This window comes from Cellulomonas sp. P4_H12 (genome assembly GCF_056400905.1).
In genome coordinates, this window is record NZ_JBFUKJ010000001.1 from 1 (window position 1) to 372213 (window position 372213).

363 protein-coding genes, 7 tRNA genes and 2 riboswitches are annotated in these 372213 nt (G+C 72.7%); of the genes, 217 read left to right on the forward strand and 153 right to left on the reverse strand.

The annotated features are described in order from the left end of the window. On the reverse strand, positions 1–758 hold a 758-nt coding region (locus AC1DQC_RS00005; RefSeq protein ID WP_477049176.1), incomplete at its 3' end, for a hypothetical protein. 183 nt (positions 759–941) lie between these two features. Here AC1DQC_RS00005 and AC1DQC_RS00010 point away from each other — a divergent pair. Continuing rightward, entirely contained in the window at positions 942–1613 is a 672-nt protein-coding gene (locus AC1DQC_RS00010) for a GntR family transcriptional regulator (RefSeq protein WP_477049177.1), read from the forward strand. Here the strand turns inward: AC1DQC_RS00010 and AC1DQC_RS00015 are convergent. Together AC1DQC_RS00015 and manD are read right to left on the reverse strand one after the other, a co-directional pair. Further along, positions 1603–2601 (reverse strand): NADP-dependent oxidoreductase, encoded by a 999-nt coding sequence (locus AC1DQC_RS00015; protein WP_477049178.1) that lies wholly within the window; start codon positions 2599–2601, stop codon positions 1603–1605. The genes AC1DQC_RS00010 and AC1DQC_RS00015 overlap by 11 nt on opposite strands. A gap of 135 nt (positions 2602–2736) precedes the next feature. Then, entirely contained in the window at positions 2737–4014 is a 1278-nt protein-coding gene (gene manD, locus AC1DQC_RS00020; protein ID WP_477049523.1) for a D-mannonate dehydratase ManD, read from the reverse strand. Between the two features lie 164 nt (positions 4015–4178). On the opposite strand from manD, the gene AC1DQC_RS00025 reads away from it, so the two are divergent. Beyond that, positions 4179–4658 (forward strand): nucleoside deaminase, encoded by a 480-nt coding sequence (locus AC1DQC_RS00025; RefSeq protein WP_477049179.1) that lies wholly within the window; start codon positions 4179–4181, stop codon positions 4656–4658. Here the strand turns inward: AC1DQC_RS00025 and AC1DQC_RS00030 are convergent, their stop codons facing one another. Both AC1DQC_RS00030 and recQ read right to left on the reverse strand, forming a co-directional pair. Continuing rightward, positions 4659–5495, reverse strand: coding sequence for a hypothetical protein (locus tag AC1DQC_RS00030; protein WP_477049180.1), 837 nt, complete (start codon positions 5493–5495; stop codon positions 4659–4661). Positions 5496–5525: 30 nt separating this feature from the next. Then, on the reverse strand, positions 5526–7559 hold the full coding sequence (gene recQ, locus AC1DQC_RS00035; protein WP_477049181.1) for a DNA helicase RecQ: 2034 nt from the start codon (positions 7557–7559) through the stop codon (positions 5526–5528). Between the two features lie 136 nt (positions 7560–7695). On the opposite strand from recQ, the gene AC1DQC_RS00040 reads away from it, so the two are divergent. The 4 genes from AC1DQC_RS00040 to AC1DQC_RS00055 are packed head-to-tail and all read left to right on the forward strand — an operon-like array spanning position 7696 to position 10381. Continuing rightward, positions 7696–8490, forward strand: a complete 795-nt coding sequence (locus AC1DQC_RS00040) for an SDR family NAD(P)-dependent oxidoreductase (RefSeq protein WP_477049182.1) — start codon at positions 7696–7698, stop codon at positions 8488–8490. A 27-nt stretch (positions 8491–8517) separates the two neighbouring features. Next, positions 8518–9093 (forward strand): orotate phosphoribosyltransferase, encoded by a 576-nt coding sequence (gene pyrE, locus AC1DQC_RS00045; protein WP_477049183.1) that lies wholly within the window; start codon positions 8518–8520, stop codon positions 9091–9093. A gap of 4 nt (positions 9094–9097) precedes the next feature. Further along, positions 9098–9784 carry a hypothetical protein gene (locus AC1DQC_RS00050; RefSeq protein ID WP_477049184.1) on the forward strand — a complete coding sequence of 229 codons (687 nt, stop codon included), beginning with the start codon at positions 9098–9100 and terminating at the stop codon, positions 9782–9784. 27 nt (positions 9785–9811) lie between these two features. After that, positions 9812–10381 (forward strand): LemA family protein, encoded by a 570-nt coding sequence (locus AC1DQC_RS00055; protein ID WP_477049185.1) that lies wholly within the window; start codon positions 9812–9814, stop codon positions 10379–10381. Here the strand turns inward: AC1DQC_RS00055 and AC1DQC_RS00060 are convergent. Next, a complete protein-coding gene (locus tag AC1DQC_RS00060) occupies positions 10378–11163 on the reverse strand; it encodes an HAD-IIA family hydrolase (RefSeq protein WP_477049186.1) in 786 nt (261 codons plus the stop codon). The two genes, AC1DQC_RS00055 and AC1DQC_RS00060, sit on opposite strands and share 4 nt — an antisense overlap. Next, positions 11160–11912, reverse strand: coding sequence for a VTT domain-containing protein (locus AC1DQC_RS00065; RefSeq protein ID WP_477049187.1), 753 nt, complete (start codon positions 11910–11912; stop codon positions 11160–11162). The genes AC1DQC_RS00060 and AC1DQC_RS00065 overlap by 4 nt, the downstream gene beginning before the upstream one ends. A gap of 106 nt (positions 11913–12018) precedes the next feature. Here AC1DQC_RS00065 and AC1DQC_RS00070 point away from each other — a divergent pair, with 106 nt between their 5' ends. The 7 genes from AC1DQC_RS00070 to fbaA all read left to right on the forward strand — a co-directional run bounded on the left by AC1DQC_RS00070 (position 12019) and on the right by fbaA (position 19703). After that, complete coding sequence (locus tag AC1DQC_RS00070) at positions 12019–13020, forward strand: LacI family DNA-binding transcriptional regulator (RefSeq protein WP_477049524.1); 1002 nt, start codon at positions 12019–12021, stop codon at positions 13018–13020. Positions 13021–13152: 132 nt separating this feature from the next. Continuing rightward, the gene (locus AC1DQC_RS00075) at positions 13153–14514 is read left to right on the forward strand and encodes an extracellular solute-binding protein (protein WP_477049188.1); all 1362 of its coding nucleotides are present in this window, start codon (positions 13153–13155) and stop codon (positions 14512–14514) included. 16 nt (positions 14515–14530) lie between these two features. Next, on the forward strand, positions 14531–15475 hold the full coding sequence (locus AC1DQC_RS00080) for a carbohydrate ABC transporter permease (protein ID WP_477049189.1): 945 nt from the start codon (positions 14531–14533) through the stop codon (positions 15473–15475). After that, positions 15475–16395, forward strand: a complete 921-nt coding sequence (locus AC1DQC_RS00085) for a carbohydrate ABC transporter permease (protein ID WP_477049190.1) — start codon at positions 15475–15477, stop codon at positions 16393–16395. The genes AC1DQC_RS00080 and AC1DQC_RS00085 overlap by 1 nt, the downstream gene beginning before the upstream one ends. 31 nt (positions 16396–16426) lie before the next feature. Then, on the forward strand, positions 16427–17962 hold the full coding sequence (gene arfA / locus AC1DQC_RS00090) for an arabinosylfuranosidase ArfA (protein ID WP_477049191.1): 1536 nt from the start codon (positions 16427–16429) through the stop codon (positions 17960–17962). Positions 17963–17979: 17 nt separating this feature from the next. Next, on the forward strand, positions 17980–18597 hold the full coding sequence (locus tag AC1DQC_RS00095; protein ID WP_477049192.1) for a TrmH family RNA methyltransferase: 618 nt from the start codon (positions 17980–17982) through the stop codon (positions 18595–18597). A 71-nt stretch (positions 18598–18668) separates the two neighbouring features. Continuing rightward, positions 18669–19703 (forward strand): class II fructose-bisphosphate aldolase, encoded by a 1035-nt coding sequence (fbaA, locus tag AC1DQC_RS00100; protein WP_477049193.1) that lies wholly within the window; start codon positions 18669–18671, stop codon positions 19701–19703. Positions 19704–19753: 50 nt separating this feature from the next. Here the strand turns inward: fbaA and AC1DQC_RS00105 are convergent, their stop codons facing one another. Then, positions 19754–20173, reverse strand: a complete 420-nt coding sequence (locus tag AC1DQC_RS00105) for an STAS domain-containing protein (protein ID WP_477049194.1) — start codon at positions 20171–20173, stop codon at positions 19754–19756. A gap of 112 nt (positions 20174–20285) precedes the next feature. On the opposite strand from AC1DQC_RS00105, the gene AC1DQC_RS00110 reads away from it, so the two are divergent. After that, complete coding sequence (locus AC1DQC_RS00110; RefSeq protein WP_477049195.1) at positions 20286–22370, forward strand: SpoIIE family protein phosphatase; 2085 nt, start codon at positions 20286–20288, stop codon at positions 22368–22370. A 4-nt stretch (positions 22371–22374) separates the two neighbouring features. Here the strand turns inward: AC1DQC_RS00110 and AC1DQC_RS00115 are convergent, their stop codons facing one another. After that, positions 22375–22746: an STAS domain-containing protein gene (locus AC1DQC_RS00115; protein ID WP_477049196.1), complete on the reverse strand. Its 372-nt coding sequence runs from the start codon at positions 22744–22746 to the stop codon at positions 22375–22377. A 100-nt stretch (positions 22747–22846) separates the two neighbouring features. On the opposite strand from AC1DQC_RS00115, the gene AC1DQC_RS00120 reads away from it, so the two are divergent. Continuing rightward, positions 22847–23275, forward strand: coding sequence for a DUF3151 domain-containing protein (locus AC1DQC_RS00120; RefSeq protein WP_477049197.1), 429 nt, complete (start codon positions 22847–22849; stop codon positions 23273–23275). A gap of 114 nt (positions 23276–23389) precedes the next feature. Continuing rightward, positions 23390–24676 carry an adenylosuccinate synthase gene (locus AC1DQC_RS00125; RefSeq protein ID WP_477049198.1) on the forward strand — a complete coding sequence of 429 codons (1287 nt, stop codon included), beginning with the start codon at positions 23390–23392 and terminating at the stop codon, positions 24674–24676. A gap of 6 nt (positions 24677–24682) precedes the next feature. On the opposite strand, the gene AC1DQC_RS00130 is transcribed toward AC1DQC_RS00125, so the two are convergent. After that, positions 24683–25978, reverse strand: a complete 1296-nt coding sequence (locus AC1DQC_RS00130) for an MFS transporter (protein ID WP_477049199.1) — start codon at positions 25976–25978, stop codon at positions 24683–24685. A gap of 66 nt (positions 25979–26044) precedes the next feature. Here AC1DQC_RS00130 and AC1DQC_RS00135 point away from each other — a divergent pair, with 66 nt between their 5' ends. Both AC1DQC_RS00135 and purD read left to right on the forward strand, forming a co-directional pair. Further along, on the forward strand, positions 26045–26638 hold the full coding sequence (locus AC1DQC_RS00135) for a helix-turn-helix domain-containing protein (protein WP_477049200.1): 594 nt from the start codon (positions 26045–26047) through the stop codon (positions 26636–26638). A 30-nt stretch (positions 26639–26668) separates the two neighbouring features. Beyond that, positions 26669–27964: a phosphoribosylamine--glycine ligase gene (purD, locus tag AC1DQC_RS00140; RefSeq protein WP_477049201.1), complete on the forward strand. Its 1296-nt coding sequence runs from the start codon at positions 26669–26671 to the stop codon at positions 27962–27964. Here purD and AC1DQC_RS00145 read toward each other — a convergent pair. Then, the gene (locus AC1DQC_RS00145; protein ID WP_477049202.1) at positions 27961–28470 is read right to left on the reverse strand and encodes a P-loop nucleotide/nucleoside kinase family protein; all 510 of its coding nucleotides are present in this window, start codon (positions 28468–28470) and stop codon (positions 27961–27963) included. The two genes, purD and AC1DQC_RS00145, sit on opposite strands and share 4 nt — an antisense overlap. Positions 28471–28488: 18 nt before the next feature. On the opposite strand from AC1DQC_RS00145, the gene AC1DQC_RS00150 reads away from it, so the two are divergent. From AC1DQC_RS00150 to AC1DQC_RS00175, 6 genes are all read left to right on the forward strand, one after another. Further along, positions 28489–28896 carry a hypothetical protein gene (locus tag AC1DQC_RS00150; RefSeq protein WP_477049203.1) on the forward strand — a complete coding sequence of 136 codons (408 nt, stop codon included), beginning with the start codon at positions 28489–28491 and terminating at the stop codon, positions 28894–28896. A gap of 18 nt (positions 28897–28914) precedes the next feature. After that, a complete protein-coding gene (locus AC1DQC_RS00155; RefSeq protein ID WP_477049204.1) occupies positions 28915–29802 on the forward strand; it encodes a phosphoribosylaminoimidazolesuccinocarboxamide synthase in 888 nt (295 codons plus the stop codon). Between the two features lie 86 nt (positions 29803–29888). Continuing rightward, on the forward strand, positions 29889–30920 hold the full coding sequence (locus AC1DQC_RS00160; RefSeq protein ID WP_477049205.1) for an iron-siderophore ABC transporter substrate-binding protein: 1032 nt from the start codon (positions 29889–29891) through the stop codon (positions 30918–30920). Between the two features lie 10 nt (positions 30921–30930). Then, entirely contained in the window at positions 30931–31965 is a 1035-nt protein-coding gene (locus AC1DQC_RS00165; protein WP_477049206.1) for a FecCD family ABC transporter permease, read from the forward strand. Continuing rightward, a complete protein-coding gene (locus tag AC1DQC_RS00170) occupies positions 31962–32987 on the forward strand; it encodes a FecCD family ABC transporter permease (RefSeq protein ID WP_477049207.1) in 1026 nt (341 codons plus the stop codon). The genes AC1DQC_RS00165 and AC1DQC_RS00170 overlap by 4 nt, the downstream gene beginning before the upstream one ends. Then, positions 32984–33784 carry an ABC transporter ATP-binding protein gene (locus tag AC1DQC_RS00175; RefSeq protein ID WP_477049208.1) on the forward strand — a complete coding sequence of 267 codons (801 nt, stop codon included), beginning with the start codon at positions 32984–32986 and terminating at the stop codon, positions 33782–33784. The genes AC1DQC_RS00170 and AC1DQC_RS00175 overlap by 4 nt, the downstream gene beginning before the upstream one ends. Here the strand turns inward: AC1DQC_RS00175 and AC1DQC_RS00180 are convergent. Continuing rightward, complete coding sequence (locus AC1DQC_RS00180) at positions 33781–34584, reverse strand: DNA/RNA non-specific endonuclease (RefSeq protein WP_477049209.1); 804 nt, start codon at positions 34582–34584, stop codon at positions 33781–33783. The genes AC1DQC_RS00175 and AC1DQC_RS00180 overlap by 4 nt on opposite strands. Between AC1DQC_RS00180 and AC1DQC_RS00185 the strand changes: the two genes are divergently transcribed. Further along, positions 34585–36042, forward strand: coding sequence for an amidohydrolase (locus AC1DQC_RS00185; protein ID WP_477049210.1), 1458 nt, complete (start codon positions 34585–34587; stop codon positions 36040–36042). It abuts the gene before it with no gap. A gap of 43 nt (positions 36043–36085) precedes the next feature. Beyond that, a complete protein-coding gene (locus AC1DQC_RS00190) occupies positions 36086–37120 on the forward strand; it encodes an alcohol dehydrogenase catalytic domain-containing protein (RefSeq protein ID WP_477049211.1) in 1035 nt (344 codons plus the stop codon). A gap of 17 nt (positions 37121–37137) precedes the next feature. Here AC1DQC_RS00190 and AC1DQC_RS00195 read toward each other — a convergent pair whose 3' ends face one another. Together AC1DQC_RS00195 and AC1DQC_RS00200 are read right to left on the reverse strand one after the other, a co-directional pair. Next, entirely contained in the window at positions 37138–38202 is a 1065-nt protein-coding gene (locus tag AC1DQC_RS00195; RefSeq protein WP_477049212.1) for a DMT family transporter, read from the reverse strand. Between the two features lie 571 nt (positions 38203–38773). Continuing rightward, entirely contained in the window at positions 38774–40117 is a 1344-nt protein-coding gene (locus AC1DQC_RS00200; protein ID WP_477049213.1) for an HNH endonuclease signature motif containing protein, read from the reverse strand. A 502-nt stretch (positions 40118–40619) separates the two neighbouring features. Between AC1DQC_RS00200 and AC1DQC_RS00205 the strand changes: the two genes are divergently transcribed. From AC1DQC_RS00205 to AC1DQC_RS00240, 8 genes are all read left to right on the forward strand, one after another. Beyond that, positions 40620–40961 carry a PadR family transcriptional regulator gene (locus AC1DQC_RS00205; protein ID WP_477049214.1) on the forward strand — a complete coding sequence of 114 codons (342 nt, stop codon included), beginning with the start codon at positions 40620–40622 and terminating at the stop codon, positions 40959–40961. A 76-nt stretch (positions 40962–41037) separates the two neighbouring features. Then, a complete protein-coding gene (locus AC1DQC_RS00210) occupies positions 41038–42147 on the forward strand; it encodes a hypothetical protein (RefSeq protein WP_477049215.1) in 1110 nt (369 codons plus the stop codon). Positions 42148–42226: 79 nt separating this feature from the next. Further along, a complete protein-coding gene (gene purS / locus AC1DQC_RS00215) occupies positions 42227–42481 on the forward strand; it encodes a phosphoribosylformylglycinamidine synthase subunit PurS (RefSeq protein WP_477049216.1) in 255 nt (84 codons plus the stop codon). Then, on the forward strand, positions 42478–43173 hold the full coding sequence (gene purQ / locus AC1DQC_RS00220; RefSeq protein WP_477049217.1) for a phosphoribosylformylglycinamidine synthase subunit PurQ: 696 nt from the start codon (positions 42478–42480) through the stop codon (positions 43171–43173). The genes purS and purQ overlap by 4 nt, the downstream gene beginning before the upstream one ends. A gap of 4 nt (positions 43174–43177) precedes the next feature. Further along, entirely contained in the window at positions 43178–44143 is a 966-nt protein-coding gene (locus AC1DQC_RS00225; protein WP_477049218.1) for a GNAT family N-acetyltransferase, read from the forward strand. 178 nt (positions 44144–44321) lie between these two features. Continuing rightward, positions 44322–45407, forward strand: a complete 1086-nt coding sequence (locus AC1DQC_RS00230; RefSeq protein ID WP_477049219.1) for an LLM class flavin-dependent oxidoreductase — start codon at positions 44322–44324, stop codon at positions 45405–45407. A gap of 9 nt (positions 45408–45416) precedes the next feature. Next, complete coding sequence (locus AC1DQC_RS00235) at positions 45417–46793, forward strand: NtaA/DmoA family FMN-dependent monooxygenase (protein WP_477049220.1); 1377 nt, start codon at positions 45417–45419, stop codon at positions 46791–46793. Further along, positions 46793–47587, forward strand: a complete 795-nt coding sequence (locus tag AC1DQC_RS00240) for a DUF1684 domain-containing protein (protein WP_477049221.1) — start codon at positions 46793–46795, stop codon at positions 47585–47587. Before AC1DQC_RS00235 ends, AC1DQC_RS00240 begins: the two co-directional genes overlap by 1 nt. Here the strand turns inward: AC1DQC_RS00240 and AC1DQC_RS00245 are convergent. Next, positions 47584–47901, reverse strand: coding sequence for a hypothetical protein (locus AC1DQC_RS00245; RefSeq protein WP_477049222.1), 318 nt, complete (start codon positions 47899–47901; stop codon positions 47584–47586). The two genes, AC1DQC_RS00240 and AC1DQC_RS00245, sit on opposite strands and share 4 nt — an antisense overlap. A 110-nt stretch (positions 47902–48011) precedes the next feature. Here AC1DQC_RS00245 and AC1DQC_RS00250 point away from each other — a divergent pair, with 110 nt between their 5' ends. Continuing rightward, complete coding sequence (locus AC1DQC_RS00250; RefSeq protein WP_477049223.1) at positions 48012–48494, forward strand: pyridoxamine 5'-phosphate oxidase family protein; 483 nt, start codon at positions 48012–48014, stop codon at positions 48492–48494. Between the two features lie 4 nt (positions 48495–48498). Here the strand turns inward: AC1DQC_RS00250 and AC1DQC_RS00255 are convergent, their stop codons facing one another. From AC1DQC_RS00255 to AC1DQC_RS00265, 3 genes are read right to left on the reverse strand one after another with little or no spacing between them, the layout of a single operon-like run. Then, positions 48499–49110 (reverse strand): DUF1345 domain-containing protein, encoded by a 612-nt coding sequence (locus AC1DQC_RS00255; protein ID WP_477049224.1) that lies wholly within the window; start codon positions 49108–49110, stop codon positions 48499–48501. Positions 49111–49152: 42 nt separating this feature from the next. Beyond that, positions 49153–50412: an O-succinylhomoserine sulfhydrylase gene (locus AC1DQC_RS00260; RefSeq protein ID WP_477049225.1), complete on the reverse strand. Its 1260-nt coding sequence runs from the start codon at positions 50410–50412 to the stop codon at positions 49153–49155. Continuing rightward, positions 50409–50822 carry a rhodanese-like domain-containing protein gene (locus tag AC1DQC_RS00265; RefSeq protein WP_477049226.1) on the reverse strand — a complete coding sequence of 138 codons (414 nt, stop codon included), beginning with the start codon at positions 50820–50822 and terminating at the stop codon, positions 50409–50411. The genes AC1DQC_RS00260 and AC1DQC_RS00265 overlap by 4 nt, the downstream gene beginning before the upstream one ends. Before the next feature lie 10 nt (positions 50823–50832). Continuing rightward, positions 50833–50935, reverse strand: a riboswitch (SAM riboswitch). 119 nt (positions 50936–51054) lie between these two features. Next, a riboswitch (SAM riboswitch) is annotated at positions 51055–51169 on the forward strand. Positions 51170–51213: 44 nt separating this feature from the next. On the opposite strand from AC1DQC_RS00265, the gene AC1DQC_RS00270 reads away from it, so the two are divergent. The 3 genes from AC1DQC_RS00270 to AC1DQC_RS00280 all read left to right on the forward strand — a co-directional run bounded on the left by AC1DQC_RS00270 (position 51214) and on the right by AC1DQC_RS00280 (position 53750). Continuing rightward, the gene (locus tag AC1DQC_RS00270; RefSeq protein ID WP_477049227.1) at positions 51214–52608 is read left to right on the forward strand and encodes an aminotransferase class V-fold PLP-dependent enzyme; all 1395 of its coding nucleotides are present in this window, start codon (positions 51214–51216) and stop codon (positions 52606–52608) included. A 23-nt stretch (positions 52609–52631) separates the two neighbouring features. Further along, on the forward strand, positions 52632–52982 hold the full coding sequence (locus tag AC1DQC_RS00275) for a YrdB family protein (RefSeq protein ID WP_477049228.1): 351 nt from the start codon (positions 52632–52634) through the stop codon (positions 52980–52982). Between the two features lie 120 nt (positions 52983–53102). Continuing rightward, entirely contained in the window at positions 53103–53750 is a 648-nt protein-coding gene (locus AC1DQC_RS00280) for a fasciclin domain-containing protein (RefSeq protein WP_477049229.1), read from the forward strand. Positions 53751–53795: 45 nt separating this feature from the next. Here the strand turns inward: AC1DQC_RS00280 and AC1DQC_RS00285 are convergent, their stop codons facing one another. Genes AC1DQC_RS00285 through AC1DQC_RS00295 form a run of 3 tightly spaced genes read right to left on the reverse strand, consistent with a single transcriptional unit; the run spans position 53796 to position 57349 of the window. Next, positions 53796–54668 (reverse strand): MaoC family dehydratase, encoded by an 873-nt coding sequence (locus tag AC1DQC_RS00285; RefSeq protein ID WP_477049230.1) that lies wholly within the window; start codon positions 54666–54668, stop codon positions 53796–53798. Further along, entirely contained in the window at positions 54665–56008 is a 1344-nt protein-coding gene (locus tag AC1DQC_RS00290) for a 3-oxoacyl-ACP reductase (protein WP_477049231.1), read from the reverse strand. Before AC1DQC_RS00290 ends, AC1DQC_RS00285 begins: the two co-directional genes overlap by 4 nt. 3 nt (positions 56009–56011) lie before the next feature. Further along, entirely contained in the window at positions 56012–57349 is a 1338-nt protein-coding gene (locus AC1DQC_RS00295; protein ID WP_477049232.1) for an acetyl-CoA C-acetyltransferase, read from the reverse strand. Between the two features lie 107 nt (positions 57350–57456). Here AC1DQC_RS00295 and AC1DQC_RS00300 point away from each other — a divergent pair, with 107 nt between their 5' ends. Both AC1DQC_RS00300 and AC1DQC_RS00305 read left to right on the forward strand, forming a co-directional pair. Next, positions 57457–58329: a TetR/AcrR family transcriptional regulator gene (locus AC1DQC_RS00300; protein ID WP_477049233.1), complete on the forward strand. Its 873-nt coding sequence runs from the start codon at positions 57457–57459 to the stop codon at positions 58327–58329. Further along, entirely contained in the window at positions 58326–60398 is a 2073-nt protein-coding gene (locus AC1DQC_RS00305) for an acyl-CoA dehydrogenase family protein (protein ID WP_477049234.1), read from the forward strand. The genes AC1DQC_RS00300 and AC1DQC_RS00305 overlap by 4 nt, the downstream gene beginning before the upstream one ends. Positions 60399–60414: 16 nt before the next feature. Here AC1DQC_RS00305 and AC1DQC_RS00310 read toward each other — a convergent pair whose 3' ends face one another. Further along, positions 60415–61170: a DUF2599 domain-containing protein gene (locus AC1DQC_RS00310; protein ID WP_477049235.1), complete on the reverse strand. Its 756-nt coding sequence runs from the start codon at positions 61168–61170 to the stop codon at positions 60415–60417. Positions 61171–61363: 193 nt separating this feature from the next. On the opposite strand from AC1DQC_RS00310, the gene purL reads away from it, so the two are divergent. The 4 genes from purL to AC1DQC_RS00330 all read left to right on the forward strand — a co-directional run bounded on the left by purL (position 61364) and on the right by AC1DQC_RS00330 (position 66977). After that, the gene (gene purL / locus AC1DQC_RS00315) at positions 61364–63727 is read left to right on the forward strand and encodes a phosphoribosylformylglycinamidine synthase subunit PurL (RefSeq protein WP_477049236.1); all 2364 of its coding nucleotides are present in this window, start codon (positions 61364–61366) and stop codon (positions 63725–63727) included. A 122-nt stretch (positions 63728–63849) separates the two neighbouring features. After that, on the forward strand, positions 63850–64878 hold the full coding sequence (gene rsgA / locus AC1DQC_RS00320) for a ribosome small subunit-dependent GTPase A (protein WP_477049237.1): 1029 nt from the start codon (positions 63850–63852) through the stop codon (positions 64876–64878). A 172-nt stretch (positions 64879–65050) separates the two neighbouring features. Next, the gene (locus tag AC1DQC_RS00325; RefSeq protein ID WP_477049238.1) at positions 65051–66406 is read left to right on the forward strand and encodes a glycoside hydrolase family 6 protein; all 1356 of its coding nucleotides are present in this window, start codon (positions 65051–65053) and stop codon (positions 66404–66406) included. A 106-nt stretch (positions 66407–66512) separates the two neighbouring features. Beyond that, positions 66513–66977, forward strand: a complete 465-nt coding sequence (locus tag AC1DQC_RS00330) for a hypothetical protein (RefSeq protein WP_477049239.1) — start codon at positions 66513–66515, stop codon at positions 66975–66977. Here AC1DQC_RS00330 and trpS read toward each other — a convergent pair. Further along, positions 66968–67987, reverse strand: coding sequence for a tryptophan--tRNA ligase (gene trpS, locus AC1DQC_RS00335; RefSeq protein WP_477049525.1), 1020 nt, complete (start codon positions 67985–67987; stop codon positions 66968–66970). The genes AC1DQC_RS00330 and trpS overlap by 10 nt on opposite strands. A 197-nt stretch (positions 67988–68184) precedes the next feature. On the opposite strand from trpS, the gene AC1DQC_RS00340 reads away from it, so the two are divergent. From AC1DQC_RS00340 to purM, 5 genes are all read left to right on the forward strand, one after another. Continuing rightward, positions 68185–68625 carry a hypothetical protein gene (locus tag AC1DQC_RS00340; protein ID WP_477049240.1) on the forward strand — a complete coding sequence of 147 codons (441 nt, stop codon included), beginning with the start codon at positions 68185–68187 and terminating at the stop codon, positions 68623–68625. Between the two features lie 113 nt (positions 68626–68738). Then, positions 68739–69119: a sterol carrier family protein gene (locus AC1DQC_RS00345; protein ID WP_477049241.1), complete on the forward strand. Its 381-nt coding sequence runs from the start codon at positions 68739–68741 to the stop codon at positions 69117–69119. Positions 69120–69144: 25 nt separating this feature from the next. Beyond that, a complete protein-coding gene (locus AC1DQC_RS00350; RefSeq protein WP_477049242.1) occupies positions 69145–69534 on the forward strand; it encodes a histidine kinase in 390 nt (129 codons plus the stop codon). Between the two features lie 50 nt (positions 69535–69584). Beyond that, positions 69585–71132, forward strand: a complete 1548-nt coding sequence (gene purF, locus AC1DQC_RS00355; protein ID WP_477049243.1) for an amidophosphoribosyltransferase — start codon at positions 69585–69587, stop codon at positions 71130–71132. Beyond that, positions 71129–72250, forward strand: a complete 1122-nt coding sequence (gene purM / locus AC1DQC_RS00360; RefSeq protein WP_477049244.1) for a phosphoribosylformylglycinamidine cyclo-ligase — start codon at positions 71129–71131, stop codon at positions 72248–72250. Before purF ends, purM begins: the two co-directional genes overlap by 4 nt. A gap of 95 nt (positions 72251–72345) precedes the next feature. Here purM and AC1DQC_RS00365 read toward each other — a convergent pair whose 3' ends face one another. Next, positions 72346–72558 carry a DUF3073 domain-containing protein gene (locus tag AC1DQC_RS00365; protein WP_370502777.1) on the reverse strand — a complete coding sequence of 71 codons (213 nt, stop codon included), beginning with the start codon at positions 72556–72558 and terminating at the stop codon, positions 72346–72348. Between the two features lie 549 nt (positions 72559–73107). On the opposite strand from AC1DQC_RS00365, the gene AC1DQC_RS00370 reads away from it, so the two are divergent. Further along, positions 73108–73317, forward strand: coding sequence for a BldC family transcriptional regulator (locus tag AC1DQC_RS00370; protein ID WP_456823570.1), 210 nt, complete (start codon positions 73108–73110; stop codon positions 73315–73317). Between the two features lie 149 nt (positions 73318–73466). On the opposite strand, the gene AC1DQC_RS00375 is transcribed toward AC1DQC_RS00370, so the two are convergent. The 6 genes from AC1DQC_RS00375 to AC1DQC_RS00400 all read right to left on the reverse strand — a co-directional run bounded on the left by AC1DQC_RS00375 (position 73467) and on the right by AC1DQC_RS00400 (position 75147). Continuing rightward, positions 73467–73799 (reverse strand): DUF3618 domain-containing protein, encoded by a 333-nt coding sequence (locus tag AC1DQC_RS00375; RefSeq protein ID WP_477049245.1) that lies wholly within the window; start codon positions 73797–73799, stop codon positions 73467–73469. Beyond that, positions 73796–74206 (reverse strand): phage holin family protein, encoded by a 411-nt coding sequence (locus tag AC1DQC_RS00380; protein ID WP_477049246.1) that lies wholly within the window; start codon positions 74204–74206, stop codon positions 73796–73798. Before AC1DQC_RS00380 ends, AC1DQC_RS00375 begins: the two co-directional genes overlap by 4 nt. 94 nt (positions 74207–74300) lie before the next feature. Beyond that, entirely contained in the window at positions 74301–74741 is a 441-nt protein-coding gene (locus AC1DQC_RS00385; protein WP_477049247.1) for a phage holin family protein, read from the reverse strand. Positions 74742–74868: 127 nt separating this feature from the next. Continuing rightward, positions 74869–74941, reverse strand: a tRNA-Phe gene (locus AC1DQC_RS00390). 11 nt (positions 74942–74952) lie between these two features. Then, positions 74953–75026, reverse strand: a tRNA-Asp gene (locus AC1DQC_RS00395). 48 nt (positions 75027–75074) lie between these two features. Continuing rightward, a tRNA-Glu gene (locus tag AC1DQC_RS00400) sits at positions 75075–75147 on the reverse strand. A gap of 150 nt (positions 75148–75297) precedes the next feature. On the opposite strand from AC1DQC_RS00400, the gene AC1DQC_RS00405 reads away from it, so the two are divergent. The 3 genes from AC1DQC_RS00405 to AC1DQC_RS00415 are packed head-to-tail and all read left to right on the forward strand — an operon-like array spanning position 75298 to position 77483. Next, positions 75298–75651: a metallopeptidase family protein gene (locus AC1DQC_RS00405; RefSeq protein ID WP_477049248.1), complete on the forward strand. Its 354-nt coding sequence runs from the start codon at positions 75298–75300 to the stop codon at positions 75649–75651. Beyond that, entirely contained in the window at positions 75651–76562 is a 912-nt protein-coding gene (locus AC1DQC_RS00410; RefSeq protein ID WP_477049249.1) for a cation diffusion facilitator family transporter, read from the forward strand. The genes AC1DQC_RS00405 and AC1DQC_RS00410 overlap by 1 nt, the downstream gene beginning before the upstream one ends. A 9-nt stretch (positions 76563–76571) precedes the next feature. Further along, entirely contained in the window at positions 76572–77483 is a 912-nt protein-coding gene (locus AC1DQC_RS00415; RefSeq protein ID WP_477049250.1) for an LLM class flavin-dependent oxidoreductase, read from the forward strand. Between the two features lie 2 nt (positions 77484–77485). On the opposite strand, the gene galE is transcribed toward AC1DQC_RS00415, so the two are convergent. Continuing rightward, positions 77486–78445 carry a UDP-glucose 4-epimerase GalE gene (gene galE, locus AC1DQC_RS00420; protein ID WP_477049251.1) on the reverse strand — a complete coding sequence of 320 codons (960 nt, stop codon included), beginning with the start codon at positions 78443–78445 and terminating at the stop codon, positions 77486–77488. A 203-nt stretch (positions 78446–78648) separates the two neighbouring features. Between galE and AC1DQC_RS00425 the strand changes: the two genes are divergently transcribed. From AC1DQC_RS00425 to AC1DQC_RS00450, 6 genes are read left to right on the forward strand one after another with little or no spacing between them, the layout of a single operon-like run. Then, complete coding sequence (locus tag AC1DQC_RS00425; protein WP_477049252.1) at positions 78649–79749, forward strand: polyprenyl synthetase family protein; 1101 nt, start codon at positions 78649–78651, stop codon at positions 79747–79749. Further along, a complete protein-coding gene (locus AC1DQC_RS00430) occupies positions 79750–80664 on the forward strand; it encodes a phytoene/squalene synthase family protein (protein WP_477049253.1) in 915 nt (304 codons plus the stop codon). It begins immediately after the preceding gene. Beyond that, positions 80661–82292 carry a phytoene desaturase family protein gene (gene crtI, locus AC1DQC_RS00435; protein ID WP_477049254.1) on the forward strand — a complete coding sequence of 544 codons (1632 nt, stop codon included), beginning with the start codon at positions 80661–80663 and terminating at the stop codon, positions 82290–82292. Before AC1DQC_RS00430 ends, crtI begins: the two co-directional genes overlap by 4 nt. Then, the gene (locus AC1DQC_RS00440) at positions 82289–82606 is read left to right on the forward strand and encodes a lycopene cyclase domain-containing protein (RefSeq protein ID WP_477049255.1); all 318 of its coding nucleotides are present in this window, start codon (positions 82289–82291) and stop codon (positions 82604–82606) included. Before crtI ends, AC1DQC_RS00440 begins: the two co-directional genes overlap by 4 nt. Further along, positions 82603–82905 carry a lycopene cyclase domain-containing protein gene (locus AC1DQC_RS00445; protein ID WP_477049256.1) on the forward strand — a complete coding sequence of 101 codons (303 nt, stop codon included), beginning with the start codon at positions 82603–82605 and terminating at the stop codon, positions 82903–82905. The genes AC1DQC_RS00440 and AC1DQC_RS00445 overlap by 4 nt, the downstream gene beginning before the upstream one ends. Next, positions 82902–83774, forward strand: a complete 873-nt coding sequence (locus AC1DQC_RS00450) for a prenyltransferase (RefSeq protein ID WP_477049257.1) — start codon at positions 82902–82904, stop codon at positions 83772–83774. The genes AC1DQC_RS00445 and AC1DQC_RS00450 overlap by 4 nt, the downstream gene beginning before the upstream one ends. On the opposite strand, the gene AC1DQC_RS00455 is transcribed toward AC1DQC_RS00450, so the two are convergent. From AC1DQC_RS00455 to AC1DQC_RS00480, 6 genes are all read right to left on the reverse strand, one after another. Then, positions 83755–85791 (reverse strand): beta-galactosidase, encoded by a 2037-nt coding sequence (locus AC1DQC_RS00455; protein WP_477049258.1) that lies wholly within the window; start codon positions 85789–85791, stop codon positions 83755–83757. The two genes, AC1DQC_RS00450 and AC1DQC_RS00455, sit on opposite strands and share 20 nt — an antisense overlap. A gap of 19 nt (positions 85792–85810) precedes the next feature. Then, positions 85811–86749 (reverse strand): aldo/keto reductase, encoded by a 939-nt coding sequence (locus AC1DQC_RS00460; RefSeq protein WP_477049259.1) that lies wholly within the window; start codon positions 86747–86749, stop codon positions 85811–85813. Further along, on the reverse strand, positions 86746–87615 hold the full coding sequence (locus AC1DQC_RS00465; protein ID WP_477049260.1) for a carbohydrate ABC transporter permease: 870 nt from the start codon (positions 87613–87615) through the stop codon (positions 86746–86748). The genes AC1DQC_RS00460 and AC1DQC_RS00465 overlap by 4 nt, the downstream gene beginning before the upstream one ends. Continuing rightward, complete coding sequence (locus AC1DQC_RS00470) at positions 87615–88571, reverse strand: carbohydrate ABC transporter permease (RefSeq protein WP_477049261.1); 957 nt, start codon at positions 88569–88571, stop codon at positions 87615–87617. The genes AC1DQC_RS00465 and AC1DQC_RS00470 overlap by 1 nt, the downstream gene beginning before the upstream one ends. Before the next feature lie 62 nt (positions 88572–88633). Further along, positions 88634–89941 (reverse strand): ABC transporter substrate-binding protein, encoded by a 1308-nt coding sequence (locus tag AC1DQC_RS00475; RefSeq protein WP_477049262.1) that lies wholly within the window; start codon positions 89939–89941, stop codon positions 88634–88636. 240 nt (positions 89942–90181) lie between these two features. After that, positions 90182–91183, reverse strand: a complete 1002-nt coding sequence (locus AC1DQC_RS00480) for a LacI family DNA-binding transcriptional regulator (protein WP_477049263.1) — start codon at positions 91181–91183, stop codon at positions 90182–90184. A gap of 196 nt (positions 91184–91379) precedes the next feature. On the opposite strand from AC1DQC_RS00480, the gene yicI reads away from it, so the two are divergent. Next, positions 91380–93674 (forward strand): alpha-xylosidase, encoded by a 2295-nt coding sequence (yicI, locus tag AC1DQC_RS00485; RefSeq protein WP_477049264.1) that lies wholly within the window; start codon positions 91380–91382, stop codon positions 93672–93674. 6 nt (positions 93675–93680) lie between these two features. Here the strand turns inward: yicI and AC1DQC_RS00490 are convergent, their stop codons facing one another. Beyond that, positions 93681–94541, reverse strand: a complete 861-nt coding sequence (locus tag AC1DQC_RS00490) for a hypothetical protein (RefSeq protein ID WP_477049265.1) — start codon at positions 94539–94541, stop codon at positions 93681–93683. Between the two features lie 63 nt (positions 94542–94604). Between AC1DQC_RS00490 and AC1DQC_RS00495 the strand changes: the two genes are divergently transcribed. After that, positions 94605–95681 carry a hypothetical protein gene (locus tag AC1DQC_RS00495; RefSeq protein WP_477049266.1) on the forward strand — a complete coding sequence of 359 codons (1077 nt, stop codon included), beginning with the start codon at positions 94605–94607 and terminating at the stop codon, positions 95679–95681. A 4-nt stretch (positions 95682–95685) separates the two neighbouring features. On the opposite strand, the gene AC1DQC_RS00500 is transcribed toward AC1DQC_RS00495, so the two are convergent. From AC1DQC_RS00500 to AC1DQC_RS00525, 6 genes are all read right to left on the reverse strand, one after another. Continuing rightward, on the reverse strand, positions 95686–97383 hold the full coding sequence (locus tag AC1DQC_RS00500) for an ABC transporter ATP-binding protein (protein WP_477049267.1): 1698 nt from the start codon (positions 97381–97383) through the stop codon (positions 95686–95688). Beyond that, positions 97380–98480 carry an ABC transporter permease gene (locus AC1DQC_RS00505; RefSeq protein ID WP_477049268.1) on the reverse strand — a complete coding sequence of 367 codons (1101 nt, stop codon included), beginning with the start codon at positions 98478–98480 and terminating at the stop codon, positions 97380–97382. The genes AC1DQC_RS00500 and AC1DQC_RS00505 overlap by 4 nt, the downstream gene beginning before the upstream one ends. Next, on the reverse strand, positions 98480–99592 hold the full coding sequence (locus tag AC1DQC_RS00510; protein ID WP_477049269.1) for an ABC transporter permease: 1113 nt from the start codon (positions 99590–99592) through the stop codon (positions 98480–98482). Before AC1DQC_RS00510 ends, AC1DQC_RS00505 begins: the two co-directional genes overlap by 1 nt. 109 nt (positions 99593–99701) lie before the next feature. Further along, positions 99702–101351, reverse strand: a complete 1650-nt coding sequence (locus AC1DQC_RS00515) for an ABC transporter substrate-binding protein (RefSeq protein ID WP_477049270.1) — start codon at positions 101349–101351, stop codon at positions 99702–99704. 138 nt (positions 101352–101489) lie between these two features. Next, positions 101490–102713 carry a cation:proton antiporter gene (locus AC1DQC_RS00520; RefSeq protein ID WP_477049271.1) on the reverse strand — a complete coding sequence of 408 codons (1224 nt, stop codon included), beginning with the start codon at positions 102711–102713 and terminating at the stop codon, positions 101490–101492. A gap of 27 nt (positions 102714–102740) precedes the next feature. Continuing rightward, positions 102741–103688 (reverse strand): DUF808 domain-containing protein, encoded by a 948-nt coding sequence (locus AC1DQC_RS00525; RefSeq protein WP_477049272.1) that lies wholly within the window; start codon positions 103686–103688, stop codon positions 102741–102743. Between the two features lie 93 nt (positions 103689–103781). Here AC1DQC_RS00525 and AC1DQC_RS00530 point away from each other — a divergent pair, with 93 nt between their 5' ends. Further along, complete coding sequence (locus AC1DQC_RS00530) at positions 103782–103970, forward strand: hypothetical protein (RefSeq protein ID WP_477049273.1); 189 nt, start codon at positions 103782–103784, stop codon at positions 103968–103970. Beyond that, the gene (locus AC1DQC_RS00535) at positions 103967–104986 is read left to right on the forward strand and encodes a UbiA prenyltransferase family protein (RefSeq protein WP_477049274.1); all 1020 of its coding nucleotides are present in this window, start codon (positions 103967–103969) and stop codon (positions 104984–104986) included. The genes AC1DQC_RS00530 and AC1DQC_RS00535 overlap by 4 nt, the downstream gene beginning before the upstream one ends. Here the strand turns inward: AC1DQC_RS00535 and AC1DQC_RS00540 are convergent. Together AC1DQC_RS00540 and AC1DQC_RS00545 are read right to left on the reverse strand one after the other, a co-directional pair. After that, complete coding sequence (locus AC1DQC_RS00540) at positions 104967–105530, reverse strand: GNAT family N-acetyltransferase (protein ID WP_477049275.1); 564 nt, start codon at positions 105528–105530, stop codon at positions 104967–104969. The genes AC1DQC_RS00535 and AC1DQC_RS00540 overlap by 20 nt on opposite strands. Positions 105531–105540: 10 nt before the next feature. Continuing rightward, positions 105541–106113 carry a TetR family transcriptional regulator gene (locus tag AC1DQC_RS00545; RefSeq protein WP_477049276.1) on the reverse strand — a complete coding sequence of 191 codons (573 nt, stop codon included), beginning with the start codon at positions 106111–106113 and terminating at the stop codon, positions 105541–105543. An 85-nt stretch (positions 106114–106198) separates the two neighbouring features. On the opposite strand from AC1DQC_RS00545, the gene AC1DQC_RS00550 reads away from it, so the two are divergent. After that, entirely contained in the window at positions 106199–107095 is an 897-nt protein-coding gene (locus AC1DQC_RS00550; protein WP_477049277.1) for an SDR family oxidoreductase, read from the forward strand. Between the two features lie 16 nt (positions 107096–107111). Here AC1DQC_RS00550 and AC1DQC_RS00555 read toward each other — a convergent pair whose 3' ends face one another. Together AC1DQC_RS00555 and AC1DQC_RS00560 are read right to left on the reverse strand one after the other, a co-directional pair. After that, on the reverse strand, positions 107112–107345 hold the full coding sequence (locus AC1DQC_RS00555) for a DUF7455 domain-containing protein (RefSeq protein ID WP_477049278.1): 234 nt from the start codon (positions 107343–107345) through the stop codon (positions 107112–107114). A gap of 124 nt (positions 107346–107469) precedes the next feature. Continuing rightward, positions 107470–107542 (reverse strand) — tRNA-Lys (locus AC1DQC_RS00560). A gap of 133 nt (positions 107543–107675) precedes the next feature. Here AC1DQC_RS00560 and AC1DQC_RS00565 point away from each other — a divergent pair. Both AC1DQC_RS00565 and AC1DQC_RS00570 read left to right on the forward strand, forming a co-directional pair. Further along, complete coding sequence (locus tag AC1DQC_RS00565; RefSeq protein WP_477049279.1) at positions 107676–108485, forward strand: IclR family transcriptional regulator; 810 nt, start codon at positions 107676–107678, stop codon at positions 108483–108485. A 160-nt stretch (positions 108486–108645) separates the two neighbouring features. After that, positions 108646–108990 carry a hypothetical protein gene (locus tag AC1DQC_RS00570; RefSeq protein WP_477049280.1) on the forward strand — a complete coding sequence of 115 codons (345 nt, stop codon included), beginning with the start codon at positions 108646–108648 and terminating at the stop codon, positions 108988–108990. Between the two features lie 24 nt (positions 108991–109014). Here AC1DQC_RS00570 and AC1DQC_RS00575 read toward each other — a convergent pair whose 3' ends face one another. Genes AC1DQC_RS00575 through AC1DQC_RS00590 form a run of 4 tightly spaced genes read right to left on the reverse strand, consistent with a single transcriptional unit; the run spans position 109015 to position 111696 of the window. Next, a complete protein-coding gene (locus tag AC1DQC_RS00575; protein ID WP_477049281.1) occupies positions 109015–109584 on the reverse strand; it encodes an NADPH-dependent FMN reductase in 570 nt (189 codons plus the stop codon). Between the two features lie 36 nt (positions 109585–109620). Beyond that, complete coding sequence (locus tag AC1DQC_RS00580) at positions 109621–109908, reverse strand: hypothetical protein (RefSeq protein ID WP_477049282.1); 288 nt, start codon at positions 109906–109908, stop codon at positions 109621–109623. Next, positions 109908–111035, reverse strand: a complete 1128-nt coding sequence (locus tag AC1DQC_RS00585) for a sensor histidine kinase (RefSeq protein WP_477049283.1) — start codon at positions 111033–111035, stop codon at positions 109908–109910. The genes AC1DQC_RS00580 and AC1DQC_RS00585 overlap by 1 nt, the downstream gene beginning before the upstream one ends. Next, positions 111028–111696 carry a response regulator transcription factor gene (locus tag AC1DQC_RS00590; RefSeq protein ID WP_477049284.1) on the reverse strand — a complete coding sequence of 223 codons (669 nt, stop codon included), beginning with the start codon at positions 111694–111696 and terminating at the stop codon, positions 111028–111030. The genes AC1DQC_RS00585 and AC1DQC_RS00590 overlap by 8 nt, the downstream gene beginning before the upstream one ends. A gap of 87 nt (positions 111697–111783) precedes the next feature. Between AC1DQC_RS00590 and AC1DQC_RS00595 the strand changes: the two genes are divergently transcribed. Next, positions 111784–112440, forward strand: coding sequence for a M15 family metallopeptidase (locus AC1DQC_RS00595; RefSeq protein WP_477049285.1), 657 nt, complete (start codon positions 111784–111786; stop codon positions 112438–112440). Next, the gene (locus AC1DQC_RS00600) at positions 112437–113054 is read left to right on the forward strand and encodes a VanZ family protein (protein ID WP_477049286.1); all 618 of its coding nucleotides are present in this window, start codon (positions 112437–112439) and stop codon (positions 113052–113054) included. Before AC1DQC_RS00595 ends, AC1DQC_RS00600 begins: the two co-directional genes overlap by 4 nt. Here the strand turns inward: AC1DQC_RS00600 and AC1DQC_RS00605 are convergent. Both AC1DQC_RS00605 and AC1DQC_RS00610 read right to left on the reverse strand, forming a co-directional pair. Next, on the reverse strand, positions 113035–115488 hold the full coding sequence (locus AC1DQC_RS00605; RefSeq protein ID WP_477049287.1) for a carboxypeptidase regulatory-like domain-containing protein: 2454 nt from the start codon (positions 115486–115488) through the stop codon (positions 113035–113037). The two genes, AC1DQC_RS00600 and AC1DQC_RS00605, sit on opposite strands and share 20 nt — an antisense overlap. Positions 115489–115612: 124 nt before the next feature. Beyond that, the gene (locus AC1DQC_RS00610) at positions 115613–116020 is read right to left on the reverse strand and encodes a hypothetical protein (protein ID WP_477049288.1); all 408 of its coding nucleotides are present in this window, start codon (positions 116018–116020) and stop codon (positions 115613–115615) included. 177 nt (positions 116021–116197) lie between these two features. Between AC1DQC_RS00610 and AC1DQC_RS00615 the strand changes: the two genes are divergently transcribed. Then, positions 116198–118969: an FAD-binding and (Fe-S)-binding domain-containing protein gene (locus tag AC1DQC_RS00615; protein WP_477049289.1), complete on the forward strand. Its 2772-nt coding sequence runs from the start codon at positions 116198–116200 to the stop codon at positions 118967–118969. Between the two features lie 40 nt (positions 118970–119009). Beyond that, the gene (locus AC1DQC_RS00620) at positions 119010–119645 is read left to right on the forward strand and encodes a cysteine hydrolase family protein (RefSeq protein ID WP_477049290.1); all 636 of its coding nucleotides are present in this window, start codon (positions 119010–119012) and stop codon (positions 119643–119645) included. Here AC1DQC_RS00620 and AC1DQC_RS00625 read toward each other — a convergent pair. From AC1DQC_RS00625 to AC1DQC_RS00635, 3 genes are read right to left on the reverse strand one after another with little or no spacing between them, the layout of a single operon-like run. Further along, positions 119639–120484, reverse strand: a complete 846-nt coding sequence (locus tag AC1DQC_RS00625) for a VOC family protein (protein WP_477049291.1) — start codon at positions 120482–120484, stop codon at positions 119639–119641. The genes AC1DQC_RS00620 and AC1DQC_RS00625 overlap by 7 nt on opposite strands. Before the next feature lie 32 nt (positions 120485–120516). Next, positions 120517–121398 (reverse strand): GNAT family N-acetyltransferase, encoded by an 882-nt coding sequence (locus AC1DQC_RS00630; protein WP_477049292.1) that lies wholly within the window; start codon positions 121396–121398, stop codon positions 120517–120519. Continuing rightward, on the reverse strand, positions 121395–122672 hold the full coding sequence (locus tag AC1DQC_RS00635) for an alpha-hydroxy-acid oxidizing protein (RefSeq protein ID WP_477049293.1): 1278 nt from the start codon (positions 122670–122672) through the stop codon (positions 121395–121397). Before AC1DQC_RS00635 ends, AC1DQC_RS00630 begins: the two co-directional genes overlap by 4 nt. A gap of 74 nt (positions 122673–122746) precedes the next feature. On the opposite strand from AC1DQC_RS00635, the gene AC1DQC_RS00640 reads away from it, so the two are divergent. Continuing rightward, entirely contained in the window at positions 122747–123736 is a 990-nt protein-coding gene (locus AC1DQC_RS00640) for an aldo/keto reductase (protein WP_477049294.1), read from the forward strand. Positions 123737–123739: 3 nt separating this feature from the next. Here AC1DQC_RS00640 and AC1DQC_RS00645 read toward each other — a convergent pair whose 3' ends face one another. Further along, positions 123740–124840 (reverse strand): DNA glycosylase AlkZ-like family protein, encoded by a 1101-nt coding sequence (locus tag AC1DQC_RS00645; RefSeq protein ID WP_477049295.1) that lies wholly within the window; start codon positions 124838–124840, stop codon positions 123740–123742. Between the two features lie 53 nt (positions 124841–124893). Between AC1DQC_RS00645 and AC1DQC_RS00650 the strand changes: the two genes are divergently transcribed. Together AC1DQC_RS00650 and AC1DQC_RS00655 are read left to right on the forward strand one after the other, a co-directional pair. Continuing rightward, on the forward strand, positions 124894–126000 hold the full coding sequence (locus AC1DQC_RS00650; protein ID WP_477049296.1) for an AAA family ATPase: 1107 nt from the start codon (positions 124894–124896) through the stop codon (positions 125998–126000). A gap of 91 nt (positions 126001–126091) precedes the next feature. After that, positions 126092–127822 carry an APC family permease gene (locus AC1DQC_RS00655; protein WP_477049297.1) on the forward strand — a complete coding sequence of 577 codons (1731 nt, stop codon included), beginning with the start codon at positions 126092–126094 and terminating at the stop codon, positions 127820–127822. Here AC1DQC_RS00655 and AC1DQC_RS00660 read toward each other — a convergent pair. Continuing rightward, entirely contained in the window at positions 127819–128202 is a 384-nt protein-coding gene (locus AC1DQC_RS00660) for an SHOCT domain-containing protein (protein WP_477049298.1), read from the reverse strand. The two genes, AC1DQC_RS00655 and AC1DQC_RS00660, sit on opposite strands and share 4 nt — an antisense overlap. Before the next feature lie 141 nt (positions 128203–128343). On the opposite strand from AC1DQC_RS00660, the gene AC1DQC_RS00665 reads away from it, so the two are divergent. Genes AC1DQC_RS00665 through AC1DQC_RS00710 form a run of 10 tightly spaced genes read left to right on the forward strand, consistent with a single transcriptional unit; the run spans position 128344 to position 140111 of the window. Further along, the gene (locus AC1DQC_RS00665; RefSeq protein WP_477049299.1) at positions 128344–129561 is read left to right on the forward strand and encodes a toxic anion resistance protein; all 1218 of its coding nucleotides are present in this window, start codon (positions 128344–128346) and stop codon (positions 129559–129561) included. A gap of 37 nt (positions 129562–129598) precedes the next feature. After that, a complete protein-coding gene (locus AC1DQC_RS00670) occupies positions 129599–130123 on the forward strand; it encodes a hypothetical protein (RefSeq protein WP_477049300.1) in 525 nt (174 codons plus the stop codon). After that, a complete protein-coding gene (locus AC1DQC_RS00675) occupies positions 130120–131472 on the forward strand; it encodes an AAA family ATPase (RefSeq protein ID WP_477049301.1) in 1353 nt (450 codons plus the stop codon). The genes AC1DQC_RS00670 and AC1DQC_RS00675 overlap by 4 nt, the downstream gene beginning before the upstream one ends. Continuing rightward, positions 131469–132755 (forward strand): hypothetical protein, encoded by a 1287-nt coding sequence (locus AC1DQC_RS00680; protein WP_477049302.1) that lies wholly within the window; start codon positions 131469–131471, stop codon positions 132753–132755. The genes AC1DQC_RS00675 and AC1DQC_RS00680 overlap by 4 nt, the downstream gene beginning before the upstream one ends. Beyond that, positions 132752–133699: a glutamate ABC transporter substrate-binding protein gene (locus AC1DQC_RS00685; RefSeq protein WP_477049303.1), complete on the forward strand. Its 948-nt coding sequence runs from the start codon at positions 132752–132754 to the stop codon at positions 133697–133699. The genes AC1DQC_RS00680 and AC1DQC_RS00685 overlap by 4 nt, the downstream gene beginning before the upstream one ends. Next, on the forward strand, positions 133696–134808 hold the full coding sequence (locus AC1DQC_RS00690; RefSeq protein ID WP_477049304.1) for a hypothetical protein: 1113 nt from the start codon (positions 133696–133698) through the stop codon (positions 134806–134808). The genes AC1DQC_RS00685 and AC1DQC_RS00690 overlap by 4 nt, the downstream gene beginning before the upstream one ends. After that, the gene (locus tag AC1DQC_RS00695; RefSeq protein ID WP_477049305.1) at positions 134805–137087 is read left to right on the forward strand and encodes a serine/threonine-protein kinase; all 2283 of its coding nucleotides are present in this window, start codon (positions 134805–134807) and stop codon (positions 137085–137087) included. Before AC1DQC_RS00690 ends, AC1DQC_RS00695 begins: the two co-directional genes overlap by 4 nt. Continuing rightward, on the forward strand, positions 137072–138103 hold the full coding sequence (locus AC1DQC_RS00700) for a PP2C family protein-serine/threonine phosphatase (RefSeq protein WP_477049306.1): 1032 nt from the start codon (positions 137072–137074) through the stop codon (positions 138101–138103). Before AC1DQC_RS00695 ends, AC1DQC_RS00700 begins: the two co-directional genes overlap by 16 nt. 8 nt (positions 138104–138111) lie before the next feature. Further along, entirely contained in the window at positions 138112–139389 is a 1278-nt protein-coding gene (locus AC1DQC_RS00705) for a vWA domain-containing protein (protein WP_477049307.1), read from the forward strand. Next, entirely contained in the window at positions 139386–140111 is a 726-nt protein-coding gene (locus AC1DQC_RS00710) for an FHA domain-containing protein (protein ID WP_477049308.1), read from the forward strand. Before AC1DQC_RS00705 ends, AC1DQC_RS00710 begins: the two co-directional genes overlap by 4 nt. Here AC1DQC_RS00710 and AC1DQC_RS00715 read toward each other — a convergent pair whose 3' ends face one another. Both AC1DQC_RS00715 and AC1DQC_RS00720 read right to left on the reverse strand, forming a co-directional pair. Further along, a complete protein-coding gene (locus tag AC1DQC_RS00715; protein ID WP_477049309.1) occupies positions 140112–140789 on the reverse strand; it encodes a rhomboid-like protein in 678 nt (225 codons plus the stop codon). 31 nt (positions 140790–140820) lie between these two features. Further along, complete coding sequence (locus tag AC1DQC_RS00720) at positions 140821–141075, reverse strand: hypothetical protein (RefSeq protein WP_477049310.1); 255 nt, start codon at positions 141073–141075, stop codon at positions 140821–140823. Positions 141076–141581: 506 nt separating this feature from the next. On the opposite strand from AC1DQC_RS00720, the gene AC1DQC_RS00725 reads away from it, so the two are divergent. Further along, on the forward strand, positions 141582–143228 hold the full coding sequence (locus tag AC1DQC_RS00725) for a glycosyl hydrolase family 18 protein (RefSeq protein ID WP_477049311.1): 1647 nt from the start codon (positions 141582–141584) through the stop codon (positions 143226–143228). Positions 143229–143362: 134 nt separating this feature from the next. Continuing rightward, positions 143363–143884, forward strand: coding sequence for an AMIN-like domain-containing (lipo)protein (locus AC1DQC_RS00730; RefSeq protein ID WP_477049312.1), 522 nt, complete (start codon positions 143363–143365; stop codon positions 143882–143884). On the opposite strand, the gene AC1DQC_RS00735 is transcribed toward AC1DQC_RS00730, so the two are convergent. After that, a complete protein-coding gene (locus AC1DQC_RS00735; protein WP_477049313.1) occupies positions 143885–144661 on the reverse strand; it encodes an alpha/beta fold hydrolase in 777 nt (258 codons plus the stop codon). 136 nt (positions 144662–144797) lie between these two features. On the opposite strand from AC1DQC_RS00735, the gene AC1DQC_RS00740 reads away from it, so the two are divergent. The 6 genes from AC1DQC_RS00740 to AC1DQC_RS00765 all read left to right on the forward strand — a co-directional run bounded on the left by AC1DQC_RS00740 (position 144798) and on the right by AC1DQC_RS00765 (position 153124). Beyond that, positions 144798–145136, forward strand: coding sequence for a YciI family protein (locus tag AC1DQC_RS00740; protein WP_477049314.1), 339 nt, complete (start codon positions 144798–144800; stop codon positions 145134–145136). Continuing rightward, positions 145133–146395, forward strand: a complete 1263-nt coding sequence (locus AC1DQC_RS00745) for an RNA polymerase sigma factor (RefSeq protein WP_477049315.1) — start codon at positions 145133–145135, stop codon at positions 146393–146395. Before AC1DQC_RS00740 ends, AC1DQC_RS00745 begins: the two co-directional genes overlap by 4 nt. Positions 146396–146404: 9 nt before the next feature. Further along, positions 146405–147859, forward strand: coding sequence for an outer membrane protein assembly factor BamB family protein (locus AC1DQC_RS00750; protein WP_477049316.1), 1455 nt, complete (start codon positions 146405–146407; stop codon positions 147857–147859). A gap of 21 nt (positions 147860–147880) precedes the next feature. Next, a complete protein-coding gene (locus AC1DQC_RS00755; protein ID WP_477049317.1) occupies positions 147881–149374 on the forward strand; it encodes an outer membrane protein assembly factor BamB family protein in 1494 nt (497 codons plus the stop codon). A gap of 20 nt (positions 149375–149394) precedes the next feature. Next, positions 149395–150873: a glycosyltransferase family 39 protein gene (locus tag AC1DQC_RS00760; RefSeq protein ID WP_477049318.1), complete on the forward strand. Its 1479-nt coding sequence runs from the start codon at positions 149395–149397 to the stop codon at positions 150871–150873. Between the two features lie 217 nt (positions 150874–151090). Beyond that, complete coding sequence (locus AC1DQC_RS00765) at positions 151091–153124, forward strand: glycosyl hydrolase family 28-related protein (RefSeq protein WP_477049319.1); 2034 nt, start codon at positions 151091–151093, stop codon at positions 153122–153124. Between the two features lie 92 nt (positions 153125–153216). On the opposite strand, the gene AC1DQC_RS00770 is transcribed toward AC1DQC_RS00765, so the two are convergent. Continuing rightward, positions 153217–154512 carry an alpha-amylase family protein gene (locus AC1DQC_RS00770; RefSeq protein ID WP_477049320.1) on the reverse strand — a complete coding sequence of 432 codons (1296 nt, stop codon included), beginning with the start codon at positions 154510–154512 and terminating at the stop codon, positions 153217–153219. Between the two features lie 141 nt (positions 154513–154653). Here AC1DQC_RS00770 and AC1DQC_RS00775 point away from each other — a divergent pair, with 141 nt between their 5' ends. Both AC1DQC_RS00775 and AC1DQC_RS00780 read left to right on the forward strand, forming a co-directional pair. After that, positions 154654–155772 (forward strand): LLM class flavin-dependent oxidoreductase, encoded by a 1119-nt coding sequence (locus AC1DQC_RS00775; RefSeq protein WP_477049321.1) that lies wholly within the window; start codon positions 154654–154656, stop codon positions 155770–155772. Positions 155773–155805: 33 nt separating this feature from the next. Next, the gene (locus AC1DQC_RS00780; protein ID WP_477049322.1) at positions 155806–156147 is read left to right on the forward strand and encodes a YnfA family protein; all 342 of its coding nucleotides are present in this window, start codon (positions 155806–155808) and stop codon (positions 156145–156147) included. A 60-nt stretch (positions 156148–156207) separates the two neighbouring features. On the opposite strand, the gene AC1DQC_RS00785 is transcribed toward AC1DQC_RS00780, so the two are convergent. The 3 genes from AC1DQC_RS00785 to AC1DQC_RS00795 all read right to left on the reverse strand — a co-directional run bounded on the left by AC1DQC_RS00785 (position 156208) and on the right by AC1DQC_RS00795 (position 159681). Continuing rightward, entirely contained in the window at positions 156208–156558 is a 351-nt protein-coding gene (locus AC1DQC_RS00785) for an MmcQ/YjbR family DNA-binding protein (RefSeq protein WP_477049323.1), read from the reverse strand. Between the two features lie 182 nt (positions 156559–156740). Next, positions 156741–158423, reverse strand: coding sequence for an HNH endonuclease signature motif containing protein (locus AC1DQC_RS00790; RefSeq protein WP_477049324.1), 1683 nt, complete (start codon positions 158421–158423; stop codon positions 156741–156743). A gap of 298 nt (positions 158424–158721) precedes the next feature. Next, complete coding sequence (locus tag AC1DQC_RS00795; RefSeq protein ID WP_477049325.1) at positions 158722–159681, reverse strand: helix-turn-helix transcriptional regulator; 960 nt, start codon at positions 159679–159681, stop codon at positions 158722–158724. A 61-nt stretch (positions 159682–159742) separates the two neighbouring features. Between AC1DQC_RS00795 and AC1DQC_RS00800 the strand changes: the two genes are divergently transcribed. After that, on the forward strand, positions 159743–160150 hold the full coding sequence (locus AC1DQC_RS00800; protein ID WP_477049326.1) for a VOC family protein: 408 nt from the start codon (positions 159743–159745) through the stop codon (positions 160148–160150). Here the strand turns inward: AC1DQC_RS00800 and AC1DQC_RS00805 are convergent. The 3 genes from AC1DQC_RS00805 to AC1DQC_RS00815 form a co-directional block, all read right to left on the reverse strand. Continuing rightward, a complete protein-coding gene (locus AC1DQC_RS00805) occupies positions 160136–161614 on the reverse strand; it encodes a putative protein N(5)-glutamine methyltransferase (protein WP_477049327.1) in 1479 nt (492 codons plus the stop codon). The two genes, AC1DQC_RS00800 and AC1DQC_RS00805, sit on opposite strands and share 15 nt — an antisense overlap. A 19-nt stretch (positions 161615–161633) precedes the next feature. Beyond that, complete coding sequence (locus tag AC1DQC_RS00810; RefSeq protein WP_477049328.1) at positions 161634–162023, reverse strand: PPOX class F420-dependent oxidoreductase; 390 nt, start codon at positions 162021–162023, stop codon at positions 161634–161636. A 68-nt stretch (positions 162024–162091) separates the two neighbouring features. After that, positions 162092–162508 carry a DUF5684 domain-containing protein gene (locus tag AC1DQC_RS00815; protein WP_477049329.1) on the reverse strand — a complete coding sequence of 139 codons (417 nt, stop codon included), beginning with the start codon at positions 162506–162508 and terminating at the stop codon, positions 162092–162094. Between the two features lie 180 nt (positions 162509–162688). On the opposite strand from AC1DQC_RS00815, the gene AC1DQC_RS00820 reads away from it, so the two are divergent. From AC1DQC_RS00820 to AC1DQC_RS00845, 6 genes are all read left to right on the forward strand, one after another. Beyond that, the gene (locus tag AC1DQC_RS00820; RefSeq protein WP_477049330.1) at positions 162689–164149 is read left to right on the forward strand and encodes an APC family permease; all 1461 of its coding nucleotides are present in this window, start codon (positions 162689–162691) and stop codon (positions 164147–164149) included. After that, positions 164146–165066 carry a universal stress protein gene (locus tag AC1DQC_RS00825; protein WP_477049331.1) on the forward strand — a complete coding sequence of 307 codons (921 nt, stop codon included), beginning with the start codon at positions 164146–164148 and terminating at the stop codon, positions 165064–165066. The genes AC1DQC_RS00820 and AC1DQC_RS00825 overlap by 4 nt, the downstream gene beginning before the upstream one ends. Positions 165067–165071: 5 nt before the next feature. Then, a complete protein-coding gene (locus AC1DQC_RS00830) occupies positions 165072–165854 on the forward strand; it encodes an arylamine N-acetyltransferase family protein (protein ID WP_477049526.1) in 783 nt (260 codons plus the stop codon). 17 nt (positions 165855–165871) lie between these two features. Further along, complete coding sequence (locus AC1DQC_RS00835; RefSeq protein ID WP_477049332.1) at positions 165872–166696, forward strand: SDR family oxidoreductase; 825 nt, start codon at positions 165872–165874, stop codon at positions 166694–166696. Positions 166697–166947: 251 nt separating this feature from the next. Further along, positions 166948–167415, forward strand: a complete 468-nt coding sequence (locus AC1DQC_RS00840; protein WP_477049333.1) for a hypothetical protein — start codon at positions 166948–166950, stop codon at positions 167413–167415. Between the two features lie 327 nt (positions 167416–167742). Then, on the forward strand, positions 167743–168534 hold the full coding sequence (locus AC1DQC_RS00845; RefSeq protein WP_477049334.1) for a hypothetical protein: 792 nt from the start codon (positions 167743–167745) through the stop codon (positions 168532–168534). Between the two features lie 51 nt (positions 168535–168585). Here the strand turns inward: AC1DQC_RS00845 and AC1DQC_RS00850 are convergent, their stop codons facing one another. After that, positions 168586–169560 (reverse strand): diacylglycerol/lipid kinase family protein, encoded by a 975-nt coding sequence (locus AC1DQC_RS00850; RefSeq protein ID WP_477049335.1) that lies wholly within the window; start codon positions 169558–169560, stop codon positions 168586–168588. Continuing rightward, positions 169557–170132, reverse strand: a complete 576-nt coding sequence (locus AC1DQC_RS00855; protein ID WP_477049336.1) for a GNAT family N-acetyltransferase — start codon at positions 170130–170132, stop codon at positions 169557–169559. Before AC1DQC_RS00855 ends, AC1DQC_RS00850 begins: the two co-directional genes overlap by 4 nt. A gap of 23 nt (positions 170133–170155) precedes the next feature. Here AC1DQC_RS00855 and AC1DQC_RS00860 point away from each other — a divergent pair, with 23 nt between their 5' ends. After that, positions 170156–170722, forward strand: a complete 567-nt coding sequence (locus AC1DQC_RS00860) for an NUDIX hydrolase (protein WP_477049337.1) — start codon at positions 170156–170158, stop codon at positions 170720–170722. On the opposite strand, the gene AC1DQC_RS00865 is transcribed toward AC1DQC_RS00860, so the two are convergent. Together AC1DQC_RS00865 and AC1DQC_RS00870 are read right to left on the reverse strand one after the other, a co-directional pair. Continuing rightward, positions 170682–171323, reverse strand: a complete 642-nt coding sequence (locus AC1DQC_RS00865; protein WP_477049338.1) for a hypothetical protein — start codon at positions 171321–171323, stop codon at positions 170682–170684. The genes AC1DQC_RS00860 and AC1DQC_RS00865 overlap by 41 nt on opposite strands. 35 nt (positions 171324–171358) lie before the next feature. Beyond that, positions 171359–171697 (reverse strand): hypothetical protein, encoded by a 339-nt coding sequence (locus AC1DQC_RS00870; protein WP_477049339.1) that lies wholly within the window; start codon positions 171695–171697, stop codon positions 171359–171361. Between the two features lie 52 nt (positions 171698–171749). Here AC1DQC_RS00870 and AC1DQC_RS00875 point away from each other — a divergent pair, with 52 nt between their 5' ends. Genes AC1DQC_RS00875 through AC1DQC_RS00890 form a run of 4 tightly spaced genes read left to right on the forward strand, consistent with a single transcriptional unit; the run spans position 171750 to position 174811 of the window. Continuing rightward, a complete protein-coding gene (locus tag AC1DQC_RS00875; protein WP_477049340.1) occupies positions 171750–172085 on the forward strand; it encodes an ArsR/SmtB family transcription factor in 336 nt (111 codons plus the stop codon). Then, positions 172082–172537, forward strand: a complete 456-nt coding sequence (locus AC1DQC_RS00880) for an SRPBCC family protein (RefSeq protein WP_477049341.1) — start codon at positions 172082–172084, stop codon at positions 172535–172537. Before AC1DQC_RS00875 ends, AC1DQC_RS00880 begins: the two co-directional genes overlap by 4 nt. Positions 172538–172574: 37 nt before the next feature. Then, entirely contained in the window at positions 172575–173642 is a 1068-nt protein-coding gene (locus tag AC1DQC_RS00885; protein WP_477049342.1) for a GNAT family N-acetyltransferase, read from the forward strand. Then, a complete protein-coding gene (locus tag AC1DQC_RS00890; protein WP_477049343.1) occupies positions 173624–174811 on the forward strand; it encodes an MFS transporter in 1188 nt (395 codons plus the stop codon). Before AC1DQC_RS00885 ends, AC1DQC_RS00890 begins: the two co-directional genes overlap by 19 nt. Before the next feature lie 4 nt (positions 174812–174815). On the opposite strand, the gene AC1DQC_RS00895 is transcribed toward AC1DQC_RS00890, so the two are convergent. Together AC1DQC_RS00895 and AC1DQC_RS00900 are read right to left on the reverse strand one after the other, a co-directional pair. Beyond that, positions 174816–175676 (reverse strand): DNA-3-methyladenine glycosylase family protein, encoded by an 861-nt coding sequence (locus AC1DQC_RS00895; RefSeq protein WP_477049344.1) that lies wholly within the window; start codon positions 175674–175676, stop codon positions 174816–174818. Positions 175677–175678: 2 nt separating this feature from the next. Next, positions 175679–176776, reverse strand: a complete 1098-nt coding sequence (locus AC1DQC_RS00900; RefSeq protein WP_477049345.1) for an AI-2E family transporter — start codon at positions 176774–176776, stop codon at positions 175679–175681. A 139-nt stretch (positions 176777–176915) separates the two neighbouring features. Between AC1DQC_RS00900 and AC1DQC_RS00905 the strand changes: the two genes are divergently transcribed. The 8 genes from AC1DQC_RS00905 (at position 176916) to AC1DQC_RS00940 (ending at position 183350) form a co-directional block, all read left to right on the forward strand. Then, on the forward strand, positions 176916–177632 hold the full coding sequence (locus AC1DQC_RS00905; RefSeq protein WP_477049346.1) for an alpha/beta fold hydrolase: 717 nt from the start codon (positions 176916–176918) through the stop codon (positions 177630–177632). Beyond that, the gene (locus AC1DQC_RS00910; protein WP_477049347.1) at positions 177629–178465 is read left to right on the forward strand and encodes an alpha/beta fold hydrolase; all 837 of its coding nucleotides are present in this window, start codon (positions 177629–177631) and stop codon (positions 178463–178465) included. Before AC1DQC_RS00905 ends, AC1DQC_RS00910 begins: the two co-directional genes overlap by 4 nt. Positions 178466–178611: 146 nt before the next feature. Further along, entirely contained in the window at positions 178612–179880 is a 1269-nt protein-coding gene (locus AC1DQC_RS00915; protein ID WP_477049348.1) for a low temperature requirement protein A, read from the forward strand. A gap of 6 nt (positions 179881–179886) precedes the next feature. Continuing rightward, on the forward strand, positions 179887–180156 hold the full coding sequence (locus tag AC1DQC_RS00920; RefSeq protein WP_477049349.1) for a DUF1905 domain-containing protein: 270 nt from the start codon (positions 179887–179889) through the stop codon (positions 180154–180156). Between the two features lie 86 nt (positions 180157–180242). Continuing rightward, complete coding sequence (locus AC1DQC_RS00925; RefSeq protein WP_477049350.1) at positions 180243–180488, forward strand: BatC protein; 246 nt, start codon at positions 180243–180245, stop codon at positions 180486–180488. Beyond that, on the forward strand, positions 180488–181729 hold the full coding sequence (locus AC1DQC_RS00930; protein WP_477049351.1) for a cupin domain-containing protein: 1242 nt from the start codon (positions 180488–180490) through the stop codon (positions 181727–181729). Before AC1DQC_RS00925 ends, AC1DQC_RS00930 begins: the two co-directional genes overlap by 1 nt. Further along, positions 181726–182631, forward strand: a complete 906-nt coding sequence (locus AC1DQC_RS00935) for a sucrase ferredoxin (RefSeq protein ID WP_477049352.1) — start codon at positions 181726–181728, stop codon at positions 182629–182631. Before AC1DQC_RS00930 ends, AC1DQC_RS00935 begins: the two co-directional genes overlap by 4 nt. Next, on the forward strand, positions 182628–183350 hold the full coding sequence (locus AC1DQC_RS00940) for a metallophosphoesterase (protein ID WP_477049353.1): 723 nt from the start codon (positions 182628–182630) through the stop codon (positions 183348–183350). The genes AC1DQC_RS00935 and AC1DQC_RS00940 overlap by 4 nt, the downstream gene beginning before the upstream one ends. 10 nt (positions 183351–183360) lie before the next feature. On the opposite strand, the gene AC1DQC_RS00945 is transcribed toward AC1DQC_RS00940, so the two are convergent. The 3 genes from AC1DQC_RS00945 to AC1DQC_RS00955 are packed head-to-tail and all read right to left on the reverse strand — an operon-like array spanning position 183361 to position 189629. Further along, entirely contained in the window at positions 183361–184290 is a 930-nt protein-coding gene (locus AC1DQC_RS00945; protein WP_477049354.1) for an aldo/keto reductase, read from the reverse strand. After that, a complete protein-coding gene (locus tag AC1DQC_RS00950) occupies positions 184287–187316 on the reverse strand; it encodes an alpha-mannosidase (RefSeq protein WP_477049355.1) in 3030 nt (1009 codons plus the stop codon). The genes AC1DQC_RS00945 and AC1DQC_RS00950 overlap by 4 nt, the downstream gene beginning before the upstream one ends. 42 nt (positions 187317–187358) lie before the next feature. Beyond that, complete coding sequence (locus AC1DQC_RS00955) at positions 187359–189629, reverse strand: exo-beta-d-1,3/1,6-glucosidase (RefSeq protein ID WP_477049356.1); 2271 nt, start codon at positions 189627–189629, stop codon at positions 187359–187361. Positions 189630–189662: 33 nt separating this feature from the next. On the opposite strand from AC1DQC_RS00955, the gene AC1DQC_RS00960 reads away from it, so the two are divergent. The 3 genes from AC1DQC_RS00960 to AC1DQC_RS00970 all read left to right on the forward strand — a co-directional run bounded on the left by AC1DQC_RS00960 (position 189663) and on the right by AC1DQC_RS00970 (position 193057). Then, complete coding sequence (locus tag AC1DQC_RS00960; protein WP_477049357.1) at positions 189663–190256, forward strand: sugar O-acetyltransferase; 594 nt, start codon at positions 189663–189665, stop codon at positions 190254–190256. A gap of 484 nt (positions 190257–190740) precedes the next feature. After that, the gene (locus AC1DQC_RS00965) at positions 190741–192108 is read left to right on the forward strand and encodes an HNH endonuclease signature motif containing protein (protein ID WP_477049358.1); all 1368 of its coding nucleotides are present in this window, start codon (positions 190741–190743) and stop codon (positions 192106–192108) included. A gap of 193 nt (positions 192109–192301) precedes the next feature. Further along, positions 192302–193057 (forward strand): metallophosphoesterase family protein, encoded by a 756-nt coding sequence (locus AC1DQC_RS00970; RefSeq protein ID WP_477049359.1) that lies wholly within the window; start codon positions 192302–192304, stop codon positions 193055–193057. Positions 193058–193081: 24 nt separating this feature from the next. On the opposite strand, the gene AC1DQC_RS00975 is transcribed toward AC1DQC_RS00970, so the two are convergent. The 4 genes from AC1DQC_RS00975 to AC1DQC_RS00990 all read right to left on the reverse strand — a co-directional run bounded on the left by AC1DQC_RS00975 (position 193082) and on the right by AC1DQC_RS00990 (position 201792). Beyond that, entirely contained in the window at positions 193082–198124 is a 5043-nt protein-coding gene (locus AC1DQC_RS00975) for an AAA domain-containing protein (protein WP_477049360.1), read from the reverse strand. Continuing rightward, on the reverse strand, positions 198124–199233 hold the full coding sequence (locus AC1DQC_RS00980) for a M48 family metalloprotease (protein ID WP_477049361.1): 1110 nt from the start codon (positions 199231–199233) through the stop codon (positions 198124–198126). The genes AC1DQC_RS00975 and AC1DQC_RS00980 overlap by 1 nt, the downstream gene beginning before the upstream one ends. A gap of 70 nt (positions 199234–199303) precedes the next feature. Further along, positions 199304–199963: a DUF2306 domain-containing protein gene (locus tag AC1DQC_RS00985; protein ID WP_477049362.1), complete on the reverse strand. Its 660-nt coding sequence runs from the start codon at positions 199961–199963 to the stop codon at positions 199304–199306. Between the two features lie 110 nt (positions 199964–200073). Then, entirely contained in the window at positions 200074–201792 is a 1719-nt protein-coding gene (locus AC1DQC_RS00990) for a lipase family protein (RefSeq protein ID WP_477049363.1), read from the reverse strand. A gap of 60 nt (positions 201793–201852) precedes the next feature. Between AC1DQC_RS00990 and AC1DQC_RS00995 the strand changes: the two genes are divergently transcribed. Both AC1DQC_RS00995 and AC1DQC_RS01000 read left to right on the forward strand, forming a co-directional pair. Continuing rightward, a complete protein-coding gene (locus tag AC1DQC_RS00995; protein ID WP_477049364.1) occupies positions 201853–202938 on the forward strand; it encodes a serine hydrolase domain-containing protein in 1086 nt (361 codons plus the stop codon). Next, the gene (locus AC1DQC_RS01000; RefSeq protein WP_477049365.1) at positions 202935–203708 is read left to right on the forward strand and encodes an isocitrate lyase/PEP mutase family protein; all 774 of its coding nucleotides are present in this window, start codon (positions 202935–202937) and stop codon (positions 203706–203708) included. Before AC1DQC_RS00995 ends, AC1DQC_RS01000 begins: the two co-directional genes overlap by 4 nt. Positions 203709–203712: 4 nt before the next feature. Here the strand turns inward: AC1DQC_RS01000 and AC1DQC_RS01005 are convergent, their stop codons facing one another. The 3 genes from AC1DQC_RS01005 to AC1DQC_RS01015 are packed head-to-tail and all read right to left on the reverse strand — an operon-like array spanning position 203713 to position 206279. After that, positions 203713–204015: a hypothetical protein gene (locus AC1DQC_RS01005; RefSeq protein ID WP_477049366.1), complete on the reverse strand. Its 303-nt coding sequence runs from the start codon at positions 204013–204015 to the stop codon at positions 203713–203715. After that, positions 204012–205931: a M3 family metallopeptidase gene (locus tag AC1DQC_RS01010; protein ID WP_477049367.1), complete on the reverse strand. Its 1920-nt coding sequence runs from the start codon at positions 205929–205931 to the stop codon at positions 204012–204014. The genes AC1DQC_RS01005 and AC1DQC_RS01010 overlap by 4 nt, the downstream gene beginning before the upstream one ends. Before the next feature lie 54 nt (positions 205932–205985). After that, positions 205986–206279 (reverse strand): DUF1905 domain-containing protein, encoded by a 294-nt coding sequence (locus AC1DQC_RS01015; RefSeq protein ID WP_477049368.1) that lies wholly within the window; start codon positions 206277–206279, stop codon positions 205986–205988. A gap of 78 nt (positions 206280–206357) precedes the next feature. Between AC1DQC_RS01015 and AC1DQC_RS01020 the strand changes: the two genes are divergently transcribed. Beyond that, the gene (locus AC1DQC_RS01020; RefSeq protein ID WP_477049369.1) at positions 206358–207239 is read left to right on the forward strand and encodes an aminoglycoside phosphotransferase family protein; all 882 of its coding nucleotides are present in this window, start codon (positions 206358–206360) and stop codon (positions 207237–207239) included. Here AC1DQC_RS01020 and AC1DQC_RS01025 read toward each other — a convergent pair. Together AC1DQC_RS01025 and AC1DQC_RS01030 are read right to left on the reverse strand one after the other, a co-directional pair. Further along, positions 207223–207564 (reverse strand): ArsR/SmtB family transcription factor, encoded by a 342-nt coding sequence (locus AC1DQC_RS01025; protein ID WP_477049370.1) that lies wholly within the window; start codon positions 207562–207564, stop codon positions 207223–207225. The genes AC1DQC_RS01020 and AC1DQC_RS01025 overlap by 17 nt on opposite strands. After that, a complete protein-coding gene (locus AC1DQC_RS01030; protein WP_477049371.1) occupies positions 207561–208019 on the reverse strand; it encodes an SRPBCC family protein in 459 nt (152 codons plus the stop codon). The genes AC1DQC_RS01025 and AC1DQC_RS01030 overlap by 4 nt, the downstream gene beginning before the upstream one ends. A 290-nt stretch (positions 208020–208309) precedes the next feature. Between AC1DQC_RS01030 and AC1DQC_RS01035 the strand changes: the two genes are divergently transcribed. After that, complete coding sequence (locus tag AC1DQC_RS01035; RefSeq protein ID WP_477049372.1) at positions 208310–208804, forward strand: FBP domain-containing protein; 495 nt, start codon at positions 208310–208312, stop codon at positions 208802–208804. A gap of 32 nt (positions 208805–208836) precedes the next feature. Next, positions 208837–209562 carry a RibD family protein gene (locus AC1DQC_RS01040; RefSeq protein WP_477049373.1) on the forward strand — a complete coding sequence of 242 codons (726 nt, stop codon included), beginning with the start codon at positions 208837–208839 and terminating at the stop codon, positions 209560–209562. Here the strand turns inward: AC1DQC_RS01040 and AC1DQC_RS01045 are convergent. After that, positions 209544–210317: a methyltransferase domain-containing protein gene (locus tag AC1DQC_RS01045; protein WP_477049374.1), complete on the reverse strand. Its 774-nt coding sequence runs from the start codon at positions 210315–210317 to the stop codon at positions 209544–209546. The genes AC1DQC_RS01040 and AC1DQC_RS01045 overlap by 19 nt on opposite strands. A 1-nt stretch (position 210318) precedes the next feature. Then, positions 210319–210987 carry a pyridoxamine 5'-phosphate oxidase gene (gene pdxH, locus AC1DQC_RS01050; RefSeq protein ID WP_477049375.1) on the reverse strand — a complete coding sequence of 223 codons (669 nt, stop codon included), beginning with the start codon at positions 210985–210987 and terminating at the stop codon, positions 210319–210321. 64 nt (positions 210988–211051) lie between these two features. On the opposite strand from pdxH, the gene AC1DQC_RS01055 reads away from it, so the two are divergent. The 7 genes from AC1DQC_RS01055 (at position 211052) to AC1DQC_RS01085 (ending at position 215814) form a co-directional block, all read left to right on the forward strand. After that, entirely contained in the window at positions 211052–211393 is a 342-nt protein-coding gene (locus AC1DQC_RS01055) for a hypothetical protein (RefSeq protein ID WP_477049376.1), read from the forward strand. A gap of 42 nt (positions 211394–211435) precedes the next feature. Continuing rightward, positions 211436–212257, forward strand: a complete 822-nt coding sequence (locus AC1DQC_RS01060) for a class I SAM-dependent methyltransferase (protein ID WP_477049377.1) — start codon at positions 211436–211438, stop codon at positions 212255–212257. Positions 212258–212276: 19 nt separating this feature from the next. Beyond that, entirely contained in the window at positions 212277–213287 is a 1011-nt protein-coding gene (gene glsA, locus AC1DQC_RS01065) for a glutaminase A (RefSeq protein WP_477049378.1), read from the forward strand. A 73-nt stretch (positions 213288–213360) separates the two neighbouring features. After that, positions 213361–213831 (forward strand): TM2 domain-containing protein, encoded by a 471-nt coding sequence (locus AC1DQC_RS01070; protein WP_477049527.1) that lies wholly within the window; start codon positions 213361–213363, stop codon positions 213829–213831. Between the two features lie 59 nt (positions 213832–213890). Continuing rightward, entirely contained in the window at positions 213891–214481 is a 591-nt protein-coding gene (locus AC1DQC_RS01075; RefSeq protein ID WP_477049379.1) for a carboxymuconolactone decarboxylase family protein, read from the forward strand. Further along, positions 214478–215368: an RNA polymerase sigma-70 factor gene (locus AC1DQC_RS01080; RefSeq protein WP_477049380.1), complete on the forward strand. Its 891-nt coding sequence runs from the start codon at positions 214478–214480 to the stop codon at positions 215366–215368. Before AC1DQC_RS01075 ends, AC1DQC_RS01080 begins: the two co-directional genes overlap by 4 nt. A gap of 41 nt (positions 215369–215409) precedes the next feature. Beyond that, complete coding sequence (locus tag AC1DQC_RS01085; RefSeq protein WP_477049381.1) at positions 215410–215814, forward strand: RidA family protein; 405 nt, start codon at positions 215410–215412, stop codon at positions 215812–215814. Here the strand turns inward: AC1DQC_RS01085 and AC1DQC_RS01090 are convergent. From AC1DQC_RS01090 to helR, 3 genes are read right to left on the reverse strand one after another with little or no spacing between them, the layout of a single operon-like run. After that, positions 215800–216312, reverse strand: coding sequence for a hypothetical protein (locus AC1DQC_RS01090; RefSeq protein ID WP_477049382.1), 513 nt, complete (start codon positions 216310–216312; stop codon positions 215800–215802). The genes AC1DQC_RS01085 and AC1DQC_RS01090 overlap by 15 nt on opposite strands. Then, positions 216290–216724 carry an SRPBCC family protein gene (locus tag AC1DQC_RS01095; protein ID WP_477049383.1) on the reverse strand — a complete coding sequence of 145 codons (435 nt, stop codon included), beginning with the start codon at positions 216722–216724 and terminating at the stop codon, positions 216290–216292. The genes AC1DQC_RS01090 and AC1DQC_RS01095 overlap by 23 nt, the downstream gene beginning before the upstream one ends. Then, positions 216721–218889 (reverse strand): RNA polymerase recycling motor ATPase HelR, encoded by a 2169-nt coding sequence (helR, locus tag AC1DQC_RS01100; RefSeq protein WP_477049384.1) that lies wholly within the window; start codon positions 218887–218889, stop codon positions 216721–216723. The genes AC1DQC_RS01095 and helR overlap by 4 nt, the downstream gene beginning before the upstream one ends. A gap of 96 nt (positions 218890–218985) precedes the next feature. Here helR and AC1DQC_RS01105 point away from each other — a divergent pair, with 96 nt between their 5' ends. The 9 genes from AC1DQC_RS01105 to AC1DQC_RS01145 all read left to right on the forward strand — a co-directional run bounded on the left by AC1DQC_RS01105 (position 218986) and on the right by AC1DQC_RS01145 (position 227758). Next, positions 218986–219591: a dihydrofolate reductase family protein gene (locus AC1DQC_RS01105; RefSeq protein WP_477049385.1), complete on the forward strand. Its 606-nt coding sequence runs from the start codon at positions 218986–218988 to the stop codon at positions 219589–219591. 20 nt (positions 219592–219611) lie between these two features. Beyond that, on the forward strand, positions 219612–220025 hold the full coding sequence (locus AC1DQC_RS01110; RefSeq protein ID WP_477049386.1) for a VOC family protein: 414 nt from the start codon (positions 219612–219614) through the stop codon (positions 220023–220025). Then, positions 220022–220570: a dihydrofolate reductase family protein gene (locus AC1DQC_RS01115; RefSeq protein WP_477049387.1), complete on the forward strand. Its 549-nt coding sequence runs from the start codon at positions 220022–220024 to the stop codon at positions 220568–220570. The genes AC1DQC_RS01110 and AC1DQC_RS01115 overlap by 4 nt, the downstream gene beginning before the upstream one ends. Further along, positions 220567–221256 (forward strand): RraA family protein, encoded by a 690-nt coding sequence (locus tag AC1DQC_RS01120; protein ID WP_477049388.1) that lies wholly within the window; start codon positions 220567–220569, stop codon positions 221254–221256. Before AC1DQC_RS01115 ends, AC1DQC_RS01120 begins: the two co-directional genes overlap by 4 nt. Then, positions 221253–222047 (forward strand): alpha/beta hydrolase, encoded by a 795-nt coding sequence (locus tag AC1DQC_RS01125; protein ID WP_477049389.1) that lies wholly within the window; start codon positions 221253–221255, stop codon positions 222045–222047. The genes AC1DQC_RS01120 and AC1DQC_RS01125 overlap by 4 nt, the downstream gene beginning before the upstream one ends. Positions 222048–222098: 51 nt before the next feature. Further along, positions 222099–222251 carry a hypothetical protein gene (locus AC1DQC_RS01130; protein ID WP_477049390.1) on the forward strand — a complete coding sequence of 51 codons (153 nt, stop codon included), beginning with the start codon at positions 222099–222101 and terminating at the stop codon, positions 222249–222251. Next, positions 222248–223996 carry a glycosyltransferase family 2 protein gene (locus AC1DQC_RS01135; protein WP_477049391.1) on the forward strand — a complete coding sequence of 583 codons (1749 nt, stop codon included), beginning with the start codon at positions 222248–222250 and terminating at the stop codon, positions 223994–223996. The genes AC1DQC_RS01130 and AC1DQC_RS01135 overlap by 4 nt, the downstream gene beginning before the upstream one ends. A 114-nt stretch (positions 223997–224110) precedes the next feature. Further along, complete coding sequence (locus tag AC1DQC_RS01140; protein WP_477049392.1) at positions 224111–226204, forward strand: family 43 glycosylhydrolase; 2094 nt, start codon at positions 224111–224113, stop codon at positions 226202–226204. A 72-nt stretch (positions 226205–226276) separates the two neighbouring features. Further along, positions 226277–227758, forward strand: coding sequence for a glycoside hydrolase family 10 protein (locus tag AC1DQC_RS01145; RefSeq protein WP_477049393.1), 1482 nt, complete (start codon positions 226277–226279; stop codon positions 227756–227758). A gap of 50 nt (positions 227759–227808) precedes the next feature. On the opposite strand, the gene AC1DQC_RS01150 is transcribed toward AC1DQC_RS01145, so the two are convergent. From AC1DQC_RS01150 to AC1DQC_RS01165, 4 genes are read right to left on the reverse strand one after another with little or no spacing between them, the layout of a single operon-like run. Then, positions 227809–230511, reverse strand: a complete 2703-nt coding sequence (locus AC1DQC_RS01150) for an FtsX-like permease family protein (RefSeq protein WP_477049394.1) — start codon at positions 230509–230511, stop codon at positions 227809–227811. Continuing rightward, on the reverse strand, positions 230508–233687 hold the full coding sequence (locus tag AC1DQC_RS01155; RefSeq protein WP_477049395.1) for a hypothetical protein: 3180 nt from the start codon (positions 233685–233687) through the stop codon (positions 230508–230510). Before AC1DQC_RS01155 ends, AC1DQC_RS01150 begins: the two co-directional genes overlap by 4 nt. Then, the gene (locus tag AC1DQC_RS01160; RefSeq protein ID WP_477049396.1) at positions 233680–234381 is read right to left on the reverse strand and encodes an ABC transporter ATP-binding protein; all 702 of its coding nucleotides are present in this window, start codon (positions 234379–234381) and stop codon (positions 233680–233682) included. The genes AC1DQC_RS01155 and AC1DQC_RS01160 overlap by 8 nt, the downstream gene beginning before the upstream one ends. Next, complete coding sequence (locus AC1DQC_RS01165; protein WP_477049397.1) at positions 234378–235286, reverse strand: ABC transporter ATP-binding protein; 909 nt, start codon at positions 235284–235286, stop codon at positions 234378–234380. Before AC1DQC_RS01165 ends, AC1DQC_RS01160 begins: the two co-directional genes overlap by 4 nt. 92 nt (positions 235287–235378) lie before the next feature. Between AC1DQC_RS01165 and AC1DQC_RS01170 the strand changes: the two genes are divergently transcribed. Next, positions 235379–235825, forward strand: coding sequence for a VOC family protein (locus tag AC1DQC_RS01170; protein WP_477049398.1), 447 nt, complete (start codon positions 235379–235381; stop codon positions 235823–235825). Here the strand turns inward: AC1DQC_RS01170 and AC1DQC_RS01175 are convergent. Together AC1DQC_RS01175 and AC1DQC_RS01180 are read right to left on the reverse strand one after the other, a co-directional pair. After that, the gene (locus AC1DQC_RS01175) at positions 235815–236834 is read right to left on the reverse strand and encodes a zinc-dependent alcohol dehydrogenase family protein (protein WP_477049399.1); all 1020 of its coding nucleotides are present in this window, start codon (positions 236832–236834) and stop codon (positions 235815–235817) included. The genes AC1DQC_RS01170 and AC1DQC_RS01175 overlap by 11 nt on opposite strands. A 23-nt stretch (positions 236835–236857) precedes the next feature. Further along, positions 236858–238105, reverse strand: coding sequence for a multidrug effflux MFS transporter (locus tag AC1DQC_RS01180; RefSeq protein ID WP_477049400.1), 1248 nt, complete (start codon positions 238103–238105; stop codon positions 236858–236860). Between the two features lie 117 nt (positions 238106–238222). On the opposite strand from AC1DQC_RS01180, the gene AC1DQC_RS01185 reads away from it, so the two are divergent. Then, positions 238223–239086: a helix-turn-helix transcriptional regulator gene (locus AC1DQC_RS01185; protein ID WP_477049401.1), complete on the forward strand. Its 864-nt coding sequence runs from the start codon at positions 238223–238225 to the stop codon at positions 239084–239086. Positions 239087–239095: 9 nt separating this feature from the next. Here the strand turns inward: AC1DQC_RS01185 and AC1DQC_RS01190 are convergent, their stop codons facing one another. Beyond that, positions 239096–240019 carry a phosphotransferase family protein gene (locus AC1DQC_RS01190; RefSeq protein WP_477049402.1) on the reverse strand — a complete coding sequence of 308 codons (924 nt, stop codon included), beginning with the start codon at positions 240017–240019 and terminating at the stop codon, positions 239096–239098. Between the two features lie 184 nt (positions 240020–240203). Between AC1DQC_RS01190 and AC1DQC_RS01195 the strand changes: the two genes are divergently transcribed. After that, complete coding sequence (locus AC1DQC_RS01195) at positions 240204–240653, forward strand: SRPBCC family protein (RefSeq protein WP_477049403.1); 450 nt, start codon at positions 240204–240206, stop codon at positions 240651–240653. 61 nt (positions 240654–240714) lie between these two features. Here the strand turns inward: AC1DQC_RS01195 and AC1DQC_RS01200 are convergent, their stop codons facing one another. Both AC1DQC_RS01200 and AC1DQC_RS01205 read right to left on the reverse strand, forming a co-directional pair. Further along, entirely contained in the window at positions 240715–241107 is a 393-nt protein-coding gene (locus tag AC1DQC_RS01200; RefSeq protein WP_477049404.1) for a VOC family protein, read from the reverse strand. Between the two features lie 15 nt (positions 241108–241122). Beyond that, the gene (locus AC1DQC_RS01205; protein WP_477049405.1) at positions 241123–241308 is read right to left on the reverse strand and encodes a hypothetical protein; all 186 of its coding nucleotides are present in this window, start codon (positions 241306–241308) and stop codon (positions 241123–241125) included. A gap of 134 nt (positions 241309–241442) precedes the next feature. Here AC1DQC_RS01205 and AC1DQC_RS01210 point away from each other — a divergent pair, with 134 nt between their 5' ends. Continuing rightward, a complete protein-coding gene (locus tag AC1DQC_RS01210; RefSeq protein ID WP_477049406.1) occupies positions 241443–242546 on the forward strand; it encodes a hypothetical protein in 1104 nt (367 codons plus the stop codon). A gap of 37 nt (positions 242547–242583) precedes the next feature. Here the strand turns inward: AC1DQC_RS01210 and AC1DQC_RS01215 are convergent, their stop codons facing one another. Beyond that, positions 242584–245304 carry an MGH1-like glycoside hydrolase domain-containing protein gene (locus AC1DQC_RS01215; protein WP_477049407.1) on the reverse strand — a complete coding sequence of 907 codons (2721 nt, stop codon included), beginning with the start codon at positions 245302–245304 and terminating at the stop codon, positions 242584–242586. Between the two features lie 187 nt (positions 245305–245491). On the opposite strand from AC1DQC_RS01215, the gene AC1DQC_RS01220 reads away from it, so the two are divergent. Further along, on the forward strand, positions 245492–245851 hold the full coding sequence (locus AC1DQC_RS01220; protein ID WP_477049408.1) for an MmcQ/YjbR family DNA-binding protein: 360 nt from the start codon (positions 245492–245494) through the stop codon (positions 245849–245851). A 3-nt stretch (positions 245852–245854) separates the two neighbouring features. On the opposite strand, the gene AC1DQC_RS01225 is transcribed toward AC1DQC_RS01220, so the two are convergent. Continuing rightward, positions 245855–246358: a GNAT family N-acetyltransferase gene (locus tag AC1DQC_RS01225; protein WP_477049409.1), complete on the reverse strand. Its 504-nt coding sequence runs from the start codon at positions 246356–246358 to the stop codon at positions 245855–245857. Positions 246359–246480: 122 nt separating this feature from the next. Here AC1DQC_RS01225 and AC1DQC_RS01230 point away from each other — a divergent pair, with 122 nt between their 5' ends. Continuing rightward, a complete protein-coding gene (locus AC1DQC_RS01230; RefSeq protein WP_477049528.1) occupies positions 246481–247164 on the forward strand; it encodes a TetR/AcrR family transcriptional regulator in 684 nt (227 codons plus the stop codon). Positions 247165–247226: 62 nt separating this feature from the next. Beyond that, entirely contained in the window at positions 247227–248201 is a 975-nt protein-coding gene (locus AC1DQC_RS01235; RefSeq protein WP_477049410.1) for an NAD(P)-dependent alcohol dehydrogenase, read from the forward strand. On the opposite strand, the gene AC1DQC_RS01240 is transcribed toward AC1DQC_RS01235, so the two are convergent. After that, a complete protein-coding gene (locus AC1DQC_RS01240; RefSeq protein ID WP_477049411.1) occupies positions 248198–249088 on the reverse strand; it encodes an alanyl-tRNA editing protein in 891 nt (296 codons plus the stop codon). The two genes, AC1DQC_RS01235 and AC1DQC_RS01240, sit on opposite strands and share 4 nt — an antisense overlap. A gap of 118 nt (positions 249089–249206) precedes the next feature. Here AC1DQC_RS01240 and AC1DQC_RS01245 point away from each other — a divergent pair, with 118 nt between their 5' ends. Next, positions 249207–249767 (forward strand): dihydrofolate reductase family protein, encoded by a 561-nt coding sequence (locus AC1DQC_RS01245; protein WP_477049412.1) that lies wholly within the window; start codon positions 249207–249209, stop codon positions 249765–249767. Between the two features lie 12 nt (positions 249768–249779). On the opposite strand, the gene AC1DQC_RS01250 is transcribed toward AC1DQC_RS01245, so the two are convergent. Continuing rightward, the gene (locus AC1DQC_RS01250; RefSeq protein WP_477049413.1) at positions 249780–250166 is read right to left on the reverse strand and encodes a hypothetical protein; all 387 of its coding nucleotides are present in this window, start codon (positions 250164–250166) and stop codon (positions 249780–249782) included. 155 nt (positions 250167–250321) lie between these two features. On the opposite strand from AC1DQC_RS01250, the gene AC1DQC_RS01255 reads away from it, so the two are divergent. After that, entirely contained in the window at positions 250322–251215 is an 894-nt protein-coding gene (locus AC1DQC_RS01255) for an aldo/keto reductase (protein ID WP_477049414.1), read from the forward strand. Positions 251216–251242: 27 nt separating this feature from the next. Here AC1DQC_RS01255 and AC1DQC_RS01260 read toward each other — a convergent pair whose 3' ends face one another. From AC1DQC_RS01260 to AC1DQC_RS01285, 6 genes are all read right to left on the reverse strand, one after another. Further along, positions 251243–252937 carry an RICIN domain-containing protein gene (locus AC1DQC_RS01260; RefSeq protein ID WP_477049415.1) on the reverse strand — a complete coding sequence of 565 codons (1695 nt, stop codon included), beginning with the start codon at positions 252935–252937 and terminating at the stop codon, positions 251243–251245. Positions 252938–253257: 320 nt separating this feature from the next. Then, positions 253258–254460 (reverse strand): GNAT family N-acetyltransferase, encoded by a 1203-nt coding sequence (locus AC1DQC_RS01265; RefSeq protein ID WP_477049416.1) that lies wholly within the window; start codon positions 254458–254460, stop codon positions 253258–253260. Between the two features lie 153 nt (positions 254461–254613). Beyond that, positions 254614–255810: an MFS transporter gene (locus tag AC1DQC_RS01270; protein WP_477049417.1), complete on the reverse strand. Its 1197-nt coding sequence runs from the start codon at positions 255808–255810 to the stop codon at positions 254614–254616. Further along, on the reverse strand, positions 255800–256507 hold the full coding sequence (locus AC1DQC_RS01275; RefSeq protein ID WP_477049418.1) for a cation diffusion facilitator family transporter: 708 nt from the start codon (positions 256505–256507) through the stop codon (positions 255800–255802). The genes AC1DQC_RS01270 and AC1DQC_RS01275 overlap by 11 nt, the downstream gene beginning before the upstream one ends. Further along, complete coding sequence (locus AC1DQC_RS01280) at positions 256504–256833, reverse strand: ArsR/SmtB family transcription factor (protein ID WP_477049419.1); 330 nt, start codon at positions 256831–256833, stop codon at positions 256504–256506. Before AC1DQC_RS01280 ends, AC1DQC_RS01275 begins: the two co-directional genes overlap by 4 nt. 141 nt (positions 256834–256974) lie before the next feature. Beyond that, positions 256975–257721, reverse strand: coding sequence for an alpha/beta fold hydrolase (locus AC1DQC_RS01285; protein WP_477049420.1), 747 nt, complete (start codon positions 257719–257721; stop codon positions 256975–256977). A gap of 376 nt (positions 257722–258097) precedes the next feature. Here AC1DQC_RS01285 and AC1DQC_RS01290 point away from each other — a divergent pair, with 376 nt between their 5' ends. The 3 genes from AC1DQC_RS01290 to AC1DQC_RS01300 are packed head-to-tail and all read left to right on the forward strand — an operon-like array spanning position 258098 to position 259371. Next, on the forward strand, positions 258098–258559 hold the full coding sequence (locus AC1DQC_RS01290; RefSeq protein ID WP_477049421.1) for a MarR family winged helix-turn-helix transcriptional regulator: 462 nt from the start codon (positions 258098–258100) through the stop codon (positions 258557–258559). Then, complete coding sequence (locus AC1DQC_RS01295; RefSeq protein WP_477049422.1) at positions 258556–259032, forward strand: NAD-dependent epimerase/dehydratase family protein; 477 nt, start codon at positions 258556–258558, stop codon at positions 259030–259032. Before AC1DQC_RS01290 ends, AC1DQC_RS01295 begins: the two co-directional genes overlap by 4 nt. Positions 259033–259080: 48 nt before the next feature. Continuing rightward, a complete protein-coding gene (locus AC1DQC_RS01300) occupies positions 259081–259371 on the forward strand; it encodes a hypothetical protein (protein ID WP_477049423.1) in 291 nt (96 codons plus the stop codon). Positions 259372–259621: 250 nt separating this feature from the next. Here AC1DQC_RS01300 and AC1DQC_RS01305 read toward each other — a convergent pair whose 3' ends face one another. Continuing rightward, positions 259622–260677: a LacI family DNA-binding transcriptional regulator gene (locus tag AC1DQC_RS01305; protein WP_477049424.1), complete on the reverse strand. Its 1056-nt coding sequence runs from the start codon at positions 260675–260677 to the stop codon at positions 259622–259624. A 400-nt stretch (positions 260678–261077) separates the two neighbouring features. On the opposite strand from AC1DQC_RS01305, the gene AC1DQC_RS01310 reads away from it, so the two are divergent. From AC1DQC_RS01310 to AC1DQC_RS01335, 6 genes are all read left to right on the forward strand, one after another. Beyond that, complete coding sequence (locus AC1DQC_RS01310; RefSeq protein ID WP_477049425.1) at positions 261078–262133, forward strand: LacI family DNA-binding transcriptional regulator; 1056 nt, start codon at positions 261078–261080, stop codon at positions 262131–262133. Positions 262134–262355: 222 nt separating this feature from the next. Continuing rightward, entirely contained in the window at positions 262356–264791 is a 2436-nt protein-coding gene (locus AC1DQC_RS01315) for a glycoside hydrolase family 2 TIM barrel-domain containing protein (protein WP_477049426.1), read from the forward strand. A 359-nt stretch (positions 264792–265150) separates the two neighbouring features. Continuing rightward, positions 265151–265579: a MarR family winged helix-turn-helix transcriptional regulator gene (locus tag AC1DQC_RS01320; protein WP_477049427.1), complete on the forward strand. Its 429-nt coding sequence runs from the start codon at positions 265151–265153 to the stop codon at positions 265577–265579. 97 nt (positions 265580–265676) lie between these two features. Further along, positions 265677–265856, forward strand: coding sequence for a hypothetical protein (locus AC1DQC_RS01325; protein ID WP_477049428.1), 180 nt, complete (start codon positions 265677–265679; stop codon positions 265854–265856). After that, positions 265853–266707 (forward strand): SDR family oxidoreductase, encoded by an 855-nt coding sequence (locus AC1DQC_RS01330; protein ID WP_477049429.1) that lies wholly within the window; start codon positions 265853–265855, stop codon positions 266705–266707. Before AC1DQC_RS01325 ends, AC1DQC_RS01330 begins: the two co-directional genes overlap by 4 nt. A gap of 97 nt (positions 266708–266804) precedes the next feature. Then, positions 266805–267347: a GNAT family N-acetyltransferase gene (locus AC1DQC_RS01335; protein ID WP_477049529.1), complete on the forward strand. Its 543-nt coding sequence runs from the start codon at positions 266805–266807 to the stop codon at positions 267345–267347. Between the two features lie 125 nt (positions 267348–267472). Here AC1DQC_RS01335 and dnaB read toward each other — a convergent pair whose 3' ends face one another. Further along, complete coding sequence (dnaB, locus tag AC1DQC_RS01340) at positions 267473–268852, reverse strand: replicative DNA helicase (RefSeq protein WP_477049430.1); 1380 nt, start codon at positions 268850–268852, stop codon at positions 267473–267475. 326 nt (positions 268853–269178) lie between these two features. Between dnaB and AC1DQC_RS01345 the strand changes: the two genes are divergently transcribed. Beyond that, a complete protein-coding gene (locus AC1DQC_RS01345) occupies positions 269179–270540 on the forward strand; it encodes an MATE family efflux transporter (protein WP_477049530.1) in 1362 nt (453 codons plus the stop codon). A 54-nt stretch (positions 270541–270594) separates the two neighbouring features. Here the strand turns inward: AC1DQC_RS01345 and rplI are convergent, their stop codons facing one another. The 5 genes from rplI to AC1DQC_RS01370 form a co-directional block, all read right to left on the reverse strand. Beyond that, positions 270595–271044, reverse strand: coding sequence for a 50S ribosomal protein L9 (gene rplI, locus AC1DQC_RS01350; RefSeq protein WP_477049431.1), 450 nt, complete (start codon positions 271042–271044; stop codon positions 270595–270597). 14 nt (positions 271045–271058) lie between these two features. Then, a complete protein-coding gene (gene rpsR, locus AC1DQC_RS01355) occupies positions 271059–271295 on the reverse strand; it encodes a 30S ribosomal protein S18 (protein WP_028051084.1) in 237 nt (78 codons plus the stop codon). Positions 271296–271372: 77 nt separating this feature from the next. Further along, the gene (locus AC1DQC_RS01360; protein ID WP_477049432.1) at positions 271373–271909 is read right to left on the reverse strand and encodes a single-stranded DNA-binding protein; all 537 of its coding nucleotides are present in this window, start codon (positions 271907–271909) and stop codon (positions 271373–271375) included. Between the two features lie 74 nt (positions 271910–271983). After that, positions 271984–272277 (reverse strand): 30S ribosomal protein S6, encoded by a 294-nt coding sequence (gene rpsF / locus AC1DQC_RS01365; protein WP_034611334.1) that lies wholly within the window; start codon positions 272275–272277, stop codon positions 271984–271986. Positions 272278–272489: 212 nt separating this feature from the next. Beyond that, on the reverse strand, positions 272490–274868 hold the full coding sequence (locus AC1DQC_RS01370; RefSeq protein WP_477049433.1) for a transglycosylase domain-containing protein: 2379 nt from the start codon (positions 274866–274868) through the stop codon (positions 272490–272492). A gap of 297 nt (positions 274869–275165) precedes the next feature. On the opposite strand from AC1DQC_RS01370, the gene AC1DQC_RS01375 reads away from it, so the two are divergent. Both AC1DQC_RS01375 and AC1DQC_RS01380 read left to right on the forward strand, forming a co-directional pair. Then, entirely contained in the window at positions 275166–275816 is a 651-nt protein-coding gene (locus AC1DQC_RS01375; RefSeq protein WP_477049434.1) for a PadR family transcriptional regulator, read from the forward strand. Continuing rightward, positions 275813–276904, forward strand: coding sequence for an inositol-3-phosphate synthase (locus AC1DQC_RS01380; protein WP_477049435.1), 1092 nt, complete (start codon positions 275813–275815; stop codon positions 276902–276904). Before AC1DQC_RS01375 ends, AC1DQC_RS01380 begins: the two co-directional genes overlap by 4 nt. A 60-nt stretch (positions 276905–276964) precedes the next feature. On the opposite strand, the gene AC1DQC_RS01385 is transcribed toward AC1DQC_RS01380, so the two are convergent. Both AC1DQC_RS01385 and AC1DQC_RS01390 read right to left on the reverse strand, forming a co-directional pair. Next, positions 276965–278470 carry a hypothetical protein gene (locus AC1DQC_RS01385; RefSeq protein WP_477049436.1) on the reverse strand — a complete coding sequence of 502 codons (1506 nt, stop codon included), beginning with the start codon at positions 278468–278470 and terminating at the stop codon, positions 276965–276967. Beyond that, positions 278460–279014: a sigma-70 family RNA polymerase sigma factor gene (locus tag AC1DQC_RS01390; RefSeq protein WP_477049437.1), complete on the reverse strand. Its 555-nt coding sequence runs from the start codon at positions 279012–279014 to the stop codon at positions 278460–278462. Before AC1DQC_RS01390 ends, AC1DQC_RS01385 begins: the two co-directional genes overlap by 11 nt. 112 nt (positions 279015–279126) lie before the next feature. Here AC1DQC_RS01390 and AC1DQC_RS01395 point away from each other — a divergent pair, with 112 nt between their 5' ends. Together AC1DQC_RS01395 and AC1DQC_RS01400 are read left to right on the forward strand one after the other, a co-directional pair. Then, positions 279127–280437 carry an MFS transporter gene (locus AC1DQC_RS01395; protein WP_477049438.1) on the forward strand — a complete coding sequence of 437 codons (1311 nt, stop codon included), beginning with the start codon at positions 279127–279129 and terminating at the stop codon, positions 280435–280437. Beyond that, positions 280434–282104 carry a SpoIIE family protein phosphatase gene (locus tag AC1DQC_RS01400; RefSeq protein ID WP_477049439.1) on the forward strand — a complete coding sequence of 557 codons (1671 nt, stop codon included), beginning with the start codon at positions 280434–280436 and terminating at the stop codon, positions 282102–282104. The genes AC1DQC_RS01395 and AC1DQC_RS01400 overlap by 4 nt, the downstream gene beginning before the upstream one ends. Here the strand turns inward: AC1DQC_RS01400 and AC1DQC_RS01405 are convergent. After that, complete coding sequence (locus tag AC1DQC_RS01405) at positions 282091–283599, reverse strand: CCA tRNA nucleotidyltransferase (protein ID WP_477049440.1); 1509 nt, start codon at positions 283597–283599, stop codon at positions 282091–282093. The genes AC1DQC_RS01400 and AC1DQC_RS01405 overlap by 14 nt on opposite strands. Positions 283600–283670: 71 nt before the next feature. Between AC1DQC_RS01405 and AC1DQC_RS01410 the strand changes: the two genes are divergently transcribed. The 8 genes from AC1DQC_RS01410 to AC1DQC_RS01445 all read left to right on the forward strand — a co-directional run bounded on the left by AC1DQC_RS01410 (position 283671) and on the right by AC1DQC_RS01445 (position 293905). After that, entirely contained in the window at positions 283671–284225 is a 555-nt protein-coding gene (locus tag AC1DQC_RS01410) for an NUDIX hydrolase (RefSeq protein WP_477049441.1), read from the forward strand. After that, complete coding sequence (locus tag AC1DQC_RS01415; RefSeq protein ID WP_477049442.1) at positions 284222–286318, forward strand: DUF6049 family protein; 2097 nt, start codon at positions 284222–284224, stop codon at positions 286316–286318. The genes AC1DQC_RS01410 and AC1DQC_RS01415 overlap by 4 nt, the downstream gene beginning before the upstream one ends. After that, the gene (murJ, locus tag AC1DQC_RS01420) at positions 286315–288000 is read left to right on the forward strand and encodes a murein biosynthesis integral membrane protein MurJ (RefSeq protein WP_477049443.1); all 1686 of its coding nucleotides are present in this window, start codon (positions 286315–286317) and stop codon (positions 287998–288000) included. The genes AC1DQC_RS01415 and murJ overlap by 4 nt, the downstream gene beginning before the upstream one ends. A 66-nt stretch (positions 288001–288066) precedes the next feature. Further along, complete coding sequence (locus tag AC1DQC_RS01425) at positions 288067–290001, forward strand: protein kinase family protein (protein WP_477049444.1); 1935 nt, start codon at positions 288067–288069, stop codon at positions 289999–290001. A 103-nt stretch (positions 290002–290104) separates the two neighbouring features. After that, positions 290105–291100 carry a thioredoxin-disulfide reductase gene (gene trxB / locus AC1DQC_RS01430; RefSeq protein ID WP_477049445.1) on the forward strand — a complete coding sequence of 332 codons (996 nt, stop codon included), beginning with the start codon at positions 290105–290107 and terminating at the stop codon, positions 291098–291100. Further along, positions 291097–291429 carry a thioredoxin gene (gene trxA, locus AC1DQC_RS01435; RefSeq protein WP_477049446.1) on the forward strand — a complete coding sequence of 111 codons (333 nt, stop codon included), beginning with the start codon at positions 291097–291099 and terminating at the stop codon, positions 291427–291429. Before trxB ends, trxA begins: the two co-directional genes overlap by 4 nt. A gap of 97 nt (positions 291430–291526) precedes the next feature. Continuing rightward, complete coding sequence (locus tag AC1DQC_RS01440) at positions 291527–292873, forward strand: aminotransferase-like domain-containing protein (protein ID WP_477049447.1); 1347 nt, start codon at positions 291527–291529, stop codon at positions 292871–292873. Between the two features lie 81 nt (positions 292874–292954). Next, on the forward strand, positions 292955–293905 hold the full coding sequence (locus AC1DQC_RS01445; RefSeq protein WP_477049448.1) for a D-alanine--D-alanine ligase family protein: 951 nt from the start codon (positions 292955–292957) through the stop codon (positions 293903–293905). A 51-nt stretch (positions 293906–293956) separates the two neighbouring features. Here the strand turns inward: AC1DQC_RS01445 and AC1DQC_RS01450 are convergent, their stop codons facing one another. The 9 genes from AC1DQC_RS01450 to rpmH form a co-directional block, all read right to left on the reverse strand. Continuing rightward, positions 293957–295165: a ParB/RepB/Spo0J family partition protein gene (locus AC1DQC_RS01450; protein WP_477049449.1), complete on the reverse strand. Its 1209-nt coding sequence runs from the start codon at positions 295163–295165 to the stop codon at positions 293957–293959. After that, a complete protein-coding gene (locus AC1DQC_RS01455) occupies positions 295162–296688 on the reverse strand; it encodes a ParA family protein (RefSeq protein WP_477049450.1) in 1527 nt (508 codons plus the stop codon). Before AC1DQC_RS01455 ends, AC1DQC_RS01450 begins: the two co-directional genes overlap by 4 nt. A 607-nt stretch (positions 296689–297295) precedes the next feature. Then, complete coding sequence (rsmG, locus tag AC1DQC_RS01460; protein WP_477049451.1) at positions 297296–297913, reverse strand: 16S rRNA (guanine(527)-N(7))-methyltransferase RsmG; 618 nt, start codon at positions 297911–297913, stop codon at positions 297296–297298. Between the two features lie 1002 nt (positions 297914–298915). Beyond that, positions 298916–299068, reverse strand: a complete 153-nt coding sequence (locus AC1DQC_RS01465) for a hypothetical protein (RefSeq protein ID WP_477049452.1) — start codon at positions 299066–299068, stop codon at positions 298916–298918. Between the two features lie 824 nt (positions 299069–299892). Further along, positions 299893–300405: a Jag family protein gene (locus AC1DQC_RS01470; protein ID WP_477049453.1), complete on the reverse strand. Its 513-nt coding sequence runs from the start codon at positions 300403–300405 to the stop codon at positions 299893–299895. Positions 300406–300438: 33 nt separating this feature from the next. Then, positions 300439–301500 (reverse strand): membrane protein insertase YidC, encoded by a 1062-nt coding sequence (gene yidC / locus AC1DQC_RS01475; RefSeq protein WP_477049454.1) that lies wholly within the window; start codon positions 301498–301500, stop codon positions 300439–300441. Between the two features lie 24 nt (positions 301501–301524). Beyond that, positions 301525–301821 carry a membrane protein insertion efficiency factor YidD gene (gene yidD, locus AC1DQC_RS01480; RefSeq protein ID WP_477049455.1) on the reverse strand — a complete coding sequence of 99 codons (297 nt, stop codon included), beginning with the start codon at positions 301819–301821 and terminating at the stop codon, positions 301525–301527. Positions 301822–301828: 7 nt separating this feature from the next. Then, on the reverse strand, positions 301829–302191 hold the full coding sequence (gene rnpA / locus AC1DQC_RS01485) for a ribonuclease P protein component (RefSeq protein ID WP_477049456.1): 363 nt from the start codon (positions 302189–302191) through the stop codon (positions 301829–301831). Between the two features lie 14 nt (positions 302192–302205). After that, entirely contained in the window at positions 302206–302343 is a 138-nt protein-coding gene (gene rpmH / locus AC1DQC_RS01490) for a 50S ribosomal protein L34 (RefSeq protein ID WP_159808264.1), read from the reverse strand. A gap of 508 nt (positions 302344–302851) precedes the next feature. Between rpmH and dnaA the strand changes: the two genes are divergently transcribed. After that, on the forward strand, positions 302852–304393 hold the full coding sequence (dnaA, locus tag AC1DQC_RS01495) for a chromosomal replication initiator protein DnaA (RefSeq protein WP_477049457.1): 1542 nt from the start codon (positions 302852–302854) through the stop codon (positions 304391–304393). On the opposite strand, the gene AC1DQC_RS01500 is transcribed toward dnaA, so the two are convergent. After that, entirely contained in the window at positions 304371–304610 is a 240-nt protein-coding gene (locus AC1DQC_RS01500) for a hypothetical protein (protein ID WP_477049458.1), read from the reverse strand. The genes dnaA and AC1DQC_RS01500 overlap by 23 nt on opposite strands. Positions 304611–305112: 502 nt before the next feature. On the opposite strand from AC1DQC_RS01500, the gene dnaN reads away from it, so the two are divergent. The 10 genes from dnaN to AC1DQC_RS01550 all read left to right on the forward strand — a co-directional run bounded on the left by dnaN (position 305113) and on the right by AC1DQC_RS01550 (position 315410). Next, positions 305113–306243, forward strand: coding sequence for a DNA polymerase III subunit beta (dnaN, locus tag AC1DQC_RS01505; RefSeq protein WP_477049459.1), 1131 nt, complete (start codon positions 305113–305115; stop codon positions 306241–306243). A 79-nt stretch (positions 306244–306322) separates the two neighbouring features. Continuing rightward, the gene (gene gnd / locus AC1DQC_RS01510) at positions 306323–307270 is read left to right on the forward strand and encodes a phosphogluconate dehydrogenase (NAD(+)-dependent, decarboxylating) (protein ID WP_477049460.1); all 948 of its coding nucleotides are present in this window, start codon (positions 306323–306325) and stop codon (positions 307268–307270) included. A 7-nt stretch (positions 307271–307277) separates the two neighbouring features. Then, entirely contained in the window at positions 307278–308471 is a 1194-nt protein-coding gene (recF, locus tag AC1DQC_RS01515) for a DNA replication/repair protein RecF (RefSeq protein ID WP_477049461.1), read from the forward strand. Then, positions 308461–309027 carry a DciA family protein gene (locus AC1DQC_RS01520; protein WP_477049462.1) on the forward strand — a complete coding sequence of 189 codons (567 nt, stop codon included), beginning with the start codon at positions 308461–308463 and terminating at the stop codon, positions 309025–309027. Before recF ends, AC1DQC_RS01520 begins: the two co-directional genes overlap by 11 nt. 183 nt (positions 309028–309210) lie before the next feature. Then, entirely contained in the window at positions 309211–311250 is a 2040-nt protein-coding gene (gene gyrB, locus AC1DQC_RS01525) for a DNA topoisomerase (ATP-hydrolyzing) subunit B (protein WP_477049463.1), read from the forward strand. Positions 311251–311299: 49 nt separating this feature from the next. Further along, positions 311300–313915: a DNA gyrase subunit A gene (gene gyrA, locus AC1DQC_RS01530; protein WP_477049464.1), complete on the forward strand. Its 2616-nt coding sequence runs from the start codon at positions 311300–311302 to the stop codon at positions 313913–313915. Beyond that, positions 313912–315027, forward strand: coding sequence for a DUF3566 domain-containing protein (locus AC1DQC_RS01535; RefSeq protein WP_477049465.1), 1116 nt, complete (start codon positions 313912–313914; stop codon positions 315025–315027). Before gyrA ends, AC1DQC_RS01535 begins: the two co-directional genes overlap by 4 nt. Positions 315028–315100: 73 nt before the next feature. Further along, positions 315101–315174, forward strand: a tRNA-Ile gene (locus AC1DQC_RS01540). Between the two features lie 22 nt (positions 315175–315196). Beyond that, positions 315197–315316, forward strand: a complete 120-nt coding sequence (locus tag AC1DQC_RS01545) for a DLW-39 family protein (RefSeq protein ID WP_477049466.1) — start codon at positions 315197–315199, stop codon at positions 315314–315316. Positions 315317–315334: 18 nt separating this feature from the next. After that, positions 315335–315410: transfer RNA gene (locus tag AC1DQC_RS01550), tRNA-Ala, on the forward strand. Here the strand turns inward: AC1DQC_RS01550 and AC1DQC_RS01555 are convergent. From AC1DQC_RS01555 to AC1DQC_RS01570, 4 genes are all read right to left on the reverse strand, one after another. Further along, positions 315381–316502 carry an amidoligase family protein gene (locus AC1DQC_RS01555; RefSeq protein WP_477049467.1) on the reverse strand — a complete coding sequence of 374 codons (1122 nt, stop codon included), beginning with the start codon at positions 316500–316502 and terminating at the stop codon, positions 315381–315383. The genes AC1DQC_RS01550 and AC1DQC_RS01555 overlap by 30 nt on opposite strands. A gap of 35 nt (positions 316503–316537) precedes the next feature. Further along, positions 316538–317122: a hypothetical protein gene (locus AC1DQC_RS01560; protein WP_477049468.1), complete on the reverse strand. Its 585-nt coding sequence runs from the start codon at positions 317120–317122 to the stop codon at positions 316538–316540. Between the two features lie 229 nt (positions 317123–317351). Further along, positions 317352–318056 carry a DUF7168 domain-containing protein gene (locus tag AC1DQC_RS01565; protein WP_477049469.1) on the reverse strand — a complete coding sequence of 235 codons (705 nt, stop codon included), beginning with the start codon at positions 318054–318056 and terminating at the stop codon, positions 317352–317354. 91 nt (positions 318057–318147) lie between these two features. Next, complete coding sequence (locus AC1DQC_RS01570; protein WP_477049470.1) at positions 318148–318804, reverse strand: GNAT family N-acetyltransferase; 657 nt, start codon at positions 318802–318804, stop codon at positions 318148–318150. An 85-nt stretch (positions 318805–318889) separates the two neighbouring features. Between AC1DQC_RS01570 and AC1DQC_RS01575 the strand changes: the two genes are divergently transcribed. The 6 genes from AC1DQC_RS01575 to AC1DQC_RS01600 are packed head-to-tail and all read left to right on the forward strand — an operon-like array spanning position 318890 to position 323596. After that, positions 318890–319816, forward strand: a complete 927-nt coding sequence (locus AC1DQC_RS01575) for an ABC transporter ATP-binding protein (RefSeq protein ID WP_477049471.1) — start codon at positions 318890–318892, stop codon at positions 319814–319816. Further along, positions 319813–320646 (forward strand): ABC transporter permease, encoded by an 834-nt coding sequence (locus tag AC1DQC_RS01580; RefSeq protein WP_477049472.1) that lies wholly within the window; start codon positions 319813–319815, stop codon positions 320644–320646. Before AC1DQC_RS01575 ends, AC1DQC_RS01580 begins: the two co-directional genes overlap by 4 nt. Further along, a complete protein-coding gene (locus tag AC1DQC_RS01585) occupies positions 320643–321461 on the forward strand; it encodes an ABC transporter permease (protein ID WP_477049473.1) in 819 nt (272 codons plus the stop codon). Before AC1DQC_RS01580 ends, AC1DQC_RS01585 begins: the two co-directional genes overlap by 4 nt. Positions 321462–321503: 42 nt before the next feature. Beyond that, positions 321504–322139 carry an imidazole glycerol phosphate synthase subunit HisH gene (hisH, locus tag AC1DQC_RS01590; RefSeq protein WP_477049474.1) on the forward strand — a complete coding sequence of 212 codons (636 nt, stop codon included), beginning with the start codon at positions 321504–321506 and terminating at the stop codon, positions 322137–322139. Further along, entirely contained in the window at positions 322129–322926 is a 798-nt protein-coding gene (gene hisF, locus AC1DQC_RS01595; RefSeq protein ID WP_477049475.1) for an imidazole glycerol phosphate synthase subunit HisF, read from the forward strand. The genes hisH and hisF overlap by 11 nt, the downstream gene beginning before the upstream one ends. 16 nt (positions 322927–322942) lie before the next feature. Continuing rightward, positions 322943–323596 carry a hypothetical protein gene (locus AC1DQC_RS01600; protein ID WP_477049476.1) on the forward strand — a complete coding sequence of 218 codons (654 nt, stop codon included), beginning with the start codon at positions 322943–322945 and terminating at the stop codon, positions 323594–323596. 43 nt (positions 323597–323639) lie between these two features. Here the strand turns inward: AC1DQC_RS01600 and AC1DQC_RS01605 are convergent, their stop codons facing one another. Beyond that, positions 323640–326798 (reverse strand): glycoside hydrolase family 9 protein, encoded by a 3159-nt coding sequence (locus AC1DQC_RS01605; protein WP_477049477.1) that lies wholly within the window; start codon positions 326796–326798, stop codon positions 323640–323642. A gap of 193 nt (positions 326799–326991) precedes the next feature. Beyond that, entirely contained in the window at positions 326992–327900 is a 909-nt protein-coding gene (locus AC1DQC_RS01610) for a hypothetical protein (protein ID WP_477049478.1), read from the reverse strand. A gap of 151 nt (positions 327901–328051) precedes the next feature. Between AC1DQC_RS01610 and AC1DQC_RS01615 the strand changes: the two genes are divergently transcribed. Then, entirely contained in the window at positions 328052–328591 is a 540-nt protein-coding gene (locus AC1DQC_RS01615) for a peptidylprolyl isomerase (protein WP_146930438.1), read from the forward strand. A gap of 73 nt (positions 328592–328664) precedes the next feature. Then, a complete protein-coding gene (locus AC1DQC_RS01620) occupies positions 328665–329459 on the forward strand; it encodes a rhomboid family intramembrane serine protease (protein WP_477049479.1) in 795 nt (264 codons plus the stop codon). 270 nt (positions 329460–329729) lie between these two features. On the opposite strand, the gene AC1DQC_RS01625 is transcribed toward AC1DQC_RS01620, so the two are convergent. Next, complete coding sequence (locus AC1DQC_RS01625) at positions 329730–329978, reverse strand: cell division protein CrgA (protein ID WP_477049480.1); 249 nt, start codon at positions 329976–329978, stop codon at positions 329730–329732. A gap of 179 nt (positions 329979–330157) precedes the next feature. Between AC1DQC_RS01625 and AC1DQC_RS01630 the strand changes: the two genes are divergently transcribed. From AC1DQC_RS01630 to AC1DQC_RS01645, 4 genes are read left to right on the forward strand one after another with little or no spacing between them, the layout of a single operon-like run. Next, positions 330158–331000, forward strand: a complete 843-nt coding sequence (locus AC1DQC_RS01630) for a DUF881 domain-containing protein (protein WP_477049481.1) — start codon at positions 330158–330160, stop codon at positions 330998–331000. Further along, positions 330997–331800 carry a class E sortase gene (locus AC1DQC_RS01635; protein WP_477049482.1) on the forward strand — a complete coding sequence of 268 codons (804 nt, stop codon included), beginning with the start codon at positions 330997–330999 and terminating at the stop codon, positions 331798–331800. The genes AC1DQC_RS01630 and AC1DQC_RS01635 overlap by 4 nt, the downstream gene beginning before the upstream one ends. A 34-nt stretch (positions 331801–331834) precedes the next feature. Next, on the forward strand, positions 331835–331993 hold the full coding sequence (locus tag AC1DQC_RS01640; RefSeq protein ID WP_477049483.1) for a hypothetical protein: 159 nt from the start codon (positions 331835–331837) through the stop codon (positions 331991–331993). Position 331994: 1 nt separating this feature from the next. Further along, positions 331995–332618 carry an aminodeoxychorismate/anthranilate synthase component II gene (locus AC1DQC_RS01645; protein ID WP_477049484.1) on the forward strand — a complete coding sequence of 208 codons (624 nt, stop codon included), beginning with the start codon at positions 331995–331997 and terminating at the stop codon, positions 332616–332618. A 47-nt stretch (positions 332619–332665) separates the two neighbouring features. Here AC1DQC_RS01645 and pknB read toward each other — a convergent pair whose 3' ends face one another. The 7 genes from pknB to AC1DQC_RS01680 are packed head-to-tail and all read right to left on the reverse strand — an operon-like array spanning position 332666 to position 341348. After that, the gene (pknB, locus tag AC1DQC_RS01650) at positions 332666–334663 is read right to left on the reverse strand and encodes a Stk1 family PASTA domain-containing Ser/Thr kinase (protein ID WP_477049485.1); all 1998 of its coding nucleotides are present in this window, start codon (positions 334661–334663) and stop codon (positions 332666–332668) included. Beyond that, on the reverse strand, positions 334663–335919 hold the full coding sequence (locus tag AC1DQC_RS01655) for a serine/threonine-protein kinase (protein ID WP_477049486.1): 1257 nt from the start codon (positions 335917–335919) through the stop codon (positions 334663–334665). The genes pknB and AC1DQC_RS01655 overlap by 1 nt, the downstream gene beginning before the upstream one ends. Then, the gene (locus tag AC1DQC_RS01660) at positions 335916–337367 is read right to left on the reverse strand and encodes a peptidoglycan D,D-transpeptidase FtsI family protein (protein ID WP_477049487.1); all 1452 of its coding nucleotides are present in this window, start codon (positions 337365–337367) and stop codon (positions 335916–335918) included. Before AC1DQC_RS01660 ends, AC1DQC_RS01655 begins: the two co-directional genes overlap by 4 nt. After that, positions 337364–338806 (reverse strand): FtsW/RodA/SpoVE family cell cycle protein, encoded by a 1443-nt coding sequence (locus AC1DQC_RS01665; RefSeq protein WP_477049488.1) that lies wholly within the window; start codon positions 338804–338806, stop codon positions 337364–337366. The genes AC1DQC_RS01660 and AC1DQC_RS01665 overlap by 4 nt, the downstream gene beginning before the upstream one ends. Positions 338807–338816: 10 nt before the next feature. Further along, positions 338817–340112 carry a Stp1/IreP family PP2C-type Ser/Thr phosphatase gene (locus AC1DQC_RS01670; protein ID WP_477049489.1) on the reverse strand — a complete coding sequence of 432 codons (1296 nt, stop codon included), beginning with the start codon at positions 340110–340112 and terminating at the stop codon, positions 338817–338819. A 3-nt stretch (positions 340113–340115) separates the two neighbouring features. After that, positions 340116–340628, reverse strand: coding sequence for an FHA domain-containing protein FhaB/FipA (locus AC1DQC_RS01675; RefSeq protein WP_477049490.1), 513 nt, complete (start codon positions 340626–340628; stop codon positions 340116–340118). A gap of 9 nt (positions 340629–340637) precedes the next feature. After that, positions 340638–341348, reverse strand: coding sequence for an FhaA domain-containing protein (locus AC1DQC_RS01680; RefSeq protein ID WP_477049531.1), 711 nt, complete (start codon positions 341346–341348; stop codon positions 340638–340640). Between the two features lie 184 nt (positions 341349–341532). On the opposite strand from AC1DQC_RS01680, the gene AC1DQC_RS01685 reads away from it, so the two are divergent. From AC1DQC_RS01685 to AC1DQC_RS01735, 11 genes are all read left to right on the forward strand, one after another. Further along, positions 341533–341615, forward strand: a tRNA-Leu gene (locus AC1DQC_RS01685). Between the two features lie 70 nt (positions 341616–341685). Then, positions 341686–342318: a GyrI-like domain-containing protein gene (locus AC1DQC_RS01690; RefSeq protein WP_477049491.1), complete on the forward strand. Its 633-nt coding sequence runs from the start codon at positions 341686–341688 to the stop codon at positions 342316–342318. A gap of 142 nt (positions 342319–342460) precedes the next feature. Beyond that, entirely contained in the window at positions 342461–343054 is a 594-nt protein-coding gene (locus AC1DQC_RS01695) for a hypothetical protein (RefSeq protein WP_477049492.1), read from the forward strand. A 54-nt stretch (positions 343055–343108) separates the two neighbouring features. Beyond that, a complete protein-coding gene (locus AC1DQC_RS01700) occupies positions 343109–343417 on the forward strand; it encodes a hypothetical protein (RefSeq protein WP_477049493.1) in 309 nt (102 codons plus the stop codon). 13 nt (positions 343418–343430) lie between these two features. Further along, the gene (locus AC1DQC_RS01705) at positions 343431–345038 is read left to right on the forward strand and encodes an FAD-dependent oxidoreductase (RefSeq protein ID WP_477049494.1); all 1608 of its coding nucleotides are present in this window, start codon (positions 343431–343433) and stop codon (positions 345036–345038) included. A 26-nt stretch (positions 345039–345064) separates the two neighbouring features. Beyond that, entirely contained in the window at positions 345065–345559 is a 495-nt protein-coding gene (locus AC1DQC_RS01710) for a hypothetical protein (protein ID WP_477049495.1), read from the forward strand. Between the two features lie 19 nt (positions 345560–345578). Beyond that, positions 345579–345878, forward strand: a complete 300-nt coding sequence (locus AC1DQC_RS01715; protein ID WP_477049496.1) for a hypothetical protein — start codon at positions 345579–345581, stop codon at positions 345876–345878. After that, entirely contained in the window at positions 345875–347167 is a 1293-nt protein-coding gene (locus tag AC1DQC_RS01720; protein ID WP_477049497.1) for a hypothetical protein, read from the forward strand. Before AC1DQC_RS01715 ends, AC1DQC_RS01720 begins: the two co-directional genes overlap by 4 nt. 23 nt (positions 347168–347190) lie before the next feature. After that, on the forward strand, positions 347191–347946 hold the full coding sequence (locus tag AC1DQC_RS01725) for a hypothetical protein (protein WP_477049498.1): 756 nt from the start codon (positions 347191–347193) through the stop codon (positions 347944–347946). Further along, positions 347943–348539, forward strand: coding sequence for a hypothetical protein (locus tag AC1DQC_RS01730; protein WP_477049499.1), 597 nt, complete (start codon positions 347943–347945; stop codon positions 348537–348539). Before AC1DQC_RS01725 ends, AC1DQC_RS01730 begins: the two co-directional genes overlap by 4 nt. A 45-nt stretch (positions 348540–348584) precedes the next feature. Next, complete coding sequence (locus AC1DQC_RS01735) at positions 348585–349151, forward strand: hypothetical protein (RefSeq protein WP_477049500.1); 567 nt, start codon at positions 348585–348587, stop codon at positions 349149–349151. Positions 349152–349155: 4 nt separating this feature from the next. Here AC1DQC_RS01735 and AC1DQC_RS01740 read toward each other — a convergent pair whose 3' ends face one another. Continuing rightward, a complete protein-coding gene (locus AC1DQC_RS01740; RefSeq protein WP_477049501.1) occupies positions 349156–349581 on the reverse strand; it encodes a contact-dependent growth inhibition system immunity protein in 426 nt (141 codons plus the stop codon). A gap of 124 nt (positions 349582–349705) precedes the next feature. Here AC1DQC_RS01740 and AC1DQC_RS01745 point away from each other — a divergent pair, with 124 nt between their 5' ends. Both AC1DQC_RS01745 and AC1DQC_RS01750 read left to right on the forward strand, forming a co-directional pair. Further along, entirely contained in the window at positions 349706–350827 is a 1122-nt protein-coding gene (locus AC1DQC_RS01745; RefSeq protein ID WP_477049502.1) for an FAD-dependent monooxygenase, read from the forward strand. A gap of 77 nt (positions 350828–350904) precedes the next feature. Beyond that, positions 350905–351987 (forward strand): excalibur calcium-binding domain-containing protein, encoded by a 1083-nt coding sequence (locus tag AC1DQC_RS01750; protein WP_477049503.1) that lies wholly within the window; start codon positions 350905–350907, stop codon positions 351985–351987. Positions 351988–352077: 90 nt separating this feature from the next. On the opposite strand, the gene AC1DQC_RS01755 is transcribed toward AC1DQC_RS01750, so the two are convergent. After that, a complete protein-coding gene (locus tag AC1DQC_RS01755) occupies positions 352078–353529 on the reverse strand; it encodes a helix-turn-helix domain-containing protein (RefSeq protein ID WP_477049504.1) in 1452 nt (483 codons plus the stop codon). A 151-nt stretch (positions 353530–353680) separates the two neighbouring features. Here AC1DQC_RS01755 and aceA point away from each other — a divergent pair, with 151 nt between their 5' ends. The 4 genes from aceA to AC1DQC_RS01775 all read left to right on the forward strand — a co-directional run bounded on the left by aceA (position 353681) and on the right by AC1DQC_RS01775 (position 358225). Further along, on the forward strand, positions 353681–354979 hold the full coding sequence (gene aceA, locus AC1DQC_RS01760; RefSeq protein WP_477049505.1) for an isocitrate lyase: 1299 nt from the start codon (positions 353681–353683) through the stop codon (positions 354977–354979). 105 nt (positions 354980–355084) lie between these two features. Beyond that, a complete protein-coding gene (gene aceB, locus AC1DQC_RS01765; protein ID WP_477049506.1) occupies positions 355085–356728 on the forward strand; it encodes a malate synthase A in 1644 nt (547 codons plus the stop codon). Between the two features lie 58 nt (positions 356729–356786). Next, positions 356787–357566 (forward strand): SDR family oxidoreductase, encoded by a 780-nt coding sequence (locus AC1DQC_RS01770; RefSeq protein WP_477049507.1) that lies wholly within the window; start codon positions 356787–356789, stop codon positions 357564–357566. A gap of 26 nt (positions 357567–357592) precedes the next feature. Further along, complete coding sequence (locus tag AC1DQC_RS01775; protein WP_477049508.1) at positions 357593–358225, forward strand: NAD(P)H-dependent oxidoreductase; 633 nt, start codon at positions 357593–357595, stop codon at positions 358223–358225. Here AC1DQC_RS01775 and AC1DQC_RS01780 read toward each other — a convergent pair. Next, entirely contained in the window at positions 358222–358989 is a 768-nt protein-coding gene (locus AC1DQC_RS01780) for a VOC family protein (RefSeq protein ID WP_477049509.1), read from the reverse strand. The genes AC1DQC_RS01775 and AC1DQC_RS01780 overlap by 4 nt on opposite strands. A gap of 331 nt (positions 358990–359320) precedes the next feature. Here AC1DQC_RS01780 and map point away from each other — a divergent pair, with 331 nt between their 5' ends. Next, positions 359321–360085: a type I methionyl aminopeptidase gene (map, locus tag AC1DQC_RS01785; RefSeq protein WP_477049510.1), complete on the forward strand. Its 765-nt coding sequence runs from the start codon at positions 359321–359323 to the stop codon at positions 360083–360085. A 204-nt stretch (positions 360086–360289) separates the two neighbouring features. After that, positions 360290–361807, forward strand: a complete 1518-nt coding sequence (locus AC1DQC_RS01790) for a CoA-acylating methylmalonate-semialdehyde dehydrogenase (RefSeq protein WP_477049511.1) — start codon at positions 360290–360292, stop codon at positions 361805–361807. Between the two features lie 121 nt (positions 361808–361928). Here AC1DQC_RS01790 and AC1DQC_RS01795 read toward each other — a convergent pair whose 3' ends face one another. The 4 genes from AC1DQC_RS01795 to AC1DQC_RS01810 all read right to left on the reverse strand — a co-directional run bounded on the left by AC1DQC_RS01795 (position 361929) and on the right by AC1DQC_RS01810 (position 365624). Then, complete coding sequence (locus tag AC1DQC_RS01795) at positions 361929–362747, reverse strand: ABC transporter permease (RefSeq protein WP_477049512.1); 819 nt, start codon at positions 362745–362747, stop codon at positions 361929–361931. After that, entirely contained in the window at positions 362744–363751 is a 1008-nt protein-coding gene (locus tag AC1DQC_RS01800) for an ABC transporter ATP-binding protein (RefSeq protein WP_477049513.1), read from the reverse strand. The genes AC1DQC_RS01795 and AC1DQC_RS01800 overlap by 4 nt, the downstream gene beginning before the upstream one ends. 160 nt (positions 363752–363911) lie before the next feature. Next, a complete protein-coding gene (locus AC1DQC_RS01805) occupies positions 363912–364574 on the reverse strand; it encodes a PadR family transcriptional regulator (protein WP_477049514.1) in 663 nt (220 codons plus the stop codon). A gap of 120 nt (positions 364575–364694) precedes the next feature. Further along, positions 364695–365624, reverse strand: a complete 930-nt coding sequence (locus AC1DQC_RS01810; protein ID WP_477049515.1) for an NADP-dependent oxidoreductase — start codon at positions 365622–365624, stop codon at positions 364695–364697. A 270-nt stretch (positions 365625–365894) separates the two neighbouring features. Between AC1DQC_RS01810 and AC1DQC_RS01815 the strand changes: the two genes are divergently transcribed. Next, positions 365895–366365: a low molecular weight protein-tyrosine-phosphatase gene (locus tag AC1DQC_RS01815; RefSeq protein ID WP_477049532.1), complete on the forward strand. Its 471-nt coding sequence runs from the start codon at positions 365895–365897 to the stop codon at positions 366363–366365. Between the two features lie 7 nt (positions 366366–366372). Continuing rightward, positions 366373–366855, forward strand: coding sequence for a glutathione peroxidase (locus AC1DQC_RS01820; protein ID WP_477049516.1), 483 nt, complete (start codon positions 366373–366375; stop codon positions 366853–366855). On the opposite strand, the gene AC1DQC_RS01825 is transcribed toward AC1DQC_RS01820, so the two are convergent. Continuing rightward, positions 366852–367847, reverse strand: a complete 996-nt coding sequence (locus AC1DQC_RS01825) for a magnesium and cobalt transport protein CorA (RefSeq protein WP_477049517.1) — start codon at positions 367845–367847, stop codon at positions 366852–366854. The genes AC1DQC_RS01820 and AC1DQC_RS01825 overlap by 4 nt on opposite strands. Before the next feature lie 31 nt (positions 367848–367878). Here AC1DQC_RS01825 and AC1DQC_RS01830 point away from each other — a divergent pair, with 31 nt between their 5' ends. From AC1DQC_RS01830 to AC1DQC_RS01850, 5 genes are all read left to right on the forward strand, one after another. Beyond that, positions 367879–369039 carry a pyridoxal phosphate-dependent aminotransferase gene (locus AC1DQC_RS01830; protein WP_477049518.1) on the forward strand — a complete coding sequence of 387 codons (1161 nt, stop codon included), beginning with the start codon at positions 367879–367881 and terminating at the stop codon, positions 369037–369039. Positions 369040–369072: 33 nt separating this feature from the next. After that, positions 369073–370197 (forward strand): molybdopterin-synthase adenylyltransferase MoeB, encoded by a 1125-nt coding sequence (moeB, locus tag AC1DQC_RS01835; RefSeq protein ID WP_477049519.1) that lies wholly within the window; start codon positions 369073–369075, stop codon positions 370195–370197. Beyond that, positions 370179–371402, forward strand: a complete 1224-nt coding sequence (locus tag AC1DQC_RS01840) for a molybdopterin molybdotransferase MoeA (RefSeq protein WP_477049520.1) — start codon at positions 370179–370181, stop codon at positions 371400–371402. The genes moeB and AC1DQC_RS01840 overlap by 19 nt, the downstream gene beginning before the upstream one ends. After that, positions 371399–371875, forward strand: a complete 477-nt coding sequence (gene moaC / locus AC1DQC_RS01845) for a cyclic pyranopterin monophosphate synthase MoaC (RefSeq protein WP_477049521.1) — start codon at positions 371399–371401, stop codon at positions 371873–371875. The genes AC1DQC_RS01840 and moaC overlap by 4 nt, the downstream gene beginning before the upstream one ends. Beyond that, positions 371872–372213: NTP transferase domain-containing protein (locus AC1DQC_RS01850; protein WP_477049522.1), on the forward strand; the 342-nt coding region annotated here is incomplete at its 3' end. The genes moaC and AC1DQC_RS01850, both read left to right, overlap by 4 nt.

The window sequence follows — 372213 nt, forward strand, 5'->3', positions numbered from 1 at the left end:
GCCGCGACGAAGGCGTCGATGGTGCCGAACGATGCGTAGCCCATGCCGGACGGGACGCCGAACCCGGCCTTGGAGGTCCACCAGTTGCCGTTGCCGTAGGCCCACGGCTCGTAGACCAGGTACCCGTCCCAGGTGCCGTTGCCGTCCCGGTCGACCGCGAGCTGCACGCTGGGGCGGACGCCGGAGTAGGAGGTGAAGTCGATGGTCGTGCTCGTCGCGTCGGCGAGCGGGAAGCTTGCGGCGACGTAGCCGGCCGACTTGGACGTCGAGAGCCCCGCACCGTCGTCCTCGGTCCACACGTGGAGGCCGTTCGCGACGTACTCGTGGTGGCCGAAGGCGCGCGACTCGCCGAAGCTCCAGCCCGCGGCGTTCTTGTCGGTCGAGCGCACGGTCGTCACAGCGAGCGGCGCAACGACCACGGCCGGCTCGGCGGCGACGGGCGCGACCGGGGCGGGTGCAGCCGCGGCGGGCGCCTCGTCGGCCACCGTCTCGTCGATCGGTGCCTCCTCGGCGGGGATCTCCTCCGCGGGTGCCTCCTCGACGGGGGCCTCCTCGACGGGTGCCTCCTCGACGGAGTCCTCGTCGACGGGTGCGGACTCGTCGACCGTCACGCCGTCGTCGATCACGGCGACGTCCTGGCTGGTGCTGCTGTCGGACGAAGGATCGGGCAGCTCGCTGGCCATCGCCGGTACGGCGACGGCGCTGAGCAGGACGGCGCTGGTGGCGATCGCGCCGATGCGGTAGTGGGTGCGCTTCACGGTCGGGTTCCTCCTCGTGGCGGGTTCTCGACCCGCGCGGTGCCGGCGCATTCGCACCGATGACTCCATACTGGTGTGCTGGTATACCCGTATCCCAGGACGTTGGTCCTGACTTTGGTCCCGCTCCGGTCCACGGCGCCGGGCTACGGTCAGAACGCACCCTCCGAGTCCCAGGAGCTGTCGATGCCACTGAGTCCCCCGCGGGAACCTCTCCGACCCACGACGCTGACCGGCCAGCTGGTCGCCACGATCCGGGACGCGATCGTCCGCGGAGATCTCCAGCCCGGCGAGGTCCTCACGGAGGCGGACCTGGCCGCGACATTGGGGGTGTCACGCACCCCGGTGCGGCAGGTCCTGCAGCGACTCGCGGAGCTCGACCTGGTCCGCATCGACGTCGGTCGTCGTTACACGGTCACGCCTCTGGACCCCGTGCGACTGCATGAGATCGTCGTCGTGCTCGCCGAGCTCTTCGGCCTTGCCGCCCGGCTCGCCGCCGAGCACGTGACCGACGCGGACCTGGAAGGGATCGAGCGCAGGTCTGGCGGCACGCTCACCTTCGGGGAGATTCCCCCGAGGCGCAGCGGACCGGGCTTCTTCGACCTCCTGCTGGCGCGGTGCGGGAACTCCATCCTGGTCGAGAGCGTCGACCGCTACCGCGTGCACCTGACCCGGGTGCGCACCCTCGTCGGTGCCGACTCCGGCGTCGAGTCACGTCGGGTGGGGGTGATCGTGGCGGCGATGCACCGAGGCGACGTCAGCGGCCTCGGTGCGGTCGCGCGCGAGACGTTCCTCGAGCACGGGGCAGACCTCGTCGGGGCCGTCGCGGCCGGAGTAGCGCAGCGGTTCACAGACTGACGACGGTCTTGCCCGTGGTCTCGCCGCGCATCATCGCGAGGAACGCGTCGACGGCGTGGTCCAGGCCGTCGATCACGGTCTCGTCGTAGGCGATCTGCCCGGTGGTGAACCACTCCCGCATGTCGGCGAGGAACGCCGGGTAGTGCTGGGTGTGGAACCCGACGGTGAAGCCTCGCAGGGTGAGCCCCTGCTGGGTGATCCGGGACAGGTTCCGCGGTCCGGGCGGTGCGTGCTCCTCGTTGTACCCGGAGATCGAGCCGCACATCGCGACCCGCCCGTCCCGGTTCAGCGTGCCCAGCGCCGCCTCGAGGTGCACGCCGCCGACGTTGTCGAAGTACACGTCGATCCCGTCCGGCGCCGCTCGCCGGAGCTGCTGGTAGACGTGCCCGTCCTTGTAGTTGAAGGCCGCGTCGAACCCGTACTTCTCCTGCACCAGCGCGACCTTCGCGGGCGACCCCGCCGACCCGATCACGCGTGACGCGCCCTTGAGCCGCGCGATCTGTCCGACCATCGACCCGACCGCGCCGGCCGCCCCCGACACGAACACGACCTCGCCGGGCTTCATCTGCGCGATCTCCAGGAGTCCGAGGTGCGCGGTGAACGCCGTCATCCCGAGCACCCCGAGATACGCCGACAGGGGCACGCCGTCGTCGACCACCCGGAACCGGCTGGCGTCGCCCTGCGCGACGTCCCGCCAGCCGAGGTCGTGCGTGACCGCTGCGCCCACGGGGACGGCATCCGACGTCGACGCGACCACCCGCCCCACCGCGCCGCCGGTCATGGTCTCGCCCAGCGCGAAGGGCGGCGTGTACGACTCGACGTCGTTCATCCGGCCGCGCATGTACGGGTCGACGGAGAGGAACTCGTTCGCCACCCGCACCTGGTCCGGGCCCAGGTCGGGCAGCTCGACGGTGACCGTGCGGAAGTCCTCGTGCACGGGCCACCCCTGCGGCCGACGGACGAGCTGGACCTGGGTGCTGGTGGGCATGCCCCGAGTCTGCGCCAGGTCAGGAGATCGTGCGCCCCCGTGGCGTCGGGGATGCCGGAGCGGCGCCAGCAGTCCGACCCGCCGGGATTCGGCGTCCTGCCGACGAATCATCGGCCGATCCTCTGGATCCCGACGTCACCAGTCGTGCACCGTGCCGTCCTTGAGCCGGTTGAACGGCAGGTACGCCGGCTGGTACGGGTGAGCAGCCGCGACCTCGTCGTCGTAGGTCACCCCGAGTCCCGGCTCGTTCCCGGGGTGCAGGTAGCCGTCCGCGAACGTGAAGGACTGCCGGAACACCTCGTTGGTCCGGGCGCCGTGCTGCATGTACTCCTGGATGCCGAAGTTGTGGATCGCGAGGTCGAGGTGCAGCGCGGCGGCCATGCCGACGGGGGAGATGTCGGTGGGGCCGTGGATGCCGGACTTGATCTGGTACTGCGCGGCGAAGTCGAGGATCTTGCGCAGCGCGGAGATGCCGCCGGTGTGCGTGACCGCGGACCGCACGTAGTCGATGAGCTGCTCGCGCACCAGCGTCTGGTAGTCCCACACGGTGTTGAACACCTCGCCGATGGCCAGCGGCGTGGTGGTGTGCCGGCGGACCAGCCGCAGCGCCTCCTGGTTCTCGGCCGGCGTGCAGTCCTCCAGCCAGAACAGGTCGTACGGCTCGAGGTCCTTGCCCAGGCGGGCCGCCTGGATCGGCGTCATGCGGTGGTGCCCGTCGTGCAGCAGGGGCAGCTCTGGTCCGAACTCGCTGCGGACCGCCTCGAACACGCTCGGGATGTGGCGCAGGTAGGCGCGGGTGTCCCAGTCCTCCTCGACGGGCAGCGGCACGCGCTGCGCGGGTTCGTAGTCGTAGCGCCCCGACGACGACGGCTGCGCCGCGACCCCGTAGACCGCGTCGATGCCCGGCACCGCGGTCTGCACGCGGATCGAGCGGAACCCGAGGTCCTGGTGCTTGCGGATCGAGTCGAACAGCTCGGGCAGGTCGCGCCCGCTCGCGTGGCCGTACGCCATGATCCCGTGCCGGCTCGCGCCGCCGAGGAGCTGGTAGAGCGGCAGCCCCGCCACCTTGGCCTTGATGTCCCAGAGCGCGACGTCGACCGCGGCGATCGCCGCCATGGTCACCGGCCCGCGCCGCCAGTAGGCCGAGCGGTAGAGGAACTGCCAGGTGTCCTCGATCCGGTGGGCGTCGCGGTCGATGAGCAGCGGCACCACGTGGTCGGCCAGGTACGACGCCACCGCCAGCTCGCGGCCGTTCAGCGTCGCGTCCCCGAGACCCACCACGCCGTCCTGCGTGGTGATCCGCAGGGTGACGAAGTTCCGGTCTGGGCTGCTCACCAGCACCTCTGCGCTCCGGATCGCGCTGCCGGCTGAGGTGCCGGCGAGGTCGCCCTGCGTCAGGTCGGGGAGGTCCATGGGCATGCCTGCTCCGTCCCGCCGACGACACCGTCGGCGATCGTTCCGTCGTCGGCCGCGTCGCCGGCGTGCTGTGTCGTCCACCGTATCCACGTGCTGGTCGACTCCGGCCAGGCGCCGCTGCGCGTCGTCCCCTGACCGGCCCGCTCTGGCAGGGTGGGCGCGTGACGATCACCGAGACGGACCTGGTCCACCTGCGCCGCGCGGTCGAGCTCGCGCGCGAGGCCCTCGACGACGGCGACGAGCCCTACGGCTCCGTCCTGGTCGACGCCGCCGGGCAGGTGCGCTTCGAGGATCGCAACCGCGTCAAGGACGGCGACGAGACCCGGCACCCGGAGTTCGAGATCGCCCGGTGGTCGGCGAACCACCTCACGCCGGACGAGCGCGCCGCGTCGACCGTGTACACCTCGGGCGAGCACTGCCCGATGTGCTCGGCCGCCCACGCCTGGGTCGGTCTGGGTCGGATCGTCTACGTGACGTCGTCCGCGCAGACGGGCAGCTGGCTGGCCGAGTGGGGCGTCCCCCCTGCCGCGGTCGCCCCGCTCTCGATCCGCACCGTTGCGCCCGGCATCCCCGTCGAGGGGCCCGTCCCCGACCTGGTGGACGAGGTCCGCGAGCTCCAGCGCCGCCGGTTCGGGGTGTGATCAGGGCGCGTTGACGCCGTCGTCGTACCAGCCCAGCGAGTCCGCCTCCGTCACCTCGAGGACCTCGAGGTCGGGCGTCGCGAGCAGGTGGTCGACCAGCGCCCGGGTGCCGCCGACCACGGTCGAGTCGAGATCGACCTCCGTGGCCAGGCACCATGCGTGGTCGTCGGGCCAGAGCAGGTTCGGCGTGCGCCACCCGGGGTGGAACGGGTCGACATCGGCCGTGGCTCGCCCGTCGGCCAGCGCCTCGAGATCGACGGTCGCCGCGCGGAACAACACGTGGGCCCGGCATGGGAGCTCGAGCTTCGGGCCGTGCAGCACCTCGGGCGCGAGCTCGTCGGGCGCGCGGCGAGGCGGGGGCGGCGTCGCGTCGGGGTCGTCGGACCACCACGCCACCACCTGCATCCCGACGTCCCAGCCCGAACCCTCCCAGAAAGCCGCGACCAGGTCCCCGTCGGTGTGCTGGGCCAGGACCCGGGACAGCGCCCGGAGCTGGGCGGGCGGGAGGGAGCCCTCGGCGGGATCGCCACCGGGCCACTCGACGTCCGTTTCCGGGGCATCGCCGGCCACCCCGGGCTCCGTCGCGGGTCGCCCGGCGTGCACGTCCGAGCGGCGGGCCAACCGCCAGGCCTGGGCCGTGGGGTGAAGAACGCGCCCGGTCGTCGCGGCGACCTCCGCCCACGAGACCGGCGCGAAGTCGGCGTCGTACATCGGGTGCAGGACGCGCGCGTAGGCCTCGAAGCCCCGGGGCACCAGGGAGCCGACGACCGCACCGAACGGGCCGAGCCGCGGGCTCAGCCAGTCACCGACGCGCGGGTCGGGCTCGTACCGGAACATGGCTCGCATCGTGGCATGCCCGAGGGGCTGTCAGGCCACCTCGCCGACCGCGGCCAGTGCCGCCAGCAGCCCGGGCCCGTGCCGCTCGAGCTTGGCCGCACCGATCCCGCTGATCCCGCCCAGCTGCTCCAGCGACGTCGGCCGCTGAGTGACCACCTCGCGCAGCGTCGCGTCGTGGAACACCACATAGGCGGGGACGCCCTGCTCCTTGGCGACGCCGGCCCGCCAGGCCCGCAGCACCTCGAACAGCTCGAGCGCGTCGTCCGACAGGTCCGCCGCGGCGGTCGGGCGGCTGGAGCGCGACCCGCGCGACCGCACGACCTTCTCGGCCTCACGCCGCAGCCGGACCTCACGGGCCCCGCGCAGCACGTCGGCGCTGTCCGGGGTCAGCCGCAGCGTGCCGTAGCCGTCGCTGTCGACCCCGAGCAGCTCCAGGGCGAGCAGCTGCCGGACCACCCCGCGCCACTCGCCGTCGGAGAGGTCCTTGCCCACGCCGAACGTCGACAGCGACTGGTGCCCGAGCTGCGTGACCCGCGGCGTCTCCTTGCCGAGCAGGATGTCGACCAGGTGCCCCGCGCCGTACCGCTGGCCGCGCTGCTCCAGCCGCACGACCGTGGAGAGCAGCTTCTGTGCGGCGACGGTCCCGTCCCACGACTCCGGCGGCGTCAGGCACGTGTCGCAGTTGCCGCACGGCTCCGAGGGCTGGCCGAAGTAGTTGAGCAGCTGCACGCGCCGGCACGACACCGTCTCGCACAGCGCGAGCATGGCGTCGAGGTGCGCGGTCAGCCGCCGCTTGTGCGCGGCGTCGCCCTCGGAGGTGTCGATCATCCGGCGCTGCTGCACGACGTCGGCCAGCCCGTACGCGAGCCACGCGGTCGACGGCAGGCCGTCGCGGCCCGCGCGCCCCGTCTCCTGGTAGTAGCCCTCGACGGACTTGGGCAGGTCGAGGTGGGCGACGAAGCGCACGTCGGGCTTGTCGATGCCCATGCCGAACGCGATGGTCGCGACCATGACGATGCCGTCCTCGCGCAGGAACCGGGACTGGTTCCGCGCGCGCACCTGCCGGTCGAGGCCCGCGTGGTACGGCAGCGCCGGCACGCCGTGGTCGACCAGGAACTGCGCGGTCTGCTCGACGGAGTTGCGCGACAGGCAGTAGACGATGCCCGCGTCGCCCTCGTGCTCGGTGCGCAAGAGGTTGAGCAGCTGGTCGCGCGGCTTGTCCTTGGGTGCGATCCGGTACTGGATGTTGGGCCGGTCGAAGCTGGCGACGAAGTGCCGGGCGTCCCCGAGCTGGAGCCGCTGGGCGATCTCCGCGTGCGTCTGCTCGGTGGCCGTGGCCGTGAGCGCGATCCGCGGAACCTCGGGCCAGCGCTCGTGCAGCATCGACAGCTGCAGGTAGTCGGGCCGGAAGTCGTGCCCCCACTGGGACACGCAGTGCGCCTCGTCGATGGCGAACAGCGCGACGGTGCCGCGGTCCAGCAGCTCGATGGTCTCGCGCACGCGCAGCCGCTCGGGTGCGAGGTAGAGCAGGTCGAGCTCGCCCGCCAGGTACGCGTCCTCGACCGTGCGCCGCTCGAACGACTGCTGCGTCGAGTTGAGGAACCCCGCGCGCACGCCCAGGGCGGACAGCGCGTCGACCTGGTCCTGCATGAGCGCGATCAGGGGCGAGACGACGACGCCCGTGCCCTGCCGGACCAGCGCCGGCACCTGGTAGCAGAGCGACTTGCCGCCGCCGGTCGGCATGAGCACCAGCGCGTCGCCGCCGCGCACGACGGTGTCGATGATCTCGGCCTGCTCGCCGCGGAAGGCGTCGTACCCCCACACGGTGTGCAGCACCGCGGCCGCGGCCGCCAGCGCGGCCTCGGGGTCGAGCACCTGGGCGACCTCGCGCGGGATGTCCGGCCGCGGCGGGGGTGCCGGCCGATCGCGGCGGGCGGCGCCGGGAGAGGCGGCCCGCGGGTCGTCGTGCTCGGGCGGCGCGGCGTCGTAGGCCGGGTCGAACGGCGGCTCCTCGTCGAGAGGCCAGTCCGGCACGTCGCCACCCCACCCGTCAGTCACGCGCACACCCTACGTGCCGCTCCCGACGCCCGGGTCGCCCCGATCCACAGGCCGCTACGAGCGTCGATGATGACCCTCAGTGCTTGGTCGCCCGACATGCAGCGCGCGCGTCGGAGCGGGGCGGCTCCGTAGGGTGTTCCTCATGGCAACCGCACTCATCACCGGCGCGTCCGCCGGACTCGGTCTGGAGTTCGCCTGGCAGCTGGCCACGGCCAAGCACGACGTCGTCCTCGTGGCGCGCAACGAGGAGCGGCTGACGCGCCTCGCCGCGCAGCTCGAGGCCGCCGCGGGCATCCGCGCCGAGGTCCTGGTGGCCGACCTCTCCGTGCGCGCCGACGTCGAGCGCGTCGCGGACCGCCTCCGTGCCACCGAGCGCCCGGTCGGCCTGCTCGTGAACAACGCGGGCCTGGGGCTGAACCAGCGGTTCGTCGACGGTGACCTGGACGCCGAGGAGTCGGCGCTCGCGGTCATGGTCACGGCCGTGCTCGTCCTGTCGCACGCCGCCGCCGGGGCGATGGTCCCGCGTGGTCGCGGCGCCATCCTCAACGTCGCCTCCGTCGCCGCCCTGCTCGCCTCGGGCACGTACTCCGCGCACAAGGCGTGGGTGCGCGTGTTCACCGAGGGCCTCGCCGTCGAGCTGCGCGGCACCGGGGTCACGGCGACGGCCCTGTGCCCGGGCTTCGTGCACACCGAGTTCCACGAGCGCGGCGCGATCGACACGGCCGCGTACCCCGAGATCGCGTGGCTGAACGCCGAGGACGTCGTGGCGACGGGCCTCGCCGACGTGCGCCGCGGTGCCGTCATCTCCACGCCGAGCCTGCGCTACCGCACCCTGTCGGCGGCGGCCCGGTTGGCCCCGCGCAGCGCCGTGCGCGCGTTCGGCCGCTACCGGCGGGCGCTTCAGGACCAGGACGCCGAGGTGGCCGCGGCCGAGTGAGCCCGGCTCCCCGGTAGCCTGACCGCCGTGAGCACCGACCTCTCCCCGACGCCCCGCGAGCAGCTGCTCGAGCTCATCAAGACCCTCGCGGTCGTGCACGGGAAGGTCACGCTGTCGTCCGGCCGTGAGGCCGACTACTACGTCGACCTGCGCCGCGTCACGCTGCACCACCGCGCCGCCCCACTGATCGGGCACCTGCTGCTCGACCGGCTGGAGGAGGTCGGGCTCGGCACCGCGGAGATCGACGCCGTCGGCGGCCTGACCCTCGGCGCGGACCCCGTCGCGACGTCTCTCCTGCACGCCGCCGCCTCCCGCGGCCAGGACCTCGACGCGTTCGTCGTCCGCAAGGAGGCCAAGGCCCACGGCATGCAGCGTCGGATCGAGGGCCCCGACATCGCGGGCCGCAAGGTCGTGGTCCTCGAGGACACGTCGACGACCGGCGGCTCGCCCATCGCCGCGGTCGAGGCGGCTCGCGAGGCCGGCGCCGAGGTGCTGGGCGTCGCGGTGATCGTCGACCGCGCCACCGGTGCGCAGGCCAAGATCGAGGCGCTCGGGGTGCCGTACCACTACCTGTTCAGCCTGTCCGACCTCGGCCTGGCCTGACCCCGTGGGCGGTGTGCTGGTCGCCCTCGTCGTGATCGGCGTCATCGGCCTGCTGGTCCTCTCCGTCTGGCTGCAGCGCAAGCGGCACGAGCGGTTCCAGCAGTGGGCGGCCGCGACCGGGTGGACCTACCAGGAGTCCGACCGCTCCCTGGTCGACCTCTCTCGCGACCAGCCGTTCGGGGTCGGGCACGGCAAGACCGCGAAGGAGGTGCTGCGCGGCACGTACGCGACCATGCCCGCGCTGTCCTTCACCTACGGCTGGGTGACGGGCAGCGGGAAGAGCGCGACCTCGCACACCGCGCACGTGGTGGCCCTCGGGCTGCCGGCCTTCCTGCCCACCGTGGAGGTCACGCCCGAGGGGCTCGGCGCCGAGCTGGCGAAGCTGGTGGGCGCCCGCGACCTGCAGCTCGAGTCGGAGGCGTTCAACCAGGCGTACCGGGTGGCCGCCGACGACGAGCGCGTGGGCCACGCGATCCTGCACCCGCGGTTGATGGAGCGGCTGCTGCGCGCCGACGCCCAGGGCATCCCGTGGCGGATCGAGGGCACCCAGATCCTGTCGTGGGAGTCGGGCAGCACCGACCTCGACCGGTTGGCGTCCCGCCTCGACCTGCTCGCCGCCGTGGTCCGCTCGATCCCACGGCACGTCTGGCAGGACCACGGCTACGACCCGCTCGACGCTACGATCGGCTGACCTGCCCGACCTCCGAGAGGCCCTCCAGTGAGCACCGGTGTCATCGTCCTGATCGTCATTGCCGTGATCGTGGTGATCGCGGTCATCTGGGCCGTCAGCACCTACAACGGCCTCGTGCGCCTGCGGAACCTGGTCCAGGAGGCCTGGCGGCAGATCGACGTCGAGCTGCACCGCCGGCACGACCTGATCCCCAACCTCGTCGAGTCGGTCAAGGGGTACGCGGCCCACGAGAAGGGCGTGTTCGAGGAGGTCGCTCGCGCCCGCGCGGCCGCGGCCGGCGCCGGGTCCAGCCCGGCCGAGCAGGCCGCCCAGGAGAACCAGCTGACCCAGGCGCTCGGCCGCCTGTTCGCGGTCGCCGAGAACTACCCGGTGCTGCGGGCCAGCGAGAACTTCCAGCAGCTGCAGGCCGAGCTCACCAACACCGAGGACCGCATCGCCGCGGGCCGCCGGTTCTACAACGCGAACGTCCGCAGCCTGAACACCAAGGTCGAGTCGTTCCCTTCCAACCTCATCGCCGGCGGGTTCCACTTCGAGCGCGCCGAGTACTTCGAGGCCGACGAGCCCAGCGTGCGCGCGGCCCCCGAGGTCAGCTTCTAGACCCGCTCGACCAGGTCCTGCACCGAGTCGAGGATCTCGGTCGGCCGGAACGGGAAGCTCTCGACGTCGGCCAGGCGCGTCGACCCGGAGAGCACGAGGAACGTGCGCAGCCCGGCCTCGATCCCGGACACGACGTCGGTGTCCATCCGGTCGCCGACCATCACGGTGGTCTCCGAGTGCGCGTCGATGCGGTTGAGCGCGGACCGGATCATCATCGGGTTGGGCTTGCCGACGAAGTACGGCTGCCGCCCCGTCGCCGCGCTGATCATGGCGGCGACGGCGCCCGTGGCCGGCAGGTCGCCGTCCGCGGACGGCCCGGTGACGTCGGGGTTGGTGGCGATGAACCGGGCCCCGCCCTGGATCAGGCGGATGGCCTGGGTGATCGCCTCGAACGAGTAGGTACGCGTCTCGCCGAGCACCACGAAGTCGGGCTGCGCGGCCGTCAGGGTGTAGCCCGCCTCGTAGAGCGCGGTGGTGAGCCCGGCCTCGCCGATCACGTACGCGGACCCGTTCGGCATCTGGTCGACCAGGAACTGCGCCGTGGCCAGGGCCGAGGTCCAGATCGCGTCCTCGGGCACGTCGATCCCGGACGCGGCGAGCCGGGCCCGCAGGTCGCGCGTGGTGAAGATCGAGTTGTTGGTGAGGATGAGGAACGGGCGGTCGTTGTCGCGCAGCGCCCGCACGAACTCGGCGGCGCCGGGCAGCGCCGTGCCCTCGTGCACGAGGACGCCGTCCATGTCGGACAGCCAGGACCGGATCTCCCGGGGGCCGTGGTGCGTCATGCGCCGAACGCCTTGCGCTCGACCTCGTCGCGCTCGGCCTGCTCGTCGTAGCGCAGGTCGCGCCCGTCCTGCGTGATCTCCCCGGTCTTCTGGTGGCGGCGCTTGCGCCACACCTCGATGAGCACCGGCACCACCGACATGAAGACGACGAGGATCAGAAGTGCCTCGATGTTGTCGCGGATGAACGCGATGTTCCCGAGCAGGTACCCGAGCACGGTGACGCCGCCCGCCCAGAGGATCACGCCGATCGCGTTGAAGAGCGCGAAGTGCCGGTAGGGCATCTTGCCGACGCCGGCCGCGACGGAGGCGTACGTGCGCACGAACGGGATGAACTGCGCGACGATCAGCGTCCGGCCGCCGTACCGGTCGAAGTACGCGTACGTCTGGTCGATGTACTTCTGCTTGAAGAACCGCGAGTCGGGCTTGGCGAACACCTTCGGCCCGAGCGTGCGGCCGATCAGGTAGCCCGTCTGCGTGCCCGCGTAGGCGGTGAGGATGAGGATCGCGACGAGCGCGCCGATGCTGATCTTGATCTCGAGGTTGTCCTGCGCCACCAGGGCCCCCGCCGTGAACAGCAGAGAGTCGCCGGGCAGGATCGGGAACAGCAGGCCGACCTCGATGAAGACGATCGCCATGATGCCCAGCAGCACCCAGGTGCCGAACGAGTCGATGAGGTGCTGGGGGTCGAGGAAGTCGGGGCCCAGGGCCGCGACCGGTCCGGCGGCCGAGAGTGCGGTCGTCATCAGCATGGCGCCAGCCTACGGGGCGGTTCGTGGCCGGCCGGGGAGCAGGTTGTGCGGACCATGTGCCCCGCGACGCGGACCACGAGCAGGGAACATGCTGAACAATGGCGCCGTGCGGGCCACGGTGAAGGATGTCGCAGCGCGGGCGGGCGTCTCGCCGAAGACCGTGTCCAACGTGATCAACGGCGTCGTCTTCGTGCGCCCGGAGACCCGCGAGCGGGTGGAGCGCGCGCTCGCGGACCTCGACTACGTCCCCAACCTCGGCGCCCGCGGCCTGCGCAACGGGCGGTACGGCCTCATCGCGCTCGCGCTGCCGGACCTGTCCACGGCGTACTCGGCCGAGCTCGCGCACCACTTCGTCGAGGAGGGGCACGCGCGGGGCTGGTCCGTCCAGATCGAGGAGACCGCCGCCGAGCCCGCACGCGAGCGCGACCTGCTGTCGCGGGCCCGGTCGCACCTGGTCGACGGGCTCGTGCTCAACCCGGTGTCGCTCGAGGACTCGGTGGTGCCGGTGGTCGCGGGTCCGCTGCCCCCGACCGTGCTCATCGGCGAGGTGGTCCAGGACCGTGCCGACCATGTCGGCGTCGACAGCGTGCAGGCGGCGCAGGACATGACCGAGCACCTGCTGTCGACCGGCCGGCGGCGCATCGCGATCGTCGGGCCGCCGGGCCTGATCGAGACGGCGGCGGCGCGACAGCGCACCGAGGGGTACCGGTTGGCGCTCGCGGCCGCCGGAGCTGTCCACGACCCGGCGCTCGAGATCCCCACGGCCGCCTGGACCACGGCGGAGGCCGTCGCCGCGACGCGCGCGTTCCTGGCCACCCACGAGGTGCCCGACGCCTTCTTCTGCTTCACGGACTCGATGGCGTTCGGCGTGCTCAGCGTCCTGTGGGAGCGAGGTCTGCGGGTGCCCGACGACGTCGCGGTCGCGGGCTTCGACGACCTCGACGGGGCCCGCTACGCGGTGCCGCCGCTGACGACCGTGGCCTTCGACCTGCGGTCCTACACGACGACCGCGCTGGACCTGCTCAGCGACCGCATCGACGACCCGCGGCGCCCGGCCCGGCAGATCGTCTTTCCGCACACCCTGGTCGTCCGCGCCAGCACCGGCTGAGGTCACGACACGCCTGACTCGTGTCGCGCGGTCCTTGTTGCGGATCCATTCCAACGATGTAATGCTACGAATCGGGCACGGCAACGACGCCGGACCTGCACCGGAAGTTGTGTCTCACGAAGGAGTGAGGGCATGGCACTGCACCATCGGCCGCGCACGCTCGCGGCACCACCCCCGCCCGGACAGGGCATCACTCGCCGCCAGATGCTGGTCGGCTCCCTCGCAGCCGTCGGCGGCGTCGCCGCGATCGGCTCGCTCGCCGGCTGCGCCCCGAGCGCCACGGCCGCGGACGGTGTCCGCCAGCTCGCGTTCTGGCACCTGCTCAGCGGCGGTGACGGCATCAACATGGCGGGCCTCGTCGACGAGGTCAACGCCCTGCACCACGGCTATGAAGCCACCCAGACCGTGCTGGCCTGGGGCGCGCCGTACTACACCAAGCTGGCCATGGCCAGCGTGGGCGGTCGCGCCCCCGACACCGCGATCATGCACGCGTCACGCGTGGCCGGGTACGCACCGGGCGGCCTGCTCGATCCCTGGGACCTCGACCTGCTGGCCGAGAACGGGGTGCAGCAGTCGGACTTCCTCGACCGCGTGTGGGCCAAGGGCGGGCTGAACGGCAAGCAGTACTCCATCGCCCTCGACTCGCACCCGTTCATCATGATGTACAACCTCGACGTGGCCGAGAAGGCCGGGGTCCTCGGGCCCGACGGGCAGCTCGCGCCGATCGACAGCCCGGACCAGTTCCTCGAGGTCGCCCGGGCCATGCAGTCGGTCACGGGCAAGCACGGGCTCTCCTACGGCTACCTCGGTGACGGCGCCCAGATGTGGCGGCTGTTCTACACGTTCTACAAGCAGCACGGCGCCGACTTCGACCTCTCCGGCCCGCGGGCCGAGGTCGACCAGGACGCCGCGGTGTCGTCCCTGCAGTTCGTCCAGCAGCTGCTGGACGGCACGATCTGCACCGCGAGCGGCGACTACGGCACGGCAGTCTCCGAGTTCATGTCGGGGGAGAGCGGCATGTTCTTCACCGGCGTGTGGGAGCTGCCGACCGCCAAGAACGCCGGCATCAACTTCGACGCCCAGCCGATCCCGACCCTGTTCGGCACCCCGGCCGCGTACGCGGACTCGCACGCGTTCACGCTCCCGCACCAGTCGAGCCCGAACGAGCAGCAGCGCCAGGAGACGTACCGCTTCGTGGCGGACATCCTGACGAGCTCGCTGGCGTGGGCCGAGGCCGGGCACATCCCCGCGTTCCAGCCGGTCGTGCAGAGCCCCGAGTACCAGGCGCTCCTGCCGCAGGCCCACTACGCGCCGGCCGCCGAGATCCTCAACTACGACCCCGAGGCGTGGTTCACGGGCTCGGGCAGCGACTTCCAGAACTACTTCCTCGAGACCGTCCAGGGCGTCTACCTCGACAAGTCCGACGCCGCGGACGGCTTCAACGCTTTCGTCCGCCGCGTGAACGTCCAGCTCGCCAAGCCGAACCCCGTCTGACCGGAAGGAGTCGAACATGTCCACCGCAGCTCTCAGCGTCGCCACCGGCACGCGCGCAGGCTCGACGGAGCAGGTCCGGTCCGGCGCGCGTGACGCCCGCGCACGCAACAACCGGATCGGCTGGGCGTTCGTCGCGCCCTTCGTCATCGTCTTCGCGATGTTCCTCATCTGGCCGCTCGTCCACGGCTTCTACCTCAGCTTCACCGGCGAGAGCATCACCGGCGCGAACGGTCAGCTGATCGGCTTCGCCAACTACGCCGAGGCGCTGCGCGACCCGATCATGTGGCGCTCGTTGCTCAACACCCTGTGGTTCACGGTGCTGTCGACGATCCCGCTGGTCATCGTCGCGCTGGTGCTCGCTCTGCTCGTGCACCAGGGTCTGCCCGGCCAGTGGCTGTGGCGGCTCTCGTTCTTCATGCCGTTCCTGCTCGCGTCGACCGTCGCCGCGCAGATCTGGATCTGGATGTACAACCCACAGCTCGGGCTCGTGAACTACCTGCTCGGCGCCTTCGGGGTCGATCCGGTCGCCTGGCTGCAAGATCCGACGTGGGCCATGCTCGCCGTGGTCGTCATGACCACGTGGTGGACCGTCGGGTTCAACTTCCTGCTCTACCTCACGGCCCTGCAGAACATCCCGGAGCAGCAGTACGAGGCCTCGGCCCTCGACGGTGCGGGCAGGTGGCGGCAGCTGCGCTCGATCACCGTCCCGCAGCTGGGCCCCACCACGGTGCTGATCATGATGCTGCAGATCCTGGCCTCGCTGAAGGTCTTCGACCAGATCTACGTCATGACCAACGGCGGTCCCGCCGGCGTCACCCGGCCGGTCGTCATGTACATCTTCGAGACCGGCTTCACCGGCTACCGGTTCGGGTACGCGTCCGCCATCGCGTACATCTTCTTCGCCCTCATCGTCATCATCTCGATCGGCCAGGTCCGGCTGACGTCCCGTAGGAGCGCCTGATGACCGCCATCGCCACCGAGCCCACCACCGAGCGCGTCGTCCACCACCCCCGCGGCCGGTTCGCCGAGCGCGCAGGTCTGCGCATCGGGGAGCGCTTCGCCAGCCCGGGCCGCATCGGCGCGCTCGTCGCCCTCGTCGTGCTCGCCGTCCTGTGGCTGCTGCCCTTCCTGTGGGCCCTCGTCACCTCGTTCAAGACCGAGACGGACGCCGCTGCGACGCCCGTGTCGTTCTTCCCGAAGGCCGGCTTCTCCACGCAGGCGTACGAGAGCGTGCTGAGCCAGGGGAACATCCCGCTCTGGACCTGGAACAGCCTGGTCACCGCGACCGCGATCACCCTCATCACGCTGGTGGTGTCGGCGCTGGCCGCCTACGGGTTCTCCCGGCTCGACTTCGCGGGCCGCCGCTGGCTGTTCTGGGGGATGATCGCGTCGATCATCATCCCGCCGCAGGTGCTGATCGTCCCGCTGTTCTACGAGATGCTCACGCTCAACCTCGTCGACACCTACTGGGCGATCATCCTGCCCCAGGTCGTCGCCCCGGCCATGGTGTTCATCCTCAAGAAGTTCTTCGACCAGGTGCCGATCGAGCTCGAGGACGCGGCCCGCATCGACGGTGCCGGACGCCTGCGGGTGTTCTGGTCGATCGTGCTGCCCCTGTCGCGGCCCATCCTCGCGGCCGTGGCGATCTTCGTGTTCATCGCGGCGTGGAACAACTTCCTCTGGCCCTTCATCGCCACGAGCGACTCGAGGCTCATGACGCTGCCCGTCGGGCTGCAGACCGTGAAGAGCGCCTACGGCCTGCAGTACGCGCAGGTCATGGCGTCGGCCGTGCTGGCGGCGATCCCGCTGGTGGTCGTCTTCCTCTTCTTCCAGCGCCAGATCATCAAGGGCTTCGCCACCACCGGCTTCGGCGGCCAGTAGCTCGCCCGTCTCGCACAACCCAAGGAGCTCCATGTCCCGCGCACGTGTCACGCTCGACCGCGACTTCGTCGTCGGCGAGGTCCCCCGACGGATCTTCGGGTCGTTCGTCGAGCACATGGGCCGGTGCGTCTACACCGGCATCTACGAGCCCGGCCACGCCACGGCCGACGAGCAGGGCTTCCGTCGCGACGTCCTGGACCTGGTCAAGAAGCTGGGCGCGACCGTCATCCGGTACCCCGGTGGCAACTTCGTGTCCGGGTACAACTGGGAGGACGGCGTCGGCCCGGACCGCCCGCGACGCCTGGACGGCGCCTGGCACACGGTCGAGACCAACGCGTTCGGCCTGCACGAGTTCGTCGACTGGTCGCGGGTGGCCGGGGTCGAGGTCATGGAGGCCGTCAACCTGGGCACGCGCGGCGTCGACGAGGCTCGCGCGCTGGTCGAGTACGCCAACCACCCCGGCGGCACGGAGCTGTCGGACCGGCGCCGCAAGAACGGCCACGACGACCCGTTCGACATCCGCCTGTGGTGCCTGGGCAACGAGATGGACGGGCCGTGGCAGATGGGGGCGAAGACCGCCGACGAGTACGGCCGGCTCGCGGTCGAGGCGGCCAAGGCCATGCGGCTGGTGGACCCCAGCATCGAGCTGGTCGCCTGCGGCTCGTCGGGCTCGTCCATGCCGACGTTCGGCGCGTGGGAGCAGACGGTGCTCGGGCACACCTACGACCAGGTCGACTACGTCTCGCTGCACGCCTACTACCAGGAGCACGACGGCGACCACGCGAGCTTCCTGGCCAGCGCCGTGGACATGGACTACTTCATCGAGTCGGTGGTCTCCACGGCCGACGCCGTGCGCGCCCGGGGCAAGCACAAGAAGTTCATCGACCTCTCGTTCGACGAGTGGAACGTCTGGTACCAGTCGGGCAAGGACACCGAGGACCAGCCCCACGTCATCGAGAAGGCCGGCGTGTGGAAGGAGCACCCGAGGATCATCGAGGACGAGTACTCGGTCACCGACGCGGTCGTCGTCGGCACCCTGCTCAACTCCCTGCTCCGGCACGGCGACCGCGTGAAGATCGCCAACCAGGCGCAGCTGGTCAACGTCATCGCGCCGATCCGCTCGGAGGAGGGCGGTCCGGCGTGGCGGCAGTCGATCTTCTGGCCGTTCGCGCGCACGGCCGCCCTCGCGAAGGGGGTCGTGCTGCGGACCGCCGTCACGTCCGACCGGTACGCGACGAGCCGGTTCGACGACGTGGACCTCGTCGACGTCTCGGCCACGTGGGACGAGGAGAACGGGCGGGTCGCGCTGTTCCTGGCGCACCGCGGTCTCGACGAGGACGCCGAGGTGACGGTCGACCTGCGCGGCTGGGCCGCGGGGCGGGTCACGCGCGCGGAGGTGCTGACCGTGCCCGAGGGCGGCGACCGGCACACGTCCAACACGCAGGACGCCCAGGACCGGGTCGGTCTCGTCCGGCTGGACGGCGTGCGTGCCGACGACGGCAGAGTGAGCCTGCGACTGCCCCCGCTGAGCTGGGCGGTGGTGGAGCTCGAGGTGACGTTGGCCTGACGGTTACCGTGGCGCCCGTGGACGAGGAGCGCGCGGAGGTCGGGGTCGGGCCGTGGGAGGGCGAGTGGCCCTCCGGCGAGCGCTACGACCCCGACCTCCTGGCGCACGGCGACCGGCGCAACGTGGTCGACGGGTACCGGTACTGGACGCTCGAGGCGATCGTCGCCGACCTCGACACCCGCCGGCACCCGTTCCACGTGGCCATCGAGAACTGGGCGCACGACCTCAACATCGGTTCGGTGGTCCGCACGGCGAACGCGTTCCTGGCGGCCGAGGTGCACATCGTCGGCAACCGTCGCTGGAACCGCCGCGGCGCGATGGTCACCGACAGGTACCAGCACGTCCGGCACCACGCGTCGGTCGACGAGCTGCTCGCCTGGGCCGCCGGCGAGGGCGTCCCCGTGCTCGGCGTGGACAACCTGCCCGGGTCCGTGGCGCTCGAGGGGTACCCCCTCCCGCGGGCCTGCGTGCTGCTGTTCGGGCAGGAGTCGGTGGGCCTGTCCGACGCCGCCCGAGCGGCCGCCGTGGACGTCCTGCACATCGCGCAGTTCGGCTCGACGCGCTCGATCAACGCGGGCGCCGCCGCCGCCATCGCGATGCACGCGTGGATCGCCCAGCACGCTGTCCAGGGGTAGAACGTCCCGGACGGGCACCGGCGCGGACGTGCCAGAATCGATGCGATACCCCCTCCCACGACACGCAGGAGATGCTGCAGATGGCCATCGCCACCCCCGAGGTGTACGCCGAGATGATCGACCGGGCGAAGGCGGGCAAGTTCGCCTACCCGGCCGTGAACGTCACCTCGTCCCAGAGCGTCACCGCCGCGCTGCAGGGCTTCGCCGAGGCCGAGTCCGACGGGATCATCCAGGTCTCCGTCGGCGGCGCCGAGTACGCGGCCGGCTCGACCGTGAAGGACCGCATCGCCGGCTCGCTCGCCCTCGCCGCCTACGCGGCCGAGGTGGCCAAGGGCTACCCGATCACCGTCGCGCTGCACACCGACCACTGCGCCAAGCAGAACCTCGACTCCTGGGTCCGCCCGCTGCTGGCGATCGAGATCGACCAGGTTAAGGCCGGCAAGCTCCCCACGTTCCAGTCGCACATGTGGGACGGCTCGTCGGTCCCGCTGGACGAGAACCTGGTCATCGCCGAGGAGCTGCTCGAGCTCTCGCGCCAGGCTCGGACCATCCTCGAGATCGAGGTCGGCGTGGTCGGTGGCGAGGAGGACGGCCACACGGCCGAGATCAACGACAAGCTGTACACGACCGTCGAGGACGGCCTGGCCACGGTCAAGGCGCTCGGCTCCGGCGAGAAGGGTCGCTACCTGACGGCCCTCACGTTCGGCAACGTGCACGGCGTCTACAAGCCGGGCTCGGTCAAGCTGCGCCCCTCCATCCTCGCGGAGATCCAGAAGGCTGTCGGTGACGCGATCGGCAAGGAGAACCCGTTCGACCTCGTGTTCCACGGCGGCTCTGGCTCGACCGAGGCCGAGATCGCCGAGGCCGTGGACAACGGCGTCATCAAGATGAACATCGACACGGACACGCAGTACGCGTTCAGCCGTCCCGTGGCGGACCACTTCTTCCGCAACTACGACGGCGTGCTCAAGGTCGACGGCGAGGTGGGCAACAAGAAGGCCTATGACCCGCGCGCCTGGGGCAAGCTGGCCGAGGCCGGCATGGCGAAGCGCCTCGTGGAGGCCGCCCAGCAGCTCCGCTCGGCGGGGCACACGCTCGGCGCCTGACCGCTCCTGACAAGACGAAAGGCCCCCCTTCGGGGGGGCCTTTCGTGCGTCTAGCCCTGGCTGTCGCCCACGGGTTGGAACTCCGACTCGTCGCCCTCGACCACGTCGAGCAGCTCGCCGATGCGCGTGACCTCGAGCAGGAACCGCACGGTGGGCGGTACCCGCAGCAGGCGGACCCGGTGCTGCGACCTGATGGACAGACGCGCCAGGAACGCGACGCCGGAGGAGTCCATGAACGTCACGTGGTGGGCGTCGACCTCGATGGGCAGGCCCACCTGCTCGGCCTCCGCGGTGGCCTCCTGCAGCTCCGCGCCGAGGTCGGCGTCGACCTCGCCCGAGAGCACGATCCGCGTGGCGTCCGTGCCCACGATGACGTGGACCGCCCCGGGCTCGCCGACGACCCCCGTGCCCTGGTCGCCTTTCGAGACGTCCGCAGGCCCGTCGGGGGTCGTGCTGTTACCGTCGCGCACGGCGCTCCTTTCGCTGACACCCGCTCAGAGAGAGTGCCGGCTTCTCGACGACTTCCCTGTTCGGCACGCTAGACGATCGGAGGTGGTAGCGGTCAACTCCCACGCTGCCCCTTTGTCCGATCGCGACCTCGCCGACATCCGTGACCGCGCCCTGCGAGCTACTTCGGTGCCGATCGCCCTGCTGGATGCGTCCGAGCCCGAACTGCCCGTCGTGTGGGTCAACGACGCCTTCGAGAGAGTGACAGGGTACGGCCTGGACGAGGCACGTCGGCGCCACGCCGACCTCGTCGGCGACAACGCCCTTCCGCAGGCTGAGCGCGGCCGACTCCTCCAGGCCCTCCGCACCCAGCAGCCCGTCGCGGAGGTGGTGACGCTGCGCCGAGCCGACGGGTCGCAGTTCGCGGCGCGCGCGCACCTGTCGCCCGTGCTGGACGACGGTCGCCTGACGCACTGGGTCGTGGCGCTGCAGGACCTCACCGAGCAGATCTCGCACGATGCGGAGCAGGCGGCCCTGGTCGAGGCCGAGCGGCGCGAGCGGCGCAGCCTCGGCCTCATCGCCCAGGTGTCCGACCTGCTGATGGACGTCGACGACCCGCACGCCCTGCGCGAGATCGCCGCCATGCTGCGCCGGTCCGTGGTCGGGTGGGCGGCCTTCTACCTGAACGACGGCGGCTTGCGGGCGGCCGACGGGATCGACGCCGGGCATCCGGCGACGGGCAAGGGCGCCCGGCACGGCGAGGGCCCGGTGGTGCGTGACCTGCGTCCCGACGCCGTCCAGCAGCTGCTCGACGCCGAGGTGGACCGGCCCGTCGAGCTCGAGCTCAGCGGCTCGTACGGCGTCGGCAGCGCCTCGGCGTGGCTGACCCACGAGGTCGACCAGTCGCTGGGCAGCGCCCCGGACCCCGACGACCGGCGCCTGATCGTCTTCCCGCTGCCCGGCCGGCGCCGCGTCCTAGGTGTCCTGGCGGTGCACGCGGGCGACGGGGTCGGCCTGCGCGAGCTGGAGCCGTCGGTCCTGACGGTGCTCGAGCTGACGGCTCGCCGCGTCGGGCTCGTCATCGACAACGCGCGGCTCTACGACCGCGAGCACCGGCTGGCGGAGACCCTGCAGCGCGCGATGCTCCCGGAGCAGGCCGAGGTCGACGGGCTCGACGTGTGGACGTACTACGCCCCCAACACCGAGAACGCGCAGGTGGGTGGCGACTGGTACGACGTGCTCCAGGTGAGCCCGGACGTCGTCGGCGTGGTCATCGGGGACGTCGTCGGGCACGACGTGGAGGCGGCCGCCTCCATGGGCCAGCTGCGGTCGGTGGTCCGCTCCTACATCTTCGACATCACGACGCCCGGGCCGGTGCTCGAGCGCGTCGACCAGCTGGTGGCCGGCATGCGGGTGCCGCGCGCGGCCGGGCTGGTCCTGTCGACGGTCACCCGGACGGGCGAGACGTGGCGGCTCCAGTACTCGCGCGCGGGACACCTGCCGGCGCTGCACGTGCGAGGCGGCCTGGTCACCCAGCTGGGCGACGCGGGCGGCCCGCTGATCGGGTTCGGCGGCGAGCCGCGCACCACGGCCGAGGTCGACCTCGAGCCGGGCGACGTCGTCCTGTACTACACGGACGGGCTCATCGAGCGGCGCGACCGCGGCCTGCGCGACGGCCTCGCGGCGCTGACGGCCGTGGCCGGAGCGGTCACCGCGCGGGACGCCGCGGGCGTCGGGGAGGAGCTGCTGTCGAGGCTCGCGGACCACCCCGAGGACGACGTCGCGGTGGTCGTCGTGCGCGTCCCGTCACCGACGGACGCCTCCGAGCGGACGCGCAGCCCGCGCCGTCGGCGGTGGTCGCTGCCCAGCGAGGCGGCATCGATCGGCCGCGCCCGGCACGCCGTGGTGCGCACGTGCCAGGCGTGGGGGATCGAGGACGCCGCGAGCGCCGAGCTGGTCGTCTCCGAGCTGGTCGCCAACGCCGTGCTGCACGGCTTCGGGCACGTGTCGCTGCAGCTCTACGACACGGGGGACGGGCTGCGCATCGAGGTCGAGGACGCCAACCCCGCGCCGCCGGTCACCACCGACGGCCACCCCGGGCGCGTGGGCGGCTTCGGCATGCAGATCGTCGAGCGGCTGGCGGACTGGGGCTGGCGTCAGTCGCGCGGCGGCAAGCTCGTGTGGGCGAAGGTCCGGCCGGGCCCGATGCCGGGCGAGTAGCGCCTCAGGCCGGAGCGGAGGCGCCGTCGGGCCGACGGAAGCCGGACTGCGTGACGCCGGCCTCGCAGTGGTGCTCCGCGTCGATGCGGAACAGCTCGAGCGCGCCGCAGATCTCGATCACGAACAGGTCGCGCGGGTCCGCGCCGCGCAGCACGGTCGCGCCGCCGCGCTTGCGACCCGCGTCGGCGAGCGAGATGAGGAACGCCGCCCCGGTGGAGTCCATGAACGTCACCTGGCACATGTCGATCACCAGGAGCTGGCGGCGCAGACCGACGACGCGTGCCGCGATCTCGGGGAACTGGTCGCGCTCGGCCAGGTCGAGGTCTCCGGCGACGGTGAGGGTGGTCGTCGTGGAGGAGGTCGAGATCTCGATCATGTCCCGCGCCCTGTCTGCTGAGGGGGAGTGCGTGCCGAACACGGGTCCAGGTCGGCGGATCGACTGTAGCCGCGCCGCTCGCGGCGTGCACACTGGGCGCATGAGCCACGAGAACCTCCTGGACGGCCCCGCACCGACGCTCCTGCCCGCCGACGGCCCCGACGCCGACGCGCGCGACGCGCTGTCCAGCGGGTCGACGCCGCGCGAGGCGGTGCCGGCCGCTCCCGCGTCCTCGCTGCTGTGGGCCCTGCTCGCCGAGTCCGCGCTCGCCGACGAGGGCGACCCGGTCGCCGCCTACGCGTACGCGCGCACCGGCTACCACCGGGGGCTCGACGCCCTGCGGCGCGCGGGGTGGCACGGCCGGGGCCCGATCCCGGCGTCGCACGCCCCGAACGAGGGCTTCCTGCGCTCCCTGCTCGCGCTCGCCGAGGCCGCCGAGGCCATCGGGGAGTCGGAGGAGTCCGAGCGGTGCGAGAAGTTCCTCGTGGACAGCGGGACGTCCGTCGACGAGGTCGCGAACCTGCGGTGACATGACCATTTCTTGACGATCCGGTACCCTCTCGGAGTACTGGGTCACTGCCGCCCGGTGCGTGCGCCCGGCAGTCGGAGCGCACACCGCAGGCAGGTGAGAGTGGTGATCTAGATGCCGGCCGTCGTGGTGCTCGGGGCCCAGTGGGGCGACGAGGGCAAGGGCAAGGCGACCGACCAGCTCGGCTCGCGCACCGACTACGTGGTCAAGTTCAACGGCGGCAACAACGCCGGCCACACCGTGGTGATCGGCGGGGAGAAGTACGCGCTCCACCTGCTGCCGTCGGGCATCCTCTCGCCGGGCGTCGTGCCGGTCATCGGCAACGGCGTCGTGGTCGACATCGACGTGCTGTTCGAGGAGATCGACGCCCTCGAGGCGCGCGGCGTCGACACCTCCGCGCTGCGGGTCTCGTCCGCCGCGCACGTCATCGCCCCGTACAACCGCACCCTCGACAAGGTGACCGAGCGGTTCCTGGGCAAGCGCCGGATCGGGACCACGGGCCGCGGCATCGGGCCCGCGTACTCCGACAAGATCAACCGCGTCGGCATCCGCATCCAGGACCTCTTCGACGAGAAGATCCTGCGGGAGAAGGTCGAGGGCGCGCTCGACCAGAAGAACCACCTGCTGGTCAAGGTCTACAACCGCCGTGCGATCACCGTCGAGGAGACGGTCGAGGACCTGCTGCGCCACGCCGACCGCCTGCAGCCGCTGGTCGCGGACACCCCCCTGCTGCTGAACACGGCGCTGGACCAGGGCAAGACGCTCGTCTTCGAGGCCGGCCAGGCCACCATGCTCGACGTCGACCACGGCACGTACCCGTTCGTCACGTCGTCGTCCGCCACGGCGGGCGGCGCCTGCACCGGCTCGGGCGTGGGACCGACCAGGATCGACCGGGTCGTCGCCGTCGCCAAGGCCTACACCACCCGCGTGGGCGAGGGGCCGTTCCCCACCGAGCTGCTCGACGACGACGGGGAGTGGCTCCGGCAGACGGGCGGCGAGTTCGGCACGACCACCGGCCGGCCGCGCCGCACCGGCTGGTACGACGCGGTGGTGGTCCGGTACGCCGCCCGCGTCAACGGCCTCACGGACCTCGTCGTCACCAAGCTCGACGTGCTCACCGGGCGGGACACCATCCCGGTCGCCGTGGCCTACGACGTGAACGGCCGCCGGTTCGACGAGATGCCGTACGACCAGTCCGACTTCCACCACGCGACGCCGATCTACGAGAACCTGCCCGGCTGGTCCGAGGACATCTCCGGCGCGCGCGAGTTCGACGACCTGCCGGTGAACGCGCAGCGCTACCTGCTGCGGCTCGAGGAGATCTCCGGCGTCCGCATCTCGTCGATCGGCGTGGGTCCCGGCCGCGAGGCCACGATCGTCCGGCACGAGCTGCTCAGCTGAGGTCGATCAGACGGTGGCGGTGAGGGGAGGCAGCGCCTCTTCCTGCACCGCCTCCTCGACGACCTCCGGCAGGACCAGCTCGTCGACCATGCGCTGGCGGACGACCGCGATCGGGTACAGGACGGCTGCGACGCACACGGCGGTGGCGCCCACGAACACGGCCGGCAGCCCCCACTGCTCCGCGACGAACCCGCCGAGCAGGGCGCCGATCGGCATGAGGCCGTAGCCGAGGGTCCGGCTGGCGCCGCCGACGCGGCCGAGCATCCCGGGGGCGACCATGCGCTGGCGCATCGACTGCGAGATGACGTTGCCGTTGGTGTTGAGGAACCCGAGGAAGAACAGCGCGACCCCGATCGCGGGCACGGTGGGCGAGAGCACGGGGACGAGCATGAGCAGGCCGTCGAGGGTCCAGCAGCCGAGGAGCAGGCGGACCTCGGGGATGCGGCGCCCCAGCGGCTCGGCCGCGATCGACCCCAGCACCGCGCCGACCGCTAGCACGGAGATGAGCAGCGGGTAGTGCGCGGGCTCCAGGCCGACGCGCGAGCCGGGCCCGACCATCCAGAGCACGAAGACCGCGAAGTAGCCGGTGCTGGCCATGTTCATCACGCTGCCCGCCACGAGCAGCGGCCGCAGGACGGGGTGCCGGACCAGGAAGCCGACGCCCTCGCGGATCTCGGTGGTCGCGCGGCGCTTCTCCGCGCCGGCGTGCTTGTACGTCCCCGGGATGCGGGTGGCGATGAGCAGGAGCGCGAGGACCCCGAGCCCGGCCGGGACGCCGAACACCCAGCCGGCGCCCAGCGCGAGCATGCCGCCGGCGATCGGACCGCCGACGAACGTGGCCATGACCTGCTGCGCGGCGAGCGTGCGGCCGTTGGCGGCCTCGAGGCGCGAGCGGGGCACGATGTCCGGCACGAGCGCCGAGCCGGCGAGGTCGACGAACACGTCCGTGACTCCGTAGGCCAGCACGATCACCGCGAGGGCGGCGATCGTCATGTCCCCGGACGCAACCAGCCAGACGGCCACGGCGAGGAGCACGGCTCGCGCGGCCAGACCCACCACCTGGGTGTACTTGCGGTCCCGACGGTCCACGACCACCCCGGCGGCCAGGCCGAGCACCAGCCACGGCACCCAGGCGGCGGCGGTGAGCAGAGCGATCTGGCTGGGGGAGCGGGTGAGCGTCAGGGCGTACAGCGGGACGCCGGTCTGCACGATGCCGTCGCCCAGGTTGGCGAGGCCGGTGGCGGTCAGGTGCGCCGTGAAGCGCCGGCCGAGGGGCTCGCGCGCGGCGACGTCCTCGCTCATGGGTGACTCCCGGTACGATCGAAGAGGAAACTCTGCAAAGACAACTCTGCAAAGGTATCTCTGCGAATGAGCGAGAGCAAGCCCCTGTCGTTCCGGGCGCGCGCCATCGGGCCGGAGGAGCTCAAGGCGTTGGCGCACCCCTTGCGCATGGCGATGTACGACTACCTGTCCGAGCACGGGTCGGCGACCGCCAGCCAGCTGGGCCGGCACCTGGGCGAGAGCAGCGGGCAGACCAGCTACCACCTGCGCCAGCTGGAGAAGCATGGGTTCGTCGAGGACGACCCGGCGCACGCGCGTGGTCGCGACCGCTGGTGGCGCGCGGTCGGCTACAGCCTCGACGGGCGCGACATGCTGCGCGACCCGCGCACGGCCGACGCGGCGAACGCCCTGCTCGAGGGCGTCGTCGCCGAGCGAGCGCAGGTGCTGCAGCGGTGGCTCAGCTCGGGGGACACCCCGGAGTGGGAGGCGGTGTCGCTCAACGACCGCTCGACGGGGGACCTCACGCTCGAGGAGTGCGGCCAGCTCGTCCTCGCGATCCAGGAGCTCATCGACGGCGCGCTCAAGCACGCCAAGGAGCGCAAGGCGGTGGGCGACACCGAGGGCCGGCGGCGCGTGCGCATCTACTTCGACGCCCTCCCGCTGCCGCTCGACGACGCCTGAGCCGTCCCGGGGTCGGTAGGCTCCCGAGCCGTGAAGATCCTCGTCGTCGGCACCGGTGCCCGTGAGCACGCGCTGGTGCGCGCGCTGTCCCTCGATCCCGCGGTCACCGCGCTGCACGCCGCGCCGGGCAACCCCGGCATCGGCGCGCTCGCCACGCTGCACGACGTCGACCAGCTGGACGGGTCCGCGGTCGCCGCGCTCGCCACGTCGCTGGACGCCGACCTCGTGGTCGTCGGACCCGAGGCACCCCTGGTCGCGGGCGTCGCCGACGCGGTGCGCGCCGTCGGGATCCCCGTGTTCGGCCCGTCCGCCGCGGGCGCCCGGCTCGAGGGCTCGAAGGCGTTCGCCAAGGAGGTCATGGCCGCGGCCGGCGTCCCGACGGCCGAGCCGCGGGTCGCGACGACCCTGGCGGAGGCCGAGGCCGGCCTCGACGCGTTCGGCGCCCCCTACGTGGTCAAGGACGACGGGCTCGCGGCGGGCAAGGGGGTCGTCGTGACCGACGACCGCGCGCAGGCCCTCGCCCACGCGGCCGCCTGCCTGGCCAAGCCGGACGGGCGCATCGTCATCGAGGACTACCTCGACGGCCCGGAGATCTCGCTCTTCGTGCTGTCGGACGGCGTCGACGTGGTGCCCCTGGTGCCCGCGCAGGACTTCAAGCGCGCGCTCGACGGCGACGAGGGCCCCAACACGGGGGGCATGGGCGCGTACTCGCCGCTGCCGTGGGCGCCCGCCGACCTGGTCGACGAGGTGGTCGAGCGGGTCGCCCGCCCCACGATCCTCGAGATGTCCCGGCGCGGTACCCCGTTCTCCGGCGTCCTCTACGTCGGGCTCGCGCTCACGTCCACGGGCCTGCGCGTCGTCGAGTTCAACGCCCGCTTCGGCGACCCCGAGACCCAGGTGGTCCTCGCGCGGCTCGCGACGCCTCTGGCGGGCGTGCTGCTCGCCTCGGCCGTCGGGACGCTGGGCACGTTGCCGCCGCTGCAGTGGCGCGACGACGCGGCCGTCACCGTCGTCATCGCGTCCGGCGGCTACCCCCGTGCCGTCCGCTCGGGGGACCCGATCACCGGCATCGAGGACGCCGAGGCGCTGCCCGGCGTCCACGTCCTGCACGCGGGCACCGCCCTCCAGCTGAACGCGCCCGGCGACGACGACGACGCCATCGACGGCGCGCACCTCGTCTCCGCCGGCGGCCGCGTGCTGTCGGTCGTCGGCGCCGGCCCCGACCTCGCCGCCGCGCGGGCCGCGGCCTACGCGGGGGTCGAGCAGATCGAGCTGCCGGGGTCGCACCACCGCTCGGACATCGCGGCCGCGGTGGCCGACCTCTAACCGGTCAGGCCGCGCACCTCAGCGACCACGCGCCCCACCGGGCGGAACGCCGTGTCCACCACCGTCGCCTCGGGCCACGGATCAAGCACCAGCGCGGTGACGTCCGCCCAGGTCGGCTGCCGGTGCCCCGGGATGTCCGCCACGCGCTCCTCGACCCGGCGGCTGTGCTCGGCCGGGTCCGAGCAGACCACGAGGACCTCGACGATCCGCGCGTCAGCCTCGTCGGCGACCCACCGCCAGCCCTCCTGGCTGGCCCGCACGGGGTTGACGCAGTCGGCGACGACGGGCAGCCCGAGCCGCAGGTTGTCGAGCGCCACGCGCGCCCCGGCGGCGTAGCCCGCCTCCTGGGCGTCCGGCACGGCGAGCGACGACTGCACGATCGCCTGCTCGAGCGTGTCGATCCGGACGTGGACGGCGCGCAGCTCGCGGGCGAGGGCGCGGGCGAGGGTGGTCTTGCCGGAGCCCGGCAGGCCGCCGAGCACCACGAGCAGGGATTTCTCGGTCATGGGTGCCATCATCGCGGGATGGCCACCACCACGTTCGTGTACGGCGACGGCACCTGGGGCGGGGACGCGGCAGCGACCCCCACCCTCAGCATCGAGGTCCAGGACGGGGACATCGCCACGGTCGACTACCGCCCGGCGCCCGACGGCCTCGGCCGGTTCTACCTGGGCTTCCAGCCGCGGGACTTCTTCGACGACCCGACCGAGAGCGAGCCGGTCGACCTCGACGCCGAGGCCGAGGCGTTCGCGGAGTGGGCGCTGCTGGTCGGCGCGGTCGACGTGGAGGCGAAGCACGTGCGGCGGCTGCTGGCCGAGGCGCACGTGGACGAGCCGGAGGACACGTTCGTCGAGGAGACCGTGGAGCGGCTCGTGCGGCTGGTCGGCCTGCCCATCCCGGAGGGGCTCGAGGGCGGCGACGACCTCGTCTGATCCGGCACACTGAGGCCCGTGACTGCTGCGATCCCCGGCTGGACCCCCACCTACTCGGGCAAGGTCCGCGACCTCTACCTCCCGGACAGCCCGTCAGACCTGGGTGATGTCGTGCTCGTCGTCGCCAGCGACCGCGTCTCGGCCTACGACCACGTGCTCACCCCAGGGATCCCCGGCAAGGGCGTCGTGCTCACGCAGCTGAGCCTCTGGTGGTTCGAGCAGCTGGCGGACCTGGTGCCCCACCACGTGGTGTCGACGGACGTGCCGGCGGAGGTCGCCGGTCGCGCCATGATCTGCCGCCGCCTGGACATGTTCCCGGTCGAGTGCGTCGCGCGCGGCTACCTCACCGGGTCCGGCCTGGCGGAGTACCGCATCTCGGGGTCGGTGACCGGGATCGCGCTGCCCGACGGGCTCGTCGACGGCTCGCGGCTGCCGGAGCCGATCTTCACGCCGGCGACCAAGGCCGAGCTGGGGGAGCACGACGAGAACGTGCCGTTCGAGGCGGTCGTCGAGCGGGAGGGCTCGGATGTCGCCGAGGAGCTCCGCGCGCTCACGCTGGCGGTCTATGCCCGGGCCGAGGGCATCGCGCGGGAGCGCGGCGTGATCCTGGCCGACACCAAGCTCGAGTTCGGCACCGACCCGACCAGCGGCGCGATCACCCTGGGCGACGAGGTGCTGACCCCGGACTCGTCCCGCTTCTGGCCCGCGGACCTGTGGCAGCCGGGCCGCGCGCAGCCGAGCTTCGACAAGCAGTTCGTCCGCGACTGGCTGACCTCGGACGCGTCCGGGTGGGACCGGGCCTCCGACGCACCGCCGCCCGCGCTGCCGGCGGACGTCGTGGAGCGCACCCGTGACCGCTACCTCGAGGCCTACGAGCGCCTGACGGGCACCCGCCTCGCGCTGTGACCTTTCGCTCACGCCGGTCGGCAAGGGGACGCCCGAACCGAGGTTAGGCTTACCTCATTCGTCCTCGACCGAATGGGAGCACCCTCGTGCGCATCGCGCGCCTCTCGGCCCTCGTGGCCACCGCGACGGCCGTCGCCCTGACCATGACCGCGTGCGGCGGCTCGTCGGACGACGCCGGATCGACGCCGTCGGCGTCGGCGGGCTCGGGGTTCCCCGTGTCGATCGACTCGGCGCTCGGGACGGCGGAGATCCCCGCGAAGCCCGAGCGGGTGGTCACCCTCGGGTGGGGCGCGGCGGACATCGCGTTCTCCCTGGGCACCACCCCGGTCGGCATCGAGTCCGACACGTGGGGCGGCGACGCGCAGGGGTACGAGCCGTGGTTCCGCGAGGCCGTCGAGAAGGCCGGCGACGAGCTCCCCGCGACGATCGCGATGTACCCCGAGCTCGACGTGGACGCGGTCGTCGCGCTGAACCCCGACCTGGTGCTGGCCCCGCAGTCCGGCCTGGACCAGAAGACGTACGACCAGCTCTCGGCGTTCGTGCCCGTGGTCGCCTACCCCGGGGACGCCTGGCAGACGTCGCTCGAGGACCAGGTGCACATCGCCGCCGAGGCGCTGGGCGTGCCCGAGAAGGCGCAGCCGCTGCTCGACGAGCGCGAGGCGGCGATCGACAAGGCGGCGAGCGACCACCCCGAGCTGGCCGGCCTGACCTTCGCCTACGTCTACGGGGGCGACCAGCCCGGCGCCCTGTCGGTGTACCTGCCCGGCGACCCGCGCGTCGAGCTGCTCACGGGTCTCGGCATGACGCTCGCGCCCTCGGTGTCGGCGCTGACCGCGTCGCCCGGCACGTTCGTCGCGACCCTGGGCCTGGAGAACGCCGACCAGCTGGACGACGCGCAGCTGCTGTTCACCTGGTTCAACGACGCCGACGAGCAGGCGGCGACCGAGGCGCAGCCGCTGTGGGCGCAGATCCCCGCGTTCGCGTCCGGTGCCTACGTGCCGATGCTCGACCCGCAGCTGGGCATGGCGGTGTCCGTGGCCACGCCGCTGAGCGTGCCGTGGGCGCTCGACCAGTACCTGCCGTTGATCACCGCGGGCGCCGCGCACGTCGCTCCGTAACCTTCCTCTCGTGAGCACCGTCCTCGCCCGAGCCCCGCACGCCACGCGCGCGCGGGGCTCGCGCGCGCTCGGGCTCGGTGTCGGGCTGGTCGCCGCGGTGGTGCTCCTCGTGCTGGTGGTCGGCCTGAGCATCGCCGTCGGTGCGAAGGCGGTGCCGCTCGGTGACGTGTGGTCGGCGTGGCGGCACCCCGACGGGTCGTACACCTCGACCGTCGTGGCGTCGCGCATCCCGCGCACGGAGCTCGGGCTGCTGGTGGGTGCCGCGCTCGCGGTGGCGGGCGTCGTCATCCAGGGGCTCACGCGCAACCCGCTCGGCGACCCCGGGCTGCTCGGCGTCAACGCCGGCGCCTCCGCCTCGCTCGTCGTGACAGTCGTCGTGCTCGGTGGCGCCGCAGGTCGGTCCGTGTGGGCGGCGGTCCCCGGGGCGCTGTTCGCGGCGGTCGCCGTCTACCTGGTGGGGTCGGGGGGCCGACGAGCCACGCCCGTGCGGCTCGTGCTCGCGGGTGCGGCCGTCTCCGCGGTGCTGGTGGCGCTGGTCGAGGCCGTCACTCTGGCGAGCCCGAGAGCCTTCGACACGTACCGGTACTGGGTGGTGGGATCGCTGGCAGGGCGGCCACCGTCGACGGTCACCGCGGTGCTGCCGTTCGTCGTCGTCGGTCTCGTCCTCTGCCTGCTGCTCGCCCGGCCGCTCAACGCCCTCGCGCTCGGCGACGAGGCGGCGACCTCCCTCGGCCTGCGCGCCGGCCGGACCCGGCTGCTGGGCGCCGCCGGCGCGACTCTTCTCTGCGCCGCCGCCGTCGCGGCCGTCGGGCCGATCGCGTTCGTCGGCCTCGCCGTGCCGCTGGTGGTCCGGGGGTTCACCGGCTCGGACCACCGCTGGCTGCTGCCCTACTGCCTGGTGCTCGGACCGGTCCTGCTGCTGGCCGCCGACGTCCTCGGTCGGGTCGTCGCGCGGCCCGGAGAGCTGCCCGTCGGCGCGGTCACGGCGTTCGTCGGGGCGCCGTTCCTCATCGCGGCCGTGCGTCGGGGGAGGGTCGGCCTGTGACCGCGGTCCTGACCCTCGGCCCCGCGGTCGTGCTGCGCCGCCGACGCCCGGTCGTCGTCTGCGCGATCGCGCTCGCGGTCGTGCTCGTCACCATGCTCGTCACGCTGGCGGCCGGGGAGCTCGGCATCCCGCTCGCCGAGCTGCCGTCGGTGGTCTCCGGGAACGGGACCCGCGTGCAGGAGTGGGTGCTGTGGACCAACCGGCTGCCGCGCCTGCTGGTCGGCGCGGCCGCGGGCGCGGCGTTCGCGGTAGCCGGGGCGACGTTCCAGTCCGTGACCCGCAACCCCCTGGGCAGCCCCGACGTCATCGGTCTGGGCGCCGGTGCCGCGGCGGGGGCGGCGGCCGCGGGGCTGCTGTGGCCCGGCGTGGTGCCCGTCCCGGTCGGCGCGGTGATCGGCGCGGGCCTCGCCATCGGTGCCGTCTACCTCGGCTCGGGTGCGGGGTTCCGGGCGCCGCTGCGGATGGTCGTCGTCGGCATCGCGGTCGGGGCCATGTCGCTCGCGTTCGTGCAGCTCGCGCTCGCGCGGGCCACCCGCGAGGACGCCCAGGTGGTCGCCGCGTACCTGAACGGCAGCCTCGCCGCGCGGTCGTGGGCGGACGTCGTGCTCATCGCCGTCGCGCTGCTGGTCCTCCTGCCCGCGGCCCTGGCTCTTACCCGGCCGATGCAGCTGGTCGAGATGGGCGACGAGGTCGCCGTGGCCGTCGGGGTGCCCGTCGACCGGGTGCGCACGTGGGCCGTGGTGGTCGGCGTGCTGCTCACCGCGGCGGCCGTGACCGTGAGCGGACCGATCGCGTTCGTCGCGCTCACCGCGCCCCAGATCTCGCGCCGCCTGACCCGTTCGACGGGCCCCGGCATGGTCGCGGCCGCATGCTGCGGCGCCGCGGTGCTCGTCGTCGCCGACCTGGTCGCCCAGTACGCCGTGCCCGGGGTGGTCTATCCCGTCGGGGTCGTCACCGCCGCGCTCGGCGGCGTGTACCTCGCGGTCCTGCTGGTCCGCGAGTGGAGAAGGAGTGCCGCGTGAACGGTCCACCGCTCTCGGCCGAGGGCCTCACCCTCGCCTACGACCAGCTCGTGGTCGCGACGGATCTGTCGGTCCAGATCCCGCCGGCTTCGTTCACCGTGATCATCGGGCCCAACGGGTGCGGGAAGTCGACGCTGCTCCGCGCACTGGGTCGCACCCTCAAGCCCCGCGCCGGCGAGGTGCTGCTCGACGGCGTCCCCATCGCGTCGCTCAAGAGCAAGGACGTCGCCCGGCGCCTCGCGCTGCTGCCGCAGAGCCCCATCGCGCCCGAGGCGATCACCGTCGGCGACCTCGTCGCCCGCGGGCGCTACCCGCACCAGGGGCTGCTGCGGCAGTGGTCGGCCGCCGACGCGCGCGCGGTCGCGGACGCGCTCGACGCCACCGAGGTGGCCGACCTGCGCGACCGGTTCGTCTCCGAGCTCTCCGGCGGTCAGCGACAGCGCGTCTGGCTGGCCATGGCGCTCGCGCAGCAGACCGACCTGCTGCTGCTCGACGAGCCGACCACGTTCCTCGACATCGCCCACCAGTTCGAGGTCATGGACCTGTGCGCGCGCCTGCACGAGGAGGGGCGCACGCTCGTCGCCGTCCTGCACGACCTCAACCAGGCCGCCCGGTACGCCACGCACCTGATCGCCATGCGCGCCGGGGTGATCGTCGCCGAGGGTTCGCCGTCCTCCGTGGTGACCGAGCCCCTGGTCCGCGAGGTCTTCGGGCTCGCGTGCCGCGTGGTGCCCGACCCCGAGACCGGCACGCCGATGGTGGTACCCGCGCGCCGGGACGCGCACGTCCGGCACTAGAGCGCCATCTGCTCCAGCGCGGTCAGCGGCACCCAGCGCTCGCGGTCACCGAGGGCGCCCACCGGCGCGAGCACGTCGGCGCCGACCAGCGGGCCGAGGTCGAGGCCGGTGAGGTCCTCCACGTCGGCGACCGGCACCTGGAACGTGCGGTAGGGCCCGAGCGGCGGTACCTCGTCGGCAACCTGGATCCCCACCACCAGCGACGACTGGTCGAGCACGAACGCGGTCGCCCGCAGCTCACGCTCTGCCGACGCCCACGCGGCGACCTTCCAGAAGAGCCGCGGGATGCCGATGCCGCGATACACGGGATCGTCGTCGGCCAGCACCGGGCCCGTGAACACCGACAGCCGGCTCCGGTTCGTCCGCGCGTAGCCCAGCACGTGGTCCTCGAGGCCCACCCACAGTAGCTCGCCCTGGTTGAAGGCTGAGGCCTGCGGGGCGGCGTTCGGGTAGGCGAACGTCTCGAAGTTCGCCCGCCGCGCGACCACGAGGTCGCCCCAGACCGGGTCCCTGCGCCGGACCAGGTGTCCCCGGTCGAGGTCGTTGCGCGCGTAGAGCTCCGGTCCCGCCTGCTCGTCCGCCGGGACGCGTGGGTCGAGGTGCCAGTCGTCTCCCCGCTCGAGGTCCACCAGCTGCGTCCCGTCGATGTTGACCGCCGTCGCCGCGGCGAGCCGACGCTCCGGGTCGAGCAGCACGGTGAAGTGCGTCGACGGGAGCTCCCGCACGGTCTGGGCCGGCACCGGCAGCGGCACCGGCGGCCCGAGGAACGTGGGGTCGTATCCCGCCTCTACGGTGCTCACATGGGGACCGTACCGACTGCTCTGCTTCTCCGCTCTGCTCGCCTCGTGGATACCGACGGGCTAGTCGACGTCCTGCTGCGAGAGGGCCGGGTCGCTGCGGTCGGCCCGTCGCTCTCGGCCTCCGATGCGTCGTCTGTCGCGCTCGACGGCCGGTGGCTGATGCCCGGCCTCTGGGACGCGCACGTGCACCTCACGCAGTGGGCGCTGGCCCGGCGACGGCTCGACGTGTCGTCGGCCACCTCGGCCGCCCACGCGGTGGCGATCGTCGCGAGCGCGCCCCGGCCGGTCCCCGGCTCGGCGCTCGTCGGCTTCGGCTTCCGCGACGGGCTCTGGCCCGACACGCCCACGGCCGCGCTTCTCGACGAGGCCGTCGGCGACCTGCCCGTGGTCCTCGTCTCCGGCGACCTGCACTGCGCCTGGGCCTCGACCGCCGGCCTGCGCTTCCTCGGGGTCGCGTCGCACCCCACCGGGCTGCTGCGCGAGTCCGAGTGGCTGCCGCTCTCGGGGGCCGTCGACCACGTTGCCGACGACGTCGCCGACGCCCTCGTCGACGACGCGTCCGCCGCGGCCGCCGCGCGCGGGATCGTCGGCGTGGTCGACCTCGAGATCGCCGACAACGTCGCCGTGTGGCGTCGCCGTGCCGCTGCTCGGCCCGGTCGGCTCCGGGTGCGGGCCGGCGTCTGGGAGGAGTTCCTCGACCGGGTCGTCCACGACGACCTGCACACCGGGGACACGATCGCGGGCCTCGTCACCCAGGGTCCGCTCAAGGTCATCACGGACGGGTCGCTCAACACGCGCACCGCCTACTGCCACGACCCCTACCCCGGCCTCACCGGACCCAACGCCCGCGGGATCCTGTCCGTCCCCGCGTCGCGGCTGGCGCCGCTCATGGCTCACGCGCACCGGCACGGCCTGCGCTGCGCCATCCACGCGATCGGCGACGCCGCCAACGCCCTGGCGCTCGACGCCTTCGCCTCCTCCGGCGCCGCGGGGTCGATCGAGCACGCGCAGCTGGTGTCCTGGGAGGACGTCGACCGGTTCGGGGCGCTCGGGGTGGTGGCGAGCGTGCAGCCCGAGCACGCCATGGACGACCGCGACGTCGCCGACCACCACTGGGCCGGCCGCACGGACCGGGCGTTCGCCTTCGGCACCCTGCACCGCGCCGGCGTGCGGCTCGCGCTCGGGTCGGACGCACCGGTGGCGCCGCTCGACCCCTGGATCGCCACGGACGCCGCGGTCGCGCGCTCGCGTGACGGCCGAACGCCCTGGCACCCGGAGCAGTCGCTGGAGCGCCGGGTCGCGCTCGAGTCCTCCGTCGACGGTCGCGGACTCCTGCCGGTCGTCGGTGCGCCCGCGGACCTCGTCGTCCTCGACGCCGACCCGATGACCGCCCCGCTGCGCGACATGCCCGTCGCGGGGACGCTCGTGGCCGGCGCCTGGACCCACCGCGCGCTCTGACGCTCGTCGCGTGCCCGCGCGCACGTCCGTCAGGATGGGCCGCATGCGTGCCGTGGTGATCGACCAGTTCGGTGTCCCTCCGACCCTGCGCGAGGTCCCGTCGCCGGCCTGCCCCGCCGACGGCGTCGTCCTGCGGGTCACCGCCACCGGCGTCTGCCGCTCCGACTGGCACGGCTGGCAGGGACACGACGACGACATCACGCTCCCGCACGTGCCCGGCCACGAGCTCGCGGGCGTCGTCGTGGAGGTCGGACCGGGCGTCCGGTCGTGGGTCGTCGGCGACGAGGTCACCGTCCCGTTCGTGTGCGCCTGCGGCACCTGCCCGGCGTGCCTGGCCGGCGAGCACCAGGTGTGCGAGCGGCAGCGGCAGCCCGGGTTCACCGACGACGGCTCGTTCGCGGAGCTGGTCGCCCTGCACCACGCGGATGTGAACCTCGTGCGCCTGCCCGCCGGCATGTCACCCGTCACCGCGGCGGGTCTCGGCTGCCGGTTCGCCACCGCCTACCGGGCGGTCGCGGTCCACGGCCGCGTCTCCGCCGGTGACTGGGTCGCCGTGCACGGCTGCGGCGGCGTGGGGCTGTCGGCGATCATGGTCGCCGCCGCCGCGGGTGCCCGCGTCGTGGCGATCGACGTCTCGCCCGCCGCCCGCTCGGCGGCCCTCGAGATGGGCGCGACCGCGGTCCTGGACGGGTCCGGCGACGTCGGCGCCCAGGTGCACGCCGTGACCGACGGCGGAGCCGCCGTGTCCATCGACGCCCTCGGCAGTCGCGAGACGGCCGCCGCGTCCGTCCTGTCCCTGCGCCGACGCGGCCGGCACGTCCAGGTCGGCCTGCTTCTGGGCGACGACGCCGCCCCGGCCCTCCCGATGGGTCGCGTCATCGGCTGGGAGCTCGAGATCTACGGCAGCCACGGCATGGCGGCGCACGAGTACCCGGCGATGCTCGCCCGCATCGCCTCGGGCGAGCTCGACCCGTCCCGCCTGGTCGGCCGCACGATCCCGCTCGACGACGCCCCGGCAGCCCTCGCCGCTCTCAGCGCCGGCTCGAACGGCCCGGGGATGACGGTCATCGTCCCCTGACGGCCGCGTCGTTCGGGTCAGCCCCGAAGCGTCTCGCTCGTCCTCGACCCGCTAGAGCCGGGCTCAGCCGCGTACCCGGTCGGGCGGGCGGGCTCGTCGATGCTCGCCGGCTGGTCGCCGCTCGCGTCGTGGTCGACGGGCGCCGGCTCGTCGACGGTAACCGCGCCGTCGACGCGCTCCGCCGCGGCCGCGCGCCGCCGGGATGCTCCCCACTGCGTCAGCGCGACACCCGCGAGGACCACCGCCCCGCCGACGGGCTCGTACCAGTGCAGTCCCTCGTGCAGCACCAGCACGCCCAGCGTGGTCGAGACCAGCGGGATCACGTACGTGACGCTCGCCGTCACTGTGGCACCGGCAATCGCCAGCACGCGCCAGAACAGGACGTAGGCCAGGCCGGTCCCGCCGAGGCCGAGCGCCAGGATCGCCAGGGCCGGCGCGGGTGCGAGCGGTCCCGCGAGGGGCGTCGACACCGCGAACGGCAGGATCAGCACGGCGCCGACGGCCAGCTGGATCGCCGGCAGGGCGACGTTGGACAGTCCGGTGCTGGTCAGCCGCCGCCGGCTCCACGCGTTGCCGAGGCCGTAGCAGAACGTCGCCCCGAGCAGCATGAAGCCGCCCGCCAGGTCGATCGCCCCCGAGTCCCACACGCCAAGCAGCACCGCGATGCCGCCGAACCCGAGGACCAGCCCGCCGACCTGAAGCCGGTCCGGCCGCTCGGCCGGCAGCAGCAGCGCGACGAACAGCGCCGTGAACAGCGGCGTCGTCGCGTTGACCAGCCCGGCCAGCACGGAGCTGACCCGCTGCTCGGCCAACGCGAACAGCACGAACGGGATCGCCGTCATCACCGCGCCGACGATGACGAAGTCACCGATGTTCCGCCGCTTCACCCGGACACGCTCGCGACGCACCAGGAGGATCAGCGCCAGCATCACGAAGCCGACGACGATCCGGCCGAACGCCACCTGCGTGGGGGCGAACGTCTGCAACGCCGTCGCGATGAACAGGAAGCTGCATCCCCACAGCGCCGCGAGCAGCAGGTACGGGCCGATCCAGCCGCGGGTCGAGGGCGCGGGAGAACTCATGAGCGCATCCTCTCCCGCCCTACCGACATCACTGACCACGCCTCCATGCCCGTCACTCCTTAGTTACGTCGACGACCTTGCCGCGGCTTCGAGCTCGTCACCGATGGACCGTCGCTCAAGACAGCTGCCGCGGCAGATCGAGGCCCCAGCGAGCCGGTAGTCGTCGCAGGTGGCCGTCGCCCCGAGAAGGGCACTACCCGTGTAGACGCCCACGGGGCTCAGGATGTGAGCCGGTCCGCGAGATCCGGCTTGATCCCTCAACGACGTCCGCACCCGAGGCCTCCTCGTTGGCAAGCCGCGCACCGGCCGCTGCTCGCTGCTCGCCAACACTTCAAGCCATGCCAGGGGCAGCCGCGCCGCCGGCCGAGCATTCAGCCGAGCGAGCGTCGCTGGAGTGTCGTCCAAAAGAGCCGACCGCTGAGTTAGATGGCGGTAGGCGGTAGGCGGTAGGCGGTAGGCGGTAGGCGGTAGGCGGTAGGCGGTAGGCGGTAGGCGGTAGGCGGTAGGCGGTAGGCGGTAGGCGGTAGGCGGGCGGCGGGCGGCGGGCGGCGGGTGGCTGGTTGAGCTGTCTCTAGAAGGGTGGGTCGCCGAGGTCCGGGCGTGGTGGTGTGGCTGGCCGGTGTTCGTAGGCGGAGGGGTCGACGTGGATGGGGACGGGGTGGCGGGCGTAGGTGAGCCCGTGTCGGTCGGTCCAGGTGGACACGCCGGTGGTGCGGTTGTAGGTGACGTTCCACCAGCCGTCGGTCTTGGCTTGGTGGTGGTGCTTGCACAGCGCGTGCAGGTTCGCCTCGCACGTCTGCGGCTCGTGCCCGTCGGGTGGTCTGTCGTGGTTGTAGGGCACCCGGTGGTCGATCTCGCAGCGGGTGGCTGGTTGGCGGCATCCGGGGAAGGTGCAGGTCACGTCGCGGGCTTGGATGGTGCGGGTCAGGTCCGCCCCGGGTCGGTAGGTGTCCATGCCCACGGAGCACACCTGGCCCGTGGGGTCGGTCAGGACGCGTCTCCAGGTGCCGTCCTGGGCCAGCTCGCGGGCCAGCTGGGCGGGGATCGGCCCGTAGGACCCCAGGAACCCGGGGGCATCATCCAGCCCGAGCAGCGTGGTCGCCGCGACGGACAGCTGCACCGCGACCCGCTGCCCGTGCTTGGTGGGTAGCGGGGTGCCGTCCGGGGTGGACTGCCGGTCCAGGATGCCCAGGAACACGTCGCTGAACGCGTCCGCCCGACGCTGGTCGATGGTGCGGGTGTCGCCGTCGAGGGCGGCGTGCCCGGCCAGGGCGTCGATCGCGGTGTACGCGGCGGTGGCTTCGGCGGCGGGCAGGTAGGCGATCAGCCGTGCCATCGCGTCGGGGGCCAGGTCCAGGAACACCGAGCGGCGCTCACGTTCGGCGACCCGCCGCTGCTCGGCGAGGTCGGGGTTGAGCGCGATCAGGGTGGCGCGCACGTGTCGGGTCAGCTGCGGCACCGTCATCTCGCCCGCTTTGGCGACCGCGTCCTGGATCACCGCGTCCCGGTCGCTGCCGTCGATCCCGGTGCCGGCCTTGCTGATCTCGTCCAGGATGACGTCGATCTTGCGGGCCTCGATCCCCCCGACCCTCCAGGCGTCGCCCAGGGTGGGGTGCTGGTCGGTGCCCCAGGCGCGCAGGAACAGGTTCTGCCCCGCCTGCCGCGTGCACACCAACGCACACCCCAGCTCATCCGGGACGTGCCGCAACGCATCCGGGGTCCGCGCGCCGAGCTCGCGCACGAACGTGGCCTGCACCGACTGCAGCATGTTGATCGCCTGCTGCGAGGCGGCCACCGCGTTGACCAACGCCGCCCCGGACAGGTCCGCCACCGGCAACGAGGTCACCATCCCCACCAGAGAAGCCACATCGACGTTGGGCAGCGGGAACTCCTCGACCCAACCGAGATCAACCACCCGCACATCCGGGCCGGGCACCGGCGCTGTGTCCGGACGTGATCCATGACCGGAGTCCGCCCACACCAACGCCGGCGAGGACGCCGATGCAGGGGCGGAAGACCTGGAGGCGAAGGCAGCCGACGGAAAACGGGCAGCGACAGGAGTGGAGTCGGAGGGCGGAGCTGAGGTCTCATCGTGGCTGGCGACCGGGGCGAAAGCGGCACGAACAGGCACGTCGGCAAGCAGGTCGTCGACCGCGCGATCGTCCAGAACTGCCGTCACCGTCGCCACCTCCTTCACTCGTCCTGGAGAGCCCACCGACCGGCATTCCATCGAACAAGTGTACGACGAGCCACTGACACTGGCTGCTGACCAGCGGAAACGCGGCGATCGAGACGGGGAATGGCGAACGGCCTGACTCAACAACAAGTCGCTGTCGGTGGTCGGCGAGGGGGCGTATGGGCCACCGGTCCACCGCGAACTCTTGGCTGCATAGCTCACCCCGCGATATATATCGACCATGGCGTTCCGCATGAGCGAGCAGGCGTACCTCGTGCTGCTCTCGCTCGCCGAGGAACCACGCCACGGCTACGGGATCGTGCAGGCCGTCAAGGCGATGTCGGACGATCGGGTCACCCTCGGAGCGGGCACGCTCTACGGCATCCTCGACCGCCTGGTCGAGGCGGGCTACTCGGAAGCCTCGGGCGAGGTCGTCGTGGACGGGCGCTTGCGCCGCTACTACCGGCTGACGCCCGACGGGCTTGCGGCGCTCGCTGGAGAGACCGCACGACTGACCGATCTCACGAAGCTGGCCCGGCATGTCCTCGCGGGCCGCCCGCGGCCGGCGCTGGGGACGGCGTGATGCGGGACTTCGAGCGGTCGGCCCGGTTGGGGCTCCGCGACGTCGAACTCGTACAGAGCGTCACCCTGGAGGCCCGATGACGATCGACCCGCGACTCGAGCGCTCCGTGCGCTTCTGGCTACGCGCGTACCCCCGTCGGTGGCGGCTCCGCCGGGCCGACGAGGTGGTCGCGCTGCTGGCGGACCTCGCGGCGCCGGGCGCGACCCATGTCGACGCGCCGACGGCCGCGGGGCTGGTGCGCTCGGGGTGGGCGACCCGCGCGCGGACCCGACCGCCGCTGCGCCACGCGCTCGCGTACCGGTTGTTCGACGCACGCCTGCCCTCCCGGTATCGCGGCTGGGTCCGAGACGACCTCGAGGGAGCGTCCGCCCCGCTACGGATGCTGACGACGGTCGCGGTCGTGGTCCTCGTCGTGTCCGTGCTGATGCCCCTCGCGACCGGCGGCCACCCACGGCAGCCGTCTGTGGGCACCGTGGCAGTCGTCCTGGGGATGTCCGTCGGCCTCCTGGCTCGCGGTCCGTGGCAGCTGCGCAAGCAGGCTCGCAAGCACCTCGTCCCGGAGCCGGGCGAGGAGCTCAGTGCCGACTCGCTCGTGTTCGGGATGGTGATGCGCGACCGGCTGACGGCCCGCGGCTCCATGGGAACGGCGGCCGTCGCCGTAGCAGCGGTGGGCCTGGCCGCCGTGGCGGCCTGCCTCCTGGCCCCCACCCGCCTCGCGGCCGAGCCGTGCGGGCAGGGCTGCGTTGAGACCGTCACCCGCTCGCGCGACGGTGTCTCGCCCGCTCTGCTGGCCGTGCTCGGCGCTGCGCTCGTGGTGGGCGTTCTCGCCGCCGTGCTCGCGCGTCGCCGCCTCCGCCGGCTGGTCCCCCTCCGTCCCGCGCAGCACGCACGGCGCCTCGTCGCGCCGACGTCGCGGCACGTCATGCTGGTCGCCACGATCTGCACCGGGTTCTTCGGGATCGCCTGGAGCGAGGGCGTCGGCCGCACCGACCTCTTCCTCTGCGTCGGGTTCGCGATCGTGGCGCTGCTGACCCTGCCCGCGCTGCTGGTGGCCTGGCGCGCGTCGCGTTCCGGCCCCGATGACCTTGCTCTCGTCGACGTCCTCACGATTGCACGGACGGCCAAGCTCCCGCGGGTCGACACCTACGTCGAGGGCCTCGTCCCAGCGCTCCTGGCCACCGACTGAGCACGTGCACGAGGCCGCCGAACGTCTCGCTAGAATCGCCGCGACCCCCCACCGCCGCGCGAACACCTGGAGCCCTTTCGTGGGACGAGTCGTCGTCGATGTCATGCCGAAGCCCGAGATCCTCGACCCGCAGGGCAAGGCCGTCGCCGGCGCGCTGCCGCGGCTGGGGTTCGGGCAGTTCGCGTCCGTCCGTCAGGGCAAGCGGTTCGAGCTCGAGGTCGACGGGCCGGTGACCGACGAGATCCTCGCGGCGGCTCGCGCGGCGGGTGAGCAGGTGCTGTCCAACCCGGTGATCGAGGACGTCGTCGCGGTGTACGAGGACGCTCAGGCATGACCCGGGTCGGCGTCGTCACCTTCCCCGGGACGCTGGACGACCGGGACGCCGCGCGCGCGGTCCGCCTCGCGGGCGCGGAGCCGGTCTCCCTGTGGCACGGCGACGCCGACCTGCACGGGGTCGACGCCGTGGTCCTGCCGGGCGGCTTCTCCTACGGCGACTACCTGCGCGCGGGCGCCATCAGCCGGTTCGCGCCGGTGATGGGCGAGATCGTCGAGGCCGCGAACAAGGGCCTGCCGGTGCTCGGCATCTGCAACGGCTTCCAGGTCCTCACCGAGGCGCACCTGCTGCCCGGCTCGATGATCAAGAACGACCACTTGCACTTCGTGTGCCGCGAGCAGGTCCTCTCGGTCGACAACGTCGACACCGCCTGGACCCGCGACTACGCGGCCGGCGAGCACATCACCATCCCCCTGAAGAACCAGGACGGCCAGTACGTCGCCGACGAGCACACGCTCGACGAGCTCGAGGGCGAGGGCCGCGTGGTCTTTCGTTACCAGGGCTGGAACCCGAACGGCTCGCGCCGCGGCATCGCCGGCATCTCGAACGCCGCGGGCAACGTGGTCGGCCTGATGCCGCACCCCGAGCACGCGGTCGAGGAGGGCTTCGGTCCCGACGGTGCGAACGGGCCCCGGACGGGCACCGACGGGCTGCGCTTCTTCACGTCGGTCCTCAAGGCCCTCGTCGGCTGAGAGCGTGGAGACGACCCTCGTCGACTGGGACGACCCTGACGCCGCGCGCCTGCGCACCGCCCAGCAGGACGAGCTGCGAGAGCTCTACGGCGAGGACGACATCGGTCACACGATGACGGGGGAGAGCATCCTCGCGATGGTCCTGCTGCGCGTCGACGGCGAGCCGGTGGCGTGCGGCGCGATCCGCGACGCCTCCGACGAAGGCCTGGGCGAGGGCGTCGGCGAGCTCAAGCGCATGTTCGTCGTGCCGGCGCACCGGGGTCGCGGGTACTCGCGCGCGGTGCTGACCGAGCTGGAGAAGGTCGCCCGAGACCGCGGCCTGCGCAGGCTCGTCCTGGAGACCGGCGTGCTGCAGTCGCAGGCCATGGGCCTGTACCTGTCCGCGGGCTACCACTCGATGGAGAACTTCGGCGAGTACGCGACCGAGACGTCGTCGCGCTGCTTCACCAAGGACCTGGACACCCAGCCGCGCGAGCGCCGCACCACGCAGCGACCGCCGATCGAGCTGGCCCGCGTCCCCTGGGAGGACCCGGACGCCGCCGCGCTCCGGTACGCGTTCCACCTCGACGGGTCCACGCGCTACCCCGAGTTCGCCGACGTGGGCCCCTACGAGGAGTTCGACGCCCGCAACGGGATCGGCATCCTCTCGACGGTGCTCGCGCGCATCGACGGCCGACCCGTGGGGTGCGCGTCCTTGCGGGCCACGGGCGACGGCTTCCCGGAAGGTTCCGGCGAGCTCAAGAAGGTGTGGGTCGCCGACGAGGCGCGCGGCACCGGTGTCGCCCGCGCCCTGCTCGCCGCGATCGAGGACGACGCCCGCGCGCACGGCCTGACCAGCGTGGTCCTGCAGACGGGCATCCGGCAGCCGGAGGCCGTCACGCTCTACCGCACGGCCGGCTACCGGCCCGTGCCGCCGTTCGCGCCGTACGCGGACGACTTCCTGTCGCTGTGCTTCGCGAAGGACCTCTGAGTCTCACATCGCGGGATCTTCGGTCCCAGGCCTGGTCAAGGGGTCGACCCCTTCCTACCTTGTGCGCGCCATCCCGAGCGACCGAGAGACCTGGCTCGTCGACGTCGCAGCAACCCCCCGGCCACCCGGGTGAGGGTGCTCCTGCCAGGACCGATGCGCCCGACGACCGGAAGACACGATGACCCTCCCTGACACGTTCCCTGTCGCCGTCGAGCTGACCGCCGCCGGCCTCCACCCCGCCGCCTGGCGCCTGCAGCCGACCGACCCCTTCGCCGCCCAGCACTGGGTCCGGCTCGCGCGCGCCGCGGAGGGCGCGGGCGCCACCCTGGTGATCGTCGACGACTCGGCCGCGCCGCCCGTCGAGCGGCCCGGCGCCCTCGTCGGCAGCCTGGACGCCGTGGGCGTCGCCGCCCTGCTCGGACCGCTGACCGAGCGGATCGGGCTCGCGCCCGTCGTGCCGGTGACCTATCGCGAGCCGTTCCACGTGGGCAAGGAGATCCAGACGCTCGACCACGTGAGCCTGGGCCGCGGCGCGGTGCAGGTCGACGTGGCCGCGCCTGCGGGCGCCCCGCACGCCGGCGCCGAGGCGCTCAGGTACGACGAGCGCGTCCCGCGGACCCTGCCCGACCTCTGGCACGAGGCGGACGACGTGCTCGAGGTGCTGGGCCGGCTCTGGGACAGCTGGGAGGACGACGCGATCGTCCTGGACGCCGAGCGCGACCGGTACCTCGACCGCGACCGCGTGCACGCGATCGAGTTCACCGGCGAGTTCTTCTCGGTGCAGGGCGCCTCGATAACGCCGCGGTCGCCGCAGGGCCGCCCGGTCGTCCTCGTGCGCGGCGACGAGCCGCACGCCCGCGAGGTCGCCGCCCGCCGCGCGGACGTCGTGCGGGTTGCCGACGAGGCGAGCGTGGCACTCGTGCGGGCCGCGGCGGACGAGGCGGGGCGCGAGGTGATCGTGCTGCTCGACGTGGACGTCCTGCTCGGAACATCCGACGACGACGCCCGCGCGCGCCTGGCGGCCCTCGACGCGCTCGACCCGTGGCCGACCGACGCGGTCGTCGCGGGGACGGACACCGCGGCCGCCACGCTGCGCGACCTGGTGACTCGGTCGGGTGCCGACGGGCTCACGATCCGCCCGCTCGCCGTCGCGGGCGACCTCGCGCTGCTGGGCGAGGTCATCGCGCCCCACGGGCAGGGCGCCACCCTGCGCGACGCCCTCGGCCTGCCCCGCCCCGTCAGCCGCTACGCGGCCGCCCGCTAAGGACCCCTGATGCCCAAGCAGATCCACCTCGCCGCCCACTTCCCGGGCGTCAACCACCACACCGTCTGGACCGACCCGAGCCACCACGCCGACACGCAGTCGTCGTTCGCGTCGTTCCAGCATCTCGCCGCCACCGCCGAGCGCGGGCTGTTCGACTTCGTGTTCCTCGCCGAGGGCCTGCGCCTGCGCGAGCACCGCGGCCAGCTGGTCGACCAGGACGTAGTCGGCCGCCCGGACACCTACGCGGTCCTCGCGGCGCTGGCCGGCGTCACGTCGCGGGTCGGCCTCGCCGGCACCATCAACGCGACGTTCAACGACCCGTACGAGCTCGCCCGCCAGTTCGCGACCCTCGACCACCTCTCGGCGGGCCGGGCGGCGTGGAACGTGGTGACCTCGTCGGACGCGTTCCACGGCGCCAACTTCCGCCGCGGCGGCTACCTCGCATACGCGGACCGGTACGAGCGAGCCCGCGAGGTCGTCGAGGCCGCGCGTGCCCTGTGGGACGCGTGGGCACCGGACGCCGTCGTGAACGACGCGGCCTCGGGCGAGTTCGTCCGCCCGGGCTCGCTGGGCACGGTCCGCACCGGCGGCCGCCTGGTCGACATCGAGGCGACGCCCACCATCCCGCGCCCTCCGCAGGGCCACCCCGTGATCCTCCAGGCCGGCGACTCCGACGGCGGCCGGGAGCTGGCCGCGCAGGTGGCCGACGCGGTGTTCTCGCGGCACAGCGAGCTCGCGGACGGTCAGGCGTTCTACGCCGACGTCAAGGGCCGGCTCGGGAGGTACGGCCGCCGGCCGGACGACCTGCTCATCCTGCCGGGCGCGTCGTTCGTGCTGGGCGACACGGCGGCGGAGGCCGAGGAGCGGCTGCGCGAGATCCAGCTCCAGCAGGTCCGTCCCAGCGTCGCGCGCGCGTTCGTCGAGCAGGTGTGGAACCGCGACCTGTCGGAGTACGACGTCGACGGACCGCTGCCCGCGATCGACCCGCTGGTCGACGCCCCGTCGATCACCCAGGGCCGCGCCTCGCAGTTCCGGGACCCGCTGGCCATCGCGCAGCAGTGGCGCGAGCTGTCCGAGGCGCACGGGCTGTCCATCCGCGACCTGGTCATCCGCGTGATCGGCCGGCACTCGTTCGTCGGCACACCCGAGCACGTCGCGGCCGAGATCGACCGGTACGTGCAGGAGGACGCCTCGGACGGCTTCATCCTCGTGCCGCACCTGACGCCGCACGGGCTCGACGAGTTCGTCGACACGGTGGTCCCGCTCCTGCAGGAGCGGGGCTCCTTCCGCACCTCGTACGAGGGCTCGACGCTGCGCGAGCACCTCGGACTCCCGCCGGCCGACGCCTTCGGCCGCACCGCCGCCGCCGATGTGAGGGCTTCCTGATGACGACCACGACCGAGCGTTCCACCTTCGTCGCCGACTGGGAGGAGTGGCACGCCACGCGCGAGGCCTACTTCCGCGAGCCGCACGGCTGGGTGGCGATCACCGCGCTGCACTGGCTGTCGGCCGAGCCGCGAGAACTGGCCGGCGTCCCCGGTCTCTGGTCCGCCGACGGGCTCGTGCGTGTGGAGGCCGTCGAGGGGCTGGAGCTCCCCGCCGGCACCGTGGTCGAGGACGGCGTCGCGACGCTCGACCCCGTCGAGGGCGCGCCCGGCCTGCAGGTCCGCGCCGGCGACCTCCTCCTCGAGGTCGCGCGCCGCACGGGCCACGCGATCGTCCGCGTGCACGACCCCGCCGCCACGCAGCTCGCCGCGTTCGACGGCATCCCGGCGTACGCGCCGTCGCAGGAGTGGGTGCTGACCGGCCGGTTCGAGCCCTACGACGAGCCGCGCACGGTCACCACGGGCGCGGTCGTGGACGGGCTCGAGCACCACCACACCGCGGTCGGCACCGTGCGGTTCGAGGTGGCCGGGATCCCGCAGTCGCTCATCGTCTTCGACGGTGGGGCGCGTGGGCTCAGCGTCCTCTTCCGCGACGCGACGAGCGGCGTCACCACGTACCCGGCGTCGCGCACCCTCGCGCTCGGCCCGGTGGCCGACGACGGCACGGTCACGCTCGACCTCAACCGCGCGTCGAACCTGCCGTGCGGCCTGACGCAGTTCGCCACCTGCCCGATCCCGCCGCCGGAGAACGTGCTGACGGTCGCGGTCGAGGCCGGGGAGCAGTGGGTGCGCTAGCCCGTCGAGGCGCGCACCCGCGCGATCTCCGCGTACCTCATCCACTCGTCCTCGGCCGACGCGGGCAGCGCGACCCAGTCGTAGAACAGCCGCCCGCTGTCGCCCGGTGACCAGACGGTCGCGCCGGGCAGCGCCAGCGCCTCCGCGTGCTCGGCGCTGTCCCGGCCGAGCTTGACCACCAGGCGGTCGCCGCCGACGTGCCCGGCGAACATGGTCGACCCCACCTTGAGGATCGGGCGGCCCATCATCTGCGCGCGGGTGGCGCCGCGGGCGACCAGGTCGTCGGCGATCGCGTCGTAGTCGCTGTCCGTCATGGACCGAGCATCCCGCGCGCCTCCGACATGCGGTAGCAGCGCGGCGTGCCTACGGTGGCCCGGCCGCCGCGGTCAGCAGCCCCGCGGGCGAGCCACCCGAGGAGGAACCCATGACGAACGAGGACCAGCAGGCCAAGGTCGCGGAACTGATCAAGGACGCGCGGATCGCGATGCTCACCACGGTGTCGGCCGACGGCTCGCTGGTGAGCCGGCCCATGGGCGTGCAGGACGTGGACTTCGACGGGGACCTCTGGTTCTTCGCCGAGGAGGGCAGCCACAAGGTGCACGAGGTCGAGGGCGGCAGCCCGGCCAACGCGGCCTTCGCGGACTCGACGGCCTGGGTCTCGGTCTCCGGTCGCGCGGAGGTGGTCCGGGACCGCGCCAAGATCAAGGAGCTGTGGGGCACCTCGGCCGAGGCCTGGTTCCCGGACGGTCCGGAGACGCCGGGCGTGGTCCTGGTGGTGCTCCGCGGCGAGACGGCGGAGTACTGGCACGCCAAGGGCGGCCGCCTGACGACAGCGTTCAGCCTGGTCAAGGCCAAGGTCACCGGCGAGCGCTACGACGGCGGCGAGAACGAGACCGTCCAGCTCTGAGCGGTCACATCGACGCGACGAGGTTGACCAGCAGAGCGATGATCACCGTCCCGAACAGGTAGCTGAGCAGGGCGTGGCCCAGCGCGGTCCGCCGCATCGCCGACGACCCGAGGTCGGTGTCGGAGATGGCGAAGCTCATGCCGACGGTGACGGCGACGTAGGCGAAGTCGGTGTACCGCGGCGCCTCGCGCATGTGGAAGTCGATCCCGCCGGCGCCGTCGGTCAGGTACATCCGCGCGTACCGCAGCGCGAACACCGTGTGGATCGCGGCCCACGACGTGAGGACGCTGGCGAGCACGGCGATGGTCGGCAGCAGCTGGCCGATGTTCTTCTCGACGAGCACGACGAGGACGCCGACCAGCGTGACGAGCGCCGCGAAGAGCACGACCGCGTGCGCGCCCCAGCGCGTCGGCTCCTCGCGCGTGGCGTGCGAGGCGGTGTCGTCGGGACCCATCGGAGCGACCGCCGCCCAGGTCCAGACGACGAACACGGCCGCGACGGTCGCCCAGCCGGCCAGCACCGCCGCCACGGCGGACGTCCAGCCGACGACGATGCCGACCAGGACGCCCGCCAGCGCCCCGACGATCAGCCTGGACAGCGACGACGACGCCTTCATGGCGCCAGTGTTCCGCGCGCGGCCGCGCAGGCCGGGGAGGTGTCAGCCGGCGAGTGTGTCGAGCGCCTGCGCCAGGTCGTCGACGAGGTCCGCGGGGTCCTCCAGACCGACCGAGAGCCGGACCGTCGTCTCCGCGATGCCCACCGCAGCGCGGCCCTCGGGCCCGAGCTTGCGGTGGGTCGTGGTCGCCGGGTGCGTGACCATCGACTTGGCGTCGCCGAGGTTGTTCGAGATGTCGACGATCCGCAGCGCGTCGAGCACCCCGAACGTGACCTTCTTGGCGACGTCGGGCTGCGCGCCGTCGGGGACCGCGAGGTTGAACGTGACCACCGTGCCGCCGCCGGACTGCTGCGCGAGCGCGAGCTCGTGCTGCGGGTGCGACGCCAGGTACGGGTACCGGACGAGCGAGATGCCGGGCTGCTCCTCGAGCCACGTGGCGACGTGCAGCGCCGACGCGGTCTGGTGCCGGACGCGCAGCGACAGCGTCTCCAGGCCCTTGAGCAGCACCCACGCGTTGAACGCCGACAGCGACGGCCCGGTGTTCCGGATGAGCGTCTGCACGGGCCCGTGGATGTACTCGTCGGTGCCCAGGATCGCGCCGCCGAGCACGCGCCCCTGCCCGTCGATGTGCTTGGTCGCGGAGTACACGATGACGTCGGCACCGAGCTCGAGCGGGCGGGAGAGCACGGGCGTGGCGAAGACGTTGTCGACGATCACGGTCGCGCCCGCGGCGTGCGCGAGCCGGCTGACCGCGGCGATGTCGACCAGGTCCTGCATCGGGTTGGACGGCGTCTCGAAGAACACCACGTCCGCGGGCGTCGACAGCGCCTCCTCCCACTGCGAGAGCTCGTGGCCGTCGACGTAGTCGGTGCGCACGCCCCACTTGGCCAGGATCTCGTCGAAGATCACGACCGTGGAGCCGAACAGCGCGCGTGCCGACACGATGCGGGAGCCGGAGCTCACGATCGCGGCCAGCGAGGTGAAGACCGCGGACATGCCCGACGCCGTGGCGTACGCGGCCTCGGCGCCCTCGAGCAGGCGCAGGCGCTCCTCGAACGTGGACACCGTCGGGTTGCCGTAGCGCGAGTAGAGGAAGCGGTCGGCCTCGCCGGCGAACGCGGCCTCGGCCTCGGCGGCGGCGTCGTAGACGTAGCCCTGCGTGAGGAAGAGCGCCTCGGACGTCTCGTTGAACTGCGAGCGCACGAGGCCGCCGCGCACGGCGAGGGTGTCGGGCCGCAGGTCGGCGCGCGGGGCGCGGCGGTCGTCCCAGTCCCCGGGGCCGGGGACGCGCCGGGCGCTCACGCCTGCCGCCAGGGCAGACCGGCGGCGCGCCAGCCCGTGTGTCCGCGGTGGCCGTCGGAGCCGACGTCGCCCTCGAAGCCCTCGAGCACGTTGTAGGCCGGGCCGAGGCCCGCGGACGTCGCGGCCTGCGCGGCGGCGACGGAGCGCACGCCCGAGCGGCAGAGGAAGACGACCGGGCGGCCGGCCGTGACGCCGGCGTCCGCCAGCTGCTTGAGGAACTGCGGGTTGGGCCGTCCCGACGGGTACGACACCCACTCGACCAGGGCCGAGCGGCCGCCGATCCGGGCGCCGTCGGGGATGCCGACGTAGCGCCACTCGGCGTCGGTCCGCACGTCGACGAGCACGGCGTTCTCGTCGGAGGTGAGGAGGTCCCAGGCCTGCTGGGGGGTCAGGTCGCCGGCGTAGCTCATGCAGATCCTCGTCTCATCGGTCCTGGCGGTAGCACCCTCGGCCGGGCACAGTGTGTGCCCGCGGGTTGCTGCGGCGTCGTCGAGCCAGATCTCTCGGCCGCTCTGGATGGTGCCGGTGATGCTACGCGTGCCGGGCTCGTCGAAACCAACTGGTGGACAAGGCGTCCCGGTAGGCGAGACGAACCGCGCGGTGCGTTGACAGGCGGCGCGGGGTGCCGCGACCCTCGTTGCAGGTCATGAGCGCCAGCGTCAAGCCCCGGCTCGCTGGCCGGCAACCCTCCTCCGCGGTGGGGTGCCCCGGGTGACGACCTGGCCGCGTCCCGTCCGGGGCTCGGCAAGCGCGGGGTTCCACCTGTCGAGGTGTCCCCCCGGATCGTGTCGGAGGACCTCCATGACCATCACCGCCGAGCGCGCCTCGTGTGCTTCCGTCGACGAGGTGGGGGCCCTGCTCCCGGTCGTCGGCGGCACCACCACCGTCCCGCTGGTGGACGGCACCCAGCGCGTCTACGCCAACCTCGACTACGCCGCCAGCGCCCCCGCGCTCGAGGCCGTCGCGGCGCGCGTGACCGAGGTGCTGCCGCTCTACGCGTCCGTGCACCGCGGTGCCGGCTACCTGTCCCAGGTGTCCACGGCGCTGTACGAGTCCGCGCGCCAGACCATCGCCCGGTTCGTCGAGGCGCGTCCCGCCGACGTCGCGATCATCACGCGCAACACCACCGACTCGCTCAACCTGCTGGCCGGCGTCGTGCCCGCCGGTGGCCGCGTCCTCGTCCTGGACGTCGAGCACCACGCCAACCTGCTGCCCTGGGTGCAGTCGACGGAGCGGCACGGCAACCGGACGACCATCCTGCCCATCAAGGACACGGTCGCCGCGACCCTCGACGCCCTGCGCGCCGAGCTCGCCCGGCAGCCGTATGCCCTGGTCACGATCACGGGCGCGTCCAACGTGACGGGGGAGGCGCTGCCCATCGACGAGGTCGTCGCCCTGGCCCACGCCGAGGGCGCCCGGGTGGCGGTCGACGGCGCGCAGCTGGTCCCGCACCGGGGCTTCTCGCTGACCGCGACGGACGCCGACTACGTCGCGTTCTCCGGCCACAAGACGTACGCACCGTTCGGCGCGGGGGCCCTCGTCGGCCGCCGCGACTGGCTCGACACAGGCACGCCGTACCTCGCAGGGGGAGGTGCGGTGCGCGACGTGCGGACCGATCGGACGGTCTGGCAGCCGGCGCCCGCGCGGCACGAGGCGGGCTCGCCCAACGTCCTCGGCGCGATCGCGCTGGCTGAGGCGTGCGACCAGCTGGCGGCCCTCCCCGCCGGCGCCCTCGCCGCCCACGAGGAGGCGCTCCGGGCGCGCCTCGTCGAGGGGCTGGCGGCCATCGACGGCGTCGAGATCGCGCGCATCTGGCCGGACTCGGCCGCGCCCGTCGGGGTCCTCACGTTCACCGTGCCGGACCACGACCCGGGCCTGGTCGCCGCGTACCTCGCCGCCGAGCACGGGATCGGCGTGCGCGACGGCCGCTTCTGCGCCCACCCGCTGCTCGCGCACCTCGGCGCGTCCGGCGGCGCCATCCGGGCCTCGGTGGGCGTCGGCACCACGAGCGAGGCGGTCGACCGCCTGGTCGAGGCCCTGACCCGGTACCTGGCCGACGGCCCTGCCGTCCGGTACGAGGTGATCGACGGCTGCTGGGCGGTCGTCGACGACACCCGTCCGCTGCTCGCGGTCCACGGCCTGGACCACCTGGCCGCGACCGCGGCAGCCGCCTGCGGCCCCGCCCTGGACGACTGACCGCCATCCCGGAGGCCGGCAGCATGGTCCCTCGGGTCGGGGTGTTCGGCGCCCTCGCGTTCCTGTGCGAGCTCGCGATGATCGCCCTGCTGGCGGTGGCCGGGTGGCGGCTCGGCACGAGCACGTGGGCGTCGATCGGGCTCGCGGTCGCGTTCGACGCGGTCGCGATCGGGATCTGGGCGCGCTGGATGGCACCGACGTCGGCGCACCGGCTCCGGAGCGGACCGCGGGTCGCCGCGCAGGCGGCGCTGTTCGTCGCGGTCGGCGCGGTCTGCGTCTTCGCCGGCCTGACCGCCTGGGGTGTGGCCTTCGCCGTCGTGGCGACGGGGGTCTTCGCGGCCGCGAAGGAGCCCGAGGCCGAGGTCGCGAGCTGACGGAGCCCGGGTGCATCCGGGCGGACCGGATCGGGCGAAGAGGACACAGGGTGCCCATCGGGTGCCCGCGCGGCGCGGCGCAGGGGCGTCGGTCGCGACCGTCGTCCCGCAGGAGCCACCATGAGGATCCGTCGCACGATCTCCGCACTCGTCGCCGTCGGCCTGGCCGCCGGAGCCGGTCTCGCGCTCGCCCCGGCCGCGACGGCCGCCGAGCCGCCCACCGGCACGTCCAGCCTGGCCGCGCTGCTCGCCTCCGACGGCGACACCTTCGACCGCAACTGGTACGACTTCGACATCCTCGACCAGGCCGTGGGTGCGGTGCTCGCGGCCAAGCCGACGAGCCCGGTCGCCGTGCTGGCGGACGGCACGGTCCCCCTGACCGCGTTCCTGCCCAACGACCGGGCGTTCCAGGTGCTGGTCAAGGACCTCACGCACCGCTGGTACGGCAGCGAGGAGCAGGTGTTCACCACGCTGGCCGGCGCCGTCGGCATCGACGCCATCGAGCAGGTGCTGCTCTACCACGTGGTCCCGGGCGTGACCATCGACTCCGCCACCGCGCTGGCCTCGGACAACGCCGTGCTCACCACCGCCCAGGGCGGGACGTTCAAGGTCGACGTCATCTCGAAGCGGTTCGGCATCGTGCAGCTGCGCGACCAGGATCGCAACGACCTCAACCCGTTCCTCATCCGTCGGCAGCTGGACCTGAACGCGGGCAACGTGCAGATCGCGCACGCCATCACGTTCGTCCTGCGCCCGTTCGACCTCTGAGGCCAGCCGCTGCCTCCGGTCGAGAAAGGGCCGGAGGCAGCGCGCTCAGCGCAGCGGGGTGACGGTCCCCGTCAGGTGCGGCTTGCCGGAGCGGGCATCCCACCCGGCGAACGCGAACCCGTCGGTCGGCGCGCCCGCGACCCGCACGGTCACCGTGCCCGGCAGCAGCACAGGCTTCGCGAACTCGACCGCCCAGTCGAACCTGTCCCCGCGCCCGGCGCCCACGTCGGCCAGGGCGCGCGCGGCCGTGTACATGCCGTGCGCGATGGCCCGGGGGAAGCCGAGCGCCTTGGCGGACAGCGCGGACAGGTGGATCGGGTTGCGGTCGCCGGACACCGCGGCGTACCGCCGGCCGACGTCGCCGGCGAGGGTCCAGCGGCCCGTGGGCGTCGGAGGCGCGAAGGGTGGGAGCTCCTCGGACGGCGCGTCCCCGGCCAGGCGCACCCCGCGTGCCAGGTAGGTGGACACCCCGCGCCACGCGAGCGCGCCGTCGACGGAGACCTCGGTGATCAGGTCGACCTGCGTGCCCGAGCGGTGCGGGCGCAGGTCGGCGGCCGACGCGCGCACGTCGAGCGACTCGCCGAGCGCGAGCGGACGCAGCTGGCTGACCCGGTTGGCCAGGTGCACGAGGCCGACGAGCGGCAGCGGGAAGTCGGCGCGGACCATGAGCGCCGTCGCCACGGGGAACGCGAGCACGTGCACGAACCCGGCGGGCAGGACGTCCGACGCCGACTCGCCGAGCAGGTGCTGGTAGTCCGTCAGGTGCTCGGACGACGCCCGCACCCCGCGCACCACGTACTCGACGGCGGGCAGGGTGGTCGGGCCGGGACGGACGCGGCGCGCGGCCGCGAGCCCGGCCCCGCGGGCGTACAGCCCGCCGAGCCCCGGCACCCCGGGCAGGACGACCGTCGTCGTCACTGGCCCACCATGTTCTGCCCGCACACGCGCAGCACGCGCCCGACCACGCCACCGGCGGCGGGGGACGCCAGGAACGCCACGGTCTCGGCGACGTCGACCGGCTGCCCACCCTGCTGCAGCGAGTTCAGCCGTCGCGCCACCTGCCGCGTGAGGGCGGGGATGCGCGCCGTCATCTCGGTCTCGATGAACCCGGGAGCGACCGCGTTGGCGGTGCCGCCGAACGCCGCGAGCAGGGGAGCGGTCGCGCGGACCATGCCGATGACGCCGCCCTTCGACGCCGCGTAGTTGGTCTGGCCGCGGTTGCCGGCGATGCCCGACGTCGAGGCCAGGGACACGATCCGCGGGGCATCCGTGAAGTCGCCCGACGTCAGCAGCGTCTCGTTGATCCGCAGCTGCGAGGCGATGTTCACCGCGAGCACCGAGTCCCACTTGTCGGCAGACATGTTGGCCAGCAGCTTGTCGCGCGTGATCCCGGCGTTGTGCACGACGACGTCCAGCCGCCCGTGGCGCTGCAGGGCGTGCTCCAGCAGCCGCTCGCCGGCGTCGGCGGCCGTGACGTCGAGCTGCAGCGCCGTGCCCCGCACGCGGTTGGCGACGGCGACCAGCTGCTCGCCGGCGGCGGGCACGTCGACCGCGATGACGGTGGCGCCGTCGCGGGCCAGGGTGTCGGCGATCGAGGCTCCGATGCCCCGTGCGGCGCCGGTGACGACCGCGACGCGGCCGGCCAGCGGCTTCTCCCAGTCGTCGGGCAGCGCGCCGGCGGTCGAGTCGACCGCGAGCAGCTGCCCGTCGACGAACGCGGACTTGGTCGACAGGAAGAACCGGAGGGCGCCGAGCACCGAGGGCGCCGTGACGGGCACGTCGTCGGCGAGCACGATGCCGTTGCCGGTGGACCCGCCGCGCAGCTCCTTGGCCAGCGACCGCAGCAGCCCGTCGACGCCCTGCCGGGCGGCGGCGACCGCCGGGGCGTCGTCGGCCCCCGCGGCCCGCGAGACGGTGACCACGCGCGCCCCGCGGGGCAGCGACTTGAGCACGGCGCCCGCGGCCAGCACCGGCTCCGCCAGCTGGTCGGGGTGGGTGAGCTGGGTCAGCGCGAGGATCACCGCGGCGTACCGGGTGCCCGGGGTGGCGTTCCGGTGCACGTCGAGGTCCCAGTCGTTCGACAGGACGCCGGACAGCTGCTCGGACTCGGAGCCGCGCCCGAGCACGAGGACGGCTCCGGGCACCAGCGGCTGGCCGGGCTCGTAGCGGCGCAGGGGCGCGGGCTGCGGCAGCCCGAGCTGCTTTGCGATCTTCTGGGTGACGCCGCTGTTGACCAGGTTCAGGTAGGTGTCGCTCATGGGTCAGGCCGCCTCGAGGATCGCGGTGAGGCCCAGTCCGCCGGCTGCGCAGACGGACACGAGGGCGCGGACCGGCGCGTCGGAGCCCGACGCCACCTTGCGCCGGTGGAGCTCCTTGCTGACGGTCGCGATGATCCGGCCGCCGGTCGCGGCGAAGGGGTGCCCCGCCGCCAGCGACGACCCGTGCACGTTGAGCTTCGACCTGTCGACGGTGCCGAAGGCGCCGTCGAGCCCGAGCCGCGTGCGGCCGAACTCCTCCGACTCCCACGCGGCGAGCGTGGTCAGCACGGTCGCGGCGAAGGCCTCGTGGATCTCGATCAGGTCGAGGTCGGCCAGCGTGAGGCCCTGGCGCGCGAGCAGGCGCGGCACCGCGAACGCCGGGGCCATGAGCAGCCCGTCGTCGCCGTGCACGAAGTCGACCGCGCCGGCCTCGGCGTCGACCACCCACGCGAGCGGCACCAGGTCGTGGTCGGCGGCCCACTGCTGCGAGCCGAGCAGCACGGTCGAGGCGCCGTCGGACAGGGGCGTGGAGTTGCCCGCCGTCATGGTCGCCGGGGTGTCCAGGCCGAGCCCGAACACCGGCTTGAGCTTCGCCAGCTTCTCGAGGGAGGAGTCGGCGCGCAGGTTGGCGTCGCGCGTGAGCCCCCGGAACGGGGTGACCAGGTCGTCGAAGAAGCCGGAGTCGTAGGCGGCCGCCAGGTTCTGGTGGCTGGCGAGCGCGACCTCGTCCTGCGCGGCCTGGCTGATCTCCCACTGCGCGGTGGTCAGCGCCTGGTGCTCGCCCATCGACAGGTGGGTGCGCGGCTCGCCGGTGCCGGGCGCGGACGGCGCGAGGTCCTTGGGGCGGATCTGCGCGATCGCCGCCAGCTTCTGCGTCGTGCTGCGCGCGCGCGACAGGTCGAGCAGCGCGCGGCGCAGCCGGTTGCTCACCGCGATCGGGGCGTCGGAGGTGCTGTCGACGCCGCCGGCGATCGCGGACTCGAGCTGGCCCAGGCGGATCTTGTTGCTCAGCGAGACGACGGTCTCGAGGCCCGTGGCGCAGGCCTGCTGGACGTCGTACGCGGGCGTCTCGGCCGACAGCGCCGACCCGAGGACGGCCTCGCGCGTGAGGTTGAAGTCCTTGCTGTGCTTGAGGACCGCGCCCGCGGCCACCTCGCCGATGCGCTCACCCTGCAACCCGTAGCGGGCGACGAGCCCGTCGATCGCCGCGGTCAGCATGTCCTGGTTGCTGGCCCGCACGTACGGCCCGCCGGCGCGGGCGAAGGGGATCCGGTTGCCGCCGAGGACGTAGGCGCGACGCACCTCGGGGGTGGGGGCGGGGGTCGGGGTGGTGCGGGCCATGGGCGTTCCTCTCGCATCGTCGTCGAGCGCAGGGAGGTGTCGAGCAAGGGGTGGCGCTCGAAGTGACGTGGTGTCCGAAACCCACAGTACCTGATACCTTCGGTCTCGTGAGCCCTGTCACACCGGGCCCGTCGAAGGCGACGGCCCTCACCCTGCTGAACAGCGACGCCGCGCCCCCCGGACGCGGCGTTCCCCGTGCCCTGCCCGGCCGCCGGCCCCCCGAGGACGTCTTCGCGGCCGACGGCAGGTCCACCCGCTGGGCCGACCACCGCGAGGCCCGCCGCGCCGAGCTGGTGCGCATCGCCCGCCGCACCGTCCACCACCGCGGCCCGGACGTGTCGATGGAGGAGATCGCGGCCGCCGCGGGCACCTCCAAGTCGATCGTCTACCGGTACTTCGCCGACAAGACCGGCCTCCAGATCGCCGTCGCCGAGGCCGTCGTGCTGCAGATCCAGGGGGCGCTCGAGGGCGTCCTGCGGATCGCGCCGACCCCCCGCGACGGCCTGCGCGCCATGGTCGCCGTCTATCTGGAGATGATCGAGTCGTCGCCGAACGTGTACGCGTTCGTGACGCGCAACGGCTCGGTCGAGTCCGGCGGTCCGCTCGGGCACTTCCTCGACTCGGTCACCGCCATGGTGGCCGCGCCGTTCGCGCGCGGGCTCACCGAGGAGCGCGCGGACGGTCGCCGGACCGCGCGCCGGCCCGAGGGTGGCGAGTCCGTGGAGGACGCCGCCCTCGCCGCGCGGGTCGCCCTGGCCGAGTCCTGGGCCGCGGGCGCCGTGGGCTTCGTCCGCGGCTCCGGCGAGTGGTGGCTGGCCCACCGCGACGACCCGGCCAGCCCCGACCGCGAGGAGATCACCGCGCAGGTCGCCGCCTGGCTCTGGGCCGGACCCGTCGGGCTGCTGGCTCGCGACCGGCACCGCACCACCCCTGACCACCCCGTCCCCGACCACACGCTCGCACCGGAGGAGCCCCGATGACCACCACCACACCCCGCCCCACGGTCGAGGCGCCGGACTCCGGTGACCCGCGGCTCGACGCCGACGTCACCAACGTCGACATCGAGCACCTGCACAAGGTCCTGCTGGGCCACTACCCCGAGCTCCGGCTGGCCGCGCGCACGCTCATGGCCGACGAGCGGTTCCACCGGATCGAAGGACAGTCGCTGGCCGAGCACCGCGAGCGCGTCCTCGGTCAGCTCCGCCTGCTCGCCGCGGAGGGCGACGTGCACCGCTCGTTCCCGGAGCGGTTCGGCGGCGCCGAGGACCATGGCGGCTTCCTCGCGCGGTTCGAGGAGCTCACGCACGCCGACCCGTCGCTGCAGATCAAGTCGGGCGTGCAGTGGGGCCTGTTCGCCTCGGCCATCTACCACCTGGGCACCGAGCGCAACCACGACGAGTTCCTGGCCGACGCCCTGTCGGTCAAGGTGCCGGGCGCCTTCGCCATGACCGAGACGGGTCACGGCTCCGACGTCGCCGCCATCGGCACGACCGCGACGTACGACCCGGCCACGCAGGAGTTCGTCATCCACACGCCGTTCCGTGCGGCGTGGAAGGACTACCTCGGCAACGCCGGCCAGCACGGCACGGCCGCCACGGTCTTCGCCCGACTGGTCACCGCCGGGGTCGACCACGGCGTCCACGCGTTCTACGTGCCGATCCGCGACGCCGACACCCTGGAGTTCCTGCCGGGCGTCGGCGGCGAGGACGACGGTCTCAAGGGTGGCCTCAACGGCATCGACAACGGCCGGCTGTGGTTCGACCACGTGCGGATCCCGCGCACCAACCTGCTCAACCGGTACGGCGACGTCTCGGAGGACGGCACCTACTCGTCGCCCATCGCGAGCCCGGGCCGCCGGTTCTTCACCATGCTCGGCACGCTGGTGCAGGGGCGCGTCTCGCTCGACGGCGCCGCGGTCACGGCCGCGCGCGTGGGCCTGACGATCGCCATCACGTACGGCAACCAGCGCCGCCAGTTCAACGCCGCCTCGCCCACCGAGGAGGTCGTGATCCTCGACTACGCCGAGCACCAGCGCCGCCTGCTGCCGCTGCTCGCGGAGACCTACGCCGCCGGGTTCGCGCACGAGGACCTGCTCGCCGCGTTCGACGACGTCTTCTCGGGGCGCAACGACACCCCCGAGACCCGTGAGGACCTGGAGACGCTCGCCGCGGCGCTCAAGCCGGCGTCGACCTGGCACGCGCTGACCACGCTGCAGGTCGCCCGCGAGGCGTGCGGCGGCGCCGGGTTCCTCGCCGAGAACCGGCTCACCGGGCTGCGCGCCGACATGGACGTGTACGCCACCTTCGAGGGCGACAACACGGTCCTGCTGCAGCTCGTCGGCAAGCGTCTGCTCGCCGACTACGGCAAGTCGTTCAAGCACCTGGACGCGACGAAGGTCGCCCGCATGGTGGCCGAGCGCGCCTCGGACGCCGCGCGCTACCGCACGCCGCTGCACCGGGCGGTCCAGACGATCGCCGACGTGGGCGACCCCCGCCGCTCGGCCGGCCAGCTGCGCGAGACGGCCACCCAGCGCGAGCTGCTGGTCGACCGCGTCGAGACGATGGTCGAGGAGATCGCGCAGGCGCTGCGCCCGGCCCAGAAGGCCGACCCGGCCACCGCCGCGGCGCTGTTCAACGCGCACCAGCACGAGCTGGTCGAGGCGGCCCGCGCGCACGCCGAGCTGGTGCAGTGGGAGTCCTTCACGGCGGCGCTCGAGCGGGTCACCGACCCGGGCACGCGGCAGATCCTCACGTGGGTCCGCGACCTGTTCGGGCTGACGCTGGTCGAGCGGCACCTCACCTGGTACCTGCTCAACGGCCGCCTCTCCGCCGGTCGCGCCCGCACGGTGACGTCGTACATCGACCGCCTGCTGGGGCGTCTGCGCCCGCACGCGCAGAGCCTGGTCGACGCGTTCGGCTACGAGCAGGCTCACCTGCGCGCCCCGATCGCGTCGGGTGCCGAGCAGGCGCGGCAGGACGAGGCCCGCGCCTACTACCGGGCGCAGCGCGCGTCGGGCGACGCTCCCGTGCCGGAGAAGCACAAGCGCTGACCGCGCTCGGACCCGGTCAGGTGGGGTTGCAGCGCGCCGCGATCATCTCGAGCCCGTCCACGTCCGGGCGCCACGGCTCCAGGTTCCACGTGGCCTTGTCCGGGGCGCCGAGCTCGTGGCACTCGAGCTGGTCCTGCATGCCGGGCGTGTCCGCGTCCGGCGCCTGCGTGACCAGCTGCGCCCACAGCCCCTCCTGCGCGGCCAGGCTGCGGGCGCGCGCCCAGGCGCTGGGGGTGACCGCGAGCGACCGCCCGCCCTCGGCCTCGGCCCAGACGGCGCTGTCGACCGTGACCGTCGCGAGCCAGACCCCGGCCGGCCCGGGCGTGGCCTCTGCCGCGGTCAGGCGGACCACCTCCGGTCCGAGCTGGGTCAGCTGGACGCCCCCCGGCTCGGTCGTGAGGCCGGCGGCGAACGCCCCGGCCGCGTCGCGGACCACGGCGGACCCGTCCGAGAGCGCGGTGAGCGTCATGCCCTCGGGCGCGGCGAGCCGGGCCTCGCCGCTGGGCACGCTCAGCCGGGCAGAGCCGTCGTCCTGCGGCGTCACCTCGGCGGCCGGGGCGGCCACCAGGACGGTCACGGCTCCGGACGAGAGCGGCACGCCGGTGGCGCGGACGACCGCCGGGTCGTCCGGGTCGGCGGTGACCGTTGCGGTCGGTGCCGGGCTCGGTGGCGCGACGGTGGTCGGCGCGGGGGAGCAGCCGGCCAGGGCGAGCAGCAGCACCGCGCCCACGAGTGCTGGCCGCAGGGCCGTGGCGGCGAGGTCGTGAGGCACGGCGGTTCCCCTCCTCGTCGGCCACCGGAGCACGTGCCACGGTAGGCGATGGTCCTGCCGATCCGGGGCGCCGTGGACACCGCGTCGGTGCGCGTCCGGCCCCCGGTATCCTGAGCGCTGTCTGCCGACGTCGGCTGGGCCGCCGGCGCCAACGGGCCGCGGCCCGAGCCGCGGGTCTCCACCGAGGGAATCGATGACCACCGCACCTGCGCGCGCCCCCCAGACCGACACCGTCGACGTCGCCGCCGCGACCCCGGACCAGGAGCAGCCGTTCGCCGAGCTGGGCCTCAAGCCCGACGAGTACCAGCGGATCCGCGACATCCTGGAGCGCCGCCCCACCGCGGCCGAGCTCGCCATGTACTCGGTGATGTGGTCGGAGCACTGCTCGTACAAGTCGAGCAAGAACCACCTGCGCCAGTTCGGCGACAAGACGACCGACGCCATGAAGGAGCACCTGCTCGTCGGCATCGGCGAGAACGCCGGCGTGGTCGACATCGGCGACGGCTGGGCGGTGACCTTCAAGGTCGAGTCGCACAACCACCCGTCCTACGTCGAGCCGTACCAGGGCGCGGCCACGGGTGTCGGCGGCATCGTGCGCGACATCATCTCGATGGGTGCGCGCCCGGTGGCCGTCATGGACCAGCTGCGGTTCGGCGCGGTCGACCACCCCGACACGGCCCGCGTGGTGCACGGCGTGGTGTCGGGCGTCGGCGGGTACGGCAACTCCCTCGGCCTGCCGAACATCGGCGGCGAGCTCGTGTTCGACGCCTCGTACCAGGGCAACCCGCTGGTCAACGCGCTGTGCCTGGGCGTGCTCCGGCACGAGGACATCCACCTGGCCAACGCCTCGGGGGCGGGCAACAAGGTCGTCCTGTTCGGCGCCCGCACGGGTGGCGACGGCATCGGCGGCGCCTCGATCCTGGCGAGCGAGACGTTCGACGACGCCAAGCCGTCCAAGCGCCCGTCGGTGCAGGTGGGCGACCCGTTCATGGAGAAGGTGCTCATCGAGTGCTGCCTCGAGCTCTACGCGGCGCGCGTGGTCGAGGGTATCCAGGACCTGGGGGCGGCCGGCATCTCGTGCGCCACCAGCGAGCTGGCGTCGAACGGCGACGGCGGCATGCACGTCGACCTCGAGAACGTGCTGCTGCGCGACCCCAGCCTGACCGCGGGCGAGATCCTCATGTCGGAGTCGCAGGAGCGGATGATGGCCGTGGTCCGGCCCGACCAGCTCGACGCGTTCCTGGCCATCACCGGCAAGTGGGACGTCGAGACGGCCGTGATCGGCGAGGTCACCGGCACCGGCCGCCTGACCATCGACCACCACGGCCAGCGCATCGTCGACGTCGACCCCAAGACCGTCGCGCACGAGGGACCCGTCTACGACCGCCCCTATGCCCGCCCGGCGTGGCAGGACGGGCTCAACGCGGACACCGCGGCGGCGCTGGCCCGGCCGGCCACCAACGCCGAGATCCGCGCGACCGCCCTCCAGCTGCTGGCCAGCCCCAACCTGGCCTCCAAGGCGTGGGTGACCAACCAGTACGACCGGTTCGTGCAGGGCAACACCGCGCTCGCGCAGCCCGACGACTCGGGCGTGATCCGGGTGGACGAGACCACCGGTCTCGGCGTCGCGCTGGCCACCGACGCCAACGGCCGGTACGCCAAGCTCGACCCGTACACGGGCGCGCAGCTGGCCCTCGCGGAGGCCTACCGCAACGTCGCCACCACCGGCGCCCGGCCGCTCGCGGTCACGGACTGCCTCAACTTCGGCAGCCCCGAGCACCCCGACTCGATGTGGCAGCTGGTCGAGGCCATCCGCGGCCTGGCCGACGCCTGCCAGGTGCTCGAGGTGCCGGTCACCGGCGGCAACGTGTCGCTCTACAACGGCACGGGCGAGCCCGGGCTCATCGACTCCGCCATCCACCCGACCCCGGTGGTCGGCGTGCTGGGCGTGCTCGACGACGTCGCCGACGCCACGCCGTCCGGCTGGACCGCCCCCGGCCAGGCCGTCTACCTGCTGGGCACCACGCGCGCCGAGCTCGACGGCTCCGCCTGGGCCGACGTCGTGCACGGCCACCTCGGCGGCCTCCCGCCGGCCGTCGACCTGGCCGCCGAGCGCCGGCTGGCCACGGTGCTCACGCACGCCAGCCGTGACGACCTGGTCGACGCCGCGCACGACCTCTCGGAGGGCGGCCTGGTCCAGGCGCTCATCGAGTCGAGCCTGCGCTACGGCGTCGGCGTGCAGGTGTCGCTCGACGCGATCTGCGAGCGCGACGGCGTCACGCCGTTCGAGGCCCTGTTCTCGGAGTCGACGGCCCGCGTGCTCGTCGCGGTGCCGCGCTCGGAGGAGGTCCGCCTGGTCGACCTGTGCACCGCGCGCGGCGTCCCGGCGCTGCGCCTGGGCGAGACGGCCGAGTCCTGCTCGCCCGGTGCCGGCACGCCCGTCGACGAGTCGGACCACGTGCACGGCCCCGCCGTCGAGGTGCAGGGCCTGTTCACGCTGCCGCTGACCGAGGCGCGCGAGGCCTTCGAGGCGACCCTGCCCCGCTGGTTCGGCTGAGCGCGCGCGAACCCGACATGGGTGCCGCCCCGAGCGCGGCCGGCGGCATCCATGTCGGGTTCGCGCGGTTCGCCCCTCGTATTGAGGTGGATCGGTTCCTCGGCTGTGCCTAGCGTCGAGGCGTGCCTGACGAGCTGTTCCGCGTGGTGCGCGCCGACAAGGGCGCGGTCCTCGTGCTGTCCGCGCACGAGCTCATGGCGCACGCGACGCCGCGTCGCGTGGCGCTCGATCGCGACGGGCTGATCGCCACCGAGGACGGCGAGCGGCTGCCGCCGACGGTCGGGGACTGGATGCTCGTCGACGACACCGACGAGGGCCCCCGGGCGCGGACGCTGGCCACGCGCCGGACCGCGCTGGTCCGTGACTCCGCCGGTGCCACGTCCCGCGTCCAGGCCCTCGCCGCCAACATCGACGTCGTCCTCCTGGTGGAGCACCTCGACCCCGATCCGCAGCTCGGGCGCGTGGAACGCCTGCTGGCGCTCGCGTGGCGGTCGGGCGCGCAACCGGTCGTGGTCCTCACCAAGGCCGACCTGGTGCCCGACGCGGCCGGGATGGCCGAGGAGGTCGCGGCCGTCGCGCTCGCGGTCGACGTGCACGCGGTCAGCGTGCCGACGGGCCAGGGGATGGAGCCCCTGCGTGCGCTGCTGGTCCCCGGCGCGACGCTCGTCGTCGTCGGCCCGTCGGGTGCCGGCAAGTCGACCCTGGTCAACGCGCTGGCCGGGCGCGACGTCATGGCGACGGGCGGGCAGCGGTCGGACGGCCGTGGCCGGCACACCACGACGCACCGTGAGCTGGTCCGGCTGGCGGGCGGCGCGGTGCTGATCGACACCCCGGGCATCCGCGGCGTCGGCCTGGTCGCCGACGGGGATGCGTTGGACGCCACGTTCGCGGACGTCGCGGAGCTGGCGCTCGCCTGCCGGTTCGCGGACTGCCACCACGCGGGCGAGCCCGGCTGCGCGATCCGGGCGGCGCTCGACAGCGGCGAGCTGTCCCGGCGTCGGTACGAGAGCTGGCGCCGGCTGGCGCGCGAGGCCGCCTACCAGGCCCGGCGGACGGACGCCCACCTGGCCGCGCTGGAGAAGCGCCGCTGGAAGGTGCAGACCCGGCAGTACCAGCGCGCCCTGCGGGGACCGGGTCACCCGCGCGGCTAGCCGACGGAACGAGGGACAGCGCGGACTTCGTCGACCTAAACGATTCGGATCCGCCGGTGCGCTCGCCAGGACACCCGGCGGTCGGGTTTCCTCGTCGGGACCGGGGTGCGCAGCGTCATCGTCGACGCCGAGCCGCCCCACGACCCGAGCCGCCCCGAGGAGACCCCCGCCCATGCCCACACGCAGAAGCGTCACCGCGCTGCTCGCCGCCGCGGCCGTCGCGGTGGCCGGCCTGACCGCCGTCACCGCCAGCGCCGCCCAGGCCGCCACCGGCTGCAAGGTCGACTACCGGATCACCAACCAGTGGCAGGGCGGCTTCGGTACCGACGTGACGATCACGAACCTGGGCGACCCGGTGAGCTCCTGGACGGTCGGCTGGACGTTCGGGGCAGGCCAGAAGATCACCTCGCTCTGGAACGGCACGGCCACCAGCAACGGCTCCTCGGTCTCGGTCGCGAGCCTGCCGTACAACGGCACCCTGGCCACGAACGGTCGGACGAGCTTCGGGTTCAACGCCTCGTGGAGCGGATCGAACCCGGTGCCGACGACGTTCACGGTCAACGGCACCGCGTGCACGGGCACCACGCCGACGACGACGCCGACCGCCACCGCGACCCCCACGCCGACCCCGACCCCGACGGTGACCGTGACCCCGACACCCACCCCGACCGTGACCACACCCCCGACCACCAGCGGGTTCTACGTCGACCCGACCACGCAGGCCTACCGGGCGTGGCAGACGGCGAGCGGCACGGACAAGACGCTGCTCGAGAAGATCGCCCTCACGCCGCAGGCGTACTGGGTGGGCAACTGGGCCGACCCGGCGCACGCCAAGGCCGAGGTCGCCGACTACACCGGCCGCGCGGTCGCCGCGGGCAAGACCCCGATGCTCGTCGTCTACGCGATCCCCGGCCGCGACTGCGGCTCCTACTCCGGCGGCGGCGTCGCCGAGAGCGCCTACGCGGCGTGGATCGACACCGTGGCGTCAGGGATCCAGGGCAACCCCTACGTGGTGCTCGAGCCCGACGCCCTCGCCCAGCTGGGCGACTGCGCCGGCCAGGGTGACCGCGTCGGCTTCCTCAAGTACGCCGCCAAGTCGCTCACGCTCAAGGGCGCCCGGGTCTACATCGACGCCGGCCACTCGTCGTGGCTGCCGGTGAGCACGGCCGTCAGCCGGCTCAACCAGGTGGGCTTCGAGTACGCGGTGGGCTTCGCGCTCAACACGTCGAACTACCAGACGACGGCCGACTCGAAGGCCTACGGCCAGCAGATCTCGCAGCAGCTGGGCGGCAAGAAGTTCGTCATCGACACGTCGCGCAACGGCAACGGGTCGAACGGCCAGTGGTGCAACCCGAGCGGCCGCGCGCTGGGCGACCGACCGGCCCGCGTGAACGACGGGTCGGGCCTGGACGCCCTGCTGTGGGTCAAGCTGCCCGGCGAGTCGGACGGCACCTGCAACGGCGGCCCGGCCGCCGGCGCGTGGTTCCCGAGCATGGCGCTGGAGCTGGCCCGCAACGCGAAGTGGTGACCGCCTGACAGCGGGCCCGCGGGGGATCCCCGCGGGCCCGTCGGCGACCGGGTGACGTGCGGCCGATGCTGGGCCACGCGGCCGCGCCACCGGGCACGATCGCGGGATGAGGACACCGTTCACGGTCGTCGCGGTCCTGGCGCTCGCCGCGGGCTGCGCGAGCGGTGAGCGCCCGGAGCCCTATGACGACGCCGCCGACTGCAACCATCTCTACACGCGCGGCGACCCGGGGCTCGGAGCGGGTTTCGGGTACTCCGAGGAACCGCACCCGTTCGGCACCCCGGTCCCGGTGACGGTCTGCGTCCCCGGCGGAGAAGGCACCGTGCGCCTCTGGGCCGAGGGCTCCGGCGTGACGATCACCCCCGAGGTCGGCTCGGCTCCGGACGACGGCTCGTCCGGGCTGAGCCAGGTCGCCTTCGAGATCACGGTGGAGCGAGGAGCGGCGGCCGGCCTCCGCGTCGAGGCGACCGGCATGACCTACAGCGGGCCCGACGTGGTGATCGACGACGAAGCCGGGACATGGCGGCTGAACCCGTGGGGCGACCGATTCTTCGACCGACCTCACCCGTAGCTCATGCCCATGAGCCGGCGGACGTCCCGGATCGTGGCGTCGGCCAGCTCGTTGGCGTGCGCGTTGCCCGCCGCGAGGATGTCGACGACGAGACCCTCGTCCGCCGCGAACAGGGCCCGCCGCGCGCGCAGAGGCGCCAGGTGCTCCACGAGGGCGTCGGCGACGACCTCCTTGAGCCGCCCGGCGCCGGCGGAGCCGATCTCGTCGGCGATCGACTCTGCGGGGACGCCCGTGCACAGCGATGCCAGGAGCAGCAGGTTGGCGACCTCGGGCCGGTGCACCGGGTCGTAGGTGATGGTCCGGTCGGAGTCGGTCCTCGCGGACCGGGTCGCGCGGGCCGTCTCGTCGGCGCTCGCCCGCAGCTCGATGGCGTTGCCGCGGCTCTTGCTCATCTTGCGGCCGTCGGTCCCCAGCACTGTCGGCGCCTCGGAGAGCACGCCCTCGGGTTCGGGGAAGCACGGGCCGTAGCGCTGGTTGAAGCGGCGCGCGATCGTCCGGGTCAGCTCGAGGTGCGGCAGCTGGTCCTGGCCCACGGGCACGACGTCGGCGTGGCAGAACAGGATGTCGGCCGCCTGGTGGACCGGGTAGGTGAGCAGCAGGCCGCTCATGGACCGGCCCGAGTCCGCGCGCTCCTGCTTCACGGTCGGGTTGCGCTCGAGCTCGGCGACGGACACCAGCGACAGGAACGGCAGCATCAGCTGGTGCAGGGCGGGCACGGCGCTGTGCGTGAAGATCGTCGCCGTGTCCGGGTCGATGCCCGCCGCGAGGTAGTCGAGGACGATCTCGCGGACGTTGCCACGGATGTCGCCGGCGACGTCGCGGTCGGTGATCACCTGGTAGTCGGCGAGCACCAGGAACGTCTCGACACCAGAGCGCTGCAGGCGGACGCGGTTGGCGACCGTGCCGAACAGGTGACCGAGGTGCAGCGGGCCGGTGGGGCGCTCGCCGGTGAGCATGCGGGTCATGGGTGGGGCTCCTTCGGGGTGTGCCGCGCACGCGCCCGGAGACAGCGGTGCCCCCGAAGCCGCGTGAGCAGCTCGGGGGCAGGACGACCACGGGCTGCGTCTAGTGCAGCCAGCGCCAGGTCGTCGAGGACATGCGGCGAGGGTAGCCCGCCGCGCCGGGCCGGGGAAGGGCGCGGTATCAGCCGTCGGGTGCGCGGACTCCTTCGGGCGTCCACCCGAACCGCATCCCGCTGGAGCGCCCCATGAACCTGCACGCCGACCTCAGGCACCCCGTCCTGCACCTCGAGCGCTACGACCTCGACCACGCCGTCGCCATCGACCGGGCCGCCGTCACCCTGGGCCTCACCCCGTTCGACGGCGCGGCGCCGCTGCTCCTCCTCACGCCCCGCGAGCCCTGGGCACCCGGGGGGCTGCTCGACTTCTACGCGCCGGGTCGCTGGGACTGCACCAGCGAGCAGGTGCTCATGAGCGCGATCGTGCAGCACGGCACGCCCGGCGACTGGGATGGCACCGTCGGATACGGCACCGTCGTCTCCCCGGGCGCGGGCACCTACCTCGTCGTGCTGCAGTTCTCGGGCGTCGACCAGACGATGAGCCTGCGCGGCCCCTGGGGCACCAACACCGCGCACACACCGCCACGGTCAAGGACGTCGGCTCGCTCGGCGCGTTGTGGACCAGCGTAGGCGGGGACACCCTGTCGTTCTCGTTCAGCAGCGTGACCGACGGCGGCCTTCCGGGGCTGAGCGTCTTCCGGTCGCTGTCGGTGCTGGCCGCCTGAGCCGGGCACAATCGCTGCATGCCTCCGCGTCGCCGCACCGACCCCGCCGACGGGCGGGCGGCGCTCGCGGTCTGGCGGGCGGACCCGACCGGCGTCCCGACGGCCGCCCGGCGCACCGCGGTGCGGTTCACGCTCGAGGAGCTGGCCGAGGTCGCACCCGGCAACGCCGTCGAGGTGCGGGTCCCCCCGGACGGTGCCGTGCAGGCGGTGGAGGGTCCTCGTCACACCCGCGGTACGCCGCCGAACGTGGTGGAGACGGACGCGCAGACCTGGCTCGAGCTGGCCACAGGCGCCCTGACCTGGGATGACGCGGTCGCGGCCGGGCGGATCCGGGCGTCGGGGGAGCGTGCCGACCTGCGCGAGTGGCTCCCGCTGCAGGCCACCCGGCACCGTCCGTGAGCGCGCCCTGACCTAGGATCGCGGGGTGCCGAACGACCCGCAGCCGCAGGACACCCCCGACGAGACGCCGGTCCCGCCTGCCCTCGACGCTCGCGGGGTGCCGATCCCGGCCGAGGAGGAGCTCGCAGCCGTCGCCGAGCCGGCGACCGTGCGCCACGCCCCGAAGTTCGGCGCGTTCATCACCGCCGGCGCGCTCGTCGGGATCGTCGTCGGCCTCATCCTGACCGCCGTGATCGAGCCCGCGCTGCCGCGTGCCGCGGACGGCTCCGGCTTCATCTCGTTCCTCGACGGTGAGGGCGCGGTCCGCACGTGGATGGCCGTCGCGGGCGCCGTGCTGGGCGGGTTCGTCGGCGGCCTGGTCGCGGTGCTGGCCGACCGCCGCAGCGTGCGTCGCGCGATCCCCGCCGGCGACTGAACGCTGGGCGCCCTGGCGGCCCACCTCGACGCGTGTGCGACCATAGGCACGTGGCCCCCCGCGCAGACGGACGTCTGAACCACGACCTCCTCCCCAACGAAAAAGGCCCCCAGGACGCTTGTGGCGTCTTCGGTGTGTGGGCACCTGGCGAGGAAGTCGCCAAGCTCACCTACTTCGGCCTCTACGCGCTGCAGCACCGCGGCCAGGAGTCGGCGGGCATCGCCACCTCCAACGGCCAGCAGCTGCTCGTCTACAAGGACATGGGCCTCGTCTCCCAGGTCTTCGACGAGACCGCGCTCAACGCGCTGCAGGGCCACATCGCCATCGGGCACGCGCGCTACTCCACCACCGGTGGCAGCACCTGGGAGAACGCGCAGCCGACGCTCGGACCCACGTCCGCCGGCACCGTCGCCCTCGGGCACAACGGCAACCTCACCAACACAGCCGAGCTGGTCGACCTCGTCGCCGAGCGCTACGGCAGCCAGCGGCGCGGCGAGCTCGCGCGCGGCAACACCACCGACACCGCGCTGATCACGGCGCTGCTCGCGGGGGACCCGGACCACACCCTCGAGGCCACCGCGCTCGAGGTGCTGCCGCGCCTGCGCGGCGCGTTCAGCCTGGTGTTCATGGACGAGCACACCCTCTACGCCGCCCGGGACCCGCAGGGCGTCCGCCCGCTCGTGCTGGGCCGGCTGGAGCGCGGCTGGGTCGTGGCCAGCGAGACCCCCGCGCTCGACATCGTCGGCGCGTCGTTCGTGCGCGAGATCGAGCCGGGCGAGTTCATCGCCATCGACGCCGACGGCCTGCGCAGCAGCCGGTTCGCCCCGGTGGACCGCGCCGGCTGCGTGTTCGAGTACGTCTACCTGGCCCGTCCCGACACGTCGATCGCCGGTCGCTCGGTGCACGCCGCGCGCGTCGCGATGGGCCGCCGGCTCGCGGTCGAGCACCCCGTCGAGGCCGACCTCGTGATCCCGGTCCCCGAGTCCGGGACGCCCGCAGCCGTCGGCTACGCGGCCGAGTCGGGGATCACGTTCGGGCAGGGCCTGACCAAGAACGCGTACGTCGGACGCACCTTCATCCAGCCGTCGCAGACGCTGCGCCAGCTGGGCATCCGCCTCAAGCTCAACCCGCTCAAGGACGTCATCCGAGGCAAGCGCCTGGTGGTCGTCGACGACTCGATCGTGCGCGGCAACACCCAGCGCGCTCTCGTCCGGATGCTGCGGGAGGCCGGCGCTGCCGAGGTGCACGTGCGGATCAGCTCGCCGCCGGTCAAGTGGCCGTGCTTCTACGGCATCGACTTCGCGTCCCGCGCCGAGCTCATCGCCAACGGCCTGGGGGTCGACGAGATCGCCGCGTCGCTCGGTGCCGACTCGCTCGGCTACATCTCGCCGGAGGGCATGATCGCCGCCACCGAGCAGCCCGCGTCGCAGCTGTGCGCCGCGTGCTTCACGGGCCAGTACCCGATCGAGCTGCCGCCGGACGACCGGCTGGGCAAGTTCCTGCTCGAGCAGAACGAGCTGCCGCTGGGTGCGCCCGAGGACGGGCTCCTCTCGATCGTGCCGAGCGCCGGCGGCGCCAGCGCGCTGGACCACCCGTGAGCGGGCCGCAGGTCACGTACGCCGCAGCCGGCGTCGACACCGAGGCCGGTGACAAGGCCGTCGAGCTGATGAAGGACGCCGTGCGCGCGACGCACGGGCCGCAGGTGCTCGGCGGGGTCGGCGGGTTCGCGGGGCTCTACGACGCCAGCGCGCTGCTGCAGTACCGCAAGCCGCTCCTGGCCACCTCGACCGACGGCGTGGGCACCAAGGTCGCCATCGCGCAGGCGCTCGACATCCACGACACCATCGGGTTCGACCTGGTCGGCATGGTCGTCGACGACATCGTCGTGGTCGGGGCGAAGCCCCTGTTCATGACCGACTACATCGCGTGCGGTCGCGTGGTGCCCGAGCGCATCGCCGGCATCGTGCGGGGCATCGCGGCGGCGTGCTCGGTGGCCGGCACGGCGCTCGTCGGCGGCGAGACCGCGGAGCACCCCGGACTGCTGGGTCCCGGCGAGTACGACGTGGCCGGTGCCGCGACCGGCGTGGTCGAGGCCGACCGGCTGCTCGGGCCGGAGCGGGTGCGCGCGGGCGACGTGCTGCTGGCGCTGGGCTCGAGCGGCCTGCACTCCAACGGCTACTCGCTGGTGCGCAAGGTGGTCTCGGTGGCGGGCTGGACGCTGGACCGCCACGTCGACGAGCTCGGTCGCACCCTCGGCGAGGAGCTGCTGGAGCCCACCCGCGTCTACGCGAGCGACTGCCTGGCGCTGGCCGATCGTGCGGGCGTCGACGGCCTGCACGCGTACAGCCACGTGACCGGCGGGGGACTCGCGTCCAACGTCGCGCGCGTGCTGCCGCAGGGCCTCGTGGCCGACATCGACCGCGGCGGATGGACGTTGCCGCCGGTGTTCTCGCTGGTCCAGCGCCTGGGTCAGGTCCCCTGGACCGACCTCGAGGGCACGTTGAACCTCGGCGTGGGCATGGTCGCGATCGTCGCGGCGGACGCCGTGGACGGCGTGCTCGCGCACGCCTCGGAGCTGGGCCTGCCCGCCTGGGAGCTGGGCACCGTGCGGCATGCCGACCCGGCCACCGACGTGGTGGGGGCGCCCGGCTTCATCGCGGGCACCAAGGGCGTGCACGGGGGAGCCGTCCAGCTCGCCGGCTCCTACCGGGTCTGACGCCGTTCCTCACCACCTGCGCAGACACGCGCGCACCACCTGCGAGAGGTGGTGCGTCGCGGGTCCCTGCGCGTCAGCGCAGGTGGTGAGTACGGTCAGCGATCGTCGTCCGACCAGCGTCGGTAGTCGTCGCTGTCGTCGTCAGTGTCCGTGTCCACAGCCGCGCGGGGGCGGTTGTCGGTCACGACATCGTTGTGGCCGTGCGACGTGAGCTCCTGCTCGAGAGCTCGGTAGTTGGTCTCCGGGCTGAAGTACTTCAGCTCCCGGGCCACCTTCGTCTGCTTAGCCTTCTGACGGCCGCGCCCCATGGCATCGACCCCCTCTTACGTGGATGCGGGGCGGCTCCGTGCTGACACGTGCGGCCCCGGGGTGCTGAATCGTCTCTTCGTGGGGCAACGGTACATGCTCGTTCGGTATTCCGACCACTCGCCGCGGGCGACACGCGTCACGTCGGCCTGCCGCTCGCCCCCCGCGTGCCGACGCGCCGGCACGGCGATTCGGACCAGCGTCCAACTTGGATGCACACTAGATCCGCGCGTCGACGTGTATGACCGTTTGGTCGGGTTTAGGGTGGTGCTACTCGACCGGGTAAGCGTCGGTCCGCGGCCTCGATGGCGCAGCATGAGAGATGTATGAGAGTCGTGTGAAGGTTCGTTACCGTTCCGTGTCCCGGAATGCGACATCTGCGGCTTTCGTTCATGCTAGAGGGAGATGTCCCGGTTTCGACTCTCCGGAGTGCCGTGGCACCACGATAGAGAACGTTTCACACCAGTGAGACCCGCACCACCCGCACCTGAACTGGCCGGGGCGCCGACACCGTCGGAGTCGCAGGCCGCACGCTTGCCAGGAGGCAGCTGATGAACGCACATCCCACAGAATCCGAAGCACTGCTCACGCCCTCCGAGGTCGCGACACTGTTCCGGGTCGATCCCAAGACCGTCACCCGCTGGGCGAAGGCCGGGAAGCTGTCGTCGATCCGCACCCTGGGTGGTCACCGTCGTTACCGCGAGTCCGAGGTGCGCGACCTGCTGAACGGCATCCCGCAGCAGCGCCCGTCGGACGGCTGAACGACCGTCCCTGCCCGGCCGAGGTCCGTCGACCCTCCTCGACGCGCCCTCGGCCGTTGAGTGCCCGGGGTCGGCCGGCATCTGGTCCGCACGGCATCACAGCTCCGAGCGTCGCACCGTCGCGACGCTCGGAGCTGTCGTGTCTGCGGCTACTCCCCGCTGCTGCGGCGGTTCGCCGCGATGATCAGCGCGAGCAGCATCGCGGCCCCGGCCACCGCCCCACCCAGGATCGACAGCGCCTTCTTGCGCGCCTCCGGGTCGGCGTCGCCGCTGGTGGCGTCGCTCCAGAGCTGGCGCCCCGACTCGACCGCTCGCCCCGCCTGCGCCCGCGGGTCCAGGCGGGCCACCAGCTCGTCGACGGTCGACGCCAGCTGGGCGCGCGTCAGGGCGAGCTCGGCCTCCAGGGCGACCGTCTCCGGCGTGCTGAACGGGGTCGGGGGCTTCTTGTCCGGGGTGGGCTTGTCGGCCTTGGCGTCGCTCATGACTGGAATCCTGCCTTCACCGCGGCGATGTCGTGCTGCACGTTCTCGATGGCCAGCGCCGGCGTGGGCGGCGACCCGGCCTTGATCCGGTTGATGCCGACCAGCACGAGGACCGCGATGACCAGCAGCAGGACCGCGCAGACGATGAGCGCGGCGAGCCACAGCTCCAGCCAGATGTCGAGCACGATGATCGCCAGAGCGATCCCGGCGGCGATCAGGTAGAGCGCCAGCACGACGCCCGCGGCCACCAGGCCGGCACCGAGGCCCAGCTTCTGCACGCGTCCGGTGACCTCGGCCTTCGCGAGGTCGATCTCGGCGCGGACCAGGCGCGCGGCCTGCTCGCTCAGATCGGACACCAGCTGGCCGAGCGACTTCTCGTCGCCCGGCAGTCCCGACTGCGTGGTCATGGGCACGACCTCTCGTCTGCGCGTACGTAGAGCACTCAGTCTGCTGGTCAGCGATGCGGCGCGCGAGGGGGGCGCCCGGTTCACCCGCCGACGGTCAGTCCGCCCAGGGGTGCACCTGCTCCTCGGCCGGGTGGACCGGCTCGTGGATGCGGACCACGGAGACGGCCGGCCGCGGCGGCAGGTGGCGCTTGGCCCAGGCAGCGACACCCCCGCCGATGAGGATGAGCGCGACGCCGATGATGAGCGCCGAGAGCCAGGGGTCGACCGCGTGGGCCAGGCCGAGCACGGCGGAGGTGACCAGCAGGGCCAGCCCGAAGAACGTGAGGAGCGCGGCCGCGCCGAACCCGATCGCCGACGGTCGCACCTCGACGGCACGCGCGCGGACGCTGCTGGAGACCGCGTCGATCTCGGCCTGGATCGCCTCGCGCACGTGGTCCTCGACCTGCTCGAACTTCTCGCGCGCGCGCTCCGCCAGCGGCTCGGTGAACCGGTCGAAGAAGCTGCGGGGTCGGTCGGAGCCGGACGTGCTGGCCATGGGTCCTCCTGGTGCGACGGGCGGTGAGGCCAGACTAGGAGCAGAACCGCTGGTCGCAGGGTTGCCGCGCACACGGAGCCGTACGACGAAGCCCCGCGCCGGATGGTCCGGGCGGGGCTTCTGGGTGTGGCCACTGGCAGGGTCGAACTGCCGACCTTTCGATTTTCAGTCGAACGCTCTACCAACTGAGCTAAGTGGCCGAAACGACGAGCGACCCCGACGGGACTTGAACCCGCGACCTCCGCCGTGACAGGGCGGCGCGCTAACCAACTGCGCTACGGGGCCTTGGATGATGCTGCAAGGCCGTACTGCTGATACTGCGTGTCCTGCTCGTACCCCCAACGGGATTCGAACCCGTGCTACCGCCGTGAAAGGGCGGGGTCCTAGGCCGCTAGACGATGGGGGCTTGTCCAACGCGAACATCCAACCCCCAACGCCGAGGCGCCGGATGACCGGTGACGAGCATACGGGGTCCGCGGCCCGAACTCCAAAGTGAGCACAGAGTGGCGGTGATCACGCGCCTGTGCCCCGCAGATGAGCAGGCAGGATGGTGCCCATGGTCGACATGTCGCGCGCCGAGTTCGAGGACGCCGTGCGCGACGCGCTCGACGAGATCCCCGACGAGCTCGCCGCGATGATGGACAACGTCGTCGTGCTGGTGGAGGACCGGTCCCCCGACGATGAGCCGGAGCTGCTGGGGCTGTACGAGGGCACCCCGCTGACCGAGCGCGGAGACTTCTGGGCCGCCGGCTCGCTGCCGGACCGCATCACGATCTTCCGGCTGCCCACCCTCGCCGTCTGCGACGACCGGGCCGACGTGGTCGAGGAGGTCGCGATCACCGTGGTGCACGAGATCGCGCACCACTTCGGCATCGACGACGAACGGCTGCACGAGCTCGGGTGGGGCTGATGGGCCACGACCACGGGCACGCGACCGCCGCGCAGGCGCACCGGGGGAGGCTGCTCGCCGTCCTCGTGCTGACGCTCGTCGTTCTGGTGGTCGAGGTGGTCGGCGGGCTGGTGTCCGGGTCGTTCGCGCTGATCGCCGACGCGGGCCACATGCTCACCGACGCCGCGGGGGTCGGGCTGGCGCTGGGCGCCACGGCCCTGGCCGCCCGGCCCGCGACGGCCGCCCGCACGTTCGGGTGGCAGCGCGCCGAGATCCTCGCCGCACTGGCGAACGGGCTGGTCATCGCCGTGGTGGGGATCGGCGTGATCGTCGGCGGCATCACCCGCCTGGTGACGCCGCGGCCGGTGGAGGCCGGCCTCATGCTCGCGGTCGCCGCGGTCGGGCTCGTCGCCAACGCCGTCGGGCTCGCGCTGCTCAGCCGCGGACAGGCGGAGTCGCTCACCGTCCGGGGTGCCTACCTGGAGGTGCTGGGCGACCTGCTCGGTTCGGCGGCCGTCGTGGTCGCCGCCGTCGTGGTGCTGACCACCGGGTTCACGCGCGCCGACGGGATCGCGTCCGTGGTCATCGGCCTCATGATCGTGCCGCGCGCGGTCGCCCTGCTGCGCGAGGTGGGCGCCGTGCTGCTGGAGGCGACGCCGCGCGGGGTCGACCTGGACGCGATCCGGTCGCACATCTGCGGGGTCCGGGGCGTGCTGGGCGTGCACGACCTGCACGCCTGGACGATCACGTCCGGCGTCCCCGTGCTGTCGGCGCACGTCGAGGTGCCCGACGAGCTCCTGTCGCGCGGCGAGGCCGGCAGGGTGCTCGACGACCTGCGGCACTGCCTCGCCGGCCACTTCGACGTGGACCACTGCACGTTCCAGCTGGAGCCCCCGTCCACCACGGGCAGCGAGCACCACGCGCACGCGTAGGGTCGCTGCATGGTTGCTGTGGGGATCACGCTGCTGCCGCAGGAGCGCTGGGCGTCGGCCCGTCGCAGGTGGCAGCAGGCCGAGGAGTGGGGCTTCGACCACGCGTGGACGTACGACCACCTGGCCTGGCGGAGCCTGGTCGACGAGCCGTGGTTCGCCACCGTCCCGCTGCTCGCGGCGGCGGCGGCCGTGACCGAGCGGATCGGGCTGGGTACCTGGGTCGCGTCGCCGAACTTCCGGCACCCGGTGCCGTTCGCCAAGGACGTCATGGGTCTCGACGACATCAGCGGCGGCCGGTTCGTGCTCGGGGTCGGCGGTGGCGGTGAGGGTTTCGACGCCACGGTGACCGGCGACCCGCCCACGCGCGGGGAGCGGACGCGGCGGTTCGAGGAGTTCGTCGGGCTGCTCGACCAGCTGCTGACGCAGCCCGTCACGTCGCACCAGGGGGAGTTCTACCGCGCCGACCAGGCCCGCATGATCCCCGGCACGATCGCCCGGCCGCGCACGCCGTTCGTCGTCGCCGCCAACGGTCCGCGGGCCATGGCGCTGGCCGCCCGGTACGGGCAGGGCTGGGCCACCTACGGGCCGGCGTACGCGACCGAGGACGTGCCCGACGACCCGACCGCCGCGCAGGAGCAGTGGTGGACCGGGCTCGCCACGATGCTCGAGCAGCTCGACGCCATCGAGGCGACCGCCCGCGCGGTCCGTGAGGCCCCGCTGAGGCGGTACCTGAGCCTGGACGGGGCGCCGATCTTCTCGATGACGTCGCTGGACCTGGTGACCGAGGGGATCGAGCGCGCCGCGGGCCTGGGGTTCACCGACGTCGTCGTGCACTGGCCGCGCGCCGAGGGGATCTACGCGGGCAGCGAGGCGGTGCTCGAGGGCCTGGTGGAGCGGCTGCCGGAGCTGCAGGCGCTCTGAGGTCAGTGGGCCTGGCGCGCTTGCCAGGCGCTGGTGACCATGTCGAGCAGCGAGTGGCGCATCTGCCAGTCGAGGTCCCGGGCGGCCAGCTCGCCCGACGCCACGATGCGGGCCGGGTCGCCGGGGCGGCGCGGGGCGGTGTCCGGCTCGAACGCGATGCCGGTGCCCTCGGCCATGGCGGTCATGATCTGCCGCACCGAGACGCCCTCGCCGGACCCGAGGTTGTAGACGGGCTCCAGCGTGCGGCCGGCCGCGAGGGCCTGCGCCGCGGCGACGTGCGAGTCGGCGAGGTCGGCCACGTGGATGTAGTCGCGGACGCAGGTGCCGTCGGGCGTCGGGTAGTCCGTGCCGTTGATGCGCGGCGTGCGCCCCTCGGCCAGGGCCTCCAGCACCAGGGGGAAGAGGTTGTGCGGGCTGGTGTCGTAGAGGTCGGGGGTGGCCGAGCCGACGACGTTGAAGTACCGCAGCGACGTGTGCCGCAGGCCGGCGGCCGTGCCCTGGTCGCTCAGCAGCCACTCGCCGATGAGCTTGGACTCCCCGTACGGGGACTCGGGAGCGGTCGCGGTGGCCTCCGTGACCAGGTCGACGTCCGGGGTGCCGTAGACGGCCGCGGACGAGGAGAACACGATCGCGTCGACGCCCTGCGAGGCCATCGCCTCGAGCAGGTGCACGGTCCCGGTGACGTTCTGCTCGTACGTGTGCAGGGGGCGTTCCACCGACACGCCGGCGTACTTGAAGCCGGCCAGGTGCACGACGCCGACCACGCCGTGCTGGGACAGGGTGTCCGCGACGAGGTCCGTGTCGAGGATCGAGCCCTCCACCAGCGGCACGTCGTCGGGCACGAAGCCGCGGTGCCCGCTGGAGAGGTCGTCGAGCACCACCGTCTCCAGGCCGACCTGCCCGAACGCCCGCACCACGTGCGACCCGATGTACCCGGCACCTCCGGTGACCAGCCATGTCATGCGCCCGAGCGTACCGACGACGCGGGCGGGAGGCGGGCGGCGTCCGTGGACGAAGAAATTCTCGCGGAGCTGCATCCGCGGACGGGCGTCGGACCGAAGGGGGTCGCGAGGGTGGCTGATGCGCTCGGGAAGATGCTCAGTATGCTGAGCATCTTCGACGGCGGTACGCACGGACCGGTTCCAGCAGCAGGACGGGAGGGCTCATGCAGCCAGAGCCACAGGTGACGGTCCGGACGGCCGACGCCGCCGACCTGGCGCAGGCCGTCGAGGGCGCCATGGCGGTGACGTCGGAGGTGCTGCGGGACTTCCTCGACGCGCGCGTCCGCGCGACGCGGGGCCGCTCCGACGTGGCGGCGCGGCTGTGGACGGACCTGGCGGGCGTCGTCGGCGGCAAGCTCATGCGCCCCCGCCTCGCCGTCGCCGCCTACCTGGGCCTGGGCGGCAGGGACCCGGGGGCCGTCGCGCCCGTGGCGGCCGCGATCGAGGTGCTGCACACGGCGATGCTCGTGCACGACGACCTGCTCGACCACGACGAGGTGCGGCGGGGCCGGCCCAACGTCGCCGGCGCCACGCGCGCCCGGCTCGCGGCGCAGGGTCTCGACGAGCGGAGCGTGGCGGACCAGGTGCTCGCGGCAGGCGTGCTGGCGGGCGACCTCGCGATCGCCTCGGCGTTCTCGCTGGTGGCCGCCGCTCCCGCGGACCCGGCGACGCTGCTGAGGGTGGTCGCGCTGCTGGGCGAGGGCATCGAGACCACGGTGGTCGGCGAGCTCCTCGACGTCGCCGCGTCGCTGAGCGCGCCGCGGGACGTCGACGCGCTCGCGGTCGCGGAGCTCAAGACGGCCGCCTACTCGGGCGCGCTGCCCCTGGTGGTCGGCGCGGTCCTGGCGGGTGCCGACGAGGGTCGGACGGCGCAGCTCGGGGCGGTCGGCTCGGCCCTCGGGGTCGCGTTCCAGCTGACCGACGACGAGCTCGGGGTGTTCGGCGACCCGGCGGTGACCGGCAAGTCGGTGCTGTCGGACCTGCGAGAGGGCAAGCGCACCGAGCTGCTGCGCCGGGCGTACGCCATGGCGGGGGCCGCGGGGTGTGCCGTGCTGGACGCGCAGGTGGGGCGCGCCGACCTCGACGAGGACGGCGCGGCGGCGGTGCGCGAGGTCATGGTGTCGAGCGGCGCCCTCGACGAGGTGCGCGAGCTGACGCGGCGGACCGGGCTGCGCGCGCGCGAGCTCGCGCTCGGCGGGTTGCCCGAGCCGCTGGGGGGCTACCTTGTGGGCGTGGTCGACGACCTCGTGGGACGGGGTCACTGAGTGGCGGGGGACACCATGGCGCAGGCGCGGTCAGCGCGTGACCGGGCGCTCCGGCTGTACGACACGACCGCCGCCCGCACCAGCGCCGGCGTGCTGGCCGCCTACTCCACGTCGTTCGGGCTGGGCACCCGCCTGCTCGGGCGGCGCGCCCAGCAGGACATCCGCGCGGTGTACGCGCTGGTCCGGCTGGCCGACGAGGTGGTGGACACCTACCGCGGCGAGGACGCGGGCGCCGAGCTGGACGAGCTCGAGGAGCAGACCGCGCGCGCCCTGCGCACCGGGTACTCGACCAACCTGGTGGTGCACGCCTTCGCCCGGACCGCGCAGCGCGTGGGCATCACCGCGCGCGAGACCGCGCCGTTCTTCGCGTCGATGCGCGCCGACCTCACGGTGCGCGCGCACGACCGCGCCAGCTACGAGGCGTACGTCTACGGCTCCGCCGAGGTGGTCGGCCTGATGTGCGTGCGCGCGTTCCTCAACGAGGGCCGGGGGCCCGGAGACGCCGTGCGCGAGCCCGACGAGACGCAGGTGGCCGGCGCGCGGGCGCTGGGCGCGGCGTTCCAGAAGATCAACTTCCTGCGCGACCTGGGTGCCGACACCGAGGAGCTGGGCCGCACCTACTTCCCGGGGACCGAGCCCGGTCACCTCGACGCGGCGCAGCTGCACGCGATCCTCGACGAGATCAACGCGGACGTCGCCGTGGCCCGTGCGGCGGTGCCGAGCCTGCCGCGCCGTGCGCGCTACGCGGTCGGGGCGACGCTCGCCCTCTACCAGCGCCTGCTCGACGAGATCGCGACGCGTCCGCCGGAGTCGCTGCTGGTGGGGCGCGTCCGCCTGCCGACGCCCGTCAAGTTGCTGGTGGTCGGCGAGTCCGTGCTGGCGGAGGCGCGGGCGGGTCGCGCGGTCGACGCATGAGCCCCGGTCGCGTCGTCGTCGTCGGTGGCGGCATCGCCGGCCTGACGACCGCCGCCCTGCTCGCCCGCGGTGGCGCGCTGGTCACGCTGCTCGAGCGGCACGACCAGCTGGGCGGCCGCGCCGGCAGCCTGAGCGTCGACGGCTTCCGGTTCGACACCGGCCCGTCCTGGTACTTCATGCCCGAGGTCTTCGCGCACGCGTTCGCGCTGCTCGGGGAGCGGATCGAGGACCACGTCGAGCTGGAACGGCTGGACCCGGCGTACCGGCTGTTCCCGGAGGGTGCCGAGCCGTTCGACGTCGTCGGCGACCCCGAGACCAACTGGGCGACGTTCGACGCCCGGGAGCCCGGGGCGGGCGACGCGATCCGGCGGTACACCGAGGACTCCACCCGCGCCTACCGGACGGCGCTCGACTCCTTCCTCTACACCACGTTCGCGCGGCCCGACCGGCTTCTCTCAGCCGAGGTCCTGCGCCAGACCGGCACGTTGGCGGGGCTGCTCACGGGCACGCTGGCCGACAAGGTCGCGGCGACCGTGAGCGACCCCGTGCTGCGCCAGGTGCTCGGTTACCACGCGGTGTTCCTCGGGTCGTCGCCGTACCGGGTGCCGGCGCTCTACTCGTTGATGAGCCACCTCGACCTGGTCGACGGCGTACGTTTCCCCCGCGGCGGGATGTACACGGTGATCGAGGCGCTCGAGCGGATCGCCCGCAAGGAGGGCGTCGACGTGCGCACCGGCGCCGAGGTGGCCCGGATCGAGATCGACGACGACTGGCCGTCGGTGCGGCACCCGCGCAGGTCGGGCACGGCGCGCGGCGTCCGGCTCGCCGACGGCACGCTGGTGCCGGCGGACGTCGTCGTCTCCGCCGCCGACCGGCACCACACCGAGACCGCGCTGCTCGGCCGGCACCGCGACCTGCCGGAGGACTGGTGGGAGGACCGCGGGCCCGGGATCTCGGCGCTGCTGATCATGGCCGGCGTGCGGGGATCGCTGCCCGAGCTGGCGCACCACTCGCTCTTCTTCACGCGCGACTGGCCGACGAACTTCGAGGACATCCTGGGTACCGGCCGCTCGACCGCGCCCGGCGGGCTGCGCGTGCCCGAGGTGGCGTCGATGTACGTCTCGCGGACGACGGCGAGCGACCCGACTGCCGCGCCGCCGGGGCACGAGAACCTGTTCGTCCTCGTCCCCTTTCCCGCGGACCCGTCGCTCGGCGCGGGGGACCGCGCGGCGATGGACCGGCACGCGGACCGGTACCTCGACCAGGTGGGCGCGTGGGCCGGCATCGCCGGGCTGCGCGAGCGCGTGGTCACCCGTCGGGTGGTGGCGCCCGCGGACTTCGCGCGCGACTTCTCGGCCTGGCGCGGCACGGCCCTCGGCATGGAGCACACCCTGCGGCAGAGCGCGATGTTCCGCCCGGGCGACGCGTCCGCGCGCGTCCCCAACGTCCTGCACGTCGGGGGTGGCACGATCCCCGGTGTGGGACTGCCGATGTGCCTGATCAGCGCCGAGCTCGTGGTCAAGCGGATGCTGGGCGAGACGTCCTCGCGCCCGCTGCCCGCGCCCCTGCGCCCGGGGTTCCTCGCGGCTGCGCGGCCCCGCGGGGTGTGGAGCGAGTCGGTCGGATGAGGTTCGCGTACCTCGGCGCCCTCGTGCTCTCGCTGGGCGGGCTCGCCGTGCTGGACCGCCGGTTCCGGCTCGCGTTCTGGTCCGACGGCCGGCGGGCGGCGCTGACCCTCGGGATCGGTGTGGTGGGCTTCCTCGCCTGGGACGCGATCGGCCTGCTGCTCGGCATCTTCGCGCGCGGCGACTCGCCCCACATGACCGGCCTGCTGCTGGCCCCCGAGCTGCCGGTGGAGGAGGCGTTCTTCCTCGCGCTGCTCTGCTACACGGCCCTGCTCGCCTGGCGCTGGGTGGACCGCGCACGGGGAGGCGACGAGTGACGAACATCGTGCTCAACGTCGTCGTCCTCGCGGTGCTCGGCGCGGTGTCGTTCCCGGTCCTGCGTCGGATGCGGGCGATCCCGCTCGTCGCGACCGTGGTGGTGCTGTGCGCGCTCACCATGGTCTTCGACACGCTCATGATCTCCGCCGACCTCTACGTGTTCGACCCCGACAAGATCCTCGGCGTCTACCTCTGGGGCGCCCCCCTGGAGGACTTCGCGTACGCGATCGCCGCGGCCGTCGGGATGCCGGTGCTCTGGGTGGTCCTCGGACGTCGGCGTCGGCAGGAGCCGGAGTGAGAGAGGTCCTGGCGGCGTCCCGCCCGTTCTCCTGGATCAACACCGCGTACCCGTTCGCCGCGGGGTACCTGCTGGCCACCGGCGGCCGGATCGACGCCACGTTCGTCGTCGGCACCCTGTTCTTCCTGGGCCCGTACAACCTGCTGATGTATGGCATCAACGACGTGTTCGACTACGCGTCCGACCTGCGCAACCCCCGCAAGGGAGGCATCGAGGGCGGGCTCGTCGAGCCGGGCCGGGCGCGGCAGGTGCACCGCCGGATCCTGTGGGCCTGCGTCGTCGCGACGGTGCCCTTCGTCGTGTACCTGCTGCTCGTGGGCGATGCCGCGGCCAACGCGACCCTGGCGCTCGTGCTCTTCCTCGTCGTCGCGTACTCGGCGCCTGTGCTCCGCTTCAAGGAGCGCCCGGTGCTGGACTCGCTGACGTCCGCGATGCACTTCGTCGGCCCCCTGCTGTACGCGTTGGTGCTGGTGGGCGCGGACCTGAGCGCGAGCACGACCTGGCCGGTGCTCGTGGCGTTCGTCCTCTGGGGGATGGCGTCGCACGCGTTCGGGGCGGTGCAGGACGTGCGGGCCGACCGCGAGGGCGGCATCGCGTCGGTCGCGACCGCGCTCGGGGCGCACCCGACGGTCGTCGCGTCGACCGTGCTCTACGTGCTGGCCGCGGCGGTCCTGCTCGTCGTGCCGTGGCCGGGGTCGCTCGCGGCGGTGCTGCCGATCCCCTACGCGGTCAGCACCGCCTCGTTCTGGTCGGTCCACGACGAGGACTGCGAGCGGGCGAACGTCGGCTGGCGCCGGTTCCTCTGGCTCAACCTGGTCACCGGGTTCCTGGTGACCATGCTGCTCATCGTCATCGCGCGGACGAGCTGACCGTCCAGGTGGCCTCGGCGTCCTCGCGCACGACGAGGTAGCCGCCGGCGTGGACGTCGGCGCCGTCGTCCGTGCGGTCGCCCCCGACGAGGTCCAGGCCCGGCCCGGTCACCCGCGCCGCGACGTCGCCGTGGTTCAGCACGAACAGGTAGTCGTTCTCCGCGCCCCGCCGCCGCACGACCTCGACCCCGGCAGGTCGGTCCGGCACCACGGGCTCCAGGCCCGCCGCGGACGCGACCTCCTCGAGCAGGGCGCGGGTCGCCGCGAGGTCCAGGTGCGTGGAGACGTACGTGACCGTGCCGGCCCCGCGACGCGCCCGCGTGAGGGCGGGCCGACCATCCAGGTCGCCGCCGACATAGCGGCGCAGCACGTCCGCGTCGGACGGCTGCACGAGCTCCGACCACACCGACCCCGTCGAGCCGTCGTCCAGCGTCACGGTCTCGTCCGGGGCCAGCGGGGCGACGTGCTCGACCCGCAGGCCGACCAGGTCGCGCAGGCGGCCGGGGTAGCCGCCGGTGACGACGTGCAGGTTCTCGTCGGCGATTCCGGTGAACGGCCACACGACCAGGTGACCGCCGCCCTCGACGAACTGCTCGACCGAGCGGACGGCCTCGTCGTCGAGCGCGAACATGCTCGGCACCAGGAGCACGCGGTAGCCGGACAGGTCGGCACCGGGCCGCGTGAAGTCGACGGGCAGCCCGGCGTGCCACGCGGCGCGGTGCACCGAGCGCACGGCGTCGGAGTAGCTCAGGTGGTCGGACGGCAGGCTCCGGTTCTCCAGCGCCCACCAGCCCTCCGCGTGCCACCAGACGGCGATCCCGCTGTCGTGCAGGCGACCGTCGGCGGGCGGCCGCAGCACCTCGGCGATCGAGCCGAGCACCGAGCCGAGCTCGCACACGGCACGGAACGTCGCGGAGTCGGCACCCGCGTGCGGCACCATCGCGCCGTGCCAGGCCTCCGAGCCCGCCGCCGACGCACGCCACTGGAAGAACAGCGACGACTGCGCCCCGCGCGCCACGTAGCCGAGCGAGTTGCGCACCGCTCGTGCGGGGTCCTTGAACGCGATCCGTCCGTCGGTCGAGATCGAGCTCATCGACTGCTCCATGAGCAGCCACGGCCCGCCGTCGGCCCACGAGCGCGTGAGGTCGGAGCCGTAGGCGACGTGCGCCTCGCCGTCCGGGCCCGTGGTGTCGAGGTAGTGGTCGACGGACGGCACGTCGAGCTCCGCGGACCAGCTCCACTGCTCGAGGTGGTTCCACGTGGGGAGCATGAAGTTGGTCGTGATGGGGACCGTCGAGCCGGTGGCGCGGATCTCGGCGCTCTGCTCGCGGTAGGCGTCGAGCATCTGGTCGGAGAAGAAGCGCCGGAAGTCGACGGACTGCGTCGGGTTGTGCAGGTACTGGGTCGCGCGCGGCGGCAGCACCTGGTCCCACGACTCGTAGTGCTGGCTCCAGAACGTCGTCCACCACGCCTCGTTGAGCGCGTCGAGCGTCCCGTACCGGGCCTGCAGCCACGTCCGGAACGCGGCTGCGACGTGGTCGCACCAGCAGTACGTGCCGTACTCGTTGTGCACGTGCCAGGCCTGGAGGGCCGGGTGCGCGCCGTACCGCCGCGCCAGGACACCGGCGATCGAGCGGGAGGCCTCGCGGTAGGCCGGGGCACAGACGCAGTACGTGTCCCGGCTGCCGTGCCACAGGCGCGTGCCGTCGGCGAGCACGGGCAGCGCGTCGGGGTGGGCCGCGGTGAACCACGGCGGCGGGGAGGCCGTCGGGGTCGCGAGCACGACTCCGATCCCGCCCGCGTGCAGCGTCTCGACGACGTCGTCGAGCCAGTCGAGCTCGTAGCGGCCCTCCTCGGGCTCGAGCAGCGCCCACGAGAAGACCCCGACGGTCGCGGTGTTCACGCCGGCGCGCTGCATGAGCTCGACGTCCTGCGCCCAGACCTCGCGCGGCCACTGCTCGGGGTTGTAGTCGCCACCGAACCAGAAGCGGTCGGGGACGAACGGGGTGCGGGTCATCGGGTCTCCTGCGGGGTGGTCATCGACCGTCCGGGCCGAGCCAGACGCGCTGGTCGGGAACCAGCGTCGCCAGCTCGTCCCACAGGTCGGCGGGAACGGGGTACCGCGCCCAGGCGAGCGCGTCGTCGATCTGGTGCGGCCGCGTCGCCCCGACGATGGTCGACGCGACGCGCGGGTCGCGCGTGGAGAGCTGCAGCGCCGCGGCGGGCACGGGCACGCCGTGCCGCGCGCACGCCTCGCGGATCGCCGTGAGCGCTGCGACGTGCTCGGGTGTGGCGGGCCGGTACGCGTACGTCGGGACGGGCTGCGGATCCTTCGCGAGCATGCCGCCGCCGAACGGCGCGGCGTTGAACACCGCGACCCCGTGCTCGACGGCCGCGTCGAGCAGCGCGTCGGCGGACCGGTCGAGGAGCGTGAGCCGGTTGTGCGTCACCGCGGCGTCGAACACCCCGAGCCGCACGAAGCGCTCCATCATGGCCGCCGGTCCGCCGGCGACGCCGACCAGACCCACGACGCCCTCGTCCCGGAGCGCGAGGAGCGCCTCGAGCGGGCCGCCCGGCGCGGTCGCCGCCTCGAACGTGAGGCGCTCCGGGTCGTGCAGGTGCACCAGCGGCAGCCGGTCCAGGCCGAGCCGCTCGAGGCTCTCCTCGACCGAGCGCCGGACGCGGTCGCCCGAGAAGTCGTCGCCGGCGGGATCGACCTTCGTCGCGACGACGTGGCCGGCGGGCACCCCACCCAGCACGCGCAGGACCGCGCCGATCCGCTCCTCGGACCGGCCGTAGTTGTTGCCCGTGTCGAGCGCGGCGAGCGGGCCGGTGAGCGCCGCGGTGATCGTCGCCGCCGCGGTCTCGTCGTCGACCCGGTCCCGGCCCAGCGCCGAGGCGCCGACGGTCAGCACGCCCACCTCCACGCCCGGCCCGACCACCCGGCGCGCGGCCGGGTCGGGAGACGCGCTCATCCCTTGAGCCCGCCGCTGATGAGGTCCAGGCGCCAGAACCGCTGCAGGAAGAGCAGCAGCGCGACCAGCGGGATGATCGACACGGCCGCGCCGATGATCGCGACGCTGTACAGCGCCGGCTCGCCCGACCCCTTGGACAGCAGCGTGTAGAGGCCCACCGTGATCGGGTACCGGCTCTGGTCGGACAGCATGATGAACGGCAGCAGGAAGTTGTTCCAGATGCCGACGAACTGCAGCATGAAGACGGTCACCATGCCGGGCAGCATCATCGGCACGCCGATGTTCGTGAAGATCCGCGCCTCGCCCGCGCCGTCGAGCCGGGCGGCCTCGATGGTCTCCACCGGGACGGCGGCCGACGCGAACACGCGGCACAGGTAGATGCCGAACGGCGAGACGATCATCGGCAGCAGCACGGACGCGTACGAGCCGGCGAAGCCGAGCTTCGACATGAGCAGGTACTGCGGGATCGCCAGGGTGATCCCGGGGATCAGGACGCCCGCGAGGATCGAGTAGAAGACCAGGTTGCGGCCGCGGAACTGGTACTTGGCCAAGCCGTACCCGGCCATCGCCGAGACGACCACCGAGAGCACCGCGCCGACGCCGGCGTAGAGCAGGCTGTTGAGCGCCCAGGTGCCGTACTGGCCGCCGCCGTAGGCGAACAGGTCGTGCAGGTTGTCGACGAGGCCGCTGCCGGGCGCGAACGTGAACGTCGTGAACAGCTCGGAGCGCGACTTGGTGGACGCGACGAGCACCCACGCCACGGGCACCAGGCAGTAGAGCGCGCCGACGAGGATGACGGCGGTCGGCAGGGCCTTGGTGAGGAACGGGGTGCGCACGGTGTCGTGCGCGAGCGTGGGCTGGGACATCAGCTCTCTCCGAAGGCGCGCTTCTGCGTCAGCCGCAGGAGGATGACGGACAGCGCGACGGTGCAGACGGCGAGGAACACCGAGCCGGCGGCCGCGCGGGGCAGGTCGTCGCGGACGAAGGCGTCGCGGTAGATGGTCATGAGCGGCACCCAGGTCTGGGAGATCGCACTGGTCATCGGACGCAGGGTCGTCGGCTCGCCGTAGACCTGGAGCGTGCCGATGAGGGCGAACAGCCCCGTGAGCACGAGCGCGGGCGTCACCAGCGGAACCTTGATCCGCCAGGCGATCTGCCACTCGTTCGCGCCGTCGATGCGGGCGGCGTCGAACAGCTCGGACGGGATGCCCCGCAGCGACGTGTAGATGATGATCATGTTGAACCCGACGCCGCCCCAGATCGCGATGTTCGCGACCGAGCCGAAGATCTCCGGGTTCTCCAGGAACGGGATCGTGCCCCAGCCCAGCTGCTCCGTGATGTACGAGAACGGGCTGGTCAGGGGCAGGTACATGAAGCCCCACATGAGCGTCGCGACGACGCCGGGCACTGCGTACGGGATGAAGATCGCCGTACGGGAGAACCGCTTGGCCTTCGTCGCGCCGAGGTCGAGCAGCAGCGCGAACAGGAGGGCCAGCCCGAGCGTGAGGGGGACCGCGATGGCGCCGTAGATCGCGAGGCGGCCGAAGCCGGCGAGGAAGTCCCGGTCGGAGAGCGCGGAGACGTAGTTGCCGAAGCCGATGAAGACCTCCTCACGCTTGCCGAAGGCCCCGCCCGGCATGAGGCGCAGCCCGCGGAAGCTGAGGTAGACCGAGTAGAGCATCGGCACGAGCAGGAAGGCGACGAAGAGCACCACCGCCGGCGCGACGAACACGTAGGGGGCGATCGGGGAGCGCCGGCTCCGCCTGGTCGTCGGGATGCTGCCGGTCGACGTCGTCGTCGGCGCAGTCGTCGTGGTTGTCATGTCCCTCTCCACCGGCAGGCCCGGCCGCGGCGCCCGGACGGACGCCGCGGCCAGGGCCGTGCTCACTCGCTGACGTCGAACCCGGTCGTCTTCATGTCATCGACCACGACCTTCTGCGTGGCCGTCAGGGCGTCGCGCAGCGGCGTCCCGTCCTGCACGGCCTTGGCCATCGCGTCCTGGAACGCGGACTGCGCGACGTTGACGTTCGGGCCCCACGAGATGTTGGGGATCGTGTTGCCGGCGATCGTCGAGGCGAGTTTCCAGAAGTCCGTCTGCTGGGGCATGAGCAGCGGCGGGTCGGACGTCTCGGCCTTGGTCTGGCCCAGCGTCGACGCGGGGTACTGGCCCGTGGACAGCTGGATGCCGGCGCCCTCGTCGGTCGAGTTGATCCAGGCCGCGAACTCGGCGGCCTCCTTCGGGTGCTTCGACGACGTGGTCACGACGACCGCCGAGCCGCCCTGGTAGGCGACCTTGCTGTCACCGGGAGTCCACTGCGGCAGCGGGGCCATCGCCCACTGGCCGGCCATCGACTCGGCGACGCCGTAGATCACGCCGGGCGCCCACAGCGCGGACGGCCACGACAGCACCTGCCCGGCGTTGACCTCCTGGTTCCACTGCGGCGTCAGCAGGTCCTCGACCTTGATGAGGTCGTTGTCGATCAGGTCCTGCCAGTAGTCGGCGACCTGCTGCGAGGCCTCGTCGTCGATGCCGACCGTCCACTTGTCCCCGTCGACCGACCACCACTTCGCGCCGGCCTGCTGGGCCATGCCCGCGAAGAAGCCGAACTCGGAGGTGTTGAACGTGGCCAGGTACGCGCTCGGGTCGGCCGTGTGGACCGCCTGCGCCGCCGTCTTGAACTCGGCCCAGGTGGTGGGCACCGGGACGCCGAGCTCGTCGAGCCGCTTCTGGTTGTAGACGAACGCCATGGGGCCGACGTCCTGCGGGATGCCGTAGATCGCGTCGTTGAACGTGGTCAGGCCCCACGTGGAGTCGGTGAACTTCGACTTGAGGTCGTCGTCGACGTAGTCCGTGATGTCGGCGGCGACGTCCCCGACGATCATCGCGGGCAGCGTCTGGTACTCGACGACCGAGACGTCTGGGGCGTTGCCGGCCCGGGTCGCGGTGAGCAGCTTGGCGGAGGAGTCGGTGCCGCCGCCGGCGTCGGTGTGCTTGACCTGGATGTCGGGGTGCGCCTTGTTCCAGGCGTCGACCATCGGGTCCTGCGCCGTGCCCCACGCCCAGTAGTCGAGCGTGACCGGGCCGCCGGCGGTGGAGTCGTCGGAGCCCGACGAGCCGCCGCCGGAGCAGCCGACGAGCAGTGCACCGACGGCGACCAGGGCGCCTGCGGCGGTGATCACTCTCGAACGCATGTTTCACATCTCCCTTGACGTGGGTACTGAGGGGTAGGGGTGCGGACCCCGTCGAAGCGAAGCGCTTCGATGACTGATGCGCGACATCGTGTGCCCGATCCGTCCCCGGTGTCAACCGGTCGGCGACATTGATTCGTGGCCGACGTATGGCGATGGGAGATCATTTCGAAGCGCTTCGAGCGACGAATTCGAAGCGCTTCGATGTCGACCCGGACGGCGCGCCGCCATGATCACCGCAGGTCAGGCAGGGGGTGCGACGCTCCCGCGCTGCTCCAGCGTGGGAGAGACCAGGCGCGTCTCGCCGGGGCCTTCCTGGCGCAGGCGCGCCATCGCCATCTCGACCGCGATCCGGCCGATGTCGTGCCCCGGCACGGTGATCGCGTCGACCGGGTGGCGCAGGCTCTCGGCGATGTTCGCGGCGCTGATCGCCACGAGCGACATGGCGCCGGGCACGGGCCGGCCGGCCCGCTCGAGCGCGTCGACGACGCCCGCGAGGGCGGCCTCGTTGTGCACGACGAGACCCGTCACCTCAGGGTGCTCGGCGAGCAGCTGCTCGACCACGGCGACGCCACCGGCGTACGTGGGGTCGCACGGCAGGACGTGCACCTCGGCCCCGCTGTGGGTGGCCTGGTCGACGACGCCGTCGCGCATCCGGATGGCGTAGTTGGCCCGGCGCTCGAACCGCTGGCGGGACGCGCCGACGAGCGCGAGACGCTCGTGACCTGCACCGACGAGGGTCCGAGTGGCCAGCCGGCCGGCCGCCGCGAAGTCGAGGTCGACGCACGCCAGGCCCGAGGTGTCGTCGGGCACGCCGATGAGGACGGCGGGCAGGTCGAGGGCGCGCAGCGACGGCAGGCGCGCGTCCTGCGCCTCCACGTCCATGACGATCACGGCGTCCGCCAGGGAACGGGCCGCGACCCGGCCGATCTCCTGGACGTCCTCCTGGGTGAGCAGCAGGACGTCGTGGTCGAACGTGCGGGCGGCGGTCACCACCCCGGCGACGAACTCCATGATGATCGCCACGTTGATCCCGGGCCGGAACGGCACCATCAGCGCGATCACGTTGCTGCGGGCCGACGCCAACGCCTGCGCCCCGGCGTGGGGGTGGAAGTCCAGGTCGCGGATCGCGCGCTCGACCCGCTCCCGGGTGGGCTGGGAGATCGGCCGCTTGCCGCTGATCACGTAGCTCACGGTCGACAGGGAGACCCCTGCCGCGCGGGCCACGTCGCCGATGGTCGCCATGGCGCAAGATTAGCGGTCCCTCGGGCCGCGCAGCCCCAGAATGCATGCGGGGAGGTCGCGGTGCATTTCTCGGGCTGAGCCGCACCGCCTTCGGTCGGCAGCACTAGGCGTGGCGTCGCCCGTGACGTACGCTCCGTCAGGCGAAGCGCTTCGACGATCCGTGCGGTCGGACCGGGGCAGGACCGAGAGGACGACGATGAAGTTCACCGACGGCTACTGGCAGACGCTCCCGGGCACGAGCGTGCTGCACCCCCGTGACATCGCGGACGTCGTCGTCGGCGACGCCGACGTGCGGGTGTACGCGCCCACCGCTCCGCAGCTGCGCCGAGGCGACTCTCTCAACCGGCCGCTCGTCTCGGTGGCGTTCGACAGCCCGATGGACGACGTGATCCGGGTGCGCATCGAGCACTTCAGCGGCGGGGTGGATGCGGGTCCGCACTTCGAGGTGGCCGAGGGCGCCGCGGACGTGAAGATCGTCGGCCCGGACGACGGGTTCGTCACGCTGCGCAGCGGCGCCCTGAGCGCGCGCATCGCGACGGCGGGCGCCTGGCACGTGCGGTTCGAGGCGGACGGTCGGGTGTTGACGTCGTCGTCGGCGCGGTCGGTGGGGATCGTCACCGATGCGGCGGGTGAGGCGTTCGTGCACGAGCAGCTCTCGCTCGGTGTGCGTGAGCACGTGTATGGGTTGGGGGAGCGGTTCGGTGCGTTCGTGAAGAACGGGCAGTCGGTGGACATCTGGAACGCCGACGGCGGGACCTCGAGTGAGCAGGCGTACAAGAACGTGCCGTTCTACCTCTCCGATGCCGGGTACGGGGTGTTCGTGGACCACCCCGGGCGGGTGTCGTTCGAGGTCGGCTCGGAGGCGGTGTCGCGCACCCAGTTCTCGGTGCCCGGGCAGAGCCTGCAGTACTACGTGATCCACGGCCCGACCCCCAAGGACGTGCTGCGCCGGTACACCGCGTTGACCGGGCGCCCGGCGCTGCCGCCGGCGTGGTCGTACGGGTTGTGGTTGTCCACCTCGTTCACCACGGACTACGACGAGGCCACGGTGACCTCGTTCGTGGACGGCATGGCCGACCGTGGGTTGCCGTTGAGTGTGTTCCATTTCGACTGCTTCTGGATGCGGGCGTTCCACTGGAGCGACTTCACCTGGGACCCGGCCACGTTCCCCGACCCCGAGGGCATGCTGGCCCGGTTGCACGCCAAGGGGTTGCAGGTGTGCGTGTGGATCAACCCCTACATCGCGCAACGCTCCGCCCTGTTCGAGGAGGGCCGCGCCGGCGGGTTCCTGGTCACCCGGGCCGATGGGTCGATCTGGCAGACCGACCAGTGGCAGGCCGGCATGGGCCTGGTCGACTTCACCAACCCGGCCGCGGTGGCCTGGTTCCAGGGGCACCTGCGCCGCCTGCTGGCCCAGGGGGTGGATGCGTTCAAGACCGACTTCGGCGAACGCATCCCCACCGACGTGGTCTGGCATGACGGGTCGGACCCGGCGCGGATGCACAACTACTACACCCACCTGTACAACCGGGCCGTCTTCGACCTCCTGGTCGCCGAGCGGGGTGAGGGGGAGGCGGTGCTGTTCGCCCGGTCCGCCACCGCCGGTGGGCAGCAGTTCCCGGTGCACTGGGGTGGGGACTGTGAGTCCACGTTCGTGTCCATGGCCGAGTCCCTGCGCGGCGGCCTGTCCCTGGCCGCCTCGGGGTTCGGGTTCTGGAGCCACGACATCGGCGGGTTCGAGGGCACCCCCGACCCGGCCGTGTTCAAACGGTGGGTCGCGTTCGGGATGCTGTCCTCGCACAGCCGCCTGCACGGCTCCAGCTCCTACCGGGTCCCCTGGGCGTTCGACCAGGAAGCCGTCGAGGTCACCCGCACGTTCACCCGGCTCAAGCTGTCCCTGATGCCCTACCTGGCCGCCGCCGGCATCGAGGCACACCAGCACGGGACACCCGTGATGCGGCCCATGGTGCTGGAGTTCCCGCACGACCCCGGCGCCGCGAGCATCGACACCCAGTACATGCTCGGACCCGACCTGCTCGTCGCCCCCGTCTTCACCGCCGACGGAGACGTGGACGTGTACCTGCCCGAGGGCACCTGGACCTCGCTGCTCACCGGCCACCAGGTCACCGGCCCCCGCTGGGTCCACGAACGACACGCCTTCGACTCCGTCCCCCTCTACGTGCGCCCCGGCACCGTCCTGCCCGTCGGCGCCCGCACCGACCGCCCCGACTACGACTGGGCCGACGGCATCACGCTCCGACTCTTCGAGATCCCCGACGGACACCGCTCGCTGACCACGATCCCCGCCGTCGGAGACCGCGGGGACGTCACGTTCGTCGTGCAGCGGACCGGCGACGAGGTGCGCGTGGAGGCGCGGGGCGCGAGCGCGCCGTGGTCCGTGCGGGTCGAGCCCGCCGGGGCGCGGCCGGTGCTGACCGCGGCCGGGGGACCGGGACGGTCGGTGGCCACGGTGGACCTCGCGGCGGTCTGATCCCGCTCAGGGCTCCAACGGGTTGACGGGGAGCGCGTCCGGTGGGCGGTAGCGAGCGACCAGCACGCGCGCGCCGAGGAACGTCAGCACCCACAGGACGATCACCAGGGCGCTCTCCGCGACGGGCGTCACCAGCCACGGGAGCAGGTCGGAGAAGCCGGGGCCCGGTGTGCCGCCGGACAGGGCGACGCCCACCGTGGCGCCCGCACCCGTCTGCCACCAGACCCAGCTGAGCCCGGCGGCGGGGACGGCGTAGGCGGCTGCCCGCCCGGGCGCGGGCCGCCGGGCCAGGAGCACGGCCGCGCCGACGACGAGGACCAGGAGCAGCGTCGCCGTCCGGACGACCGTGACCCGGGAGGGGATCAGCTCGCCGGAAAGTGTCGCGCCGTACGCGGTGAGGCGGACACCGGGCAGCACCCACAGCGGGGCGGTGAGGGCCGCCGCGACGACGGCGAGCACGCGGACCGGGGACTCGTCGCCGACGAGAGTGACCACGCCCGTCGTCGCGAGCGCGCCGAGCAGCAGCACGAGGGCGGGCAGCAGGAGGTCGGCACCCGACGAGCCCTGGACCACGACCGAGGAGAGCGGGGCGTACGCGAACCAGCCGAACGAGCCCTGGGGCTGCCACCACCACACCGCACCGAGCGTGACCGCGGGAAGGGCGAACCAGGCGGCCCACCGCGCCGCGGTCGAACGCCGGCGGACGACGAGGGCGGCCACGGCCAGCGCGGCGAGGGCCCCGGCGACCACCAGACCGGCGCGCGGACCGGGAACCTGGCGCACGGGCGGGAAGAGCGCCACCAGCGCGACGACCACGCCCAGCACCCCGGCCGCGACGGCGCCGGCGACGACCAGCCTGTTCCGCATGGCGCCAGGCTAGGGGCGAGCAGCGTGGTCGCGAGGGCGTTCCGGGTGGCTACAGTCCCCACCATGGCCAACGCGAGCACCGTCGACTGGACCGTGTTCGTGCTGGTGGTGGGGCTGCGCCTGGTGGTCCCGCTCTTCATCCCGCGGTTCCCGCTGCCCGCGATCCTGGCCGCGCTGGTGATCGACGGCCTGGACAAGTCGATCTTCGCGGCGTTCACCGGCCTGCCGCTCGACAACTACCAGTCGTACGACAAGGCGCTGGACATCTACTACCTGACGATCGCCTACCTCGCGGTGCTGCGGAACTGGCGCAACCCGTTCGCCGTGGGGGTCGCCGCGTTCCTCTGGTACTACCGGCTGGTGGGGGTGCTCGCCTTCGAGCTCACCGGCGCGCGCTGGCTGCTCATGGTGTTCCCCAACACGTTCGAGTACTTCGTCATCGCCATCGAGGTGGTCCGGACCCGGTGGGACGCGAGCCGGCTGAGCAAGGCGGCGCTCCTGTGGACCGCGGGGCTCATCTGGGTCGTGATCAAGCTTCCGCAGGAGTGGTGGATCCACGTCGCCCAGCTCGACTTCACGGACGAGTTCGGTCGGCTCGTGGACGAGCGGCCCTGGGTGTGGGGCGTCCTGGCGGTCCTCGCCGTCGTGCTCGTGATCGCCGGGCGCCGGCTGTCCCGTCGGCTGCCCCCGGCCGACTGGCCGTTCACGCTGGACGCCGACGTGGTGGCGGAACGGGTCGGGTGGCTGCCGCGACGGCCGGTCGCGGTCGCGCCGTCCGGCCTCCGGCACGTGGTCGAGAAGGCGGTGCTGGCCGGGCTGGTCACGGTGATCATGGTCGAGTCGTACCCCAGCGTGCAGGCGCGGCCCTCGGTCGTGGCGCTCGTCGTGACGGGCACGGTGCTGGTGCACGCCGTCCTCGCGACCTGGCGGCGGCGCGACCGCCCGCTCGCCGTCCAGGTCGCCGTGAACACCGCGATCAGCGTGGTCGCCATGCTCGTGTTCGCCGCGTTCGCGACCGGGCAGCGCGGCCAGGTGTCCGTCGGGGACGTCCTCCTCTTCGCCTACCTCGTCGCGCTCGTCGTCACGCTGTACGACCGCTACGCGGCGCGCCGCGAGGCGTGCCTCGCGACGGCCGCCTGACGCCTCAGCCCTGCCCGCGCAGGTTCCTCCACTGCTCGCGGCGGTCGGCCTGCTCGATCGGGTCCGGCACGGGCAGCGACGCCAGCAGGCGTTGCGTGTACGGGTGCTTCGGTGCGCCGAGGACCTCGTCGCCCGTGCCCTCCTCCACCAGGACTCCGCGGTGCAGCACGGCGATGCGGTGGGCGAGCAGGTCGACGACGGCCAGGTCGTGGCTGATGAACAGGCACGCGAAGCCGAGCTCGGCCTGCAGGCGGGCGAACAGGTCGAGGACGCGCGCCTGCACGGACACGTCGAGCGCGCTCGTCGGCTCGTCGGCGATGAGCAGCTCGGGACCGAGGATGAGTGCCCGGGCGAGGCTGGCGCGCTGTCGCTGGCCACCCGAGAGCTCGTGGGGGAACCGGTCGCCGAACGCCTTGGGCAGCTGGACGGCCTCCATGAGCTCGTCGACCCGCGGGCGCGCTTCGACCGGGTTCGGCGCGAGGCCGTGCACGACCATCGGCTCGGCCACGCACTGCGCGATGGTCAGCAGCGGGTTGAAGCTGGTGGCCGGGTCCTGGAACACGAACCCGATGCGCTTGCGGACGGGCTTGAAGGTCTTCTCGCGCACGCCGAGCATCTCGACGCCGTGCACCTTGAGCGACCCGCCGCTGACGGGCGTGAGGCCGGCGATGGCCCGACCGATCGTCGTCTTGCCGCTGCCCGACTCGCCCACCAGGCCGAGCACCTCGCCCGGGCGGATGGCCAGGTCGACGCCGTCGACGGCCGTGAACGCGGGCTGCCGCAGCCGGCCGGGGTACACGATGCGCAGGTCGGTCGCCTCGACCACGGGCGTGGCGGACTCGTCGACGACCATCGCCTCGAGCTCGTCGGCCACGCGCACGCGGTCGCGCAGGCGGCGACCGCCGACGCGCGGGACGGCGTCGAGAAGCTTGCGCGTGTAGGGGTGCTGCGGCGCCGCGAACAGCGTCCGCACGTCGGCCTGCTCGACGATCTCGCCGTTGTACATGACCGCCACGCGGTCGGCGAGGTCCGCGACGACGCCCATGTTGTGCGTGATCAGCACGATCGCCGAGCCGAACTCCTGGGGGAGCCGGCGCAGCAGGTCGAGGATCTCCGCCTGCACGGTGACGTCGAGCGCCGTCGTCGGCTCGTCGGCCACGATCAGGCCCGGGTCGAGCACCAGGGCCTGCGCGATGACGATGCGCTGCTTCTGGCCGCCCGAGAACTGGTGCGGGTAGTGGTCGACGCGGTGCTCGGGGTCGGGGATGCCGACCAGGCGCAGCACCTCGATGGCCTGCTGGCGCGCGTCGTCCTTGGACAGCCGCCGGTGGGCGCGCAGGCCCTCGGCGATCTGCCAGCCGACGGGGAACACCGGGTTCAGGGCGGTCGACGGCTCCTGGAACACCATCGCCGCGTCGCGACCGCGCACGTCGCGCAGGTCGCCTGCGCTCATGGTGACCACGTCGTGGGTGGCCGAGCCGTCCTTGCGCGTGAGCAGCACGGCGCCGCTGGTCAGGGCGGTCTCGGGCAGCAGGCCCAGGATCGACCGCGCGGTGACGGTCTTGCCGGAGCCCGACTCGCCGACGATGGCGAGCACCTCCCCGGCCGCCACGGTGAGCGTGACGCCCTCCACGGCGCGGACCGTGCCGGAGTCCGTCGCGAACGAGACGTGCAGGTTCTGGATGTCGACGACGTTGGTCATGAGCGGTCCTCGGTCTCTCCGTACAGGTTCGAGGGCGCCTCGAGCTCGTCGATGGTGCCGAAGTCGTCGTCGGCCACCCCGCCGGGGACGGCCACGACGGGGCTCACCGGCGCGGCGGCCTTGGCCCGACGACGGGTGCGCAGGCGCGGGTCGGCCAGGTCGTTGAGCGACTCCCCGACGAGCGTGACGCCCAGCACGGTGAGCACGATCGCGACGCCCGGCGGGATGGCCGTCCACCAGATGCCGCTGGTCGCGTCGGACAGCGACTTGGACAGGTCGTAGCCCCAGTCCGCCGCCGCGGTCGGCTCGATGCCGAAGCCGAGGAACCCGAGGCCCGCCAGCGTCAGCACGGCCTCGGAGCTGTTGAGCGTGAGGATCAGGGGGAGCGTGCGGGTGGAGTTGCGCAGCACGTGGCGGCCCATGATCCGCAGGTGGCCGGAGCCGATGACCCGTGCTGACTCGACGAACGCCTCGGCCTTGACCCGCACCACCTCGGCGCGGACCACGCGGAAGTACTGGGGGATCATCACGACGCTGAGCGAGATGGCCGCGGCCATCACCCCGCCCCACATCGAGGACTGTCCGCCGCTGATGACGATGGCGACGACGATGGCGAGCAGCAGCGACGGGAACGCGAACAGCGCGTCGGCGATGACGACGAGCACGCGGTCGACCCACCCGCCGAAGTACCCGGACACCAGCCCGAGCGCGACGCCGAGGAAGATGGACAGCACGACGGCCACGACGATGACGAGGGCCGCCGGGCGCGCGCCCCAGATGGTCCGGGACAGCACGTCGTAGCCGCCGACGGTCGTGCCCAGCCAGTGCTCGGCGGACGGCGGCTGCTGCGAGCCGAAGTTGACGTCGCCCGAGGACAGCTGCGCGTACCCGTAGGGCGCGAGCAGGGGGGCGAACACGGCGGTCACGACGAAGATCGCCATGAGCACGAGTCCGCCGACGAGCATCGTGCGCTGCAGGCCGACGCTGGTGCGGAGCTGACGGAGCACGGGCAGCCGCTTCCAGAACGCGGTGTGCTCGGGCGCCGCGGGGGCGGCGTGGACGGCGTCGGGGCCGTCGAGGGGCGTGAGCGCGGTCATCAGTACTTGATCCTCGGGTCGACGAGTGCGGCGATGACGTCGACGATGAAGTTCGTCAGCGCCACCACGACGGCGAGCAGCACCACCAGGCCCTGGACGGCGACGAAGTCGCGCGCCAGCAGGTACTGGACCAGCTGGAAGCCGAGGCCCTTCCACTCGAAGGTCTTCTCGGTGAGCACGGCACCGCTGAGCAGCAGGGCGACCTGCAGGCCGATCACCGTGATGATGGGGACGAGCGCGGGCCGCCACGCGTGCTGGCGCAGCAGGCGCCGCTCGTTCACGCCGCGCGAGCGCGCCGCCTCGACGTAGCCGGTGGACAGCGTGCCGATGACGTTGGTGCGGACGAGCCGCAGGAAGATCCCGCCCGTCAGCAGGCCGAGCGCGACCGCGGGCAGGATCGCGTGCTGGATGACGTCCCAGACCACGGCGGGATCCCCGGTGCTGATCGCGTCGATGAGGTAGATGCCGGTCCCGGCGCCGTTGCGCTGGATCTCGATCTGCGCGTCGGTCGAGGCGCGTCCGGCGACGGGCAGCCAGCCGAGCCAGACGGAGAAGACGAGCTTGAGCAGGATGCCGGCGAAGAACACGGGCGTCGCGTAGGCGACGATCCCGGAGACGCGCAGCGACGCGTCGACCCCGCGGTCGCGGCGGGCGGCGGCGATGCGGCCCAGCGGGATACCGATGAGGAGTGCGACCAGCAGCGCGTAGACCGCCAGCTCGAGGGTCGCCGTCCCGTAGGTGACGACGACCTGGGTGACGGGTCGGTTGTCGGAGATCGTCGTGCCGAAGTCGCCGTGCAGCAGCTTCCCGAGGTAGTCGAGGTACTGCACGATGATCGGCCGGTCGTAGCCGGCGGCGTGGATCCGCTCCTGCAGCTGGTCGTGCGTGAGCCGCCCGCCCAGCGACGCGGTGATCGGGTCCCCCGTCGAGCGCATGAGGACGAAGACGGTGGTCACCAGGATGAAGATCGTGGGGAAGATCAGCAGGAACCGGATCAGCAGGTAGCTGCCCAGGTGGCCCCCCGATCGCCTGCTCTTCGCGGCCGGGGTCGCCGGCGCGGTGGGTGCTCCGGGCGCGACGCCCGTGGGCGCTCCGGTGGTGGTGGAGGTCATGGTTCCTGCCTGTGCATGGTCATCCCGCGGCGTTGCGGTGCGGACGAGCCGGACGGCCCCGCCCCCGATTGTGCTCGGGGACGGGACCGTCGGCCGGTTGTGCGGTGTGTCAGCCGTTCGAGAGCGCGCCGTAGCGGAACTTGAACGAGGCGTCGAGGGTGTCCTCGGTGCCCTTCACGTCCTTGCCGACGACGGCCACCTGGGCGCCCTGCAGCAGCGGGACCGTGGACAGGTCCTTCGCGACGGCGTCCTGGATCTGCTCGATGAGCTTGGTGCGCGCATCGGGGTCGGTCGTGGTGGCCTGCTGCAGGATCATGTCGTTGACCGTCGGGTTGTCGTAGTGGTTGGCCAGGAAGTTCTCCTTGAGGAAGAACGGCGTGAGGTAGTTGTCGGCGTCGGAGTAGTCCGGGAACCAGCCGAGCTGGTACGCGGGGTAGACGTCGGCGGTGCGGTCCTTGGAGTACTGGACCCACTCGGTGGTCTGCAGGTCGACCTTGAACAGGCCGCCCTTCTCCAGCTGCTCCTTGACCAGGGCGTACTCGTCGGCCGACGACGGACCGTAGTGGTCGTTCGAGTACTGCAGGCTGAGCGCGACCGGCGTCGTGACGCCGGCGTCCTCGAGGGCCGCCTTCGCCTTGTCGGCGTCGGGGCCGCCCTCACCGTCGCCGTAGAGGCTCTTCAGCGACTCGGTGGCGCCCGTGAGGCCGTCCGGCACGTAGGAGTACAGGGGCGTGTAGGTGCCCTTGTAGACCTGCTCCGACAGCGGCTTGCGGTCGACCAGGTCGGCCACGGCCTGGCGCACCGCGAGGGCCTTCGCCGGGTCGGCGTCGTCCGTCTTGGCGCCGTACGGCTGCGTGTCGAAGTTGAACGTGATGTAGCGGATCTCCCCGCCGGGTCCGTCGACGACCTTGACCTTGTCGGAGGTCTTGAGGTCCGCGATGTCCGTCGCCGAGAGGCTGCGGAACGCCACGTCGATGTTCCCCTCCTGGATGTCCAGCTTGAGGTTCGACGAGTCCGCGTAGTACTTGACGTTGACCTCGTCGGTCTTCGCCGGCGGCAGGACACCCTTGTAGTCGGGGTTCGCCTTGTAGGAGATCAGCGAGTTGAAGTCGTAGCCCGTGATCGTGTACTGCCCGGCGAAGGCGTCGCCGTCGACGATCTCGTTGTCGGGCGTCAGCGCGTCGGCCGAGAAGACCTCCTCGTCGACGATCGGGCCCGCGGGGCTGGACAGGATCTGCGGGAAGATCTGGTCGTTCTCCGACTTCAGGTGGAAGACGACCGTCGTGTCGTCGACCGCCTCGGTGCTGTCCAGGTTGTACAGCAGCGACGACGGCCCGTTCTCGTCGGCGATCTTGACCATCCGGTCGAACGAGAACTTCACGTCCGAGGCCGTCAGGTCGTGGCCGTTGGCCCACTTCAGGCCGGGCTTGAGCTTGACCGTGTACTCGGTCGGGGCCGTGAACTCCGCCGAGTCGGCGATGTCGGGCTCGACGTCCGGGCTGCCGTACGGGGTGTTCATGAGGAACGGGAACACCTGGTTCATGACGGCGAACGAGCCGTTGTCGTACGAACCGGCCGGGTCCAGCGTGGTGACCTTGTCCGTGGTGCCGATCGTCAGGGCGCCGCCGGCGGCGGAGGTGCTGCCGCCGTCGCTGCCGTCGTCGTTGCTGCCCGAGCAGGCGGTCAGCACGAAGGCTGTCGCCGCGAGTCCCGCGGTCGCCGCGAGGACGCGGCGACGGGAGGGTGCGAGGGAGGTCATGCAATACCTCTTCTGTCAGGGCCACGGGCGCGCGAGGGGCGCCCGCCGGCTGGGTTCTCAGTGGGCTATGGGTAGCACACAGATGTGTCAGGCATCACGAGGGTCTTACCGGTAAGTAACATCCACATCTCGGGATGGTCACGATCGTCCGGAGATTTCTCGGGGGATCCCGTCCTCGTCGACGTTCTCCGGCTCGTCGGAACGCACCCCGAGCAGGCCCGCCACCAGCGGACCCGTCAGGCCGTAGACGATCGCGGTCGTCAGCACGACGCCGAAGACCACGGGGATCAGCTGCGGGAACGGTTCGCCCTTGTCCTCGAACTGGAGCGCGAAGACGCTCGCGGTCGACGCGGCGACGATGCCGCGCGGCGCCATCCAGGCGACCATGCCCCGCTCTCGACGGGTCAGGACGGTCCGCGTCGTGGCGAGCCACGCCGCGAGCGGGCGCAGGCCGAGGACCAGGAGGCCGACCAGCACCAGCGTCTGCGGGCCGTAGTGCAGCAGCGCGTCGAGGTCGACGCGCGCGGCCAGCAGGATGAACAGGGACCCGATCAGCAGCATGCCGACGTGGCTGCCGAACTCGTGCAGCGCGTCGAGCCGCACCCACGGCTGGTTGGCGAGGGCGACACCGAGCGCCGTGGTCGCCCAGAGCCCCGACTCCTCGTAGAGCGCCTCGGCCGAGGCGAAGGCCGTGAGCGCGACGGCGACCCCGAGCGCGACGTGCGTGGCCGGCGGGACCTTGCCGACCGCGACCAGCGCGAGGAAGACGCCCGCAGCGACCAGCCCGGTGAGGATGCCGGTCAGTGCCGTCCAGCCGAGGTGGGGCGCGCCGTCGTGCAGCGCGAGGTTCACCATGCCGAGCGCGACCGTCGCGCCGATCGGGTCGATGAAGATGCCCTCGAACGCGAGCACCGACTCGAGCGGCTGCTTCGGCCGGATCACCGCGAGCATGGGACCGACGACCGTCGGGCCGGAGACGATGAGGATCGCGCCGATGACGGCGGCATGGTCGAGCGGCAGGTCGAACACCCAGCGCGCCAGCACCGTCGCTCCGAGGCCCGTGACGATCGCCCCCATGGTGACGAGCCCGAGCACGGGACGTCGCGCGCCGCCGTGCAGCCGCGAGAGGTCCAGCTTGAGCGACTCCTCGAACAGCAGGAGGCCCACCGCCATCGACACCAGCGGGAACAGCGCGTCCCCCAGGATCGCGTCGGGGTTGACCCAGCCCAGCACCGGGCCGACCAGCAGCCCCAGGACCAGCAGCGGGATGATCGAGGGGATGCGGACGGCCTTGCCCAGGATCTGACCGAGGACCCCGAACAGGACGATCGCGGCGATGCCGGCGGTGAACCCGAGCTCCATGTCGGCCATTGTGTCGGCCGGTGCGCGTCAGTGGGCGGGCTGCGTCTGCTTGCGTCGCGGGACCAGGTGCAGGACGGCGACGACGACCGCGCCGACCACGAGCCCGACGAGCGCGGACCCGAGCGTGTCGACCAGCCACGCGAGCAGCCCCCCGACCCCCGGCACGCCGTGCACGGCGTCCTCGAGGTGGTGCAGCAGCTCGGAGGGGGCGTGCCAGCCCAGCTCGTCGACGCCGGCCAGCAGGATGTGGCCGCCCACCCAGAGCATGGCGACGATGCCGACGGTCGAGAGCACGGAGAGGACCTTCGGCATGGCTTTCACCAGCACGCGCCCGGTGGCGGCGGCCGCGGTGTTGCTGCGCCCGGCCAGGTGGAGGCCGATGTCGTCCATCTTGACGATGAGCCCGACGACCCCGTAGACGAGCGCGGTGATGACCAGCGCCACGATGGCCAGGATGATCGCGCGGGACAGCAGCGGCTCGTCGGCCACCTCGTTGAGGGCGATGACCATGATCTCGGCCGACAGGATGAAGTCCGTGCGGATCGCGCCGCTCACCATCGACTTCTCGGTGCCCTCGCCCTGCGCGGCGACCGGCGTGGTCGTGTGCTCCTTCGCGTGCCCGCTGACCAGCTCCCAGATCTTCTCCGCGCCCTCGTAGGCGAGGTAGGTGCCGCCGACCATGAGGATCGGCGTCAACAGCCAGGGGAGGAACTGGCTGAGCAGCAGGGCCGCCGGGAGGATGAACAGCAGCTTGTTGCGCAGCGAGCCCACGGCGATCCGTCGGACGATCGGCAGCTCGCGGTCGGGCGTGAAGCCGTGGACGTAGCGCGGCGTCACGGCCGTGTCGTCGATGACGACGCCCGCGGCCTTCGCGCTGGCCCGGCCCGCGGCGGCGCCGACGTCGTCGACCGAGGCCGCGGCGAGCTTGGCCAGGGCGGCGATGTCGTCGAGAAGCGCGGCGAGTCCGCCTGCCATCGGTACTCCCTCGGTCGTCGGGCCGGAAGGGTGATCCTGGCACAGCAGCCGCGTCGTCGAGATACGCTCCCGGCACCCGAACGGAGGTGTGCCGTGCCCACCGATGACGACCGCCCACCGAACCCCCAGCCCTGGCCACCGCAGCGATCGCGCCGTGCCCTCACCGGCTGGCAGGGCGTGGGGCTGGCGCTGGCGATCGTCCTGGGCGTCTGCGGACTGGCCGTCCTGGCCTTCGGCGTCCTGTTCGTCGTGGGCATGAACCAGTGGGCGAGCAACAAGTGAGGGGCGACCTGCGGGCGCACGTCCGGCTCGTCGTCCTCATGGCGCGGCCGGCGCTGGTGCTGCTGCTCGGCAGCTACGCCGCCATCGGGCTCGCGCAGCACGGCGCGGCAGACGACGCGTGGCGCACGATGGGCGTCCTCGTCGTCGTGGTCGGCTACCTGCTCGCGTCCGTGGTCCTCAACGACATCGCCGACGTCGCCGTCGACCGGATCAACCTGGCCGGCGACCGGTCGCGGCCGCTGACCACCGGGAGCACGCCGCGCGAGCTGGTGCTCGTCGCCGTCACCGGAGGCGTGCTGGCGGTGGCGTGCGCGGTGGCGCTGGGCTGGCAGGTGGTCCTCGTGCTGGTCGCCGGCCTGCTGGTGGCGACCGCGTACTCGGTGCCGCCGCTCAGCTTCTCCAAGCGCGGCGTGGTCGCCTCGCTGGTGCTGCCCCTGTGCGTCGTGGCCGTGCCGTACCTCGTCGGGCTGTTCGCGGCCGACCCGCGGCTGCGCCCCGGTGACCTCGCGCTGCTCGGCGGGCTGTACGTCGCGATCATCGGCCGGCTGCTGCTCAAGGACTTCCGCGACGTGCGCGGGGACACCCTCCTGGGCAAGCGTACGTTCCTGGTCCGGTACGGCCGGCAGGTCACGTGCCGGACCAGCGCGGTGCTGTGCGTCGTCGGCGGCGCGGTGCTGCTGCTCGCCGTGCCCGACCGCAGCGCCGCGCTCGTCGCCGTCTACGCGGGCGGGCTGGCCGTCGTGGTCTGGTTGCTGGTGCGGCTGGCGTCGAGCACGGGTCCGCGGCAGGACACCGTGCTGGTCGCGGCCGTCGCGATCGTCGGCCGCGGCCTGCTCCTGGCGCTGCTGGCGCACCTGTCGATGAGGCCGTTGGGCTGGACGGTGCTGCAGCAGGCGCTGGTCGTGCTCGCCCTGGGCGTGCTGACGATCGGGCTGGCCTCGGACATGCTGCGGTACGGCCCGCGCGTGCGGGGCACCGTCCCCGCGGTGGAGGAAGTCACAGCTCGCGACGCATGAGCACGCGCGGCCGGCCGCCGCTGTGCGCGGTCGTCGGTGCGGCCCGCGCGAACCCGGCCGCCTCGAACAGGCGGCTGGTGCCGACGTAGCCGGAGATGAGGTCGACGCGGTCGCCCGAGCCGATGTCGATCGGGTAGCCCTCGACCACCTTCGCGCCGCTCGCCCGGGCGTGGGCGACGGCGCCCTCGAGCAGCTCGTGCATGAGGCCCTGGCGGCGGAACCGCGGCCGGACGACGAAGCACACGACGCTCCACGCGTCCCGCTCGTCGACGAACGGGATCGTTCGCGAGTGCATGAGCCGCCGGTAGCTGCGCCGCGGGGCGACCGAGCACCAGCCGGCCACCTCGCCGTCGACGTACGCGAGCACGCCCGGCCCGGGTTCCTGCGCGCACTCGTCGCGCATGTACTGCCCGCGCTCGTCGTTGGGCACGCGGCTGTCCCGGTACGCCATGCACCAGCACCCGCCGCCGCCCGGCTTCTTGACGCCGACGACCTCGAAGAAGTCCTCGTAGCGCCCCACGGCTGGCAGCACCTCCACGCTCATGCCGGCCACGCTAGGCCGGGCCGCCCACGCTCACCGCGCGGAGCTGTGCGAGCGTCTCGCGGACCCGCGTGGCCAGGTCGGCGGACGAGGGGTCGGTGACCCAGAGCTCGAAACCGACCGAGAACGCCGAGACGCCCGCCTGGGCGGCGAGCGCGGCAGCGGGGTTGGCGACGCCGCGGGCCCGCAGGGCGACCGTCGCGGCGGTGGCCAGGGCGGCCATCTTGAGCAGCTCGCGCTCCTGGAGCGCGGTCGTCGCCGCGATCACGGTCGCCCGCGTGCGCGCGTGCTCGCGGCGCTCCTCGAGCATCGTCGCCGCGTCGGCGAAGGCGTCGCCGACGACGTCGATCGGCGCGAGCCCCGCGGGAGCCTGCGCGATGGCGTCGACCAGGCGCTGCTGAAGCACGGCCGACCCGTCGAAGAGGACCTCCCGCTTGTCGGCGAAGTGGCGGAAGAACGTGCGCTCGGTGACGCCCGCCCGCTCGGCGATGTCCTCGACGGTCGTCTGCTCGAAGCCTCGCTCGGCGTACAGCTCCAGCGCCACGCGCGCGAGGCGCCCGCGCGCGTCCGGCTCCCATCGACCCATGCGGAGAAGTCTAGTGATGACAGAGCCTGACATCGGGCGTACTGTCGTGATGACAGTTACTGACATCGATCTGAGGAGTACCCCCATGCGTGTCTTCGTCACCGGTGCCTCCGGCTGGATCGGCTCCGCCGTCACGGCCGAGCTCCTCACGGCAGGGCACGACGTCGTCGGCCTCGCCCGCTCGCCGCGGTCCGCCGACGCCATCGCCGCCGCCGGTGCCGCGGTCCACCGCGGAAGCCTCGACGACCTGGAAAGCCTGCGCAAGGGCGCCGTCGACGCCGATGCGGTCATCCACCTGGGCTTCAACCACGACTTCTCCGACATGGCCGGCGCCTGGCGGACCGAGCGCGCGGTCGTCGAGACGTTCCTCGACGTGCTCGAGGGGTCCGACCGCCCGTTCCTGCTGGCGTCGGGCGTCGCCGGGCTGACCCCCGGACGCGTCGCGACGGAGAACGACGCGAGCACCCAGCGCGGCCCCGACAGCATGCGCGGCGGCGCCGAGAACCTCGCCCGCGACCACGCCGACCGCGGCGTCCGGTCCGTCGGCCTGCGCTTCGCACCCACCGTGCACGGCGAGGGCGACCACGGATTCGTCGCCACGATCGCGGGGATCGCGCGGACGACCGGGGTCTCCGGCTACGTCGGGGACGGCTCGGCGCGGTGGCCGGCCGTGCACCGGCTCGACGCCGCCCACCTCGTGCGCCTCGCGCTCGAGGGCGCGCCCGCCGGGTCCGTGGTCCACGCCGTCGCGGAGGAGGGCGTGCCCACGCGGGACATCGCCGAGGCGCTCGGTCGCGGGCTCGGCGTCCCGGCCGCGTCCATCGACCTCGCGGACGTCACCGAGCACTTCGGCTGGATCGGCCGGTTCTTCGCGATGGACGCGCCCACGTCGAGCACCCTCACCCGCGAGCTGCTGGGCTGGGAGCCGACGCACCCGGGCCTGCTCGACGACATCGCCGCCGGGTACTACACGCGGGGCTGAGCGCCCCGCGTCCCGGTCAGCGCTCCGGCGCCTGCTCGTCGATGCGGTGCCGCTCGTCGTGGATCGCCGCGCCCGCCGCGACCAGCTTGAGCTCGTGCGCGCGGAAGTGGTGACCGCAGAAGAGCAGCTCCAGCCCGTCGGCCGTCGGGAGGGTCGCCTTCACGTACGCCTGCGCGCCGCAGCGGTCGCAGCGGTCCTGGCGCGTGAGCTCGGCGGCGGTCGTGTGGAGGTCGACAGTGGCGGTGGTCATGGGCGGGCACCTCGTCTCGCTGGGGGAATGACTGCTCATCCGAACCGTCGCCCCGCGCGGGCGATTCCGGATCTGTGTTCGCTCAGCGGGGAACCCGCCCGACGAGCCCGGTTGAGACCATGGGTGGGCCCCGTGGGGATCGAACCCACAACCCGCGGATTAAAAGTCCGCTGCTCTGCCAATTGAGCTAGAGGCCCGGGGAATCAGGCAGTCCGGTCGGAGAACCCAGCGCACCGCTGCCGTGGTTCAGCCGCTCCGACGGCCATCGCTTCCAGATCGAAACCCTATGGCACGTTCCCCGTTCGCCCCGTGCGGAGGACGCTGGACCTCGTGGGAACCGCGGACGACGGCAGCGTGGTGGGACGCGCCACGCTGCTGCTCGAGATCGTGGAGGCCGCCGGCTGCATCCGCCAGGCGGACCTCGCCCGTGACGCCGGGCTGCCCAAGCCGACGGTGCGGCGCATCGCGGCCGACCTCGTCGCCCGAGGTCTGCTCTCGCGCTGCCCGGACGGGTACGAGCTCGGACCGCGCCTGGTCTCCCTCGGTGCCGCCGCGCTCGCTCGGCACCCGTTCCGGGCGGCGACCGCACCGCACGTCCAGGACCTGCTCGCACGCACCGGTGAGGTGGCGTTCGTCCAGACCGTCGAGCCCGATCTGACCATGGTGACGTTGCACGTCGCGTACGGGCAGAGTCGCGCCACCGCGGTGTCCGCGACCCTGGACGGGTGGCCGACCGTCGAGCCGGCGGAGCCCGCCATCCTGCTGAAAGCGGCCGGCCGCATCGCGTACGCCGAGCACCCGGATCGCGTCGAGGCGCTCCTCGCGGCGGGGCTGCGTCGGCGCACGCGGTACTCGGCGCCCTCGCGCCGCGCGTTGCTGGCCGCGATCGACGCGACGCTCGAGCGCGGCACCGCGGTCGAGCGTGAGGAGCACACCCCGGGATGGTCGTGCATCGCGTCGGGCATCCGCGACCATGACGACCACGTCGTCGGAGTCGTCGGCGTGATCGGCCGGTCGGGTTCGTGGGACCCGCAACGCCTCCAGGGTCCGATCACCGTCGTGACCGACGCACTGTCGGCGGCCATCCCGCTGGCGCTGCCCGAGGTGCGCCGCGCGCTCGAGCGGCCGCCGGGCTTCTGACCTCGGGCCACTGAGTGGCCCGACGTCCTGCTGCTCGAGGGTGCGGCGCTGGCACCATCGAGCTGAGCGCTCAGCCCGTCATCCCATCTCCTCGTCCGCCGGCCCGCAAGGGGTCGGCGGGCGCGCGACGTGCGGCTGGACGCCGCCGGAAGGACCGTGCATGGTCCACGCGACGCGGCACCCCAGCGCTCACCTCGAGACGGTCATCGAGTTCGAGGTGGCCCCCGACGAGCCGATGGGCTCGGTCGCGCACGAGCCGGATGAGCGTGCCCTGAGCGTGCGGCGGGTCGTCGCGTCGGCAGGCGCGACCCTCGCGGTCGTGCTCGTCGCGGTGGTCGGGACCGCGATCGCGACGGGGCCGGCGCCGGCGGCCGAGCGGGAGGCGGTTCCCGCGTGCCGGCCCGTCGGGGCGCCGGAATCAGCCGACGGGGAGTGGCTCGCGTGGTGCTCGTGGCCGGCGCCGACGTCGGGGCTGGCCGGCGTCCAGCGCATGGGGTCGCCGTGACAGGGACGCCGGTCACCCGCCGGGTCACGACCGGGGCAGGACCGTCAGCACGCGGACGAGGTGCTCGCGGAACTCGGCCATGAAGGCGCGCAGCACCGCCTCGGTGTCCTCCAGCAGGACCTCACCGTCGTCCGAGAACATGCCCGGCGCCCACCGCAGGTAGGCCTCGGGTGCGGTCATCTGCCGGGCGTTGACGAAGCTGAGCACCCCGCGCAGGCTCTGCTGGGCCAGGGCCGTGCCGATGGGACCCGTCGACATGCCGATCACCGCGGCCGGGATGTGGTCGAAGGAGTTCTGCCCCCACGGCCGCGAGGCCCAGTCGATGGCGTTCTTGAGCGCGCCCGGGATGGACCGGTTGTACTCGGGGGTCACGAACAGGATGGCCTGGACGGCGGCGATCGACTCCTTGAGCGCTCGGGCCTCGGGTGGGAACGCCTGGTCGTAGTCGGGGCTGTACAGCGGCAGGTCCCTGATGGGGATCTCGCTGAGCTCCAGGTCGTCCGGTGCCAGGCGCGTCAACGCCGTCGCCAGGGTGCGGTTGATCGACGTCGACGACAGGCTGCCGACGAAGTACCCGACTCGATACGTGGTCATGGCTCACCACCTCACTGCGAGGGCGCTCAGAGCGGTTCAGGCCACCGTACCCGCGCGGAACACCCGCCAGACGGTCGGCAGCATCTGCTTGCGGGGGACGCCCCGCAGGATGCGCGTGATCTGCCTGCCGGCGACGATCGCGCCGAGGACGCCGACCACGGTCTGCACCACGACGAGCCCGACGAGCGCGGCCTGGACGTCGAGGCCGGTGACCTCGGCGATCACCGGTGCCGCGAGCCACACGGGGATCCACCAGAGCAGGATGAGGAAGACGCCCGCGCGCAGCCGGGCGGGCGAGACCGGGGCGCTCGCGTCGGCGTCCATCAGACTCCCTGCGGCGGCGCGGCCGGCAGGCGCACCGCCACGCGCAGCCCTCCGGCGGCCCGCGGGGTGAGCGTCAGCGCTCCGTCGTGCGCCCGGACGATGCTGTCGACGATCGCCAGGCCGAGGCCCACGCCGGCGTCGTGGCCGTGCACGCGGGCGGTGCCGCGCTGGAACGGCTCGGCGAGGGTCGCGACGAGCCCGGCATCGAGATGGTCGCCCGTGTTCTCGACGATGACGACGACGAACCCCGGGCGGGCCGCGGTGCTGACCTGCACGCCGCCGCCGTCGGGCACGTTGTGGACGATCGCGTTGTGCACGAGGTTCGTGATCATCTGCAGCAGCAGGGCCCGTGACCCGAGGGTCCAGGTGATGTCGCCGGTGGTCTCGAGCCGCACGCCGCGCTTCTCCGCGAGGGGCAGGAGCGTCTCGGCGGCCTCCTCCGCCAGGAGGGACAGGTCGACGCGCTCGACCGTGAACGACCGTTGGTCGGCGCGGCTGAGGACGAGCAGCGCCTCGGTGAGGTCGATCGCGCGGGCGTTCACCGCGTGGAGCCGGTCGAGGAGCTCGGTCTGGTCGTGCTGGGGGTCCTGCCGGGCGACCTCGAGGAGGGCCTGGGTGGTGGCCAGCGGGGTGCGCAGCTCGTGGGAGGCGTTGGCGGCAAACCGGCGCTGCTCGGCGACGTGCGCCTCCAGCCGGGCGAGCATGGCGTCGAAGGCGTCGGCCAGGTCGCGGAACTCGTCCCTGCGGCCCGGGAGCCGGATCCGGTGCGAGAGCGACCCGCTCCCCGCGGTGCGGCTCGCCTCGGTGATGCGCTGCAGCGGCGCGAGCATCCGACCGGCGAGCACCCACCCGCCGACCAGCCCGAACACGAGCAGGAACCCCAGCGCGAGGGTCGCCTTGGGCGCGAAGGCGCGCCAGAGGTCGGACCGGCCCGGCACGAAGATGCTCGGCGCGAAGCCCTCGCCGGGCGCCGCCCGCGGATCGGGCAGCGTGACGGCCTGATCGGGCACGTAGCGCAGGAGGAACACCCAGACGACGGCGATGAGCAAGAACCCCGCGACCATCAGGAAGCCGGCGTAGCTGAGGGTCAGCTTGAGCCGGACGCTCAGCCCGGGCTCCCTATCCACGCGCGACCTCGATGCGATAGCCCGCGCCGGGCACGGTGGCGATGAGCCACGGTTCGCCCAGCCGCTTGCGCAGCGCCGAGACAGTGATGCGGACGGCGTTGGTGAAGGGGTCCGCGTTCTCGTCCCACGCCCGCTCGAGCAGCTCCTCGGCGCTGATGACCCCGCCGTCGGCCGCGACGAGCACCTCGAGGACGGCGAACTGCTTGCGGGTCAGCGGGACGTAGCGGCCGTCGCGGTAGACCTCCCGGCGGAACGGGTCCAGCCGCAGGCCGGCGACCTCGAGCACCGGCGGCCGATGGTGCGCCCGGCGGCGGTCCAGCGCGCGCAGCCGGAGCACGAGCTCGCGCATCTCGAAGGGCTTGGTGAGGTAGTCGTCGGCGCCGAGCTCGAACCCCGACGCAAGGTCGTCGATCCGGTCGGCGGCAGTGAGCATGAGGATCGGCATGCCGCTGCCGGACGCGACGATGCGCTCGGCGACCACGTCGCCGGACGGCCCGGGGATGTCGCGGTCGAGGACGGCGAGGTCGTAGGAGTTCACGCCCAGGAGCTCCAGGGCGGTGTCGCCGTCGCCCGCGACGTCGGCGGCGATCGCCTCCAGGCGCAGGCCGTCGCGGATGGCCTCGGCCAGGTAGGGCTCGTCCTCGACGATCAGCACGCGCACTCTCTCGACTCTACGAGCCGCGACATATCGTCGGGATATCGAGATCCGCATACGCGCTCACAACGCCGGCGCGCGTTCGCTGGGCGCATGTCACGCTCCCAACCAGCGAGAACGGCCGGCCGCCGTTCCCGATCCGTCGTCCTCGTCGCCCTGGCCGTCGCCGCCCTCGGCGCCGTCCTCGGCCACCAGTCCTCGGCGGCCACGCCGTCGCCTGCCCTGCCGTCGTCGGCGGCGCCGCGCCCGCACGACGAGCCGCCCCGCCTGGCGGCGGCCGCCGCGGTCGGCGGCCAGCTCTGGGCCGACGGCGACGTCCCCGACGGCCTGACGGTCTTCGACGACGACGTGCCCGCCGTGACCAACCTCGACCCGGACCTCCTCGACGCCCTCCGCCGGGCCGCGACGCAGGCCTCCGCGGACGGGATCGCGGTCGTCGTCAACAGCGGCTGGCGGTCCCGCGCGTACCAGGACCGGCTCGTGGGCGAGGCCGTGGCCGAGTACGGGTCGGCCGAGGAGGCGGCCCGCTGGGTGGCGACCGCGGACACGTCCCCGCACGTGCATGGCGACGCCGTCGACGTGGGACCGTGGGACGCGACGACGTGGTTGTCGCAGCACGGCGCCGGGTACGGGCTGTGCCAGATCTACGACAACGAGCCCTGGCACTACGAGCTGCGGCCCGACGCCGTCGCCGACGGTTGCCCCGCCCGGTACGCCGACCCGACGCACGACCCGAGGATGCAGCAGTGACGACGACCGAGGTGGCCCCCGGGACGCGAGCGCGGACCACGACGCAGCTCCGCCTGCTGTTCGTCGTCTACCTCGCGCTGCTCGTCTGGGTCGTGCTGTGGAAGCTCGAGGCGCCGTGGGACACGGAGACCGGCGGCCGCATCGTCAAGCTCGTCCCGTTCGTCGCGACGAGCGGCGCCGGTGCCAGCACGCGCTTCGACGTCGTCGCGAACGTCCTGCTCTTCGTCCCCTTCGGCCTGTACCTCGGGCTCCTCGCGCCGTCCTGGCGGTGGTGGAAGGTGGCGGGTGTCGCGGCTGCGGCGAGCGTGGCGCTGGAGGTCTCCCAGTACGTCCTGGCCGTCGGGAGCTCCGACCTCACGGACGTCGTCGTCAACACGGCCGGCGCCGTGGCCGGGTTGGGTCTGCTCGCCGTGACCCGCCGCCGGCTGCGCGCGAGGACCGCCACCGTGATGACGCGGGCCTGCGCCATCGGGACGGTGCTCGCCGTGCTCGCGAGCGTCCTGGTCGTCGTCTCGCCGCTGCGCTACGGGCCGCCTCGGGACGTCAGGTGCACGACCGTCGGCGGCTCCGTGCGGTGCGGGCCGCCCGGCGAGCTCACCAGCCCGGGCGGCTGACAGCCCAGGGCGAGCCGGCGTGCCCGAACGGTGCGGGGGTCGGGTGCCAGACCGGCGGGGCGACGTACGTGAACCGGGCCGAGGTCGTCGAGGCGCCCGCGGGGGTGGTCACCGACACCCGCACGACGCCCTTGGCGTGCTTGGGCACGACGACCGCCAGCGTGGTGCCGCCCAGGACGGTGACCTTGGTCGCCGCCACGCCGCCGAACGAGACGGTCGTGCGGCCCTTGACGAAGTTCTTGCCGGTGAGCACGGTCAGCGTCCCTCCGGTGGTCAGGCCGACGTCCGGCAGGGCGCGGTCGACCACCGGGAGCATGCCGCCCGCTGCCGGAGCCACCGTGTGGCTGACCTGGGCCGACGAGGAGCCGTACGTCGCGTCGCCGGCGAACGTCGCGCTGACGGTGTGCGCGCCCGCGGCGAGGGTGGACGTGCTCAGCACCGCGGAGCCGCCGACGAGCGGGACGGTGACGGCCGCACCACCGTCCACGACGAACGCGACGGCGCCGGTCGGCGTCGACGCGGCGGCGGCGACCGTGGCGGTGAACGCTGCCGGCGCACCGGTCGGGGTGGGCGCGGCCGGGCCGGTCAGCTGCAGCGTCGTCGCGACCTTCTCGTAGGTGTACGTGCTCGGGGCGCCGGGCCGGCCCTGGGTGGTGACGACCACGTCGACCGGGCCGGCGGCGTGCGCCGGAGCTGTCGCGACCAGCGACGTCGGCCCGCTGACCGCGACCGCCGCGGCGACGCCACCGAAGGTCACGCTGCTGTCCGGGCCGAAGCCGGTCCCGGTGACGGCCACCTGCTCGCCGCCCAGGACCGTGCCGGAGGACGGGGCGAGGGAGGTGATGCTCGGGGGCTCGGCGCCCGGCACGTAGTCCACGACGGCGGCGGCGGTGCCGTACGTGGAGTCCCCGACGTAGTACACGTCGACCCACGGGTAGGTGCCCTGGTCCACGGCGTCGAACGTGAGCGTCGCGTGCCCCGTGGCGTCCAGGCCGGCGTCGGCGTAGACGACCTCGTTCGCCAGGGTGGTGCCCACCCACACCGAACCGGTCGGCACGCCCTGGGCACCGGTGACGGTGACGTCGATGGTGAACGGCTCGCCCAGCACCGGCGGGTGCGCGACCGTGGTGACGAGGGTCGCCGGCGCCGAGCCCTTCGCACCTGCGTGGATGTCGATACCCGCCGCGGTGCCGCCCGCTGCCAGGACCACCGGCGTCGCCTGGCTCGACCGGGTGACGCCCGGGGTGGCGGCGTAGTACGTCCGCACGACCTGCGGGGGGAGGTAGGACGACACGGAGACGCGGTACGTCCCGGGCGGGAGCAGGTTGATCGAGTACGAGCCGTCGCTCGCGGTGCTCGCGCCGTTCTGCCCGTCGGCCCCGACGGCCATCACGCTGGCGCCCGACAACGGAGTGCCGCCGGGCCCGAACGCCGTGCCGGTGATCGTCACGCCCGCCAGCAGGGTCATGTCGTGCAGCGTGACCGTGGTCGCGCCGGCGACGTGGACCAGCTCGGCGTCGTCCCAGCTCGCGGTCCCCGGGTAGACGACACCGACAAGGTTGGCGCTCCAGTCGGACTGGGCGTTGACGCGGTAGTCGCCGTCGGCCAGCCCCGCGATCGCGTAGGTGCCGTCGGCGCCCGTCGTGGCGCCACCACCGCCGCCGCTGTCCGTCGACGCGTAGACCTCGATGCCGGCCTTCGGCGTCCCGTCCGGTGCGAGGATCCGACCAGCGATCGTGCTGCCGCGCGCGAGCACGGCGTCGTGCAGGGTGACTGCCGCGCCGGACGTCAGCGGGACGACCGCCTGCTCGTCGTAGGTCCGTGCGTCGTCGTAGTACTCCGAGACCCACGGCGAGCCGTTCGGCGCGGTGAACCCGATGCGCCATGAGCCCGGGCGCAGGCCGGTGGCGAGGTAGGTGCCGTCGGGACCCGAGGTGGCCGAGGTCAGCTGCGCCGCCGCCGACGCCAGCTGGACGCTGACCCCCGAGATCGGGTTGCCGTCCGGGTCGAGGACGAGGCCACCGATCGAGCCGGCGCGGTCCAGCGTGGCGTCGATGCCGGTGACGTCGGCCGCCGTCACGGTGATCCTCGTCGGGTTCCACATGACGGCGTCGTCGTAGGTCTCGCCGAGCAGCGCGCTGCCGGCCGGCGGCACGAAGCTCACGGTGTACGAGCCCGGGAGCAGGTTCCCCACGGTGTAGTGGCCGGCGGCGTCGGTCGTGACCGGGCTGCCGTACGGCGACACCGTCACCGTGACGCCCGCCGCGGGTGCGCCGAGATCGTCGACGACCGTGCCGGAGATCGTGTACGCCCCCAGGCCGACGTCGGCCAGCGCGCTGGACGGTGCGAGCGCACCGAGGCCGAGCAGCGTGGCGACGGCGGCCAGGAAGCCGACGAGCCGACGGACGGCGGGACGGGACGACGACGGCGTCATACGGGGAACCCCCTGGTCGAGCGCCTCGGGACAGCCCGGCGCGGGGGAAATGTACCGGTCCGGCGGGTGCCCGCGAGGGCGTTTCGTGGGTGTTCATCCGCTCGGGTGCAGGGGCCGGACGGTGTCAGGCCGGGTGTGGCGTGGCGAGCGGGCCGGCGCCACCCACCTTCAGGCGTGCCGGGGAGGCCCCAGCCGTGACCCGCTGAGCGTCCTCGCACGCGACGTCGACGGGCGGCGGCATGTGCACGTAGCGCCCGCACGGGCCCAGGCACGAGCTGGCCGACGAGCGCATGTGGTCGCCCGGGCACGCATCCAGCGGTGCCTGCGCCGACTGGCCCGGGCTGGGCGCCGGCGTGGTCGCCGGACGGGAGGTTGCTCCCAGGATGCTCGCGGCGAGCACGACCACGAGGCAGGTGGCCCCGACCATGGCCCGCGCGGCGCGGGCGACGGGAGGCGGCGGACCCTCGGGAGAGGGCTCGTCGGGGGTGAGCGGGTCGTCCAGCTGCACCGTCGACATCTTCACGCGACGCATCGGCTCCTCCTCGGGGAGCTCGACGGCTCCGGAGGTACGAACGTCTCGTCGGGACATACCGGGCGTCATGGGACATCGGCCCGCCCCCGCCGGGCGGAACGCCCGACCGCGTGGGGGCAGTCGCCCCCGGTCCCCGGGTGGGGCGACAATCGCTCCAACCCGCGACGGAGGAGTCCCATGGCAGCGACGCCGCTCACCACCCTGCTCGCGGGGTGCGTCGCGGAGCGCGCGCAGGTGCGGACCGACGAGCTGAGCCGGCGGGCCCTGGCGCACGACGCCTCGCACGTGCTGCTCGTGCCCGAGGCGGTGGTGGCCCCCCGCAGCGCGCTGGAGGTCGGTGCACTGCTGCGCGCGACGGCGGGCGCGGGTATCCCGCTGACGTTCCGGTCGGGCGGGACCAGCCTCTCCGGGCAGGCCGGCACCGACGGTGTGCTCGTCGACGTGCGCCGGCACTTCCAGGGCGTCGAGGTGCTCGATGGGGGCGCCCGCGTACGGGTGGGGCCCGGCGTGACGGTCCGGCGGCTGAACGCCCAGCTGGCCCCGGTCGGCCGGCGGCTGGGGCCGGACCCGGCCAGCGAGGTCGCCTGCACGGTGGGCGGCGTGGTCGCCAACAACTCCTCGGGCATGGCCTGCGGCACCACCGAGAACAGCTACCGCACGCTGGAGTCGCTGGTGGTGGTCCTGCCGTCCGGCACGGTCGTCGACACCGGCGCCGCCGACGCGGACGAGCGGCTGCGCGCGCTCGAGCCTGCGCTGCACGCGGGTCTGCACGCGCTGCGGCGGCGGGTGCTCGACGACCCGGCGTCGGTGGCCACGCTCGCTCGGCAGTTCGCGATGAAGAACACGATGGGCTACGGCCTGAACGCCCTGGTCGACTTCGACTCGGCCCCCGAGATGCTGGCGCACCTGGTGGTGGGCAGCGAGGGGACGCTCGCGTTCGTCGCCTCGGCGACGTTCCGCACGGTGCCGCTGCGCCCCCACGCCGCGACGGCGCTGCTCGTCTTCGACGACCTGTACGCGGCCAACCGGGCGCTGCCGGCGCTCGTCGCCACCGGCGCCGCGACGGTCGAGCTCATGGACGCGACCTCGCTGCGCGTCGGGCAGACGCTCGTCGACTGCCCGGCGGCGGTCGGCGCGCTCGCCGTGGAGCGGCACGCGGCGCTGCTGGTGGAGTACCAGGCGACGACCGCCGACGAGCTCGCGTGGCTGGTGGGCGAGGCGCAGCCGGTGCTGGGCGACGTGCCGCTGACCTCCGACCCCGGCACGCGCAACCGGCTGTGGACGCTGCGCAAGGGCCTGTACACGTCCGTGGCCGGCGCGCGGCGCAGCGGGACCACCGCCCTGCTGGAGGACGTGGTCGTCCCGGTGGAGCGGCTGGCGGACGCGTGCGCCTCGCTCACGACGCTGTTCGGCCGGTACGGCTACGCGGACGCGGTGATCTTCGGACACGCCAAGGACGGCAACATCCACTTCATGCTCACCGACCGGTTCGAGTCGGCGGACCAGCTGGCGCGGTACGCCGGCTTCACCGAGGACCTGGTGAGCCTGGTGCTCGACAACGGAGGCTCGCTCAAGGCCGAGCACGGCACCGGCCGCGTCATGGCACCCTTCGTCCGGCGCCAGTACGGCGACGAGCTCTACGACGTGATGCGCCAGGTCAAGCGGCTGTTCGACCCGCGCGGGCTGCTCAACCCGGGCGTCCTGCTCTCCGACGACCCGCACGCCCACCTGCGGCACATCAAGCTGGCGCCCACGGTCGAGGCCGAGGTCGACCGCTGCGTCGAGTGCGGCTACTGCGAGCCGGTGTGCCCGTCGCGGGACCTCACCCTGACCCCACGGCAGCGGATCGCGCTGCGCCGCGACATCCGCGCCGCGGAGCTGGCCGGCGACGACGGCACGGTCGCGAGGCTCGAGCGCGCCTACGAGTACCCGGGCGTGGACACGTGCGCGGTCGACGGCATGTGCGCGACCGCGTGCCCGGTCGGCATCAACACCGGGCTGCTGGTCAAGACGTTGCGCCGGGAGAACCTGTCCGCGCCGGCCGGGGCCGCGTGGAAGGCGGCGGCGACCCACTGGGGCGCGACCACGGCGCTGGCGTCGACCGCCCTCACGGTGGCCCGCGCGGTGCCCGGTCCGCTGGTCCCCGCCGCCACGGCAGTCGGACGCGCGGTCCTCGGGTCCGAGACCGTGCCGCAGTGGACCTCCGACCTGCCCCGCGGCGGTGCGTCACGCCGCCGACCTCGACCGAGCGCCCCGGCGGACGCCGTCTACCTGCCCGCGTGCGTCAACGTGATGTTTGGTCCGGCCGAGGGCGACGGGGTCCAGGTGGCGTTCGAGGACCTCTGTGCGGACGCGGGGCTCACGCTCCTGGTCCCCGAGGTCATCGAGGACCTGTGCTGCGGCACGCCCTGGTCGTCGAAGGGCGCCGCGGCCGGTCACGAGGTCATGCGCGCCGCCGCCCTGCCCGTGCTGCGCGAGGCCACCGACGGCGGGCGGCTGCCCGTGGTGTGCGACGCCTCGTCGTGCACCGACGGCTTCCGCCAGCTCGTCGGGGGCGACGTGCAGGTGGTCGACGTCGTCGCGTTCGTCGCCGACCGCATCCTGCCCGTCCTCGGGCCGTTGCGCCGGCTCGAGTCGGTGACCCTGCACCCGACCTGCTCGTCCACGCAGCTGGGTCTGGACCCGGCGCTGCGGGCCGTCGCCGAGGCGGTCGCCGAGACCGTCACCGTGCCTCTCGACTGGGGGTGCTGCGCGTTCGCGGGCGACCGCGGGATGCTGCACCCGGAGCTGACGGCCGCGGCGACCCGCCGAGAGGCGGCGGAGGTCGCGCGCCTGGGTGCCCAGGCGCACGCCAGCTGCAACCGCACCTGCGAGCTCGGCATGACGCGGGCCACGGGCGCCACCTACCGGCACGTCGTCGAGCTGCTGGCCGAGCAGGCCCGCCACTAGCCGCACCACCCGTTCGGCACCATCCAGCAAAGGAGCAGAGATGAACCCGGAGACCACGGCACTCGTGCTGATCGAGTTCCAGAACGACTTCACCAGCGCGGGCGGCGCCCTGCACGGCGCGGTGCAGGAGGTGATGGAGAGCACCGGCATGCTCGCGCACGCCCGGACCGCGCTGGAGGCCACCCGGGCGGCCGGCGCCACCGTGATCCACAGCCCCATCGCCTTCCAGGCGGGGTACGGCGAGATCACCGCGCACCCTTACGGCATCCTCAAGGGCGTCGTCGACTCGAACGCCTTCGTCAAGGGCTCCTGGGGCGCCGACTTCGTCGCCGACGTCGCGCCCGTCGAGGGCGACATCATCGTCGAGGGCAAGCGCGGCCTCGACGCCTTCGGGTCGACGAACCTCGACTTCATCCTGCGGTCCAAGGGCATCACGACGGTCGTGCTGGCGGGCTTCCTCACCAACTGCTGCGTGGAGTCGACCATGCGCTCCGCCTACGAGAAGGGCTTCGAGGTCATCACGCTCACCGACGCCGTGGGCGCCACCTCGCAGGCCGAGCACGCCAACGCGATCACCTACGACTACCCGATGTTCTCCAAGCCGATGACGGCCGACGAGTACGTGGGGACGCTGCGGGGAGCGGCGGTGACGGCCGACGCCTCGCGCGGCTACTGACGGGTGAACTGGCTGGCGGTGAACACCGCGCCCTGCGGGTCGCGGACCCTCGCGGTCCGCGTCCACGCGGTGTCCTGCGTGGCCAGCACCTCGCCGCCGTGGGCGGTGGCCGCCGCCGTGGTCGCGTCGCGGTCGGCCACGGAGAACGAGACGTGCCAGTGGGACGTCTCGTCGGCGCGCGCGGGCACCACCCAGCCGATGGCGTCGGCGAACCCGGGCGGCGCGGACACGGCCGCCTGGCGCGCGTGGATCTCGGGGTCGACCGTGGCGGCAAGGTGGTCGCCGTAGCTCGGGACGCGGATGAGCGTCCCGAAGCCGACGTCCGCGACCTCCCACCCGAACGCCTGGGCGTAGAGGGCCTGGGCGGCGGCGGGGTCGCTGGTGTGCAGGTCGCTGAAGTTCCAGGCGCCCGGGGTGTTGACCACCTGCGCGCCGAGGCGCCGCTTCGGCTGCCACAGCCGCAGGTCGGCGCCCTGCTCGTCGGTGAACGCTGCCCACGTCCCGCCCTCGCCCGCGACCGTGGGGCCCGTGGTGACCGTGCCGCCGGCCGCGGCGACCCGGGCCAGCGCGGCGTCCAGGTCCTCGACGGCGACGTAGGTGTGCCACGCGGGGTCGGCCGGCGCATCCCCGGCCGGGTCCGTCGGGCCGCCGATGCCGGCGGCGTCCCGACCGTCGACCTGGGCGATCACGTACCGGGACGGCAGCCCGGGCGGCGTGGCGTCCTGGAACGTCCAGCCGAGGACGGCGCCGTAGAACGCTTTCGCCGCCTCGACGTCGCGCTGCTCGATGTCGACCCACGACGTCACGCCCGGGGGATAGGTCCGCTGCTGCTGCGCCATGCGGCCAGGCTACGAACGGACACGGACAGCCGTCACCCCCGCAGGTCGAGCTCCAGCAGCGTGCAGGAGAAGTCCGCGAAGTCGCGCTGCCCGACCGCCGTGAACCCGTACGCCTCGTAGTAGGCGCGGATCACGGGGTTGGTCGTGCGGCAGTCGAGGCGGAACAGGCCGACCCCGGCGGCGCGCCCGCGCTGCGCGGCCCAGTCCAGCAGCGCGGTGCCGAGCCCTTCGCCGGTGTGCCCGCGGTCCACCATGAGGCCGTGCACGTACACCGCGGGGGTGTCGTCGTCGCCCCAGAAGTCCGGGTCCGACCACAGCAGGCGGACGGTGGCGACGAGCCCGGCGCCGTCCCGCACGACGTGCCACTCGCCCGCGTCCACCTGGGCGGCGATGCGCTCGCGCGGCAGCGACCCCTGCGGCCACTGCACCGTGCCGTTGGCGGCCATCCAGTCCTCGAGCGACCGGCGCAGCGCGTGGATGGCGTCGACGTCGTCGCCGGTCGCGACGACTGGCGCGAGGTGGGTGCGGAGCGGCGACCGGTCGCCCACCAGCCACAGGTGCCCGAACGGGTCGACGAAGCTGCCCTGCCGGTGCGGGCCCCACGGCATGTCGTGGGTGCGGACCGGGTCGACGCCGCCGTCCGCTCCCGCGTCCACCGCGCGCGCGACGAACGCGTCCGGGTCGTCGACGAACACCTCGACGCGGACGGTCCGGCTGCCCAGCGTCTCCGGCGTGTCCCAGCGGTTGCCCTGGGGCTGACCGAGGAAGAACGGTGCCCCGTCGACCGAGAGCCCCACGACGGAACCGAGGTCCCACCGGATCGTCGCGCCGAGCGCCCGTCCGTACCAGCGGGCGGCGGCCGCCGCGTCGGGGACGGCGAGCATCACCGAGATGACGGGCGGGTCGACGGTCATGGCGCCTCCGTGAGCAGGTCGGGGCCGATCTGGTCGATCGAGCGCACACCGCACAGTGCCATGGTGAGGTCGAGCTCGGCCCACAGGTTCTCCAGCACCGCGCGGGCTCCGTCGGCGCCGGCCAGCGCCAGGCCGTACACCCAGGGCCTGCCGACGAGGACGGCCGCGGCCCCCAGCGCGAGCGCCTTGACCACGTCGGCACCGCCGCGGATGCCGCTGTCGAACAGGACGGGGACCCGACCGTCGACCGCTTCGACGACCCCCGGCAGCGCGTCGAGCGAGCCGATCGCGCCGTCGACCTGCCGCCCCCCGTGGTTGGACACGACGATGCCGTCGACCCCGTGGTCGAGCGCGAGCCGGGCGTCGTCGGGGTGCTGGATCCCCTTGAGCACGATCGGTAGGTGCGTGCGCTCCCGCAGCCGGGAGAGGTCGTCCCAGGTCAGCGACGACCGCGAGAACACGTCGAGGAACGTGTCCACGGCGGCGCGCGGCAGCGGCGAGCGGAGGTTGGTGCGCAGGTCCCCGGGATAGTGCCGGGCGATCGACAGCAGCGCGCGGACGGCGGCGGGCGTCGGGCGGTCCGTCGACGAGCTCGTCGTCGCGGAAGCAGCACGTGCCTCCACCAGCCGGCGGAACGCCGGGTCGCTCGTGTACTGCGCGATGCCCTCCGCGCGGGCGAAGGGCAGGTAGCCGAGGTCGAGGTCCTTGGTGCGCCAGCCGAGCACGTGGGTGTCGAGCGTGACGACGAGCGCGTCGCTGCCGATCGCCGCGGCGCGCTCGACGAACGAGTCGACGACGTCGTCGTCCTTGCTCCAGTAGAGCTGGAACCACCGCGGGGAGTCGCCCAGCTCGGCGGCCGTCCGCTCCATCGGGACCGAGCCCTGCGACGAGATCACCAAGGGCAGGCCGAGCGCGCGGGCGGCCCGCGCGGCGGCCAGGTCGGCGTCGCGGTGCGCCATCTCCAGCACGCCGATGGGCGCGAGGAGCAGCGGCGCCGGGAGCCGGCGGCCGAAGAGCTCCACGGAGGTGTCGCGGGTCTCGACGTCGACGAGCATCCGGGGGACCAGCCGGTGCCGGGCGAACGCCTCGGTGTTGGCCCGCGCGGTCTGCTGCTGCCCGGCGCTGCCCGCGACGTACGCCCAGGCGGCCGGGCTCATCCGCCGCCGGGCCGCCGCGGCGAGCCGCGCGGGCTCGACGGGGACCGGAGGCCGCCGCCCGAACACCCCGGCGCGGTAGATCCGGGACTGCACGTCTCGGCCGGAGAATCCGCTCACGACGCGAGTCTGGCACGCCAGGGGTGCACTCTCAGGGCCTCCCTCGTCGACGTCCGGCGGCCTACCGTCGAGGCATGGACACACGCACTCTCGGACAGGGCCTCGAGGTCTCCGCGATCGGCCTCGGCTGCATGGGCATGAGCCAGAGCTACGGCCCGAACCCCGGCGACCGGCAGGAGATGATCGGCGTCCTGCGCGGCGCGGTGGACCGCGGGGTCACCTTCTTCGACACCGCCGAGGTGTACGGCCCGTTCGTCAACGAGGTGCTCGTGGGTGAGGCCCTGGCTCCCGTGCGCGACCGGGTCGTGATCGCGACGAAGTTCGGGTTCGACCTGCACCCCGACGGGTCGCACCACGGCACGACGAGCCGGCCGGAGCACATCAAGGAGGTCGCCGACGCCTCCCTGCAGCGCCTCGGGATCGACGTGATCGACCTCTTCTACCAGCACCGGGTCGACCCGCAGGTGCCCATCGAGGACGTCGCGGGTGCGGTCGCCGAGCTGGTCCAGGCCGGCAAGGTCCGGCACTTCGGGCTGTCCGAGGCGGGCGCGGGGACGATCCGGCGCGCGCACGCCGTGCACCCCGTCACGGCTCTGCAGAGCGAGTACTCGCTGTGGACGCGGGACCCGGAGGCCGAGGTGCTGCCCGTGCTGGCGGAGCTGGGGATCGGCTTCGTGCCGTTCAGCCCGCTGGGCAAGGGGTTCCTCACGGGGACGGTCGATGCAGCGACCACGTTCACCGAGAAGGACATCCGCACGACCATCCCGCGGTTCAGCGAGGAGAACCGCCAGGCCAACCAGGCGCTGGTCGACCTGGTCACCGAGATCGCCACGCGGCACGCGGCGACGCCGGCGCAGGTGGCGCTCGCCTGGCTGCTTGCGCAGCAGCCGTGGATCGTGCCCATCCCCGGCACCCGGCGGCTGAGCCGGCTGGAGGAGAACATCGGCGCCGTCGACCTCGAGCTGAGCGCCGACGAGCTCGCCCGGCTCGGGTCCGCGGCCGACGAGATCGGCGTGCACGGAAACCGCTACAACGATGCGGGGATGCGCGCCGTCGGCCTGTGACCGTCAGCGCGCCCGCACCAGGTCGAGCTCGAGCCAGCGGGCGAGGTCCTCGATCTCCGCGTCCACAGCCGCCGCGTCGGCCGCGCTCCACGGGACGTCCTGGTGCACCGCGTGGACCCGCAGCACACCAGCACGGACGTCGGCGGCGGCGTCCAGCTTTCCGACGAGCCGGTCGCCCAGCAGGATCGGCAGCGCGTAGTAGCCCCAGCGTCGCTTGGCGGCGGGCTTGAACATCTCCAGCGCGTACTCGAACTCGAAGATCTCCGCCATCCGCTTGCGGTCGCTGAGCAGCCGGTCGAACGGCGACAGGAGCGCCGCCCGCCCCTCGAACGGGCCCCCGAGCAGCTCGGGATCGACCCGCCACTCGCCGCGGACGCCCTCGACGACCGCCGGCTCGCCGGCCTCGCCCACGGCCACGGGCTCGACCGGCTGCTCGGTGCCGGTGGGCCGCGCGATGCCGAGGGCGCGCAGGCGTCGCTCGTCGCGGATCCGGCGGGCCTCGTCTGCCGGTGGGAAGGGCTCGTCGGGGTAGATCCGCTCGGCCAGGTCCCAGAGCCGGTCGCGACCCTGCCGCCCGGCCACCGCGACGTCACCGCTGTGCACCATGACCTCGAGCATCATCACGACGTTGCGGTTGTTGTTCCAGCCGGACGAGCGCCACGGCCGCACGCACGTGTCCGGCAGCTCCCGCGCCGTCAGCGGACCGTCGGAGCGCAGCAGCTCGAGGATGTCCTGGCGGCAGCCCTCGTTGTCGTGCAGCCAGCGCGCGTTCGCGACCTGCCAGCCCTTGACGTCCGGCCCCACCCCGGGCCAGTCCTCCATCTCGGCGCGGAACAGCGCGATGTCCTCGGGGACGCGGACGGTCCCGCGGAAGTCGAGCAGCGACAGGTCGTCGAGGGAGTCGCTGAGCTCGCCCGGGTCGTACGCGGAACCGAGCCGGCTCCACAGGACGAGGTCCGCGCTGGGCGCGACCGCGCTGGTGGGCTCGAGCTGGACCATGGTGAGGCGTCGCACGGTCTCGTGGACGTCCGTCGGTCGCTGCGCGGTGAGCAGCTGCGCGCGGACGGCGACCCGACGGGCGTCGGCGCGCGAGAGGGCCTCCATGCCCGGCGACCCTACGACCACCGACCGACACCCGCGCTCGCTAGGGTCGCCGCATGATCCGGACGCTGGCCGTCGAGCGCTACCGCAGCCTGGACGAGCTGGTGCTCGGGCTCGACCGGCTCACGGTGGTCACGGGCCCGAACGGGAGCGGCAAGACGAGCGTCTACCGGGTGCTGCGGCTGCTGGCCGACATCGTGCGGGACGGCGCGATCAGCTCGCTGGCCCGCGAGGGCGGCATGCGCTCCGCCCTCCACGCCGGCCCGCGCCCGAAGGGGCCGGTGGCCGTGCGGCTCGGCGTCGCGACCGAGGACCTGTCGTACGCGATCGACCTCGGCCTGCCGCAGCTGGGGCCGTTCAAGCTCGACCCGGAGATCAAGTCCGAGGTCGTCTGGTCGGGTCCGGTGCTGCGCCCGTCGACCATGCTCACCGAGCGCGTCGGGATGCGGGTCAGGAGCCGCGACGACGACGGGACCTGGCGCGACGCGCCGCTCGCGGTCAGCCAGCACGAGTCCGTCATGGCCGTGCTCGCCGACCCGGCCGCGACGCCGGACCTCTTCGCGCTGCGGGAGCAGGCCCGGCGCTGGCGGTTCTACGACCACCTGCGCACCGACGCCGACGCCCCCGCCCGCCGGCCCGGCGTCGCGACCTTCACGCCCGTGCTCGCGCCCGGCGGTGACGACCTGGCCGCGGCGCTGCTGACGATCGGGCGCGTCGGGGACGACGAGACCCTGCAGGCCTGCGTGGACGCCGCGTTCCCCGGCTCCCAGGTGGTCGTCGACGAGGACGAGGACGGGACGTGCCGCGTCCGCATGACCCAGCCGGGCCTGCTCCGGGCGCTCTCGGCGGCGGAGCTCTCCGACGGGACGCTGACGTACCTGCTGCTGCTCGCGGCGTGCCTGGCCACCCGGGCGCCGGACCTGCTGGTGCTCAACGAGCCCGAGTCCAGCCTCCACCCGAGCCTCATGCCGGCCGTCGGCGCGCTGGTCGCGTCCGCGTCCGAGCGCTCGCAGGTGCTCGTCGTGACCCACTCGGGCGACCTGGTCCGGGCCCTGCGGGCCGCCGGCTCGACGACGGTGGAGCTCAGCAAGAACGGGGCGTCGACCACGGTCGCCGGGCGCGACCGGTTCGACGGCCCGCCGTGGAGCTGGCCGAAGCGCTGACCCCTTCCCGTCGGCGGACCGCGGGTCTACGGTTTCGATGGCTGTCCGCCCGAGGCAACGGGGCCTCGGGCTCAGCCGCTGCGAGGTTCCGTTGACTGCTCCGACCTCCGACGCCGCACCGCTCGGGTTCCCCGAGACCGGCAAGGGCCTCAAGGGCGGCGCGCTCGGCCTGGTGTCGAGCGTCGTCGTCGGCACGGCGTCCACCGCCCCGGCGTACAGCCTCGCGGCGAGCCTCGGGTTCGTCGTCGCGGGTGGCGGGGCGATCCTGGCCGGCGTCAAGGCGCCCGCGATCATCCTGCTCGCCTTCGTCCCGATGTACCTGATCGCCGTCGCCTACCAGGAGCTCAACCGCGCGGAGCCGGACTGCGGGACCACCTTCACGTGGGCGGCCCGGGCGTTCGGCCCGGTCACGGGCTGGCTGGGCGGCTGGGGGATCATCGCCGCCGACGTCATCGTCATGGCGAACCTCGCGCAGATCGCCGGGGCGTACTCGTTCACGTTCGTCGCGGACCTGGGGTGGGAGGCGGTCGGCGACCTCGCGTCGAGCACCCTGTGGACCACGGTCGCGGGCCTGCTGTGGATCGCGATCATGACCTACATCTGCTACCGCGGGATCGAGGTCTCGGCGCGCATCCAGTACGTCCTGCTGGCCATCGAGGTGGCCGTGCTGCTCATGTTCTCGGTGGTCGCGCTGGCCAAGGTCTACTCCGGCAACGGGGAGTCGTACTCCCTGATCCCGTCCTGGGACTGGTTCTGGCCCGGCGGGCTCAGCATCGCCGACGTCATCGCGCCCGCGCTGCTCACGGCCGTCTTCATCTACTGGGGCTGGGACACGGCGGTCTCGGTCAACGAGGAGTCCGACGACCCCGGCCGGACCCCCGGCCGCGCCGCCATCCTCTCGACGCTGCTGCTGCTCGTCACCTACACGCTCGTCTCGACCGCCGCCGTCGCATTCGCGGGCGTCGGGACCACGGGCATCGGCCTCGGCAACCCCGACAACGCCGACGACGTGTTCGCGGCGATCGGGCCGGCGCTGTTCGGCGACACGGCGCTCGGACACGTCGGGCTGCTGCTGCTGTCCGCGTCGATCCTCACGTCGGCGTCCGCGTCGACGCAGACGACCATCCTGCCGACGGCCCGCACCACGCTGTCGATGGCCGCGTACAAGGCGATGCCCGCCGCGTTCGCCAGGATCCACCCGCGGTACCTGACCCCGGGCGTCTCCACGATCGCGATGGGCCTGGCGTCGATGCTGTTCTACGCGATCTTCACGCTGATCAGCCCGAGCCTGCTGACGGCGCTCATCGGGTCGGTCGGCCTGATGATCGCGTTCTACTACGGCCTCACGGGCTTCGCGTGCTCGTGGTTCTACCGGCGCACGTTGCACCACAAGCCGCGCGACTTCGTCATGCAGGGCGTCCTGCCGTCGCTGGGCGGCCTGATCCTGCTGGTCGCGTTCGTGTACGCGCTGAAGTCGTTCGCGGCGGTCGACTGGCTGCAGGACGACGACGGCAACGACGTGACGATCTTCGGCATCGGAGCGGTGGCCGTCGTCGGCGTCGTCGCGATCCTCATCGGCGCCGTCCTCATGGTGGTCTGGCGGCTCCGGGAGCCCGCGTTCTTCCGCGGCGAGACCCTGCCACGGGCCGGGTCGCACGACCTGGTGCTCGTGGGCTCCACCGCCGCCGACGAGCCGGTGTTCCGGCTCCCCGACTCGGGGCTGCCGGGCATCGTCATCGCCCCCGACCTGTCCAACCTGCCGCCGGGCGCCCGGGCCGTGGACCCGATGTCCGGCACCGAGGTCGACGACGAGCCGGGCTAGTCGCCCGCGACGACCTTCGCCTTGGCCGCGCGGTACTCCTCGTCGTCCAGGTCACCGGCCGCGTGCAGCCGGCTCAGGCGCTCGAGCCGGGTGGTGACGTCGTCGACGGGCGGCGCCGGATGCGCGGCGCCGTGCTCCTGCCTGCTGCGCTGGAAGGCGTCGGCCCCGTCCTTGGCGGCGGTGACGGCTCCCTTGGTGAGCGCGACACCCGTCTCGCCGACCGCGACGACCGCGGTGGCGCTCTTCGACGTCAGCGAGCCCTTGGTCGTGTCGCTCACGGGCAGCTTGCCGATGCCGGCGGCGACCACGCGCTGCACGTCCTGGGCGATGCCGAGCCGCCGGAGCCGCTCCTCGAGGGAGGCCTTCTCGTCGGGGTCCATGCGCCGATCCTGCCCCATCGCGCTGCCCGGGGCAGAGGGGCCCCGCGTGCTACTGTCCGCAACAGGACGCTTGACCATTCCATGACCATTGCGAGGCGCAGGAAAACCGCCTCTGCGACGACCTGGACGTGAAGGACGACGATGACCGAGGCAGCCCCGCTCCAGCCCCCCGCGCCGCAGTCCGCGTTCGCGCTCGAGGCGCCCGCGCCGGTGTCCCCGGTGGCGACGACGGCGGCCCCCACCATGGCTCCGCAGATCCCCGAGGCCGCCCTGCCGGGGCTGGACGCGAAGGTCTCGGCGTACGTCGACGGCCTGATGTCCGCCCAGCTCGGGTCCCCCGAGCTGGCCCGCAAGGCCGACGACATCCGCCTCATGGGCGACTCCGACATCCGCGCGGCGGCGGAGACGTCGAACCGCCTGCTCCAGGCGCCGGTCAAGGAGCTGCGCGAGGGCGGGGTCTCCGGGACGTCGCAGGTGAGCAAGTCGCTGCTGGACCTGCGCAAGACGGTGGAGGGCCTGGACCCCAGCGAGGCGACGATCGGCAAGAAGCTGCTCGGGCTCATCCCGTTCGGCGACTCGATGACCGACTACTTCCGCAAGTACGAGAGCTCGCAGAAGCAGATCGACGCGATCGTGCGCGCCCTCTACAACGGGCAGGACGAGCTGCGGAAGGACAACGCCGCGCTCAACCTGGAGAAGCAGCACCTCTGGGACACCATGGCGCGCCTGCACCAGTACATCTACGTCGCCGAGTCGCTGGACACGCGCCTGTCGACGACGATCGCCGAGCTCGACGCGACCGACCCCGCGCGCGCCAAGGCCCTGCGCGAGGACGTGCTGTTCTACGTCCGGCAGAAGCACCAGGACCTGCTCACGCAGCTGGCGGTCTCGATCCAGGGCTACCTCGCGATCGACATCATCATCAAGAACAACCTCGAGCTCATCAAGGGCGTCGACCGGGCGACGACCACGACGGTCTCCGCCCTGCGCACCGCCGTCACGGTGGCCCAGGCGCTGAACAACCAGAAGCTCGTGCTCGACCAGATCACGGCGCTGAACACGACCACGTCCGGGCTCATCGCGTCGACCGCCAAGATGCTCAAGGAGCAGTCGGTCGGCATCCAGGAGCAGGCCGCGAGCGCGACCGTCGGGCTGCCGCAGCTGCAGCAGGCGTTCGCGGACATCTACGCGACCATGGACTCGATCGACACCTTCAAGGTCAAGGCGCTGGACTCGATGACGACGACCATCGGCGTGCTCGAGACCGAGACCACGAAGGCCCGCAGCTACCTCGACCGCGTCAAGCGCGCGGACACCACCGACGTCGCCGGTGGTTCGCTCGACCTCGGCACGAGCTGAGCGACCTGAGCAGGCACAGGCCGGGTAGGTCAAGAAGATGAGCTGGTTCGCACGCCTGAGGGGGCGGCGTCAGGAGCCCGAGCTCCCCGCGCCGCCGCCTGCGCCGACGTCCGCCGACATCCTGGCGTCCGCGCACCAGGTGGAGCAGCAGATCGTCGGCAGGGTGCCCGCCGCCGTGACGGCCCGGGTGCACCGGATCGCCCGGACGGTCGAGGAGATGGCGCCGCGCCTGGACCGGCTGGGCGCGGGCAGCCGGCAGGCGCACACGGTCGTCGCGACGGCCACGAGCTACCTGCCCGAGGCCGTCGGCGGCTACCTGCGCCTCCCGCGTGACTTCGCGGACCGGCGCGCCGTGTCGAAGGGGAAGACCTCGCTCATGGTGCTCTGCGACCAGCTCGACCTGCTGGGGGTCACGCTGGACAAGATCTCCGACGCCGTCTCGCGCGAGGACGCCAACGCGCTCGTCGCCCACGGCCAGTTCCTGGCCGAGAAGTTCGGGGAGTCCTCCTTGGCGCTGGCTCCGGACGCCGGCCTCGACACCCCGCAGAGGGAGCTCCCGTGAACCTGCCCGCTTCCCTCGACGCGCTCGCCGACGCGGGTCGCGAGGCCGGTCTCGACGAGGCCGCGGTCCGCGACGAGGGCGCGCGCCTGGCCGCCGCGGTCGCCGAGTCCGTGCCCGGTGCGGCTGCCGCCTGGCTCGCGGCCGTCGGCTCGCCCGGTGCGACGTACGGCGCCTTCTTCTCGGCGGCGTCCAGCGCACGTCGCTGGCGGTCGGCGCCGACCGACCTCCTGGCGAAGCTCGTGGCGGACGGCTCCGCGCACGCGGGGGACTACGCCGCCGCGCTGGCCGGCGTGGTCTCCGCGGCCTGCGACCTCGGGCCCGCGGAGATCGAGGTGATCGCGCGCGCGTCGGCCACGGCCGCGGTGCAGCTCGCCGCCGTCGGCGGGCCGCGGCCGGTGGCGTTCGCCGACCCCGAGCTGCGCGCGCTGCAGCTCCCCGAGGCTCACCTGCTCGACACGTCGACGCCCGACCCCGAGAGGGCCGCGGCGTCGAGCGCTCCTACCACCTGGACGCCCGAGGCGAAGCCCGCCAAGTCGCTCGACGAGCTGCTCGCCGAGCTCGACGCGCTCGTCGGGCTGTCCCGGGTGAAGGCGGAGATCCGCCAGCAGACGCAGCTGCTGCGCGTCGAGCGGCTCCGCACCGAGGCCGGCCTGACCGCGCCGACGATCACGCGCCACCTGGTGTTCCTGGGCAACCCCGGCACCGGCAAGACCACCGTCGCGCGCCTGGTCGCCGGCATCTACCAGGCGCTCGGGCTGCTGACCAAGGGCCACCTGGTCGAGGTGGACCGCTCCGAGCTGGTCGCCGGGTACCTCGGGCAGACCGCGGTGAAGACCTCGGAGGTCGTCGCGACCGCCCTGGGCGGCGTGCTGTTCGTCGACGAGGCCTACGGGCTGGCAGAGGACCAGTACGGCGCCGAGGCGGTGAACACGCTGGTCAAGGACATGGAGGACCACCGCGACGACCTGGTCGTGATCGTCGCCGGCTACCCGGGACCGATGGCGACGTTCCTCGCGACGAACCCCGGCCTGGAGAGCAGGTTCTCCACCACCGTGGAGTTCGACGACTACACGGACGCCGAGCTGCGCGAGATCTTCGCCCGCACCGCGACGAAGGCCGACTTCGAGCCGACCCCCGAGTGCCTCGACCGGTTCGAGGAGCTGGCGTCGCTGCAGGTCCGCGACGAGGGGTTCGGCAACGGCCGGTACGCCCGCAACGTGCTGGACCAGGCGATCACCCGGCACGCCTGGCGCCTGCGGGACGTTGAGAGACCGACGGTGGAGCAGCTGCGGCTGCTGCTCCCCGAGGACCTGGTGCCCGAGCCCGACCACATCGAGGAGTCCGCGTGACGCAGACCATCGCTCAGCCGGCGGCCCCTCCGGCGGCACCGGCACCCGCGCCGGTCGTGCACCGGACCGGGGTGCGCGCGGCGCTGAGCCGCACCCCCGGCAAGATGCGCGTCGCCGGGGTCCTCGCTGTCGTCGCGTCCCTGGCGGTCGGCCTGCTCGGGCTGCGCGCGGGCCTGGCCCAGTCCGACGCGCTGGCCGACGCGGACGCCGACACCACCCAGCTCGTCGGCATCCAGGACGTCCGCAACGACCTGGTCGTGGCGGACGCGACCGCGACCAACGCGTTCCTCGTCGGCGGGCTCGAGCCCTCCGAGCAGCGCGCCCGGTACGACGAGGCGATCGCGTCGGCGGCGCACGGCCTGGCGCAGCTGGCCGGCTCCAACGAGGCCGACGCCGAGCTGCTGGGCAAGGCGACCGCCGGGCTGACCACGTACACGGGGCTCGTCGAGCAGGCGCGGGCCAACAACCGGCAGGGCTTCCCCGTCGGCGCGGCCTACCTCGATCAGGCGTCGTCGGTCCTGCGCACGGACGTGCTGCCGCACCTCGACGACCTGGTCGCCGCGAACAGCGACCGGGTGGACGCGTCCTTCGACTCGGTGGGCTCGGTGCCGTGGCTGCTGGCGCTGGGCATCCTCGCGCTCGCGGTGCTCGTCGTCGTGCAGGTGTGGCTGGCGCGACGCACCCACCGCCGGCTGAACGCCGGGCTGTTCTGGTCGACGGTGCTCGCGCTCGCGGCGAGCGTGGGCGGCGCGGTGGTGCTCGGGTCCACGGCCCAGCGGGCGGGCGACGTCCGGCACGGCCCGTACGACGCCACCGTCTCGGTGTCCCGGGCGTACTCGCTGGCCAACGACGCGAAGTCGATGGAGTCGTTCACGCTGATCAAGCGCGGGTCCGGCGCGGCGTACGAGGAGACGTTCGTCGCGGAGACGGACCAGGCGCGCACGCTGCTGTCGCGGGACACGGTCGACCCGAGCCTGGCGCCGCTGCTCGACGACTGGGTCGCCGCGCACCAGGAGATCCGGAAGCTCGACGACGGCGGGGACTGGGACGGCGCGGTCGCGCTGGCCGTCAGCAGCGCTCCGGGGGACCCCAACGACGTGTTCCAGACCTTCTCGACGGCGGCGGGGTCCAGCCTCGAGGCGAGCGCGCAGGAGACCCACACGAGCCTGTCGGGGTCGGGTGGGTCGGCGGTCCTCGTCGGCTGGCTGATCCTCGTCGCGGGCCTGCTGGCGGCCGTCCTGTCCTGGCGCGGCATCTCGACCCGAGTGGAGGAGTACCGGTGAGCACCACCCTGCGATGGCGCCGCGGCGCCCTGGTCGCCTCCCTGCTCCTGCTCGCGGGCTGCTCGGGAGCGCCCGGCGCGGCCCCGGCGGCCCCCCAGGAGGCCGTCGCGGTCCCCGCCGCCGTGCCCGCCCCGGCGGCGTGCGACGACGGCACCGACCCGACGGCGTCGTACGCGCCGGACGGCGGCCCCACGCCGACGGTCGACGCGATCAGGGCCCGCGGCGCGCTCGTCGTCGGGGTCTCCGCAGACACGCTGCTCATGGGTGCGCGCAACCCCTTGTCGGGCCAGATCGAGGGCTTCGACATCGACATGCTGCGGGCGGTCTCGACGGCGATCTTCGGCAGCCCGGACCACCTGCAGTTCCGGGTGATCACCTCCGCGCAGCGGCTCGACGTGCTGGAGAACCACGAGGTCGACCTGGTGGCCCGCACGTTCACCGTCAACTGCGAGCGCTGGCAGACCATCGCGTTCTCGGCCGAGTACCTGCGGGCGGGCCAGAAGGTCCTGGTCACGCGCGACTCGACGGCGGCGAGCATCGAGGACCTAGAGGCCCTCGGCCACCAGCGCGTCTGCGCCCCGGACGGCACGACGACCCTCAAGCGGCTGCAGGAGAACTACCCGGGCGTCACGGCGGTCAGCGCGCCCACGCACACCGGCTGCCTCGTCCTGTTCCAGCAGGGAAAGGTCGACGCGATCACGGGCGACGACACGATCCTGGCCGGCTTCGCGGCGCAGGACCCCTACGCCAAGGTGGTCGGCGAGCCGTTCAGCGCGGAGCCCTACGGCATCGGCGTCGCCCAGGACCAGGTCGACCTCGTCCGGTTCGTCAACGGCGTCCTCGACCAGATGAAGGCCGACGGCACCTGGGCGACCACGTACGACCGCTGGCTGCACGCGCTCGGCCCGGCGCCGACGCCGCCCGCGTCGGTGTACGGCCGGTGAGCGGACCCGAGGCGCCCGACCCGCCCGGGAGGCTGGGCGAGCCGATCCCGGCCCCCCAGCTGCTCACCTACCTCAGCGGGCTCGAGGCGTGGCTGGCGCACCGCCGCACCGAGCTGGACCGGCTGGACCAGGCGGCGCAGGCGTCGCCCGCGTCCGAGAGCTACACCGACGACGTGCTGCTGGCGCTGACCATGTGGCAGGCGATCCGGACACGCACCGACGAGCTGGTCGAGGTGTGGGACTCGGGGCGGGCCGATGCGGTGGCCCGCGAGAAGATGTCGCAGCTGGTGTGGGGGCGGCTCGACTCGGGGCTGGGCGCCGCGCTGGTCTCGCTGGTCGAGGCCGTCACGCTGTGCGACGCGATGATCTCGCAGGTCCGGGCGCGCCTCTCGTTCGACCCCGACACGGCGGACCAGGCGTCGCGTCTGCGCGGCCTGCGGGCCGGGCTGGTGCGCTGCGAGGACCTCGCGGGCGTCGACACGGCGGCCGGCGAGCTCGTCGCCGCCCTGCGTGCACGCGAGCAGAAGCTGGTGACGCAGGCCGCCCGCGGCGCCGACATCAGCGGCCCGCTGGCCGAGCTCGAGGCGCGCGCGGCCCTCGCGGAGCGCGACCTGATCGTGCAGGTGTCCCAGCGGCGCACGCTGGAGAAGGGCCGGGCCGACGCGGCGGCGACCATGGCCGCCCTGGAGAAGCGCGAGCCGACGCTGCACGAGCTGGCGGACCGTTGCCGGCGCGAGATCGCGCGGCCGCCCAAGCTCGCCGTGCCGGACGTCTCGCGCCTCGGTGCGGTCCCCTCGACGCGGACCGAGCTCGACTCCTACGTCGACCGGCTCGCGGCGGTCGGGCGCGCGTTCGACGCCGTCGCCGACGCCTACAGCGCGCCTCTGCGCGAGCGGGCGGAGCTGCGCTACCGCCTCGAGGGTGCGCGCGCCGCGGCGGACGCCAACGGGCGCAGCGCGTCGCCGACCGTCCGGTCCGGGTACGACGAGGCCCGCGCCGTCGTCGCCCAGACGCCCTGCGACCTGACCATGACCCGCTTCCTGGTGGAGCAGTACGAGTACCTCACCCGCGACCTGCCCTCGGCGGGTCAGGAGGGACGACCCCGATGACCGCATGCACCGAGCCGGGCTGCACCGGCACCTACGAGGACGGGTACTGCAACGTCTGCGGCTCGCCGCAGGCTCCGTCGGCGGCGGTGCCGGCCGCCGCGTCGGCGACGTCGCTGCTCGGCACGGGCGTCGCCCAGGCCGAGCCGACCGCCGGCGGCGGCGACACGTACGAGCGTTCCACGCGCACCGGCCGCACGAGCTCGAGCCGCCTGGCGACGGTCGCCCTCGGCTCGGCCCGCACCGCGGCCACGGGCTCGCGGCCCACGCGCCGGGTCGGCACGTCGTCGACGCGCCTGCGCGGCGCGCGGCTGGGCGCCGGGCTGACCACGGTCCCGCCCGCTCCGGTCCAGGACCCGCTGCAGGCCGTGATGGCCGTGCCGGAGGTCGAGGAGCGCAAGCGCTTCTGCCCCAAGTGCGGGGCCGAGGTCGGTCGCTCGCGCGACGGCGTTCCGGGCCGGACCGCCGGGTTCTGCCCCAAGTGCGGCACCCACTTCGACTTCACGCCCGCGCTCAACCCCGGCGACGTCGTCGGCGGCCAGTACGAGGTGGTCGGCTGCCTCGCCCACGGTGGCCTCGGCTGGATCTACCTCGCGCGCGACCGGAACGTCTCGGGCCGCTGGGTGGTGCTCAAGGGCCTGCTCAACTCCGGCGACCCTGACGCGTACGCCGCGGCGATCTCGGAGCGGCAGTTCCTCGCCGAGGTCGAGCACCCGCTCATCGTCGAGATCTACAACTTCGCCATGCACGACGGCGCCGGCTACACCGTCATGGAGTTCGTCGGCGGCCGGTCGCTCAAGCAGATCCTGCAGGACCGCCGCGAGGCCGCGGGGGGCGTCGTCACGCCGCTGCCCGTCGACCAGGCGCTCGCGTTCGTGCTGGAGATCCTCCCGGCGTTCGCGTACCTGCACGACGTCGGCCTGCTGTTCTGCGACTTCAAGCCGGACAACGTGATCCAGCAGGGTGACGCGGTCAAGCTCATCGACCTCGGCGGCGTGCGGCGCATCGACGACCTGGACTCGGCGATCTTCGGCACCGTCGGCTACCAGGCGCCCGAGGTGCCCGAGGTCGGTCCGTCGGTGGCCTCCGACATCTACACGATCGGCCGGACGCTGGCCACCCTCGTGCTGGACTTCCGCGGCAACACCACCACGTACGCGGCGTCGCTGCCGTCGGTGTCCGACACCCCCGTCTTCCAGACCTACGACTCGTTCTACCGGCTGCTGGCCAAGGCCTGCGCCCTGGACCCGTCCGACCGGTTCGCGACGGTCGACGAGCTGCGCGCGCAGACGCTGGGCGTGCTGCGCGAGGTGGTGGCCACCGACCGCGGGCCGGGCAGCCCGGCGCTGCACTCGGCGGCGTCGGTGCTGTTCGAGGCGCCGACGTCCGACGAGGCCGGCCACCCGCTGGCCTGGGACCAGCTGCCGGCGCTCAAGGTCGACCCGAGCGACCCGGCGGCCAGCTGGCTCGCGGGCGTCAACGTCAACGACCCCGTCCAGCGCATCGCCGCCCTGGCCGAGGCCCCCGAGGACTCGGTCGAGGTCCGGCTGCGGCGCGCGACGGCGGCCATCGAGGCCGGGCGGAGGGACGTGCTCGACGGGACGATCGGGCAGATCCTGGCCGACGACCCGTGGGAGTGGCGCGCGGCCTGGCTGGGCGGCCTGTCGCAGCTGGCGGCGGGGGAGCCCGTGGCGGCGCGCGCGTCGTTCAACGCGGTCTACGGGCAGGTGCCCGGCGAGCTCGCGCCCAAGCTGGCGCTCGCCACGGCGTGCGAGCTCAGCGGCGAGCCGGACATCGCCGAGTCGCTGTACGTCATCTGCGCTCGCTCCGACGCGAACTACACCGCGCCGGCCGCGTTCGGCCTGGCCCGGATCCGCAGCGCGCGGGGGGACACGGCCGGCGCGCTCGCGGCGCTCGACCTGGTGACGGCGACGCGGAGCTCGTACGTCGAGGCCCGGATGATGCGCGCGCACCTGCTGGCAGGGTCCGCGCAGGACCTCGACGCGCTGTCGGCGGCCCTGGCCAGCGTGCACGGCGTCGCGATCGACGCCCGCGCGCGCTCCGCGCTGCGGGTCGACGTGCTCGGCAACGCGCTGTCCACCGTGCTCAAGGACGGCCCCTCGCGCACCGTCCAGCTGGACGGCGTGCCCGCGCAGGAGGCCGGGCTGCGCGACGCGCTCGAGGCGGCGCTGCGGGAGTCCGCGACGTTGGCCGAGAGCCACGACGAGCGGATCGAGCTCGTGGACAGGGCGAACGGCGTGCGCCGGTGGACCACGTGGTGACCTGCGCTGCCTGCGGCACCGTCGCCGGCGACGGAGCGGCGTTCTGCGAGCAGTGCGGCGCGTCGTTGGCGCCGGTGGCGGCGGCCCCTGCGGTGGTTGCTGTCCCGGAGCCGGTCGCTGCGGCCCCGGTCTGCCGCGCGTGCGGCGGGACCATCGCCGCCGACGGCTACTGCGAGCAGTGCGGCGAGCCGGCGGCGAACGAGCGCGACCACTGGAGCGAGCTCCCGTCCGCGCTCGTCGGCGGCGTCTGCGACCGCGGGCGCCGGCACACCCGCAACGAGGACGCGATGGCGCTCGCGGTCGCGGGGACCACCGCGGTGCTCGTCGTCTGCGACGGCGTCTCCACGGTGGCCGACTCCGACCTCGCGAGCCTCGCCGCCGCGCGCGCCGCCAAGGACGTGCTGGCCACCGGGACCGCGGGCAGCAGCGTCGGCACGTGGTCGGCGCTGCTGGACACCGCGGCCGCGGCGGCCGACCGGGCCATCGCCGACGCCATCGGCGACATGGCCGAACGCGCCGAGCCGCCGTCGTGCACGTTCGTCGCCGCGGTCGTCGACGGCCCCACCGTGGTCGCGGGGTGGCTCGGCGACTCGCGCGTGTACTGGGTGCCCGACGAGGGTGCGGCGCTGCAGGTCTCCGTCGACGACTCCGCCGCGAACGAGATGATCGCTCGCGGCGTCCCGCGCGCCCGCGCCGAGGCCTCGCCCGAGGGCCACGCCATCACCCGGTGGCTGGGAGCCGACGCCGAGACCGTGGTGCCCAGCACCGCGACCACCCGCGCGCAGGGCCCCGGCTGGGTGCTGGTGTGCTCCGACGGGCTGTGGAACTACTGCTCGGAGGCCGCCGACATCGCCGACCTGCTGCACGTCGCCGCGACCACGTACGGCCCGGCGCCCGACGCGATCGCGGCCGAGCTGGTGCGCTGGGCCAACGAGCAGGGCGGCCACGACAACATCACCGCCGCGCTCGCTCGCGTCGACGCGGGCTTAGATACTGTCCAGACCTCCCAGACCTAGGAGCCACAGTGGCCGACTTCCGCACCGAGGTGTTCCAGAACGAGTTCCTCTCCGAGGGCGCCACGGACGTGCACGCGATCGTCACGGTGACCAGCTCCGGCGCCGGCACCGCGGCCACCAGCGACGGCGGCGTCGCGGAGATCGTCATCATCGACACCTCCGGCTCGATGAGCGGGCCCAACATCGAGGCCGCCAAGTACGCGGCGCAGGTGGCAGTGGACCAGATCGTCGACGGCACGTGGTTCGCGGTCATCGGCGGAAGCCACGTGGCCAACCGCGCCTTCCCGTACCCGAACGCGCCCGTCGCGATCGTCCAGATGGAGCCGGGGGCGCGCGCGGAGGCCAAGCGGGCGATCTCGTTCATGCGCCCGTCGGGCGGCACGGCGATGAGCACGTGGCTGCGCCTCGCCGACGCGATCTTCGCCGAGGTGCCGCAGGCGACCCAGCGGCACGCGATCCTGCTGACCGACGGGCGCAACGAGTCGGAGCCGAAGCTCGAGCTGGCGCAGGCGATCAGCGCGGTCACCGGGCACTTCCAGTGCGACGCGCGCGGCGTCGGCTCGGCGTGGGAGGTGGCCGAGCTGCGCGAGATCGCCAGCGCGCTGCTGGGCACGGTCGACCTCATCCGCGAGCCCGCGGACATCGCCGAGGACTTCCGCGCGCTGGTGCAGACCTCGATGTCGAAGGGCGTCGCCGACGCCGAGCTGCGCGTGTGGGCCCCGCAGGGCGCGCAGGTGCTCTTCGTCCGCAGCGTGGCGCCCACCGTCGAGGACCTCACCTCACGCCGCACCGAGGTGAACGCCCTGACGGGTGCGTACCCCACCGGCGCCTGGGGCGACGAGTCGCGCGACTACCACGTGGCGGTCCGGGTGGCGTCCAAGCCGGTCGGGTCGGAGCAGCTGGCGGCGCGCGTGCAGATCGCGGTCGGGGGAGAGGTCCAGGCGTCCGGGCTGGTGAAGGCCCGGTGGTCGGACGACAGCTCGTTGACCGCGCGGATCAACCCCGAGGTGGCGCACTACACCGGCCAGGCCGAGCTGGCGTCCGTGATCCAGGAGGGCCTGGCCGCGAAGGCCGCCGGCGACGAGGCGACGGCCACCGTGAAGCTGGGCCGCGCGGTGCAGCTGGCCGCCGAGACCGGCAACGAGGAGGCCACCTCCCGGCTGCGCCGGGTCGTGGAGGTCGACGACGAGGAGAAGGGCACCGTGCGCCTGAAGCGCAACGCCGACAAGCTCGACGAGATGGCGCTCGACACCGCGTCGACCAAGACCACCCGGGTCCGCCGGTGAGCACCGTCACCTGCCCCAACGGGCACCAGTCCACGTCGACCGACTACTGCGACGTCTGCGGGTCGCCGATCGAGGCGGCGGCGCCCGTGTCCGCGCCGGTGCCGGCGGCCGCTGCGACCACCACCACCTGTCCGCACTGCGGTGCACCGGCGTCGTCGCTCGCCCTGTTCTGCGAGACGTGCGGCTACGACTTCACGACCGGCTCCCTGCCGCCCGCCGCGGACCCCGCGCCGGTGGTCGCCACGACCGCCCCGTCGGCCGTCGTGACGCCGGCACCCGACCCCGCCCCGCAGCTGCCCACACCGGCCCCGGAAGGCCAGGACTCGTGGGTCGCCGAGATCTGGGTGGACCCCGACTGGTACGCCGCGCAGCAGCCGGAGGACCCGATGCCCTCGGCCGGGCTGCCCGGGCTGGTGCCGCTGCGGGAGCGCAGCGTGCTCGTCGGACGCCCGTCGGTGTCCCGCAACATCCATCCCGCGGTCGACTGTGGCACCGACTCGGGCGTATCGCGGCGGCACTGCCAGCTGAACACCGACGGCCAGCGGTGGTGGGTGGAGGACCTGCAGTCCGCCAACGGCACGTACGTCAGCCGCGCCGGCGACCCCCTGCCGACCACCCCGATCCCGCCCGGCCAGCGCCGGGAGATCGAGGACGGCGACCGGCTGTACCTCGGCGCGTGGACCCGCATCGTGATCCGGACGGCGCTGCCCGGCGAGGTCTGATCAGCCCCGCCTGCGGTGGTCGGCGGCGACGGCCCGGGCGGCCACCAGGGCGAGGAGCAGGCCGATGGTCAGCGCGCTCGCGTGCCCCGCGTCGGTGAACGTGCGGTTGATCGCCCCCGGCAGCAGCCAGTAGACGGCGGTCGCGCCCAGGTACCACCAGCGCCAGCGGGGCGGCACGGCGAGGACGAGGAACCCCATCGCGGCGGCCATGACGTAGCTGACGCCGACGTCGGTGGCCTCGGCGACGCTCTCGTCGACGAACCCGTGGAAGATGCCGGTGGCCAGGCCCGCCGCGACGATGAGCCCGGCGCCGACGTGCCCGGCCAGGCCGACCACCAGCGAGGCCAGCCGCCCCACGAACCGCTGGAGGTACGCGAGGACGACGAGGAGCTGCACGACGAGCAGCAGCCCAGCCACGCTCTCGACGACGAACGCGCTGCCGAGCATCGACAGGAGCGGCTCGGCGCGCAGGTTGTTGAGGTTTCCGCTGACCCGGGCGAGGATCTGCTCGGTCCGCTCCTCGGGCTGCAGGTGGACCAGCAGCGTCACGACCGTCACCGCGGCGCAGTAGGCGATGGCCAGGTCGGCGCGGGCCACCGTGCGGCCGACGTCGCGCAGCACGTCCCCGACCAGCTCCCGGGCGGTCCGCCTCTCCGGCGCAGGCTGCCCGTCGGTCATGGCCGTCACGCTACCGCCGCTGCGGTCGCGGTCAGCGGCCTCGGGGGCCCCCGTGCAGGCGGGCGGCCTCGTCGGCCAGCAGTCGCTCGAGCACGGCGTGGCGGTCCCAGGCGGTGCGGGCGGCGGCCTCGTCGTGCCGGTGCACGGCCTCGTCGTACTCGTGGTGCGCCCGGCTGGCCGCCGCCGCGAGCCGGAACCACGGAGCCCCCTCGAGCTCGCGGCGCACCTGCGCCTCCACCTCGGGTGGCACCGCCTGCGCGTGGTGCCGCTGGTCGACGACGGTCATCTGCTCGGCTCCTTCGCCCTCGTTCCGCTCCATCGTGCGCGCCGCCATCCTCAGATCCCGGGCCGACACGCGCACGCCTACCCCGAAGGAGCAACCAGGCGGGCAGCACGTACAGCCCCGTCCCTCTTCTCAACGTCCGCCCCCGCACCGGAGATACCCGCATTCCCGGGTGATTCGAGAATGTCGTCGCCAATGCGCGCGGCGCGATTATCGCGGTCACGCACGGACGACGTCGTCGACCCTCGCGCCCTCTACCACCTGCGTTTTCGTCCTCCCGCAGCGTCCGGCCTGCGATCAATTCGGACGGTCAGCCATGCCAACGCGGTGAGCGCATTCCACGGACATATTCGCGCTGAATGCGCGTGACGACCACATTTTCGTGGCCGTCGCGCGGTCGCGACCCGACCGTTGACTTCACCCTGTGACTGTTGTTAGCGTCCCTTGTGAACCATTAGTACGCACTCCTTACAAATTCGACGCTCCGACGATGACAGGGGAACCGCACGATGGCCTTCGCTCGACACACCGCACAGTCAGCCTGGGGACGACGACGTCCCGCGCTGATCGCCACCGTCCTGGCCGCGCTCGCGGCCCTCGTCGCCGCGATGGTGGTGACCGAGCCGGCGTTCGCCGCCGGCACCATCTCCGCGACCTTCACGTCCGCCGGCGACTGGGGCACGGGTCACCAGGTCAACGTGACGGTCACCAACTCGGGGACCGCCGCCGTCTCCGGGTGGACGCTCGAGTTCGACCTGCCGACCGGCGACACCGTCACCAGCTCGTGGGACGCGGACATCACGAAGTCCGGCAACCACTACAAGGCCGTGAACAAGAGCTGGGCCGGCAACCTCGCCGCCGGCGCCTCGCAGACGTGGGGCTACATCGCGACCGGCCCGTTCCGGACGCCGACGGCCTGCAGCATCAACGGCGTCGCCTGTACCGGGGGGACCCCGACGAGCACGCCGACGCAGACCCCGACCACCACACCCACGCCGACGCCCACCCCGACGCCGACCACCACGACGCCCCCGCCGCCCGGCGGCAAGAAGGTCGTCGCCTACTTCACCGAGTGGGGCGTGTACGGCCGCAACTACCACGTGAAGAACATCGAGACGAGCGGCTCCGCAGCGAAGCTGAGCACCATCGTCTACGCGTTCGGCAACACCTCCAACGGCGTGTGCTCGATCGGTGACTCGTACGCCGACTACGACAAGGCGTACACCGCCGCGGACTCCGTCGACGGCGTCGCCGACACGTGGGACCAGCCCCTGCGCGGCAACTTCAACCAGCTGAAGAAGCTGAAGGCCATGCACCCGGGCCTCAAGGTCGTCTGGTCGTTCGGCGGCTGGACCTGGTCCGCCGGCTTCACGCAGGCCGCGGCCAACCCCACGGCGTTCGCCACCTCCTGCTACAACCTGGTCAACGACCCGCGCTGGGCCGGGGTCTTCGACGGCATCGACGTCGACTGGGAGTACCCGAACGCCTGCGGCCTGCAGTGCGACTCCAGCGGCCCGCAGGCGTTCAACAACGTCGTGACGGCGCTGCGCACCAAGTTCGGCAGCAGCAAGCTCGTGACGGCGGCCATCACGGCCGACGGCTCGAACGGCGGCAAGATCGACCTGGCCGACTACGCCAGCGGCGCCCAGAAGCTCGACTGGATCATGCCGATGACGTACGACTACTTCGGCGCGTTCAACCCGACCGGCCCGACGGCTCCGCACTCGCCGCTGACGTCCTACGCGGGGATCCCGCAGCAGGGCTTCAACGCCGAGGACGCCGTCAACAAGCTCATCGGCAAGGGGGTCCCGGCGAGCAAGATCCTGCTCGGCGTCGGCTTCTACGGCCGCGGGTGGACCGGCGTCTCGCAGACCGCCCCCGGGGGCTCCGCCACGGGCGCCGCGCCCGGCACCTACGAGGCGGGCATCGAGGACTACAAGGTGCTCAAGACCAGGTGCCCGGCCACCGGGACCGTCGGCGGCACCTCGTACGCCAAGTGCGGCTCCGAGTGGTGGAGCTACGACACCCCGGCCACCCTCACCAGCAAGATGGCGTGGGCCAAGAGCAAGGGCCTGGGCGGCACCTTCGCCTGGGAGCTGTCCGGCGACACCACCAACGGCGAGCTCATGAGCGCGCTGTCCAACGGGCTGAAGTAGGCCCCACCCCGAAGCCCGGCCGCCGGCCCCTCCGCCGGCGGCCGGGCTTTCACCCGTTATGTCACACCTTGGCGGTCGTACCCTGGAAGATCGGACATCGATCCGCGATGCCCGCGCGACGAGGAGGTCGTGCGATGAGGCGAGCATTCTGGTCGATCGTGCTCCTGGTGGGCGCGTTCCTGCTGGTCCCGGCGTCCGGTGCTGCGGCGGCGCCCTACTGCGGCCTCGTCTGGGGCTCGCTCGAGAAGTCGGCGCCGGGGTTGTCGCAGGCGCCGGTGGTGAACGTCCGGACCGGGCGGCACACGTGCTACGACCGTCTGGTCATCGACGTGGCGGGCGACGTCGGCGGCTACACGGTCCGCTACGTGCCCCAGGTGACGGCCGACGGCTCGGGCGCCGTGATCCCGACCCGGGGCGGCGCCGCGATCGAGATCACGGTCAACGACCCGGGTGAGACGTACACCCCGACCAACCCGACGGAGCTGCGGAACGTCACGGGCTACCGCACGTTCCGTCAGGTCGTGTTCGCCGGCTCCTTCGAGGGGTACACCAGCGTGGGGCTCGGGGTGCGGGCGCGCCTGCCGTTCCGGGTGTTCACGCTCGACGGCCCGGGGTCGTCCTCGCGCCTGGTGGTGGACGTCGCGCACCGCTGGTGATCACGCCAGCAGGTCGCGCACGACCGCCGCGGTGGCCTCCGTGGGGATGCCGTGGTTCGCGCCGCCCGGCACGACCACGTGGCGGGCGTGCGGGAGCAGCGCGGCCAGCGCGGCGGCGGACTCCGGCAGGCCCGGCCACGTCTCGGCGCCGGTGATCACCGCGGTCGGCACGGCCACGGCGGCCATGGCCGGGGTCGGCACGCCCAGCGTGGAGGTGATCGTCGCGTCGTAGACGGTGCTCTGCGCGATCGCGACGAGCGACGGCCAGCCCGGCGAGGCGCGGAACTGCGCGACCATCTCTGCGGGGATGCCGACGCCCTCCGTCTGGAACAGGGCGACCGCGTCGTCGGGGCGCCCCTGCGCGAGGAGAGCCCCGAGCCGCTCGGGCAGGCCGACCGGCCGGGCGGGCAGGCCGCCGAGGGCGAACGGCGCCTCGTACAGCGCGAGGTGGGTGATCGGGACGCCCGCGGCCGCCGCGGCGAGCCCGAGGTTGCCCCCAGAGGAGTAGCCGAACACCGCGGCGGTCCCGCCGACGAGGTCGACGAGCGCGGCGAGGTCCTCGATCTCCCGCTCGATCGCGTACGGCGCGGTGTCGCCGCTCGCGCCCCGGGCGCGCCGGTCGTAAGTGAGGACCGTGTGGCCGCCGGCCAGGGCGGCGGCGAGGTCGGCGCAGGTGGTGTGGTCGTTGAAGGCGCCGGTCGCGAAGACGATCGCGGGGCCGTCGCCCGCTCGCTCGTACGCGATCGTGGTGCCGTCGGCGGAGGTCAGGGTGTGCATCGTGCGCTCCCGGGTGCTCGGTGGATGTCACCAGCAGGACGAAGGCGGTCGCCACCGATGGACACGTGGCGCGATGCTGTCCATCGTCGCCCGTCCCGCTCGTCCAGAGAGGAACCGCCCGACAGAGGGAGACGTCATGGAGTACCTGCTGCTCATCAGCGCCGACGAGGAGACCGCCCAGGCCCGCATGCGGGACGGGGGCTTCGGCACGTTCGACGCCTGGATCACGGACCTGGAGCGGCGTGGGGTGCTGCGGGCGCACGTCGGCCTGCACGACAGCGCGACCGCGACGACGGTGCGCCTGCGGGACGGCGAGGTCCTGCTCACCGACGGGCCGTTCGCCGAGGGGCGCGAGCAGGTGGGCGGGCTCGCCGTCGTCGACTGCGCCGACCTCGACGAGGCGATCGCGATCGCCGCGGCCCACCCGGCGGCTGCGATCGGGCAGGTGGAGGTCAGGCCGGTGCGCGTCTCGTGACGGACGACGTCGAGCGAGTCCTGGCGGACACCTTCGCGCGGGACTGGGGGCGCCTCGTCGCCACGCTCATCCGGCTCACCGGTGACTGGGACCTGGCGGAGGAGTGCACGCAGGACGCCTTCGCCGCGGCGCTGCGGACGTGGCGGCGCGACGGCATCCCCGACGTGCCGCGCGCGTGGCTCACCACCACGGCGCGCAACCGCGCGGTCGACCGCATCCGGCGCGAGCGGGTGGGCGCCGACAAGCTCAGGGCGCTGGCGGAGACGGGCGAGCCGCTGGGCCTCGATCTCGACGCCGTGGACAGCGGGATCGCCGACGAACGCCTCCGCCTGCTGTTCACGTGCTGCCACCCCGCGCTCGCGCTCTCGTCGCGGGTCGAGCTGGCGCTGCGGACGCTCTGCGGGCTGACCACGGCCGAGATCGCCCGGCTGTTCGGCGTGCCGGAGCCGACCATGGCGAAGCGGCTGGTCCGCACCAAGCACAAGATCGCCGTCGCCGGCCTGCCGTACCGCGTGCCGTCGAGAGCCCAGCTGCCGTCCCGCACCCCGGCGGTCCTCGCGGTGCTGTACCTGCTGTTCACGGAGGGCTACGCCGCCACGAGCGGCCCGCACCTGGTCCGCGTGGACCTGTGTCACGAGGCCCTCGACCTCGCGCGGCTGGTGACCGAGCTGGCGCCGGACGACCCGGAAGCCGCCGGCCTGCGGGCGCTCCTGCTGCTGCAGCACTCGCGTGCATCGGCCCGCGCCGACGACGACGGCGTCCTCGTCCCGCTCGAGGACCAGGACCGGTCGGCGTGGGACGCGGACGCGATCGCGGAGGGGCTCGCCGAGCTCCGGCGAGCGCTGCGCGCCGAGCGCGTCGGCCCGTACCAGCTGCAGGCGCTGATTGCGGCCTGTCACGCGACCGCGGCGACGGCCGCGGACACCGACTGGCCGCGGATCCTCGGCCTCTACGACGAGCTCGTCGCGGTGCTGCCGTCGCCCGCGGCGCTCGTCAACCGGGCGGTCGCCGTCGGGATGGCGCGCGGCCCCCAGGCCGGGCTCGACGCGCTCGCGGACGTCCCCGACCACCCGCTCGTGCCGGCCGTCCGGGCCGACCTCCTGCGCCGGCTCGGCCGCGCGGACGAGGCCTCCGACGCCTACCGCGAGGCGCTCGCGCGCACCACCAACCAGGCGGAGCGGTCGTTCCTGGAGCGCAGGCTCGGCGCCCTGGCCGCTCTCACCCGCTCTCGGCGCGCCGCCGACGCGGCGCGGGGTTAGCGTGCGGCCATGTCGCGCACGGCGATGCAGCACGTCGAGCTGGACGAGGCAGCGGTCGTCGAGCCAGTCGCCGACGCCGGTCGACGGGGCCGCCGCCGCCGCCGCTGGGGGCTGCCGGTCGCCGGCGGTGCTGCTGCCCTGGTCGCCGCGCTCGTCCTGACCCAGACGGCCCTGGACGCCCGCGAGCGCGCAGCCCAGGAGCGGCTCGCGGCGACTCCGGGCGTCGTGCGGCCGGTCGATGCCGACGTCGGCGTGCTGTGGCGGCCCGACCCGACGGAGCAGGCGGTTCTCCTGCAGGGCGTGGACGCCGGAGGTGCCGTGGTCGGGCTGGCCGTCGCCGACGACGGGTCGCAGGCGTTCGTCGGCATCGACCCGCGCACGGGGGAGCAGCGGTTCTCCACCCCGCTGATCGGACCCGACCAGGCGCGCGCGCGGTCGCTGGACCGCAGCACGGCGGGCACGTGCGTCGCGGTGCCGCCCCCCGAAGGGCCGCCGCTGCAGGCAGCCTGCCTGGTGAGCGACGGCTTCGTGCAGTACGGGGACGAGGGCGTCGAGACCCGCAAGCCCGCGACGGCCACGCGCGTGGTCGTGCTGGACACGGCGGACGGCCACGTCGTCGCGGACACGGACGCGCCCGGCGCGACGGCCCTCGCGGTGCTGCCCGGGCTCGCCGTGGTGAGCGTCCCCGACGCCGGCGTCACGGGCCGCGACCTGCTCACCGGCGCGGTCCGCTGGACGTACGGGCCGCCGGCACCCGGCCCCGACCGGCGCTCCTTCTCGGGTTCCACGCGGCTGTTCGCGGCCGGTGGTGTGGTCGGCGTCGCCGTGCCGGGCTGGACGGCGGCCGTGCTGTCGCCGTCGGGTCGCGTCCTGCGTGCCGGCCAGCCGGGGGACGCGGACTTCGTCGTCGATCCGGTCGGCGGTCGCGTCGCGCTGCTGACCAGCAGCGGGTCCGGTGCGCTGCGGTCGACCCTGGTGCAGCGGGGCCACGGGGACGTGGATCTGCCCGGGGGCATGCTCCCCCTCACGGTCGACGACGGCAGCGTGCCCGGCCTGGTGCTCACGTCCGACGTGTCCCTGCGCGCGTGGGACGCCGACACGGGCGAGCGGCGCTGGAAGACGGACGTCGTCGCCTCCGTCAACGCCCTCGTGCTGGGCGGGCGGGTCTACCTGAGCACGCAGAACGGCGTCGTCGCGCTCGACGGGCGCACGGGCGAGGTCGCCTGGCGCGGCGCGACGACCGAGGGCAACGTGCCCGGCTTCCTGGCGACGGACGGCGAGCACCTGGTGGTGGCCGACCAGCCGGTGGTCGGCGGCCCGCGCAGCGAGCTGGTCGCGCTCGACCTCGACGACGGGCACGCCGTGTGGCGGGTCCCGTTCCCCGGCGGCCTGCGCTCCAGCGTCGCGGTCGGGCACCTGCTGCTCGGCTGGGGCGACGACGGCCGGGTCGTCGTCCTCGGCTGACGGCGTCGGTAGAGTCCCGAGATGACGCGCGGCGGCGGTATGCGGGAGGTCGACCTCCTGGACGGCGCCGCCGACGACGAGCCGCCCGAGCCGTCGGCGCCGCGGGTGCGGCGCTGGCGCCGGTGGGCCGGGGGTGTGGCCGTCGTCGCCGTGCTGGCGCTGGCGGGGACCCAGTGGGTGGTCGACCAGCGGGACGCCGCCGAGGTCGCCCGCCTCTCCCGCGTGCCGGGTGTGCTCCCGCCGCTCGGGGACTCGTTGCACGTGGTGCGCCGCCTGGCCCAGCAGGACGCGACGTCGCTGTGGGGCGGCATCGACACGGGGAAGGCGTCGGCCAGCCTGGTCGTCGCCGCGGACGGGTCGCAGGCCCTGACCGCCGTCGACGAGCGGACGGGGACGACCGTGTGGTCCACGCCGCTGCTCGGGCCGGACGCGGAGCGCGCGAAGCCCGCCAGCGCCGTGTACGGCGGGACCTGCGTGGCGGGCGCACCCGCGGGGGAGGCGGCCGCGTTCGCCGCGTGCCTGGTCACCGACGGGTTCCTGCGCATCACCGAGGAGGGCACGCAGGACGTGGTCGGGCCCACGACCACACGCGTCACGGTCGTCGACACCCGCGACGGGCACGTGCTGGCGGACTGGCCCGCCGAGGACGGCGCGGAGCTCGCCGTGGTCGCGGGTCTGCTGGTCGTCGGCCACCGCGACGCCGAGACCGGGGTCGAGATCGTCGCGCACGATTCCACCACCGGCGCGGAGCGCTGGCGCTACACGGAGCCGTGGGCCGAGGACCCGACGGCGACCGCCGACGCGATGAACGAACACTTCTGGACGTTCTTCACCGCCGGCGACGTCGTGGCGTTCGGCAACGGCGGCACCCTCACGCTCCTGTCGGCGGCGGGGGCCGTGGTCCGCGACGGGCTGCGCGCCGGCGGCCGCGACGGGAGCATCGGCGTCGATCCGGCCACCGGTGAGCTCGCCCTCGCCACCTACGCCAGCACGGGCGACGTGGGCACCACGACCCTCATCTCCGCCGACGGCGACCCCGACCGTGACCGGGTGCTCGACGGCCGGCTGCTGCGGATCAGCGTCGACGACGGCAGTGTGCCTGGCCTGATGCTCACGGCCCTGGGCCAGCTGCACGCGTGGGACCAGGAGACCGGGCGCGAGCGATGGAGCGCGGACGTCCAGCCCGGCGAGGACGCCCTCGTGGTCCGTGGCCGCGTCTATCTCGGCGACGCGACGTCGCTGGTCGCGCTCGACGGACGCACCGGCAGGATCGTGTGGACGACCCCCGCCGCGGTCGGTCCCGGCGCCCTGGCCACCGACGGCCGGCACGTGCTGGTGCCGTCCACCTCGGCGTCCGGCGAGACGGACGGCGGCCGGCTGGTCACCTACGACTTCGAGACCGGCGCCGAGGTGGATCGCATCCCGTACCCGCCGGGTGTCACGGACGTGCAGATGTACCAGGGGCTGCTCCTGGGGTGGTCGAGCGCGACCGAGGAGGTCTCGGTGCTCGAGTAGCGCTTCGCTACGCTCCCCTCGTGGCCGTCGCCGACGTCGGCCGGCGTCGCGGCGACCTCCCTGCTGTGGCCTGGCCGTGGGTGCTCGGGGCCGCGGGCGTGCTGCTCGCGGTCCTCGTCGCCCTGTCCGGGCGCTACGGACCCCACCGCGACGAGCTCTACTTCGTGGCCGCGGGTCGGCGCCTCGCCTGGGGCTACCCCGACCAGCCGCCGTTGACGCCGCTCATCGCGCGCCTGACCGACGTGGTCGCGCCCGGCTCGGTGGTGGTCCTGCACCTGCCGAGCGCGCTCGCGGCCGCCGGAGTGGTCGTGCTCGCGGCGCTCACCGCGCGCGAGCTGGGCGGCAGGGTCGGCGCCCAGCTGCTGACGGTCGTCGCGACCGGGACCGGCGTGGTCGTCGTGACCGTGGGCCACTTCCTGTCGACCACGACGATCGACACCCTGTTCTGGGTCGCGATCGTCTACGTGGTGCTGCGCACCCTGGGCCGGGACGCGCCCCGCGGGTGGCTGGTGGTCGGGCTGCTCGCGGGGGTGGCGCTCCTGGACAAGAACCTGGTGCTGTTCCTGCTCGCGGCGATCGTCGTGGGCATCGCGCTCACGCCCGAGGTCCGGCACCACCTGCGCTCGCCGTGGGCCTGGGCGGGCGCCGGCATCGCGCTGCTGATCTGGCTGCCGAACCTCGTCTGGCAGGCGACGCACGGGTGGCCGCAGCTCACGCTAGCCGCGGACATCCGCGACGAGTACTCCGGGCTCGGGCCGCGGCTGGAGTTCGTCGGGCTGCTGCTGGTGCAGTTCTCCCCGGTCGCCGCCGCACTGTGGGTCTACGGCCTCGTGCGTCTGCTGCGCGTGCCGTCGCTGGTCCGCGCGCGTCCGCTCGGCTGGGCGTTCCTCGTGCTCGTCGTCGTGTTCCTGGTGACGGGCGGCAAGGCGTACTACGTGGTCGGTGCGGTGCCGGTGCTGCTGGCGGCGGGGGCGTGCGGGCTGGAGTCGCGACGGAGCGCGCGGGGGATGGTCAACGCCGGCGTCATCCTCGCCCTGGGCGCGATGGTCGCCTGGCCCACGGCACTGCCGCTGCTGCCGCAGCGCGCGTTCGGCCAGTCGGTGTACGCCGACCTCAACGACGACCAGCTGGAGATGATCGGCTGGCCCGCCCTGGCGGCCACCGTCGGTGAGGCGGTGGACGCGAACGACGCGACGCTGGTGGTCACCGCGAACTACGGCGAGGCCGGTGCGCTCGAGTGGTACGGCTCCGACGTGCCCGTCGCGAGCGGTCACAACGGGTACGCCGACTGGGGTCCGCCGACGGCGGTCGACGGGCCCGTGGTGCTCGTCGGGTACGCGCAGGCGCCGGACTGGGCCGTCGGGTGCCGGCCGGTGGCCGTGATCGACAACGGCGTCGACGTCGACAACGAGGAGCAGGGCCGGCTCGTGCAGGTCTGCGACGGACCGCGCGGCTCGTGGGGCGAGGTCTGGGACGAGGTCACCCACCTGGACGCGTGACTGCTCCGTCCGGGGAGTTGCTCCGACTTCCTGACGTGTGGACCGGTCCTGGCCGTCCTCGGATAGTCGTCTCTTGCGTCGCAGCGCGTAAGTTCTTGCTTTATCCCATCCGCTCTTGTCGTCGCGATTGTCCAGTCCGTACGGTGTGTCCCGTCCATGCGGCGCCGTGGCCCCCTGTCACCCCGGCGCCGTCCCGGCTGCGCAAGGAGGCGCTCCCGTGAGGAACACAGTCGTGCGGTCTGCACCGCACCGATCCATCGCCGTCGTGCTGGCCCTGGCGGTCGTCGTCGGCACCGGCGGCGCGGCCTCGGCCCACGGGCGCACCCCGGCCCCCACGCCGACCCCCGTCACCCGGGCGGCACTCGACCCGTCGCTGGTCGCCGGCCGCGGCGCGTCCGTCGGCTTCCTCGAGCAGGAGGCGGAGAAGGCGGTCACCAACGGCACGGTCGTCGGCCCCGACCGGACCGCGTACACCCTGCCCGCGGAGGCGTCGGGCCGCTCGGCGGTGAAGCTCGCGCCCGGGCAGTACGTGGAGTTCACGCTGCCGAAGGCCGCCAACGCCCTGACCGTCCGCTACTCGATCCCCGACTCCGCGACCGGCGGCGGCCTCACGGCCCCGCTCGACGTCACGGTCGACGGCGCCGGGAAGCGGTCGATGACGCTCACCTCGCAGTACTCGTGGCTGTACAACCAGTACCCGTTCAGCAACGACCCGAACGCGGGCCTGCTGCACCCCGACTGGTGGATCACCGAGTGCGGTTGCGTGCCGGCGGCCACCACGCCTACGCCCACGATCACCACGCCGTTCCGGCCCATGCACTTCTACGACGAGCAGCGCCTGCTGCTCGGTCGTACGTACCCCGCCGGCGCCACGGTCCGGCTCACGGCGCCGGTCGGCACCGCCGCCGCGTGGACGGCGATCGACCTGCTCGACTCCGAGGTGGTGGGCCTGCCGCACGTCCGGCTCAAGGCCGCGAACGCGCTCCTGTTCGGGGCCGACCCGCTCGGGCGTCGCGACTCGGCAGACGCCTTCGACAAGGCCATCGCCTTCGCGCAGAAGAAGGGCCTGCCGGTGTACGTGCCGCCGGGCGTCTACCAGGTCAACCGGCACATCGTCGTCGACGACGTCACGATCGAGGGCGCCGGGTCCTGGTACACGATCATCCGCGGCAAGGAGGTCGCGCTGGCGACGCCTGCGCCGGACGGCTCGGTCCACACGGGCGTCGGCTTCTACGGCAAGGACGCGTCGGTCGGCGGCAGCCACAACGTGCACCTGTCCGGCTTCGCCATCCAGGGCGACGTGCGGGAGCGCATCGACACCGACCAGGTCAACGGCATCGGCGGCGCGCTGAGCGACTCGACGATCGACGGCCTCTACATCCAGCACACCAAGGTCGGCGTGTGGGTGGACGGCCCGATGAACGACCTCGTCGTGAAGAACACCGTGATCGTCGACCAGATCGCCGACGGGCTCAACTTCCACACGGGCGTCACGAACTCGTCGGCGACCAACAACGTCGTGCGGAACACCGGTGACGACGGCCTCGCCATGTGGGCTGAGAAGACCACCAACTCCGGGAACACGTTCGACCACAACACGGTCCAGACGCCCACGCTCGCCAACGGCATCGCGATCTACGGCGGCACCGACAACACGGTCGTCGGCAACCTCGTCGCCGACCCGATCCGCGAGGGTTCCGGCATCCAGGTGGGGTCCCGGTTCGGCGCCGAGCCGTTCACCGGGCACCTCTGGATCACCGACAACACCACGGTCCGCGCGGGCACGTTCGAGCTCAACTGGAACATCGGGCTCGGGGCGATCTGGTTCTTCGCGCTCGAGAAGAACATCGATGCGGACATCCAGGTGGTCGGCGACCACTTCCTCGACAACACCTACAACGCGATCATGGTCGTCGCGGACTGGCCGGTGAAGGACCTGTACTCGGTGACGAACGTCCACTTCAAGGACGTCCGCGTCGACGGCACCGGCACCTCGGTGCTCAGCGCGCGGGCCGCCGGGTCCGCCACCTTCGAGAACGTGGACGCGCGCAACGTCGGTGCCGTCGGCATCAACAACTGCGGGTCGTTCCACTTCACCCCGGCCGGCTCCGAGTGGTCGTCGGTGGACCTCGGTGGCAACGACGGCGGCGGCACCACGGGCCCGTGGTTCGCGCCGTGGGAGCTGCCCAACACGATCACCTGCGACGACCGGCCGCCGGTGGTCGTGCCGCCGGCACCGTCCACCTGGTAGCAGGACCACCGCCGGGGGTGCGGTGAGGGAAGGGCGGCGTGCCGGTGGGGTACCGGTGCGTCGCCCTTCCCGTCCGTCCTGCTGACGCCGGCTCAGCCGGGCTCGACCACCGCCCACCCGTGCGGCGCCACGGACCCCGGGTCGCCCCGGGTCGCGTCGTCGCAGGCGACGAGGGTCCCGCCGGGCATCGCGAGCGGTGCGTCGTCCAGGTTGAGCGCCACCAGGAGGGCGTCGTCCCCGTCGCGGGCCTCGTAGACGAACGTCGTGTTGGTCAGCGTGACCTGGGTCGTGCGCGCGCGATGGAGCCACGCGTGCCGACGGCGCAGGCCGATGAGGTCCTGGTGCAGCCGCAGGACGGGGTTCTCGACGAGGCCCGGCCCGTCGGCCGCGAGCTCGGGCCGCACGGCGTCGTCGCCTCCCTCGCGCTCCTCCTTGACGCCCGTGAAGCCCAGCTCGTCGCCCGCGTAGATGGCGGGCGTGCCGCCCACCGTGCACAGCACCACGACGGCGTGGGCCCGGTGCCGCGCGTCCTCGACCATGCTGGCGAGCCGCGTGACGTCGTGGTTGCCGACGAACGTCAACGGCACGAACGACTCCAGGAACTCGTCGTGCCGGGTCAGCGACCACGCCAGCTCCCACAGGTTGGCGTCGTTGAGGGAGCTCCACACCGCCTTCCAGAGCTCGTACTGCGTCACCGAGTCGACCGTCGAGTCCGCCACGAACGCCGGGTAGTCGCCGTGGATCACCTCCGCGACGAACCACGCGTCCGGGTGCTTGCCGCGCACGCGGGGGAGCGCCTGGGCCCAGAACGTCGTCGGCACCGCGTAGGCGGCGTCGAGCCGCCACCCGTCGGCGCCGCGGCCCAGCCAGTGCGTCATCACGCGCACCACGTAGTCGACGACCTGCGGGTGCGCGTGGTCCAGCGTGACGAGGGCGTCGTGACCCTCGAAGCCGACGAACCCTCCGTCGGCGTCCCGCAGCAGCCACACCTCGTCGTCCGAGCGGCCCTCGAGGGCGTCCACCGACCGCCGCGCGATCGCCGAGTCCCGGCCGACGTGGTTGAACACCCCGTCGAGCAGCACCCGCAGCCCGCGCCGGTGCGCCTGGGCGACGAGCTCGTCGAAGTCGCTGTCGTCGCCGAGCCGCGGGTCGATGCGCAGGTGGTCGACGGTGTCGTACCCGTGCGTGGTCGACGCGAAGATCGGCCCGAGCACGATGCCAGACGCGCCGAGCGCGACCACGTGGTCGAGCCACGCGACCAGGCGCCGGAGGCGGTGCTCGTCCGGCCCCGGCGGCCCACCCGGTGCCGGGAACGCGCCGACCGCGCCGAGCGGGTAGACGTGCCACCAGATCGCGTGCCGAACCCACTCCGGCTCTGTGCCGCTCATGCTCCGACCCTAGGCGCCATGGCTCGCGCCGGCGCCCTCCGCCGGCGTCCGACCGGTGAGACGGCGTCGTCTGGGCCTTGCCGCGCGCCACCGCCGTTCGCACACTCCGGTGGCCCCACCTGCGACCCGAGACAGGCTGACATGACCTCCTTCCACTGGTTCCTGCCCACCAACGGCGACGGCCGGCACGTCGCGAACGTGGTCGCAGCCGCGGGCGTCGCCAAGCGCGTGCTGACCCGACCCGCGTCGCTCGCCTACCTCGGGCAGATCGCGCGCGCAGCCGAGCAGTCGGGGTTCGACGCCGTGCTCACCCCGACCGGGGCGGCCTGCGAGGACGCCTGGATCACGACCGCGGCGCTGCTGCCGCTCACCGAGCGCCTGCGGTTCCTCGTGGCGTTCCGGCCCGGGTTCCTCCTGCCGACCCTCGCCGCGCAGCAGGCAGCGACCTTCCAGCGGCTCTCCGGCGGGCGGCTCGCCGTCAACATCGTCACCGGCGGCGACCCGGCCGAGCAGCTCGCGTACGGCGACACCCTCAGCCACGACGAGCGGTACTCCCGGACCGGCGAGTTCCTGTCGGTCTTCCGCGGACTGTGGGGGCCGTCGCCGCTCGAGCACCACGGCGCCCACTACGACGTGGTGGGCGGTGGCTTCCCGTCGCTCGAGGCGCCGCGACCGGCCGTGTACTTCGGCGGCGCGTCCCCGGCCGCCGAGGCCGTCGCCGCCCGGTACGCCGACGTCTACCTGGCCTGGGGAGAGCCCGTGCCCGCCCTGGTCGAACGCCTGACGCGCGTGCGAGCCGCCGCCGCCCTGCTCGGCCGCACACCTCGATTCGGTGTCCGGCTGCACGTGATCGCCCGGGACACCGCCGACGAGGCGTGGGCCGAGGCCGACCGCCTGCTCGCCGGCATGGACCCCGACGCGCGCGCAGCCGCCCAGGCCCGGTTCGGCACGATGGAGTCCGTCGGTCAGGCGCGCATGACTGCGCTCACCCGCGGGCTCGGGCTGGAGGCCCGCGAGCAGCAGGTCGGCCCGAACCTCTGGGCCGGCATCGGACTGCTGCGCGAGGGTGCCGGCACCGCCCTGGTCGGCAGCCACGACGAGATCGCCGACAGGCTCCACGAGCTCGCCGACGTCGGCTTCGACGAGTTCATCCTCTCGGGCTGGCCGCACGTCGAGGAGGCCTACCGCGTCGGCGAGGAGGTCCTCCCGAGGTTCGCCGCCCGCGTCCCCGCGCTCACCCCGAGCCTGGTCGACGGGTAGTTTCGGGCCACGCCCCAGCCTCCAGGAGGACCGATGACCGTCACCCGGTCGATCGTGCTGTTCATCGCCGCCGCGCTCCTCGAGATCGGCGGCGCATGGCTCATCTGGCAGGGCGTCCGCGAGAATCGTGGCTGGGCATGGATCGGCGCCGGCGTCGTCGCGCTGGGGTTGTACGGCTTCGTCGCCACCCTCCAGCCCGACGCGCACTTCGGTCGCATCCTCGCCGCGTATGGCGGCGTCTTCGTCGTAGGGTCGCTGGCCTGGGGCATGGTCGCCGACGACTTCAAGCCCGACCGCTGGGACGTCACTGGCGCGCTCGTGTGTCTGCTCGGGGTCGCGCTGATCATGTACGGCCCGCGCCCCGCCGACGCCTGAGCGCCGACGCCTGAGCGCTGGCGCCCCGCCGATCCCGTCGCTCGGTCAGGTCTCTCCCGGTCACGTCTCTGCCGGTGGCCCGAGGCGCGGGTGCCTCCGACGCAGCACGGGCGGAGCCGCCCACCACCACGACTCGACCAGGTGAGCCCGCAACGTCTCGCCGTCCACGGCGTCGAGCGAGATCAGCACGAGGTTGGTGCCGGCGTGATGATCGGTCGTCGAGTACAGCGCGGGATCCTGCTCCACCAGCGCGAGCCGCTCCCCGTCGTCCTCGACCCGGACCGTGAGCCGGTCGTCGTCCCACATCCGCGCGACGAGGTTGCGGTGGAACCACGCCGGCCGACCCCAGCTCTGCCGCTCCGACACCTCGGGCAGCTCGAGCGCCGACCGCCGCGCGTCGTTCTCGTCCATCTGCCCATCCTCGTGGCTGTCGCGGACATCGTTCGGCAGGACTTTCACGGCCGCCGCTCGGCTGTGACCGCCGGCATGACCGACTTCGGACGTCCGTGGTGGGGAACGGTCGAACCCGAGGTCGGGACGCGGGGGGATACCGATCGCGCGCCGGGCCGGGCCTGGCCTGAGTCCGTCGGTCGCTAGAAGGGTGGGTCGCCGAGGTCGGGCCGTGGTGGTGTGGCTGGCCGGTGTTTGTAGGCGGAGGGGTCGACGTAGATGGGGACGGGGTGGCGGGCGTAGGTCAATCCGTGTCGGTCGGTCCAGGTGGACACCCCGGTGGTGCGGTTGTAGGTGACGTTCCACCAGCCGTCGGTCTTGGCTTGGTGGTGGTGCTTGCACAACGCGTGCAGGTTCGCCTCGCACGTCTGCGGGTCATGCCCGCCGGGTGGTCTGTGCTGGTCGTAGGGGATGCGGTGGTCGATCTCGCACCGGGTGGCGGGTTGCCGGCAGCCGGGGAAGGTGCAGGTCACGTCGCGGGCTTGGATGGTGCGGGTCAGGTCCGCTCCGGGCCGGTAGGTGTCGGTGCCCACCGAGCAGACCTGTCCGGTGGGGTCGGTCAGGACGCGCCGCCAGGTGCCGTCCTGGGCCAGCTCGCGGGCCAGCTGGGCGGGGATCGGCCCATAAGAGCCCAGGAACCCGGGGGCGTCATCCAGCCCGAGCAGGGTGGAGGCGGCCACGTTCACCTGCAGGGCGACCCGCTGCCCGTGCTTGGTGGGTAGCGGGGTGCCGTCCGGGGTGGACTGCCGGTCCAGGATGCCCAGGAACACGTCGCTGAACGCGTCCGCGCGCCGCTGATCGATGGTGCGCTCGTCCCCGTCCACGGCACTGGTGCCGGCCAGGGCGTCGATCGCGGTGTACGCGGCGGTCGCTTCGGCGGCGGGCAGGTAGGCGATCAGCCGTGCCATCGCGTCGGGGGCCAGGTCCAGGAACACCGAGCGGCGTTCGCGTTCGGCGACTCGTCGCTTCTCGGCGAGGTCGGGGTTGAGTGCGATCAGGGTGGCGCGCACGTGCCGGGTCAGCTGCGGCACCGTCATCTCGCGCGACTTGGCGACCGCGTCGTCGATCACCGCGTCGCGCTCACCCGCGTCGATCCCGGTGCCGGCCTTGCTGATTTCCTCGAGGATGACGTCGATCTTGCGCGCCTCGATCGCCCCGACCCTCCAGGCGTCGCCCAGGGTGGGGTGCTGGTCGGTGCCCCAGGCACGCAGGAACAGGTTCTGCCCCGCCTGCCGCGTGCACACCAACGCACACCCCAGCTCATCCGGGACGTGCCGCAACGCATCCGGGGTCCGTGCGCCGAGCTCGCGCACGAACGTGGCCTGCACCGACTGCAGCATGTTGATCGCCTGCTGCGATGCCGCCACCGCGTTGACCAGCGCCGCACCCGAAACATCCGCGACCGGCACTGCCGTCAGCATCCCCACCAACGAAGCCACATCGACGTCGGGCAGTGGGAACTCCTCGACCCAACCGAGATCAACCACCCGCACGGCCGGGCCGGGCACCGGTGCCGCGTTCGGGCGCGAACCGTGACCCGAGTCCGCCCACACCAACGCCGGCGATGGCACCGGTGAATCGATAGGTGCGGCAGTAGCAAAGGACTCGGCGGCTACTGGGCCAGACGGTGCACCAGCCGCAGGAGAAGGCCAACCAAAGGTGGAGGCGAAGACAGCGGCCGGGAAGCGGCCAGGGGCACGATTCGAGCCAGAGACTGGAGTCGCAACTGGTGCCGAAACGTCACCGGCGACCGGTTCGAAGGCGACGAGGCGAGGCGCGTCCGCAGCCCGGGCATGGACCGCGCGATCCTCCAGAACCGCCGTCACCGTCGCCACCTCCTTCATCCGTCCCAAGAGCCCAACCGCCGGGACCCGCTATCGAACAAGTGTACGAGCGACCACTGACAAGCGCCGCTGACCACGACGGACGGGCCGGTGTTCCAGGGACGGAGGCCCGCCAGAGCGCTGACGAGTCGCCAGGACCGACGGCGTTCCTGCCCGACAACGGCGACCGGTCGTGCGCGATGCGCACGGGGCGAGCGCGGCCAGAGCCCGGGCGGGTACGGGAAGCGGCCGGCGAGTGGGTGCCGCCCGACCCGTGAAGCTCTTCACACCGACGACGTTCTCAGGCGGACGACGGCGACGCCCCGTACTGCGCCACGAGCTCCGCGCCGAGCAACGCGAGCTCGGCGCGGACGGACGCCGGCTCCAGCACCTCGACCGCTGCACCGAGCCCGGCCAGGTGCTCCGCGACCGATCGCGCGGTGTGCGAGGCGACCTGCACCCGCGCGCGCTCGTCGTCGTCGGCACCGAGCACGGTGAGGTGTCGACCGAACCGGCAACGCAGGACGGACACGAGGAACTGCGGGGCGAGGACGGTGGCGGACACGCGGGAGCGGCGCTCCTCGATGTCGTCGACGACGGAGGACCAGATGCCTGCGACGTCGAGATCGTCGGGGCGGGTCGCGGGCGAGTCCAGCACGGTGAGGGCGACGACCCGGTCGAGGCGAAAGGTCCGGCGCCCGGCGGACGTGCCGGCCACGAGGTACCAGGCGGCGTCCTTGTCGACGAGCGCCCACGGGTCCACGGTCCGCGTCGAGACGCCGCGCGACCGCCCGTCGTAGGTCACCTGCGCCTGCCGCCGGCGGACCACGGCACCCTGCAGGGCGTCCACCCACGGCGGCGGTTCACGGGAAGAGGCACCCCATCCGACGGGATCGACGACGACGGCACGGCCGGCGGCCTCGGCGTCGGCCCGGAAGGTGGCCGGCAGCGCGCGCACGAGCTTGCGGAGCGCGGACGCCGCCTCGGCGGACCGGCCGGCGGCGGGTCCGACCAGCAGGAACAGCGCCTGCGCCTCGGACGACGTCAGCCCGGTGAGGTCGGTCCGCGCCCCGCCGACGAGCGACCACCCACCTCCGCGGCCGGGCTGCGGGTAGACCGGGATGCCGGCGGTGGACAGCGCCGACAGGTCGCGCCGGGCGGTCGCGACCGAGACCTCGAGCTCCGCTGCCACCTCCGCGGCCGTGACGCGCCCGCGCGCCTGCATCAGCAGGAGCGTGGCCACCAACCGGTCTGCGCGCACAGCGAAACACTCGCAGGAAAAGTGCTCAGAAGGTGATCACTTCACAGCGAAGAGTGGAGACATGACCACCACAGAGAGCACCTTCCGCGGCCTGGCCAACGTCTCGATCTTCGCCGACGACCTCGCCGCCGCCCGCACCTGGTACACGGACCTGCTCGGCCTGGAGCCGTACTTCGTCCGCGACGGCTACGTCGAGTTCCGCCTCGGCGACCACCACGACGAGCTCGGCATCGTCGACCGCCGCTTCGCCCCCGCATCCGGCGGTCCGGCGGGCGCGATCGTCTACTGGCACGTCGACGACCTCGAGGGCACCTGGAAGCGCCTCCTCGCCCTGGGCGCCACGGAGCAGGACGGTCCCCGCGAGCGCGGCAGCGGCTTCGTCACCGCGTCCGCGATCGACCCGTTCGGCAACGTCGTCGGCATCATGACCAACCCGAACTGGCTGGAGCGGGCCTCAGCGCAGGGCTGACCGAGCCGCCATGTAGTGCGCGCGCTGCGCCGGCGACAACCGCTCCAGCGAGTACCGCAAGGCCGTCCGGGGCAAGGTCGCGGCGTGCTCGTCGAGAAAGGCGAGCAGCCGCGCCTCGTCCTTCTTGCCGGCCTCCCGCAGCAGCCACCCGACCGCCTTGTGCATGAGGTCGTGCGGGTCGCCCTCGAGCAGGGCGGCCAGCGCGAACGTGTGGTCCAGCGACCCGGCGCGCACCAGGGCCAGGGTCGCGACGATGGAGATCCGCCGCTCCCACAGCGACTCCGACCCGGCGAGGCGGTAGAGCACCGCCGCCGACGTCCCGGCCAGCACCGCGCGCCCCACGACGTCGGGCGCGCTGGCGTCGACCAGGTCCCAGTTGTTCACGCGGTCGGTCCGGCGCAGGTACAGGTCGAGCAGCCCGCGACGACGGTCCGCCGACGACCGCCGCGACGCGCACTCGAGCGCCATCACCTTGAGCGCCAGCAGGCGCACCTCGTGTCGCTCGTCGTCGAGCCACTCCTCCAACGCGTCGACGGGCAGCCCGAGGGCCCTCCGGGCCACCGACACCACCTGCGGCACGGTCACCCCGAGGAACACGTCACCCTCGCCGTACTCGCCGGCGCCGGTCTTGAAGAACCGCGCCATCCCGGCGGCCCGCTCGGGGTCCGCGAGCGCGACGAGCCGGTCGACCGGAGAGGCGACCAGGGTCCCGACGACGACGGTGCCGCCCGACTCCTCGTCGCTCACCACCCGCGCCGCCAGACCCGCGGCCTCGAACGCGTCGCACGCCGCCGGCACCTGAGCCTCGCTGGTCTCGACCAGCAGATGTCCCCCGGGCGCCAGCCACCTCGGCGCGACCGACGCGACCCGCCGCAGCACGTCGAGCCCGTCGGCACCCCCGTCGAGCGTGACCCGCGGCTCGTGCAGCCTCGCCTCGGGCGGCATGGTGGCGATCGCGTCGGTCGGCACGTACGGCACGTTCGCCACCAGCAGGTCGACGCGCCCGCGCAGCTCGGACGGCAGCGGCGCGTCAAGGTCCCCGAGGAACACCTGCCCACCCACCGGCTCCACGTTCCGGCGCGCGCACCGCACCGCGGCGGGCTCGACGTCGGCCGCGTACAGCGACGCGCTGGGCAGCGCGGACGCGAGCGCGACACCGAGGGCGCCCGAGCCGCAGCAGAGGTCGACGAGCACGACCGGCCGCGCGGGTGCGATCCGCAGAGCCTCGTGCACCAGGAGCTCGGTGCGACGCCGCGGCACGAACACGCCGGGGTCGATCTCGATGCGCAGCCCGCAGAACGAGGCCCAGCCGACGACGACCTCCAGCGGCTCGCCCGCGACGCGGCGGGCGACCATCGAGTCGAGATCGCCCGCGGCGTCGAGAAGGATCGTCGCCTCGTCCTCGGCGAACACGCACCCGGCGGCCCGGAGCGTCGCCGTGAGCTCGGCGTGGGTCGGGGTCACGCCGGAACGCTACCCGCGGTCAGCGCGGCGTGATGCGCAGGATCACCCGGTTGTCGTCACCCTTGCGGCCCAGCTTCTCGAGGCCCATCATCACGCGGTACTCCAGGCCGTACTTCTCGACCATCACCGCGTTGCACCGCTCGCGCGCCGCGTCGTCGTCGAGGATCTCGCCGAGACCGGCCACCGACGGGGTGTCGTCGTCGACCTTGCCGAACCTGCTGCTCGGCACCATCTCCACCCGGGCGTCGCGGCGCAGCCGCTTCACCTTGCCGCTGCCGCGCGGCGTGGTGACCAGCAGGGCGTCGCCGTCCCGCCCCACCCACACGGTCGTCGGCACCCCCTCCCCGGACTTGCGGAACGTGGTCAGCGAGATGAACCCCTCGTCGGCGAGGGCGTCGAATGTCGTCATGCGCGATGGTCACCCACGCAGGAGGCGGCCGCACCCCGGGGGGTACGGCCGCCTCGGGACGGACGGTGTCAGGCCGTGGCGTAGCCGCGGACCGGCTCCCCACCGGTGACGCCCTGGTAGGGCTTGGAGTCGTAGCCGAGGATGTACAGGAAGATGATGCTGAGGAAGACGAGGCCGACCGTGAAGCCCGCGCCGTGGCCGAAGGACGTCGACAGGCCGTGGTAGACGAGGATCGCGATGACGATGTTCACGATCGGGATCAGGTACAGGATGATCCACCAGATCGGCTTGCCCGAGACCTTGATGAGGACGATGGCGTTCCAGATCGGCACGAACGCCTGCCACACGGGCTCGTCGGCCTTCTTGAAGACCCCGACCAGGGCGAACGCGTAGATCAGGTAGCCGACGAGGCTGCCGACGTAGAACGAGGGCCCGGCCGTCGCGGACGTCGTGGTGGCCACCTCGGTGGCGAGTGATGTGATCATGCGCGGAATGTAGCGACGAACCCGCGCCGTCGTCCTGAGTTTCGTGGGTCATCTCACGAGCAGTTTCTGTGCGCCGCCTGTGCGGACTCTCGCGATTGCCTGGACGGCGTCCTGCTTTTAGCGTGGGCGGGACACACGGCGACGGCCCGGGCACGTGGGCCCTCTCGGAGAGGCCCGCCCATGACGCTCCAGCAGGTGTCCCTCCGCACGCAGATCTGGCGCAAGAAGCCGATCACGCCGTCCACCGTCACGTCGAGCGAGGGCCTGGAGCGTTCGCTCGGCACGTTCACGCTCATGATGTTCGGCGTCGGCTCGACCGTGGGCACGGGCGTCTTCTTCGTCATGCACGAGGCGGTGCCCGACGCGGGACCCGCGGTGATCATCTCGTTCCTGCTCGCCGGCCTCGCGGCGGGGCTGTCGGCCCTCTCCTACGCGGAGATGGCGTCGGCCGTGCCCGTGTCCGGGTCCACCTACTCCTACGCCTACGCGACCCTGGGCGAGGTGGTCGCGATGGGCGTCGCGGCGTGCCTGCTGCTCGAGTACGGCGTCTCGACGGCCGCGGTCGCCGTCGGCTGGAGCGGGTACCTCAACCAGCTGCTGCACAACCTGTTCGGCTGGCAGATCCCGAACGTCCTGTCGGCCGCGCCGTGGGACACCCACCCCGGGATCATCAACCTGCCCGCGCTCTTCCTGGTCGCGATGTGCGCGTTGTTGCTGATCAGGGGCGCGTCCGAGTCCGCCAAGGTCAACGCCACGATGGTCGTGATCAAGCTGGCCGTCCTGCTGATGTTCGTGGCCATCGCGTTCACCGGCTTCAACGCCGACAACTTCTCGGACTTCGCGCCCAAGGGCGTGGCGGGCATCACGGCCGCCGCCGGGACGATCTTCTTCACCTTCATCGGCCTCGACGCGGTGTCGACGGCCGGCGACGAGGTGCGGGACCCGCAGCGGACGATGCCGCGCGCGATCCTCGGCGCCCTCGGCATCGTCACCTCGATCTACGTGCTGGTGGCGGTCTCGGCGCTCGGCACCCAGCCGTGGCAGGAGTTCGGCGACGCCGCGCAGGGCGAGGCCGGGCTGGCCAAGATCCTGCAGGACGTGGTCGGCGCCAGCTGGCCGGGCACGATCCTGTCCGCGGGCGCAGTGATCTCGATCTTCTCGGTGACCCTGGTGACGATGTACGGCCAGACCCGCATCCTCTTCGCCATCGGCCGCGACGGGCTGCTGCCCAGGGCGTTCGCGAAGGTGAACGCGCGCACCCACACGCCGGTGAACAACACGGTCATCGTGGCCATCGTCGTCGGCGCGCTCGCCGCGTTCATCCCGCTCGACTACCTGTGGGACCTCGTCTCCATCGGCACCCTCGCCGCGTTCATCGTGGTGTCGCTCGGCGTGCTCATCCTGCGCCGCACCCGTCCCGACCTCCCGCGTGGCTTCAAGGTGCCGGGCTACCCGGTCACACCGGTGCTCGCCATCGCCGCCTGCCTCTACATCCTGTCCGGCCTGCACTGGTACACGTACGCGTGGTTCCTGCTCTGGCTCAGCGTGGTGCTCGCCTTCTACTTCCTGTGGGGCCGACGGCACTCCCTGCTGGAACGGGCCGTCGAGGCAGGGCTGCTCCGCGACGAGGACCTCCGATGACGATCGTCGTCGGCGCCAACCCGTTCGGCGACGCCCACGGCGCGATCGACCTGGGCGTCACCCTGGCGCGCACCCTGCCCGAGGCCACCGGGGCGAACGTGCTGGTGATCGCGACCGTGGTCCCGCCGGGCTGGGCCGTCCGCTCCATGGCCAAGGTCGACGGCGAGATGCGGGAGTGGGTGCAGACCCGGGCCGACGAGGCCGAGGCCGCGGCTCTCGCGTTCCTCGGCGACCGCGCCGAGGGCCTCACCATCGAGTTCGTCCGGCTCCACGAGCGCTCGACCCCTCGCGCGCTCGCCGCGCTCGCCGACGCGCGGGACGCCACCGCGCTCGTGCTCGGCTCGTCGCCGGAGGGGCCCGACGGTCGCGTCGTGATCGGGTCGACGGCCGACTACCTGCTGCACTCGTCGCCCGTGCCGCTGGCCATCGCGCCCACGTCGTACCGCTGTGCCCCCGGCCCGACCGGCGTGGCAGCGCGCCGGCTCAGCTGCTCGTTCAGCGGCTCCGACCTGGCCGGCGCCGCGGTCCGGTGGGCGGCCCGGCTCACGCGGGAGATCGACGTCCGGCTGCGGGTCTGCTCGTTCGGCGTCCGGTCGGCCACGATGTACCCGCCCGAGATCGGCACCGACATCGAGTCCGAGGTCACCGAGCAGTGGCGTGAGCAGATGGTGGAGGCGCAGGCCGCCCTGCGCGCGCGGCTCGGCGACGCGCTGGACGACGACGTGGAGATGGTCGTCGCCACCGGGTCGAGCTGGTGGGACGCGCTCACGTCGATCGACTGGACGCCCAACGAGCTGCTGATCCTCGGGTCCTCGAGCGCCGGGGCCCTACGGCGCGTGTTCCTCGGCACCAACGCGACGAAGATCATCCGGCACTCGCCGGTGCCGGTCCTCGTGGTGCCGCACGACGAGCTGTGAGCGACATGTGGGGCGTCGACCGGCTCGACCTCGACGCGTACCTGGCCCGCACGGGCGCGCGACCTGACTCCCTGGCGGCGATCCACCGCGCGCACGTCGAGACCATCCCGTTCGAGAACCTGGACGTCCAGCTGGGCGTCGACGTCTCCGTGGACCTGCCCGCGATCGAGGCCAAGCTGATCGGCGCGCGGCGCGGCGGGTACTGCTACGAGCACGGGCTCCTGCTGGGCGCCGCGCTCGAACGGCTCGGCTTCGCGGTCGAGCGTCGCCTGGCGCGCATCGGCGATCCCGCGGTGGTCCCGCGACCTCGCTCGCACCTCGTCCTGTTCGTCGACGGCCGCTGGCTCGCCGACACGGGCTTCGGCTCCGGCCTGCTCGAACCGGTCCCGCTCGAGGACGGCCTGGTGACCCGCCAGGCCGGCTGGACCTTCCGCACGGTCCAGCTCGCCGACGGCGCGTGGCAGCTGCACGAGCGCCGGGGCGACGCGTGGCTGACCCACTACACGGCGCCCGCCGAGGACACCTACCTGCCCGACGTCGAGGTCGCCAACTTCGCCACCGCCCACAGCCCGACGTCCCGGTTCGTGGTCCAGATCGTGGTGCAGCGCAAGGACGAGGAGCTGCTGCGCTGCCTCACGGGCAGGCGCCTCACCGTCGACACCCCCGACGGTCGGATCGAGGACCGCAGGGTCTCCGACGAGGAGCTGGGCGACGTGCTGAGCGACCTCGGGCTCGAGCTCACCGCCGGACAGGTGCACGAGCTCGTCTTGCGTTCGAGCGCGCTCTAGGTCCTAGCGTCGTCGGTATGACACAGAAGACCTGGTTCCTCACCGGCACGTCCCGCGGCTTCGGCCTGGAGTGGGCGACCGCCGCCCTCGAGCGCGGCGACCGCGTGGCCGCCACCGCGCGCGACGTCGGCTCCCTCGACGGCCTGGTCGAGCGGTTCGGCGACGCCGTCCTGCCCCTTGCCCTCGACGTCACCGACCGCGCCGCCGACTTCGCGTCCGTCGCGCGGGCGCACGACCACTTCGGGCGGCTCGACGTCGTCGTCAACAACGCCGGTTACGGCCAGTTCGGCTTCACCGAGGAGCTGTCCGAGGCCGAGCTGCGCGACCAGATGGAGACCAACCTCTTCGGCGCGTTCTGGGTGACGCAGGCGGCGCTGCCGTTCCTGCGCGCGCAGGGCAGCGGGCACATCATCCAGGTGTCGTCGATCGGCGGGATCTCCGCGTTCCCCAACATCGGCGCGTACCACGCCTCGAAGTGGGCGCTCGAAGGCTTCAGCCAGGCGCTCGCCCAGGAGGTCGCCGGGTTCGGCATCCACGTGACGCTGGTCGAGCCGGGCGGTTTCTCGACGGACTGGGGCGGCTCGTCGGCCCGCCACGCGACCCCGATCGCCGCGTACGACGAGGCCCGGGCACAGATGGCCGAGGCGCGCGCCAAGCGCATCGGGACCCCTGGCAACCCGTCGAGCTCGGCCGAGGCCCTCCTGCGCGTGGTCGACGCCGAGCAGCCGCCGTTGCGCGTGTTCTTCGGCTCCTCGCCGCTCGGCACCGCCAAGGCCGACTACGCCTCGCGGATCGCCACGTGGGAGCAGTGGGACGACGTGGCGAAGCTGGCTCAGGGCTGACGAGCGGGGCACACAGGACGTTGGTCCCTAGTGACACCGGAGCCGACTGACATAACGTTTCGCTATTCGCCGAGCCGCACAACATCGTGCGCACAGGCGGACGCCGCACAGGCCGTTGCCGTGCGGGCCGCCTCTGGGGATCGCTCGCGCTGATCGCTTCCGGGGGCCTAGCTCGACGTCCCTGGCCCCCTTCCGGGGCTCCCCAGCCGCGCCCGCCGAGAGAGGCATGCGCGACACCCCCGAGGAGCACCATGCCCATCCACGAGCGCCACCGCCCCGAGGTCCTCGTCGCATTCGGCCACACAGTCATCCTTCACGAGCTCGGCGCCGCCGCCTGGCGCGTGACGCTCACGACCCCGGTCCTCGACGCGACCGATGCCGTCGCCGCCGCGCACGAGCTCAACGTGTCGGCACCCGAGGGCATGGTCTATGCCATGGTCTCCGTCGAGGTCACGCGCCTCGGCCAGGACCCTGCACCGCCCTGGGTCGACCTCTCCGTCGAGTTCGTCAGCGCGGCGGGCACCACCCACACGTCCGGCGACACGGCGGCCGTCGCGCCTGCCCCGTCGCTCCTGGACCTGAAGACCCTGCACCCGGGGGCGTCCGGCTCCGGATACGTCGTGATCGCCATACCGCGTGCTGATGCCGCGGCCGGCACCGGCAGCTGGACGGTCTCGACGATGTCCGGCGAGACGACGGTCTTCGCTGCGAGGTGCTGACCGTCGTCGCAGCAGACGACGGGTCGCGATCGCCACGTGGAAGCAGTGGGACGCGTGGCGAAGCTGGCGCAGGGCTGCCGAGCGGCGCACACAGGACGTTCGTCCCTCGTGGCGCCGGGGCAAACTGACATAACGTTAAGTCATTCGCCGCACCGCACAGAACAGTGCACACCGGCGAGCGCCGCACCGGCCGATGCCGTGCGGGCCGCCTCTGTGGATCGCTCGCGCTGAGCGCTGCCGGGGCCCCAGCTCGACGTCCCTAGCCCCGTCCGGGGCTGCCCCGCCGTGCCCGCTGACAGGCGTGCGCGACACCCACAGAGGAGCGCCATGACCACCCCCGAGAACCCCACCCCCGAGGTCCTCGTCGACCCGTCGACGCCCGTCACGAAGGCCGAGGCGAAGCGCCTGGCCCGCGAGGCCAAGGCCGTCAAGAAGGCGAACCGCAGCTGGGTCGGCCGCCACAAGTTCCTGACCGCGGTCGGCTCGTTCGTCGTCCTGATCGTCGCCATCGTCATCGCCACTAGTGGCGGTGGCGACGCCAAGCCCGAGGCCGCCGCGCCCGTGGTGGCGGCGGATGTCGTGGACGACGCCGCCGTCGTCGCTCCGGAGGAGACCGCACCTGTCGAGGAGGCCCCCGTCGGCATCACCGGCGGCGACCACATCGTCGGCACCGACATCGCCGCGGGCCAGTACCGCGCCACGGTCGACGACTCGTTCTTCGATCTGTGCACGGTCAGCCAGAAGAACGGCGACGACATCCTCGACATCCGGACGGCGAACGCGGGCTCGGTCATCTTCACGGTCCAGGACATCCCCGGCTCCGTCGCCTCGTTCGACGGCTGCTCGACGATCGTGTCCACCACTGAGGTCCCCGGCACCGCTCCGGCGCAGCTCGGCAACGGCGACTGGCTCGTCGGGACCGAGCTGACCGCCGGTCAGTACTCGGCCACGGTCGACACGGCCGCCACGATCGTCCTCGGCATGGTCAGCCAGACCAACGGCACCGAGGTCCTGGACATCACCACCGGTGACACCGGCAACGTCGTCTTCACGGTGAAGGACGTTCCGGGCTCGGTCGTCTCGTTCACGGGCGTCAAGGACATCACCAAGGTCGCCTGACCCGTCACGACAGCCCCGTCCGGCTCCCAGCCGGGCGGGGCTTCGTCGTCCCTACTCGCCGCCTGGCGAGCCCTCGGTCAGGTCCTCCGACTCCTCCGGCTGGTAGACGCAGACCCAGAGGGCGTCGGGCCGGACGGTCACGTCGAGGGTGTCGGACGGGTCGATGACGTCGCCGTCGAGCTGGCGGGGCTGGGGGCGGTCGCTGGTCACGGTGATCCGCGACCCGCGCAGCACCTCCATGTTGGGCACGCGGTGGCGCCCGGGCCGCAGCACGCCGAAGGCGAGCTGGATCCAGTGGCCGAGGTTGCGCGGCGCCAGGACGGCGACGTCCATCTGGCCGTTGTCGGGCTCGGCGTCGGGGAGCAGGTTCACGCCGCCCTGCAGGCGTCCGACGTTGCCGACGAGCACGGTGCGGGCGCGTCGGCGCAGCACGGGGTAGTCGTCGACCTGGACCTCGACCTTCATCTCGGCGTCGTTCAGGTGCTTGAACGCCGAGTAGACGTACGCGACCGGCCCGAGCACGGCCTTGAGCTTGGTCGGGGCGTCGTCGACCATCGCGGCGTCGAGGCCCATGCCGGCCATCACCGCGAACGCCTGATCGTCGACGTACCCGAGGTCGATGGTCCGACGGCCGCGCTCCAGGGCCAGGCGCACCCCGTCGATGGTGTCGGTCGGGACGCCGAGGTTCGTCGCCAGCAGGTTGCCGGTGCCGCCGGGCAGGATGGCGAGCGCCGAGTCGCTGCCGGACAGGCCCTCGATGCAGGCGCGGACCGTGCCGTCGCCACCAGCGACGAACACGACGTCAGCCCCGTCGGCGACCGCCTGCCGGGCCTGCCCCGTGCCGGGGTCCTCGGCGGTGGTCTCCAGCCACTCGGGCTCGGGCCAGCCCGCTTCGGTCAGCTGGTCCCGGATCTGCGTGCGGAGCTCGTCGAGACCCTCGACGCGGTTGGGGTTGACGATCACCGCCGACGTCAGCGGGGCGTGGTCGAGCCGGTGCTCGGCGGGCGTCTCGCGGGGGATCGTCACGTCGGTGAGTATGTCCCGGGGTCAGCGGACCGGCCACTCAGGACCCAGTCGTCCCTCCGAAGGCGGTACAGCACGCTGCGCCGCAGCGGGTGGCCCACCGCGATGGTGGGGTAGTCGAAGTCGTCGGCGGGGTCGCAGGTCATGCCCAGCCGCTCCATCACGGCCCGCGAGCGCTGGTTCGTCGGGGCCGTGAACGACACGATCTCGTCGAGCCCGACCTCGTCGAACCCGACCCGCAGGGCCTCCCGGGCGGCCTCCGTCGCATAGCCGTGACCCCACGCCCAACGGGCGAGGCGCCAGCCGACCTCGGTGAGCGACGGGTCCCAGCTGGGTCGCGCGAGACCCGTGAAGCCGGCGAACCGCCCCTCGACCTCCACCGCCCACAGGCCCCAGCCGTTCTCGAGCAGCCGTTGCTCGCAGCGTGCCGCCATCGCGTCGCTCTGCGCGCGGTTGAGCGTGGCCGGGAAGTACCTCATGACCTCCGGGTCCGCGTTCAGCTCGGCGAACGGCTCGCGGTCCGCCGCGGTCCACGGCCGCAGGAGGAGGCGTGCGGTCCGGCGTTCGAGGGTCACCCCAGCACCGTACGCTGCGGGCCGTGATCACCGATGTGCTGGACGCCTGGTCTCCGAGCGATCCTCAGCAGGCGGGCCTGCTCGACGAGTACCGGGCGTTCGTGGCCGCCCTGGGCACCGCCGCGATCGACCGTTCGCTGGCGCCCGAGCACCTCACGGCCAGCTGCTTCGTCCTGTCCCCCGACCATTCCCGCGTCCTGCTCTGCTTCCATCGCAAGGGCCAGTTCTGGGTGCAGCTGGGCGGGCATCTCGAGCCCGGCGACGCGTCCCTGGCCGACGCCGCGCTGCGGGAGGCGCGCGAGGAGAGCGGCATCGCGGGCCTGCGGCTCGAGAGCGCGCTGCCCGCCGACGTGCACCGCCACGAGCTCGCGACCGCGTTCGGGCGCTGCCGCGTGCACTGGGACGTCGGGTTCGTCGCCTACGCCCCCGCGTCGTCGGTGCCGGTGGTCAGCGACGAGAGCGAGCGGGTCGCGTGGTTCGGCGTCGACGACCTGCCGCCCGGGACGCCCGACGACTTCGCGGAGCGGCTGGCCGTGGTGCTCGACGAGGTCAGGGCCAGAGCGGACCGGCCGACGCCGCCGCAGCGATGAGCTCGTCCGCGTCGAGGACCGTGCTCGTCTCGGCGATCCCCCGGTCCGGCCACGCGCACACCACGGTCAGGTTCCCCCGCTGCGGAACGGGCCAGAGCCAGACCTCGCGGCTCCACGACCCGCCGTAGATCGCCGCGCGGGCCAACGGCTCCAGCACCGGCCGGTCGGGCACCCAGCGCCCGAGGTCGGCACCGTCCGGCATGCTCGACCACCCGGACGGGTCGAGCGAGGTGACCCGTCGACCGTCGGCGTACGCGAACCCGAAGCGCAGCCCGCCGACCGGCAGCGCCAGCGCCAGGCCTCCACGGCCGTGGGTGACGTCGAGCTCGGCCATCACGCGGTGATGCTCGCTGCGGATCGTCGGCGCCAGCACCACGGTGAATCGGAACGCGACACCGTCCGCGTAGACGCGGGCGCCCTCCAGGAGCACGGTGGTGGACGGGGACCGCCCGATCTCCGCCGAGACGGCGACGATCGTCGGTCGGTCGTACCAGCCTGGGCCGCTCCACTCGGGGTCGCGCGGCACCGCCTCGGGCGTCGCGTCGTCGAGGCCCAGCGGGGTGACGCCCCACGGCTCGACGGGCGGGAAGAAGGACGTCATGGCCGTCATCATCCCCCGACGTGCCGCCGGTCCGGCTAGGGGTTGATCGCGACGACCTGGACGGTGCCACCGGTCATCGCGCCGGAGAGGCACTCGACGACGCGTCGCACGTCCCGGGCCGTCGCGTCCGCAGCGAGGTCCGCCGTGACGTAGGAGGCGGGCGAGTCGTCCGTCATCCCGGTGCTCGCGATGGAGGCGTCGTCCAGGCACGCGCCCCAGCCGCCCGCCGGGTGGCGCAGCACCACCCGCCACGGTCCGTCGGCAGGGACGTCCAGGGATCGGCTCCACGTCAGTCCCGCGAGCGCGGACAGCGCCAGCCCGACGGCCACGAGCAGCGCGACGACGGCACCGACCTTGCCCCGCACCACGCGCATGCCCCGATCCTACTTATTGCACCATCCGGTTCAGTGTCCTATGGTGAACCACATGGTTCAGCATGACACTCTCGACCGGATCTACTCGGCGCTGGCCGACGCGACCCGACGCGACATCCTCACCCGGCTCGGCGAGGGACCCGCCACCATCGGCGAGCTCGCGGCGCCGCACGGGATGAGCCTCACCGGCATGAAGAAGCACGTGCAGGTCCTCGAGGACGCCGGCCTGGTCAGCACCGAGAAGGTCGGCCGCTCGAGGCAGTGCCGGCTCGGGGAGGAGCGACTGGACGACGCCATGGCGTGGATCTCCTTCTACCAGCGGCTCTGGGAGCGTCGGCTCGACGGTCTCGAGGCCTACTTCACCCTCCAGAAAGGACTCGACTCATGACCAGCACCGACACCCTCGAGATGCGCATGACCCGCATGCTGCCCGCGACACCCGACGAGGTGTTCGACGCCTACACCGACGCGGAGAAGCAGACGATCTGGTTCTCGATCCTCGACACCAAGCCAGGGATCGTCGAGATCGAGGTCGACCTGCGCGTCGGCGGGCAGCAGACCGCCGTGTGGGGGCCGGACCGCGACAACCTGTTCCGGGAGACCCAGACGTTCCTGGTGATCGACCGTCCGCACCGCCTGGTCACCGAGTCGTCCGGCAGCAGCCCGGACGGCCTGACCATGATCACGCGGATCGACGTCACGTTCGAGGCGGTCGACGGCGGGACCCTGGTGACCGTCGTGCAGAGCGGGTTCCCCGCCGTCGAGGTCCGCGACTTCTTCACCGAGCACGTGTGGGTGGGGGCGTTCGACCGGATCGAGGCGTACCTGGTTCGCGATTGACATTGCCGGCGGCGGGCACGAACGCGAGGCTGACCGCGTGATCCGCCTCGTGCCCGTGCCCGCCGACCCGCAGCACCCCGACGCCTGGACTGTCGAAGGCGTGGTTCAGGTCAGCGAGGCGGTCGACGGGCCGGTGCACGGAACGGACTTCTCGCTCGACGTCCCGACCGTGCGCGCCATGCTGCAGGAGCCGCACCGCAAGATCCACCGCCTGGTCGCGGTCCCTGAGGGCTCCACCGACCCGGCCGACGTCGTCGGGTGCGCGATGGTGGGTCTGCCGCTGGTCGGGAACCAGCACGTCGCCGTCGTCTACGTCGCGGTGCGCCCGGACCGTCGCCGACGGGGCGTCGGTGCCCTGCTCTTCGACGCCGGTCTGCAGATCGCCCGCGACGCCGGCCGCCAGGTCGTGCTGTCGGACTCGGCGTTCGCCGTCGAGCCCCGGCCCGGGCCCGGCGCGCTCGCCGCGCCCACCGGCGACGGCCGCATCCCGGCGGACGACGACGCCACCCGGTTCGCGCTCGCGCGCGGCTTTGCCCTCGAGCAGGTGGTCCGGCACTCCGTGCTCGACGTTCCCGTCCCCGCCGAGATTCTCGACCCGCTGCGCCCGGGCCCCGGCCCGGACCACCGCGTCCACCTCATGCAGGACGGGTACGACGAGGAGTGGCTGGACGAGCTCGCCGTCCTCAAGACGCGCATGAGCACCGACGTCCCGCACGGCGCGCTCGACCTGGCCGAGGACGTCTGGGACGCCGACCGCGTCCGCACGCGCGCCGCCGACCTGCGTCGCCGCGGGCTGGGGATCCTCACGGCCGTCGTCGAGCACGCGCCCACCGGCACGCTCGCCGCCTACTCGGGGGTCGAGTACCCGCTGGACAAGCCGGCGGTCGTGTTCCAGGGCGACACCCTCGTCCTGCGCGAGCACCGCGGCCACGGGCTCGGCATGCTGGCGAAGATCGCCGTCCTCGACGCCCTCCGCGACGTCCGGCCCCAGGCCGCCCGGATCCACACGTGGAACGCGCAGGAGAACGCGCACATGCTGGCGATCAACGTGGCCCTCGGGTTCCGGCAGGCGAGCGTGGAGGCCGCGTGGCAGAGGTCAGCCTGAGGGCGTCGGGCCCCGGCTCGGTGCGCGACGCCGCCGGCGGGCTGGCGGCCCTGACGCTCGCCACCTTCGTGGCGATCACGACCGAGCTGGTGCCCGTCGGTCTGCTGCCGCAGATCAGCACCGACCTGGACGTCACCGAGTCCGTCGCCGGGCTGCTGGTCACCGTGTACGCGCTCATGGTGGCGACCCTCGCGATCCCGCTGACGCTGGGCACCCGACGCCTGCCCCGCAAGGGTCTGCTGCTGGGCACGCTGGCCGCCTACACCGTGAGCAACGCGCTGGTCGGCATCGCCCCCACCTTCGGCGTCGTCGCGGCCGGCCGCGCGGTCGGCGGCATCGCGCACGCCCTCTTCTTCTCGCTGAGCATCGGGTACGCCTCGCGCCTCGTCGCCCCGCACGTCACCGGCCGCGCGCTCGCCCTGGTCACGGCGGGGGCATCCGCGGGTCTCGTGCTCGGCGTGCCGCTGTCCACCGCGCTAGGCACCGCCGTCGGGTGGCGCAACGGGTTCCTCGTCCTCGCCGCCGCCTGCGCCCTGGCGACCGTGCTGGTCGCGACGTTGCTGCCGCCGGTGTCGGCCGACGACGCCCCGCACGCCGACGACACGCGCACCGACCGCCGCCGGCGGCTGGGGATCGTGTCGACGACGAACACGCTCACCTACCTGGCGCAGTACGTCGTCTACACCTACGTCTCGGTGATCCTGCTGGCCACGGGTCTGAGCGAGACCGCCGTCGGCCCCGTCCTGCTCGGCCTCGGCGCGGTGGGCCTGGTCGGCACCGCCTACGCTGCCGCGTCCCTGGACCGGAACCCGCGCCGCGGCACCGTCGTGGTGCACGCCGGCATGGCGGTCGGCCTGCTCGCTCTCGGGCTCGTGTACCCGTCGCGGATCGGCGTGCTCGTCGCCGCGGCCGTCTGGTCCGCGTCGTTCGGCGCCATGGCGTCCGTGTTCCAGACCGCCGCGATCCGCACGCGCGGGGCGTCGCCCGACCTCATCGGCGCGCTGGTGAACTCGACCGCGAACATCGGGATCGGCGGCGGGGCGGCGCTGGGCGCGCTCGTGCTGGTGGGGCCGGGCCTCGACGCGCTGCCGTTCGTCGGCGCCGCGCTGGTCGTCGCCAGCCTCGTCGTGATCGTCGTCGCCCGGCGGGCGTTCCCCCGCGCTCCGTGACCCGTCAGGCCGAGGCCCCCGCGCGCATGGCCACGGCGACCCAGGTGCGCCACGGCCGCCACGCCTCCGCCACCTCGGCCAGCCGCGCGGGCTCGAGCGGCTCGTCCTGGCCGAGCGCCCGGCCCACGACGGACCGCACCAGGGGCTCGTTCACCGGCAGCACGTCGGTGTGCCCCAGGGCGCGGACGGTGACCAGCTCGGAGTAGAACGGCCCGATCCCGTCGAGGCGCTGGAGCTCGGTCGCGGCCGCCGCCGGGTCCATCGCGCGCAGCGTCTCCGTGTCGAGCGCCCCGGCGAGCGCGGCCTCGGCGACGCCGTGCAGGCGCGGGATCTTGGCATCGGGGATGCCCGGGAACGACGTGACCGCGAGGAGGTCGGCCGGCAGGGGCACCGCCGCCTGCTCGACCCCGGCAACGTCGAACACCCGGCCGTGCGCCCGGGCGAGCGCGGTCCGGACGGCGGCCATCTGGCGCTGCGGCCGCCGTGCGGAGAGCACCGACCAGAGCAGCGCCTCGTAGGCCGAGTAGAACAGCGGCGGCCGGAGCCCCGGGCGTCGGGACTGGGCCGCGCCGACCAGCGCCTCGCGGCGGCCCAGCTCGTCGTACCCCGTGCCGTCGACGTCCACCGACAGCACGCGCGCAACCTGCGCCGCGACCGCGCGCGGGTCACCCTCCCCCTGCACGTCGCACAGCAGCAGGTCCGGCGCCGCCTGGGTCACGGCCGCCCCGACCTGCGTGCGATACCCGTCGAGGCAGAACGCCAGCCGCAGCACCGACCCGTCGGCGGCGTCGCGCTGCCCGAACCCGAACCCGATGCTCTGCGCGAGGTCGAACCGACCCCGGACGGGGATCTCGACGACGGCCATGGTCAGTCCGCGGCCGGCTCGGGCTCCGGCGTGGGCACCGGCGCGGGCTCGAGCTCCTTGGGCTTCGGCAGGTCCTCGCCCGAGAGCCACGAGTACCAGGCGGTCTGCGGGCCGCCCTGGAGCAGCACCGCCCGGGACAGGAGCGTGAGCGGCACGGCCAGGATCGCGCCCAGCGGCCCGATGACGAAGGTCCAGAAGATGACCGACACGAAGCTCAGGGTGAGCGTGATGTTCACCGCGTCGGCGACGAACTTCGGCTGGATCAGCACCTGCAGCGTGACGTTGACGGCGCTGTAGATCGCGATCACCGCGAGCGCGAGGGGCCACCCGCCCACCACGAGGGCGAGCAGCGTCGGCGGGATGACGCCGATGACGAACCCGATGTTCGGGATGAAGTTGGTGACGAACGCGAGGATCGCCCACACGGCCGGGGCCGGGACGCCGAGCGCCCACAGCGCGAGCCCATCGACGATGGCCACGACCGCACCGAACGACGCGCTCACCACGAAGTACCGGCGCACCCCGATGTTTAACGTGGTCGCCCGACCGAGCACGTTGCTCTCCGTCTGGCCGAACTGGACGTGCGCACCGTCGTACCGCGCGGCGTCGACGGACATGAAGATCACGTAGGTGACGACCACGAACAGCGTGGTGAGGACGCCCATCACGGCGCCGCCGAGGGAGGCGGCGACGCCCACCAGCTGGGAGGGCTGCAGGGCGTCCGTGATCGACTCGATCGAGCTCTGGTCCACGCCGATCGACGCCAGCCACGCGGTGGCGTCGCCGATCGTCTGCTGCAGCTCCGTGAGGTAGTCCTGGACCAGCCCACCGAACTGGATCCCCGCGAACACCAGCATCGCGATGAGGGCGAGCAGGATCAGGTAGACGACGACGATGACGACCGTGGTGGCCGCGGCCCGGTGCCAGCCGCGGCGCTCGAGCGGGTGCCGGATCGGGTGCACGATGATGACGAGCACCGCGGCCAGGAGCAGGGGCGCCAGCACCTCGCGCGCAGCGTGCATGCCGGTGAGCACCACGACGGCGGCCGCGAGGAACAGCAGCGTGCGGGTGGAGGGCGCGAGGCCCTGGGGCGATGCCATGGGGCGCGCGCGCTCCTTCGAGAAGGTCAGGTGCACGCAAGATAGCGCGCGGCCGTCAGATGACGTATGCCTCTGGCCCCCCGGGCGCGCCTACCGTGTCGACGACAGCCTGACGCCGTCGTCCGAAGGAGATCGACCCATGAGCCCCACCGTCGTCCTCGTCCACGGAGCATTCGCCGACGCCTCGGGCTGGGGCGGTGTGATCACCCGCCTGGCCGCGGCGGGCTACAGCTCGTACGCGCCCGCCAACCCGCTGCGCAGCATCTCCGGCGACGCGGCGTACATCCGGTCGTTCCTGTCCACCATCGAGGGCGACGTGGTCCTGGTCGGCCACTCCTACGGCGGTGCGGTCATCACCAACGCGGCGGTCGGCGCGGACAACGTCAAGGCGCTCGTCTACGTCGCGGCGTTCGCGCTGGACGAGGGCGAGCCCGCGGGCGCCGCGCTCGGCCTGGGCAGCGACGGGCCGCCGCCGGACCTCACGCAGATCGTCGACATCCGGCCGTTCCCGGACTCCGGCGAGGGCAACGGCGACGCGTACATCAAGCTCGAGGTGTTCCACCAGGGCTTCTGCCAGGACCTGCCCGACGAGCTCGCGGCCGCCATGGCGGTCTCGCAGCGCCCGGCCTCGCTGGCCTCGCTGGGCGAGCCGTCCGGCCCGCCCGCCTGGAAGACCCTGCCCTCCTGGTACCTGGTGGCCTCCGACGACCGCGTCATCCCGCCGGCCGCCGAGCGGTTCATGGGCGCCCGGGCCGGCGCGACAGTGGTCGAGATCGACAGCTCGCACGTCGCGATGATCAGCCACCCCGACGAGGTGACCGCCCTGATCCAGCAGGCGATCGACGCGGTCGGGTGACCACGACGCCCACGGCGCACCTCGTCCCGCTCGCCGACGGCCGGACGCTGCGCGCGTACGACACCCCGGCCGACGAGTCCCGGTTGACCGTGTTCTGGCACCACGGGACCCCGAACGTCGGCACACCGCCCGAGCCGCTGCTCCCGATGAGCCGTGAGATCCGGTGGATCTCGTACGACCGACCCGGCTACGGCGGCTCGACGCCGCACCCCGGCCGCGACGTGGCGTCGGCGGCCGGCGACGTCGCCGCGATCGCCGACGCGCTCGGCATCGACCGGTTCGCGGTGCTGGGCCATTCCGGCGGCGGGCCGCACGCGCTGGCCTGCGCGGCGCTTCTCGGGGACCGGGTGGTCGCGGCGGTCGAGGGGTCGGGGACCGCACCCTTCGACGCCGACGGCCTCGACTGGTTCGCGGGCATCAACCCGACCGGCACCGCCGAGCTGCGCGCCGCCGTCGCCGGGCGCGACGCCCTGGAACGCCAGCTGGTCAGCAGCGAGTACGACCCCGCCATGTTCACCGCGGCGGACCACGAGGCGCTGGCCGGGCCGTGGGGCTGGCTGGGCCGGATCGCGGGCGAGGCGCTCGAGGGTGGCGTCGGCGGGATGGTCGAGGACGATCTCGCCTACGTCGCGCCGTGGGGCTTCGACCCCGCCGACATCACGGTGCCCGTCCTCGTCCTGCACGGCGACGACGACCGGGTGGTGCCGGCCGCCCACGGCGCCTGGCTGGCGGCGCGGATCCCGTCGGCCGAGCTGTGGCTGCGGCCGGGCCAGGGACACGTGTCGGTGCTGGGCGCCGCGCCGGCGGCCCTCGACTGGCTGCTCGCGCGGTAGGTGTCGTCATGACGGTCCACCTGCGGCGGGTCGACGACGAGCAGGCGTTCGACGAGTTCGTCTACGGCGCCAAGGACCCGGTCCACAACCAGGCCGCCGTGCTGCGGGACCTGCTGGACTGACCCTGCGTGCGGTCTACTGACCGCATGTCATCCGAGCCCGTCGCCGCAGTCGAGCGGCACGCGTCCTGGAAAGAGCTGTTCTTCGACCTGGTGGTCGTCGCGGGCATCGGCCAGCTGGCCCACCTGCTGCACGAGGACATGGGCGCGACGACGCTCGGCCTCTACGCGGTGCTGTACCTGGCGTTCTGGATCTCGTGGGCGGGCTTCGCGGTCTACGGGAACGTCGCGGGCGAGGACGCCAAGACGCGCGTCCTGATCACCGCCATGCTCGGGCTGGCCGTCATGGCGGCCTCCGTCCCCGGCATCCACGGCGCGCGGGCGAGCGCCTTCGTCATCGCCTACGTGGCGCTGCGCTGGTACGCCGGTGCCGTCATCGCGCGCGGCAAGGTGCTGCTGGACTGGCCGCTGGCGCAGTTCGGGCTCGGCGCCCTGCCCTGGCTGATCTCGCTGTGGGTCGACGCACCCGCGCGGTACTGGCTGTGGGCCGTCGGCATCGTCATCGACCTGGCCGTGCTGCTCACCTCGTCCGGCGAGCGCGCGATGCAGGAGGCCGAGGAACGCCTCGAGCGCGTGAAGGCTTCCCGTCGCCGCGGCGGGCCGGCGGCCGGGCTCATGACGATCGAGGGCACGCCGGTCGAGGAGGAGCACCTCGCGGAGCGGCTCGGACTGTTCGTCATCATCGTGCTGGGCGAGGGGCTCATCCAGATCATCGACGCGGCCGCGGACACGACCTCCTGGGATCGGAGCACGGCGGTCGTGTCGCTCGGCGCGTTCGCGCTGCTGGCCTCCGTCTGGACCGCGGGCCTGCTGCACGGCACCGCCGGGATCCCGCAGCTCAAGCCGCGCCTCGTCGCCCCGCGGATCGTCATGCTGCTGCACGCGCTGCTCACCGGGGCGCTCGCCGCCCTCGCCGCCGCTCTCGGTGTGGCGGTCGCCCACACGCACGGCGCGCTCGCCTTCGACGCCCGGACCCTGCTCTGCGGGGCGGTCGCCGGCTACTGCCTGATCGGCGTGGTCACCGCGCTCCTCGTCGGGAAGGGCCGCCGCTGGCTCCTGGTCCGAGGGGCGCCGAGCGTCGTCGTGCCGGTCGTGCTGCTGCTGCTCGCCCCGCAGCTGTCGGTCGGCGCGCTCGTGTGGCTGCTCGTGCTCGTCGTCGTCTGGCTGGCGCTGGAACCGCCCGCCGAGGGGCGGTCACCGCGGCGGTCGCGCCGGCGCGGACGTACGGCGCTCGCGGGCGCGAGCCACCAGGACGATCCCCGTCCAGAACGCGGCGACGACGCCGAGCACGGATGATGAGCCATGGACCTCGACGCGACCTTCACCGTGCCCATCCGCAAGGACGGCGCCTACGCCACCTACCTGGAGCTCGACGGCTCCGCGGAGCTGCTCGGCACCCGGAAGGCGGTCAAGGTCACCGGCACGCTCGACGGCCACGAGTTCGCCGCGACCCTCATGCCCTCGGGGTCGGGCCCGCACTGGCTGCCGCTGCGCAAGGCGCTGTGCGCGGCGATCGGCAAGAGCGAGGCCGGTGAGCTGGTCGAGGTGCGCCTGCTCGGGCGTTCGACCTGAGCAGAACGGAGGCGCGGGGACGGTCGCGTGGATACGCTCGCGAGGGCGGCGACGCCGCCGCACGGCTGCGAGACGAGGGAGTGTCCATGAGCATCAACGATGACGACATCACCAGCGAGCCGGCATCCGCCGGAGAAGGCGTGGCCGACGGCGGCGCGAACCCCGGCGGGCACGACGGCGGAGCCGACGGCTCGGCCGGCGAGGGCCCCGCGGACGGCGGCGCGAACGCCGGCGGGCACGACGGCGGGGCGGACGGCTCGGCCGGCGAGGGCCCTGCGGACGGCGGCGCGAACGCCGATGGGCACGACGGCGGGGCGGACGGCTCGGCATAGTGCCTGTACGCACACTGACGGAGCGCGGACCGGTCCTCCGGTCCGCGCTCTCGCGCTGCGTCGACGTCTCCGCCGAGCAGTTCGCGGACGAGTACTGGGGCCGGGCGCCGCTGCTGTCGCCGGCCCACGACGACTTCGCCGACCTGTTCTCCCCCGCGGCCGTCGACGAGCTGGTCGGCCGGCGCGGCCTGCGCACCCCGTTCATCCGGCTGGCGCACGAGGGCGACGTCCTCGCGCCGAGTCGGTTCACCGCGTCGGGTGGGTTCGGCGCCGAGGTCTCGGACCAGGTCTCGAGCGACAAGGTGCTCGCCGAGTTCGCGGCGGGCGCCACGATCGTGCTCCAGGGCCTGCACCGGATGTGGCCGCCGCTGGTCGACTTCACGCGGCAGCTGGTCGACGAGCTCGGCCACCCCGCGCAGGTCAACGCGTACGTCACGCCGCCGTCGTCGCAGGGCTTCTCGCCGCACTACGACACCCACGACGTGTTCGTGCTGCAGGTGTCCGGCGAGAAGCGGTGGGTCATCCACGCGCCCGTGCACCCGGACCCGCTCAAGAACCAGGTGTGGACCGACCACCGCGCGGCGGTCGCCGCGGCGGGTGAGGGCGAGCCGGTCATCGACCGCGTGCTCCGGCCCGGCGACGCGCTCTACCTGCCGCGCGGCTGGATCCACTCGGCGACCGCGCTGGGCGACACGTCGATCCACCTGACCGTCGGCATGGCGGCGTACACGCGCGCCGACGTCGTCGACACGCTGCTCGGCCTGGTCGGCGACTCACCGGCCCTGCGGGCGTCCCTGCCGTTCGGCATCGACGTCGGCGACCCCGAGCAGCTGCGACCGGTCGTCGAGCAGACCGTCGCCGAGCTCGTCCGCGTGCTCACGGAGACCCGCGACCCCGAGGTGCGCGCCGCGCGGCAGCTCGGCGCGCGGTTCGGTCGGGACACCCGACCCGAGCCCGTGGCGCCGCTGGCCACCCTCGACGCCATCACCGCGCTGTCCGAGCACACGACGGTCCGCTGGCGCGACTCGTTCGGCGGACGCATCGAGGACGCGGGCGACAAGGTCCGGCTGACCGCTCGGGGCACCGCGCTGTCGCTGCCCGCCGAGGCCGGTCCGGCGCTGCGCGCGCTGCGCACCGGTGAGCCGGTCGCCGTCGGGTCGTTGCCCGGGCTCGACCTGGCCAGCGCGCTCGTCGTCGTCCGGCGACTGCTGCGCGAGGGCGTGGTGGTGACGGCCGAGTGACCGACGGGTGGGTGCCCTGCAGCGACGGCGCCCGCGCCCGGCAGGACTCGCTGGTCGGCACCGGCTCGCACGGCGACCGCTGGTTCCTCGTCGAGAACCAGGCGGGCTGGGGACGCCACGCGCTGCTCGACCCCCCGTTCGACGCCGCGCTCGGGCGCGCGCTGGTGCATCGCATCGAGGGCGCCGGCATCCGACCGCTCGCCATCCGGCGGCCCGGGCGCCGGCACGCGCAGGACGGCACCCGGTGGGCGCTCGTCGACTCCCGCCCCGGCCGGGAGAGCGTCCGCTGGGGCCGGGTCGACCAGCCGGCGGAGCTGCTCGAGGTCCCGCTCGACGGGTCAGCGGGCGTGCCGTCGGACCGGCCGGTCTTCGCGGTGTGCGCGCACGGCCGGCACGACCAGTGCTGCGCGGTGCGCGGGCGGGTCGTCGCCGCGCGCCTGGCGCTGGCGTATCCGGAGGAGACCTGGGAGTGCTCCCACCTGGGCGGCGACCGCTTCGCCGGCACGATGGTGCTGCTGCCACACGGCCTCTACTACGGCTGGGTCGACGACGGCGACGCGGTCGCGGTGGCCGACGCCTACCTCGACCGGCGCGTGGTGCCGACGCTCCTGCGCGGGCGGAGCTCGGCGTCGCACCCGGTGCAGGCCGCGCAGCACTTCGCGCGCGTCGAGCTGGGCGACGACGCGATCGACGCCTGGGCGCCGCTGCGCGAGAGCCGCGCGCACGACCGCTGGTCGGTGGACCTCGCGGCGCCCGACGGCACGGTGACCGTGGAGCTGGTCGAGACGTCGTCGGCCCCCCTGCTCTCCACGTGCGCCGCCACGCAGGCGCTGCCCGTGCGGCAGTGGGCGCTCGCGGGCCTCAGCACTCACCCCCTCCGACGCGAAGGTGCCTCGTCGTGACCGTCCTCGCCCACCTCAGCGACCCGCACATCGGCGCCACGCCGCACAGCCTCGACCGGTTCCGCCGCGTGCTCGCGGAGCTCGACCGGCTGCCCCGGCTCGACGGCCTCGTCGTCACCGGCGACCTTGCCGACCACGGCCGGCCCGACGAGTACGCCGCGTTCGTCGCGAGCCTGCCCGCGCAGGTCCCGACGCTCGTCGTCCCCGGGAACCACGACGTGCGCGCCCACGTCCCCGGCGCCCCGCCCGACGGACCGGTGAACCGGCTGCTCGACGTCGGCGACGTCCGGGTGGTCGGGCTCGACTCCTCGATCCCCGGGCGCGACGAGGGCCTGCTCGACCCGGCGACGCTGCAGTTCGCCCGCACAGCGATCGCCGAGGCGCCCGGCCGCGTGCTCCTCGCGATGCACCACCCGTCCCTCCGCGTAGGGAACGCGTACGCCGACGGCATGGGCCTGACCAACCCCGAGGCACTGGCCGCCCTGATCACCGCGTCGCCGGCGGTGATCGGGTGCCTGACCGGGCACGTGCACACCGCGGTCGCCGGCACGTTCGCCGGGCGCCCGATGCTCGGCGCGGTCGGCATCGTGTCGACGATGCGGCTCGGCGGCCGTGCCGACCCGTTCGCCGACACCTCGGCCATGCCCGGCCTCGCGGTGCACACCATCGACGACGACGGCGGGATCGTCACGCTCTTCCACGCCTTGGCGCCCGCCTGAACCGTCCGGCCTACGGGACGATGTAGCCCGCCGCTCGGAACAGCTCGTACCACTCAGCCCGGGTCAGCGGGACGTCCGAGCCCTGCGCGGCGCCCGTCACCCGGTCCGGGCTCGTGGTCCCGAGCACCACCTGCATCTGCGCGGGGTGGCGGGTGATCCAGGCGGTCGCGATCGCGATCGGCGGCACGCCGTACGCCGCCGCCAGGCGGTCGATCACCGCGTTGAGCTCGGGGTAGTCCGGCGAGCCGAGGAACACCCCGGTGAAGAAGCCGGCCTGGAACGGCGACCACGCCTGGATGGTGATGTCGTGCAGGCGGCAGTAGTCGAGGATGCCGCCGTCGCGGTCGATCGCCTGGTCCTCGGCCTGCATGTTGGCCGCGACGCCGCGGGCGATGATCGACGCGTGCGTGATGGACAGCTGCAGCTGGTTGGCCACGAGCGGCTGCCGCACGAACTTCTTGAGCAGCTCGATCTGGCCCGGCGTGTGGTTGGAGACGCCGAACGCGCGCACCTTGCCGGCGGCCTCGAGCTCGTCGAACGCGCGCGCGACCTCCTCCGGCTCGACCAGGGCGTCCGGGCGGTGCAGCAGGAGGATGTCGAGGTAGTCGGTGTCCAGCGCCGCGAGCGACCCGTCGACCGACTCGATGATGTGCTCGTAGGAGAAGTCGAAGCCGTCCGGCGGCACGATGCCGCACTTGGTCTGGATGACGAGCTCGGCCCGGTCCGCCGGGGTCAGCCGCATCGCCTCGGCGAACCGGCGCTCGCACACGTGCATCGCGCCGCCGTAGATGTCGGCGTGGTCGATCATCGTGATCCCGGCGTCGCGCCCGGCGGCGACCAGCTCGCGGATCTCGTCGTCGGACTTCTCCGTGATGCGCATGAGCCCGAGCACCACGTTGGGGACGACGATGTCGGTGCCGGGCAGGGTGAAGGTCTTCACAGCGGGATCCTCTCGACGGCGAGCGGCAGGCGCAGCGTGACCAGCTGGAACGGGCGCAGCGCGAGCTCGACGGCCTCGTCGGTCGCCGTGACCCCCGGGGCGTCGACGTCGCGTTCCAGCAGGTCGACCGCTCGGGCCCCCGACACCGGGAAGCCAGGCACGAGCGTCGCACGCGCGCGGCCGCCCAGCGACTCGTACAGGCGCACCACGACGTCGCCGCTGCGGTCCTCGGCGAGCTTGACGGACTCGACCACCACGGCCGGGTTCGAGACGGTGACCAGCGGGTCCGCGGGGTGCGCGCCCAGCACGACGCGCTCGGCCAGGTTGGTGCGGTAGCCGTCCTCGACGGCGTCCGCGATCGTCGCGCCCGCGTGCAGCACCGTCGTCAGCCGGTGACGACCCTGGTCTGCCTCGGGGTCGGGGAAGAGCGGGGCACGCAGCAGCGACAGCCGCACGGTCGTGCCGGAGCCGTTCGGGCGGCGGGTGACGTCGTGCCCGTAGGTGGAGTCGTTCGCGATCGCGACGCCGTAGCCGGGCTCGCCCACGTGCACCCAGCGGTGCGCGCAGATCTCGAACCTGGCCGCGTCCCACGACGTGTTGGTGTGGGTCGGCCGGAACACGTGCCCGAACTGGGTCTCCGCCGCCGACCGGTCCGCCAGCACGTCGAGCGGGAAGGCGAGCTTGAGCAGCTTCTGCCGCTCGTGCCAGTCGACGTCCGTGACGATCTCGATCGCCGCACTGCCGCGGCGCACCGTGACGTCCTGCACCAGCCGCGACGCACCGAACGAGCGCGTCGTGCGCACGACGATCGCGTCAGCGGTCTCGGACACGACCTCGCTGCTGTCGGCGTCGAGCAGGTCGGTGCCCACCCGGCGGTACTCCTTGTCGATGTCCCACGCGTCCCACCGGGCCGGGGTGTCGCGGTGCAGCTGGAGCAGGTTCGCCAGGGCGCCGGCCGGGATCACCTCGCGGTCGGCGGTCAGGTCGCGCAGCGAGTCGATCTGGCCGCCGCTGGTCAGGTGCACGTCGATCAGCCCGTTGCGGAGCCGGACGGTGCCGTCGTCCTCTCGCACGAGGTTCACGGCACCGCCGGGGGCCGCTCCGAGCGGACCGGCCCCGAGGGGCGCGACGCCGGACCGCGGATGAGGCGCGGCGTTGAGCAGCACGGGGAGGTCACCGGCTCCGACGACGTCCGCCACGGCAGCGGCGATCACGTCCTCCAGCTCGTCGCCGATCGCGGCGTAGGTCTCCTCCGCCTGCCGGTGCACCCAACCGATCGAGCTGCCGGGCAGGATGTCGTGGAACTGGTGCAGCAGCGTGGTCCGCCACAGCCGCTCGAGCCGGTCGTACGGGTAGTCGGCCCCACGCTGCACCGCGGCGGTCGCGGCCCACAGCTCCGCCTCGCGCAGCAGGTGCTCGCTGCGGCGGTTGCCCTGCTTCGTGCGCGCCTGCGACGTGTACGTGCCGCGGTGGAACTCGAGATACATCTCCCCGGTCCAGACCGACGGCTCGGTGAGCTCGTCCTCGGCCCGGGCGAAGAAGGTGCTCGGGCTGCCCAGCTCGACCGTGGGCGCCCCCTCGAGCGAGGCGAACCGGCGCGCCGAGGCGAGCATCTCCCGCGTCGGGCCGCCGCCACCGTCGCCCCAGCCGAACGGGACGATCGAGGAGCCGGCCACACCCTTCTCCGCGAAGTTCGCCTCCGCGTGCAGCAGCTCGCGCGCGGACAGGTCGGAGTTGTACGTGTCGACCGGGGGGAAGTGCGTGAGCACCCGGGAGCCGTCGATCCCCTCCCACGTGAAGGTGTGGTGCGGCATCCGGTCGGTGTCGTTCCACGAGAGCTTCTGCGAGAGGAACCAGCGCGAGCCTGCCGACCGCACGATCTGCGGCAGGGCGCCGGAGTAGCCGAAGGAGTCGGGGAGCCACACGTCCTGGGTGTCCACGCCGAACTCGTCGAGGAAGAACCGCTTGCCCGCCACCATCTGCCGGGCCATCGCCTCGCCACCCGGCATGTTCGTGTCGGACTCGACCCACATCCCGCCGACCGGCACGAACTGGCCGGCCGCGACCTTCTCCCGCATCCGCGCGAACAGCTCGGGGTAGTACTCCTTCATCCAGGCGTACTGCTGCGCCGACGAGCACGCGAAGACGAAGTCCGGGTCGGCGTCCATCAGGGCGATCACGTTGGAGAAGGTCCGGGCACACTTGCGGACGGTCTCCCGCAGGGGCCACAACCAGGCCGAGTCGATGTGCGCGTGGCCCACCGCGTAGGCGTGGTGGGCGCTCGCCGAGGCGGGTGCGTCGAGAAGCGGCCGCAGCGACTCGCGGGCGGCGCCGGCGGAACCCGCGACGTCGTCGGGATCGACGGTGTCGAGCAGGTGCTCGAGCCCGACGCGGATGCTTGCCCGCCGGGTCGAGTCCACGGGCAGCGCCTTCATCAGGCCGACCAGTGCGGTCAGGTCCTGCAGGAGCTCCCAGACGGCGACGTCCCGCAGCGCGACGTCGACGCGCCCCAGCACGTAGTGCGGGTCGGTGCCCGCCGTGGCGAGGTCGCCGTACGGGGTGGGGACGAACCCGAAGCCGCTCGCGATGTCCGGGTTGCCCGCCGCCTCGACGAACACGTCGACGTCCGGGCCGCCCGTCCACGGCACCGCCTGGTTCAGCGGCGCGACACCCTTGATCGTCGTCCCGTCCGGCCGCCAGACGAGGCCCTCGGCCTGGAACCCCGGACCCGTCCCGGAGAACCCCAGGTCGATGACGAGCTCGACCGCCGTGCCCTCGCCCGGCCAGCCGTCGGGCAGCCACCCGGTCGCGCGGAACCAGGTGGTGCTCCACGGCGCGCCCCAGGCGTGACCCGGAACCACCGGCGCGAAGTCCTGGCCGGCCGCCTCCCGGAATGACACGGGCTCCCCGGGGGCGGTCCACGCGGTCAGCTCGAGGGGGACGCGGTCACGGTAGACGGCCGGGGCGATCCTGTCGGCCACGAACCGGTCGATCCGCGCCTCGGCGAGCAAGGGGTTGCCGTGCATCGTGCTCCTCCTCCGGGACGGGTGGCGTGAGCCGCCCGTCGGTCAGCCCGTGACGACGAACCCCGCACGCAGCAGGGCGTCGTCGCGGGACGACGGGCCGACCAACAGCTCGAACTGGCCGGGCTCGACCACCCGGTGGCCGCCCGCGTCGACGATCGTGCAGTCCGCGACGGGGAGCTGCAGGCCGACGGTCACCCGCGCGCCGGGCGCGACCTCGATCTGCCGGTACGTCTTGAGCTCCTTCTCCGCCCAGGTCACGGTGGTCACCGTGTCCCGCACGTAGACCTGCACGGTCTCCAGGGCCGGGCGGTCGCCGATGTTGTGCAGGGTGACCTGCGCGCGGACGGTGTCGTCTGCGCCCAGCACCGGCTCGACCACGCGCAGGTCCTCGTAGACGACGGTCGTGTAGGACAGGCCCTCGCCGAACGCGAACGGAACGCGCTGCGTGAGGTCCGCGTAACGCGTGCCGTGCTGCGCCGGGAGCTGGTTGTAGTAGATCGGCAGCTGGCCGACGTGCTCGGCGAACGAGATCGGCAGGCGGCCCGACGGCTCGATCTGGCCCAGCACCAGCTCGGCGATCGCCCGGCCGCCGCGCATGCCGGGGTTCGCAGCCCAGATGATCGCCGCGGCGCTCATCGCGCTCGGCGGCAGCACGTGCGGCTTGCTCGCGATGACGACCACGACCAGCGGCTTGCCCGTCGCCGCCAGGGCGTCGAGCAGCGCGGCCTGCCCGCCGACGAGCTCCAGCGTGGCCGTGGACCGGCCCTCGCCGACGAGCTCGATGCGGTCGCCGACGACCGCGACGACGACGTCGGCCTCGTTCGTGGCGGCCACGGCCTCGGCGATGAGCGCTTCGTCGGGCGCGACGGGGATCACCACCTGCGGGCGCGGCTGGCCGTCGGGGAAGAACTCGCCCTCGGGGTCGGCGCCCAGCGTGAGGATGTCGGCGCCGCGCGCGTGCGTCACGGTCCAGCCCGCAGGTACCTGGTCGCGGAAGCCGTCGAGGACCGTCTGCGTCATCTCCCGCGGGTGGCCGTCGGGGAGCCAGTCCGCCTGGCCCGACGCGCCGGCCCAGTCGCCCAGCTGCGTGTGCTGGTCGTCGGCGTTGGGGCCGATGACCGCGATCGTCTTCGTCGTCTGGTCGAGCGGCAGCGTGCCGTCGTTGGTGAGCAGGACGAGCGAGCGGCGCGCCACCTCGAGGTTCAGCTCGACGTGCTCGGCCGACCCGATGACGGCCTGCTGGCGCTCGACGCTCGGGTGGCGCGCGTCCTCGAACAGCCCGAGCTCGAACTTCAGCGTGAGGATCCGGCCGACGGCGGCGTCCAGCGCGGCCTCGTCGAGCATCCCGTTGCGCACGGCCTCCTGGGCACCTTCGAAGAACCCTGGCGTCGTCATCACCATGTCGTTGCCCGCGCGGATCGCGGCGGCGGACGCATGCGCGTAGTCGGGCTGGATGTGCTGCTCCCAGACCATGCGGCCGACGTTGTCCCAGTCGGTGATGAGCGTGCCGGTGTAGCCCCACTCGCCGCGCAGCACCTCGTTGAGCAGCCAGTCGTTGATGGTGATCGGCACACCGTCCATCGACTGGTAGCCGAGCATGAAGGTCCGGCAGCCCTCCTTCGCGACCCGCTCGAACGGCGGGAGGAACCAGGAGCGCAGCTTGCGGCGGCTGATGTCCGCCTCGCTGGCGTCCCGACCGCCCTGCGTCTCCGAGTAGCCGGCGAAGTGCTTGGCGGTCGCCAGGATCGCCGTCGGGTCGTCGAGCCCGTCACCCTGGTAGCCCCGGACCATGGCCGACGACAGCTCGCCGATGAGGAACGGGTCCTCGCCGAACGTCTCGCTGACGCGCCCCCAGCGCAGGTCGCGCGCGATGCAGAGCACCGGCGAGAACGTCCAGTGGATACCGGTCGCGGCGACCTCGACGGCGGTCGCCCGAGCCGCACGCTCCAGCAGGTCGGCGTCCCAGGTGGCCGCCATGCCGAGCTGCGTCGGGAAGATCGTCGCGCCCTCCCAGAAGGAGTGCCCGTGGATGCAGTCCTCGGCGATCAGCAGCGGGATCTGCAACCGGGTCTGCGCCGTGAGCTCGTGCGCCTGCCGGACCCGCTCGGGCGACGTGTGCAGGATCGACCCCACGTGCAGGTTGAGGACCAGGTCCTCGACGCCGTCCTTGGCGTTCAGCTGCATCATCTGCCCGACCTTCTCCTCGAGCGTCATGCGCCCGACGAGATCGGCGACGCGCTCTGCGACGGGCAGGGAAGAGTCCTGGTAGGGCGCGTTCATGAGGATGTCCTGGGGTCGGATCGATTCGAGCATGATGGGCTGCGGAACACCCTAGAGGAGCGTGTGATGACCCACGAGTACGACGCCGTCCGGGCGTCGATGAACGACGGATCGCTGTATGTCGACTTCGGCCCAGGCCTCGAGGCGCTGGAGGCCGAACGGGTGGCGGGCAAGGAGCTGACCTACGACTTCAACCACTCGCGCCCCAGCGACGCGGCCCGGCGGACGGCGCTCCTGCAGCAGCTGCTCGGCTCCGTCGGACCCGGGGTCTGGATCGAGCCGCCGCTCCACGTGTCGTACGGCTCCCACGTGCATATCGGTTCGTCCTTCTACGCGAACTTCAACCTCGTGCTCGTCGACGACGCCGACATCCACATCGGTGACCGGGTCATGATCGCGCCGAACGTCACCATCTCGACCGCCGGCCACCCCACCGTGCCCGAGGAGCGGGTCGGCGGTTGGCAGTTCTCCTTGCCCGTGCGGATCGAGGACGACGTGTGGATCGGGTCCAACGTGGTGATCCTGCCCGGCGTGACCATCGGCGCGGGCAGCGTCATCGGGGCCGGCAGCGTCGTGACGCACGACGTCCCGCCCCGCGTCGTGGCCGTCGGCGTCCCGTGCCGGGTGCTGCGGTCGGTCGACGAGCAGCCTCGGGCGTAGGGCGCGGTCGACCCGCAGCCTTTCGCCGAGCAGTCGCGGGAGCTGGGCCTCCCGTTGCTCCCTGCCTGTGTTGTCCCGCCTCGTTTGTCCTGGTCAGCGGTGAGTGTCGGTGGTCACTCGTACACTTGTTCTATGCCCACAGTCGGGCGGACGGACGAGGGAGGTGACGGCCATGACGGCAGTTCTGGACGATCGCGCGGTCGACGACCTGCTTGCCGACGTGCCTCTTCGTGCCGCATTCGCCCCGGTCGCCAGCCACGATGCAACCTCGGCTCCGCCCTCCGACTCCACTCCTGTCGCTGCCCGTTTTCCGTCGGCTGCCTTCGCCTCGAGGTCCTCCGCCCCTGCATCGGCGTCCTCGCCGGTGTTGGTGTGGGCGGACTCGGGTCACGGGTCGCGCCCGAACGCGGCACCGGTGCCCGGTCCGGGCGTGCGGGTGGTTGATCTTGGCTGGGTCGAGGAGTTCCCACTCCCGGAGGTCGATGTGGCTTCTCTGGTGGGGATGCTGACGGCGGTGCCGGTGGCGGAGGTTTCGGGTGCGGCGCTGGTGAACGCGGTGGCGGCGTCGCAGCAGGCGATCAACATGCTGCAGTCGGTGCAGGCGACGTTCGTGCGTGAGCTCGGCGTGCGGACCCCGGATGCGTTGCGGCACGTCCCCGATGAGCTGGGGTGTGCGTTGGTGTGTACGAGGCAGGCGGGGCAGAACCTGTTCCTGCGCGCGTGGGGCACCGACCAGTACCCGGTGCTGGGCGACGCGTGGGCGGTCGGGGCGATCGAGGCCCGCAAGCTGGACATCATCTTGGACGAGGTCACCCGCGCCGCGGCCGGCCTGTGCGCCAGTGACCGGGAGGTGCTGGTCGGCGACGGGCTGGACCAGGCCGGGCGGATGACCGCCCCGCAGCTGGCCCGGCACGTGCGGGCCACCGCGATCGCACTCAACCCCGACCTCGCAGAGAAGCGACGGGTCGCCGAACGTGAACGCCGCTCGGTGTTCCTGGACCTGGCCCCCGACGCGATGGCCCGGCTGATCGCCTACCTTCCCGCCGCGGAGGCGACCGCGGCGTACACCGCGATCGACGCCCTGGCCGGGACCAGCGCTGTCGACGGAGATGAGCGCACGATCGACCAGCGTCGGGCGGACGCGTTCACCGACGTGTTCCTGGGCATCCTGGACCGGCAGACCACCCCGGACGGCACCCCGCTACCGACCAAGCACGGGCAGCGGGTCGCGGTGCAGCTGTCGGTCGCGGCGACCACGTTGCTCGGGCTGGATGACGCCGCCGGGTTCCTGGGCTCCTATGGGCCGATCCCGGCCCAGCTGGCCCGCGAGCTGGCCCAGGACGGCACCTGGCGGCGCGTCCTGACCGACCCCGCCGGGCAGGTCTGCGCGGTGGGCACCGATGCTTACCGGCCGGGAGCGGATCTGACCCGGACCGTGCAGGCCCGGGACGTGACCTGCACCTTCCCCGGCTGCCGCCAACCCGCCACCCGCTGCGAGATCGACCACCGCATCCCCTACAACCACCACCGCACCCCCACCAGGCCCGGCAACGACGGATCTGGCGGCCTCGACGGCGCCGACGACCCCCGCGGCGGCGGCGGTGGCGGTGGTCGTCATGATCGGCAAACCTGCGAGGCGAACCTGCACGCGTTGTGCAAGCACCACCACCAAGCCAAGACCGACGGCTGGTGGAACGTCACCTACAACCGCACCACCGGGGTCTCCCTGTGGACCGACCGACACGGACTCACCTACGCCCGCCACCCGGTCCCCATCCACGTCGACCCCTCCGCCTACAAACACCGGCCAGCCACACCACCACGGCCCGACCTCGGCGACCCGCCCTTCTGACACCGCTGGACTTGAGGCTGGCCGGGGGTAGCTATGCGCGGCCAGCCTGGCCAGGCTCCCCGCCCGCCGGTCGGCTACCGCGGGATCTCAGGCGGGTCCAGCCCAGTTGCGGTGCGATCGACGTCGCGACGTTCTCGCGGATGCGTCGCCGTGGGCGCGCCGATGGCCGCGCTCGTCCTCTACGTTGGCGCGCATGACCGGCATCGAGCGCATCGCTGTCCTGTCCGACGTGCACGGGAACCTCACCGCCTTCGATGCCGTGCTCGCGGACATCGATGCGCGGGGGATCACGACGGTGCTGAACCTCGGGGACGTCGCGGGCAAGGGTCCGCGCGGGTCGGCGACCATCGCGCGCAGCCGCGAGCGCTGCGCCGTGACGGTCCGCGGCAACTGGGACGACTTCCTCCCGGTGTCGGGTCAGCACGAGGACCCGGCCATCCGGTGGTGGCACGACGAGCTGACGGATGAAGACCGCTCCTGGCTCGCCGGGCTCCCGCTGAGCCACGACCTGGTGCTCGCCGGCCGGCGGGTCCGGCTGTTCCACGCGTCGGCCACCAGCGTCTACACGCGCGTGCACTTCCACCACACCGACGAGGAGTTCGCCGGCATGTTCGCCAGCACGGAGCTCACGGGCGACGGTCCGGAGCCGACCGTGGTGGTCTACGGGGACGTGCACGACGCCTACGTGGAGACGTTCCGCGGCCGCACCCTGGTCAACGTCGGGAGCGTCGGCAACCCGCTCGACGAGACGACCGCGTCGTACGTGATCCTCGAGGGGGCCGGTGACGTGTTCGGCCTCCAGATCGTCCGGGTGCCGTACGACGTCGAGGCCGAGCTCGCGGTCGCGGAGGCCGCCGGGATGCCGGCGCTCGACGCGTGGACCATCGAGCTGCGGACCGCGATCTTCCGCGGCCATCACGAGGAGCTGGGCCTCACGACGCCCGCGTGACGTCCTCCTTGTGGCGGGGTGCGCTCAGCCAGACTGTTCGCGGGCGCGATCGGGCAGCTCGACCGCGGCGACCAGCCTCCGCACCACGGCGTCGGGGTCCGACTCCCACTCGGCGGCGAGCACCTGCAGCACCCGCCAGCCGCCGGAGCGCAGGGCGGTCGGCTGCGTGATCCGGCGTTCGTCGAGGGACAGCGACGCGAGACGCGCGGACTGGTCGACCAGCACGCCGACGGTGTGCACGGGAGAGCCGGGCGGGCGCAGCGCGAGGTCGCAGCGGAACGCCGACTGGCCGACGCCGGCGACGACCGCCACACCGGCGGCGCGCAGGGCGTCGGCGATCTGCTCGACGATCGGGCTGGTGGCCGGTGCGGCAGGACGCCCGGTGCGCTCCCGGAGCCCCGCCAGCACCCCCTCCGCGGCGGCCGCATCGCCGTTGGAGACCGCGTCGGCGTAGTGGAGGAAGCCGCGCAGCGTGTTGGCGCCGTCGTTGTAGACGTTGGTGATCGCGGTGTGGTCGATGCTGCTGACCAGCACCATGTGCCGACGCGCCCGGCTGAAGATGACGTTGAGCCGCTTCTCGCCGCCGGCGTTGTTGATCGGCCCGAAGTTCATGCGCATGCGGCCGTCCGGACCGGCGGCGTAGCAGACGCTCATGAGGATGATGTCGCGCTCGTCGCCCTGGACGTTCTCCAGGTTCTTCACGAACAGCCCGACCACCTGGCCGTCCTCCTCGCGCGTGACCTCGGCGTCGAAGCGGCGGTCGAACTCCGGATCGGTGCGCGCCAGGCGCTCCAGTGCGCGTTCGATCTCCGACTGCTGCGCCTCGGAGAACGCCACGATCCCGAGGGTCTGGCCGGTATCGCGAGCCAGCAGCTCGCGGACCAGGTGCGCGATCCAGGTGGCTTCCTGCGGGTTGGTGCGCTGCACGTACACGCCGTCGAGCACGCGCATGGCGCTGATGCTGCGCTCGAGCAGCCCGTCGACCGCGGCGGCGACCTCCTCCGGCGGCGGGGCGTCGGTGACGGTGATCTCGAGGGGGCGTGCCCGCACGTGGGTGAGGGTCCGGTCCGGGATGGTGGTGAGCCGCCCGCCGTAGAAGGCGGCGTTGCTGAACTGGATGAGTGCCTCGTACTGGCTGCGGTAGTGCCAGGTGAGCATCGTCGACGGGAGCCGGACGGAGCCCACGGCGAGGAAGCTGTCGGAGTCGAGGACGGATCCGACGGGCGCATCGTCGACGGGCTCGTCGTCCGGCGCCGACGCGGACGGTCCGCCCGCCTGGAAGTACCGCGTCGGCGGCAGCTGCATGCGGTCGCCGACCACGATCACCTGCGCGCCGCGGAACAGGGCGGGCACGGCCTCCTCGACCGGGATCTGGCTGGCCTCGTCGAAGATCACGACGTCGAACGAGGACTCCAGCGGCAGGGTGTCCGACAGGGACGACGGGCTCATCAGCCACACCGGGCGCATCGCGGCGACGACGGCGCCGGGGTCCGCGGACGCCAGGTACCGGATCGACTTGTAGGCCCGGACCTTGCCGAACTCGTGCTCGAGCTCGCGCCGGCCGGCCATCCAGATGGCCTTCGTCGCCCGGTCCTCGAGGTCCATCCCGCTCACGCTGCGCTGCGAGTGCGCCACCGCGGCGGCGAACCGGGCGCGCAGCCGCGCGGTGATGACCTCGGCGTTCGCGCGCTGCAGCGCGGGCGCCCGGTCGGCGACGCGGTCGAGCAGGTCCGCCAGCCGGTCACCGTCGAGCCGGCTCAGCGCCGGCAGCTGTGCCCGCGCCTCGCGCATCGAGGCGGCGACGACCGCGTACTCGAGCTGGTCGGGGGACGCGTCGAGCCGGCGCAGCGCGGTGAGCACGGACGGTGAGCCGGCCAGGTCGCGCAGCGGCGCCGCGACGGCCCGGACCAACGCCTGGCCCTCCGGTCCGGTGAGCCCCCGCAGCTCGTCGCGCAGCGCGACCAGCGAGAGGTCGTCGGCGCCCGCGACGACGCCCGCGAGGCCCGCGCGCACGGTCTCCACCAGCTCCGGCAGCCGGTCGAGCACGTCGTCGGGCTGCTCGTCGGAGAGCCGCGTGCGCCAGACCGCGAGCGCACCGGTGTACCGCCGGATCGCGGCGATCCGCTCGGTGAGGACCGCGAGGTCGCCGTGCCCCCAGTCGCGCGCGAGCTCCTGGGAAAGGGCGTCGGCCCGCGCGGCGGTGTCGTACCGCGCGACCAGCAGCTCGAGCGCCTGCACGGCAGTGGGCCGGACCTGGCGGTCGCCGGCGTCGAACCCGGCAGCGACCAGCCCGCGCACCCGGCGCCAGCCGCCGTCGAGGAACTTCCAGAACGACGACTCCCGCCGGCGCGCGATCTCCAGCGCGGCGGCAGCATCGGGCGCGGACAGCGGCTCGCGCCACCCGACGGCCGCCCGGTCGGCCGCGTCGGCCGCGGCCTCGGTCTCGCGCCAGGCGACGGCCGCGTCCGCCAGCCGGCGGGCCTCCCGCGTGCGCGGGGTGACCGCGTCCCCCAGCCCGCGCTGCACCAGCGGCGCGAGGACGGCGTGCATCTGCCCGACGGCGTCGGCGTCGTCCACGGTCAGGCCGTCGCCGTCGGCCGACGCCCCGGCCGCCACCAGCACGGCGAGCACCGCGTCGAGTGCCTGCACGACCTCGAGCGCGCGCTGCGCGACGACGGCGTCGGCACGCGGCTGGTCGAGCACCGTGGGGTCGAGCAGCCGGGCCGGGGTCCGCGCAAGGACGGGTGGCGCGCCGGCGCGAGCGAGGGCCGCCACCAGCGCGTCGACCAGGGGGCGCGCGGACACCCAGGGGCCGGGCTCGGGCAGCAGCGCCTGCTCGACCGGTGGGAGAGACGCACCCCACCGGAACCCGCGCAGCGCCACCAGCCGCTCCAGCACCTCCTGCACGGACGCGCCCCCACCGTCGGCGGCGAGCGCCTCCTCGTACCGCCCGACCTCGGCCAGCGCCGCGGTCGTCGCGTCGATGAGCGCGGTCCGCCGGGCCTCGACGGCCTCCAGCGGCTCGTCGTCGGTGAGCCAGCGCTCGTACGTGGCGCGCAGCCCGTGCACGAACTCCTTCTTGTCCTCCTGGCTGTCGTGCACCAGCGTGCAGATCTCGTCGAGGCCTTGCGCCCGCAGCCGGGCGTGCACGACGTCGAGCGCGGCACGCTTCTGGCACACGAAGAGCACGCGCTTGCCGTGCGCGACGAAGTCGGCGACCAGGTTGGTGATCGTCTGCGACTTCCCCGTCCCGGGTGGCCCCTGGATGACGAAGTTGTCCCCGGACCGCGCCTGGGCGACGGCGGCCAGCTGTGAGGCGTCCGCGGGGACCACCAGGTAGCGGTCGGTCGTCGGGATCGTCGCGCCCGTCGGGGCGACGTCGCGCGGTGCGGTCGAGAAGAGCTCGTCGAACGCCGCGTTCGGCAGCGGCTCCGCCAGCAGGGAGTCGTAGTCGCGGACCAGGCTGAGCGTGCGGTAGTTGAAGTTGGCCAGCGTGACCATGGTGAGGTCGACGTCCCACGTGTACGGGTTGTCGTCGGCCGTCGAGGTGACAGAGAACGTCTCGATGGAGGTCTCGACCATGTGCTGAGGCGCCGGCCGGTCTCCCAGCTCGACCGACAGCGGGATGGGCCGACGCTCGATCCGGTCGCGGAAGATCTGCACGCCCAGGGGCGCCCAGCCGGGCCGGCGGTACGAGTACGCGTACTGCCGACGCCCGAACGCCGGGAGACTGGACGGGCGCCGCCGCCGATAGGCCTGCAGGGCCACCTGCGCGCGGTGCCGGACCAGCTCGATCCGCGGCTTGTCGACGAGGCCGACCACCACGGCGGGCTGCGTCGCCCGGGCCTGCTGCTCGATACCGGCGCGCAGCTGCTCGACCGCGCCCTCGTCGGCAAGGTCGATGGTCTCCGGCAGCCGCAGGTCGAACAGCTCGTCCAGCTGGTGGCGCAGCACGGGGTTGACCTCGGCCGTCGTGCTGGTCAGCTGCAGGCGGTACGCGTCGCGTACCCCGCGCTGCTTGGTGAGGGTGACCGGCGCCAGGACGAGCGGTGACTCGATCGGCGTGCCGGGGTCGTTCTTCACGTCGTGCCAGCGCAGGAACGCCACGACGAGCCGCAGCTGGTCGTGCCCGTACTCGGCCCGGTCGCGACGCGCCGACGAGATGATCGCGTCCAAGGAGGCGGCCGCGTACGGCGCGTCGTCCCAGCGGACCACCGAGCCGACGTCGACGGCCTTGCCGTCCACGAGCCGCGCCGACGCCGGGCCGCCCCACGTGAACAGCTGCGTCGCCCGGATGTTGCGGACGTCCAGCACCAGCGGCACGGACGCCTCGGTCAGGTTGAGCGTCCGGCCGGTCGGACGGAAGTACAGCAGCGGGTTGCGGCGCGAGGCGTCGAACAGCCGGTCGCGCAGGTTCTCCAGGACGGCCGCCCGCGCGTCGGTACGACCGCCGAGCACGCGCTCGAGGTCGAAGTCCTCGGGCTGGTCGCGGTAGGTGTCGAGCCGCGCGATCACGTCGGCCAGGTCCTGCGCCCGCCGCCGACGGTCGGGCGCGATCATCGAGCTGGCGACCGTGCCCAGCACCGGGTGCAGCCCGGGCGCGAGCGCGAACAGGTTGTCGCGGCGCTCCTGCAGGAGCGCGGCGTCGCCCTCGTCCGCGAGGTCGATCCCGCACAGCAGGGCCACGAGCAGCTCGCCCAGGCTGCCGATGTCGGTCAGCTCGTCGTGGTGGCCGACCAGGTGCTCCCAGCGCTGCCAGCCGGCGACGATCCGCATCCCGCCCTCGTCAGGAGCCTCGGCGTCGACCCGCCGCTCGACCTCGACCGCGCCCGAGACCTCCAGCGCCGCCACGGCGGCACGGTTGCGCACCGGCGGGCCCGCGAGCGCGACGTCGATCGTGACCGGCTCGTCGTCGTCCTCGCCCAACGCGTCCAGCCCGCGCAGGGGGGCCACGCGGCCGGTCTCGTGGAGGGACTGCACCGTGCGGAACAGGGGCAGCAGCAGGCCGAGGACGTCGTCGGCGGGCAGCCCGCCGCGCGCGACGGCGCGGCCGACCAGGTGGCGCATCAGAGCGCCGCCAGCTTCGCGGCGGCGCGCACGCCGAGGTCGAGCTCGGTGCCGATCAAGGCCAGCAGGTCCGGCGCCAGACCGACGCGACGGGCGAGCGCCACGACCGTGGCGAGGACGTCGTCGGCCGTGCCGAAGTCGAGCAGCACGGCAGCGAGGTAGGTGCGCGTCTCGGCCGGCAGGTGGGCCGGCATGTCGGTGATCGCGGGCGTCTGGGTGCCCACGAGCACGCCGTAGCCCTGCGCCAGCGCGAGCGCCTCGTCGCTGCGCACGACGTCGTCGGCCACCAGCAGCCACACCAGCGAGCGCGTGAGCTCGGTGAGCCGTTCCTGCCCGAGCACGTCGAGCGCCGCGAGGTCGAGCTGAGGGCCGAGCGCCGCCTCGACCGCGGGATCGGACCCCGCGCCACGCTCGTTCCACTCCTGCAGCGCCCACGCGCGCAGCACCGTCTCCGGGTGCGTGGTGCCGGCGCTGGGCACGCTGTAGTCGACCTCGGCCGCCTGCCGCAGGTACGCCGCGGAGTCGACCTTCGTCAGGCCCGTCACCACCTTGACCAGGCCGCTGACGGTCGTCGTCAGCGAGCCGCACGCCAGGACGGCCCCGCGGTCGGCGTAGAGCTCGGTGGCCAGCCGGAACCGGCGTGCGGTCTCCAGGTACTCCGAGGGCGTGCGCGCATCGGACTCCGCGGCATCCAGCAGGCGGGCGGCCGCGAGGTACCGGCCTCCCTCGGCGGTCCACAGCACGTGGTGGGCCAGCTCGTGGCCGGCGACCGCGCAGAGCTCCTCGTCGTCGAGCAGGTTCAGCGTACCCCCGGTCAGCACCAGCACGACCTTGTCGGGCACGTAGACCAGCTCGGCGTTGCTGCCCTGGCCGCCGTCGTCGACGTAGATCTCGACCGGCACCGATACCCCGAGGGCGTCGGCCGCCCGCTGGACGGCCGCGTGCACCTCGGGGTGCCCCGCCGCGTCGACCCGGTAGGCCTGCCGCAGCAGCAGCTGGTCCAGGTCCGAGCCCGACGTCGGCCGCAGCGCGACGACGGCCACGGGGTTCTCGCGCTCGAGGATGGCGGTGACGTCGCGGTGGTACGGCAGCGGTCCCCAGTCGGTCACTGCGTCTCCCGTCGTCGTCCGGCCCCGGCGACGATAGCGGCCGACGACGACATCGCGGCGGAGCGCCCCGTCAGGTCGCGACGAGCACGCCCCGGCGTGCCGACCGGACGGCCGTGCGCCGCCGGCGGATGATCCACTCCGCCACGGCGAGGTTGATCATCCAGGCCGCGCCCATCAGCAGCGCGCGCGTGGTCACGCTCGGGGCGCCGAGCGCGAGCGTCCACGGCGCGAAGATCACCGCCTGCGTGCCGGCGCCCTGCCCGATGGCGTAGCCCCGGGTCATCCACGCGCTGTGCGTGACGATGTCGCCCCGACGCACGAACACGACGCCGAGCACCAGCGACGCGACCATGAACGACCCGAAGACCCAGCGGAACACCTCGAGCAGGGTGCCGTCGGACGCCGGCAGGTCGGAGAACGACGCCATCCAGAGGCCCGCGAGCGCGGCCAGGATCCCCGCGGGCGCGACCACCCGTCCGGCGACCCGGTGCCAGGCGGGCCGGCGTCGGCGCAGGCCCGGGTGGAACTGGAACGCGCCGAGCAGCAGGAACACCGTCGCGCACACGATGTGGACCACGACCGGCACGGGCATCGTGACGAAGCGCTCGTTCTCCGGGGTGACCGCCGGGTCGCTGCTCAGCTCCGCCAGGCGGATCGACCCCGCGAGCATCGGGACCAGGCTCAGCAGGATCAGGCCGGCGGGGATGCGCCACGCGTGCTTCGGAACCATCGGACTCCCTCTCGTCGGGCTGCGTCTCGTCTGACGAGAGCCTCTCGACTGCGGGCGGCCGTGACATCGGTCGTTCGCCTGCCCCTGTGCTCGGCCGTTCGGCCGAGGAATCAGGGGCAGGTGTCGGTCGCCGGCCGGCCCGCGAAGCGGTCCGTCGTCCACGCGAGCAGGTCCGGGACCAGGGGCGAGTCGGGCTCGACGAGCGGGACGTGCCCGCGCCCGGCGTACGTGCGGTAGTCCACTGCGTACCCCGCGGCGCAGCGGGCGTCGACGTACGCGTCCTGCGCGGCGGGGACGACGAGGCCGTCGTCGGCACCCTGACCGACGAGGAGCGGTGCCGAGATCGGTCCCGACGGGACGTTCTGCTCGAGGCGTGCGAGGAACGGCCCGCTGCTCGGGTCGCCGGACCAGATCGGCTTGTCGAGGGACACGGAGGTCAGCGCTGAGACCAGGATCCCCGGCTCCGCGAGGCAGCGTTGAGCCATCTCCCGCACGATGATCCGCGCGCCCGGCCTGACCAGGTCGTCGTAGGTGACGTCCGGGTAGGTCGCGGTGTACGCGTCCACGACGTAGGACGCGAAGAGCTCGCCGCCGGTCACCCCCTCCGTCGCGTCGACCAGACCCGGCAGGTTGCTGGCGGGCGCGAGCGCAGCGACGCCGTCGATCTCCAGCTCGGGTGCATAGGTGGGAGCGAGCATCCCCGCCCAGAGCGCCGCGTGCCCGCCCTGCGAGTGGCCCCAGACCACGGTCTGCTCCGACAGGTGCGCGTCGGTGAGCTGGTGAGCGGCACGGACCGCGTCGAGGACCGAGCGGCCCTCGCCCTGTCCGATGAGGTACGGGTGCTGGCCGGCGACGCCGAGGCCGATGTAGTCGGCGGCGATCATCGCCCAGCCCGCGCCCAGGACCTCGTCCTGCAGGAACATGGCGCCGGCGGCCAGCCCGTCGTCGAGGACGGAGGGTGCGCAGCCCGGCGCGACGCCGGTCGTGCCGTGCGCCCACGCGACGACGGGGATCGGACCCGTCCCGTCGGGGGTGACCACCAGCCCGCTCGCGACCGCCGGCTCCCCCTCGTCCCGGGTCGTCGTGTAGAGGATCTTCCAGGCCGTGGCGCCGGCGGGGATCTCGTCGCTGTGGAACGGCTCGGTGCGTAGGAGCACGCCCGGCGCGGAGGGGACGTCGTCCGGCGCGTCGTAGAACGCGTCGGGCATCGGCACCCTGCTCTGCAGGACGAGGCTCACCGCGACCAGCAGCACGGCGACGAGCGCGCCCAGCAGGTTCCCCGCCAGCCGCCACCACCCGCCGCGCGGCCGATCGGGCAGCCTGGCCGGGGTGTGTTGCCGCCGGAAGAACCCCACGATCTCGGTGATGCCGACCACCACCAGCCACGCTCCGAAGAGCACCGCGATCACGAGCACCGTCACGTCGGGCCAGGAGAGGGCGAGGACGCCGAACGCGATCGACGTCATGCCGCCCAGCACCGCGCTCGCCCGGGCGGTGCCGTGCACGTGTGGGACGTGGGCCAGGTCGACGGCCCCGCCGACGACGAGCGCGAGACCGACGACGACCGTGGCGACCACGATCGACGCGCCCGGCCAGACGACGATCGCGATGGCGGCGACCAGGTGGACGATGCCCCGCAGCACCGTCGACAGGACGCCGTCCCGCACCACCAGCCCGGAGATCCCGGTGATCGTCAAGCCGATGACGAGCACCACCATGAGGACGGCGAGCGACGAGAACGGCCGGATCGTCAGCACGGCCCCGACCAGCACGGACACGATCCCGAGGATCAGCCGCAGCCCGTGCGACTCCCGCACCGGTGACTCCATGCCGCCGAACCTAGAGCACCTCGGCGGGTCGCTGTCGGAGCCTCGGTGCAGGGTGGGGGGATGGACGTGGAGCGGGTGGTCGCGGAGCGGGTCGCGTCGGGCGAGGTGCACGGCGCGGGGTGGCTGGTGGACCGAGGCGGGTCGGTGAGCAGCGGGGTCGCCGGCATCGCGCGGTCCGACTCGATCTTCCGGATCTCGTCGGTGACCAAGCCGGTGGTCGCGGCGCTGGCGATGGCGCTGGTCGACGACGGCGCGTTGGGCCTCGACGACGACGTCGACGCCTGGCTCCCCGAGCTGGCGGACCGGCGCGTGCTGCGCACCCCCGACAGCCCGCTCGACGACACGGTCCCGGCGGGGCGGCCCGTCACCGTGCGCGACGTGCTCGAGTTCCGGCTCGGCATCGGGATGGACTTCGGCGGGCCGTTCCCCGGCGCGGTGCTCGGCGCGCTCGCGGAGCGCGGCCTGCCCGTCGGACCGCCGTCGCCGCAGCACGCACCACCGCCCGACGAGTGGATGCGGGTCCTCGGCTCGGTGCCCCTCGCCGTGCAGCCCGGCGCGCGCTGGCTCTACAACACGAGCGCGCAGGTGCTCGGCGTGCTCCTCGCCCGCGCCGGGGGCCGCCCGTTGCCCGAGCTGCTCGCCGCACGTTTGCTCGACCCGCTCGGCATGACGGACACCGGGTTCCACGTGCCCGCCGGCGCGTTGTCGCGACTCGACCGGCAGTGGCTGGGCGAGGACGTCTACGACGAGGTCGACGGGCAGTGGTCGCGACCGCCCGCGTTCCCCGACGCCGCCGCGGGGCTGGCGTCGTCGGTCGCGGACCTGCACGCGTTCGCGCTGATGCTCCGCGCCCGTGGGGCCACCGTGCTGAGCCCGCAGTCGGTGACCGCGATGACGTCCGCGCACGTCGGCGCGCATGATCCCGAGGGACGCGAAGGATGGGGCCTCGGGCTCGGCGTGTTCCTGCGGGACGCGCCCGACGGTCGGCACGCCGGCTCGTTCGGCTGGGACGGCGGTCTCGGGCAGACGTGGTGGACTGACCCGGTGACCGACACCATCGCGATCCTGCTCACCACGGACGCCTGGACGTCGCCCCAGCCGTCGCCGGTGTTCACCGACTTCTGGCGTGCGGCGTTCTCCTCATGACGACGTTCAGCGCCCTGCACGACGGGCCCACCCCGCTGCTGCTGCCCAACGCCTGGGACGTCGGGTCGGCGCTGGCGTTCGTCGACGCCGGCTTCCCGGCCGTGGGCACCACGAGCTTCGGCGTCGGCGCCGCGACGGGCCGACCCGACGGCGGTCGCGCGACGCGCGTCACCACGCGCGAGCTCGTCCTGCGGCTGGCGCACCTGCCCGTGCCCGTCTCCGCGGACGTCGAGGACGGGTTCGACGACGACCCGGACACGGTCGCCACCTACGTCAGGGGTCTGCCGGTCGCCGGCATCAACCTCGAGGACAGCACCGACGGCCGGCTGGTCGAGACCGCACGTCATGCGGCCAAGGTCGCGGCGGTCGTCCACGCATGCCCCGACCTGTTCGTCAACGCGCGCGTCGACACCTTCTGGTTCGACCAGCACGCCACGCTGCAGGCGACCGTCGCCCGGGCGCTCGCCTACGTCGACGCGGGCGCCGGCGGGATCTTCGTCCCGTTCGTCCCGGGCGTGCTCACCCCCGCCGACCTGCACGTCCTTGCCCGGGAGATCCCGGTGCCGCTCAACGTCCTGGCGATGCCGGGCCTGAGCCTGGCCGAGCTCGGTGACCTCGGCGTCCGCCGGGTCAGCACCGGCTCGCTGCCCTACCGTGCGGCGGTCGACTCCGCGGTCCAGGTGGCGGCCGCCGTCCGCGACGGGCTGCCGGTGCCGGCCGTGACCTCGTACGCGGACATGCAGGAACGCCTGCGCCGCTACGGCGCCTGAGCGCTCAGACGAGCCGCTCGACGAAGGCGATGACCGTCGAGTCGTTCCACCCGTCGATGCCCTCGAACACCGTCACGCGCTCGGGCGACGCCATCCACGCCTGCTCGAGCCGGCGGAACTCCTCGACGTCACCCTCGGCGCTGACGGCCCAGGTGAACTCGGCGGTCTCCCGGTTGAGGTACGCGGACTCGACGGTGAACCCGTAGGCCGCCCGGGCGGGCACCAGCAGTGAGGGCCACCACGCGAGGAAGTCGTCGACCAGGTGCGGCTTGAGGTTGTAGCGACGCAGCTGCACGGTCCGGCTCATGCGCCCTCCTCCAGCCACGCCTCGAAGGCGTCGAACGACGACGGCCGGCCGAGAAAGCTCTCGACCAGGTCGGCGGCGTCGGCCGACCCACCGGGCGCCAGGATCGCCTCCCGGTAGCGGCGGCCGACGACCGGGTCCATGAGGCCGTCCGTGAACGCGGTGCGCAGGTCCTTCGCGATGATCAGGCTCCAGAGGTACGTGTAGTACGCGGACCCGTAGCCGTCGAGATGCCCGAACCCGGCGTACTGGTGCGTGCCGGCGATCGGGGTGTACGGGCCGAAGCGGGCATCGACGTCGGCGGTGTACGCGGCGAGGTCGGCCGGTGGGTCGGCGTGCAGGCCGTAGGACAGGGCCGTGTAGTTGAGCTGCCGGCGCGTCCACGCGCCGCGCGCGAAGCCGTCGGCCCGGCGCATCGCAGCGACCAGGTCCGCGGGGATGGGCTCGCCGGCGGCGTTCGTCGCGAAGGAGCCCAGCACGCCCGCGTCCCAGCCCCACTCCTCGAGCAGCTGGCTGGGCGCCTCGACGAAGTCCCACTCGGTGGCCACGCCCGTGAACATGGCCCACGGCTGCCGGCCGCCGAGCACCTCGTGCACCAGGTGGCCCAGCTCGTGGAAGAACGTCAGCACGTCGTCGTGCTCCATGAGGCCGGTGGGGAAGTTGCAGACCAGGACTCCCTCCGGCAGCGACCGCCCCGCGATGCCCGGCACCAGCCCGAACTGGGCGGCGTGGTTGAACTTCCCCGGTCGCGGGTGCATGTCCAGGTACACCCGGCCGATCAGCTCGCCGTCGGCGGCGACGTCGTAGACCTGGACGTCGTCGTGCCAGGTGGGCACCTCGACGGGCTGCAGGGAGATGTCGAACAGCCGCTGCACCACGTCGAGGATGCCGGGCAGCACGGCCTCGTAGCGGAAGTACTCGCGGACGGTGCGGGCGTCGACGTCGTAGTCCTCGTTCTTGATCACCTGCTCGTAGTAGAGGTTGTCCGCGGGAGTGACCGCCGTCGCGTCGGGGACGTCCTGCCGGTAGCGCGCGAGCATGACGTCGACGTCCCGGGCGGCCGGAGCCGCGGTGAGGGCGTCGAGCCGCTCGATCAGGTCGGCGATCGCCTGGCCGGAGCCGATCATCTTGACCTCGGCGTCGTAGGTCGGCCAGTCCGGGTAGCCCAGCAGCGTGGCGCGCTCGGCCCGCAGCCGGAGCAGCTCCGCCAGCAGCGGCTCGTTGGCGGGCCAGCCAAGGGACTGGTGCTCGCGGGTGAGTGCGAGCCGGACGTCGGGGTCGGTCGCGTACGTGCGGACGGGCAGCAGGTCCGGGTACTCCGTGGTCAGCGTGACGAGCCCGTCCTCGCCGGCGGGGTGCTCCGCGCGGAAGTCGTCGGGGAGCCCGTCCAGCTGCTCGGGCCGGACCGTGATGCTCCGCACTCCGTCGCGGATGTTACGGGAGAACTCCAGACCGATCTCCGTGCAGCGCTGGGCCAGCGCGCGCAGCCGCTCGCGGTCCTCGGGCGAGCGGTCCACGCCAGCCCGTCGGAAGTCGCGCAGCACGTGCTCGCGGACGCGTGCCGCACCGGCGTCCAGGCCGTCGGGCTCGGTGGCGGCGAGCACCTGCCACAGCTCGTGGTCCAGGCCGCGCTCCGTGCCCAGGTCCTCGGCCGCCTGCGCCCGCTCCTCCGCGGCGGCCCGCAGCTCGGCGTCGGGGTGCACCTCGGCGAGCAGGTGCGCCGCGGCCGACGCCGACCCCAGCGCGATGTCCGCGTCGTTCCAGAGGGCGAGCACCTCGGCCGTCGTCCGCGGCGTGCCGTCCTTCAGGGTGGCGACCAGTGCGCGGGCGTCGTCGAGGGACGCGTCGACGGTGGTCGCGAGGTAGTCCGGCCAGGCGGCGGCGTCGGACGGGAACGAGGTCGGCGGCTGCGCAGGCATGGGCCGACGATATCCGCCTGCCCGCCGAGCGCAGCCGCGATTTTCGCGCGCCCGTCAGCGCGGACCGCCCAGGATCAGCCGGACGGTGACCGTGTCGCCGACGTCGAGGTACTCGGCCTTGCGCACCATCGCCTTGACCGGGACCAGGTAGCGCCCGTCCTTGGGGAACAGGGACGTCTCCCACTCCGTGTCGTCGATGCGCGCGAGCACCGGGATCACCCCCCACCCGTAGGTGACCATCGACGACACGGCCTTGATGCTCGCGCTCTCCGCCTCCGGCACCGGCACGTAGTGGAACGGCGACGGACCCCGCCAGTAGATGATCTCGCCGCTGAACTCGAGCTCCATCGGCCCAGGATCGCGCCCGTGCGGGTCGCCCGACAATCCGGTTGTCCGCGGTGAGCACCTCCTGCTCGACTGGTCCGGATGGCCACCACAGGGATGCACGCCGACGAGCTCGACCTGCCCGTCGACCTGGTGCGGCGACTCGTCGCCACCCAGCTGCCGCGGTGGGCGGACCTCCCGGTCCGGCGGGTCGCCTCGAGCGGCACGGACAACGCGATGTTCCGGCTGGGCGACGAGCTCGTCGTCCGGCTGCCGCGCATCCACTGGGCGAGCGGCGGTGTCGACCACGAGGCGCGGTGGCTGCCCCGGGTGCACGGCCTGCTGCCCGTGACCATCCCCCGGGTGATCGCCGTCGGGGACCCGACCGACGAGTACCCGTGGACCTGGTCGGTGCTGAGCTGGGTCCCCGGCGTGAACCCCCGGCTCGGCGAGCTCCGGGAGCCCGAGGTCCTGGCCCGTGACCTCGCGGCGCTGGTCCGCGCCGTACGGGCGATCGACCTCGACGGTGGCGTCGCCAAGGCCGGACCGCTCGCCGACCGCGACGAGCAGGTCCGCCGGGACATCGCCGCGCTGACCGACGAGATCGACACGGCCCGGGTCACGGCGATCTGGGAGCACGCGCTCGCCACGGCCGAGTGGGCCGGCGAGCGCACGTGGGTGCACGGCGACGTCGCCCCCGGGAACCTCCTGCTGGTCGACGACCGGCTCACGGGGCTGATCGACTTCGCGGGGATCGGCGTCGGCGACCCCACGCTGGACCTCGGCGTCGCCTGGAACCTCCTGCCGCCGCGGGCCCGCGCCGTGTTCCGGGACGAACTCGAGGTGGACGACCCGACGTGGACGAGGGCCCGCGCCCGCGCGCTCGCGCAGGCCCTCGTCCAGCTGCCGTACTACCGCGACACCAACCACGCCCTGGCGTCCAACGCCCGGCACGTGATCCGCGAGGTCACCGCGGAGGCGTGACGTCCTCGTCCGACAGGGACTCGGCGATGCGCGCGATCGAGGACAGCCGGCTGTCCCACTCGGCGCCGATCGCCTCGAGCGCCCGGGCGGTCTCGCTCAGCCGGGAGCCGAGGGCGCGGTACCGGATCTCGCGCCCGGCGCGGACCGACTCCACCAGGCCGGCGTCTGCCAGCACCGCCAGGTGCTTCGCGATGGCCTGCCGGGACACCGGGAAGCGTGTGGCCAGCGCCGATGCCGACAGCTCTGCCCGGCCCAGCTCCTGCAGGACGGCCCAGCGGGTGTCGTCCGCGAGCGCGGCGAAGACCGGGACCAGGGTCGCGGTCACGGGGTGGCCTCGACGAAGGCGACCAGCTCGTCCAGCTCGCTGGTCCAGCCCTCACGGTTGGAGTTCATCGCGTCGACGGGGTCCCGGCCGAGCAGGCCGAAGCCGGACTCGACGACGCTGAGCACCGTCGCGTCGCCGTCCGGGACCAGCGTGAAGCGGACCAGCGTGGAGTTGTCGGGGCGGAGGGGCTCGGCGGGGGTGCCCCACGTGAACGCGAAGACGACCGGCTCGTCGTACTCCTCGATCCGCACGGGGAACTCGCCGTAGTCCGCCCAGCCGAACGTCCCCTCCCCGCCCACGCGCAGGTCGGGCAGCGACGCGGAGGTGCCGAACCACTGGGAGATCAGGTCGTCGCGCGTGAGGGCCGCCCACACCCGCGCGGGCGTCGCCCTGATGTGCACGGTGCGCGTGACGGTGTAGCTCTCGGTGTCGACGACGGCGGGCGGCTGGGTCATGGTCGATCCTCCGGTTCGGGTGCGGATGCAACTCAAGGGTTGCACTCTGTCCTCCGAGATGCAACTCCTCGGTTGCTGCTTTGACTCGTCGGTGGCCGAGAGCGCACCATCGGTGCGAGCTGTGCCGCGGGACGAGCCCCCGGCCGTCGGATCGGAGCGCATCACGATGCAGCGGGGAAGCGGGGCGGCCGTCGAGGCCTGCTCAGTCGGCGACCGGACGCCCGCCCGGCACGCCTGACGCCACACGGCGCTCAGGCGTGCACTCCCACGTCGCACGAGAGCCGAGACCCATGAACCCCCTGACCGAACCCCAGATCCGCGCGTCCTTCGTGAACTGCTCGAAGCGCGAGGCCGCCCAGCTGACCCTGCCCGCCGACCTGGCCGACCTGCGCTGGGACCGCCTCGACTACCTCGGGTGGATCGATCGCAAGGCGCCCCTGCGCGCGTACGTCGTCATCCCCGTCGGCGACACCCTGGTGGGCGTGACCCTGCGCTCGCCCGAGGGCACCGCCAAGCGCCGCCGAGCCGTCTGCGCCTGGTGCGAGGACGTGTACGCGACCGAGGACGTCTCGATGTACGTCGCCCGCCGCGCCGGCGGACCCGGCCGCAACGGCGACACCATCGGCACCCTGATCTGCACGAACTTCGACTGCTCCGGCAACGTCCGGCGCAAGCCGACGATCATCGAGGCCGGTCAGGACCCCGTCGGGGTGGTGCAGCGCCGCATCGAGGGGCTGCGCGAGCGCTCCGAGCGGTTCGCCCGCGAGGTCCTGCGCGAGCTCTGAGCCGTGTGGGCGGGTGGTCGTACCGTCCCGGGATGACCACCCGCCCGCGCGTCATCGTGTCCGTCACGGCCACGGTCGACGGCCGGATCACCCTGAGCCGCGACGAGCGGCTCCTCGACGACGCGGTGGACCGGCGGTGGAAGGACCTGTGGCCGGCGGACGCGGACGCGCTCGTCGCGCGGCGGGCGGCGGCGATCGGGCGGCACCGTCCGACCGTCGTCCTCGAGGGCAGCGGCACCTTCGTCCCCGACGACGCCGGCCCGGTGGACCTGCCGGAGTCCGACGAGCCGGACCTCTGGTCCGACTTCGTGCCGCGGCGCACCCCGCGGTGGTTCGCGGTGGTGGACGGTCGGGGCCGCGTGCCGTGGACGTTCACGGGCGACGACGAGACGAGCCTGCTGATCCTGGTGTGCCGCCGCACCCCGCGTCCGTACCTCGCGGACCTGCGCCGCCGGGCGATCCCGTACCTCGTCGCCGGGGAACAGCGCGTCGACCTGACGGCCGCGCTGGTCCGGCTGCGCGAGGTGCTCGGCGCGGAGTGCGTCGTGTCGGAGGGCGGCGGCGGACTCAACGCCGCGCTGCTCGACGCCGGTCTGGTCGACGAGCTGCATGTCCTGACCATCCCGGCCCTGGTCGGCGGGCAGGGCACGCCGTCGATCGTCGACGGGGCGCCGCGGCAGGCGGTCACCTTGAGGTCCACGCACGTCGAGGTCGGGGCGAACGGCTCGATCCTGGCCAGCTACGCCGTCAGCCGGTAGACCGAGACGTGCGATCGGGAGTCTTCGGTGAACTCCGCGCCCGACCAGTCGGCGTGCCGGGTCTCCAGCGTGAAGCCGGCCAGCTGCGCCATGAGGTCGAGCTCGGCCGGCCAGACGTACCGGTGGGCGGTGCGGCCCAGCCGGGCCTGTCGCGTCTCGTCGAACCGGAAGTGGTGCGAGACCACGCGCTGGTGCAGGACGTCGTAGGTGTCCAGGCCGATGTAGCCGGGCTCCGAGAGCCAGACGGTCGCGGCCGTGCCCGGCGGGAGCTTGCGGAGCTCGGGCACCCAGAGCTCGATGACGAACCGCCCGCCGGGGGCCAGGTGTCGCGCGGCGTTGCGGAAGCACGCGACCTGCTCCTCCTGCGTCAGCAGGTTCGCGATGGTGTTGAACACGAGGTACACGAGCCGGAACTCACCGGGGGCGGTCGCGCTCGCCATGTCGCCGACGACCACCGGGATGGTCGCCTCGTCGACCTTGGTGCGGAGCTGCTCGACCATCGGCCGGGACAGCTCGATGCCGACGACGGGCACGCCGCGCTCCGCGAGCGGCACCGCGACCCGGCCGGTGCCGATGGCGAGCTCGAGAGCCCGCCCCCCGTCCGCGAGCGCCGCCAGCCGGTCCACGGTCGGTCCCAGCACCTCCGGCGCGAACATGCCGGTGCCGGGGGTGTCGTACTGCAGCGCGGTCTCGGTGTCCCAGGGGTCGTCCACCGTGCCGACGATGGCAGGGCGCTCCCCGGCCGTCGACGGCATTTCAGGGCTGGCGGCGGTGCACCGTCCACGCCGCGGGCGTGCCGAGGTCCCCGTCTGCGACGCGCGTGAACACGAGGCGGTCGTGCAGCCGGTCCCGGCGTCCGGCCCAGAGCTCGACCTCGTCGCACTCGATGCGCCACCCGCCCCAGCCGTCAGGGACCGGGACGTCGTCCGGCGCGCCCGTGTCGGGGTAGAGCGCGGCGAACCGCTCGTACGTCGCGACGAGCGTCGCGCGGTCGGCGACCGGCTGGGACTGGTCCGACGCCCACGCGCTGATCCGCGACCCCCACGGCCGCGTCGCGAAGTATGCCGCGATGTCGTCGCGCCCCACGGGCACCGCGCGACCGCGGAACCGCACCGCGCGGTACATCGCCGGCCACGTCAGCGACGCCGCGATCGACCCGGTCGCGGTGATCTCCCGGCTCTTGGCCGATCCGAGGTCGGTGACGAACCCCGGGCCGCGCTCGTCGAGGAAGCGCATGAGGACGGTCCGCACGTTCGGCCGGCCGTCGGCGTCGACCGTGGCCACCGACAGGGCGGTCGGCTCGGGGACGTCACCGCGCTCCGCCTGGCGGGCCTCCGCGTCGGCGACCCAGCGGCGGACCTGCTCGAGCGGCGTCGGCGCGAGCCCGCCCTCGTCGAGCCCCTCGCCGGCGTACTCGCTGCGCACCACGCCATCGTCCCCGTTCGTCGACACGTCCCTGGGGGACGATACCCACGGGTACGGTCCTGGCATGCCGGCCTCCCCGACGACCACCCGATTCCCGTGGGCGACGGTCGTGGGCTGGATCGGGCTCCTCGCGGGCGGCGTGTCGGCGGTCGGGGCGGTCGCTGCCGTGGTCTACGCCGTCGAGGGTGCGCGCGACCCGGAGTCGTGGGGTGGCCTCGCAGCCGCGGGCATCCTCGTGTACGCCGTGGTCCCGGCCCTGGCCGCCCTGACTGTCGGGTTCGTGCAGGCGCGGCGCGGCCGGGCGCCGCGGTGGCGGACGCGGACCACGCTCGTCCTGGCGTCGACGGTGCCCGCCCTGATCGGCGCCCTGGTGCTCGTGATCATCGTCGGGAGCCTCGTCTCCTGATTTGTCGTGCGCTGACCGGCTGAACGCTCCTACGGTGACGCGATGGTCGACGAACCGCTCCATCACCACTACGACACCGCGTACGACGAGGACCAGCGCCTCCGGCAGGGTCTGGGCCGCCTCGAGCTCGCCCGGGTCCAGGAGATCGTCCGGCGGCACCTCGCGCCGGGGTCGCGCGTGCTCGACGTCGGCGGCGCGACGGGGGTGCACGCGGAGTGGCTGCTCGCGGACGGGCACACCGTGCACCTGGTCGACCTGCTCGCCGGCCACGTCGCCCGCGCGACCGAGAACCTCGGCGACCACCCGCGCTTCACCGCGACGGTCGGCGACGCGCGCACGCTCCCGCTGGCGGACGCGTCGGTCGACGCCGTCCTGCTGCTCGGGCCGCTGTACCACCTGACCGACCGCGCGGACCGGCTGGCCGTGTGGCGCGAGGCGGCGCGCGTGGTGGTGCCCGGAGGGGTGGTGGTCGCCATGGGGATCTCGCGGTTCGCGTCCTTGTTCGACGGGCTGGCGCAGGCGTACCTCTTCGACCCCGCGTTCCGCGCGATCGTCGCGCAGGACCTGGCCACCGGCGTGCACGAGAACCCGACAGGCGACCCGCGCTGGTTCACCACCGCGTACTTCCACCGGCCCGAGGAGCTGGGCGCCGAGGCGTCGGAGGCCGGCCTCGCCGTGCGCGAGACCGTCGGGGTCGAGGGGATGGGTCACTGGGTGCGGTCGGTGGCGGCGGTGTTCGACGACGGCGCGGACCCCGCCGACCGCGAGGTGGTGCTCGACGCGGCGCGGGCAGTCGAGGCGGAGCCGAGCCTGCTCGGGCTGAGCTCGCACCTGCTCACGACCGCCGTGCGCCCGCCCGGCTAGGGGTCCGTCATGTGCTGGTATGTCACCTGTGAGCGACGACTTCCACGACCCTGAGCTGATCTCGACCGGGCACCTGCCGCGCGAGGAGCTCGTGGTGCGGCTGATGCACGACGCGCACGACCGGTACGCGGGGGTCGACGACGGAGCGGTGGCCGACTACATCCCCGCGCTCGCGGAGGCCGACCCGGCGCTCTTCGGGCTGAGCATCGTCTCGGTCACGGGCGCCTCCCACAGCGTCGGCGACGCCCTGCACGCGTTCTCGATCCAGTCCGTCTCCAAGGCGTTCGTGTTCGCGCTCGTCTGCGACGCGCTCGGCCCGGAGGCGGTGCTCCACGCCGTCGGCGTGAACAACACCGGCCTGCCGTTCAACTCGGTCATGGCGCTCGAGCTGAACGCCGGCAGCCCGATGAACCCGCTGGTCAATGCGGGCGCGCTGGCGACCACGAGCCTCGTGCCGGGCGGCAGTGCCGACGAGAAGTGGGCGTTCCTGCAGGCCGGGCTCTCGGCGTTCGCGGGCCGCCCCCTGGAGCTGGACGCGGACGTGTACGCCTCGGAGGCGGCGCACAACCGTCGCAACCAGGCGATCGCCCGGCTGCTGGAGAGCTACGGCCGGATCGCCCACGACCCGTTGGAGACGACGGACGTCTACACGCGGCAGTGCTCGCTGCTCGTCTCCGCGAAGGACCTGGCCGTCATGGGCGCGACCCTGGCCGACGGAGGCGTGAACCCGGTCACCGGCGAGCGCGTGGTCGACGCGTCGGTGTGCCGCTACGTGCTCGCCGCCCTGGCCACCAGCGGGCTCTACGAGCGGTCCGGCGAGTGGCTGTTCAGCATCGGTCTGCCCGGTAAGAGCGGGGTCTCCGGAGGCATCGTCACCGTCGCCCCCGGCAAGGGCAGCCTGAGCACCTTCTCCCCACGGCTCGACGCCGCCGGCAACAGCGTCCGCGGCCAGCTGGCCACGCGCTACCTCTCGGGCGCACTGGGCCTGAACCTGTTCGCGTCGCGGCCGGAGGTCGCGGAGCGCCCGTAGCCCTGCGGGCGCAGCGGGCTTACCCTCGAAGCATCCGCGTCACCCCTGACCCGCGGGAGTCCCCGTGACCGACATGATGGACCGCCCGACGATCCTCGACCTCGACGACGACCTCGAGCGACCGGTGGTCACACGGCGCCCGCTGCGGGCGCCCGACGCACCGTTCCAGCCCCTGTCGGCCACCGTGCGCTACCCGCCCGGACCGGTGCCGGACGTCGAGGACGCGATGCCTGCCCCCGCCGTCGTACGCGACCCGTGGCAGTGGCCGCAGCTCCGGCTCCGGCTCCCCGTGTGGCAGCGCTCGCGCGTCGCCGCCGGGCTGCTCGGCGTGTTCCTCGGGGCCCTCGGTCTGCACCGCATGTACCTCGGCTACTGGCGCCGGGGCCTGATCATGCTGGCGATCACGGTGATCGGCGGGTTCTTCACGCTGGGGCTGGCGGCGCTGGTGATGGGCTTCTGCGGGTTCGTCGAAGGGCTGCTGTACCTCTCGGTGCGACGCGGGAGGTTCGCCCGCGACGCGCGCGGCCGGCCGCTGCGCGGCTGATCGCTGTCACAGATCCGCCTCGGCCGGTGTCTTCATGTCACCGACACGAGGAGGACGACATGACCAGCACGACGCGGGTCCCCGCGACCGAGATCACCGGGCTCTACGGGGCCCTGGTGAAGAGGTTCAGCTCGAAGATGTTCGGCAAGGTGCCCGAGGCGCTCGGCGTGATGGCGAACAACCCGGCCATCCTGAAGTTCAGCCTGGGACTGGGCCAGAAGTCGGCCCGGTGGCACGCCTGCGACGAGGACCTGAAGTCCTACGCCCACATGGCCGCGGCCTCGTTGATCGGGTGCTCGTGGTGCCTCGACCTGGGCTACTTCCAGGCCCACAACGAGGGTCTGGACATGACCAAGGCGCAGCAGGTGCCGCGCTGGCGCGAGTCGACCGTGTTCACGCCGCTCGAGCGCGACGTGCTGGAGTACGCCGAGGCGATGACGCAGACGCCCCCGACCGTCACCGACGAGCTCTCGGCGCGGCTGCTCGACCAGCTCGGCGCACCTGCCCTGGTCGAGCTGACGTCGTGGGTCGCGCTGGCCAACCTCTATGCGCGGACCAACGCGGCGCTCGGCATCGAGGCCGAGGGGTTCGCCGCGTCGTGCGACCTGCCGCCGCTGGCCCAGCCGAGCCACGTAGCGTCGCAGGCATGACCGAGCCCTCGGCCGTCGACCCGTTCGTCGCGCACCGCAGCCTGCTGTTCACGGTCGCGTACGAGATGCTCGGCTCCGCCGCCGACGCCGAGGACGTCGTGCAGGAAACCTGGCTGCGCTGGGCCGACCTCGCGCCCGCGGCGCGGTCGGAGGTGCGCGACGAGCGGGCGTACCTCGTGCGGATCGTCACCCGGCTCTCGCTCAACCGGATGCGGACGCTGGCACGGCTGCGCGAGGACTACGTCGGCGAGTGGCTACCCGAGCCGCTGCTGACCAGCCCCGACGTGGCCGAGGACGTCGAGCTGGCCGAGAGCCTGTCGTTCGCGATGCTCACCGTGCTGGAGACCCTGGACCCGACGGCTCGGGCGGTGTTCGTGCTCCGGGAGGTCTTCGACACGCCGTACGACGAGATCGCCGACGCCGTCGGCAAGACGTCGGCGGCCGTGCGGCAGATCGCCCATCGCTCCCGCGAGCACGTCGCCGCCCGCCGACCCCGGCAGCAGGTGAGCAAGGCGGAGCAGACCGCGGTGGTGGAGCGGTTCCTCGCCGCGATCCGCGACGGCGACCTGCAGGGCCTGCTCGACGTCCTCGCGCCGGACGTCGTGGTGGTGGCCGACGGCGGCGGGGTCGTCAACGCCGCGCCGCGCCCGATCACCGGTGCCGACCGGGTGGGCCCGTTCCTCGCCGGCCTGGCCGCGCTCACCGACGACGTGGTGTCGACGCCGACCTGGCTCAACGGCGGTCCGGCCGCCCAGGTGCACATCGGCGGCGAGCTCAACACGGTGATGAGCCTGGTGATCGAGGACGGGCGGGTCGCGCGCATCTACGCCGTCCGCAACCCGCACAAGATGACCCGCCTCACCCAGGAGACGGCGCTCAGCCGCTGACCGACCCGACCGTGTCGGAGGTGCGTGCCACGGTGGGTGCCATGGAGATCACACGCCTGCAACCGGCCGGGTTGGTCAAGAGCCCGGCGTTCAGCCACGCCGTCGTCGTGCCCGCGGGCGCGACGACCATCTACGTCGGCGGCCAGAACGGCGTCGACGACACCGGCACGGTCGTCTCGGACGACGTCGCCGAGCAGTCCGTCCGCACCATCGACAACGTCCAGACCGCACTGGAGGCGGCGGGGGCCACGCTCGCGGACGTCGTGCAGTGGACGGTCCTCATCGACGCGGACGCCGACCTGCGCGCCGCGTACGGCGCCATCGCGCCGCGGCTCGCCGTCGACGGACCGCCGCCGCTGGTCACGGCGGCCCGGGTCGCCGGGCTCGGCGTCCCGGGCGCCCTCATCGAGGTCAGCGCGATCGCCGCGGTGCTACCGGGAGGCTGAGTCCGTCAGGTGCGTCTCCCGGGTGTCGGGGGGCAGCCGGGCCGCGGCGCCGGAGCACGCGATGTCCGAGACGTCGACCTGACGGTCGGCCCCCGGCTCGACCGTGATGCGCACGCAGAGCCGGCGGGTCAGCTCGGTTCCCAGCACTCCACCCAGGTGGCTCGCGTCGCCGTCGACGTACGCGTCCACGCGTGCCCCGCGGTCCGTGGCGGTCACCTCCGTGACCACGCCGCGGTAGACGTCGTCGACGCGGCCCGACACCGCCGCGGCCAGGTCCTCGCCCCGCAGGCCCGCGCCGGCCTCGACGTCCGTCCGGATGGCCTCGACCGCGACCGCGAGCTTGGCGCGCGCGTCGTCGGCGGCTCGGCGACCGACGTCGTCGTCCACCGCTCCGGCGAGCCGGTCCAGCGCGACGGCCGCGAGGACACCGACGACCGTCACCACCGCCCAGACCAGAGCGCGCCGGGGCAGCCCCTCAGGCGTCGCGGTCCCGGACATCCTCAGACGATCCCACCCGCACGCCCTCGAGCACCGACCTCAGGCGGGCGAGATCTGCGGACACCAGCGCCGCGTCCCGCTCGAGCTCGTCGTCGGTCATGCCCGGGCCTCGGCGCAGGGTGAACACCACCTCGGTCGCGTCGCCGTCGGCCAGCGCCCGCATCGGCACGTAGACGTTCTCGCCCGACGGGGTGACCACGTGGTGGTCGAGCACTCCGTACTGGTTGTGCGGGGCGAACGTGAGGTGCACCTGACCCTCGGACGTCTCGACGACCCAGCTGTCGCCGACCCGGGTGATGGCGCTCCCCAGGCCCGGCGCCCACCGCGGCAGGTTGGCCGGGTCGGACGCGAACGCGTAGACCTCGGTCACCGGGCGGTCGATGTGCACGCTCAGGTGTCGCGACTCCGTCATGCCGCGATGCTCCCACCCGGTTCCGACACCAGGATCACCAGCTCCTGCGTGGCCCGGGTCATCGCCACGTAGCGGTCGACCGCGCCCTCGATCCCGGTGCCGAACGCCTCCAGGTCCACCAGCACCACCAGGTCGAACTCCAGGCCCTTCGCCAGCTCGGGGCGCAGCGACCGGACGCGAGACGTGCCGGGGAAGGTGGGGTCGCCGATGACGCACGCGACGCCCGTGGCGTGGGCCGCGAGCCAGGCGTCGAGGATCGCGCTCAGGTCCGCGACGGACCCGTGCACCACCGGGCGGCCGCTGCCGCGGATCGACGTGGGCACGTTGACGTCCGGCAGCGCGGCGCGGATCACCGGCTCCGCCTCCGCCATGACCTCCTCCGGCGTCCGGTAGTTGATGCTCAGCGACGCCAGCTCGATCGCGTCGAGGCCGACCCGCTCGAGCCGCTCCCGCCACGACTCGGTGAACCCATGCCGGGCCTGCGCGCGGTCGCCGACGATGGTCAGGCTCCGCGACGGGCAGCGGCTGAGCAGCATCCGCCACTCGGCGTCGGTCAGCTCCTGCGCCTCGTCGACCACGACGTGCGCGAACGGGCCGGCCAGCACGTCCGGGTCGGCGGTCGGCAACCCCGCCTCGTCGACGAGCTTGTCGCGCATGTCCTGGCCCTTGAGCATCTGCATCAGGCCCAGCTCGGTGTCGTCGTTCTCGACGAGGTGGTCCACCACCTGCGTCATGTACTCGCGCTCGGCGGCGAGGGTGGCCTCGTTCCGCCGCCGGCGCCGCGACTCCTCGGGGTCCCCGAGCCGCTGCCGGGCGGCGTCGAGGAGCGGCAGGTCGGAGACCGTCCAGGCCTGCGCCTCCTCCCGCTGGAGCAGCCGGATCTCGGGCACCTCGAGCCAGGGTGCGCACAGTCGCAGGTAGGCCGGCACCGACCACAGGTCGCCGACGAGGTCGGTCGGCTCGAGCAGCGGCCACGCCCGGTTCAGCGCCGTCGTGAGGTCCTTGTCCCGCAGCAGCGCGCGGCGCAGCTGGTCGCGCTCGACCTCGTCGTCGTCGACCTTGTCCATCAGGATCTCGAGGAGGGCGTCGCGGACCTGGTCGCGCGCCTCGTTGTGCGGCGTGCCGGGTTCGGGCGCCTCGAAGGCCTCGGCCCAGTCCTCCGCGCTGACCCAGACGTCCGCCCACGGCGTCTCGACCTGGAAGCCCGTGGTCGGTGGCTTCTCGTAGAAGCGGACGGCCGGCTCGATGGCCGTCACCATCGCCGCGGAGGACTTCAGCCGCGCCACCTCGGGGTCGGCCTCCACGCCGGCGTCGGCCCCCTCGGCGACCAGGTCTCGCAGGGTGCAGGTCTGCACTCCCTCCTCGCCCAGGCTGGGGAGCACGTCGGAGACGTAGTCCAGGTACGGCTGGTGCGGGCCGACGAACAGCACGCCGCCGCGCCGGTGCCCGAGGCGCGGGTCGGAGTAGAGCAGGTAGGCGGTGCGGTGCAGCGCCACGACCGTCTTGCCCGTGCCCGGACCGCCGTCGACGACGAGCGCGCCGCGGGAGTCCGCGCGGATGATCGCGTCCTGGTCGGCCTGGATGGTGCCCAGCACGTCGCGCATCCGGTCGGACCGGTCGGTGCCGAGGCTCGCGATGAAGGCCGACTGGTCGTCGAGCGCGGCGTTCCCCTCGAACCCGTCGGAGGTGAACACCTCGTCCCAGTAGTCGGTGACCCGCCCGCCCGTCCAGCGGTAGCGGCGACGGCTGACCAGGCCCATCGGCTGCGCGTGCGTCGCACCGAAGAACGGTTCGGCCGCGGGCGAGCGCCAGTCGAGCAGGAGCCGACGGTCCTCGTCGTCGGTGAGGCCGAGGCGCCCGACGTACGTCGTCTCGCCCTCCGCGCTGACGATCCGGCCGAGGCACAGGTCCAGGCCGAAGCGGCGCAGCGTGCGCAGGCGCGCGGTGAGCCGCCGGATCTCCTGGTCCCGCTCCACGGCCGCGGTGCCCGAGCGGCCCGGGGCCTTGCGCTCGGCGTCGAGCCGGTCGGACAGGTCGGCGATCTGCTGCTCGAGGGTCTCCGCGATGGCGGCGAAGTGCCGCTCGTCGCGGTCGATCAGGGTCGGGTCCGCCTTGGCGGCGAGGCGGGCGGGCAGGGCGAAGGCGCTGATGGTCTGGCGGGTCACGTCCGAGATTCTGCGACCGGGCGGGGGCCTTGCCGCAAGACCCCCCGTCCGCTATACGTTGAGAAGGAGGGGGACGGCCTGGCATCGTGGGCCGACATGGCAGTGATCCTCGACATCACGATCTCCCTCGACGGGTACGTCACCGCCCCGAACGCCGGCCCGGGCAACGGGCTGGGCGACGACGGTCTGCCCCTGCACGAGTGGGCGATCGGCGACCGCAGCCCGCAGGACGTCGCGGTGCTGGTCAGAGCCACGGACTACACGGGCGCGGTGGTCATGGGCCGCCACCTGTTCGACGTGGTCGACGCCCCCGACGGCTGGAACGACGACCGGCACTACGGCGCCGACCAGGGCGACGCCGCCCACCCGCCGCCGTGCTTCGTCGTCACCCACCGGGCACCCGACCACGTCCGGCTCACCGACCGCATGAACATCGTGACCACCGGCCTGCACGACGCCCTCGACCAGGCCACGGCCGTCGCCGGCGACAAGGACGTGGTCATCATGGGCGGCGGGGAGATCGGTGGCTCGGCGCTGCGCGAGGGCGTGATCGACCGGCTCCACCTGCACGTCGCGCCGCTGGTGCTCGGCGCCGGGACGCCGCTGTTCCACGGCGGTCCACGGGTGACGCTGCGGCTCGACGAGTCCATGACGGTGGTGACCCGCAACGCGGCACACCTGTACTACGACGTCGTCCGGTGACGACCACCGACGGAGGTCCGATGGAGATCCAGCTGAGCATGCTCGGCCTGATCGTGCGCGACATGCCTGCCGCGCTGCGCTTCTACCGGCTGGTGGGGCTCGACATCCCGGCGTCGGAGGACGAGAAGCCGTTCGTCCTGCACCGCATGGGCAGCGGCGTGACGATCTTCTTCGACACGGTGTTCGCGGCCCGGTACGACGCCGACCACGCCCCGCCGACGGGCGGCGGCTACCGCTCGCTGTTCGAGTTCTACCTCGGCGACGACGCCGCCGTCGACGCGAAGTACGCCGAGCTCACCGCGGCCGGGTACCACGGCCGCATGGCGCCCGAGCAGACGTCCGGGCCGTACGCCGCGATGGTCGACGACCCCGACGGCAACGTCGTGCTGCTCACGTCGGACGACGCGCTCGCCGCCGCTCGGTCCGCCACGTGAACGGGCCCACGCGCAAGGTCGTCGTGTACGAGCTGCTGTCCGTCGACGGGGTGGCCGAGGACCCGTCGGCGTTCTTCACCACCTGGGACGACGTGCTGGACGAGCACCTCGCCGCCGTGATCGCGACGCAGGACACGGTCCTCCTCGGTCGGCGCAGCTACGACGAGTGGGCGCAGTTCTGGCCGGACAGCACCGTGCAGCCGTTCGCCGACTTCATCAACGCGGTCCCGAAGTACGTCGCGACGTCGACCCCGCTCGATCGGGGGTGGGCCGGCGCGACCGCCGTCGAGGGTGACCCGGTCGAGCTCGTGACCGCGTTGAAGGACCGGCCGGGAGGCGACATCGGCGTCCACGCCAGCATCTCGCTCGCGCGGACCCTGCTCGCCGCCGGCGTCGTCGACGAGCTCCGGCTCGTGATCGCGCCGGTCATCGCGGGCGCCGGCACGCGGTTGCTCGACTCCCTGCCCGCCCTCAGGCTCGAGACGATCCGCACCGTGACCTCACCCACCGGTCACCTGCTCGTCGACTATCGGGTGGCCCCGTGACCCCGGCGTTCGCGGACGTGAGCACGGCCCACGTGGCGGACGCGTGCCTGCGCCTCGGGGTCGCGGTGCGCTGCGCTCCGCACGAGCTGCGGCCGGTCTGGACCGGCATCCACGTCGTCGGCCGGGCCCAGCCCGCGCGGCACGTCGGGAGCGTCGACGTGTTTCTCGAGGCCCTCGGGCACGCCGAGCCCGGGGACGTCCTCGTCGTCGACAACGGCGGCCGCACCGACGAGGCCTGCGTCGGCGACCTCGTCGCGCTCGAGGTGTCCCGCGCCGGGCTGGCCGGCATCGTCATCTGGGGGCTGCACCGCGACACCGCGCAGCTGCGCACCATCGCCTTGCCGGTCCTGAGCCTCGGCGCGTACCCCGGCGGACCCGAACGCCTCGACCCGCAACCCGGCGACGCGCTCGCCTGGGCGCGGTGCGGCGCGCACGTGGTCACCCGCGACGACCTCGTGCTCGCCGACGACGACGGCGTCGTGTTCCTGCCGGACGCGCGAGCCGCGGAGATCGCCACCGTCGCCGCCCGTATCCGGGACACCGAGCGCCACCAGGCCACCCGCATGCAGCTCGGCACCACCCTGCGGGAGCAGACGCGCTTCGACGACTACCTGGTCGCCCGGGACCGCGACGGCACCACGTTCCGGCAGCACCTGCGCACGCTCGACGCCGCGATCGAGGAGTGACCCTGCCTACGTTCGATGTCGGCCTCCTTCGCCGGGACGCCCGCGAGCGGGCTGTCGCCCGGCCCCGACGCCCGTTCGTCGGGACGGTCGACGACCTGGAGACCGGCGGGGTGCCGATGCGCCGCTACGTTCCCGCGGTCCGCACACCGGGGTCGGGCCTCGTGTTCCTGCACGGCGGGTACGGCCTGTTCGGGGACCTCGAGCTGCAGGACGGCTACTGCCGCCGGCTGGCCGAGACGCTCGGCGTCGTCGTGCTGTCGGTCGAGTACCGGCTGGCGCCCGAGGCGACGCTGGACGACTCCGCGGCGGACGCCGCGACCGGCCTGGCACTCCTCGCTGGGGACGGGTGCACGCGGCTGTTCCTGTGCGGCGACTCCGCCGGCGGGGCCGTGGCGATCCTCGCCGCCGCACGTTCGGACGTCACGCTCGCGGGCCTCCTGCTGACCAACCCGAACGTGGACCTGACCCTGGCGTCGTACGACCCCGCGCGGCCCGGCGGACCCGGGCTGGACCTGTCCGCGTGGTCGTTCCGGGCGTGGGCGCGGGTGGCGGACCTCGCCGACGCGCCCCGGCTGGACCGCCTCGCCGCTCGGCTGCCGCGCACGGTCGTGGCCGTCGGGACCCTGGACTCGCTGCTGCCCGAGTCGCGCGCGCTCGCCGAGGCCTGCGGGCGCGCGGGGATCGCGTGCCGTCTGGTCGAGCTGGGCGACGCCGAGCACGGCTTCGTCGGCGGTGACCGGGCGGACGAGGCGCTCGCCGCGTTCGTGGAGGTCACGCGCCAGCCTGCCTGACCGCGGCGGTACGCTCCCCAGAGGTGGGTGGCCGACGGGAGGGTTCGCTCGATGCCGTTGTGGCTGATCGTCACGCTCGTCGGGGTGGCATTCGCGGTCGGTGGCCTCGCTGGTCTCGGTGCGATCTTGCTCTGGATCGGCCTGATCATCGTCGTGATCGGTCTGGTCCAGGCACTCACGGTGCAGCTCCGGAACCGTCGGTGACGCGACCCCCGGCCGAGGCCCTGCACCGCCGAGCCGCCCGGCTCGGGTGGGCCACCGCCGCTCTCGCGCTCACCGCGGCCGTGCTCCTGGGCTGCGCGGTCTGGCTGCTCGCGACGAGCGCGCCCCCGGTCGTCCCGGACGCCGAGCTGGCGATCGCCACCTTGCCCGTCGACGTGCAGCTGCGCGCACCGCGGCCGATCATCGTGCTCAGCGTCGGCCTGGCGGTCGCCGCGTTCCTGGTCGCGATGGCGGCCCAGCAGACCGCCACCTCGATGCGCGTCCTGTCCCGGGGACGCGGCCTCGAGCGACCGGTGCCCCGCGACACCGCGAGGCTCGGGCGGCGCTTCCTGGGTGCCGCGGCGGCGCGGGCGCTCCGCCTGGACGACCGGCCCGACTGGCCCCTCTCGGCCATCCCCGCCGGCGCCGACGAGGCGGGGCTCGTCGTGCGGTGCACCGTCCTGATCCCGGCGCACGACGAGCAGGCCGTGATCGATCGGACCCTGACGTCGCTGCTCCACCAGCTCCGCCCGCCGGACCGGATCATCGTCGTGGCGGACAACTGCACCGACGCGACCGTGCGGATCGCCCGGGGCCGCGGCGTCGAGGTCGTCGAGACGGTCGGCAACACGCAGGCCAAGGCCGGGGCGCTCAACCAGGTGCTGTCCCGTCTGCTGCCGACCACCGGAGCGGCGGACGTCGTGATGGTGATGGACGCCGACTCGACGATCTCGCCCGACTTCCTCGAGGTGGCGCTCGGCCTGCTGGAGGACGACCCCGACCTGATGGCCGTCGGCGGTCTGTTCTCCGGCGAGGACGGCGGCCGGGTCCTCGGGCAGCTGCAGCGCAACGAGTACGCCCGCTACCAGCGCGTCCTGCGCCGTCGCGAGGGGCACGTGTTCGTCCTCACCGGCACCGCGTCCGTGATCCGCGCGTACGCGCTGCACGCGGTGGCCGAGGCGAGGGGTTCACTCGTCCCGGGCCCGACCGGGGACGTCTACGACACGCTGGCGATGACGGAGGACAACGAACTCACGCTGGCGCTGAAGTCGCTCGGGGCTTCGCTGTCATCGCCGCCCGAGTGTCGCGTCGTCACGGAGGTCATGCCGACCTGGCGGGACCTGCGCAGGCAGCGCAACCGCTGGCAGCGCGGCGCGCTCGAGAACATCGGCGCGTACGGGTTGACGCCCACGACGGCGCTCTACTGGTGGCAGCAGGTCGGGCTGGCGTACGGCGTGATCGCCCTGAACACCTACCTGCTGCTGATGCTGATCTCGCTCCTGGCGGCGGACGGGTTCCGCTGGTCGGCGCTGTGGACGACGATCGGGCTGATCTTCCTGCTGGAGCGCGTGGTGACGGCGTGGGCGGAAGGGTGGCGCGGGCGGTTGCTGGCGGCGCCGCTGGTGATCGAGCTCTGGTACTCGCTGTTCCTGCAGTCGACGTTCGTCGTCTCGCTCGTCCAGATCGCGCGTGGGCAGAAGTCGGGCTGGAACTACGTCCCGAGGCCGACCGTCACGGCGCTCGCCCTGCCCGCGTTGCTCGCCGCGCCGCTGCTGACGCGGTGGAACCCGCTGCCGTCCTCGGTGCTGCAGACCACGTGGTTCGAGGCGCTGAGCCTGTTCGTGGGCGTCAACACGCTCGTGTTCGCCGCGTTGAGCGTCTTCCAGCTGCTGCCGCCGATCCGGCGGACCGCGCACCGGCTCCAGGCGCGGCGGGTCTCTCGGCTGCGGGAAGCCCGCGTTTCTTAATCGATTTGCCCCCGGTCGCACGGGCACCGCCGTGTGCCACAGTGACGGCGTCCTGGAGTGTTAGCGCTAACACGCAGTCGTGTCGGCGCCTCGCCGCAGCAGCAGGAGACCGCCATGAGCGACAACGATGTCGACAACGATTGCGACCGCACCACGCCCCCGTCCCGCTCCCGGCGGCGCTGGCAGGCGTCGCTCGTCGCGCTGAGCGTGGCGGTCACGGGTGCGCTCGCGGTGGTCGCGGCGCCGGCGGCGGACGCCGCCACGGTCGACACGTCGGCGTCGTACGTGCTGCTCAACCGCAACAGCGGCAAGGCGGTCGACGTGTACAACCTGGCCACCACCGACGGGGCCCGGATCACGCAGTGGTCGCGCAACGACGGCGCGCAGCAGCAGTGGCAGCTCGTCAGCTCGGGCGACGGGTACTACCGGCTCCGGTCGAAGCTCTCCGGCAAGGTGCTCGACGTCGCCAACAGGTCGACCGCCGACGGCGGCACGGTGGTCCAGTGGTCCGACAACAACGGCACCAACCAGCAGTGGCGCCTCCAGGACACCACCGACGGGTACGTCACGCTGATCAACCGCAACAGCGGCAAGGCCCTCGAGGTCCAGGGCGCCTCCACCGCGGACGGCGGCAACATCGTGCAGTACACCAGCTGGGGTGGCGCCAACCAGCAGTGGCAGCTCGTCCGGGTGGGCGGCGGCACGACCACCGGGTCCTTCACCAACCCTGTCGTGTGGCAGGACTTCGCCGACGGCGACCTCATCCGCGTCGGCGACGCGTACTACTACTCGGCGTCGACCATGCACTACTCGCCCGGGGCGCCGATCCTGCGGTCGTACGACCTCGTGAACTGGGAGTACGCGGGGCACTCGGTGCCGCGGCTCGATTTCGACGACAGCGGCTACGACCTGTCCGGCGGGCGCAAGTACGTCAAGGGCATCTGGGCGTCGACGCTGGGCTACCGGAAGAGCAACAGCACCTACTACTGGCTCGGCTGCACCGAGTTCAACCGCACGTACGTCTACACCGCCGGCGCCGTCGACGGCACGTGGACCAAGAAGGCCCGCATCAACGGCTGCTACTACGACGCCGGCCTGCTGATCGACGACGACGACACGATGTACGTGGCCTACGGCAACGGCACGATCCGCGTCGCCCAGCTCAACGCCGACGGCACCGCGCAGGTGCGGGCGCAGCAGGTGTTCCAGACGCCGTCGAGCGTCGGGACGCTCGAGGGGTCCCGGTTCTACAAGCGCAACGGCTACTACTACATCTGGGTCACCAAGCCCGCGAACGGCCAGTACGTGCTGCGCTCGAGCTCGCCGTTCGGTCCGTACGAGATGCGGCAGGTGCTCCTCGACCTGCCCGGCCCGATCTCCGGCGGTGGGGTGCCGCACCAGGGCGGCATCGTCCAGACGCAGGCCGGCGACTGGTGGTACATGGCCTTCACCGACGCGTACCCCGGCGGCCGCATGCCGACCCTGGCGCCGCTCAGCTGGAGCGCCGACGGCTGGCCGTCGGTGCAGACCGTCAACGGCCGCTGGGGAGCGAGCTACCCCCGCCCGAACATCTCGACGTCGAAGACGGTCGCCTCGATGATCGGCAAGGACACCTTCACCGGGCCTGCGCTCGGCCCGCGGTGGGAGTGGAACCACAACCCCGACACCAGCCGGTTCAGCGTGAACAACGGCCTGCGGCTGCAGACCGCCACGGTGACGAACGACCTCTACAACGCGCGCAACACGCTGACCCACCGCATCCAGGGTCCGACGTCGACGGCGACGGTCGAGCTCGACTCCTCGGCCATGGCCAACGGCGACCGGTCCGGCCTCGCGATGCTCCGACAGTCGTCGGCCTGGATCGGGGTGGTCAAGACGAACGGGTCCACCCGCGTGGTGATGACGGACGGCCTGACGATGAACAGCTCGTGGGCGACGACCGGCACCGGAGTCGAGCGCGCGGGGGCCGCCGTGTCGGGCGGTCGGATCTGGCTGCGGGCGTCGGCCGACATCCGGCCGGGTTCGGGTCGCACGGCCACGTTCTCCTACAGCACCGACGGCACCTCGTTCGTGCCGCTGGGCCCGGCGTTCGTCCTGAACAACGCGTGGGAGTTCTTCATGGGCTACCGGTTCGGGATCTTCAACTACGCCACCCAGGCGCTCGGCGGAGCCGTGACGGTCCGCAGCTTCGACCTGACCACGCCCTGACGGCAGTCGCACCGACGCGCCTGCCCGAACCCACGACCGCGTCCGCGCGGTCCCGACAGAGAGCGAGACACGATGCGAACGACGACGGAACGGCCCGCGGGCCACCGCGTGGGGCGACGAGCCACCGCGCTGATGGCGACGGGCGGGCTGGTGCTCGGCATGGTCGTGGCGCTCGCCAACCCGGCGCAGGCGGCGTCGACGCTCGGTGCGTCGGCCGCGGACAAGGGCCGGTACTTCGGCACGGCGATCGCGGCCGGGCGGTTGGGCGACTCGACCTACACCACCATCGCCAGCCGAGAGTTCTCGATGATCACGGCCGAGAACGAGATGAAGATGGACGCGACCGAGCCGTCGCAGAACCAGTTCAGCTACACCAACGGCGACCGGATCCTGAACTGGGCGGTCAGCAACGGCAAGCGCGTGCGCGGGCACACGCTGGCCTGGCACGGTCAGCAACCGGGCTGGATGCAGAACATGTCCGGCAGCGCCCTGCGCAGCGCCCTGCTCAACCACGTCACCCAGGTCGCCACCCACTACCGCGGCAAGGTCTACGCCTGGGACGTGGTCAACGAGGCCTTCGCCGACGACGGCCGCGGCAGCCGTCGCGACTCCAACCTGCAGCGCACGGGCAACGACTGGATCGAGGCCGCGTTCCGCGCCGCCCGCGCTGCCGACCCCGGCGCCAAGCTCTGCATCAACGACTACAACACCGACGGCATCAACGCGAAGAGCACCGCGATCTACAACCTGGTGAAGGACTTCAAGGCCCGCGGCGTCCCGATCGACTGCGTCGGCTTCCAGGCCCACCTCGGCACCAGCCTGCCCGGCGACTTCCAGGCCAACCTGCAACGCTTCGCCGACCTCGGCGTGGACGTCCAGCTCACCGAGCTCGACATCCAGCAGGGCAGCAACCAGGCGAACATGTACGCGGCCGTGACCAACGCGTGCCTCGCGGTCTCACGCTGCACCGGCATCACCGTGTGGGGCGTCCGCGACTCCGACTCGTGGCGCACCGGCGCGAACCCGCTGCTCTTCGACTCCTCCGGCAACAAGAAGCCCGCCTACACCTCCGTCCTCAACGCTCTCAACGCCGGCAGCAACAACGGTGGTGGTTCGACCTCGATCGACACCGCCGCGTGGTACGTGCTGGTCAACCGCAACAGCGGCAAGGCGCTCGACGTGTACAACCTGGCCACCAACGACGGCGCGCGCATCACGCAGTGGTCGCGCAACGACGGGCTGCAGCAGCAGTGGCAGTTCACCAGCTCGGGTGACGGGTACTACGAGGTCAGGTCGCGGCTCTCGGGCAAGAACCTCGACGTCTCCGCAAAGTCCACGGCCGACGGCGCCGCCATCGTGCAGTGGACCGACAACAGCGGCGCCAACCAGCAGTGGAGCGCCACGATCTCCAACGGGTACGCCACGCTGATCAGCCGCAACAGCGGCAAGGCGCTCGAGGTGCAGGGCGCCTCGACGGCGGACGGCGCGAACGTCGTGCAGTACACCAGCTGGAACGGCGCCAACCAGCAGTGGCAGCTCGTCCGCGTCGGATGATCGGATGAGCTGAGCATCGCCGCTGACCCCGGTCGTCCTCACGACCGGGGTCAGCGCACGCGCAGCACCTGGCCGAGCCGCTCGCGGCGGCGGGCGGACGACTCGACCGCCACGACCACCAGCACGGTCGCCGCGAGGAGCCCGACCGGCACGAACGCCCACCACGGCAGCACCACGCCCGGATCGCTCACCTGACCCGTGACGAGCCGCAGCGCGAGCGGTGCGACGAGCGCGCCGACCAGCACCGCACCGATCAGCACGCCGCCCACCGCGGCTACGAGCGTCGGCGGCAGCAGCTCGCCCGCAGCGACCCGCGCCGTGTCCCGCCCGCGGAGCCCGAGCACCCGGGCCGTTGCCAGCGAGCGGGCACGGCCGGGCCCGGAGGCCGCCGCATCGAGGACGACGATGACGGTCGCGAACCCGGCGCACACGGCCGCGACCAGGACCACCAGCGCGAGCAGGCCGCCGGCCAACGGGTCCGACCGCTGATCGGCCAGCCACTGCGCGCGGCCCAGCACGTGGGCACCGGCCCTCGGTTCGGCCGCGCGGGCCGCCGCGGCCGCCTGCGGGCCGACCGCCCACACGGTGTCCGGGTCGACCACCGTCTGCTCGTCGCTCACGGCTCCCACGACCGCGGCCAGCGCCGCCCGGTCGACCACGACCGTGGGACCGGCCGGCTCCCCGTCGGGCCGCTGCCCTGGCAGCGCGGACACCTCGCCGACGGGCTCGAGGTCGACCGTCACGCCCGCCCAGCTCAGCGACGGGTGGGTGCCCAGCAGGGCTCCGGGGACCAGCGCGGGCAGCGGACCGGGTGCGCCCCGGGTCGCCGCGTCCCCGGACGCGTCCGCCAGCGCCGCAAGCTCGGGGGCGGCGCCGAACGGTGTCCGCGCGAGGAGCTCGCCGTAGGGCACCGGGTCGATCGCCAGCACCTGCACGGTGTCGACGCCGCGCACGCCGAACAGCTGGGTCTGCGCCCGCACCCGCGCGACCGCGACCGCGTCGACACCGTCCGCGGCGGTCAGCGTGGCGGCGAGCTCCTGCAACGACGCGTCCGGCGTCGTCGTGCGGACCACGACGTCCGCGCCGACGGCGTCCCACGAGCCGTCCGCCTGACCGGCGCGTGCGGTGCCGGCGAGCGCACCGCACAGGGCGACCAGGGTGGTGACCACCACGAGAGCCACGAAGGGGAGCACGGCACCCGTCGAGCGGGCCCGCGCCACGGCGAGCAGCGGCCCGGCCTTGCGGGACCTGCGCGCGACGCGCAGCGCGCCGTCCAGCAGCAGCGGGACGGTCCGCCACAGGAGCAGCGCACCCGCTGCCGCGACGAGGGCCGGCGCGGCGGCCAGCACCACGTCCGACGCACCGGTGAACGACCCGACGCCTCGGCGGCGCAGCGCGGCCAGCGACGCCGCCGCCAGCACCAGCAGCGCCGCCTCGATCGACAGCCGCCGCACCGTGCGGACGCGCTGCGCGAGGCGGCGGCGGTGCCGGTCGGTCGGGACCCGGCGGACGTCGCTGCGCGCCGCCGTCACGGTCGCGAACGCGGGCGGCGCGAGGACGCCGACCGTCACGATCACGACGACCCAGGACCAGGTCACCGGGCCGGGCGCCGCGACCTGCCCGAGCGCGAGGCCCAGCGCGGCCCCGACCGCGACGACCACGGCCGACTCGGCGCCGGCGCCGCTGGCGATGCCGGCCAGGGAGGCGCCGCGGGCGCGGACCGTGCGCAGCGCCGTCGAGCGCCGGCGCGCCAGGAGGTCGGCGGCGACGAGCAGCACCAGCACGGCTCCGCACCCCAGCCCCGCGAGCACCACGGTGGCCTGCGACCAGGTGGCCGCCACGCGGACCCGGGCCTGCGTGAGCAGGAGGTCCAGGCGAGACGTCACGCTGGGCCCCGGGCCCGTGACCCCGAGCAGCTCCGGCGACGCCTCCAGCGCCGCGACCTGCCGGCCCAGCGCCTCCGAGCCGGCGTAGTCCAGCGCCTGCGGATCCACCCGGAACCGGAACGTCCGGGTCACGCCGTCCGGCTCGAGCGCCGCGCGGGCCGCGGGGAGCGACGCGGCGGACAGCAGGCCGCCCACCACCGTCGTCGGCGCGTTCTGCGGTCCCACCACCCGCGGGCGCAGCACCTCGGGCCGCTCGGTCCAGACGGGGTCCCGCGGGTCCTCCGGCTCGAACACGCCGGTGACCAGCACGGGCACGGTCGTGTGGTCGGGTTTGGCGGAGGCGAAGGTGTCGCCGGCTCCCACCCCGAGCACCCCTGCCACCTCCGCGGACAGCGCGAGCTGCACGGCGCCGTCGGGCCCGGGACGCCCGGGCGCACCGCCCTCCACCCAACGGACGGCGGGTTCGTGACCCGCCCACAGGTACGTCATCCACAGGACGCCCCCGGTCGGGAGCGCCGGCGTGCTCAGCGTGAGGTCGATGCTGGTCGCGGCGGCGACGGGTGGCCCGAGAACCGGTTGCAGCGACGTCGGCAGCGCGCGGTCGATGACGACCGCCTGGCTGTCGACGCTGCCCGTGGTGTCGAGCGGACCGGCCGTCGGGTCCGACGCACCGGGGCCGTACGTGCTGGTGACGAGCAGGTCCGCGGCCGGGTCGGCCTGCGCGACGGCGGTCCGGACGGCGGTGTCGGCCCGGTCGCTCAGCAGGCGAGGCACCGCGTCGGTCAGGCCGACTGTGAGCGCCACGACGAGCACGGTGACGAGCAGCGGCCACAGGTCGGCGCGGGCGCGGCGCCAGGCGGCCCTCATGCGAGCGGCTCCATCCGCAGGCGAGCGATCGTCGAGCGGCGCACCGCGCGGGCCGCCAGAGGGATCACGAGCGCGGCGCACCCGAGCAGGAGCGCGAGGATCGTCGCGGCCTGGGCCTGCCAGGGCCAGCGGACGACGGCGGCCGGCACGGGCGGGAGCCCCTGGGCCGACAGTGCCAGCAGTGGGCCGACCGCCCAGCACGCGAGGACGCCGAGCAGGCCGCCGGCCAGGATCGGCACCCCGATGAGGACCGCCTGCTCCGCGAGCACGGACCGGAGCACCGAGCGGCGGGGGGCGCCGAGGCCGCGCAGGCGGGCCACGTCGAGCTCGCGCGCCTCCAGCGCGGTCGTGGCGTGCAGCGCCGTCCCGACGAGTGTGAGCACGAGGGCCGCGACGACGAGCAGAGCGGCCGCGGCGCGCTGCGCGGCGCGCAGGGGTCCGTCGGCGTTCTCGCGCGCGACGGCGCTGCGCTCCGTCACCGGACCGACCCCCGCGGCCTCGAGCGTCTCGGCGGCACCGGCGGGGATCGCGCCCCCGACCCACCAGGCATCGGTCAGGGTCGCGAGGCTGCCCTGGCTGAGGGCGGCGCGCGACAGCGTGTCCACGTCGGCCAGCAGGGCCGGCGCGCGTGGCTGCGACGGGATGTAGGAGGTGATGCCGCTGACCGTCGCGCGCACGGGGGTCAGGCCGAGCGCGAGCTCCATCCCGTCGCCGACCGTGAGCCCGAGCTCGTCCGCCAGCCGTGCCGAGACCACGACGGGCACCTCGTCGACGGGGTGGAACGCGAGAGCCGTGAGGGTGCCTTCCGACCAGTACAGCCCGGGCAGCGAGGCGTTGCCCTCGAGGGTCAGCCGCACGCCGTCGGGCACCTCGGTTGCCGTGACCTGCGTGAGCGAGGCCACGACGTAGTCCTCGGTCGGCGCGCGGCCGGCGAACCACGGGCCGCCGCCGGACAGCGTGCCGTCGCGCAGGGTGACGTCGATGCCGAACCCGGAGTCGCTCTGCTGGTCGGCGTCGCCCGCGTCGCCGACCGCGGTGAGCCGGGCGTCGACACCCACCACCCGGACGTCCGCCGGCACGGCGACCGCGAGGTCGTACGCGGTGCCGTCCAGCGCCACCGTTCCCGCAGGCAGCGCCGCACGCGCGCCGTCGCGGTCCTGCACGACGAGGCTGAGGGCGGCGGTGAGGGCGACTCCGTCCTCGACGTGCCCCGTCACGACGAGGTCGGCGGTCGTCCCGGCCAGCTGCACGCCTCCGACGGGGTCGGTCGGCGCGAGGGACGCCGTGGCGCCCGCCCAGCCGCCGGCCGCGGGGAGCCGGCCGCGCAGCAGCTCGTCGGCGTGCCGGGTGTCGACGGCGACGAGCTGCACGGCCTGGTCACCGCCCTGCGCGCGGGAGCCGAGCGTGATGGCCCGGCTGGTCACCGGGCTGACCCGCCCACCGGTGACGGCGCGCAACGAGGCGCCCGTGCCGACCGCGTCGAGCTGGGCGGGCACCGAGAGATCCGTCCCGACGGCGGCCGCCGCCTGGTCGCGCTGCGACTGGGACCACGTCGCGGCGAACCCGACGCCGAACGTCGCGCACGCCGTCGCCAGCACCACGAGGAACGCCGCGGCGGCGCCCTGCGGCCGGCGGGCCACCCCCCAGGCCGCGAGCGGCAGGGTCAGCGAGCGGGCCGACGCGGCGCGCGCCTCACCCCGGCGGGCGAGCAGCGGGAGCGGCCGCAGGACGAGCGCCGCCCCCGCCAGCAGGCAGAGCACCGGGGCGACGACGAGCACCGGGTCGGCCGTGGCGCCGCTGCCGATCCGGTGCGCGCGCAGCTGCAGGAACGCGAGCGCCGCGAGCGCGAGGAGCAGCAGGTCGGCGCCGGAGCGGGCCACCACGCCGACGCGGTCCTCCCGGGTCCCGCGGGGCGTCCCGGTGCGCAGCCAGGGCAGCACGAGCAGGGCGCCGAGCGTGACGGCGACGGCGGTGACGCTCGCGAGCAGCGGGACAAGCCCGCCCTCGGGGATGCCGGCGGGCTCGAGGCCGACCGCGCCGGCCAGCACGCGGTAGAGCGCCAGCGCGAGCAGGGCCGCAGGGACGACCGCCAGCAGCGCCAGCGCGCCGGCCTCGACCCCGGCCTGGGCGACCAGGCGCCCGCGGCCCGTCCCGCGCGCGGAGAGCAGCGCCGCCTCGGGCGCGCGCCGGGCGGCGACCAGGCGAGCGGCCAGGATCACGGTGGTCGCGGCGAGGGCGCCGCCCAGCAGCGCGACCGCGAGCACACCCGACCCGGTGACCCCGCCCTGCTCCCGCGCGGCGTGGATGGTGCGGGCGAACGGCAGGTCCACGACGACGTTCTGGGCGCGGTCGCCCAACGCGCTGAGCAGGTCGCCGCGCAGGGTGTCGACCCCCGCGCCCGCCCGGGTCAGGTCGACGGCGCTCGCGCCCGCGAGGTCGGGCTGCACGCGCAGGGTGACCCGGCGCAGCGGGATCTCGCTCGAGGCCAGGCCGCCCGGCGCGACGAGGAACGGGCCGTAGGCGGAGATGTACCCGCGGTAGTTCGGGCTCACGCCGGCGCCGCCCAGCGGGTCCTCCGCCCACCCGGTCCCGGGTCGCGGCTGGAACGTCCCCACCACCGTGAGCCCGCCGCCCGCGTCGGCGGCCACCGCAGAGAGTCCCGTCTCGCTCCCCACGTCGAGCCCCAGCGCCCGTGCCGCCGCGACCGGCAGCGCGATCTCGCCGGGCGCGTCCGGCCAGCGCCCCGACACCAGCGTGCCGTGCGCCTCCAGGTCGTCGAGCTCGGCGAGGTAGCCGAGGCGCAGCGGACCTCCGTCGGGCGGCAGGTACTGCATGACGCTCGACGACCAGGCCGTCTCGGTGGTCGGGAGCCCGTCGAAGGGCCCCGTGATCAGGTCGGACGCCTCGGCGACGGCGCCCGAGGCGTCCCGCGCGGTCGCCGCCACGCGCTCGTCCACGTCCGGGTCGTCCGGGTCCTCCGGGAAGCCCAGTGCGACGCCCACCTCGACGCTCGCGCCGGGCGCGCGGACCATCGCCAGCTGGAGGGCGCGCTGCGGGGCGTCCGTGAGCAGCAGCACGCACGCACCGACCAACGCCGAGCCGGCGACCATGACCGCGAGCACCGTCGCCAGCACCGCCGCCTGCGCGCGCCCGCGTCGCCAGAGGAGCTCACCCACGTGCGGGAGCCCCGACCAGCCGACCGTCCACCAGGCGCACCGCGCGGTCCGCGAGCGCGATCATCACCGGGTCGTGCGTCGCGACGACGGCCGTCATGCCCTCGGCCTCGACGACGCCGCGGATCAGCGCCATCACGGACAGCCCGGTCTCGCTGTCGAGCTGCCCGGTCGGCTCGTCGGCGACCAGGAGCCGGGGCGAGCCGGCCAGCGCCCGGGCGATCGCGACCCGCTGCTGCTGGCCGCCGGACAGCTCGTCGGGCCGCTGCAGCGCGTGCGGCGCCAGCCCGACGAGCTCGAGGAGCATCTCGACGCGGCGTTCCCGCTCGGCCACCGGCGCCTCGCGCAGCCGCATCGGCACGCCCACGTTCTCCGCCGCCGTCAGCACCGGGATGAGGCCGAACGTCTGGAAGACGAACGCGACCCGGTCGCGGCGCAGCAGGGCCTGGTCGTCGTCGCTGAGCGCGGCGACGTCGACACCGTCGACCAGCACGGTGCCCTCGTCGGGACGGTCGAGCCCGCCGATGACGTTCAGGAGGGTCGTCTTCCCCGAACCCGAGCGCCCCACGAGCGCGACCAGCTCACCCGGCGCGACATCGAGATCGACACCGCGCAGGGCGTGCACGGCGGCCCGTCCGCTCCCGAAGGTGCGGTGCACGTCTCGGACGTGGACCGCCGCGCCGGGAGCGGCGCTCACCGCGCGCTGCCGTCGGGCCAGACGCTCACGTGGTCGGACTCCAGCGCGAGGCGGACGCGGCGGGTCAGCGCGAGTGCCTCGCGGTACTCGCGGGGCACCTGCAGCCTGCCGGCCCGGTCCATGACGGCGTACTCCTCGTGCGTCACGTCGCCGCCCGCGTCGCGACGCAGCACCTCGCTGCTGGTGCGCCCGTCCCTGATCGCGACCGTCCGCTCGACCAGCGAGCTGACGGCCGGGTCGTGCGTGACCACGACGACGGTGGTGCCGGACTCGCGGTTGGCGGTGCGCAGCGCGTCGAACACCTCCTGCGCCGTGGCCGTGTCGAGCTCGCCCGTCGGCTCGTCGGCCAGGAGCAGCTGCGGCTCGTTGGCGAGGGCGGTCGCGATGGCGACGCGCTGCTGCTCACCCCCGGACATCTCCTGCGGCTGCCGGTCCGCGACGTGCCCCACGCCGACCAGGTCGAGCAGCTCGTCGGCCCGCGCGGACCGCTGCCGACGGGGCACGGTCATCGGCATCGCGACGTTCTGCCGGGCCGTCAGGTACGGCAGCAGGTTGCGCGACGTCTGCTGCCACACGAAGCCGACCATCTGGCGGCGGTAGGCGACCCGGTCCCGGGCGTGCATCGCCATGAGGTCCCAGCGACCGACGCGCACCCGGCCGGCGGTCGGGGCGTCCATGCCGGACAGCACCGCCAGCAGCGTCGACTTGCCCGACCCGCTGGCGCCGACGACCGCGACCATCTCGCCCTCGTCGACCAGCAGGTCGAGACCCTGCAGGGCCTGCACCTCCACGCTGCCCGACTGGAAGATCCGCACGAGGTTGTCGCAGGCGATGAGGGCGTCGTGCCCGAACTGCGCGGCCGGCGGCGCGCCCCCGCCCAGCGCCTCGAGGGTGCTCTCGGACACAGGCCACTCCCTTCGTCGGTCAGCCTCCCCCGCAGGCTAGGCCGATCCGCGCCGCCGGGAGGGCGAACGGGCCGCTCGTTAGCATGCGAGGCATGCCCATCAAGCTCGAGAACGTCGGGATCGCCGTGCGCGACCTCGAGGCCACCATCGCGTTCTTCACCGACCTCGGCCTCACGGTCCTCGGCCGCGACACGGTGAGCGGCGAGTGGACCGACACCGCCGTCGGGCTCGACGGGAACCACGCCAGGATCGCGATGCTCCAGACGCCCGACGGCCACGGTCGCCTCGAGCTCTTCGAGTACATCCATCCCGAGGCGATCGAGACCGAGCCCACGCTCCCGAACGAGATCGGCATGCATCGCGTCGCCTTCTCCGTCGACGACATCGACGAAGCCCTCGAGATCGCCGCGCGGCACGGGTACGGTCCGCTCCGCGGCGTGGCCACCTACGAGGACGTCTACAAGCTGACCTACCTGCGCGGCCCGAGCGGCATCCTCGTCATGCTCGCCGAGGAGCTGAAGAAGCCCGTCACAGAGTGAGCAGCACCTTCGTGGCGCGGCGCTCGTCCATCGCCTGGTAGCCCTCGGCGGCCTTCTCGAGCGGCAGCGTCAGGTCGAAGACCTTGCCCGGGTCGATGGTCCGGTCCCAGATGAGCCGGATCAGCTCGGGCAGGAAGCGGCGCACGGGCGCGGGACCGCCGTGCAGGTGCACCCCCGAGAAGAACAGCTCCTCGCCGGGCAGCGCGACGTCGTGGGAGACGCCGACGTAGCCCACGTGCCCGCCGGCCCGGGTGGCGCGGATGGCTTGCATCATCGACTCCTGGGTGCCGACGGCCTCGATCGTGGAGTGCGCCCCGAGGCCGCCGGTCAGCTCCTTGATCCGGGCCACACCCTCGTCGCCGCGCTCCTCGACGATGTCGGTCGCGCCGAAGTCACGGGCCAGGGCCTGCCGGTCGGCGTGGCGCGACATCGCGATGATCCGCTCCGCTCCCAGCTGCTTGGCGGCGAGCACGCCGAGCAGGCCGACCGCGCCATCGCCCACGACGGCGACCGTCTTGCCCGGCCCGACCTCGGCGGCGACGGCGGCGAACCAGCCCGTCCCCAGCACGTCGGAGGCCGCGAGCAACGACGGGATCAGGTCGTCGTCCGGCATCCCGGGGGTCGCGACGAGCGTGCCGTCGGCGTGCGGGATGCGCGCGTACTCCGCCTGGGCGCCGGGGACCGCACCGGGTCCGCGGTGCACGCAGTGGGTCTGATAACCGGCCTGGCAGATCTCGCAGGTGTTGTCCGACGAGAAGAAGGTCCCGACGACGAAGTCGCCGACCTTGAGGTTCACGACGGCCGAGCCGATCTCGTCGACGACGCCGACGTACTCGTGGCCCATCGGCTGGTGGTCGACGTCGTCGGCACCGCGGTACGGCCACAGGTCGGACCCGCAGATGCAGGTGGCGGACAGCTTGATGAGGGCGTCGGTCGGCTCGACGATCGTCGGCCGCTCGGTCTCGTCGACCCGGACGTCGCCCGGGGCGTACATGACGACTGCGCGCATGGTGGTGCCTTTCTCTTCGGGTGCTACCGCTGCGCGCTGAGCGCGACGGCGGGGGTGGTGGACCGGCCCGCGTGGGGTCGGGTGGTGAGGGCCAGGAAGGTCCCGGCGGCCAGCAGGAGCGACGTAACGGTGACGAGGCCCAGCGGCAGGATGCTGGCGGCGCCGGCGACGCCGACGAGCGGGGCGGCGATCCCGCCGAAGCCGAACCGGACCATGCCGAGCAGCGACGAGGCGGTGCCGGCGATCTGCGGGTACCCGGCCAGGGCGAGGGTCGTCGCGGGCGGCGAGCTGAAGGCGACGCCCGCGGCGAGCACGAACAGCGCGGCGACGACCACGCCGACGGGGACCGCGACCAGGCCGGCGAACAGCAGACCGGCCGCGCCCAGGCCGGCGATCGCCGTCCCGACCAGCAGGGTGGGACGCGCCCCCCACCGCGCCGAGCAGCGGCCCGCGAGGTGGCCGAAGACCATGTAGCCGGCGGAGTTGAGGCCGAACGCGAGCGCGTAGCCCTGCGCGGACAGCCCGTAGATGCCCTGCAGCACGTAGGTGGCGCCGGCGAGGTAGGCGAACAGCGCCGCGTAGACGAACCCCTGGCTGAGCACGGCGCCCAGGTAGGTCCGGTCGGCCAGCAGCAGGCGGTAGTCGCGGGCCGTCTGCGCGAACCCGCCGGTGGTCCGCCGCCCGGCCGGCAAGGTCTCGGGGAACAGCGCCAGGACCGCCAGCAGCAGGGCGACGCCCACGGCGGCCAGGACGACGAACATCCCGCGCCAGTCGGTGAGCGTCGTCAGCTGTCCGCCGGCCAACGGACCGACGACGGCGGCGAGCCCGCCGACGACCGTCAGCTGCCCGTAGAACCGCATCAACCGGTCGCCGCTGAGCACGTCCCGGCCGGATGCCTGCGCGATGACGATGCCGACGCCACCGGCCAGCCCCTGCACCAGCCGGGCCAGGATCAGCAGCTCGACGCTCGGGCTCGCGGCGCACAGCAGCGACGTGACGACGTACGCCACCACGCCGACCAGCAGGACGGGTCGCCGCCCGAGCCGGTCGGAGAGCGGCCCGGCGACCAGCTGGCCGAGGGCCAGGCCGACCAGGCACGCCGTCACGGTCAGCTGCGCGGTCGACGTCGCCGCCCCGAGCTCGGCGGTGAGTGCCGGCAGCGCGGGCAGGTACAGGTCCATCGAGATCGGACCGAACACCGTCAGGAGCAGCAGGAGCGTCGGCAGGTGGCGGGTCGGGTCCAGGCGTGCGGGTCGGGACTCAGGGGGCATGTCGACCAGGCAACCGGACGTCGCGGGCTGCGGGGAGTCCCTGACGTGGGGTGTACCGGCGGTACACCCCACCGCACGGACTCCCTCCCGAGCGTCACCCGGCCTACCGTCGGAACCATGGACAACCGAGCGGACGTGCGCGAGTTCCTCATGACGCGACGCGCGAAGGTGACGCCCGACGCCGCCGGCGTCGTCGGAGGGACGAACCGGCGGGTCCCCGGACTGCGGCGCAGCGAGGTCGCGGCCCTCGCCGGCGTGAGCGTCGAGTACTACGCCAAGCTCGAGCGCGGCGCGATCGGCGGTGCGTCGGCGTCGGTGCTCGATGCCGTGGCGCGGGCGCTGCAGCTCGACGACACGGAGCGCGCGCACCTGTTCGACCTCGCCCGCGCCGCCGACGGCATCCCGTCCTCGGGCAGACCCCGCCGTCGGGTGGCCCGGTCGTCGACGCCGCGGCCCAGCCTGCAGTGGGCGCTGTCGGCCATCACCGACGGGGTCGCGTTCGTGCGCGACCAGCGGCAGGACCTGCTGGCGACCAACGCGCTGGGCCGGGCCTTCTACTCGCCCGTCATCGGTGACGGCGGCCGCACGCCGAACCTGGCGCGGTTCCAGTTCCTCGATCCGGCCGCGCGCGACTTCTACCCCGACTGGGACCTGTTCGCCGAGATGTGCGTCGCGATCATGCGCGCCGAGGCCGGGCGCGACCCGCACGACAAGGGGTTGCAGGATCTCGTCGGCGAGCTGTCGACCCGCAGCGACACGTTCCGCCGGCTGTGGGGCGCACACGACGTCCGCACCCATGGCGCCGGGACGAAACGGTTCCATCACCCCGTGGTCGGCGAGCTCACGCTCGCCTACGAGGAGCTCGCCATCACCGCCGAGCCGGGTCAGGTGCTCCTGGTCTACACCGCCGAACCCGGCTCACCCTCGGCGGACCGCCTGTGCCTGCTCGCCTCGTGGGCGGCCGACCCCGCTCGTGCCTGACGGGTGCGGCTACAGGAGCAACGTCTGCAGCTCTCCGAGGCGGCCGTACAGCTCGGGGAGACCGTGCAGGCCGTCGCGCACGACCTCGTGCGACAGCGTGAGCTCGGGGCCGGTGCTCGCCTCGACACCGGCGAGGCATCGCAGGACGTTCCACCTCGTGTGGCCCAACCAGCCGCCGATCGTGTGCACGAACCAGGCCGGACCCGGCGCCGGGAGCGCCCCGCCCGCGGCCACGTAGCCGTCGACGACCGAGCGGAAGGCGGCGGGATCGATGTCGTCGAACCCGGGTCCCTTCGCCAGGCTCAGCGCGGTCGAGCCGAGCTCGCCGGCCAGGTCGAGCTTCCCCGCGAGCTCCCAGTCGAGCACCACCGGCCGACCCTCCCGAGCGAGCAGGTTCCACGGGTGGATGTCGCGGTGGGTCAGCACGACCGGCCCCGGCCGCTCGCAGGCGCCGACGAGCTGGGCGATCGCGAGCAGCGTCCCGACGCGCGCGGCGAGCTCGTCGGCCCACGGCTGCCCGGTCGCCGCGGCGCGCTCCGCGAGCTCGGCCCAGTCCCGTGCCGGCGGGTCGTCGGCCACAGCCGGCGTCCACGCCACGTCGAGCGCGTGGACGCGCGCGAGGATCCCCCCGATCTCGAACCCGAAGGCCGGTGACACCGGCGCCTCAGGCACCAGCTCGGCCTCGACCCACCGGTGCACGAGCAGGTCCGGGCTCGCCGAGATCGGCTCGGGGATCGGGATGTCGGCCGCGAAGGCCGCGCACTCCAGCCGGAACACGTCCTCGACCGGGGAGGTCGAGCGGCGGTCGTCGCGGTTCAGCTCCTTCACCGCGAACGACCCCTGGTCGGTGTCGAGCCGGAACATCCGGTGGGCGAACCCGCCGTGGACGCGGGTCATCGGGCCCGTTGGCGTGCCCAGGTGTGAGAGATCCACGCGCAGCACACTAGGACGCCCCGGCCGAGCTCGGTCGAGAGCCCGCTGACCACCTACATCGAGGTCAACGCCTGACGGTGGACGTAGCCCTTCCGGGTGATCACCCGGTCCCGACGTGCGAGCACGCCGATCGCTTCGTAGCGTCGAGGGACCGAATCCCCACCCCACGAAGGAGGAGAACGGCATGGCTACCATCGAGCAGACCGTCGACGTCGAGGCCCCGATCCGGACCGTGTACGACCAGTGGACCCAGTTCGAGGAGTTCCCCCGGTTCATGGGCGGAGTCGACGAGGTCAGGCAGGTCAGCGACCGGCTGACGCACTGGAAGACCTCGATCGGCGGCGTGACGCGTGAGTTCGACGCCGAGATCGTCGACCAGCATCCTGACCAGCGCGTCGCCTGGCGGAGCGTCGACGGCACGACCCACGCGGGCGCCGTCACGTTCGAGAAGCTCGACGACTTCCGCACCCGGGTCGCCGCCCGGATCGACTGGCAGCCGGAGTCGGCCGTCGAGAAGATCGGCGCCGCCGTCGGCGTCGACGACCGGCAGGTCAAGGCCGACCTCGAGCGGTTCCGGACGTTCATCGTCGAGCGCGGCTCGGAGACCGGCGCCTGGCGCGGCGACATCGGCTGACCTCGGCCGACGACGCCGGCCCGTCAACCTGTGACGGGCCGGCGTCGTCGCGTCCGGGCCGCTACCAGGCGTTTCCCGGCTCGTAGGTGCCGAACGACCACTCGTGACCGCCGGGGTCCAGCACGCGCGCGCGCCGCGATCCCCACTCGGTGTCCTCAGGTGGGAACACCGCCCGACCGCCCGCGGCCAGCGCCCTGTCGTACAGCTCCTCGACCCGGTCGGTGTGGAGGTAGAAGCCCCGGCCCACCGACCTGTCGTGGAGTCCCGGGGTCTCATAGCTCTGGTCGAAGCTCGCCACCATCACGACCGCGCGATCGAGCCGCAGCTCGGCGTGCTGGACCGTGCCGTCGGGTCCGTCCTGACGACTCACCACCCGGAAACCGAGCGCCTCGAGCCACGCGATCGCGGCGGGGGCGTCCCGATAGCTCAGGTAGCCGTACAGGGCCGCCGGCATCGACGTCGGGTTCCCTCAGTCGCTCGGCTCGCCCGCCGACGGGTCGTCCTCGACCTCGCCGGGCGTCGACCCGTCACCGCTGTCCTCGCCAGACTCCGCACTGGGGTGGAGCACCTCCGGGGTGACCTCCTGCTCGAGGCTCGGGAACCCGTAGCCGCCTTCCTGCACGCCGGCGTCCGGGTCCTGCGGTGTGTCGCTCATGGTCACCCTCCTGCATTGCCCGGACCGTCGCGGACTGGTTCGGTTCCATCGTCGGCGCCCGCGCCGCGGTGCGCCATCCGAAGGTCGGCTCCGCGAACGGCCAGGCGGCCACCTGGGGGATCTACGGTGAACTCGTGATCGAACGCGACGACCTGATGGTCGGACCACGCGGGCGACGCCTGTGCCTGGAGATCGCGGCGACGCTGGCACGCGCAACGGGCACCGACCAGGGGGACGAGTACCTCAGCGCGACCCTCTCCTGCGCCTACCAGCTCGATCCAGGCGCGGGCACCTCACGGATGATGTGGCGCATCTCTGCCGGAGAACCGGACGTCGCTGCCGAGCAGAGCACCACGCCCGCGGAGGTCGCCCGCCTGCTGGATGCCCTGCCGCTCGACGGTCTCGACGCCGATGTCCTGCTCGTCGCGCTGCAAGCAGTTGTCGACAGCGCGCGGTACTGGCAGGAGCCGGACGGTGAGGACCTGCTCGCCGCGGTCTCGCCGGTGCGCACCTCGCTGGTGCGGATCGCCGCCTCGGTCGCCTCGTCCGAGCTGGTGGCGTGGTGGGCGACCCCAGTCGAGCGCACAGCGCAGGCGAGCGTGGTCTTCGACGACCCGCAAGCGCAGCCATCCGACGAGGGAACCGACGTGATGTTGGCTCGCTGGCGCGAGCGCACGGTCGAGGAGGAAGTCAGGGCGCACCGGGACCGCCCCGCTGATCCGCGAGCCAACTTCAGCGGAACGTGGTGGTCCACCCCACCGCGTGCACTGACGCGAACCACGCGCCGCCTCGGCCGACATGGGCCCGTCGGTCTGCGGTTGGTCGAGGACGCCTGGAGCTGGAAGGAGGCGTCGGTGCAAGCGATCGCCGTCCCGGCAGCGGCGAACGTCTACGAGGTGGACCGGGCGTGGGCGTGGTCGGAGCTGTGCCGCCGCTTCCCGCTCGAGGTCACCGCGTCGAGGCGTCACGACTGGTTCCGCACCACCGGTGCGACCGACCGTTGGGTGGTCCCTGACTGGGTAGGCGTCGCCGAGCAGCTCGACGCGGTCCACGTCACCACGGCTGGCTACCTCAGCACAGCCGGTCGACGAGTTGCGGTCGAACGAGACACCAGCTCCGTCATGGCCGGCTGGAACCCCGACGAGACGTACTGGCTCAACGACCGCCCCGCCCCAAGCGGGTCGCAGGAGCGATGGCGCCGCTCCGACGACGCGTGGTGGACGCCGCACTCTGACTGACCGCGCCGGCACGGCTGCAGGCACCGGGCGCCCACCCTCAGCCTGGCGGGCGGCCGCCCATGGGCCGGTCGTCCACGGGCACCAGCCCGACCGTGTGCAGGAGGTCGCTCAGCGAGGCGACGCCCGAGCCCGGCCGGCGGCGGACCAGGTCCGCGACGACCCCCGTCCACCCGGTCTGGTGCGTGGCGCCGAGGCCCGCGCCGTCGTCCCCGTGGAAGTACTCGTTGAACTGCACGAGGCCCTGCCAGCGAGGGTTGTCGCGGAACTGGCTCACGTACCCGTAGCAGGGCCGCCGGCCGTCGCCGTCGAGGGTGAAGAGCGAGATCAGCCGCCTCCGCAGGTCGTCGGCGATCTCCGTGAGGCTCAGGTGCTCGCCGGACCCGGTCGGGTACTCGATCCGGACCTCGTCGCCGAAGAACGTGCCGTAGACCCTGATCGAGCTGACGAGCAGGTAGTTCAGGGGGAACCAGACGGGGCCTCGCCAGTTGGAGTTGCCGCCGAACATCGCGGTCGTCGACTCCGCGGGCTCGTAGTCGATGCTCGCCCTGAGCTCGCCGATGTCGAGGACGTACGGATGGTCCCGGTGCGCGGCGGAGACCGCGCGCAGCCCGTACGGCGACAGGAACTCCGCCCCGTCGAAGAGTCGTCGGAACAGGCGCTCGATCCGCTCGACGCCGACCACGCCGATCAGCATCCGACGATCGCCCGGGGTGCCACGGATCATGCCCGCGTCGGGTGCGAGATGAGGCTCCGAGCCCAGCAGGTCGGCGAAGCTCTTGCCGAGGAGCTCGAGGCGGCGGATCAGCGGCTCGTCGATCACGACCCCGGCGAGCACCGGCAGGACACCGACCATCGAGCGCACCTTGACGGGGATGCGCTCGCCGTCGTCGAGCTCGATGCGGTCGTAGAAGAACCCGTCAGGCTCGTCCCACAGCCCTTGGTCGTCGAGCGCGTTCTTGATCAGCGCGTAGTGCTCCAGGAACTTGATCGTGAGGTCCTGCGTCGGCTGACCACCCTGCCGGTGCAGGACCAGCGCCATCGTGGCCATGTGCAGCGAGTACAGGGCCATCCAGGCCGTCGCGTCGGACTGCTCGAGCGTCCCCGCCACCGGCAGCTTGTCGCGGTCGATGGGACCGATGTTGTCCAGACCCAGGAAGCCCCCCTCGAACAGGTTGGAGCCGTCGGAGTCCTCACGGTTGACCCACCACGTGAAGTTGACCAGCAGCTTGTCGAACACCCGGCGCAGGAAGTCGAGGTCCGTCCCACCATCGACAGCGAACACCTCGAGCGCTGCCCACGCCTGGACCGGCGGGTTGAGGTCGTCGAACGACCACTCGTAGGCCGGCAGCGCACCGCTGGGGTGCTGGAACCACTCACGGCAGATGAGGATCAGCTGGTACTTGGCGAAGGCCGGGTCGACGTGCGCGAGCGCGACACAGTGGAACGCGAGGTCCCAGGCCGCGAACCACGGGTACTCCCACGTGTCCGGCATCGACATGATGTCGAACGCATCGAAGTTGCGCCATCGGCTGTTGCGGCCCGTCTTGCGCGACTCCGGCGGCGGTGGCTGCCCGGGGTCCCCGTCGAGCCAGCGCGCGACGTCGTAGCTGTACAGCTGCTTGGACCAGAGCATGCCCGCGAACGCCTGCCGCATCACGAGGGCCTCGTCGGCGGTGGTTCCCGCGGGCGTCAGCTCGGCGTAGAACTCGTCAGCCTCCGCGCGGCGGAGCGCGGTGACCCGGTCGAACGACTCGCCCAACGCCCCGGCGGGGCCGCCACGCGGCCGCAGGCGCAGCCGCAGCTCCACGGTGTCCTGGGAGCTGACCTCCACCTGGTACCACGCGGACGCCTTGGTCCCCGCTCCGTCCGGGTTGACCGTGGCCGCCCCGTGCAGCACGTGGTCGTTGATGCCGTCCTTCGGGTACGCCGGGGAGTCGTCGGCACCGAACAGCATGGCCGCGTTCGTGTCGTTGTCGCAGAACAGCCGTGGCGGGACGGACCCGTCGGGACCCGGCCCGACGACGAGCTCCAGGTCCCCGAACTCGGGGTGGTCGATCTCGATCGATGCACCGGCGCCGGCCCGCAGCCCGGGACGGGGCTGGTCGAGGTCCCACGACCAGGTGTTGCGGAACCAGACCGTCGGCAGCACGTGCAGCACCTCGGTGTCCGGACCGGCGTTGGTGACCTGGACCGTCATGAGAACGTCGTCGGGGCCGTCCTTCGTGTACTCCACCTCGACCACCCAGAACCGGTCCTGGTCGAACGCCCCGGTGTCCAGCAGCTCGTACTCGGGCTCGTGCTTGCCCCGGCGGCCGTTCTCCGTCACCAGGTCGGCGTACGGGAACTCCCGCTGCGGGTAGTGGTACCGCCATCGGTTGAGCGCGTGGCTGGGCAGGGCGTCGGTGAACCACCAGTACTCCTTGACGTCCTCGCCGTGGTTGCCCTCGTTGCCCGTCAGGCCGAACATCCGCTCCTTGAGGATCGGGTCGCGACCGTTCCAGAGTGCCAGCGACAGACAGAGCCTCTGCTGGACGTCGCTGAAGCCGGCCATGCCGTCCTCGCCCCACCGGTACGCCCGCGAGCGCGCGTGGTCGTGCGGGAAGTGGTCCCAGGCCTCGCCGTCCGGGCTGTAGTCCTCACGGACGGTGCCCCACTGCCGCTCGCTCAGGTACGGCCCCCACAGGTACCAGTCGCTGGCCTGCAGCAACCCGTCCTCCAGCCGACCGAAGCCCGCCACCCGCTCACGCTCAGCACCCATCTCAGGCCTTCCCGTCGACGGGACGCGCCCACGGAGCTCGGGACTCACTGCTCATGGCCGACAGACTGCCTGTCGCCGAGCGCGCAGGTCATCATCCGAAGGAGGTGACGCCGACCTGGTCCTTGTCGCCGATGCCGAGCTGGCCGAGGAGCCAGGACCCGCCTCGGGCTGGTGTATGACATGAGGCATGGCTGTCCTCGAGGATGTCCGATCGCTGGGCACCGAGCTCGAGCGGTCCTCTCCGGTCTACGTGCGCGGCCGGCTGAAGTTCCGCGTCAAGCAGATCGTCTACGTCGCGTTCTCCCTCGACGAGCGGGTCATGGGCTTCGCGTTCCCCAGGGAGGAGCGGGCGGCGCTCGTGGCGAGCGACCCCGTCAAGTTCCACCTGCCAGAGGAGTCCGACCTGCGGTTCAACTGGGTGCACGCCGACCTCGCGGCGCTGGATCGGGCGGAGGCGCGCGAGCTCGTCGTCGACGCGTGGCGCATGGTGGTCCCCCAGAGGATCTCCCGGGCCTACGTTCTCGCCCACCCTGCCGGGCCGGGCTGACGCTCAGTGACCCGTAGCGTCGAACGCGGGCGCGAACTGCAGCTCGCCACGCGGCGGCGGGCCCGAGAAGGTGACGTGCTGGACGACGGACCGGTCCAGTCCTCGGTGCGACAGCGCGCCGTCGCTCGTGAAGCCCATGCGGCCGTAGATGTCCGGGTCGCCGATCAGCGCGCAGCCGCGCGCGTCGCGGTCCCGCAGCCGGCGCAGACCCTCAGCGACGAGTGCCCGGCCGATACCCCGCCGCTGCCAGTCGAGCCGGACGGAGATCGGCCCCAGCCCGAACCAGCCGTCGTGCGACCCGTCGATCGTCACGGGCGAGAACGCGACGTGCCCGATGACGTCGCCGTCGGCCTCCGCCACCAGCGAGAGCGTCAGGTCGCCGGACGCCCGCAGCGACCGGATGATCGGTGCCTCGGAACCGTCGCTGAACCACTGCGGCTCGAAGGCAGCGATGGTCAGCCGATCGATGGGGTCGACGTCGTGGGGGCGTTCGGGTCGGATCAGCACCGTCGTCTCCGGCTCGCGGGGGGCACGCCCAGATCGGGCGCCTCGCAGCGTAGGGGCAGGTGCCGCAGGATCGAAGCGGATATGCGCCTCTGGGCGCCTTACGATCCGGGGAGAGAGGGGTGGTGTCGTTGACGGCCGAACCGGCGCGGGCGCCCGAGCAGAGGCTGCCGCTGAGTCGCGAGCGTGTGCTCCTCACCGCGATCGCCGTCGCCGACGCGGACGGCATCGACGCGGTGACCATGCGGCGGGTCGGCGACGAGCTCGGCGCCGAGGCGATGTCGCTGTACCACCACGTCGCCAGCAAGGACGCCCTGCTCGACGGTGCGGTCGACCTGGTGGCTCGGGAGATCAACGACGCCGTCGACCAGCTGCAACCACGGGACGACTGGAGGAGCGCCGTCCGCGAGCGGATCCTCACCTCCCGTGAGGTGCTGCTGCGGCACCGCTGGGCGCCGCGCCTGCTGGCGACCCGGACCGCGATGAGCCTCGAGGTGGTGCGCTACCACGATCGTCTGGTCGGGCTGCTCCACGACGGCGGGTTCTCCTACGACCTGATCCACCACGCACTGCACGCGCTGGGCAGCCGCGCGCTCGGGTTCTCCCAGGAGCTCTTCGACCCGGGCAGCGGGGACGCCGCGGCCCTGCCGTCGGAGCTCGCCGCCGACCTGCCGTTCCTCGTCGCGATGCTGGGCGAGGTCGCGCACGACGACCCGGACTCCACGCTGGGCTGGTGCGACGACCAGACGGAGTTCGAGTTCGGGCTCGATCTGCTCCTCGACGGCCTGGATAGCCGGCTCAGGTCTTGACCAACCTTACGTCGTAAGCCACGCTGGGTCGCACCAGCCTTACGACGTAAGGGAGAGGTCCGATGAAGGCGGTCGTCCAGACCCGGTACGGCTCGTCCGACACGCTCACGCTCCAGGACGTCGACGATCCCGTGCCCGGCGCCCACGAGGTCCGCGTGCGGGTGCGCGCGGCGTCGCTGAACGCGCGCGACTGGCACCTCATGCGCGGCGACCCGTACATCGCCCGCCTCTCGGCCGAGTTCGGCCGGCACGCCCCGAAGGAGCCGATCCGGGGGTCCGACTTCGCCGGCACGGTCGACGCCGTCGGCGCCGCGGTGGCCGGCCTGCGGATCGGCGACGAGGTGTACGGGGAGTGCGACGGCGCGCTCGCCGAGTACGTGTGCGCGCCCGAGAGGCTGGTAGCTCTCAAGCCGGCGAACCTCACGTTCGAGCAGGCGGCGGCGATGCCGTTGGCGGCGACGACCGCCCTGCAGGGCCTGTCGGGCCGCGTCCGGCCGGGGCAGACCGTGCTGATCAACGGCGCGTCCGGCGGCGTGGGCACGTTCGCGGTGCAGATCGCCAAGGCGCTCGGCGCGGAGGTCACCGCCGTCTGCAGCACCCGCAACGCCGAGCTGGCGCGGTCCCTGGGTGCGGACCACGTCGTCGACTACACGCGCGACGACCCGATGCGGGCCGGGCGCCGCTACGACGTCCTGTTCGACCTCGTCGCCAACCGGTCCCTGCGCGACCTGCGCCGCGCCCTCGCGCCGCGCGGGACCCTGATCCTGTCCGGCGGCGGGGTCTTCGAGGGCGGCACGCTGCTCGGACCCATCGGCCTGCTGGTCCGGAGCACGGCGCTGGCGCCGTTCATCCGGCAGACGATCGTCGTGCTCCGGACGGACCCCGGCGCCGTGCACCTCGACGCGCTGCGGGAGCTCGCGGAGGCGGGCACAGTCGTCCCCGCCATCGACCGGACGTTCGACCTGTCCTCGGCCGCTGACGGCCTGCGCTACCTCGAGGTCGAGCACGCCCGCGCGAAGGTCGTCGTGACGGTCTAGCGCGTGGCAGAAGCTCCGTGCTGAGCGGTCACGACCGTCTCCATGACGAGCTCGAGCCCGCCGTCGATCTCGCGGGTGGCCAGCGAGGTGGCGACGCTCGCGAGGCCACCCAGGTCCCGGAGGTGCGTGCCGCCGCAGGGGATGTCGGTCAGGCCGTCAGGCAGCTCGCACACCCAGGTGCGCCGGGCCGAGAGCGTGTTCTCGCCTCGTTCGATGCGTACCGAGCCACCGGCGGCGATCCACGGCGCGAGCACGGCGTGGACACGCTGGGCGACGGCCGCGGGATCGGCGAGAGCGGCAGGGGTGAACCCCTTGCGGCGCAGGGACTTCCCAATGCGGTAGGTGTCCGTGGATCGATACGGGCTGATGCGCGAGCTCTGGATGGCGAGCGAGTCGAAGGCGGGGCTGCCCAGCGCATCGGTCGGCGCGTCCTTGGTCCACGCCGACGCCAGTGCCGCGTCGAGCGCGAGCGCGGCGAGGTGGCAGGCGGTGTGTGCGGCGGACAGAGCCGCACGGAAGCTCTGGTCGACGTCGACCTGGACCGACTCACCGATCGCGGGGGGTGGTCCCACGATGAGGTGCGCGACGACGAAGACCCATCCCTCTGTTCCGGTGCGGACGGGCAGGTCCGGCCCGAGGTGCAGCTGGCCGTCGTGGATCCCACCGGTGACGGCGTCCACGATCGGTGCCGCGCCCCGGGCAGTGGTGAGGGTGCCTCGGTCGGCAGGTTGGTCGGGCCACGCGCTGTCCACGGGGTGGAAGGCCGTCGTGTCGAGGAGGATCGCGGATCGCTCGTCGCCGAGCGGTTCGACGTGGAGCACGGTGCCGGTGGAGGAGGTCGCGCCGTCGGGGTAGGTGACGACCGTGTCGGACGTGGGCAGGGCCATGTGCTGGTCCGTTCGGGGGCATCGAATCGAGGCGTACTCGTAGATTCTGAGCGAAGACGAGACGCCATCGTGCATCTCGTTGCACGCGCCTGACACACACCCACGGAAGGACGTCCCCATGCGACTCGTCGTCACCCAGAACCTGACCCTCGACGGCGTCGTCGACCTGTCCGACGAGTGGTTCCGCCCCGCCGGCGCCGACGGCGCGCACGACGTCGAGCTGGAGGCGGAGCTGCGCCGGCAGGACGCGACGTGCGACGCGATGCTGCTCGGGCGGCGCACGTTCGAAGACTTCCGCGCCTATTGGCCCCAGCAGACCGACGACACGACGGGCATCACCGCGCAGCTGAACCGGGTCACCAAGTACGTCGTGTCCTCGACGATGGACGACCCCGGATGGGAGAACAGCGTCGTCCTGCGAGGGCCTCTCGCCGACGAGGCCTCCCGGCTGCGGGCCGCACCGGGCGCCGACGTCGTGGCGACGGGGAGCGTCAGCGTCGTGCGCGAGCTCATCAGCTCCGGCGTCGTCGACGAGTACCGGTTGTTCGTCCACCCGGCCGTCGCCGGGGGAGGTCGACGCCTGTTCGACGGGTCCGGCGCCGCGCGAATGGACCTCGCGGAGGCCCGGCGTTTCGCCTCGGGCGTCGTCCTGCTCCGGTACGTCCCCGCCCGGCCCTGAGGACCGGTGGGGTCAGGCTCGTCGGGCAACGAGCTGCCAGATCCTGGCTGTCCGCACATAGGGCTCGCGGTCGCAGAGCGTGAGCTCGAGCGTCTCCAGCTGTGCGTAGAAGGCGGGCTCGTGCTTGCGGCCGTCGTCGGTGATGTAGTCCGTGATGCACCGGATGCCGTAGCGCGTCACCGTGGAGAAGCCGACACCCTCCAGTGCGTCCATGGCCTCGTCCGCACCTACCCGGCGAACCTCCTGGTCGAACGTCTGAGTCCGGATGGTCGGCGCGTCCAGGAGGTCGGTCGCTTCGCTCAGATCGGCGCGCCGGATCGCCGCCGTCACGAGCTCGGCAGGCGGGTTGGGCGCCATCAGGGAGAGGGCGCCACGGTCGGCGACGACGTCGGCGAGCACACGCAGGTCGGCGCGCGAACGCGCCTGTGGCTGCTGACGTCGGTCAAGGCCGCGACCCTATGGCCCACCGTCGGGTCCTGCCCGCAGCCCGGTCACGGCCGACGGGTACCAGCAGACCCTCCCACGACCCGCCGGTCGTTCCTACCGTGGAAGCCATGACGACGATCCCCACCCTCACCCTGAACAACGGCGTGACCATGCCCGCACTCGGGTTCGGCGTGTTCCAGACCCCACCCGAGGAGACCCGGGACGCGGTTCGCGCCGCCCTCGAGGTCGGCTATCGGCACATCGACACCGCCGCCGCCTACGGCAACGAGCGCGAGGTCGGCCAGGCGATCCACGAGTCCGGTGTCCCCCGGGAGGAGATCGTCATCGAGACCAAGGTCTGGATCAGCGACTACGGCTACGACGCCACCTTGCACGCGTTCGACAAGTCCGCCGGCAAGCTGGGCGTCGATGCGCTGGACCTGCTGATCCTGCACCAGCCGCTGCCTACGCGTTTCGACCTCACCACGGAGGCGTACCGCGCCCTCGAGCAGCTGCTCGCCGACGACCGCGTCCGCGCGATCGGCGTCTCCAACTTCATGCCGGAGCACCTGCGCGAGCTCCTGCGGACCGCGACCGTCGTGCCCGCCGTCAACCAGATCGAGGTCCACCCGTACTTCCAGCAGAACGACGTGCAGGCGGCCGACGCCGAGCACGGGATCCTCAGCCAGGCGTGGTCGCCCATCGGCGGCATCACGTTCTACCGCGGCTCCGGGGACGAGCGCCGCTCCACCCTCCACGACCCGACGATCGGTGCGATCGCCACCGCGCACGGGCGCACCCCGGCGCAGGTGATGCTGCGCTGGCACCTGCAGCAGGGTCGGTCCGCGATCCCCAAGTCCGTCACCCCGGCCCGGATCGCTGAGAACTTCACGGTCGGCGACTTCGAGCTCACGGGCGAGGAGATCGCGGCGATCGACGCTCTGGACACCGGCCACCGTGGCGGACCTGACCCCGCCGCGATCACCCTGGAGACCTTCGGGCGCGTCATCCCCGAGGCATGAGCGATCAGCGTCGGAACCTGCTCGGTCTCAGGCAGCGCCGAGCGTCCAGAGGTGGTCGGCGGTGCCGTTGTCACCCCACTGGAGCACCTGCGCACCTGACGCGGTGCTCATGTTCGTAACGCCGAGCAGCAGGCCGCTGTTGACGCTCTGGATCTTGTAGTGGCCCGCGCCGTCGGCGATCAGCCTCCACAGGTGGTCCGCCGTGCCGGTGTCACCCCAGGTCAGGGCCGGCGCCCCCTGGGTCGTCGACGCGTTCTGGATCCCGAGCACCAGGCCGCTCAGCTGGTCGACGATCTTGTACTGCCCCGTGCCCGCCGGGGCGATCGTCCAGACCTGGGAGGTGCTGGTGCTCGCTGTCTGCTGGACGACCGACGTGCCCCACGCCGTGCCGGCGTCGAGCGGCCCGAGCCGGAGACCGCTGTGGACGTTGGTGATCCGGTAGCTGCCGGACAGCGTCGAGCCCGAATCCCCGGAGCCCGGGGTGATCGTGATGCGGTAGGCGTCGTTGGTCGCCATCGAGATCGGGACGGAGATCGTCCCGTTCGACGGCGTGTACGTCGCCGTCGAGACCGTGCTGGTTCCCGACGAGGCCACGGTCCGGCCGAGCGATCTGGTCTGCTCGACCTTCACGTTCACGGTGGAGCCGAGGTTCAGGGCGCCCAGGCCGTTGACCGTGACCGCGCACGACCCGTTGCAGCCGCCGACGACGACGCTGACCTGGTTGTTGCCGGACGGGACGGCGGCGAAGCCGTCGATGCCGGTCTGTGCGGGCGGGGTCGTCGCGACCATGGTGCCGCTCATGGCGGCGTACCAGGTGTAGAGCCAGTACGCGGCGTTCGGGCTGCCGCCCCGCCCGGTGAGCAGGTCACCGAGGGTGCCGGACTGGTTCCAGAAGGCCAGCTCGGCGTCGCGGATGCCCAGGCGTTCGAACTTCGAGATGTACCCGACGAGCGGACCGGGGAGGCCCACCTCGCTCGGTGCGGCGTACTCCTCGATGGCGATCGGCCTCCTGCTGATGCCGAGCTGGTCCTCGAGGCTCTGCACGGCGGCCACGTCGCCGGCGATCTTCGACGAGCTGATCAGCTCGTGCCACGCCAGGACGTCGGGCACGGTGTTGGTGTTCTTGGCGTTCTGCAGGAAGTTCCGCATGTCGCTGATGTTGTCCGAGAAGCTCGGCCCCTGGATCGACTTGGTGGGGTCGATCGACCGCACCTGCCGGAACGTCCTCGTCCAGAAGTCCTCGTAGGTGCCGTTGGCCGACTGCCACGTGTTGTCGGACTCGTTCCAGAGCTCGTAGGCGGAGATGCTGCCGTAGTAGGACGACGACTTCATCGCGGCGACCTGAGAGCTGACGAACGGCGTCCAGGTGCTCCAGCTGAACTGGTACGGCCATCCCGCGTAGTAGTCGGAGAACCGGTTGACCAGCTTCGCGCCCACACCGACCGCGGTCGGCGCGACGACGGAGATGTCGCCGGTCGGCTGCTGCTTTCCGCCCGCCGGCATCTGGACGAAGGTGTTCGGCTTGATCGCCTGCGCCAGCGCCGCCGAGGGCTGCGTCGCGTTCGCGAGACCGTAGAGACTGCCGGTCGCCACGTGCGTCACGGGACGAAGTGCCTGACTGGCATTCACGACGAGCGTCGTGGAGGCGGTCGCCGCCGACGCGGGGGTCAGGCCGCCGCCGGCGAGGAGCAGGCCGGCCGCCGCGGCGACGACCGTGCTCACCGTCGCAAGACGCCGGCCTCGTCGAGGTCCTCGCGTTGCCGTGGGTGCTCCCATGCTGATCGTCCCCTTCGCTTCGCGGCACGACGGCGTGCCCGTGGCTGACCCGAGGCGCCGCCAGACCGTCGGCGCCAGTCCGAAAGACTTTCGGGCTGGGCGGGCAAGCCGCCACAGCAGATGTCTGAACTCGGCATCGACTACCGAAAGCGTTTTCGGCAATGTAGTTGGCCGCCGTTCTGGCGTGTCAACAGCCGGGAGCCTGGTGAAACGGTTCGCATCGAGACCGGGACGCAGCTGTGGGCGGTGCAGGTTTCAGCCGACGGTCACCAGGGGAGGTAGTAGGTGAGGAGGTCAGCGGTGAGCGGGGGGAACAGAGCACCGAAGAACTCGAGGTCCGGTGCGTAGACGTCCGGGTGGAGACGCGCGAGGCCCTGGATGCCGAGCTGACCGAGGAGCAGCGCCGGAAGCCGGTCCGGGGCCACGCCCGCGCCACGGGCGACGCCGGGCGCCTGCATGGGCCCGCCGACCTCGACGGGTCCGAGCCCGGCGTCCGCGGTCCACGGCAGCCGGTAGTGGCGGCCGAACGTCGAGATGACCACGTCCCGGCCGAGCCCCGCGGCGCGCAGGCGCGCCGTGAGCACCGGGCGCAGCGCGTCCAGCACGAGCTCGGGGCGCTCCAGCCGCGCGTAGTACTGCGTCGCGTCCATCCCGCCCGGCTCGAGGAGGTCCGCCCAGACCTGGCCCGGCGCGGTCAGCGGCCGGTGCACGATCGTCAGCGGCTCGCCGAGCCCACGCAGGGCGTCGAGGAGGTCGTGCGACGCGGTCGTGTCCGCCGCGGCCGCCTCCGCGACGAGCAACCCTCCGTCCGGGGGGCCCGTCCGCGCCGACGCGACGACGACGCCGTCGCGCTCGAGGACACGCGTCGTGCTGCCCTCGTGCGCGAGCAGCCAGCGCCAGCGCTCCGCCGGGTGCGGCATCGCCACGTCGTACGGCGCCTGGGCCGCCTCCTGCAGCGCGACGAGCGCCGGGATGTCGGCCGTCGTCGCCTCACGGAGGGCCGACGCCGGCTCGCGGACGACGGCGCCGGGCGGCGGCTCGCGCAGCGCACGCGCCCTGGGGATGTCGATCGCGTACTCGTAGCCGAAGAGCCGATAGAAGTAGGGGATCCCGATCATGACCTGGAGCAGGTGGCCGCGGTCGCGCGAGCGGTCGTGCGCCCAGGCCATCAGGGCGCGGACCAGGCCCCGGCCCTCGTACCCCGTATCGGTGGCCACCAGCTCGACCTGACCCGCCGGCAGCACGACGTCGCCGACCCGGACCGTCTCGTCGAGCAGCGTCGCGGTCGAGACCACGCGGTCGCCGTCCACGACGACGGCGCACGCGTCCCAGCCGAGCTCGCCCTCGACGACCAGCCGGTGGTCCAGCGCGTCCGACTCCTCGCCGCGCTCGGCGAGCAGCGTCCCGATCTGGTCGAGGTCCGACGGTCGGGCTGTGCGGAGCTCGAGGCCGCCGGGCATCGTCGTCATGGTCCGCAGCCTCGCCCTGTCCCGGTGCCCGGTCCAGCCGATAAGCGGGACCTAGGCTCGACGAGGCTCGTGGCCGTATGTCGGGCTGGACTACCGGTCGATGGACCAAGCGGTCGTGTTGCCGGGCTCGTGCCCAGGACGTCTCTCTCCGTGTCAGGGTGTTGAAGCGCGGTCGGAGCGCAAGGCTCGTGCGCCGATGGCGGCGGTTCCGGCGGCCACGGAGGCGAGGGCCAGGAGTGCAGCGGGCAGGCTGACCGCGACGGCGACGGCGCCCACGAGGATCGGTCCTCCTGCGTCTCCGATCTCGCGCCCCAGCTCCGCCGTCCCCATCGTGCGGCCCATGCGTTCCGGGGGCGTGGTGGCGGCGAGGTGGGCGAAGGCCAGCGGAGTTGCCAGTCCGATCCCGAGCCCGATGAGCAGTCCACCGAGGTACAGCGCGGCGATGTGCGGGACGACGGCTACCAGGACCGTCCCGAGCGTCACGGCAGCCAGACCAGCAGCGCTGCCTCGGCCGGTGTCGATGCGGCCGGCGTCGCGCATGCGTCCCACGAGAGGCTGGGTCACGGACGAGGCCAGTGCGATCGTCGTGACGACGCCCATGCTGACCAGGGCACCGAAGCCGAGGTCGGTCGACAGCAGGGGCAGGAACCCGACGGCGACGCCGAGCGCGGCGGTCGTCACTGCCAGGACGGCGGTGGGAACAAGGAACGCCGGGTCGGTAACCTCCCGGACAAGGTCGGCAACGGTCGCGCGGCGGCGCGGTAGGACCGGCAGCGCCGGGACGGCGACCCACGCCCACGCGGCCGCACCGCAGCCGAGGATGGCGAGCGCCGCGAACAGGGCCCGCATCCCGCCGACCGCCAGCAGACCCGCGCCCAGGAGGGGACCGATCGCGTAGCCGAGGCTCTTCCACCCCCCGTAGCGACCGAAGAACCGGCCGGCCGCCTGTGGTCCCGCCAGGCGCGCCACCGCCGAGGACGACGCGGGCGAGAAGGCCGACGCGGCGGCACCTTGACCCAGTCGCGCCAGCGCCAGGAACAACGGCGCGCTGAAGACTGCACCGAGGACCGAGACCAGGGCGAACCCGAGCAGGCCTCCCACCACGACCGGCTTGATGCCCACTCGGTCGCTGAGGGCGCCGAACACCGGCTTCAGGATCACCTCGGCGACGTCGTAGAGGGCCAGCACGGCCCCGAACGTCAGCAGGGTCAGGCCGACGTCGTCCGTCTGGGTCCCCAGCGCTGCAGCGATGCCGTGAGCACCGAACGCCGTGGTGAAACCCGCCAGATACAGCGGCGCCAGGCCCCGAGCAGTCGGCGGCCCCGTCGACCCGGCGTGGTCAGACGTCACAGCAGCCGTCGTCGCAGTGCTCGTCGTCGCAGGAAGTCTTGTCGCCGCCGACCAGCTGGGACACCGGGGTGCAGCACGCATCGCCCTTCCAGGCCTCGACGCCCTCGCGGATCGCGAACGCGGCGATCACCCCGGCGGCGATCGGGTCGGCCCACCACCAGCCCAGCGTGCTGTTGAGCACCAGCCCGACCAGCAGGACGGCCGACAGGTACGTGCAGATGAGCGTCTGCTTGGAGTCGGCAACGGCGGAGGCGGAGCCGAGCTCGCGGCCGGTGCGCCGCTCGAACCACGACAGGAACGGCATGACCGCCAGGCTGACCGCGGCCAGGATGATGCCGGCCGTGGAGTGCTCGGGCTCGGTCCCGTCGAGCAGGCTACGGACGGCGTCGACGGTCACGAACGCTGCCAGCCCGAAGAACGACAGCGCAATGGTCCGCATCGCGGCGCGCTCTCGGGCGTGCGGGTTCGGGGCGGAGAACTGCCAGGCGACCGCGGCCGCAGACAGCACCTCCACGATCGAGTCCAGCCCGAACCCGATCAGTGCCGAGGACGAGGCCAGCCGGCCGGCCACCAGGGCGACGACCGCCTCGACGAGGTTGTAGGCGATCGTCGTGGCCACGACCCAGCGGATCCGCCGCTCGAGTACGACGCGGCGGTCCGGGGCCAGCGGGCGGGGGCCGATCGAGACGCTGCTCATGCGCAGCTGCACTCCGGGCCGCAGCACGTCGGATCCACCGCGAGCACCAGCTGCAGCAGGTCGCCCAGTCCCGAGGCCAGGTGCTGGTCGGCCAGCCGGTACCAGGTGCGCCGGCCGTCCGGGATGGACTCGACCAGGCCGCAACCCCGCAGGCAGGCCAGCTGGTTCGACATGACCTGCCGCGAGACGCCGAGCGCGTCCGCCAGGTCCGACGGGTAGGCCGGCGCCTCGCGCAGCGCGAGCAGGATCCGGGTGCGCGTCTCGTCGGACAGGGCGTGACCCAGTCGCGCGAGCGCAGAGGTGTGCGTGACGGTGGCCGTCTCCATGCGCCCGACGGTACATGCGACGCTGTATTCAGCGGAAGGTGTACGACGGAGGTGGAGTGCACAGCCAGAGTCCGGCCCGCACTGCCAAGACACCGAGGGACGACGCGCCCTGCTGGACAGGACGCGCCGTCTGAAGTCGCTTCAGCGCCGGGCGGTGACCATGCCTTCGATCTCCTGCAGCACGAGGTCGGGACGATCCTTCGCCACGTCGTGCGAGCTGCCCTCGGCCGTGACCAGCGTGCGGTGGGGGCCGGCCTGCACGAACGAGGCCGCGGCGTCCCGCCAGCGCTGAGCGTCCTCGGGGGATCCGTCGAACGGGGTCTTCTCCGAGACGATGACCGTCGCCGGAACCGCGTCTGGCCAGGTGGCCTGGTGGAAAGCCGTGCTCGTCGCGACGAAGCTCTCGGCGGTGGACAGGAACTGCCGGTTCTGCGGGTTGTCCGGGTCCCCCTTGGCCGCCTCGAGCTGCGGCTGGCTGAAGGCGACCAAGCGGGCGATCTGCTCGTCCGTGAAGAGGGGAGGCAGATTGGCGTCGACCAGGACCGCGCCGGAGAGCAGCGTCTGGTTCTCCTCGGCGAAGTACGTCGCAATCTCCCCGGCCTGCGAGTGGGACACGAGGGTCACATCCTCGGTCACGCCCAGCTGCCGCAGGCCCGTCTCGAGGTCGCTGACCGCGCTCTCGACCTGCCACGGCCCGGGCACCACGTCACTCTTGCCCAGCCCGGCTCGGTCGTAGGTGATGACCGTGGCGCCGGTCGCCGTGTGCAGCTCGGGGACCAGGTCCTTCCAGTAGGAGGCGTCCTCGCCACCGCCCGAATCCAGGACGATGGTCGATCCATGGCCCGCCGTGACGTAGAACGCCAGACGGTGACCACCGTTGTCGACCATGTGCAGCACCGCCTCCTCCAGCTGGCTCGTCCTCGACGAGGCGGACTGCGACGCCCACGGCTCCGAAGCCGAGTCGGGGCCCGCGCACGCAGTGACGACGCCCCCCGTCAGAGCCAGGAGCGCGAGCGCTGAGAGGGTTCGGTTCACGAAACGACGGCCAGGGATGGAGCGGGACATCACGGATCCTTCTGCTACGGACGCTGGGGGAACTGCGCTGTCCATCCTTCGCCGAGTCGATCCAGCACAGAATCCGGCCCGCACACGAGTTCGTGGTCCGGCAGGCACGAGTGCGAGCGGTGGGTTGGCCGCCGCGACTAGCCGGGCAAAGTAGCCGTGGCGCTTGACGGCTTGGTCAGGTACCTAACATACTTGTCTGGTGCCTAACGATGATGACGGCTTCGAGCTGGACATGCCGGGTGTGTGGGCGAAGAAGTACTTCCTGGCCAGCCGAGCTCTCATGGAAGCCGTGCTGCGTCCCTACGACCTGGGCAATACGCAGTGGTACGTCCTGTACCGGCTGAGCAACCAGGGCCTGATCAGTCAGCGGGAGCTCACGCGCGAGCTCGAGGTCGAGCGAGCGACGTTGAGCGCCGTGATCGCGGCCCTCGTGCGCAAAGGACTCATCGAACAAACCCCCGACCCGGTCGACCAGCGACAGAGGCTGCTCCGCATCACGGCCGCCGGTACAGCCCTGTGGGAGGTCCTTCCCGATCCAGCGGCTCTGATCGCCGAGGTCGCATTTGGCGGGGTCGACCCCGCCGACATCGCGACCATGAATCGCGTCCTGCGCGGCGCCACCACACGACTGATCGAACACAAGAAGGAAGCCCGATCATGACGATCCTCGTCACCGGCGCAACGGGCCTCGTCGGCCCGCGCCTCCTCACGCGGCTCACCGCAGCAGGCGTCGACTGCCGCGCTCTGGTCAGGCCCGGGAAGGAGCTCCCCGCGGGCGTCGAACGTGCGGAGGGCGACATCCTCGACCCAGATTCACTTCCCTCGGCAGTAGCGGGCATCACCGCGGTCATCCACCTCGCCGCCGTCTTTCGCACCCGCGACGAGGACCAGATCTGGACAGTCAACCGCGAAGGAACTCGCAACCTGATCGCCGCCGTCGAGCATGGCGCACCCGAGGCACGCTTTCTGCTCGCCAGCACCTCGAACGTCTACGACGCCGACAGTGCGCACCCCGGCCGCGAGACCGACACCGTGAGACCGACACTGGCCTACCCCGCCAGCAAGATCGAAGCCGAGAACCTGCTCCGCGCCAGCACGCTCACCTGGGGCATCTTGCGGCTCCCGTTCATCTAGGGCGACCAGGACGGACACCTCGAGTCGCTGCCCGAGCTGGCCGCCGGCATGGGCTGGCACCCCGCACGGAAGCTCAGCGTCATCCACCACGCCGACATCGCCACAGCCTTCACCCTCGCCCTCGCGGGCGCGTTCGACCGGCGCACTGTCAACATCGCCGACGAGTCACCTCTCACCGTCTACGAGATGTCCCAGATCGTCGGCTACGACTACCCCTCGTCCGCCGACCCTCTGGCCGAACCGTGGCAGGGCCAGATGGACGTGAGCCTGGCACGCAGCCTCGGCTTCACTCCCACCCTGAGCACCATCTACTCAGCCGCTCGAACCGGCGCCCTCTGATCCCGCACCGGGATTCCGGGTTCGAGGCCATGCCCCGTGTCGAGAGGCGGCGTGCAGCACTCTGGACCCATGGACGAACTGCTCGTCGTCATCGCGGCGGAGATCGCCCTCGAGCTGCGCGGCCGGTTCGCCAGCTGAGCGGGCCACCACTTCAGCGTCGACTCAGACCGGAGGCGACGCGGCGGTCGAGAACCGCCGGTCGACGGACTTGAGAATCCGGCCACACCGGTCACTCCTGTCACCACGCTCGCTACGGCCCGGGCGGCGGTGCACTCGTCGTCTCCCGGACGATGAGCTCGACGGGGACGTTCTCGTGACGGTGCTGCCGGCGCGGGTTCTCGATGGCGTCGATCAACAGCCCGACGCCGAGACTCGCCACGTGTGCGAGGTCCTGCCGCACGGTCGTGAGAGCTGTCGTCAGGAAGGACGACTCCGGCATGTCGTCGACTCCGACGACACTGACGTCCTGCGGGACCCTCCTGCCGGCCTCGCCGAACGCCCGCAGCAGGCCGACTGCCATCTGGTCGTTGGCGACGAAGACCGCCGTCACGGAAAGGTCGGTGGCGAGCTGCGCGCCGAGGTCGTAGCCCGACTGCGCAGACCAGTCCCCATGAAGGGGACTCGGAACCTCGGCGCCGGCCTCGGAGAGCACGTCGCTCCAGCCCTGCTGCCGCAACCCCGTCGAGCGCCAGCCCGACGGACCACCGAGATGGTGCACGGTGCGGTGGCCGAGCGCCAGGAGGTGCGCCGTCGCAACTCGACCGCCCGAGTACTGGTCTGCGTCCACGACGATCTCGTTGCTGGAGATCCCGTACGACCCCGACATGCTCAGGACCGGCAGGTCACCGAGAGCACCCAGGGCGAGCGCACCGAGCCCGGCGGGGTCATTGAGCACGATGGCGTCCACGCCCTGGTCGACAAGGTCACCGAACGAGCGCCTGATCGTCTCGGCGCCGCCCACGAAGGTGTTGATGACCGCCATGTCGTAGCGCGCTCCATGGATCGCGTGCTCGGCGGCGACCAGCAGCGACGAAGGCCCGAAGTCGAAGGAGCCGACCGAGAGCACCCCGATCGTCCGGCTTGGGCCGAGCACGGGGCTCCGGGCCACCCGGTTGGGACGGTAGCCGAGCATCACGATCGCCAGGCGCACTCGACGTCGGACGTCGTCGCCCACGTGCGGGTCGCCGTTGACGACTCGGGACACGGTCTCCGGCGACACGCGGGCGGCGCGGGCGACATCCATCGCCGCGACCGGGCGATGGGCGCGCGTGGCGCTTCGTGGGGCGGTGACGATGTCGTCACTCACGGGGCCTCATTTCGCCGGCGATGTCGGATGACCACGCAGTCGAGCGCAAGAGTGAAGGCGGCGCGGCGCCCCAGGTCGGTCGCCGTCATCTCGGCGGACCGTAAACGGCCGACGACTGCGCCGCCCTGCCAGGAGGAGCCGGCCGAGCGGCGCAGTCGTGAGGGGTCGGATCGCTGGTGCGGCTCTGCGATCCGGTGTGCACTGAGCATGGCTACGTAGCCATGGATCCGCAAGTCTTGTGATCGTTTCGTTACCCGGGAGCTCCCAGCAGCGTCGGTGAAGCAACGGCCGGGAGTGCATCCGGTATATGTTCTCGGTGGCTTCTTCCATCTGCCCTGCCGCGATGACTCGGCTTCTTCCCAGGCCACGGGCATCGTCGACCGTGAGCGGAGCGTGAGCTGTGTCCGTCGACTCCTCGTCGCCTGGTGTTCGCGGCCCGCGGTCCATCAGCGCAAGACGGGTCTCCGGCACTGATGTTGCTCGCGCGGCGGGGGTGTCCCAGAGGACCGTCTCGCGCGTCGTGACCGACGATCCGAGGGTGAGCCCGGAGGCCCGTCGCCGCGTCCAGGAGGCGATCGACGCTCTGGGCTACCGACCGAACAGCGCGGCGCGATCGGTGCGACTCGGCAGCACCCGGACCATCGGGCTCCTCACCGTCGGGAGCGCGGCCTACGGGCCGGCCTCGCTCACGATCGCGACCGAACGCGCAGTCAGCGATGCCGGATATGGGTTCCGCCTGGTGAACACGGTCGACGTGGACACCGAGTCGTTCGAGAACGGGCTGTCGTCACTTCTCGATCAGGGTGTCGACGCGGTCGTCGTCAACGAGCCCACGTCCACCTTTCGCTCCCGACGGCACGGCCTTGAGGTCCCGGTGCTCAGCCTGTCCGGCGTACTGAACCTGGCGGAGATCGAGCTCGTGGTCGAGAGCGACGAGACCGGGGGGATCGCCGAGGCTGTCAACCACCTGCTCGCGCTCGGGCACGAGACGGTGCACCACATCGCCGGTCCGAACGAGTGGCCGTCGTCGGTGCGCCGCCGGGAGGCGTGGCGCTCGGCGCTGGAGCACGCCGGGCGCCGTATCCCCGACGCACCCGAGGGAGACTGGTCGCCCTCGTCGGGCTATGAGGTGGGCCGCACCCTCGCAGCGCGCGCCGATGTCACGGCGGTCTTCGCCGCCAACGATCACATGGCATTCGGCCTGATCCGCGCGCTGCAGGACGCCGGCCGGAGCGTGCCGGAGGACATCAGCATCGTCGGGTTCGACGACGTGCCGGAGGCCGCATTCATGCCGCGTGCGCTGACGACCGTGCGCCAAGAGCTGACGGCGGCGGCAGTTCGCGGCGTCGAGCTGCTCATGGAGGTGCTCGATGGGCGCCGCGACCAAGGCACCGTCGAGAAGGTGCCGACCCACCTCGTGATCCGCGAGACCACGGCCGCCCCTCCTGCGCGCTGAGCAGGACGCGGGGGGGTGAGACGGGCCGTGCTGCACCTCGCTGCGCACCCGTCGCCAGCATCCGGGCTGGTTGACTCCGGCCGACTCAGATCACTAGGGTCGGCCGCGCTGGCTACGTAGCCATGCCCGCGGAGACCGCCGCCGGACGACTGCCGGCTCACAAGACCACCGGCCGGACGGCTACTCCTTCCGGTGGTGAGCACCGTCCGATCGGAGTCCCGCATGGCGCGCACGTCTTTCAACGATGCCTGGTCCTACCGCGCACCGCTCAGTGCGTTCGCGGCAGTGAACGGCGAGGACGCCACACCCACACCGGTCCGCCTGCCGCACGACGCGCTCCGAGACGCCGACCGCGCGGCGGACGTCCCGTCCAAGGGCGCCGGTGCGTACTACCCGACCGGTGCGTACTCCTACCTGAAGTCGTTCGACGTCCCCGCAGAGTGGGCCGGAAAGGTCGTCCGCCTCGAGATCGAGGGCGCGTACCGGCACGCGATGGTGTTCCTCAACGACGAGCTCGCCGGACATCGGGCCGACGGGTACGCGCGCTTCTTCGTCGACCTGACGCCGTACCTCCGGTTCGGTGACCGGAACACCCTGCGCATCGAGGTGCGGTCCGGCCAGGACTCGCGCTGGTACTCCGGTACGGGGCTGTACCGCCCGGTCTACCTGCACGTCGACGACCCGGTGCACATCGAGCCCGACGGCGTCCGCGTCAGCACGGTGCGTCTCGAGGACGACCGAGCCGTCATCGAGGTCGTCACGTCGGTCGTCAACCGCGGGCTGACCACCGGTGCGCTCACGGTCACCACGTCCATCACCGACCCCGCGGGGACACGGGTCGAAGGCGACGTCACGCCCCTGACGCTCGCGCCGGGGCGCACCGCCGTCGTGCGCCAACGCATGTACCTCTCCGATCCCCACCTGTGGAGCGTGAGCACGCCGGCCCTGTACGAGGCCCGCACCGACCTGGGCGACGCGGCCCAGGAGGTACTCACCACCTTCGGCATCCGCACGGTCACCGTCGACCCGCACCGGGGGCTACGGATCAACGGCGAGAGCGTGCTGTTGCGCGGCGCATGCATCCACAGCGACAACGGCCCGCTCGGAGCCGCGTCGATCGCCCGGGCGGAGGAGAGGCGCATCCAGCTGCTCAAGGCTGCGGGCTTCAACGCGATCCGCTCCGCACACAACCCGGCCTCCCCCTCGTTGCTCGACGCGTGCGACCGCCTGGGGATGCTCGTGATGGACGAGGCCTTCGACATGTGGACCCGCGGCAAGACGCCCTATGACTACGCGCTGGACTTTCCGCAGTGGTGGGGAGCCGACCTGCAGTCGATGGTCGCCAAGGACTACAACCACCCGAGCGTGATCATGTACTCGCTGGGCAACGAGATCGTCGAGGTGGGCACCCCGCACGGCGCAGCCCTGGCACGGGAGATGGCCGAGCACGTACGCAGCCTCGACCCCACCCGCCTGGTCACCAACGGCATCAACGCCGCGCTGGCCGTCCTCGACGACCTCCCGGCGATCCTGGCGAGCGAGCGCGGACTCAACGAGATGATGGCCGACGTCGGCCAGGGGATGCGGGCGATCGGGTCGTCCGAAGCGGTCACCCGGCGCACGGCCGAGTCGAGCTCCGTGCTCGACGTGCTCGGCCTCAACTACGCCGACGGCCGCTACGCCACTGATGCGGCGCTGTTCCCGCACCGCGTCCTTGTCGGCTCGGAGACCTTCCCCTCGCAGATCGGGACGCTCTGGCCGCTGGTCCTGGCCCATCCGCACGTCATCGGAGACTTCACGTGGACCGGCTGGGACTATCTCGGCGAGGTCGGCATCGGCGCCACGGCCTACCAGGAGGATCCCGATGCCGCGCCCGGACTCGAGCGTGAGTACCCGTACCTCACTGCCTGGTGCGGCGACCTGGACATCACCGGGTGGCGCCGACCGGTCTCCTACTACCGGGAGATCGTCTTCGGCCTGCGCACCGAGCCCGCCATCGCCGTGCTCCGCCCCGAACGGCACGGCCACACCGTCTCCATGCAGTCCCCGTGGGCATGGAGCGACTCGGTCTCCTCCTGGACCTGGCCGGGCTTCGACGGCAGCCCTGTGACCGTCGAGGTCTACGCAGACGCCGACGAGGTCGCCCTCCTGCTGGACGGGACCGAGGTGGCGCGCGAACCCGTGGGCGCCCGGCGCCCCATGCTCGCGTCCCTCGAGACCGTCTACCGCCCGGGCGAGCTGGTGGCCGTCTCCTACCAGGCGGGCGTCGAGACCGGCCGCACCTCGCTGGTCTCCGCGTCGGGCCCCACCACCTTGACCGTCACCGCCGATCGGACCGAGCTGCGGGCCGACGACACCGACCTCGCCTACCTCGCCATCGAGCTGCGCGACGCGAACGGCGTCCTGGTCACCGGCGCCGACCAGCCGATCACCGTGAAGGTCAGCGGCGCGGGCGAGCTGGTCGCCTTGGGCTCCGGCAATCCGACGACGATCGAGCGCTTCGACGCCCCGACACGCACGACCTTCGACGGTCGTGCCCTCGCGGTGGTCCGCCCGACCGGCCAAGGGGCCATCGAAGTCACCGTCACCAGCGACGGGATGGAGCGGGTGGTCGTCGCTCTGGACGCGCGGACAGCGACGCTCGTAGTCGGCGACTAGGTGTACTCGGCCAGACGTCGGTGGCTCATGCTCACGCCCGTCGCCATGCGCGTGGACGCCGGCTGTTGATCGACCGCGTCGTGCTCACGGTCGCCCACGTTGCCGGCCATCTCCCGGTAGACCCGTTGCCGGTGGGTGCTGTCGTGATGCAGGACGGATTGCCCGACGGCGCGCGTCGTACCCTGACCGATTGCCTCTCGCGCCGGCCGGGCGGTCGGTGTCCGAGCAGTTGGCTTCGTTCTGGGTCTGAGGACCGCCCGCCAGGCGGCCCGGGCAGCAGGCGAGTCGGTCAGCTGCCCGGAGCTGCGCGACTTAGATCACCGGGAATATAGTTTCAAAAGCGTCTAGTTAGCGTGGTCATGGACCTCTTCGACTCCCTCGTGCGCTACGAGACCTACCTGTGGAACGAGCTCGACGACCGCCTCCGCGATGCGGGCTCGATATCGCTGGGAACGCTGTTCGCACTGCGGGTGATCCGCCGACATGAGGGTTCCTGCCGGGTGCAGGAGCTGCGATCCGAGCTCGGCATCACGGTGGGCGCGGCGAGCAAGCTGGTGGACCGCCTGGAGCGCGATGGCCTCGCGGTGCGCACAGCCCACCCGACCGACCGACGCTCCTCGCTGGTCGCGTTGACGCGGGCCGGCGACACCGCTCACGACGACGGTGTGGCGCTGGTTGACGCGGCTCTCACAGAGCACTTCGAGGGCATCGACCTGGGCGAGATGACGTCCACCCTCAACGTGCTGTTGGGGCGGCTCAAGTCCCCGCTCGCGGCGGTGTCTGCGTGAGCGCGCGATGCACGATGCGCGCCGCCTTCGACAAGATCGCCCAGGCGCACCCCGACTTGGAGGTCGGGACGATCGCCGGGAAGGCAGTGGTGGTCCTGTGATCCCGCTCGAGATCTTCACCGCCCGCGCCCTGGCTGATCGCGAGACACGGTCCACCCAGAGCAGCCCAGCCGGCGGGCATCTTCTCCGCATCGTGGCCCGGCTCACGGCACGCAGCATCGCCCGACCTGATCCGCGAACCATCGACACGAAGCCGACCGAAGGAGCCCTCCCGTGAGCCAGCCCACCATCGCCGTCACCGGCGCGACCGGCCACATCGGCGGGCTCGTCGCCGCACATCTGGACACCGCCGGCCGCGAGCAGCGGCTGCTCGTACGCGACCCAGCCAGTCCGCGACTGCCGCAGCTCCCGTCCGTCACCGAGGTCGCCCGCATCGACTACGCCAACCAGGACCTGTCCCAGGCGGCGCTGCAGGGTGTCGAGGTGCTGTTCATGGTCTCCGCGCACGAGAGCCCCACCCGCACCGCCGAACACGCCGCCTTCATCGACGCGGCGGCCGCCGCCGGCGTGCGGCACGTCGTCTACACCTCGTTCGCCGCGGCAGCGCCTGACGCGACGTTCACCCTGGCCCGCGACCACTACGCGACCGAGGAGCACCTGCTGGCGTCCGGCATGGCGTGGACGTTCCTGCGCGACACCTTCTACATCGACTTCATGGAGCAGCTCGTCGGCACGGACGGCGTCATCCGTGGCCCGGCCGGCAGCGGGAGGTGCGCGATCGTCGCTCGCGCCGACGTCGCCCGCGTCGCAGCCACGGTGCTCCTGGACCCCGACGCCCACGCCGGCAACACCTACGACCTCACCGGGCCGCAGGCGCTGTCGCTGGCCGATGTCGCCCGCATCATCAACGACGTCCGCGGCCGCACCGTCACGTTCCACGACGAGACGATCGAGGAGGCCTACGCCTCCCGCGCCTCCTACGGCGCCCCGCCGTGGCAGCTCGACGCCTGGGTCAGCACCTACACCGCCATCGGCAGCAACGTCATGGCCGACCCGACAGACGCCGTCGAGCGGATCACTGGCACCCCGCCGACCAGCCTCGACGACTTCCTCCGGGGCGGCGGATGACGCCTGCATCGCACTCAACCCCCGACATCATCACGGCGGCGGAAAGTGGCATGCGATGCAGGTGCCCAGGCTTTCAGGTTCGCTAACCTGTCGGGGCATGGCAGAGCTTGGGCGCGTGACGTGGCCACCGGGAATTATCGCGACCGACCGACTTCTGCTCCGGCCGCCGGAGGCGCGCGATCGTGCGGCATTCGTCGAGCTCTACACGTCACCCGAGGTCGGGACCTACACGGGCGGATCACGATCGCGTGAGGCGGTCGAGCACGCGCTACCCACGGCTCCGCAGGGGCGTCCCGGTCAATTCGTGATCGACGTCGACGGATCGATGGTCGGGATCGTTCAGCTCGAACGCCGGGACCTCGACTACGAGGTTCGCCAGGCGGCCGGCAAGGTGGACCTTGGGTACCTCCTTCTCCCGGAGGCGTGGGGACGGGGATACGCCACCGAAGCTGGCGGAGCCGCACTCAGCTGGTTCGCCGGCGCACTGCCGGGTGAAGCCGTCGTCCTCATCACCCAGACCGCGAACGTGCCGTCGATGCGCGTGGCCATGAGGCTGGGGTTTGTCGAGGTCGAGCGGTTCGAGGCATACGACGCCGAGCAGTGGTTCGGCAGGTGGATCCCGCACGCGGCGACCGGCTGAGCTTCACGAACCTGGTCCGCACGTGGGACAACACTCCGGCGGCTTCCAACCCGGACAGGTCGGGTCGTCGAACTACGAGACCCGAATAGTCAACGCATCTTGCATCTCGACACGAGCAGGACCGATTACGCCTGCATGTCCACGAAGCGCGAGTAGTGACCCTGGAACGCCACGACCAGGGTGTCGGTCGGCCCGTTTCGGTGCTTGGCGACGATGACGTCGGCTTCGCCCGCGCGCGGGGACTCCTTCTCGTAGGCGTCCTCGCGGTGCAGCAGGATGACGATGTCGGCGTCCTGCTCGATCGAGCCCGACTCGCGCAGGTCGCTCATCTGCGGCCGCTTGTCGGTGCGCTGCTCGGCGCCACGGTTCAGCTGCGAGATGGCGATGACCGGGACCTCGAGCTCCTTGGCCAGCAGCTTGAGGGCACGGGAGAATTCCGAGACCTCCTGCTGGCGGGACTCGACGCGCTTTCCCGAGGACATCAGCTGCAGATAGTCGATGACGACGAGCTTCAGGTCGTGCTTCTGCTTGAGCCGCCGGCACTTGGCCCGGATCTCCATGAGGGACATGTTCGGCGAGTCGTCGATGAACAGGGGCGCCTCGGAGATCTTCCCCATCGTGGCGGCGATCTTGGCCCAGTCGTCCTCGCCCATCTGACCGTTGCGCAGCTTCTGCAGGTGCACCCGCGCCTCGGCGGACAGCAGACGCATGGTGATCTCGTTGCGGCTCATCTCGAGGGAGAAGACGACGGACGTCAGGCCGTGCTTGATGGACGCCGACCGGACGATGTCGATGCCCATCGTCGACTTGCCGATGGCCGGACGCGCCGCGAGGACGATCATCTGTCCCGGGTGTAGGCCGTTGGTGAGCCGGTCGAGGTCCGAGAACCCGGTGGGGACGCCGATCATGCCCTCGCCGCGGTGACCGGCCGCCTCGATCTCGTCGACCGCGCCCCCGATGATGTCGCCGAGGATCATGTAGTCCTCGGACGACCGGCGCTCGGTGACCGCGTACACCTCGGCCTGGGCGTTGTTGACGATCTCGTCGACGTCGCCGCCGTCCGTGCCGTAGCCCAGCTGGACGATCCGGGTGCCGGCCTCGACCAGCTTGCGCAGCACCGAGCGCTCGCGGACGATCCGGGCGTAATAGCCGGCGTTCGCGGCGGTGGGGACCGACGAGATGAGCGTGTGCAGGTAGGGCGCCCCGCCGACGCGCTGGATCTCGCCGCGCTTGGTCAGCTCGTCCGCGACCGTGATGGCGTCCGCCGGCTCGCCGCGGCCGTAGAGGTCGATGATCGCGTCGTACACGACCTCGTGCGCGGGGCGGTAGAAGTCGGTGCCGCGGATCTGCTCGACGACGTCGGCGATCGCGTCCTTCGAGATCATCATGCCGCCGAGCACGCTGCGCTCGGCGTCGAGGTCCTGGGGCGGGGTGCGGTCGTAGCCGCCGCCACCACCGCGTCCGGTGCCCGACGGCGCGCCGTACTCGAGCTCCTCGATCGTCATCTGGTCCCCATCATCGTCGTTCGAACTCATGTTCCATGGGGGGTCTGACATCCGCGCCCACACGAGCCTCCCCGCACAGATCGGGGCCTCGCACTCGCGACGTTAGGGGTCCGCGCCCGCTCCACCAAACGCCGGAATCGGCCTGTGGGAAACGCGGCACACATCTGTGGGGCCGTCTGGGGAGATCTGTGGAGCACGCCTCGCCTACTGTGAGTGGACCTGTGGATCGTGACCGAATTTATCCACAGGCCGTGGACAGTCATGTGGACGGCGATGCGAATCTCGGCGGAGATCTGCGCGTCACCCGCGCAAACGCTGTGCACGTGCTGTGGACGCGAGAAGGGTTGGCCGAGATTTCATCTGTCGGACACCGATCCCCGGGCGTGGACCGGCAGATACTCGCGCTCGCCCTGCCGGCGCTCGGTGCGCTGGTCGCCGAGCCCCTCTTCGTGCTCGTCGACTCCGCCGTCGTCGGCCACCTGGGCACCGCCCCGCTGGCCGGTCTTGCGCTCGCCTCGACCGTGCTGGTGACGGTCGTGGGCCTGTGCGTCTTCCTGGCGTACGCCACCACCGCCGCGGTCGCGCGACGCCTCGGTGCCGGTGACCAGGCCGGTGCGCTGCAGGTCGGCGTCGACGGGATGTGGCTCGCGCTGGGCCTCGGGATCGTGCTGGCGGCGGCCACCTGGCTCGGCGCCCCGTGGCTGGTCGAGGCGCTGGGCGCGACCGGCGAGGTCGCCGAGCAGGCCGTCATCTACCTGCGCTGGTCGTCGCCCGGTCTGCCCGGGATGCTCTTGGTCCTCGCGTCCACGGGTGCGCTGCGCGGCATGCTGGACACGCGCACACCCCTCGTCGTCGCCTCCACCGGAGCGGTGGTGAACGCGGTGCTCAACGTCGTGCTCGTCTACGGCGTCGGCATGGGCATCGCCGGTTCCGGGCTGGGCACGGCGCTGACGCAGCTCGCCATGGCGGTCGCACTGACCGTGGTCGTCGTCCGCGGCGCACGCGGCGCCGGCGCGCAGCTGCGCCCCGCGGCCGGCGGGATCTTGGCGAACGCGCGCGCCGGCACGCCGCTGTTCGTCCGTACCCTGTCGCTGCGCCTCGCGATCCTGCTCACCGTCTGGGTGGCCACCGGCCTCGGCGCCGTCGAGCTTGCGGCGCACCAGGTGGTCGCCGCGGTCTGGGGCCTGGCCGCCTTCGCGCTCGACGCCCTGGCCATCGCCGCGCAGGCACTCGTCGGCCACGCCCTCGGTGCCGCAGACGTCCCGCGCGTCCGAGCGCTGCTGCGCCGCACGCTCCAGTGGGGCGTCGGGGCGGGCGCCGCGCTCGGCCTCCTCGTCGGCGGGCTCTCGTGGGCCTACGTGCCGCTCTTCACCGCCGACGACGACGTCCGCCACGCCGCCGTCGCCGCGCTCGTCGTCGCCGCGCTGACCATGCCGATGGCCGGCTGGGTGTTCGTGCTGGACGGCGTGCTCATCGGCGCCGGTGACGGCCGCTTCCTCGCGTGGGCGGGCATGGGCACGCTCGTGGTCTACGTGCCGTTCGCGCTGGCCGTCCGCGAGACCGCACCGCCGGGGGCGGCAGGGCTCGCGTGGCTGTGGGCGGCGTTCGCCGGAGTATTCATGCTGGCCCGCGCGGTGACCACGGGCTGGCGTGCACGCGGCACCGCCTGGATGGTGACCGGCGCATAGGAGAAGCGCCCCGCTCCCACGAAGGGAGCGGGGCGCTTCTCAGGACTGCTCAGCTCAGGCTGCGACGACCTTGACGGTCACCGTCGCGGACACGTCTGCGTGCAGACGGACCGACACCTGGTACTCGCCGAGGGCCTTGATCGGCTGACCGATCTCGACCTTCCGCTTGTCGATCTGCGGGGCGCCCGACTTCTTGACCGCGTCAGCGATCTCGGCAGTCGTGACGGCACCGAACAGACGGCCCGACTCGCCGGCCTTGGCCGACACGACGACCGGCTTGCTCTGCAGCGAGTCGCGGATCGCCTTGGCGTCGTCGAGCGTCGCGATCTCGCGGGCCTTGCGGGCCTTGCGGATCGCGGTGACGTCCTTCTCGGCGCCCTTGGTCCAGGGCGTCGCCAGGTTGCGCGGGACGAGGAAGTTCCGGGCGTACCCGTCCTTCACCTCGACCACGTCACCGGGCTCACCGAGACCGGTGACCTCGTGGGTCAGGATGATCTTCGCCATGATGGTCCCCTTTCTCAGCGCGCCGACGACGAGTACGGCAGGAGAGCCATCTCGCGGGCGTTCTTGACGGCACGCGCGATCGCGCGCTGCTCCTGGACGGACACACCGGTCACCCGGCGAGCGCGGATCTTCCCGCGGTCGGAGATGAACTTGCGCAGCAGCGCAGTGTCCTTGTAGTCGACGACGTCGATCTTCGCCGCCTTGAGCGGGTTCTGCTTCTTCTTCGGCTTACGGACCACGGCCTTGGCCATCGTGGTGCTCCTTGTCTGCTGGAGCCCTGGGCGTTGCCGTGCCCAGGGATGGGGAATGTCTGAGTGTCAGGCGCCGATCAGAACGGGGGCTCGTCGGAGTAGCCGCCGCCGGACCCACCTGCGGGCGTCGCCCACGGGTCGTCCTGCTGGCTGCTGCCGCCGCCGGAGCCACCGAATCCGCCGCCACCGCCACCGTTGCTGAAGCCGCCGCCGCCCCCGCCGCCGAAGCCACCGCCGCCGCCACCCGAACGCTGGGTCCGGGTGACCTTGGCCGTGGCGTAGCGCAGGGACGGGCCGACCTCGTCGACCTGGAGCTCGTACACAGTGCGCTTCTCGCCCTCGCGGGTCTCGTAGGAGCGCTGCACGAGCCGGCCGGTCACGATGACGCGGGTGCCCTTGGTGAGCGACTCGGCGACCGACTCGGCCGCCTCCCGCCAGATCGAGCAGCGGAGGAACAGCGTGTCGCCGTCCTTCCACTCGTTGCTCTGGCGGTCGAACGTACGGGGGGTGGACGCGACGGTGAAGTTCGCGACGGCAGCCCCCGAAGGGGTGAAGCGCAGCTCGGGATCCCCGGTCAGGTTCCCGATCACCGTGATGACGGTCTCACCGCTCATGCCCAGCTCCTCGTTCGTTCGATCAGTCGGTTGATGTGGAGCCGCACGCTACGTGCAGCCACCCACAAGAGAGATCAGGCGTCGGCGCGCAGGACCTTGGTCCGCAGGACGACCTCGTTGAGGCCGAGCTGGCGGTCGAGCTCCTTGGCGGTCGCGGGCGTCGCGTGGAAGTCGATGACGGCGTAGATGCCCTCGGACTTCTTCTGGATGTCGTACGCAAGACGACGACGGCCCCAGATGTCGACCTTGTCGACAGTGCCACCGTCGGTCTTGACGACCGTCAGGTACTTGTCGAGCGACGGAGCAACGGTGCGCTCCTCGATCTCGGGGTCAAGGATGATCATGAGTTCGTACTGACGCAGGCTCATACCCACCTCCTCTGGTCTTCGCGGCCACGGTCGATCCGTGGCAGGAGGGTGTGTGCGTCGCTGTGCGGAGAAGAGCCGTCCATGACGACGGTCCGCTCCGAGCACAGCAATCTCCAAGGCTACCCGGCCGGGGGCCACCGCCGAAATCGGCTGTGGACGGACGGGCACCCGGAAGTTCCGGCGAGGAGCGGCGGACCGCTCCTCGCCGTGGATCAGGGGGTCGGCGCCGGTGTCGGCGCCGGCGTCGCGGGCGGGGGCGCCTGGGTGGGCTGCGCCTTCGGTCCGCTGGAGACGACCAGCGTCACGCTGCTGCCCGGCGCGAGGGACGCGCCCGAGCCCGGATCGGTGCGGATGACCCGACCGACCGTCACCGTGTCCGACTGCTCGGAGACGACGTTGGCGCTGAGGCCGGCGTTCACGACGTTCGCGGTCGCGTCGGCCTCCAGCTTGCCCTCGAGCCCGGACGGCACGGTGGCCTGCGCGGGCGCTTCCTGAGTCGGCTGCTCCGTCGGGGCGGCCGTCTCGGTCGGCGCCTCGCTCGGCGCCGCGGACGGCTTGCTGCCGACGTTGGCTCGCGGCGGGAAGTCCACCACGGCCGAGTACTGCGGCTGCGCGAAGACGTCCTTCATGTACGACTGCCAGAGGAATGCCGGCCAGGTGGCGCCGGTGACGTACTTGACCTTGCCGATCTGTTCGATCGACTCCTGCGACTTGCCGTCCTCACCGATCTGGCTCAACGACACCTCGGTCGCGATGTTGGGCGTGAACCCCACGAACCAGGCGGCCTTGTTGTCCTGCGTGGTCCCGGTCTTGCCCGCGATCGGGCGGTCGAGCGGCTTGATCCACTGCTTGCCCGACCCCTTCTGCACGACCTGCGTCATCGCGTAGGTGGCGTCGGCCATCACGTCGGGCGCGAACGCCCGCTCCGTGGGGTCCTTGTGCTGGAAGGCGACCGAGCCGTCGGGGTTGTTCACGGTCCGGACGATGTACGGGTCGACGCGCGTGCCGCCGGACGCGATGGTGGCGTATGCGCCGACCATCTCGATGGGCTTGACGGTCTCCGTGCCGAGCACGTTCGCGCGGTTGGTGTCGACGGGCGCGGTGAGGCCGGCTCGCTCCGCGACCGCGGCCGTCTTGTCCGGACCGACCTGCAAGTTCAGCTGGGCGTACACGGTGTTGACCGACTGCGCGGTGGCCTCGACGAGGTCGATCTTCCCGAACTGCTCGTTGCTGAAGTTGTTGACCTTCCAGTCTCCGAACTCCTGGGGCGTGCGACCGCTGAACCGGGTGTTCAGACCCACCCCCTGCTCGAGGCCCGCGATGAGCGCGAACGGCTTGAACGTCGACCCCGGCTGCACGTTGTCGTACGTCACCGTGTTGCGCTGGTCCGTCAGGTAGTCGGCGCCCCCGTACAGCGCGACGATCGCGCCGTCCTTGGGGTCGACCGAGCTGATGGACACGCGGGTTCGGGGGTTGGGCACCGCACCGTTCAGCTCCGGCAGCGAACCGGCCAGGAAAGCCTTCGCATTGGTCTCCGCGGAGGCCTGAAGCGGCTGCTGGATCGTCGTGACGATGCTGTAGCCGTTGCGATTCAGCTCATCGCGCGTGATCCCGTACGGCGGCTTCTCCAGCTCGTCGATGACCATCTGCAGCAAGTACCCGTTGGTCCCGCGCATGGTCTCGCTCGGCTGGTAGTCGATGGTCGCCGGGAAAGTCATCGCGGCCCGCGCGGTCGGGTCCACCCAGCCCTGCTCCTCCATGGAGTCGAGCACGATGTTCCAGCGCGCCTCGGCCTTGGCCGGGCTGACCTTGGGGTCCCAGTTGTTCGGGGACGGGATGATGCCGGCGAGCATCGCCGACTGCTCGACCGTCAGGTCGGCGGCGTTGACGCCGAAGTACGCCTGCGCCGCGGCCTGGATGCCGTAGGAGTCGCGGCCCCAGTAGATCGTGTTGAGGTAGCCGTCCATGATCTCGGCCTTGGACTGGCTCTTCGCGATCTTGATCGCGAGCAGCGTCTCCTTGAACTTGCCGACGTAGTCGGTCGTCGTCTTGTCGACGTAGTACCGCTCCACGTACTGCTGCGTGAGGGTCGACCCGCCCTGGGTCGCGCCGCCGCGCACGTTGTTCAGGAACGCGCGGCCCATGCCCGTGATCGAGACGCCGCTGTTGTTGGTGAAGAACGTCTTGTCCTCGGCCGCGGCGACGGACTGCCCCACGTACGCGGGAATCGCCGTGGTGTCGACGATCTGGCGCTTCTGCATCGCGAACGTGCCCATGACCGGGCCCGGCTGCCCGTCGGCACCGTTCGCGAAGTAGACGGTCGTCGTCTGCGCGCTCGTGTCGTCGGCCGGGCTCGGCACCTTTGTGTACGCGTAGGCGCCGACGACCGCGCCGACGCCGAGGAAGCCGACGCCGAGGATCGTGCCCAGCACCACGCGCCACGAGGGCAGCCAGCGGTGCAGGCCGTGGAAGCCGGTGCGCGGGTAGTCGAAGAAGCGTCGCTTGGGGGCGCTGCTGCGCGACGAGGACGTCGAGCCACGGGGCGCACTGCGCTTGCCGCGGGCGGGAGCCCTCCGATTCGTGCCTGCCAACGCGCTGCCTTCCGTTCGACGACTGTGGGGGCCGGGCGCCCGGATCCGGGCAGGCCTCGGCCGCGACGCCCAGTATGGGGGACCCCTCTGTGCCTCGCAGGGGACCGAAGGGCCTGTTGCGGCGAGCCTTCACACGATCGGCACCGCGCCCGCCGACACCCGCCGCACAGCCGCTCGCAGAGGTGACGCCCGTCACCGCCAGCGGGTCGGACTTGCTCGGTTCGTCGTTCTCGACATACTCTCCGGATGTATCGAGTTGATACATCGACTCCACCAACATCCTGAGGAGGTGCCCCCGTGCGCGGTCGTTCCGACGTGCTCGAGCCGGCCATCCTCGGGCTGCTGCACGAGTCCCCGATGCACGGGTACGAGCTGCGCAAGCGCCTCAACCTGGTGCTCGGCTCGTTCCGGGCACTCTCCTACGGCTCGCTGTACCCCTGCCTCAAGTCGCTGGTCGACCGCGGCTGGATCCAGGGCACCGAGTCGGTCGTCGCGCCCCACACCGTGGCGTCCAAGCGCGCCCGCATCGTCTACCAGCTGACCGCGGACGGCAAGGAGCACCTCCAGCAGGTGCTCGCGTCGTCCGGACCGGCCACCTGGGAGGACGAGAACTTCGACGTCCGGTTCGCCTTCTTCGGGCAGACCGACGCCGAGACCCGCCTCCGGATCCTCGAGGGTCGGCGCACGCGCCTGACCGAGCGTCTCGAGACGGTCCGCCAGTCCTTCGCCCGCACCCGCGAGCGCATGGACGAGTACACCCTCGAGCTCCAGCGGCACGGCCTCGAACAGGTCGAGCGTGAGGTCCGCTGGCTCGACGGGCTGATCGACAACGAGCGTGGCCTCCGCCGCACCCGTCCTGCAGGCACCGGTCGTCCGGCCGTTGCTGACACACCCGCTGGGGACGACGACGTCGCCCCCGCGCGAACCACCGAGAAGGAGCGAGGATGACCTCCATCCGCGTCGCCATCGTCGGCGTCGGCAACTGCGCCGCGTCGCTCGTCCAGGGCGTGCACTACTACGCCGACGCCGACCCGAGCAGCACCGTGCCGGGCCTCATGCACGTGCAGTTCGGCGACTACCACGTGCGCGACATCGAGTTCGTCGCCGCGTTCGACGTCGACGCGAAGAAGGTCGGCTTCGACCTGTCCGAGGCCATCGGCGCCTCGGAGAACAACACCATCAAGATCGCCGACGTCCCGCCGCTCGGCGTGACCGTCCAGCGCGGCGTGACCAACGACGGTCTCGGCAAGTACTACCGCGAGACGATCACCGAGTCGGACGCGGAGCCGGTCGACATCGTCGCCGCCCTGCGCGAGGCCCAGGCCGACGTCCTCATCTGCTACCTGCCCGTCGGGTCGGAGATCGCGGCGAAGTACTACGCGCAGTGCGCGATCGACGCCGGTGTCGCGTTCGTCAACGCCCTCCCCGTCTTCATCGCGTCCGACCCGGTGTGGGCCGCGAAGTTCGAGGCTGCCGGCGTCCCGATCGTCGGCGACGACATCAAGTCGCAGGTCGGCGCCACCATCACGCACCGCGTCCTCGCGAAGCTGTTCGAGGACCGCGGCGTCGTGCTGGACCGCACGTACCAGCTGAACGTCGGCGGCAACATGGACTTCAAGAACATGCTCGAGCGTGAGCGCCTGGAGTCCAAGAAGCTCTCCAAGACCCAGGCCGTGACCTCCAACCTGACCGGCCCCCTGGGCGGCAAGAAGGAGGACCGCAACGTCCACATCGGCCCGTCGGACTACGTCGCCTGGCTCGACGACCGCAAGTGGGCCTACGTCCGCCTCGAGGGTCGCGCGTTCGGCGAGGTGCCCCTGAACCTCGAGTACAAGCTCGAGGTCTGGGACTCGCCCAACTCGGCCGGCATCATCATCGACGCCCTGCGCGCCGCGAAGATCGCCAAGGACCGCGGCGTCGGTGGCCCGATCCTGTCGGCCTCGACGTACTTCATGAAGTCCCCGCCGGTCCAGATGGAGGACACCCTGGGCCGCGCCCAGCTCGAGGCCTTCATCAACGGCGAGAACGAGCGCTGAGCTTCCTGATCTGACGACGAAGGCGCGCATCCCTCGGGGTGCGCGCCTTCGTCGTTGCTGTCAGCGGCCGACGACCCAGGAGCCGACGCCGGACATCCACTCGGGTACCTCCGCCGTTGCTGGCGGTGCCGGCAGGAGGACCGTGGAGGCGCCGCCCGAGATGGAGTGCGCCACGACGATCGGTGGCTGGAGAGGGCCGTCGCACCCGACCCGGGCGTTCACGAGCAGGCGATCGCCCGACACGAAGGACCCGAACGTGTCGGCGTCGGGGCCATCCGGGGACTGCAAGGGCATCGACGAGCTGCCCTTCCAGACGTACACGCTCGTCGCGCAACCGGCCGGCTGGTGGAGCTGCGCCGCCGAGCCCGTGTACGCGACCTCTCCTTGCCGCAGCCATGTGCCGGACCACGTCCTCGGCAGTGGATCGGACTGGGTGAGTCGCGCCAGCAGGGAGCCTGCCCCTCTGCCGATGTCGAAGCGGAACATGCTCGGGTCCGCCGACGCCCATTCCTCCGCCTCCGTGAGATCACTCGGCGCGGTCGGCCACCGGTCGTAGTTGGCGTCGAGGCACAGCGCCAGGAGGGCGTCCGTGTCGAGCCAGCCGACCACGTCGCACGACTTGCCCGGCACCTCGAAGGCGTGCTCGGTCCGTCTCCCGGCGACCAGGTCCACCACGCCGAGCGTCGTCCCGGACGTGCCGTCGTGCGGCGGAGTCACCGCCCGGCGACCCGTGGGGTCAAGCAGCATCGTGTATCCCAGGTCCGCGAGCGGTCGAGCGGTGCCGTCGTGCGCCACCGAGAACAGGTCGGAGGTCACGGCATCGGTGCTGGTCGGGTTGGACCAGAGCTCGTTTCCGTCAGCCGCGACGCCATCGAAGTACCAGTCAGCCTGGTCCCCGAACCCGGTGCCGACGACCGGTCGCGGGGTGATCGAGCCCGTCGTCAGGTCGAGCTCAGCCCGCGGCACTGTGCCCTGGCCGAGGTCGCCTTGCCAGTCGATGCTGACCACCGCGGTCGTCGAGCCGGCCGTCCAGGTCAGGAGCCGAACACCCATGGCGGTCGGGAGGTCACCCACCCGGTACAGCTCGCCGGTCGGAGCGGCCAGGACCACGGTGTGCGCGACGACCGCCGGGATGCTGTCGCCGCCGGTGGTCGACCCGTCGGAGTACGGCTCGGACGCGTAGATCGCCAGCACCCAGCCCGGTTTGGTCTTCTGCAGCAGCCCGGGCGGCATCGGCAAGGTCGGAGGGAGGCCCAGGATGTCGTCCGGCACCACCGTGGCGGCGGGCGTCGCGCTCGCGGACGGCGCAGGGGTCGACGACGTCGGCGTCGGCGCGACGACCGGTACCGGGTCGTCGGTCCCGCGGAGCCCGAACCACGACCCGAGCGCCACGACTGCAGCGATCGCGACGGCGCCCACCGCCTGCGACGAGTGCCGGACCGCGCGCCGCCTTCGGACCGAGCGGACCGTCCTGGCGAGTGCACCGGCCGTGGGCTCGAGCGCACCGATCGACTGCTCACGGGCGCCCAGGTTCTCCGCCATGACGTCCCTCAGGTCACGCTCCACGATGCACCTCTTCGGTCTGCACGAGCACCACGGCGTCGCGGTCGTCGGGACTCGATGTGCCCAACGCCACGTTGAGGGCGGCCACGCCGTCCGAGACGTACCGCTTCACAGCGCCTTCGCTCAGACCGAGCAAGGACGCGGTCTCCCGGACGGACAAGTCCTCGAGGTGTCGGAGAACGACGCACGCACGGACACGCGGACCGAGCGCGCGGAGCGCCACCTCGAGGTGCGTCGACAGCCCCTGCTCGGCGAGGTCCACGGTGGAGGGGTGAGGTCGGGCGACGGTCCGCTCGGCCGCCGAGCGCTCCCGACCGCTGCGTCGGACCCGGTCGACGAACCGCGAGACGATCGCCCGCCGCACGTACTGCTCGGCCTGTCCGGCGGACTCGAAGCGGGCGCGCGCCGTGAACGTCGCAACGAGCGCCTCCTGCACGAGGTCCTCTGCGTCCGACCGCGACGCCACCAGCAGCATCGCCCGCGCCACGAGCCGCGGATAGCGCTCCCGGGCCACCTGCTCGAGCAGCGGCTCCCAACTCCGGGCCATCGAACCTCTTCCTGTCGGTCGGCAAGTATCGCCGGTCACCAAGAACGTCTCGGCACACGGATCGGTTGGGGTGAGCGCAGAGAGCCCACAGACCGGGTGCGAGGATGAGCCGGTGCAGGTGATCGCCGACCTCAAGGCCCTCTGGCCCCTGAAGGACTTCCGCAAGCTGTTTGCCGTCCGGCTCGTCAGCCAGACGGCCGACGGCATGTTCCAGGTCGGGCTGGCGACGCTGTTCTTCTTCTCCCCGGAGAATGCGAGCACGGCGGTCGGGGTCGCGGCGGCGTTCGCGGTGCTGCTGCTGCCGTTCACCATCGTCGGGCCGTGGGCCGGGGTGCTGCTGGACCGGTGGCGGCGGCGGCAGGTGCTGTTCGTCGGCAACCTGGTCCGCGTCGCCATCACGCTGCTCATCGCCGTGATCATGGTGACCGACGGCGTGGGACCGGCGGTGTACGTGCTGGCGCTGGTCAACCTGTCGATCAACCGGTTCCTGCTGTCGGCGCTGAGCGCGTCGCTCCCGCGGACGGTCGACGGCCCGCTGCTGCTCACGGCGAACTCGCTGACCCCGACGCTCGGGGCGGCCGCGGCGGGGGTCGGCGGGGCGATCGGGTTCGTGCTGGGTCTGGCACTGCCGCCCGGGCGCGGCAAGGACGCGGCGGCGCTCTTCGTGGCGGCCGCGGTCATGGCCACCGCCGCGGGCCTGGCCACGCGGCTGGGCAAGGACAGGCTGGGTCCCGACGAGCGCGCGGACGCCCGGCAGATGCGCGCCGCGCTCGGCACGCTCGCCCACGGCCTGGTCGCCGGGGCGAAGCACCTGATCGCGCGACGGACCCCGGCCCGCGCCCTCGGGATCATGGCGGCCCACCGGTTCCTCTACGGCGTCACGTTCATCGCCAGCATCCTCATCGCGCGCAACCTCCTGTCGGACCCGGCCGACGCCGGCGCGGGCCTGCGCACGTTCGGGCTGGTGCTCGCGGCGTCGGCCGCCGGGTTCGTTCTGGCCGTGGTGCTCACCCCGGTGCTCTCGCCGCGCACGGGCCCGCACGTCTGGATCGTGCTCTGCCTGTCGCTCGCCGCGGTCAGCCAGCTGCTGCTGGTGGCGTCGGCCGGCAAGGTCGCGGTGCTGGTGGCCGCCGGCGCGCTCGGGCTGGCCGCCCAGGGCGCGAAGATCGCCGTCGACACCATCGTGCAGCGCGACACCGACGACGCCTTCCGCGGCCGGGCGTTCGCGCTCTACGACGTCCTCTACAACGCGGCGTTCGTCGGCGCGGCCGCGCTCGGTGCGGTCACCCTGCCCGACACCGGCTACTCGCGCGGTCTGTTCCTCGCCCTCGCCGTCGCGTACGCCGGGTTCGCCGCGCTCTACGGCTCCACCTCTCGGGGGGTATCGGCGGTGCATCCGGCCGAGGCACGATTGGCCTCGTGAGCAGCGACGACAAGGTTGTCGGAAGACAGGACGACCTCCCGCTGAACGCCGTGCTCGGGAGCGACCTCGCACTGTCGATCTCGGACGCGCTCCGGCCCGACGATCCCCTGGTCTGGATCAACGGCGCCTTCTCCCGACTCACCGGCTACCCACCCGACGAGGTGCTGGGCCGCAACTGCCGGTTCCTCCAGGGCGCGGACACGGACCCGATCGCCGTGGCGCGCATCCGGACCGCCATGGACGAGGGCCGGGCCGTGGCCACGGTCATCCGCAACTACCGGCGCGACGGCTCGGCGTTCTGGAACCAGGTCGTCGTCAGCCCCGTCGTCGACGAGTCCGGGCAGGTGACCCACCACGTCGGGATCCAGGCGGACGTGTCCGACCGGGTCGACACGGCCCGCGACCGGGAGCTCGACCTCGCCCACCAGACGACGGCCCGCCTGGAGCTGCTGGCACGGATCAGCGACGAGCTGGCGCGGCACCTCGAGTACGACGACGCGGTCGACGCCCTGGGCGACATCGCGATCCCCGCTCTGGGCACCTGGGGATACGTGGCCATCACCGACGAGCGCGGCCGGTTCACCCGGGTCCACCTCGTCGCCGGCGACCCGGAGGTCCGAGACGCGGCCCGTGAGCTGGCCAACCAGGAGGTGAGCTGGTTGTCGCGGTCGCCCAAGATGGCCGAGGCGCTCACCAGCAGCCCAGGCTTCGTCGCCACCCCGTACGCGATCGACGCCGCGGGTCTGCCCGAGCGGACCACGCCGGAGCAGCTGGCACTCCTGCGCCGGCTCGGCCTGGGCAGCGCGATGGTGGTCCCGCTGCGCGGCCGCGACGGGGTGCTCGGGGTGCTCACCCTCGTCGCCGTCGACGGGTTCACTCCCGACGCCGTCGTCACGGCCGCTCACCTCGGGCGCCGGGCCGGCCTGGCGCTGGACAACGTGCGGCTGTTCCTCGCCGAGCGCACCGCGGCGCTGACGCTCCAGCACAGCCTGCTGCCCGCGATCCCTCGGATCGCCGGGCTCGACGTCGCCGCCGCGTACGTGCCGTCGACCCGACGCACCGAGGTGGGCGGCGACTGGTTCGACGTGCTGTCGCTGCCCGACGGCGCGATCGGGCTGGCGGTCGGGGACGTCGTCGGGCACGACCTGCGCGCGGCCGCCGCGATGGGTCAGCTGCGCTCGCTGCTGCGGTCGTACGCGTGGGAGGGCTCGTCGCCGGGCGAGGTCCTCGCGCGCGCCGACCAGCTGGTGCGCGGCCTGGACATCGCCGACATCGCCACCTGCGCCTACCTGCGCTGGCAGCCGACCGTCGACGGCGCCCAGGTCATCTACGCCCGCGCCGGCCACCCGCCGCCGCTGCTCCGGCTGGCGGGCGGCGCGGTGCAGGCGCTGGACGAGGGGCTGTCGACCCCCATCGGGCTGGCCGGCCCGGGCGGCGCCGAGGCGAAGATCGACGTGCCACCGGGCGCGACCCTCGTCCTCTACACCGACGGGCTGGTCGAGCGGCGCGACCGCGGCCTGCGCGAGGGCATCGCCGCCCTGACGGCCGAGCTCTCGCGGCTTCCCGACGACGCCGACGCGAGCGCCGTGAAGGACCGCCTGGTCGAGACGCTCGTCGGCCCCCACCAGGAAGACGACGTCTGCCTCCTGGTGGTCAGGCGCGCGTAGCCCACCAGGAGACCAGCTCCTCGCGCGCGGCGTCGGCACCCAACGGGCCGCGTTCCATCCGCAGCTCGAGCAGGTGCCGGTAGGCCTCACCCACCTCGCGCCCCGGCGCCAGCCCGAGGATCTCCATGATCTGCGTGCCGTCGAGGTCGGGCCGCACCGAGTCCAGCTCCTCCTGCTCCTGCAGGCGCGCGATCCGCTCCTCGAGGTCGTCGTACGCGGCGGAGAGCCGGGCCGCCTTGCGGAGGTTGCGCGTGGTGCAGTCGGACCGGGTCAGCCGGTGCAGGCGCTCGAGCAGCGGTCCCGCGTCGGTCACGTACCGCCGCACGGCGGAGTCGGTCCAGCCGCCCTCGCCGTACCCGTGGAACCTCAGGTGCAGCTCGGTCAGCCGCGCGACGGCCTGCACGGTCGCCTTGTCGAACCGCAGCTCCTTCAGGCGCTTGGCGACGAGCTTCGCGCCGACCATCTCGTGGTGGTGGAAGCTGACCCCGCCACCGTCCTCGAAGCGGCGCGTCTTCGGCTTGCCGATGTCGTGCAGCAACGCCGCGAGCCGCAGGACCAGGTCCGGGCCGGGCACCGCGCCGTCCGGACCGGTCTCCAGCGCGATCGCACGCTCGAGCACCATGAGCGAGTGCTCGTACACGTCCTTGTGGCGGTGGTGCTCGTCGATCTCGAGGCGCAGCGCGGGGAGCTCGGGCAGCACGTGGTCGGCGAGCCCGGTGTCGACGAGCACCTCGAGGCCCGCGCGCGGCTGCGCCGAGACCAGCAGCTTGCTCAGCTCGTCGCGCACCCGCTCGGCCGAGACGATCGTGATCCGGTCGGCCATGTCGACGATCGCCTCGCGCGCGGCAGGGTCGACGCCGAAGCCGAGCTGGCCGGCGAAGCGCGCCGCCCGCATCATCCGCAGCGGGTCGTCGTCGAACGACTGCCGCGGGTCCACCGGTGTGCGCAGGATGCCGGCCGCGAGGTCCGTGAGGCCGTCGAACGGGTCGACGAACGTCAGCGCCGGCAGGCGGACGGCCATGGAGTTCACGGTGAAGTCGCGCCGGGACAGGTCGCCCTCGAGGGACTCGCCGAACGCGACCTGCGGCTTGCGCGAGGTCGGGTCGTACTCGTCGGTGCGGTACGTGGTGACCTCGACGACCACGTCGTCGGCCGACGACGAACGACGCCCCGCGAAGCGCCGCGCGCCGATGGTGCCGAACTCCTTGCCGATGTCCCAGTGCGCGTCGCCCCAGCGCGCCAGGATCGCTTCCGTCTGGTCGGGCGACGCGGACGTCGTGAAGTCGAGGTCGGCCGAGGCGCGGCCGAGGAAGGCGTCACGCACGGGACCGCCGACGAGCGCGAGCTCGTGCCCGGCGGCCCGGAACAGCTCGCCCAGCTCGAGGGCGTCCGCCGGCAGGCCCGCGAGCACGCCCAGCGCACGCTTCTGCAGCGCGACCAGGGCGGCGCTCAGGTCAGGGGACTCGGGGTCGACGGGCGGATCGAGGGGCGGCACTCGTCCAAGCCTGCCATGGGTATGCCGCGGTGCGGACGGGACCAGGCGAGCCAAGTCGTTACAGTGTCGATATGTCGAGCCCGGCGCACCCACCCGTCCCCGGGGGCGTCCCATCGCCGCCGGGCGGTCATCCGCTGCGCATCGACCCCCGGCACACGCTCGCCCGCGTGCCGGCCGCCCCGCTGCCCGTCGTCGACGAGACCTCCGCCGGGGGCATCGTGGTCAGCCGCCGCGAGGGCGTCGACCACGCGGCCGTCATCGCCCGCCGCAACCGCGCGGGTCGCCTGGAGTGGTGCCTGCCCAAGGGGCACCTCGAGGGCGACGAGACGCCGGAGCAGGCCGCGGTGCGCGAGATCGCCGAGGAGACGGGCATCACGGGCGAGGTCCTGCGCCGGCTCGGGGTCATCGACTACTGGTTCAGCGGCGACGACCGCCGCGTGCACAAGGTGGTGCACCACTTCCTGCTCGGCGCGACCGGCGGGTCGCTGACCGTCGAGGGTGACCCCGACGGCGAGGCCGAGGACGCGGCCTGGATCCCGGTCGCCGATCTGCACGAGATCCTCGCGTACCCGAACGAACGTCGGCTCGCCGAGGCAGCACTCCTCGTGCTCGTCGGCGAGGCATGAGCGCCCGCTCGCTGCGACGCCGGGTGCTGTGCGCGGCCCTGGCCGTCGCCGGTGCGCTCGCGGGCCTCGCCGTCCCCGCGGCCGCCGCGACCGACGACCCCGACCTGCCCGTCTCCGTGCAGATCACGTCGGTGTCGCCGAGCGTGCTGCGGCCGGGCGAGGAGCTGCACGTGAGCGCGCTGCTGCGCAACGACGGCGACACCCAGATCGAGCGGCCGTCCGCGTCGCTCCGCCTCAGCCGGTTCCGCGTCAGCACGCGTGCCGAGGTCGAGGCCTGGTCGACCGCGGGCACCACGGGCTTGAGCCGGACGTCGTCGGTGGCGACCGCGCCGGTCCCGGCGCCGCTCCTCCCGGGGGCGAGCGCGACCGTCGAGCTCGTCGTGCCGGCGTCGAGCATTCGCCTACTGGACGGCGCCGACACGTGGGGGCCGCGCGGCCTGGTGGTCGAGGCGCTCGACGGGTCCGAGCGCGTCGGCCTGCAGCGCACGTTCCTGCTGTGGCTCACCACCGACGACGTCCCGCAGACGCCGGTGTCGATCCTCGTGCCGGCGGTCGGCCCGCCGTCGGCGCCGGTGCAGGCGGAGGACGGCACGGGTCCCGATGAGCAGACCGTGGCCTCCCTCGACCGGCTCACTGCACCGGGTGGTCGGCTGCGCGGCCTGTCGGAGGCGGTGGCCACCGACCCGGACATCGGGGTGGCGGTCGACCCTGCCCTGCTCTCCGACGCCGCGGCGGGCACCGACCAGACCCGCACATGGGCCACGGACCTGACCGACGAGCTGCGCGGGCACGACGTCGTCGCGCTCCCGTGGTCGGACCCGGACATCGCAGCGGCCGCCCACGCGGGAGACCCCGGCCTCGTCCAGGTGGCCGTCGACCGCACCGCCCAGACCGGGATACCCGACCTCACCACCTCCGACGGTCTGCTGTGGTCGCCCGGCGACGAGCTGCCCGACCAGACCACCGCCGCGGTGACCTCGCAGGTGGGCGCCGACCTGCTCGTGCTCCCGCCCCGGACCGACGCCGAGGCCCGCGAGACCCCAGACGCCCGCGCGTCCGCGCACACGGCCGCGGGGTCGGTCGCCACCCTCGGCCCGGACGCCACCCTGACCCGGCTGCTGACCGCGCCGCAGGACGTCGACCCCGGCGCGACCACCGCGACCACCGTGCAGCGCGCCCTCGCGGAGCTGGCGGTCATCAGCCGCGAGAGCAACGACCCGCCGCGCATGCTGCTCGCGCCGGACCGCGCGTGGGAGCCGGACCTGGCCAACGTCACCGCCCTGGTCGCTGCCCTGCAGAGCACCCCGTGGGTGCGCGTCACCCCGGTCGCCGCGCTGCTGGACGCGGCCCGCAACCCGTCGAAGACCACCCTGCCGGCGGACTCCGTGGCTGTCGACGAGCTCGCGCCCGCCAGCGTCCGCGCCCTCGCCGACGCGCGGGACCGCGCGGTGGCCTTCGCCAGCGTCACCAGCGAGCCCGATCTGCTGCTCGACGGCGTGGACACGTCGGTGCTGGCGCCGCTGTCCGTCGCCTGGCGCGCGGACCCCGTGGGACGTGACGCCCTGGTGACCTCGGTCATCGCAGACGTCGACGCGCGCACCACGGGTCTGAGCATCGCCAAGGTCAGCGACAAGCGGGTGGTGGCCGCGGACAGCGAGCTGCCGGTCGTCGTGCGCAACGCCCTCGCGGTCCCCGCGACGGTCGTGCTCGACGTCACGCCCCGCAAGGCGTGCCTCGAGGTCGGCGACGTCGCCCCGGTGACCGTCGAGGCGCAGAGCGAGGCGAACGTCCGGATCCCGCTGCACGCGCGCGCGAACTGCTCGGTCGTCGTCACCGCACGGCTCACGGCCACCGACGGCCTTCCCGTGTCGCCGACCGTGCGGTTCACCGCGCAGGTCGCGCCCACCATCGAGAGCATCGGCACCGTCGTGGTCGGGGTCCTGCTCGCGCTCGGGCTCGTCCTCGGCATCGTCCGGACGGTCCGACGCGGCCAGAGCGCACGGCGCGGCGCCACGAGCGTGGCGGAGTCGGACGCCCCGGTGTCGCTCCCGCTGCTCGGCGGCACGCCCGACGACGAACGGGACGCGCGATGAGCGAACCGACCGACGGAGGCGTGCGCCGCGGCGCCGCCCTGATGGCGTCCGGCACCGCGGCGTCGAGGATGCTCGGACTGCTGCGCGGCATGGTGCTCGTCGCGGCGATCGGGGCGGTCGGTCAGGCCGCCGACGCGTTCGCCGTCGCCAACAAGCTCCCGAACGTGCTCTACATGCTGCTCGCCGGCGGCGTCCTCAACGCGATCCTCGTCCCCCAGGTGGTCCGCGCCTACCGACGGGCCGCGGGCCAGGAGTACGTGGACCGGCTCCTCACCTTCGGGTTCGTCGTGCTGGCCGGCGCCTCGCTGGTGCTCACCGTCGCGGCGCCGCTGCTGGTCCGGCTCTACTCCGACCCGTGCAGCCAGTCCCAGACCGGGCTCGCGACGACGTTCGCCTACTGGTGCATCCCGCAGCTGTTCTTCTACGGCGCGTACGCGCTCCTCGGCCAGGTGCTCAACGCCCGCGGCTCGTTCGGACCGTACATGTGGGCGCCGGTCGTGAACAACGTCGTCTCCATCGCGGGCTTCGGCGTCTTCATCTGGGTGTTCGGCGTCGCCAAGCACACCGACGTCGAGGTCGCGGCCACGTGGACCAGCGGTCAGGTGGCCCTCCTCGCCGGCGCCGCCACGCTCGGTGTCGTGGCGCAGGCCGTCGTGCTCATCCCCTCGCTGCGCCGCGCCGGGGTGCACTACCGGCCGCGCTGGGGCCTGCGGGGCTCGGGGCTGGGTCGGGCGGGGAACGTCGCCACCTGGACCCTGATCGGCCTGACCGTGGGGCAGCTCGGCTACATCGTGGTGTCGCGGGTCGCCTCCCAGGCGCCCGGCGCCGCTGCCGGCGCGGACGCCGTCGCGTGCGCCGCGCCGGGGGCGATCGCCGGCAACGCGGCCTACGACTACGCGTTCCTCATCTTCATGCTGCCGCACTCGCTGGTCACCGTGTCGCTGGCGACGGCGCTCTTCACGCGGCTCTCCGCGCAAGCGCACGACGCCGACGTCGACGGGGTGCGCGCCACGCTCTCGTCCGGCCTCCGCGTGGTCGGCATCTTCACCATCGCGGCGACCGCGGTCGTCGCCGTCCTGGTCACCCCGATCACGCAGCTCGTGCTCTGGACGGCCACCCCGGGTGCCGCGCACGCGGTCGCCGGCGTGGTGCTGACGATGATCCTCGGCCTCTCGGCCTTCGGTGCGTGGTCGATGTGCCAGCGCGTCTACTACGCGTACGAGGACGCGCGCGGCATGGTGCCGATCCAGGTGGTCATGGCCGCCGTCGTCGTCGTCGGCACGCTCGTGGGGCGAGCGCTCCTGAGCCCGTCGCACTGGGTGGCGGGTGCCGGGTTGGCCATGAGCGTGTCGTACTTCGTCGGCACCGCGCTGGCCCTGTGGCACCTGCGCCGGCGACTCGGCACGGTTGACGGCCCCCACGTCGTGCAGGTCCACGCGCGCGCCCTGCTCGCGGGGATCGCCGCGGCCGCGATCGGCCTGGCCCTCCAGCTGGTGCTGGCCAACACCCTCCCGGGCGGCCACCTCGCGTCGATCATCGAGTGTGTCGCCGTCGGCACCGTCATGGGCCTCGTCTACCTCGGGGGGCTCCGGGTGCTCCGGGTCCGCGAGCTGGACCAGCTGCTGGGGCCCCTGCTCGCCCGGATCCCCGGAACGGGTCGCCTCCGCGGAGGACGCCGCTGATCTGGCACGTCTAGCATGCAGGTGGTCGGGCGGGTGCTCGTGCGGAGGATCGACACGGAGGTGCTGGTGAGCGAGGTCGTCGGACGAGGCACGGTGCTCGCGGGCCGCTACCGCGTGCTCGCCCCGGTGGTCTCCGACCTCGAGGGCGCCAGCGCGTGGCAGGCCACCGACCAGATCCTCGACCGTCCCGTCCGGGTCCGCATCCTCGAGCACGGCGCCGTCGCACCCGCCCTCGACGCGGCCCGACGCGCGGCGCTGGTCACGGACGCCCGGCTGGTCCGCGTCCTCGACGTCGGCACGCACGAGGGCTACGGCTACGTGGTCTCGGAGCAGCTGGTGGGTCCGTCGCTCGCGCGCCTGGTCGCCCAGGCACCGCTGACCGCCGACCAGGCCCGAGCGGTCGTCGGCGAGGCTGCCTCGGCGCTCGAGGTCGCCCGTCGGCGCGGCGTCCACCACCTCGCGCTGCGGCCCTCCGTCCTGCACGTGAGCCCCGACGGGCGCGTCCTCCTTGGCGGGCTCGCGCTCGATGCCGCGCTGCTGGGCGACTCCGGCGGTGACGCCCGGTCCACCACGCGCGCCGACGCGGTCGGGCTCGTGCGGCTCCTGTACGCCGCCCTCACCGGGCTGTGGCCCGCCGACCCGCGCGCGCCCCAGACTCCCGGCGGGGAGACGCTCCCGCCGGCGCCGGTGGTCGACGGCTCGCCCGTCGCGCCTGCCGACCTGGTCCCGGGCGTGCCCAACGACCTGGACACGCTGTGCGTCGTCACGCTGGGCCCGAACGACGACGGCCCGCACAGCCCCGGCGAGCTGGTGCGCGAGCTCGAGCCGTGGGGTGAGATCCGGGCGACCGGTGGCGAGGGCGCACCCGTGGGAGGCGCGGTCGCCGCTGCCCAGTTCCCCCCGACCGGCGCGGCAGCCCCCGGCGGAGGAGTACCCGTGGCCGACGAGGACGACCAGCAGGACACGGCGCCCGTCGTCGTGCAGCGGCAGTCGGTGCGGACCGCGTTCCAGCAGCAGAACCCCGCGGGCGCCAACCGGCCCGGCACGCCCCCGCCGGCCACCCCCGCACGCGCCGGGTCGCTCGGCGTCGGCCCCACCGACGACACGCCGCCGAGCGGGCTCGGACTCGCGGTCGCCGCCACCGCGGCGCTCCCGCCCACCCCGCAACCCGCGCCGCCGGTCGTGCCGACCGTGATCCGTCGGCCCGTCGCGCAGAGCGCGCCGCCGTCCGTGCCGCCGGCGTCACCTCCTCCGGTCCCGCCTGCTCCAGCGCCTGTTCCGCCGCCTCCGGTCGAGTCGACGTCGGCCTTCGACTTCGGCGAGGTCATCGGTGCGGACGAGGCACCCCGGCGGACGAGGCTCCGGTTCGACCCGACCGCTCTGGTGCTGATGCTCGTCGCCATCGCCGTGGTCATCGGCGTCGTCCTGGCGTTCAAGGCCCTGTTCGCGTCGACGTCGCCCACCGGGTCACCGGCCGGCGAGTCGTCCCAGAGCACCTCCGTGGCGGCGAGTGCGGCACCGACGGAGGGCGCCGCTGCACCACCTCCGTCCGAGCCCGCTGCGCCCGCGGGTGGACCGCCGGTCATCGCGTCGGCCACCTCGATCGACCCGTCCGACACGGACGGGGAGCACCAGGAGGACGTCGCCAAGGCGTTCGACGGCGACCCGACGACGTTCTGGTACACCCAGACGTACAAGCGGGCCGACTTCGCCGGGTTCAAGGACGCCGTCGGCTACGCGATCACGCTCACGACGAAGACGACCGTCAGCACGGTGACGCTGCACTCCAACGCCACCGGCGGCAACGTCGAGATCCGCGCGACGGACGCGGCCAACCCGACCACGGGCCCGGTGCTGGCGTCCGGTCCGTTCGGCCCCGACTCCGTCTTCACGCTCAACCCGGCCACCGAGACGCAGAGCCTGGTCCTGTGGATCACCGAGCTCCCCACGATGCCCGACGGATCCTTCCGCCTCGAGCTCACGGAGATCGCCCTCTCCTGAGGCGTCCTGACGCGGGATCCGGAACAGATCCCGCCTAGGATCGGTTGATCCCGTCAGCCCCCGCCGGACCCCCTCCGGCATGTCGAGCCGCAAGGAAGTCCCCGTGACCGAGCAGTCCACCACCATCCGCGATCTCGTCATCGTCGGCTCGGGCCCGGCCGGCTACACCGCCGCGATCTACGCGGCCCGTGCGGGCCTGGCGCCCCTCGTCATCGCCGGTTCCGTCACCGCCGGTGGCGCGCTGATGAACACCACCGAGGTGGAGAACTTCCCCGGCTTCCCCGACGGCATCCAGGGCCCCGAGCTCATGGACGGCCTCCAGAAGCAGGCCGAGAAGTTCGGCGCCGAGGTCCTGTGGGACGACGCCTCGTCGCTCGACCTGACCGGCGAGATCAAGACCATCGAGACGCTCGGCGGCGAGACCTTCCAGGCGCGGGCCGTCATCCTCGCCACCGGCTCCGCCTACCGCGAGCTGGGTCTCGACGACGAGAAGCGCATGTCGGGCCGCGGCGTGTCGTGGTGCGCCACCTGCGACGGGTTCTTCTTCCGCGACCAGGAGATCATCGTGGTCGGCGGCGGTGACTCGGCCGTCGAGGAGGCCACGTTCCTCACGCGTTTCGGCAAGCGCGTGACCATGGTGGTCCGTCGCGACGAGCTGCGCGCCTCCAAGATCATGGCCGACCGCGCCAAGAACGACCCGAAGATCGAGTTCGCGTGGAACACCGAGGTCGTCGCGATCCACGGCGAGAACAAGGTCACCGGCGTGACCCTGCGCGACACGATCACGGGCGAGACCCGCGAGCACCCCGCGACCGGCGTGTTCGTCGCCATCGGACACGTCCCGCGCTCCGAGCTGGTCAAGGGGCAGGTCGACCTGGACGACGAGGGGTACGTGCAGGTGATCGGCCGCTCCACGGCGACCAACCTCACGGGCGTCTTCGCCTGCGGTGACCTCGTCGACCACACGTACCGCCAGGCGATCACCGCCGCCGGCTCCGGCTGCGCCGCGGCCCTCGACGCCCAGCACTTCCTGGCGTCGCTGGGTGACCTCGTCGCACCCGTCCCTCCGATCGAGTCCTACGTGCAGGAGATCCGATGAGCACCACCGCCCCCGTCACCGACGCCACGTTCCAGGCCGAGGTGCTCGACTCGACGGTCCCCGTGATCGTCGACTTCTGGGCGCCGTGGTGCGGCCCGTGCCGCATGGTCGCCCCGGTGCTCGAGGAGCTCGCCGCGCAGTACGCCGGCCGCGTGAAGATCGTCAAGCTCAACTCGGACGAGAACCCGCAGGTCACGGGCGACTACGGCATCGTCTCGATTCCCACGCTCAACTTCTACGCGGGCGGTGAGCTGGTGAAGTCCGTGGTCGGCGCACGGCCCAAGTCGATGATCGCCGAGGACATCGAGAGCGTCCTCGCGTCCGTCTGATCACTCCGCTCGAGAGCCCTCTGCCGCATGGCAGGGGGCTCTCGTGTCGTGGGGACGGTGCACGGTCCATCGTCGGTCGCGTGCGAAACTCGGGTGCATGACAGCGCACCCCGTTCCCGACGGCGAGACGTCGGGCCCCCCCACGTCCTCCGCCGCCGGCACCGGAACGCGCCTCGACCGCTGGCTCGGCGCCTACGCCGAACGCACGCACGGCATGCGCTCCAGCGAGATCCGCGCCCTGTTCGCGGTCGCCAACCGTCCCGAGGTCGTCTCCCTCGCCGGCGGCATGCCGTTCCTCGAGGGCCTCCCGCTCGACATCTTGGGCGACCTGGCGCAGCGCGTCGTCGCCACGCGCGGGCTGCAGGCTCTCCAGTACGGCTCCGGCCAGGGCGACGAGACGCTCCGCGAGCAGATCCTCGACGTCATGGCGCTCGAAGGCATCGACGCGCACCCCGACGATGTCGTGGTCACCACCGGCTCCCAGCAGGCGCTCGACCTGGTCACGCGCATCTTCATCGACCCGGGCGACGTGGTCGTGGCGGAGGCGCCGTCGTACGTCGGCGCGCTCGGCGTGTTCCGCGCGTACCAGGCCGACGTCGTGCACGTGCCGATCGACGCCGAAGGCCTGATCCCCGCGGCGCTGGAGTCGACGCTCGCCGCACTCGCCCGCGAGGGGCGTCGGGTCAAGTTCCTCTACACCGTGCCCAACTTCCACAACCCCGCCGGCGTCTCGCTCTCGGTCTCCCGACGTCCCGAGGTGCTCGCGATCGCCCAGCGCTACGGCGTCCTGGTCCTCGAGGACAACCCGTACGGCCTGCTCGGCTTCTCGGGCGACCCCCGCCCCGCGATGCGTTCGCTCGACGACGACGGTGTGCTCTACCTCGGCTCGTTCTCCAAGACCTTCGCGCCCGGCTACCGCGTCGGCTGGGTGGTGGCGCCCCACGCCGTCCGCGAGAAGCTCGTCCTGGCCAGCGAGTCCGCGATCCTGTGCCCGTCGAACGCCTCGCAGATCGCCATCTCGACGTACCTGGCCACCTGCGACTGGCAGGGCCAGATCAAGTCCTACCGGGAGCAGTACCGCGAGCGGCGCGACGCCATGGTGGCCGCCCTCGCCGAACATCTCCCCGACGCCACGTGGAACGTCCCCGACGGTGGTTTCTACACCTGGGTGCGGCTTCCCGACGGGCTCGACGCGAAGGACATGCTGCCGCGAGCCGTCACCGCGCGGGTCGCGTACGTGCCCGGCACCGCGTTCTACTTCGACGGGTCCGGCGCCGACCACATGCGGCTGTCGTTCTGCTACCCGACGCCCGAGCGCATCCGAGAGGGCGTCCGACGGCTCGCGGGCGTCGTCGCCGGCGAGCGTGAGCTCGTCGAGCTCTTCGGCACCACCGGGTCGACGGGTCAGCGCGACGTCCAGTCGCCGGCGCCCGATGCCCTCTGAGCTGCACGTTCGTCGCCGTTCGCACCTCCACGTCGTCCCGCCCGTGTCGTCCGCTCACCTCTTGCTCGGAGCCGTCCAGCCGTGACCACCACCCCGTCCCCCCGAGTCGTCGTCCTCGCCGGGGGCCTCTCCCACGAGCGTGACGTCTCCGTGCGCTCGGGCCGCCGCGTGGCCGACGCGCTCCGCTCCGTCGGGGTCGACGTCTCGGTGCACGATGTCGACGCCGACCTGGTCCCGGCGCTCGTCCAGCTGCAGCCCGACATCGTCTGGCCCCTGCTGCACGGGACCAGCGGCGAGGACGGCTCCGTGCGCGACGTCGTGCAGATGCTGGGCCTCCGCCTCCTGGGCACCGGCCCGAGGGAGAGCCGGATCGCCTGGAGCAAGCCGATCGCCAAGACGGTGGCCGCGCGCGCCGGCCTGGCGACGCCCGACTTCGTGACGCTCCCGCAGTCCCTCTTCCGCGAGCTCGGCGCACGCCAGGTCCTCGACGGCATCGTTCGACGCCTCGGTCTGCCGGTCGTCGTCAAGCCGTCCCGTGGTGGTTCCGCGCTGGGCGTCACGCTGGTGACCAACGAAGAGGTGCTCCCCCAGGCGATGGTCGACTGCTTCGCCTACAGCGACACCGCCCTCGTCGAACGAGCCGTCGCCGGCACCGAGGTGGCCGTGAGCGTGGTCGACACCGGCGACGGACCCGTTGCGCTCCCCGCCGTGGAGATCGTGACCGACGGGCCCTACGACTTCGACGCCCGCTACAACCCGGGCCGGACCGAGTACTTCGCGCCGGCCAGGCTGTCCGCCGACCTCGCAGGGCAGGTCGCCGACGTCGCCGTCGCCGCCCATCGCGCCCTCGGGCTCGACGGTCTGTCGCGGACAGACCTGATCATCGACGGCGAGGGCACCGTCTGGTTCCTCGAGGTGAACGTCGCCCCGGGCATGACCGAGACGTCGCTGCTCCCGCAGGCCGCGGAGGCCGCAGGTCTCCCGCTCGGTCAGCTGTACCGAGCGTTGATCGAGGCTGCGTTAGCTCGCTGACCTGCAGGAACGGCCTTTATGTACGTAATGTCGCTCGACACATGTACTTTCTCAGCCCTTCAGCAGGCCCGGGTCCTCCGGCGCGAGGCTCGCGAGGATCCGGTTGAGGTCCTGCACGGAGGCGAACTCGACCGTCAGCCGTCCGCGGGACTTGCCCAGGCTCACCTTGACGCGCGTGTCGAACCGGTCGGACAGGCGCGCTGCCAGGTGGTCCAGGGCCTCGTTCTTCACACCGGCGCGCGGCGCAGCGCGCCGCGGGGTGGGCTCGCCGTCGCCCCCGAGCGACACGATCTCCTCCACCGCGCGGACCGACAGGCCCTCCGCCACGATGCGCTGGGCGAGGCGCTCGATCGCCGCGCCGTCGTTCAGCCCCAGCAGTGCCCGGGCGTGACCGGCGGACAGCACGCCGGCGGCGACCCGGCGCTGGACCAGCGGCGGCAGCTTGAGCAGGCGCAGCGTGTTGGAGATCTGCGGGCGGGACCGCTGGATGCGCGTCGCCAGCTGCTCGTGCGTGCAGCCGAAGTCGTCGAGCAGCTGCTGATACGCGGCTGCCTCCTCCAGCGGGTTCAGCTCCGACCGGTGGAGGTTCTCCAGCAGCGCGTCGCGCAGCAGGTCCCCGTCCTCCGTGTCGCGGATGATGGCGGGGATCGTCGCCAGACCGGCTGCCTGCGTCGCGCGCCAGCGACGCTCACCCATGATGAGCTCGTAGCCGTCGCCGGCGTCGCGCACCACGATCGGCTGGAGCACGCCGACCTCGCGGATGGATCCGACCAGCTCGTCGAGCGCGTCCTCGTCGAAGACCGTGCGCGGCTGCTTCGGGTTCGGGCGGATCTCCCCGACCGGCAGCTCGGCGAACCGCGCGCCCGGCACGGGGACGAGGCCGTCCGAGGTCCCATCCACCGGCGACGGCGTGACAGCCGCGCTGCCGCCCACCGGTGCCGAAGCCTCATCCCTCGGGCCTCCCTCCGTGGACGACCTCTCGGCCGGCTCGGCGCTCGTCGACTCGACGCCGTCGACCGTGCCCGTCGACGGAAGAGCCACGCCCTCGACAGGACTCGTCTGCGCCTCGGCCGGCGGGGCCTCGGTGAGCACGGCCGTCACGGCGCTTCCGGTGACGGCGGAACCGTCACCGTTGTCGCGCTTCGGGTCGGGGAAGAACACGTCCACCGGTCGTTCGGCCCCCGTGGGCCGCTGGCCGTCGAGCCCGGTCGGGATGAGGGCTCCCAGACCTCGACCCAAGCCGCGTCGCTTCTCGCTCACTGTTCCTCCTGAAGCGCGGCCGCGGCCGGCTGGTGCTCGTGGTGTACCTGCTGGGCGGGCGCGCCGGACGGCTGCCCGTTGGTCTGATCCCTCTGAGAGGACACGTCGGTACCGGCGTCGTCGACGCCGGCGGCACCCCGCTCCGCCACCTCACGGGCAGCCTCCAGGTAGGCGAGCGCGCCCGACGACCCGGGGTCGTAGGTCATGACCGTCTGGCCGTAGCTCGGCGCCTCGGAGATCCGGACGGAGCGTGGGACCGTCGTCCGGAGGGTTCGCTCCGGGAAGTGGGTCCTGACCTCGGTGGCAACCTGCTGCGCGAGGTTGGTCCGCGCGTCATACATGGTGAGCAGGATCGTCGAGACGTGCAGCCTCGGGTTCAGGTGCGCCTGGATGAGCTGGATGGTCTTGAGCAGCTGACTCAGGCCCTCCAGGGCGTAGTACTCGCACTGGATCGGGATGAGGACCTCGCGTGCGACGACGAAGGCGTTCACGGTCAACAACCCCAGGCTGGGCGGGCAGTCGACGAACACGTAGTCGATGCGCGACTGGCCGTTGGCGATCCGCCAATCGAGGTACGCGTCGAGGGCGTTCCTGAGGCGGGTCTCACGGGCGACCATCGACACGAGCTCGATCTCGGCACCCGACAGGTCAATCGTGGCCGGCAGGCACCACAGGTTCGGGACGTCGGGGCTCTCCTGCACCGCATCTGCCATGGGCGCGCCGTCCACCAGGACCTCGTAGATCGACGGTGTGCCCGCGCGGTGCTCCACGCCGAGTGCCGTGGACGCGTTGCCCTGCGGGTCGTTGTCGAGGACCAGGACGTTCAGACCGGCCTGTGCGAGTGCCGCCGCGAGGTTCACCGTCGTCGTGGTCTTGCCGACGCCACCCTTCTGGTTCGCCACGGTGATCACGCGGGTCTGCGGTGGACGCGGGAACCTACGGCCACGGAGCTCGATGCGGCGGCGGGCGTCCTGCTTGAGCTCTGCCATCAGCGGTGTGTCGTCCGTGACCACCGGCAGGCTCTCGACGAGCGCAGCACGGCGACTCTCCTCCGGGTCGAGTTCGTGTCGCGGCGCCATGGGCGCGATGGTGTCATGCGTAGCGCCGTCTCCGGCACCAGGCTCCCCCTCGCGCGTCGGCGTCCCGGCTGCGCCGGCCCGGCCCATATCGGACGGAGAGGACACCGTGGTCGTTTCACGTGAAACGACGTCGCCACCTTCGTGGTCGGGATGCCGAGCTGCTGAGGAGGGCGCACCACCATCTCTCGCCGGGAACGTGGCCGGCTCGGGATTGCGGTTGGCGTCCGCCGCGGCTGTTTCACGTGAAACGACGTCGGCCGTTTCCTGCTCGTCCCGCGAGGCGTCCGATGAGGATGCGACGCCAGGGGCAGCGCTAGCCGCAGGTCCTGTGTCCCCTCCCGGCCCTGTCGTTTCACGTGAAACGGAAATGTCGTCGCTTCTCTCGTCCAGCCGAGGGTCTGAGGCCAGAGCGTGGTCGTGAGGTGCCCTCGGCGTCGCTGACATGAGCGCGCTGTCGTCTGTGGGACCTGTCGTTTCACGTGAAACAGAAGTGCCGTGATGGCTTTCATCCGACCGAGGATCAGAGGAAGTTGCGCGATCGTAGGGTGCGCCCGGCGTCGCAGGCCCGGAAGCTCTGCCGACCCCAGGCCCTGCCGTCTCACGTGACGCGGAGTCGCCCGCATGCCGCTCGTCCTGCCGACGGTCCGAGGTAACCGAGCCACCGACGAACGAGGCAGGGCTTGCAGGCGCTGATGCCAGGGCTGGCGAGCCGTCGCGCGACACTGGCGCATCCGGCGACGCGAAGTTTGCGGGCGTCCGCTCCGGCACGGGTGCGGGTGCTGGCGCGAAGACGCGCGGGCCCGCCGAGCCCGTCGCGGGACCAGCAGGACCTGACGTTGTATGCCCGCTCGTGGGAGCCGAGCTGGCAATGCCACCGTCAGCGCTTGCGGTGTACGCCGCAGCCGACAATCCACCACCGAATCGTGCTGGTGCTGTGGCGGCTGCGGAGGACGTCGGTGCTTGGGACTGAGCAGACGACACCGCCTCCTCCGCCTCAAGCTGACCCGGAGTGGACTCGTCGATCGCTGCGTCGTCGTGACGCCGCTTCTTCCTACCGAACACCAGGCACAGCCTCCCGTACGACGCGGACCACCGTCGTCATCTCCAGTCCCTCGATCGTCGGGGCATCGACCACAGAGGCCGCCCCGGCGCCGAGCTTGCGGCCGACGTGCTTCGCCGCTTCGATCTCTTCCTCCGCCCGACCACCCTTCAGCGCCACCAGCGAACCCCCGGCGCGAAGCAGCGGCAGTGCCCAGCGGTAGAGCTTGTCGAGGGAGGCAACCGCACGGACCGTCACGGCGTCTGCGGTGAGCCGCCCGTGCTCGTCCTGCGCTCGGCCCCGTCGCACGACGATGTTCGGGAGACGCAGTGTCTCGGCCACCTCGCTCAGCCAGTCGGTCCGTCGCTCCATCGGCTCGAGCAGCATGACCTCGACCTCGGGCAACATTGCCGCGACCACGACCCCGGGTAGGCCGGCTCCGCTGCCGAGATCAATCACTCGACCCTGCGACGGCAAAAACGGCACCACGGCGGCGGAGTTCAGGATGTGCCTCTCCCACAGCCGCGAGAGCTCCCTGGGCCCGATCAGCCCACGAAGCTCACCTTCGCGAACCAGGAGATCGTGGAAGCCCAGGATGTCCGGCCATGCGCTGCCGAAGTAGTGCTCCACACGAGGATCTCCGTCCAGGGGGTCGGCTCCGTCGACGTCTGCCGACCGAGCTTCCGTCACCTTCTGGACCCCCTGGTTTCACGTGAAACGCGCTCTGCGCGCTGCTGTCGAACCACAGCGCCACCGTCCCGAAGATCTCTCCACCGGCTCGGCGACGACCTACCGTACCGTGCGGCCGCCCGTGTGCCCCTGCCCCTCGCCGTGTCCTGTGGACGCGACGTGGGGAACGCCCCTAAGCAGTTGATGGCCGCTCGCACTCACCGACAGATGGTTGCTGCCGAAGACCGGCGCCGTGGCCCTGCATCGCCAGCCAACGGTCCCACCGCGACCGCCCAACACGCGGCACGGTTCGAGCCACCTGACCCATGCGGCGACGCAGCAGTACGGAGAACTCCAGATATCTGACGATCGAGCACGGACGGAGACGTCTGGACGGCGCGGCGTCAAAGGGCTGCAGCGCGCACCGCGGGCCGTCGACGATGGCGCGCATGGCTGAGCTGACGCTCCCGCATCCTTTCCGGTGCCGCGCCCGTCAAAGGCTCGGCCCCTCAGCCCAACTTCCTCGCTCCATGGCGATCGCGATGCCTGCTCGTACGCCGGGACATGTCGATGCACGCCCCTAGAGGGCCCTCTCCCTCGACGCCAGGCTGGTGAGGGGCCCGGGCGCGCAACCAGGTGCCAGGGCGGTTCCGCGTGGTCGCCGTCCATCGTCGGCCTCGTGATCGTCATCCGGGATCGCGCTGATCCAGAATTCCCTCCACGGAGGGCCTCGAGTGGCAACCGCCACCGCGGTGATGTCTTCAGTTGGCGGCGGAACTGCGGCACCCGGTTGGCGCCGTCCGCCCTTACGCACAGCCGGCCACGCGGACGTGTTTCACGTGAAACTCCACTGGCCCACCGGACCGATCTCGCACCCCACGCCGGTTGGCAGGCGGCTCGAACATGACAACGTGCATCCGGACGAACCCATTTGGTTAGCCGCCACACCCGGCGGGGAGCTCACTAAGAGCTCCCGACCTTGGCGAGTTCGTCCAGCCAGAGCAGCGCCGCCGCCGTCGCGATCCGCTCGAGCATGGTGTGGCGCTGGTCGGCGGTCGCACACCCGCAGCACTGCGGCGTCACGAAAGCGGGAAGCGCGTCGTTCAGGCCGCGCACCTACCGGACCCGGGCCGGAGCAGAAAATCGGCGCCCTCCACAGCCGTCGCGGGCACGCCGGTTGCCGGCGCGGGTCACGGCCCCGCGCGTGCTGGTGAACCACGGCACGTCCTCGCCGATGGGCCGCGGTCGCCGACTACGTCGGGGATCGACGCGTCGGTCACCGCGAACCGTCCGTGCATACGCCCCAGCGGACGACTAGGGACGTCAAGGCCACCCGCCCAGGCCACAGCCGTGCAACATCACGTCCGGTCGACGGTTCCCCGCCACTCGGGCTTCCCGATGTTCCACGTGAAACACGGGCTGATCCGACCGTTGGATATGACCCCGAGCGAGGACCGTCCTGCGCGACGCGGGCGGGCCGTGGGCTCGACGGCACCGCGGCCCCTCGCGTCATCTGGCCCGCCGAACTCGGTGCATACATCGGCCCCGTCCAGTCGACCCCTACATCCCCGTGCTGCCGGCGGCCGGGCTCACGCGTCCACCTCGTCGGCGGCTGGAGCCGCAGGTCGGCGCGACGCCCTCTCGAGCCCTACGACCGTGACCCGGCGGGTTCCGCCACCCGCCGGCACATGCTCGCGGCAGGTCCAACGCAGCTCCGCGCCGACTGGCGACCACGAATCCGACTCGAGCGCCACACCCTTCCGATCTCCGACCGGCATGTTTCACGTGGAACACGGTCCGGCGAACCTCGCGGCCAGGGGCCGGAAGACGGAAGCACCCGCAGATCGGCCGATGCAGCGTCCGGCGTCATCGCCGCACATGACGAAGGGGCCGGCTCGCCGAGCCCGCCCCTTCGTGACATCCCCTGCAGTGGAGCTCCCTTAAGCGGGCCGGATCACCACGTGCCGATTGGGCTCGACACCATCGGAGTCACTGGACATCCCCGCGGCGGCCACGGCGTCGTGCACGACCTTGCGCTCGAACGGGTTCATCGCGTCGAGGGCAACAGCAACGCCCGACTCCTGAACGCGAGCAATGGCCTCGTTGGCGACGGCCACGAGCTCGGCCCGACGACCAGCTCGGTAGCCCGCGACATCGAGCATCAGGCGGCTGCGCTCACCGGTCTTCGCCTGCACGGCCAAGCGGGTCAGCTCCTGCAGCGCGTCCAGGACCTCTCCGTCGGGGCCGGCGAGCCGCGTGAGGGAACGGTCCGCGGGGTCCTCGGACACGATCTCCACGGCAGCGCGGCCGTGGTCGATGTCGATGTCGATGTCGCCGTCGAGGTCGGCGATGTCGAGCAGCTCCTCGAGGTAGTCGGCGGCGATCTCGCCCTCTTCCTCGAGGCGCTTGGTGCTGACCGTCTCGACGGGGGCGTCAGGCTGGGTCGAAGTCATGGAGTCTCTCCCGATCAACGTCGCGCGGGTGCGCTACTTCTTTGGCTTGGTGGGGGCGCCGGGCGCCTTCGTGCTTGGCCCGTCGGACTCGTCGTCCGCCGACCTCACGGGCTTGTCGGTGACGTCGTCGGTGACGACACGCGGCTTGTTGCGGTCCTTGCGCTTGGGCTGCTGACGCTGACCGCGCGGCTTCTCCTCGATGAGCAGGGTCGGCGTCGACGGTGCGTCCTCGATGGACGGAGCGTGGGCGGCGGCCTTGCGCGCCTTCCGCTCCTTCATCGCGATCTCGGCCTGGGAACCGGGCGCCGGCATCCGGCGGATCGTGTAGAACTGCTGGCCCATCGACCACAGGTTGGTGGTGGTCCAGTAGATGAGGACACCGATGGGGAAGTTCACGCCGGAGAAGGCGAAGATCAAGGGCAGGACGTAGAGCAGCACCTTCTGCTGCTGCGCCATCGGGCCCTGCAGCGCCGCGGGCGGCATGTTCTTCATCGTCAGCTGGCGCTGGGTGAGGAACGTCGTGGCGGACATCGCGATGATCAGGACGACCGTGACCACACGGATGTGCCAGTTGTCGCCGGCCTGCATGAACGTCCCGGACAGCGGAGCGCCGAAGATCGTCGCCGCCTCGGCCTGCGCGGCGAGCTCGGGCGTCATGGGGCCGACCGGCGGGTACTGGCCCGAGGCGATGCCCGGCAGCTCGATCAGCACACGGAACAGCGCGAAGAAGATGGGGGACTGCAGGAGGATCGGCAGGCACGACGCGAACGGGTTGGTCCCGTTCTCGCGGTAGAGCGCCATCGTCTCTCGCTGCAGCGCCTCACGGGACGCGGGGTCGGTCTTCCCCTTGTACTTCTTCTGGATCGCCTGCATCTGGGGGGCGATGAGCTGCATGCCCCGCGACGCCTTGATCTGGCGGAAGAAGAGCGGGATCAGCGCGATCCGGATGACGATCACGAGGCCGACGATGGACAGCGACCACGCGGCACCGCCCTCGGGGTCGAGCCCGATGGCGGAGAAGAGGGAGTGGAACTGGACCATGATCCAGGCCACGACGACCATGATCGGTTTCAGCAGACCGTCGAACCACGACATGTGGCAGAACTCCTCGTTGGGGGATCAGTGCGTGGCAGCAGCCACGTGGGCATGACGGTGAGCGGACCGTGCAGGTGGAACGTCGTCCACGCCGCCCAGGTTCCACGGGTTGCAGCGGAGCAGCCGCCACACGGCGAGCCGCGTGCCACGGATCGCGCCGTGGCGCTGCACCGCGATCACGGCGTACTGCGAGCAGGACGGGTAGAACTTGCAGGTGGGCGGCGTCATCGGTGAGATGAAGCGCTGGTACCCCCGGAGCAGCAACAGGAGCAGCGTCGCTGGGGAACGCAACACGACACGGGCAACCCGGTGGAAGTTCATGGGATGACTACGCCTCGGTCCGACGTCGCGCGCGACGCGCAGCGGTCTCGAGCGCAGCGTCCAGGTCGGCCCCCAGCAGAGCGAACGGTCGCTCCGCAGCAGAGGGCAGCGCCCGGATGACGATGCCGGCGTCAGACGGAAGCCCGTCGAGCCGCGCACGCACGAGCTCCCGCAGCCGACGCTTCACCAGGTTCCGCGTCACCGCCGTGCCTACCGCCTTGGACACGACAAGACCGACCACTGGCCCGGAGGGCGAGTGATCGGTCCGTGTCGTCAGATGCACCACGAGGGTGTCCCGTCCGCCGCGCGCACCTCTGCGCACCGCCTGCTCGAAGTCGGCAGCGCGGCGCATGCGATGCGCAGCGGACATCACCGACGGTGGCGTCAGGCCGAGAGCTCCGAGCGGCCCTTGCGGCGACGTGCCGCCAGGATCGCCCGGCCGGCACGCGTGCGCATGCGCAGACGGAAGCCGTGGGTCTTGGCCCGGCGCCGGTTGTTCGGCTGGAAGGTGCGCTTGGTCACGAGAGTCTCCAACTACATCGGGTGGGCCTCGCATGCCGCGCGACCAGGTTCAGGCTGCCAAGACCGAAGCTCCGGGACACGCGTGCGGTCGTAGAACCGCGCGTGCGGCGTCAGGGCGCGCCAGGAGGAGCCATCGATAAGGCTGCAATACCGTACTTCCCGCCGTGGTGGCCGGTCAAATGCGCGCGACTCGCCGCACCGATCGTGCCACAGAGCGTCCGCGAGCGGCACTCGGACGTCACCCTCGCGGGCCCTCCCGGGCCACTCACCCTGCCACTACGATCGAGGATCGTCGCAGGGGGCGGACGGCCTGTGGATCACGATGTGGTGGACGGACCGGGAACGCGACGAACCCTCCCGACGACGGACCGCGCGAACGCCGTCCTCACCGGGCCGTGGACGCCCCGACTCCGACCGGGTCATCTGCTCACAGGTGTGGACAACTGTGTGGACAACACAGTTCGTGCGAGACTCGACCACCCACGCGAACGAACAGCCGAGGTAGCACGTGTCACAGGACGAAGAGCTCTCCCGGGTCTGGGGTCACGTGGTGTCGACCCTCGAGTCGAGTCCGGACATCACGCCACGACAGATCGCGTTCGTCCGCCTGGCCCGGCCCCTCGGACTCCTCGACGGAACGTTGCTGCTGGCTGTCGGCAACGACCTCACCAAGGACTACCTGGAGTCCCGTGTCCGTGGCGAGGTGACCGTCGCCCTGAGCGCCGCCCTCGACCGCGAGGCTCGCTTCGCCATCACCGTCGACCCGGAGCTGGCCGAGGACGCGCCGCCTGCGCTTCGTGTGGTCGCACCGGAGCAGCGCCACGAGCAGTACAGCTCGTCGCGGGACGAGCGCGAGGCCGACGAGGCCGACGCCCGGCGCGAGGCGCGCCCGGACCTGTCACTTGTGGCCGACGACGACGAGCCCGACCACGACGCTCGCCGGGGCGGCCGGTACAACGGTCGGGATGACGACCGGCCGTCGCCGACGGGGACCAACCGCCGTCAGCCGGCCGAGCCGGCTCGCCTCAACCCCAAGTACCTCTTCGAGACCTTCGTCATCGGCAGCTCGAACCGCTTCGCGCACGCCGCTGCCGTCGCCGTGGCCGAGGCCCCGGCCAAGGCGTACAACCCGCTGTTCATCTACGGGGACTCGGGGCTCGGCAAGACGCACCTGCTGCACGCGATCGGCCACTACGCACAGAACCTCTACCCGAGCGTGCGCGTCCGCTACGTGAACTCCGAGGAGTTCACCAACGACTTCATCAACTCGATCAGCGAGGGCAAGGCCGGCGCGTTCCAGCGCCGCTACCGCGAGGTCGACGTTCTCCTCATCGACGACATCCAGTTCCTGCAGGGCAAGGAACAGACGATGGAGGAGTTCTTCCACACGTTCAACACGCTCCACAACGCGAACAAGCAGGTCGTGATCACGTCCGACCTGCCGCCCAAGCAGCTGAACGGCTTCGAGGACCGGATGCGGTCCCGGTTCGAGTGGGGCCTGATCACCGACGTCCAGCCGCCGGACCTCGAGACCCGCATCGCGATCCTGCGCAAGAAGGCCGGCAGCGAGCGCCTCCAGGCGCCGCCGGACGTCCTCGAGTACATCGCGTCCAAGATCTCGACCAACATCCGGGAGCTCGAGGGTGCGCTGATCCGGGTGACCGCGTTCGCGAACCTCAACCGGCAGCAGGTCGACCTCTCGCTCGCCGAGATCGTGCTCAAGGACCTGATCACCGACGACCAGACCACGGAGATCACCGCGACGCAGGTGATCGGCCAGACGGCCGCGTACTTCGGTCTGAGCATCGACGACCTCTGCGGCTCGAGCCGCTCGCGAGTCCTGGTCACGGCCCGCCAGATCGCCATGTACCTGTGCCGTGAGCTCACCGACCTGTCGCTGCCCAAGATCGGGCAGGCGTTCGGCGGTCGCGACCACACCACGGTCATGCACGCGAACCGCAAGATCCGCGAGCTCATGGCGGAGCGACGGTCGATCTACAACCAGGTCACCGAGCTCACCAACCGGATCAAGCAGCAGAACCGAGGCTGACGAACGGCCTGTTCAGCCCCTTTCGACCGACCACTTCCCCATAGTTATCCACAGCCATCCACAGGAACCTGGGGATGCTTGTGACGGGATTCACCCGTTCGGCGCATCCGGCGTTCGAGAAGGCAGCCGCAGCGCGCTGACCTGCACCGATGTCGGCAATCGGACGAAACAGGGCGTTCTTCGCATCCAGAAACGGGCATAGACGGCGATCCGCCATGAGACAACTCTCACCGTCGAAACGTTCCGAGGCCCTTGACCCCAACCTTCACTCTCGGAATGAGACATGCATGGGACGAATCTCCACACCTGTGCGTACACCTGTGGACGACGGTGGACGACCCCGCCTTGTCATGTGGACAGGAGGGCCCGTGCCCGTGGACGCAGAATCGCCCCACCACAGCTCCCCACGGCCGTCCACGGGGTGTCCGATCTGGCACACAGGCGACGTGCACAGCCGGAAGTCGACCTGACCTGCGGGGACACCGGTGATCCACACAGTGCACAGGACCGATGACGATGACGACACTTCTCTCTGTGATGGATCCACACACCGCCAGAGGACCCCGAGCCCCCACGAACGACACGGTTGTCGTTGTCATCCACCTGCCCGTACCGAGCGTCGGACCACTCGCGTAGTGTTCGCCTGACGCCTGTCCGACCGGACCTCCGCACAACCCTGTGACGGCACGCCGGCAGGCCCGCTCGACGAGAGGTGAGGTATGAGGTTCCGGGTCGACCGCGACGTTCTCGCGGACGCCGTCACGTGGACGGCGCGCAGCCTTCCCACACGGCCGCCGGTCCCCGTCCTGGCAGGTGTCCGCCTCGAGGCCGACACCACCGGCACGGTGCAGCTCTCGAGCTTCGACTACGAGGTCTCGGCCCGGTCGCAGATCCCGGCGGACGTCAGCGAGGCGGGCTCGGTGCTGGTCTCGGGGCGTCTGCTCGCGGAGATCTCCCGTGCGCTGCCGGACAAGCCCGTCGACGTGGTCCTCGAGGGCACCAAGGTCGTCGTCACCTGCGGTGCCAGCCGTTTCACGCTGCTGACCATGCCGGTCGAGGACTACCCGAACCTCCCGGTCATGCCGCCGACCACCGGCACCGTCGACGGCGACGAGCTCACGCACGCGGTCGCCCAGGTCTCGGTCGCCGCCAGCCGCGACGACACGCTGCCGCTGCTGACGGGCGTGCGCGTGGAGATCGAGGGCGAGAAGGTCACGCTCCTGGCCACGGACCGCTACCGGCTCGCGCTGCGCGAGCTCACGTGGAAGCCGGCCTCGCCGGACATCTCCACCGTGGCGCTCGTGCGCGCCCGCACGCTCACCGACGCCGCGAAGTCCCTGGGCAGCGCCGGATCGGTGACCGTCGCGCTGTCCACCGGCTCCGGCGTCGACATGATCGGGTTCGAGGCCGCCGGTCGTCAGACGACCAGCCTGCTGGTCGACGGCGACTACCCCGCCGTCCGCCGGCTCTTCCCGGACGAGACGCCCATCCACGCGATCGTCGGCACGCACGCGCTTGCGGACGCCGCCAAGCGCGTGGCGCTCGTCGCCGAGCGGAACACCCCCATCCGGCTGTCGTTCAGCGAGGGACAGGTCGTCCTCGACGCGGGCCAGGGCGACGACGCCCAGGCGTCCGAGGCGCTCGAGGCGACGCTCGTCGGCGACGACATCTCGGTCGCCTTCAACCCGCAGTTCCTGCTGGACGGCCTGGGCGCCCTGAGCACCACGTTCGTCCGACTCTCGTTCACGCACCCCAACAAGCCGGTGGAGTTCACCGGCCAGGAGTCGCTGGACGGCGAGGACAACCCCGAGTACCGCTACCTCCTGGTGCCCATCCGCTTCGCCAGCTGACGATCGGTCGGCGCGCGGCCCGCTGCTGCGGCAGAGTGGGCGGGACAGGCAGGACGCGAACTGAAGAAGAGGCAGGCGCATGCACATCGGTCTGGTGGGTCTGGGCAAGATGGGCGCGAACATGCGGCAGCGCATCCGCGCCGCGGGCATCGACGTCACCGGGTACGACCGCAATCCCGACGTCACGGACGTGCCGACGCTGGAGGCGCTGGTCGATGCGCTCCCGGCGGGCGAACGCATCGTGTGGGTCATGGTCCCGTCCGGTGAGATCACCGATGCGGTGGTGAACGAGCTCGCCGGCCTGCTGACCGAGGGCGACTTGCTCATCGACGGCGGCAACTCGTACTACCAGGACGACATGAAGCACGCCGAGGTGCTGGCCCGTCACGGCGTGGGCTTCCTCGACGCCGGTGTCTCCGGCGGGGTGTGGGGTCTCGCGAACGGGTACGGCCTCATGGTCGGCGGGGACGCGGACGTCGTCGCGAAGGTCATGCCGGTGTTCGACGCGCTGCGGCCGGAGGGTCCGCGCGCCGAGGGTTTCGTGCACGCCGGGACCGTCGGAGCTGGCCACTTCGCCAAGATGGTGCACAACGGGATCGAGTACGGCCTGATGCAGGCGTACGCCGAGGGCTACGAGCTGCTGGCCGCGAAGGACCTGGTCACGGACGTGCACGGCACGATGCGCGCGTGGCAGCGCGGCACCGTCGTGCGGTCCTGGCTGCTCGAGCTGCTCGTCAAGGCGCTCGAGCAGGACCCGGGCCTGGGCGAGATCGACGACTGGGTGGAGGACTCGGGCGAGGGACGGTGGACCGTCGACGAGGCGATCGACCTCGCGGTCCCGGCTCCGGTGATCTCGGCCTCGCTGTTCGCGCGCTTCGCGTCCCGCCAGGAGGAGTCGCCGGCGATGAAGGCCGTCGCGGCGCTGCGTCAGCAGTTCGGCGGGCACGCCGTGAAGCCGGCCGGGACCACGGGCCCGGTGACGTCGACCCAGCCTGCACCGGGCGCCGCTGTGCCACCGTCCGCCTGAGCAGCAGATGTATGTCGCCCACCTGTCCCTGACGGACTTCCGGTCGTACGCCCAGGTCGAGCTGCCGCTCGAGCCGGGCATCACCGCGCTCGTCGGCCCGAACGGGCAGGGCAAGACCAACCTCGTCGAGGCGCTCGGGTACGTCGCGACCCTGGGCAGCCACCGGGTGCCGACCGACGCGGCGCTGGTGCGCGCCGGCACGACGAGGGCGGTGGTCCGGGCGAAGGTCGTCCGCGAGCTCGAGCCGGGTCAGCCGCGGTCGTCGCTGGTGGAGATCGAGGTCACGCCGGGCAAGGCGAACCGGGCGCGGGTGAACGGCGGTTCGCCGACGCGGGCGCGCGACGTGCTCGGCATCCTGCGCACGGTGCTCTTCGCGCCCGAGGACCTGTCCCTGGTGAAGGGTGATCCGGACGGCCGGCGGAGGTTCCTGGACGATCTCCTGGTCCAGCTCACGCCCCGGGTGGCCGGCGTGATCACGGACTACGACCGGGTGCTGCGCCAGCGGTCCGCCCTGCTGAAGTCGGCCGGCGCCGCCCGACGTGGCGGTGGCACCGATCTGCGCACGCTCGACGTCTGGGACGCCAAGCTGGCGCAGACGGGGGCGCAGATCGTGGTCGCGCGCCGGAACCTGGTCCGGTCGCTCGCGCCACACATCGAGCGCGCGTATGAGCAGGTCAGCGCGGGACAGGGCGCCGCGATCGTCACCTACAAGGCCTCGCTCGACGCGGTGCTGGAGACGGACGACGAGACCGCCTCGGTCGAGCTGGTGGAGGCGCAGCTGCTCGAGGCGATGGGTCGCCTGCGCACCAAGGAGATCGAGCGCGGCGTCAGCCTGGTCGGTCCGCACCGGGACGACCTCGTGCTGGCGCTCGGGGGGCTCCCGGCGAAGGGGTACGCGAGCCACGGCGAGTCGTGGTCGTTCGCCCTGGCGCTGCGGCTCGCGTCCTACGAGCTGCTCACGCACGGGGACGAGGGTGACGACGGGTGGGGCGGCGGCGACTGGGGGCCGGACGGCGAGCCGGTGCTGATCCTCGACGACGTGTTCGCGGAGCTCGACGCGCGGCGGCGCGACCGGCTCGCCGAGCTGGTGGCCCCGGCGCGGCAGGTGCTCATCACCGCGGCGGTCGCGGACGACGTGCCCGCACCGCTGGCCGGCGCGCGCGTCGACGTGATGGGCGGCGAGGTGGCGCGTGTCCTCTGAGGGTGAGCTGTTTCCGAAGCCCAGGCCGGTCGACGGCACGCCGCTGCGGGACCTGGTCGAGCTGACACCTCCGCGACAGGTGGCCCTCGGGGCACTGGGTCGGGCGAAGGCGGCCGCCGCGCAGCGGGGCTTCCGACCGGGTGACCCCGCGCGCCGCCGGCCGCTGCTGCAGGTGCAGATGGGCACCGCGGGACCGGGTGCGCGTGACCCCCAGCTCATCGGGACGACGGTCGGCGGTCTGCTCGACCAGCTGGGCGGCACGTCGGACCAGGTGGCGGGCGTGCTCAAGCACCGTTGGTCCGAGCTGGTGGGCCCGCAGGTGGCCGAGCATTGCGAGTACGTGTCGTTCGAGGGTGGTTCCCTGACGCTGCGGGCGCACTCGACGTCCTGGGCGACGCAGCTCAAGTTCCTGGCGCCGGCCATGCTGGGCCGGTTCGCGGCCGACCTCGGCGAGGGCATCGTGCTCGAGATCACCGTCCTGAACCCGGGGGGGCCGCGGTTCAAGACCGGCCCCAAGCGGGTGGCCGGACGGGGCGAGCGCGACACGTTCCGCTGACCGCGAAGACCCGGGGCGGACACCTGGGGGAAAAGAGGGTCCAGGCCCGTCCACCAGGTAGACTGTGAAGGTCATTCCTGGCGCATCTGTGCCTGGAACTCCAGCGTCATGGAGTGATCCGATCCGGTGAAGTTCGGTCGGCGCCCTCCGTCGCGTGTGAGAGCTTGAGGAGCACCACCGCCCGTGGCCGAGCAGAGCACCACCCCGTCCAGCACGTTGAAGAGCGGCAACGGCGGGTACGACGCCAGTGCGATCACGGTGCTCGAGGGTCTCGAGGCGGTGCGCAAGCGCCCCGGCATGTACATCGGCTCCACCGGAGAGCGCGGCCTGCACCACCTGGTGACCGAGGTCGTCGACAACTCCGTCGACGAGGCCCTGGCCGGCTACTGCGACCACGTCGAGGTCACACTGCTCGCCGACGGCGGCGTCCGCGTGGTCGACAACGGCCGCGGCATCCCTGTCGCCATCCACCCCACCGAGGGCCGGCCGACCGTCGAGGTCGTCATGACGATCCTGCACGCCGGCGGGAAGTTCGGCGGCGCGGGCTACGCCGTGTCCGGCGGCCTGCACGGCGTCGGCATCTCTGTGGTCAACGCCCTCTCGACCCGGGTCGAGACCGTGGTCAAGCGCGACGGGTTCACGTGGCAGCAGAACTTCTCCGACGGCGGGAAGCCGCTGGGTGAGCTGCAGAAGGGCGAGCCGACGGACGAGACCGGGACGTCGCAGACGTTCTGGGCCGATCCCGCCATCTTCGAGACCACCGAGTACGACTTCGAGACGCTGCGCGCACGCTTCCAGCAGTACGCCTTCCTCAACAAGGGCCTGCAGATCTCGCTCACCGACGAGCGCCCGGCGCACCTCGACACCGGCGACGAGGTCACCGGCGAGGAGGAGAAGGAGGAGGGCGCTCCGGCCCCGTTCCGGAACGTCACCTACAAGTACGACGACGGCCTGGTCGACTACGTGAAGCACCTCAACAGCGCGAAGAAGGTGGAGGTCGTCCACCCGGACATCATCGACTTCGAGTCCGAGGACACCGAGCGCCGGATCGCCGTCGAGATCGCCCTGCAGTGGACCAACGCCTACTCGGAGTCGGTGCACACCTACGCCAACACGATCTCGACCACCGAGGGCGGCACGCACGAGGAAGGCTTCCGTGCGGCGATGACCTCGCTGATCAACCGCTACGCGCGCGACAAGGGCATCCTCAAGGAGAAGGACGAGAACCTCACGGGCGACGACATCCGCGAGGGCCTGACGGCAGTCATCTCCATCAAGCTGGGCGAGCCGCAGTTCGAGGGCCAGACCAAGACCAAGCTGGGCAACACCGAGGCCAAGACGTTCGTCCAGCGGGTGGTCAACGACCAGCTCGGCGACTGGCTGGAGTCGCACCCGACCGAGGCCCGCGACGTGATCCGCAAGTCGATCCAGGCCGCCGCCGCGCGCATGGCGGCGCGCAAGGCCCGCGAGGCCACGCGCCGCAAGGGCCTGCTCGAGTCCGGCGGCATGCCGGGCAAGCTGCGCGACTGCCAGTCGAACCGGGCCGAGGAGTGCGAGGTCTTCATCGTCGAGGGCGACTCGGCCGGCGGCTCGGCGGTCCGCGGCCGCAACCCGCGGACGCAGGCGATCCTGCCCATCCGCGGCAAGATCCTCAACGTCGAGCGGGCACGACTGGACCGGGCGCTGGGCAACCAGGAGGTCCAGGCGCTGATCACGGCGTTCGGCACGGGCATCGGCGAGGACTTCGACCTGTCCAAGCTGAGGTACCACAAGATCGTGATCATGGCCGACGCCGACGTCGACGGTCAGCACATCCGGACCCTGCTGCTCACGCTGCTGTTCCGCTACATGCCGAACCTCATCACGCACGGCCACGTGTACCTCGCCCAGCCGCCGCTGTACCGGATCAAGTGGTCGAACGCCGAGCACGACTACGTGTACACGGACCGCGAGCGGGACGCCGTGATCGCCGACGGGCAGGCCTCCGGCAAGCGGCTGCCCAAGGAGAACTCGGTCCAGCGGTACAAGGGCCTCGGCGAGATGGACTACCAGGAGCTCTGGGAGACCACGATGTCGCCCGAGCACCGCACGCTGCTGCAGGTCACGCTCGACGAGGCGGCGGCGGCCGACGAGATCTTCTCGGTCCTCATGGGCGAGGACGTCGAGTCCCGTCGCTCGTTCATCCAGCGCAACGCGAAGGACGTGAGGTTCCTCGACATCTGATCGAGAGACCGCACGGGCCACACGCACGCACCGAACGTAAGGAACCACGTTGAGCGAGACCACCGGCAACGAGATCGAGCACGGCCGCATCGACCAGATCGACCTGCAGCTCGAGATGCAGCGCTCGTACCTGGACTACGCCATGTCCGTCATCGTCGGCCGCGCCCTGCCGGACGTCCGTGACGGCCTGAAGCCGGTGCACCGCCGCGTGCTCTACGCGATGTACGACGGCGGGTACCGCCCGGACCGCCAGTTCTCGAAGTGCTCGCGCGTCGTCGGCGACGTCATGGGCAAGTACCACCCGCACGGCGACACGGCGATCTACGACGCCCTCGTCCGGCTGGTCCAGGACTGGTCGCTGCGCTACCCGCTGGTGGCCGGCCAGGGCAACTTCGGCTCCCCGGGCGACGACCCCGCGGCCGCCCCCCGGTACACCGAGTGCAAGATGGCGCCGCTGTCCATGGAAATGGTCCGGGACATCGACAAGGACACCGTCGACTTCCAGGACAACTACGACGGCCGCACGCAGGAGCCCACGGTCCTGCCGTCGCGGTTCCCGAACCTGCTGGTCAACGGCTCGTCCGGCATCGCCGTCGGCATGGCCACCAACATCCCGCCGCACAACCTGCGCGAGGTGGCCGAGGGCGTGCAGTGGCACCTCGACCACCCCGACGCGTCGCGCGAGGAGCTGCTGGCCGCGCTGCTGGTGCGCATCAAGGGCCCCGACTTCCCGACGGGCGCCACGATCCTGGGCCACAAGGGCATCGAGGAGGCGTACCGGACGGGCCGCGGATCGATCACGATGCGCGCCATCGTCGAGGTCGAGGAGATCCAGGGCCGCATCTGCCTGGTGGTCACCGAGCTGCCGTACCAGGTCAACCCCGACACCCTGGCCAAGAAGATCGCCGACCTGGTCAAGGAGAACCGCGTCACCGGCATCGCGGACATCCGCGACGAGACCAGCGGTCGCGCCGGTCAGCGCCTGGTGATCGTGCTCAAGCGCGACGCCGTCGCCAAGGTCGTGCTCAACAACCTCTACAAGCACACTCAGCTGCAGGACACGTTCGGCGCGAACATGCTCGCGCTCGTCGACGACGTCCCCCGCACGCTGAGCATCGACGCGTTCGTGCGCCACTGGGTCACCCACCAGCTCGACGTCGTCGTGCGCCGGACCCGCTACAAGCTGCGCGAGGCCGAGGCGGAGATCCACATCTACCGCGGGTACCTCAAGGCGCTCGACGCGCTCGACGAGGTCATCGCGCTGATCCGGCGCTCCCCCGACTCCGACGAGGCGCGCACCGGCCTCATGGAGATGCTCGACATCGACGAGGTCCAGGCCAACGCCATCCTCAACCTGCAGCTGCGCCGGCTCGCCGCGCTGCAGCGCCAGCAGATCCTCGAGAACTACGCCAAGCTCGAGGCCGAGATCCTCGAGTACCAGGCGATCCTCGACTCCGAGCAGCGGCAGCGGGACATCGTCTCCGAGGAGCTGGGCGAGATCGTCGCGAAGTACGGCGACGAGCGACGCACGACGATCCTGCCGTTCGACGGCGAGGTCAGCGTCGAGGACCTCATCGCCGAGGAGGAGATGGTCGTCACCATCACGCGCGGCGGCTACGCCAAGCGGACGCGGTCGGACAACTACCGGGCGCAGCGCCGCGGCGGCAAGGGTGTCCGCGGCGCGCAGCTGCGCGAGGACGACCTGGTCGACCACTTCTTCGTGACGACCACCCACCACTGGCTGCTCTTCTTCACCAACCTCGGTCGCGTCTACCGCGCCAAGGCGTACGAGCTGCCCGAGGGCGGCCGCGACGCCAAGGGCCAGCACGTGGCCAACCTGCTCGCCTTCCAGCCGGGCGAGAAGATCGCGCAGGTGCTCGACATCCGCGACTACACCAAGGCCGAGTACCTGGTGCTGGCCACGCAGCGCGGTCTGGTGAAGAAGACGCGCCTGACGGACTACGACTCCAACCGCTCCGGCGGTGTCATCGCGATCAACCTGCGCGAGGACGAGGACGGTCTGCCGGACGAGCTGGTCTCGGCGCGGCTGGTCGACTCCGACCAGGACCTCATCCTGGTGTCGCGCAAGGGTCAGTCGGTGCGGTTCACCGCCTCGGACGAGTCGCTGCGACCCATGGGCCGTGCGACCTCCGGCGTCACGGGCATGAAGTTCCGGGCGGACGACGAGCTGCTGGCCATGGACGTCGTGCGCGAGGACGCGTTCCTGTTCACCGTGACCGAGGGCGGCATCGCCAAGCGCACCGCGCTCACCGTGGAGAACTACCGCCAGCAGGGCCGCGGCGGCCTGGGCATCAAGGTCGCCAACCTTCCCGAGGCGAACGGTGACCTGGTGGGGGCCCTCGTGGTGGACCCGGACGACGAGGTGCTCGTCATCATGGAGCGCGGCAAGATCGTCCGGTCGGCCACCGCGGAGGTCAACGCGACGGGCCGCACCACGCAGGGTGTGATCTTCGCGAAGCCCGACAACGGCGACCGGATCATCGCTGTCGCCCGCAACACTGAGCGACACCTGGCCGACGAGGCAGGTACCGTGGGCGCTGAGAATGGCCAGGTTTCCGACGGATCGGACGCCGCGGACGGTCTGTCTGACGCCGAGACGCCCGCCGACGAGGCCGTGACCGACCAGTCAGCGGAGGACGCATGACCGATTCCACGCCCCCCTCGATCCCGCCACGCAAGCGCCCGACGACGCCCACGACCGCAGGTCGCACCACGACGTCCACGCCACGCTCGGGATCGTCGTCGGCGTGGAACGAGACCGGTGCCGACGACGCCGCGACGCACGTGCCCAGCCTGAACGGCACCAACGGGACCACCGCGTTCACGGTGCCGGCCAGCGTCATGCCGCCCACGGTGACGCCGGCGCGCACGTCGACCCGGTCGGAGCCGCGCTCGGACTCGTCGACCCGCCCCGCACCGGAGCGCACGAGCACGAGCCGTCCCGCGTCCGAGCGGACGGCGAGCAACGGCTCGGCGGAACGGGCGGCGAGCAACGGTTCGTCCGAACGGTCGTCGAGCAACGGATCGGCGGAGCGGGCGTCGAGCAACGGGTCCGCGGAGCCTTCGGGCGCGGCAGGCGCGACGGCCACCGCGATATCTCCACAGGATCGTGACACCACGACCGCCACGGTCGGCGACGAGGACGACTCGCCGTCCCCGATGATGGTGGCAGTGGACACCGCCACGGTCTGGCTCAAGAAGGCCGGTGTCGCCACGTCCGCCGCGTTCGCTGCGGCTACTCGACCCCGGCCCCCCAAGGAACCGACCATGACGACGACCCCGACGGCCGCCCCGGCGGCGAGCTCGACCGCCCCGCGGACGGCGACCTCGACCGAGAACCTCACCGGTGCGCGGCCGAGCACGGGTCGCATCCCGACGGTCGGGCCGCACGGCGCGCCCCGCCGGGTGCGGCTGGCGATCTCCCGGGTCGACCCCTGGTCCGTCATGAAGCTGTCGTTCCTGCTGTCGGTCGCCATCGGCGTGATGTTCGTCGTCGCGGCCGCCGTGGTCTGGTTCACGCTCAACGGGCTGCAGGTGTTCACCAAGGCCGACAACCTCGTCACGCAGATCACCGGCACGGAGAGCGGGATCGACATCCTGCAGTACGTCGAGTTCTCCCGGATCATCTCCGGCGCGACGCTCATCGCGGTGATCGACGTGTTCCTGCTGACGGCCCTCGCGACCATCGGCGCGTTCCTCTACAACATCGTGGCGGCGCTCGTCGGCGGCGTGCACGTGACCATGACCGACGAGTGAGGCGCACGCGTTTTGGTGGCACCCCTGCCCTGGGGTAGTCTCGTCCGGCGCCACTGCGGCGCACGCAGTGCACGGGCCTATAGCTCAGACGGTTAGAGCGCTTCCCTGATAAGGAAGAGGTCACAGGTTCAAGTCCTGTTAGGCCCACTCCCGACCCGTGGGGGAACCGATGAAGAAGCTCCTGCTCCTGGTGGCCCTTGCCGCCGTCGGATTCGTCGTGTGGCAGAAGTACGCACAGGATCGCGACGAGCGAGACCTGTGGGCAGAGGTCACCGACACCTTCGAGTGAGCCCGCCCGGGCTCGCACGGGGCCATGGCGCAATTGGTAGCGCACCTGCTTTGCAAGCAGGGGGTTAGGGGTTCGAGTCCCCTTGGCTCCACCACGAGCGGTCCGAGTACGGGCGCCGCTCAGACACGTCCGCGAGGTTCAGCAGCGCTGAACGCGCGTCCGACGCTCCGCCGGCATCCGGCCGGGGGATCGGGCGGTCGTCCAGGCACCGGCGTAGCAGGGCCTCGATCAGGGCGGCGCCACGCACGATCGCGTCCTCCTCGATCGAGCCCGGCAGGATCCTGACCTCGAGCGTGTCTCGCACGGGGTGCGTCGCGACGACCTGCGTGAGGTTGACGTCCGCGAACTTGGTCAGCCCGACCGCCCGGGCATCCTCCGCCAGCGCCGCCCACTCCTGCGGCGCGTCGTCGGGTGCGCGCTCCACGAGGCCAAGGAGGGCCGACGGCAGGGGCCCGAGACGCCGGCACGCGGGGTTGGTGCCGAGGGCGGCCCACAGCTGCTCGCGCCACCACCCGAACAGGCGGACCACGTTGGCGAACGCGGCCAGCCGACGGAACGGGCCTGCATCAAGGTGCAGGTGCACGGCGGCCTCGTGCGGCACCGTGAAGCCGAGCTCGCGCGCGGGCGCGAGCAGCCGGCCCAGGGCCTCCCCGTGCCGGGAGACCAGCGGCGGTGTCACCAGCTCGCACGGACGCTCTCGACCGGGTGGCAGCGGCAGCGCCACCGCGACGGTCGCCCCGGCCGAGTCGTTCACGCGGGCCGAGTCGGGACCAGCGTCGACGTCGACCCCGAACAGCTCCGCGACCTGTTCGAGCACCGACGCGAGCGGTGCTGACGGGTCGGCATGCCTCTCGACCAGCCGCAGCAAGCGGCCGTCGTCGACGAGCACGCGGTACCAACCGCGGTGGCCGCGTGCGGTGGATCCCGCGAGGTCCGCGCGGATGGTCACGTCGTCGACGAGGCGCACGACCGGCGCCCCGTTCGCGTCCGTGACCTGGAACGCCGGCGACAGGTGCCGGAAGAGTCCGACGCCCGGGACCGGGGACGGCTCGGAGTCGGTGTGGAACGAGCGCTCGACCCAGCCGTGGTGGTCGGCGGCGATCCGCTCGGCGAGCGTGAGCCGGTCGGAGCCGTCGGGTGCGAGGAGCTCGACCTCGAACCCGACCCGCCAGGTCAGCTCGCCCACGTGAGCGTGGCCCTCGGTCCGGTACCGGTCACTCGTCAGGACGTCGGGGTGCCGCTCGGCGGCACCGGCAGCGTCTGCCCCGCGACGAGCATCTGGCCCGCGGTCGTCTTTGCCTCGAACACGTCGACGTGCCACAGCGCGGCGAGCTTCTCCCCGTCCTCGCCGGTGTAGCCCGCGTCCCAGTACGCCTCGGCTGCCAGCATCGCGACCGTGTCGGGGTCGGTGAGGTCCAGGGACGACCCGGGGGCGACCGGCACCGGTTGGCCGTCGAGCAGCAGCTGGCCGGCGCGACCCTTCGCCTCCAGGAGCGGCACCTGCCACAGGTCGGCGAGGGCGTTCGCGTCCTCCATGTAGTAGCCCGCCGCCCAGAACGCGTCGGACCGCTCCTCGGTGTACTCGTCGGCGCCTGCGACCTCCGCCGGTGCCGTCTCAGCCTCCGCGGCGGCCACGGTCTCCGTGGCCGCAGGGGTGGCCGGCCCGCCGGCCACGATCACCGTGGTGTCCGGCTCGGCGGCGGCGGAGCGGGCGAGGGCGTACGCGGCCCCGGTCGCGCCGACGGTGAGGGTCGCGGCGACGACGCCGATCGCCGCCGTACGACGGGGGGAACGGGTGGTGCTCACGAGGGGCTTCATCGGACCTCCGGGAGAACGCGTGGGACGGTCGCGCCTGCCCCGACGCGTCCGACGCCCGGCTGCGTCTGCCCGCGCGGTGCGACGTCCGGCACCGGCCGAGGGACCGCCCTGGCGGTCGACACCCTAGTCCCGTCCCTGCCCGAACAGGCCCCAAACGGCGACGTCGGCGGTCCGGATGCCCCGAAGGTCTGAGTCAGGGTGGCCACCTCTCGGTACGTCACCGCCCCAGCGCGCGGGTGCTGGCGGCCGGAACCGTGCGGTCCGACACGGCGATGTCGGCCCTGGCACCGGCTTCCGCCCCGGCCGCCCAGCCTCGCCCCGAGAGCCGTCGGGTCGTGCGCCGCACGAACGGGAACGCACGATCCACGGCCGCGTCGACGTCCCGGTCGCGCGCGGCGAGCACGAGCGCGCTCGACGTCCCCTCGGTCTCCGCCACGACGAGCGCCTCGGCGTAGAACTGCCGCAGGCGGCGCGCGACGATCGCCGCGAACCCGGCGGCGAACGTCCGCTTGTCGCTCGGTGTGCCGCCGTGCGCGGACATCTCGGCCAGCATCTGCGGTTCGAGCGACGCGGTCAGCACGGCCGCCATCGACATGTCGGACGCGAACCCGAACGCGACGAACTCGGTGCTGGTGCCCCGACGCGTGCGCAGAGGGCGGCAGCCGAAGGCACCGTACACAGCGGTGCGCAGCTCGATCCGGTCCAGCACCCACGATCCCGTGACGGCCTCGTCCGTGCGGACCGGCTCGCGCGCTCGCTCCGTCGTCATCCGCGCCGCGGCCTCGTCGATGCTGTGCCGGAGCATGAGCTTCTCGGCCCGGTTCCGCGCGAGCTCGCGCTCGGGCTGGTGCGGCGAACCGCCGTCCGCGATCGCCAGGAGCGTGCGGATCAGCGCGAGGGTCTCGTCAGGGGACTTCGGCATCGGGGCTCCCGGTGTGCGGTGGAGCCGTCACCGTAAGGGTGCGTGCCGACACAGGACGCACGGCGGGCGGATCTGTGGACGACGGGGACCCTCAGATGCCGAGCTGCTCCCGGGCCGCCTCGATCCCGACGAGCGTGACCTCCGGCCGCAGCTCTGCCGGGCGCGCGTCCCACGACGCCCGGTCCAGCACGTAGCGGTTGCTGCGCGCCGGCGCTCCCTCGCGGGCGAGGACGTCCACACCGTTCTCGGTGTAGCCGATCCGGCACGTGACCCCGTTCGAGGGCGCGTTGTCGTCGAAGGCGCTGGTGGCCGCACGTCGGCCGTCGAAGCCCTCGAACAGCAGGTGCAGGATCATCAGCCGCATGCGGGTGCCGATGCCCTGCCTGTGGTGCCGCAGGCCCAGCCACGAGCCGGTCTCGGCCGCGCGCGTCACCGGGAAGTCCTTCGCCATGAGCCCCTGCACGCCGACGACCTCGCCGGCCCGGACGACCGCGAGCTCGAGCTGCCAGGCCTCCGGCGCGACGGCGGCGCGGCGGCCCCAGTGGTAGGTGAGGATGCTGCGCGCCACCTCGGTCGGGGTGCCGCGCGTCCACGGGACCGTGAACGGCATCGCCTCCGGCGCGTGGATCCCGTCGGCGGCGAGCCGGGCGAGCGCGAGCAGGTGCTCGTCGTCGAGGAAGCGGAGCTCGAGGTCACCGCTGCGCACGCGCAGGCCGGCGAGGGGCCAGAGGTCGACGAGGTCGGTCATCGGTGCAGGCTGCCGTCGCCGCCGTTTTGCGGTCAACATCAATGTCCTCCGCGGGTGTCGGTCCGGTCGTCTAGGTTGGTCCGCTGTGACCGCACCCGTCATCGCCGCCCACGGCCTCACCAAGCGCTTCGGCGAGTTCACCGCCGTCGACGGCATCGACTTCGAGGTCCCGCCGGGCGAGTCGTTCGGTCTGCTGGGGCCCAACGGTGCCGGCAAGTCCACCACCATGCGGATGATCGGTGCGGTGTCGTCGCGGACGGCGGGCGACCTGCGGGTGCTCGGGCTCGACCCGGACACCCACGGGCCCGAGATCCGGTCACTGCTCGGGGTGGTGCCGCAGGAGGACAACCTCGACACCGAGCTGCGGGTGCGCGACAACCTCATCGTCTACGGGCGCTACTTCGGCATCCCGCGCTCGGTGTGCGCATCCCGCGCGGACGAGCTGCTGGGGTTCGCGCAGCTCGAGGAGAAGCGCAACGCCAAGGTCGACGACCTCTCCGGCGGCATGAAGCGGCGGCTGACGATCGCCCGGGCCCTCATCAACGAGCCGCGCATCCTCATGCTCGACGAGCCGACCACCGGCCTCGACCCGCAGGCGCGCCACGTGCTGTGGGACCGGCTCTTCCGGCTCAAGGAGCGCGGCACCACGCTGGTGCTCACCACGCACTACATGGACGAGGCCGAGCAGCTGTGCGACCGGCTGGTGGTCGTGGACAAAGGCCGGATCATGGCCGAGGGCAGCCCGTCCAGCCTGATCCGGCAGTACTCGACGCGCGAGGTCGTGGAGCTGCGCTTCGGGTCGGACCGCAACGCCGACGCCGCGGTCCGCATGGCCGGCCTGGTCGAGCGGATCGAGGTGCTGCCCGACCGCGTCCTGCTCTACGCCGACGACGGCGAGGCGGTGCTCGAGCGGGTCACCGACCTCGGGCTGCACCCCACCACGTCGCTGGTCCGACGCTCGAGCCTCGAGGACGTGTTCCTGCGGCTCACCGGGCGGAGCCTGATCGAATGACGACCACCCTGCCCGAGGCGGCCGTCGAGGCCGCTGTCCGCCCCCGCCGGTTCGGCGCCTGGTACGTCGCGGAGCACCAGCTGCGCGGCATGAAGGCGTACGGCTGGACGATCGTCGTGGGGTCCGTCGGCAACCCGCTCCTGTACCTGCTGGGCATCGGCCTGGGCCTGGCGACGTTCCTCGACCAGTCGGTGGCATCGGGCGCGGACGGTCCCGTCAGCTACGTGTGGTTCGTCGCGCCCGCGCTCCTGGCGACCGCCGGCGTGACCGTCGCGACCGACGAGTTCACGTTCGTCATCATGGCCGGGTTCAAGTGGCGCCGGATCTTCTGGGGCATGAACGCGTCGCCGATCGCACCGCCGCAGATCATGGCCGGGCTCGTGCTGTCCGTCGTGCTCCGGATGCTGTTCACGACCACGGTCTACTACGTGCTCATCGTGGCGTTCGGCGCGGTCGGCGACCCGGTGCGGGGCGCGCTCATGCCGCTGGTCGGCGTGCTCGCGGGACTGGCCTTCGGCCTGCCGCTCATGGCGTTCTCCGCCAGCCTCACCGAGGACAAGGGGCAGTTCGCCCTGGTGCAGCGGTTCATCTTCACGCCGCTGTTCCTGTTCTCCGGCACCTTCTACCCGCTGGCCACGCTCCCGGTGTGGCTGCACTGGATCGGGTGGATCTCCCCGCTGTGGCACGCGAGCGAGATCGGGCGGGCGCTCTCCTACGGGTCGCCGCCCGGGGCGTGGCCGGTGGGCTGGCACCTCGCCATCCTGCTCGCCATGGCGGCGGTCGGCTGGGTCCTGGCCCGCCGCGTGTTCGTGAGGAGGCTGCGCGGATGACGACGACCGCCAGCGCGCCCGCGCGCAGCACCGCCGTGAGCGCGCTCTACGCCCGCAACGCGCGGTCGGTCGTCGCGCGCGGGCTCAAGGCCACCAAGAGCTCGAGCGGCATCGTGGTCCTCTCGGGCTTCTTCGAGCCGGTCTTCTTCCTCTTCGCCATGGGCGTCGGGCTCGGCTCGTACATCGGCGACGTCGAGCTGCCGACCGGGGGCTCCGTCTCGTACGCCGCCTTCATCGCCCCGGCGCTGCTGGCCGTGTCCGCCATGAACGGGGCGGTCTACGACTCCACGTGGAACGTGTTCTTCAAGATGCACTTCGGCAAGCTCTACGACGCGATGCTGGCCACGTCGCTCGGGCCGCTCGACGTGGCTTTCGGCGAGATCTCCTACGCGCTGCTGCGCGGTGGCGTCTACGCCCTCGGGTTCCTCACCGTCATGCAGGTGATGGGCCTCAACCTCGCCTGGTCCGCCGCGCTGGCCATCCCGGCGGTGCTGCTCGTGGCGTTCGGCTTCGCCAGCGTCGGCATGGCCGTGACCAGCTACATGAAGACCTTCCAGCAGATGGACTGGATCAACTTCGTGATGCTCCCGATGTTCTTGTTCTCCGCCACCTTCTACCCCATCACCGTCTACCCGGGATGGTTGCAGGGCGTCATCAAGGCGCTGCCCCTGTGGCACGCGGTCGAGCTGGTGCGCGGCCTGACGCTCGGGGTGCTCGACGGGTCGATGCTGGTGCACGTCGCGTACTTCGTCGTCATGATCGGTCTCGGTCTCGCGTTCACCACGGTGCGGTTGAGGGCGCTGTTCCTCGACTGACGTCCACGATTCGAGATCGCCGTCCCGTGTAGGATTGGGCAAGTGATCGGGATCATCGACTATCGCACCGGGAATTCGCAGAGCATTTCCTATGCGCTCGACCATCTCGGTGTCCCGCACGCGCTCGTGGCCAAGCCGAGCGAGTGCGACGAGGTCGACAAGTACATCCTTCCCGGCGTCGGGGCCGCCGGCGTGACCATGGAGTCGCTGGCGCAGGAGGGGTGGATCGACCACCTCGAGGAGAAGGTCCGGGGCGATGGCCAGGGATTTCTCGGCGTGTGCGTGGGGCTCCAGGTGCTGTTCGAGCACTCGGCCGAAGGTGACGTCGAGTGCCTGGGCTGGCTGCCGGGCAGCGTCCACGAGTTCGACCGGTCCGAGGTCCGCGTGCCCCACATGGGCTGGAACAATGTCGAGGTCCGCGGCGACCACCCGTTCTCGCGGTCATTCACGCCGAACGGGTTCTACTATTTCGTGAATTCTTTCTATGCCCGGCCGGCGGAGGATTCTGCTCTCGTCGGCGTGACGACGTACGGCCAGGAGTTCGCCGCCGCGGTGGCGTACAAGAACATCATGGCGACGCAGTTCCACACCGAGAAGAGCGCCCGCGCCGGCCTCCAGGTGCTGAAGTCGTTCTGCGACCTCGACGTGACCGACCTGAAGGATCTCGATGCTCGCTAACCGGCTCATCGCCTGCTTCGACGTCAAGGACGGACGCGTCACCAAGGCCCAGCAGTTCCAGGACAACATCGACGTGGGCGACCCGGCCGAGCTGGCCGACCGGCTCTACCACGAGGACGTCGACGAGATCGTCATCTACGACATCATGGCCAGCGCCCAGAAGCGCCAGATCGACCTGGACATGGTCCGCAAGGCGGCGCACCGCACGTTCGTGCCGCTGACGGTCGGCGGCGGCATCCGGCACCTCGAGGACATGCACGCGGTGCTGCGCGCGGGCGCCGAGAAGATCAGCATCGACTCGATGGCCGTGCGCAGGCCGGAGATCATCACCCAGGGGTCGGTCGAGTTCGGCCGGCAGTGCATCGTGCTGAGCATGCAGGTCAAGCGGGTGGAGCCCACCGCGACGATCCCCAGCGGGTACGAGATCGCGATCGACGGCGCCCGCACGTACACGGGCATGGACGCGGTCGAGTGGGCGAAGCGGGGGCAGGACCTCGGCGCGGGCGAGATCGTCGTCAACAGCATCGACCGCGACGGCACCGGGTCGGGATACGACCTCGACATCACCGGGATGATCACCGAGGCGGTCCAGCTTCCCGTCATCGCCTCGGGCGGCGCCGGTCTGGTCAGCCACGTGAGCCAGGCCTTCGCCATCGGCGCCACGGGGGCCATCGTCAGCTCCATGCTCTACTCGCCGCGGGTCGAGCACACGCTCTCCGTCGGCGAGATGAAGGCGCAGCTCGGGGAGCTGGGCGAGCGGGTCCGGCCCGTGCACAGCGCCGACTGACGACGGGCGGCGGCGCGTGATCCTCGCCCCGAACGTCGGCCACCACGACTCACCTTCCGTGCGCCGCCAGTACGAGGGTTCGTGGCTGGAGATCAGCCCCGAGCGCGTCCGCTGGGTCGCGCCGGCGGCGGCCGTCCCTGCCGGAGGCGGGTTCGGCGTCCCCGTCGGAGGAGAGCCCGGGCAGGCGCGGGCGATCACCCACGTGCAGGCCGCGTTCCCCGCCCGCGGCACCGAGGGAATCGTGGACCGGTACGCCGTCACCGACGCCGCCGGCGCGGTGCTGGGCTCGTTCCCGTCCGGGCAAGGGTTGAGCGGGTCCGCGCTGCCCGAGCACCAGGCAGGTTGGTATCCCCTGACGGCGGTGCGGGCCGCCGCCCTGGACGCTGGCCTGATCTGGGCCGAGCGCGACTTCACTGGCGACGCGGCCGGACTCGAGCGCGAGTTCCCGGGCGTCATCGCGCACGTGCGGGCGCTGACGGTGGTGGCCTGGTCCCGGGCGCTCGCCTACGCCCTCGGCGGTGTCGTCCTGCTCGCCCTGCCCTGGATCGCCGCCTCCGGCGGGGGGACGTCGCCCGTGTTTCGCGCGATCACGGCGGTGCTCGGCGTGATCACCCTCGCTGCCGGGATCGGGAACACGCCGCCGGTGATGCGCCGGCTCGCACGCCGATGACGAGGGCGCCGCACCCGACGGTGCGGCGCCCTCGTCGTGCCGATCAGGACACCGTGCAGGCCACCCCGTTGACCGTGAAGGCGGTCGGGGCGGTGTTGGTGCCCGGGTGGGAACCGTTGAACCCGATGTCCGTGCTGGCGCCCGGGGCCAGGGTGGCGTTCCACCCGAGACCGGTGGCCGTCACCGCAGCGCCGGTCTGCGACCAGGTCGCGCTCCAGCCCTGCGTGACCTGCTGGCCCGACGGGAAGGTGAACCCGAGGGACCACGTCAGCGGTGTGGTCGAGGTGTTGGTGATCTTGACGCTCCCCGTGAAGCCGACGTTCCAGCTGTTGGCGGAGTACGCCACGGCGCAGCTGCTCGTGGTCGTCGTCGGGAGCGTCGTGAACGTGACGGCCGCGCTCGCCGCCGAGACGTTGCCGGCGCCGTCCTTCGCCCGCACCGCGTAGGAGTAGGTCGTGCCAGCGGCCAGGCCGGTGAGCGTGGTCGACGCGGACGTCGGCGACGCGACCAGGGTCGAGGTGGACCCCTGGACCCGGTACACGTCGTAGCCGGCGAGGCCGCTCCCGCCCGCGTCGGTGGAGGCCGCCCAGGTGAGGGTGGCGCCCGTCTGAGTGAGGGCGGAGGCCGCCGGCGTGCCGGGGACCGTCGGGGCCGTGGTGTCCGAGGCCGCGGTGGTGGTGAAGGCGACCGACGTGGACGCGGCCGACACGTTGCCGGCCGAGTCCTTGGCCCGGACGGCGTACGTGTAGGCGGTGCCGGCCGTGAGCCCGGTCAGCGCGAACGTCGTGCCGGTGGCGGTGCCCACGACCGTGGACGTCGTGCCCGTGATCCGGAGCACGTCGTAGCCGGCGAGCGCATAGGTGCCGGCCGTCGAAGCCGTCCACGTCAGCGTGGCGCCGGTGGAGGTGACCGCCGACGGGACGGGCGTGCCGGGCTTGCCCGGTGCGACGACGTCGACCGGCGGGGTCGACGTGGTGAACGTCCCGGTGGCCGAGGCCGCCGACACGTTCCCCGCGACGTCCTTGGCCCTCACGGCGTACGAGTACGCGGTGCTCGGCGTGAGGCCCGTGAGCACCGTCGACGCCGCGGTGGTCGAGGCCACCAGCGTGGAGGTGGTGCCCTGCACCCGGTAGACGTCGTAGCCCGCGACGCCGCTGCCGGCGTCGGTGGACGCCGTCCAGGCGAGCGACGCACCCGTCGACGTGATCCCAGAGGCGGTCGGGGTGCCCGGCACGGTGGGCGCCGTGGTGTCCGTGACGGTGCCGGTGGGCTCGGTGCCCCAGATGAGCTTGCCGCCGTCGTAGAGCGTGATCGCCTTGGTCTTGGCGAGCGCGGTCGTGTTCAGGCCGGCGAACGAGGCATCGTTCGCCGCGTTCCACGTGGAACCACCGGTGACGCGGAACTGGATCTCGCGGCGGTGCTGGGACTGGCCGCCCGGGTAGATGTTCTGCCCGACGCAGCTGATCTCGGCGTAGTAGAGCGACCCCCCGGCGCTGATCGGCTTGGCGGTCTGCGGGCCGCACTCGCTGTAGTTCGCGGACACGGCGAGGTTGGTCGCTGAGTCACCGGCGTCGAGCGTGAACCAGTAGCGCAGGGTGCCGTTCTTGAGCGCGCGCGCCGGGAACGCGGACTGGTTGCGGATCATGGCCTTGATCTCGGTGAACGTGCCGCCGGCCGGCTGGTTGAGCATCGCCTCGACGAAGATCTCGTCGCCGTCGGGCTGCTCGGCCACGGGGAAGCTCGCCAGCGCGGTGCCGCCGTACTCCTGCGTGAGTCGCGCGAGCGCGCTGGAGAAGCCGGCGTTGTAGTCGGTGGCCACCTCGTTGGACGTGTAGTCCGAGCGGCTGTCGGTGTAGGCGTCGTTCGCCGAGCTCGGGCCGCCGACGAGCGCTCCGTAGAGCACGTGCCTCGTCGCGACGGGCGAGGTGATCGAGTCGAGCCACGAGCCGTGCGCGGTCCGGTGGTGCGGGCTCTGCGGCGGGTTGGCGCCGAAGCCGACGACGAAGCTGGACTTGCGCGGGTTGTCGCCGAGCGCGTAGTTGATCTGCCGTACGCCGAAGTCGTGGTACCGCGCCTTGCGGGTGGCGTCGGTCAGCCAGTCCGAGTAGACGAGCGCGACGAACGACGTGTTCGCCGCGTACCGCAGCGACCCCCACGAGTCCAGGACCGCCTGGCCGCCCGGCGAGTAGGGCACGCGCTGGCCGTTGACGCCGACCGTCCAGTAGTCCAGCCAGCGGTTGGCGTCGTCGATGTACTGCTGCTTGCCCGTCTCCATGGCCAGCAGCGCGTACATCGCGTACGTCTTGTCGTCCCACGCGACGGTCCACTTGTAGGAGTGCGTGGTCGTCTGGTTCTCGACGCTCAGCTTGGAGTACTCCGCCTCGGCCTTCGCCAGGTAGGTGGCGTCGCCGGTCGCCTTGTAGAGCCAGTACGCACCCCAGACCAGCTCGTCCTGGTAGCCGGACCACGACTTGTAGTACGCGGACGCCGCGGTCACGCAGTCGGAGTAGGCGCCGCGGTAGGTGTCCGCGAACGAGTAGAGCTGCTTGGCGTGCGTGAGCAGCTTGGCCGAGTACGTCGGGTCGTCGCTCTTGAACACGATCGCCGACGACGCCAGCGCGGCGGCGGTCTCGCCCGCCACGTCGGACCCGGGGCAGCTGGCGCTCACCTTGTACGACGGTCGGGCCATCGTCATCACCTCGGCCGGACCCCACCACTTGTGGTCCGCCTCGCCGTCGCCCACCTGCACGTAGAGCTCGTTCGGCGCGGTGTGCGCCTTGACGAAGTAGTCGTCGACCCAGCGGAGGTTGCCCTTGAGCTCGTCCAGCTGGCCGGCCTTGGTGTAGCCCTGCGGCGACGCGATCGCGCCCCACGCGAGCATCGTCGCGCTGAACGCCATCGGCAGGCCGAACTTCACGTGGTCACCCGCGTCGTACCACCCGCCGGTGAGGTCCTTGCCGACGTCGGCGCCGTCGGTCAGCCCGGAGTCGTCGCGCCAGGACACCGGGTTGTCCGCCGGGAGGTCGCCGGAGCGCTGGGCCTCGTAGAAGAACATCGACTTCTGCAGGGCCTCGGCGTAGTTGTACGCGGGGTCCGCGGCGCTCGCGACGCCAGCCAGGGGCGCGACGAGCAAGGCGGCGGCGACGGTGAGCGCGCTGCTGCACGCGATCGCGACGCGACCGCGGGTTCGGGGGCGGTGCATGGGGTCCTCTTCCACGGCACTGGAGACGTTGGGGTCGGCGGATGGCCCCGGCGTCGCCTCGCTGCGGCCCCGGCACGACGCGCCTCGCGCATCGTGCAGAGCGGCCGGGAAGAGGGTCAACGGCCTAAACGATTCGTAACGCGACGACGGCCCCCGGTCCGTGTGGACCGGGGGCCGTCGTGGTCGTGCGGGCTCAGAGCGGGCGGTCACCCTGGTCGGCGTCCGTGACCGGCTCGGTCACGGGCTCGGCCACCGGGCCGGCGTCGGGGTCGACGACCGCCGTGCCGTCGGCCGGCTTGGTGGTGCGACGGGTCGCCTTCTTCGCGGCGTCCGTCGCCCCGGCGACCTTCTCGGTCAGGTCGTCCTTGGCCTCGGACACCTTCTCGGTCAGCGACTCGGTGGCCGCGCTGACCTTCTCGGCCGCCTTGCGCGTGGCGTCGCGGCCCTTGGCGACGGCGCTGCCGGCCGCCTCCCCGACCGCGTCCGCGGCGTCGGCGACGCGCGCGTGCGTGGTGCCGGCGTCCGTCGGCTCCCACGGCTCGGCCCACGGGTCGACGCTCGAGCGCGACCGGGTCCAGGCCGCGGCCGCGGCGCCGAGGCCGATCAGCGTGGCGAGCAGCCAGAAGACCTTGGCTCCCGTGTGCTTCTTCTTGCCCGAGGCCTCCGCGGCCGCGGCTGCGAGGGACTTGGCGGAGCCCTTGCCCTTGTCGGCCGCGACGTCGGCGGCCTTCTCGACGGCTGCCCCGGCCTTGACCGCGGCCTCGTTCATCGCAGCGACGAGCTTGGGCAGGAAGTCGTCGACGATCTTGTCGTGCGCGGTGTCGATGGCGGGCGAGACCTTGTCCGCGGCCGTCTCCACCTTGGGTGCGGCGGCCTTCACGCTCTCCTTGTAGAGGTGCTCCACCCGCGGGAGGAGCCAGTCGATGAAGGCCTCGACCTTCGGGGTGGTCCAGTCCTTCGCGGTCGACGCCGCGTCGCCCGCCTTGGCGGCGGCGTCCTTCGCGCTCTTGGCGGCGTCGGCCAGGGTCGCGCCCAGGTCGGCTGCCTGGTCCTTCAGCTTCTCCGTGTCGACGTCGATCTTCGGGCTCTTCGTGAACGGCATGTCGGCTCCCGGCTCGTTCGGCTGCACTGGCCTCCCACTCTGCCACCGCGCGGGCGGCAGCGCAGGACGGTCTTTGTGCAGAACAGAGCCCGTGGCCTGCACAACCGCTGGTTCACCGGTGCGGTCCAGGGTCGCGTGCGAGACTTCTCGCATGTTTGCGACCCTGCACACGACCGCCGGAGACATCCGGATCGAGCTCTACCCCAACCACGCGCCCCGCACGGTGCAGAACTTCACGGGCCTGGCCACCGGGAGCACCCCGTGGACGGACCCGACGACGGGCGAGGAGCGCACCGACCCGCTGTACAACGGTGTGGTCTTCCACCGCGTGATCTCCGGGTTCATGATCCAGGGCGGTGACCCCCTGGGCACCGGCCGCGGCGGCCCGGGCTACACGTTCGACGACGAGATCCACCCCGAGCTCTCGTTCAACGAGCCCTACCTGCTCGCCATGGCCAACGCCGGCAAGCGCCTGGACCCGACCACCGGCAAGGTCGGCGGCACCAACGGTTCGCAGTTCTTCATCTCCGTGGCACCCACCGAGTGGCTCAACGGCAAGCACACGATCTTCGGCAAGGTCGCCGACGACGAGAGCCGCGCCGTGGTCGACGCCATCGAGAGCACGCGGGTGCGCCCGGGGGACCGTCCGGTCGAGGACATCGTCATCAACTCGATCACCATCGAGGACTGAGACCACCATCAGCGAGCCGCTTCAGCCGGGCGCGCCGGTCGCGCCGCCGGTCTGCCCTCGTCACCCCGACCGGGTGTCGTACGTGCGGTGCCAGCGGTGCGGCCGGCCCACCTGCCCGGAGTGCCAGCGCCAGGCCGCCGTCGGGATCCACTGCGTCGACTGCGTCGCCGAGGCCGCTCGTGCGCTGCCGACCACGCGCACGGCGCTCGGCGGCGTGCGCCACGCCGGCCGGCCCGTGGTCACGCTCACGCTCATCGGGCTCTGCGTGGTCAGCTTCGTCCTGCAGCTCGTGGTTCCGACGTGGACCGCGCGCTGGCTCTTCTCCCCGGTGCTCGGGTTCTACGAGCCGTGGCGGTTCCTCACGGCCGCGTTCCTGCACTCGCCCGGCCAGTACCTGCACATCGTCTTCAACATGGTGGCGCTGTGGTTCGTCGGCCCCACGCTCGAGAACACCCTCGGACGCGCCCGGTACATCACCCTCTACCTGATGTCCGCGGTCGGCGGCGCGGTCGGCTCGGTGCTCCTCGCGACGGCGACCCACAGCTGGACCACCGGCAGCGTCGGGGCGTCCGGCGCGGTGTTCGGCCTGTTCGGGGCGATCCTCGTGGTGAGCATGCGGCTCGGCGGTGACGTCCGCGGCATCCTCGTGCTGATCGGCATCAACCTGGCGCTCGGCTTCGTCATGGCGAACATCGCGTGGCAGGCGCACGTGGGTGGCCTGGTCACCGGGGCGCTGCTGGCCGCGGCCTACGCCTACGCCCCACCCGACCGACGACGGCTCGTCGCGGTCGCCGCGCCGCTCGCTGTCGGTGCGCTGCTCCTGGTGCCGACGGTCCTCGTCTATGCGTCGGCCGGCTTCGTCCGCTGACGTTCTGAGGGCGTCTCACAGCACGTTCCCAAGCCCTTCCGGATCTCCCCAGAGTTACTCACACCTGTGGAACTACACCGGTGTAGTTATCCACAGACTTGTGCACCGCTGGGGACAACCGCCGCGTTTCCGCAGGTCAGGCGCCACGGCTGTGAACGGCTGGCCGAGCAGGTAGGTGGGGACGACGCTGGGTGCGCACGCGGTGTGCCGGGGTCGACAAAGGCTCCGCCCGCGAGTGCGGACGGCGCCTGGGTCACGACGTGGGAGCGGTCAGCGCCAGCGGGTCGTCATGCCGAAGCCGGCGATGATGAGCACGAAGCCGATGAGCAGGTTCCACTGCTCGATGCCCGGGATCGGGTACTCCGAGCGCGTGAGGTAGGTGACGACGATCCAGACCAGCCCGAGGATCATCAGCCCGAGCATCACGGGCAGGAACCAGGGCGCGTTCACCTTGGGCCCCGAAGACTTGGCGGGCGGCGGTGTGTACGTCGCCTTCTTGCGCGACTTCGACTCAGGCACGTCCGGTGCTCCTGTCCTGCGGCTGTGCGACCCGAGGGCCGCGGGGGACCACGCGGGTGACGTCGTGGTCGGAGGGCGGTCGATCGTGAGGCGCCGGGGCCGCTTCGTCACGGACGCGTCGCATCGTGACCTAGCGTAGTGCCCGCCCGCACTCAGGCGTCCCACCCGAGGAGCCGTTCGTGACCGACCACCCGCACCGCGCGCACCGTGCGCGTCGCGTGGTCGCGCGCGGCACCCTCTCGGTGGCGCTGGTGCTCGCGCTGTCGGGCGCCCTGTTCGCCGCCAACGCCAAGTTCGCGCGCGCGTCCGGCGAGCGTCACCCGCAGGACCTGCGCGAGCTGGCCCAGGTGGAGACGAAGCGGGTCACCACCCTCTCCACCGAGGTGGACGCGCTGCGCGCGGACGTCGACGGCCTGACCGCGAGCGAGAACGCTGCGGCGGGCACGGAGGTCGGCCAGCCCGGCGAGGGGTACCTGGTGGAGGGTGGCCTCGTCCCGGTCGCGGGCCCCGGCCTGACCGTCGAGCTCGACGACGCGCCGGCGGACTCCCCGCGGCGCGAGGACGTCAGCGCCGACGTGCTCGTGGTGCACCAGCAGGACCTGCAGGCCGTGATGAACGCCCTGTGGGCGGGCGGGGCCGAGGCGATGGAGCTCATGGACCAGCGGGTGATCTCCACGAGCGCGGTCCGGTGCGTCGGCAACGTGCTCCGGCTGCACGGTCGGCTGTACTCGCCGCCGTACTCGGTGCGCGCGATCGGCAACCCCGCGGACCTGCGCAAGGCGCTGAGCCTGTCGCCGGCCGTCCAGTCCTACGTGCGCGACGCCGCCGACGTCGGGCTCGGCTGGTCGGTCACCGACGCCCAGCAGCCGCTCGAGCTCCCCGCCTACTCGGGGACCACCGAGCTGTCGTCCGCGAGCGTGCCCGACGGGGTCGAGATCCTGCCGGGGCTGGAGGCGGCCGAGGCCGAGGAGCGCGCCCGGGCCGAGACGTCCCCCGACCCCACCCCCGGAGGAACGCGGTGAGCGGCGAGACGGTGACCGAGCCGGCGCCCCCCAGCCGGCGCGACGCGCGCGTGCGGCGCGGTGGACGGGTCCGCCACACCGTCTACGGCGTCATCGGTGTGATCGGCGAGATCCTCATCACCCTCGGCGTCCTGCTCTTCGCTTTCCTCGTCTGGCAGCTGTGGTGGACGGACGTCGTCGGCAACCGTGCCCAGGCCGAGATCGTCCGCGAGCTGCCGTTCGAGCCGGTGCCCACCGCGACCCCGACCGCCGGCGCGCCCGCGGGGCCGGTCGTCGCGCCCCCGCGCCGCGACGAGCCTCCCGTGATGGCCGAGCCGCCGCACGCGACGACCTTCGCGACGATCCAGGTGCCCCGCTGGGACGGGGAGCCCGAGAGGCCCATCAGCCAGGGCACGGACCGGGCGACGGTGCTCGACGTGCTCGGCGCCGGTCACTACGAGGGAACGGCGATGCCGGGCGGCCTCGGCAACTTCGCCGTGGCCGGTCACCGGACGACGTTCGCCAAGCCGTTCAACCGCGTGGCCGAGCTGCAGGTGGGCGACCCGCTGATCATCCGCACGACCGACAACATCTGGTACGTGTACCGCGTGACCTCGACGGAGATCGTGGCCCCGACCGATGTCGACGTCATCGCGCCCGTGCCGGGCGACCCGGGCGCGGTCCCCACCGAGCGCATGATCACGCTGACCACGTGCCACCCGATGTTCTCGGCCAAGCAGCGGTTCATCGTGCACGGCGTGCTGGACTACTGGGCGCCGGTCTCGGACGGCATTCCGGCCGAGCTGGCGGGTGGCGCATGATGGTCACCCTCGACGACCAGCACGGAGGCCGCTGATGTACGGATGGTTGTGGCGTCACACGCCCGGCCCGGTCGCCGTGCGCGTGCTGATCTTCGCGGTGGCGGCGCTCGCGATCCTGGCGGTCTGCTTCCAGTGGGTGTTCCCGGCCGTCTCGCCGTACATGCCCTTCAACCAGACCACAGTGGGGGAATGACGTGACGAAGATCCTCGTGATCGACAACTACGACTCGTTCGTCTACACGATCGTCGGGTACCTCAACCAGCTGGGCGCCCAGACCGTCGTCGTCCGCAACGACGCGGTCCCGCCGGTCGAGGAGCGGACAGGGTTCGACGGCGTGCTGGTGAGCCCCGGCCCCGGCACGCCGGCCGACGCGGGCCAGAGCATGCAGGTGATCCGCGACTGCGCGGCCGTCGGCCTGCCGATGCTGGGCGTCTGCCTCGGGCACCAGGCCCTCGGTGAGGTGTTCGGCGGCACCGTCACGCATGCGCCCGAGCTCATGCACGGCAAGACCAGCCAGGTGGAGCACAAGGGCGAGGGTGTGCTGGCGGGGCTGCCCGACCCGTTCACCGCGACGCGTTACCACTCGCTGGCGGTGGTGAACGGGACGATCAGTGACGAGCTCGAGGTCACGGCCACCGCGCACGGCATCATCATGGGCCTGCAGCACGTCTCGCTCCCGCTGCACGGCGTGCAGTTCCACCCCGAGTCGGTGCTCACCGAGGGCGGCCACAGGCTGCTCGCCAACTGGCTCGAGATCTGCGGCGACGACGAGGCCGTCGCGCGCTCGGTGGGCCTGCACCCGCTCGTCCGGCTCTGAGACACGACGAAGGGGCAGTCCCGCGGGACGGCCCCTTCGTCGTTCTGCTACGAAGTCGCAGACGGCGTCGGGTTCGGTCCCTTGCCGCCCGGGCCCTTCGACACGTGGATGTCGATCTGCTGGTCCAGCGGGACCTCGTCGCCGGCCGTCGGGTCCGTGCGGATGACGTTGCCGCTCGGGTTGTCGGACTGCTCGTCGATCCGGTTGAAGTTCTGCAGGCCCAGTGCCTGCAGCTCGGCGACGGCCTGGTCGTAGGTCTTGCCGACGAGGTCGTTCGGGATGGTCGCCGTGGTGGGCGCCGTGGCGATCTGCAGGTTGACGGTCCGACCCTGCTTGACCAGCGTGCCCGGGGCCACGTCCTGCTGGACGACGGTGTCGGGGGTCTGGTCCGACTCCACCGTGCTCGTGTTCGCCTGGAGCTTCGCGTCGTTGAGGATCTGCTTCGCCTCGGCCGTGGTCTTGCCCATGACGTCGGGCATCGACACGTTGCCGGTGGAGACGAAGAGCGTGACCTCCGTGCCGGCCGCGACGGCCTGACCGGACGGCGGGTCGGTCTTGGTGACCTGCCCCTGCGGGAAGGCGGGGTTGTCGTCGTCCTGCCGGTTGGCCGAGACCTTGAGGCCCGCGCCGGTCAGGACGTCGACGGCCTCCTGCTCCGTCTTGCCAGCCACGTCCGGGACGGCGAGGCTCGAGGGCCCGGTCGAGATGTAGACCTTGACGTCCGACTTGAGCGGGACCGGGGTCCCCTCCTTCGGGTCGGACCGCGTGACCTGCTCGGCGGGGACGGTGTCGGAGGGTTCCTGGGCACGGACGAAGACGAGGTCCAGGTCCGTGAGCTTCTGCTCCGCCTGGTCCGCGGTCATGTTGAGCAGCGACGGCACGTCCACCGTCGTCGGCGTGTCGGTCTTGTTCGCGTTGGCGATGAGCAGCGCGACGATGCCCGCGACGGCGAGCACCGCGATGGCGATGAGGAGCGGCAGCAGCCACGGGCGGCGGTTGCCCTCCTCCTCCTCGTCGATGCCGTTGGGGGGGACGGCCGCTCCGGTCGCCGCCCAGGGGGTGGCCGCGGGGGCCATCGTCTGGGTGGTCGCGACGGGCGGGGCCATGAGCTGGGTCGCCTCGGTCGCGGGGGTCGCGACGAGGGCCGCTGCGGCGAGCGCCCCGACGGCCGGCGCGCCGACGGCGCCACCGCGGACGGCGGCCTCGAGGTCCGAGCGGAACTCGGCGGCGCTGGAGTACCGGGCGTCCCGCTCCTTGGCCAGGGCCTTGAGCGTGATGCGGTCGAGGGCGTCGGGCACGTCGGAGGCGAAGGTGCTGGGCACCGGCGCGGCCTCGCGGACGTGCTGGTAGGCCACCGCCACGGGCGAGTCGCCCGTGAAGGGCGGCCGGCCGGTCAGCAGCTCGAAGAGCAGGCAGCCGGTGGAGTAGAGGTCGGACCGCGCGTCGACGGTCTCGCCGCGGGCCTGCTCGGGCGACAGGTACTGCGCCGTGCCGATGACCGCCTGCGTCTGGGTCATGGTCGCCGCCGAGTCGGCCATGGCCCGGGCGATGCCGAAGTCCATGACCTTGACCGCGCCCGTCGGCGTGAGCATGACGTTCGCCGGCTTGATGTCGCGGTGGACGATCCCCGCGTGGTGCGAGTACTCGAGCGCCGAGAGGACACCGGCCGTGATCTCCACAGCCTCCTCGATCGGCACCGCGGCGCCGTCACGCAGGATGTCCCGGACCGTGTGGCCCTCGACGTACTCCATGACGATGAACGGCACGTGCGCGACGACCCCGGTGGGCTCGGTGAAGACGTCCTCGCCGGTGTCGTAGACCGAGACGATGGCGGGGTGGTTCAGGGCCGCGGCGGACTGCGCCTCGCGGCGGAACCGGTTCTGGAAGCTCGGGTCGCGCGCGAGGTCCGAGCGCAGGATCTTGATGGCCACCGTACGACCGAGGCGGGTGTCGTGGCCGATGTGCACCTCGGCCATGCCACCCCGGCCGATGAGCTCACCGACCTCGTACCGTCCGGCGAGGATGCGTGATCCGTCGTCCACCACTAGGCGTCCTTTGCTTCCGTCGATGCCGGGACCGCGGCGAGCGCTGCGGACCCGTTCTCGGTGATCATCCCATCGAGGGTGTCGCCACGAGAGTAATGGGAGGCCGTGGCCGTGAGCCGCGGCTGGCCGTCGGGCGGTCCGTCCGCCTTGGTGAGCTGCGCCGCGAGTGCGGCACCGAGCAGGCCGACGAGCAGCAGCAGGAGGGCCACCAGCGGCCACGTGAGTCGCCCGGAGCGGCCCAGGCGCGTGCCCGTGGTGGGCGGGCTCTTGCGCACCGCCGAGCGCGTCGTCGGCTCCTCGGCGCGTCGCGTGCGTCGCGGAGGGTAGGACGGCGGCGGGGCGCTCGACGCCGCCGGGGCGGACGACGCGACGGCCGTGGCGAACGTGTCCGGCGTGCGGCCCTGCGTGGCCACGAGCACGGGCACACCCGAGGGCGGCGTGCGGGGCACGAGCTTGTCGAGCAGCTGCGCGAGCTCCTCGCCCGACGCGGGCCGCGCGCTGGGCTCCTTGGAGAGGAGGCGCGTGACGAGGGCGGCGAGCTGCTTGTCCACGCTCGGGGGCAGGGGCGGCACCGGGTTGTTCACGTGCGCGACCGCGATGTCGACCGCGGTGGGGCCGGTGAAGGGGCGGTGCCCGACGAGCGCCTCGTAGGCGATGATCCCGAGCGAGTACAGGTCGGACAGCGGCGTCGCCGGCTTGCCGACGGCCTGCTCCGGGGACAGGTACTGCGCGGTGCCCATCACCATGCCGGTGGCCGTCATGTTCACCTGGTTGCGGGCGAGCGAGACGCCGAAGTCGGTGATCTTCACGCGCCCGCCACGGCCCAGCAGGATGTTGCCGGGCTTGACGTCGCGGTGCACGACACCGGCCAGGTGTGCGGCGTGCAGTGCGCGGGCCGTCTGCGCCAGGATCGGCAGCAGGCGGCGCACGGGCAGCACGGGCTCGCGCTCGAGCAGGTCGGAGAGGGGCTCGCCGACGACCAGCTCCATGACCAGGAAGCCGGAGCCCTCCTGCTCGCCGTAGTCGAAGAGCTGCGCGATGTTGGGGTGCGACAGGGACGCCGAGTTGCGCGCCTCGGTGCGGAACCGCTCGAGGAAGCCGCGGTCGCCGGCGAACTCCGAGCGCAGCACCTTCACGGCGACCGGCCGCGCGAGGGCGTCGTCGTACCCCTCCCACACCTCGCCCATGCCGCCGACGGCGATCTGCCGGACCAGCCGGTAGCGCTCGCCGAGCAGGACCCCGGATGCCGTCTTCATGAGCCCAGCACCGCCTCGATGACGGCCCTGGCGATGGGTGCCGCGACCTTGCCACCGGTGGCCTCGTTGCCGACGTTGCCGCCGTGCTCCACCAGCACCGCGACGGCGACGCGAGGGGCGTCGGCCGGCGCGAAGGCGGTGAACCACGCGTGCGGCGCCTGCCCGTCGGCCGTCTGCGCCGTGCCGGTCTTGCCGGCCACCTGCACGCCGGGGATCTGCGCGGCCGTCCCGGACCCGCTGTTCACGACGCCGACCATCATGTCGCGCAGCGACGCGGCCGTGCCGGGCGAGATCGCCGTCGAGTACAGCGTCGGCCTCGTCTCGGAGACCTTGCGCAGGTCGGCCGACCGGACCGTCTGGACGACGTACGGCGTCATCAGCTCGCCGCCGTTGGCGATCGCCGACGCGACCATCGCCATCTGCATCGGGGTGGCCCGCACGTCGCGCTGGCCGATCGCGGACTGCGCGGTGACCGGCGCGTCCATGTCGTCGGGGAACACGCTCTCGACGACCTTCATCGGGATGGTCAGGCCCGGGTCGTTGAAGCCGAACCGCTCGGCCTGCGCCTGGAGCGCGTCGGCGCCGACGTCCATGCCCAGCTGCGCGAACGCGGTGTTGCAGGAGACCCGTAGGGCGTCGGCCAGGGTGATCGGGTCGCTCCCGCACCCGCCACCGCCGAAGTTGCCGATGGTCGACGTGGTCTGCGGGAGGGACAGCTCCACGGGTGCGGGCAGCGTGCTCTCGGGCGTGTAGCTCCCGCTCTCGAGCGCCGCTGCTGCGGTGACCAGCTTGAACGTCGAGCCGGGCGCGTACGTCTCGAGCGTCGCGTTGCTGCGCAACGGGTTGCCGGGGGCCGACGCGAGCTGGTTGTACGCGGCGCCGGCGGCCTTGGTGTCGTGCGACGCGAGCACGTTGGGGTCGAAGCCCGGCGTGGAGACGAGCGCGAGGATCTTGCCGGTGGACGGCTCGAGCGCGACGACGGCTCCCTGCTGCCCGGCCAGCCCGTCGAGGGCGGCCTGCTGCGCGGCCGGGTTGATGGTCGTCTCCACCGCGGCACCCTCGGGCTGGCGGCCCGTGAGCAGGTCGCGGATGCGCGAGAAGAAGAGCTGGTCGCCGCGGCCGGTGAGCTGGTCGTTCGCCGCGTTCTCCAGCTGGGTGCGCCCGTTCACCACCGAGTAGAAGCCGGTCATCGCGGAGTACAGCTCGCCGTTGGTGTACGACCGCTGGTAGCCGTAGGAGTCCTCGACCTTGGTCGACTGGGCGATGGCCTCGCCCGCGACGACGATCGGACCGCGGGCGTTGCCGAACTCCCGGTACAGCGTGCGGACGTTCCGGCTGTCGTTGTTGAGCTTGTCCGCCTGGAAGTACTGGATCCAGGTGGCGCCCGCCATGAGGCCGACGAACATGACCAGGACCACGGTCGCGAGGCGGCGCAGGGGTGTGTTCACCGGACACCGCCGATGATCTCGGTCGGCTGGTCGTCGTCGCCGCCGCCGCCGCCCACGACGACGGGCGTGCCCGCGATCGGCGTGAGCACGGGCTTCATCGAGGGCGCCGGGCGCCGGGCCTCGTCGGAGATCCGGAGCAGGAGCGCCACGATCACCCAGTTGGCCACCAGCGACGAGCCGCCGTAGGCCAGGAACGGGGTGGTGAGGCCGGTCAGCGGGATCAGGCGGGTGACGCCGCCGACCACGACGAACGTCTGCAGCGCGACGATGAACGCGAGGCCGCCGGCGAGCAGCTTGCCGAACCCGTCGCGGACGCCGATCGCCGTGCGCATGCCGCGCTCGGTGAGGATGGCGTACAGCAGCAGGATGGCCAGCAGCCCGGTGAGGCCGAGCTCCTCGCCGAGGGACGCGACGATGAAGTCGGACTCCGCGAACGGCACGAGGTCAGGTCGGCCCTGGCCCCACCCGGTGCCGAACAGCCCGCCGCTGGCCATGCCGAACAGCCCGCGCACCAGCTGCCCCGAGCCGCCCGGGCTCTGGTCGAACACGGCGGGGTCGAACGCGTGCAGCCACGCATCGAAACGGGCCCCGACGTGCGAGAACGCGCTCGCGGCCAGGGCCGCGCCGACGACGAACAGGAGCAGGCCGATGACCACCCAGCTCAGGCGCTCGGTGGCGAGGTACAGCATCGCGACGAAGAGCCCGAAGAAGAGCAGCGAGGTGCCGAGGTCGCGCTCGAGCACGAGGACGGCGACGGACGCGCCCCAGACGATGAGGATCGGACCGAGGTCGCGCGGTCGCGGCAGCTGCAGGCCCAGCACCTTCGGGCCGGCGAGCGCGAGCGTGTCGCGGTGGGTGACCAGGTACCCCGCGAAGAAGATGGCGAACGCGATCTTGGCGAACTCCGCCGGCTGGAAGCCCACCCCGCCGATGCGCACCCAGATGCGGGCACCGTTGATGAGCACCCCCAGGCCCGGGACCAGCGGCAGCATGACGAGCACGAGACCGGTGACCATCGCGGTGTACGTGTAGCGCCGCAGGGTCCGGTGGTCGCGGAGCAGGACGATCACCAGCGCCGCGAGCACCACGGACACCGCCGTCCAGACCAGCTGGCGCTGCGCGAACGTGTCGTCGCGACCGCGCGCCGTGTACGCGAAGTCGATCCGGTAGATCATCGCGAGGCCGATGCCGTTGAGCGCCACGGTGATCGGCAGGATCACCGGGTCCGCGAACGGCGCGCGCCAGCGCAGCACGAGGTGGACGCCGATGGCGAGGGCCGCCAGCCCGAGGCCGTACCCGATCACGTCGGGCGGCACCTTGTCGGACGTGCCGAGCCCCGCCAGGGCGTACGAGGAGATGCCGATGGCCAGGGCGAGCAGCAGCAGGCCGAGCTCCACGCCCCGACCGGCCCGCACCCGGTGCGGCTGGACGGTGGCCATCACGCGCGGCTCACGGCGTGGCCGTCCCGGAGGGCGACGGGCTGGGCGTCGGGGACGGCGTCGGCTCCGCCGAGTCCTCCTCGAGCATGCCGACCAGGTTCCGGGCGTCGGCGAGCGAGTCGGCGTGGATGGTCTGCTCGACGCGCTGCTGCAGGTAGCCGGAGGCGAGGTCCTCGACGTCGGTGCCCGTGCGCTCGACCACCGTGGACAGCGGGAGGGTGCCGATCGTCTGGGGCAGGCCGCGGAAGATGACGACCTCGCCGTCGTCGACACCCACGTAGTACTGCGTCTGCGTCCACGCGTACGCGACGGCGGCGCCGCCGAGCACGACGACGGCGACGGCCACCCACGCGACGACCGCGCGCCACCGGCGGCGCGCGGGCGGGCTCTCGTCCTCGTCCTCGTCGTGGTCGGACGGTGCGGCGTCGTCAGCCTCGGTCGGCTCCTTGGCGGTTCGCGTCAGGCTCGCCGCCCGGGCCGCGGGTCCGTCGGTCGCCGAGGTGGGGTCGTTGCGGGTCAGCGCGGCCGCGCCGACCACCGTCGCGCTCGTCGTCGGGCCCGCCCCGTCCGCGACGGAGTCGAGCTCGATGACGTCGGCCAGGACGACCGTGATGTTGTCGCCGCCGCCCGCCCGCAGCGCGAGCTGCACGAGGCGGTCCGCGCAGGCGTCGACGTCGTCGATCGTCGCCATGGTCTCTTCGATGGTGTCCGCGCTGACGAAGCCGGACAGGCCGTCGGAGCAGAGCAGCCAGCGGTCCCCGGGCCGGGCCTCGCGGACGGACAGGTCGGGCGTGACCTCGGGGTCGAAGTCGCCGAGCACGCGCATGACGACCGACCGCTGCGGGTGGTGCTCGGCCTCCTCCGGCGTGATCCGGCCGATGTCCACCAGGTGCTGCACGAACGTGTGGTCGGTGGTGACCTGCGTGAGCACGCCGTCGCGCATCAGGTAGCCGCGCGAGTCACCGAGGTGCACCATCGCGAGCTTGTTGCCGGCACGCAGGATGGCCAGGACGGTGGTGCCCATCCCGGTGAGCTCGGGGTCGGCGTCGCTGCGCGCGATGATCTCGTCCCGCGCGTCGGCCAGCGCCGTCTCCAGCTGGTCCAGCGCGTCGTCGGGACCGTGGGACTCGCCGTCCAGCGGCGCGAAGCTGGCGACCGCGACCGAGGACGCGACGTCGCCCCCGGCGTGCCCGCCCATGCCGTCCGCGACCATGAGCAGGTGCGGGCCGGCGTACGCCGAGTCCTGGTTGTTGGAGCGCACGAGTCCGACGTCGGACCGCGCCGCATACCTGAGTGCGACGGTCACCGGTTACCTCTGCAGCTCGAGAACGCTCTGGCCCACGCGGACGGGTGTACCCGTCGAGACCGGTGTCGGAGCCTCGACGCGCTGGTCGGCCACGAATGTCCCGTTCGTCGATCCGAGGTCCTCGACGAACCACTGGCCACCCTGCGGGAAGATCCGGGCGTGCCGCGACGACGAGTAGTCGTCGTCCAGCACCAGCGTGCAGCCGGGGGCGCGGCCGATGAGCACCGCCGACGAGGCCAGCGGCACGATGGTGCCGCGCAGCGGACCCTCGGTGACGACGAGCCGGGTCGGGCCCGAGCCGCTGCGCGCCGAGCGCGGGGTGCGGGCGGGCGGCGCCTCGGGTGCGGCCGGCTCCGTCGCGACGGCCGCTGCCGCCACGGGCGCCTTCCGGCGGCGTCGGTCGGTGATCCGCGTGCCGTACAGGTCGCGTCGCAGGACCCCGATGGCGAAGAGCACGAGCACCCACAGCAGGGCCAGGTAACCCAGCCGCAGCAGGGTGATCGTCAGCTCACTCATGTGCCGGCGTCACTCGTCCAGGTCCGGCTCGCCGCCTGTCCAGAACAGGATCCGGGTGCGCCCGATGGTCAGCGTGTTGCCGTCCAGCAGCGTGGCCGCGGGGACCTGGTGGCCTTCGACGAAGAGTCCGTTGGTCGAGCCCATGTCGGTCGCGACGACGCCGTCGGGCGTCACACGGATCTCGAGGTGACGCCGCGAGACGCCGGGGTCGTCGACGATGATGTCCGCCTCCGACCCGCGCCCGATGACGGTGACCGGGCCGGTGAGGATGTAGCGCTGGCCGTCGATGTCGACCAGGGGGTGCCGGGCGCTGGGCGCCGAGCTGGCCGACGCGGGGGCCACGGCACCGCGCACCGTCGCGCTGTGCACCCGGAACCGCGCGGCCTCGAGCTCGCTGTCCTCGCTGAACGAGACCGTCACCGGTCCGACGAACGCGTATCGCTGGCTGGCGGCGTAGTCCGTCACGTTGTTGGCGAACTCGTCCGCCAACGCCTCCGCACCCCACGACTCCACCTGGTCGTAGTCGGCAGTCGCGAGCTCGATCGTGAACTCGTTGGGCACGACGGTCCTGTCGCGCCCGACGACGGCCGCGCGGTCGTCCACCTCGCGACGCAGGGCGCTGGAGAGGTCGAGCGGCTTGAGCTCGCTCTTGAAGGCCTTGGCGATGGCGTTGTTGACGACGCGTTCCACGCCGTTCTCGAACCTGTCGAGGATGCCCACTGCCACCTCCTCCGTCCCTCTTGCGCGTCCACCTGCACGGAGCGTGCCGACGATCCGCCCTGATCGTATCCGTGACCCACGGGAACGGGGCCGGATGAGGGGTGATGTGCGCGCGGCGCCCCGTCCGGCTCCCTGCCGAGGCGGTCTGGAGTGCCTGCTCGATCGTGCTAATGTTCTGCGGCGCGCGCGAGTGGCGGAACGGCAGACGCGCTGGCTTCAGGTGCCAGTGTCCGAAAGGGCGTGGGGGTTCAAATCCCCCCTCGCGCACAGATCGAACGGCTCGGATCCCTCGGGATCCGGGCCGTTCGTCGTTGCGAGACGGGATCATCGACGAACGATGGACGAGAAGACCGACGTCAGGACGACCCTCGACAGCTACCACGCCCGCCGGGGCCGGTTCCGGCTTGTGGACGTGCCGGACCTGCGGTACCTCATGGTCGACGGTCACGGTGACCCCAACACGTCGCCGGCGTTCACCGAGGCGGTCGAGACGCTCTACCCGGTCGCCTACGCGCTGAAGTTCGCGAGCAAGCGGGAGCTTGGCCGCGACTACGTCGTCCCGCCTCTGGAGGGTCTGTGGTGGGCGGAGGACATGGAGACCTTCACCGCCGCCCGGGACAAGATGCGGTGGGACTGGACCCTGATGCTGCTGGTCCCGGACGGGATCGCCCCCGACATGGTCGCCGCGGCGGTCGAGCGCGTCGGCGCGAAGGCGCGTCCGGCCCGGCTCGACGACCTGCGCCTGGAGACGCTCTCCGAGGGGCTGTGCGTGCAGACGCTGCACGTCGGGTCGTTCGACGACGAGGCCGGCGTGCTCGACCGGATGCACCACGAGTTCGTCCCCGAGAACGGACTGCGGATGGTCGGTACCCATCACGAGATCTACCTGAGCGACTTCCGCCGGGTCGCGCCGGAGAAGCGACGCACGATCCTGCGCCAGCCGGTCGCCCCGGTAGCCACGGACGGGTGAAAGCGGACAGATCCGCAGGTGCTGGGGCCTTTCCAGCAGAACCGGCGATCGATACGTTCTGCCCAGGCAGTTCCGCGCTCCGGCGTCGGCAGCCGCGGCGTCGACCGTCGCCGGACCGTGTGAGCCGAGAAGGGCGCGCGCCATGACCGCACCGCACAAGGCCGTCCGTCGGGGTTCCGCGCTTGCCGTGGGTGTCGTGCTGGGGGCGCTCCTGCTCGCGTCGTGCGACGGCATCGACCGGCCGGACTTCTCGCCCACCGCGACCCTGCCCGCCCTCCCCACCCCGACGGTCACCCTGCCGTCGCTCCCGACCCCGACGATCACGCTCCCCGTCGTCCCGGAGCCGACCGTGACGCTCCCGGTCGAGCCGGAGCCGACGGTCACCCTTCCGGTCGAGCCCGAGCCGACCGTCACGCTCCCGGTCGAGCCGGAGCCGACCGAGCCGCCCGTCGCCACCCCGGAGCCGACGGTCCCGGAGGTGCCCGCACCCGTGCCGACGAGCGAGCCGACCGAGACGGCCGTCGCCCCGGAGCCGACGCCGACGACCGAGACGCCGACCCCCACGCCCACGCCCACCGAGGAGGCCACCCCGTCGCCCTCGCCGTCGGCCGACGACGTGGTGGAGGACGACGCGGGCGGCACGCCGGCGTGGGTCTGGTGGCTGATCGCCCTCCTCGTCGTGGGCGCAGCGGTCGGCGTGCCGCTGATCGTCCGCGCTCGTCGCCGAGCCGCCTGAGGCGCCCCGGCTAGCCTGGTCCAGGTCACATCGACGCGAGAGCTGAGGGATCCGATGGCCAACGTCGCTTTGCGGTGCACCGACCAGGCCTGTTCCGCGTACGGCAGGGTCCAGACCGGCAAGACCTGCGCGGTGTGCGGCAAGGCCACCACGTGGACCGTCCTGCGGGTGCCGCCCCCGGGCGCTCCCCAGGTCATCGGCCCGATCTACACGACGCCGATGCCGCCGAAGAGCGGCCCGCGGACGGTCGGGGTGCCGACCCGAACCTGCGTGACCGAGGGCTGCGCCCGCTTCCACCTGGCCACGGACGACGCCTACTGCGGTGCGTGCGGGGCCGCGACGGTCGCGGCCGAGACCAGCTAGGGAACCGCCGTCGGTGATCAGCGACGTCGAGCTCCGCGCGGTCCCGCTCTTCGCCGACCTGGCGCCCGAGCAGCTGGACTTCCTTGCCCGGGCGGTCGAGGACATCGCGCTGCTGCCGGGTGAGTACGCGGTCCACGAGGGCGACGACCGCGCGCTCTTCGTCGTGATCGAGGGCCAGGTCGACCTCACCAAGGAGATCAACGGGGTCGAGCGGGTCATCGGGCCGCGGGGTCCGGGCGAGCTGTACGGCGAGGTGCCCGTGATGCTCAGCATGGCCATGCCGGCCAGCTGCGTGGCGGTCGAGCCGTCGCGGGTGCTCAAGGTGGAGGTGGGCACGTTCTTCACGCTCGCCGCCATGGCGCCGCAGGTGGTGGAGCGGGTCGGAGCGCTGGCCAAGGGCCGGATGGAGGGGCTCAAGGAGATCGCGTCCGAGACCCCGACGCCCGACATGGTGGTCGTCGGCCCGCTCGTCGACCCGCGGGTGCACGAGGTGCGCACCTTCCTGCATCGCAACCGGCTCTCGTTCGACACCGTGAACAGCCCGGACGCGACGGCGGTCGTCGTGCAGCTGGCCGACGGCACGACCCTGGTGGAGCCGACGATGCGCGAGATCGCGGTCGCGGGTGGGCTGGCCGTGGCGCCGGCGCGGGAGGAGTACGACGTCGTCATCGTCGGCGGCGGTCCCACCGGCCTCACCGCTGCGGTCAACGGCGCGGCGGAGGGTCTGCGCACGCTCGTCGTCGAGAAGTTCGCGCCGGGCGGCCAGGCAGGCACCTCGACGCGGATCGAGAACTACACGGGCTTCCCGTTCGGCGTCTCGGGCGACGAGCTCGCCAGCAAGGCGCTGCGCCAGGCGACGAGGCTGGGCGCGGAGATCGTGGTGACCCGCCGGGTCGACGCCGTCGAACCGGGCACGCGCACGCTGACGCTCGACGACGGCGCGCGGATCGGCGCCCAGGTCGTCCTGCTCACGTCCGGGGTCGAGTGGCGGCACGTCGAGCTCGAGGCCGTCGACCGCTTCGTCGGCAAGGGCGTGTACTACGGGGCCGCCCGCAGCGACGCGGGTCTCGCGCACGGCCAGGACGTCGTCATCATCGGCGCCGGCAACTCCGCAGGTCAGGCGGCCCTGTTCTTCTCGCGGCACGCGCGCAGCGTGACGCTGGTGGTGCGCGGCGAGTCGTTGGCCGCGAGCATGTCGCAGTACCTGATCGAGCAGATCGCCTCGAACGGGCGGATCACCGTGCAGACCCGGTCGGAGGTGGTGGCCCTGCACGGTCAGGACGACCTGGAGCAGATCGAGGTGGTCGACCGGCGCACCGGGTCGGTCGACGTGCGGCCGGTCGAGGTGCTGTTCGTGATGATCGGCGCCGACGCGGTCACCGGGTGGCTGCCGCCCGAGGTGGCCCGCGACGACCACGGGTACGTGCTCACCGGCCCCGCCGCCCGCGCGGCCGGAGGGTGGGCCCAGGCGCGGGAACCGTTCGCGCTCGAGACCACGGTGCCCGGCATCTTCGCGGCCGGCGACGTGCGGTCCGGCTCCGTCAAGCGCGTGGCGGCCGGCGTGGGCGAGGGCGGCATGGCCATCGCGTTCGTGCACCAGTTCCTGGCGCTGACGGGCTGACGGCTAGTCTCCTTGCCCAGCTACCCGTGCTCGAGCCGACGATGCAGGAGGACACCGTGGTCGAGGCCAGCCAGCCGGACGTGCTCGTCTTCCCGTCGCTCGACCCGACCGCCCGCGGCGCCGAGGCCGCCCGGTGGGACGTCGCGACCGGGCTCCTCACGCCGGCCGCCCGGTCCTGGCGGCACAAGCCGGTCGTCGTCGACGGCCGCGCGCGCGTCGACGTCTCGGGTCGCAAGAACGGCGTGGACCTGGTGGTCGAGCGGGCGAACGGGTGGCGCTCCGCGGCGGTCCCGTTGCTGGAGGTGACGGGGACGGCGGCCGTCGGTCAGCCGCTCGAGCTCGTCCGTGCCCTGATCGTCGAGGTGGAACGCCGCCGCCCGGCCGGGGCCGACCAGGCGCTGGCCCTGCTGCAGGCGCAGGTCCGCTACCTGCAGCACGACGGCGGTCCCGTGCAGGCGTCGCCGCTGGCGGGCAAGATCGCAGGTGGCCTGGATCGGATCGCCAAGCTCGGACTGCAGTGAGAGACGAAAGGACCGCCGTATGAGCGTCTCCGTGGACATCGCCGCCCTCGACACCGCCGCCGGCGAGCTCGAGTCCGCCGCCGCCGGCCTGCAGGCCGCCGACGTGGCCGGGCCGTTCGCCCCGATCGCAGAGGCGCTGCCCGGCACGCAGACGGCCGAGGCCGCCGTGTGGGTGTCCACGCGGGTGGGTGCGGCCGTCCAGGTCATGGGCGACAACGTGCGCGGCATGGCGGCCAGCGCCACCGGGACGGCGGCGTCCTACCGCCGCACCGACGCCGGCGTGCAGCGGCGGTTCGGCGCGGTGGGGCAGGCACGATGACGACGACCCTCACCATCGACGCCGTCCGGGCGTGGCGACCCGAGGCGCTCGCGGAGGCGGCGATCGGCGTCTGCAAGGCGCACGAGGCCGTGGACGCCGAGGTCAAGGCCGCCAAGGCCGCCGTCACCAAGCTCACCGCCGTCTGGCACGGCACCGCGGCCGACGCTGCCGCGGACCGCATGGCCAAGGAGGCGACGACGGGCTTCGCGCTCGCGGACGCGCTCGAGCACGCGCGCGCCGCCCTCCAGACCGGGGCGTCCGACCTCGGCGCCGCGCGCAGCGCCCTCCTCTCCACGGTGGCGAGCATCCAGGGCGAGGGCTTCACCGTGGCCCCGAACGGCGCGGTCACCCCGCGCACGCTGCCGCCCGTGATGACGGAGCCCGGCGACCCCACGGGCGCGGCCGCGGCCCGCGACGCCGAGCAGCGCAAGCTGAACAGCGCCGCCCAGGACCACGCCGCGCAGATCGGCACCGCGCTCGCGGTGGTCGCCGTCGCCGACCAGCACGTGGCCGAGAGCCTGGCCAAGGTCGAGGTGCCGCAGACGCTGGAGTCGGCGGTGCAGGCCTACCTGCAGCGCGCCATGGACAGCCACGACCTGGTCGGCGCGCTCGGCAGCGTCGGCGCCGGCGGCGTGGCCCTCGCGATGATGATCAAGAAGGGCATCGGGACGGCCACGAAGGGCAGCGCCTACCTGTCGTTCCTCAAGGCCTCGTTCGCGCCGATCACCGACTACGGCACCATGGTGAAGAACTTTGCCAAGGCCGACGAGATGCTCGACATCTTCTCGAAGGGCGCCAGCAACGGCGGCATCCTCCGGTTCGTCATGGGCGCGAAGGCGGCGACCGCCGTCGGCAAGGCGTTCCTGCCGCTCACCGTCCTGACCGGCGGCATCGACGCCGTCACCGGCGGTGGCTACGAGGGCGGCCGCGGCTGGGCCACGCGCGGGTTCGGTGCCGCGGGCGCGATCGGGGCGGGCGCGCTCCTCGCCTCGGGCGCGGGCCTCATCGCGCTGGGGCCGGTCGGACTGGGCATCGCCGGCGCCGCGGTCCTCGCGTATGGCGCGTGGAGCCTGGGCAACCTCGTGTACGACAACCGCGAGGCGATCGGCGACTTCTTCCAGTCCGTCGGCGGGCACATCGCCGACGGCGCCTCGACGGCGTGGAACGCGACGACCGGTGCCGTCTCGGACGCGACGCACTGGGCCGGCGACCGCCTGGACGACGCCGGCGACGCCGTCGCCGACGTGGGCAAGGGCGCGCTGCACGTCGTGTCCCTCGGATTCCTGTGACGACTTCTCCCGAGAGCGAGCCGATGACCGAGCCGACGACCGTGCCCGTGGCCGTGCTGACCGACGAGGAGCTGGCGGTCCTCGCGGGCGACGGCGGCCTCGTCGTCACGCCGTTCGCCGCGCGCTTCGACGACGCCGAGCGCGAGGTCGCCCTGCGCACGGCCTACCGCGGGCTCGTCGCGCGCGGCATCGTCGACCCGCCCACCCCGCAGGCCCGGGTGGACGCGATCGGCGAGCCGGGCGTCGAGCTGCAGGTGCGCCAGGACGTGCTCTCGATCGTCACGCTGCGCGCTGCGGCCTCTGCCGTCGTTGCCGTGGCGCGCACCAGCGTCGCCCACCAGGACTTCTGGTACGCCCACGTGGTCGAGGAGGTCGTGCTGCTCGAGGAGGTCGGCACGGACGGCATGCACCGGTTCGCGCTGGCGACGGCCGACCAGCTCCCCGCGCTCGTCGTCGGCGCCGTCCTGCACCCGGAGACCGGCGACGGGTCGGGAGAGGCCATCGAGCTCGACCCCGGCGCGACCGAGCCCCCGCTCGAGATCGCCGAGCGCCTCGGCACCGCGCTGCTGCGCTCCGACGTGGTGGTCCGCTGGGCCGGTGACGACCACGCCCCGCTGCTGGGGCTGTTCACCGGGCCGTCGGGCGCGTGGGTGGTGGAGGCGCACGAGGGCTCCGGCGACGCGCTCATCGCGACGCCCACCACGGCCGAGGCGCTCACGTCCAGGCTCCGCGGCGAGGTGTCCCTGGTGGTCGCCCGGGCAGCCCAGGCGGTGCGATGAGCGGATCGGTGCGGATCCCGCGGCTGACCACGCGCTCGGCGCTGGTCTGGCTGGGGACGACCGTCCTGGTGACCCTGGCGGTCGTCGGGTACCTGGCCGTGACGCAGCCGCAGAACCGGTGGGCGGCCGCGGTCGTCCTGGTGCTGCTCGCCCTCGGGGTGGCGTTCGGCCTCTCGGACACCCGCTCCGTCGACGTGGAGGGCGGTGCGATCGAGAGCTCCCGGCTCTGGTTCCTGCGGCGCCGCGTCGCTCTGGGTCCGACGACGAACGTCCGCCTCGTCACCAACCGCGCGGGCGGCCTGCTGCTCGCCGCGCAGCCGCAGGGCGGGCGCGCCGTCCTCGTCCAGGTCCTGCTCCTCAGCGACTACGTCGAGCGGTCGCTGCCGGCCGACCTGCTCCGGACGCTCGCCGACGTGGTCGTCGCGCACGAGGCGGCCGGCGGGGCCCGGGTGGCCGCAGACCTGCGCGCGCAGGCCGACCACGTGGCCGCCGGGGGGTCGGCGCGCACGTCGCCGCTGGCCGCACGCGTGACGCGCGGCGCGCTGAACGCCGGAAAGATCGGCGGCGCCGGCGGGGCGGCCGGACACCTGTAGGCGCGCGTCCCGCAGAGTGTCAGTGGTCCGAGGCACCCTGGTCGCATGATCACTCTCTCGTGCTCGTGCGGCTCGACCGGCACCACCCGTCGTCACCCCATGCGCGGCCTGTCCGCCGACGAGCGGGCCGCGCTGATCCGGGACGCGTTCTCGGTGAGCGGGGGATTCCTGGCCCTCGAGGTCGACGCCTCGTGGCACCCCGGGTCCGACGCACCCACGGAGGGTTGCGTCGTGCTCGCGGACCTCGACTCGCTGGACGCCTCGGCAGGTCTCGACGCCGACGGCGCCTCCGCGATCCGCGCACTGCTCGAGATCGGGCACGTGCGCGGCCAGGCCCTCCCCGCGCCCGTCGAGGTCGGAGCGGTCCGCTTCCGGGTCGGGCCCGCGGACGAGTTCGGACCCGCCATGTCCTACGTCGTCACCGAGGGCACGGAGACCCTGCTCGCGGCGACCGTGCCGGTCCCGCACGACGACCTCATGCCCGCGCTGGTCGCCGCCCACCGCATGCACGGGCGCGAGGGTCTCGCGCGGGTCGACGTCCTCGCCGCGCGGCTCGGGCTCGCGGCCGCCCTCGCCCAGCTCGACCAGCGGAGCCGCACGGCCGTCGCCTAGCGCGTCACCAGGAGCGCGCTCGGGCCACCGCCGTCTCGAGCTCGTCGTCGCCAAGGACCGGATACGCGGGGTCCTCCTGATCGAGCCGGGCCAGGCACTCACGCAGCGCCGCCAGCTGCTCCGGATGGGCCGACCAGTGCGCCTCCGGCACGCGCAGGACCACGAGCAGCAGGTCGCCGGGGTACAGGTCGCCCTCGAGCAGCGGTCGGCCCCGCAGCATGTCCACGGCGATCGGGACCAGCGTCTCCCGGGCGACGTCCTGCGCGACGAGCACGCGCAGGTCGTCGATGCCGAGCTCGGAGAGCGGCACCGTCCGCAGGGCGTGCACGCGCCGGACCAGGCTGCTGGCGTCCTGCGGTGCGGGTCTCCACGCGGGCGGGTCGAGCTGGTCGAGGGTGCTCGCGGCGATCTCCGGGGGCACCTCGATCATCGAACATCCTCTCTCGCGGGCGGATCGCGACCGTTCCGGGGACAGTCCAGCAGACGGCTCGACAAGGCGTCAGGCTGCGACACGACGCTCGACCGCGTCCGCGACGGTCCGGCATCCTGGGCGCATGCGGGTCACGGTGGTCGGCGCGGGCATCGGTGGTCTTGCGGTGGCGGTGGGTCTCCACCGTCGGGGGCACGAGGTGACGGTGCTCGAGCGCAGCGCGGACGTGTCGGCCGTGGGCGCCGGCATCTCCCTGTTCGGCAACGGGTTGGCCGCGCTCGGCGTGCTCGGGCTCGCCGACGAGGTCCGGGGCCTCGCCGCGCCGTACGACCCCTCCGTGCAGACGGGGCAGCGCCAGCCGTCCGGTCGATGGCTGGTCCGCGTGCCGACGGGCACGGTCGACGACCTCGCGGTGGTCCATCGCCAGGACCTGCAGCGCGTGCTGCTCGACGCTCTCCCCGAGGGCGTCGTCCGCACGGGTGTCGAGGTCACCGGTGTCGAGCACGCCCGCGGCACGGTGGTCGACCGTTCGGGCGGCCGCACCGGCGCAGACCTGGTGGTGGGTGCCGACGGGCTGCGCAGCGCGGTCCGCGGCACGTTCGTCCGCGGCGCGCGGCCCCGCTACGCCGGCTACACGGCATGGCGCGGGGTCACGTCGGCGCCGGTGGACGTGCTCGGCAGCGCGGGCGAGACGTGGGGTCGGGGCGAGCGCTTCGGGTACGTGCCGCTGCGCGACGGGCGCGTGTACTGGTTCGCGGTGGCCAGCCTGCCGGCCGGCACGCGGTTCGCCGACGAGCACGCCGAGGTCCGTCGCCGGTTCGCCTCCTGGCACGCACCCATCCCCGCGCTCGTCGCCGGCACGGACCCGGCGAGCGTCCTGCGGCACGACATCCACGACCTCGACCGCCGCCTGCCGTCGTTCGTCCAGGGCCGGGTCGCGCTGCTCGGCGACGCCGCGCACGCCATGACGCCGGACGTCGGCCAGGGCGGCGGGCAGGCGCTCGAGGACGCCGCGACACTCACGGTGCTGGCGGACGGCGACCTCCGTGCCGCGCTCGGCCGGTACGACCAGCTGCGGCGCCCGCGCACGCAAGCCGTGGCGCGGCAGGCCCGTGCGGTCGGACGCGTGGCGCAGCTCGAGTGGGGACCCGCGGCCGCGGCGCGCGACCTGCTGCTGCGGGTCATGCCCGACGGTGCCTCCGCCCGGGCAGCGACAGCGCTCCAGCGGTGGGAGCCCCCGCGGTAGGTCGCTGTCGGGCAGGCGGACGAGGGAAACACAGGCCTGCCGGTCGAGGCGACGCTGGAGGCTGCCGATGTCCGGGCATGTCCTCTGACCGCCGCCTCCGGCGTCCGCTCGCCACCGCCCTGCTCGGTCTCCTCGTCGCGGGCGCCGTGGCCTCCTGCGGATCCGCCGAGGACCCCGGCGCCGCAACGGTCGTCGACGTGGTCGACGGCCAGACCATCCACGTGAAGCAGGCCGGCGACACGGTCGCTGTCCGGCTGCTCGGGGTCGACTCACCGGGTGCGGACGAGTGCCTCGGCGGCGAGTCGGCGGACGCGCTCGGCGCCCTCCTCCCGGCGGGGGCGGACATCCGTCTCGAGCCGGTCGACGCGGCGGACGGCACGGACGACGTCGTGGCTGCGGTCTACGCCGACGACCTGCTGATCAATGCCGAGCTGGTACGGCGCGGGCTCGGCAACGTCGCCGTCGACGCGGCGGGACCGATCTCCGACGAGGTCGTCGCCGCCCGCGACGAAGCGGTCGAGGCGGGTGCCGGCCTGTTCGGCACCGACGCGGACTGCACGGTCCCGGCTCAGGTGGCCGCACTCGAGGAGGCCGGGGCCGAGGCCGCCGATGCGGCGGGGACGCTCGTCGCCGGCGCGGGTCTCGACGAGGTCGACCGACGCGGTGCCGCGGTCACGGCCGCCGTGGCGACGGGCTCGGCGCTCGCAGCCCTGCTCGACGGGGAGGCGTCCGACCGCTACCCGGAGGCGATGGTCTCGCAGCTGCGGAGCCGGACGAGCGCCGTCAACGACCGCCTCGGCGGCGCCACGGCGGCGGTCCAGCAGGTTCGCGGTCAGGAAGAACAGCGCATCGAGGCGGAGCGGGTTGCCGCCGAGGCCGAGCGCGTCGCTGCCGAGACGGCGCGCGTCGCTGCCGAGGCCGCCGCTGCCCAGGCGGCCGCGGACGAGGCGGCGCGTCAGGCGAAGGCGGCCGCGGACGCGGAGGCCGCGCGCGTCGCCGCGGAGACGACCACCAAGGCGCCCGCCGCGTCGTCGGGCGGGTCCACCTACTACAAGAACTGCGACGCGGTCCGTGCCGCAGGGGCCGACCCGATCTACGCGGGTCAGCCCGGCTACAGCAGCAAGCTCGACCGCGACGGCGACGGGATCGCCTGCGAGTGACGGTCAGGTCGCGCGGCTGGCGCCCGCGATCGGCCTGAGCTCCCCTCGGCGGGGAGATTCACGAGCTGCGTCCGTCGTCATCCGCGGGTGTCACTCGTGCGGAGCGTGCCGGTCCAGGAAGCGGTACACCTCGGTGGTGTCGACGCCGGGAAAGACGCCCACGGGAAGTGCGGCCAGCAACGACGCGTGCGGGCGGGCGCTCGGCCACGACTTGTCGGACCAGCGCTCGGCCAGCTCCGTCGGGGGCTGCCGGCAGCACATCGGGTCGGGGCACCTCGAGGCCGCGCGCTCGGTCGTCTCGCGGCCGCGGAACCAGCGGACGTGCGCGAACGGCACCCCGACCGACACGGAGAACGCCCCCTGCGACGACGGCTGCACGCGGGACGTGCACCAGTAGGTTCCCGACGACGTGTCGGTGTACTGGTAGTACGGCGAGAACCGGTCGGGCAGCGTGAACACCACCCGCGCGGTCCACTGCCGGCAGACGGGCTGCCCCTCGATGGCGCCGAGCGGGTCGGCGGGGAACTTGACGCCGTCGTTCTCGTAGGCTTTGTGCAGCGTGCCGCCCTCGTGGACCTTCATGAAGTGCACCGGGATGCCGAGGTGGCGGGTGGCCAGGTTGGTGAACCGGTGCGCGGCGGTCTCGTAGGGCACCGCGAAGGCGTCGCGAAGGTCCTCCACCGAGAGCCGGCGCTCGGCCTTCGCCTCCTGCAGGAACGGGACGGCGCCGTCCTCGGGGAGCATCAGCGCCGCGGCGAGGTAGTTCGACTCGACGCGCTGGCGCAGGAAGTCGCCGTAGTCCTTGGGCTCGGCGTGGCCGAGGACGTGGCTGGCGATGGCCTGCAGGAGCGGTGAGCGGGCGTCGCTCGTCCCGGGGTTGCCCTGCGGCAGGTAGATGCGGCCGTTCGCGAGGTCGGTGACCGACCGGGTGGAGTGCGGCAGGTCCGGCACGTAGTGCAGCGCGAAGCCCAGGTGCGCGGCGATGTCGGCCGTGGCGCGCTGCGAGAGGGGGCCACCCGGGTGGTCGATCGCGCCGAGCAGGGTGCGGGCGTGGTCCTCGAGCTCGGGGAAGTAGTTGTCCTGCGCGCGCATCCGGATCCGCAGCTCGGCGTTGGCGCGGCGGGCCTCCTCGGGAGTCGCCGCGTTCTCCGTGAGCAGGCGCTGGATCTCGGCCTGCAGGCGGACCAGCGCCTCGAGGGCGTCGGCGGGCAGCGACCGCCCGACCTTGACCGGTGAGACGCCGAGCGACGCGAAGAGCGGACCGCGCTGTGCCCGCTCGAGCTCGACCTCCAGGGCGGCCCGCCGGGTGGGCGGCTCGGTGCGCAGCAGCTCGGACAGCGGGACGTCGAGCGCCTCGGCCACCTGGGCGAGCAGCGAGAGCTTGGGCTCGCGGTGACCGTTCTCCAGCATGGACACCTGCGAGGGCGCGCGGCCGATGGCCGTGCCGAGGTCGTCGAGCGTCATGTTCCGGCCCGTGCGCAGGTGTCGGATCCGTCGTCCCAGCACCAGCGTGTCGAGGCCGCCGTTGGCCGTCGTCGTCATGCGGTTCAGCCTCGCCCGGCGTCTGTGCTTCTGTCCAGGAGAAGGAACGCCGATCTTCTGCAGCATTCGGCCGGAAAGAACTGCCGAACCCCGAGGAAAGTCGAGGTCAGGCCGGAGGGCCGAGAAGAACGCCCCAATGACGGAGGACACCATGAGCACCACCAGGCACGGCGACCAGACGCAGACCGCGACCGAGCTCGCGGCGAGCTGGGACCTCGACCCGCGCTGGGCCGGCATCCGCCGCTCCCACACGGCCGAGGACGTCGTCGCCCTCCGCGGCTCCGTCCGCGAGGAGAGCACGCTCGCCCGCAGGGGGGCCGAGCGGCTCTGGGAGCTGCTGCACTCCCGGACGCTCCTGCCGGCGCTGGGGGCGCTGACCGGTAACCAGGCCGTGCAGCAGGTCCGCGCCGGGCTCGAGGCGATCTACCTGTCCGGTTGGCAGGTGGCCGCCGACGCCAACCTGTCCGGCCAGACGTACCCGGACCAGTCGCTGTACCCCGCCAACTCGGTGCCGGCCGTGGTCCGGCGGATCAACAACGCGCTGCTGCGCGCCGACCAGATCGAGTTCGCCGAGAACGGCCGACGCACCCGCGAGTGGCTCGCGCCGATCGTGGCCGACGCCGAGGCCGGCTTCGGCGGGCCGCTGAACGCCTACGAGCTCATGCACTCGATGATCTCGGCGGGCGCGGCGGGCGTGCACTGGGAGGACCAGCTCGCTGCCGAGAAGAAGTGCGGCCACCTCGGCGGCAAGGTGCTGGTGCCGACGTCGCAGCACGTGCGGACGCTGTCCGCGGCGCGGCTCGCGGCCGACGTCGCCGGCGTGCCGACCGTCGTCGTCGCGCGCACCGACGCCCTCGGCGCGGACCTGCTGACCTCCGACGTCGACCCCCGCGACGAGCCGTTCCTCACGGGCGAGCGGACGGCCGAGGGCTACTACCGGGTCCGCCCGGGCCTCGATCCGGTCGTGGCTCGGGCGGAGGCGTACGCCCCGCACTCCGACCTCATCTGGGTGGAGACGTCGACGCCCGACGCCGCGCTGGCCATCGAGTTCGCCGAGCGGATCCACGACCGGTTCCCCGGCAAGCTGCTGGCCTACAACTGCTCGCCGTCCTTCCACTGGCGCTCGCAGCTGGACGACCTGCAGATCGCGCGCTTCCAGCGGGAGCTCGCCGGCCACGGGTACGTCTTCCAGTTCATCACCCTCGCCGGGTTCCACGCCCTGAACCACTCGATGTTCTCGCTCGCCCGCGGCTACGCCGAGCGCGGCATGAGCGCGTACGTCGAGCTGCAGGAGGCCGAGATCGCCTCCGAGTCCGACGGCTACACCGCCACGCGCCACCAGCGCGAGGTCGGCACCGGCTACTTCGACCGGGTCGCCACCGCGATCAGCCCCGAGAGCGCCACACTCGCGCTCGCCGGATCGACGGAAACCGCCCAGTTCACCCACTGACGGCCCCACCTCGCACCGACGGCGCCCGATGCACCGGGCGCCGCCGCGCGCAGCGGGCGCCGTCGACGATCCGGCCGAACCCACACACCACCCAGGAGCACTGCCATGACCATCACCCTGCCCCCGCCCATGATCCGGCCCGGCCTGCAGCAGACCGGACCCGCCGTGCCCGGCGCCGACCAGATCCTCACCTCCGAGGCCGTCGACTTCCTCGCCGACCTGCACGTCCGGTTCTCCGGCCGTCGCCACGACCTCCTGCTGGGCCGCCAGCACCGCCGGACCCGGTTCAGCAACGGCGCCGACCCGGACTTCCTGCCGCTCACGGCCGGCATCCGGGCCGACCCGGGTTGGCGCGTGGCCGGACCCGGGCCGGGCCTCGAGGACCGCCGCGTCGAGATCACCGGCCCCACCGACCGCAAGATGACGGTCAACGCGCTGAACAGCGGCGCGAAGGTGTGGCTCGCGGACATGGAGGACGCGACGAGCCCGACGTGGGCCAACGTCGTCGGCGGCCAGCACAGCCTGTTCGACGCCATCCGCGGCCAGGTCGACTTCACGAGCGCCGAGGGCAAGGAGTACCGGGTCGGCGACACGACGCCGACCATCGTCTTCCGGCCCCGCGGCTGGCACCTCACCGAGAAGCACCTCGAGTTCACCGATCGCGCAGGTCAGCGGTGCGCGGCGTCGGCGAGCCTGGTCGACGCGGGGCTCTACCTGTTCCACAACGCGCAGGCGCTCATCGACTCCGGCCGCGGCCCGTACCTCTACCTGCCCAAGCTCGAGGGACACCTGGAGGCCCGGCTCTGGGACGAGGTCTTCCGGTTCACCGAGACCTACCTGGGCCTGCGCTACGGCACCATCCGCGCGACGGTCCTCATCGAGACCATCACGGCCGCCTTCGAGATGGAGGAGATCCTCTACGAGCTGCGCGACCACTGCGCGGGGCTCAACGCCGGCCGCTGGGACTACATCTTCAGCGTCATCAAAAACTTCCGCGCTCGCGGTCCCCGGTTCGTCCTGCCCGACCGGAGCAGGGTGACGATGACGGTCCCGTTCATGAAGGCGTACACCGAGCTCCTCGTCGCCACCTGCCACAAGCGGGGCGCGCAGGCGATCGGCGGCATGAGCGCGTTCATCCCCGACCGCCGCGACCCGGAGGTCACGGAGAAGGCGCTCGCGCAGGTCAGGGCCGACAAGCAGCGGGAGGCGGGCCAGGGGTACGACGGCACGTGGGTGGCCCACCCCGACCTGGTCCCGGTGGCGCGCGATGTGTTCGACGAGGCGTTCGGCGACCGGACCGACCAGCGGCACCTGCTCCGCTCCGAGGTGCACGTGACGGCCGCCGACCTGCTCGACATCCCCTCAGCCGGTGGCGGCGAGCCGGGTGCCGTCACCGACGGCGGGCTGCGCGGCAACGTGTCCGTGGGCGTCCGCTACCTCGAGGCGTGGCTGCGGGGCATCGGCGCGGTCGCCATCGACCACCTCATGGAGGACGCCGCGACAGCCGAGATCTCCCGCTCGCAGGTGTGGCAGTGGGTGCACCAGCAGGTCGTCACGGCCGAGGGCACCCGGATCGACGCCGCGCGGGTCGAGCAGGTGCTCGCTGAGGTCCTGGCCGAGCAGGCTCGCGTTCCCGGGGACCGGTTCGACGACGCGGCCGACCTGTTCCGGCAGGTCGCGCTGGCCGAGGACTTCCCGACGTTCCTCACCGTGCCCGCGTACACGCAGTTCCTCGTCGCGCACGACTGACGGCGCCGGCCCCGGGTCCACGCCACCCGGGGCCGTCTGCTGGGCCAGGATGACCGGCATGGACGACGACGAACGCCCGGTGCTGGTCACCGGCGGGACCGGGACCCTGGGCCGCGCGCTGGTCCACACGCTGCTCGACGCCGGCCGACCGGTGCGGGTGCTCAGCCGGCACGAGCGCACCCCGGCGGTCCCGGACGCGGTCGAGTGGGTGGTCGGCGACCTGCTCACCGGCCACGGGCTGCGCGAGGCGTTGCACCAGGTCAGCGCCGTGGTGCACTGCGCCAGCGCGCCCCGCAGCCCCGACGACGACCTCGACGCCGCCGTGCAGCTGCTGCTCGCGTGCCGCTCGGCGCAGGTGCCGCACCTGGTCTACATCTCGATCGTCGGCGTGGACCGCGTGCCGTACGCGTACTACAGGGCCAAGCACCGGGTCGAGGAGATCGTCGAGGACGGCGGCGTCCCATGGACCATCCTGCGCACGACGCAGTTCCACGACTTCGTCGCGAACCTGCTGGACGTGCTGTCGCGGGGACCGGTCGCCACCGTGCCGGCGGGCGTCGACGACCAGCCCATCGACGTGCGCGAGGTGGCGTCACGGCTGGCGGCGCTGGTGTCGGTGGGACCCTCGGGGCGCGTCGAGGACATGGGCGGCCCGCAGGTGCTCAGCACGACCGAGCTGATGCGCACCTATCTGGCGGCGACGGGTCGCCGCCGGCGCGTGTGGACCGTGCCCTTCCCCGCGCCCGTGACCGCGTTCCGGGGCGGTGGCCACCTCGCCCCGGACCACGCCGTCGGGCGCCTCACGTTCGCCGAGTGGATCCAGGCCCGGTCGCGGTGACGTGAGCGCAGGGTGACGATCGAGGCATGAGCATCCACGTCGCGATCGTCTACTACTCCGCCACGGGCACCCTCCAGGCGATGGCCGAGCGGCTGGAGAAGGCGGCCCTCGATGCCGGCGCGACGGTGCGCCGTCGGCACGTGCGGGAGACCGCGCCCCGCGAGGCGATCGAGTCGCGCCAGGAGTGGGCCGACCATGTCGCCGCGCTCGCGGACGAGCCGGTCGCGGATCCCGAGGACATCGTCTGGGCGGACGTGGTGCTCTTCGGCTCGCCCACCCGGTTCGGCAACGTGACCAGCCAGTTCCAGGCGTTCATCGACCAGCTCGGCCCGCGCTGGAGCGAGGGTGCGCTCGCGGACAAGGTGTACGCCGGGTTCACGTCGTCGCAGACCGCGCACGGAGGTCAGGAGTCGACGCTGCTGTCGATCTACCGGATGGTCGCGCACTTCGGCGGGCTCGTCGTCGCCCCCGGCTACACCGACCCGGTGAAGTTCGTCGACGGGAACCCGTACGGCGTCTCGCACGCGACCGGCGCCGACAACGACCAACCGCTCGACGACGCCGCGCTCGACGCGCTGGACCACCTGGCGCGCCGCACGATCGACATCGCGAACCGGCTCAAGGGGCCTCCGGCCGAGGCGCCGCGTCCGCTCGGCTAGCTCGCGAACAGGCAGAACGGGTGGCCGGCCGGGTCGAGCATGACGCGGACGTGCTCCTGCGGCTGGAAGTCGGCCAGCGTCGCGCCCTCGCCGAGCGCGTGCTCGACGCCCTTGGCCACGTCGCTCACCCAGACGTCCAGGTGCTCCATCATCTGCTGGTGGCTCGTGGTCGCGGGCCAGACCGGCGGTCGGTAGAGCGGGTCGGAGCTGAACGAGACGCCCGTCCCGCCTCCCGGCGGCCGCAGCACCACCCAGCCGGGCTCCTCGCCCACGACGCGCCAGCCCAGCAGCCGCCGGTAGAAGTCGGCCAGCGCGTTGGCGTCGGGCGCCTCGAGCACGGTCGTCGACAGCGCCCAGTCCAGGCCGGCGTGGCGCGTGCTCGGCTCGCGGGCGGCCGGGCCGCCGAAGACCGTGAGCGGCGACGCGTGGCTCGGCTCGTACAACCGCAGCCAGCCGCCGCTGGGCAGCGGGATCCGGCTCGCGACGCCGTACGAGGCGGTCCGGGGAGGTTCGAGGGGCCGGACGCCCTTCGTCGCCAGGTCCGCGAGCGCGGCGTCCAGGTCCTCGCACATGAGGTGCAGCGTCGCGCCGTCGGCGCTGTCGCCCGGATGGACCCCGAGCTCCGTCGGCGGGAGGGCGAAGATCAGCCACCCGTCGCCCGAGGTCACGTCCTCGACCGACGACCACCCGAGCACGTCCCGCAGGAACGCCCGATCGGCGGCCGGGTCGGAGCTGGCCAGCAGCACGTGCAGCGCGGCGATCATCTCTCCAGCGTCGCCAGGTGTTCCCGTGTTCGCCAGCCGGAAAACCCCTTTGCGCGGCTCGGATCCCGGACGTACGGTCGTCGGACACGGGAAGGAGGTGGTCCAGGACATGTTCTATTCCAGGACGCGTGAGGTGACTGTCCGCTAGTCGCCCGAAAGCACTCGGACGGATTGCACAGACGATCTGCCCGCAGGCCCACCCGGACCGGCGAGCGAATCCATGGCAGTCACCGCAGCCCGTGGGAGCCGCGACCTCGTCCTTCGCGGCAGGGCCTCCTCGGAGGCCCGGCCCACGGGCTGTTGCCTGCCCATCTCGTGGCAGGGTGGAGCCGTGGCCCTCAAGAACCCCGCTCAGATCAACCAGATGCGTCCGGCCGGCAAGTTCGTCGCCGGCGTGCTGTCCTCCTTGCGTGACGTCGCCCGCGAGGGGATGACCCTCAAGCAGCTGGACACCCACGCGCACCAGATGATCGACGCGGCCGGCGCGCACTCCGTCTACCTGGGCTACCACCCCTCGTTCGGTGCCATGCCGTACCCCGGCGTGCTGTGCACCTCCGTCAACGACGCCGCCCTCCACGGCCTCCCGTCCGACTACGTCCTGGCCGACGGCGACGTGCTGAGCATCGACTTCGCCGCGCAGCTGCAGGGCTGGGTCGCCGACTCCGCCCTCACGTTCCAGATCGGCACCCAGGACCCCGCGGTGACCGCGCTCATCGAGACGACCGAGCGGGCGCTCGACGCCGGGATCAAGGCGGCCAGGCCGGGCGCGCGCATGGGCGACATCTCGGCGGCGATCGGCACGATCGGGCGCGCCGGCGGGTACGGGATCAACGCCGACTTCGGCGGCCACGGCGTCGGACGGACCATGCACGAGGACCCGCACGTGCCGAACCTCGGCCGTGCGGGCACGGGGCTCAAGCTCAAGCCCGGCCTGGTCATCGCCATCGAGCCGTGGTTCATGGCGGGGGGCGACGAGTACACGATCGACCCGGACGGCTGGACCATCCGCACCGGCGACGGCTCCCTCGCCGCGCACGCCGAGCACACCGTCGCGATCACCCCGGACGGCCCCCTGGTCCTGACGGCCCGCGACTGAGAACGCCCGCGGCGGTTCAGCAGGCCATGAGCGTCGCCAACGGCATCGATGACGGCGTTCATGGCCTTCTCGGCGCTGGCCGACCGAGTCGAGCCTCCGGCGAGCGAGTCGTGAGGCGCTGATTCGTCGGGCTCGTTCTTGACGGCGGACTTAGATTGGCGAGGTCCGGCAACGCCGTCGGATCCGGCACGAAAGAGGGCTCTGATGTCCGCGCTCGTCGATACCGTCCCGCTCATCGGCCACGTCGTCGGGGGCCAGGTGACCACGCCCGACGGGGCCAGGACCCAGGACGTGCTCAACCCCGCCACGGGCGAGGTGTCCGGCCGGCTGCTGCTCGCCGAGCAGGCCGACGTCGACGCCGTCGTCGCCGGGGCCGTGACTGCCGCCGAGAGCTGGTCGCAGGAGCCCATCGGCAAGCGGGCCGGCGTGCTGTTCGCGTTCCGCGAGCAGCTGGTGGCGCACACCGACGAGCTGGCCGCCCTGATCACCGCCGAGCACGGCAAGGTCATCGCCGACTCGCTGGGCGAGGTCGGTCGCGGGCTCGAGGTCGTCGAGTTCGCGTGCGGCATCCCGTCCCTGCTCAAGGGCGAGTACACCGACCAGGCCGCGACGGGCGTCGACGTCTTCTCGTTCCGCGAGCCGCTGGGCGTCGTCGCCGGCATCACGCCGTTCAACTTCCCGGCCATGGTGCCGTTGTGGATGGCGCCGATGGCCATCGCGACCGGCAACGCGTTCGTGCTCAAGCCGTCGGAGCGGGACCCGTCGTCGTCGCTGCTGCTCGCGAGGCTGTGGAAGGCCGCCGGCCTGCCCGACGGCGTCTTCTCGGTGCTGCAGGGCGACAAGGTCGCGGTCGACGGGCTGCTCACGCACCCCGACATCGCCGCGGTGTCGTTCGTCGGCTCGACGCGTGTCGCCCAGTACGTCCACGCGACCGCGACCGCGCACGGCAAGCGGGTCCAGGCCCTCGGCGGCGCCAAGAACCACGCCGTCGTGCTGGCCGACGCCGACCTCGACCTCGCAGCGACGCACCTGACGGGCGCGGCCTTCGGGGCCGCGGGCGAGCGGTGCATGGCCGTGTCGGTCGCGGTGGTGGTCGACGAGGTGGCCGACGCCCTGCTCGAGCGCCTCAAGGCAGCGGCGGAGAAGGTGCGGGTCGCGCCCGGCACCGACCCCGACAGCGACATGGGCCCGGTCATCACCAAGGCGTCGCAGCTGCGGATCGAGGAGATCGTCACCGACGCGGTCGACAACGGGGCGTCGGCGCTGGTCGACGGCCGCGGGCACGTGGTCGAGGGTCACGAGGGCGGCTTCTTCGTCGGCCCCACCGTCCTCGACGGCGTCACCACGGACATGCGCGCCTACGTCGAGGAGATCTTCGGTCCGGTGCTCGTCGTGCTCCGCGTGGCCGACCTGGCCGAGGCGATCGCCGTGGTCAACGCCAACCCGTACGGCAACGGGACGGCGCTGTTCACGTCGTCCGGCGACGCCGCGCGCACGTTCCAGCGTGCCGTCACGGTCGGCATGATCGGCATCAACGTGCCGATCCCGGTGCCGGTCGGCTGGCACTCGTTCGGCGGCTGGAAGGACTCGCTGTTCGGCGAGAGCCACATCTACGGCCCCGAGGCGGTCCGGTTCTACACGCGCGCGAAGGTGGTCACCAGCCGCTGGCCGAGCAGCCCGGCGACGGCCAAGTTCCACTTCGGCCGCACCACCAGCCACTGACGCACAACGTCCGCACTCGAGGGCCCCAGAGCCCGACGGAGTGCGGACGTCGCGCGGGTGAGTCCGCCAACGTCCGCACTCGATCGGGTCAGAACCCTCTCGAGTGCGGACGTTGCGGGTTCTACAGGGAGCGCTGATACGTGCGCATCGCGCGGACCGACCACCACGCGACCAGCGCCGCGAGGGCCAGCAGCAGGGCGCCGCGGGCGGCCACCACCGACCAGTCGACCGCGTCCGACATCGCCGTGCGGGCGATCTCCGTCGCCCAGGTCAGCGGGTTGTAGCGGGCAGCGGTCTGCACCCACTCGGGCAGCAGGGTGGCCGGCATCAGCGCGGTCGAGATGAAGGTCGCCGGCAGCACGATGATCGTCGAGATGCCGATGAGCGCCGTCTGGTCCCGGGCCAGCAGCGCGACGGCCGCGGACAGCGAGCAGAACGCGGCCGCGAGCAGCAGCGACGCCCCGATGGCGACGGCCATGCCGCCGACCCCGCCGGCGTAGTGCGCCCCCGCGAGCGCGCCGATCGCGATCACGCAGACGCCCTGGACCACGCAGATGAGCAGCTGCTGCACCAGCTGGCCGGCCACCAGCGACGACCGCGACACCGGCGAGGTGAGCATCCGGTCCATGACGCCGCTGTTGATGTCGTCGATGAACCCGGTGCCCGCCCAGGCGCCCGAGTAGAGGACGGTCATCATGAGGATGCCCGGCACCAGGAACGTCATGTAGTCGTCGGAGCCGAAGCCCGGCACCGTGCCGACCGCCGAGAAGACGTTGCCGAACAGCACCAGCCAGATGACCGGCTGGATGATGGCGACCCCGAGGCCCCACGGCTGTCGCAGCGAGTCGACGGTCCAGCGGCGCGTGACTTCCGCGGTCTGCGTGACCCAGGAGGCGCGGGTCGGGGCGGCGACCGGGCGGGTGACGGTGAGCGTGCTCATCGGGCGACCTCCTTCGAGGCGACGTCGGCCGAGGTCCACGAGCGGCCGGCGTGCCGCAGGTAGACGTCGTCGAGGGTGGGACGGGAGACGGCGACGGCGCCGTGCCGCACGCCGGCCGCCTGGAGGGCGGCGATGACGGTGCCGACGACGGCCGGGCCGTCGGTGGTCCGCGCGACGAGCCGGCCGGTGGGCCCCTCCACGTGCACGACCACGTCGCGCAGGACCGCGACGGACGCGGCGACGGAGCGGACCACGGCTGCGTCGGGCTCGACCAGGTCGACCGTGAGCGTGTCGCCCTCGAGCGTGGCCTTGAGCGACTCGGGCGACCCCGCGGCGACGACGCGTCCGCGGTCGACGATGGTGAGGCCGTCGGCCAGGCGGTCGGCCTCCTCGAGGTAGTGCGTGGTGAGCACGACGGTGAGCGCGTCCTCGCCCGCGAGCCGCCGGATCTCCTCCCACATCGCGGCGCGCGCCTCGGGGTCGAGCCCGGTGGTCGGCTCGTCGAGGAAGAGCACCTGCGGCGTGCCGACGAGCCCGAGCGCGACGTCGAGCTTGCGTCGCGTGCCCCCCGACAGCTTGCCGGCGCCGCGGTCGGCGGCCTCCGCCAGCCCGAACCGGTCCACCAGCGCGGCCGCCCGGTCGGTCGAGGCGGACCGTGAGAGGCCACGCAGCCGCGCCGCCATCACGAGGTTCTCGCGCGGGCTGAGCAGCGGGTCGGCGCCCGTGCCCTGGGAGACGTAGCCGATGCTCCGTCGGACGGCGTCGGCGTCGCGGACGACGTCGTGACCCGCGACGCGCGCGGTGCCCGACGTGGCGCGCGCCAGCGTGGTGAGCACCTTGGTCGTCGTGGACTTGCCGGCGCCGTTGGGGCCGAGCAGGCCGTGCACGGTGCCGCCCGGGATGCTGAGCGTGAGGCCGTCGAGGGCCTGGACGTCCGGTCGGCCGCGGCCGCCGGGGTAGGTCTTCACGAGGTCGACTGCGTCGACCACGGGTGCTGCCGGCATGGTGGTGCCTTCTCTCGGTCGTGCCGTCGGGGACGGCGATGGTCCGACCGAGCTGCCACCTATGCTGATTCGTGCGGCGGATCGCGCAGGTGCCCTCACGGGTCCCGGTCGGTTCGTGGTGGTCGGCCCGGGTGTTCCAGCACCCGGGCCGACCTTCTTCCTACGGCGGGCTCAGATAGGGCGCGAGCGCCTCCGCGAGCTCGTCGGGGTCCAGCCGGCCACGCGCGGCGGTGCGTTCGTGCAGGTCGCGCCACAGGGCGACGCCTTCGAACGACCCGTCGGCGATGCTCTCGGTGAGGGTGGCGACGAAGGCGCGCTCGGCGCGGACGATCGCCAGCTCGTAGTCGCTCTCGAGGGAGAAGATCGCCGGCAGCCCCATGGCCCGCGCGTCGGCCAGCGAGGCCTCGATGCCCGCGACCTGCCGGTCGAGCGACGTGAGGCGCAGGCGCAGGAGCCGGACGACGTCGTCGGGGCCCAGCAGCGGCAGGAACGACAGCGCGGCCTCGAACTGCGGGAACTCCTTGACCGGCGTGCGCACCAGCTCGGTCAGCCAGTCGATGGCCTCGGTCGCGCCCGCGTCGGTGATCCGGTAGACGGTGCGCGTCGGGCGGTTGCCGTCTCGCTCGGTGGACGACGCCTCGATCAGGCCGTGCTTCACCAGCGAGTCGACCACCGAGTACAGCGACCCGAAGTTGAGCCGCACCGACTCGTCCTTGCGGCGCTCGCGCAGGGTCATCGACATCTCGTAGGGATGCATCGGCCGCTCCCACAGGAGCGCGAGCACGGCCAGGGCCAGCGGGTTGGTGCGGCTGCGCGCTGCCACGGGTCCTCCTGGGTCCGACTCCGAATGTCCGACCCAGAATATATCTCGACTATTACGCGTTTGCCAAGCGCGACGGCCCGCGCCCTCCGAAGAGGACGCGGGCCGTCGGGACGAGCGGGGTCAGGCGACGCGGACGACGACCTTGCCCCGGACGTGACCGGTCTGGCTGGCCTCGTGGGCGGCCGCCGCGTCGGCGAGCTCGAACACCTCGGCGACGTCGACCGTGACCGTGCCGGCCTCGATCAGGGCGGTGAGGGCGTCGAGGTCCTCGGTGCTCGGGCGCACCCACACGTAGTGGCCGCCCAGCTCGTCGCGCGCGGCGGCGTCGACGATCGACGCGACGGTGCCGCCGTCGGCGAGGAGCGCCTTCGTGGTCCCGACCAGGTCGTCGCCACCGAAGTCGAGCACGACGTCCACGCCGTCGGGGGCGAGCGCTCGGACGCGCTCGACCAGCCCGTCGCCGTAGGTGACCGGCTCGGCGCCCAGGCCGCGCAGGTGCTCGTGGTTGCGCTCGGACGCGGTCCCGATGACGCGGGCGCCGAGGCTCGTGGCGATCTGCACCGCGAACGCGCCCACGCCGCCGGCCGCGGCGTGCACGAGGACGGTCTGCCCCGCGGAGACGCCCGTGCGGCGGATGGCCTGGTACGCGGTGAGGCCGGCCAGCGGGACGGCCGCGGCCTCCTCGAAGGCCAGGTTCGCCGGCTTGCGCGCGAGCGTCCGCACCGGCGCCGCGACGTACTCGGCGAACGTGCCGCCCTGCACCCAGTCGCGCCGGACGTAGCCGTAGACCTCGTCGCCGACGCTCAGCTCCGGGGTGTCCAGGCCGACGCGCTCGACCACGCCGGCGACGTCCCAGCCGGGCACGGCGGGGAACGTCACGTCCATGATCGGGTCGAGGTACCCGGCGCGGACCTTCCAGTCGACCGGGTTGACCGAGGCCGCACGGACGCGCACGAGGACGCTGTCCGGGCCGACCTTGGGGGTCGGCAGGTCGTCGGTGAGCTCGAGGACGTCAGGGCCGCCGTAGCGGGAGTAGGTGATGGCACGCATGTCTCGCACAACCCCGCACCGGCGACCCGTGTTTCGTGATCTCGGTCCCAATCGTCACCGTTCTGCCGCCCTGCGTTCATCGGGCTGCCCGCAACCGGACATACGTCGTGGACACTCTCAAGGCGTCGATCCGCACGGTCGTCATCGACCGCGACGTCGCCGTGACGCAGGGGGGCACGGCGACGGCGTCGGCGGGCCGCGCGCCCGCCCACCCGGGCAGGCGCAGCCGTTCTGACGGATCATGACCGGGTGTCGAACCCCTACTCCGTCATGGTCGTCTGCACCGGCAACATCTGCCGCTCCCCGATGGCCGAGATCGTGCTCCGCGAGCGGTTCGCCGCCGCCGGCCTGGCCGACCAGGTGGTGGTCGACTCGACGGGCATCAGCGACGAGGAGCAGGGCAACCCGCTCGACCGCCGCGCCCGGTCGGTGCTGGAGCGCCACGGCTACCCGACCGGCGACGGCCACCGCGCACGCCAGGTGCAGCGCGCTGACCAGCGGGACCTGGTGCTGGCGATGACCGGTGCGCATGCGCGGGCGCTGCAGAGGCTCGGCGCCGAGCCGGTGCTGTTCCGCACGTTCGACCCGGACGCCGTCGGCGACCTCGACGTCGCGGACCCCTGGTACGGCGGCCCGCGCGACTTCGAGGACTGCCTCGCGCAGATCGAGGCGGCCGCGGACGGCGTCGTCGAGCACGTGCGCCACGCGCTGGGGAATGCGCGGCTCCGGCAGAACGGTTGACCGAGGCATGTCCCTCAACGAGATCCCGCTGACCACCCTGCACGGCGACAGCACGACGTTCGGCGAGTACGCGGACAAGGTGAAGCTGGTGGTCAACGTCGCCTCCCGGTGCGGGCTGGCGCCGCAGTACGCGAAGCTCGAGGAGCTGCAGAAGACGTACGGCGACCGCGGCTTCACGGTTCTCGGCTTCCCGAGCAACCAGTTCCTGCAGGAGCTGGGCTCGCAGGAGGCCATCGCCGAGTACTGCTCGACCACCTGGGGCGTGACCTTCCCGATGTTCGAGAAGACGAAGGTCAACGGCCGCCACCAGCACCCGCTCTACGCCGAGCTCACCAAGGCGCCCGACGCCTCGGGCAAGGCAGGCCGGGTCACGTGGAACTTCGAGAAGTTCGTGGTCACGCCCGACGGCGCCATCCACCGGTTCCGCCCGACCATCGAGCCGGACGCCGCGGAGATCGTCGAGCTGATCGAGACCTCGCTCCCCGCCTAGAGCCAGCGGTTGCGGCGGAACGCGCGGTACAGCCCGAAGCACACGACGCCGATGCCGGCGAGGACCACCCAGAACCCGAACCGGGTGTGCAGGGCGGGGATGTTGTCGAAGTTCATGCCGTAGAGCCCGGTGATGGCGGTGGGCACCAGGGCGATGGCCGCCCACGCCGAGATCTTGCGCATGTCGGAGTTCTGCTGGACCGTCACGCGGTTCTGCTCGACCGTCACCTGCGCCAGGTCGGCCTGCATGACGCCGGTGAGCAGCGCGTCGGCAGCCTCGATGAGCTCCGCGGCGCGCAGGGCGTGGTCCTGGACGTCGCGGAAGTACGGCCGCGCGTAGGCGGGGATGCAGGGCACCTCGTCCTCGGCGAGCCGGGTGAGCGGCTGCACCAGCGGCACGACGGCTCGGCGGAACTGCTGGACCTCACGCTTGAGCTTGTAGATCCGCTCGGCATGGTCGCTGCCCGGGTCGTCGCCGAACACCTGGTCCTCGATCTCGTCGAGGTCCTCGTCGATCGCGGCGGTCACGTCGAGGTACTGGTCGACGGCCTTGTCCAGGATGCCGTGCAGCACCGCGGGCGGTCCGTGCAGCAGCATCTCGGGGTCGGCCTCGAGCGCGGTCCGGACGAGCGCGGGGATCGTCGTGTCGCCGTGCCGGACGACGATGACGAACCGGTCGCCCAGGAAGATCGCGAGCTCGCTGACCTCGACCACCTCGACGTGGTCGACGTAGTGCACGGGCTTGACCACCGCGAACGTGACGCCGCCGTACCGCTCGAGCTTCGGCCGCTGGTGGGCGCGGATCGCGTCCTCGATGGCGAGCTCCGGCAGGTCGAAGCCCTCGGCCAGCAGGTCGAACTCGTCGGCGGTGGGCTCGACCAGGCCGATCCAGACGAAGCCGTCCTCCTTGTCGGCCTCCCGCAGCGCCGTCCGCAGGTCGTCGATCCGGTGGCGCCGCCGTCCGGCGGAGTAGAGCGCGCAGTCCACGATCACGTCCGAAGGCTAGACGTGTTCAATGGCGGTCATGAAGGTCGCCGCGCGAGCCCACGTCCCGCCGTTCGCCGTGATGGAGATCCTCGCCGCGGCGAACGCCCGCCGGGCCGCCGGCGAGGACGTCCTCAACCTGTGCGCGGGCGAGCCGTCGACCGGGGCGTCCGACGTGGTGCGGCGCCGCGCGATCGACCTGCTGACCACCGGGGACCTGGGCTACACGGAGTCGCTCGGCGCGCCGCCGGTGCGGGCCGCGATCGCCCAGCACTACCGCGACACGTACGGCGTGGACGTCGACCCCGGCCGCGTCGCGGTGACCACCGGCTCGTCGGGCGGCTTCCTGCTCGCCTTCCTCGCGGCCTTCGACGTCGGCGACCGCGTCGCGCTCGCCGCCCCCGGCTACCCGGCGTACGCGAACATCCTGGCGGCGCTCGGGTGCGAGGTCGTGGTGATCCCCTGCGGGCCCGAGACCCGGTACCAGCCGACGGTCGCGCAGCTCGAGGCGCTGGACCCGCCCGTCGAGGGCCTCGTGATCGCCAGCCCTGCCAACCCGACCGGCACGATGATCGACGCGGCCGAGCTGTCCGCGATCGCGGACTGGTGCGGCGAGCACGGCGTCCGGCTGGTCAGCGACGAGATCTACCACGGCATCACCTACGGCTCGGAGGCGACGGCCACCGCGGCCCGCTACCTCGACCGCGGCGCGGTCGTCGTCAACTCGTTCTCCAAGTACTGGGCGATGACGGGGTGGCGGCTCGGCTGGCTGGTGCTGCCCGAGGACCTGGTCGCCCCGGTGGGCGCGCTCGCCGGCAACGTCGCCCTGTGCCCGCCGGCGCTCGCCCAGCACGCCGGCGTCGCCGCCTTCAGCCCCGAGGGCTACGCGGCCGCCCGCCAGAACGTCGCGCGCTACGCCGCCGCCCGGGAGCACCTGCTCGCGCGGCTGCCCGAGCTCGGCTGGTCGCGCATCGCCCCCGCCGACGGCGCCTTCTACCTGTACGCCGACATCTCCGCGAGCGGCCTCGACTCGATCACCTGGTGCGCGCGGCTGCTCGACGAGGCCGGGGTGGCCCTGACGCCGGGGACCGACTTCGACCCCGTCGACGGGCACCGATGGGTGCGGCTGTCGTTCGCGTCGTCGGTCGAGGTCGTGAGCCGCGCGGTGGACCGGATCGTCGCCTGGCAGCGGAGCCTGTGACCGACGCCGTCGTCCGCACGTAGGTTGGGTCTCGTGCTGCTGCCGCCCCTGGTCCCGCTCGGACCGCCCCTCACGCCCGCGCAGGTGGCGCGCGGGTCCCGGCACCTGCTGCTCGCCGAGCTCGGCGTCGACGGCCAGCGGCGCCTGCGCAACGCGCGCGTCCTCGTCGTCGGCGCCGGCGGGCTCGGGGCGCCCGTGCTCCAGTACCTCGCGGCCGCCGGCGTGGGGACCATCGGGATCGTCGACGACGACGTGGTGGACGTCAGCAACCTGCAGCGCCAGGTGATCCACCGGACAGCCGACGTCGGCCGGCCCAAGGTCGACAGCGCGCGCGACGCGGTGGAGGCGCTGGACCCGGACATCCGGGTGGTGGTGCACGCCACGCGGCTGACCAGTGCGAACGTCGAGACGATCCTGCGCGACTACGACGTCGTGGTGGACGGCACGGACAACTTCCCCACCCGGTACCTGGTCAACGACGCCTGCGCGCGCCTCGGTCTGCCGGAGGTGTGGGGTTCGGTGCTGCGGTTCGACGCGCAGACCACGGTGTTCTGGGCACAGCACGGCCCGCAGCTGCGCGACCTCTTCCCCGACCCGCCCCCGGCCGACGAGGTGCCCTCGTGCGCCGAGGCCGGCGTGCTGGGTGCGCTGTGCGGCCAGATCGGCTCCGTGATGGCCACCGAGGTGGTCAAGCTGGTCACCGGCACGGGCGAGACGCTGCTCGGGCGGGTGCTCGTGGTCGACGCGCTGCGCGGCCGGTGGACCGAGGTCCCGCTGGTCGCCACGGTCCAGCAGGCTGTGTCCCTGGAACTCCCCGACGAACCCGAGGTCCCCACCATGTCCGACGTCCCCGTCATCACCGCCCCGGAGCTGGTGCAGCGCCTGGCCGCCCGCGAGGCCGGCACGGACGAGTTCCTGCTCATCGACGTGCGCGAGCCGTCGGAGTACGCCGAGGCCTCGATCCCCGGCGCCGTGCTCGTGCCTCTGGGCACCGTCTTCGACGGGTCGGCGCTCGCGGACCTGCCGCACGACGTGGAGATCGTCGTGCAGTGCCAGGTGGGCGGCCGGTCCCTGACCGCCGCGCGGATCCTGCAGAACGCCGGCTTCGAGGCCTCCAACCTCGAGGGCGGCATCCTGGCGTGGATGGCCGTGCGCTGACGGTGCGCAGCCTCGACGACCACCGCGCCGCCGCCCTCGCCCTCGCCGCACCGCTCCCCGCGGTCGAGGTGCCGCTCGACGACGCCGACGGCCTGGTGCTCGCCGACGACCTGCGCACCGACGAGCCGCTGCCGCGGTGGGACAACTCGGCGATGGACGGGTACGCGGTGCGGCAGGCCGACGTCGCCGACCTCCCTGTGACGCTGCGCGTGGTCGCGGACCTGCCCGCGGGCTCGCCCGACGAGCCCGTGGTCAGCGAAGGCACGGCGGCGCGGATCATGACCGGAGCGCCCGTGCCGCCCGGGGCGGACACCATCGTCCCGGTCGAGCTCACCGACGCCGGGACCGTGACCGTGCTGGTCCGGGACGCGCCGGCCGCCGGCGTGCACCTGCGCCGGGCCGGCGAGGACGCGGTGCCGGGCGACGTCGTGGTGCCCGCCGGCACGCTGCTCGGACCCGCCGCGATCGCGGCCGTCGCGTCCCTCGGGCACCCGACCGTCCGGGTGCACCGCCGGCCCCGCGTCGCCGTGATCTCGACGGGCGACGAGCTGGTCACGCCGGGCAACCCGCTGCACCGCGGCCAGCTCCCCGACTCGAACTCGTGGCTGCTCGCCGCCGCGGTCCGCGAGGCCGGCGGCGTCGCGCTGCGCCTGGGTCCGGTGCCGGACGACGTCACGACGTTGCGCACGCTCCTGCAGAGCCTCGACGAGGACCCGTCGGTCGACGCGATCGTCACGTCCGGCGGGGTGAGCGTCGGCGCGTACGACGTGGTCAAGGCCGCGCTCGCCGACGAGCCGTCCGTGGAGTTCGTCGCCGTCGCCGTCCAGCCCGGCAAGCCGCAGGGCCTGGGCAGGCTCCCCGGCGGCACGCCCGTCTTCACGCTGCCCGGCAACCCGGTGAGCTCGTTCGCGTCCTTCGAGGTGTTCGTCCGGCCCGCGCTCCTGCGCCTGCGGGGGCTGGCCCAGGTCGAGCGGCCCACGACGTCCGCGGTCGCCGACGAGGGCTGGACCACACCGCCCGGCCGCGCGCAGCTGATGCCGGTGCGCTGGGTCGGCCCCGACCGCGTCGTCCGCGCGACCGCGGGCGGCTCCGGCTCGCACCTGGTCGCGCGCCTGGTCGCCGCCGAGGGGCTCGCCGTGATCCCCGCCGACATCGACCGCGTCGCCGCCGGCGACCGCGTCACCGTCCTGAAGGTGGTCCGATGACCGAGCAGTTCACGCACCTCGACGCCGCCGGGCACGCCCGGATGGTCGACGTCACCGCGAAGCAGCCGACCGTCCGCGAGGCGACGGCATCGGGCCGGGTGGAGTGCGGCCCCGACGTGGTCGCCGCCCTCCGCGACGGCACCGTGCCCAAGGGCGACGTGCTCGCGGTCGCGCGCATCGCCGGCATCGCCGCCGCCAAGCGGACCCCGGAGCTGCTGCCCCTCGCGCACGTCATCGGGGTGCACGGCGTCGTCGTCGACCTGGAGGTGACGGACGCGGGCGTCTCCGTCTCGGCGACCGTCCGCACCGCCGACCGCACCGGCGTCGAGATGGAGGCGCTCACCGCGGTGTCCGTGGCCGCGCTCGCGGTCGTCGACATGGTCAAGGGCCTCGACAAGTCCGTCCGGATCGCCGGCGTGCAGCTCGAGGCGAAGTCCGGCGGCAGGTCGGGCGACTGGCGGCGCGGGGCGTGACCTCCGCCGCCCGGTTCGACGCGATCGTGCTCGCCGGCGGGCGGGGCCGGCGGCTGGGTGGCGCGAGCAAGCCCGAGGTCGTCGTCGGTGGCCGCGCCCTGCTCGACCACGCGCTCGCGGCGGTCGCGGCGGCGGACCGGGTCGTCGTCGTCGGACCCGCGGACCTCGCACGGCCCGGCGTGCCCACCGTGCTCGAGGACCCGCCCGACGGCGGACCGGTGGCCGGCCTGGACGCGGGGCTCGCGTTCCTCGCCCCCGACGGGCTCGTCGCCGTGCTCGCGTGCGACGTCCCGCGCGCCGGCGCGGCGCTCCCGGCGCTGCTCGCCGCGGCCCGGGGC

Excerpts from the sequence above, each read along its gene's own strand:
- AC1DQC_RS00010 (WP_477049177.1), top strand. The coding sequence starts at position 942 with ATGCCACTGAGTCCCCCGCGGGAACCTCTCCGACCCACGACGCTGACC.
- AC1DQC_RS00015 (WP_477049178.1), bottom strand. The coding sequence starts at position 2,601 with ATGCCCACCAGCACCCAGGTCCAGCTCGTCCGTCGGCCGCAGGGGTGG.
- manD (WP_477049523.1), bottom strand. The coding sequence starts at position 4,014 with ATGGACCTCCCCGACCTGACGCAGGGCGACCTCGCCGGCACCTCAGCC.
- AC1DQC_RS00030 (WP_477049180.1), bottom strand. The coding sequence starts at position 5,495 with ATGTTCCGGTACGAGCCCGACCCGCGCGTCGGTGACTGGCTGAGCCCG.
- AC1DQC_RS00040 (WP_477049182.1), top strand. The coding sequence starts at position 7,696 with ATGGCAACCGCACTCATCACCGGCGCGTCCGCCGGACTCGGTCTGGAG.
- AC1DQC_RS00060 (WP_477049186.1), bottom strand. The coding sequence starts at position 11,163 with ATGACGCACCACGGCCCCCGGGAGATCCGGTCCTGGCTGTCCGACATG.
- AC1DQC_RS00065 (WP_477049187.1), bottom strand. The coding sequence starts at position 11,912 with ATGCTGATGACGACCGCACTCTCGGCCGCCGGACCGGTCGCGGCCCTG.
- AC1DQC_RS00075 (WP_477049188.1), top strand. The coding sequence starts at position 13,153 with ATGGCACTGCACCATCGGCCGCGCACGCTCGCGGCACCACCCCCGCCC.
- AC1DQC_RS00080 (WP_477049189.1), top strand. The coding sequence starts at position 14,531 with ATGTCCACCGCAGCTCTCAGCGTCGCCACCGGCACGCGCGCAGGCTCG.
- AC1DQC_RS00085 (WP_477049190.1), top strand. The coding sequence starts at position 15,475 with ATGACCGCCATCGCCACCGAGCCCACCACCGAGCGCGTCGTCCACCAC.
- arfA (WP_477049191.1), top strand. The coding sequence starts at position 16,427 with ATGTCCCGCGCACGTGTCACGCTCGACCGCGACTTCGTCGTCGGCGAG.
- fbaA (WP_477049193.1), top strand. The coding sequence starts at position 18,669 with ATGCTGCAGATGGCCATCGCCACCCCCGAGGTGTACGCCGAGATGATC.
- AC1DQC_RS00115 (WP_477049196.1), bottom strand. The coding sequence starts at position 22,746 with ATGATCGAGATCTCGACCTCCTCCACGACGACCACCCTCACCGTCGCC.
- AC1DQC_RS00120 (WP_477049197.1), top strand. The coding sequence starts at position 22,847 with ATGAGCCACGAGAACCTCCTGGACGGCCCCGCACCGACGCTCCTGCCC.
- AC1DQC_RS00125 (WP_477049198.1), top strand. The coding sequence starts at position 23,390 with ATGCCGGCCGTCGTGGTGCTCGGGGCCCAGTGGGGCGACGAGGGCAAG.
- AC1DQC_RS00130 (WP_477049199.1), bottom strand. The coding sequence starts at position 25,978 with ATGAGCGAGGACGTCGCCGCGCGCGAGCCCCTCGGCCGGCGCTTCACG.
- AC1DQC_RS00135 (WP_477049200.1), top strand. The coding sequence starts at position 26,045 with ATGAGCGAGAGCAAGCCCCTGTCGTTCCGGGCGCGCGCCATCGGGCCG.
- AC1DQC_RS00145 (WP_477049202.1), bottom strand. The coding sequence starts at position 28,470 with ATGACCGAGAAATCCCTGCTCGTGGTGCTCGGCGGCCTGCCGGGCTCC.
- AC1DQC_RS00150 (WP_477049203.1), top strand. The coding sequence starts at position 28,489 with ATGGCCACCACCACGTTCGTGTACGGCGACGGCACCTGGGGCGGGGAC.
- AC1DQC_RS00185 (WP_477049210.1), top strand. The coding sequence starts at position 34,585 with ATGGGGACCGTACCGACTGCTCTGCTTCTCCGCTCTGCTCGCCTCGTG.
- AC1DQC_RS00190 (WP_477049211.1), top strand. The coding sequence starts at position 36,086 with ATGCGTGCCGTGGTGATCGACCAGTTCGGTGTCCCTCCGACCCTGCGC.
- AC1DQC_RS00195 (WP_477049212.1), bottom strand. The coding sequence starts at position 38,202 with ATGAGTTCTCCCGCGCCCTCGACCCGCGGCTGGATCGGCCCGTACCTG.
- AC1DQC_RS00205 (WP_477049214.1), top strand. The coding sequence starts at position 40,620 with ATGGCGTTCCGCATGAGCGAGCAGGCGTACCTCGTGCTGCTCTCGCTC.
- AC1DQC_RS00210 (WP_477049215.1), top strand. The coding sequence starts at position 41,038 with ATGACGATCGACCCGCGACTCGAGCGCTCCGTGCGCTTCTGGCTACGC.
- purQ (WP_477049217.1), top strand. The coding sequence starts at position 42,478 with ATGACCCGGGTCGGCGTCGTCACCTTCCCCGGGACGCTGGACGACCGG.
- AC1DQC_RS00230 (WP_477049219.1), top strand. The coding sequence starts at position 44,322 with ATGACCCTCCCTGACACGTTCCCTGTCGCCGTCGAGCTGACCGCCGCC.
- AC1DQC_RS00235 (WP_477049220.1), top strand. The coding sequence starts at position 45,417 with ATGCCCAAGCAGATCCACCTCGCCGCCCACTTCCCGGGCGTCAACCAC.
- AC1DQC_RS00240 (WP_477049221.1), top strand. The coding sequence starts at position 46,793 with ATGACGACCACGACCGAGCGTTCCACCTTCGTCGCCGACTGGGAGGAG.
- AC1DQC_RS00245 (WP_477049222.1), bottom strand. The coding sequence starts at position 47,901 with ATGACGGACAGCGACTACGACGCGATCGCCGACGACCTGGTCGCCCGC.
- AC1DQC_RS00250 (WP_477049223.1), top strand. The coding sequence starts at position 48,012 with ATGACGAACGAGGACCAGCAGGCCAAGGTCGCGGAACTGATCAAGGAC.
- AC1DQC_RS00255 (WP_477049224.1), bottom strand. The coding sequence starts at position 49,110 with ATGAAGGCGTCGTCGTCGCTGTCCAGGCTGATCGTCGGGGCGCTGGCG.
- AC1DQC_RS00265 (WP_477049226.1), bottom strand. The coding sequence starts at position 50,822 with ATGAGCTACGCCGGCGACCTGACCCCCCAGCAGGCCTGGGACCTCCTC.
- AC1DQC_RS00270 (WP_477049227.1), top strand. The coding sequence starts at position 51,214 with ATGACCATCACCGCCGAGCGCGCCTCGTGTGCTTCCGTCGACGAGGTG.
- AC1DQC_RS00275 (WP_477049228.1), top strand. The coding sequence starts at position 52,632 with ATGGTCCCTCGGGTCGGGGTGTTCGGCGCCCTCGCGTTCCTGTGCGAG.
- AC1DQC_RS00280 (WP_477049229.1), top strand. The coding sequence starts at position 53,103 with ATGAGGATCCGTCGCACGATCTCCGCACTCGTCGCCGTCGGCCTGGCC.
- AC1DQC_RS00290 (WP_477049231.1), bottom strand. The coding sequence starts at position 56,008 with ATGAGCGACACCTACCTGAACCTGGTCAACAGCGGCGTCACCCAGAAG.
- AC1DQC_RS00295 (WP_477049232.1), bottom strand. The coding sequence starts at position 57,349 with ATGGCCCGCACCACCCCGACCCCCGCCCCCACCCCCGAGGTGCGTCGC.
- AC1DQC_RS00305 (WP_477049234.1), top strand. The coding sequence starts at position 58,326 with ATGACCACCACCACACCCCGCCCCACGGTCGAGGCGCCGGACTCCGGT.
- purL (WP_477049236.1), top strand. The coding sequence starts at position 61,364 with ATGACCACCGCACCTGCGCGCGCCCCCCAGACCGACACCGTCGACGTC.
- AC1DQC_RS00325 (WP_477049238.1), top strand. The coding sequence starts at position 65,051 with ATGCCCACACGCAGAAGCGTCACCGCGCTGCTCGCCGCCGCGGCCGTC.
- AC1DQC_RS00330 (WP_477049239.1), top strand. The coding sequence starts at position 66,513 with ATGAGGACACCGTTCACGGTCGTCGCGGTCCTGGCGCTCGCCGCGGGC.
- AC1DQC_RS00340 (WP_477049240.1), top strand. The coding sequence starts at position 68,185 with ATGAACCTGCACGCCGACCTCAGGCACCCCGTCCTGCACCTCGAGCGC.
- AC1DQC_RS00345 (WP_477049241.1), top strand. The coding sequence starts at position 68,739 with ATGCCTCCGCGTCGCCGCACCGACCCCGCCGACGGGCGGGCGGCGCTC.
- AC1DQC_RS00365 (WP_370502777.1), bottom strand. The coding sequence starts at position 72,558 with ATGGGGCGCGGCCGTCAGAAGGCTAAGCAGACGAAGGTGGCCCGGGAG.
- AC1DQC_RS00370 (WP_456823570.1), top strand. The coding sequence starts at position 73,108 with ATGAACGCACATCCCACAGAATCCGAAGCACTGCTCACGCCCTCCGAG.
- AC1DQC_RS00375 (WP_477049245.1), bottom strand. The coding sequence starts at position 73,799 with ATGAGCGACGCCAAGGCCGACAAGCCCACCCCGGACAAGAAGCCCCCG.
- AC1DQC_RS00380 (WP_477049246.1), bottom strand. The coding sequence starts at position 74,206 with ATGACCACGCAGTCGGGACTGCCGGGCGACGAGAAGTCGCTCGGCCAG.
- AC1DQC_RS00385 (WP_477049247.1), bottom strand. The coding sequence starts at position 74,741 with ATGGCCAGCACGTCCGGCTCCGACCGACCCCGCAGCTTCTTCGACCGG.
- AC1DQC_RS00405 (WP_477049248.1), top strand. The coding sequence starts at position 75,298 with ATGGTCGACATGTCGCGCGCCGAGTTCGAGGACGCCGTGCGCGACGCG.
- AC1DQC_RS00410 (WP_477049249.1), top strand. The coding sequence starts at position 75,651 with ATGGGCCACGACCACGGGCACGCGACCGCCGCGCAGGCGCACCGGGGG.
- AC1DQC_RS00415 (WP_477049250.1), top strand. The coding sequence starts at position 76,572 with ATGGTTGCTGTGGGGATCACGCTGCTGCCGCAGGAGCGCTGGGCGTCG.
- galE (WP_477049251.1), bottom strand. The coding sequence starts at position 78,445 with ATGACATGGCTGGTCACCGGAGGTGCCGGGTACATCGGGTCGCACGTG.
- AC1DQC_RS00425 (WP_477049252.1), top strand. The coding sequence starts at position 78,649 with ATGCAGCCAGAGCCACAGGTGACGGTCCGGACGGCCGACGCCGCCGAC.
- crtI (WP_477049254.1), top strand. The coding sequence starts at position 80,661 with ATGAGCCCCGGTCGCGTCGTCGTCGTCGGTGGCGGCATCGCCGGCCTG.
- AC1DQC_RS00440 (WP_477049255.1), top strand. The coding sequence starts at position 82,289 with ATGAGGTTCGCGTACCTCGGCGCCCTCGTGCTCTCGCTGGGCGGGCTC.
- AC1DQC_RS00455 (WP_477049258.1), bottom strand. The coding sequence starts at position 85,791 with ATGACCCGCACCCCGTTCGTCCCCGACCGCTTCTGGTTCGGTGGCGAC.
- AC1DQC_RS00460 (WP_477049259.1), bottom strand. The coding sequence starts at position 86,749 with ATGAGCGCGTCTCCCGACCCGGCCGCGCGCCGGGTGGTCGGGCCGGGC.
- AC1DQC_RS00465 (WP_477049260.1), bottom strand. The coding sequence starts at position 87,615 with ATGTCCCAGCCCACGCTCGCGCACGACACCGTGCGCACCCCGTTCCTC.
- AC1DQC_RS00470 (WP_477049261.1), bottom strand. The coding sequence starts at position 88,571 with ATGACAACCACGACGACTGCGCCGACGACGACGTCGACCGGCAGCATC.
- AC1DQC_RS00475 (WP_477049262.1), bottom strand. The coding sequence starts at position 89,941 with ATGCGTTCGAGAGTGATCACCGCCGCAGGCGCCCTGGTCGCCGTCGGT.
- AC1DQC_RS00480 (WP_477049263.1), bottom strand. The coding sequence starts at position 91,183 with ATGGCGACCATCGGCGACGTGGCCCGCGCGGCAGGGGTCTCCCTGTCG.
- yicI (WP_477049264.1), top strand. The coding sequence starts at position 91,380 with ATGAAGTTCACCGACGGCTACTGGCAGACGCTCCCGGGCACGAGCGTG.
- AC1DQC_RS00490 (WP_477049265.1), bottom strand. The coding sequence starts at position 94,541 with ATGCGGAACAGGCTGGTCGTCGCCGGCGCCGTCGCGGCCGGGGTGCTG.
- AC1DQC_RS00495 (WP_477049266.1), top strand. The coding sequence starts at position 94,605 with ATGGCCAACGCGAGCACCGTCGACTGGACCGTGTTCGTGCTGGTGGTG.
- AC1DQC_RS00500 (WP_477049267.1), bottom strand. The coding sequence starts at position 97,383 with ATGACCAACGTCGTCGACATCCAGAACCTGCACGTCTCGTTCGCGACG.
- AC1DQC_RS00505 (WP_477049268.1), bottom strand. The coding sequence starts at position 98,480 with ATGACCGCGCTCACGCCCCTCGACGGCCCCGACGCCGTCCACGCCGCC.
- AC1DQC_RS00510 (WP_477049269.1), bottom strand. The coding sequence starts at position 99,592 with ATGACCTCCACCACCACCGGAGCGCCCACGGGCGTCGCGCCCGGAGCA.
- AC1DQC_RS00515 (WP_477049270.1), bottom strand. The coding sequence starts at position 101,351 with ATGACCTCCCTCGCACCCTCCCGTCGCCGCGTCCTCGCGGCGACCGCG.
- AC1DQC_RS00520 (WP_477049271.1), bottom strand. The coding sequence starts at position 102,713 with ATGGAGCTCGGGTTCACCGCCGGCATCGCCGCGATCGTCCTGTTCGGG.
- AC1DQC_RS00525 (WP_477049272.1), bottom strand. The coding sequence starts at position 103,688 with ATGGCAGGCGGACTCGCCGCGCTTCTCGACGACATCGCCGCCCTGGCC.
- AC1DQC_RS00540 (WP_477049275.1), bottom strand. The coding sequence starts at position 105,530 with ATGAGCGTGGAGGTGCTGCCAGCCGTGGGGCGCTACGAGGACTTCTTC.
- AC1DQC_RS00545 (WP_477049276.1), bottom strand. The coding sequence starts at position 106,113 with ATGGGTCGATGGGAGCCGGACGCGCGCGGGCGCCTCGCGCGCGTGGCG.
- AC1DQC_RS00550 (WP_477049277.1), top strand. The coding sequence starts at position 106,199 with ATGCGTGTCTTCGTCACCGGTGCCTCCGGCTGGATCGGCTCCGCCGTC.
- AC1DQC_RS00555 (WP_477049278.1), bottom strand. The coding sequence starts at position 107,345 with ATGACCACCGCCACTGTCGACCTCCACACGACCGCCGCCGAGCTCACG.
- AC1DQC_RS00570 (WP_477049280.1), top strand. The coding sequence starts at position 108,646 with ATGGTCCACGCGACGCGGCACCCCAGCGCTCACCTCGAGACGGTCATC.
- AC1DQC_RS00575 (WP_477049281.1), bottom strand. The coding sequence starts at position 109,584 with ATGACCACGTATCGAGTCGGGTACTTCGTCGGCAGCCTGTCGTCGACG.
- AC1DQC_RS00580 (WP_477049282.1), bottom strand. The coding sequence starts at position 109,908 with ATGGACGCCGACGCGAGCGCCCCGGTCTCGCCCGCCCGGCTGCGCGCG.
- AC1DQC_RS00595 (WP_477049285.1), top strand. The coding sequence starts at position 111,784 with ATGTCACGCTCCCAACCAGCGAGAACGGCCGGCCGCCGTTCCCGATCC.
- AC1DQC_RS00605 (WP_477049287.1), bottom strand. The coding sequence starts at position 115,488 with ATGACGCCGTCGTCGTCCCGTCCCGCCGTCCGTCGGCTCGTCGGCTTC.
- AC1DQC_RS00610 (WP_477049288.1), bottom strand. The coding sequence starts at position 116,020 with ATGCGTCGCGTGAAGATGTCGACGGTGCAGCTGGACGACCCGCTCACC.
- AC1DQC_RS00615 (WP_477049289.1), top strand. The coding sequence starts at position 116,198 with ATGGCAGCGACGCCGCTCACCACCCTGCTCGCGGGGTGCGTCGCGGAG.
- AC1DQC_RS00620 (WP_477049290.1), top strand. The coding sequence starts at position 119,010 with ATGAACCCGGAGACCACGGCACTCGTGCTGATCGAGTTCCAGAACGAC.
- AC1DQC_RS00625 (WP_477049291.1), bottom strand. The coding sequence starts at position 120,484 with ATGGCGCAGCAGCAGCGGACCTATCCCCCGGGCGTGACGTCGTGGGTC.
- AC1DQC_RS00630 (WP_477049292.1), bottom strand. The coding sequence starts at position 121,398 with ATGACCGTCGACCCGCCCGTCATCTCGGTGATGCTCGCCGTCCCCGAC.
- AC1DQC_RS00640 (WP_477049294.1), top strand. The coding sequence starts at position 122,747 with ATGGACACACGCACTCTCGGACAGGGCCTCGAGGTCTCCGCGATCGGC.
- AC1DQC_RS00645 (WP_477049295.1), bottom strand. The coding sequence starts at position 124,840 with ATGGAGGCCCTCTCGCGCGCCGACGCCCGTCGGGTCGCCGTCCGCGCG.
- AC1DQC_RS00650 (WP_477049296.1), top strand. The coding sequence starts at position 124,894 with ATGATCCGGACGCTGGCCGTCGAGCGCTACCGCAGCCTGGACGAGCTG.
- AC1DQC_RS00660 (WP_477049298.1), bottom strand. The coding sequence starts at position 128,202 with ATGGACCCCGACGAGAAGGCCTCCCTCGAGGAGCGGCTCCGGCGGCTC.
- AC1DQC_RS00665 (WP_477049299.1), top strand. The coding sequence starts at position 128,344 with ATGACCGAGGCAGCCCCGCTCCAGCCCCCCGCGCCGCAGTCCGCGTTC.
- AC1DQC_RS00670 (WP_477049300.1), top strand. The coding sequence starts at position 129,599 with ATGAGCTGGTTCGCACGCCTGAGGGGGCGGCGTCAGGAGCCCGAGCTC.
- AC1DQC_RS00695 (WP_477049305.1), top strand. The coding sequence starts at position 134,805 with ATGACCGCATGCACCGAGCCGGGCTGCACCGGCACCTACGAGGACGGG.
- AC1DQC_RS00715 (WP_477049309.1), bottom strand. The coding sequence starts at position 140,789 with ATGACCGACGGGCAGCCTGCGCCGGAGAGGCGGACCGCCCGGGAGCTG.
- AC1DQC_RS00720 (WP_477049310.1), bottom strand. The coding sequence starts at position 141,075 with ATGACCGTCGTCGACCAGCGGCACCACGCGCAGGCGGTGCCACCCGAG.
- AC1DQC_RS00725 (WP_477049311.1), top strand. The coding sequence starts at position 141,582 with ATGGCCTTCGCTCGACACACCGCACAGTCAGCCTGGGGACGACGACGT.
- AC1DQC_RS00730 (WP_477049312.1), top strand. The coding sequence starts at position 143,363 with ATGAGGCGAGCATTCTGGTCGATCGTGCTCCTGGTGGGCGCGTTCCTG.
- AC1DQC_RS00735 (WP_477049313.1), bottom strand. The coding sequence starts at position 144,661 with ATGCACACCCTGACCTCCGCCGACGGCACCACGATCGCGTACGAGCGA.
- AC1DQC_RS00740 (WP_477049314.1), top strand. The coding sequence starts at position 144,798 with ATGGAGTACCTGCTGCTCATCAGCGCCGACGAGGAGACCGCCCAGGCC.
- AC1DQC_RS00750 (WP_477049316.1), top strand. The coding sequence starts at position 146,405 with ATGTCGCGCACGGCGATGCAGCACGTCGAGCTGGACGAGGCAGCGGTC.
- AC1DQC_RS00755 (WP_477049317.1), top strand. The coding sequence starts at position 147,881 with ATGACGCGCGGCGGCGGTATGCGGGAGGTCGACCTCCTGGACGGCGCC.
- AC1DQC_RS00770 (WP_477049320.1), bottom strand. The coding sequence starts at position 154,512 with ATGAGCGGCACAGAGCCGGAGTGGGTTCGGCACGCGATCTGGTGGCAC.
- AC1DQC_RS00775 (WP_477049321.1), top strand. The coding sequence starts at position 154,654 with ATGACCTCCTTCCACTGGTTCCTGCCCACCAACGGCGACGGCCGGCAC.
- AC1DQC_RS00780 (WP_477049322.1), top strand. The coding sequence starts at position 155,806 with ATGACCGTCACCCGGTCGATCGTGCTGTTCATCGCCGCCGCGCTCCTC.
- AC1DQC_RS00785 (WP_477049323.1), bottom strand. The coding sequence starts at position 156,558 with ATGGACGAGAACGACGCGCGGCGGTCGGCGCTCGAGCTGCCCGAGGTG.
- AC1DQC_RS00800 (WP_477049326.1), top strand. The coding sequence starts at position 159,743 with ATGACCACCACAGAGAGCACCTTCCGCGGCCTGGCCAACGTCTCGATC.
- AC1DQC_RS00810 (WP_477049328.1), bottom strand. The coding sequence starts at position 162,023 with ATGACGACATTCGACGCCCTCGCCGACGAGGGGTTCATCTCGCTGACC.
- AC1DQC_RS00815 (WP_477049329.1), bottom strand. The coding sequence starts at position 162,508 with ATGATCACATCACTCGCCACCGAGGTGGCCACCACGACGTCCGCGACG.
- AC1DQC_RS00820 (WP_477049330.1), top strand. The coding sequence starts at position 162,689 with ATGACGCTCCAGCAGGTGTCCCTCCGCACGCAGATCTGGCGCAAGAAG.
- AC1DQC_RS00825 (WP_477049331.1), top strand. The coding sequence starts at position 164,146 with ATGACGATCGTCGTCGGCGCCAACCCGTTCGGCGACGCCCACGGCGCG.
- AC1DQC_RS00830 (WP_477049526.1), top strand. The coding sequence starts at position 165,072 with ATGTGGGGCGTCGACCGGCTCGACCTCGACGCGTACCTGGCCCGCACG.
- AC1DQC_RS00835 (WP_477049332.1), top strand. The coding sequence starts at position 165,872 with ATGACACAGAAGACCTGGTTCCTCACCGGCACGTCCCGCGGCTTCGGC.
- AC1DQC_RS00840 (WP_477049333.1), top strand. The coding sequence starts at position 166,948 with ATGCCCATCCACGAGCGCCACCGCCCCGAGGTCCTCGTCGCATTCGGC.
- AC1DQC_RS00845 (WP_477049334.1), top strand. The coding sequence starts at position 167,743 with ATGACCACCCCCGAGAACCCCACCCCCGAGGTCCTCGTCGACCCGTCG.
- AC1DQC_RS00865 (WP_477049338.1), bottom strand. The coding sequence starts at position 171,323 with ATGACGTCCTTCTTCCCGCCCGTCGAGCCGTGGGGCGTCACCCCGCTG.
- AC1DQC_RS00870 (WP_477049339.1), bottom strand. The coding sequence starts at position 171,697 with ATGCGCGTGGTGCGGGGCAAGGTCGGTGCCGTCGTCGCGCTGCTCGTG.
- AC1DQC_RS00875 (WP_477049340.1), top strand. The coding sequence starts at position 171,750 with ATGGTTCAGCATGACACTCTCGACCGGATCTACTCGGCGCTGGCCGAC.
- AC1DQC_RS00880 (WP_477049341.1), top strand. The coding sequence starts at position 172,082 with ATGACCAGCACCGACACCCTCGAGATGCGCATGACCCGCATGCTGCCC.
- AC1DQC_RS00895 (WP_477049344.1), bottom strand. The coding sequence starts at position 175,676 with ATGGCCGTCGTCGAGATCCCCGTCCGGGGTCGGTTCGACCTCGCGCAG.
- AC1DQC_RS00900 (WP_477049345.1), bottom strand. The coding sequence starts at position 176,776 with ATGGCATCGCCCCAGGGCCTCGCGCCCTCCACCCGCACGCTGCTGTTC.
- AC1DQC_RS00905 (WP_477049346.1), top strand. The coding sequence starts at position 176,916 with ATGAGCCCCACCGTCGTCCTCGTCCACGGAGCATTCGCCGACGCCTCG.
- AC1DQC_RS00915 (WP_477049348.1), top strand. The coding sequence starts at position 178,612 with ATGTCATCCGAGCCCGTCGCCGCAGTCGAGCGGCACGCGTCCTGGAAA.
- AC1DQC_RS00920 (WP_477049349.1), top strand. The coding sequence starts at position 179,887 with ATGGACCTCGACGCGACCTTCACCGTGCCCATCCGCAAGGACGGCGCC.
- AC1DQC_RS00925 (WP_477049350.1), top strand. The coding sequence starts at position 180,243 with ATGAGCATCAACGATGACGACATCACCAGCGAGCCGGCATCCGCCGGA.
- AC1DQC_RS00950 (WP_477049355.1), bottom strand. The coding sequence starts at position 187,316 with ATGCACGGCAACCCCTTGCTCGCCGAGGCGCGGATCGACCGGTTCGTG.
- AC1DQC_RS00955 (WP_477049356.1), bottom strand. The coding sequence starts at position 189,629 with ATGCTCGAATCGATCCGACCCCAGGACATCCTCATGAACGCGCCCTAC.
- AC1DQC_RS00960 (WP_477049357.1), top strand. The coding sequence starts at position 189,663 with ATGACCCACGAGTACGACGCCGTCCGGGCGTCGATGAACGACGGATCG.
- AC1DQC_RS00970 (WP_477049359.1), top strand. The coding sequence starts at position 192,302 with ATGACCGGCATCGAGCGCATCGCTGTCCTGTCCGACGTGCACGGGAAC.
- AC1DQC_RS00975 (WP_477049360.1), bottom strand. The coding sequence starts at position 198,124 with ATGCGCCACCTGGTCGGCCGCGCCGTCGCGCGCGGCGGGCTGCCCGCC.
- AC1DQC_RS00985 (WP_477049362.1), bottom strand. The coding sequence starts at position 199,963 with ATGGTTCCGAAGCACGCGTGGCGCATCCCCGCCGGCCTGATCCTGCTG.
- AC1DQC_RS00990 (WP_477049363.1), bottom strand. The coding sequence starts at position 201,792 with ATGGAGTCACCGGTGCGGGAGTCGCACGGGCTGCGGCTGATCCTCGGG.
- AC1DQC_RS00995 (WP_477049364.1), top strand. The coding sequence starts at position 201,853 with ATGGACGTGGAGCGGGTGGTCGCGGAGCGGGTCGCGTCGGGCGAGGTG.
- AC1DQC_RS01000 (WP_477049365.1), top strand. The coding sequence starts at position 202,935 with ATGACGACGTTCAGCGCCCTGCACGACGGGCCCACCCCGCTGCTGCTG.
- AC1DQC_RS01005 (WP_477049366.1), bottom strand. The coding sequence starts at position 204,015 with ATGAGCCGGACCGTGCAGCTGCGTCGCTACAACCTCAAGCCGCACCTG.
- AC1DQC_RS01010 (WP_477049367.1), bottom strand. The coding sequence starts at position 205,931 with ATGCCTGCGCAGCCGCCGACCTCGTTCCCGTCCGACGCCGCCGCCTGG.
- AC1DQC_RS01015 (WP_477049368.1), bottom strand. The coding sequence starts at position 206,279 with ATGGAGCTCGAGTTCAGCGGCGAGATCATCTACTGGCGGGGTCCGTCG.
- AC1DQC_RS01020 (WP_477049369.1), top strand. The coding sequence starts at position 206,358 with ATGGCCACCACAGGGATGCACGCCGACGAGCTCGACCTGCCCGTCGAC.
- AC1DQC_RS01030 (WP_477049371.1), bottom strand. The coding sequence starts at position 208,019 with ATGACCCAGCCGCCCGCCGTCGTCGACACCGAGAGCTACACCGTCACG.
- AC1DQC_RS01035 (WP_477049372.1), top strand. The coding sequence starts at position 208,310 with ATGAACCCCCTGACCGAACCCCAGATCCGCGCGTCCTTCGTGAACTGC.
- AC1DQC_RS01040 (WP_477049373.1), top strand. The coding sequence starts at position 208,837 with ATGACCACCCGCCCGCGCGTCATCGTGTCCGTCACGGCCACGGTCGAC.
- AC1DQC_RS01045 (WP_477049374.1), bottom strand. The coding sequence starts at position 210,317 with ATGCCGTCGACGGCCGGGGAGCGCCCTGCCATCGTCGGCACGGTGGAC.
- AC1DQC_RS01055 (WP_477049376.1), top strand. The coding sequence starts at position 211,052 with ATGCCGGCCTCCCCGACGACCACCCGATTCCCGTGGGCGACGGTCGTG.
- AC1DQC_RS01060 (WP_477049377.1), top strand. The coding sequence starts at position 211,436 with ATGGTCGACGAACCGCTCCATCACCACTACGACACCGCGTACGACGAG.
- glsA (WP_477049378.1), top strand. The coding sequence starts at position 212,277 with ATGTCACCTGTGAGCGACGACTTCCACGACCCTGAGCTGATCTCGACC.
- AC1DQC_RS01070 (WP_477049527.1), top strand. The coding sequence starts at position 213,361 with ATGATGGACCGCCCGACGATCCTCGACCTCGACGACGACCTCGAGCGA.
- AC1DQC_RS01075 (WP_477049379.1), top strand. The coding sequence starts at position 213,891 with ATGACCAGCACGACGCGGGTCCCCGCGACCGAGATCACCGGGCTCTAC.
- AC1DQC_RS01080 (WP_477049380.1), top strand. The coding sequence starts at position 214,478 with ATGACCGAGCCCTCGGCCGTCGACCCGTTCGTCGCGCACCGCAGCCTG.
- AC1DQC_RS01085 (WP_477049381.1), top strand. The coding sequence starts at position 215,410 with ATGGAGATCACACGCCTGCAACCGGCCGGGTTGGTCAAGAGCCCGGCG.
- AC1DQC_RS01090 (WP_477049382.1), bottom strand. The coding sequence starts at position 216,312 with ATGTCCGGGACCGCGACGCCTGAGGGGCTGCCCCGGCGCGCTCTGGTC.
- AC1DQC_RS01095 (WP_477049383.1), bottom strand. The coding sequence starts at position 216,724 with ATGACGGAGTCGCGACACCTGAGCGTGCACATCGACCGCCCGGTGACC.
- AC1DQC_RS01105 (WP_477049385.1), top strand. The coding sequence starts at position 218,986 with ATGGCAGTGATCCTCGACATCACGATCTCCCTCGACGGGTACGTCACC.
- AC1DQC_RS01110 (WP_477049386.1), top strand. The coding sequence starts at position 219,612 with ATGGAGATCCAGCTGAGCATGCTCGGCCTGATCGTGCGCGACATGCCT.
- AC1DQC_RS01130 (WP_477049390.1), top strand. The coding sequence starts at position 222,099 with ATGCCGTTGTGGCTGATCGTCACGCTCGTCGGGGTGGCATTCGCGGTC.
- AC1DQC_RS01140 (WP_477049392.1), top strand. The coding sequence starts at position 224,111 with ATGAGCGACAACGATGTCGACAACGATTGCGACCGCACCACGCCCCCG.
- AC1DQC_RS01145 (WP_477049393.1), top strand. The coding sequence starts at position 226,277 with ATGCGAACGACGACGGAACGGCCCGCGGGCCACCGCGTGGGGCGACGA.
- AC1DQC_RS01150 (WP_477049394.1), bottom strand. The coding sequence starts at position 230,511 with ATGAGGGCCGCCTGGCGCCGCGCCCGCGCCGACCTGTGGCCGCTGCTC.
- AC1DQC_RS01170 (WP_477049398.1), top strand. The coding sequence starts at position 235,379 with ATGCCCATCAAGCTCGAGAACGTCGGGATCGCCGTGCGCGACCTCGAG.
- AC1DQC_RS01175 (WP_477049399.1), bottom strand. The coding sequence starts at position 236,834 with ATGCGCGCAGTCGTCATGTACGCCCCGGGCGACGTCCGGGTCGACGAG.
- AC1DQC_RS01180 (WP_477049400.1), bottom strand. The coding sequence starts at position 238,105 with ATGCCCCCTGAGTCCCGACCCGCACGCCTGGACCCGACCCGCCACCTG.
- AC1DQC_RS01185 (WP_477049401.1), top strand. The coding sequence starts at position 238,223 with ATGGACAACCGAGCGGACGTGCGCGAGTTCCTCATGACGCGACGCGCG.
- AC1DQC_RS01195 (WP_477049403.1), top strand. The coding sequence starts at position 240,204 with ATGGCTACCATCGAGCAGACCGTCGACGTCGAGGCCCCGATCCGGACC.
- AC1DQC_RS01200 (WP_477049404.1), bottom strand. The coding sequence starts at position 241,107 with ATGCCGGCGGCCCTGTACGGCTACCTGAGCTATCGGGACGCCCCCGCC.
- AC1DQC_RS01205 (WP_477049405.1), bottom strand. The coding sequence starts at position 241,308 with ATGAGCGACACACCGCAGGACCCGGACGCCGGCGTGCAGGAAGGCGGC.
- AC1DQC_RS01215 (WP_477049407.1), bottom strand. The coding sequence starts at position 245,304 with ATGGGTGCTGAGCGTGAGCGGGTGGCGGGCTTCGGTCGGCTGGAGGAC.
- AC1DQC_RS01220 (WP_477049408.1), top strand. The coding sequence starts at position 245,492 with ATGGCTGTCCTCGAGGATGTCCGATCGCTGGGCACCGAGCTCGAGCGG.
- AC1DQC_RS01235 (WP_477049410.1), top strand. The coding sequence starts at position 247,227 with ATGAAGGCGGTCGTCCAGACCCGGTACGGCTCGTCCGACACGCTCACG.
- AC1DQC_RS01240 (WP_477049411.1), bottom strand. The coding sequence starts at position 249,088 with ATGGCCCTGCCCACGTCCGACACGGTCGTCACCTACCCCGACGGCGCG.
- AC1DQC_RS01245 (WP_477049412.1), top strand. The coding sequence starts at position 249,207 with ATGCGACTCGTCGTCACCCAGAACCTGACCCTCGACGGCGTCGTCGAC.
- AC1DQC_RS01255 (WP_477049414.1), top strand. The coding sequence starts at position 250,322 with ATGACGACGATCCCCACCCTCACCCTGAACAACGGCGTGACCATGCCC.
- AC1DQC_RS01265 (WP_477049416.1), bottom strand. The coding sequence starts at position 254,460 with ATGACGACGATGCCCGGCGGCCTCGAGCTCCGCACAGCCCGACCGTCG.
- AC1DQC_RS01275 (WP_477049418.1), bottom strand. The coding sequence starts at position 256,507 with ATGAGCAGCGTCTCGATCGGCCCCCGCCCGCTGGCCCCGGACCGCCGC.
- AC1DQC_RS01280 (WP_477049419.1), bottom strand. The coding sequence starts at position 256,833 with ATGGAGACGGCCACCGTCACGCACACCTCTGCGCTCGCGCGACTGGGT.
- AC1DQC_RS01285 (WP_477049420.1), bottom strand. The coding sequence starts at position 257,721 with ATGGTCGACAACGGTGGTCACCGTCTGGCGTTCTACGTCACGGCGGGC.
- AC1DQC_RS01295 (WP_477049422.1), top strand. The coding sequence starts at position 258,556 with ATGACGATCCTCGTCACCGGCGCAACGGGCCTCGTCGGCCCGCGCCTC.
- AC1DQC_RS01300 (WP_477049423.1), top strand. The coding sequence starts at position 259,081 with ATGGGCTGGCACCCCGCACGGAAGCTCAGCGTCATCCACCACGCCGAC.
- AC1DQC_RS01315 (WP_477049426.1), top strand. The coding sequence starts at position 262,356 with ATGGCGCGCACGTCTTTCAACGATGCCTGGTCCTACCGCGCACCGCTC.
- AC1DQC_RS01320 (WP_477049427.1), top strand. The coding sequence starts at position 265,151 with ATGGACCTCTTCGACTCCCTCGTGCGCTACGAGACCTACCTGTGGAAC.
- AC1DQC_RS01335 (WP_477049529.1), top strand. The coding sequence starts at position 266,805 with ATGGCAGAGCTTGGGCGCGTGACGTGGCCACCGGGAATTATCGCGACC.
- dnaB (WP_477049430.1), bottom strand. The coding sequence starts at position 268,852 with ATGACGATCGAGGAGCTCGAGTACGGCGCGCCGTCGGGCACCGGACGC.
- rplI (WP_477049431.1), bottom strand. The coding sequence starts at position 271,044 with ATGGCGAAGATCATCCTGACCCACGAGGTCACCGGTCTCGGTGAGCCC.
- rpsR (WP_028051084.1), bottom strand. The coding sequence starts at position 271,295 with ATGGCCAAGGCCGTGGTCCGTAAGCCGAAGAAGAAGCAGAACCCGCTC.
- AC1DQC_RS01360 (WP_477049432.1), bottom strand. The coding sequence starts at position 271,909 with ATGAGCGGTGAGACCGTCATCACGGTGATCGGGAACCTGACCGGGGAT.
- rpsF (WP_034611334.1), bottom strand. The coding sequence starts at position 272,277 with ATGAGCCTGCGTCAGTACGAACTCATGATCATCCTTGACCCCGAGATC.
- AC1DQC_RS01380 (WP_477049435.1), top strand. The coding sequence starts at position 275,813 with ATGACCTCCATCCGCGTCGCCATCGTCGGCGTCGGCAACTGCGCCGCG.
- AC1DQC_RS01390 (WP_477049437.1), bottom strand. The coding sequence starts at position 279,014 with ATGGCCCGGAGTTGGGAGCCGCTGCTCGAGCAGGTGGCCCGGGAGCGC.
- AC1DQC_RS01410 (WP_477049441.1), top strand. The coding sequence starts at position 283,671 with ATGTCGAGCCCGGCGCACCCACCCGTCCCCGGGGGCGTCCCATCGCCG.
- AC1DQC_RS01415 (WP_477049442.1), top strand. The coding sequence starts at position 284,222 with ATGAGCGCCCGCTCGCTGCGACGCCGGGTGCTGTGCGCGGCCCTGGCC.
- murJ (WP_477049443.1), top strand. The coding sequence starts at position 286,315 with ATGAGCGAACCGACCGACGGAGGCGTGCGCCGCGGCGCCGCCCTGATG.
- trxA (WP_477049446.1), top strand. The coding sequence starts at position 291,097 with ATGAGCACCACCGCCCCCGTCACCGACGCCACGTTCCAGGCCGAGGTG.
- AC1DQC_RS01440 (WP_477049447.1), top strand. The coding sequence starts at position 291,527 with ATGACAGCGCACCCCGTTCCCGACGGCGAGACGTCGGGCCCCCCCACG.
- AC1DQC_RS01455 (WP_477049450.1), bottom strand. The coding sequence starts at position 296,688 with ATGTCAGCGACGCCGAGGGCACCTCACGACCACGCTCTGGCCTCAGAC.
- AC1DQC_RS01470 (WP_477049453.1), bottom strand. The coding sequence starts at position 300,405 with ATGACTTCGACCCAGCCTGACGCCCCCGTCGAGACGGTCAGCACCAAG.
- yidC (WP_477049454.1), bottom strand. The coding sequence starts at position 301,500 with ATGTCGTGGTTCGACGGTCTGCTGAAACCGATCATGGTCGTCGTGGCC.
- yidD (WP_477049455.1), bottom strand. The coding sequence starts at position 301,821 with ATGAACTTCCACCGGGTTGCCCGTGTCGTGTTGCGTTCCCCAGCGACG.
- rnpA (WP_477049456.1), bottom strand. The coding sequence starts at position 302,191 with ATGTCCGCTGCGCATCGCATGCGCCGCGCTGCCGACTTCGAGCAGGCG.
- AC1DQC_RS01500 (WP_477049458.1), bottom strand. The coding sequence starts at position 304,610 with ATGGCGGATCGCCGTCTATGCCCGTTTCTGGATGCGAAGAACGCCCTG.
- dnaN (WP_477049459.1), top strand. The coding sequence starts at position 305,113 with ATGAGGTTCCGGGTCGACCGCGACGTTCTCGCGGACGCCGTCACGTGG.
- gnd (WP_477049460.1), top strand. The coding sequence starts at position 306,323 with ATGCACATCGGTCTGGTGGGTCTGGGCAAGATGGGCGCGAACATGCGG.
- recF (WP_477049461.1), top strand. The coding sequence starts at position 307,278 with ATGTATGTCGCCCACCTGTCCCTGACGGACTTCCGGTCGTACGCCCAG.
- AC1DQC_RS01535 (WP_477049465.1), top strand. The coding sequence starts at position 313,912 with ATGACCGATTCCACGCCCCCCTCGATCCCGCCACGCAAGCGCCCGACG.
- AC1DQC_RS01545 (WP_477049466.1), top strand. The coding sequence starts at position 315,197 with ATGAAGAAGCTCCTGCTCCTGGTGGCCCTTGCCGCCGTCGGATTCGTC.
- AC1DQC_RS01565 (WP_477049469.1), bottom strand. The coding sequence starts at position 318,056 with ATGCCGAAGTCCCCTGACGAGACCCTCGCGCTGATCCGCACGCTCCTG.
- AC1DQC_RS01570 (WP_477049470.1), bottom strand. The coding sequence starts at position 318,804 with ATGACCGACCTCGTCGACCTCTGGCCCCTCGCCGGCCTGCGCGTGCGC.
- AC1DQC_RS01580 (WP_477049472.1), top strand. The coding sequence starts at position 319,813 with ATGACGACCACCCTGCCCGAGGCGGCCGTCGAGGCCGCTGTCCGCCCC.
- AC1DQC_RS01585 (WP_477049473.1), top strand. The coding sequence starts at position 320,643 with ATGACGACGACCGCCAGCGCGCCCGCGCGCAGCACCGCCGTGAGCGCG.
- hisF (WP_477049475.1), top strand. The coding sequence starts at position 322,129 with ATGCTCGCTAACCGGCTCATCGCCTGCTTCGACGTCAAGGACGGACGC.
- AC1DQC_RS01605 (WP_477049477.1), bottom strand. The coding sequence starts at position 326,798 with ATGCACCGCCCCCGAACCCGCGGTCGCGTCGCGATCGCGTGCAGCAGC.
- AC1DQC_RS01610 (WP_477049478.1), bottom strand. The coding sequence starts at position 327,900 with ATGCCGTTCACGAAGAGCCCGAAGATCGACGTCGACACGGAGAAGCTG.
- AC1DQC_RS01615 (WP_146930438.1), top strand. The coding sequence starts at position 328,052 with ATGTTTGCGACCCTGCACACGACCGCCGGAGACATCCGGATCGAGCTC.
- AC1DQC_RS01640 (WP_477049483.1), top strand. The coding sequence starts at position 331,835 with ATGTACGGATGGTTGTGGCGTCACACGCCCGGCCCGGTCGCCGTGCGC.
- AC1DQC_RS01655 (WP_477049486.1), bottom strand. The coding sequence starts at position 335,919 with ATGAAGACGGCATCCGGGGTCCTGCTCGGCGAGCGCTACCGGCTGGTC.
- AC1DQC_RS01665 (WP_477049488.1), bottom strand. The coding sequence starts at position 338,806 with ATGGCCACCGTCCAGCCGCACCGGGTGCGGGCCGGTCGGGGCGTGGAG.
- AC1DQC_RS01675 (WP_477049490.1), bottom strand. The coding sequence starts at position 340,628 with ATGAGTGAGCTGACGATCACCCTGCTGCGGCTGGGTTACCTGGCCCTG.
- AC1DQC_RS01690 (WP_477049491.1), top strand. The coding sequence starts at position 341,686 with ATGGACGAGAAGACCGACGTCAGGACGACCCTCGACAGCTACCACGCC.
- AC1DQC_RS01695 (WP_477049492.1), top strand. The coding sequence starts at position 342,461 with ATGACCGCACCGCACAAGGCCGTCCGTCGGGGTTCCGCGCTTGCCGTG.
- AC1DQC_RS01700 (WP_477049493.1), top strand. The coding sequence starts at position 343,109 with ATGGCCAACGTCGCTTTGCGGTGCACCGACCAGGCCTGTTCCGCGTAC.
- AC1DQC_RS01715 (WP_477049496.1), top strand. The coding sequence starts at position 345,579 with ATGAGCGTCTCCGTGGACATCGCCGCCCTCGACACCGCCGCCGGCGAG.
- AC1DQC_RS01720 (WP_477049497.1), top strand. The coding sequence starts at position 345,875 with ATGACGACGACCCTCACCATCGACGCCGTCCGGGCGTGGCGACCCGAG.
- AC1DQC_RS01725 (WP_477049498.1), top strand. The coding sequence starts at position 347,191 with ATGACCGAGCCGACGACCGTGCCCGTGGCCGTGCTGACCGACGAGGAG.
- AC1DQC_RS01730 (WP_477049499.1), top strand. The coding sequence starts at position 347,943 with ATGAGCGGATCGGTGCGGATCCCGCGGCTGACCACGCGCTCGGCGCTG.
- AC1DQC_RS01735 (WP_477049500.1), top strand. The coding sequence starts at position 348,585 with ATGATCACTCTCTCGTGCTCGTGCGGCTCGACCGGCACCACCCGTCGT.
- AC1DQC_RS01740 (WP_477049501.1), bottom strand. The coding sequence starts at position 349,581 with ATGATCGAGGTGCCCCCGGAGATCGCCGCGAGCACCCTCGACCAGCTC.
- AC1DQC_RS01745 (WP_477049502.1), top strand. The coding sequence starts at position 349,706 with ATGCGGGTCACGGTGGTCGGCGCGGGCATCGGTGGTCTTGCGGTGGCG.
- AC1DQC_RS01750 (WP_477049503.1), top strand. The coding sequence starts at position 350,905 with ATGTCCTCTGACCGCCGCCTCCGGCGTCCGCTCGCCACCGCCCTGCTC.
- AC1DQC_RS01755 (WP_477049504.1), bottom strand. The coding sequence starts at position 353,529 with ATGACGACGACGGCCAACGGCGGCCTCGACACGCTGGTGCTGGGACGA.
- aceA (WP_477049505.1), top strand. The coding sequence starts at position 353,681 with ATGAGCACCACCAGGCACGGCGACCAGACGCAGACCGCGACCGAGCTC.
- aceB (WP_477049506.1), top strand. The coding sequence starts at position 355,085 with ATGACCATCACCCTGCCCCCGCCCATGATCCGGCCCGGCCTGCAGCAG.
- AC1DQC_RS01770 (WP_477049507.1), top strand. The coding sequence starts at position 356,787 with ATGGACGACGACGAACGCCCGGTGCTGGTCACCGGCGGGACCGGGACC.
- AC1DQC_RS01775 (WP_477049508.1), top strand. The coding sequence starts at position 357,593 with ATGAGCATCCACGTCGCGATCGTCTACTACTCCGCCACGGGCACCCTC.
- AC1DQC_RS01780 (WP_477049509.1), bottom strand. The coding sequence starts at position 358,989 with ATGATCGCCGCGCTGCACGTGCTGCTGGCCAGCTCCGACCCGGCCGCC.
- AC1DQC_RS01790 (WP_477049511.1), top strand. The coding sequence starts at position 360,290 with ATGTCCGCGCTCGTCGATACCGTCCCGCTCATCGGCCACGTCGTCGGG.
- AC1DQC_RS01795 (WP_477049512.1), bottom strand. The coding sequence starts at position 362,747 with ATGAGCACGCTCACCGTCACCCGCCCGGTCGCCGCCCCGACCCGCGCC.
- AC1DQC_RS01800 (WP_477049513.1), bottom strand. The coding sequence starts at position 363,751 with ATGCCGGCAGCACCCGTGGTCGACGCAGTCGACCTCGTGAAGACCTAC.
- AC1DQC_RS01810 (WP_477049515.1), bottom strand. The coding sequence starts at position 365,624 with ATGCGTGCCATCACCTACTCCCGCTACGGCGGCCCTGACGTCCTCGAG.
- AC1DQC_RS01815 (WP_477049532.1), top strand. The coding sequence starts at position 365,895 with ATGGTCGTCTGCACCGGCAACATCTGCCGCTCCCCGATGGCCGAGATC.
- AC1DQC_RS01820 (WP_477049516.1), top strand. The coding sequence starts at position 366,373 with ATGTCCCTCAACGAGATCCCGCTGACCACCCTGCACGGCGACAGCACG.
- AC1DQC_RS01830 (WP_477049518.1), top strand. The coding sequence starts at position 367,879 with ATGAAGGTCGCCGCGCGAGCCCACGTCCCGCCGTTCGCCGTGATGGAG.
- moaC (WP_477049521.1), top strand. The coding sequence starts at position 371,399 with ATGACCGAGCAGTTCACGCACCTCGACGCCGCCGGGCACGCCCGGATG.